Origin of the sequence: Chlamydiifrater phoenicopteri (assembly GCF_902807005.1) — a bacterium.
Classification (GTDB): domain Bacteria; phylum Chlamydiota; class Chlamydiia; order Chlamydiales; family Chlamydiaceae; genus Chlamydiifrater; species Chlamydiifrater phoenicopteri.
Genome location: NZ_LR777658.1, coordinates 230,686 through 692,058 on the forward strand (window position 1 = coordinate 230,686; position 461,373 = coordinate 692,058).

The window sequence follows — 461,373 nt, forward strand, 5'->3', positions numbered from 1 at the left end:
TGCTACAGAAGGAGCTATGGATGCAGCAAACTTATTAAAACCTGCTTTAGCTAGAGGAGTGTTACACTGTATAGGAGCAACAACTTTAAATGAATACCAGAAATATATAGAAAAAGATGCGGCTTTAGAGCGACGTTTCCAGCCAGTGTTTGTTGCGGAACCCTCTCTGGAAGACGCTGTATTTATTTTGCGAGGGCTGAGAGAGAAATATGAAATTTTTCACGGAGTGCGCATTACAGAAGGAGCTCTAAATGCTGCGGTGCATCTATCGTACAGGTATGTCACAGATAGGTTTTTACCTGATAAAGCCATTGACTTAATAGATGAGGCAGCAAGCTTAATTCGTATGCAAATAGGAAGCCTCCCCTTACCTATAGACGAGAAGGAAAGAGAGCTTTCAGCGTTAATAATAAAACAGGAAGCGGTGAAAAGAGAAAGGGGGCACTCCTATCAAGATGAAGCGGATATTTTGCAAAGGTCTATCGATAAAGTTAAAGAAGAGTTAGCGGCGCTTAGATTGCGCTGGGAAGAAGAGCGCAATCTTATTACAGGGTTGAAAGAAAAGAAAAACTCTTTAGAAAACATGAAATTCGCTGAAGAAGAGGCAGAGCGCGTTGCCGATTATAATCGAGTTGCTGAGTTGCGCTATAGTTTAATACCAGAATTAGAGGAAGAAATCCGTAAAGATGAAAAAGCTCTTAGCTGTCGAGATCACCGGCTTCTTCAGGAAGAAGTTGATGAAAGGTTAATAGCTCAGGTCGTTGCTAATTGGACCGGTATTCCTGTTCAAAAGATGTTAGAAGGAGAAGCTGATAAGCTTCTTGTTTTAGAGGAGTCTATAGAGGAAAGAGTGGTTGGTCAGCCTATGGCTGTTGCTGCTGTGAGTGATTCTATTCGAGCTGCTCGAGTGGGATTAAGTGATCCTCAAAGGCCTCTAGGGGTATTCCTATTCTTAGGGCCCACAGGTGTAGGTAAGACAGAATTAGCAAAAGCGTTGGCATACCTCTTATTCAATAGAGAGGATGCAATGGTTAGGTTCAACATGTCAGAATATATGGAAAAACACTCCGTTTCTAAGTTTATAGGAGCAGCTCCCGGGTACGTAGGATATGAAGAAGGAGGAAGTTTATCCGAGGCTTTGAGACGAAGGCCTTATTCTGTGGTGCTGTTTGATGAGATAGAAAAAGCTGATAAGGAAGTGTTTAATATATTGCTTCAGGTTTTTGATGATGGAGAATTAACGGATAACAAGAAGCGAAAAGTGAATTGTCGTAATGCGCTGTTCATCATGACATCCAATATTGGTTCTCAAGAATTGGCTGACTACTGCAACAAAAAAGGTCATGAAGTAAGCAAGGAGAAAATACTCTCTATAGTTTCGCCTATCCTTAGAAAATACTTCAATCCCGAATTTATCAATAGAATAGATGAAATCCTTCCTTTTACGCCTTTGAGCAAAGAGGACTTAGTAAAAATAGTGTCTATTCAAATGAAAAGAGTTTCTCAAAGGATGGCTGAAAGACATGTTAAGTTAGTGTGGGATGATTCTTTAATCTTGTATCTCAGCGAGCAAGGATATGATTACTCTTTCGGAGCTCGTCCTTTGAAACGTTTAATTCAACAGAAAGTAGTGACGATGCTTTCCAAAGCCTTTCTTAAGGGGGATATCAAGCCTAATACAACTATTAAGTTGTTTGTTTCTAGTGATATTGTTCTTTTTAAGCAATGTGTGGATGAGGAGTAGCACATAGTATTTAAGATCAGGAGATAAAAACTTTTCGAAAGTAGAACTTTACAACAGCCTCTCAAAGAAGGCTATTGCAAAAGAATTTTTATCAAAGAGTGGATAAGACTAGAGGTTGGGTGGTAAGAGTAATAAAAGGGCCTATGGAAAAGAGGGGGATGTTTTTTGTTCTATTGGTTTGCTTTACTTTTTTTTATCAAACTATAGAAGGGCATGTAGATTCTTCTCCAGCTGATTGGTTGCCTTTAAATGGAGGGCAGAAAATCTGGAGCTTAAACCCCAGCTCTTTAGAGGCTCACTGCGTTTATCAAACTCTTCATCAAGATAAGGAAAGCGCAAATTGGATTCAGTATTTAACGGGATGTCCTAAGGAGCTTGTCTTTTCTCTGGCTAGTTTGGTTACGCAGGTCGGTCTAAGAAAGGATGATAATTTTTTTATTGAGAAAGAAAGAAATCAAGAAGTTGTTCGTTGGTTGCGGCACCAATTTTCTGAATCTCTACGAGATGAATTAGATTTGGGTAGGGAATTAATTTTTAATGAATTTGGATCGGATCCCAACGTTGAAGAAAAAATTATCCAGTATGCAACATTTTTAGATGTTCTATCTTTACGTGCTCGAGCAATCTATGTTTTGAGAAAAGGAGAGCGCTCGCTTAGTAAAGAGGAGCAAGATCTCTCTTTAATTTCAGCTATAAATACATTGTTGTTTGAAGAAATAGGGATACGTTACCCATCAAAAAGAGAAATGTTTGAAGAGAAATTTTCTCTTCTATCGTCTGTTGTGAATGGTAAATTTGGTGTTTGTTTAGGCGTTTCTTCTTTGTATCTGTGTATAGCTCAGAGATTGAGGATCCCTTTAGAAATTGTCACACCACCAGGGCATATATATTTGAGATACTTGAAAGGTTCTGGAGAATACTTGAATATTGAAACTACGGCAGGTGGGTGTCATTATGAAACAGAGCGTTATGAAGGAGTAGATGTTAAAAATCTGATCCAGAGGTCTTTGAGAGAGGTGATAGGTTTAACTTTTATGAATCAGGGCTCATTTTTTTTATATGCGAAAGATTATACTCGGGCAGCATTTTTCTATAGGAAGGCCTCGTCTATCCTTGGGGACTCTTTACTAAAAGAGTTGTTAGCTGTTGCGCTTATTTTGTCTGGGAACGAAACTGAGGGAGAGCAGCTTTTAAAGCAGTTAAAAGATGATAAAACACAAGCAGGTTCTATAACGGCTCAGTACTTGAATGGAAGGATAAATAAGGATGCTTTAGAGACCGTTTTTTCTGAGCCTAAAGATAACTATGAAGATCTAACCAGGTATAGAACTCGGCTTCAATCAGTTTGTTCAAGGTATCCAAATTTTTTAGATGCTTATCGAAAGTTGGCGTCTATTTGCATTCAGTTAGGAAGAACTAAAGAAGCTATGGAAGCTTTAGAGCATTGTTATATGAAAGATTCTGAAGACTTGTCGTTACTTCTTTCGTTGTGTCAGTTGTATTTAGAAAGGATGGATTATCTCAGGGCAAAAATAGCTCTGACGAGGGCAGAAGATTTGGCTTTAAAAACCCAAAAAGGGCAACACGCTGTGCGTGCGATCCGATTGCATGTATCTAAAGTTGCTCCTTAGCGGCTTTCAAGCATGTTTCAAAAAGTTTTTTCGTATAAAGTCTTTTTTATTAATATGTTCTGACGTTTTTTCAAGAGAGCATCTTTCTTTTCCTTCTCCTTTTTGAGAGAAGATATTTTCAATGAGAAGTGCTCTTGGAATTTTATAGCTTAGAATCAAAATCATAATACATGTTCCCTCCCATAGGGGATCGTGTTTGTTTTTATGAAATTTAGTAACAATAGGGTTTGTGATGACTAGTGGCATAGAAAGCTTTTGTAAAGTTATTCTTTCAGATACTTCAGACTTCTTTGGAGAAACCTCAGGATCTTCTATTACAACAAAGATAAAAGCAATAACAGTGGTGGCTGCTGCTGTCATTGGGATCATAGTGGCACATGTAGGATTAAGTTTTCTTTCTGGTAACGTGTTAGTTTGCGCTGTAGCAGGCCTTAGCTTAGCTTTAGCTGGAGTTACGTTGTCCGTAATTTCACTGCTTCTTTTGGTTAAACTTTCCAGATTTTATGTGCACAAAAATTTTGATGACAAGTCCAAGGGAAGCGAAGAAATAAAATCAGATTCTGCAAAGGAGGATCTAACTGCAAATTCTGGTAAAGAGGGAAGCTCAGATAATTTAGAAGGATCAGAGTTAAATAAACCAGGAGAGGGGTTGGGATCGAATGAAGCGGCTAAAGAAGAAGAACAGTTAGAAAACTCAGAAGTAGGTGTTCAGAATATGTCGGGGGGAGATGCTGATGATAATTCTTCTTCTCAGACTCAAGCTGTTGCGTAATTTGTGAGTTTCTGTTTGGAGTTGATAAGGAGGTAAAAATCAAATATTTATAGGGAATTTTTTAACCTCATTTATTTGGAAGGAAAGTTTTCTTTGTAGTGAGTGTGTGCTTTAATAGTTTGATTTTACTTCTTTGAGCCTCTTGTCGAGGCTTTTTTTATTTTTTCTCTAGATTAGAAGTTGTTTGCATATAAGCAAGGTTTCATTAGAATGCCTTGTCAAAAAATTTTTTGAACGGGGATTCTTGTGAAATCTTTCTGTAAAAAGATCAGGGTGTTTTTCTGCTCGAATAGAGAAGTGTTTTCATTAGAGGATAAGAGCTCCTTTGGTTTTTTCTTAGGTGAAGTCTCTCATTATTTGAGAGTCAAGCCTTTGGAGGGTAAGATCTGATTTCTTGAAGCATCAAGATTACAGCTCTAGGCCGGTTTTCCAATAGTTTTACTCCGTTTCAAAAAATTTCAAAATAGCTTCATTACAGCGGGTATTGGTGTGAAAATGACGATTATTTGGAAGTCTTTTTGCGCGTAAGAATGAAGCTTTTTGTGTTTTCGATACGCCCTTGGGCGTCGTAGTTATTTTTGTTTAGTTATATTGAAAGAGGAATGTCATGACTAGTGGCGGAGTGAAAGTTTTGTGTTCTGGATCCTGGGGTAATTTTTCTGCTTCATTTGGGAACCCTTTAAAAGGTGGGGTTGAATCGGTAAAGTCCAAAGGTGTTTCTAAAACAGCAACCGTAGCAGCATCTGTTCTTGCTGCAGCAGGGGGATTGTTGGCTCACTTTGGACCAGAGTTATTATTTGGAGCGATTGGATCATCTTCAGCGACAGTAATAGCTTTATCTGTAGTAGGAGTGCTTCTAGCGTTAGTATTAGCTGCTATAGTTTTTAGAAGTTGTCGAAAGAGTTCGAGAAGAGAGGTAGAACCATCTTTTAAAGAAGAAGAGCTTTTGGATGTACAAAAAGTTGATAGTTCTGAAGTACAGAAGAATAAGAAGAAGCGTAGAAAAAGAAGACCTGTAAGAGTTTTGAGTCTTGCCTCCCGTAAGATGAGGAAGGCTAATAGGAAAAAAGCTTTCAAAGAAGCGGAATTTTTGTCTCAAAAAATGCGAGAAGAAGAAAAGATAACAGAAGAATTAGAGGAAGGGGAGTTGGAAAGATTGTTTTTAGTAAGAGAAGAAGATCTTCTAAAGTTGATAGCCCATTATGAAATAGAAGAGGGAGTTTTAGATGGGTTATTTTCCTTGGGGTAAACTGTTTTCGTTGGTTTTGGGGCTAGCTTTGCTGAAAAAGCAGAGGGTTAGGAAAGTGTTGTTTTGAAAAATTTTTTTTACGGAGATTGTTTTATCTTTTTAGAAAGTTTAGGTTTGTCTCTTTTTGACTTTGTAGTAGAGGGATTCATTTTTCTTTTTCCGCTGTTAACCGTTTGGTTTTGTTGTTGATAAGTGGTTGGGGGATGATCTTATGTATGGACATCCCTTTGAATAGTTCATTTATTATAAGGAATAATTTTTTTAGAAAAAAAGAAGGGAGTTAGTTTTTTCGTGTTAAGATGAGGGGATTTATGAAATATATTTTTCTAACAGAAGGGTCTTTTCTTTTTGGGGCATAGGAAGTGGATCGTTTCTTTTATGCTTGTTTCAGAAAGTTTAAAAATAATTTTATCATGTTGTTTGTTCGATACGAGCTTTTCCCTTTATGGGAAATAGTTCCAGTGTGTTCGGATAGTGCCCGCTTTGTCTTTTCTTCTAGTCTTAAGGGCTAAAGCTGTTGGTTTATGTTTGTTTCTATTGAAGGAGAGGATGTCATGGCAAGTGACAGATTAAAGGTTTTGTGTTCTAGTTCTTGGGGAGATTTTTCTGCTTCGTTTGGGAAGTCTTTAAGAGATGCGTATGAATCTAAAAAGTCTAAAAGTGTTTCAAAGACATCTACTGTAGCTGCTTCCGTTTTAGCTGCAGCTACGGGGGTTTTAGCTCATTTTGGTCCAGAGTTATTGTTTGGAATAATGACTTCATCTTCAGCAACTATTATTGCTTTGTCTGTAATGGGAGCTATTTTGGCTCTGGTTGTTATTGTGGTAGTGGTAAGAGGTTGTTGTCTTCATGAAAATCGATATAAGCCAGAAGGTTTAGAGCACGACATTTCTGATGGCGATGTTTTTTGGAATGTAAAAGATTCTAACATAGGTGTGACTAGAGGAATGTGCAAAAAGAAGAAAAAAACGACTAGAAGAGCTATTAATCAATTCACATCGACAACACAAAGAGGCCGAGATTATGGCCAGATTCAAAAAGGATTAATGACTGTAAACTCCCAGAGTGATTTCCTTAACCGACATAAACGTCTTACAGTCTCTGACAAGGGAGGACGCGATAATCGTCAGCATCCAGAAAAATTAATGACTTTAAGTTATCAGAAAGCTCCTCGAAGTTACAAATATTATTTAACTTCTAACGCATCAGATAGGGATTGTTATCTTCTTCCAGAAAGATTAATGGCTCTGAAAACTCGAAATGGTTTGCAAGGACGTTACAACTTAAGTTCTGATATAAGTAATCGAGAAGGTCTTCTCCCAGGAAGATTAGCAGTTTTGAGATCTCGAAGTGGTCTCCATGGGTATTACCATTCAAGTTCTGATATAAGTAATCGGGAAAGTCTTCTTCCAGAAAGATTAGCAGTTTTGAGATCTCGAAGCGGTCTCCATGGGCATTACCACTCAAGTTCTGATATAAGTAATCGAGAAAATCTTCTTCCAGAAAGATTAGCAGTTTTGAGATCTCGAAGTGGTCTCCACGGGCATTACCATTCAAGTTCTGATATAAGCAGCGTTTTAGATCATCATCGTTCAAGCTCCGATGCAGATAGTTCTCCAAGTCGTCGTCTGCGGTTTATCTCTGATTCTGGAGATGTTTGCCATTATCGCTATCTAAATTCTTGTTCAAGTAGTTCTGGAGAAATTAGCGCTTCGGTAGAATATGCGGAAAGTTCAGATGAGTTAGAGTCGCTTTCTGGAGAGGAAATAAAAACTTCTTCAGAAGAGTTCGCTCAAATAGAAAAGACTACTCACGAGAAAGTTTCTCCTTAAGACTTTGTTGCTGCACTAGTTGTTCAAAGATGAATTTTAAGAGAGGCGGGCCTTTTCTTGGCGACTTAGTATCAGAATGTTATAGAATTTGTTTTGATGTAAATTAAATTTTATTTAACATCCCTATTGAAGTTCTTTAGAAGAGAACTTTAAAGCTTTCCTGCTGGTCTTTTTTTGTTTAGTCATCCTCAAGGAGCTCATCTTTTAAGAATAGAAGTAGGAGCGGGAGCTCTTTTGTAAAAAACTAGTTTTGTAGATCCGTTTTTACTCTATTTCACCTTGGCTCTTCTGGTCATCGATTGAAAGAGGTGGCTTGTTATGGTCAGTAATGGAAAGTTTTGTTCAGAAGATTTTAAAAGAAGGGAGGGATTGTATGATAGTTGGGGGTATTCCAGGAAAATTAGGAAAAGTCTCAGTCTTTGAGAGAAGTGCGGTTAAAGACTCAGTAAGAGAGGAAAGAATATCAAAAGTTAAGCTCGCTGCTTTAGCAATAGCCTCTGCGGCTGCTGCGGTTTATACTCTAGCGGCTGCTGGCCTAGGTTCTTTTGGTGCATTTCTTTCAGTTTCTGGCGGGACAATCTTTTCAGCTTTTATTGGAGCCGCTTTAATTGTATTAGGGGTTGCGTTAGTATCTGTTTCTGTCGTAATTTTGGTTAGACACTGCCAGGCTTCTAAATATAAGAGTGAGGGAGCTAAACCTAGAGAAGAAAGGGTGTTGGAAGCATCGGACTATAGTGAAAGAGGTATTAGTGACAAAGGAACTACTATTACTATTCGATTTTTAATTCGGAATGAATCTCCGGATATCATCCACGTTCAAGGATAGAAGTGTTCAGGATCTATGTTGTTGCTCCGCGATCTTTTGCTCAAAATTTCCGAGGGAATCAATACGGCGGAGAGCCCTACAGGTTCTAGGGGGCTAGGGGTCTTCAGAGTCGTCTGCGCAAACAGAAAAAACTATTCGTTGAAAAATTCTATTTTCTGTTGAGAGATGCAAGAGAAGCATCTCTTCCCTTTTTACTAAAATGTTATAGAAAATATTTTTATATAAACCCTTTTTCATTTAGAATGCCCCGCAAAGTTTTTCTAGAATGGAGTTTTAAGGCCTCTCCGCAGGTTTTTTCGCTTTCTAGGCTGTCAAGGAAGATGTCTTTGAAGGAGTAGGCGAAAGTTCTTTGTTTTCGAGGTGGTGGACTTTAGATTTTTCTGAGTTGGAAACTCTTTCTCGAGAAGCTCGTTTTGCAGAACTGTTCCTATTGGCCGTTTCGTCTTGGCTTCTAGTGTTAATAACTCCTTAGAAGCTAGACTAGTTTCTCTGGTTGGTCGATTAGAGGAAGTGTTTTCTGTCGAAGAGGGATGTTTTGCTGTTTTAGAGAATATAAAAGAAAGAGAGGATTCTATGACACTTGAAGGTACTAAAGGGAGTTGTTCTTGTTCAGGGAATTGGGGGGAGTTTTCAGCTTCCTTAGGGAGAGCTGCTAGAGGATTGGTAAAGGGGAATGAAACATCGAAGGTTAAGTACGCCGTCTTGGCTATAGTCTCTGCAGTAGCAGCGTTTTTTGCTTTAGCTGCCGCTAGTTTGGGGGCGGGCGCAGCCTTCTTTTCTGCTTCTGTTGGAGCAGCTTTGGTTGTAGTTGGAGTTGCCCTTGTTTCTGTTTCTGTTTTGATGTTAGTTAAACTTTATCAAGCTTTCAGAAGTAAGGGGGATGCGGCTAGTCCTGTAGAAAGTAAGCCAGAAGAGTCTCCAACTCAAGGTGGAGACGATGCCGCTAGTCAAGGCGCGTCTGGAGCGGATGAAGTAAACACTCAAAAAGCAGCCTAAAGCTAGCTTTTAATTAGTTTTTTGAAAAAGCCTCGTCGCATCGTATGCTTCTGAGGCTTTTCGTTTCTTTCTACCTTTTTCTTAAAGGTCTCTGTACTCTTGTTTTCTCTTTTCTGATCAAGAAAGTTTTCTCGGAGGGTTTTGTCTAGTCTTTTGGTTTACAGTGTTATAGAAAATATTTTCATATAAATCCGTTTGTACTAGAATGCTCCGCTAAGCTTTTTTTTTGGAGGGTTTTTTATGAAGCTTTCCTGTAAGGACGTGATGTCCCGATTAGGATGTAAGGATGTTAGTTTTAAGTATGTGACCAAGATGGAAGCTAAGACTTCCGTAGATAAGGTTAGGGCAGCCGTTGTCGGTGCAACTCTTCTCTTAGGGGTTATTTCTCTCCTTTCTGGGGTGGCTTGTTTCTATGGAGCTATTGCAGGAGGAGCTCCCGCAGTTGCTGGGGCAATTTGTATAATTCTAGGGATAGCTCTTTTGACCATTTCTACCATATGGATTGTAAAAATGTCTGGGTCGAAGGTGTGTAACTGCCTGGATGGTGGTAAAAAATAAGACTGTTTCCCAGCTTTTGGGAAAACTAGCCTTTGTTTGAAAGATTTTGATTTTTGAAAAAGAGGAAATTATGTCAGTTGAAACTAGTAACAACGTAAATATTTCATGTTCTGGAAAGTGGGGCGAGTGCTCAGCTAAGTTGGGCGATGTGTTTGTTAGCACAGCAAAAGCTCTCATGAACACGGAAAAACTAGCCAAAGCGAAAAGTGTTGCTGCTGTTTTGGTTGCTGTAGCGGGAGCTCTTTTGGCTGGGGTTGGAGCAAGCATGTTGTTTAGTGGCGCCATTGTTTCTTCGGCTGCAGGGGCTGGTTTAGTCATTATGGGAGCAGCTTTTGTTGCTGTGGCTGTTGTCTCCTTAATTAAGCTGTGCACTTCTTGTACTGCTGAGTTAGCTGAAGAAGCTTTGGAAGTGAGAAAAGAATTACCGAAAAGGGGGTCTTTTAGTGACTGGGCCTTTGGCTCTGTTTTAGTCAAAGAGATGAAAAAACCTGTTGAAGAGGCTGAGGGATCTGAAGCTGCAGCTGGTGCTGAAGATGCCGAAGCTGAAGAAGCTGAGAAGGCAGCTGAAGAGGCCAAGAAGGCGGAAGAAGCAGAGGAAGCAAGAAGGGCAGCTGAAGAGGCCAAGAAGGCGGAAGAAGCAGAGGAAGCAAGAAGGGCAGCTGAAGAGGCCAAGAAGGCGGAAGAAGCAGAGGAAGCAAGAAGGGCAGCTGAAGAGGCCAAGAAGGCGGAAGAAGCAGAGGAAGCAAGAAGGGCAGCTGAAGAGGCCAAGAAGGCGGAAGAAGCAGAGGAAGCAAGAAGGGCAGCTGAAGAGGCTAAGAAGTTAGAGGAAGCCGAAGCTGCGAAAAAAGCTGAAGAGGCTAAGAAGTTAGAGGAAGCCGAAGCTGCAAAAAAAGCTGAAGAAGCTAAGAAGTTAGAGGAAGCCGAAGCTGCGAAAAAAGCTGAAGAGGCTAAGAAGTTAGAGGAAGCCGAAGCTGCGAAAAAAGCTGAAGAGGCTAAGAAGTTAGAGGAAGCCGAAGCTGCGAAAAAAGCTGAAGAGGCTAAGAAGTTAGAGGAAGCCGAAGCTGCGAAAAAAGCTGAAGAGGCTAAGAAGTTAGAGGAAGCCGAAGCTGCGAAAAAAGCTGAAGAGGCTAAGAAGGCAGAAGAAGCAGAAGCCAAAAGATTGAAGGAAGAGGAAGAAGCAGGTCAACGAGCTGCTGCAGAGGGAGGAGTTCCATCGACTCCACCACAAACTCAATCGAGGTGGAGTTCGTGGAAAGGCTACCTCCCAGGCCTCAGCTCAACAACAACTACTGAAATATCCAGTGGAGTAGGAGAGTCTACTGCAGAAGAAGGATCAACCAGTGTTGTCGAAGGTGGAGATAGTGATGTCACGATCACAGGCGGCGACGGAGAAGATTCTGAAGAAGAGGATAGTAAATTTAGTCAAGTAGACTAATTTAGTAAGTGAATAGTTGCTTATGACTCGGGCTTTTTAAAGACTTTATGAGGTCTTTAAAAAGCCTTTTTTTTTTCTAGCTACGATAAGCTTGCAATCTTCCGAGATGCCTAATATATTAACGTGGACATCTGGCTGGTATTTTTTGAGAGATTGAGGAGCTTGTCTAATGGTAGAAGTTAGTAGTTTTCAAGGAGAGTTTCTTGGAGATTATAGAATTATCAAGCGTCTTGGGAAGGATTTATGGAGCGAAAGTTTTTTAGCGGAACATAGATTCATTAAAAAGAAATATCATTTGAGAGTTTTAGATAAAAGTTTGTTAGACCAGGAGTCTTTCTTAGGAAGATTTCAGGAGCTAGTTGTTCGATTAACGACTTTGGATCATCCTGGAATTGCCAGGATAGAGAATGTATCGTCTTTTGAAGGCAATTATTTTCTTGTTAACTCTTTCGAGGAGGACGGCAATGCTTTTGTTTCTCTTACTCAGTATGTCTTAGGCAGTCGTTCTGCTATTAAGGAGAGTGAGGTTGTGTCCATTCTGGAGGGCGTTGCGGAAATTTTGGATTACGCCTATGAAAGAGGCGTGGGACATGGAGAGCTGCATCCAGATAAGATTTTATTAAAGAAGTCTGGAGAAAAGTTCCGTATAGTGGTTCAGGATTTCGGTTTTGGAGAGTTATTAAGAGAATATCTGCCGAAAGCTTTATTTGCCTGTGATTTTCAGAGGTCTACGGCCAGGGATCTATACCTTTCAATAGCAAATGATATGGCTTTTCGTTCTCCCGAATATGGGTTGAGAAGTGACAGGGAAGAGGATGTGTACGCTTTTGGGGCGTTAGCGTACTTTTTATTATCACAAAAGCTTCCTTTAGGAAGGTTTGCAATATTTTCATCACAAAAAAGTTACTTGTATGACTGGAAGAGAGTTTTTGAGATTTCTTTTTCAGAAGAATCTTTGGATGTAAACTCGCTGTCTTCACTGATAGTTAAAAAATCTCCTGAGGCTCATTCTATAAATATGGCTACTGGAGATAGTGGGGCGGTTGAAGTTAAAGATATTGCAGAGGAAGTAGTAGAGAGCAAGGTTTCGGGTTTTGTTAAAGAAGAGCTTGCTGAAAGTGTTGCTTTGCCAAGAGAAGTTATTGATGAAGTAGTTAAGCCAGAATTTGTTTTAGTTGAAGCTCAATCAATTGACGAGGCTATGGATACTTCGTATGGACAAGAAAATTCTTGTGATGAGGGGACGGAAGGTTACTCGGGTATATTGCAAGCGATACTTTCTCGAGAGCCTATTGTTAGTCAGTATAAAGAGAAAGGGCGAGTGAGTGTTGAAATTGAACCCTTGCTTACAGAAATGGTCCTTATAGAGGGGGGAGAATTTTCTAGAGGTTCTATGAATGGTAATAGAGATGAGCAACCTATCCATAAAGTTATTTTGGACGCTTTTTTTATGGATATTCATCCTGTTACCAATGAGCAGTTCATTTTATTTTTAGAACACTGTGGGAATGACAAAGATAAAAATTATAATGATTTTATTCGATTTAAGGAGTCTAGGATTCGTAGAGCTGCAGGTAAGCTCATTGTTGAGCCGGGTTATTCTTTGCATCCCGTTGTAGGGGTGACGTGGTATGGGGCCTATAGCTATTCAGAGTGGGTAGGCAAACGACTTCCGACAGAAGCTGAATGGGAGGTTGCGGCCTCGGCCGGCTTGGCAGTAAGTTACCCTAGTGGGAATGAATTAGACAAGACGTTAGCAAACTTTTTCAGCTCAGATACTACTGCGGTGAAGAGTTATCCAGCGAACCCTTTAGGGCTATATGATATGGCAGGGAATGTTTATGAATGGTGTTCTGATTGGTATGGATATGATTATTATGAACACTCAGCTCAAGAGCCATATTCGCCTAAAGGACCGGTGCAAGGAGTGTACAGAGTGCTTCGGGGGGGGTGTTGGAAAAGTTTGAAAGAAGATTTAAGGGTTTCTCATCGACACAGAAATAACCCAGGAACGGTTAATGGCACATATGGATTTCGTTGTGCTAAGGATGTTCGTTAGGTAATGACAGGTGTTCTTGTGGATGAGCAATCGTATCTAGATTTGTGCAGGCTAGTAAAAGAGCATGACCATAAGTATTACGTCCTCAACGAGCCAAGTATTTCAGATTATGAATACGACCTTTTACTGAAACGGTTGGAGAGTATAGAACAAGAGCATCCGGAGTGGAAAGTACCGTGGTCTCCTACAGAGAAATTGGGAGATAATGTCCGTAAGGGTGTTTCTGTCGCCTCGCATCAAGTTTCGATGTTGTCGATAGCTAATGTCTACTCGATAAGCGAGTTAGGTGATTTTTTTGATAGAGTGGAAAAGTCTCTAGGTTTTTCTCCTGAATATGTAGCTGAGCTGAAAATTGACGGTATAGCAGTTTCTTTACGGTATGAGAACGGAGAATTCAAGCAAGCTCTTAGTCGGGGAGACGGTAAAGTAGGAGAAGATATCACGACAAATATTCGAACTATAAAAACGCTACCGTTGCAAATTACAACAGAATATGCTCTCCGGTTTCCTAGTTTTGATATTCGGGGAGAGGTGTACCTACCCAAAGCGGCTTTTGAAGAAATTAATAGGCTGCAAGCCAAGGAGGGAAAGGCCCTGTTTGCAAATCCTAGGAATACAGCTGGTGGTACATTGAAGTTGTTGTCCTCAGAGGAAGTCGGTAGGAGGAACTTACATATTTCGATGTATGGGATGTTTTTGGGAGACTCTTGTGAAAAGTTGATGTCACATCACGAGATGTTGGAGTTATGTTCCCAGATGGGGTTCCCCGTTGATAGTAGGCCTATTAAGTGTACAACCTTTGAAGCGGTTAGGGATTATATTCAGTGTATAGAGCAGGAGCGGGGAGATCTGCCTATGGAAATCGATGGGGTGGTGATAAAAGTTAACAATATTGAAGCTAGGGATCTTCTTGGGGCTACAGGAAAACATTATCGATGGGCTGTAGCATATAAATTTGCTCCTGAGCAAGCGGAGACTTTTGTGAAGGATATTGTGGTTCAAGTGGGAAGGACAGGGGTATTAACTCCTGTAGCGTTGTTGGAGCCCGTGTTACTTTCCGGAAGTGTGGTTTCTCGAGCCACGCTTCATAATGAAGAAGAGATCAGGAGGAAAGATATTCGTATTGGGGATAGTGTGCTTATAGAAAAGGGTGGGGACATTATTCCTAAGGTGGTCGAAGTTTGTTTAGCGAAAAGATCGCCTGAAAGTAAGCCGTGGAGTATGCCCAATGTATGTCCCGTTTGTCACTCAGAAATAGAGAGACGTTCAGGGGAGGTTCTTATTCGTTGTGTTAATCCTTTTTGTTCTGCTAGTGAGGTAGGTAAATTACATTTTTTCATCAGCAAGCCGGCTTTTGATATTGATAATGTGGGGCCGAAGATTGTTTCTAAATTATTTGATATGGGGTTGGTCTCTTGTCGATCTGATATTTTTCGTTTAGATGAGTCTGCATTAAGGAAGGTCCCGGGGTTTAAGGATAAGTCTGTAAAAAACATTTTACAGGCTATAGAGAGCTCTAAACATATCTCTCTGAGTCGGTTCATATTTTCTTTGGGAATCCCTTTAGTTGGTTCTGGAACCGCAGAACTTTTAGCCTCTCGATATACGACGTTGGAAGCTTTTCTAAAGGCGACTAAAGAAGAGCTAATATTCATTGAGGGCATAGGTGAGAAGGTTGCAGATTCTGTGATTTGTTTTATTTCTAACTCAGAAAATCTTCAAGAAATTGAAGAGTTGTGTTCATTAGGTGTAGTAGTAGAGCCCTATGAGCATTTTTCTGAGGATCAGGAAGCGTCTATTTTTTACAATAAGACGGTTGTTATTACGGGGGGATTAGAGGGGCTTTCTAGGCGAGAAGCAGAGAAAGCTGTTCTCTCTAGAGGGGGTAAAGTATCCTCATCTGTTTCGTCTTCTACAGATTACTTGGTTGTCGGCAGTTCTCCTGGTTCAAAGTACAAGAAGGCTCTGGAGCTAGGGGTAACCATTCTTGACGAGAAGGAATTCAAGTCTGCGCTTTAGTCTTAGTTTTATTTATAAAGATTTCTTTTTATTAAGAATTTTTAATGTTTATAGAATAGTTTTTAATACTTTATTGGTGTATAATATTCTCTTTAAAGTTCTTATGGTTTTTATTTTTTGTAAGGCATATGAAAAGTATTTCTTCCACAACTCCGGGAATTACTACCTCAACGGGTGTTGAAAAAGCAGCGGCTGTAGGGCTGCGATCTGAAATGGAGGTTCGTTCTATGGCGCTCGAAGCCATAGAGTCGGAGCTGGAAGCAGCAGAAAAAACGGATCTTAAGAGGCTAAAGCTTCTCAAGGTTGCCTGGGTGGTTTCTATTATCGTTGGGACAGCAATATTCTTCATTATTCCCATAAGCATGATGTTTGGGGTGCCTTTATGGCTTCCTATAGTGGTTTCGTTGGGACTCTCTTTAGTGCTTGGTTATACGAGCGGAAAAATTTCTAGTAAGCGGCAAGAGATATTACGTCGTCGTGAGTTTTTAGTAGCTTATCGCCAGAAGCTTTTAAGTGAGGGAGTGAAAAAGCCCCTTATCAAGAAATTTGATATCAAAAAAGAAGAGTTATTTTCTGGACTGAAGTCTAATTTTCAAAGGCGTTTAGAAAAAATCAAGAATGAGCTTCTTTATGGGGTAAAAGATTCAGATTCGCAAGATAGTTGTTCGACTCTAAATGCCCTAGATCTACAGGGAGAAACATTTGCACAGCGTTACCAGATGCAGGACTTATTGTTAGAGGAGGAAGGCAGTAGGGTAGCCTCTTGGCAAGAGTTTTCGAGAGTGGTTTCAGATATCAACAATAAGTTAGTTAAAGGTGAGTGTGAAGCGGAGACTCTAGATTCAGTTTCTTTAAGTGCGCTTATGGCTGGAGGAGTTCAGCATATTATGATTCCTCCGAAAGATTTTGCAGAGAAATTGGATAGGGTTCAATCCTTACTCAAATATGGAGCTCAGGTTATTTCCTCTGTGCAGGAGGATTTTAATCGATACGATAATGTTTTTTTTGATCAGAGTGTACTGAAAGAATTTTCTCCTCTTCCCCCTGCCGTCAAACAGTTTAGAGATAGTTCAAACTTGTTATTATTAGACATTTTGGGGCGAATACATTCTTTAGAAGGCTTAAATGAAGCCGTCATACAGCAAGAGGAAACTATAAGTAATATTCAAAAAACTATTGAGTCTAGTAGTCCTTTTGAAAAACTTTGTTCGCAGGTTTATCAAAAAGTGCAGGAGGTTCAGAAATTACTTTCTGAAGGCAAGTCTTCTCAAAAATATCGGACAGTTTTTGGTAGCATTCTTTCTAAATTAGAGAGCCTATATAGGGGGCTAAAAGATCTTTCTAAATTTGTCGAAGTAGAGAATCTTAGAGGGGAGTCGGAAGATTCGTCTAAATCTGTTGAAGTAGAGAATCTTAGAGGGGAGTCGGAAGATTCGTCTAAATCTGTTGAAGTAGAGAGCCCTAAGGAGGAGTCGGAAGATCCGAAAGAAGTTTCTTTGATTTCAGGGTTTTTAAAAGAGCTGAAAGAATGTGCAAACGCATTCAAAGAGAGTCTTAATACACCAAAGGATCAAGAAGTTATCAAAAGTCTCCAAAAGCTTCTTTCTAGGATCCAAGAAGGAGTTACGGAACTGCCTCAAGGGCAGTCTTTTGTTAGTAATTTGGAAAAATTAGAAAAAAATCAGAAAATTTTACGAAAGACGCAATGTGATCTCGTAGCAAAGCTCTCGGAACTTGGAAATGAATCTTTCTTAAACAAGGTTCGTATGGGAGTTCGAGGGTGTTCTGCTATTTCTTCTGAGATTAATAAGGCTGTTTCGGCAACTCCTGAGAGGAAGTTGTTTTCTTGTAGACTGTTATTATCTGCAGCAAAGAGACGTTTGGGTGATAGTTACTGGGGTGTTTCTGGAGCGAATTCTTCAGAAGTTGTCATGAAAGAAAAAGAAGCTCTTAACAAGCAATTGGTAGAGCTAGAAGGAGAATTAGAGACTTTAGAAACAAGTTTTGGAGTTTTTAAGGAGACTCAGTTATCTAGATTATTCCTTAAGGAGTCTCAAGATAAGCTGATGCAGCTGGTGGCAATGGCTGCAAGCTCTTCTAATGAAAGCTCAAAAGAAGATACTTTAAATAGTTTGAAGGAGCTTTCAAATAAATTGAGTCAGATAGGTTCTTCTCAGGGTATTTTAGCAGAATCTATTTTAGTTTCTCCTAGGGAGCTTCGAGATATTGTGTTGAAGTATGGAGAATTTCATCAAAGTATTCATGCCGTTTTATCAAAGATTTCTTCCTGCGTTGAAGAGGTCGGGAAAGGTTGTGATGGCAAGGCTATTTCTTTTAGAAAGCTTCTTTTCGAAAAAGACTCTACTTTATCTGAGAGAAGTGCTCGTATAGCTGAAGAGATTCAGAAAGTAAAAGAGACAGAACAGGCTGCTTTGGCTAAAGAGTGCCAGCAACCTGTAAAAGAGCTTCTTCAGGAATATTTACAGAAATTGAATAATACCCATCAATGTATGATGGATTTCGAAGAAGCTTTTGTCGAGAATGAAGTTGTAGCAGAGAAAGCTTTTTCCAAAGCTGATAGATTTTTAGAGTCTTTAGGCGAAGTTCAAAATTCGACGTCTATGGTGCAGTCTGTCTTGAAGGCGTTATCTTCTTCTGTAGAAGAACTTAGTGCTGATCAGCTTCTTTCTGACCCAGGGCAATCAAGAGGTTTAAGAGAAACTGATGAGAAGAGCTTATCAAGATCTGTTAAAGAAGTTAAAAAGATTCGCAATAAGTTGATCGAGGGATTGGAAAATCTTGCTGCCCAAGCAAAAAAATCTCTCAGAACGTGGAATTTATCAAAGTCTATTACGACAACCGTGCTCTCGTTATGTATGTTTATAGCCGCTATATTCTTATTGAACGTACAGTTGTGGTGGCTACCCCTTCTTTTTGTTGGGGTGGGAGCAGTCTTTATCGGTATCAATCATGTCTTTGACAAGGTCATAGAAAGAAAAACCAAAGCCATGGTAACGGAGCAGGTAGCATTGAAATTATCTGTTCAAGATTGTGTTACAGAATCTGATTTTGGAAACAAAAACGTAACAAGACTTGCAGAGTTACAACGAACCTTGGGTTTAGATGGCTGTAGTAGAACTTGGGCTCAGGAAATAGTCAAGGAATTGGAAAATGTAACGACGGGCGAGGAAGCCAAAGATTCTTTTGCTACTAAGAGTGATGCCATAAAGCAGTTGACCTCTTGGAAGAGAGAACTAGATAAGAACATGAAAAAACGGTTCCACACGGAGTCTGTTCCTACAACTAAAACTAAAGATCCTTCTTTTGACATTTCATGGCAGGACAGACAGGCAATACAGCAAAGAGAAAAGGAACTTTTGGCTAACGAAGATGCTATAGTCGGGAGATTGAATAGGGTGCAAAATCTCTTGCAGAAGATAGAGAATGAGCGAGCTTTTTCAACCTCTCTTAGTAGTCGTGTAGCTCAAGGAAAAATTCAGCACAGTCAAAATATTCGTGAGAATAATTTTTACGACTCTCTTATTAAACATTTGACTTCTAGTATAGAAATGGCTGTAGCAGCCGAAACTATGGAGGAGTCCTCTACTCGGATTTTAACTACAGGACATTCAAAATCGATCATTGATTTAGCTAGCCAGTGTCTTAAAGAAAATCAAGAAGAGAAAGGAGAGGCCATAGAAGCTTTTGATAGAGAAGTGTTCATGGCAATGGAAAAGAACACTATCAATGATGTCTTGAATTCATTAGCGATTCTTTGTGGTTCGAATGGTTTCGAGCCCTCACGAGGAGCCTCTGTAGAGGTTGGAGGAGGTTTGGCTACTTCTTTGAGCAAGATTAGACGTGGTGGCTGTGAGCAACTGGCTCCTGTAGTTAAGGTCGTGTTTAATAAAGGAAAAGAAAAAATTAATGAGGTTATTCGAGCTATTGAGGCCTTATTGAATTCTGAAGGGGTTGCTCAGGGTAAAACCTTAGCAGAATTATTTGTTGAAGATAGAGATTCATTGGATAAGGTTGCTGTAGCAAGGACATCTTCAGGAGTGCTATCGGTTATGAAGGCCTTTGAGAAAAAATTTTCTACGGTGTCTGGATTAAGATTTGCTACAACAAAAGTTAATACGGTAGGTCAAGTTAGAGAGGTCTTTGTAGGGCTTAATGCTCTTCAAAGAGATGTTGTAGCTAAGAATAAAACGGAGATAGGGGCTGCAGCAAGCTTTGCGAAAAAGCGGATAGGCCGGCTGGTATACAAAGAACATGTAAAGTTCCGCAAGGAATGTAAGGCGCTAAGGGAGTTATGTGCTTATGTCGAGAAAAGCTTACAAAATCCATCCTATAACCAGGAAGGGCTTTTAAGGAACATTATTAAAAAATTGTCTGAAACCCCGGTATACCTCTTGAAAGAAGAATTGTCCTTCAATAAGGCTAGGTCTCTTTTAGTAAAACAAAAGATTCAGGAGTATAGTTTATTAGAAGAAAAAAGCTGTTTCGTTAAAGCTATTGTTTCTGAAAAATCTAAAGAATTTTCGGAGCTGAAAAACGAGAGGACAGCCTGCGAGAACTCCTTGGATGAATTAAGAGGCTTGATAAACAATTTAAAGGCGCAGCAAAGTTTGCTGTAGAACGCAGCGGGGTTCTGCAAAGGGTTTTTAACTCCTTCCGCTTTTTAAACGGGTGACTTTACGAAGATACGTAGAAGATAAGATATTAGCTCTTGAAGTTTAAAAGAGTGGGTACAGTATCCTATGTAGCGGTCGGGGCGAACAACAAACAATGTTTCCGCTGAAGCATTGTATGCGGAGAAGACTTTAGGGTCTTTAGCAACGGAGACTTCTATCCAATCGCCGTACTCTTCCTTAATGGCTTTTGTTAGCTCGGGTCTGTCTTTAAAGAAGATTAACAAGTGTTTGGAACCTTTAATAGGGTCTAGAAGAAAGGATCCGTCAGGCATTTTTACGTCAATGGCCCTACTTCCTGGTCGTAACTCAGAAGTATTTTTTTCTTTGTTCGAGTTCTTGATAATGGCGCTGTTTGTGTACCGAAGGGCTTGATGGGGTTGATAGTAGTCTTTATTACTTGACGATACTTTAGAGTAACTTTTTAAAAACCAATAAACAACGGTTGAAGAAAGGGAGCCGTAAAAAGGGATTCTGTGAGATTTCTTCTGCATGTATTTGCCAACAACAGGGAACATGCAGCTTTCCTTGACTTCTTTTGAGGTCAGCAGGGTTTGGGGAGATTCTTTGCAAAGAACCAGGTGGAGCTTCCAGGCTAGGTTGCAAGCGGCGTGGATATTGCTGTTGATGCCGCAGAGATATGACAAGGAGAAATTATTAGATGAGTTCCCTACGAACAGGATGTTATGATGATGCTCTGGAAGAGAAAAATGGGTTGTTTTCGTAGAGGACCCTTCTGATTGGACAACTAAGTTATTAGTGAATAATATTTTCCTGCATAGCTTGGGCGGGGGGGTAGACATTCCGGACAACCAAAGAACTCGACTTTCTAATTGAGGGTTATAGAAAGCGAAGTTCAGGAAGCTCCCATTAGCAGGGAGGACATGCACATAATCATCGCTTAAATGGTCACTTTCTTTACAAAGGACAGTACAATTTTCCCGAGTAGTTTTTCGAAATTTTCCGCCGGCTTTTACAAGTTCTCTGACACTCCGATTGTCGTCGGCTTCGCAAGCTAGTATCCATTTAGGGGAAAGAATTTCCCTATTTTCAAAGTTGCTGGAGGTAGAAATCTTTTCAATAAAAATATTGTTATCGACAAGTGTTACGGGGCGCATGTTCCAATCAATAACACCACCGAGTTTTATAAATTTAGCAATTAAAAATTTTTCTAAAGTTTTATAGGTTGTTGACAAAGAGTAGGGGGTGGCAGATTGGGAGGGCAAATTAAATTTGAAAGCAATGGTTTTTTGGTTCCAGTTATACTGGGCGCCCAATAGTTTATGCCCATGCAGAGCAAAGTTTTCAAGAAGATCCATTCCTGATAGGAGCTCCAGGGAGGAGCAAGAAAGGATAACGGGTATATCTGAAACCTCAGAACTACCTATGGGACCTTCCGAGTCTTCGCGGTGGTCAATGACTCTCACCGAAAATCCTCTGGAAACTAAGTGGGAAGCTAGAATTAAACCTGTCGGGTTAGCTCCGATGATCAATACTTCAGTCATGACGTAAGGAACTCATCTTATGAAGTGTTTCATAGGACGGAGTATAGAGTAAGTTTGGATGAAGAAGCAAGCTTCTTTTATTATGTGGAGCTACTTTTTAGAAGTTAGAATTTGGGAGCGAGTTAAAATTCAACAGAGGAACAAAGATTTTACAAGGATTCTTCAAAGTGAGAGGCTATCGTTTCAGTAATGGCCTTTTCATGAGGAGAGCCGCCAAAGCCGTGTCCCGTTTCGGGGAAATGAACAAAAGAAACATTCTTGGGAGAGCCATATATAAATATCCTCCTTTGTTGATCGGATATAATTAGATCTTTCTCTCCTTGAAGATGTAGTATTTTGGTCGAGGGTTTCAGGTGATTGATTAAGATATAATCATGGATAGAGCATAGAATGCCTATGTCTCCCTCCATAAGAATAAGAGGAAAAGAGAGGAACCCGAACTCTTTGCAAAGGGACACTAATTGATCAAGGTTATTGTTGTTACTATTTCCTGGGTTATCGACTCTTACTTTGTCTAGTAGTTCTTTGAATAGTAGTGTGCCATCTGCTATGGGAGCCCATATAGAGATAGCTTTTACGTTAATTAGCTTTTGGTCGTATTTTTTTGCGATTGCTAATGCTAGATGGCATCCGTAAGAAAAGCCTGCAAGCCCCATTCGGTTAATATCAATGTCTGGATGTTCGGCTATTTTATTTACGATATCCTCACAATTTTGCATGTATTCCGTCAGAGGGACAGCTTCTGGAAGACCCTCGCTGTCTCCGCAGCCAGCAAGATCCACCCTAAACACGGCAATACCTCGTTTAGATAAGCTTGTGGCTACACGAATGTAGGAGCTGCCGTGTCCAATTTTTGATCCACGAAAACCATGAAACAAGATAACCGCAGGGAACCCCGCGGGCGGTGGTGTTGTTAGGGGTTTGTGATACACTCCTATCAAAGTCTTTTGGCCGCTCTCTAAGGAGAAGGGGTATCGTTTTTCGTAATGAGCGACTTCTTCTGGAAGGGGATTTATTGTGATAAGGTCGGCAGGTACTCCTGGGAGGCTGGCGCGGGATTCTCCAAACGTGAAGCTAGGCACTACTATTAAAGCTGAGATTAGTAGAGAGAGCCAGCTAGAAAACATCATGGTCGACCTGAATTAAGTTATTAAATGCTTGAGGTTTGCGAGAATGATACCACTGTCGTAAGCTTTTGTGAAGTTTTTTAGAGGCGTGTTTGTAAAATTAAAAATTTAGTGGCAAGATTTTATTTTTGGATGATTTTTTGTTAAATGTTTTTGTTTCTATCTAGTTAACAGTATCTTATGAAGAACTGTTTTTATTTATAGATGAGGAAAAATTTTTAGGAAGATGAGTTTTAGATGCAGTGCAGACGTTTACTCTCTTGTTTTTTCTAAACTTTCAAGGTAGAATTTTTTTGCTAATTTCCTAATGACTAAATGGTAAGGTATACGGTTTATCATGCATTATGATCCCTCAATGATAGAGCTTAAGTGGCAAACCTTTTGGAAAGATTCAAAAGCTTTTAAAGCTTTTGAAGACTCTTCTAAGGAAAAATATTACGTTTTAGACATGTTTCCTTATCCTTCAGGAGCCGGCTTGCATGTGGGGCATTTGATCGGTTACACTGCCACGGATATTGTTGCTCGTTATAAAAGAGCTAAGGGGTTTTCTGTAATGCACCCCATGGGATGGGACAGTTTTGGTTTGCCTGCGGAGCAATATGCTATTCGAACAGGCACCCATCCAGGAGAAATAACAAAGAAAAATATAGCCAATTTTAAAAAACAACTTAGTGCTATGGGCTTCTCCTATGATGAAGACAGGGAATTTGCTACGAGTGATCCTGAGTATTTCAAATGGACACAAAAGCTGTTTTCTGTGCTTCACGAGAAAGGTTTGGCATACATGGCAGACATGGCCGTTAACTATTGCCCAGAATTGGGAACAGTTCTTTCCAATGAAGAGGTGGAAAACGGACTTTCTGTAGAGGGTGGATATCCCGTAGAAAGACGAATGCTTAAACAGTGGGTGCTGAAGATAACAGCCTATGCAGATAAGCTGTTGGAAGGGCTTGATAGCCTTGATTGGCCAGAAAGTGTTAAACAATTGCAAAAAGGTTGGATAGGTAGATCTGAAGGAGCTGAAGTACAATTTGGTATCGAAGGCAAAGATGAAGTGCTTACCGTATTTACAACAAGACCAGAAACCCTGGTAGGTGTCACCTTTTTAGTTGTGTCTCCCGAGCACCCTTTAGTTCCCTCTTTGATCACGGAGGAAACAAAATCTTCAGTAGAGGAGTATTTGTATGAAGCTTCTAGAAAGAGTGAGAGAGACAGGCTTTCTGAGGGAAAAATCAAAACAGGAGTATTCAGTGGTAGCTTTGCTATACACCCAATTACGAAGCAAGTTATCCCTATATGGATTGCTGATTATGTAATAGTTGGCTATGGATTTGGCGCTGTTATGGGAGTGCCTGGTCATGACGAAAGAGATAGGGAATTTGCAGAAGCTTTTAATTTAGATATTAAATCTGTCATCTGTTCGGATTCTCAGCGTTGTATAAACAGTGATTTTGAAGAGTTTCGTTTAAATAATCTTCCTATTTCGGAAGCTTCTAGCTATGTCGTGAGGTATATCGAGGATAGGGGCATAGGGAAGGCAAAAGTGTCCTATAAGTTGAGAGATTGGCTTTTTTCTCGTCAGCGTTATTGGGGAGAGCCTTTTCCCATACTCCACTTTGAAGACGGCACATATAGGGTCTTGGATGACGATGAGCTTCCTGTTATTCCCCCAGAAGTTAAGGATTACAAGCCTGATGGCCTTGGAAAAGGACCTTTGGCCAGAGTTTCTGGGTGGGTGAATATTCGAGATCCTAAAACAGGAAAAAAGGCTGCCAGAGAAACGAATACCATGCCTCAATGGGCGGGTTCTTGTTGGTATTATTTGCGTTTTTGTGACGCTGTCAATACCAATGCTCCTTGGGGAGAGGATAAGGAACGTTATTGGATGCCAGTTGATTTGTATGTCGGCGGAGCAGAGCATGCTGTACTACATTTGTTGTACGCTAGATTTTGGCATCAAGTTTTCTATGACTGTGGATTAGTATCTACGCCAGAACCTTTTAAAAAGTTAGTAAACCAAGGATTGGTTTTATCGACATCTTACCGAGTGCCTGGGAAAGGATATGTATCTCCAGAAGATGTTGAGGAAAAAGATGGTAAATTCTTCTCTAAATCAGGAGAAGAACTATTGGTGCGTCAAGAGAAGATGTCGAAGTCAAAGCTGAATGGGATAGATCCTCAAGAAATAATCGCAGAATTTGGGGCAGACGCGTTGAGGATGTATGCAATGTTTTCTGGTCCTTTAGATAAGAATAAATTATGGTGCACACAGAGTATTGCGGGGTGTAGGAGATTTTTAAATCGGTTGTACGAGCTATCGACTTCTGACAAGGTTTGTGATCAACAGGCTAGTTTTGAAGCAAATATTTTGGTTCATAAACTTATTAAAAAAGTTTCGGAAGACATAGAGACCTTGTCGTTGAATACGATCCCATCGGATTTTATGGAATTTCTAAATGCTTTTTCTAAACTGCCCACGTATCCAAAAGAATCTTTAGAAGTAGTTTTTAAATTATTAGCACCTTTAGCTCCCCATATTTCTGAGGAGTTATGGGTTCTTTTTGGTAATCAACCAGGGATAGATCGAGCAGGATGGCCTGTCTATGAAGAAAAATATTTAGTTTTGGAAAATATTATTTATGTAGTCCAAGTTAACGGGAAAGTGCGTGGGCGGATAGAAGTTTCTTCTGAAGAATCTCAGGCGGAAGTGCTGTCCAAAGCAAAGGAAGCCGTTTCTAAGTATTTAGATGGCGGAAAAATAAAAAAAGAGATAGTAGTTCCAGGAAAACTCGTAAGTTTCGCTGTATGAAGAAACGATTATTTCGCTTAGCCTATGACGTTGCGCTTATTCTAGCCTTCTTGATCGCTCTTCCAAAGATTTTTTATAAAATGCTTGTCTATGGCAAGTACAAGAAGGGGTTGGGAGTTCGTTTTGGATTTAAAATGCCAGAGATAAATTCGGCTTCCTCGGACGTCCCTTTGATCTGGTTTCATGGGGCTTCGGTAGGGGAGGTTCGTTTGCTGCTTCCTCTGGTTCATCGTATGTTCAAGGAATACCCCAAATCGAGAGCTGTGATTACAGCATGTACGGAGGCGGGAGTTTCTGAGGCAGAGAGGCTATTTTCTCCTTTAGGGTTGACGGCTTTTATCTTGCCTCTGGATCTGGGATGGATAATCCGCCCTGTTGTTAATTTATTGCGTCCTTCTTTGATCATCTTGTCTGAAGGAGATTGTTGGTACAACTTTTTACACGCAGCTAAAGAAGAAGTTGGAGCTAAGGTGATGGTTATCAATGGGCGTATGTCTGAGACGTCAAAAAGAAGGTTTCGGGCACTGAAGGGGTTAGCGAGAAATTGCTTTTCTCCGGTAGATTTATTTTGTTTACAGGATGAGGTGCAAAAAGAGCGTTTCACTAGTGCTGGCGTGCCTGAAGAGAAGATCCGAATAACGGGTAATATTAAAACAGCCTTTGTTTCGGAAAAAGATAATGATTTTCTTCGTGGCTTTTGGAGAGAGCGCCTAGGGTTAGCCAAGAGAGAGAAGCTTTTAGTTTTGGGCTCAACGCATCGAGTAGAAGAGTTGTTGTGGATAAAGGCTTTTTCTGAGCTTAAGCTCTCGCACCCGCATCTTAAGGTTCTTTTTGCTCCTAGGCACGTAGAGAGAAGTAGAGAGCTGGAAGAAGAGTTAAGGCGCAACAAGCTATTGTATGGTGTATGGAGTCGGCAAGATACATTTGTCTCTAAAGATGCTATTATTTTTGATAAGATAGGCTGTCTGGCAGACCTTTATGCTGCTGCGGATTATGCTTTTGTGGGAGGAACTTTTGATCCAAAGATTGGGGGGCATAATCTTTTAGAGCCGTTGTTTAGAGAAGTTCCATTGATTTTTGGTCCTTACATTTTCTCTCAATCAGAGATTGGGAAAAAAATTCTTTCCTATGGATGCGGTATTTTATTGGGTAACACAAAGAGTTTAGTTTCTGATATGATGCATATTTTATCAGATCCTCAGGAAACGGATGCATGTGTGTCTGCTGGAAGGAATTTTCTTGAAAATGAGTGTCGGGCGCTGGAATACACTTGGAAAGAAGTAAAAGATTACATTCCTATTGCTAAAAAATGAAGCGTTAACATAAAATTTCCCCCTTATCGCGGGATAGAGTAGAGGTCATCTCGTTGGGCTCATAACCCAAAGGTCGGAGGTTCGAATCCTCCTCCCGCTAATTTTTCGATTTGAGGCGGTATAGCTCAGGTGGTTAGAGCAGCAGAATCATAATCTGCGTGTCGTTGGTTCAAGTCCGACTACCGCTATACTGCTTTATCTTTTCTCCTAGGATTCTCTTAACATTGTTGGTCTGCTAATAAAGTCAAGGGTCTTTGATCGCACAGCTCTTCGCTTCCAAAGAATTGTAAGGGACCGGGAAATGCGTAGCAGTCTTTGGTTGTTCTGATGTCTTCTGTTTTTGAAAGTTCAAGATAAGCGGCGCTGGAAGTGCTCACGCTGTCTGTTTTAATAACGGCAACGTTTTCGTTGCTCCGCTCTTCCATATGCATCATACTGAAGAGAGGAACTCCACCTCCTTCCCATTTGGAGTATTCTCTGGCTAGGCCTTTGACTGTAACCATATAACCAGTATGTCCCCTAACAAGGAAGAGAGCAGAAAAGATACCCAAAGTGACGGCATAGTTAGCATCGAAATTTGAAGGGAACCCAGCTCTAGACTCGTATCCGAAAAAGTGTGTTACGGCTTGGAAGGGAACAGAATCAGGAAAGTTTTTTAGTTCTTCTCTGACCAAAATAGAGAGTAATTCTTCCATAGCAATTTTTGAGACTCTGACATTCCCGTAAGAATCCCTAGCAAGCAGCAGTTGTGATCGGATATCCTCTGGTAAGGTAAAGAAAGTTTTCTTGGAAGGATGGGAAAGATGGTTAATGATGGCTTCAGGATAGATATGGCCTTGAGCTATGAGAGAGTTTATTTCTGTGAGTAAGCTCTTTGTGTCTTTTAGATGTTGAATAAGCCCTTCAGGAATAAGGATTATAGAATAATTTTTATTTTCTAAGGAACGCTTCCACAACGTTTCCGCTATTTTGAAGCTGATTTCTTTTAGCGTTAACCCTTTTTCTGCCAGAGACTCACTGATCAGAGAAATATTAGGAAGAGTCCTCAGAGAGCATTCTAGAGTGGTATAAGAAGCTGTTTGACCCATTAAGCGGATAAAGTGATGATATTTTCTTATGGACAGCGTATCCTTAGCCAAATTGCCAATCATTTCTGAGTATGTTGAGCATGAGGTGTGAAAGCCAAGAGAAGTTTCTATCCAACGGTTTTTTAAATCTCCGTCAATAGTTTTTGGCACACCGATAACGACAGTCTTGCAGTTATGGGAAAGAAAGTATTCAGCTAGCATGGCGGTATCAGTATTAGAATTATCTCCGCCAATAATCAAGAGTCCGTCGAGTTTTAATTTTTTTACTGTTTTAAGTATTGAAGATTTTTGGCTTTCGGTATGAATTTTTTCTCTACTAGAAGAGAGCATATCGAAGCCGCCGGTGTTATAGTAATTGTATATGGTAGCGATATCTAGTTCCTTGTATATACCTTGGATAAGGCCTAAAGGTCCTTTAATAAAGCCGAAGACTTTAGTTTTTTTATTAAAAACTTTAAGAGCCTCGAATAAACCAATAACTACATTATGACCTCCTGGGGCTTGTCCCCCAGAAAGGAGGACTCCGATTCGTAGGGGTTCTGAAGGCGTGTTTTCTCCTTTGACCAAGGTGACGGTAGGAATAGAGCTCAGGAAGGGCAAAACTTTCTTCAGTTGTTCTGTGGTTTCAGGAGATATGTGAGAAGGATTTATTGTTGGAAGGATATGAAAAGAACGAATGGTATCAAGAAAAGTTAGAGCTTCGGGTCGATAGCGCAGTCTTTGTAATTCAAAGTAGCTCTTATTTAGAGAGAGTAATTCCATTATAAAAATAAACGTAGGTTATGAGTTTCGAGGGGTAGATTTTTCTATAGTAGAGCTTAAATTATACTCCAGCCAGTCCGTTATATCTGAAAGAATCGTTTCATAGTAAGGGCTTTCAGTAAAGTGATGCTCTGTATTGGGATATATTATGCGCTTTGTCTTGTTCCCTTTATTAGTGAAAAAATTAACAAAAAGATCTCCATGTGTAGAAGAGATTAAAGGGTCGTTCTCTGACTGTAAGTATAAGAAAGGAATAGTTGGAGAGACATTGATAGCATCAGAAAGAGCATCGAAGAGAAGAAATTCTTTTTGAAAGTCTGTGGAGAGTGGGTATCCTTCATAAATAAAAGACTTTGGAGAGCCCTTTGTTGAAAGTTTTTGAAAGATGGGCAAATGGAGAGAGTCTTGTAACCATACAGATCCTTTCATAACAGAAGCCCAAAGGACTATGCCTTTCAAAAAAGGATATTCCTTAGCTATAGAAATGATTAAAGACCCTCCTAAAGAAGATCCATAGACAGCTATTTGGGAGGAGTTGATATTTTCTAGGGACAGAGCAAAGGCCATAATATCCCTGCATGCATTTTGAAAATCTTGAAGGGAAAAGTCTGGTAGAGAGCCCTCGCTATCTCCGGATCCGGGTAAGTCTACGCGCAAACAAGCGCACCCTTGTTTTGTAAGTTTAGAGCTCAGGTGAACTAAGTAGCGTTTTCGACCGCATTTATGAGAGGCTAGGCCATGAAAGATGATAACGAGAGGAGGGTTATGTGTGCGTAAAGGCTTGTGTAGTACGCCTAATAGGGTAGTATTTTTGATAGAGTTTATAGAAACAGGGGTTCTTGTCTCATGCTTTGTTGTCACATACTCTTCTGTTGTAGAAAGACTCATAAATTATATCTTCAGCCTACTTCTAAACGTCTTTTAATTCGCCTGTAATGTAGTTTTTAACAAATAATTAGTCGAGGTTTTTAATCTGGAATTTCAATACATCGATGATTCGCAGTAAGTTTTTTTACAGCATAACTATCATCTAATTTATTGATTAACAAAGTAAAGGGGCAAAAAGTGTCGGAAGATGTTTCCGGAGGGTATTGTATTTGTATAGGGCCGGGAAATCTGTAAGAATCCTCTAAGCTCCATATTTTTCGGTAGAGTTGAAGTTTTAGGAAAGCTGGAGAGGAAATATCTACTAGATGCTTTTTGATCATAGGGATAGTTTCTCCGCTAGCATTTTGCAGGAAGGTGAGCATGCTAGAAATGGGAACGCCGCGAAAATTTCTTTGTTCAGGAGGCTGTGTAAGGTTGTCGATGCAAGACAAGTAGCCATTATTTTTATTTTTAACTAGAACAGAGGCTCCTATACCTAAGGAATATCCATAATCATTATCGAATGCTGAGGGTAGGCAGCAACGACCTTCATATCCTAAGAAATGAGAAACTGCATTGAAAGGAACATTAGTGAAGTTTTCCCGTAATTCCTTTTCCACTAAGTAAATCAAAAATGAATCGACGCTGATTTTAGAAACATATACATTGCCATGAGCGTCTCTATCGTGAAGTAGCTGATCTTGAACCTTTTTAGGGAAGCTTTGGAGTAATCTTTGGGATTTAGCTGAGAGTTTTTTTTCGATGTTCGTAGAATGCGGGTGGCTATTGATTTCTTCTACAAGAAGCTTTATCTCGGGAATAAATTCTATAATGCCTTCAGGAATTAAGATGATACCATAATATTTCCCTATAGAAGCCCTTTCTGCTATTACCGTACAGATTTCAGAAACAATAGCTTTTAAAGAAAGATTCTTGGCAGCGATTTCTTCTCCTATCAGTACCATGTTAGGGTGTGTTTGAAGAGCACACTCTAAGGCGATATGGGAAGCAGATCTTCCCATTAGTTTAATAAAGTGATAATGGGCCTGACAGGAAAGAGCATCTCTGGAAATATTTCCGATAAGGTTAGAATAGAACTTTGTAGCAGAATCAAATCCGAAAGGCAGTTCTAGGAATTTACCATAAAGATCTCCGTCAATAGTTTTTGGCACACCCACGACTGTAGTCTTTGCTCCATTGGAAGCGAAGTAGTTGGCCAGTATTGCGGTAGCGGTATTGGATCCATCTCCGCCAACAATTACTAAGCCATCAAGATTTAGATCTTTCGCGGTTTGGAGGCATTTTTGTTTGTTTTCTTCTGTTACGATAGACTTTCTGCCAGTGCTGATGATATTGAATCCGCCAGAATTGCGGTAGGAGTGGAGAAACTCTGATGAAATGACTATGTATTCCTGGTCGATGATACCCTGGCCGCCCTCTATGAAGCCTAGAAGAACAGAATCTGGATGAATTTTTTTTAAGCCATCGAATAGTCCTGTAAGGACATTATGTCCTCCGGGAGCAGGTCCTCCGGAAAGCATAATACCCACACGCAGAGGCGAGGATGGTTCCTTAGAATCTTGTCTGATAACTTTCACATAATCTCCTCCGGAGATGTATGGAAAAGATTGAAGAATTTTTTGTTTTATGTCATTTGTTTGCTCATGAGTTTCGGTAGAGCATCTTTTACAAGGCGGCAAGGGAGTAGTGACTAGAAGTTCTGGATTGCGTAGTTCCTTGGGGAGTGTTGGAAGGAAACTGACTAAACTTTCTTCAGGAGTTATGTAGGACATGAGCACTCTTGTAAGCTTTTTACACAAAAATAATCAAATTTTTTGTTTCGTTACAATGAGAATTGCTGAGCTTTGTTACAGAAAACAGTGGTTTGTTCGGATACATTCGTTGTTTGTTGTGTAGGAGAATTATTAGGTAGCGGAAAATGGAGCACATCTTTTCTTTTGGGCCGTTCCTTTCTTCTTTGGAAGACTGTGTTGCTTTAACAGAGGTTGGCAAAAGGATTTCTGTTAATTTGCTTCTGAGCTCAGAACTTGTAGGCACAGAAAAGCAACAATTTGTTCAAAAAGTTCGTCGCATAGGTTCTGCATTACAGTCTTCGGCCGCAGGAATGGCTGTATTGGTTTTGGGGGGGAGTGTTAATCTTCACTCGAATTTAAGGGAAAGTTTTTGCGAGTTTTCCTTAGATCGGGAGAAACGGCCGCTTTATTTCCATTTATCGAGGCTCCAGTTTTTCCGTTTAGGAAAAGACGTTTCTTTTATTTTAAAAATCTTGCAAAGGTTTTTTCCTAAAGAAAAGATAGTTAGCGTGGCTTTCTTTATAGCTCCTAGTCTCAAGGAAGCAACGATGCTAAGTTATTTTGACTTTTTAGGAAGGAACAGTCCGCTATCCTTTCAGATAGCAGCCTCTTATTATGTTGAAAACCTACGTTGCTGGAAGGAATTTTCTTCGAACATCGTATCTAAGATGGATGGAGAGATCTTTGGCAAGATTCTCGTAGGCATCAGTACTGCGATTTTCAAAAGACCCCTACATGTTCTTTTTATACGACTGAAAGAAAATGCTGCGTGGATCTCTTTTCGAGAAGAGGAAGGTAACACACGTTGTGTGAATTTACTAGATCAATCGGCTTCATCGAAGTGGAGCAAAGAAGAGATTTTCGTTCTTAAGCAGCTTTTAAATCAGATTTTTTATTTTATGATGGAATATTCAGGAGCTTTAGAAGTAGTTTCAAAAAAGAATCTACAGAATCCTTTAGTGTCTCTTCTTAAAAAGTTGTATGCAGTGATGACAGGAAAAAAGTTTGGTAAAAAAGTGGTTATTACTTTTCTACCGAACTTTTTGTAGAAGGAATCTTATATTATTCCTAGGACATGCCACCAGAGCATTCCTAATCCTATCCAGATGGCAATATTCACAAGGCTTAGGATAAATCCAGATACCCACCATTCTTTGATGGAAACTAGACCTGATCCATAAAATAGTGGGGCAGGTCCTGATCCATAGTGAGTTAAGCCGCCGAATAGGTTGCTGGAAAAGCTAAAAGCTAGGACGGAAAATACGGGGTCTACTCCCATAGACACCGCTACAGCCAAGAAGACAGGATACATAGCACCGATGTGAGCAGTGTTGCTAGCAAAGAGGTAATGGGAGTAGAAATATGCTATGAAAAGGAGAGGAAAACCTATTTGCCAAGATAATCCAGAGGTTGCTTTCGCTATAGAGTCTCCTAGGATAGGAATAAATCCTAATTGATTCAAGTATGAAGCCATCATGATCAGTGCTCCGAACCATATGAAAGTCTCCCAGGCTGTAGTATTTCCTATGACATCTTTCTGCCAGTCAAGGATGTTAAATATGATGAGCAGAGATAGACCGATCAACGCTGCCGTTGTAGCTGATATCCCTAGGAAGTCTCCAAAAGTCCACAATGTCACTAGAAGGAAAAATATAGATAAGATAATTTTTTCGCCTTTGCGTAGAGGTCCCATTTCTTTAAGTCGTAGTTGAGCTGTTCGTATAGCTTCTTCGCAAGAGGTTATAGTGGGGGGATAAAGTTTTAGGAGAGCCAAAGGCATGACAATTAGGCTCAGTATTCCAGGAAGGAAAGCAGCTTTAGCCCATAGTGACCATGATAGAGAAATGCCTATGTTTTGAGACAATGCTGCTAGCAGAGGATTGCCTGCCATAGCGGTCAAAAACATGGCGCTGGTGATTACCGAACTTTGGTAAGCCACTTTAACTAAGTAAGAGCCTATAAGATTTTCTGTTCCTTTTTCTGCAGAACTTCCAAAGGAATTAGTAAGGCCCATAACCACAGGATATATGATTCCTCCGGAGCGTGCTGTGACGCTAGGGATCGCTGGAGCAAGAAGAAAATCTGTGATAGTGAGTCCATAGGCTAAACCTAAAGGGCTTTTACCTAATATACTGACAAAAAAATAAGCGACTCTTTCGCCTAATCCGGTTTTAATAATGCCTTTAGCGATAGAAAAAGATAAAAAGACGAGCCAGGCTACTTGATTATGAAATCCTGATAGACCTTGTTCAACAGAAAGAGTTTTTGTTAGAAGAAGTAGCGATATGCTGATAATGGCAACAGCTCCCATGGGAACGGGTTGGAGAATGATCCCAGTAATAGTTGTTGCAAAAACAGCAAAGAGTTGCCATGCATTTTGCTCTATAGCTGCGGGTTTAGGAGAAAACCACAGGGCTACAAATAATCCTGTGAGAAACAATAAAGAAAAAATTCTGCGTTGTTTGTTCATTACATAAACTCGTTACAATTCAAGGAAGAATGCGCAGGAAAGAGCTTTGTTACAAAGAGAAATCTTCTAACCACTTTTCCATTTCTTCCAAAGTATCATTAATTAATTCTGAGGCTGAATGAAGTTCATAAAGGCAGGATTCTAAGGTTTCTTCATCCAATATATTGCGAACATCCTCGAGGCTAATGAAAGCCGTATCAACGAGGTTGTCTTCAAAAGCTTTACGAATGGAGGGATAAATTTCTTCTGGGTATAGAGAGCAAGAGGCTGCTATGAGGTTATCCCAAGCGAAGGAATGATAACGTTCCAGCTTATTGTTAAGTAATTCTCCAAAATATTCGATAAGAGAATCGCGATCCAATTTTCCCACACCAACAAGGATTGTAAGGCTTGTGAGAGCAGCAGCTTTTACATATTCATTAATTCCGGGAGTTTCTATTAGTTGTTTGATATAGCTGTCATCATTACATACACTAGCCATAATTCTGGCGAGATCTTCCGTGAGCACATCACCTGCTATAGCATGTGGAGTGTCATCACAAAAAGAAAACAGTTCTACAATTAAAGGCAGAGCTCTTGTTTCTCTGAACTGGGCCAGAAGATACATAGCATAAAGGTGTCCCTGGTAATTGCGATCCTCAATAATTTCAGGGATTTGTCTAGTAGCTTCTGTTAGGATGTTTAGGAGGTAAGGGGTTATTTGCTTTTGTTTAACAATTGCAGCTTCGATAGCCTCTCTTGGAAGGATGCCCTCGTCGTATGCTAGGTCTTCCAAAATGTGAGAGATATCCATGTTTCTACTAGTCTCCATCATTAGAGCCTAGCCTTGGGTTTACATGGTCAGACTCTTCATGTCAATCTTTTGTCTGCAATAAGGAATAATCAGAGAACAACAGAATAGCACAATCCTTCTTTCCGTGCATTCCCAACTATTTCTTGCTGATGTTTTGGACTAATAAGTAGGGGAAGATAGTAAGCAGAATTGAGGGATGGCAGCCATAAGTTCTTTTGTGTGAAAGTGTTCTGGGTTTCGAAAAAGATCTTCTTTATCTTTTATTTCAACGATAGACCCTTTATGCATGACAGCAATTTGGTCTGCCAGAGAATAGGCTGCGGGCATGTCATGGGTAATAAATAATATTGTATGATTCCTTTGGTCTTTAATATTTTTAAATAACTCTAAAGTCATTATTTGGTTGGGAGTATCTAGAGAAGAAAGGGGCTCATCACAAATTAGAAGTCTCGGGTTGGTGATAATAGCTCTAGCAATAGCTACTCGTTGCTTTTGACCGCCACTTAATCTGCTGGGTATAGTGTGAATGATATCTCTCGGCAGATTGACTAGCTCTAAAGTTTCAAACAACAGTGTTTGAAATTCTTTTTTTGATTTTTTTTGTAAGATTTTTAGTGGTTCACAAATGATCTTGCCTACTGTCATAGAGGGGTTGAGAGAGGCGTGGATGTCTTGGAAAACAATTTGGACCGTTTCAACTTTATGAATAGAATTGGGGATGTTGGCAAAGTTAATGGTTCCTGAGGAAGGCTTTATGATGCCCATAATAGCCATGGCTAAGGAAGACTTTCCTGAACCACTTTCTCCTACTAGGGCTAAGCAAGATCCTTGGAATACTTTTAAACATATATTGTTCAGGATGGTATGTCCTCTGGAGGAGTAATGTAGGTTGGAAATGTTGAGGAGAGGAGTACTCATAATAGTTATGTAGCAACAGGTTCTTCTAAGATTTTGATACTTTGAACAGCCGAATCTTCCAGTGAGGGGGAATAGCTTCTTTGGGAGGGGGACGGGTTCTGTTCTTGGGTAGTATCTGTTCGTGGAATTTTAGTAAAAGAGCTTAGTAATTTTTTTGTGTAAGTGTGTGTGGGGTTAGAAAAAACTTTGTGTACGGATCCCATTTCAACTATTTTACCTGATTTCATGACAGCGACATGTTCACATAGTTCTGGCACAATTGATAGGTTATGTGTGATAAGGAGCAGAGAGGAGCGGTACTCTTTAGACAAGTCGTTGAGAATAGAAAGAACTTTCCACTGGGAAACAGAGTCTAGAGCTGTTGTAGGTTCATCAGCTATGATGAGATCTGGTTTACATGACAATGCTATGGCTATGACTACGCGTTGCCTCATACCGCCACTAAGTTCGAAAGGGTATAAGGATAGACAGCGTTTAGGGTTAGCAATTTTCACGTTTTCCAATAAACTTAGGGCTTTGTCTAGAGCTTCTTCTTTAGTCAAGTTTAAGTGGTACATCAGAGGTTCTATTAATTGATAGCCGACTTTTAATGAGGGTGTTAGAGCTCCTATAGCGTTTTGTGGAATATAGGAAATTCTTTTACCTCTTAGTTTTTGAACTTCTTTTTGAGATAGCGTTGATACATCAATATTATCGAATAAGACTTCTCCTGCATAAATTTTACATTTTTTAGGCAGGAAAGAGGCTATGGCTTTAGAGATCATAGTTTTCCCTGAACCGCTTTCTCCGACAAGAGCGAATCGATGCCCTGGATCAATGGAGAAGGAAATGTCTTCTACGATAGCGTGCTTCTCACCAGACAATAATTCGTGGTGGATGGATAGTTTATGTACTTTGAGGAGGGGATAAGAACTATTCAAAATACTCTTCCTTTTGCAGCATAAGTTTTGTTCCTTCTCCTATTAAATTGAAAATTATAGAAAGAGCAATGAGAAAAGTTGCTGGGATAAAGAAAAGCCATGGGTAGTAGTCTATTGCATTTAAACCATCTTTTACAAGAGTTCCCAAGCTTGCCCTTGGAGGTTGTATGCCCAGGCCGAGGAAGCTAATAAAAGCTTCAGTATAGATCGCCGAGGGGATGGTGAAGATCATTGTGGATAAAATTGGAGAGATTGTATTGGGAAGGAGATGGTGAAAGAGGATGTGGAAGACGCTGGCATTCATAGCTTTAGAGGCTAAAACGTATCCTTGATTGTTAAGGAGGAAAAATTGATTTCGAATGATTCTTGCCATAGGTATCCATCCTGTGGCCGCCATAGCTAAAATTACGGGGAAAAAACCTCTATTAAAAATTAAGAGAAATAAAATGACTACGAGAGTTTTAGGGATAGAATGCAAAATTTCTGTTAATCGCATGAGGAAGAAATCTACGCGTTTACCTCCTGCTAATGATAGTGTGGCCCATAGTAATCCGATTATCAAATCGATGACAGTAGCTGATAGGGCTACGGTCATCGATATCTTTACTCCTTGAGTAGTGCGCGCTAGCATGCACCGCCCTAGACCATCTGTTCCGAAGGGAAACTCTTTACATGGGTGGTTGAGAGCTTTTTCTAAGCATGTTTTATCATAATTGGGAAAAATTTTAGAAAATAGAATGGCGTAAGTAGTTAGTAGTATCAATAACATTACACCTGTTAGGAGCATTTTTTTCCCAGGGACCTTCTTTTTCCAAAAAATTAAGGAAGCTGTTTGAATAAAAGTCATTAGCAGTTTGCTCTCTCTTTGATAGATTCACGATCTATAATTGCATACTTTAAATCTAATGTCCCTAACGGGGAGGCATAAATATTTTTTATAGGTAAATTTACTGCGTAGAGGTATCCGTAGTGGTATAGGGGAATGACGGGGTAGTCTGCTATGATAAGCTCTTCCGCCTTTGTAATAAGTTGGCTGATGTTTTCATCTTTTGCTGAGTACAGGCTATTGAGAATGGTGTCGAAAGAATTATTTTTCCATTTGGATGCATGTCTAGGTGCAGCGTTTTTGTCGGGGTCTCCGAGTATTGAAAGAAATGCCAGTGGGTGCGAGTACTCGGCGATCCAACCTCCAGAGGCTATGGTGTAGGCTCCTTGCTTTCTTTTTTCAATGAAGTTATGGTACTCAACGCCTACGATTGGAACAAAGAAGTTCAAAACCTCTTTCCATTGCTGTTGAATTTCTTGAATTACGTAAGCAAAGATTTTGGATTCCATTGGATAAGTAATGGATAGGTCTTTTAAGTCTTTTTCAGATAGTTCTTTTTTAGCCAGTTCGAAATATTTTTTGGCGGTGGATTCACGTTCTTCCTGGGACATACCGACATAGGTGGATTCTATCTGGGATAGCAGAGGGGGAAGAAAGCTGTAGGCGGTAGAATTATATTCCCCGGCTAGAGATAATAGAGACTCTCTGTTAATAGCATAGGCTAAAGCTTTTCTAAGATTTAGGTTGTTGCTGGGAGATCTTTTAGTGTTGCAGATCAGTACTGCCGTACCCATTACGGGGAAAGAGTGTAATGAGTTTGGAGAAGCTTGCTCGAGTTGTTTCATGGGTTCTCTAGGGATGGGTACGCTCCACGGGCTGCCCTCCCAGTGTACTTCTCCTTGCTTAAACAGTTTATGAGTGGTGTAGGCGTCGGGGAAGACTTTGAAGCTAATTTTGTTTAGTTGTACATGATTAGCGTCCCAATAAAGGGGGTTTTTGGAGATTTCTATGAGATCTTGCATTCGATATTTTGAAATAACAAATGGACCATTAGAAATGAAAGCGCTGTCATTTTCTACGCAATTTTTTGTATAGGTATCTCTTTTAGATTTATGCACAGGGAAAAAGATGGGATGTGTGAGCATATGACAGAAGTGCGTGAGAGGTCTTTCTAGAATGATTTGTAGTATATTCGAGGACAAAGCTTTTACTCCTAGAGATTCTTTGGGTAAAAGTCCTTCGCGTATAGCCTTGCTATTTTTAATACCGAATAACAAAGAGGGGTTGGATGGAATGAGGTCTGAGCTATGGAGTTGGGTTAAAGATTCTTCAAAATCATAGGCGGTGACGGGGTCCCCATTGCTCCAAAGAGTGGGTTTAAGGGTGAAGGTGTAGGTTATGCCATCTTCTGAAACGTGGTAATGCTGAGTTATAGCTGGTTGAGGTCCGGCGGGATGCTCGCGGAATAGGCCTTCGTAAATATTTTTCATAAGAGAAAGATCTCTAGAGAGAGTCACTTGCCTAGGATCTAGGGATAAGGGGTCATTGTTTATAGACACCACGATGTTGTCCATAGACTGATATTCGCAGTTTCTATGGCATCCAGAAAGGGTAAGAAGGAGAAAGAGTAAGGTGAAAGAGCCTGAATACTTTGCAAAAATCCTGAAAATCATTGATGAGTTAATTATTACTTTCATAATTTCGACGTAGTTGTGGGTCTATCCATGCTTGTATGAGATCTGTTAACAATGAAGCGGTCATAAAAAACAGGGTGTAAAAAACCGCTAGCCCAAGAATTACTGGGTAATCTCTTTGTTTAATGCTGTAGATAAACCATTTACCAAGTCCTGGGATGCCAAAAATGTTTTCTATGGCGAAGGTGCCTGTCATAACTGCTGTAACCAAAAAAGATGCATAAGAGACCGTAGGAAAGATTGCATAGGGGATAACATGTTTTAGGATAACAGAGCTTCTTTTAATACCCTTTGAGAAGGCTAGTAAAACGTAATCTGTCGATAAAACTTCTCTAACAGAGGCTGTCGTCAGCTTGGTGATAAAAGCCATAGGGGTTAGTGATAAAGACAGAGCTGGGAGAATAGTATGGGCGAAAGACCCCCAGCAAGCTATAGGGAAGAGGGAGAGTTTTACTGCGAGTAGATATTGTAAAAGAGTGGCAAGGATAAAACCTGGCAAAGATATTTGTAGTATGGACACATAAAGGATCCAACTTCCAATGAATCGTTCTTTGATAGCGGATAGGGATCCAAGGGTGATACCGCCAATGATTGCCAGAAGACAGCTTTCGAGTCCTAGTATAGCCGATACGGGAAAGCTCATTTTTATGATATCGCACACTGTTCTGTCTTTATATACCAGGGAATGTCCGAAGTCGAAGTGGAGAACAGAGTTTATGTATTTAAAATACTGGGAGATCAAGGGTTTGTCTAGTCCGTAATGAGCCTTTAGCATAGCCAAAGTTTCCGGAGAGAGCACGTTAGCTTCTTCATTATTGAAAGGGTCTCCGGGAATGGTTCGCATGATAAGGAAGGTTAGGGAAACGACAATCCATAAGGAAAGAAAGTTGTACAAGAGTCGCTTTTTAAGATATCTTTTCATGAGAAGTCTCTACTCTGTTAGTAGGGGAAGAAATTCTTCTTTGCAGGTTCTTGGAAAAAACCCTTTTGTAGAACCTATTGAAGAGAAGCCCTTGCTTAGCAGTTTATAGAAGTTTGTTTCTTGTAACAATAAGACGTTTAAAAAGGCGCTCTCCAGCTTTCTGAAAGGCATAGTATATCCTTTAATCCGAGTATTAGAAAAGTGAAATTTAGGCGAGATAGAAGAGGGGTAAAGACATTTTTTGTGATCTTGGGTCATGAACTATCTATCCTTTTGTACAGAATTCTGCATATTTTAGATCGACGCTACCATCGGAGCAAAAAATGATATTTTTTATTGGGGTGGAGAGAAAGAACTCTTGAGACAGGTGATACAGGGGAATGACGATATGGTTGTCAAGGAGAATTTTTTCTTGATAATCTGCGGACATATCTCCCGGGATGGTTGTCCTAGCTTCTGGATAAAGCTCGTAAAATTGTTTTGCTATGATGGGATGAAAGCCCTTCTCTCCAGGGTGCAGTGCGGTCCCTGTTTGGGTGATAATGTCATAATGCTTTTTGTTCCGTTCTTCAATGAGTCTTCGATATTCTACTCCTTTTAGTCCTACATTTAGACCTAAATGAGTTTTCCATTCTTGTTGTAAAAACTCTGCAATTCGAACGCATTGTAGAATGTCTGAAGGATAGGTTAAAGTGATTTTTCTTTGAAAGGGAGGCAGATCTAATGAGGGGGTGCTCTTTTGGAGTATAGGGCTAGCGTTTGATAAAGAAGTTGGAGAGAGAGTGCTAGCAGGAGATTGGTTTCCTGTTAAGACATATTCTACCAGGTTGGCCCTATTAATGCTTTCGGAAAGAGCTTTTCTAAGAGCAATGTTCTCTAGAGGCATCCTTTCGGAGTTTATGGTTAACCAGAAAGATCCTTTTATGGAGTGAGTGTTTTGTAAAAGTTTTTTTTGCTTCAAGCGTTTTTTTATCTCATTGGGTAGCGATTGATTCCATGGTTGACCCAGCCAATGGATCGAATGCTTTTCCAGCAGCCGGGAAGCCGTTTGGATATTAAAAATGACGGAGAGATTGATATAAGGGCAGGCATTTATTTGCGTGTCATGGTAGAAAGGATTTTTCTCTAGAATTATTGAATGCGCAGAGGATAGGGTGTGTAATCGATATGCGCCGTTAGATACTAGCTTTTTAGTTGAGCCTTGGTAGATGGGGAAAAACGTGGGGCTAGAAATTTTCTTTAAAAAATCTGGTTGAGGTTGTTTCAAGTAAACAATAAAAGTTTCTGGATCTGGAGCGTATAGTTCTAAAGAGTCTTTTTTGATGGTTTCTTCGGAATTATTGGAGGGTTTCCTTTGTATATCTTCAAAAAGAGTAGAGAAAAGAGAGAGCTTCACAGCTTGAGCCCATGATTCAAGAAAGTCGTGAGAAGTTACGGCTTCTCCATTACTCCAGAAGGTTTTTTTTAGTTTAAAGGTGTAACACTTCTTATCTTCGGAAATATGAATGCTTCTAGCAGAGGCTAGTTCTGTGCCTTCAGGGGCTTTAGGATTTTCGCGTACGAGTCCTTCGAAGAGTTGTCGGATTAGGGAAAGGTCGAGGGCGCGTCTTGCTTCGTGGGGATGCATAGTCTCTGGAGTGTCACAGAGAGCTATGGTCAGCGTTGAGAAGTTCGGCTTGGCATTTATTGCTGTTCGAAAGGTTTTTTTTTGTTGCCAAGGCAAGGGGACGCCAAAAAAGATGACAGCGGCAACTAAAGCTGAAAAAAAGGTCAATCCCCTAAGGGATAAAAAGGACGAACTCTCTCTATTCATGAAAGACTTTAGTATGAAGGAGAAGAAATTGCTTAGTAGTGTTAGAAAACGAGAATTATTGTTGGGAGCACTCCTTATTTTGTTTTAATTCCGAATACTTAAAATCCACTGTGCCCAAGTCGGAGAGTTTAAGGTTTGTCAATCTTTTATTCAAAGAAAATTCGAAAGAATGATGATAGAGGGGAACAACACAGGATTCTTTTTCCAAAAAGTCAGAAGCTTTCTGGATAAGTTGAAAGCGTTTGCTGGAGTCCTCTTCTCCTTGTATTTCTGCTACCAAGGAAGAGAAGGCTGGGTCATCTAAGATATAGGGTTGAATGCCGAAGGGAGAGGAAAATATAGAGAGGAAGGCCATAGGGTCATGGAAATCCGCTAGCCAGTCCCCTATAGTTAGAGAAAAGAAGCCCGAGTGTTTTCGTTCTTGTAGAACGCTAAATTCCAATCCTTGCAGGGGCATATGAATTCCTAGAGTCTCTTTCCACTGTTGATTAATAGCTTGAACGACAAGGGAGGTAACGGGGCTTGTTGCGGGGAAAAGCAATGGGATTTTTTTAAAATCTTCAGGGGACAAGTGAAGTTCTTCTAAAGCTTCGAGGAATAATTTTTTGGCCAATTGCTGTTGAAATCCTTGTATTTCGTTGGTCTCTCCTTGTGCTGGCGTTTGAGCGTTTGGCTGGTTGGAGATGGATTTCTGCTTGGCTAGCAAGCATGGGGGAAGGATTTCAAGAGTCGTAGAGCCTCTCCCGTGGAGGACAGTATTTATTAGAAGGTGTCTATCTATAGCTAAAGAAAGGGCCTTTCTTAGTTTTTTGTTGCAAAAAGGATGTCTTTTCGTATTGAAAATGAGCCAGGAAGTTCCTGCTATATCAAATTTTTGAAGTTTACCTTGCTTTTCTAGGCGTCGGCTTGTTTCTAAAGGAAGGGAATCGCTCCAGGGAGGGCCTTGCCAGTCGATCTTCCCTGACTCAAATAGTAAGGAGGCTGTATGGATGTCTGGAATGATTTGAATATGGATCCCAGACAATTTTATTTTGCTCGCTTCATGGTAAAGAGGGTTTTTTGCTAGGTGAAGGTGTTGTTTCGCGCGCCTTTTTTTGAGGATAAACGGGCCATTCCCAATGAAAGGGGTTTTTGATGAGAGAGCAGTCGCCTTATTGCGCCAGAGTTTGTGTACCGGAGCGAATGCTGGTAAGCATAAAAGCTTCGGAAAATAAGGAACAGGTTTGTCTAGTTGGACTATAAGGGTTTGTGGGTCGGGACAGTAAATAGCAATATCTTTTTGGGGGACCGTGCCAGAAAAAGCTTCTTTGGCATTTTTTATATCCATAAACGCGTAGTGAAAGACAGAGGGTATGGTGCCTAGGATAACTTGTTCCCAAGATTCCTTAAAATCTTCCGCTGTCAATGGATCTCCATTGCTCCACGTTGTAGGCTTTAACTGAAAAGTATATTGAGTGTTATCTGCAGAGATTGAATAAGAGTTAGCTAGGGCGAGTTCCACGTCTTGTGTTGAAGGGCTTTCTCTTAAAAGCCCCTCAAAAAGGTGTTTAGATAAGGTGATATTTGAAAGTAGGCGAACAGTTCTTGGGTCTAGAGAGCAGGGGTCGTCGTGCATAAGAATAGAAAGGGTATCCGTTTTTGGATTTGTATTCTTTCGGAAATGATTGGAGCACGAAGAGAGAGGAAAGGTGGAGATCAGAAGAAGTAGAAGCGAAGGAAAGAGTTTTTTCAGGGAAAGGCGGGTTCCCAAGAAGATCTTGTGCATGGCTTGAGATTTGAGTGTTGTTCGTTTCCTATGGTTGAATAGATAGCAGACCCTAGGAGGGCTATCATTGCAGCGTTATCAGAACAAAGTTCCTTTAAGGGAAAAAATACAGGAATATCCATTAAGGAGTTAAGAAGATTTTGAAAATATTTATTATTGCTTACGCCTCCTCCTAAGAGGATGGATTTACATTTCCATGTTTGTGCTGCTAGAGGGATTTTTCGTGCCAGTGAAGCGAAGGCTGCTCGTTGGAAAGAAGCGGCGAGGTCTTTTCTTTGTTGTGGAGTTAAAGGTTTATTAGGGGTTTTCTTGTTGGTATTATTTCCTTTTGCTGCGTACATGACAGCAGTTTTGAGTCCGCTGAAGGAGAATTCATATCCAGGAACCTTTCCTTCGGAAAACTGGTAAGCTTGAGGATTACCTTCCTTGGCTAATTTTTCTATAGAAGGTCCTCCTGGGTAGGGTAGTTCTAGTATGCTAGCGACTTTATCGAAGGTTTCTCCTATAGCATCATCTCTAGTTTTGCCTATTAGTTTAAATGTCGTGGGCGACTCCATAAGAAAAAGAGCCGTATGAGCGCCTGATATAACGACTCCGAGAGCAGGGAAAAGAATTTTCTCTGGTTGGCTGATATATGCTGAATAAATATGCGCTTCAACATGATTAACTCCTACGAGAGGTTTTTTCAAGGCGTCTGAGAGTCCTTGAGCAAACTGAATACCTACGGATAAAGATCCTATAAGTCCTGGCTCCGTAGAGACCGCGATAAGATCTAGTTGTTTTGGGGAAATATTGGATTCTTTTAAACTTTTTAGAAAAACTGAAGGGAAGGTTTTTATATGAGCTCTAGAGGCTAGCTCGGGAACAACTCCTCCAAAAGAAGCATGTATTTCTTGTGAAGCTACGATGTTAGAGAGTATGGTGCTTTTATTCTTGACTACAGCGACAGATGTTTCGTCGCAAGAGCTTTCGATGCCTAAAGTGAGCATTTTGAGGAAAACCTTCGGTAATTAATTCTATTTTCTTAAACTTACGGGTCTTAATTCTATTATCATGAATAAAATTATTCTACAGGTTTGGGATAAAATGGTTGAGAAGTTAAACGCAGAAGCGCTTCGGGAAGCTTTGAAGGAAATTCTTGAAAGTAATGATAGCCCTAGTACGCAAGAGGAGATTTGTCAAAAACTTACTTCTATGGGTTTTAAGGTCACGCAGTCTACTGTTTCTCGAATGTTAAAAAAAATCGGAGCGACCAAGACTTCTATTCAGGGAAGCTTGGGGTATATCCTTTTGGAATCAGAGTTTCGCCAACCCTTACCAACTTCAGAGATTAAGGAGCAGGTAGTTTCTTGTGAGCATAATTATAACATGATTGTGCTCAGAACCTCTCCAGGCTCGGCCTCACTTATAGCGAGATTACTGGATTATCATTTTGGGAAAAAATTTTTAGGTTCCATTGCTGGAGATGATACGATTTTTTTGGCGCCAAAATCTGTGGAGCAGATAGGAGATTTGCATGAGGATATCGCTCAATTTTTGCGTTTGAGGTAAGATAGATTCTGCTTGATTTTATTGGGCGGGTTGAACATTTTTATTCTGTTTTCTTGAATAAAAATATAATTTTTAGCTGTAAAAGTTTTGTGTCTAACGTATTTTTGCTTTTGAAGGGCTGTTGCTACACTCTAGGTATAGTGGCGGCTTCCATAATCATAGGATCTACTCTCGGCCTTATCATAGGCGGGCTCACTTGTCGCTACTCCCACAGCAAATGGTTGTCCCGGTTAGGAACCGCATACGTAACAATAGTTCGGGGGACGCCATTATTTATCCAGATTCTCATACTGTATTTTGGGCTCCCAGTGGTTCTAGGTCCTTGGTTCGCCTTCTCGCCTTTAGTTTCCGGCATTATCGCTTTAGGCTTGAATTCTGCTGCTTATCTGGCGGAAAATATTCGAGGGGGGATTAACGCGGTCTCTTCAGGACAATGGGAGGTGGCTAAAGTATTGGGTTATTCTCCCAAACAAACGTTCTTTCACGTGTTAATGCCTCAAGTAGTGCGCTCTGTTTTTCCTTCCGTAGCTAATGAGTACATAGCCTTGATTAAAGAAAGTAGCATCTTAATGGTTGTCGGTGTTCCTGAGTTAACAAAAGTAAGCAGAGACATTGTTGCAAGGGAACTCAATCCCATGGAAATGTATGGAATAGCAGCTCTTTTATATCTTGTGATGACTTCTTTGTGTGCTTATCTTTCTCGTCGAGTAGAGAAAGGAGAGTGTCATGAGTGTTAGTGTAGAGAGAATAGCAATAACCTTAGGATCTAAAGAAATTATAAAAGACGCTTCTTTTTCTCTCGAAGAGGGCAGAATAACGTTGCTTTTAGGAAGAAGCGGATCGGGAAAGACCACTCTTCTTAGAGCTTTGGCTGGTCTTGTAGAAACTTCTGCAGGAACAATTACTTTTTCTTCGAAGGAACATTCTCGTCCAGGTTTTGTTTTTCAAAATCCCGAACTATTTCCTCATATGACTGTTTTGGAAAACTGTATGCATCCTCAGTTGATTGTGAAAAAGCAATTGACCGCAATCGCAGAAGAGACTGCATACAGCTTTCTAAAAAAATTGGGGATGGAAGATTTCGCTCAGTGTTATCCCGCAAGATTATCTGGCGGACAAAAACAGCGAGTAGCTATTGCGCGTTCTCTTTGTATGGAATCTAAGATTCTTTTATTTGATGAGCCGACTTCTGCTTTGGATCCTTATGCATCGGATGTTTTCGCCGCTGTCGTGCAAGATTTAAGAGAACAAGGCCTAACTATAGGAATTTCCACTCATGACACTCGCTTTGCAGAAAAGTGTAGAGATAGAGCCTATCTGGTGGATTCAGGAAGAATTTTAGCTTTTTATGATGTTAATAAGGATATGCCAGTAGGTGATAGAGAGTTATTTTGTGACTTCTTTTCCTTTCCTTCTCGATAGGCAATGTTGTATTGAAAATCTTTCTTAGGGAAAAATTGTCTCCCTAAGAAATGATGTAATTGTTGCTTTTAGCTCAAATCCCTCTCCAACTTAGCGAGTAAAAGGCGTGGATAACGTATAGATCTGTGGATTCTTCATGATCTGTGGAGTAGTTTTTCAATTTAACAGATACTCCAGAGTAGTGTGGGGGAACCATAATGGTTCTGTGGCTGTTGGCGCTGCCTGGCGTTAGTTCGATAAGGTTATAGGAATTTCCCGAGATATATGTTTTTGATTTTAAAGAAAGTGTTATGGGCAGGGTGCAGGTTTTTGAAAATTGAGAATTAGCTAGAGCCCAGGGGCAATAATTGAGAGTGATTTGGAGCTTAATGGTTGGATGAGAGATTTGTTGCGAAGTCGGTACTAAGGCTTGCAGGGTAAAATTCCAATCATAGATACCAGGTTTTGTTCCTTTGAGCTCATATCCGTTTTTAGCCTCAGGAACGACAAAACACTCATCATTTTCTTCTTTCATCTTTGTATATTTCAGGGCTTCCCAAGGAAAGTTCCCTTCAGAATCATTATCGCCTCTTTTCCAGACAAAGCCATTAAAGCCTCCGCCTATTAGTTGTAAGGGTAGGGAAAAAGGGTTCTTATCTACAACTCTACCGGAGTATAGGGTATTTGAAGGAGTGGCTAAGACATAAGGAGCGTTAGAGTTCGCTGTGTTTTTTTTGTCTTGGGCTGTGTTGTCTTTTTTTTCTGGATTCATTTTTACTTCAGCAAACTTTTGAAGAAACTCTAGGGATACTGCTTCAGATCCTTTTTTAGGGTAAGGTAGTCCTAAGAGTCTATTCCCATCCATATTTACGTTGCCTTTGAATGAGCCTCCTGAAACAGACATTTTCTGTAGTTGTAAAGAGGACAGTGTCATGTCATGGTTATTACTTTTATTTTCTATAGAGTTAAATCGATTGGTAATAGGTAGGAGGTAAGCTTTTAAGAAACCAACATTAACTGCGTGAGAGTCTTCTGGTGAAGAAGGAGTTTTGAGTCCTTTGATGGGGAAGTTGTTCATGAATAGATCACCTTTCATAGCACCTCCTGATAGAGGTAAGAATTTGTAGATGAGCTCCATCATTACTGCTTGAACAATATCTTCGTGGGCAATAGCGTCCTTATCTAAAGCTTCTTCTGCTAGTTCTCTGAGTTCTTGGAGTTCAGCGATAATAGCTTTGATACTTAGTTTTACTATGTTGATTTCGGATAAAAGATCTTTATCTTTATTAGGTGTGGGTGTCGAGTCTGATTTTATGGAAGATTGAAGGTTTTTTTTTAGTTTTTCTATCTTTTTTAGAGAATCTAAGCTAAGAATTTTGCTTATAGATTTTGTTTTAGAGTTTTTCGAATATTCTTTTAAAATTTCAATGGCTTGTTTAATTTTTGATATAATAGGGTCTTTAGAAGGATCTTTTCTTTTGTTCATTAATTAAATACCTTTTTTATTCGATTAAAACTCTTTTTAAAAAAGGTTTATTTTAATTACGAATAAAAAGTTATTTTATTTTTCTTTTGTTAAAGCTTTCTTTTAATCGCTGTCTTCTAGATGGTGTTGTTTTTTCTTTTTCCCAAGGGAGAGGATGGGTCGTTTGTGGAGGTGTAGAGTCCCCTAGAGAAGAAAAGATTTTATCTGCAAGATTGCTGATGAGAGGACTTCCTATAGAATTATTCTTTAATAAACCAATACGAGCGTATGCGGAAGACCAATCAGCTTTTGGAGAGGAGATAGAACCCCTAATTTTGATTAGAAAGAAATTTTTTGTTTTTAAATGAGTGTTTCGGAAGTATTTTTTTATTACTTCAGGATCAAGACCAAGTGTCATGTAAATTTTATTGTTGATAAGATCTGTCTTTCCCCAAAGGGCCGAGCGGATTTTCTTGTCTATCAAAGCATCAAAACGTTTGCAATGAATATTTCCTTTGTCCACAGAGAAGAAAATAGGAGAGAACCAAGCCTCTATAGCATCTTTTTTTTCTGCAATACTCAGAAATTTGAACAGTTCTTTAATGTCGCCTTTATTTTCTATGTATACCTTTTTCAGATCCAGTTCTGCGCTTTCTATTTTAAACTCTGAGAAAGAATAGGGCCGTATTGGTAGTAGAAACCCCTCTTTTTCTACTGTTAAGGTGATGGGCTCTTCTGATCGAGCACCCCCTTGAGACAACAGTGGGTTAAATTCTTGCAAGAAAGCTTTATTTACTTCGTCATTAAGGTATAGTTCCGCTTTTAATTGATTCCCTAATAACAGAGCTTTCTCCGTCATGATTAAGGGTATTTCAGCCTTAAGATTTGATGAATCTAAAGAGATAAGAATCGGCCCTTCATTCTGTATAAGGTTATGTACTATGGAAGCATTAATAAAAGACCCTGCGAGCGAAGATATCTGAGCTTTTACCGAAGGAGAAATAGGGAAGATACCAGTAATAAATGCTGACGGAATATTAACCCACTTGGTTACTTGGGAGAAGTGTTGATTGGATCCAGATAAAACAGAAGTCAAAGAGCCTTTGATAAAAAATTTGGAAGGGTTTTTGGAATCTTGTTTAGAAGATAGACAACTACCAGAAATTTCGTAAGAAACAGTGTCGGAATCTTTGGATGAATGAATGTTGCCCGTTATCGGATTGATGATAAAAGAATCCTTGGAGGCTTTATCATAAAAAATCATAGAAGAAGTAGAAAGATCGCCTTCAATGTTTCCTTGAAGTAAAGAAAAACACGTTAATCCAGAAGATTTTTTAGGACAGGAAATTTTAGATAGATTTATTTGTACGGAAGCTTGCCTGTGCAAAGAACATAAAGGTTTACATGAAGTATGTTCAAAAAAACTTGCGTAGCGTTCAGGGGATACTTCCCAATGAATTTTACCCTTTGTTTTCTCTGAAAAATTTAGATCTTGGTCTATAGCGGCAGTGAAATCCGCTGATAGGGACTCTGTCTTTACGACTGATGAAATTGTCCATAAATCTTCGGCCTTGGGGGAGTAATGGCCGTTGATGGTGACAGAGCCTTCACTGCCAAGATATTTAGATAAATCGGGTAAGTTTGTTATTTTACATAAAATGGGGATGGGGATAGAAAGAATTTCTCCAGCAAATGTCCACGAAGAATCTTTTGTTAATAGTCTTTGATTTGTCTTATCGGAATCCTTTTCCGTAGAAACGGTAATGTCAGGAAATAGAACTCTTATGGGCAAAGATTCGGGCTGACTTTCATCGATAATAGAGGCTTTCAGATTCCCTTTAGCAGATAATTTTGAATCTTCAGAGTGAAAAGAGAAGGAAGATTTTTGAATGCGTAGACCTTCTAATAGAGGATAAAAAAGCCCCATGGGCAGATCTGTTAAAGATCCATGGATTAACAGCGCGCTATTTTCCGTTGAAATAGGAAGGTCTTCTCTACCTAATTTTGCATGTATGTTTATCTCGTTATTTCCTGCAGATATTTTTGAATGAAATTTTGGGAAAAAAACATGAGTATTCATGAACTGTACTTTCCCTGAAAAAGATAAGTCTACAGCATTAAAAGTGGCTCTTTTTAGAAATTGCTTAGGTAAGAGGCAGTGACCATTTCCTTCAAAGTTTAATGAATCTAAGGTTCCCGAAGAATCTAAGAAAATTTTAACAAGAGAGTTTTCCAGACTGCTTTTGGCATGGATTCTTCCTTCTGAGTAACTGCCCAAGATGCTCAACCTATACTCCGTATATTCTTGCGGAACTTCTTCAGGACTTAAGCTGGAGAGCATTTCTCTTAGATAACTATAGGGAATGCCAGAATGTTGAAGAGAGAATACATGAGCGCCTTGTTTTGGAGAGAATTTTGAAGAGAAGACAACTTTAGATGTTTTGTCTTTCATAACGCTATTCGCAAAAACTTTCATAGAGGACGAAAGTTTGCTTTTTTCTACAGCTACATTAATCTTTTCCAAAGAGAAAGCTAGAGAAGGATTTTCCGGGGATATTGTTAGAGATTGCACCGTAAAGTCTGCTTTACCTGTACAATTTCGTAGTTCTGAGATTTTTAGGGGTACCTGTAATTTTAGTGTTTTCAGAGATAAATGAGAGGGTTTTATGCTTTTGGAAAAAGGAAAAAAGGGTTGAAGAAGATGCGTTGCCAGCTGTTCATTAATTTCTATGGTTGAAGAAGAGGTTTCTTCTAAGGTTAAGAAGGAATCTGAGAGGTTCCCTTTGAGCACAAGCTTCGACTTAGATCCTGTCAGGGTCAGGGTTAGAGATTTATTATCATTTTTTGAATGAGCAATGCTTGAGGAAATATTAATAAGATCTTCAGCTTTTAATGCGTGGGAGGCTATCTCAGAAGAGGTTACTAAAGTAAGAAAAGCTGCGGGAAAAGATTCGATCTCAGCGCTTAGCTGTACGGAGGGGGCTAGGGTTGTGTCTATAGAAATCTTCCCAGGGGTGTCGTTGACTTTTGTTGCAGCCTTGAGAACAAAGGATTCTTGATCTTTTTTCAGATAGACTCTAGAAGCCGAAAGGGTTGTTTCCGGATGTATTTTGTATGTTATACTGCCATTTTCAGACAAAATGTTCATATTAGAAAAAGAAAAGATCTTTTTAGGAGGAAGGTGGGCGGGAGAGGGTGTCTTTTCTTGAGTCGGGTTATCTACGGAGAGAGACCAATTTCTTATCATCAGTCCTTTGGGGGGGATTTTCATTATTAAACGAATTAAAGAAGACTCAATTTCTATAGTGTCAGCGTAGAACTCCTTACTACCATCAGGGAAGGATACTTTAATTTGAGATAATTTCTGTTTGCCAAGCCATTTGAAATCAATGGAATTGGCTTCAATGAAGAGGCCGGTATCTCTGCGGATGACGGAATACAATACAGATTTTCCGAAATGAGACAAAAATCTCGGCAGGAAAAATATAGAAGCAAAAATACATGCAGCTGGAAGAGCAAAATACAAAAAGGCTTTTCTCAGCGTTCGAGGAAGGAGCATAATGTAAATCCAAAGTTAAATGTTCTGAGTAAGCTCCAATATAGTCACGTTATGTTCGTTGTTTCGTAGGCTTTTCATGATATCTTCTAGTAGTTTTTCAGCAGTACTTCCTTCGATGCTAGTTTTATATTTAACGTTTTTGTTTGTTCCTATGATTTTCATAAGAACTTCTAAGGCTTTTAATTCGTTGAAATTGAATGCGGGAAGATATTTTTGCTGATTTCTTTTTTGACCAAATCCTGTTACTAGTCCTCTTTCCACTAAAATATCAAGACATTGGGTGATTTCCCCCAAGGGGATGCGTGTTGATTTGGAAATGTCGCTAGCAGTCAATGCGTGGAGTCCTTTGTTAAATCTGTGCATGCTCATGAGTAGGATTTCTAAGCACACGACAGTTTTTTCGTACCCCTCAAGGAGGGCGTTGTTCCTTGAAAAGAATTTGTACCCAAGGTTTTGTATCGAAAATGTTAATGCCCCTCCAACTAGGAATAAGAACGAACATATGTATAGTAATAAAAGGAAGGAAGGGAGGGCGACTAGAGCTCCGTAGGTAAAGCTGTAGTTGAATAGTTTAATTTGCATGATCAGGAACCAGTGTTGGCAAGATACATAGATGATTCCTATGATGGCTGAGGCTATCCATGCAGCTGAAGATAATACTTTTGTCCTTGGTAGAAAGTAATAGCAAAGGAACAAAGAAGGGCAAACAACGAAATACGGAAGAGTCGAATAGAACAGTTTCAAGATATATTGGGACGTTGTCAGAGGAAGAAAGCTAGGGTTTAGTAATGGGAGTATTTTTGTTACGTAAATGAAAGATCCATAAGAAAGAATGAAAACCATAGGTGTAACAAGCAATATCCCTAAGTATGCTAACAAGCGGTTGCCGGACACTTTGAAAACACTATTACCTGATATTTTATTTAATCCATCTTCTAGAGAAGATAACATTAGTAGTCCTGCCCAGCAAAAGACAAAAAAGCTTGAGATTAAGACGATGCCTGTTCCCGAATCAGAGGCTTCAGAAGCTGTGATACCGATTTCTTTAATTTGTGTTGCGTAGCTAGGGAACTTTTCTATAAGAAACTTTTGTAGATCAGCGTTAGCAAAAAGTTTTTCTGAAAGTCTGAAAAAGAAAACTAGTATGGGAATGATCGTGAGGACTCCGTAGTAACTTAGAATAGCGGCTTCTCTTGGGAGCTCGCAGTAAAAAACTGTTGATATAGTAGCTTTTATGACTCGAACAAATCGGGATTCTTTGATCTTTTCTATAGGAAAATATTTAGTTTTGAAAGAACGAAATGCTTTAAAGATAGAGCTTAATGATGAACGGATTTTTTTTAGCATTTTATTAGAATTTGTTTCTTTTATATAAATTTAAAAGAATTTCAATTTTAATTCTAATTAATTGCTGGAGGTTTTTTTTGTTTTTAATGGCGAATCTTTTGAGCTTTTAAAGCTAAAAACAAAGGAAACTCTTTTCTAGCAAGGTTTTCCGCTTTCCCTCGTTTCCCGTAAGATTGTTTTGGAGAGGTCCATTCTTCCATGTCAACGAGATGAAATCCACAATCCTTTAAAGCTGTTATCCAAAAACTTAGAGGAAAATGGAACGACCATGTAAGAGCAGAATGTTTTCTTCCCGGATTATTTTGTATAGGTATTTTTTGTTTGGATAGATAGCGATCTACTCTTCGATACATTAATCCTTGATTTTCATCATACTGCCATGAAGATAGTCTAGGGATGCGAAAGCATGGGTGATTTAAGATAATAACAAATAATCCATTGTTATTTAATAGCTTGCTTGCATGTGATATCGCTACTTCAGGGTTTGTCATATTTTGTAGAGAAAGTATAGCAACGGCTTTTGATGCCGATTCAAAATGGGCTTGAGTCTTTTGGGGAAGTTCTGGCTTTGTTAGATCTGCAACGACAAACTCGTGTTTGGGGGATATCTTGCTTCTTTCTGCCAATTTAACGAGTTCTTTCGAAATATCTATTCCCAGATATTTAGAGTTTTTAGGAAGTATTTTTTCAAAAACTCCTTGACCGCATCCAATGTCTATAAAGAAGTCTTTGGATGAGATGTCAATGAATGTTTGAATATTAGGGAGGATGACTTCTCTATGGTAAAAATGTCCATCAGAACCGACTATAGAGTGGTATTCTTTAGCAACCTTTCCCCATGAGGTATCTGAACATTTAGTTGTTGTTTCAGATTTTTTTAGAAAAGGTCTCTTCGAATTCCTTAGGTATACTTTTTTAGGGTTATTCATAAATTTTTGATTTTTTTACATGAAAAAAGGGCACTTTAAGGTGCCCTTTAGAGTTGCGATTCAGATATCCTTACTTGTTTAGTAAGAGGTGTCATATCCGTTGCCATCATCATCTTCTCCGGTTCCTGCCGTGCCTGTTCCAGAAACCTCTTCTGTTGGGCTAGCCTCTTCAGTAGGAGCGGATCCTCCTGTTCCAGTCGTATCCTCTGTTAGAGTTGTCTCAGCTTCTTCTGCCAAGTCTTCAGAAGCTAACTCTACTACTGGGGGTAACGGTGTTGAAGGAGGGAGTGATTGCAAAGGAGGTTGAGCTGAAGGATCATGGCCAGAGGTGGTTGTAGAACTTTCTTTCGCAAATTCCTCTTCCGCTTCATCCTTTGCTTTTTGAAACTTTTCTATTAGTTTAGTAAATGCTTCTTTTAGTGAATCGAATTGCGTCAAAACATTCTCATGCATATGAGCTCTATTTACGTCAACTTCTTCGACTTTAAAGGCGTACCCGTGTAATCTGGTTTGTAAGTCAACTAAATCTTGAACTAATCTATGTTGATCACCCGCAGCCAGTTTCATTTCTTCAGTAATATCTGCTTGTTTTACCATGGATTTTAGTATGCCGTCCTTAGCAGACTTTAATTGAGCTGTAGTTTCTGCTAATTCTTTGTTTATAGCTTCCTGGATTTCCACTTCTTTTTTAATTTGTTCTAAAGTGACCTTTTGTTCCCTACAGCAGTCTTTCAAACCTTCCAATTCTTGCGATCTTTTTTGCATTTCCTCTAGGATCTTTTGGAGTTCTTCTTTAGAAATAGTAGACGTAATGAGGTTTACCATAGATTGCAGGGATGTAGTCATCTGATGTATCGATTCGAGTTCATTACCCATACCTGCTGCAGTGGAAGAAATATCGAGCAGATTTTCTCTGGCTAGAGCCAGTGCACTAGTTAGGTCTGAGGAAGTAGCTTTCAGATCAACGGAGGTGTCTGTTAGCTGTAAAGTAGCTTTTTCCATGGACTCACCAACTATGGCAAGTTTTTTAGCGGAAGCCTTTATAGCATCTCCAGTTCTTCTTAGGCTGTCATTTGTTTCGACTAGATTTTCGTTAGTTTCTAGTAAAGATTTATTAACAGTTTTTAGTTCCGCTACTTGGCCTGCTAAGTTAGCATTTTCTAAAGAGAACTGACTTACTTCAGACTCGAGCTTTCTCACTGTTGAAAGGAAACCACCCCTGTTAAGAGACAGGAGGGTTACGGCAAAAGCGACGGCTCCTAATGTTGTAGCTATTAAGCTAAGAAGAAGTTGTCCGGAAGCTACCATGGAAACGATACCTAGTCCTGCAATGACTGCCAGAACGACTAAGGAGACAACGGCAGCAGCCTGTACTATTCTATCTAAAAGTGGGGTTGCTGCGGTTTTTTGGGGATTAACGGAAGTTTCTCCTACATTTACGACAACAGGAGAGATGGAAGGTGTTGGTGTACTCATAATCTTGCTGTTTTTTGGTTAAAATGGGGGGCAGTCTAAAAAAAATTATGTTTAATGTAAACAGAATTCTCTCATAATGAGGGGGTTTAACAGACTTTCCTTTGGTTTGATATTTTAAGTTTTGTTAATGGAAAGCTTTTTAGTGGCTTGCTAAGTTGAATTTTTATTTTTGGGTGTTTTGCTGCTTAATGAGGCTGCAATTTATGGGAAGCGATGTGTAAGAAAAGTGTTTGGAGGGGTTGAGGAGGTATAGAAGAACTCAAGAATTAAATAATGGTTTCGCATTATTGCTCTCGAAATATAATGACTTTCCATTGTATAAACATTCCAGTTAACACAAGACTATTTCGCGGAGTTATTTTGAAGCGAGACCGGATTTTAGTGGCTCCTTCCATTATGGGGGCTGATTTGTCAAAATTAGGAGAGGAAGTAGCTTTAGCTAAAGTTTCTGGAGCTGACTTTCTGCATATAGACATAATGGACGGCCATTTTGTTCCCAACTTAACTTTTGGGCCAGATGTTATAGCTGCTGTTAATAGAACTTCGGACATTTTTCTGGAGGTTCATGCAATGATTTATAATCCGTTTGATTTTGTGGAAAAGTTTGTTGCTTCTGGAGCGGATAGAATCGTAGTTCATTTTGAATCTTCTGAAGATATTGAGGAGTTATTAGCCTATATCAAGAAGTGTGGCGTTCAGTCTGGGGTAGCGTTCTCTCCAGAAACTTCCGTAGAGTTTATTCCAAAGTTTTTTGGGAAGACAGATCTTATTCTGTTGATGTCTGTTCATCCCGGATTTGCTGGACAGTCTTTTATCGCAGAAACTGTTGATCGCGTCCGATTTGTTCGACAAGAACTAGATAGAGCCATAGAACAAGGGGTTGCTCCAAGCCTTATTGAAGTAGATGGTGGTATAGATAATCAAACGGCTCATGGTTGTATTGAGGCAGGAGCGGATGCCTTAGTAGCGGCCTCGTACCTGTTTAAAGGAAGGGAGAGGGGCGAGTCTATGCAGCAAAGAATAGCGTTATTGAGAGGATAAAAAATACTATGGTACTAAGTAATCAGCTCACAGCGGGGATGTTTGTCTCCTTGAAGGATGGGTTGTTTAAAATTTTATCTATAGAGAAAATAACAGGCCCAAAGGGGGATGTATTTTTTAAAGTTTTCTTGAAGTCTCCTGATTCAGACGTTGTTTTGGAAAGAAATTTCAAGTCTGGGCAAGAAGTCAAGGAAGCACAATTTGAGAGCAGGACATTAGAGTACTTATACATGGAAGGATCCTCATATCTCTTTTTAGATCTTGGCGATTACGAGAAGATTTTGATATCAGAAGAAATTATGAAGGATAGGAATCTTTTGTTAAAGGCTGGCACCACCGTTACAGCTTTGGTTTATGGAGACACTGTTTTTTCTGTAGAGCTTCCTAATTTTTTGGAGCTTATGGTTTCAAAGACAGATTTTCCTGGTGAAGACATGCCTATTTCTGGGGGAGCCAAAAAAGCTCTTTTAGAAACCGGTGTGGAGATATTGGTGCCTCCGTTTATTGAAATTGGTGATGTTATCAAAATCGATACTCGAACCTGCGAGTATATTCAAAGGGTATGATAAAACATATAAGAGCATTATGGACTTAAAACAGATAGAGAAGTTAATGATCGCCATGGGGCGTAATGGAATGAAACGTTTCGTTATAAAAAAGGAAGGGTTAGAGCTAGAGTTAGAAAAAGATTCTGGTCAATCTAATGAGATGCCGGGTTTTTATGATGGCAGGTTGTTTTCAGGTTTTTCTAGAGAGAAGCCTATTCCTTCCGACCCTATTAATAAAGAGTCTGCAGAGGATTCTTCGGTTAGTAAAAGCGCTCCAGAAGCTGACGTTGGTTTGTTTGTCAATTCTCCTTTGGTTGGCACCTTTTACAGCGCCCCTTCACCAGATTCTCCGCCTTTTGTGAAGCCTGGGGACACGATTTCAGAAGACACTATTGTCTGTATTGTAGAAGCGATGAAAGTAATGAACGAAGTAAAAGCTGGAATCAAAGGCAAGGTTGTGGAGGTTTTGTTGACTAATGGGGATCCCGTTCAGTTTGGATCGAAGCTTTTTCGTGTGATGAAGGTTGATTAATGAAAAAAGTTCTCGTAGCTAATAGGGGGGAAATTGCAGTTAGAATTATTCGGGCGTGTCACGATTTAGGGTTATCTACTGTGGCAGTATATTCACAAGCTGATGAAGAGGCTCTTCATGTTTTGCTTGCTGATGAGGCTGTGTGTATAGGCGAATCTCAAGCTTCGAAGTCGTATCTCAAGATAGCCAATATTTTAGCTGCTTGCGAGATTACTGGTGCTGATGCTGTACATCCAGGATATGGGTTTCTTAGTGAGAATGCAAATTTTGCATCTATTTCTGAAAGCTGTGGATTAACGTTTATAGGTCCTAGTTCGGAGTCTATAGCTACTATGGGAGATAAGGTTGCTGCAAAGAACTTGGCTAAGAAGGTTAAGTGTCCGATTATTCCTGGTTCTCCCGGAGTTGTTGCTGATGAGGCTGAAGGATTAAAGATTGCAGAGAAGATAGGCTTCCCTATTGTTATCAAAGCTGTTGCTGGGGGAGGCGGTAGAGGTATTAGAATAGTTCGCTCAAAAGACGAGTTTTATAGAGCGTTCTCTGCTGCTAGAGCTGAAGCGGAAGCTGGGTTTAATAATCCTGATGTGTATATTGAGAAGTTTATTGAAAACCCCAGGCATTTGGAAGTACAGGTTTTGGGAGATAAGCACGGAAATTATGTCCATCTTGGGGAGAGAGATTGTACCTTACAACGTAGAAGGCAGAAGCTTATAGAAGAAACACCCAGTCCCATTTTGACTTCTGAGATACGTCGCAAGGTAGGGGCGATGGCTGTAGAGTTGGCTCGCGCGGCTGGATACTATTCTGTGGGTACTGTGGAGTTCCTTCTTGATAAGGATAAGAAATTTTATTTCATGGAAATGAACACTCGAATTCAAGTCGAGCATACTATTACTGAGGAAATTTCTGGGATAGATTTAGTTAAAGAGCAGATACGAGTGGCTCAAGGAGAGAAGCTTTCCTGGAAGCAGAAGAACATTAAATTTTCTGGACATGTGATTCAGTGTAGGATTAATGCTGAAGATCCGAGTAATAATTTTGCTCCTTCACCGGGGCGGTTAGATTATTATCTACCTCCGGCAGGGCCTGCAGTTCGGGTAGATGGGGCTTGCTATAGTGGGTATGTTATTCCGCCATACTATGATTCCATGATAGCTAAAGTGATTGTGAAGGGGAAAGATAGAGAAGAGGCGATAGCCATAATGAAAAGGGCATTAAAAGAATTTCATGTAGGCGGAGTGCACTCCACAATACCTTTTCACCAGTTTATGTTGAACAACGAAGATTTCATTAACTCTAACTATGATATCAACTACATAGACAATTTGTTAGAGAAGGGCGAGTCTTTGATATAGATATTTTCAGAGGTTGTTCATTAATAAAAAAGGCTCTTAGCAAGACGTTAGAGCCTTTTTTTCCAGGGATGAAGAGATAGCTTCCAATAGATTTTTGCATAGGGAGCTTTCTATGGCGCAAGTTTTCTCTAGAAGTTGTTCTCCATTCTGTATTAAGGATAGCTCGGATTCCATTTCTTTAAGGTGTCCTATTTCTTCCATAAGGATAGATTTTATGGTTATGGGGCTTTGTGACTCTTTTAATAGGGTATTATAGATCTCATACAGTTCAAAAGCTCTTAATTCGATAGCGTATGTAACCAAGATGTATGCTGTGGATCTGAGTTCAAATCCTGTTAAGAGAAGTTCTTTTCTTAAGAATTTTGTTGTTTGCAGGTCCAAAGAATGTAGATAGTATCTTGAGGATGACCTGCCCAGAGTAGAATCATACTTATAGGAGGGCAAAAAATCATTTGTAAGTCTATGTATTTGAGTTTTTAGGTAGTAAGCGTGGCGAAACTCTTCAAAGGCATGCTTTAAGATTTCTTCCTTTACCATAATGGGATGTTCGCTAGCGGCTATTTTTCTGGCGCCACTATTTTCCATATAGGAAAGGGTGTTGACCCATCTAGCATGGATAGCGGAGTCTCTGATAATTTGAGAGAGTATGTCTTTCATTTGTGCTGAGTAAGAAATAAAAGTTACTGGGGGATTTGGCATAACACCTCCACAAGACTTGAGTAAATAAAGTTTAATTCTTTAGAAGAAATACAGTAAGGGGGAAGGACATAGATGGTGTTTCCTAACGGTCTTAGAAGGAGCCCTCTTTCTAAGAAAGCGTTGGATAAATGATTTCTGAGTTCAGAAAAATAAGAGTGGGAAGAATTTGGATAGTCAAGGACTAGTAAGGTTCCTAGCACCTCGCAGCGAGGCCATCGATGTCCGTGTTGTTTTTGGAATTTTTTGTGGCTATTTTCTATAAAGGTTCTTTGTTTTGAACATTTCTCAGACTGGGTAAGTTTTAGAGACTCTATGGCTGCGGCGCACCCCAAAGGGTTTGCCGTGTATGTATGTCCATGGAGGAAAGCTTTTTTTCTATCTGTAGATAAGAAGCCCTCATAGATGGTTTTTGTCGTAGCAGTAAGGGCTAGAGGAAGGAATCCGCCTGTTAGTCCTTTAGAAAGACATATGATGTCAGGTTGTTCTTTCATGAGAGAAGAAGCGAATAGGGGGCCTGTACGTCCAAATCCTGTTAAGACTTCATCTGCGATACAAATGACTTCGTTTTGTTTTGCCAGAGTAAGGATGTAATCAAAAGTTTTGGCATCGAAAATTTTCATTCCTCCAGCACCCTGTAGGATGGGCTCATAAATGAAGGCGGCAATGTCTTTGTTGTTGTTAAAGAGTTTTTCTGCTGTTTCTGCTGCTAAGTTTTCTTGTCCAGGATATGGGGAAGGAAGTGTTATTGTTTCGAAGAGAAAAGAGCTGAAAGGAGAGGCAAACAGGTTGCAGCTCAGGGACATTGTTCCGAAGGTGTCGCCGTGGTAACTGTTTGTTAGTTTTACGATGCGGGATCTGGGGCTACGTTGATTTTGAAAGTATTGAATAGCCATTTTAATCGCTATTTCTACAGAAGTGGATCCATTATCAGAAAAGAAGCCTTTGCATATCCCTTTAGGAAGTAATGGTATCAATTGATCTAGTAGGGAGACTGCGGGAGAATGAGTCATTCCAGAAAATATCACATGCTCTAAGGTTTTGGCTTGTTTATAGATACTTTTTGCGATCAATGGGTGTGCGTGTCCGTGCAAGTTACACCACCAGGAAGAGATAGCATCAAGGTATCGATCATTTTCAGAATACAGGTAGCAACCTTTAGCTTTTTTTATGACGATGGGGGAAGCGTCTATGGCGTGTTGTGTAAAAGGGTGCCAAACAAACTCAGCATCTTTAGCTAGAACATCATTTCGCATAAAGACCAGGCATTGGCATAATGATTAATAACACTTGGAGAGATATCTTTTTCTCTGTTAATTGTTCCTATGACAGGTAGATCTAATTTTTGTTTGAGCCATAGGGAATCCTCGCAATCATACTCATTTAGAATAATTCCTAGAAGAGATAGGTTTCTATTTTGCATGGCTTCAATGGTTAATAATGTATGGTTGATACTTCCCAAGTAATCTCGACATACAAGGACCCAGCGGCTATCTGTTTCAGAGAAAATGTCTCCTTGAGAGCGATGATGGAAGGGGGATAAAAAACCTCCTGACATTTCTATGATTAGAGGGTTATTGGTTTCAGGGAACTTTAGGTCGTGTTCATCCAGGGACACTCCATCAACTTTTGAAGCTTTGTGTGGAGATAGAGGGTGTCTTAGTAGATATGCTTCGGGATGGCAAACGCACTGGGTTAGATGGTAGACCTGATCGCTATCCCTGTTATCTAGGGATCCTGCTTGAATAGGTTTCCAGTAGTCTGCGCTAAGCATTTTCACCAAGATGGCGGAGGCTAGAGTCTTTCCGACTCCTGTATTAATTCCTGATACTATTATATTCATTTGAGTGTTGATCGCTGGAGTTTGAGAGGCCCTCTTAAGAGAGCACAGCGATTAGCGGAAGATTATAGAGAAAAAAACTTTTTTTCCCTAGAAAGCTCTCTATTTTCTTTGTTTGGTTAAGTAATTTTGTTAACGGAGTTTAGGAGTTCCAAAAGAAGAGTTACTTCCTGAAGAGTGTTGAAAGAGTGTAGACAAACTCTCAGAATCTCGTGATTTTTTTGCACAGTGGGGCTAAGAATGGGCCTGACGTCGAATCCCGCCTTTTGGCATAAAGAGGAGGCTCTTTTAGCATTATGAGCGCCGGGAAAGAGTAGGGGTTGTATGCATGTTTGAGAAGGAAAGGCTCGTTGGAGCTGATATTTTTCTGTTAACTCTTGAAAATAAGTGATCAAAGAGTTTAAATAGCTTCTATCCTCTGAAGCTTTTTGGATGCATCGATAAGCGTGGCGGATTTCTTCTATAACTAGGGGGGGGAGAGAAGTGCTGTAGACTAAAGGTCTACAGAAGTTCACGAGGTACTCTTTTAGTAGAGAGCTGCCTGCTATCGATGCGCCAAAAATGCCGAAGGCTTTTCCGTAAGTGTATATCGTTGCAAAGACGGACTCTTGCAAGCCTAGAGAGGAAACTATTCCTTCCCCATACTTGCCATAGACCCCGCCAGAGTGGGCCTCGTCAACAATAAGTAGGGCCTCATTTTCTAGGCATGCTTCTGTTATTTCTTTTATAGGGGCTAAGGAGCCGTCCATGGAGAAAAGAGTTTCTGTACAAACAAAAGTATTTCCTGGATACTTCTTGTTGAGGCGGTTTTTTAGGTGGCTTACGTCGTTGTGTCTAAAAGGAAACGCTTTTGCTCTGGAAAGTTTTATGCCGTCAATAATAGAGGAGTGCACCTGAATATCGTATAGGATTCGATCCTTTGGAGAGGCTATACAAGAAATTAGTCCTACGTTGGCAGCGTATCCAGAGTTACAAACTAATGCGCTCTCTACCTTGTGAAACTTTGCGATTTCTTCTTCGAGTTTTTCATGAGCTGAAGAGTTCCCTGTAAGGAGACGGGATCCTGTAGAGCCTTTAGTACATTGAATAGAGAAGTTGGTTTTTTGACAGAAGGGACCTCTCCTTGAGATCCCTAAGTAGTCATTGGAGGCAAAATCGACTTTTGTTGCGCTGTGATTTAATGAAAGAGAACGAAGAATACCTTTCTTTTGTCGATTTTTTAGAGCCTCTTTTAAAAATCTTTCCCTGAACATGGATTGCCTCTACTTTTCATGAAAGAAGGTCGAGGCTTCATTCCCAGTAGTTCTAGCATAGCCTTGTCCTCTTCCATGGAATTATTTTCTACGGTTAGCAGTTTTTCTCCAAAAAAGATAGAGTTTGCTCCAGCGATGAAGCACAAGGTTTGTTGTTCAATACTGAGAAAAGCTCTTCCTGCAGACATTCTGACCATGGAGTAAGGAAACACTATTCGGGCCGTTGCCAGAGTGCGTAAAATATCCCAGAAGGGTATTGGGGGGGTGTTTTCTAGGGGGGTGCCTTTAACTGGCCATAAAATGTTCACGGGAACAGATTCTGGAGGATTTTCTCTTGATGCCAACACATGAAACATCTTGGCCCTGTCAAGAATAGTTTCCCCCATGCCTATTATGCCTCCACAGCAAGTGCTAAGTCCTGCTTCTTGAACGACATCCAGCGTGTTAAGGCGATCTTCGAATTTCCTTGTTGTGATGATAGTTTCATAGAACTCTGGAGAGGAGTCTATGTTATGGTTATAAGCGTACAGGCCTGCCTCAGCAAGCTTTTGAGCTTGCTCAGGAGTCAACATTCCTAGAGTGCAGCAAACTTCCGCGCCCATGTCTGTAATAGATTTAACCATTTCCAGCACTCTATCGAACTGGTGATTATTTTTTACATTTCTCCATGCAGCGCCTAAGCATATGCGTGTGGCGCCATTTTTTATAGCTAACTTAGCATTTTCTACTACGTCCACAATTTTCATCATAGCTTCGGGAGATACGTGGGTGTTGTACCTAGAAGATTGTGCGCAGTAGGCGCAGTCCTCCGTACAGCCGCCAGTTTTTACGGACATGAGGTAACAAGTTTGTAATTCCGAAGGAGGGAAGTTTGAGCGTAGTACTTTGTTAGCTCTGTGGATCAATTCAAATAGAGGAGAATTAAGGATTTCTAAAATTTCTTCCAACGAAAAAGAGGGATTAGTTTGTAACGTATCTGTCATGCAAGATAAAAGTTCCCTAAAGTTAATTTTTTCAAGAAAGTTTACTTGTCTGTAAGAGAAAGTCAACAATCTTTTCTTAAAGAAGGGGGTTTTAAAAATATTTAATAACTTTATTGTTTTTGTTTTTTTGTGTTAAACTCTCCCGCTCAGACAAGTCTTCGGAGGTATTATGTCTGTTCCCTATCCTTTTTCTCCGTCGCTCTCTCATGATTTTTTTCATCGTCCTTCACACCGTGATGCGAATAGTTTTTCTAGGGAAGTTAGATTGTTTGTTGATCAATGGCGCAATTCCAATGTTCCAATTTCTAGCGAGAATGAAGCCAAAATATTGGAGTTGATTAAGGCCTTAGAAGACCTTTCTAGTATGGGTGTTATGGCTTCAAATAGGAGGTGTCATGCTGAGGCTTCTCAACAGTTATTTAAGCGCTGTTTGTCTCTTTATGCTGGTCTTAGGGAAAGTTTCTTTTCTCTTGATGAAGCTCAGAGAGTAGGCTCCTTCGATACAGCCAGCTTTAGAGGAAAGTTTTTCCAATATGGAGAGGAGAAGTCTTTTAAAAAAACAATTTTTCAAGAGTCAGAAAAAGATGAATCGACGGTATCTGTTTCTTGTCCAAAAGGTATAAAGGTACTGTTTTTAGTAATAGGCGTATCTTTAGTAGCCGCTGTTTTCTTTGTCATAATGGCCCCCCTTCTTCTCGTTTCTTCTGGAGTGTTTGCTGCGTTGGCTTTAGGTGGGATGAGCATTGTTGCCGCCTGTGTGGTTTCTGTAGCCGTCATTTATTTGATAATAAAGTGTTGTGGTTGTTTCCCTAAAAAGGGCTAGGAAGCATTTCTAGAGATTGTTTGTTGTTTTGAAAAGATACTTCTAATTACAATCGGCCACTTTGTTTTAGGGGTGGTTGAGTAATGGTGGAAGTTTCTAGCTTAAAACTACAGGAGTCTCCTGTTTGTCCCTTGCTTTTGGAGGAGGATTTAGTTTCTTTTCGTGTTAGGGTTCCTTTGCCAGAGAGGAGTGGAGCTAAGAAGCTTTCTTATATTGTTCGAGACTTGGTTTTGGTGTCTTCCTATCTTATGGTCTTGTTAGCTTCAGCGATGATTATTTCTGGAGTGTTTTTTTTGGGCATGTGGGCTAGCGTAGGAATTTCTGCTATCTTGACAACGATTTTAGTGGGTTTGTTTGTGTGGGCTTTGTGTAGATATTTTAAGGCATATTGCGCAGGATCAAGAAAAGATGCGGAGAGTATTGCTCAGCAATAAAGTTTTTAATAGTGTCTTTTTTGTAAAATTTTATTAAAGATTGTTGTTTTTTAGTTTGTTGTGTTTAACAAAAAACAAAAGTTTTATTAAAATAGTCCTGTTTATTGCTTTTTTAGGTGTTTTGTTATGGCGGTAAGTAGAACTCTTGGTGTTATAGGGGCAGCGTCATCGATAGCTACCTTGGCTTATTTGTTAAGCGAAGATGAGAAAAAGGCTCTGGAAAAAAAAGCTCCTGAGCGGCTTCCTGGATACATAGTCCATTCTAGCGGGGACGCCATCTACTTGAAAAATGACGTGGAATTATTAAAAGATTCTATCAATAAACTTCCCTTTCAATTGCCCTCATGGCTAGTCGAAGAAGTAGAGAGTTTGGCTGCAGAGGCTCAGAGATTGTATAGGCTTTCAATAGCCTCCGGAGACCCTTTAGGTGGACTCGGAAGACTTCAAGCAGCCTATGACAGGTACTATTGCATCAGAAAGGTTCTGCGAAGCGAATTTCAAGTTGGTGACGAGCGTGGCAGTGGTGATGTTAGGTATACGGGGCCTACGTCGGGACCTATTTTTATCAGATATGTTGAGGAAAAAGTCACCCGTGATCCCGAAATAAAATCTCGTAGGGGACTAGCTATAACAGGGTTAGTCTTGGCTGTGCTAGCAGGAATAGCTGGGGTTGTGGCTTTAGGAGTTCTAGCTGGAACTGGGGTGATATCTATCCTCTTGGGTGTCGGAGTGTCGATTGCTATCATCCTGTCTTTGGTTATTCTTTCTAATATTGTCGTCCATAAACTGCTGCCTACAGAAGAAACTCTTCTCAGAAGAGTTCGAGTTGATCCGAAGGATGTCGGAGAACCTTATGGGTGGAGAAAGGCTCTTTCTGCCTAGTAGTGTGATTTTTTAGATAAAAGATGGTGTTCTATCCTATGGGTGGGGATGAAATATCTTCAGAGACTGCGCGCCCAGTTCACAGAATCTATGCTAGCCTTTCCATGTCCGCTCCCTTATTTTCAAATTGGGTGGAGAGCTCTTCTGTTATGATAAGGCGATCAGTATTAACTCTGGTTGCCAATCTCATAGTGCTTGTCGCCGTCCTTTTCCTAGTTGGTGGATGTCTAGCCTGGCTAAACACTGCTTCGGTGGTTCTTCTTTCCCTGGTGCTTGTCTCGGCTGTTCTAGCACTTCTTATATCTCAAAACTTACTGTACGATGTTCCTTTAGAAGAAGTCCCTAGTAAACTCGAGAAAACTACAGACTTTCTTCCTCATAGACAGTTAGAATGCTGTAAAAAGTTTTCCGGGGGCTTTAATAAACTTTTAGAAAGTCATTTGCCTAAAGATCTATGTGCATTTTTCTTTGAGGAGTGCTTATCTTTCTTGGAAATGAGAGAATTTTTACTAAAAATACAGGATGAGCAAATAAGTCGATTTCTTTTTTCTGGAAAACCTTTTTACCTAAAAAGTGAAGAAGAGATCGTAAATGGGGAGGGGCTTATCGATTTTGTTAATCGTGTTAAAAGACTCTTCTCTCCGAGTCTTCAAGAGAAAGTACTTCGCTTTTGGACATCGCCCTCCAGGGTGCCTGCTGCCCAATGTGAGGATGTGGGAGCCCTCTTAGATAGATTGGAAAATCTTGCTAAAAGTAACTGTCCTCTGTTTTGGTTGTCCAAGTTTTTAAATGAATGTCATAAATCTAACTGGCTTGGACTTAGCTTCGAAGGGGTTTTTCTTGGAATAGATACCTCTTCATTGGAAAAATCTTCGACTTATTGCGTTTCTCGGTTAGGACTTTTGGAGTCTAAAAGCACTATTTTTTCTAGAAAGTGGTGGGTGTTATCGCAGATTATTCCTAGGGAAAAGTACGAACAAATGGTGAAAAGCTATGGCTACGGTCTTAAGGGTGAGTTTTTAGAAATAGTTAGAAAATATCAGATGTTGTTTCGACTGTTTGTCAAAGAAAATAATATAGGCCTTGTAGATGCTCCAAAAATTGAAGAGTTTAAAGCGTTATGTGAGCATCGATATTCTCCGGAAGCTTTTTATTGTTTATCAGAGCTGAGTCTGGAAAGATTAGATTGGTTTGCTAGATTGACGAACTATAATGGTGAAAATGTTTTAGCTAAATGGATGATGGCTTTCGGAGAATATTTATACGATAGAACATCCAGAGGATTTAATGAATATTACCGCCCTCATGAATATAGATTCTTTGCTTCTTCTGTTATGTGTTTAACAGAGGAAGAATTGGAAGATGGTGTAGGCAATGAAAAGGAGTTTTCTCATAAACTGAGTACTCTTAGTGGATTGTTTATAGATATAAGCGATATTACGGATAGTTGGTATACGGGGAATAAAGCTTTACTACCTGAGTAGTAATCTCGTCTAGAGGAAAGCTAGTAAGCTTGTACTCAAAGCATTTTAGATCTTTTAATCGTTCTTTTGAGAGCCATAGTTATTAGAATTTTCTGAAAGTCCTCAAAGAAAAATTCTTTGAGATTTGGGTTTATTTTTTTTAGTGGCGAGGAAAATATGAGCCAGGGAGCCTTTCTTAAAGTAATTTCATCAGTGCCAGAAAGAGATTTAGAAGCTCTTAGACATCTTGAGGGGCCCATAAAGGCTTTTAGAATTGGCAAGTGGGTAAGGCATGTTGCTGCAGGGATTATAGTTATGATGTCTGCTTTAGCCGTTCTTTCGGCCCTGTTTTTTGGAGTAACTTCCTTTGAACTGGTCTTCTTTGCTGCAGTAAGTTCCTTTGCAGCAATTGTTTTGGTTTGCTCTCAGCTCTACCTTGTGTCTAAGGCTAGGATTATAGATAAAAGATTGTTAGAGGCTCCCATCCTCTTAGAGAAAAAAACTCATTTTGATGAAGAAAGTGAATCAACTAAGAGATTTTTAGCGGAAAGACTTAGAGTAGCAGAAAAGTTGGTTGAACTCGGAGAAAAAAGGCTTTCAGAATTCAAAGAGACAGAGTTTATAGATTCTTTGGAAAAGGCGATGAAAGCGATAAATAAATCTTCGGCAGCATCTCCCAACTTTTTAGATGGCGTTGTAGAATCCGGCATAGATTCAGAAGCTATTAAACACTTCATTAGAAAAGAAAAGTTATCTGTTGAAGAAGTCTTAGAGTTACTTGATGTGCTTCCTGACTTTCTTTTAGAAGAAGGAGATTTGAGAAGAAAGTTGTCTCCAAGACTATTCTATAAAGCCTCTTCTTATGGAATTAAGTGGCTCAAAAGTGCCGCCTTGTTGATAGATGATGTTCAGAGTATAGGAAGGCGATTTCGACTTTTTTGCTTGCGTAACTGTCCCTTTTTTTTCTTGTCGTGCTTTTTAGAAAGCTGTTTCGAGGGGGCCTCTTTAATAAAGTTGAAAGAGCGTTTTAGACCAGGAGAAAACTTTTCTTTACCAGAAGTTGCTGCTTGTAGTGTTTCTAGGATAGGGCTTTCCTCCCGTCATGCACCTATTTTCTCTAAAAAATATTGGACGTTTGCTTCCCATGCTTCTACCTATGAACTGGCATATACAAGTATGGCGTCATTTTATGTTTCTAAAGATGCTACGTTTAAAGTAGTGGCTCGTTTCTTTAAAGACAGTTTTCAAGGTTTTATTGCATCTCAGTCTATTGATTCAGAATCTATTCCAGTAGATTTATCTGAGGAGGACCTCTCTTTGTTGTGTGAGCACGGACTCAGTTTTCCTGGTTTGCAGTTGTTATCAAGCCTCCCCAAAAATAAGTTAGAGTTATTCCAAGAAATGACAGATCTTGATGGAAGAAATTTTCTGGCAGATTTAATGTTTTCTTTCGGGGACAGATTATTATTTTTCACCGGGGATGAGGGGGCGTGGAATTGTGCTAGATTTCTTTCAGTGTTTTCTGAAGAGCAGTTAAGTTGTCGACCACGCTCGAGATCCATCAGAGGTGTTACTTGGGAGGAGATGAGAATTTTATTCCAGTGGGCTAAGGATGGAAAAGATGAAGAGATTGAAAGGTTTTTCAGTGTTCTGGAAGAAGATGAGATAGAAATTAGCAGGTGTGAGGATCAATCTTGGTACGCTAGGGGAAGGCTTTATGATTTTTCTAGTGAATCGGTTTACTCTACAGAAGAAAGAACTTCCAGGCAGCAGGCAATAGCACTTCCTTGGATAAACTGGAATCGATCTATATACAGGAAAGGGAGAATAAGAAAGGATAAACTCTAACATCACAGAGATAACCTCTACTTAATAAATTCAAGTGAAGTCGATAGCGAAATCGTCATGGGTAGGTTCTATCGTTGCCTGTTAACAAGCAACTTTATCTGAAAGGGCTCTCTTATAGGGATTCTAGGCGTCGTCGCTCTTTGTTTATGGCTGCAAGAGCAATATCAATGAGTGACAGGCGCTCATTTGTTGTTTAATTCCCGTCTTTCGTACTCTAGGGTTTATGCATAGTTTTCATAGAGATGGGGCTAAAAGTTTCTTTAACAAGTCGTTTTAATTATTGGAAATCATAGCCTTGTGAAAATTAAGCTCAAAGGTTCTAGGAGCTAATTGAGTTTTATAAGGAAATCTTTATAATTGTAAGCTCCAAAGAAATCAATTATTTACTGAATGGGTTTGCCGGAAAAAACCAGTCCGTCTCGTCTTTCTCAAAATCATAATGAAACAAAGCCTCATTACCAAACTCTTTCTACGCCATCCATTAACACTGAAAATGAAGTAACTCTTTATAACGATTTAATCAGGCAAAACAATACTACCGAAGAAGTCGTTAAAATCGGGGGGATGATTCAAGAAAGTATTAGGAAAACTTTAGAAAAACAAACTTCTACGCAGACTGTAACTGAGGTAACTCCAGCCAACCATACAGGGAATTGGAAAACTTCTCTTTTATTCAACACCTCTCGACTTCTAGCGCACTTATTTTCTACAACAGTACAACCTGTTCGGCCCTCGTTTCGACCGTATACAGAAAGGACAACACCTACGTCTGCGGCTAGATATACAAATTCAACACAGACAACAAATGATGCTATCTTCCCAACAGGATCCACTTCTGTTTCACAAAAAGGTAAATCCAACCTTGATAAAACAGAAAAACCGTTACAAAAGCTTTTATTTAGAAAAAAACGTGCTGCAGCAGATCAAAGTGGAGCGGAGGTAAGTAAATATGATCTTACAGATAAAAACGTTGTCGAGAAATTAGGTTTAACTTCAGAAGAAATCAAATCATGCCCTAAAGCTATCAATAATTTAAAGAAAGCAATAAACCGCTATAACAAAATGGAAGATAAAAATTCCAGAGAAGGACAAGGTTTGTTAGTTAAGCAAGCAGAGTTTTTAGATCAAATTAAGAAAAAACTAAAATTATCAGATACACATCCGTTCTCTAAAGTAATGGTAAAAATTAAGCATGAATATAAATCTCATCGAGTAGATGTAGAGAAACTTTTCCATGGTATCTGGGTTGCTGGTTCTCCTCCAGAAGGCACAGACGCTTATATTAAAACGTTTTTAAAAGCTTATGATGATTTTGATTTTTATTTATGGGTGGACGGGTCTGCATATGGGGCGGCAAAATTTTCTTCCCTCATGAAAAGAAATGCCTTTGACGTAGCAATTTCAAAACTTAGAGAAAGCATACCTAAATCAGATCAGGATTTTATTAGTCGATACGATGAAATAAGGATTAAATATGATGCTACTAAAGATCCAAAACTTCAGAAACAGTACCTGGAAGATATTCAACGAATGAGGGCCGCTTATTTTTCTCTAAGCAAAAATGTTAAAGATACTTTCAATGCTCTTCTTTTAAAAGAAACCGTTGTGCAACAAGATCGGTTTTTTAACTTTTGTCTTCTTAAGGGATTGGGCTCCATTTCTGATGAAACGCGTATAGAGTTTCTTTCCCAAGAAATGAATCTTCCTCAAGAAGAAATAGCGGCGTATCGGAAGCTTATAGAAGACAATAAGAGAAAAGTTCAGCAATTAATTGATAAAGTAAATACGGATTTACAAAGGACTAGAGTGTATATCAAGGATATTAAAGAACTAAATGCTATGAGTAATAAGATTAATCAATACAACTACAACATGGAAATGTTGTTGCGATGGAATTATGCCGCTGCAACAGATCAAGCTAGAATGTATATGTTATACGAGCTTGGCGGAATTTATACTGATTTAGATATGATGCCGGCATATTCTTCGGATATTAATAAGCAAATTCACGATATTGGTGGTGACAGTTTTTTTGAAGATCTCTCAACACGAAGAGCCATATCTGGAATCACACTCAAGCTTGTCAATGAGGAGAGACAGTCTCTTTCCTTACAGGATATTGCTCAGGAAGTAGACTTATCTAAAATTCCGAAAGATAATCAAGAGAAGCTTCCTGAGCTTATTGAAAAGTTAAAATCGTTTGCATCATCTCATGATAGCAAAGATTTTTTTGACAGAATGGCTTCCAGCGTAGTTCGCGATACTATGCCTATTTTACAACGTTATCACAAGTGGTCAACAGGATGGAATGTTCGTGGACTAAATGGGTTGATGATGTCTCATAAAGGGAGTTACACCGTTGAAGCGGTTATTCGAGCGCAACAACAAGCCTACGAGCAACAGAAGACCCTAAGACAAAATGTTCTTAGCCAGGAGTTTTTTAGTAGTTTACAAGAGCTTTCCGAACTTGATGCAATGGCGGTAGTGGGTGGCGAGTTGGTCAAAGATTATCTCGGTGGGTCATTGTTCTATGATTTTCGGCAAGACTCTATTATGCCGGGAGCTGTCAGCACTCTTGGTATCTCAGGGCCTGATTTAATTACGCAAACAATAAAAAATTTTTTCCGAGAACAAGGGCCTATAGGACAAGATTTTCTAGAAAGCAAAGGAAGAAAGCTAGGGAAAGATGTTTTTTTAGGGGCGTATCAAGAGAAATTGAAAGAAGGATTTAAAGAGAAGAGCGGACCTGATTCTATCACTTTTGATTGGCTTCATCCTTTGTCCGTAGGAGCGAATGATGTGACTCCAGCAGACGATAGCACTTGGTGTGGGATCAAAAATCGAGAAGCGGGGGACTTATTATTTTCAGATCCAGCAAAGATCAATACCAAACCTTTGAAATTTGTATCTAGAACTACAGTGAATATACAAGAGTTTACAAAATCATGGTCTGAGAAAGCAAAATCTGTATGTTCTGAAGATTTGTTGCAACAATTTAACACAATTATTACATCTTCTGTATTTGACGTTGGGGAAATTTCTGAGTTAGACGTAAAATTAACATTGGCGAAGCAACAGCTATCTGATGATAAGATGGCTTATGAGGGGATATTTTCTCTACAGGTGCAGCTAGCAGAGTTAGTTCGTTCCACGCAATTTCCAGTATCTAATAGCATCAGTTTTATACTTGACATGCATAGTAGCTTTGAAAAAGATTTAGATAAAGCGGTCAAGTTATATTTAAAAGCAGATCCACAAACAACGATTAACTTGTGGACTAGTTCTTTAGGAAACAGAGCGTTATTTTTAAAAGATATGATCGCTATATCTGAAAGAACACTAGCTATATCTAATTTTATTGACTCATTGGATGAATCGCCTCTTTCTCAAACGGAGATGGCCCTCCTAACTACGTACAGTGAACTTAAGGCCAAAGAAAGTTTAGATCTTCTAACGCTTGATGAGAATGATAAATTTCTAGAAGTTACAACAAAAATTTCAGAAAAAGCAATCTTACAAAAAAAAATTAATGAAATTGAATACTATATCAGTTCAGGATACTTGTATAGACATCATGAACAGTTATTAAAGTCATACTTGCGTTTATCAGAAAATGATTTCAAAAAGAAGACTTTGGCTTTTGTTAAAGACTTATCGAATGACAAAAGTCTGACCAAACAAGATCAGAAAAATCAAAACTCTTGGTACGACAAAATTTGTGATGAAATATACCAACGACGTGTTGCAGGTCCTGAATCTAAGGTACAGGCTTTTAAGGAGAAGTTTAAAGATAATAATCGTGTCCTTGTTCGTGATATGGACGCGTATTTATCTGGGCATCCTCTATTTGAGAGGATGCAGAAAGATGGCTACGCTTTTCAAGATTTTCAAACGCTTGGACAATTATTTTTGGCAAATTCTGGAGTTTCTGGCGTTTTGTCAACACAGCCAGTATTTCCTGCTCCCTCCAAATTATTAGTGGATGTTGTGAGGTCAGAGCTTAAAGATGATTATGATGGAATGCACGAAGCCATTCCTTATGTGTATGATTATTTGGTTTCAGAAAAAAGGGGGGAAGAAGGTAAAAAAATTTATGAGCATTTGAAAAATGCTGGCCTAGAAATGTTGGGAGAAGTGCTCTCACCATATACTCCTCAAAAACTACTTGCCCCACCTTCCGATAATAGTGTCACGGCTTTTGGGCGGCGGTACGGAATGGAAGATGGGCGAGAAATAGATCAAACGATGGTAAATTTGGCGTCCGGAATGTTTAATCCTGCCGGATATACTATGGGACGATATCTAGAAGCTTTATACGAAATTCATCGAGACATTCAAGCAGGAACGTTAACGGAAGAAAAAGTACAAAGTGTTCTTCGAGATAGCGATGCAACTTGTTTTATTAATACAAAAGGCATTCAAGATCTCATACAATATTCTGGTGGCCAGTATTACTGTTCCTTAACAGAAGTACACAGAATACTTACAGATCAATACTCTCTAGCAGAAGCAACGAGTTCTTTGCTTGCCGGCGCATTTCCTGGGATTTCTCAAGTCGTTAATGCAGATCAAAAGTTGAATCGTCCTCGAATAACTACTATCACAGAACCTACTGCTGTTAATGTATATGATTACCGTGGAGTCGGCCTAGATAAAGATATATTTTTTACTCCTCATGACATCCCCCCAATAACCTATATTGTGGAAGGTGTGAAGTATACAGCAGAGTCTTGGGGAGAGTTTTTTAATACACATATAGAGCGCTGGTCAGATCTAGCTGCACGTCTAGGGAGCAAGTCGATAGAAACTCACCCGCAAACTTTCTTATACGAAGTGGAGGGTCGCTGTATGGGCTTGTCTATGCTGTACATGTTAGCTGAGGATGCTGAGTCTTATAGATTAACACAAGACAATTTAATGGCCGTTTCGTCTTTATATCAAGAAAATAAAAGAGATGGCCTGTCTTTATCAGAATCTGATCAAAAACTAGTAGACAGAAGTACTACATTAATTGACTGGTTGCAATTACGAGGAAATAAATTTTTGTCTCGTGGGGAAGCTTTTTCTGCTGAAAATTGGAGTGTTTTAACGTTAAAAGAGCTATTCGAAAAAAAATCTACAGTAAGCGTCCTTATTACCACCCCAAATCACTCTATGGTGCTACAGAAATTGGGTATTGATATTTATAGGCTTACAGATCCAAACTTTGGACACGTTGATTTTGATTCTGTTGATCAAGCCTTCTATTTTGTGGGCGGGATGATGGAGGAGTCTGTTGAGATAAGAAACCGTTATGGATTGTCTGATGCAAAATCAGTGAAAGATCAAATAAAAATTTACATCCCCAAAAATCTTCTGTTTAAAAACAGTTTGCTCTCTGGAACAGATTTAGGATTAACTTCTCGACATCTCCCCACTACTCTGGAGAAAATGACTGATAGGGGAAGTGTTTCTGTTAACAAAATCGAGACATCATGGCGTATTCTTTTTCAAATAGGAGGAACGGTTGATCACAAAAGGGTATCAGAATCTACTAAAGAAGAGGACTTATCTCGTTTAAAAATTGATGGAGATGTTTTAAATGACTATCTTTCCAAAAATGCTCTGGATGCAGATACATCAAGTTTAATTCAAACACTCTTAAGAACCAATGGGCTTGAACCGGGAACGAAGCCTGTTAGGGGAAGAGCTATCATAGACGCTCCAAATGAAGTTGTAGCTCTTATACAAACTTCAAAACGTAGAATGGCCAAGATGAAGGCTTCTTTGCAGGCTATGCGGAGACTTATTGCAGAGAAATTGAAGTCTGTCTCTATAACTGACAAGGATCAAGCAAAAATTAAAAGTACAAGAATTGATGATAAAGATCAGCTAATAGTGGAAATAGAAACAGCTGATAAAAAATTTAAGACTATTACCTTTGATGGGAAAGGATTAGCTGCTTCATTTAGAAAAGTTGGTAGAATGCTCGATGAAGTGTCCAGGACCGGAGTTTTAGATTTAGATCTGGGGATGTCTGTTCTTTCTCTTGTCCAATATGCCCGTATGGTAGAACAAGGGCAATCTGCTGATGCGTTAGCAAATTTTAATTTAATTCTAGATGCTAAGGCTACGGCAGAATTGACTCTAGGGTCTGCAATTCAGGCAATGGGGAAAAATTTTCTAACTGATTCTGGAATAAACGCTTTTAGTTTAGAAAGCGCCTTAGCTGCTAGGTTGCAGTCAACTGCGCACAAAATTGGAGGGAGCGCTGGAAGAGCTCTATTAGGGGCAGCAAGAGTTTTGGAGCTTCCTATTCTGGAAACTGTGGCAGGAGTTTGGAATCTCTATAGTAGTATTAGCTCTCTTACACAAGAAACTTCTCATAGTGAGCGAGTGGCTGCAGGAGTGCAAGTAGCGTTCGATACTATTTCTCTCGCGCTTACATTGTCCGCTGTTGCTGCACCGTCCCTTATGTTAGCAGCAGGTCCTGTAGCAGCAATTGGTATGGGGGCGGCTTCTATTGCAAGGAATGTTGCTTATCACGAATCGCGCCATGATACCTGGTTAAAATATAAAGCTTTTTTGGATCAGAGCAGTGAAAATGTGGTTGTTAGCATCCCTGAAAGGGGGGTTATAGATTTATCTGGTAATGGAGCTTTGGGGAATGTCTGTTTAGACTTAAGAGAAAATCCGCCAAAATTGACCGGCGATCGCTCTTACAATGCCAACCGCTGGATTGGCCACCATCCAAAATTATCGGATAGAGAAGTTCGTGAATTGTTAAGTTATGCCTACAGTATATCTCCAGAAAGAGCTTTAGCAAAAGGACATGCTAACAGTTATTGGCCTAAAGAAGTTCCAAAAATCCCTCCAGGAAAGTATCATACCGTTATTGTTGGGTACGGCATTCAGTACAAAGCTGTTACAGAAGTCGTTTATCTTTCTAATAGAGTGGTGTGGAGAGAGGCAGTCATGGAGGCAGACTCTCGATATTATCAACCACCGTTAACAGCTGTATCAAAACAAACAACAATTATAGCAGGAGAGGATCCTCTTACCGTGCTTCCAGTGCGTCTTTTAGATGAAGATCCCACGGAAGATGAAACTTTTCGAGATGGGAAAGACAAAGAGGATGGGAACGCTAAGGATGGAGATGACAAGGAAAAGGAAGATGAAAAAAAGTTGGACACTCGACAGAAACGTATCGAACAGGCGGAATCATATAAAGATTATAAGATAATTGTTAAGGGCGGATCAGGAGGGGTCGTTGTTCAAGTTGGAGGAGCTGGATTTTATGATTTAATAGGAGATCCAAAAGCTAATAACGCCATTTCATTCCGAGCTATACCAAAACCTTATTCTGTTACATTTGACCTTCGTCAAGGGGAGCAGCAAGTGAAAATGATGGACGATAAGTACAACATTTTTACTATTCTGACAATTCGACACTATGGGTTTAATACAGTTATGGGGTCTGCATCTGGATACGATGCCTTTTATGGAGACCAGGACACCAGGTTCTTCTTAGGAGCAGGTGGAGGAGCAGTTTATTCTGGAGCTGGTAAATGCCAATATGACGTACAGAGTGTTTTAGTAAACACCTTGATTTTTTTGGATGAAAGTTCCACGCAACACATTGTTACACTTCACCAATCTGTTTTTGATATTAAAGTTCAACCACAGATTGAACAGAAAGACATTCTCTTCATGGCATTATTGCTGTTTATTTTGCCGAAAAATGCTGTTTCTAAGATTGTTAGGGGATTGTACATCGGATACCCCTTGGATCAATCAACAAGCGATTACGCAAGGTGGGTAGATAAGGTAATAGTTCTTCTAGATGATGGAATCGAGCTGCGTGCTATGAAAGCTGAAGGAGAATCGTTGGTTTTTGGTGCAGCCAGTTGCGATCATTCTAAATGGCAAAAAGCTTATCCAGAAGTATCTGGGTATCCAGAAGAAATTTTAGCATCTTTAAAAGATTTGAATATTCCTCTTAACAAAGAATTCACCATAATCAGGCAAGATAGTTTAGTGGTCTTTGATGTTGAAAATCAAACGCTTACTTATCACCCTAATCCATACGCGCAAATTTCTGTTCGTGCCAGTTCCGAATATAATGTGGTTGTATCGGGAGAAGAAGGTTGTAGCTATATCATAAAATCGCTTCCAGGTATTGCCTCAAAAGAGATTACGATCCAGTTAAAGGGAAGTTTGTCGATTGGGGCTGTTCTAGATTTTTACTCTCTAGTCGTAAGCTCTATAGAGGGTAGATTGCCATTAGATTCAAATAATACCATGGAACTCATAATTTCTTCTCCTCGATACAACATCCCCATTAAGTTGACCTGGCCAGATGAAGTTCCCAGATCGACATTTATAGAAGTGACGGATAAGGTCCATGGAAACTTGGGAAAATGGTACGACATTTTAAAGAAAAATCGAGGAGAAACACATACTCTCTACAGACACAGTATGTTGGTGACGGATAGAATAGAAAGTGTTAGAAGTTTGGATGATGCCGTTACTCTACTCGAGTCAAAAGAAGACGGAGATAGTCCCATTCACATTTTAGGGGTGGAAAATAAGGAGGATGCAGAGCTTCGAATTGTTGGAAAGATGCATTCAGGAACCTTTATGGGGAGTATGGAAAATTCTAAGTGGGCCATTTCTTCTCCCTCAGAAAGATTTAATGTTACCGTACCTCCACGTAATATTAAATACCTGTCCTTCCAAAGAGGTCCAAAATCCGAAAACGTGGTGTTTTATAGCGAATTAGAATCTCCGATTCTTGAGGCGAAAAAACAACCAGAAACATTGGTATCACGAGATCAGTGGCGCTCTTGTAGTCGAATAGACGTGTATACAACTTCTCTAATACTTGGGAACTTCGTTCGTTATCGTGTTAGTGAGGAAACGGATGGCCTTAGTCGGCAGCTGATGTATGCCCAGGATTTAGTGAAAATCCATGGAAGAGATTTGATCGTAACTCTTTTTTATATTCGTGGAGGACAAGGAGTAGGTAGTGTCACCATAAACTTTAAAGTCTTCTTCAACACGTCAATAAAGGAAAAACTAGACTTACGTAAAGATTTAGACGATCAAATCCCGCTAATTAATCCAGAATACCGGGATCATTTGGAGTTGACGTTAGGATCTGAGAAACTGAATTTGGCAATTTTAGCAAGTGAATTTCTGTCAGCGCACCACGTCACAAATTTACAACAGCACAAAAATGTCCCTTACCGTTTGGAGTTTCCTCACGATACATTGCGTTTCCCAGACACGAATATTTTTGCATACACGATTAATCCAAACGCCACTAACACTTCGTCTAACGATTTCAAGTGGTTGCCGATAGATACCTCTATAAAAAAGTATGAGCTGCCAGGGTTAGCTGTACGAGGAGCTTCTTTCTATACAGATCCATTAACTGGAGATTTATTCCTAACTCGCATAACTCGATTCGGACCAAAAGGGACAGAAGCGCTTCTTATAAAGTTTCCAAATTATAAGTGTAAGTGGCAGGAATTTCAAAAGATGATGGTCCTAGAAAGGAATCTGCTCACGATTTTGAATAGAGAGACCTTATCTATGTCCGGGGTTACTTTCTCTGGACCGGCTATTCAAAGAATTCGTTTTGATTATATGAATTGGATGAGAAGGTATTCCTCTAAGGTTGGGATTATTTCAATAGAAACCGGCTTAAATTCAAAAAATGATCCAGTGATGCATTTTGACCTTATTGAGGGTGGTAAGTATAGGTCCTTCGAGGATCTGAATGCCTGGGATTTACGTGATCGGTTTAAGCAATCGATGCGAGCAAGAACGTATGATGACTACTTATTAAAAGAGTCCCTACACTTGTGCGAAAAAGAACAGCAATGGAAAGTTCCAGAGGAAATTCTAGAAGAGAGTTCTGGCTATTATTCTCAAATATCTTCAACCTGGGTTCAGGAACAACTTAAAAAAGATATGCGTTTAACTCTGCCGGCAAATTCGAAAATGGCCTTAATAACTTCTCAAGGAGTAATGTTTACAAAGAGACAGGAACGCTCGGGCTATGTAGTGCACTATAAAGTGGTGGGATTAAATAACGTGGCTAATAATATTGATTTAATCCAGACTTCAGGAGCTATGCTCTGCACTACAAAATCCAATGTTACTATGGTCGTAAAACACGTTGATAATTCCCAGTACAACAGCAGAAATATATTTGTTGTTACAGAAATAGTTCCTGAGGAAAAGAAAAACTCGGAAGAAAAGAAAAAGAATTAAAATAAATAGCGCCTCCCTCAACTCTATCTTGGTATCAATCTGCGTAAAAATTTAATCAACTACAAGAGAATCTAAGAACCAGAATATTCCTGATAATGGTTCAACGCTTAATTTTTCATCCTAACTTCATGATAACAGAGTTTTTGTTAAATGTTTTTCAGTTTATGTAAAATTATTTTTAATAAAAATAATGGCCAATCTTTATAAAAAAAGATATAGTTGAGAGGTTTATTTTCTTGATAAGAAACAGATAATATAAATTTTAATTTAAATGTGGTTGTTTCAAAAATTTTTTCTTTCTGCTTATCTCGAGAAAGCTCTGAGAGGAGATACAGCTTCAACATGTTAGCAACTATAGATTTAATTCCCTGTGAAACAGATGTTCTCTAGTCGTAAAGATTCAGCAACAATTTCTGAAAAATCAACAAGTTTCTGTGATTTATTAGGGCCTTTTAAGCGAATGAAAACTAGTGAAATAGTTGCTAGTACTGCTTCCAAGGTCATTGCAGTTGTGGTAGCTTTGTTTTTAGGATGTGCGTTTATCTTTGGGTTAACGTCTTTAGCTACGGTGGTTTTTTTCTTTATTGTGATAATCCTAGCAGGGGTTCTCTTTGCTTGTGCCCGAATTTATAGTTCCAAAGAATGCGATCGTAGGTTCTTTAATTTTTCTTCATCAAAAATTGATGAAAGTGTGTCCGAAATAAAAAGTGGTTATGAGTCTTCTAGACTTTCATTTGATTCGAGGTTTAAGAAGATGTTTCGTGGAAGAGGTGAAAAGGGAGAAGATACGGGAAGAAAATCTCTCGAAGAAAGTTTTAGAAAAAGAGTTTCTTCAGGAGGAGAGGATAAAACAAGGACTTCGAAACCTCTTTATGAAGAAAAAAGAGATGAAAAAAGTAAAGTTGATCGAAGAAAGATTCCAGGTGTAAGGTTTCCAGATCCTTCTATTGAAAAAGCTATGGAAAAGGCTTTATCTTCTCCAGAAGCTTTAGGAAAAGCTTCTCCTGGATTTTTTGATGAAGTTATCCACTCAATGGAGATTCTTCCAGGTTTTAAAGAGTTCATTATAAGAGAGAAGCTTTCAGTTGAAGAAGTTTTTGAGCTTTTCCTTAGCATTCATTCTCTGGTTACTAAGAGGGATGGTTTTTGGGAGGGGTGTTTATCTCCTAATTTGTATAACAAAGCTCGATCCTTTGGTATTGAAAGTTTGAGAGAAGAAGCAAAGTTGACTTTTTCTCAAGGAGTCTCTTTTTTTCAAATAAAAGCGCTGTACGAATCTTCTTGCCCGTTTTACTTTTTATCAGAGTTTCTGAAGATTGGGTTGACGGAAGAAGCTCTTATAGGACTTAAAGAGCCCCATAAGTTAGGAGGCCATGTTTCTTTGTCTACTATAGCTGCTTACAGTGTGTCAAGGTTAGGACTTTCAGAGAAAAAGGATACGATTTTTTCAAGAAAGTTTTGGGCTCTCAGCCTTTGTATGAAACCTCTAGAACTTATCTATACAGAAATGTGTAGAAATTATTATCTGAAAGATAAGGCTAGATGTAGCCTTTGTGCTAAGAGTATTTTAGATGCGTTCTGTGAGTATTTTTCTAGAGCTGGAAGGGCTGAAAGATTTGGTGTTTCTTTCGACGAAATATCCGAAGAAGACTTGATGTTGCTTTGTGAGCATGGAATAAGCTTCAGAGGTATTTGTTGGTTATCAGTTTTGAAAGTTGAACAGGTAGATATGCTCTCACATTTATCCAATCACGAAGGAAGGAATATTTTGGCTGATTGGATGTTGTCTTTCGGGGAGAGATTGTTCTTTGTTTTTGGTAGAAATACGCTGCACCGTTCTAGTTTGTTAATGGATTTGTTTTCATCTCAAGTTGTTTCAGGAAGCAATACAGTGGAAATAGAAGCGATTCCTCGAGCAAAGTCTATTAGAGGTATTACTTGGAAGGAATTGGAGGTACTTGCTTGGAAGTGGGAGACAGAGCGTGTCGCAGAATTTTTAAGTCAATTAGAGGGAGATAAAATTTGCATACGACGTTGTGATCTTCAGGAGTGGTATACCCCAATTAGAGTGTATGGAGATAATGACTTAAGCTTTCGTTTTTCAATAAACCCTAGAACCTCTAGGCAGCAAGCAAGAGGCCTTTCGTGGACGAACTGGAACAGATCTGTATATAGGAGAGGAAGATTGAGGATAGAAGAGAGCTAACGACACTGTTTGTAGCGGAGCTTTAAAGTGCTAGGAACAAACCTTGAATAGGGGCGCCTCGAGCCTGCCTCTCCGGATTCTGGAGAATCTCTTGTCTTGAAAAGCAGATGTTCGGGCTCCTACAAGGGAGAATGCTTCGCTAGAACAAACGTCCCGAAGAGCTCATTGCCAGTTCTCCTGGAAATGACAAAACAAGGGCCCCATTGTAGCATAAAAAATTTTATTAACAAATTAATTTTTGTGATGTGTCAAAAAATGAAGTTAGAGCCTTTTTTTTATAAATCCTCCTCAGAAGTATTTAAGAATTCAAACAGTTCTCCGGTTTTGATGACTCCTTATAGAAAATCAAAAACTTATGAAGAGGTTTGTGGTTTAGTGTTAGGAATTATGTTTTCGACTTTATTTTTATTAGCCGGGGTCATAATGTTTTCCGAACTATCCACATTTGGATTTTTTTTGCTATCCCTTTCAATAATTTTTTCGGGGCTTCTTTTTGCCTGTTCCAGAATTTGCATGACTTCTGACAGCGATAGGATTGGCTCTAAATTTTTAGGTCCGCAGAAAAACATTAGGCGCTTCCCTAGAGAAGAGCTTAGTTTTGAGAGAGTCAACTTATCATCTTTAATTAGGGGGTTAAGAAGGGGTGATGATTTTTGTGAAACAAATAAGACTAAGGAATACGTTAAGGAGGGTCTTCTTCTTGATTCTCAAGGAGCTAAAGATGTTTTTTACAAAAGAGTAGCGTTTCATAAAAAGAAACTCCTAGAAGAAACTGCTAGCTTATCAACTGAAAAAGCTATGGAGGGAATGACTGCTTCTCCAACTTCTTCTCCAGGATTTTTGACCGAAGTTGTTTGTTCTATAAATACTGTTCCGGCGTTCAAAAAATTTATTTTTCAAAAGAACCTTGTAGTCGAGGAGGTACTTGAACTTTTGTGCAACACACACCACTTTTCTACAAAAAGCGAGAATTTTTTAAGAAAACATTTGACTTCAAGCTTGTATGAAAAAGTTTTGCTATACGGTGTGGACTCTCTGAAAAGAGAGGCCTGCTTGCGTCTTCCCTACACCACGCCCTTCTCCTTTTCGGATTTTTCGCTTGAAAACCATTGTCCATTTTATTTTCTTTCGGAGTTTTTAAAGATAGGATTAACAGAAGAAGCCTTATTTGATCTACAAAGTCCTCATAAATTAGGGGAGGAGCTGTCTTTGGCAACGATTGCTGCCTACAGCGTATCAAGATTGGGGCTTTCTGTTAAAGGCGATAATATTTTTTCTAGGAAGTACTGGATTCTTTCTCATTGTATAAAGCTTTATGGGACTGTTTATAACAAAATGCAGGAATCTTGTTTTTCAAAGGATTGGAGTGGCTTCTTTAATCAAGCCAATCTTCTTTGTAGCGTATTTGATAACAGCTTATCCAAGGAGCTAGAAATGGATGGACTCGGAGTATCTCCCGGGGACCTGTCTCCAGAAGACTTTATCTTGCTTTGTGAACATGGGATAAGTTTTGAAGGGATCTGCCTTTTGTCAACCTTAAGGATTGAATATCTGGATATGCTTAGTGATCTTTCTAATCGTGATGGAAGAAATATTTTGGCTGATTGGATGTTATCTTTTGGTGAGAAGATGTTTTTCGTCTCGGGAAAGAACAAGTTGTATCGTTCCAGATTGTTAGAAGTATTTTTTAACCAGATTCTCTTAAATCAAAAAACTTTCAACAGGACGTTGAAAGGATCAAAAAAGAGTCTTCAAGTAAAATCTATCAGGGGTATTACTTGGAAGGAGTTACGAATTCTTGGATGGAAATGGAGTGCAGATCGCGTAGCTAGTTTTATTAGTCGATTGGAAGGAGAAGAGATTTATATACGGAATTGCGAAGAGCAGCGGTGGTATGCTTCGGTTAGATTTTATAGCGGCCAATGTAGGTAGTTTCAGGTTTAAAGTTCTTGCGTTTCTAAGTGAAAAAAGAGGAGAAAGATTGAGGAATTAACATGAAAGTTGCTCATAAAGTTTTTGTCAAAGAAAATTTTTACGGCTTAAGAATAAGAGCGGAGGCGGTCAAAATTCCGAAAGAAGGGGAATTTTATTAATTTGGTAATTAACTTTGTAATATATTGTGTAGTTGAACTTTCATTTTGTCTGAGGAATCAAAAATTTATAAGTAACGTTAAAAAATTAGAAAAGCTAAAAGTGAGCTTTGGTAAGAGCCCTTTTTAATAGTGCGTGCTGTTACGAAAAAACTTTTTCCTTTGCTTCTTCAGGTTTTGGGAGGTTATTTCTCTGAAGTTTTTGCTTTCAGCTGAGTAGAGGGCAAAAACTTTCTCCCTAGTTCTATCAGGGAAAAGGCGCATAGAGAGCCGCACCAAGCGGTAATTTCCGATCCAGAGATGAATTCTAGCAAAGAGAGTAGGTATATAATCCCTCCCGAGAGCACCGCAGCAAAGGCTGATGCTTTAGAAGCTCTGTAACCCAAAAAGCATGCTAATACGGGAACAGATAAGCAGCAGACAGACAATCCGTAGCCTATTAATATACAGCGAAAAACGCTTTGTTGAAATGGAACAAGCAGAAAGGCTGTCATGGGGAGTAAAAAGCTGCTTAGCTTGGGCTTTTTTTGTATTAAGGGTATGTCGGAACTCAGCAGTTGGGAAATAGAATTGATAAGGGAATCCGCCGTGGAAAGGATGGCTACGACAATTACGGAGCAGAGAATAGCTGATACACTGCCGCCACATACTCGCTGGGTCATTTCAAGAATTGCGCTGCCGCCGGCTAAGGTGGGCGCCATCTTTTTAGCGGTGACGCCCATCCATATAGGGATTAATTGAAAGCCTGCGAGCAATAGGCCTGCAAGGATCGTAGAGATGCTGACGATTTTCTTAGATTTCGCGGCTAAACAGCGTTGCATCATATCCTGTTCGATGAACATAAAGATTAAAGGTACAAACAATCCTGAGATCAAACTGCTTTTGGGAAGAGAAGCGGAATCTAAGAGGGGAGTAATTATTGTAGCAAGGGGAGCAGAGGCTAATTTTAGGCACACATATGAGATTGCAAGGATAATAAATAGTACTTGAATAATGTCTGTTTTAATAACAGCGCGCAAGCCTCCTTGAGCGGTGTACCAAGCGAGCATGATCCAGAGGGTTAAAACTAGCCATGATCCATAGGGAACGGCGGAACAGAGTTTGTAGAGGGCTATTAACTGTGCTGAGAGTATGCAGAACAGAGATCCCACAGAAAGGAAGAAGGCGATACGTCTTAGCTTTGATGAAGCATAATAATCGCTAAAAACGTCTAGTATAGAATTATAAGAGCTTGCAGCTAATTTTCTTCCGGGGCCTATTCCCAAGATAAAAAAGCCGATAACGGTTCCCATGGCTAAGAATATTGCAGAGTATCCATATCGATACGCTTCTTCAGATAGACCAATTAGAGAGCCGCCGCCAATTTGGGTAGCTAAGAAGGTCATTGTAAGGGGGAACCAACCGACGCTTCGGTCTGCAAGGAAGAATTCTCGATGATTTTGAGAAGAGTGGTTTCCTCGAGCGATCAATAGACAAGCTCCTTGAAGGATTAGCAAGCAGGATAAAAATAGAGCAACGTTCATGAATAGACCTTTTTAATGTAATGACACAACTTCTCGGTATAAGATTCTAACCCTAAACTTTATAAAACAGAAGTTTTTTGGCGGCCTAGTTTTTTATAAAGATATTTAAACAAAAAGCTTTTAGTACGATTTTCTCAATTTTGGATAGGGGGTTTTGGGGCCTAGAGCCCACACTTAGAACGTCTGATAATCTATATTATGTTGCGGATTTCTGAGGTTTCTAAGGAGCTGAGGCGTTTACGAGGTTTAGAGTAAATAAAACTTAAAGAATTCTTAATTTATAACTAAAAATATATAAAACCTTCTAAGTCTTAGTTGTTTGTTAAAGTAAAAATTGATTTTTTATTAAAAAATAGATTACAATGTGTGTGTTTTTATTTAACTATTTCGTTGAAAAACAGCTAGTTTGTTTGTAATTACTAGTTTGGGAGTTAAAAATGGTTGGTATAATTAATCGTAATACAGCTGACTACGTGGAACAAAAACAAGTTCAGCTTGGGGAATTAGACTTTTTCTCTCCAGAGGCCGGGTTTTCTAAGCCAATTTTAAAGTTGTCTTGGGCTTTGTGTAGAGATGTGGCTTGTTTGGCGGAGGCTGCTAAACAGAATGAAAGACATCTTCCTCCCCTCCTTGTTAAAGATATTGAGGGAGTATTAATTGAAGCTGGATCGATGCTGCACGCTTCTTGGGATGAAGAAGAATTAGGATTGTTTGATAAGTCTTCTATAATTAATCAATTAAGATCTATAGCTGGTGCCTATGAAAGCCTAAAGGTGAAGTTAGAAGATGATTTTCATATAAAACCAACAGAAACCCCGGGTCGATATGAAAATCTTCTTAAGGAGCCTACTAGATCACGTGTTAAGCAGATTTTTAAGTTGGTAGCAGCAGTTTTAGCTGTTTTGACGCCGATTATTGTTCTGGGTGCACTGATTGGAGTTGGGGTTGTTACAGGTGCTTTACCTATAGCCTTCGGATGCTTGGTTAGTATGATTTTTATGCTTTACCCTGGAATTTGTCTGGTTCATGGGATTATTGCTATGAGGAGTAAGTTGCGAGCGAATCCAATAAATCAAAAAATATTTCAGACTGAGTAATTTCAAGTGATTAGACTCCCGGAAGAAGCCTCTTTTAGGGGCTTCTTTTTTATTTCTCCCCTCTAAATAGGAGAGGGATTGGTTTAAGAAAAGAGAACAAGATCCTTGATTTTTAAATTTTCCAAAACAACCTGAATATGTTCTTCCGTATTGGCTTTGGATCGATAGGTCCAGGAGCCTGTTTGTATGAAAGCTTTTTCCTCTAAAACTTGCTTTCGTTGCCGCTTATCCCCTCGCCAGTCTTGCAAGGCGGGTAGATAGGTTTTGATTTTTGATTCTATGTATAATTCTGCTGCTACACACCCGGTCTGGGTGCGAGGGCTTTTGTCTATGAAGAATATAATTACTTTATTGGGAAGTAGGATGGGCCATTTTAAGGTCATGAGCTCCTCCGGATCCATTGTTTTTTTTGCTAGAAACTCTAGGTCTAACTCTTTCTCTAGGTCCTCTAGCTTTCTTCTTCCTGAGGAGAAGTCATAACGAATCTTTGCATAAAGATTTTTTAACAGGTATAGATCCCTTTCCCCTAGATCTTTACTTAATTTTGGAGTTATGGACTGCAGTTCTTTTTGGGAGAACGCTCGAACTAAGTCTTCAGGTTCTTCTATTTCTGCGGCTTCTTCGTCATTCAACAGAACCCACTCTTTGGATGAAGATTCTTTGTTGTAAAAGGCTATTCTTAGGATGATTTTTAGTGCCAAAGCGATAATTGTTATAGGTAGAAGAAGAATTCCAAGTGCTACTTTAGCTATAATTTTTACGCAGGAAATAGGGTTGGACTCTTCTTTGATAAGAAGTTTTCCATCACTAGACAGATCAATGAATCGGAAACATTTAGAAGACACGGCTAATATTCGGTCTAACATGGCAAGAGACTTTTCTAGAGAACCGCCGCCAGTTTTTTCTAAGAATTTTGGAGAAAAGTCGAAAGCAACCAGAGGAGAGAAGAACGTCATAGGGGCCCCTTTTAGAGATGGTTTGTCATTTTAATTTAGAGGGTTTCTATTAAGAGAATCACCTTAATATGATTTTGATGAGGAGTATTTATCGAACAAATTTTTTGCTAAAAGGCTTTCTACGACAACTAAGATTTTTTCGCCCAGTTGAAGTGGATAGGGCTGATAGTACCAAGGGCCTAGTTGTAGTAAGTGTTCTTCCTTCAGGAGAGCTTCTCGAGATTCTTTGTCGCCCTTCCAGAATAAGGCTAGGTTAGTGTAGCAAACTTGTCTTTCTTTGAACAGAGAGCTTCCTCTATCATAGGAAGTGCGGAACATAATGTCTCCAGAAGCCATAGGTATTGCCATGGGATAGCAGATGGTGAACAATTTTCCTCGGAAACACTCATGTTTAGGCCACTCAAAGCTAAGATTTTCTTTAAGAGTTAAATCTCTATCAGAAAGAATGACTACGCCAAACTCTTTTTCCAGGTCTTCTCTTGTTGGAATCGCTCGAGACTCGTACTCCCGTAGCTCCGTTTGCAAATCCGCTATCTTTTGCTCTATTGTCTCGACCCTTTTCTGGCTATCTTCTATTTGACCTTCTAAAAAAGCTATTCGATATGAATCTTTTTGTTCGGCGCTTTCGGCTTCTTGTAGCTTTTCTTTTTGTTTTTGGAGAGTTTGGAGAGCCTCTTCTTTAGCTCTTTCATTTTCGGAGAGCTTTTCTTTTGTAGAGGAGACTTGATCTTTTCTACGCATGCATTCGCGTATCTTAGCATACAAGTTTTCTATGAGTTTGGACTCTTCATCTGAGATGAAGTTCACTTGTTTCAAGCGATCTTTTAGAAGAGTCCTTTCTTCTTCAGAGAAAGGTCCAATAATGTCTGCTTCTTCTTTTTTTTCTTCCTCTAGGGCCTCTAAGGCTGGTTTAGAGGGCGCTAAAGGTATTTCGGGGATCCTCTCTTCTTTTGGGGGTATTGCAGAGATCCATTCTTCTTTAGGTGGGGTTTTGCAGTAAAATACAGACCGTAAAATAACTTTTAGTGCTAGCGCTAAAATGGTCAGAGGAAGAAGAAGTATACCAATAATAACTTTAGCCACTACTTCAATAGAAGAAATTTTTATAACCTGTTCTTCTATCATTGGCGCTCCAGTTTCTGACACATCAACGAATCGGATGCAGTTGGAAGATACTGCTAGAGCGCGGTCCAGGAGAGATATTGTTTTCTCTAATCCTCCCCCACGAGTTTTTTGGATAAAAACTGGAGAAAATTCAAAAGAAGTTGCAGAACAAAAGCCCATAAATACCCCCTTGGGAGACAAGGACATTTTACTCTTAGGCGCTTTTTTTTTTAATCTTAAATATAAGAGTGAGGATGTGTTAAGGCGTGTTTTAAGGGTTTTTTAAGAATTATTAATATTTAGGGTTAAGATTTGTTGACTTTCTTAAATCTTCCTTTCCCTCTACCCCACTCTCTCTTCCTTCCTTTGAATAGCGTTTTTTCTAGCTGTAGCTAGCAGATCTTTAAAGAAATAATTGAAATCTTTGTAGAGAATAATGGAGGCTTCTTGCATGGATATATCTTCCGGAGAAGTCAGTTTGACCTCAAGAAGTCTTTCTGCAAGAGAAAGTATTTTCAAAAAGGTTGTGTGAAGAGTTTTTATTTGAGAGGAAAGTTTTTCTTTATCAAAGAGATTTTTGGTAGGGTCTCCATGAAAATTTTGTTTTATTCGCGACTCTAGAGATGTTAAGAATAGCTCATAGTCAAGATAGACTTTTAGATGAGATGGAAGATTTTGAGAGGAGGAGAAAATTGTCGTAGCACCCTCTTTTTCAATATTTTCAAGGAAATCGATAAAGATTAGATGGCTGGTCTGTAATAGATTAAAGATTAACTTTATACCAGTCTGCTCTTGCTCGGATAATGAAGTTTTTAAATTGGAAGATGGTTTCGAAGCCGCTAGATGAGAAGGTTGAGGAGGTTTCGGTTCTTTCTCTTCTTTTACCGGGATTTGGAGGGGGGCTGGTTTAATGGGTTGTGTTTCAAGTTGTTGTTTTTGAGATCTTTCAGAGGAGTGTTTGTAGTAGAAGGCTCCTTTTAAGATAATGCTTAGAGCTAAAGCGAGGATGGTCAGAGGAAGGAGCAGTATCCCAACTACAACTTTGAGGATGAGTTCTGGCGTAGAAATGGTAAAAGAAGCTTCCTTAAAGAGTAGCTCTCCGTTTTCTGTGATGTCTAGAAATTGAACGCATCTAGAGGATATTGCTAAGATCCTATCCAAAGTTTCTATGGCCTTTTCTAGGGCTCCCCCCTCTTTTTGGAGGAATGTTGGGGAAAAGCTTAGAGAAGTTATGGGGGAGAAACTCATAATAAAACCTTTTGTTACAAAAAGATTTTATCAATTTTTCTTTTTTCTAAATATCAATCGATTGTAAATTTTATTTGATTTCTTTTTATGAAGACTTGGGTAGGAAGCTTTTTGATCGGCAGAGTTTCACTTTATTAATGATCCATTCAAAGAAAAGATCGAATTTTTGGTAGAAGATAATGCTTTCCTGTGCGGCAGGCTGATTTTCCTTAGAAAGCAGGGAAACGTCGAGAGTTTTCTCTAGAAGGGAGAGGTTTAGCATGAAGATGGAGTGAAAGTCTCTTATAAGCTCTTTGGTGTATAGGGAGAGTTCTTTACCTTCTTCGGGAAGAGCCTTTTGGTTTCCTTGAAAATTTTGTCTTATCTTCTCTGTCAAAGATTTAAGGAACATGTCAAAGTTTCTATGAATTAGCATGTGAGAGTTTTTTTCTGATCCTTCTGTAAAGATTTTTGTGGAGAAGTCTTTTTCAAAATCTAGAAAAAACTGTGCTAGCATGGTGTAAGAAGATTTTAAAAAATCAAAGACGTGCCTTAAATACCCACTTTCCTGTTTATTCAGAACCATAAAAGCTTTCAATTTAGCAATCATTTGTTCGGTGGATAAATGTTGTGGGAGGTGTTGAGAAATGAGATTTTCAGTTTGAGTCCCCTTTTCTAAGAAATTTTTTTTCTTTTCGTCTTTAGGTTGGATGTTTCCGAGGCTTTCTTTGAATTCTTTGGAGGAATGCTTGTAGTAGAAGACTCCTTTCAGAATAATACTTAGAGCTAGGGCTAAAATGGTTAAAGGTAGAAGGAGTATTCCGATTATAGTTTTTAGGGCTAATTCTGAAGATGAGATGGAGAAGGAATCTTCTTGAAAAAGCAGCTCCTTCTTGCTTGTAACATCCACAAATTGAATGCATTTGGAGGATATTGCCAAGATCCGGTCTAAAGCGGCAATAGTCTTTTCCAGAGCTCCCCCCTCTTTTTGAAGGAATGTGCGAGAAAAGGCTAGGGAAGTTGTTGGGGAAAGGCTCATAAATAGAGGGATTTCCTTTTATTAAGAGTTTTTTTATAGATTTTATCAAATTGTCCTTTTTAATAATTTGAAAGTTTATAACTAAGGCTGTTGTGTTTTTTGGTGGCAATTCATTTTTACGAATTAGAGAATTTTTTTATGAGTAGATTCATTTGGGGAGCTCTTTGGTGAGTTGCAGGAAGTAATTCAAAGCTATCGATGATACTAAAAGCTTGAAAAATTGATAGAGCGTGGTGTAAAGCCGACTGTTTCAAATCTTGTTGATTTAGGGGGGAAAGTTTTTCTTTTGTTGGAGTCGTACAGAGAGAGTTGGTCAAATTTTCATAAAGAAGCTGAGGTTGTTTAGGTTCTAGATCCCAAAGATGTTCTATACAGGAGCAGGAGGGATATTTTTCTTTATGCTGTTTTATTAGAGCTTCTCTATCTATTACGTGTAGTAGCTGAGCTAAAGCTTCTATGACAATTGGATTTTCCAGTTGTGAGAACATACCTGAGTCAACATAGGAACTTGTTGGCAGCGAGAGAGAAGAGAGCCCTTGGAGAGAAAGATTTTCAATTTCTTTAAGATCTAGTTTTTCTAAGTGATAAATTTTCAATATGACATTTAGAACATAAGGAATCGTTTCTTTGGGGATGTTTCGGATTAAATATGCAAAAGAAGCCCCTAGTCCCCTCCCCATTTTAACTTCAGCAAGATTGTTGATAACTATCTTATAACGGTTGTCTTCAGAGTTCCTAGATAAAAGAAATAGAGGATGACTCAGAGGTCCCGAGCGTAATGTATTACAATAAAGCCCATTGCAGCTTTTAATAAAAAATACCAATTGAACAAGAGCTGGTAAGATCTCTTTTGCTGAAACCTCTTTCAGAGAGGTTGTTAGTATTATATTTTCTTGGGGGCTTGATTCCATATTTGTAAAAGCTAGAAGCCCCTCATTTTGTAATTTTGGAGAGGGGTAAGAGCTCTTAGATGAGTATTTTTCGGGGACTTTTAAAAATTTGACCCCAGGGATTTCTATCAAATCTAGCTTAAGAGAGTCGCATATTAGCAAAGCTTTATGGTGTTGGGAGACTATTTCTAAAGCTTTCGTTCGTCCTCGTTTAATAATTTCCTGGTTATTATTAACGGTGTTTCCAAGGGAAAGGAAAGTGTATTTTGGGAGAAGTTTGAGAGAGAACCAGCAGTTTTCTCGATGACTAGCTTGCGTTAAGGACGTGGAAATTCCCTTTTCATCTAAGGAATCTTTACAGATTTTTTCATCGCGCTCAAAATTTTTGACTAAAGTTTTTCTAAGAAAATCATGGGCTTCGAGTACAGATTCTTTTTCAGATTGGCTAAGAGGCTTGGGAAGCGTTGAAGAGCACTCATATAGGTCTTCGATAGAGGCAATAGGATTTTGAAGAGCTTCTGAAATGGCATATTTTTTCTCAAGGAAGGCTCTTAGCAGGAGTTTAGCAAGAAGCATGATTATTGGAATAACAATAGTTAGAAATAGGATAACTTTGAATCCAAACTCTTTTAGGGAGATGTTTTTATAGATTCTTGTGCAAGAGATTTGGTTTGTTTCGTCTATAAATATAAAGGCTTTCTCGCCACCCAGAAAGAAGAAGTTGTCAACAAATTCTACCATTCGTTCTAGAAGGGAAAAATTTGTTTGTTTATTGTTTAAAATGCTTGTTGACCATTGAAAGGTTAAAGGAAGGAATAAGCTGGATCTTTTGAGTAAGTACTGAGGGTGCTGCATCGCGGTTTAGTTTATGAAAATTTCGACAAAGATACCACATTGGAGATATACAAAAAAGGCCTTGGAGTGTCCAAGGCCTCAAGCATATCAGACAAAATAATACCAAGACCAAGCATTCAAGCACACAAGATCTTTTAGGATACTTGTCAGCACTAGCTGATTATTCTAAAGTTGTTATTGGTTTCCCGCTTCCCAACAATGTGGTTAACAGGTAATCCTGTGGGAAGGATTCTCCCCAGCTTGTTTTGACTGTCTCGCTTGACATTATTTCCCAAAGCTCGTTGAAGACTTCTGGATTCGGAAGGACTCCAGGCAAGGTTAAAAGCCCGAAAACATCCGCAGTAGCAGAGAACATGTAGGCAACGCTATACAAAGGGCTCTCTCCCCTGATGCGGACGACTACGGGAATTAAAGAATAAAGGGGAAACTTGCTTCTTATCACGCAGAATTGCTCTTTATTCATAAAATATAAAATAGCGTTGAAGAAGGTTTCTTCCAGACCATTTTTTACGGCTTCAGCGTTTATACCTGCGTATCGGCTAGAACCCGCGAGATCTTCTCCGTTCATTTGGAGGTTGTAGTTAAAAATCCTTCTAGCTCCTAAAACGTCTACGGCGTGTTTTTCTAGTATAACGGATTGAACAACGTCCTCTGTTATACTTGGATCCATGTGTCTGTCGTAGAGAACTATAGGAATAGATTCAAATTGGACAGGCAAAAGGTTACTGGATAATTGAGCCATGATAGTATCCCAGATCTCATCTGAAGAAGGGGAAGAACACTGAAGTTCATCACACTCTACCTTAAACGATGGAAGGATGGCTTTTACTTCTTCAGCGACTTGCTTTTCTGAAACGAAAGATTCAGAGCATCCGGAAAGAGCAAAAACCAGGCATCCCAGCACAGCACAAATGGACGCATTGAAAAGCTTCCTGTAGACGCGAGTCCTTGTTGAGTTAAGAGTCTTTTTCATGTTCATGCAAGTACCTAATGATTTTGTTGGACAGGCAAGCTAACATGTTTTTGATTTATTGAGAATAAAAGTTTTACTTTACATCCTCTTGGGTTCTGTAGTTAGGGTTTTTGTTTTACGTTGTTTTTTGTTAGTGCTGGGGGATTTTTTCAAAAAAGCCTCTTCATAAACTTTTGAGTGGGTATACGAATTTTTTAGATGAGGAATGAAACTAATCTTTATTGTACAATAGGGTTCTTTAAGGTGATGTCGTGAACGAAGGTATCTTTTTTATACAAATGACGTTTCTTTTAGTAGCAGGCCTGATTTTTGTCTATTTAGGCAGGTTGTGGGTGTCTGCTTGGGTGACTTTTTTGACCCTTATAGCAAACATCTTTGTTACAAAACAGGTGTCTTTATTTTCTTTGGATGTGACAGCTACTGATGTGTACATTATAGGGTTGTTAACGGTCATTAATTTGTTCAGAGAGTTTTACGGAGCGGAAGAAGCAAGGAAGGTATTACAAATTTCTTGGGTGCTGAGCATTGCTTATTTGATAGCTTCCAGGCTTCATGCTGCCATGGTTCCTTCTGTGCACGATCAGTCGCAGGAGCATTTTATTTTCCTTCTGTCCCCCGCGCTTCGTCTTACAATGGCTTCCTTGGGAGCCTTGGTGCTGTCGCAGATTACTGAAGAGAAAACCTTTTTATTTCTCAAGAAGCTTTTTCGAGGGAGATTTTTTAGTGCTAGATCAGCGCTTTCTATGATACTTTCCCAGGTTGTAGATACTGTTTTCTTTTGCTTTGTTGGACTATATGGGTTGGTGGCAAAGGTTGATGATGTCATTATCATGAGCTTGTCAGCGAAAAGCTTGGGGATAATTCTATCTATGCCTATTTTGTCGTTTATGAGGGGCATTCTCTCCTCCATCAAAGATAAGGTGCAAGAGCAAAGTCAGCGTGAAATTTCTTCGTAAACTCCCCTAGTTTTAAAGCTTAGGTTGATTATTGAATGCGAGGAATTCGTTTAGAATTTTTTCGTGTTTTTGGTACCCTCGATCCTTTTCATCAATAACAACTGTTTATGGCACTGCGTTTTATAGTAGATAAGAAGTCTAGGAAGTCTAGGGCTAGAGTTGGTCGTATAGAGACCGAACATGGAGTTATTCACACTCCTGCATTTGTGCCCGTGGGTACAAATGCGACTTTAAAGGGAGTAGTAGACCATTCTTTCATTGATTTAATGTTTTGTAATACTTATCACCTCATGATTCATCCTGGGATGGAGGTTATAGCGGCTTTTGGTGGACTTCACAAATTTATGAACCGTAATGCTCCTATTATTACAGATTCTGGAGGGTTTCAAGTTTTTAGTCTGGCCTACGGTTCCGTTGCCGAGGAGTTAAAAAGTCGAGGAAAAAGGAAGAATTCCTCAGGGATACTAAAGGTTACTGAGGACGGAGTTCTATTCAAATCTTATCGTGATGGAAGCCACATTTTTCTCTCCCCCGAAGTTTCTGTAGAATCTCAGAAAATTTTGGGAGCAGATATTATTATTCCCTTCGATGAGCTATTACCCTATCACGTCAGTGAGGAGCGTTTGATAGAATCGTGTCAGCGTACGTATCGATGGGAGAAGCGTTCTCTAGATTATCACTTGAAAAATCCTGGATATCAATCCATGTATGGAGTGATTCATGGAGGAATAGATCCTTCTAAGCGGTTAGAGGGCTGTCGTTTTGTTAGTGAAAATGCTTTTGACGGGTTTGCTATAGGCGGCAGTGTAGGAAAAAATAAGGAAGAATTATTCAATACCGTTGACTTTACCACCTCTAATTTACCTGAGGATAGGCCTGTGCATCTTTTGGGCATTGGTGATGAAGAGTCTATTTTGGGATTAGTTTCTTGCGGAATAGATTCTTTTGATAGTGCCTTCCCTACGAAGGTTGCTAGAAGAGGATTTCTTTTCTCTCATCAAGGGGTGGTGAAAATAGAGAAAGCTATTTATTCAAAAGATTTTTCACCTATAGAGGAGGGGTGCCCTTGTCGAGCATGTGCTAGTAGAATTTCTAGGGCGTATTTGCATCATCTTTTTAAAGCTAAGGAAGTTAATTACTGGATATGGGCTTCAGAACATAATCTTATGTACATGGCTAGGTTGATGGAAAAAATTCGGCAAGACATTCTTGAGGATCGCATTTAGTGTTTTATCTCCTTATTTTTAGCAGTCCATAGCAACCCTGCTATTGTGGCAAAAGCTAGAGCCGATGCCATGGGAATGGTTATAAAGCCAAAGACGAAAATCTTTGCTTCGCAAGAGACTCTTCCGCACAAGTCTAACTGCATTCCCGGAATTTCTTGTAGGCATACTTGGTAGACTGCAACACAAAACCCCAGAATAGGTAGCGGTAGAACATAGTCCTTTATTTCGGAAGAATCTTTGTAGGAAGCGATGCCTAGAATTATGCAAAGAGGGAATAAACAAATTCTTTGGTAATGACAGAGAAAGCAAGGTTCAATATTTCTAATATAGCTATAGTAAATGCTCCACAAGGTTCCAATGCACGCCAGAACCCACGCGGTGTAGAGAGCGTGGAAGCGAAATTGTTGTAGGAGCCTATTCAGAGGTAGAGAAAACTTACTCATAAATATCTTTGCCTTTTTCTAGCTTCTTTTTTAAGACTCGCACAACCCTACTGACTTCATCATAAGTAGGGTCTTCTATAAGCCTTCCTCCAATTATGGCTGTAGGTGTTGCTAGTTGACCGTTCATTAACCCAGTAGCATAGATGTTGTTTTGCTTTATAGTTTCTCTATGGATATTGGATGCTACGCACTGTCTTAATCCTTCAGAATTAATGGTCCTTCCAGAGTTTGTCGGTAAGTTTTCTGCTAAATTACCAAGAACTTCTGGTGTAGCCCACTCCTCTCCTTCTACTTTTCTGTACTTTAAAATTCTGTGAAAATATTCAACAAAAGCTTCTGGGTCAGGTTGCTTAGAGTTGTGATGAAAGATGCACATTAAAGATTGTGCAGCAGGCATTGATCCTTCAATGAAACAGACGGGGATGAGAGTGAAAGAAACTTCACCAGTGTCGATAAAGTCTTTCTTTATTTTTGGAAAAACTTCCGAAGAAAATTCTTCGCAAGCGTGACAAGAAGGTTCTTCAAACAAAGTAATATTGATAGGAGCAGCTAGGTTGCCAATAGTAGGGAATCTTCTGACATCTATCTTCACTCCAATTTTTGGAGGCAGCATGGAATGTTTGATTTTCATCATCACCCCGGCGGAGAGCAAAAAAACAGCTGCAGTTAAAAGAGTAAGAGTCTTTTTATTCAAGGGATCGTTTCTCTTGGATGAGGTTGAATTAATGACTAGATAGAATATTTTTACAAAAAAAACAATATCGATATTTCTTTGACTGCAACGTTATAAGTAATAATAAACTAAGTTTCTATAGAAAATTCTTTTCCTTTTATTCTATCCGCTTTATAGAGGAGACAAAATAATAGAGGAGGAAAATGACATGGATAAAGAAACTTTTTCGAATATTCATCGTCATTTTCGGTATTCTTTATTTAAGATTAATTGCTTATTTGTTTTCCTTGGTCTTTGGTGTTTAGCGTCTCCGTACACTCTAGGGTATGAATCAAAAACGGTCATTACGTCTGATCTATGCTGCGGTTGCGCGTTAATTTTTTTAGCCGCTTTGATGACTTTTTGGCGGCCCCTAATTTATTTAGGAGCGTTGATTGGAATTTGGATTTGTTGTGTAGCAACTTTTTTAACCAATAGTCCGGTCGTTTTTGCCAATGATACTTTGATAGGGTTCGCTATCCTTTTGGCTTCCGTAAGCTCCCCTTCTAGACCTAAGGAATTAGATGTGGGGCCTAGTATTCCTGAGGGGCTACAGTACAACCCTTCTACTTATGGAAGGAGATTAATTATACTGTTTTTGGTTGTTTTATCGTGGATACAGTCGAGACATTTAACAGCTTCTTGTCTAGGTTTTGCTTCGGGCGCGCTGTCTCTAGCTGGCTTGGGAAAATGCAGTCAGGAGTTGTTTTATATTCAAGGATTATTATCGATTTCTTTTGCAGTTTTTGGGGCATTTATTTTGTCTGGAAGAGAGAAACGCTGGCATACTAGACCTCTGTCTGTTTTGGCTTCAGGATTTATACTGCTGATTATTGCTGTATTGACACTTCTTCCTGTGGCTTTGGGTGGAAAAACCTCGTGGGCTTGTCCCCTCTGCACAGTAATGATATTGAAGCAGGCATTGTTGATAGCATTTTCTTTCGATGAGATTAAGGCTACGTGTATTTATTTGGCTAAAATTCCTTCTAATAAGCAAGGTGGGATGTTCAGAGTATTGTTTAGGGGCTCGGAATTCTACAATAAAACTCTTATTTGGGAAGAAAGATCCTTAGTTTCTGCCTCTAAATTATTAAGAGAGTCTTTCAAAGGGCTCTCCCTTCCCCTAAATTTGATCGCTGTAATTTTGATCGCTTTTGCCTTGGCTGAAACGAGTCAAATTTTAGGGATTTCTGATCAGATGGAAAATTTTTTAAAGATTTGTAGTCGGTTTGTCATTACCTTTTCTATTTTGGCTTTTTCAGAAAGTTTGCGTGCTTTGCGTCTGATGAATTTAGCTTTTGGTTTTGGTGTTGCTATCACTCCGCTTCTTTTTAGGCTTCCCTACGGACAGGCGGGGTTCTCCATCATACTTTTGTCTGGATTAACTATAATGGCTTTGTCGCTGAGAAAGGGTCGGTTTGATTCTGAAACAAGATCTTAGTCGGATGATTTAGGGGTTTACTCTCTTTTGGAGTCAAAATGTTCCATAATGTCCTTTATTTGGTCGGCGATTTTTTTATCTAGAGGGGCGCTATTTTCTTTTGTGAAATTGGTGTGTATGTGTCTTAAAAGAGAAAGTTGGTAAGAACGGTTTTTATTTCCAGTGAGGATGTTTTTATAAATAAAGTCACTGATCTCCTCGCAAGGCAAGGTTTCGGGGCGCTTTTGAGAGAAATGTTTGCGAATTAGCGTAGTATCAGAAGCCACTATTTCAGAAAGATTCCTGGAAATTACATGTTGTTTTTTCTTAGCTATCCAAACGAGAAGTAAAGAAAAAATAATCAAGAAGATGGCAGGTATTATCATGGGCAGAACTACTTCATGTAAGGGGGAAGCTGACAATCCTTCGTAGAGAGAAGATGTTCCTATGATTCCTAAAGCAATAGCTAGCCATCCGGATATTCCAGCTATAGCTATTAGGATAGAGCCGAAAAGAAATTCTTTAGAAGCTTCGTGTTGTCTAAGAAGCTTTTCCTGAGGAGATAGTACGTGTCCTTGAATTTTTTGGAGCGGAATGGAGAACTTTACAGAAGAAGTTTCTTGGAGATTGATCTTCATAAGATTGATTCTAGAGAAAAAGGAATTCTATTAACTCTTGGCGGGTATTTTTTTTACATAAAAAGGAAACCGTTTCTATATCAACGGGATGAATTGAGGCGTTTTTAATGACATATAACTTGTCTGATAGCAGTAAGGCCTCAAAAATGTCATGAGTAATTAAAACTATCGTCGTTCGATTTCTTTTTGCTAAAGAAGTCGTCTCTTTATAGAGAGACTCTTTGATAAGAGGGTCTAATGATGAGAAGGGCTCGTCGAGCAAAAGGACGGGCTTGTTAGACACCAAGCATCTGGCCAGCTCCACTCTTTGCTTCATTCCGCCAGAAAGTTCTGATGGATATTTGTCTAGGACGTGAGTTATATCCAAAACTTTTGAAGCCTCAAGGATTTCTTCTTCAGAGATCTTTTTCTTTTTTTTGTCTCCTAACTCATTTAATAGGGAGATATTTTCTCTAGCTGTTCGCCATGGAAGCAAGACTTCTTTTTGGCGCATGTAAGCAATATGATTTTCATTAATGGACTGATTGCTCCATTGGATGCTGCCGCTTTCTGGGTGTAATAAACCACAAATTAAACGAAACAAAGTGGTCTTTCCTATTCCGGAGGCTCCTAGAATTGTTGTCACTTGTTCAGGAAGCGCGAAGAAGCTGGCTTGATCAAACACCTGTAGTTCTGGGTATGAATAGGTTAGATCAGAAACAGTCAGCATGACTAGAGAGGTGTAGGTATTAAAAGAAACCTTTTTGCGGTTACCAAGACTTGAACTTGGGACCTCGACATTATCAGTGTCGCGCTCTAACCAGCTGAGCTATAACCGCAAATGGAGACTAGGAGATTCGAACTCCTGACCTTCTGAATGCAAATCAGACGCTCTACCAACTAAGCTAAGTCCCCGCCTTTGAAGCAGATGCTGCAAACGAAAGAAGACACGATATTAACGACTAAAAGATTTATCTACAATGAGAATATTTGTTCAGAGATAAAGTTTGGATTACAGTTATAAGACGATTTCCTCAAGGAGGAGCTCCACCAACTCTTTGGTATACATTTTTCTGATTTCTCTAAGTAGTTTACCCCAGGATTCTTGGTTAGGAGCTTCCATGGGGTGTGGTTCAACAATGTTAAGTCCCATACATGGGATCCCGTATTCATGACATACCTGAGCTATAGCACATCCCGAGTTATCAAAACCCGCAATTTCTGGTAAATCTCTCTGTAGGGATAGAAAATATTTTCTAGAGAGAGAAAAAGGTTCTCCTGTGGCTATAACCCCCTCTTTTACAGAGTGTAATCCTTCGGTATATTGTTGAATGAATCCATATTTTTTAAGAAGGTTTTCAATATTTCTTCTTTCTAGATTAAGAAATCTTCTACTTCCTCGACTGATAGCTTGGAAAAGTTCTGGAGAGGTTTGAAATATGGATAGTTGATTTTCCGGTGTTTCAAACTTGTTCAACATAGGGCGTAAATCGGTGTCGTGGTGGATATAACCTTTGGGGAGTAAAAGATCGAAAAGGTGATTTCGAGGGTCTCTCGAATAGCAGGAGCCGATGACTAGGACCATGTCTACTTTTTGTTGTAAAATCATATTGGAGGTAGTAATGGCAGCCCCTACCTTGGTCGGCCAAAGGGAGCTAATGATAATTTGTTTTCCCAAGTATACGCCATGGAAGTAGCTTCTACTCCCCTCCTGGGTTTGTTTTATGTTTGCTAGCCATGGGAATTGTTCTGGCAAAGGAGTTTGAAGAAGGCTGTTGTCGGGAAGAGCAAAAATAATTCCTATTCGTTGTATGGAAGTTTTAGTTAAGGACGAGTGATGAGATTGAAATTGTGGATGACGGATATGCTGTTCAGAGGTCGCTAGACAGGAAGATTTTTGTAGAAAGAATAAAGCTAAGGTGAAGAAAAGGTATCTCATGACGGTGCTGAAGGAATAAGAATATACACCGTCTTATATAAGAAAAAAATTTTTTTACAGAGAAAAATCCAGATGTGTATAGACGACGCCTGGACTTTTCTAGGACTGTGTAGCTTTTTACAAGGAGATCCTTTTCTTGTTTATAGATTGAATCTTAGTGGCTTTTGCTTGTTTTGTGATATGGAAAGAGCTAGAAAATTGTTGATATTCTTGATCCAAGGCTTTGGCGTCATTGCTCTTGTATACCATAAATACTTGGTAAAGAGTGTGGTCTACACAAATAAGTTTTCCCCTAAAGAAGATGTCTTCATTTCGAATCCAAAACTCCAAAGATTGATGACTTTGGTGTGTAGAGGACTGCATGAAGAGAACGTGTGATTCTGGAAGAGCTGATAGCATACCAGCAAAACCTTCTTGCAGATTTTGCTCTGGTTTGCCGATATCGATTTTCTCTGGGTAATTCCAGACGGAAATCACATAGATGAGGTTTTCATTGGGTTCTGCGACAAAAGTTTCGTACTTGATAGTAATGTCGGACTGAGGGATTTCGATTGTTTGTCTAGAGTATTCGGGTTCTTTAGGCAGCTCCACAGAGAATCCAGAGTCCTTATAATCGTATTTCTTCCAATCTCCGGAGAAGAGTCCAACTAGATTGGTGTGGCTTTCTTTAGTATTTTTTTTAGAGGAGAAGAGGTCTTTAAAACTATTTAGGAAGGCGTTAGTTTTACCGTTTTCCTCTGCGTGTGTGTTGAGGGGGCCTAAAACCAATAAGCTAGTTAAAACAGATGATAACAAATTATTTCTCTGAAAGAACATAATAAACCAAAAAAATATAGAAAACCTTTCTTTAATAATAGCTTTTGAAAATTAAATTTTTAATTTCTTTTTTTATAAAGAATTTATTAAAAAGGGCTTGTCAACTATCGATAGACTCTGTAATAATCCGCGTTCTTCTTAGGATTTTTTTCAAGGTCGTCTCATGAATGCTTCTCAACGCTTTAACGATAAGAAAGTTGCTATCCTCCCCGCTCGATGGGGAAGTTCTAGATTCCCGGGGAAACCCTTAGCGGAAATCGCAGGAAAGTCTTTAATAAGAAGAACTTACGAAAGTATTTCCTCTTCGAAAAAACTCGATAGAGTTATTGTTGCTACTGATGATAAAAGAATCTATGATCATGTGTTAGAGTTTGGTGGTCAGTGTGTTATGACTTCAGAGTCGTGTTCCAATGGCACTGAACGTGTGGGAGAAGCTGCGCGTCTGTTCTGTCCCGAAGCAGAAATTATTGTAAATGTCCAAGGCGATGAGCCGTGTATGCCCTCCTACGTTATAGATAAAATGATAGAAGAAATGGAATTACGTCCAGAGGTTCAGATCGTAACCCCGGTGTCTGTAGGACACGATGAAGAAGAGATTTTTACCGAAAGAAAGGTCAAGTGTGTTTTTGATCAGAATGGAAGGGCCTTGTACTTCAGTCGAAGTCTTATTCCCAGCCAGTTTAAAGTGAAAGCGGATATTTACATTCACCTAGGGGTATACGCCTTTAGAAGAGATTCTTTAGAGACTTATTTAAAACTGCCTAAAACTCCTTTAAGCCTTTCAGAAGATCTCGAACAATTAAGGATCCTTGAAAGCGGCGGTAGTGTGCACGTATGCATGTCTGACGTAAAACCTCCTTCTGTAGATTACCCTGAAGATATCAAAAAAGTAGAGAATTATTTGTTATGTCATTTAAATGCTTGTTCTTAACGGGAGGAGTAGTCTCTTCTCTGGGGAAAGGATTAACCGCAGCGTCTTTGGCTTTGTTGCTAGAGCGTCACGGACTCTCCGTTTCTATGTTGAAGTTGGATCCATACTTAAACGTAGACCCCGGAACTATGAATCCCTTTGAACATGGGGAAATCTATGTCACTGACGATGGAGCCGAGACAGACTTAGACTTAGGTCATTATTACCGGTTTTCTTCGGTGAATCTTTCTAAGCTGTCTACTGCTACCTCTGGTCAAATTTACGCTAGGGTCATTAAGAAAGAGCGAGAAGGGCGTTATTTGGGAAGCACTGTTCAGGTCGTCCCCCACATTACTAATGAAATCAAGGAAGTCATAAGAAGTTGTGTAGGAGACCAGAAACCCGATATCGTTATCGTAGAAATCGGAGGAACGGTTGGAGATATAGAGTCCCTCCCATTTCTGGAAGCTATTAGACAGTTCCGCTACGAAAATGCTCAAGACTGCCTAAATTTTCATATGACATATGTCCCCTACCTCAAAGCTTCTGGCGAAATTAAAAGTAAGCCCACTCAGCACTCCGTACAGACTTTAAGGGGGATAGGCGTTATTCCTGATGCCATATTATGTAGGTCTGAAGTGGCTTTATCTGGAGATCTTAAACGAAAAATAAGCCTGTTTTGTAGCGTTCCAGAGGAAGCTGTTTTTAACATTCCTGATGTAGAAGCTTCCGTATATGAACTCCCCTTAATCTTGGATGAAGAGTCTATTGCTCAGTTTGTTATGAGTCGGTTAGGCTTCTCCTCTGGTGATAGGAAAAATAATCTTGATGATTGGAAAAAATTAGTCAGTGTTCTGAAATCTCCTAAAGATAAGATCTCTGTCGGTGTCGTGGGTAAGTATTTACAACATAAAGATGCTTACAAGTCTATCTTTGAGTCTCTTTCTCATGCAGCAGCAGGTCTTGATTGCACCGCGGAAATAGTCCCTGTAGATGCCGACAAATTTGATGAGTCCAGCTTGAGAGATTGTCAAGCTTGTCTAGTGCCTGGAGGCTTTGGTAATAGAGGTTGGGAGGGGAAAATTCTTGCAGCAAAGTATTGCAGGGAGCATAACCTCCCCTATTTTGGCATTTGTTTAGGTCTTCAGGTAATGGTTGTTGAGTTTGCAAGAAATGTCCTTGGGTTAAAAGATGCTGATTCGTTAGAAATGAATCCCCAAACCCCACACCCAGTGGTCTGTATCATGGATGAACAAAATCAGATCGTTGATAAAGGGGGTACTATGAGACTAGGAGCTTACCCCTGTGTCTTAGAAGAGGGATCCAAAGTTCTTGCCGCATATGGGTATGAAAATATTTCTGAAAGGCATAGGCATCGTTATGAAGTCAATAACCTCTATGAAGAGCAATTCTCCAAAGCCGGGTTGCGTACTGTAGGGAAGTTTCTTCCTCAGGGACTGTGTGAGATCATGGAGTTAGAAAATCACAACTGGATGATAGGAGTACAATTTCACCCCGAATTTAAATCAAAGCTAGTAGCCCCTCATCCGCTCTTCAAAGCTTTTATTTCAAAAGCAATGAGTATCAGAGCTCGGTCATAAGATGGACGAAAGTCAAAGATCCTTTTTATGTTTAGATTATGGTAAAAAGCGTGTGGGCGTAGCAGTTGCTATGCCTCCCCTCTACGTCGTTTTGCCTTTGGGCAATATCGAAACCAAAAGAAGTATGGAAGATACTGCTAAAGAGGTTTTATCTTTGGTCGAAGCACGAAACATCACTTGCGTGGTTATAGGAAACCCTCTCCACCTAAAAGGAGGAGATAGCCTAGGCAGTAACGAAGTTGCTCTTTTTAGAGATGTTTTGGAAAAAGTGCTAGGATTCTCTCCTATTCTTTGGGATGAAAGGCTCTCTTCAGCAGAAGCCGATAGAATGCTAAGGGAAAAAGAGATGAATCGAAAACAAAGGGCTAAGCAAGTAGACTCTGTAGCAGCGTCTCTAATCTTATCAAGTTTTCTCGCTAGTAATGGTTATTCGGTGTACTAAAAAGGAAGGCTTTCTTGAAAACTATTTTACCAAGGGTATGTTATGATGTTTCCTGTTCCTCCTAGGGAGTTCCCAAATGAAATGCCTCCCTGTGTCTTAGTTATTTTTGGAGCTACGGGAGATTTAACAGCAAGAAAACTTCTTCCTGCTTTGTATAACTTATCCAGAGAAAATCAGTTGCCGGATCGCTTCGCTTGCGTAGGCTATGCTCGTAGACCTAAAGATCATGATGTTTTTCGCTCAGAAATGCAAGAAGCTGTGTCTATGTATGGTAATCATAGGGAGTTAGATGTGCATGCCTGGGAAAGGCTGCAGAAGAGGTTGTTCTATCATCAAGGCTTTTTTAACGAAGATAAGGATTACATATCGCTCAAAGATTTTCTGCACCAGCTAGATTCTGAGTTCTTTACCGAGGGCAATAGATTATTCTACCTGTCTACTCCGCCAAGTAATTTTCAAGAGATTATTAAACAGCTTAGGAGCCATGAGCTATTTATTCCTCATAAAGAGCCTTCTTCGTGCTGCTCCAAGAAGTCTTCTTGGACACGAGTGATTATAGAAAAACCTTTCGGTCATGATCTGGAAAGCGCTAAGGAATTGCAGAAGTGCATTGATGATAACTTGTGTGAAACATGTGTGTATCGCATAGATCATTACCTAGGGAAGGAAACGGTACAAAATATTCAATCAATACGTTTTGCTAACAAAATCTTCGAGTCTTGTTGGGCAAAAGAATGTATAGATAACGTCCAAATTACAGTGAGTGAGTCTATAGGGATAGGCTCGAGAGGTAATTTCTTCGAACAGTCAGGAATGTTAAGAGATATGGTGCAAAACCATATGATGCAGCTGTTGTGCTTGTTAACAATGGAACCCCCTACGAGCTTCTCTTCTGAAAGTATCAAAAAAGAAAAAATTCGAGTTTTGAATAATGTCGTCCCTTTTTCGGAAATTCAGTCTCCAACATACCCCGTTGTAAGAGGGCAATACGGGCCGGGTAAGGTCGGTGGAGTATCTGTTAAAGGATATCGACAAGAGGATCTTGTCGCTCCAGACTCTTTGGTAGAAACTTATGTAGCTTTAAAAATGCTTATAGATACTCCACGCTGGCAAGGGGTGCCATTTTACCTGCGAGCAGGTAAACGATTGGAAAAACGTTGTACAGAAATTGCAATAACTTTTAAAAAGCCCATCCACGGGGATTTTTTCTCTAAAGAAAAGTTAGAAAACGATTTATTAATTATTCGTATACAGCCAGACGAAGGGGTTGCTCTGAAATTTAACTGTAAAGTCCCCGGGGTTAGCAATCTCGTCAAACCTGTAAAAATGGATTTCAGATACGATAGCTACTTCAAAACCCAAGCCCCAGAGGCTTATGAGCGCCTTCTGTGTGACTGTATATTGGGAGATAGAACCCTATTCACTGGTAATGATGAAGTAATAGCTTCCTGGGAACTCTTTACTCCCCTACTAGAAAAATGGAGGAATGATCCTTCTGACGCATTGTTCCCTAACTATGTCGCAGGTTCTTCCGGTCCACAATGTGCCGATGCTTTGATGCATGCCGATGGTAGAAGCTGGAGGGTCTTATAGCTAAATATGAGTATCATGGTCAATCTTAATCATGGAAATAGATGGTTGTTAACTAGTAGTGATCAGGAGTTCCTTTCTTTCGCTGTCAGAGATTGGATCTCTTGTGCGAATAAATCCATTGAAAGCAAGGGAAGCTTTTTCGTTGCCCTTTCTGGAGGATCCACTCCTTTGGCTATTTTTTCTGAACTAGTGAAGAAGAAATCTTTGATTGCTGATATTTCGAAGATTTTCTTTTTCTGGGGTGATGAAAGATGTGTTCCCCCAGAGACTGCAGAAAGTAACTACGGAAATGCAATGGCTATTCTCAGAGAATTAGGGGCCCCAGAAGACCATTTCTTTAGGATGAAGGTAGAAAATCCTGAAGGAGATGTCGATTATGAGAAATTATTAACAGAACGTGTTCCCGAAAGTAGCTTTGATTTTATTATGTTGGGTGTGGGAGATGATGGCCATACGGCCTCCTTATTCCCGAAAACGAAGGCTTTGGACGTCAAAGATCGGCTAGTTGTTTTTAATGATGTGCCCCAACATCAAAGTAAGCGAATGACGCTTACTTTCCCTTGCTTGCAGAGAGGGAAGCACAACGTTTTTTATGTAAAAGGTGATGCGAAAAAAGCAGTGGTGAAAAGCATCCTAGAGACCAGCATTCTCTCCAACGAAGAAGCTCTCCTCCGAGAAAAGTTTCCTGCAGAACTTGTTGGAACAGAGAACAACCCCGCCTTCTGGTTTCTAGCTCCAGATACGTATGACTTAGCCGATTACGAGAGGATCCCTCCCGAAAGGAAGCTAGTGCTACCTTAGGAGAGCCTCCTCTTCAGCAAAAGACCTAGACCTCTCCTTTATTAAGCGGAGGCTGCTAGATTAGCCAAACACGGTTGCGGAGCCTTCTCCTCGAGAGCAGAAAAAGCTTCTCTAACAGATAGGGTAAGCAAAACGCATGTGTAGTCAGCACAATTGAGCTCTTCAAGGTCAGGGAGATTGGACTTCCTAACCAGCCAGTATAAACCGATCCCTAGGATAGGAAGCATCAACATAAACGACGGCGTAAAGTGTGCAATATTCACCCTTCCCCATACCCTCTTGTACAAAGTCTCCTTCGAGCAATCACCTTTACAAGTTATCCTGTGCAAAAGCTCTCTGATTATGCCGTAGAGAGTTTTAAGTATGAATATGAGGCTTCCAACAATTCCGCAAATGATCGCCACTATAGGAAAAAGTAAAATATCTATAGCAACAGCAGCTATCCTACCAACTTTTTCTTTAGGGGAAAGATCCTCGTAGTGCTTGTGGTTAGTACAAGCTAGAGAAATATGGGAAAACATTTGTACTTTCCAAGTTTTTTTTTTTAAGATTCTACAGCAAAATAACTTTTTTTTAAACAGAAGCTTCTTTTGTTAAGAAATCTTAATTATCTTTATTAGAAAAAGCGCCAGATTTTTCCAATTCTTCATAGCTTGGAGGAGGCGCTGAGGGAGAAGAACTTTCTTCATAGGGTGGAGCAGAAGGAGTAGGAGCAGGCCCCTGCGACCCTATGAGACTTGTCGATGTGAATTTTTGTGATTGAAAGTACGTGTGGTAGCTAGTTGAAGATGTAGTTTCCTCTGAGTGTGCACAATACGTGGGGCTTTTATTTGATGTTTGAGCCCCCTCCCTAGGTGCTCGTATACCCGAGTCATCGTCCAAAAAATCGAACGCTGAAGATAGTCTAAAGTTTGATATTGTTTCCGGGGTTTGTTTCGCCATCAGGTAAAAGCAAAGTGATTTTTCTATGTTCTCTGCAGAGCGTTTTCTCGCCCTCCTTTCTAATATTAGCAGAGGAAGATAGAAAATACTTACTAGCCCTATTAATGAAAGGCCCACTATCGTTAGACATGATAAAACTCCGCCAAGGTATACAGACGACGTCGCTGCCAGAATAGAAGCTGCAAGAATCAAAATTAAGCCTGCGCTAAGAACTAAATCTAAGATTCCAAACATCAGTTTAATGCGCATATAAGATTTTTCGGCCTTATATGCCTCCTTAGCAGAAGCTACCAACAGGGCTTGTTGATTGCGAGTATCTCTTATGGATGCTGCGCTACTCATAATAAAGTTGAGAAGCTTTCTGGACCTTTCCACAGATTTTGCGAACAAGACTATATTTCTGACACCCAAAATGGTGGAGGAAAAGAGAAGGACAACAGCAATTATAATGGCGAAAACTCTGTTAGGCTCCACAGATTCAGAATCATCATAGCGTCTTCTTGGGCAGTTAAAAAACAAGTCAAAGACACATCGTGAACACAAATCTATATTGTACCAGTTATACATGAGTAACGGTATGTCACCGTCTACCTGGTCCCCTCCTCCAGAAAATCTTGGAGCCTCTTGAAAGCCTATCCGGGTGACCAGGGATTCTAGATCCCGAGTAGCGCGAGGACTCGAGGGATTTGTCAAATTCCTCTGCACGCGTCTTGCATCAGAACAAACTACAAACTCATCCGAAAGAAAGGCCCCCGAACCAGAAGAAGTCGATTCCGCCCCTAATAAGGCCAGGATAGAAGACTGAATCTCAGTATCTAGATTATTTAACGGCTCCATGCCCAAATATTTTACAGGAGTTGCTTTTAAAAAAATAAAAGAAAAAACAAATGTCCTGACTAAATTTGAGAATGAGGGGTATCTTTAATTTTCTAAATCAGAGTAGCTTGGTGGCGGAGAGCCTGCTCCCCACCCCTCCCATGAACCCGCATGACCTTTGGGACCTTTGATTAAGAGTTTCTTTACAAAGTTCTCGTCCTCTTCGAAAGAAAGTAGGTCTGGAGTAATGTTCAGATGAGCCAAGGATATTGGCGTCTGTTTTGCTAGTAAATAAAAACAGAGAGCCTTTTCCAGATGACCAGATACTTTTCTTTTGGCATAGCTTTCTAAAAGCAGAAGAGGGAGATAGAATACAGCAGCTGTACAGGCTATGGATAAGCCAATCACTGTAAGATGAGATACTACACCACACATACATGCTACTGAAAACAAAGCTAATACGGGCTGTACTAAACAAAGAACTATGCCAACAAAGAACACCACCTCCAAAAGCCCAAAAAGCAGCTTGATTCGAGAGTAAGCTTTCTCTGCTTGGTAAGCTTTTTGGGCTGCAGAAACCATAGCGGCTCTCTGCGGGCTTAAAATGCTCCTACCCCTTGTCTGACTCGAGATAAAATCAAGAAGGGCTTTAGAACGTTCTCGAGACTTCGCTAAAAGAATAAGATGCCTGACCCCACAGACAATTGAAACAAATAAGAGCATTATCGCTATGATGTGCGATATGCATCTCCCACAGGCAGTGCCTGTAAGTTGCTCCATAGGGAGGAAAAGATCTGCACATATAGCAAGAAGGCTCACTCGGTAGAAATCCTGCAGGTATACAGCTTCAGTCTCAGATAAATCATGAGACTTGAAAGTTGGAGAGGTTCCCGCTCCTATTCGATGAAGTAAAGACAGAAGGTCCCTCGTCGCGTCAACACTAAGAGGATTTTCTAAGCTTTCAATGACTCTTTGATTATCAGAGCACTTGATAAACTTCTCAATCAAGCAAGAAGTCGATCCAGAGTCCACCGCGTTGGCGCCTATCAGTGCAAGGATAGAAGACTGTATAGAAAAATCAGAAACTTCTGCAGATCCCATGACGAAAGATCTCCCTTTGTCTAAATGAGAGCGGAGAGTCTACATCTTTCTTTTTTTTTGTTAAATTTTTTGTTAGAAGAAATAGTCAAGGATTCTCTTGACAAAAGAGATCTTGTGCTTGAAACTCCCTTCTTTATTCGGGAGGTTTATGTCAGAAAGCAAAGTAGTTATTTTAATGGGGCCCCCAGGGTGTGGTAAAGGCACTCAGTCTTCAAGAATTTCTCAGAAAACAGGAAAACCCCATATAAGTTCAGGCAATTTATTTCGAGAGAATATAGCCAATTCTACTCCCCTAGGGGAAAAAGTTGCAGAGTGCATTTCAAAAGGACTTCTGGTCCCCGATGATCTAGTGATTTCCATGATTGAACAGCGAGTTAATGAACCTGACTGTAAAGACGGGTACATTATTGATGGCTTCCCTCGAACAGTTAGGCAGGCAGAACAATTTTCTCAATCACTGCTTATCAAAGGTTGCTCTTTTATTGTTCTAAACATAAAAATCTCCGACCAAGAAGTATATGATAGGTTGACGTCTAGAATTACTTGCTCCTCTTGTGGACAAACTTTCAAAAAAGGATCTTTTTCTACTGAGAATAATTGTCCTGTTTGTCAAGGAGCTCTCGTCATCAGAAAAGATGATAATGCTGAAGTTATCAAACAGCGCTTGAAAACCTATCAAGAAGAAACGTTCCCCATCATAGCTTTTTATGCAACAACGGGAAGACTTGTGGAGATAGATGGTTCGGGAGATGAAGAAGAGGTATTTTCAGAAGTACTAAAAAATTTGTAAACGCAAAGTTCCCTTATCGCGGAAACAAATTTTTATCCGTTAATACCCTTCTTTGGTAAAATGCTCCCCTAAGGATTTTCTTTTCAATGGAGGAGCTTTGTCTTCTTTGTCTATTGTTGACCTTGTTCAGAGTTTTTATCCGGAAGCCTCTAAGACTTCTATAAAGGAATGGATAAGGCTTGGAAGAGTTTCCGTCGGCGGAGAGATAGTCTCCGAGTTCTCTAAAACCTTCAGCGAAGAAGACAAGGTTTCTTTACTCCCCCTTCGTAAAGAAAAAATTGTAAATGGTATAAAAATTCTTTACGAAGATAGAAGTTTCGTAGCTATTAATAAACCTCCTCAGATGTTGAGCGTGCCTACAGAAAACGGCGGAAACAATGCTCTAGCTCTACTACGACATCATTATCAAACTTCAGGAATATTTCCTGTTCACAGAATAGATAGAGATACTTCTGGACTAATGATTTTTGCTAAAGGTGTTCGGGCTAAAGAACAGTTTTCCTTGCTTTTTGAAAAACACGATATATTACGTTATTACATAGCTATTCTGGATGGGAAGTTACAAACGAAGAAGACTCGTTTTGAAAGCTATCTTAAGGAGTTGGAATCGTATAGAGTCGTCTCTGTAACACCAAAAACAGAAGGAGCTAAAAAAGCCGTAACACATATCAAAGTTCTAAAGGAGTCTAAAAATTTCTCTTATGTACTAGCTCAGCTAGAAACAGGAAGAAAGCATCAAATTCGAGTTCATTGTGCAGAAGCTGGATGTCCTGTGGTTGGGGATTCCGTATACGGGAAAAGAGAATCTGTAAGTTCTAAGAAAATGCTGTTGCACGCATTGTCTCTTTCTTTTATTCATCCTTTCAAGAAAATACCTATGAACTTAAGGGTGCCCATTCCTCAATATTTCTCTCGGCTAGGGTTCCCTGACCCTTATCAGCACTTGAACTCATTGTAATAGTGGAGATGGTGTATGGAGCGATTTGTTGTCGCTGCCTCACTCTTTGAGCTCTTTTCCCACAAAGAGGGCCTAGAAACCCAACTGGTATTTGGAGAAGTTTTAGACTCTTCTTCTCCTAAGCCTCCTATGCGTCCTGTTTATCGAGCTTTGGAGCAGGAAACAGTGGTAAAGGGAGAGTTTATTCCCTACCCAGGGTATCACGCTTTTAGTCGAGATTTTTCAGAGTTCAGCCCCTTTTTTCTCAACCTCATCCCTATGGAACCAACATACAGGCCAAACGTTGTTGTAAAAACCTTAGATGCTCGGTTATTACCTTGGAATATCCCTCTCCCCTACGGGACCTATTTACAGTGTGATTTTTTTGGAAACGTCTCCTTACCTTTTTCTAAGGAAATTTTTGATCCATCGTATCGAAAAATCTTATCCAAAGCCTATTGCTCTCCCAAATGTGTAGCCCCTATTCCCAGAAAGCTCGATGTTCATGAATTATTAAAAGATGCTTATCAAATGCTAGGAATACCTTACCTATATGGAGGTAGAACAGCTTTTTCCACGACCTCTAGGTCTATGGGTATAGATTGTTCTGGGTTTGTTAATCTGCTTTTTAGGGCTCAAGGGATTTTTTTCCCCAGGAACGCTTCCGATCAACATAATTACTGCACGCCAGTTTCTTCCTTCAATTTGCTTCCTGTCGGAGGGCTTATCTTTCTTGAAGAAGAAGGAATATTAAATCATGTTATGATTAAATCTATAAATAATGAAATCATACATGCTTCACTTAGCGTCGGGTGCGTAAACGTTATTAAAGAAAAAAAATCTTTTCTTGTGGACGGTAATAGGATGTTATTACTTTGCAAAAAACAAGGCAAAGACATTTGGAAGGCGTACGAAGCCTTTTATGGCGTTCCAAAAAACAATAAAAAAGCCGAAGAACTTGTCTGAAAGTCTTCGGCCTTTTGAACACACCAACGAGATTTTGAACTTAACGTTTGGAGAATTGGAAACTCTTTCTAGCCTTTTTATGGCCGTATTTCTTCCTTTCTTTCTTTCTAGGATCCCTGGTTAAGTATCCCAAAGACTTCAAGTCCTGTTTGTTGGCTTCATCTTCTTTAACCAGAGCTCTAGATATCCCTAATCTGGTAGCTATGGCCTGACCCTGAACTCCGCCACCGCTCACTCTGATTATGATATCGTACTGGTCTTCCCCTTTTCCTGTTGTTTTGAAAGGAGCTAAGATCATATCCCTCTGAACTTGTATAGGAAAATACTCTTCAAAAGTTCTTCCATTGATATCGATCTTTCCTGTTCCTGGGCGCAATCTAACGCTAGAAACGGCTCTCTTTCTTCTTCCTGTGGCAACAGATTCTTGAATAGCACTAACCTTCGACACGATCTACTCCAATTTTATGCGCTTAGCACAACAGGTTTCTGAGCCTGAAATTCTTCATAATTTCCGCCCTTAATCACCCGAAGAGATTTAATTTGTTTATTACCAAGACGAGTCTTAGGAAGCATTCCCTTTACGGCATGCGTAATGATGTAGCCAGGATTTCTAGCTAGCATGTTCTCAAAAGGAACCTCTCTCATTCCACCTATATAGCCGGTGTAGTATTTGTAGGTCTTTTGAGCCTTCTTAGCTCCAGTAAGTCTAACCTTCTCTGCATTGATAACGATGACCCCATCCCCAGAAGAAACGTGTGGAGTAAAAGTGACCTTATGCTTTCCTCTTAAGATCTTAGCTATTTCAGAAGACAATCTTCCCAGAGTTTTATTTGAAGCGTCAATAACGAACCAAGATTTCTTCCCTGCATCGCAAGCTCTAAGCATGGTCGTTCTCGTTTCTTTTCTTCTTTCCATTTCTAACCCCTTGGTGATGTCGGGATTATAGGATCTAAGGAATTTTTTTCCAAATAAAAACCTCTTTATAAGCCCCTCAGATTGAGGATAAAATATTATTTTATAGGTTTTTAAGTTTTTTACGAAAAAGATCCATTTTTTAAAACGCACTGTCTAGAGCATTTCTCCACAAGACGGCTGTTATGGGTTACCAGTATGATTCCTTTCCCCTCTGTTGCTAGACCTAGTAGAAGATTATGAATACTCGAGGAAGTTTGGTCGTCAAGGTTGCCTGAGGGCTCATCTGCTAATAAGATCTTTGGATCATTAATTAGAGCTCTAGCTATAGCTACGCGCTGTTTTTCTCCCCCAGAAAGAAGAGCAGACTTTATTTTTAATTTATTCTTTAAACCAACCTTCTCAGCCAAAAATTCCGCTCTTTTTATAATGTCTGGGTTTCTTTTTGGGGTAATGCCAGCAATAATGGCAGGCATTAAAATATTTGTTTCTACGGTCTCATTTTCTAACAAATGGAAGTGCTGAAAAACAAACCCCAAATATTTATTTCTAATCAAAGGGTATTCTTTGGAAGAGAAAGCCTTGTCAAAAAATAAAAGTTCTCCTGAAGAAGGCATATCCAAGGTCCCTAGAATGTTTAATAAAGTCGTCTTTCCATTTCCTGACGACCCTGTAATAGCCAGAACTTCTCCTTCGTGCAGAGATAAGGATATCCCCTTGAGCACTTGATGAGGGGTGCCTTGGTTAATAAAAGTTTTATAAATATTTTTTGCTTCTAATAGAGGCATACTTACTCTGACTTTAATATTTCCGAAGCTTGCATTTTGGCTACCTTTATTGAGGGTATTATGCCCGAAATTGTAGCGAGAACAAGAGTTGCAATTCCTATGACAGCAATAATGAGATTGTCAATTTGATTTGGTAAGGTGTTGCCGAAAAACTGCTTATTAAACGCTGCATGGCCTTGCAGTCCACCGAGAAAGTTTACTATAGCTTCTAGGTATTTAAGCGTAGGTATGGCTAAGAGAACCCCTAAAAAAGCGCCTGTCCCCCCAGAAATAGCGCCACATATGCCGAAGATTCGTTTTAATTGTTTTTTAGACGCTCCAAGAGCTATTAAAATCCCTATCTCTTTTTTCTTGTCGTTAACTAAAAGGATTAACATGGTCACAACATTGGAACAAGCCACAAAGAGGATGATAAAAGAAACTAAGAGGAACAAAATTTTGTCGCTGCTAAGTTGTTCTAGAATAGGAAGAAATTGCTCATAGTCATACAAAGAGTCGATATGCCAGTAGTGATCAATGTGATGAGCTTTGAGTAAAAGCCGGATTTCTTGTTTTATTTTTTCTATTTTTTTGAACTGCGGGAAAAACAGATCAAATCCATTGGTAATACCGTTTTGTGGGGAGGCATCCCTTAGGGTTGTGTCTCGGATGGTTTCCGCTAACGTTTTATCTACAAATATTGTTTTGCCTCCTATAGGGGAAAGCCCTGGGTTGTAAAACCCTGTGACTACAACTGGAAGTGATATGGGGGTGGAGTTATTCCCTCTGTAAAAAGAAAGACTTCCAGTATCCCCTACCTGATATCCTGTTTCTGCGTATCGTTTGGGTAAAACAACCCCTTTTCCTGCAAATATTGCAGAGACTTGTATAAAATTTTTTCTAGGTTCGGAAGATGAAAGGTTTAAAGGACTCAAAGCAAACGATAGATAATCCCCAGAACTATATGGAAGGAGTAAGTCTCTTTGCGAGGAACTTAAATCGTAAGAAATGAGCCTAGAGAATCCACGAAGATCTTCTTCTTTTCTGGATGAGTATTTTTCACTTAATATAAGCTGGCCATAGCTCTCTTCAAATTCTTGAAATTCGCCATGATATTTAACAACTATGGGAGATAGGATTTTATAAAGAACTTTAACAGGATCTATTAGTGCCCCGTCAGCAGCTAAATCCGGAGAAGGAAATTTTTCAGGCAGGGGTTCATCTAGATCTTGATCATAAGGGTCAGAAGCCGCGGAGGATAGCTTTTCTCCTAAAGTCTTTAGCGAATAGTTAGATTTTTCGGAGTAAGAGTCAATGTTATAGTAGTAAGAAGAGTAGTAATTCTCGGAGGGACAAATCTTTATTGGAGAATGAAGCTTTGAAAGGTCTTGGATCCATCTCTTCTCTATTCCCCCAATTACGGAAAGGAAAACAACAGAAAGCCAAACCACGAGAGCTATCGTTCCTATAGAGAAGAGAGAAACAAAAGAAGCTGAAAGACGCTCTTTCCTTGGAAGCAAATACTTAAGTGCCATAGCAAATTCAAACTTCATAATTCCCTCAAAATCTAGAGAAGGAGGAAGCTAAATTTCTAGGCGTCCCCTGACTCAGTTATTTGGCTTCCTTAAAGATCACGTGCTTACGCAACCTTTTATCATACTTTTTTAGTTCCAGTCGAGCAGGTGTTTTTCTTTTGTTCTTGGTTGTCCAAAGTACTTCCGAGCTTTCGGTGCTCTTGAGCTTGATGATCTCTCTATTTTTGCTGGCCATTCGACGAATCCTTTAAAGAAAGTGACAAATCGCTTACAATCCTATCCTCATTTGGAAAAATAATCAAGATTCCTTCGAATCCCCAAAGGTTTTGGTGCTTCGTCCGAAGGGCTTTTTCTCTAAATCATGATAGATCGAGATCGCTATGACGGTTGATGTGAAACAATTTTTCAATAAAGAACTTTCAGAAAATAAAATTCACTTTATTAGCTTAGGATGTCCAAGAAATTTGGTTGACAGTGAAGTTATGTTAGGCCTGCTTTTGCAGGCAGGATATGAAGTTTGTGACGATCCTCGTGATGCCGATTACTTTGTTTTGAATACGTGTGCTTTTCTTAAGGCCGCTAGGGATGAGGTTGAAGAACATTTAGACAAATTAGTTAAAGTGAAAAAACCTACTGCCAAGATTATTTTGACGGGATGTATGGTTTCTAAACATAAAGAAGCTTTAAAACCTTGGTTTCCACATATCCACTATATGCTTGGATCCGGTAATGTGGAGAGCATCTTAGAAGCGATCTCTTCGAAAGAACGAGGAGAAAAAATTGATGCCAAAAGCTATTTAGAGGCGGGAGAAGTTCCTAGGAAGCTATCTACCCCAAAACACTATGCGTATTTAAAAATTGCGGAGGGGTGTCGCAAGCAGTGTTCTTTCTGCATAATCCCCTCTATTAAAGGAAAATTGCGTAGTAAGCCTTTGGATAGGGTTCTGAAAGAGTTTAGAATTCTGCTGTCTCAAGGAGTTAAAGAAATTATTTTGATAGCGCAGGATCTTGGAGATTATGGCAAAGATATTTCTGGGAAATCTATGTTAGTGGATCTTCTGAGAGCTATTCTAAAGGAAAAAGGGGTGTTCTGGATTAGAATGTTATATCTATATCCAGATGAAGTTAATGACGAGATTATTGCCTTAATGAAGGAGGATTCTAGACTACTCCCCTACCTTGATATGCCTATCCAACATATCAATGACCGGATCTTAAAGGCTATGTTTAGAAAGACCTCTGGAGCGGAGATACGCCATACTTTGAAAAGATTGCGAGAGCAAGTTCCCCTTGTCAAGATTCGTTCTTCTATCATAGTAGGGTTCCCAGGAGAAACGGAAGAAGAATTTTGTGAGCTAGTCGATTTTGTGAAAGAAGGCTTGATAGATAACTTAGGAATATTTACTTACTCGCAAGAGGAAGGCAGTCACGCTGCTAAGTTGGAGAGCCAAATCTCTAACAGAGAGAAGTCTAGACGTCTTAGTGTTTTATCTAAAATTCAGCAAAAGATCGTAGAGAAAAAAAATCTCTCCTATGTAGGGAAAAAGATGATAGCCGTAGTAGACGGCTACCATCCGGATAGTTCGCTGCTTTTGGCGGCAAGATTTTATGGTCAGGCCCCGGAAATAGACGGTTGCATCGTCATCAATGACGCAAGAAAAGTATCGAATCTGGGAGAGTGGTACGAAGTCGAAATAACGGGTGTCATAGGGTATGATTTGGTGGGAAGAGTTGTTTCTAAAGCGTCCTATTCTAGGGATCCCATTGAAGAGAAGGAAGTCTTATAATGGACCAGTCAAACATATGGACCCTGTATGAGGGTCCTATACACTCTATCCAGAACTTCCCGGGCTGATTAGCCGCTACAACAGCTCCTATAATTCCTGATGACCGGTAATTATAGTTTGTTTGTCCTGCTGTGGTCATGTGTCCAATCTTGTGCGTATGCCCATTTTCAAAGGTAACTTTAAGCTCATTTAATCCACCGCGGCCGTTATCAAGCCAAGCTCCGTGTTTAGATATCGCAACGCTAACTCTATAGATGCCTGGTTTTTTAAATGTTAGGTAATAGTCTCTCCAAATTCCTTGGTTTGTCCCGTTTGGGCTTTGGAGTTGAAAAACTTCATTGTTGTTTGGGTGTTTTACCTCATTTATAGTCGCATAATTGCTCCAACTGAAATACTGTCCCCAATAAACACTTCCGCCCTCGCCTACCTGACCTTCGCTCCATGAGGACCTCGTCATAAACGATATGCCATATTTTTTTAACTCTCCATAAGGAATATACTCTTGATCTTTTCGGTCTGAAACTTTAGCTGAATCGAAAGATTTTGTGGCGCTTTTATAAATTATAGTTGAATTCAAGAGGTTTAATTTTCCGTTTATGTTAACAGTTGTTGTGGGTTTTAAGGAGAAATTATTTTTGACGAAAACGCCCTTATCTGCGGTTAAATTTTTTTCGCAGGTTAAATCAGTTGTCAATTTTAACGAGGAGGTTGATAAATTTTCCTCTATAGTTAAGGCGTGGGTTTTAATTTCCTCTCTGTTTTTTCCTTCAAGCTCTAATTCGTTCGGTTGGTTTGGTGCTTCGGGGTTAGCTTTTCCGTCTACTAGAGTGGTGATCGTGTATTTATTGAATGTCGGAAATGAGATTTTAGTTTTTGGATTCTCGACTTCTTCTGAGAGGTTATTTTCTAGAGGTTTTTCTTCCATAACCTATTCTTCCTTGGTTTATTAGTTAATCTTTTTCTGTGAAATCAAGCCCTAAAGGAAACCATATGGCACTAAGAGATACAGATTCTAGGTACATTTCCCCATATATAGTGAACTCTATCCAAACGTTTTCTGGGTTTTTTTCGTCGATAGAGAGAACGGAAAAGACTCCATATAATGTTCTAATGGTGGGGTCGTTTCTTCCAAGTCCTCTGCTATCTGTGTAGCTAAGATGGGTGACATTGCTTCCCATGCATAGATTCATTCTTAAATCTTGTTCGTCGTTCCCGTTATGTCTTCCAGCAGATCTGGCGACATTTATTGAAACTTGGTATATGCCAACTTTGAGAAGATGCAGTTTATATTCTTTAAGGGAAAAATACTTCCAAGCAGAAGGAGAATAGTTTTTGTCGGTTCCTGCATTCATTAAAAAGGGAATAGTGTTCAACTTTCCGTCGGGAAGGTGTTTCCAGCCTCGACTAAAGCAATTTAAGCTTTCTACAGCTCTTGTTCTTAAATATCCCCAAGTCATAGCATCATATCTAGCTTTGGGGTGTTGTATATTTTCGAATTTACATTTCTGATTTTCTGAAAGAGAGACTTCTATATTATCTGAAATATTCGTTTCTTTGAGTGAAGCGTTTTTTGAAGATAAGTCGTTGCCAATTTTGAGAGGACATTGCACATTAGTTTCTCCTGTTACGTTCATGTTTCTTCCAAGAAAAGAGTGTTCTGTGGATAAGTTTTTTTGTAAATTGAGTGTAGAGTTATGAAGGAAGAGATTTTGTTGCAATACTCCTGTTCCATAATCCGGCGGTGTAGCTCCTTCAGCTGTAGTTATTGTTTGTTTTAAAGTGCTGGTTGTTTTTTTATTTTTCATTTGATTATTCCCCTCTATCTATGTCTGGATAGTAGATAATAGACCACACGACAGATCCTAAATCTGTGATGTTGCGATCTCCGCCGAAAGAAAATTTAACGTAATAGGTTTGAGAAGAATCAGTGTCAGGATTCTCAGGAGGGGTTTCCACGTGTATTATAGTGTTTATAGTCCCTTGCATAGAGTATCCTCCTCCGGAGTGTAGGATGGTTTGGGCTAGCAGGTCGTCATTAAGATTTTTGGGGACGTCTCTGAATAGCTTAAAAGCCCCGCTCCAGCCATTATTCCATCCCCATCTCTTGACTAGAATCATGTCAAATACATATGTTCCCCTCTTCAAGAGTTGAAATCTTTTTGACCCTGGAGAGACTTCCCTGACCGCACTTGAGCTTTTGTCTACATCTACCAGGCGAATGCAGTCTTCTGCAAGGGGGCTCTTGTATACGAGTCTGCCCCTACCGATTAAAGGAACCTCATCCTCCATCGCTCGAACGTAAACTCTTTGATATATTTGCGTGGAAACAAACATATATTCACACGATGGCGCGTAGAAAGCTGGGACTGGTGAAGTGTCTTCAAAAGGTCTCCCCACATTGGTTATTCTGTTGTTATTCAAGTTTATGGATATGGATTGAGCGTTGACTTCAGGAGTTATGCTCATTTTTTGAGCTTCTGTTAGCCCGCTGGCAACGGTTAGATTTTCAGAAATACTTGCGTTTCCGGATACAGAGCACTCCTCTGACACAGATAAATTTTTCTTTACAGTAGTGTCGTAGGTAGATACAGAGTCGGCAACGACATCTCCGTCTATCGTTGTATCAAGATAAAAGTGACAGTCAGTTTTTATGGTTTGTTCTTCGGGAATTTCGGCTGAAACGTTAGTTGCTTCTAGATTTGATTCTTTGTTTTTTTTTAAATGAGAATCTAGTTTATTTGTTTGTTTTTTTTGTTTCATGACTTTTAAAATAGTTTTTTTATTAAAAAACTAAATTAAAAGTAATTAGTCAACAAATTATAGAAATATAATGATTAATGAAAGGAGATGGGGGCGGCTGGATTTGAACCAACGTATCCGTGAGGAGTCGGATTTACAGTCCGATGCAATTGACCGCTATGCGACGCCCCCAAAATAGACTCCGAAAAAAGAGATCTGCTGGAGAAAGGAATTGAACCCTCAACCGTTCGATTACAAATCGAATGCTCTGCCAATTGAGCTACTCCAGCGAGAGGAGCATTATCTCAAAAAAGAATCTTTACGACAATAAAAAGTGTGAGAATTTTTATTCTTTTTGATTCTCCTCCAAAGGATCTTCTAAGGAAGGCAGAGGTTTATCCGAGGGAGAGACTCTGTAATCTTCTTCTGTAGGAATAAATTTATCTTCTTCTTGATCAGAGAGATTTAGAACGCTGAATTGATGCTTATGTAATTTTTCTGATATGTCACGCTCTTCTTTTGCTTTTTGTCGCTTTATAGATTTTTTACCCTGCGTTAAGAGTTTCTCTTTGGTCAGAGAGAACTTATTCGTAGTTTTAGAGTTCTGAGAATTTTTTAGTTGTTCTGCTGATCGTTGAAAAACATTCGCATAAGAGGGATTATTTGTAGCTAACTCAGCAGAAAACTTGAATTTACCTTCTGGTGTGTGTCTAGCTATGACTGTTTCTTTCTTTAGGCAGCACTGCTTATACTTTTTCCCTGATCCACAGTGACAAGGGTCATTTCTATTGGGTTTTTTGGACATAACATCTCTCCGGTGGGCAGACTTTCATCGTGGTTCCTCTATTAGTAGAAAAAAGAAGATACGATAAGAGTTGTATTAAGTGCCATTAATAGTAAACTTTTATTCTCCAAATTCTTAGAATATAACCTTCTTTTCAAGAGGAATTTCTTTTGACGTCAGCTAGATAGAATTGTCATATGTTCGTTCCCCCTACCCTTACTTTTTGTCCTCCTTGGCCCAAGGTTGGTAAGCGCATAGAAAGTGCTGTTCGAAAGGCTATATATACTTACAACATGCTTGCGAAAACTAAAATAGTAGTAGCTCTCAGTGGTGGTAAGGATAGCATGACCATGTTGATGATGCTTAAAGCTATTTCTGGAAGAGGGTTCCCAGAGCTGGATATACATGCTGTCACGATAGAGGGAAAGTATTCTTGTGGGGCTGAGGTCGGAGGAAAGTTTCTAGAAGGGGCTTGTCAAAAGCTAGGCGTTCCTTTGCAAAGACTGATTTCCCCATACGCTCCAGATGAGCCTGAGTGTTATTCTTGTTCTCAAGTTAGACGGCGGATGATATTTAAGGCCGCTAAGGATTTAGGGGCTAGCATAGTGGCTTTTGGCCATCATAAAAATGATGATGCGCAGACGGTGCTTATGAATCTTTTGCATAAGGCAGAATTTGGTGGTTTAGCGCCGATTTTAGAAATGGTTCGCTTTGGCGTCACTATCATACGGCCACTAATTTTTGTTTCTGAAAAGGATATCCGAAAATTTGCTAAAGAATGTGGTTTTATGCGAATTACTTGTCGATGTCCTGTGGTATCTTTGAGAAAGAAAGCAGAAGATGCTCTTAAGATGATAGAAGAAGTTTTTCCTTTGGCTAGGCATAATTTAGCTTTGGCTTCTAGAAGTAGAGACGGGTACCAAAAGCCTAGAGACGGTCTTACTTAGTAACCTATAGTAAAAAGAGCTAAAAGGTTGCTCTTCTATTAAAAGTTTTGTAAAGATTTTATTTTTTCGTTTCTAGTTTGTGAGATCTCTATCGGGAGATTCTAGATAATTTTAAAAATGTTTTTCTCATGGATATATTTTTGATATAATCCTGAGGATTTAGGTGAAATTGAGAAGGATATGACAAAAAGACTTAAAATAGTTTTAACAAACGATGATGGAATTTCTGCAACAGGGATGTCGACTCTGGTAGAGCTTCTTAACGCTGAGGATTTTGCTGACATATACATTGTTGCTCCCCTGTTTGACCAATCGGGAATGTCAATGTCTTTCTCTTATCGTACTCCGATAGCTGTAGAGTCTGTGGATTATAAGGCGCATCCGGTTTGTGGTGCTTGGGCTGTAGAAGGAACTCCTGTTGATTGCATAAAGATAGCTCTTAGTGTGTTATTCAAAGATGATTTGCCTGATTTAGTTATTTCTGGGATAAATCATGGTGGGAATGGAGGCAAGAATACCTATTATTCCGGCACCGTTGGTGCTGCTATGGAAGCTGTTTTCAAAGGAATACCATCTTTGGCTCTTTCACAGGAAAAGCACATTTCCTTCTTTCAAAAAGAATTGGGTAGGAAATACATTCGCCTGTTGGCTGAGTATGCTTCTTCCATGCCCTTTACAGTCCCTTGTGGTTATAATGTTACCTTCCCTTATGTAGAGAAAGGAACAAGCTGGCAAGGAATGGTGCTCACTCATTCTGGAAATGAATTTTGTATAGAGTCTCCTATAGATATGGGAACGATACAAAATCGGACGTTTTATTCTTTAAAATCAGTTCGGATGCAGGTGTTTGATAAACCCTCCCAGGAGTTTGACTTTTTAATGAGTGGTAAAGTAGCTGTAAGTCCTATAGGTATAGCGTCTTTATTTGGAGCTGTAACGGAAGAGCAATTTTCTGTCATGCAGGAGGATTTTAAAACTTTGGTCAGAGGAAGCGTTTCTGTTGGTTAAGCGTCGGGTTGAGGCTTGTTTTTGGATTCTTGCTGCAGGGAATGATATAAAGCGAGCTGTCGTGCGACGGAGTTTTTTTTGAGACGTCGACAGGGTTGCCCTGTTACTATTTTTTCTTTTAAGTTTTCGCGTTTTTTATGGTTGAATAATTTTTGAATTTTTAACGAAAAGAGTTGTGATTAAACCATTCTATCTGATAGCCTTTCTGTCTCAGTTTGCCCAGCTTAAGGATGCGTAGCTCAGCGGTTAGAGCACCTGTCTTACACACAGGGGGTCATAGGTTCAAATCCTGTCGCGTCCATTGCGGGAGTAGTTCAATTGGTTAGAGCACCGCCCTGTCAAGGCGGAAGTTGCGGGTTCAAGCCCCGTCTCTCGCGGTTTTTGGTTATGAGTGTAGGCCGGTGCTATGCCTGGTGTAAAGAAAAAGAAAGCCTATCGCTTCAACTTCTCTATATACTTTCTCAAGACGTTAAGTTGGTTTATCCTTGGAGGAGCTTTAGCTGCAGCTGGAGTTCAGATAATTCTTGTTCCTAGTGAGTTGATAGATGGAGGCGTCGTGGGCTTATCTATCGTTGCGTCTCACTTTTTAGGCCACAAGTACCTCCCCTTTTGTCTTCTTTGCTTTAATCTTCCTTTTGTTATTTTGGCTTTTAAGCAAATAGGAAAGCATTTTGTTATCCAAATGCTAACTGCTGTTATAATTTTTTCTTGTTCCTTGTGGCTTATAGATGTCCTTCCCGGCTGGCTTAACGTCTCCCCATTTGTCTTTAAAGGCTCTGAAATAGAAACAGTGATTGTTGGAGGATTCGTTATTGGCGTAGGGTCTGGTTTGATCATTCGTCATGGAGGATCCACCGATGGGACGGAAATTCTTGGAATCATTATCAATAAAAAACGCGGGTTTACGATAGGACAAGTAGTCTTATTTATTAACTTCTTTATCTTCACATTGGCAGGAATAGCTTACAAAAATTGGCACTCAGCCTTTATGTCTTTCTTAACCTACGCCGTGGCAACAAAAGTCATGGACGTTGTTATCGTTGGTTTGGAAGATACAAAATCTGTCACGATAATAACTTCTTCTCCGAAAAAGATTGGAAAAATTTTAATGGATACTCTAGGCGTAGGTCTCACATATATTCACGCTGAGGGTGGCTATTCAGGAGAAAGAAAGAATCTTCTCTATATTGTGGTAGAAAGATTACGACTTTCTCAGTTAAAAGAAATAGTTCATCGGGAAGATCCTAACGCCTTCGTCGCTATAGAAAATCTGCATGAGGTCGTTAATGGGGGCAAGAATACAATTTCTCACTAATTCTTAAGATTGCTCTTGGAATCCGGTAAACCCTTCCCACTTTTCCTCTAGAGGAGAACTCACTCCTAGACAGCTAAGGATTTTTCCAACTATGGCGTTTTCCATTTCGTCTATGCTCGAAGGTTTTGTGTACCAAAGAGGTAAGGGCGGAACGATGGTAGCTCCCACTTTAGATAAGTTTAATAAATTACTCAAATGGATAGAGTGTAAGGGACTCTCTCTGGGCACTATGATCAAGGGCCTCCTCTCTTTAATAGTAACGTCAGCAGCCCTTCGTAACAAATTATCAGATAAGCCAATAGAAATAGCAGCTACGGTGGCCATGCTGCAAGGAACAATAGCCATTCCATCTGTTTTATAAGATCCAGAAGCTATAGAGCTTCCAATATCGGAGTTTTTGTGTATGGATAGAGACTCTCGATTTGAGAACAAATTAAAGAAGTCTTGTTTATTTTTAACTTTGGGAATCTCGTATGCTATGGTCTGCATTGCAGGCGCAGACAAAACTATTTCTACTTGATGGTTTAGTTGAAGAAGAGTTTGGATTGCTTTTACAGCTAAAATAGATCCTGAGGCTCCAGATATTCCAATAACGTATCGTCCCATGATTACCTATTGAATAGAAAAAGTGTAACAGATGCAAAGAAAGACAAAGGGGTGACAATATTAGCTAAAATGAATGTTTTGTAAAGATTTTGTTCTGAGGATTTTTTGAGCATGATCGTTGTACATAGAATGGAACATAAAGGAAAAGCCGTAAAGGGTAGAAAAATATAAGGCAACGGAAGAGAGAGGCTTATAAGGATAAAAGAGACATAGGAGGTTACCAGAAGTATTCTAGCGATGGTGTGAGAACGCTCTCTCCCCCATCTCGCCGGTATACTATACAGCCTCTCTTTCTTATCAAAATCGATATCTTGAATGGCGTAGACTATGTCGTTGGCAGCAATAACAAAGAAGGCAGATAATCCGAATAGGGCATCTGCTAATGATATAGAATTTTTAATGATAACACTAGTGGTTAACATAGCTATCATGTAGATGCATCCAAGAAAAAAATGACAGAAGATAGAGAAATATTTTGTGTATGGATAAGAGACTATTAGCAAAAGAGACAGAAAAGAAAGAATTAAACAGTGGGTTCCGAGGGTAGAGCTCAGAAAAAGAAAAATTGCAAAAAAGCCCATTACCCATGCCCATGCGTTTTTTGTGGAAATTAGTTTCTGAGGTATAGCTCTTTGTGTTGTTCGAGGGTTTTTAGCGTCTATGCTGGCGTCTATAATTGCATTAATAATCATCCCGCCGGATCTTGCACAAAAGAAGGCTCCGAGAGCGATAAGGAGTGTCTCTAGCATATTTAATGAACACAGTTGACTTTTGTTCAAAGAATTTTGAGAAAATAAAGCCATCTCAGCTTGTGCTAGTAGAAAAGGTAGAGAAAACAAAGAAAACAGAGGTTTAGTGAGATTGCAGAAAACCTTAATTTTCATGAAACACTCCCGGTATAGCTTTTTTATAAAGCTATACGAAAAGGTTTTTTTGCGGAATTTTATACAAAAACATTCTAGGAAACTATCTCAGAGGTTTTTTATGTCTGCAAGGCTTTTCTGTTAACTTTGTAAAGTTTCGTGTTTTTTTTGAGTTTTGTCGGCCTCTCTAAAACCCTTTGTAACAAACCTTAGGGTTTGTTTTATGTCTTTTTATATCAATAGTTTCTTTTGTTTGACTTTAAGTGTTTGAGCATTATCAGTTGTTTAAGATACAATCCTCGCTTGATATTTTAGGCTGTAATATATGAGAGAGCTGGACTTTATTCTTCGTCAAACAGTGATTCCTAGAGTCTCTGAAAAATGCTTGAACGAAGGTTTTTCTTCTATGTATTGTCTTCAGGCCTCTGAGGTGAGTCAAGAGAAAATGACTTTCGCAGCCTCTGTCGTTGCTGTTATCTTAGGGGTTGTAACAAGTCTCATCTGTGTCTACTTCCTAATAGCTAGTACGCTCTCTTTTTCCTTTGTAAACGTGGTTTGTATCGCAGGGTTAGTTTTGGGATTAATGTCCTGTTTGTATCCGGTTTATATGCTTGCTGTTCAAGCTTTTGCTAGGACGACAAAGTTTCTACAAACTTCCAATGCTTTAAAACAGGAAATAGCTGGGTTAAAAAGTGATGTTGATAGGACGAAAATTTGTCTTATAGCAGAAGGTTCCGGTTGTTTTAATGCTGCCAAAGCTGTGCACTCCCTTTCTTATCCAAGGATAGCTTTTGCTGCTATCGGTATAATTTCTGGAATAGGGTTTTTAATTGCTGGCGTCTGTTTGTCAGCGACAAATCCAATGCATTTTAGTTGTAATCGCATAATAGTTCTTTCTTTTGTTTTTTCTGCCTTAGGGATAGCTTCTATCTCTGGAGGTTTTTCTGCTTTTAAAGTGCATATGTTGAGTTCTGAGGCATTAGGGTGGCTGCAATTACTAGTTTTAAGCAGCTGCTTCCTTTTGGAATCCAAGACTAGTGAAAGTTCAGAGAAATTATTAGAGGAAGCCAATGGTAGGCTTTCAGACATGATGTTAACGAATTCTAAGCAACAGTTGAAGATTGATTTCTTAGAAAATCGCCTTAGGGATATGATGTTTAGTAGTTCGGTTAAGAAGCAAGTAGGTGCAGCACAGGGCTCTTCTTGGCAAAGATTTAGAAAGATGGTGGCCCAAGGATCTTCTACACTGTCTGATGTCCTCTCGAACTTTTCTCAAAGTGTTTATTCATCTATACAGAAAGATTTGAGCGACCAAACAGGAGAGATCCATTGGAAGAATCGCTTGATTAAGGAAGAGCTTGCTGGAATGACCTCTTCCCCTTCCCATAAAAATATCGGAGATGTAGTTGACGGTATGGGCTCTATATCTTTAAATCTTTCTTCTATAGATGATGATCTGGACTCTACGGATACAAGTTCTGAATCTTCAGAGGAGTATGTTCTTTGCAACGAGTTTTTGCCTGATAACGAAGCAGGTTAAATTTTTATAAAAATTCCTACTAATTGATGTTTTTATCTTCAGCTGTATAATCCCCTTTCCAAGGGTTTTCGGGGGTCGTAATGAGTGTAGAAGTGAGTGATTCTCAATCTGTTGCGCGTTCGGCTGCGCCGGAGGCTTCTCTTTATAATTTCTATAAAAATTTTGGTAATGCTGCGGCAGAAAAGGTTGGCATGCGAACGCTGATGAAAGTGCTGGCTCTTGGGTTAGGCATTATATTTATAATTGGCGGGATACTCTTTTTCTGTCTTCTTCCCGGCAGCTGTCCTTATTTTCTAACAGTATTTTCTGGAGTTGTATCAAATTCTTTAGGCGTGGCTTTGGTTACCGGAGTTCTGATAGTTTCGTTCATAGAAAGATATCTTCTTTTGCGAGAACCTAGAGCTTCCTATGAGGAGCTTTTAGAGAAAATATCTCGCCTAGAGCTTCAAGAGATTGAATTGCTGAAAGAAAAAGAAGAATCAAAAAAGAAATTTTTAGAAAGATTCGAGGCTCAGTCCGCTCAGATAGTTTCCTTAGAAGAAGAAAGAAATGCACATGCAGCGGAATTGATTACTATTAAAGAGAGATGTGATGAACTCTCCCAAGAAAACTCTGGTTTTTTACAGAAAATACAGTCTTTAGGAGAAGAACTTGTTCTTAAGCAGTCTGATCGTGATAAAGAGGTCTCTGATTTATCTGATGTCTTGGATGCTTTAAGAATGAAGAGTAAGACTCTTGTATTTCAATTAACCTCATTAAAAGGAGTTTCTGATGAAGGGGAAGCGTTTTTAAGCGATGTTGATTTACAAGAAGATTCCACAGAGCAAGAGGATGCGCATACCCTATTAACAACGCATAGAGATGACCTGCGTAGTGCTGTAGCTCTTGCGGAAGATTTAACTGCTAGAATACAAGCACTTTCTAATGAGAAGAGTTGTTTAGAATCTGTAGTAAAAGATTTGAGTGAAAAAATAGAAAAATTAACAGAGGAAAAATTTCAGGAAAAAAGAACTTCGGATATTGTCATCTCTGACTTGAGCAAAAAATTAGAAGAGGTGACAGAGGAAAAATTTCGTCTTAAGCAGGCTCTAGATAGAGCTGGACAAGAAAGTTCGTCTGAAGAGTCTACTGGCAGGGGAGATCTTAAAGCATTCTCTAGCAAAATAGGTGGTAAAGTAAGTGGCTTTGTGGGAGGTTTGCTTAAAAAGCCTGAGGATAAGGGTGCGCACTCAAAAGGAAAATCCGACGAATAAAACCAAAGTTAAAGAGGGCATTTTTTCCAAAAAAGTTTTTGTAGGAAGGTCTTTGCATTGTGATAGATGATACCTTCCTGCTCCTTTTTATCTGGAATGGTATCTGCAATGAGCTTTCGTATCATTTTGTAGTCACTAGCGTTTTGGCATTGAGGAAAAAACTTATTCTCTTGAGGAGAGGAATGAAAAAAATCTGCTCCCATGCATAGATTCTGAACGATCCCCAGGTCTATGGCTTTTTGGATATGTTTTGTTAAAGTATCAAAAGATTTTCCTACAAAATCCTTCACTACACATAACCCTATCACCCCTCCCCTATAAGCAATTTCCTTGGCATGATCATCTCGAAGATTCCTCGGGTGATTATGAACGGAAAGGAAGTTGGAGTGACTGGCGACAGTCATAAGGGTTGGTAGCTTATTTGCACCATAATCTAAAACATCTTCAGCAAGTTTTGCTGATGCATGACTTAAATCTACAGGAATTGCTAGCCGATCTAGTTCTTGCAATAGAATCTTACCATCAGGAGTTAATGCTTTGGGTTCTAGGGCTCCTCCCCCAAATCTGTTAGCGAAATTCCAAACGAGACTGACGTAAGCTAAAGGACCTTGTGCTAATATGGTTTCGAGTCTAGCAATAACGTTTTTCATGCTTTCTTTTTCGGTCGCTATGCCAGAAGCATTTTCAATAGCTCGAATGATTAGTATTCGGTTGTTAAAACTAGTTTGTTCTCCGAGAGAATGAATGTTTTCTTTGCCAAGAGGTTCGAAGAAAGAGAATTGCTTAGGTAGGGCAAGAAAGACCTTATTTTGTTTTTGTAGTTCTTCAATAGATTTTGGGGTTGTTTCAGCGAACATAGCACATACTTGTAACCCTACTTGGCCGCGTATCAGTTGATCTGGAGTACAGCGCAAAGATATATCTGTCCCAGTTAAAGTTGGAAGAGAAAGAATATCACAATGTAGGTCTGCTGTAATCATGAAAAATTAAGGGGCTTCAGTTGTAAATCTGTCGGGATGAATCTTCCTAGATAAAGGAGGGAAAAAAGATGATGGATCCTTGGGGTACAAAAAAATGACTTCCTTGCACTGTAAGGTAAGGGCCTCTCGAATAAGTGAGTAATAGTCCTTAGTAAGAAAATTGGAATAAATTTTTCTTGGAATAGGAGGTTGGGAATTGACGTAAGTATGAATATCCTGAAAGTTGTCGAAGACTCGAATGCTGATGCCGAAGGATTCTTTGCTCTTATTAGAGGAATTCGATGCTTGTATAGGTATAGAGGTTGCTAGGGCTTCTTCTAGAGACTCTTTGGGAATGACTCCCTGTCTTAAAATTACTAGTGGGTCTATGGATATAACAGTAGATTCTATGCCTAAAGAACAAGAGCCGCCATCGAGTATTATGTGAAGACCTTCAGGGAAATCTGATAGAACTTCCTGAGGTTTAACAGCTGAAGGCAAATTAGAACGATTAGCAGAGGTTCCTAGAATGGGGTGTTTAAGTATATGTAAGAGATGAGATAGGATTGGATTATTAGAAATTCTAATAGCTACAGATATTCCTGTGTTTTTATCGGGGAAAACTATCGTTAATGGTCCAGGAAGGAATTTCATTGCTAATTTTTGGAAAATATCTAGTAATTTGCTCGGTAGATAGTTTAATGCCTCTTCCTTTGAACCCAGATAAATTCCCAAGGGCTTTGTTAGTGAGCGCTTTTTAAGGGAATATATTTGGTTAATAGTCTTTTGTGTCGCTGATGCGCTGGCGCCTAATCCATAAACAGTTTCCGTTGGAAAAGCAACAATACCGCCTTCTTCCAGCACTTTTGCTGCTGCCTCTATGTTTTCGGGGGTTGAAGCTATCAGTTTTGTTTTCATGGCCTTAGGAGCGTTGGCTTCAAAGAAGTAGTAGGTTATAAGTTAAATAGCATTTTGATTCAATTCTTGACTTCTTTTTATAGCGCTTCTATCGTTGTCATTTATTTTTTTTGGTTTTTAATTATGGATTATTCTTTCTTTAGAAAACAGATAGCGGATTTGGATGTAATCATGTGTATGGGAGATGCTGGAGCTCCTGTCGTTGTCATGTGTCATGGGTACGGCGCTTGCGCTGACAACTTTACTTTTTTACCAACTTCTTGCTTGATAGAAGGGGTACGTCCTACCTGGATTTTCCCAAATGGCATAGAGGCTGTATCAGATATTCCTTCAGGGCGTGCTTGGTTCCCCTTAGACGTTAAAGAATTGGATCGAGTAATGAATGAGTATCCAGAAGAAGAAAGCACAGAATGTGCTCTGGACTTGCTTTCTTGTTCGGACTTATCTAAGGCTGGAAGAGTCTTGACCGGGTTGATCAAAGAGTTAAAGTCTCAATATTCTACAGTTATTATGGGAGGCTTCAGTCAGGGAGCTATAATGTCTGCTCACGTCGGTCTCTCAGCAGAAACTCCTCCTGATGGATTGTTTCTATTTTCCGGGGCGTTCCTTGGAAACCAAAAGTGGGAAACCTATGCCAAGACGCAAACAAAAAAGGCTCCCTTCTTTCTTACTCATGGAGAATATGACGAAATATTGCCATATAAGTTAGGCAAAAGATTATACTCTTTGCTTAATAAAAATGGCTTTCGAGGAGAGATGTATTCCTTCCCAGGAGGACACGAAATTTCCCAGGAAGTCATTCGAAAAATGAAAGATTACATCCTCCTTTGGTCCAATTCTAAATAGATTTAGTAAAAGTTTTTTGTTTTAGCCTTACTATTTGTAGAAGAAGCCATTCAAAACAAAAAGCTTTATTAGAACCAAGGAGAAGCCTGTCCATGGCCATCTGTAGGACTTCTAAGACTTCATGTAGAGGTAGATGAGGGATTTTCTGGAGTTCTCCGAGATGCTCTTTGTAACATAAGGCACTATTGGGAACTCCAAGGTGTTGAAGAGCTTTGTCTCTAAAGAGATCCAACAATCCACGTATGAGTTTTTTTTCAGAAAGCCTTTTGTCGTTAGGATCTGCAAAATTTTCTGTCTTTGATGTCGCAAACTCAGACTTGCTCTTTTCTTGTTGGAAAAAGTTCGCTATATCCGTAAGTCTTAGTGAACCAGAGGCAAAAGCAAATAAGAACTTTTTTTCTTCAATGGAGAGATGATTGTACTCTTTGAAGGGAACTCTAATAGCTCGCGTTCTGGAAACAACAGAGGGCAGGAGAGAATATTTTTTTGTTGTCGTAAGAATAATTATAGCATGAATTGGAGGCTCTTCTAGCGTTTTTAAAAATGCGGTAATGGCCGGGATGCTCATGCTGTCTATAGAGTGGATAAGAAAAACCTTTTTTTGGGCTTCAAAAGGTCGTACCCAAATATCTTTTTTGATTTCTCTTACAGTGTCGATAGACAGTGTTGTTTTACCCTTGTCTCCCCCGTATTCCAAAATATCTGGGTGAAGAGTCTTTTCAATTTTAGTTTTAGCTTCGGGAGATTCTCTTAAAATGATCTTAGAGGCGCAAGAATAAGCAATTGTTCGAAGCTGTTCTTGAGACGAACCGTGAAACAAGATTGCATGAGGGACCTCTCCTCGATCAATCTCTATGAAAAACTGCTCTAAGGGTTCGATAGTATTCATAAAAGAAAAGGGCTGGGAATATAAGATAGAGTAGTCTCAAAAAGCTCCTGCTTCCCAAGGGTCGCGTCTAAAACTTTTATTCTTTCTGGAAATCTTTCTGCCTGGATCAGAAATCCTTTACGAACCTTTTCGTGGTAGGCAATATTCTTTCTTTCAAATCTATCGAGTTCTTTCTGACTTCGTTTGCGTTTCAATCCATCTTCCACGGGGATATCTAAAAGAAAGGTTAGGTGGGGTTCCAGCGTATTTTCTCCCATGAAATTATTACATAGATTGGACACATATTCCATATCTAGCTCGCCGGCAAATCCTTGATAGACAATAGTGGAATCATGAAAACGTTCACAAATGACAATCTTATTTTCTCTGAGAGCGGGAAGGATGACTTTCTGTATGTGTTCGGATCTTGCTGCTAGAAATAGCATTAATTCTGTAACACTATTGGGCGAAAAGCTGTGATTGGTCAAAAGTAGATTTCTAAGTTCTTCTCCTAAAGACGTTCCTCCAGGCTCTCTGGTACAAACGACCTCAGCGCCTTCTTTGGACAGATAATCTGACAAAGAGGCTGCAAGGGTTGATTTTCCACACCCCTCACCGCCTTCAATAGAAATAAACAACGGCAGAGTCATTAGACCTCTACTTGATCCTTGTTATTCGCAACGTCTTCTTCTACGACAGCCTCTTCATTTCCAGAGGAAATTTTTTCTATAGCAACTAACTGGTCGCCATCCTTCAGATGTACTAACCGTACTCCTTGCGTAGATCTACCCATTACGCGGACATCCTTCATATTAATACGAATGGCTTGGCCTTGTGCGGACATTAAGAGAATGCTATCATTGTCCGTTACAGGGAGAGCTCCAAGGACATTGCCATTGCGTTCGCTGATCAATATAGAGCGTACGCCTACACCGCCTCGATTTGTTTCTCTGAAACTTTCTACTGGAGATCGTTTTCCAAATCCATTGTCGCAAACAACAAGGATAGAGTCGGAATCAGAAACGATTTCTCCACTGACAACCCTGTCTTCGTCGCTTTTGAGGGAGACGCCTTTGACTCCCCTGGCTGTTCTCCCCATGGAACGAACTTTTTCGTGAGGGAATCTTACAGCCATTCCTAACCGAGTGAACAACATTACCCTATCAGCATCGCTAAGGATTCTTCCTGCAGCAATGAGTTCATCGCCGTCATCGATTTCCAGAGCACGAATGCCTTTCTTTCTGGGATTACTGAAAGCTTGTAAATCGACCTTCTTAACAACGCCTTTTTTAGTTGCTAAGAATAAGTAGCCGGGTTCAGAAAAGTTTCTTACTTTTAAAATGGCAGCTATTTGTTCTCCGGGTCTAATGCCTTCAAGGAAATTGATAATGGGCTTACCTTTGGCTCTGCGCTCTCCCTCTGGTAGCTGCCAAACCTTTAGCCAATAGCACTGCCCAAAGTTTGTAAATATTAACAAGAAATCTTTAGTAGAAGCTGAGTACACGGCTTTTAAATAATCAGAACCCTTCTTCATATCAAAGCCTGTTACTCCGTGTCCTCCTCGACGTTGTTCTCGGAATACCTTAACCGGCATCCGTTTTACATAATCGTCTCCGGATATAGTGATAACCACAGGTTCATCAGCAATGATATCTTCGATATCTTTGATATCCTCTCCAAAAGCTTCTATCTGAGTTTTTCTAGGAGCTCCGTTAGATTTAGCTATTTCCTGCAACTCCGTTCTAATAATATCTTTAACTAGAGATTCATTGGCTAAAACGCTTTTGTAATAGGCTATCTTTTCTAATAGATCGTCGTGTTCCTTCTTAATTTTTTCTGACTCTAGGCTTGTTAGCTGATAGAGTCTAAGTTCTAAGATGGCTGTGGCTTGTCTTTCAGTAAAGAAAAACAACTCCATAAGTTTTCTTTTAGCATCTTCTTTGCTTTCGCTTTCTTTGATAGCCTTAACTATTCGATCTAAGTCTGCTAAAGCCTTTAGGTAGCCTTCTAAGATGTGTGCGCGATTTTCGGCTTTATTTAATTCAAAGCGGGTTCTTCTTCGAATAACTTCCATTCGGTGGCGCACCCAAGCAGAAATCATCCTTCGAATGTCCATTGTACGAGGAAGATTTTTGTCCAATGCCAACATATTAGCGCCAAAAGTCACCTGAACATCTGTAAACTTATAAAGTCTATTGATAGTAACTTCTGAAGATTCTCCGCGTTTGAGCTCTAAAACAACTCTAATTCCTTCTTTGTCTGACTCGTCTCTAACATCAGATATGCCGGATAGAGTTTTATCATTGACTAAATCGGCTATCTGCTCGACCAAGCGAGACTTGTTGACATTATAAGGGAGCTCTTTGATGATGATGCTTTCGCGGTGACGCTCGGGATCCTCCTCTACCTCCAACTTGGCTCTTATTCTAATTTTTCCTCTTCCGGTCATGTACGTAGAACGGATTCCTTCCATTCCACAGATGATTCCTCCTGTAGGAAAGTCTGGGCCTGGCATGACTTCCATAATCTGTTCTATTGGAACCAAAGGATTGTCGAGAACCAGTAGAGTAGCGTCTATGAGCTCTTTAAGATTATGCGGAGGAATGTTTGTAGCCATTCCAACGGCGATTCCAGAAGACCCGTTGCAGAGCAAATTTGGAAATTTAGAAGGAAAAACGGTGGGCTCCGTTTTGGTTTCATCATAGTTAGAAACCATGTCCACGGTATCTTTATCTAAATCTTCCATTAATTGGATGGCGCTGTGCGTTAGCCGAGCTTCGGTATATCGCATAGCTGCTGGAGGATCTCCGTCTATTGATCCAAAGTTTCCTTGCCCATCCACTAAGGGATAGCGCATAGCCCAATCTTGAGCCATCCTAACCAGAGTTGGGTAGATGACTCCTTCTCCGTGAGGGTGGTAGTCTCCAGAGGTGTCACCGCAAATTTTTGCGCATTTTCTGTGTTTAGCTCCAGGAGACAGGTTCAATTGTTTCATCGCATATAAAATACGACGTTGAGAGGGTTTTAATCCGTCGCGAATATCTGGTAAAGCTCGAGAAATGATGACCGACATCGAGTAACGAAGGTAGCTTTCCTTCATTTCCTCTTCAAGGTTCTTTGGAACAATAATTTCATTTTCGTTAAACATAGATCGCCGCCTCCTAAATGTCCAAATTGTTCATTTTAATGGACAAGGCGTGGCTCTCAATGAAATCTCTTCTTGGAGGCACTTCTTCACCCATAAGCATTGTAAAGATATGATCAGCTTCTATAGCATCTTTCAACGACACGCGAATTAAGGTGCGTTGGTCGGGATTCATGGTTGTATCCCACAGTTGGTCCGCGTTCATTTCTCCTAACCCTTTATAACGCTGAATTTCTATTCCTTTTCTTCCTAAAGATCTCAGGTAATCGATGAAATCTTTTAGAGTATGACCTTCGTAGGTGGGATGATCTCCAGAGGCTATAGAAAATTTCTTATTATTAGCTATTAGATAGTCTTGAAGCTGTAGTCCATAGAAGGAAAGATCAGCATTGAGTTTTTCTAAAGAATCTCCCTTATAAAGTTCGACAATTTTTGGAGTGTGGGGATCTTTACCTTCGGCTTGAGACAAGGCTTCTTGTTTTTCTTCCTCTGAATACAAATAAGTGGCGGCTTTGTTGTTATCAGCGCACAAATAAAAAACAGGATAGCCACGATCTTCTTTATATGCTTCAAGAAATTCTGAGAAAGGAATGGCTTTTTTCTCTAAGGAAGCAATGAACTGTTCGACTTCTAGGATAACTTTTACGAAAGCTTCTAACCCTTCTCCTTTTAGTTCATTAACATTGCCAAAAGATACTACAGCTTCCTGAACGCCTAAAGACAAGAGATAGCTGTCCATTTCTTTCTCAGACAAAATATATCTAGAGGTTTTCTTTTTACTTACTTTGTATAAGGGTGGCTGAGCAATATAGATGCATTCATTTTCTATAAGAGGGGCCATGTGTCTATAGAAAAAGGTTAACAAAAGTGTTCGAATATGGGAGCCATCAACATCGGCGTCAGTCATAATAATGATTCTTTTGTATCGTAATTTTTCTAAGTGAAAATTATCTTTACCGATACCGCTTCCTAAAGCAGAGATGATAGCCCCAATTTCTTGGTTTTGAAAGACCTTTTGTAGACGAGCTTTTTCCACATTTAGAATTTTTCCTCGAATTGGGAGGATGGCTTGGAATCTACGATCCCGTCCTTGTTTTGCCGACCCGCCTGCAGAATCTCCTTCGACAATATAGATTTCACACTTTTCTGGATCTTTTTCTAAACAGTCTACCAATTTCCCTGGCAATCTAGCGCTGTCTAGAGCGCTTTTCCTTAGAGTTAATTCTCTGGCCTTTTTAGCGGCTTCGCGAGCTTGAGCTGCTATTAAGACTTTCTCTACTATCGATTTTGCTATTTGAGGATTTTCATCGAAGAAAGTAGCAAGGGTTTCTCCCGTGATTTGCTGAGAAACAGATCCTACATCGCTGTTTCCTAATTTTTGTTTGGTTTGCCCTTCAAACTGTGGATTAGGGACTTTCACGGATATGACAGCTGTTAAGCCTTCTCGCATATCATCGCCTGTGAGCGAGATTTTATCGCTTTTTAATAAGTTATTAGCTTTTACATAAGCGTTTAGAACTCTAGTGAGCGCTGTAGAAAATCCTGTAAGATGCGTACCCCCCTGTCTGGTAGGAATATTATTTGCGTAAGAATAAATTAATTCTGAGTAACCGCCATTCCATTGTAAAGCAGCCTCAAATTCTATTTCCCCGTCATCACCGCTACGGCATCCAGAAATGTAAATGGGATCAGGAAATAGACTTTCTTTATTTTCGTTTAAGTAAGAAACAAAAGAGCTGATTCCCCCTTCATAATAAAAAGTAGTTTTTTGGAAATCCTCGTCTCTTTCATCTTCAAAATGAATTTTAATGCCTCTGTTGAGAAAAGCAAGTTCTCTTAGTCTTTTCATTAGTATGGATCGGTCAAAAACACAGACAGAAAAAATTTGAGGGTCGGGGTAAAAAGTTACTTCTGTCCCCTTTTTTTCCGTTGCGCCAATAGTCTCCAGAGGGGTTAATGGAACTCCTCTAGAAAACTCCATATGATGAATGATGCCGTGCTTGAAGACATTGACGACAAACTTTTCCGACAGGGCGTTAACACAAGAGACCCCAACTCCGTGTAATCCCCCTGAGACTTTGTAACTATCTTTGTCGAATTTGCCTCCAGCATGCAACACGGTAAGAACGACTTCCAGAGCAGAAATTTCTCTTCCTAATTTTTCTGATTCTCTTTGGTGTATTTCTACGGGGATGCCTCGTCCATTGTCGGCTATAGTAACGCCTCCGTCTTTGAGCACGGTAACAAAGATTTCCGAGCAGTGTCCTGCCATAGCTTCGTCGATACTGTTGTCAACGACTTCGTATACTAGGTGATGTAACCCTCCAATGCCAGTATCACCGATATACATTCCTGGACGTTCTCTGACGGCTTGTAGCCCTTCTAAGACCGTGATAGCTGAAGCGTCATAATTTTTTTTATTTGCATTCATGACTTGTTCCAAAGAGAAAGTAAATTTTCTTAACTGGTGTCCTAGGAGACAGGGTTTTAAGCTGCTCCAGCAAGGACTTTTGATTTGTTTGTTTTAAAATAGAAAACAAGGAGGAGTTTGAAACTTTTACCAAAAGCTCCTCATCTTGATATCCGACGGCAGCTGTCATGCCTTTGTATTTGGGATCCATGATAGCATGCCAAGCTTTTATGAGCTGCTGAGGGTCTGTCTTTCTGAGCTTTTCTAAATCTTCTAAGTATTTAGAAAGGACGTGGCTCATGTGTTTTATTGTAGTTGCCGTTCTAGACTTCTTTGTTGGAGATGCTTTGGGATGTTTTATTCTAGATTCCGAGAACATTACTGTTTAGATCTTGTTCCTTATTCTTTTTCTCCGAGGGGCGGCTCCGAGGAAACTCTCGTCCAAAAGAACACTTTATACTGAAGAAACAAAAAAAGCAATGCAATACTAACAGAGGAAGTTAAACAGACAAGAGACTCGTAGGCAAAAGGATTTTGTTCAGTCGAAAGCAAAAGCTTTCGACTGATTTCGACATCTTTAGGGTGTTTGGGAGAACAATTCGTGCAATCCTACAGCGACGAAGTTTACTGGCATGCATAAGGAAACGAGCAGCGCTTTGATAATATTGCCTATAGCAACGATTACGCCTAAAATGGAGTATGCAATAGTAGTCACTACAACGGATATTATAAGAGAAGCTAAATCATAGATAGAAGCCAAAACACCCACTCCTAAAATCTCCAAGACTCCCCTGAAAATGTGAGACATAATATTTGCGCTCATCTCCATTCGGGTTAAGTAGTGGTTGGCTGCTTCCTTGTCAAACGTTTTCATAGCGTGAACGGCTCGCGAGATTCGTCGAGCACCAGTGACGGCCCCTAAAAGAGGAACAGATCCCACGATGTTGTTGTAAGAGTCTTTTGCCCAAGACTCTATGCCAAAAGCGTTGAACGACATTACAGGAGGCTGGCTTGATGTCATTTTGATCTCCCAGAGTTTGTCTTGAAAAACGAGGGAGCATTGTAACATGAAGAAAACTTTTTTGCACAAAATTATTTTTAGTTTTCCTCTTGAGAAGGTTTTTTGACGGTGTTTTTTCTATTTCAAAATAGTTTTTCCTGTTTCTTTGTTTAAAATAATTTCTTCTAGTTCTTGTTCATTAATTTTTAGCGAAGAGGAAAGTAGCTTTAAAGCTCCTCTATGCATAAATCCACATCTAAGTACTCCCAGCGATAGAATGGAAATAATTTTTTCTAACATTCTTTCCGAAGAACGTGGAAGGATCACATGTATTTTTTCTTTCAGCTGTTTATTCTCTAAAACTGCTATTAGTAGGCTGGAGAAATCCGGATGGAATCGAGAAAAAAACTTCTCAAAATCAAGAAGGATCGTAGGTAAATTGTTTGCGAAAGCAAGGAGCCCTAGAGAATTTCTGGGGAGCTTTTGTTCTATTTGGGAGAAAAACTGCTTGGTCTGTTGTAATAGTTGATCCTGTGTTTTCTCAGAGAAAGACAGCCCTATCTGTTTAGAAAATTTCTTGTTTTTCCTTAGATTGGCTGAGCATTCTCCGAAAGATAAGGGAGGCAAGGAGATGTCATACTTGAGAAGCTCTTCCAGCAACTCCTCTCCCCCTGGGCAGAGCTGGCTGATCATTTCTAAAAAATTTCCATTAGTAAAGTATTTTTCTATACAGTCTTTTTCAGACAGCTTTAATTTTTGAGAGAGTTTTTCTATTGTAACTTTATTTAGTTCTGAGTTCTTTGGAAAAGACCATCCAGAAAGAAACAGGTTAACCAAGGTCAATAGGTCTGTCAGAGCAGCTTTTTTGTCTTCTGGAGAGGTTTTCCCTTTTAGAAAAATATTTTTAAGAATGAATAGAGGTTCTAGGTGCTCAGAAGCCTCTTTGAGCGACAGACTTTCGGATAGGGTCAAAAAGAAAAGCTCTCCCCCATTGTTTTTCTCTAGAAGATAGTTAATATTTTTTAGTAGTTCAGAAATTTCTGAACTGGACCCCAGCCCGGAATAGAGATAAGAAGCTTGGTAAGGAGTAAGAAGTTCTTTCCCAGAGCAGATTTTTTCGTTTAGTTGTATTAAGTTTTTAGAGATTACAGACAGGCTCTTCTTAGTTTCCTTTATCCCCTGCTCTATAGCCTGCTTTTTTGGAGTTTTATCGAATCCTAGTCGGTTTTGGTAATGACTAAGTCTCTTAGAAGCAAGGAAGGGGGAAGCTTTAGGTTCCTTCTCCCCTCGGTCATCTATCTCCTTCCAAGCCTCTCCATCTTTTGGCGTTTTGTATGAAATCTTTTCGGTCGCTTTTTTTAAAATATTGGATCTTGAAAAAGGTTGATGGGTGAAGATTGGTGAGTTTTTTTGTCCGTCTTTTTGAGAAGATGTTTTTATGGGGGCGTTGCTTTCAGATTCCTCTAGGAGAGCCAAGATCTCTTCTATTTCATCTAATTTTTTGCTTATTTTCTCACGAGGGGTCCTTGAGGAGCTAGAAGAGTCCGGCGAAGGAGATAATTTTTGGGAGAAAGAGGTTCTTCTTCCACCGCTTTTTTGTATGACGCTTTCTATGAGGCGGTTTTTATTTTTTTCTATATTGTCGGCTTTTAGAAGTAGTCTTGCCGCTAAGATGACGGAAGTTGTTGCGGAAAGGGCTAAGACTATGGCTGGGGCGAGGATTGCTAATCCCACTCCTGGAAGAGCGAATTGTAGGGCTAAAAGAGTTATTATTGCTATAACAGCGACGACTACGGAGGTTACGGCTAGTATACGCTCTCTGGCTTGCGATGTCTTTAAATCGTTGATTTTTAGCGTGTAGTCGTTTGTTTTTTTGTTTTCGTAGTTTTTTTGATTGTTTCGATTTGGATCATTAGAACTATTTATAATATTTGAAAGGCTGTTCATAACAAAAATAAATTAATAGGGTTTATTAATTTTAATATTTTGTTTGTTTTTTAATTAACGGTGTTTTTGTGTGTGATAAAATGCTTTATCAAAGTTTCTTGACAAACAAGCTTTATATGCGGAAACTCTGATTTTACTCTTAACGGAGGTGGGGTGTATGACTAAGATAGAAGATTTATTGGGAAATGATTGCGATAACTTGTTGAATTACAGTTGCGAAAAAATAAAAAAAGAAGTCCTAACGCTTCCTTCAGGAGATTTTGTCGATAAAGTTTTTGCTTGTTCAGACAGAAACAATAGAGTGTTAAGATCTTTGCAAACAATGTTTTCTTCAGGAAGATTAAGCGGCACCGGATATTTATCTATTCTTCCCGTGGATCAAGGGATAGAGCACTCCGCCGGAGCCTCATTCTCAGCCAACCCCATGTACTTTGACCCAGAAAACATTATCAAACTAGCTATAGAGGGAGGCTGTAACGCTGTAGCTTCTTCATACGGAGTCCTTTCCCTAATGTCGAGGAAGTATGCGCACAAAATCCCTTTCATTTTAAAAATTAATCACAATGAGCTGCTGACCTATCCTAATAAGCACCGCCAAGTTATGTTCTCTAGGGTGGAGGATGCCTATAATATGGGAGCCGTCGCTGTGGGAGCTACCATTTATTTTGGCTCCGAAACTTCTTCAGAAGAGATAGTAGAGGTTTCTGAAGCTTTTGCTTTGGCAAGAGAGTTGGGATTGGCCACGATCTTGTGGTGTTACATAAGGAATTCCGCCTTTGTTCATGAAGGTAAGGATTATCATACTGCAGCAGACTTAACTGGGCAGGCAGATCATTTAGGAGCCTCTTTGGGAGCAGATATAGTGAAACAAAAACTTCCCGAGACGCAAGGTGGTTACACGGCTATAAAATTTGGTAAGACAGACCCTAGGGTTTATACTGAACTGTCATCGGATCATCCTATAGATCTTTGTCGATATCAACTAATGAATAGTTATGCAGGCAAGGTCGGACTTATAAATTCTGGAGGGGCCTCTGGTGATAATGATTTGAGAGATGCAGCAAGAACGGCAGTTATTAATAAGCGCGCCGGAGGTATGGGCCTTATCCTAGGTAGGAAGGCTTTTCAAAAATCTTTCAAAGAAGGAATTGAATTGCTAAATTTAGTCCAGGATATATACTTAAACTCCTCGATTACTATCGCATAATTCACCAAGGTAAGGTAATGCATTCATCAAAAGGTTCAAAAGGAGTTTTAGGGACGTTTACCGTGGGGATGCTTTCCCTTGCTGTTGTTATTAGTTTAAGGAATTTACCCCTAACAGCTAAACATGGTCTTTCCACATTGTTTTATTATGTTTTAGCTGTTCTGTGTTTTATGGTCCCCTATTCGCTTATTTCTGCTGAATTGGCTTCTTTTAAGCCTCAAGGTATATATGTTTGGGTACGGGATTCTTTGGGCAAATGGTGGGGCTTTTTTGCTGTTTGGATGCAGTGGTTCCACAATATGACTTGGTATCCAGCGATGCTTGCCTTCATTGGTAGTAGCTTAGTGTATAAGATTTATCCTGAACTAGCTCAAAATAAACTTTACTTAACTAGCGTTGTTTTATTTGGTTTTTGGGGCCTAACCTTTTTTAATTTCTTTGGAATCTCCACTTCGGCCTTGTTCAGTACAATCTGCGTTATTATCGGAACGATTATCCCCGGGATTATTTTGGTAAGTATGGCTTTATTCTGGGTTTTTAGTGGGAATCCAGTAGCAATATCTCTGGATCCTAGGGATATCATTCCAGACTTTAGTTCGCAAACATCCTTAGCTTTGTTGGCAGGCATGTTATTAGCTTTATGTGGGTTAGAAGCTAATGCGAATTTAGCTTCTGATATGCATGATCCAAGGAGAAGTTATCCAAAGGCTGTGTTTATCGGAGCTTCGTTAACCTTGGCCATTTTGGTTTTAGGATCTCTTTCTATAGCTGTCGTTATTCCAAAAGACCAAATAAGTTTGGTTTCAGGACTAGTCATGGCTTTTAATCTGTTTTTTCAAAAGTACAATCTCTCTTGGATGACTATGGTGGTCGTTCTTATGACTATAGCCGGGTCTGTGGGAGAGTTAAACGCATGGATGTTTGCTGGTACTAAAGGGTTGTTTATTTCTACTCAGAATGACTGCTTGCCTAAGATTTTTAAGAAAACAAATTCTAGAGGTGTTCCAGTTAACTTAATGCTATTTCAAGCCGTTGTTGTTACAATTTTTTCTGCTCTATTCCTGTTTCTAGGGACAGCAGATATTGCTTATTGGGTGTTAAGTGCTTTGAGCGTGCAGATGTATTTGGTAATGTATATTTGTCTATTTATTGCAGGTCCAGTTCTTAGAAAAAAAGAGCCTCAAGCGGAAAGGATTTTTGTTGTTCCAGGAAAGAGCAAAGGCATGTACATTCTCTCTACCCTAGGAATACTCTCGTGTCTTTTTGCTCTTTTTGTAAGTGTTTTGCCTCCCGAAGGAATTTCTTCTAGAAACTATTCTTTGTGGCTCTCCTTTGCCTTCCTTGTTAATTGCATTATTCCCGCAGGAATATATTTTTCTCAAAAGAGAGTTGGAGCAAAGTCCAGCTCTAAACAGAAGCTTTCTTAAAACATTTTTGGAAGAAGAAGATGGAGGATGCGGTTGCTTTTTATAGCAGCCGTAAAGTCTTCTTCTGAGATGTGTACCCTCTTCAGAAAGATTCGAACCTCTTTTTTAGAGGCTATTCCGAAATAGCAAGGTCCTGAAAACATTGGAGAGGCCAAATTCTCCAAAACGTCAGGAGACAGCGGAGAATAGACTTTTATGATTTCTTGGAGTTCAGGGTTTTCTCTGATTACCTCTAAAATAAGGAGCGGGTCAGAGAGAAACTCTTCTATGTTATTTTTAATTTTTTCTATGCTATTGATAATCGCTTTAATTCTAAAGATGACTTTGCCTACGAGGAAAAATTTTCCTGTAGGTAGATTAAATACTGAAAGCAGCTCAATCAACCAAGCTTTTTTCTTTGAAATTTTTAGTAAATCTTCAGGATCGTCACTAGCATATGTCAAGGAGTTAAGAGAGGTTTTCTTTGTGGAGACTACTTCCAAAAGTTTTGCAGCTGATATGTCGTTAACAGAATTTCCCTGGAGGATAGAGTTTCTTGTTTCTTGGGATAGATTGCTCAAAACTACTCCTATAAAGTTTCCCGATCGGGAAAAATCTGTTACGTCAGCAGGAAGGGTTTTAGGAAAGACTTTTCTTATAACTTCTTCTACAGAATTTCTATCGACTAAACTTTTCATAACTTTCCCGTAAAGAAATACATTAGCCAACCTTAAGTTGGCTAGGACTGTTTCTTTTAGAAAGTTTTGCTCAGTCTGTTCTTCTGAGAATTTCTTCGTAATGCTCTTTACAAGAGAGACCGTTGGATAGAAATGTTCTGAAGGAGAGAAAAACTCATTTAACCAGAAAGCAGAGATCCTTTCAGCATGATGCTCAAGGTAAGATACAGAAAATTTCAAAAAAGCTTCAAGAAAGGCTTCTCCCCTACTGCAACTTAAGAAGGAAATACTGTCGATAGGATCCTTAAGATACTCATAATCTTTGAATAATACCTCCTTCATAATGCTCATGATTGGAGGGGGATCATTTCTCTTTCCATCAGTGAGAGTGTGAAGTGCAACAAGAATTTTTTCAATATGTTGACTTCTTGCTGGCTCTGGTTCTTTTTGTTCCTCTAAATGGAGTCCTAAAGGAACAAAAAAAGAGTTAGGAAAATTCTTTTTACAAAAATCTTTGTCACTATCTTTTTCATCAAAGACAAGCAATCTTTTTAAAATTTTGGGAGGGAAAAAAGCCGTCGGATCTAATAATTCTAAGCGAGAAGAGAATATTCTTTTGTTAAAACATAGGTAGGAAATGATTCCTAGAGCAGAGAGAACAAAGGTGGTAAGAAATGTAATAGAAACAATAGCTGAAGATGGAATGATGAACCCTACAGCTAGACAGAGGAAAGAAAAAGTGATCATCCCTAAAACGTAAAAGATAGCCGGAAGAGCATAATCCAAGGACCACCGAGAGTAATGTCTTCTCAGTGAAAACTCACAAAAAGAAACAGAGGTCTCTTGAGCAGGCATTAGTTTTATCATCGACTACTGTTCGAATAACTTTGGAAATAGAAGGTGCAACAAGGTCCCATTAGATACAGATTCCAAAAAAGATTTTTCGGCCAGGTTAAATCGATTGCAGAATAATTGAATATCTTTTTTTGTGAAACTTCTGCTAGAAATTCCACCCAAGATGATCGGACGGATTATTTTCTTTATTTTTTCAAAGTTGAACCCAGTCTGTAGAAATTCTTTAATAAACTTTTGTAGATTTTCATCATTATGAATGATTTCTAATACGATGATGGGGTTATTTAGGATGGTTTTTGAATTCTCTTTGATGAATTCATACGCTTCTAGTAGCTTGTCTTTGTTTTTCCAAAGATGGTAGGAGTATAGCCTGGATCCTGGCGTAGAAATAGCATTATAAATGGATAGTTTTTGGATTAGTTCATTCTTAAAGGTTTGCAGTTTGGGATTTTTGTTTCCTAGATTGCCTATACCTATGCTTAGGCTTTCGTTGTTTTTTGCTGAAAGAGCATCTAAATCTTCTGGATCCTTGAAAAGGGCTACAAGAGGATCTGAATCCTTAGTGGATGCTTTATGAATGATGAATCTGCATAAGTTTCCTCCGGTAAGAGCTTGCTTGAGTTCTTCCGATAAGAGTTCCTTTTTACATTCTGACAAGGAATGCAAAGTCCCCTCTTCAAGAGTTTTCCCCAGGAACCAAGTATTTAAAAGTCGACATATGTAGATAGTCGAGTCTTTTAAAGTTAAGGTCGGGCTTCTATTTTTAATAAACCTGATATGAGCCTGTTGAGCACTTTGAAATATTTTTTCGGACAAAATGTTCCATGTTTCTGGATTGTCGTCGCAGAAACAGAGAATATCAGATAAAGAGTAGGTGAGGGCAAAATTTTCTACGATATCCTTGCAGGGAAAGAGTTTAGGGGTGATGTCGGGTTTTTTTACAGAGGGGCCAAAAAGATATAAAAACTCTTTCTTTAGAAAATCTGAGAATCCGCTAAAGTTTTTCTTGGCATGTTCCATGGTCGAGAAGATCTCTTTGAGAGTGTTGTCAAAATCCTTTTGAAAGCCAGATACTCTTTGGCTGAAAGTTTCTTTGGGAAAGAATTCTCTTAGGTAAGGAACTACGGATATCGATATAGAAACGTCAGATTCTTGCAGTGTTTGTGAGAAAAGCTTTTTTTGAGAGATGCCCCATTTAATGAGGTCCTTTTGTCTTTGAGAAAAGATTAGTTTTTTTTCATCAAAAGAACTAAATTTGGACAGCTCTCGTTTGTTAATAAAAAAGAGTAGCGTTATCCCAAGAAACCATATAGAGAATATGGATATAGGAATGGCTATGGAAGCCCCTGTCAAGGAAAAGCAGCCCGTTGCGACCAAAATAGAAATAATGGTGACAGACAAGATAGTTAATGCCTTAAGAACAACTAGTATAACGCAATCTCTGGAGGAAAAAAGGGTGTGCCTGGCCTGAGAATTGTTTTCAAGAGAATTAAGACTAGGAACCAAAAGAATTCCAACCTACTAAATCATGATTGCTGTAATATACCCTTCGCAGAGGTTTTTATGCAAAAAATAACGTTGAGAATCAATAAGGAGTAGAGGGGGGCTTTGAAGATAAAACAAAGATCTTGATTGGGGGTTCAGGCGTTATTTTTGCTTTCTAAGTTTTCTCTTCTTCCTGAAAGAAGTCTCTAAGATTTCTTTTTAGGTTGTTCGAGTGGAGTCTTTGTTGTTGAAAGCTTTGGTCCAGAGTTATAAAGAGGCAGTAAAGCAGTGCGATGGTTTATTTTTCGGAGGATATATGCTAGAAAAAGAGGATGAGGTTTCTATGGGCGGGGCTTTTTTGTCTAACTCCGATCCCCTTATAGCATTCTTTGGCGGAGATAAAGTATCTCCAAAAAGTAAGGAATATTTATTCGCTCAAAAGTTGGCAGAAAGATTATCGAATGACTGTTTTAACATAGTCACGGGAGGAGGAAATGGTATAATGGAAGCGGCCAATTCTGGGGCCCTTTCGGGTTCAGGTTTGTCCTACGTGCTCCACTTTGAAGAGTTTCCTTTTAATCCTTACTTTTCTCCAGGGTGTATATTTTCTTTTAAAGATTTATCTGCTCAAAAGCGGGTTATTCTAGAGAACTCTGCTGCGTATATTTTCTTCCCAGGAGGGTTTGGAACTTTTAATGAGCTTTCAGAAGTTATTTCTTTATTTTCTGTGGGTCAACTCCTTGTTCGGCCAGCAATTCTTGTTGGGAGTAATTTTTGGTATCCACTTTTGGAATGGATTAAAACCCAGATATTTCAAAATAAATATGCTGAGATTGACGTTTTTTCTAAGTTGTTAGTTTTGGACAGCGAAGAAGAGATTGTGCACACAATAAAATCTTTTCTAGACAATTTATAACAGCGTCTAACAGCGTCCGTGAGAGCATAAACAGCTTGAAATCAATTAATTGCAGCTAGTATCCTCCCCTATTGCTTGCTAATGGTTAATTTTTTATTAGTCGGTGTTGTTAACCCTGTTCGAGCTTGTTGGGCAAGATGTCTTTTGGTCAAATTGTAAGGTCTAACTTACTAGAGAGTCTTCCAGAAAAATTTCAGCCTCTTCCGGAGGTTTACGGAATTCAAAGACGTAAAGTAGAAGGGGATCGTCTAGCTCTGTTTGTTGCCTCCATAATTGTTGTTTTGGGGGCAATTATAGCTATGGCGTCGGCTCATTCTTTTGGTGTGGCGGGCTCTTCTTTAGCTTCTTTAGGCATTTCCCTTGGATTTTTTTCTTGTGTGGGCGCGGTAGTTTATTTATCGAAAAGAGCTTTTTCCAGGATTCGTAGCTTCCAAACTGTTAACTCTTTTTTAAGAAAAAATCATTGCAAATTCTCACATTCTGATAGACAGAGTAAAATATCATTATCTTTGATAGTTCCAACTATTTCTGATTATATTTTAACTCAAAAAGTTGCTTGGCTGCACCCCTTATTTCCTTGCAGAGTCATATTAGCAGCAACATCCGTAGTACTTGGAGTTGGATTATTAATGGCAGGGGTGTATGCCTTGGCAGCCTTTCCCAGCTGCTTTCTTTCGGGTTCTATTGCTTTGATGGGTTTTTCTTTTTTGAGTTCTTCCTTCGTTCTTGCTGGGCTAGCAGCTTTTAGGGCTCATTTTTTACTAGCAGAAGGTGTCAGTGTTTTGCAGATGTTGTACCTAAGCAATTATCTTCTTCCAAAATCAGCAAAAAACTTTTACAAGGAAAAGGAAGAGGAGCTCAATGTACTGCGCCTACAGTTGTCCAGAGAAAGTCTTTCAAAAGAAAAAGTTTTACGCAGGAAAAATTTAGCGGAATTCAGGTTAAAAAAGCTCGAAAAGGATTTTCAAGAGTATTTACATAGTGGAGCTCCTTGTAGAGAGGGAGTCGAACAAAGTTTAAAATCAGAAGATTCAGCTATTGAAACGATAAAAAATAAGCTCAAAAAATCTGATGTAAAAAGTTATAAAAATCTAGAGGAAGAATCTGCTTCAGAAGCTTACTCCCCCGTTGTACTCACTTCATCAGAAGGATTTCCAAAAGATATAGAAAGCGCAGAAGGAAAGGTTGTTTCAGAGGTTCTTTCAAGTCTAGACCTGGATCAAGTCTCTAGAGGTATTAAAGTATTCCAATTAAAGATCAAATCTCAAGCGTCCCTCCAAAAACTCTCTTTTAAAAAGAACAAAAATGAGCCTCTCTCCCAAACACCGTTCTCTCCTAAAGATAAAGCTATTTTGACCGGCGTAGCATTATTTTGCTTAAGCATACAGAAAGTTTATTCCGGTGTCCTGGAGCTTAAAACGAAGTTCCTATTATTGAGTCGTGGCAATAAAGTTGAACAATTGAACTCTTTCCTTAGAGAATCTAGTAAAGCCATTAATCAGCTGGCGCTTGAAATTTTTGAGGAAGAAAAAAGGAATAAGGAAGCCTCCTTTTCTTGGCTAATGTTTAGATTGGTTGGCTCTAAAGCGCTTAAGCGTTTCTTGTGATTTTTACCTCTTCTTGAGAAGCTGGGAGTCTTTATAAAGAAATCTTTATTGTCTTTATTAAGCTACTTTAACAAAGGTTTATTAAATTAGATGTTTAATTAATTGCTGTGTTACAATTACTTAAATTTAATTTTTAAGCTTTTTAAGAGTGATTGAAATGGCTTTTATAAACAATGAATCTAATTTTCCTTTAAAGCTCCAAGATACAGATTCTTTATTTAATTCTAAAGCTCCCAGTAAGGGGCAGCCTTTCTCTAAATCTCTACTTTCCATCACATTGCTGGCTCTTGGTGTTATAGTAGTTGTTTCTGGTGTGCTATTCTTGATATTAGCTTCCCCTGCAGTTCCCGTTACTGCTTCCGTTATTTTAGGAATAACCACTATCTCTTTTGGAGTGGCCCTCCTGACCATATCTATTATGGTTTTGGTTTCTTCTAGACTATCCGAGCATTTCGATAAAAGACGAGGACTTGTAGCCGATTTATTGAACAAAATTTCTTCTCTGGAGTTTTCTGAATCTGAAAGAGAAAAAGAGATTCTAATAATCAAGGAAAGAGAGGTCGCATTAAAAGAAACCTTAAAAGTTCAAGAGGAGTTTATTGATTCCTTAGAATCAAAAATATCTTCAAATAGAGATAGAGTTTCTAGTATTCAAGAGCAGTTCAATGGTTTGAAAATAAAGAATCAAGGATTGATCAAACGCTTAGAGGCTACCGAAAAAGATTTAAAAGAGACAGAGGAGTTGCGTACCAAAGAGAGAGCTCTCCTTATAGAAAAAGTTGAAAGACAAGAAGCTCTTAATAGTCAGATAAGCGGAGAGCTTCAAGAGCAAATTCTTCAAGTAGCTTTATCAAAAAATAGAGAGTTAGAGCTGGAAAGAAAACTGCTCTTAGAAAAGAAAACTCAGATCAAGTCGATAAAAGGAAACGATGTCCTCGTAGAACTCAACGAGAGGCTTATGGAGCTAGTTCAAGAGAATTATATTTTGAAATCCAAATTAGAAGAATTGTCGCAAAAAGAAAAAGCAAAAGAAAGACTTTCTCAGAAAGATGAAGGAATAAAATCCACTCAGTTCTCTATCCCCTCTTTTGTTGTAATAGAGTCTTCGGCTGTTTCGGGAAAGGTTATTTCTGGTGGAGTGGCTGGAGAAAAAGTTTCTAATGTAGAAAAAGGAACAAGAGACAAAAAACAACAAGAACAAGATGACGCTTCCTCGCAAGAAGAGAAAGATGAACGTCAACAAAGGGAAGAGAGCTCAGAGGAATACTCTCAGGAATAAGCTAAGCTAGGGGTTCTAGTTAAAGAAAATAGCATTGACAATTCCTGTAATCACAAAGAACATCAACATAGACATAATATCATTTAAAGCTGTGACTATTGGTCCAGAAGCTAGTGCCGGATCTACGCCTATTTTAACAAAGAAAAACGGAGATAGGACTCCTAAGGTTGTAGCTGTCAGAGATGCGCCTAAAATCCCTGTTGCAACAGTCACTCCTAACTGAAGATTGTTTCCAGAGAAAAATCCCAAGAAACTAGCCCCATAAACTACGAGGCCACAAAGAACTCCTAAAATAACACCTGTAAGCAGGCCTATTCCCATTTCTTTGAAAATAGTTTCTCTCCTTCGTCCACAGGGAAGTGTCCCTGTTGCCATGCTACGGACAAGTATGGTACTACATTGAACACCCACGTTTCCTGACATTCCGTTAATGAGAGGAATGAAGAACATGATGAGTGACAGTAGCTTGGGAGCTAATCTTTGGAAATATGCCATAGCAGAGGCGCTTGTTAACCCCGCAACTAAAGTAAAAAGTAGCCAAGGAGCGCGTAATAAAAAGCGTTGAAATATATGGCAGTTATGATAACCCAAATCCTCTGTTGTTCCGGCCATTCTAGCTATAGTTTCATCGGCTATGTCTTCTATAGTTTCGACAACATCTTCATAGGTAATGGCCCCTATAAGAAAATTATCCTCATCAACAACCGGCAATGCAGCGATTTTGTATCTCTCAACTATATCTACAACCTCTTCTCTCGTAGCATCAGGAAGTACTTTATGTTCAACTTGATGCATGATTTGCTTTAGAGATACTTCTGGTGGATTAATAATGAGGCTCCTATCTGTAACAACGCCCTGTAGCTCTCCTTTAAAATCAAGGACGAAAATCAGTCTTGTGAGGTCTATACCAGGATTATTACGAATGCAGGCAGAAACGTCTTGCAAAGTTGTTTCCATAGGGAAAGCGAAAAATTCATTAGTCATTAAACGACCAGCTGTATTCCTGCCATGTTTTTGCAAGTCTTTAATTTTTTGAGCTTTTTTAGAGTCTATAAGATCTAAAATCCTTCGGTAACGTCTATCAGGGATATCATCAAGAACCCAGACGGCTTCATCCGGAGGCATTTGTTCGATAAGAGAGCATACTTCTGTATCTGAGAGTTTTCGAAAGATAGCCCATCTTGATGCAGAGTCTGTATTGATAATGAAAGCTACCTTCGAAGAAATACAAGAAAGATTCTTGTATAGGATGGCTCTAGAAGCCGAAGGAAGCCCAGAAACAGCATAAGCCAAGTCGATAGGATTATATTCTGCTACAATCTTAGCTACGTCATGAGAATGAACATCCGTCGAGGACAAATGATCAAAAGCTTTTTCTAGCTTAAAGCTCAACTCGTCGTCAAGATGACTGGTTTTTGTGTCCATAAGATGTCCGGATCCAGAATCAACTTTTTCGTGATCGCTCCTATTTAAGTCTCCCATAAACACTATAACCTTGTTACATTTGTTTGTTTCTTAAAGCGGATGAAAAAACCTTTTTTAAATTCATTTTATCAAAAACTTTATCTTGTTGTACTTGCGACCACGAAATATCGGAGCCACTATCCAAAGCTTTGTGAAAGAGCTTTATTGCCCGGTCCTTTTCTCCTAGAGTGGCGTAAAGTTTAGACAGAGGATAGAGAGCTTCCAGGCATCCTTTTTCAACGCATCTTATTAGAGTTTTCTCTGCAACTCTAGAGAAAGCTTTGTCTTTTTCTATCGAAAGGAGCAAATAGGCTCTTCCTAGTAATAGCAATACATCCTCATCATCCCTCCTATCTACCTCATAAGCATTTAAAAGTGTCACAGCTTTTTCTGCACTTTCTGGGCTTGCTAAATTTTCTGCTAGTGAAATATAGGTTTCCACTAGCTCCAACGTATACTTTAGGTGGTGTCTAGATTCTTTTTGTAGGGAATGAAAAAAATTCAGAGCTTGGTTGTATAAATCTTTATTTTTTTTTAAAGCGCCAAGTTCTCTTAAGGTAATTCCCCAAGCTTCTAGAACGCTTTCTTCTTGAGAAAGCTCCCATGCTTTGGAGTAATATAGCAAGGATTCTTCCAAGAAAAGTTCCGCATAAGGAGTGTCTGACATGTATTTAGCTAACAGAAAAAGAATTTTGCCTCGATCTCTCCAAAAAATAAATACTTCGGGTCGTAATTGACAAAGTCTTTCAGCAATGGCCAAACCTTTTTTTAATAAAATGGAGCTCTTCTTCTGCATTCCCCATGCCAAGTAGGCATCAAAAAGTCTTTCAAGAACATCAACAGTTTCATCGTCTTCTAAGGCTGTGAGTAGACAAGAGATCGCCACAGAAAATTTTTCATCATCGGAAAAATATATAGCATCGCATAGTTGAGTAACTCCCAATGCGGGAAGTAACTTAATGTTTTCAGGGAATAGCTTTAACGTTGAAATAATCCGATATTTACTTTCTTGAAACAAGGTTGGCTCTTCTAGATATAAGCCTAAAACCGCTATGCCTACAGCTAGCTCCCTAGTAAGAGTCATAGGACTTGTTGTTTTCCCTTTCAGAAAAGAAAGTTTGTCCAATCCTGACTCAACATACATAGGGTTCTGGCTAAATATGCCAAAAGATATCAGCATGCTCCCCCACAGAAGCCAAAGGTTCTCATTAGAGGGAGATTCTTGCGCAATCTCTCTAAAGGCCTCATTAGCCTTATTGAAGTATGTCACGCAGTATGTGAGACGAAATAACATTTCAAGAGCCCTGGCGTAGAGATATCGTCCTCTAGTATACAAGGGGGATACAGTGAATCTATTGAAGGTCTGAAAAATAGCCGAAGATAAAAGAGAGACAGCTTTTTGTGCGAATTTTGAGCTTCCTGTTCTATCTCCTAAGGTTATCAACAACTCTGCATAACTAATTTTGAAAAGAGAGTTCGTCGGATATAAGTAGAGGGCTTTTTCTAAAAATTTTTGAGCTAAAAAGATATGTTCGTTCTCTTTAGAAAGGTAATAGGCCTCCAGGTAAGCTCTGCCTATAGTATTGTAGTTAACAGAACTTTCGAGAGTTGAAGGTTCGGATGACTTTTCTTCGTAGTCGAAATGGGAGGAAGTCAAAAATAAATCTAGTTGAGGAAAAAAGTTTAATATTTGCTGAATGTTTTGAAATCCGACCAACGAACAGTTTAAGAAGCTTTCTTGTCTGGTAATTTGATATATTTCGAAGCAGGAAGAAGCGTGAATTAAAGTGATGGCTATCCGATCATAAGTATCTATAGTATTATTGAAATGTTTTATATAATCTTCGGCAAAACGGCATACAGCGTGTAGCACCTTAGCACTTTGAAGCTTGACCCCTAGCTTCTGGCCAAGCTTAACAAAGCTGCGAAAGCGCTCCTCCTTCTCCAATTTTTCCACAGTTTTTGCTAGAGCGTGGAAAGCCGTTTCTCTCTCCTCTTCGGGCAAAGAGTCGTTTTCTAAAAGATCCCGAAGTTCAGAGATGAGAAATTCAAAGAAAGGCTTTGTGCCTTCCTGGGTGTCAGGCGCTTTGAGAGTTGGTAATTCCGGGGTTTTACTTTCCATAACCTAAAACTAAGCAGAAACTTGGGTAATTTACTAAAAACAAAGGAATTAATAAAGACTCTATTTAACCTATTGTGCTGTGTGTTGATAATGAGCCTTATTGGAATAGTTGTCGTCAAAAAATTGATTTGTTTCGGCGTTTTTTATAAACCTCATATCGGATAAACAGAGATATTTATATTGGAGAAGGATTGAGCCGAAGGCACTGTAGCCGACACCATGCTACCATTTTCAAAAAGGAATAAAGCGGCAGGTTGTAAACATCCCATTAAGTAGAAAGAATGTTTACTTAGGGATCCTTTTTCTCCCCCTCCTTCAAAAATAAAGTTTCTTTCAGGTTTAACAAGCCATAATCCTCTTGAGCGAATAATATCATCGTTCCAATCCCTTTCAACACAGCTGATGGCTAAGCGACCCGCCAGAGGGTCAATAAATGAATAAAAAAGGGCTATCAGATGAGCGGCTCCATATCCTGGGGCTCTTAGTATGTAATATATGGAACGCGCTTGCTCCTTGAAAATATCTCCAGGGCAGAAAGAGGGTGCATGTTTTTTCTGAGAGAAGTAGCTTTTGACCATCTTATAGATGATATAAAAAGGGATAATAAGAAAGCGAAATACATGATAAACTATCTTCGCAATGACTTCTAATGGCACTGCGATCATTTGAAGAACAGAGTGAGCTAGACGCAATTCTCCTTCTCTTATAAAGTAGTATCCACAAGCAATCCCTGATCCATTTTTGTCTAGAGTTGATGTGTCTACATAGGTAGGAAAGACGGGGTGGTATTGAGTTTCTTTGCTTGTCTGATAAGCTCTTACGTGTGGTAGATGTAGCCAGTATCTGTTAGAAAATGGATTAATAGGAGTGTTAGTGAAAATATCCTTTTTACAAATAATTTTTGCAAAAACAAGCATAGCAGAAGTTATGCAATAGAGAGGCAAGACTGTTGCAACGATTAGCGCTGGATTAGATAAGGAAAGGGTAGAAGAAACAAGAAGATTAGAAAGAGACAGAGAAAAAAATACAGCCATAAAGATAGTGAGAGAAACCACGCAAAAAATCCTAAACAAACTATCAACCTTGTAAGGTAGTTTTTCTTTGGGAGAAAAAGCTGTTATCTTTGAGCATTTTAAAAACGAGTGATACCCCTCTTTCCAGGATTCTTTTGAGGGGAATCTTTCTGGAGTCATGGGAGTATTATTAGCAGAAATGCAACTCATGATGAAGACATGGAAGAATCAGGTAATTAAAAATAGTAGAGTGCGCTATTATAGCTTGGCGTTTGATTAACAACAAGATGATTAAAATAAAAATTAAATGGTTTTATTAAAATGAACAGAAATTCCTTGAAACAAATGATAGTTCTCTTGATCGCGTTTTTTGTAGGGATTTGTTTGGGGATGTGTAACAGCCCTCAAGTTATTTTTCTTGCAGAGGCTGTTTCTAACTTGTTCATTAAGACGCTTAAACTAATAGGGGTTCCGCTTGTTTTCTTGTCAATAATCTCCACTCTTTCTAGCTTTAGACAAATCAGAACCGTACTTATCCTTGGTAAAAAAGTAGCAAAATATACCTTGTTAACAACGGTTATAGCAGCTGCGGTAGGACTTGCTTTGTATATCCTGATTATTCGACCTCAAGGTCAGATGCTTGCGGGAAAAATTTTTGATGGTAGCGAAGCCTTGTCAGCATCGGGGTATCTGGCCATTTTTGCTAACGCCTTTCCAGATAATTTTATCAAACCTCTATTGGAAGGCAATGTTATTGCTGTGTTCGTGTTAGCATCTCTTTTGGGAATCGCTTCATTATTCATAGCAGAGACTGAACAAGACTTTGTACACAGGTTGTCTACGGCTCTGTTTTCTCTTTTACTCAAGGTGGCTAAGGGAGCTGTTTCTTTGCTTCCTTTGGTTGTTACTGCTTTTTCTGTTTTATTTGTTAAAGATATGAAGTTGGAAAAGTCTATATCAGGTTTAGCTCTTTATTTGACCTGCATCGTAGCTGCTAACTTGATACAAGGAATTATAGTTCTGCCTTTCTTGCTGAAACTTCATAAAATTTCTCCTCTGAAGGTTGTTAAAGGAGTGCTTCCAGCTTTGGTTGCCGCTTTTTTTTCAAAATCTTCTTCAGCTACCCTGCCCTTGACAATGGAGCTATCGGAAGAAAAATTGAAAATTACTCCTGAAATCTCTAGGTTTTCACTTCCTCTGTGTTCCGTTATCAACATGAATGGATGCGCAGCATTTATTCTTATCACCGTCTTATTCGCCTGTCAGTTCAATCATATTTTGTTTACTCCTTTAGAACTAGCAGTGTGGGTAGGGATAGCAACCTTGGCTGCTGTTGGAAACGCTGGAGTGCCTATGGGATGTTTCTTCCTAAGCTCTGCTTTGTTGAGCTCTATGGGCGTGTCTTTGCAGATTTTAGGAACAATCCTCCCCTTTTATGCGTTCCTAGACATGATAGAAACATCGTTAAATGTCTGGTCGGATTGTTGCGTTACCGCAGTTGTCGATAAAGCTTTATCTCGTCAAAGAATAAACTAATACTTAAAAGGAGTAGTTCATAGATGGAAGGATCGCGTCGCTTTGGTTCCAGGTTTGGATTCATAGTGTCTATGATGGGAATAGCTATTGGAGCTGGAAATATATGGAGATTCCCGAGGATTGTTGCACAAAATCATAGTGGAGCGTTTCTTGTCGCTTGGCTAGCCTTTCTTTTTGTATGGTCTATTCCTCTGATTATTACGGAATTGTCTTTAGGAAAGCTTGCTAGATCCTCCCCCATTAAAGCCTTTGCAAATATTCTTGGAGAGAAATTTGTTGGCTTGGGGGGATTTATAACCGTTGTAACCACTTGTATAGCGGCATATTACTCTGTTGTTGTTGGGTGGGGGTTTTCCTATTTCACTTACTCTATGTTAGGATCTTTAAGTAAGGGTGTCGATTTTTCTGGCCTGTGGGAGGGGTATCAGAAAAGTTTTTGGCCTGTTGCTGCACATTTATTTTCCACAGGAATGGCATATCAGATAGTACGGAAAGGGGTTGTTAATGGGGTTGAACGTTGCAATAGAATTTTGATTCCCGCTTTTTTTGTTTGTTTGCTGTTTTTTCTTCTGCAAGCGTTGTCTCTTCCTCAGTCTTTTGACGGGATGAAGAGCTTGTTTCGTTGTGACTTTAAACATCTTCTACAACTTAATCTATGGATAGAAGCCTTAAGCCAAAACGCTTGGGATACTGGGGCCGGATGGGGTCTTTTATTTGTTTATGCGGGTTTTGCAAGAAAAAAAGAAACCATAGTGTTAGATGGGATTGTAACAGCAGTGTTGAACAACATCGTTTCTTTGCTTATGGCCGTTGTTATTTTTTCTGCAGCTTCTAGCTTGAGCGCCCAAGGGATAGGCGATCTGATTTCTGGGAGAGGAAGTTCTAGTTTGGGGTTGACCTTTATTTATCTACCCTTTCTATTCACGAACTTACCAGGGCCCTCTTGGTTCTCTGGTGTCTTCTCTGCGGTATTCTTTCTTGCCTTTTCAATGGCGGCTTTGTCGTCTATGATCTCTATGCTATTTCTTTTATCAAATTCTCTCGAAGATTTGAGAGTCGCCAAAAGGCACGCCGTTTCTATAGCTTCAGGAATTATCTTTATCTTGGGAGTTCCTTCAGCAATTAGTGCAAAAGTCTTCTTTAATCAAGATTATGTTTGGGGAATAGCGTTAATTATTAATGGGCTGCTTATGATTTTTGCTGCGTACAAATATGGATTAAAAAAGTTAGTAGAAAATGTCACGAACAGTGCCCCCAAGGATATCCGAGTAGGAAATAAATTTATTATCTCTGTAAAATACATAATCCCTCTCTTGGGTATAGGCCTACTGCTATGGTATGTTGGAGAAAGCCTGTTTATTAATAGGCAATGGTGGAACCCCTTTTTTGGGGGCAGTTTTGTTAACTTGCTTTTCCAGTGGGGAGGCGCTTTAGTTATAATACTCTGTTTGTCTCCGGTTTTTCGAAAGATGTTCAATAAAAATTAAAAATAGACAATAAAGCTTTTTTCCAATAACCTTTTCCCCCTTAATTCTCTGTAGTAAACTCTGGAATAGTAGGTTTCTTATGACACACTCTGCCCCTAATCCTTACGCTGCTCCTATGCAAGGACTTGTTGGCGGCTGGAACCCTGTTGAGGCTCACCAGCAGCATCTTGGAGCGGGATTCGTGCAGCAACAGACTCAGCAGTACGAAGCTCTTTGCTCTGAGATGGCTAGTATTAGATCTGGCCTAGAGGAAAGGTGCAGAGTTTCTCAGGAATCAAAAAGAAATTTGGACCTTCTCCGAGATGAGTTGGCGGGGGTCAAAGCTATGGCTATGGAGTTATTTGAAGAAGCAAAACGCTCTCAAACAATATCCTCTAAACCTTCTCCTACCGAGGAGTTGCAGGCTACGGTATACCAAAACAAGCCCGGCTGCTGCGAGAGTTTGTCCGCCCTATTACTTACTATTATAGCGCTTGTATCGATCACTATATTAGCCTGCTGCTTAGTGGCTGCGTGTGGAGGATTCCCTCTGTTAATGACTATATTAAATGCCTGCTCCTTGGGTGCTATTGTTTCTCTACCCATTTTGGCTAGCGTCTCTTCGACTGTCGTGACGTTAAGCATTTTGGCCACCTACATGATTTTGAACGCCCACTCGTACCGTGTGGAACTTAGTAGAGTTCCTAGTAGAGAAGGAACGGACCCATCTCAAAGAGGGTTCTGTATATAGCTATTTTGTAAAAGGAAGCATTTATGACGGCAGTAACAGGAAATACGAGTCAGGTTGGGAAAAAGGGAGCTCTTTTCGTTGGAGATCAGGATGTGGATTCAGAGGTTTCTTCCGCTGGGGGTAATATAGTGAATATCTCTACGGAGACCCTTAGCAGGTTGCTTGCGGCGCGACCCGGAGGGACTAGTGGAGGGGCCGGAGGTTATTTTATGCACTCGGCCGGGGGTATGCCTTTTTGGACTATGCCCTCCCCCTCTGGAGCAGCTTCTCCTGAAGCGTTAGCTCAAGAAATTTCTTTGATACGATCTCAGCTAGCTCAACAGTCTGCAGAAATTAGAGCAATCAAAGAGGATACCTTCTCTATAAGGAAAAATAGCCGCTTTGTCAGACCCTTGCCGACTTCCTCTTGCGGTCCAGTGTTTTTAGCGGCTCTTTTGCTCTCTATTACTCTGGTTGCCGTGGCCGCTATTGTTCTTTGCGTTCTAGGATTGATGGGGATCTTGCCTCAAGTTACTTGTCTAATGCAGGGACAAGCAAATCTTGTTTGGACTATAGTGAGTGCCTCTATAGCTGCTATAATATGTACCATTAGCGTGATAAGTATCAGCCTATACGCCTCTAAACAAGTCCGATACAATTCTTCTATTGGAACAAATTAATTATAAACATTTTTTAATTTTTTAATTAGAAGTTGTTTTTTTATGTTTTTAAACATAAAATAGCCTTATTTTTCTTTGTAGGTAGGTGTTAAAAATGCAGAGAGCCATTCGCCTACTGCTGAACTTGGATTTCGGTGGAGAGTTTAGAACAGGGCTTTTTCTTTGTTTGGGTCTTGTCTGGGGGATTGGCTGCTATGGAACGCTTACTCTTTCCGAGGGACTGTTTCTTGAAAATGTTGGAGCAAGCAAACTCCCCTCCATATACTTCTTTTCTTCCGTGTTTCTTTGTGTTTGTTCAGCGCTCTTTCTCTACAATATGACAAAAAAAAGAGTGTCATCGACTATGCTCTTTGTTCTCTCCGTTGCAGGAATGACAGTTTCTAACATAGTCATGCTAGGCTTCTTTTTATTTAAATCTCCTGCAGAACTTCGAACCGCGTTTTTTGTTTATCGCACCCTGTCTTGGAGTTTAACTGTCTTATCGTACACGACCTTTTGGGGGTTCACAGACCAGTTCTTTGATATCCAAGACGGGAAGAAATATTTTTGCATATTCAATGCCATTATATTTCTAGGAGATGCTTTAGGTAGCGGTAGTATTTCTTGGTTTATAAACCACCTAGGAGTTTCCGGAATTCTTATTAGCTTCATAATATGTCTTATTTGTGTTTTTCCTATAGTAATCTACATATCTAAGTCATTAAATGAGCTTTCCGATGATCATCACCATTACTTAGAAACAGAATATTTCCCCAACTTTTGGCAGTCAGTTAAAATTTGTTTTAAGGATAAATTTACCTTCTACTTGCTAGCCTTCTACTTTCTTATGCAGCTTCTAGCTGTAACGACCGAATTTAACTATATGAAGACCTTTTCTAGGGTTTTTTCTTCTTCAGATTCGGAATACAAGCTAGTCGCCTTCTTGGGAAGCTGCTCCCTTTGGATATCCTTAGGGAATATGATCTTTGCTCTGTTCGCTTACAGCAGAATCGTTAGAAGAATAGGGGTAAGTAATATCATTATGATTGCCCCCTTTTGTTTTTTGAAGTTTTTCATTTTATTTTTGTTTTATGATTCTCTAGGTATTGCAGTTCTTGGAATGATTGCTAGGGAAGGGGTTACTTACGCCTTAGACGACAATAATTTGCAACTGTTAATTTATGGAGTCCCTAATCGCGTTAGAAATCAATTAAGAATAGCTATAGAGTCCTTTTTAGAACCTGTAGGAATGTTGTTTTGTTCTTTCCTTTGTTTCTTATTGGACGCACAAGTTAAATTTAGTCTGCTCATAGCTTCGATTGCTACAGTTGTGGGCTTCACCCTCCGTTCAGAGTATTCAAAGGCGATTTTTATTAATCTTTCATCTCACGTCATTTTGTGGGGAAAAACTTTGAAGGATTGGTTGAAAACTGTCTCTTCAAGAGAGAAACGACAGATCGAACGCCAGTTTCTTATCAATTTAAAACACTCTAGCGAAAAAAACCGGATGTTTGCTTTCCAGAACATCCTAGATATGGGAAATAGAAATCTTCTACCTAGACTTCTAGCAAATATGAATAAATTCAGTTTGCCAAATAAGATCAGGGCTCTAGATATGTTAAAAAACTCTGCATGGGCAAGAGATTCATTAACCATAGAATTTCTTAGGCGATGGAATAATACAATTCCTCATCCAGCAATCAAAGCTGCTATACATTTGTATTTTGCCGAACAATCACTCCTCTCTCCACAAATGGTGCTACCGGATTTAAGAGAAGATAATCGCTCAGACAAACTATTAGCAGCGATCCTTACTGTAAGAAGGTTTTATCGTGAAGGTGAACATAGATTGTTGGCCGACTCCCTTTTAGAAAAATTGCTCAAATCTTCGGATGAAAATGCCTTATTGCTTGGGTTAACAGTTTTAGAATTTGAAAAAAATCCAGGAAACTTAGCAACCATTTTTGAATATACAGACCAATCTTGTATGGAGGTTCGTCTTAAGGTTTGTAGAGCAATCAAAGCATCTATTCGCCCCCATCAAAAAGAGTATTTTAAGACTTTAATAAAGATGTTAAAAGACTGCTCTCATCCTGAAGGAGTAGTAGATTTAATGCACGCAATAGGCGTTATTTTAGATTCTTCAACAGTGAGAGAGTTTTTGTTAACCGCAACAAATTTGAAAGCTAAAGCAAGACGACATGCTGAGCTCATTATAGCAAACCTCAGTGAAGATACAACAGAGAAGCTACTAGAAATATTTACTGATAACACTATGCATAATCGTACGAGGATTCTTTGCGCACGTATTTTAAGTAAAACTTCTCCAGATTCTTTAAAAGAAAATGCTTATCATATTATCAAGACAAAGATACAAAAAGCCTGCTTTTACGCTTATCATAAAGAGATCTTAAGGCAGGCATACCCTAAATATGACCTTTCTTTGCTTCAACATACTCTTCAATCTAATTATGATTCTGAAGTGAATTTCATATTGGAAGTACTAGGATTTATAGGAGGAGCTGAAAGATCGGATATTTTGACCAGAGCGCTTACAGGAAAAAATAAAAAAACTCGAGCGCAAGCTCTAGAATCTTTAGAAAAGCACTGTGATAATGGGTTATTCTCTTTAATAGAGCCCTTGACAATCCCTGATGGTGAGAGGTTTTTTGGTAAAAAATTTTTAAAGATGGGAGGCTCCCCCCTTTCATTAAAAGAGCTTTTACACCACATGGAGTCATCACCTTCTAGACTAAATAAATTAACCGCTAGACAACTTAAAAGAGAGCTTTCCGTTATCGACCCCTCTTATAATCCGTCAACCTGGCAGCAGACAGAGCACTCCGAAGATGCTATGGTTATAAAGGAAAGCTTTTTCCCCATCTAAATATAAGGGTTATTATGACAGCATATTCTATGAATCTGATTGATAAAGCTTTCCTTTTAAAAAAGACTTCCTTTTTTAGTTCCTTAGATATGGATGTTCTTTTAGCGATTGCTGATAGGACCGATAATCTTACTTTTAAGCCAAAATCAGAAATTTTTGAAGTAGGCCAACCAGGATTTAGTCTCTACATTATAGCTGAAGGAACAGTAACCATTAGGGGTGCTTCTAAAGAAATTCTTGATGAACTTAAGCCGGAAGAATGTTTCGGAGAAGAAAGTTTATTTAACAACAGATTTAGAGAATATTCAGCGTTAGCAAAAACCTTCGTTCGAGTGTTAGCTCTTAGTAAGGGGCAGTTTCTAAGTATTTTAGAAGAGTGCCCTTCTGTAGCGTTGTCTATTTTAGAGTTATATTCAAAACAAGTCTCTTTTAGGAGTAGAGAATAAAAAAGCTTCAAAAAAATTTGAAGCTTTTACTCTTTTCCATCTCAAATTAGAAGGCGAAATTACGATTGCTTTGATTGAATAAATTCAATGACATCTCTGACAGTACGAAGGCCTTCCGCTTCTTCTTCAGAAATTTCGAAGTTAAATTTCTCCTCAAAAGTCATAATCAATTCTGTCAAATCAAGGCTATCAGCGTTCAAATCTTCGATGAAAGATTTATCGAGGGTAACCTCTTCTTTGCTTACTCCCAGCTGTTCTACGACAATGTCTATGATTTCTTCTTGTAAACTCATCTATAATTCCTTTTCGATTAATTATATTTTTATTTCACGAAACACTATATCAAGGTCTTTTCTTATTATGAGGTTATTCCTCCGTCAACAGTTATAACTTGAGATGTTATGTAGGAAGACCATGGAGAAGCCAAAAATAACGCTGCCCCAGCAATATCCTCTACAGAACCTAATCGAGCTAGAGGAGTCATTTTTATCCAAGCAGCTTTTAGCTCTTCTTTTAGTACAGCAGTCATATCTGTTTGAATATACCCTGGAGCTATGCAGTTTACTCGAATGTTTCTAGAGCCCACTTCCTTGGCTAAAGCTTTAGAAAAACCTATTATTCCTGCTTTAGATGCGGCATAGTTAGTTTGTCCAGGATTTCCTGTTTTTCCCACAATAGAAGTGATATTTATGATTGACCCTGACCTAGCTTTCATCATATGCCGAATTGCAGAAGAGCAGGTATAAAACACTGAAGATAAATTAGTCTGTATAACAGCATTCCACTCTTCTTCGGACATCTTCATAAGCAGATTATCTTTGGTAATTCCAGCATTGTTTACCAAAATGTCCAATCCCCCATGTCTTTCTAAAAAGCGCGCCATGGCTTCTTGAATTTGAGGGAGAGAGGTTACATCAACTTTAGCATAGGAAACTCCACCGGTATTGCCTAAAGACAAGAGTTCTTCAGCGGCCTTCTGACATCCGCTTTCGTTCGTTCCCCAAATTTCTACCGTTGCTCCGTGCTCTACAAAAGCTTTGGCTATACCAAATCCTATACCTCGGTTTCCTCCTGTAACAATAGCTTTTTTTCCCTCGAGAAAATTTTTCATAAAAGCCCTTTATTGTTTCGTGTTCGATAAAAATTTCTCTATGCTTTTCACGCAACCTATGTTTTCAGTAGGATGTGTAACGCCTATTAGACTATTTATTCCAGACAAAACCTTTCCACACCCCACTTCCAGAAAAGCATCACATTCCGCATCCATTGTTAAACAACCTTGATACCAACGAGTTGGAGATGTTATTTGCCGGAGAAGTTGAGAGCGAAAAATTTCTATAGAATCGCAGAAAGATCCTGAATAATTGGAAATGACTTTAATGGGAGTTTCTCGGATATCCAGTTCTTCTAGGTATGGAACAAGACGATCTTCTGCAGATTGCATAAGAGGAGAGTGAAAAGCGCCAAAAACGTTCAAAGGGACAACTTTTCTTGCTCCAATAGACTTAAATATAGCTATAGATTCATCTATTTTTTCTTTAACACCAGAAATTACAATTTGAGAAGGAGCATTATAGTTCGCTATCCATACATCCCCTATACTGGAAACAGTTTCTTCAACAACTTCAGGAGACAGTCCAATTACAGCAGCCATGCCCCCGCTTGTTTGCAGGCAAGCTTCATTCATAAGCTGGCCCCTCATTTTTATAAGGGGTAAAACATCATCAAAAGAAACAGCGCCAGAAGCTGTAAGGGCTGTGTATTCTCCTAAACTTAGTCCTGCAGTACAATGAACATTAATATCAATGAGTGATTTTATCACAGATAACGTAGCTATACCATGAACATAAATAGCTAGTTGACTATTTGCTGTTTCCAGTAACGTTTCTTTTGGGCCAAAAAACATTAAAGAAGAGAGGTTGAACTTTAGAATATCATCGGCTTTTTCAAAGACTTCTGCTGCTACAGGATAATTTTTTTTAAGATCTTCACCCATGCCAACGTATTGGGAGCCTTGCCCAGAAAATAACATGGCTACTTTCTCTTTCATATTCCTATCCTCGAACCTTATTCAAAATGACAGCTCCCCAAGAAAGCCCCCCTCCAAAAGCGACTAAAAGGAGATTATCATCAAATTCTATAGAGTGTTTAGATAGCAACTCATCTAAAGCTATTCCTACCGATGAAGCAGCAGTATTACCATATTTGCCGACAGTTTTGAAGACTTTTTCTTCGTTAATGTCAAAACGCTTGGCTATGGCATCAATGATTCTTTCATTAGCCTGGTGCGGAACAAGCCAATCTAAGTCTTCCTCATTAAGACCTGCTTTTTCTATACATTCTTTGGCCGCAGATTCCATACGCCGCACAGCGTGCTTGAAAACTTCCTTGCCTTCCATGGTTATATAATGGAGGTCTTTTTCAAGAGTTTCTTTGGAGGCTGGCAGTTTACTTCCTCCAGCGGGAAGGCTTAGTAGATCTGCCATGCTCCCGTCTGCACCAAGGCATACATTGGAAATGCTTAAAGACCCCGGCTGTTCTCTTCCAATAATTGCAGCAGAAGCTCCGTCTCCAAACAAAACGCAGGTGTTGCGATCTCTGTAATTTACAAAAGAGGATAGTTTGTCTGCGGCTATTAGCAATACATTATTATACAATCCAGATTCAACATAAGACTTAGCCACAGAAAGTCCGTAAAGGAACCCTGTACATGCCGCCAAACAATCAAAAGCTGGGATATCCTTTAACTTTAGATAATCTTGAGCTAGAGCAGCACAAGCAGGAAAAATGTAATCGGGAGCTGAAGTGGAAAAAATTATGCAGTCGATACTTTCCTTTGGAATCCCTGCTTTCTCTATAGCTCTTTCAGCCGCTTTAGCTCCCATAGAGGAAGTGCTTTCGTCTTTTTCTGCTATCCTACGTTCTCTCATTCCTGTTCTGGAAACAATCCATTCATTAGATGTATCTACAATCTTTTCTAAATCCGCGTTGGATAAAACTCTTTTAGGAAGGTAAGAACCTGTTGCTAATATTGCTGCTCTTATCTTTTTCACAAAAAACCATCTAAGTAGAAAAAAGAGAAGTATACTAATAGAAGAGTTTATACTCTAACCTTTATTTCAATCTCGACGAACTCTATAAGATTTGTTAACCTAAGCCAGACCCCTATTTGCGTGCGTAAAATAAAATTATGATTAAGTATCCACAGTATTTATTTAGGTTGATTTCTGCTTTAAAGAGACTTCCTGGAATTGGCTATAAAACAGCAGAAAAACTGGCTTTCGAGATGTTATTATGGCCTGAAGAAAAGTTGAAAGAAGTTTCTTCAGCTATTCAAGATGTTTCTGAAGCGGTATCTTTTTGTTCTGAATGCTTCTGTCTAAAAGACGTTCATGATGCGTGTTCCTTTTGCTCTGATCCTGATAGGGAGTCTGAAAAGCTCTGTGTGGTCGCCTCTTGTAAAGACGTTTTTTTGTTAGAGAAGGCTAAAGTGTTTCGAGGAGACTATCACGTCTTGGGCTCCCTGCTGTCTCCTATTACAGGAAAGAAACCTGAGCTTGTTCGTATGCAAATGTTGAAAGAAAGAATACAAAAAAGAAGGTATAAAGAGATTATTATTTCTTTAGATGCAACTCTGGAAGGCGATACAACTGCAATGTTCATAAAAGAAGAACTTCTAGAATACGATGTAGCTATATCTAGGCTAGCCTTGGGAATCCCTATGGGGTTGTCTTTTGACTATGTAGACTCAGGGACATTAGCTAGAGCCTTCTCTGGCAGGAATTCATATTAATCTTGCGCTAAAAGCTTTTGTTTTTCTAAGATCTCGCATTTGGCGCTGTGCGTGAGTGCGTCCGTTATCAAACATCGGGTTTTCTCTCGGTGTTCTGGCGTTTTGCGCCACATTGAAATCGCGTTGAGTCATTGCTCTATAGGTGTCCCATACATGAAAGATAAGCGTAATTTTTTATTTCTACTATTTTTGCTTCAATCTTCCATAACAATGTCTGCAGAACAAATTATTGGGGATAATCGTTCGGTAGTAGATAAAGTCGAGATCGTTGTTGAAGGCAAACGAAACAGATCTAGACACAAAACTCCGGAAATTAAGGTTAAGGAAGGCTCTTTGTTTTCTCAAACAGAGTTTGATAAGGATCTGAGAGATTTATCTAAAGACTATGATAGAGTCGAACCTCAAGTTTCCTTTTCTAACGGTAAAGCTCACCTCAAAGTCATTTTAATAGAAAAGCCTGTAATCCGTAAAATTGAAGTCGTTGGGAATAAAGAGTTTTCTGAATATAAAATTCTGCGCACCTTACAATTAACTCGAGACACCCAATTTGAAAGAGAAAAATTTCTTAAGTCCTTTGAAACGTTGAGAACCTCCTACCTAAAACGAGGCTTTTTTGAATCAGACCTTTCTTACGAGCTAGATCATGATGAAAGCCTAGGAGTCATTGATATTAAAATTAATATTAATGAAGGGGTTTGCGGTAGAATTAAAAAGCTTAAGCTTTGCGGACTAAATAAGTCCGAGCGTAACGATGTTCAAGAATTCATGGTCACTAAAGCTTACAGCCCTTGTTTTAGTTGGTTCACTGGAGCAGGCTTGTATCATCCAGAAATGATCGAGCAAGACGCTTTTGGTGTAACTAACTATCTACAAAATTTGGGTTATGCTGATGCAAAGGTGGAAATTCAGCAAGAGACCGATTGCAAAGGAAACATTATCCTTTGTTTTGATGTGAAGAAAGGTCCAAAATATAGGTTGGGACATGTACACGTAGAAGGTTTTGCTTGCCTGCCGAGAAAAGCCGTGGAAAAGCAAATGTTGGTAGGTTCTGGCGATTTGTTTTGTTCAGAAAAAATTTGGACGAGTTCACAGAAAATCAGAGACTTGTACGCTAAATATGGGTACATTAATGCCAATGTAGACGTTTCCTTTAGCTTACACCCCACCCTCCCTGTATATGACGTTTGTTACTCTGTAACCGAAGGAGAACCCTATAGAGTTGGCCTTATCAAAATTACAGGAAATACGAGAACTAAACAAGATGTCATCCTGCACGAAAGCTGCTTGTTCCCTGGAGACCGCTTTAACAAATCCAATCTAGAGGAAACAGAACAACGACTAAGAAATACAGGTTACTTTAATAGTGTAAGCGTTTATACCGTTCGCTCTCAACTAGATCCTTTAAACGTATCAGAGCAATATCGAGATATTTATGTAGATGTTTCTGAAACTTCAACAGGTAACTTAGGATTGTTCTTAGGATTCAGTTCCTTGGACAATTTGTTCGGTGGAGTAGAGCTTTCGGAAAGCAACTTTTATCTGTTGGGTATCCGCAACTTTCTTAGTGAAGGGTTCCGTTGTTTGAGAGGTGGTGGAGAGTATCTTTTCTTGAAAGCAAATTTTGGAGAAAAGGTCACAGATTACACCATAAAGTGGACAAAGCCTCACTTTCTTAATACCCCCTGGATTCTAGGCGTGGAATTAGATAAATCTATCAATAGAGCTTTGTCTAAAGATTATGAAGTAGAGACATACGGTGGAAATGTCAGTACTACTTATATCATAACCAAAAACCTTCGTTACGGATTGTACTATCGAGGTAGCCAGACCAGCTTGGAGCGTAAAAACAAACAAGATCTTGTGGGTCCAGATCCCTCCACAAACAAAGGATTTGTTTCTGCAGCAGGAACACATCTAATTTATGATTCCGTTTCTCCTCCAAGGAATCCTAAAAATGGGGTTCGAGCTAATGTGAATTTTGAAATTTCTGGATTGGGAGGCACCTACCACTTTACAAAACTCAAGCTTTCAGGTTCTGTTTACAGACAGCTGACCAAAAAAGGAGTCTTAAAACTCCGTGGAGAAGCTCAGTTTATTAAACCGTTTAGTGACACAACCATTGACGGAGTGCCTATTAGTGAGCGATTCTTCTTAGGAGGAGAAACTACTGTTAGAGGGTATAAATCCTTTATCATTGGTCCAAAGTATTCTGAAAATGAGCCTAAAGGAGGACTCACTTCTCTTCTTATCTCCGAAGAGTTTCAGTATCCTCTGGTGACACAGCCCAATGTAAGCGCCTTTGTATTTATGGACTCCGGTTTTGTAGGCCTAGAAGAATACAAAATTGATATTAAGGAATTAAGAGGAAGTGCTGGATTTGGGCTGCGCTTTGATGTAATGAACAATGTTCCAGTCATGATGGGATTTGGCTGGCCTTTCCGACCAACAGAGATCTTTGAAGGTAAAAAGATTGATGTTACACAAAGATTCTTCTTTGCTTTGGGAGGAATGTTCTAGATAGGGATATACTAGATTATTATCTAAAAATAGCTTTTAAAAACTTCTAGATTTTCAGGATGTTATGAAGAAGATATTATTTGTTGCCCTCCTTGTAGGCTCTCTTGGGATCTCGTCTTACGGAGATGACTGTAGGCTAGGTTATGTTAGCTTAAAGCGATGCATAGAAGATTCCGAGCTAGGGAAAAAAGAAACCTCTGAATTGGAAATGCTAAAGAAACAGTTTGCTTCCAATGCAGAGCAAATGGAAAAAGAGCTGACGTCCCTATACGAAAAACTTCAAGATGAAGATTATATGGAAAGCCTTTCTTCTTCTGCTGCAGAGGAGCTACAGAAAAAGTTTGAAGAACTTTCACAGGAATATAATGTCTACCAGAATCAATCTTATCAGCTACTTAATCAACACAACTACAAAAGAATACAAAAGCTAATACAAGAAGTTAAGGTGGCTTCGGAAAAAGTACGCAAAGAAAAGAAATTGCAAGTGGTTTTTAATGAAGAGGCCATTTTAGCAACAACAGAGAGCCTCGACATTACTGATGAAGTTATAAAAGCTTTGGATGCGACAATAGCTTCGCATAAATGATAAGAACCCCCCACCTCAAGGATGAAAGATGAAGTCTTGCTACACCCTCAAAGAATTGGCAGAAATCTGCGGATTGCAGTTGCAGGGAGATCCAGAGATTTTAATTTCTGGCGTAGAAGAGATTGAGAAAGCTCAAAGCACACAAATATCATTTGTTGAAAATGAACGTTATCGACGTTTCTTGAACAAGACTCAAGCGGGAGCCATTATTATTTCCTCTCAAGAAGCCTCTAAAGCAGAAGGAACTAAAAAGAACTTTCTGATTAGCCCTACCCCCTCTTTGTCATTTCAACAAGTTATAGAACTTTTTATTTCTGAAACCGATAATGGCTTCACAGGCGTTTCTCCCTCAGCAACTATACATGAGACTGTGGTTTTAGGGAAAAATGTTCTGATAGAACCCCAAGCTGTTATATGCAAAGGTGTGGTTATTGGGGATAATTGCCATATCGGTGCAGGCTGTTTTATCGGAGCAGAAACAGTTCTTGGAAATAATTGTTGTATACATCCTCGAGCAGTCGTCAGAGAGCGCGTGCTAATAGGTAACAATGTGCTTATTCAATCCGGGGCTGTGATAGGGTCTTGTGGTTTTGGATATAGCATGGATAAATCGGGAAACCATGTTCATCTAAAACATTTAGGAAAAGTTGTTCTTGAGGACAATGTCGAGATAGGAGCAAATACTACCATTGACAGAGGACGCTTTAAAGAAACCATTGTAAGACAAGGCACGAAAATAGACAACCTTGTGCAAATAGCGCATCAAGTGGAGGTTGGTAAGCATTCCATTATAGTCTCTTTGTCTGGAATCGCCGGGTCAACAAAAATTGGAAATAGAGTCGTCGTTGGTGGGCAGACAGGCATTGCTGGACACATTTCTGTTTGCGATAACGTCATGCTTATGGCTCAAACAGGCGTTTCAAAAACTATATCCTCTCCAGGTGTTTATGGCGGAGCCCCAGCAAGACCTTATGAGGAAATTCACAAAATTATAGCCAAAACTCGCAATCTTCCAAAGATGGACGCTAGGATCGGTCTTTTGGAAAAACAGCTGGAAGATATAAAGCAAAAACTTTTGGTTCTTAATACTACAAGATAGTTTGGATATATTTTCTTGTTTGTTTTTCTCTAAAAGTCCCCTCTTGGAGGTTTCTCATTTCATTAGTGTGTTTTCTTAAATCTATTGTATTGATACACTTCCGGCGTTTTGTGAGTTTTAGTTCTCTTTTTCACACACTTTCCAGCTAGTTAGAGTATCTAAAACTCCTCTTGTGTAAGATGTTGTTTGATGCCGTTTATGAGTATATCGCCATTAGGAAACCAACCGTCGCACCCGTCTCCAGAAAAAAAACAAGCCAAAGATGAAAACTTTTTTCAACAAGTTGGACGAGTTTCTGGGGTGGCTCTAACGGTTTTGGGAATAATGGGCGCCGCTCTAGGTGTGGGCGGAGGGCTTGGAGGAATCGTTTCTGGAGGTTGTGTTCTCTTGGGAGGAGCTTTAGTCGGAGTGTTTTCTTCTGGAACTTTGCAACAATCTACTTCCACAGCTAGTCTTGAAAAAGACGACTAATCAAACTCCTTCCTATTGCTGAATCGAACAATGCAATAAATGCTTTCCGTCTAATATTTTTTTTATTTTTTCTAAAATACTCTTCAAAATTTCTTCCTATAGAAGAATTTCAAAAAAAGACTAGGTTTTTTCTCTATGAATTAAACTTGTTTTTTGTCTTTCTGCTTTTTATACTTTGTCTTGTTGTTTAAGGAGTTTTTTCTAACGAATGGATAAAGCTTATAATTTATCAGACCAGCCTACTCTAAATATCTCTTCCATAGATTCAACCGAAGAGAGCGTTCGCGGAATAGTAGATTCTTTGGGAGTAGCGTCCTGCTTGGATATGCTTAAAAATATGCTTCGAATCAGAGAATTTGAAACAAGAGGAGAAGCAGCCTATCTCGAAGGCCTTGTGGGAGGGTTTTATCACTCCTATAGCGGAGAGGAAGCCATAGCCACAGCAGCTATCGCTATAGGAGGCAAGGGGCACTACTTTTTTGCTTCTTATCGTTGCCATGCTGTAGCTCTTCTTTTAGAGGTGTCTATCCCTTCTATGGCTGCAGAGTTATTAGGCAGATCAACGGGATGTGCTCTAGGAAGGGGCGGTTCTATGCATATGTGCGGGCCTAATTTTCCCGGAGGATTTGGTATTGTTGGAGGGCATGTTCCCCTAGCTATGGGAGGAGCTTTTACAAGCAAGTATCTCGGTCAAAATAAAGCTTCTTTGTGTTTCATTGGAGACGGCGCTGTGGCTCAAGGAACCGTTCACGAAACATTAAATTTCGCCTCTTTGCATGATTTACCTTTGATGCTTATCATTGAGAATAATGGCTGGGGAATGGGCACGGCCTTAAAAAGAGCCATTTCACTGTGCCCTATAGGAGAAAGTTTAGCCTCCCCCTACAAAATAAAATCCCTTACGATTAATGGCTTTGATTTGTTCAATTGTTTGCTGGGGTTTAAAGCCGCTTTTGATTACGTTCAAAATGAGCAAAAACCTTTAGTAATAGAAAGCCTATGTTCCCGGTTCCGTGGACATTCTATTTCAGATCCTAACTTGTATCGTTCCAAAAGTGATATGCAAGAAATCCTAAAAAAAGACCCTATTTTGCACACGAAGGAATTGTTTATAAAAGTTGGTTTATTATCCGAAGATGATTTTGAGAAAATGCGCAAGGATTGTAGAGAAGAAGTTATAGAAGCTTTTCAACTAGCAAAAGAAGCTCCTTACCCCTCCCCCGCTCAATTGGAAGAAGGTGTTTATGCATAAAGAAAACAAAATCTTAACAATCCGAGATGCTATAAGAGAAGCCATTGATGAAGAAATGGAAAGAGATCAAGGTGTTTTCGTTATAGGAGAGGAGGTTGGAGAATACAATGGGGCATACAAAGTAACCAAGGGCTTATTAGATAAATGGGGCCCTAAACGCATTATAGACACCCCTATCAGCGAGGCTGCATTTTCAGGTCTTGCCATAGGTGCCGCTATGACAGGACTGAGGCCTATAGTAGAATTCATGAGCTGGAACTTTTCTTTTGTTGCTGCGGATCAAATTATCTCCCATGCGGCAAAAATGCATTATATGACCGGCGGACTCTTTTCTGTTCCTATTGTTTTCAGGGGGCCCAATGGAGCAGCTGCACAGGTCTCTTGCCAACATTCGCATTGCGTGGAAGCTTTATATGCCAATTTACCGGGACTTATTGTTGTTTCGCCAGCTACTCCCCGTGATGCTAAAGGGTTATTAAAAAGCGCAGTAAGAAATAATAATCCTGTACTTTTCTTAGAAAATGAGCTTATGTATCACGTAGAAGGCGAGGTTCCTTCTGGAGAAGTGTTAGAACCTATAGGTCAAGCTAAGGTTCTACAGGAAGGCACAGACTTAACTATTGTAACTTACAGCAGAATGGTATCTATTGTGACAGAAGCTGCCTCTCAGTTAAAAAGAGAACAAGGTTTATCTGTAGAAATAATAGATTTACGTACTATAAAGCCTCTAGACGTCTCTACGATCTTATCGTCAATAAAAAAGACCAACAGATGTCTTGTAGTGGAGGAGGGACACTATTTCGCCGGAATAGGAGCGGAGGTTAGTGCAACAATTATGGAGTTTGGCTTTGATTACCTCGATTCTCCAGTATTAAGAGTGTGTCAAAAAGAGACCCCTATGCCCTATTCATCAGCTTTAGAAGCAGAAACATTGCCTAATGTTTCAAGGGTTAAAGATGCCGTTAATAAACTTTTAAGGTAGAAGCTCATGCTAACGTTATTGAATATGCCTAAGCTTTCTCCTACTATGGAGAAAGGGACTATTGTAAAATGGCATAAAAAAGAAGGAGACTCTGTTAAGGCCGGAGATGTTCTTTTAGAAATAGCCACGGACAAAGCAGTTCTGGAACACGCCGCCATAGATGATGGCTTTGTCCGGGCCCTTCTTGTTCATGAAAAAGATAAGGTGTCTGTAGGTTCCCCAATTTTATTGATTTCTTCTGATCCTGAAGAACCTTTCAATTTAGAAGAGCTACTACCCAAAGAAGAAAAAGAAAACAACAGTGCACAGAGTTCTGCTGCTAAGGCTGCAGAGCTTTCTTCCTCTAATGATCAACATCCTGTTGCATCAATCTCTATGATGACTTTCTCTCCGGAGCCTCCTCTGAAGACTTCATTTAAAATCCCTTCCGAAAACAAAATATTAGCCTCGCCGTTAGCAAAATCTATAGCTAGGGAACGAAACTTAGATTTATCTAAAGTAGCCGGTAGCGGCCCTGGAGGAAGAATTCTAAAGAGAGATTTGGAAGGAGCGCCTCAAAGCAGCCCTTTAGGATCAGCTTGGCGTCAAGAGGAAACTGTTCATCCGGGATCTTATGAGAGAGAGGATCTATCTCCCATGAGAGAAGTCATTTCTCTTAGATTACAAGCATCAAAAAATTCAATTCCTCACTTTTACGTCAGACAAAAGATCAATACCACGGCTCTTGCAATTTTAAGAAAGCAATTGTCTGATGAGGGTTTGAAGTTTTCTTTTAATGATTTCATTTTGCGGGCCTGTGCCATGACATTAAGGGAATTTCCTAGTATTAATGCTGGTTTTGATAGTGCGAGCAACCAAATCATTAAATTTTCTACTATAGATATTTCTGTGGCTGTTTCCGTAGATAATGGACTTATTACTCCCATAGTAAGATGTGCTGATAGAAAGGATCTAACGGTCATATCCTCAGAAGTGAAAGCTCTTGCTAAAAAGGCAAAAAGCGGTAAATTACAAGACTATGAGTACAAGGGAGGTTCTTTTACTCTGTCGAATTTGGGTATGACAGGCATTACAGAATTTGTGGCTATTATAAATCCTCCGCAAGCAGCAATCCTAGCTGTCGGTGGTATAGAACAAGAGCCTGTTGTAATTAATGATCAAATTGTTATAGGAAGCACCTGCTGTCTAACGCTTTCAGTTGATCATAGAGTTATAGATGGTATGGAAGCAGCACTTTTCATGAAAAGACTACAACACTTCCTTGAGAATCCAGCATTATTACTCTTAAAGTAAAGTTTTCTTTATAGATCCCTTTTTAGAGATCCTCGCGTATATGAGGATCTTATTTCTGCTATGACTGAGCTTTGTAAGGAACATGCCAGATGTTGTCTGCGTAATCCTTAATAGTTCGATCGCTAGAAAAATATCCCATTCCTGCAGTGTTATAGATAGACTTTTTTGCCCACTCAGTTCGGTTTTTAAATAATTCTGAAGCACCTTTATGGGTTTGATCATAAGAATCAAAGTCAGCTAAAACAAAATAGGAATCTCCTTCATTCAATAGTTTATTAACGATAGGTTTAAACAGATCTCTGTCTTCCTGACAGAAAAATCCTTCATAGATAAGGTCTAATATTTTCTTTATTTTTGGATTGGTTTCATAAATAGCCCGTGGATCATATGTTGTTCGCATAGAGCTTATTTCACTTTCCGTTAATCCGAAAATAAACATATTTTCAAGCTTCAAATAGTCTCTCATTTCTATGTTGGCTCCGTCCATAGTACCTATAGTTAACGCTCCATTCATAGCGAACTTCATATTACCTGTTCCGGAAGCTTCCATCCCTGCCGTAGATATTTGTTCTGACAGTTCAGCAGCAGGAATGATGACCTCTGCTACGGACACTCTATAATTAGGAATAAAGACTATTTTTAGAAAATCTGAAACGGTAGAGTCATTATTGACAACCTCTGCAACAGAATTGATTAATTTAATAATCAGTTTCGCAAAAAAATATCCTGGAGCAGCTTTTCCACCAAAAATAATAGTTTTTGGAATAGGGGCAGAAACTAGATTCTCTTTAAGATCTATGTAATCCCCTATCACCCTTAAAATATTGAGCAGCTGTCTCTTGTATTCGTGAATTCTTTTTATATGACAGTCAAACATTGACGATGGGTTAACTGTAGTGCCTACTTCATCAAAAATACGTCTAGCCAGAGTATTTTTATTCAGAATTTTTATAGCCTCCCACCTATCTCTAAAACTAGCGTCTTCAGCCATAGGGTGTAGTTTTTCCAAAAGAGATAAGTTTGTAATCCAACCATCACCTAAAACCTCTGTTAGTAAATTAGATAACAATGGATTACAGAGAGCCAGCCATCTTCTGGGGGTTACCCCATTAGTGACATTAATAAACTTCTCCTTATTGATAGCAGAAAAATCAGAAAACAGGGTTGTACGTAATAACTCAGAGTGAAAAGCTGATACTCCATTTACTTTGGACGAGCCTACAATAGCCAACGTCGCCATACTAATTCGTTTCTCTTTCCCGTTTTCTTCTATGATGGATAACTGTTTTTTCTTTGATTCATCATTAGGAAAATCTTCGTTAACTGTTTGCAACCATCTAGAATTAATTTCTTGAATAATTTCTAGATGTCTAGGAAGAAGTTTAGCAAAAAGCTCTATAGGCCACCGTTCTAAAGCTTCAGGAAGGATTGTGTGATTTGTATAATTAAAAATTTCTTTGGTCATCTGCCATGCTTTATCCCATGGCAGCTCCTCCCTATCTACCAAAAGATGCATCATTTCAGCTATTCCCAAAGCAGGGTGTGTGTCATTGAGTTGAATAGAAACCTTTTCAGGTAGCTTTTCAAGATGAATGTATGCTTTTGTATATCTACGAAGGATATCTTGAATGGTGGAAGATATCAAAAAATATTCTTGTTTCAACCGAAGTTCTTGTCCTTCAGAAATAGAGTCATTGGGGTATAAAACTCTCGAGATGTTTTCAGCCAATGCTATATCTTCTATAGCTCTAATGTAATCTCCATGATTAAAGTAGCTAAATTCAAATCCTTGAGGAGACTGAGCTTGCCATAGACGCAGGGTATTAACAGTAGTATTCCCATATCCAGGAACAGGCACATCGTATGCCATAGCTAACACTTCACTAGTCTCTGTCCATTCTGCAATGTTTCTCCCTCTTTCGTCTGTATAATGGCTGACTTTTCCATAAAATTTTACTGGATATAAGTACTCTCCTCTGCATATTTCCCAAGGATTCCCATATCTCAACCACTCATCAGGAGCTTCTACTTGATAACCCTCGATAATTTTTTGATGAAAAATTCCATAATCATAACGAATCCCATATCCGTAAGCAGGGATCCCTAATGTTGCCATGGAATCTAAAAAGCAAGCCGCTAAACGTCCTAGTCCTCCATTCCCTAATCCGGCATCGGACTCCATTTCTGAAAGACGATCTAAGTCATACCCGAGCTGTTTTACAGCTTCGCTCACTATATTCAAAAGACCTAGGTTAAACAGATTAGACTTAAGACTTCTCCCCAATAAGAACTCCATAGAAATATAATAAACTCGCTTAGAATCTTCTTTGTAATACTGACTTTGAGTTTCAAGCCAACCTTTTGCTAGCCACTCCATAACCGTTTCTGATACAGCAGAAAAAATTTCTCTATCAGAAGCTGTCTCTGGTTGTTGAACGATACCTAATTGTAATCTATTAAGTATGGCTTTTTTCATGCTCTCTACAGAAACAGCCTTCTTATCAAAACTATTTTCTTCCATACCTAAGAATCCTCAACTTTAAGATCGCATGACTAAATTAATTTGACTGAATAGACTCACAGAGAGACTTTTCTCATTCTTAATCTCGAGATTATTTAAATGTCTACTACTATCAATCCCTTTTTAAAGAGATCAGGCATCAGATTTATTAGCTTTTTTTAAATCAACTAAAAATACCTTTTTTGTTTTTGGGGAAACTCTTAAACTATTTGTCATTATTTTAAATGACGGTGTCATCATGTACGCTCATGGCTATGGAAGGAACAGAACGGCTACAGGAAAATTGAATGTAGTTACTTTAGACGACATCAACCAAAGGGATCGACCTGCTCCACAATACTCGGATCAAGCTTGCAGAGCATCCATGGCTCTTATGAAAGAGCTGAATAGGGGGGCTTTTGTTGGCACAGGGTTGTTCGTTGCTAGCGCTATTTTGGAGTGCGTATTATCGCTGTCCCTACTTTTAACTTTGGGATTAAGCTGTCCTCTGACGCATTATGGAGTAATTTTAGCAATGGTTATTGCTACAGTGATCTTTGTGGAAGCTCTTCTTAGGTTGATAATATCTGCCTCTATAAGCATGTCTGCTGTGCGGCACGACCATAGCACGCAATAAGAAAATCTTTACCCCCGTTAATCAGGAGGGGTCTCTCCAGAAACGTATTCTAGTTCCTTGTGACCAGAGAACAGCGATTGAATAATTTCTTTTACGCTCAAACTGATTTCTCTGTCTCCAGATTCCAAAGCTTTGGATACAAGTCTAATAGAAGATATTACCGTTGAATGATCTCTAGAAAAGATTTCGCCTATTTTCATGTAAGAGAGAGAAAGGTGAGATCGACATAGATACATGGCTATTTGCCTAGGCAAAACATACTCTCTGGATTGGGATCTCCCTAATAGATCATCTACAGAAATCCCACACTGACTGGCTACAGATTGTACGATTTTTTGTGGAGTAAGCCTAATTTGCTCAGCTTCAGCTAAGAGATCTTTCAGAAAATACTTTATATCCTTCTCATAGAGTAATTGTTGAGAGCATTTTCTATAAGCAACCCGCTTGGAAAGTAAATTCAAAGCATGAAGGATGCTTTTAACATTAGAGACAAGCTCTTGAATAAGAAACTCGACAGAGCTTTCGTGCAGGCGCACCGACAACTCTTGAGATTTGCTGTAAATAAACTTCCGCAACCCATCTTTAACTAAAGATTGTACAGGAATAACTATTCCCCATTCGAAGCGGCTTACAAGCCTTTCCTCCATGAACTTTAAATCTCCTGGAGCATACAAGGAAGAAAGCATTATCAATTTTCCTTCTGTATGTAAGGAGTTAAATGTATGGAAAAATTCTTCTTGAGTAGCAGCTTTTCTAGAAAAAACCTCGATGTCCTCAATAAAGAGCGCGTCAACTTTTCTATAGAATGAGCGAAATTTTTGCATTTCCCCAGCACGAATAGCAGCGACTAGATGTTCTGTAAAGCGTTCGGCATCAACAAAAAGCACTTTCTTCCCACAATTTTTTAGTTCATGGGCAACGGACTGCATTAAATGCGTTTTCCCCGCGCCCTCTACTCCAAAAAGATATATAGGATTAAAAGGGAATTCTGCGCCGTCTGATGCTGGTAGTCCAAAGTTTTTTAAAATACGGAAGGCTGGTTCATTCTCTGGTGTTATCAAAAAGTTTGCAAATGTTTTGTTCTCATCTAATTCCTGATCTTTGATAGAAAAAAAAGAGGATTGAGCATCATAAATAGGCGCCAACTCCCTACCCTCTCCACTCTTTTCGGAAGAAGAAATGTGCACTCTAATGGCTTTCCCGTTGTTATTGACAAACTGAGCCTTTACTTTGTGTCGAATATGTTCTTCAAACCAGGTTAACTGAAAGGAATCGCTAGCTTCCAAATAAAGGTTGCAAGCGTCAAAGCAAGAAACTTTCAAAGAACGTAGCCACTTATCTACAATTTCTTTACCTATTTCCTTATCTTGCAATAAAAGAAATTCTTCCCAAGCTCGCATACTAAACTCTATTTACCAATTCCTTTCTTATAGCTTTTATCAGCTATAAACCCGAGTTTAAATTATCGAAAATGTCCTCTTTTCTTATTCAAAACAATCTCGTTTTTCGCATTTCTCTTATCTAAAAGTTTATTGGTAGCCCATTGTTGAGCTATACCTAAAATTGTCGAAGATAACCAGTAAAGATTGAGTCCTGAGGGAAAATTATAAAACATAACGGTGAAGAGCAAAGCCATCATTGTCCCCATGGCTTGTTGCTGTCGTTGTTGTTCCGTAAGCTCCCCGGTCTTCGAAGTAGTGGAAAGTTTTTGTTGGGCAAACATGACTACCCCCAAAATTATGGGTAATAGGTGTATTTGGTTTCCTATCAGAAAGATGGGGGTCCTCCAGGAGAAGATGACATCAGGAGCTGTTAAGTTATCTATCCACCCAGGGATGAACGAAGCCCCTCTTAACAAGAACGAAGACTTCAATAAATCAAACATTGCTATTAAGAAAGGCAACTGGATTAGCATGGGGAAACACCCCATTAAGGGATTAACCTTATTCTCCTTATATAAAGTCATGATTTCCAGCTGAGCTCTTTTAGGCTCATGCTTATACTTTTTTTGAATTTCCTGAATATAGGGAGACAGTTTTTGCATGCGTCTCATAGAACGTAGAGACCACGCGTTTAACGGGTATAAGACTATTTTTAGAAAAACAGTTAGCAAAATAATAGATATTCCCCAAGATCCTGTTAAAAACTTAAAGAATTTCATTACTAAAAATAGCAGTCTAGCAAAAGGTTCTGATATGAAACCGAAAACACCTTTGAAAACTAAACAACTGCTATAGTCGGGGGTTTCTCCAGAATCTGTCTTAAAAGTTTTGTCTATCTTAGATAATGTGGGCTCTGCTAAGGGGCCTGCATAAACTCTAAAAGAGGAGGATTTACCGTCAGAGTTTATGGGCAATAAAATCTCATATCCGGGATATTTCGACTCTGGATACTGATTGTTTTTCTTATCAATTAGAGACAGTTTCGTTATCGCGGTAGATCCAGGAACATATAAGGTAGCAAAGCTTTTCGGCGAGGAATCCAAAGGAGTAATAATTATTCCAAAGTATCCATTAGAATTAAGAACCCACTCAGGATGCGCGCCCGTAGCTGTAGAGGAAGATGCCTTAGCCTTAGGAAGCTTAACTTTTTCTAAAGAACCTTGTCCTTTTTTTATAGTGCGGTATTTTAGTGCGGGAACGAAAGCTCCTGACATAATTTCTACTTCAGGAATTCCTGATGTAACCCACACCTTGTCTTCTCCGTAACGAACATTTAGGTCCACGTTAAAACAATAAGGCTCGTTTATAGGGTCTTTAGGAAGAGAAAACTCTTTCCTTACCCGCCCATCTGTGCTTTCGAGAATAAGCTGTGTATTTGTAAAATCTACCAAACGGAAAAATGAAGTTATGGGGTGATCAAAGTTCTCTCCAGAAACTAAATTGAAAGATTGGTAGCGGGCGGGCAGCAGTTTTTCAGAATTGTCAAGGCTTCCACGTCTAAGAAGTGGATAATAGCCCCCTATTTGTTCTTGAACCTTTTTCCTGTCTGCTCCTATGGAAGAAAAGCCAGGGAATGTAGCTTCTTCAGGGTTGGCCTCTGCTAAGGCTCGGTCTGTTTCTATTTCATTGACTATACTGAATTTGTTCGCATCAGAAACTATCGGTAAATTTATTCCTTCAATAGAACCACTCTTTTCAGAAACTACCAACTGAAGGAATTCATTCTGCAAAACATAGTGATTATCAGATCCAGAGTAAGAGGCTTTATCATTTAAGACTACAGCACGAGTCATAGGAAGGTTTAACGCTACTAACCTTTCTTCAATGGTATCGTATACACCCAGAGGCAGGTAATCGGGCCCAGATCTCCAAAAAACTAAAGAAGTACCTAAAATAGGGAAATCCTTACTGAAAATTTTTCCTTTCTTATATTGCCCCGGAAATACGAGAGGATCTTTGCCGTTTCTGAACTCGACGACGAGGACAGGAATTTCGGAGTCAACACTTGGAAGAAAAACTTTCCCCATATCTACAACGGAATTCTTAGATGCGTTATTTTCATAAAGCAACACGCTAACTCCGTGAAAAGCATAACTCCTTCCAAGGTATCCCCAATCTTTACCTCCACAAGATAGGGAATGGCTAACAACTGGATCTTTGCTTAGGGTTAACATGGCATTCCCCAGAACAACTCCTTGTTGTTCAGCAGACTTTTCTGCACCACTATCTTTTTTCCAAGAAACTACCTTCAGTCCCGAAGACTCTATCTGAGAAAGAACAGAAGATGTCATCTCCCGTTGTTTTTCTGCTATCTGTTTGTATCCATTAAATTCTTTGTAGCCGAAAAAAAGTTGACATCCGATAAAAGAAGCTCCGACCAATCCTACAAATAAAAAAAACCGTTTATTCATTTAAAATCTCGCTCAATCTAAGGCAAGAAAATATCACACTAATGATTTATCCCCCAAACAAGAATCTAAAATAGTTATTAACCTTTTACGACAAACTCTATTTAGATAAATAGCGTTGGGAAACTAAGTATCGAAAAACCAGAACAATCCCTAAAAAAAGAAAAGGTATGGATAGAAGCTGACCCATACTTAACAAAGAGTCTTTAGAAAGAACTATTCCTTGATGAGATTTAAAAAACTCCGAAATGAAACGAATACAGAAAATGCCTAAAAAAGTTATCCCAGACAAAAACCCTCTACCCAAAAGCAATAAATTTTTATTACTTATTTTTTGAAGAATAATAAATAAGATTAAGTACCCTACCCCTTCATACAACTGAACAGGATGTCTAGGAATGCCTGGAAGAGCGTCCACAGGATTTTCAAAAGTTATAGCCCAAGGAAGATTGGAAGGGATTCCTGTAATCTCTTGATTTATGAAATTTCCCACTCTGATCATAAAGGCTGCTATACCTGAAGATACGCATGTAATATCGAGAACAAAAAGGGTGCTGATGTAAGGGATCTTTTTTCGATAAATATGAGTAAAAATTGGGATCCAAAACAACATTCCTAGGACACCTCCGTGACTAGCTAACCCTCCTCTCCACACTTTAATAATTTCTTCTGGATGCTTCACGTAGTAGGGAAGACCATAGCAAAAAACGTATCCCAACCTAGCTCCAATTAGAATAAAAAAAATCGAAAGCAGCGCAAAATTTTCAAAAGAAGCTTTCACTTCTTTTTCATTACAATTTTTATCCAGCTTTAAAAGAGCTTTAACAGCGAGCCTCACACCAAAAAAATATGCAAGAAACATTCCCAAGGAAAATAAAACCCCATACCAGGTCATAGAAATATTCCATTTTTCAGAGATAGTTATGGAACTATGTGGATTCCAAGAAAGAGACGAAAAAATCATTTAAGGGGTCCTATATTTTTAAATTTTTAAGGAATGAAAAGGAAAAACTGTGTTATAAGCTCCTTATTTCTCAGCCCTGTATTTTATAATGTCTCCTAATAAAGATAAAATTTTAATATCCACGCCAGGCTTTCTTTGGTTGTTTGGCGGGATTAATTTGACCAAAGGGGCTCTGCTTCTTTTTATCAAAACCAATTCGAACGAACTCCCTGTTTACGGCTTTTTAACTATTCTAGCCATCTTGTTGGGCAAAGCTAAATATCGCTTTTGCTTGTCTAAGACTGTGGAAAGACAGCTTTTAAAAGCTTTTTCTGTCCCAGAAAAACTTTCCTGCATAAATTTTCTAAGGGATACTTTTGTTTCAAAAAAAATGGCAGCCATATTCATTATTGCTGCTTCATCTGCCGTTATTTGCAGTCAAATATCTCACCTTCCAACACTATTCTTTGTACGCCTTACTGTAGGAACCGCTCTTTTAAGAGCTGCTTTCGCTTATTTAACTCCAATCTCCGCAGGGAAAACTCCTTCTTACCGATGATTGCACAAAACATTCTAGGAATAGGCACAGATATTATTGAAATTCAAAGAATCGAGAAGGCTGTGCTTAAATTTGGAGATAGATTTTTAAACAGAGTTTTTACGGAACCTGAACTTATTTACTGCTTTTCTTTACAGAACCCCTTCCCCTCTTTAGCTGCGCGATTTTCCGCCAAAGAAGCCGCAGCAAAAGCCGTTGGAACAGGCATAACTAAAGAGTTATCTTGGAGGGATATTGAGATTATCAAGACAAACGGAAAGCCAACAATTCAGTTAAGAAACAACTTTATGCTCCACGCTCAAAAACCCCTCTTTCACCTTTCCTTAAGCCACAGCAAAGAGTATGCTACCGCCACCGCGATAGCCTTTGTTTCTTCCAACGCTCAATAAATCCTAATGAAGAAAAGACTCAGCTTCCAGAGCAGCCATACACCCACTTCCAGCCGCAGTGATAGCTTGGCGATATACTTTATCTTGAACATCTCCAGCAGCAAAAACCCCCCTAACAGAAGTTTGAGTTGTTCCAGGTTTTGTGAGTATATACCCCTGATCATCTAGCTCTAAGGCCCCCCTTAAAAAAGCAGTGTTTGGCTGATGACCGATAGCAAAAAATACTCCGCCAGCATCAAAAGATTTTTTTTCTTTCGACACGTTGTTGAATATCTCAACAGAACGAACAACTGTGTCTCCGGATATAGATACAACCTCAGAGTTCCATAAGACAGTTATTTTGGGATTATTGCGTAACTTCTCCTGCATAACTTTCGACGCCCTAAGAGAATCCCTTCTATGAACTAGGTAAACTCGACTCCCATACCTGGTAAGAAATATGGCTTCTTCCGCAGCAGAATCTCCCCCGCCTATGACAAATAAATTTTTGTCTTTGAAAATGGGCGCCGCCCCATCACACACAGCGCACGCCGTAACACCCTTTTGCCAAAACTCCCCCTCTTTAGCTCCAGGAATATCCAGTTTTTTAGCAGAAGCTCCAGTTGCTATTATGCACGAATCACAGGTGTAAACTTCATCTCCAGAATAAATTTTAAATGGAGTTGTAGAAAAGTCCACAGAATCAACATCCCTAGGCAAAACCTTTGTTCCGTAGACCTCTGCTTGCTTTTTCATTGAAGTCATCAAATCTGCTCCAAACACGCCGTCAGGAAATCCTGGAAAATTTTCTACTTTGGTAGTGGTCATCAGCTGCCCCCCGGCAATTCCCTGTAAAAACCCTTCAAATAAAACGGGCTGCAAAAGTGCTCTGGAAGCATATATTGCTGCCGTATACCCCGCTGGGCCAGACCCTATAATAATAATTTTTGAATGACTCATTCGTTCTCCGTAACCAGGTTTAGATAAAGCGTTTGCAAAATACAAACTTTAAAGAAAATGAAACTATTTTTTAAGGTAAATAGAATAAAAAATTTGTCGAAGAAGGCAGCCCTTGCCTTTTTTAAGGTTAATATTTACACTGTCTCTTTTGACTTTTGTAGTTTTTAGGAGAATAACAATAAATGCCAAAACAATCCGAATACACCTGGGGATCCAGTAAAATTCTTGACGATGTCGAGTTTTTAGCGAGCGATATGCAGGAGTTTGAAAACCTCCTCTATTCCAATCACGGAATCAAACATGAAGACAACGAACCTGAAGAAAAAATCCTTCCTGGAGCTATTCTTAGAGGTATCGTTGTTGACATCAATAAGGACTTCGTTGTTGTTGACGTTGGGTTAAAGTCTGAAGGCGTGGTTCCTATGGCGGAATTTGTGGACTCCTCCGAGGGATTAGCCTTGGGCGCTGAAGTCGAGGTTTACTTAGACCAGGCGGAAGACGACGAAGGGAAGGTGGTTCTTTCTAGAGAGAAAGCTACACGTCAACGTCAGTGGGAGTATATTTTAACTCACTGCGAAGAAGGATCTATCGTCAAAGGACAGATCGTTCGAAAGGTCAAGGGCGGGCTTATGGTAGACATTGGCATGGAAGCCTTCTTGCCCGGATCACAGATAGACAATAAGAAAATTAAGAATCTCGATGATTATGTCGGCAAGGTTTGCGAATTCAAGATTTTAAAAATAAATGTCGAGCGAAGGAATGTAGTTGTTTCTAGAAGAGAACTTCTCGAAGCTGAAAGAATTTCTAAGAAGGCCGAGTTAATCGAGAAAATTGTTGTCGGAGAAAGACGTAAAGGGATTGTCAAAAACATTACTGACTTTGGCGTTTTCTTGGACCTAGATGGAATAGATGGGTTGCTTCATATCACAGATATGACTTGGAAAAGAATTAAGCATCCCTCTGAAATGGTCGAGCTAAACCAAGAACTGGAAGTCGTAATTTTAAGTGTTGATAAAGAGAAAGGTCGAGTAGCTCTCGGGTTGAAACAAAAAGAACACAACCCTTGGGAAGACATAGAAAAGAGATATCCTCCAGGAAAACGTGTGACAGGGAAGATTGTAAAACTCCTCCCTTATGGAGCTTTCATAGAAATAGAGGACGGCATTGAAGGCTTGATCCACGTCTCCGAAATGTCTTGGGTGAAAAATGTTATTGATCCTAGCGAAGTTGTAAATAAAGGCGATGAAGTCGAGGCGGTGGTTCTATCTATTCAAAAAGACGAAGGAAAAATTTCTCTCGGCCTGAAGCAAACTGAGCACAACCCATGGGATAACATCGAAGCAAAGTATCCTATAGGCTTGCAAGTTCAGGCGGAAATCAAAAATTTGACCAACTATGGAGCCTTTGTAGAATTAGAGCCCGGAATAGAAGGCTTGATCCACATTTCCGATATGAGTTGGATAAGAAAGGTTTCCCACCCTTCAGAGCTTTTCAAAAAAGGCAACAAGGTTGAAGCTGTTATTCTTTCCGTAGATAAAGAAAGCAAGAAAATCACCTTGGGTGTAAAGCAGTTAAGCTCTAATCCCTGGGATGAAATTGAAGAAATTATTCCTCCTGGATCAGTCGTGACCGGAGTTGTAACGAAAATCACAGCCTTTGGAGCCTTTGTAGAATTGCAAAATGGAATCGAGGGACTAATTCATGTTTCCGAGCTTTCTGATCAAGCCTTTTCTAAGGTAGAGGATGTTGTTTCTGTCGGGGACTCTGTTACCGCTAGAGTTTTAAAACTAGATCCTGAGCATAAAAAGGTTTCTCTTTCCATCAAAGAGCAGTCTAGTAAATCTAGCGCAGCCTTTGATAAAGACAATATTGTCATAGAAAACCTCTCCGAAGATGATTCTGAAGAGATGCTCGATGAAGAAGATCTTTCCTCTACAAAAAAAGGTAGAAAAAAGAAAACTAAGTAGTTGTATCATCTGTTGTGTTCCAAGGAGTTCGCCCCCTTGGACACAACTTTATTTTAAAAATACTTTCCTTACCCAGGGAGACAAATGAATAAAGATCTTGTGGCTATCTTCGATTACATGGAAAGAGAGAAAGGTATCAATCGTTCCACTGTTATTGGAGCTATAGAGGTTGCTTTGAAAACAGCAGCAAAAAAAAGCTTGAGAGATGAAGCCAATGTATCTGTGAATATTAATCCTCGAACGGGAGATATAGAAGTCTTCTGCGAGAAAGAAATTGTTGACGTTTGTAAAAATCCAAGCAAAGAAATTTCTTTAGACAAAGCTAGAGAATATGATCCTGACTCTGAGATCGGCCAATACATAGATGTTCCCTTCTTTTCAGAAAACTTTGGAAGAATTGCAGCACACGCTGCCAGACAGATCATCAGTCAAAAACTGCGTCATGCGGAAAGAGATGTAATTTATGAAGAGTATCGTCATAGAATAAACGAAATCATCTCTGGAGTAGTTAAACGCTTTTCTAAAGGCTCTAATTTGATTGTCGATTTGGGCAAAGTCGAAGCACTTCTTCCAGCCAGGTTTTATCCTAAAACGGACAAATATAAAGTTGGTGATAAAATTTATGCTCTTCTTTACGAGGTTCAAGAGCTGGACAACGGTGGGGCAGAGGTCATTCTAAGTCGCAGCCATCCGGAATTTGTTCGCCAATTGTTCCAGCAAGAAGTTCCTGAGTTAGAAGATGGGGTTGTCGAAATAGTAAAAATCGCCAGAGAGGCCGGGTATCGAACTAAGCTGGCCGTTCGCTCTACCGACCCTAAAACAGATCCTGTGGGCGCTTTTGTGGGAATGCGCGGAGTTCGGGTTAAAAATATTATTCGAGAGCTTAATGAAGAAAAAATAGATATTGTCAACTACTCTTCCTCCCCTGTAGAAATGTTGCAAAACCTTTTACTCCCTATAGAAATTCAAAAAATAGCTATTTTAGAAGACGATAAAGTTGTTGCCATAGTCGTTAATGATTCAGATTATGCCACTGTTATTGGGAAAAAAGGCATTAACGCTAGACTCATTAGTCAAATTCTTGGCTACGAATTAGAAGTTCAAAGAATGAGTGAATATAATAAGCTTCTAGAAATTCAACGACTTCAATTGGCCGAGTTTGAAAACCCAGAGTTAGATAAGCCTCTAGACGTGGAAAATATTAGCAAGCTAGTGGTCCAGAATCTGGTACAGGCAGGATATGACACTATAAGAAAAGTTTTGTTGGCTAATGCTAGCGAACTAGCTTCTGTCCCCGGGATTAGTTTAGACCTTGCTTATAAAATTCTTGAGCAAGTCAGTAAACATGGAGAGCATAAAATTGACGAAAAACCTAAAACTGAAGATTAAAAATTCAAAACTGACTAAAGCCGCTGGATTAGATAAGCTTAAAGCAAAGCTTGCTCAAGCCGGTTCTGAAGCGAAACCTCAGGAAGAAAAAAGCGGAGTGAAGTCCGCAAAAAGCAAGTCAGCCAAGATCACACAGGAAAGTGCTGAGTCTGCGTCTTCTTCCTCTTCAACTTTAACGGTAGAGTCAGGCTTCGGAGAAAGCTCTCCCCCTCGTCGTATTCGCGCAAAATCAAAGTCTTCGTTTACTGCACTGGAAGAAGCTATTATTCCTCAGGAAGAACCCCAGCAATCCTTGGAGGTGGAAAGCTCTTTGGAGCAGCAAGAGGAGGCCCTTCCTGAGGTGTCGCCCTCTCCTTCTAAGGAAGTATCTCCTTTAGAAAACAGCTTTACTCCTGATGAGTCCTCTAATGAAGAAGCCGTTTCTGAAGGGTTGGAGAAGGAGGAGTTTCAAGAAACACCAACGATTGCTTCTACCACAATTGAGAAGGCGGAACAAAAGACTCCTTCCATTCAACAAGAGTCTTCTGTCGAGAAAAAACCTGCCAAAGTTACTATTAAATCTAAATTTGGCCCTACAGGAAAACACATCAACCACCTCCTCTCCAAAGTCTACAATAATAAAAGTGATAGCTCAGACGCCTCAGAGCCATCTTCAACACAAGTCTCAGCAGAAGCTTCAGAGGAGGGCTCCTCTCCAGCTTCTCCCTCAAAGAAAACAGATTTATCGGCAGGAGCGGGAAATAATAGCAGAGGATTTCTTAGGAAGGACTCGAAAAAATCTATACCAGAGTTTAGAGATGGTAGAAAAAAATCTTCGGAATCCGTCAAATCTTTTTCTGGCAGGGATCGGTACGGTCTAAATGAAGGTAGCGATGATGACAAGTGGCGAAAAAAGCGAACCAAACAGAAAAAGTCTTATGAAGACCACGTCGTGCAACGCCCTACTTCTATTAAAGTCCCTCTCCCCATTACTGTGAAAGATTTAGCTGCTGAGATGAAGCTTAAAGCCTCGGAGCTTATTCAAAAGATGTTTATACATGGTATGACCTACGTTGTGAATGACGTTTTGGATGACGAAACAACTGTTCAGTTCATTGGATCTGAATTTGGATGTACCGTAGAAATAGATCACTCCGAAAAGGAAAAGATTCAGGTAGTATCTAACTCTGTTAAGGAAGAGGTTAATGAAACTTCTCCGGAAAAACTAGCAATTAGACCCCCTGTAGTGGCTTTTATGGGACATGTTGACCACGGAAAAACTAGTCTTATAGATGCTCTGAGAAAAAGTAATATAGCTTCAGGCGAAGCCGGAGCCATAACTCAGCATATGGGAGCCTTTCGTTGTTCTACTCCCGTGGGAGATATCACTATCTTAGACACCCCTGGACACGAGGCTTTCTCAGCCATGAGAGCTCGAGGGGCTGAGATCTGCGACATTGTTGTTCTAGTCGTCGCTGGAGACGAAGGAATTAAAGAACAAACAACGGAGGCTATCAAGCATGCTTTAACCGCCGGGATTGTCATTGTTGTCGCCATTAATAAAGCAGATAAACCCAATTTTAATGCTGAGAATGTGTACCGACAATTATCCGAGTTCAATCTTTTACCAGAAGCTTGGGGTGGAACGACCGCTACTGTAAACACCTCAGCCAAGACCGGAGAAGGCCTTACAGAACTACTGGAAATGTTAGCTTTACAAGCTGAGGTTCTAGAGTTAAAAGCAGATCCTAGCAACAGAGCCAGAGGCTTGGTTATTGAGTCCGAATTACACAAAGGATTAGGACATGTTGCAACAGTTTTAGTCCAAAATGGAACTCTACGGGTCGGAGATTCTTTGGTATTCAACGATTGCTACGGAAGAATAAAAACTATGCATGACGAGCACAATCATTCCATGAAAGAAGCTTGTCCCGCTACCCCAGCGTTAATCACCGGACTTTCTGGAATTCCTAAAGCTGGTGACCCTTTTGTTGTGGTAAAGAATGAAAAAACAGCAAAAGAGATTATCGAAGCCAGAATTGCTGGTAAGCAGAGATTTGCTCTTCAACAAAAGCGTAATCTTTCTTTTGACGCTTTGCTCCAAAACAGAAAGGTGTTGAAACTTATTGTTAAAGCAGACGTACAAGGATCTATAGAAGCTTTAGTGGGATCCATAGCAAAGATAAAATCTGATAAAGTGAAGGTAGACATTGTTTCTACCGGAGTTGGAGAAATTTCAGAGTCGGATATTCGTTTAGCCGCAGCTTCTAAGACAACTATATTAGGTTTTCATACTTCAATAGAAAGTCATGCAGAGCCTCTTATTAAAAGTCTCGGAGTTCGAGTAAAGCTACACGATATCATCTACCACGCCATCGATGACGTGGAAGCAATGATGGCCGATTTATTAGATCCTATTATGGAGGAAAAGCCTCTGGGTTCTGCAGAAATTAAAGAAATTTTCAAATCATCTCAGTTAGGATGTATCTACGGCTGTTTAGTAGTTGAAGGCAGCATCGTAAGAAATCAAAAAGTTAATTTGGTGCGAAATAAAGAGGTTATCTGGAAGGGCTCCATATCTTCTCTGAAACGAATTAAAGAAGATGTTCGAGAAGTAAAGAAGGGGCTTGAATGTGGCGTACTGCTGGATGGATATGGATTAGCTAAAATTGGCGACACCATTCAATGTTACGAGATTATTTACCACCCTCAAAAACTGTAGTAAAAATCCTTATGACGGAAAGCAGAAGATTAAAGAAAGCCAATGCCCTACTTAGAGAAGCTATAGCACAAGTAATCCTTAGGGAAGTTCAACATCCAAAGATTTCCAACGAATGGATTACTGTCACTAGAGTTTCTGTTTCTCCAGACATGCATACCGCAAAGGTATACGTATCTATTATGCCGAATTCAAAAAATGGTTCAGAAGAAACTTTAGAGGCTTTAAACTCTTCCTCTGGCTTCATAGCTTGTAGAGCTTCTAAAGGCATTGTTCTTAAGTACTTCCCTGAGCTAGACTTCTGTTTGGAAGATATTTTTTCTCCACAGGATCGTGTAGAAGAACTTTTGTGGAAGATAAAAGAAGAAGAGAAGACATCTCCTTCTTCTTTAGATCAAACTGATGAAATATTATGAAATTAATGACCGATCTTAAGGAAGGTATCCTTCTCGTAAATAAACCCAAGGGAAGAACTTCTTTTAGCCTTATTCGCGCGCTAACAAAGCTTACTGGCATAAAAAAAATTGGTCATGCAGGCACTCTAGATCCTTTTGCTACGGGTGTAATGGTCATGCTCCTAGGAAGAAGGTATACGCGCCTATCAGACAAACTTCTTTTTCAGGACAAAGAATATGATGCTATTGCTCATTTGGGCACTACCACAGATTCATATGACTGTGACGGAAAAGTTGTTGGTAGATCAAAAAAAGTCCCAACTTTGCAGGAAGTATTAACAGCTTCGGAATCCTTTCAAGGAGAAATCTTACAAGTTCCTCCTATGTTTTCGGCTAAAAAAGTTCAAGGAAGAAAGCTCTATGAATACGCTAGGAAGGGCATTGTTATTGAAAGATCCGAATGTAGGGTACGAGTTTCTTTAAAAATTACGAAATACGAGTACCCTAGAGTTTTCTTTTCTGCTTCCTGTAGTAAAGGCACTTATATTAGAAGCATTGCTCACGAGCTAGGTAACATGTTAGGCTGTGGAGCCTACTTAGAAGAACTTTGTAGATCTAGAAGTGGGAACTTTTTGCTCAAAGACTGCATAGATGGAAATCTTCTCGACAACGAACACTTTGACATAGCCCCCTACTTGATGGAGGTAGGAGAAGAGCTGTTAATTGCCAAGGAACCGCAGCAAGATTCCCCATATCCCTTAGCTCCCTAGTCCCCTCCTCAAGATTGGATGTTTTATCTTAATTATGCAGGAATAATATAACGTCTCCGTCTTGAACGATGTAATCCTTACCCTCAGACCTTAGCTTTCCATTCTCCCGTGCTCCAGCTCTTCCTCCATAAGCAATCATGTCTTCCATAGACACAACTTCCGCGCGAATGAATCCCTTACAAATATCTGTATGAATAGCAGAGGCTGCTTCAGGCGCTTTAGTCCCTTTTGAAATAGTCCAAGCCCTAGTTTCTATAGGACCTGTGGTGAAATAAGATATAAGCCCTAAAGTATCGTAAGCAGATCGAACTAACCTAGTTAGCCCCGACTCCTTCAAGCCCATAGACAATAATATTTCATCTGCTTCTTCTTTAGGCAAAGCGGCAAGCTCTTCTTCTAATCGTACACAAATAGGAATTACAGGAGCTTTTTCTAAAGAAGCTATTTTTTTTACTTTTTCTACGTACTCGTTAGAAAGACTTCCAAGAGAATCTTCATCTATATTAGCTATATACAGAATGGGCTTCTTTGTTAGAAAAGGATAGGGTTTCAATACCTCCCTTTCTGCATCGCTGAGATCTAAAGTGCGTACAGGTTGTTCACTTTCCAGGTGTTTAAGAACTTTTTCTAACGCACTCAGTAAAAGTGCAGGCTCTTTTTTTCCTTTAGCGGCCTTTTCAGCCTTAGTATAAATACTTTGAGCTGAAGAAAAATCCGATAAGATTAGTTCTAAATTTATTGTTGATATATCATCCTCAGGATCAATTTTCCCCGCGACATGCGTAATTTCAGTGTTTTCAAAACATCTCACTACATGAGCAATGGCATGAGTTTCTCTAACGTGCGATAGAAACTTATTTCCCAACCCTTCCCCAGAGGCAGCGCCTTTAACCAACCCTGCTATGTCAACAAATTTTACATCTGCATAAATAAGTTTTTCGCTACCACTTATAGTGGCTAGTTTCAAAAGTCTCTCGTCTTTGACGGAAACTATTCCTACATTAGGATCGATAGTGCAAAAAGGATAATTGCTAGAAGCAATCCCCGCGCCTGTTAAAGCGTTAAATAACCCTGATTTTCCCACATTAGGAAGGCCAACAATTCCACATTCGGTATGGCTCACCCACTACCTCCTAGAGTTCGATACTGGTGCGACGGAAAGAAAGTATATACCAAAAGCGACATATTATTTCACTCGCATCCTGAAGCTTAGCTCTCTCAAAGATAAAAATCTCAAGACTCGAGGATGAGCTTGTTTAAAAACCCTTCATTAAGGTAATTTCCGGATTAACCTTAGAGACTAAAAAGTGCGATACTTTAAGACGTATCAATAAAACATTGGCGCAATATGGGTGAAAAGACAGAGAAGGCGACGCCAAAGCGACTTAGAGATGCTAGAAAAAAAGGTCAGGTAGCAAAATCGCAAGACTTTCCCTCCGCGGTTACATTTATAGTCTCTATGACCACAGCTTTTTATTTAGCTAACTTTTTCTATGAGCAGCTGGGCTCTTTTTTATCGTCGGTATTGATCCAAGCTCCAACCAATCATGAACCTAGGGTTACCCTATTTTATCTCCATAAGTGTTTGCTATTAATATTAACGACCTCTCTTCCTTTGTTAGGAGTCGTCTCTGTTATTGGATTATTAATAGGATTTTTAATTGTTGGACCAACATTTTCCACAGAAGTTTTTAAACCAGATTTAAAAAAATTTAACCCCATCGACAACTTAAAACAAAAGTTCAAGCTTAAAACTTTTATCGAGTTAATGAAGTCTGTGCTCAAGATTTTTGGCGCAGCATTAATATTGTACTTTACTATCAAAAGTAGAGCAGCTCTTCTCATAGAAACCGCAGGAATCTCTCCTATAGCTTCTGCAGAAATTTTCAAACAAATTTTGTTAAAAGCTACCACCTCTATAGGCATTTTCTTTCTTGTTGTTGCTGTTGCTGACCTTGTTTACCAACGACACAATTTCGCCAAAGAACTAAAAATGGAAAAGTTTGAGGTGAAACAAGAATTTAAAGATACAGAAGGTAACCCCGAAATTAAAGGCAGAAGAAGACAGATAGCACAAGAAATTGCCTACGAAGACTCTTCATCTCAAATTAAGCATGCTAGCGCAGTGGTTTCCAATCCTAGAGATATTGCCGTGGCCATAGGCTATATGCCAGAGAAGTACAAAGCGCCATGGATCATTGCCATGGGAGCCGATTATAGAGCGAGAAAAATCATTGAAGAAGCAGAGAAACACAACATTCCGGTCATGAGGAACGTCCCACTAGCACACCAACTTTGGGAAGAAGGAAAAGAGTTGAAGTTTATTCCAGAATCAACGTATGAAGCTATTGGGGAAATCCTCTTATACGTAACCTCTCTTAACGCACAAAACTCTAACGCTAAAGATCTTAACAAAGACGAAGATTGATGAATAAATTACTAAATTTTGTTAGTAAAACTTTTGGTGGAGAAGCCGCTCTTAATCTAATTAATAAGTCAAGCGATTTGCTGTTAGCTGTTTGGATGATTGGCGTCGTCTTGATGATCATCATCCCACTTCCTCCAGCAATTGTGGATTTGATGATTACAGTCAACTTAGGCGTTTCGGTTTTCCTGTTGATGGTAGCTCTCTACATTCCTAGCGCCTTGCAACTTTCCGTTTTCCCTTCACTCCTCCTTATCACAACAATGTTTCGTCTAGGAATTAACATTTCCTCATCACGACAAATCTTATTAAAAGCTTTTGCTGGGCACGTCATTCAAGCTTTTGGAGACTTCGTTGTTGGAGGGAACTATGTCGTAGGATTTATTATCTTCCTGATCATCACCATTATTCAGTTTATTGTTGTTACTAAAGGTGCTGAGAGGGTTGCTGAGGTTGCTGCCAGGTTCCGATTGGATGCTATGCCTGGTAAACAAATGGCTATTGATGCTGACCTTAGAGCTGGAATGATTGATGCTTCTCAAGCTAGGGACAAGCGAGCTCAAATTCAAAAAGAAAGTGAGCTTTATGGAGCCATGGACGGTGCCATGAAATTTATTAAGGGAGACGTTATCGCCGGTATCGTCATCTCCTTAATTAATATCGTTGGAGGACTGATTATTGGGGTCACTATGCACGGCATGGATTTGGCCCAAGCTGGTTACGTCTACACCTTGTTGTCTATTGGGGACGGATTGGTTTCTCAAATTCCTTCGTTATTAATCTCTCTTACTGCAGGTATTGTAACAACGAGAGTTTCTAGTGATAAGAATACTAACCTTGGAAAGGAAATTTCTTCGCAGTTAATCAAAGAACCTCGAGCGTTACTAATAGCTGCTTGCGCTACTTTAGGAATAGGTTTCTTTAAAGGATTCCCGCTGTGGTCCTTCGCTATGTTAGCTCTTCTTCTTGGATTCCTAGGCGTGGTCCTCTTAGCAAAGAAAAATAATGGCGCCAAGAAATCTGCCTCAGGAGCTACAGGTTCTACAACGGTAGGAGCAGCAGATGGATCTGCGGCTAGCGGAGAGAACGCTGATGATTACTCATTAACTCTTCCTGTTATCCTAGAATTGGGTAAGGATCTGTCTAAATTGATCCAACAAAAAACCAAAAGTGGTCAGAGCTTTGTTGACGATATGATTCCTAAAATGCGCCAAGCTCTTTACCAAGATGTTGGTATTCGTTATCCAGGAATACATGTCCGTACAGACTCTCCCTCTTTAGAAGGCTATGATTACATGATCCTTCTTAATGAGGTTCCTTATGTTCGAGGAAAAATTCCTCCTAACCACGTTCTCACTAACGAAGTAGAAGAAAACTTATCCCGGTATAACCTACCTTTCGTTAACTACAAAAATTCTGCAGGACTTCCTTCTACTTGGGTGAGTGAAGAAGCTAAGGGAATTCTAGAAAAGGCCGCTATTAAATATTGGACTCCTCTAGAAGTGATCATTTTACATTTGTCATACTTCTTCCACAGAAATTCTCAAGAGTTTTTAGGCATACAAGAAGTGCGTTCCATGATGGAATTCATGGAGCGCTCCTTCCCAGATTTGGTCAAGGAAGTTACTCGACTTATTCCTCTGCAAAAACTTACAGAAATTTTCAAGAGACTTATTCAAGAGCAAATATCTATCAAAGATTTACGTACGATTCTAGAATCTTTAAGTGAATGGGCTCAAACAGAAAAAGATACTGTTCTATTAACAGAATATGTGCGATCTTCTTTAAAGCTATACATCAGCTTTAAGTTTTCTCAGGGACAGTCAGCTATCTCTGTCTATCTTTTAGATCCTGAGATAGAGGAAATGATTCGTGGAGCTATCAAGCAAACTTCTGCGGGTTCTTATCTTGCTCTAGATCCTGATTCCGTAAACCTTATTCTGAAGTCTATGAGAAACACAATCACTCCGGCTCCTCCTGGAGGACAACCCCCAGTAATGTTGACAGCAATTGACGTTAGAAGATATGTAAGGAAACTGATAGAAACTGAGTTCCCCGATATTGCTGTTATCTCCTATCAGGAAATTCTCCCAGAGATTCGCATTCAGCCTTTAGGAAGAATTCAGATCTTCTAGAATTCTTTTTCTAAACTTCTTTGAGGGGGGCTAATGAGTGCATCAGGCGGAGCTGGCGGTCTAGGTGGTGCTGGCGCTGTTAATGTTTCAGCAATAGAAGCAAAAGCCGCAGCTGCTGACGCAAAAGAGGTTGTTGCTAATCAAGAAACTTCTGAGATGAGCATGATTACTGCTAGCCAGGATTTAACCAATCCTGCGGCAGCAACAAGGACTCGCAAGAAAGAAGAAAAGTTCGAATCCATAGAGAATCGCAAAAAAGCCTCCGCTGGAGAGGAAAAAAAGACTAAGTCGACAGAAGAAAAAGCTGGAGAAGATTTAGCCGATAAAACTGCCGCTAACAACCCAGAAATTTCTGCCAAAGATTTACGATCTTTAAAAGACAGTATCAGCGATGATGCTTCACCTGAAGATATTCTAAAGATGGTCAACGAAAAATTTTCTGACCCTGTATCAAAGATGCAGGCGTTAGAATATTTGGATGTAACCACTCCAGCTTCCCAAGGCGCTTTGAAAGAAGCTGTTTCTAGAGCCCGCCAACAATTTTTCAGTGAAAATCAAAGAGAGGTTTCTGGTGGGAAAAACATTCTATTCGCATCTCAACAATATGCGGAATCTTTAAATGTATCTCCTGCAGGGCTGCGTTCTTTATACACAGAGGTCACAGGAGACACCCATTCTTGCCAGCAATTGCTCGGCATGCTTCAAGATAGATACACCTTTCCCGAAATGGGGAAAGTGACGAGCTTTCTCCTAAATGGCATGTCTGCTGATATGAAATCTTCAGGACCTTCCATAGATCCAGCTAAACTGCAAGTAATGATGAATGAGATTAAAAATCTCCAAGCAGTCGTAACGTCTTTTGATTTTTTTGAGACTAGTTTTCCTGTCATGGAAAGCTCTCTTAAAATGGAGGGCATCCCTCTCCCTTCGGATCTAAATTTTGTAAAAGTTGCCGAAGGATTTCACCGAACTATCGGAGAAAAATTTCCATCTATGGCTAAACTGCAAAATGAAGTCCAAAGTCTTGTGGGAACGAGCGTAGAAGCTCAATCCGCTGTCCTAAATCTATTTTTCCGCGGACTAAGTAAAACCTCTCCTCGTCTCTACACAACGGCGGAGAAGAGAGATCAGTTGGCTGCTGTTATTACCAATACATTAGATTCCATCAATGCTAACAATGATGACTACCCTAAACCTACCGACTTCCCTAAACCCAAACCTTGGTCCTAACAAATTGGAGGCTATCTTTTATGCAAAGTCAATTTGAACAATTAATGGAGGAATTAGGCAAAGAAGTTGGTTCCCCCCTAGTTCCCGATGCTAACCATGCTTGTAAAATTCGATTTGCAGAAAATGATGTTGCAGTACAAATGGAAGCCGACGGCCCTAACGGTAATCTTGCTATTGGAGCTATGTTGGGGAAAGTGCCTGCTAATAATTTTAGAGAAAGACTGTTTAAGGCTGCTTTATCAGTAAATGCTTCTCATCAATCTGAAATCAAGGGCATTCTAGCTTACGGGGAAGTAACCGAGCAATTGTTTTTGTGTGATATTTTAAACATGCATTACCTAGACGGAAAGAAGCTATACGAGTACGCCTTATCTTTTTCTAAGCACGCAGCTATATGGATAGCTGCCGTCAATTCGGGCAATCTTCCAGACTTACATTCTTTAGGCTTATATAGTTTATGATCTCTGATTGGGATTCTTTTAACAAGAATACCTCTTCAATGCAGGGTAATAGACCTATCTCAAAGGATACTATTAGAGCAATTCTTAGCTCTCCTACCCGCACCCATTGGGAAAAAATAGGCATCAGCCACAAAGATGGCGTTTGTGTTCCTCTATTTTCTTTAAAAACCCGACTAAGTTGTGGCATAGGCGAATTTACAGACTTAATTCCATTGTTTTTATGGTGCAAAAAAATTGGCTTTCATATTGTTCAGTTACTCCCTCTGAATGATACAGGAGAAGATACTAGTCCTTACAATTCAATTTCATCTGTTGCGCTCAATCCTATATTTTTGTCTTTAACCTCTTTGCCTGACATAGAAAAGATCTCTTCCTTTCGAGAGAACCTTTCATTTTTGAGATCTCTGAATGATTATGACTCTGTACAATACGAAGCTGTTAGAAAAATAAAAATCGCCATTCTTAGAGAATATTACGAATTTGTGGGGAAAATGTGTGTAAAAACAGATCCCTTGTTTCAAAGCTTTCTCGAAAAAGAAGCGTACTGGTTAAAACCCTATGCATTATTTCGATCCCTTCGAGAATCTTTTCAGAACTCCCCCATCAATCAATGGCCAGGAAACGCCATAGAACATCTCGACATCAAATTCTTTGAAGAAAGACACTCTGACTCTGTAGCTTTTTTTCAGTATCTACAATACCTATGCTTTCAACAGTTTTCTCTTGTACGAAAGGAAGCAGACAAATTAGGAATTCTTATTAAAGGCGATATTCCTATTCTCATAAGTAACGACAGTGCAGACGTATGGTACTACAGAAAGCTTTTTACCTCTTCTGTCTCCGTCGGAGCTCCGCCTGACCTATATAATCAAGAGGGACAAAATTGGAAGCTTCCCCTCTATAACTGGGAAGCTATGGAAGCTACTCATTATGAATGGTGGGAAGCACGTCTACGTTACGCAGAAAATTTTTATTCTCTTTATCGACTAGACCATGTGGCAGGATTTTTCCGAATGTGGGTTATCCCAAAGGTTGGAAAAGCCAGATTTATTCCAGCCCAAGAATCTGAATTCTTAGTACAGGGAGTTCATGTTTTAAAAAAATTATTACACTTCTCGAAAATGCTCCCCGTTGGAGAAGATCTTGGTGATGTTCCCTTAAGTATACGGACATCCTTGAAAACTCTAGGTATTTGTGGAACAAAAATTCCTCGGTGGGAAAGACGCTGGGATTTTGACGGATCCTTTATCCCTCTCGCTGAATATGAGCCTATATCCCTGACCTCTCTTTCCACCCACGACTCTGACACTTTGCTATTGTGGTGGCTAAAGAATCCTCTGGAAGCCAAGAGTTTTGCTGAAATGCTGGGTATAACATACACCGAAAGAATATCTTTAGAAGCGCAAGAAAAAATTTTAAGAGCATCCCATCACTCGGCAAGCTTACTGCATATCAACTTACTAAACGATTATCTTTCCTTGGATCCAGCAATGGTTTCTTCTTCTCCGGAGAAAGAGCGAATAAATATTCCTGGCACCATTTCTAAAACTAACTGGGTTTATCGATGCAAACCCTATTTAGAAGACCTTTTAGAAAGAGATTCTTTTAATAAAAGGATTTCCAGCATTCTCTCAGAACCTCTTTCGAAGTAATTTTTTCTTTCTATATATCTAAAAAACAAGTAGTATGGGTCCCTGGAGATTTCTGCGGTTCTCAGCAGAGTTCTGTTCCAAAAAGTTATTTTATAACAAAGTTGTAAGCGAGTCGTCATCGTTATGTCTAGAAGATGCCAAATTACAGGCAAAAGACCCGAGAGAGGTTTTACCTATACCCTGCGTGGTATTGCCAAAAAAAAGAAGGGAATCGGTTTAAAGGTTACAGGAAAGACTAAAAGACGCTTTCTCCCTAACATCATCAAAAAACGTCTTTGGTCCCCAGAAGAAAATAGGTTTTTGAAGCTCAAAATTTCTACCAGCGCTCTTCGTTTGATTGATAAGATGGGCTTAAAGAAGGCGTTAGCTTCTAGTAAGTCTTCAAAAAGTTCCTAGTTTTTCATTCTAATCCAAGCTTAGGAGAAGGGGTATGTCTGCAGACCTTAGGAAGTTCCTATCCCTTCTCAGGAAGTCCAATCAACTCATAGATGTTAGAGTTCCCGTAGATCCCAACCTAGAGTTGGCGGAAATTCATCGCCGAGTCATTGGCGAAGGCGGTGGAGCTCTCCTCTTTCATAAAGTTTTAGGCTCTCCCTTTCCTGTTGTCACAAACTTATTTGGAACAAAACAGAGAGTAGACCTCGCTTTTTCCTCTTGTCCAAAAAATATTTTTAAAGACATTGCACGGTTAATATCTTCTCCGCCTTCCATCTCGTCTTTATGGAGGAATCGTTCCCTTATCTCTCGTTGCTTGCGTTCAGGAAAACGAAAGGTTTCACCTTTCTTTTGCCCACTAAAGAGAATGGTTTCTCCTGATCTCAACAAAATTCCTATGATAAAATCATGGCCTGAAGATGGCGGCCACTTTGTTACATTGCCACTGGTATACACAAGATCCCCTCTCTCTGGAAAAGAAAATCTTGGAATGTATCGTCTTCAGCGTTTCGACTCCTCCACTCTAGGCCTACATTTTCAAATCCAAAAAGGAGGAGGGGCACACCTTCATGAAGCAGAACAACTAGATAAAGATCTTCCTGTAGGAATATTTATCAGCGGAAACCCCTTTTTAATTCTATCCGCAATAACACCACTTCCAGAAAGTATCTCAGAGCTTTTATTTTGTTCTTTTTTGCAAAATAAAAAGATGCTCTGGTCTGATTGTGAAGAATCTATATTGCCAATCTTTCATGATGCGGAATTTGCTTTCTTTGGAGAATCTGTCAAACACTTGCGTCGTCTAGAAGGCCCTTTTGGAGATCATTATGGATACTATAGTTTGGCCCACAACTTTCCTATATTTAAGTGTCATTCTATTTATCACCGCAAAAACGCTATTTATCCGGCAACCGTCGTTGGAAAACCCAAGCAAGAAGATTTTTTCTTGGGAGAACAAATACAAGAATATTTGGCGCCGCTAATTTCTCTAACCATGCCTTCAATCTCCTCTCTACACACTTATGCTGAAGCCGGCTTCCATTGCGTTGCTTCTGCTGTCGTTAAGGAGCGATACTATAAGGAAGCTCTAGTCTCTGCTTTTCGAATTTTAGGAGAAGGACAGTTATCGCTAACGAAATTTCTTCTTCTAACAGACTTTCATGTAGAACTAAAAAACTTCCAGTCTTTGTTAACGGTAATTTTAGAGCGTTGTGTTCCGCATAAAGACCTTATTGTTTTTTCTGACACAAGCATAGATACTCTCGATTATACAGGGACAAAATTAAACAAAGGATCCAAGGCTATTTTAATGGGCCTTGGAGCTCCAAAAAGGACTCTTCCCACAGAGTATCAAGGTCCTGCTATACCCGGAATTGTCGATTTAGCCCCCTATTCCCCTGGATGTTTAGTCTTACAAGGAACTCCAGACTGCTCTATTCCTAGAATACTAGATCTCCCTTCTATAAAAAATTGGCCTCTAGTGGTCTTAACCGATAATGTTCAAAAAACCGTAGAAAGCTCTCTTTCCTTTCTCTGGCATGTTTTTACTAGGTTTGCTCCTGCCACTGATCTTCATGTACGTATTGATGGCATTTGTTCTCACCGTCCAATGTATACCTTTCCTTTTGTGATCGATGCTAGGATGAAACCTCACTACCCTAAAGAAGTTGAAGTAGACCCCGATACTTACCAGTTAGTTTCTTCCAGATGGAGGACTTATTTTTCTTGAAGATTCTTGAAAGAAGAATACACACCAAAAACGATTTTTTATAAAAAAATTAATAAAAAATAGTTTATTTAATAAACAAAATCATCAACTTTAAAAGAATCGAAAATGAAAAATAAAAAAAGAAAACCTCTAACAAAACTGTTTCTTTCTGCAATTTTGCTAATAGGAGGGAGCGGGTTTCTATTAGAAAACTCTGATGACCTCAAAACATTAGAAAAGTCTAGCGATCCAGTCATATACTCCTCACAATGCAAAGATAACGTAAGGGGCGTTCTCTGTAATTCTATGAGGAAAGCTAAAAACAGTATCTTTGTTAGAATCTATAACTTGTCTGATGAGTGGATTATCAACACGTTACATCAAAAATCTTCAGAAAAAGTACCTGTCAAATTACATTATTATCACTTGAAAAACGAACAGAATTTTTCTCGGTTTTATCCAAATATAGAAACTATACCGGCACCCTCTACTTCACAGAGAAACTCCCTCATGCACATAAAAGCTACTGTTGTAGATGACTCCACCGTATGGGTAGGATCTGCTAACTATACTTCAGATTCTCTAGATTTAGATTCCAATCTCACGATAGGCATTCGTAGTCAAGATCTAAGCAATTTGGTAACGACGAATACTTCAGGAACATGCTTCGTTAATAACAAGCAGATAGACTATTTTGCCTTTCCAGAAGACTCTGAACGCGGTCTCAACCGAATACTAAAGTTAATAAATAACGCAAAATATTCGATTAAGGTCGGGATGTTTGCTCTTACAGAGCCTCATTTACTCAATGCCTTATATGAGGCTCACTCAAGAGGTGTCGACACACAAATCATTATAGATAAATCTTATGCCCCTTTAACAAAGCAAACTCTTATAGAAGAATGCCGCTGTGAAGAAGACTTTCCCATATGGATAAAAACCTCCAAATATAAACTGCACCATAAATTTGCTTGGATCGATGACTCCATATTGATCTCTGGGTCTGCTAACTGGTCAAGGAATGGCTTCCATAATAACGTAGAAAATATTCTCATTCTCCACGACTTAACGCCTCAACAAAACAAAAAAATGCTCAACATATGGAATCAATTGTTAGCAAAGAAGACACCCCTAGAAGAATACTTGAAAACAGCAAAGCCTATTTCTAGAGGTAGCTATAAAAAAGGAGCTAAGAAAACGAAACTAAACAATCCTTTGCTCACGCCCTCTTTGACATTCCTAGAAACATACTATTCTGAAATGGCAGCGTAGCTAGTGAAGCGACAAACGTGCTCCTTCATATCAAGGAGCATACCAGCTTTTATAAAGTCCTTATCCCTCATACTTCTGGAAAAACAATGTATCAGCCATTTCTAGCAGTCCATTATTCCTAGCTATCACCCAATACTCTGCGGCCTCAGATATAGCTTCCGCAGCCTTCTTCCCTATACGAATGGGAAACTTACATTTCCTACTTCTTACATCCCAAACAACACAACGATTACCTGGGTCTCTTTTTTTCTTCTCATAGTTATCCATGGACTTAAAGATAGCAGAATCTAAATGGATGTTCTTAAGAGCTGACAAAATAATTTTTGCTTGCTTTTTCTTGCTTATTAAGCGAAACCTGTGCTTCCTAGACTTTCTATCACTAATATTTTCTACAGAAGCAATCAAAGCGTGCTTAATAGCTGTTGAAGCTATTTCTCCAACAATTTTTCTTACTGAGTCTTTCCCCTCCCCATTAGAGGAGTTCCCCTGTGAAGCGCCAAAAGATAAAATCTGCCCATAAGGATTAAAATGTATACTCATAAACGGATCAATACCTTCATTGTAAACTAATTACTTTTATTATCTTCTTCTGCTATTTCTTCGATTTCTTCCTCGTTACGCTCTTCTCGCTTCTGTCGGTCGTTATTATCATCGCTAGAATCATTGTATGCTGATGCAGCCTCAGGCTTCCCTTGTATAGACATTTTCGAAGATCCCTCCCCATAAGGAGAATGAGGTCTCAAAACCAAAGCTGGGTCTACAGCAACATTCCTATATTGGTAAATAAGGGGGTCCGGCGGAGAATTACGGCCAGGAATATCATTAAGCTCTTTAAGATGTTCCGCCTTACTCTTAGGCGGGGAAAGCTGGAAAGCCATCCCCTGGCAAGAAGAAAACAAATAAGCAGAACATGTTATTGCCGATTTTCTTTCTAAAGGACGCTCCTGCCGATTGTCTGAAAAACTACTAGACCGTGTATTAATCTTTATCGGGCGTTCCAGAAAACTTTCTTCCCTATATCGAAAATCTGAAGAGCTAGAACTACTCTCTCCCAAACTCTCGTAACGCTTGAATGTTAAAGGAGTTAGCGTTTTCTCTATTTTCAATGTATCATTATCCACAACTTTGCTACTGAACTTTTGGGACTTCATTCCAGACTTATGTATATCAAACCCATCTTCTCTGACACGAACCTCTTTACCCAAAACTCCGGGGGAACTTTCATTACCACTGCCTCTAGGAAGGCGAAACTTGTAAAATCCAGAGCTGCTAAACGAAGAAGAACTGGCTAGGTAAGGACCTCCTCCAAGCAACGAAGCATTTAACAACAATTTTTCCTTAGCTTTTTGATTTTCAATTTGTTCCTGAGTAATTTTTTCTGCGATATCTTTTTTTTGTTCGTTCTCTGACAACTCCTCAACAGCTTCTCCTGTTTCCAAAGTAACTTCTTCGTTCCTAGCAGACATCTCTTCCACCAACTCATCGTTAGAAGGAGAAATTTTTCTGGAAAAAGATGTTGCTGAGGCAGTCCTCAGTTCAGGAGCAGCAAAATCTACCATCCCCTCCATAGCGAGGAGAGGAGATCTTCTTAATAACGAAGTAGTCTCTACGTTAGCGTCCATCAATTTACTTACAACTTCTCCTCCAAGTCTCTGCGACGTCCACGAGCTATAAACAACATCTACATCATCCGGTGAGATCGTAGGTTTTGTAGGAGCAAATAAAACAGAAGATGCTTCAACCTCTTCTAAAGATAGAGCACTATGATCAAAAATAGGGTTGTCGATGCCAAAAAATGAAGAAGATTGTGTAGACCGCATATCAGTATCAATACTTTCATACTCTGAACGCGCCATCCCGGAAGCATCAAAGTAAAAGTCCATCATACTCGATGAAACATCAGCTGATTTACCAAAAGATTCCGGTATCTCGCTGGGAATTAAAGAGGTTCCTTCACCAGAATCTCTGGCTTTTTTGGCAGAAATGCTCGCCCCTTTCGAACCGAAGCCAGAAAGAAAAGCTTTCATTCCCGACTTCATCTTATTCATAGATTGCTTTAGCTTGGAAAAGGCTCCCATCTTTTCCTGAGTTTTCTCTAACTTCCTCTTATTCAACTGAGCTTCAGAGAAATGTTCTAGAGAGGAAGAAGATCTTACGACAGCTTCTTGCTTTTTGCCTGTAGTTGACACTGAGTCTGTTTTATCAGAGGAAATGTCTATGGTATCAATGGTATCAATATGTTCTGAATCATTAACTTCTTCAGCAGCCTTTTCAGGCCCTCCCATCATATTTGGATCCCAGTTAGGCCCCCCTAGAGGGGACATTCCTCCTCCAGAAATTGTAGACATAACCTCCTCCGAAAAAAGTAAAATAAACAAATAAAATAATAAAAACTTTATTATTAATATTTTAAAATTCGGCGAGTTATTTTATAAAACAAAAAAAATGGAATTATAGAAATCTATCAATGCAAAACAAAAAAAACACGAGAGAAAATCCCCCTCGTGCCAAAACCTTACCGACAAAACCACAGAAGTGTGTAAAAACAAACAACTTAAGGCTTAAAGTTAAAGATCTACCAAAATCCTATAAACTGTTAACCTTCTGTAGATAACTCTGTCTCAGATAAACTCCTTAGAAAGGTTTTTTCGATAATACTCCTACAAAAGTGTCCTCTTCTCTTGTAAAAGGAAAATCGAAGTATGAGAAAAAGCTATAATCTAATTGAATACTTCCCGAGATTTTCTAAATCGGAGTAAACAAACCCTTTGTCATGATGGAAAATTAGAAGCCGCTCCTGCTCAGCAGCTTTAGCTTTAAGCATTCCACTCACAAGCTCATCAAATTTCCTTGCCTTTTCTTCTAACTCTTTAGAATTAGCAGCCTTACTTATGACGCTATCCCTTTTTTCAGATCTCTTTAAAGATTTTTTGCTTTTAGAAGTTTTCTTTATGGCGTTCATTGAAACTGTAGATATGCTCTGTTTTCTTTGTTCAAAATTCTCTATAGAAGATTTTTTTGTTCGATTTTTCTTTTTAACCACGAATAAACCCCATAAAAAAGAACTAATCCAACTAGTTTTATTATAAACAACAATAAAAATTATTTTAATCCTTCAAAAAAACAAAGAAACATTAAAAACAAAAAACAGAAGCACCATCTCACTGAATATCAACATCGTTCTCGGTGTTAACTTGTAATTTTATTTTTTTTCTTTTATACTCCCTCTCCTCCTTCGCATAACTAAAACGATAACTATCTCTCTCTTGAAAATGGACATTCTCAACCATGTATAAGCGCTCTACGAGCACATGCTTCCTTCTTTCTTTGACTGTTTTTTTGGCGCTGCCATCCATTCAAACCACACAAATACAACCAACTAAACTCCTTTGTTTTGCCCCTTATCTTGCGGCCTCCATTTATAAACATAAAATGCCTCAAGTGTTATTGAAAGCTATGTTTGTAGGCTTGCTTTATGATCTCTTTTCTTCTACAACCTTTGGAGCTTACTCTCTCCTACATGTTCTTTCTGCTTTAATAATTTACAGATTAAAAAGCGTTTTTTTAGAAGAAAAGCTTCTTTCTGTTCCTTTAATCACGGCTATTTTCTCCTCAGTTTTCTATCTGCTCTCTTACCCCATTTTCACTCTGTTCCATTTCCACTTGTTTTCACAAAAACGACTCTTTCTAGATATCAAAAACGCTTTCACAATAGACTTTCTCTACGCGATAATAATCTATGTCATCCCTTGTCTTATATCTGAAGGAAGACGTAGAATGCTTTCGCTAATAAGGAGATTCTTATGATTCTATATGGCCAGCCAGTAGCGGATAAAATTTTTCAGAAAATTACTCAAAATGTGCAGAAAGCACCTTCAAAGCCAGGATTGGCTGTAATCCTTGTTGGGAATAACCCTGCCTCAGAAGTCTATGTTGGAACAAAAGTAAAACGTGCTCAAGAGCTAGGAATGAATTCCAAAGCCTATAGGTTGCCTTCCGATGTGGAGCCATCCCGAGTTCTGGAATTAGTTCAAACCTTAAATTTGGATCCCGAAACACACGGCATCCTCCTCCAACTCCCTCTTCCTAAACACCTTGATGCCGATGCTATCATTAGCACGATAGCTCCAGAAAAAGATGTTGACGGTTTAACTCCAATAAATATGGGCAAATTATTGTCAGAAATACCTGGAGGCTTTGTTCCTTGTACACCGGCAGGCGTTGTAGAAATTCTTAACCATTATTCCATACCTGTAGAAGGGAAACATGTTGCTATTCTAGGCCGCAGCAACATCGTAGGAAAGCCTTTAGCTGCTTTAATGATGCAGAAACACGCTCTCACAAACGCTTCTGTGACTGTTCTCCATAGTAAATCAGAAAATATTAAGGAAATTCTCCTTAGCGCAGACATTATTGTTTCCGCTATAGGCTCTCCATTCTTTCTTAAAGGGGATATGGTTTCTTCTAAATCCGTGGTCATAGATGTGGGGATATCAAAAATTCCTGACGAAGAGTCTCCTAAAGGCTATCGTATAGTCGGTGACGTCGACTTTAACAATGTGGTGACAAAGTGCGCAGCCATTACGCCTGTGCCTGGCGGAGTAGGCCCTACCACAGTAGCTATGCTAATGAGAAACACATGGGAAAGTTACCAAAAATTAGAGATTTTCGGCTCATCATCCTAAAAGGATTGGTAATCACTATCCTTTCTATTTTCTCTGTTAATACTTTGATTGACAAGGGGAAGCTTCTTGCTTTCAAACATTTAGTGAGACACTCTCCCTATACTCTTTGTGGGGTGGCCATGACCATCCCGTATAAGATTGTTATAGGAGAAAATTTGTCTATTAAACAAAGGAAAGCTGTGGATACCGCCGTCAGCAAAACCTTTCAACATATAGACACTGTATTCAATAATTGGAACCCGGCATCAGAGGTATCTTCCATCAACAGGGCTCCAGCCCATACTCCGATAACCATCTCTAAAGATTTATTTTCTTTCCTGGAATTTACCCTCGAACTCTCAGTCCTGACTAATGGAAGGTTTGATCCAACTCTAGGAAATCTTAAAAACCTGTGGATCTCACATTTAAAGAAAAATTCTATTCCTTCTGAAAATGAACTCGAACGATATCAGAAAGCATGTGGCCTCGCCAATATTTCTTTAGACCATCAAAACCGAACCATCTCTAAATCTTTCAAAGAGACTAGCTTAGATTTATGCGGTATCGTTAAAGGGCATGCTGTAGATAAACTTGTGGAAGCTCTAAAAAACCTAGGCATTCGGTCTGCTTACGTAGAGTGGGGAGGAGAGATAAAAACTGTCGGCAAGCACCCCACAGGAAGACTATGGAAAGTGTTTTCTATAGCATCAAACACTCCCCTAGAGCTTAAAGAACAAGCCATAGCATCCAGCGGCAGCTACCTGCAAAACTGGCTTGTAACAAACGATAAATACACGCATATCATAGATACTAAGACATTGACCCCACTAAAAGAGGGCGATCAAACAATTGTAGCTATTTCCGTCGTCCATGACTCCTGTGCTTATGCCGATGCCATAGCGACAGCCATGATGACCTTCTCTTCAAAAGACGAAGCCATCCAGTGGGCTCACGAACAAGGCGTAGAAGCTTATGTTATCTCAAACGACGCTTCATAGCAGCTTCCGCCTCCCTCTTCCGCTCACGATCGATGATGGCTTGGCGCTTGTCATGGGTTTTCTTCCCCCTTCCACAACCAATTTTAACCTTAGCAAAGCCGTTCTTTAACAAGATGGCCAGCGGCACCACCGTCAATCCTTTCCGAGAAAGAAAAGATTCTATCTTTGCTATTTCATACTTGTGCAACAACAACTTTCGAGGCCGACGTTCTTCGTGATTATTGATATTCCCAAATCTGTAAGGAGCTATACCAGCCCCAATTAACCAAGCCTCCCCTCTGGAAACCGTAACATAAGCATCAGCAAGACTGCCCCCATGATCCCTTAGAGACTTAATCTCTGTTCCCCTTAAAACAATTCCAGCTTCAAAAGTTTCTGTTATTTCGTAACTATGAAAAGCCTTTCTGTTTGATACAATCTCTTTGCTACTCATAAGACCAATTCAAAAAAGAAGGAAGTATATCAAAAGAAATAATTTTTATTCTTATCCTTGACTTTTGAAAATACTGCAGATTATTTTATGGGATTACCCATTATTGCGCTAGGTACTGAGATGAAGTTTGTTGTATCGAGAAACGAACTAAGCAACCTCATTCGAAGGTTGCAGAATGTTGTCCCTCAAAACACCCCTATCCCCATCCTATCTCACGTACTCATAGAAACTCAAAATGATGAACTAGTCTTTACCGCTACAGATCTCACCGTAAGCACCCGCTGCCTAGCTAAAGCTAAGGTGCAAGAAAAGGGAGCATTGTCCATTCCCTCTCGCAGATTCTTCCAACTCGTCAGAGAGTTGACAGAGTCAAATATAGAAATTGCTTCTCTGTCGGGGGAAATGGCGGAAATTGTTTCTGGATCTTCTAGATTCAAGCTACATAGCATGGAAAAAGAAGACTTTCCCATGCTTCCAGATATGAGCAATGCCGTAAGGTTTTCCTTGCCCTCAGAGAGTCTCAAAGATATGTTTCAACGCACTAGCTTTGCCGTTTCTAAGGAAGAAAGCCGCTATGTCCTCACAGGAGTCCTCTTGAGAATTTCTGCAGGCACGGCAACTCTAGTAGGAACCGATGGAAAGCGTCTAGCTAAAATAGACGCCGAAGTCTCTATAGAACCAGATTTCCGTGGGGAATATATTATCCCTATCAAGGCCGTCGAAGAAGTCATCAAACTTTGCTCAGGCGAAGCCTCCGAAGCCACCGTCTTCCTAGCAGAAGATAAGATTGCTGTCGAATGTGATAACACATTGCTTATTACTAAGCTGTTATCTGGAGATTTCCCAGACTTCTCTCCCGTTATTTCAACACAGAGCAAAGTGACTTTAGATCTTCATAGGGAAGAACTTATAAGCCTCTTAAAACAAGTAGCCCTATTTACAGGAGAGCTTTCTCACTCAGTGAAATTCACCTTTACTCCGGGAGAACTTACTTTGACAGCCAATTGTACAAAAGTCGGAGAAGGACGAGTCAGTATGGCTGTCAACTATGAAGGAGATAAATTGGAAATAGCTTTCAATCCCTTCTTCTTCTTAGACATATTAAAGCACAGTAAGGATGAGTCTGTAAGCTTAGGGATTTCTGACTCTTACAACCCAGGAGTTATTACGGACTCTACAAGGAGTTTGTTCATAATAATGCCTATGAGACTCCATGATGACTAATCAATGAGAATCTTAAATCTACGCCTTTGGAACTTTAGAAATCATTCTAATACAGAGATCGCTTTTTCCCCTGAGATTAATTATTTATACGGGAAAAATGCTCAAGGAAAGACCAATCTTTTAGAAGCTATTTACATCTTATGTACAGGAAGGTCTTTCCGTACTCCTCATCTAGCGGAAGCTGTTTCCTTCGGCAAAGACAGCTTCTATCTAGAAGCAGAGTTTGAAAAAAAAAACTTTAAACACTCGTTAGCGTTTCATTTTGATAAAAAAGGAAAAAAAATTCTTTGTGATGACTCTCCTATCACAACAATTTCTTCTCTAATTGGCAGGTTTCCACTTATATTATTCGCCCCTAACGACATAGAAATAATCACCGGCCCCCCAACAAAACGAAGGTCCTTCTTAAATCTCCTCCTTGCCCAGTCCCACCCACTTTATGCTAAAAACCTCACAGCCTATACCCGCTCTCTACAACATAGAAACGCGTTATTACGAAAGAAGGATACTCACACCATCACCTTTTGGGAAAAACAGCTGGCCTCTAACGGAGCTAAACTTATTACTATGAGATCTGCGGCTATCCACAGTCTTAACGCTTATATGCAGACTTTATGGCAGTACCCAGGGAAGGATTCTTTCATCTTGAAATTCAAATCGTGCGCTCCAAAAGACATTCTTAATAAAGAAGATGAGGTAGAAGCTTTTCTTATTGAACTTTTCAAACGAACATTAGAGAAAGATCTCGAGTTTGGCGCCTCTTCTTTAGGTCCACACAGAGATGACTTCCATATACTAGTTGACAATAAGCCTGCAGCCTCCTTTTCTAGTGAAGGCCAGAAACATAGCTTATTAGCCACGCTCAAACTAGCCGAGCACAAATACTTACAACAACTCAGCTCTCTTCTCCCTATCATCTGCTTGGATGATCTTCATGCAGGCCTCGATTCAGACCGTGGAAATTATTTGTTATCTCTTCTTAAAGGCTCCGGCCAACAATTCATCACTTCCACAAAATCTCCACAAAAGTTGGGAATTCTTTCGAATAGTTATTTTGTAGAAGATGGCTCTTACACCACGGCCCCTCAATAAAATAAAAAAATTAAAAATAATAAATAAACTCATTCTCTTTAAAAAAAACTTATTTAAAATAGTTTTACGGTGGTGAAAATGAGAAAAAGTTTATTATTATTATATTTTATATTAGCTAGCGCCAAAACCTTTGGCTCGCAAACAGTTATAACCCCCCCCTCCAGCGTGCAAGGAATAAACGCCACCTCTCAACAAAAAGAATCTGTAGTCTGTGTTCATGCTTTTCTAAGATCATATAAATCTCTTAAACCCATTAGCCACTCATTGGAAAAAGATGGTTATGAAGTATTTATTTGGAATTATGAAACAAGAAAGTTCACTCTACAAAAACATGCTGAGCATCTAGTTCGCCTGCTAAAAAAAATAGCCGAAATGAAGCCGGGAGTCCCTATAAATTTTGTAACCCACTCAGTAGGAGGTGTTGTTGTTAGAGCTGCATTATCTAGAGAAGATTGTCCTAAAGAAGCTAAACAAGGCAAAGCTATTTTAATGGCCCCACCCAATGCTGGATCTACGTTAGCAAGGCGTTACAGATGCCTCCCTATAGTCCAGGCCGTCTTCGGGGATAATTTAGGAAGACAACTCCTTACTTACAGCCCACAAAAAATGTTAAATACGGGAAAAATGCCCGACGAGGTAGAAGTGCTAATCCTAAAGGGGAACAAAAGCAGTAAGTTTCTTCCTTTCAGAATGGAAGGAGAAAACGACGGCAAGGTAAGAAGCGCTGAAACATGCTTAACGACCCCTCATCTAGAATACACTATAGATTCTAATCATACTTATATCGTTAGTAATAAAAAATCTATATACCTAGTCAAAAAGTTTCTGAAGGAAGGATACTCTATACAGGACATTCAAAAAAAACCCGAAGTTATTGAGAAAGCCATCTTAAGAAATAAAGAATCCAGACTAATAACTAAACAAAGAAACGATATCTATATTATTCATTACTTCAGATCCAGCATTTGGGGGTTCCCTAAAGCTCGTCGAGAACCTCTGAAAAAATAAATTCACCCCCAGAAAATGCGACTGACATCCTGGAATGTTAGGAATAAGAAAAAGAAAATTAAAAATATTATAAAAGGAAACAAAAGTTTCTCTAACAGTCTAATATTTAATCTTTTTCTTTTTACCAACTCCCAGATGCTAATTAGAATATAGCCGCCGTCTAATGCTGGTATGGGCATCAGGTTTAAAACAGCTAAGTTCATGCTAATCAGCCCTATCCAAAATAAAGCTTCTCCTATACCTAAAGACCAACCAGTATGAAGGACTTGTATAATACCTATAGGACCAGACAACCATTTCGGCCCTAAGCGACCTAAAAACAAAGCTTTTAGAGTTTTTAAAGAATCTGAGACAACATTAGAAGACAAAACTATAGGATCAGGGTTATACCTAACACTCATGTCTTCCAAGTGTATCCCCAAAGACAACCTATTCTTCTCTTGCTCTATCCGTTCTAAAAACAAACTTTTTTTGTTTTTATCCTTGATCTTTGCAGCCCATGCATACTGCTTATCAAAAAATTCTTTCGGCAATAATCTTTCTCTTTTCAAAGGCTGGATTCCGGTTATCAATCTCATTTGCCCATTCTCTGTGAGAAGGTCGGCTGTTCCAATAGAACCTATAAGAGGCCTCATCGAATCCATATTAAATGAAGTTACAAATAGCTCATCTGCTTGGGCAACAGAAGAATTTTTTGTTCTTTCTTCCAAAGAAAGATTTTCAACTATTAATGTAACTTTGTGTTCTTGAAGCAGTTTCAACAAGTCATAATTTCGTGATACAGGGACACCGTCTACAGCTATAATTTTGTCTCCAACTTCTAAGGAATTATCTTCTCCGGACAAAGAAGTTTGAGGATCTATAGGAAAAAGCTTCCCTTCAACATAACAATGAGCATTGATAACATAGGGCAAAACTTTTAAGGACTTCCATTTGCCTTTCAACCCTATCTCATATTGAGAATCTATTAACTCATTACGAACATAGGTGCTCATCTGAAGGCTACCGGCACTAACCCTAGGGCTTCGAACAAAAATTTCCTTATCCCCTCTCCGAACTTTAAGAAAGGCGTATTCTTGGTTAAGAATTCGAGATAACTGAAAATGTGAAAATAATAACTCTCCGTCAATCCAAAGCAGCCGATCTCCCACTAGTAGAGGGGAGTTCTCGAGAGGAGATCCCTTCAACAACAGCTTACTCTTATCCTCCTCTCCAGCTTTTTTTCCAAAAACAAGATAACTAGCACCTGCCACGGGGAGCAGCCCTTTTTCCTCTTCAGGGCAACGCGCTTGCAAAGAAAACAGCTTTGTTTCCTCGTTAGAATATCCAGGCCTCTCTATAGATAAATCCCATTTACCCTCCAACAGGGAAGCTGAAATACAGTCTTTAACTCCCACATATTCGGATCCGTTGCATGTGAGAATACGATCCCCAGGCATCAATCCCTGAGATGCTAGAGAAGACGCAGGGTTAACCCAGCCTACAACTTTAGTAAATTCGGAAAAATCCTTGTTGCGACCACCAAGAAGCCAAAGAAAAGAAAATACAGAAAAAGCCAAAAAGATGTTAGCCATAGGACCTGCTACAAGCACAAAAATCCTCTTTAAAGGAGACTTACTATAAAAACCTCCTGGTATGTCGTACACTGAGCCCGAAGATTTCTTGTCTTTATCCAGTCCTGTATCCATCCCTTTGATACGAACATACCCTCCGAAAGGGATCCATCCGACTCTCCATTCTACACCATGGATGCGACGTTTCCAAATAGCAGATCCAAAGCCTATACTAAAGCTTTCTACTGTCATCCCCATCCATCTAGCTGCTAAAAAATGCCCTGCTTCATGAACAAGAACCAGTATACCCAAAGCTATCGTCGCCAGAAGAAAATAAAGAACAGTCATTGATATTACATCCTTACACTTATCACGTTCGAGAAGCCAAAAGGCCTGCTTCCCGATCTACTTCTAAAATGGATTCCAGAGAGGAACAAGGAGTAGGATCGTGGACATCCATAAGATCAGATAACTTAGTTGTGATCTGTTTCCAAGAAATTTCTCCACGAAGGAACCTCTTCACAAGAACCTCATTAGCAGCATTAAAAAAACACGGCATAGATAATCCTTGCTGAATGGCCCTTTTAGCTAGAGCAAATCCCAAAAATTTTTGCTCATCTATAGGCGAAAAATCTAAAGAAAAAGACTCCTTAAAATTCCAGAAGTTTAAACTCCCCTTTTTCCTCCCCTCATCAAGGGTCAAAACGTGTTGAATGGGATAGAGCATGCTAGGACGATTCATAACCATATGAACATGCCCATCTATCCATTCTACCATCCCATGAACGCTACTTGACGGGTGCACTACAGCTTCTAGCTTCTCTATGGGACAATCAAACAACCACCGCGCTTCTATTAACTCTAACCCCTTATTAACCAAAGTAGAAGAATCTACAGTCACTTTGGGTCCCATTGTCCACGTAGGATGATTCAAGACATCCTTGATAGAAACTTTTTCCAATTCATCCAAACTTTTGTTTAAAAAGGGTCCTCCAGAAGCAGTAAGAATGATTCGAGAAACTTCCTCTAGGGGCTTTTCTTGAAGACACTGAAAAATAGCATTATGTTCGCTATCAACAGGAAGCAACCGAGCGCCTGTTTTTTTAACTAAATTTCTGACTAATTCTCCAGCACAAACCATGACTTCCTTATTAGCTAGAGCAATGGTTTTCTTTGATTGAATGGCGCTCAAAATCACCGGCAAAGCAGAAATCCCAGAAGAGGCTGCAACTAAAATATCCACTTCCTTTTGAGCAACCACTTGAGTTAGTTCATTTTCATCACAAAGAACCGACAAACTAGAAAATTCATTAGCTAAAGCGCGCGCCCTCTCCTTAGATGCGACATAAACAACTTTTGGAGAAAAAGTTTTTATCTGTTCTCGCAATAAATCTAACTTATTACCAGCTGCAGACAAAAGAAAGACGGAAAGGGAAGTTGGAAATCGTCTCACCACCTCTAAAGTTTGAGTCCCAATACTTCCTGTAGAACCTAAAACGGCAAGATTTTTCACCAAATTATTCCTAAAAAATCACAGATAAAGATCATAATGCCAGAGGATAGTATTGTCAATTCCAGTTTTGCCAACTAATTTTTTGCAACCCTCTCTATTTTCTATATTTTTAAACATAGAAAACAAAATGTCCCTTATCAAAAATCTAATTAATCTGTGTTTGCGAAAAAGCTCCTCTTCGGATAATGAAAGAGACCTTCTTCCCCCATGCTATTAAAAAATATACCGAGACAAATAAAAGAACGGCAACTCCTGCCGTGGATACCCCAACGCCCCAATAAGATAAAATAGCTCTAGAAACAGCTGGAGAAAACATAGAAACCGCAATGGAAAAAGACATAGCCCAGAACAACATTCCCAGTAAAGTTTTAGCCAACATCTTCGCAATTAATCCAGGAAAGATTAGAAAGGCTAAAGCCATCAAAACACCGACAGCCTTAAAAGAAGCGACTAATGTCATAGAAATCTGTATAGTAATGAGATAGTTTAAGAACTTAACAGGAAACCCTATCGTTCTTCCGAATAGATAATCAAAACTCAGTATTTTTAGCCCTCGAAAAAAAATTAAAGTTAAACAAGCGTTTAGAGCCGCTACGTAGTAAGCTAAAATTACATCCTCTCTGGATAGAGCATCTGCATTTCCGATAACTAGCTCCGTACCCACATGGGCATTTTTAGTAAGAAAAACAAGAAACAATAGCCCTAAAGAAAATATCAAAGAAAAAGAAAACGTCACTCCTGAATCTTCTGAAACAGAAAAAACATCCTTCATTATTCTAACAAGCAGTCCGGTGAGCATCGCCGTTGATAAAGCAGCTAAAGCCAGTGTAGTAACAGACAAGGAAAGAGTTTTAGCAAATAGAAAGGCACAAACTAGACCAAAAATTATAGTATGAGAAAGTGCATTACCAAACATTGCCATATTTCTAAGAACAACAAAAGACCCAACAAAAGCTCCTGAAATGGACAATCCTAAGAATACAAAAATTTGAATTTCATCTAGGCTCGTTAAAACCAACAAATCTTTAGAAAAAAGCCTAGAAAAGAAAATCATAAAAAACTCAAAAAAACCCACCCCTTCATAAGGAGACATATCAACGACCTTTCTTACGCTCTGGTATAATACTATTGTGAGGATCTACCTTGGGGTTATTTAACATTTTAGCTAACTCAAACTCCATTTCTTCCGTAAGGATATGCTCCATTTCTTCTGCCAACATGTGAACATCGTCTTTAGAAAAATCTAAAGAGTCCACCATGTATACCTCCCAAAGACGATGACGTCGAATCAAGCGCTCTGCAAGTTCCTTGCCTTTTGCTGTCAAAGAAAAATTTCCCCTGCCTTTTTTCTCTAAAAGTTTTCTTAAAAGAAAATACTGCACCCAAAATTTCGGGTGCCCCCCTCCGCCAAAATACTCGTAAAATCTTTCATGAGTTTTAATATCTTCAAAAGACAACTCTTTAGTCCCTCCAGAGGAAGAATACCACAAAGCTTTTAAAAAGTGCTCATAACGTAACTTCCATAAAAATAAGAGTCTTCTATAAAAGCGGAAAAACGCCCCATTGCTTGGAGAAAAAATCAAACTCAGAAAAACAAAACTCCCTGCTACTAAAACTACCAATGGCCCTGTTGGAAGAATAAGTTCTCTTCCCGCAGATGAAGTAAAAGAAAGGGCTACGGATAAAAAACTTCCTAAAACTCCGGAAACAGCTCCAAAACCCACAGCCATCCACAAAATGATCTTTAAATTATCTGTAAGTTGTCGAGAGGTTAGAGCAGGGGCAACGAACATTGCAGAAATCAGTATAATTCCTACACTACGAACCCCTATAACAACGATAAAAGTAATAAAACTTAACGTTACAGACGAAACCAACCTAAGAGGAATTCCACATGTCTCAGCAAAATCTTTATCAAAGATGGCAAGCATTAATTGTCGACGAAATATCGACAAAAACCCAACAGACAAGAAAAATATACACCCAGCTACAATGGCGTCAGATTCTTTTAAAGTTGCTGCCTGACCGTAAAGATAAGCATTCACTCTATTAAATAAGATGGGGAAAGAATCTTTAATATAGCCCGATAAAATAACACCAAAAGCAAAAAAAGAAACTAAAATGAAACACAACGCGGAATCCTGATTCATCTTCAGAAACTTTTCTAAGTAATAGACTCCGTAACAACCTAGGACAGCAAAAATCATTCCGAATAAAACGATCAAGAACAAAGAGCTATCAGAAAAAAGCCCCTGAGAAATTAACACTCCCAGTAATAATCCTGGGTAGGCTGCATGCGAAAGAGTTTCTGGAAGCATAGACTTTTTTGATAACAATAAAAAAACTCCCCACAAAGAGGCCGTAGCGCAAACCAAGGCGACGGAAAAACAACTAGAAAGAAATATTCGACTAAATAAAAAATCAAACATACTTATCTCTATATCTCTCCTGATCGCCTTTCTTTCGACAATTTTAGAGTTCTATCAAAAAAGTCTGCATTTTTGCCAAAAGTTTGCTTAATGGTATCAGAATTAAAGCACTCTTCGATAGGTCCTGCAGCAACTAATCGTTTGTTTAAAAGAACGACCGAATCAAAAATTTCTGGGACCTTTTCCAAATCATGATGCACTACAACAACCGTTTTTCCAGCGTCTTTTAGTTGCTTCAAAATATTTATAGCCGTTTCTGTTGAAGAAATATCAATAGCTGAAAACAATTCATCCATGAGATATAAATCGGCTTTTTGCATCAAAGCTCTAGCCAGAAAAGCTCTTTGCTGCTGGCCGCCAGAAAGCTTCCCTATCTGCCTATCACAAAACTTCTCTAACCCCACCCTGGAAATTTGTTCATTAGCTTCTTCGCGATCCTCTCGACTCATCTTACGAAATAAGCCTTTCCTTCCATAAGCTCCGCTCAATACTAATTCCATTAAAGTGATAGGAAACTCCCAGTCAACAGAAGCTCTTTGGGGCATGTAACTAACTTTTTTTCTAACCTTTTTAAACTTCTTCCCAAAAAACGCGACAGACCCAGAAAAGCTTTTAATCAAGCCAAGAGAGGCTTTAAGCAAGGTACTTTTACCCGCGCCGTTGGGCCCCACTATGGCTACCAAACTACCTGAAGAAACTGAAAAAGAAACATCATAGAGAACTGGATAACGCTCATAGTTAACGCACAAGTTACGCACTTCCCAAAACACCGCCCTGTTTCTTAGATCAGAAGTCTGCAACACAACCTCCTAGTTCTTCCGTGATAATACAAACATTATGCTTGAACATATCAAAATAACTCTTGTTCAACGGAACATTGTCACTGTAAATAGCCTGTTTAGATAGTCTGACACAATGCTTTTTCTTCAAACAAGAAACTATTTTTCTTAAAGAATCCTGATTTAAGGATTCTTCAGGAAAAACAACCTCAACACAGTGCTCACAAATATAATCGGAAACTCTGATAATGTCTCGGATGCCTATCTGAGCTTCTGGAGAAATGCCTTCTGGAGAAATAAATCTTTCTTTCCAAAATCCACTCTCCCTTTCCTCTTTCTCAGCTAAATAAGAATAAGAAAAGTATCTAAAAGCACTATGTCCTGTAACTAAAAACCTCTTGTCTATGGGAACAGAGCTTAAAGACTGTTTAGCCCAACCATCTATCTTATTCAACTCTTCTGCCAACTTGTTGGCATTAGCAAAAAATTTCTCAGACAATTCTGGATATGCTTTTGCTAACGCGAAAGCTATTTCCTGTGGAACATGCTTCCAGATTCCCATATCTAACCAAATATGCGGATCTTGGACACCTTCTTCATAAAGAATTTTAAACTTATTTTTTTCAGCCAAACAGTCTCCCAGTTTAACAACTTTGGGATTGTTTTCTAAAAGCTTTCTTAGGCTTAAGGTATGCTCCAGCCCCAATCCACAACAAAAAACAACATCCGCTCCAGCAATCTTATCACTGTCGCCTTTAACTAATTCATAAGAATGTGGGTCTAACTCTCCTTTGATTAAAAGTTGGCATTGAACACTCTCTCCTGCGACCTCTTTTACACAATCATAGATCATCCTATTCGTAGCCAAAATATAAGGAGTCTTTTGAGAAGTTTTTGATATCATTTTTTGAGAAGAACAGCCCGTTAGCGCAGGCAATGCCGCCCCAAACAAAAGGAGAAGAGCGCGCACAGAAAGAAACCTTTTCATATGACTCCTAGATTTATCGTTAAACAAGAGAGAATAAAACTCCTTAATCAAACTTTGAAAATAAAGAAATTGTTGGACAGATCTTACAAAAAAAATAAAATTCTGAAAAATCAAAAAAAACTTCTGAAAACCATTGAGACAAAGCTTGATTTGAGTTAAGAGTTTAATAAAATCAAAAAGTTAAACCTTAAAAAATAAACCTTTTAAAGACATCTCCGACCTCTCGAAAATATAAAACATGAATCGATGAAAACATTATGGTAGAACAAATTATCATTTTTATAGATAATCAGATTCCAAAAAGATTTTAATGGAATATTTTTTGGTTTAGATCTAGTATCATAAAAAATCAGACAAGAACAAGGAAACTAACTTTTTTTCAAATTGAATTAAAACTACCAAAGAATCGGAGTTGCAAGCACTCTTTAACAGTAAGGTTTAATGGTTAATTTGAAAAAATTGAATCAGAGGAATCTTTAATAAGAAATAAAACCCCTCTAATTTAATGTATCATTTTGCAAAGAATAAGGTGATTATGATGGCCGTCGTCGATCAAGCTACAAAAGAAGAGACTGAGAAACTGATTGAAAAAGCAATTAAAAAAGTTAATGGCAATAGGGAAAATGATCTTTGCAGATACCTTCCTGGTCCTGCTGGTGGTTATATGCACCATTTCACTCTAAGAAAAATGAAAGCCTCAGACCCTGCGCAACTGCACAAAATGCTCAAAGATTTTATCATTGGATCAGAAATGCCTCGAGCTATAGACCCCAAGCCCAGAGCTCCTAGGGGGTCCAAGAAAAAGAGAGACTTTGTAAGCTTTACCAAGAACGACATCGAGCGCGTCTTAGAACTCGCTAGACAGGTTGGAGACAAAGATCTGCTAGCTAGATTTAGCCCTAAGAGACCCTTACCCTCTCTAAAACGAGAGCTTATCCGATCCATCAGAAATGGCGTTGTAAGCTTTGACTTATGGAATGCCTATGTAGAAGCCGTAAAAGCTGCTAATACGAATGCTTCCGAGGCCTCCACATTCCTTGTTTAAAAAATATATTTGACAGGGCTTCTAAGGAGAAGCCCCTCGTCTCCCCCTCTTCCTCCCTTTCTTCTTGTCAAGAGCATAAAAACCTGCTATACTTAGCTCCTTGAAAAATCAAGTTTTTAAACTATTACTTAAATAAACCAACTAAACTAAATTAATTAACGTATTTCAGAGGGTAATTATGACGACGACAACGGAAAAACCTTTTGGAAAATTGCGTTCTTTCATTTGGCCCATACATAAGCATGAGTTGAAGAAAGTCTTGCCAATGTTCCTTATGTTCTTCTGTATAGCTTTCAACTATACCGTTTTAAGAGACACTAAAGACACTCTTATAGTGACAGCACCAGGATCTGGGGCAGAAGCTATTCCTTTTATCAAAGTGTGGCTTGTCGTGCCCTCCGCTGTCCTTTTCATGATTATTTACGCTAAGCTCAGCAATATTCTTAGCAAGCAAGCACTATTTTATGCTGTCATATCTCCTTTCCTCCTCTTCTTCACTTTATTCCCCATAGTAATTTATCCTTTTAGAGAAACCCTCCACCCGACAACCTTCGCTACTTGGTTAATGTCTGTTTTACCTCAAGGACTAAGCGGTCTGGTCGCCGTACTGAGAAACTGGACGTTTGCTATGTTTTTCGTGTTAGCAGAGCTTTGGGGAAGTGTTATGCTGTCTCTTATGTTCTGGGGATTTGCTAACGAAATTACCAAAATTAACGAAGCCAAAAGGTTCTATGCCTTGTTCGGAATTGGAGCCAACCTAGCCTTACTAGCGTCCGGAAGATCTATCATTTGGGCATCTAGAATGCGTAGCGCTGCTACTGCGGGACAAGATCCTTGGACCACCTCTTTATACCTTCTCATGGGAATGGTGTTGGCTGCAGGCCTTGTCATTATGTGCTGCTACTGGTGGATCAATAAAAACGTTCTTACGGATCCTAGATTCTATAACCCAGAAGAGCTCAAAAAGTCTAAAAAATCCAAACCTAAAATGGGCTTGAAAGAAAGTTTTGCATATCTACTGCGGTCTCCTTACATCTTATCGCTGGCCGTCCTCGTAATATGCTACGGAGTCTGCATCAATTTGGTTGAAGTCACCTGGAAGAGCCAATTGAAACTTCAATACCCTAACGCTAACCAGTACAGCGAGTTTATGGGGCACTTCTCTTTCTGGACAGGAATTGTTTCTGTATTTGTTATGCTGTTTGTTGGCGGCAATGTCATCAGAAAGTTTGGGTGGTTAGCAGGAGCTTTGGCGACACCTATAATGATCCTAGTCACAGGAGCTCTTTTCTTTGCTCTAGTAATCTTCAGAAATCAGGCTGCAGGGTTAGTAGCAATGTTTGGAACGACACCTCTAATGATGGCCGTTATTGTTGGAGCCGTCCAAAACATTCTCTCCAAATCAACAAAGTATGCTCTCTTTGATGCTACAAAAGAAATGGCTTACATTCCCTTAGACCAAGAGCAAAAAGTTAAAGGGAAAGCAGCTATCGATGTTGTAGCCGCTCGCTTTGGAAAATCTGGAGGATCTTTAATTCAACAGGGCCTCTTGGTTCTCTTCGGAAGCATTGGAGCTATGACGCCATACCTAGCTGCTATATTGTTTGTGATCATAGGCTGCTGGGTCGTTGCTGCTTCCAAGCTCAACGTGCTGTTCCTCAAGCTTACAGCTTCTGAGGAAGAGTCTGTAGAGAAAACTGCAGAAGCCAAAGAAAATGTTGTTGCTGTTGAAAACGCTTCTTCCTAAAGAAGCCAGTCTTCAGTGAGACTTTTCACAAAAGCTCGGGGATTATTCTCCGAGCTTTTTTTTTGCTCTCCCCTCTTATTGACAACTTATGGACTCAACTCATAACATTATCATTTTTCAGATCTAAAGAGGGACACGTTGAGAAAGTATAATATCGAGAATATTAGAAATTTTTCTATAATAGCCCATATTGATCATGGAAAATCCACAATAGCTGACCGGTTGCTAGAAGCTACTCAAACTGTTGAAGAGAGAGAGATGAAAGAACAGCTTCTAGATTCTATGGACTTAGAGAGAGAACGGGGAATCACCATTAAAGCCCACCCCGTCACCATGCGGTACACCCACGAAGGAATAGAATATGAAATAAATCTCATAGACACTCCGGGACACGTTGATTTCTCGTACGAAGTCTCTCGATCTTTATCTGCGTGTGAGGGCGCGCTCCTCATTGTTGATGCCGCTCAAGGAGTACAAGCTCAGAGTCTAGCCAATGTATACTTAGCCCTTGATCGCAACCTAGAAATCATCCCAATTCTAAATAAAATTGATCTACCCGCCGCAGATCCAGAAGAAGTTAAACGACAAATCAGGGAGTATATAGGCCTAGACACAACCAATGCTATAGCCTGTTCTGCAAAAACTGGGGTAGGGATTTCCGATATTTTAGAAGCCATAATAGCTCTTATACCGCCTCCAATGCCTCAAGATCCTAACGCTCCCCTTAGAGCATTAGTTTTTGACTCTCACTATGACCCATACGTAGGAATAATGGTTTATGTTCGCATAATAAGCGGTGAACTTAAAAAAGGTGACAAGATTGTATTGATGGCGTCGGGCAACACTTCTCATGAAGTTTTAGGTATAGGAGCGTTTATGCCCGAAGCAACCTTGATAGAAGATTCTCTAAAACCAGGACAAGTAGGTTACTTCATAGCTAATATAAAAAAAGTAAAGGACGTTAAGATCGGGGATACTGTGACAACGTACAGAAACCCAGCTAAAGAGCCTTTAGAGGGATTTAAAGAAATTACCCCTGTCGTCTTTGCTGGTATTTATCCTATAGACTCCTCTGATTTTGATGCATTAAAAGACGCTTTATCTAGGCTGCAATTAAATGACTCAGCATTAACAGTAGAACAAGAAAGTAGTCATTCGTTAGGTTTTGGTTTTCGTTGTGGGTTCCTAGGGCTACTTCATCTAGAAATTATCTTTGAAAGAATAATGAGAGAGTTCGATATTGACGTTATAGCCACAGCGCCTAGCGTCGTCTATCGAATAGTTCTAAAAAATGGGAAAGTATTAGAAATAGATAACCCCACCGCTTATCCAGACCCAGCAACCATTGAACATGTAGAAGAACCTTGGGTTACCGCGCATATTATTACCCCTCAAGAATACTTGAGTAATATCATGAGTCTTTGTTTGGATAAACGAGGGCTCTGTTCAAAGACAGAAATGCTCGATGATAATCGACTAATACTCACATATAGCTTACCTTTGAATGAGATTGTCTCCGATTTTAACGACAAATTAAAATCTGTGACCAAAGGATACGGATCCTTTGATTATCAAATTTCTGATCACCAAAAGAGCCCTATTATTAAGTTAGAAATCCTTGTCAACGATGAACCTGTTGATGCTTTTTCTTGTTTAGTTCATAGAGACAAAGCAGAGTCTAGAGGGCGCAGCATATGTGAAAAACTTGTGGAAGTTATCCCCCAACAACTCTTCAAAGTACCTATCCAAGCTGCCATTAACAAAAAGATTGTAGCTAGAGAAACAATTCGAGCCCTATCCAAAAACGTTACAGCCAAATGCTATGGCGGAGATATTACCCGCAAACGAAAGCTTTGGGAGAAACAGAAAAAAGGTAAGAAGCGCATGAGAGAATTTGGAAAAGTGTCTATTCCAAATACCGCTTTTATGGAAGTCTTGAAGCTAGACTAACTGAATGTTAGTAAAACCAAGTGAAACGCTTCTGCCGCCTTAGTTCTTGTTTAGGGAGCTCCGTATAGCCTTTAGACAAGTTTAGTTTCCATACTTCCCGACCAGTCGGTATGATAGAATTCTCCTCTGGGTCGATCTGTTCTTTCGTAGGAATGAGCTCCAAAATAATCTCGAAGTCCTTGTATTAAGTTTATAGAGGATTTTGCTGTGGTGTACCCATCAAAATATGCTATGGCCTCTGAGAGGCATGGTATGGAAACTCCAGCAAGGACAGCTGAAGATACAACCCTTCTCCATCCCTTATCAGCAAAAGCTAAAGCTTTTACAAAGAAGGGAGCTACTACCAATGAAGAAAGGTTGGGATCAGAAACAAAAGCATCCTTTATATCTTGCAAGAAGACACTTTGTATGATACATCCACCGCGCCATATTAGAGAAATCTCTCCTAAATCTAAGTTCCAATCGAATTTCATGGAAGCTTGTTTCAATAATGAAAACCCTTGAGAGTAACTAATAATTTTGGAAGCATAAAGAGCTTGAAAACAATCCTGCAAGAAGTCCTTTTTCGACCCCGAGAACTCAACTTTCGATTTTTGGAAAAGTTTATGAGCTTCTACTCGCTCCTCTTTCATCCCTGATAAATAACGGGAAAAAACAGATCCAGTGATTAAAGACAAAGGAACATCCATTTGTAAAGCTTCGAGAGCCGTCCATTTCCCGGTTCCTTTTTGCCCGGCAACATCTAGAATAGAGTCTATTATAGGTTGATTATTTTCATTTTTAGCTTTCAAAACTTCTGATGTGATACGGACCAAAAAGCTTTCCAGCTCTTGTTTGTTCCAATCGCTAAATGTTAAAGCTATTTCTTCTGAAGACATTCCTACATAATCCCTCATTAAGCCATAAAGCTCGCTGATAAGTTGCATGTCTCCATATTCTATACCGTTGTGAACCATCTTCACATAATGACCGGCACCTCCGCTACCGATCCAAGAGCAGCAAGGCTTTCCGTCTTGAGATTTAGCCGCAATAGAGAGGAAAATAGGCTCTATTGATTTCCACGCTCTAAAGTCTCCTCCTGGCATAATTGAAGGGCCAAAACGAGCTCCTTCTTCCCCTCCGGAGATGCCAGCCCCCACGAACAAGATTCCTTTATCCTGCAGATATTTATATCTTCTTTCAGAATCTAAAAAATAACTATTTCCCCCGTCTATGATGATATCACCTTTTTCTAGGAAGGGAAGCATAGCATCAATAGTACGATCAACAGGGTCTCCCGACTTAATCATCAATAAAACTTTTCGAGGGCGCTCTAAAGAACTAATGAAATCTTGTAAGGAGTAAAATCCCCGAATAGTGGAGCCCAATACTTCTGGTTCCTGTAAAAATTCCTGTGTTTTCTCCTGACTACGATTATACACTGAAACAGAAAACCCGTGGTCTCGCATATTTAGCACCAAGTTCTTCCCCATTACAGCGAGCCCAATCAATCCAATATCAGATCCCTTTGTCATCCAATGTCCTTTTTTTCTAGAGAGTCAACCTATAATAAGAACCAATTTTTTCTTTCTTCCTCTGGAAACCACTATATATTTCGAAAATATAACATCCTCGGAAGAAACAACCTCCTCGCTACTTGTCAAAACGCGAGAATTGATATATATACCACCCTGGTCTACAAGTCTTTTTATTTCACTTTTAGAAGCACTTATTCCTGAGAGCACTAATACGTCAGACCATTTTTTCCCCAAAATATTATGGGACGCCAAATTTACGCCAAACCCTGTAGCTATAAGAACAGCCAAAGCCTCTTCTGAGAGCTCAGAAACTTTACCTGGAAGCATTGCTTGAGTAATATTTTGTGCTGACAGAACCCCTTCTTCTCCGTGAACCAGTCTGACAACTTCCCGAGACAGCGCGGCTTTCACCTCTTCAGGCTTCTCTTTCAATTGCATTAAAAGTTCTTTGACTTCCTCATTTTCAAGCAGCGTCAACAAGCTAGCAACCCTAGGCATCTCACAATCATCTAAGCCGTATACATATTGATACAGCTCGTAAGGAGAAGTTTTCGCTGCGTCTAACCACACAGCACCTTTTTCTGTCTTCCCAAGCTTGTTTCCCTTGCTATCTGTAAGCAGAGGGTACGTTAGACCATGTACTTTCTTAGATAAAACCTTTCGAATAAAATCAATGCCTGCCGTAATATTCCCCCATTGATCACTGCCACCAACCTGTAGGGAAACTCCTCTGTCTTTAAACAAGTGGTAAAAATCATAAGCTTGCAGCAGTTGATAACTAAACTCCGTGAAGCTCATCCCCTCGTCAGAACCAAGGCGCTGCTTGACACTTTCTTTTGCCAGCATATTTCCTAATCGAAAATGCTTAGCGACGTCTCTTAGGAAATCTACTAAAGTTATTTCTCCTAGCCAAGAAAAATTGTTAACTATTTCGATTTCGGGAATGAATTTCTGCAAAAGTTTTTTTAAAGCGTTAGCATTTTCCTCTACAGTATTTTTATCTAGCAAAACTCTTTCTGCACTCTTACCCGAGGGATCTCCTATCATACCTGTAGCTCCCCCAATGAGAGCTAAGGGCTTATGCCCAAGTAATGACAATCTTTTTAAAACCAGGATCCCGGCCAAATGACCAACATGAAGAGAAGGCCCAGTTGGATCAAAACCCAAATACACAGAAACGGGTTCCGAGACTTCTGACAACCCTTCAGAAGCATTCACAACCAGTCCGCGATCTTGCATGAGAGAAAGAAACTTTTTCATAAACACTGTGATGACTAAAAATATAGATCTTAAAGTCCTTTCTCATAATATTCAAGAACTGAACCCTCTGCGTAGCTGTCCACAATAAAAAATTAGCCTCGCCTTTTGAAAAAAATTTCTTCCCTCCGGCTAAAACAACCTTTCGAATATAAATCCTTTGAATAATTTTCTTTTTCTTTTACAATCCCCCTCGTGCTAACGCCTTCTCTTTACTTTTTTGCCAGCTCTTTAGATTATTGTATGTGCGCAACTTTTTGTAGGATCGTCGTGTTTTCCTAAGATCGATAAATTTTTACACCCGAGATTATCAAAAAGCAAAAGCCTTTATAGGCAACTCGTTAATTATCGAACTGACCGTAAAAGACATCTTTAAAGTGGAGCAGTCTCGTAGATTGTCTACTCCTTCTTTGATGTCTAAACAATTTATTTAGGTGATTACAAGGATTTTCTCTATGAAGATTTACGGACCTCAAAAACCAGTAGATTCAGATTTCTCTCCTACTGAAAAGCCCTCATCAACACAGAGCGCTCAGTCTTTTACTGCAAAAAAAGTAAACACTTTGGGATATATCATTCTAACAGTTCTTGCTATTGCCTTAGCTGCCAGCATTGTAGCTATGATTTTGACTAAAGACATCGCCTTTACTATTGTACAGTCTATTTTGGGCGTAATGATAGCGTCCGTGATATCCATAATAAGAACTCCCTCTTCCGGGAATCTTTCGACGAAAGCTTTGTAAAACTACAAGAGATTCTTGAAAGCAGATCTTAGACGAAGTAATGCTTTGGAATGGATCTGCGACACTCTAGACTCGCTAACACCTAAAATATTTCCAATCTCCTTAAGCATCAAGTCTTCGTAATAATAAAGCACTAAAACTTGCCGCTCTCTTTCTTCTAGATTTAAAATGGCACCAGCTAATAATTTTTTTCTTTCTTCTTTTTCAGCCATTTCGAATCCAGTCATGGCTTTTTCATCAACCAGACGATCTTCGAGACTAAAGCCCTTTTCTTCACTATCTCTGGAGCATCTATCCTCGTGAATAGAAATCATCAACGAGGTTTTAGAAAATTGATACCACTCGGATAATTCTTCTTGAGAAATCCCCAAATACTTACAAACCTCTGAATCCGAAGGCTCTCTACTCAAACTAGATCGTAGAGCTTCTAAAGCAGAAGATAAAAGATTTGCTTTTTTGTGAACACTACGAGGGACCCAATCCTGCTTTCTTAAATCATCAATGATAGAAGCTTTGATTAAAAATGCTGCGTAACCTTCAAATTTAGGACTTTTTTCTGGATTAAATTTTTCTACGGCTCTAACTAAGCCCTCGACACCTGCAGCATAAAGGTCTTCAGTATGAATATGGCTTGGGAATCCTGCTGAAAGTTTATGAGCGACAATATTTACTAGGTAAAGGTAGGTTTCTATTAAAAAATCCCTGTCTTCGACAGCTCTTGTTTCGAGATACCGCTTCCATGGTTGAGAAAGTTCTGGAAAATCCTGAGTTTTCACAATTTTTCTTTATTCTTCTATAAGTAAAAGGATAGTTAAAAAAATTTTTTTAAACAACTTCTTAAAAAAGAAACATCCTCAATTCTTAATCTATAGTAATACTTCTTCCGAAAGAGTTCCTAAAGAACATACCTCCACATCTTTTGGCAACTCATCATAAGAAAGAATTAAAAGGTCTGGGAACTTGTGTTCCACAATCTTTTTCATCTCAAATCGAGACTCATTACCTGTAACTATTGCTCGAACTTCTTGATCCAAAGTTTTTAACAAAGACCCTTTAAGCAGCTCCCCAAGCTCCGCTACTATTTTTTGACAAACCGAAGGATTCTTAGCTGAATAAGAGCTACTGATCAATTGTTCAACATAAGGATCCACCGTTACAACATGGATTCTTTTATTGTTTCTGAGAATGCTTCTCCCTACTCTGTCCCCAAGATGCCGACGAACATGCTCAACCATCTGATCCAAAGAAGATCTCTGAGGAAGAGATGAAAGAGCATCCATGATCTGAGGAAAGAGATGTAAGGATATACCCTCTTTCACAAGCTCTTTACAAAGAGAGACGAGAGCGTCCCTAGAAACTTTTAAAGGAACGATTTCATCAGAAAAAATTCCCCAAGAATTTTCTGTTTTTACCAATAGATCTTCTACAACTTTCGCATTAACACATTCATGAGCTAAAGGAGACAACTTTTGATACAAAGTTTGTTCCGAAACTTCATCTAAAGAAAAGACAAAATTAAAAACCTGTAAAAATACTCCAGAAGCCCCCCCTTTGTGCACAAGAATATTTGATGGGAAACGAACCCCCAGATCATTATAGATTTTCAATTCAACAAAGCGGTACAACTGCCTCATCTTATCTTGACAAAAGCCTTTCTCTGGCAAAAACAACTCTACTTTTGATTCCCTCAGCTCCTCCCCTTGTTTTGCTAATTTTGTTCCAAGCAATAAAAGTGTTGCCCCAGATAGAAAAGTCGGAATGAAAGGCACTCCAGGCAGACAAGAAATCAATAGCATAAATATAGCCGCAGGGAAAAAGATTTTCGAATGCCTTTGAATATCAACAAATAAAGAACTTAAAACAGTTCTTCGCTTACCTACTTTGGATATTGTGGTTGCTGCTCCAACGGAGGCTAAGACGGCAGGAATTTGCCCCACAAGACCGTCTCCTAAAATAGCCAGCCATAAATCGTAAAGAGAAAGCTCTGAAACGCCAAGCAAGAAGGGGATAGAAAAGATGTTTATAGCTAAGACAATCAAACCTATGACAGCGTCCCCCTTAATGAACCGAAAGACACCTTCCATAGAAGAAAAAAATTCGCTTTCTTGAATGATTTCCTCTCTAAGAGCCTCTATAGAAGAAAAACTTTTTCTTCCAGAATTCAATGACATATCCAGAGCCATCTGTTTCCCAGGCAAAGCCTCCAAGATAAACCTGGCACGGACTTCTGCTATCCTCTCTCCTCCTTTTGCTATTAACAGAAAGTTCATAAAAAATAAGATTATGAGGACGGCTGTTCCGGCAATAACACTATCTGAGGCTAAAAATCTCCCTAAAGAAGAAACCATAGGACTTGCCGCACCGGAAGAAAGTATCAGACGTGTAGACGCTATGTTTGCCCCTAAACGAAAGAGTGTTAAATAGAATAATACCGAAGGATAAGAAACCAGATCTCTGTCATTACTTGCAGACAAAGCCCACAAAAAAGCTACCAATGAAAACGCTACTCCCATGCATAAGAAGCTATCTAAAAGGGTCGGTGTTATAGGGAACAAGGAGAGGGTGACTATAAGTACAGGAAAAAGTAGTATCCAAGACTCGAATAGCTTGTTTCTCACACTGGACCTTGTGGGGTTCTATCTATCGAATCCTTACCCTAACATATCGATTCACATCAATAGGAAAAAGCGTTTGTCTTTTAGAAGAGTAAAGAGAATACAAGAGCGCTGGGAGCAACTAAAGGAGTATCAGCGACATAACTTTAAGATCTCTTTTATGAAAATAAATTTTATTCTTTCCCCTTAAAATTCTCATATTCTAGGATTCTTTTGTTAAGAAAAACGTATTCTTTACTTGTAGAGTATGAAGATTTGTGGTAGATTCCCAGCTTCTTTATTTCTTTTCGGAGTATAGCGCAGCCTGGTTAGCGCGGTTGCTTTGGGAGCAATAGGTCGGGGGTTCGAATCCCTCTACTCCGATATTCTTTTTCCTTGGAGATTTTATGGCTAAGTTGACAATTGTTTCTGGAGATGACTCTGAAGAGTTTGAATTAGATGACGGTGAAGGGATCTCCGAAGTTTGCGAAGAAGCCGGCGTTCCGTTTGCCTGCACCGAAGGTGTTTGTGGAACTTGTGTTGTAGAAGTTCTCGAAGGGCAAGAGAATCTTTCTGACTTCACTCAAGAAGAGCGTGATTTTCTAGGCGACGAAGAGGGCTGTGAACGATTAGCCTGCCAATGCAAAATCATGCAAGGCGACGTAAAACTTACTTTCTAAACATCTGCCACTCAAAAAGTTCGTCAGTTTAATCAAGGATTCTTATCTTTAGGATCTGTCGAAGTAGCTGCTTGTAAAGAAACCTTCACAAAAGAAACTAAAATCAAAGCTTTTTTGTTAAAAACAGAAAAAATTAGTATAATCGTTAGCGGATTAGTTTAATTTTGTTGGTTTTTATGAAAATTTTTAGCAATAAAACTACAAACAGTGCAGCAACAGAATCCTCTTCCTCTCCTACAACAGACTCTACAAAAGCAACAACTCTGGGGAAAAGAGTTCTCTATCTAGCGAGAAAATTTTTTTTAGAAGTCCTTCCTAAGTTGGCTATCATTTCTCTCGTAGTACTGTCCGCTTGCCTAGCCATAGCTTATTGTTCCGTCGGCACCCTAGTTGGAGCTATTAGCTTAGGGTACCTTATGCTATCTTCCGCAATTGCTGGCGTATGGATTACAAAAAAAATGCATAAAAACAAAGGTTCCGAAGAAGCGGCTTCAGCAGAGCCTGCTTCTAGCAATTCCTAAAAATTGTAAGACCAAGGGAAGGGTTTTAATATGAGCAGCAATATACAGCCCGGAGCAGGGCTCGCCCATACAGGTAGTGGATTACCGATAGGAGACAATACTGCTGAGGACTTTTTGTCTCAGAGTGGAGTCTCTCCTTCCTCCTCGAAAAGTCGATTATCTTCATTATACAAATCCATTAAAAAAGATATTTCAGGCCCCAAAGATATCCGGCTGCAAGCTAGAATAGCTCTCCTGGTAGTCAGCATAATAGCCATGCTTACCTTTATAGCCGGGTTCGCTTCTTGCGTGATATTTGGTCTCCCGGTTCTTGCCGTTATTCCCTTAGTTGCCGGAGCCGTCTTCGTTAGCTCGATTCTATTGCATAGAGACCTCTGCTCCCACCGTAGAACTATTCCACCAGTACGTTCTCCTGCTCCAATAACAAAAAAGCCTTCTGTACCACCACCCTCTTCCACTCCACCAAAGTCAACTCCACCAAGGGTGATACCAGAAAAACCTTCCGTAAAGAAAACTGTCGAACCTGCTCGTCCCTCAACTCCGGAAATAGAGAAGCCTCTAAGCCCAAAGACGAAAACTTCCAGCTCATGGAGCTCAATAAATTTACCTGCAAACTGCGTTGCTAAAGAGGCTTTTTGTTGGGTTCATAAAGAAATTCCTAACCTAAAGCTGATATCTGCTAAACACTCCATAGACACTTTGGCTATAGAAAAAAATTTCTTCACGGAACCCTCCATCATTATTAATTCTGCTAATCCAACAATGTACAGCGGAGGAGCGGGAACCAATAAAGCTATTTCCCTTAAGGTGACTCCAAGATCATGGCAGTCCAGCGTAGAATCCTCAGTGCTTCTTGCTTCTCCTCCACAATCTTCTCTAAGAGTAGGAGAATTTCGAGCCGGATTTTGGGAGCCCAAAGTTTTCAATGACACCAAACTACTTACAACACCGACTCTATTGGGTCAACTTTTAGGGCCTCAAGCCTCTGACCCCTTAATTAAGGGAGATGAAACCGTTGCCTTTTCTTCCGTAGAAGAGGCCTACGCCAACTGTGTAAGAGCGTGCCTTCAGAAAGGATGTCATATCATCCAGTTTCCTCTTATTTCCTCTGGGATATACTCCGCTGGAGCTAGAGATGCTTTAGCGTGGCAAAAAATGTTGCGAGCAGCCATGCTTTCTGGGGTAACCAGAGCAGTAAAAACACATGGAACCCAGAAGGAAGTGCTAATCATTGTCGTGGATATAGGATCTTCTCCGCTAAAACCTAACTAAGATCCTTGGGCTAACCCCAGTTTCAAATGGGAGGCTGTAGGTTGTGGAGAAGTTCTGTCGACACAGATTAGCAATCTTTATTATTGATTTAATTCGATTAATTACCTCAAAATCAAACGCTCATCCATAATGGATCGTTTTTAGCCTTTAAGCAATTCTCCAAAAGGAAAAGTCTCTACCATGCTCGATTCCGTCGCTTCATTTCCAAAAAATATTTATCGCCGTAAAACTAGATCTGTAAATGTGGGACACGTCCAGGTAGGAAGTGATCACCCAATACGTATACAATCTATGACAAACACTGCCACGGACGACGTTGAAGGCACTGTAAAGCAAATTTTAGAGCTAAGCGAAGCTGGATGTGAAATTGCCCGTGTAACAGTTCAAGGCATGAAGGAAGTTCGGGCCTGCGAAAAAATTAAAGAACGTCTTGACGCATTGAAATGCACCATACCTTTAGTTGCCGACATTCACTTTTTCCCTCCAGCAGCTATACACGTCGCTGACTTTGTCGATAAAGTCCGTATTAACCCAGGAAACTACGCTGACAAACGCTACTTGTTTGAAGAGAATCGCAAATGGTCCGATAAGGATTTTGAAAGAGGGTTTGATAGAATCCGAAAAAAATTTCTCCCTCTAGTAAACAAATGTAAAGCGTTAGGCAAGTCTATGCGGATTGGAGTCAACCACGGCTCCCTATCTGAAAGAATCCTTCAAAAATATGGAAACACCCCCTTAGGTCTCGTAGTATCAGCTCTAGAATATACTCAGATATGTGTAGAGGAGGACTTCCATGAGCTTATCTTTTCTATCAAATCTAGCAACGTCATCGTTATGACGGAATCTTATCGTCTTTTAGCCAAAGAGCTTGACGACAGGGGCTGGCATTACCCCTTGCATCTTGGAGTCACTGAAGCTGGGATGGACTTGGAAGGATCCATAAAGTCTGCTACCGGTATCGGAGCCTTACTGATAGATGGTATTGGCGATACCATCCGATGCTCTATAACAGGACACCCCGTTATAGAGATGCCTACTTGCAACGAAATTCTCTCTAAGCTGTCTCAGTATCACGAAAGCTTAAGGAAACAGCAAATAGATTCTAATGATTACTTACAATCTGCGCAGCAGGCTCCTAAAGAAACTTTAGAAATCCATCAAGGAGAGTCTCCCTCAGTCTTTCCCCTATTCCTAGTCGTTAATCCTCAGCAAGTGACCCATTCCTTTCTTTCCGATCTTGGGGTCATAAAGAAATTGGACGGTTATAAAAAATCTTCAACTTCTCCGGATGCTATTGTAGTAGACGCTTCATTAGTGGATAAGATTTCTCTCCCCATTCTCCAATCTGTGGGAATTCGGGTTCTAACAACAGAAGACCTTGTCTCCGCTTCTGGAGATACTCCTGGAGAATGGCCTCGAGCTTTATCAAAAGCAACAGATAAACTAGTCTTTTATCCCTCAGAATCTAAGATCGTCTCCACCAAAGAGTTCTTATCATGGAAAAGTTCCACAAACAGCCCTACCCCCATCTTTTTAGCAATGGAATACGCTAATACGGAGACTCCTTTAGGGGTTGCCGTCTCAGCATCTATGGATCTGTCCTCCTTTCTCATCAATGATCAGATTCAAGGAGTCATCTTTAATGCTCCATTGATCTCCTTGCCTTTGATGCGAAGAATTGGTTTTACCATTCTTCAAGGCACAAGGAAGCGTTCGTCAGTAGCAGAAATGATTGCCTGCCCCTCATGTGGACGAACACTCTTCGACCTCCCTACAGTAACAGCAAAAATTCAAGCCCTTACAGCTCACTTATCTGGACTGAAGATCGCTGTCATGGGATGCATAGTTAATGGTCCAGGGGAACTTGCCGATGCGGATTTTGGATACATAGGATCCAAACCTGGGCTTATAGACCTATATGTCAAACATCGCCCCGTTCGTAGGGATATCCCCATGGAAGAGGCTGAAGAAGCTTTGGTTCAACTGTTAAAAGAATACAATGTCTGGGTAGATCCGGAAGAAACCACAGACTAAGGATACACGCGAAAGTCCTTGAGAGCTTTCTTATTCTCCTATTTAGAGGCCTCGCGTTTGTGGCGTTTGATTTCAAATACCAGTTTTCAAACAAATACAAAAGTAGCACTATCAATCTAACGAACTTTATACTTTTTAACTAAAGAATGATGTTCTAAGAGGTGCCCCATGATGTGTCTTCAAGAAAAAAACGGTTGTCGCTATTTTTCTGTCTCTAAATTCAAAGATCTTCCTATAGATATAAAAATCTTCCCAAAGCAAAATAGAACCCCTGAATCGGCTATACAAGATAGCTACGCGTCTCCTAATGAGATGCTGCTGTTGTCTGAAGGACAATCCTTTAAAGTCCTCCGCCAAAGCCATAGCACCACTATTCGTGAAGCAGAGCTTATACGCTATCCTTTTTCCGAAGGAGATGCTATGTATGCAAGCTCTCCAGGAATATCTCTTTTTATTAAACACTCTGATTGTCAGGCAACGGTATTTTACGACAGGAAAAAGCACGTTGTAGCCAATGTGCACTGCGGATGGAGAGGTCTTGTTGCCGGCATTTACGCCGTCACAGTAAATACCTTACGCAAGAGATTCCATTCTGACCCGATGGATTTAATCGTTTTTATAGGCCCTAGCCTAGGGCTTCAAGCTTCTGAGTTTCTTTCTTATAGACAGATTTTCCCTAAATACTTCCAAAATTTTATGGCTCCTGGGAATCTTTTTGATCTTAAAGCTATTGCCAAGTTTCAAATGAGAAAATTAGGAATCCCAGAATCCCAGATATACGTATCAGACGTTTGCACTTACTCCTCCAAAGAATTCTTTTCTTATCGCAGAGGATGCAAAGAAAACCCTTGCCCTTCAAAAAAAAGAGGCACACCCTACCCCTATAGGGGAAATTGGACGGTAGTTACACTGAGGTAGTATTAGTTCAACAACATTTCTGGCATCTCCAGAAGCTCTTTAACCTTTACAAGGAAAGTGACCGCTTCTTTACCATCAATAATGCGATGGTCGTAACTTAGAGCCAAATACATCATTTCTCTAATGACTATTTCATTATCTATAACAACAGGGCGTTTCTCTATCTTGTGCATACCCAGTATACCCACTTGGGGAGGATTGATGATAGGAGTGGATAAAAGAGAGCCATAAACACCACCATTAGTTATGGTAAAGCAGCCCCCTTTTAAATCATCCAGAGATAATCCACCCTCTCTGGCTTTGGTAGCAAGGTCTGCTAGAGTTTTCTCTATGCCAGCGCTAGAGAGTGTATCGCAATTTCTTATTACTGGGACAACGAGGCCTCTGTCAGTACCTACAGCGACAGAAATATCAAAATACTTGCGATATACTATGTAGTCCTCGTCAATATAAGCATTAAGTTGAGGAACTTCTTTTAAAGCAGCGACGACAGCTTTAATAAAGAAAGACATAAAACCTAGCTTAATGCCATGATTAGAAACAAACTCTTCTTGCTTGCTCTTACGAAGCAAAATGAGGTTCGTCATATCCACTTCGTTGAACGTTGTCAACATTGCTGCATCATGAAGAGCTTGTACAAGTCTTTTGGAAATGGTCTTCCGAATCCCACTCATGCGGGTTCGTTCTTCCAGAAGATTCTCTACCCCCTTATTAACGTTACTTAAAGGAACAAAACTTCCTCTCTGCGGAGGTAAATCTTCTATTTTCTGCACAGATTTGTATGTAGAAGATTCGCTGACGAAGGGAACAACCTTATCACTTCTTCTGTCGCTATCTCCTGATATACATGCAGAAGGCTTTTCCACAACTTTTTCTGAAGAGGAATCTTTATCTTGTCCATCAGGAATTTCTGAAATCTCTGTGTGCCGAAGAACGGGTCCACCAGCCTCCCCTTCGGCGTATATTTTACCAACAACAGCACCCACAGCTACAACATCGCCCTGAGATACTTCCCAAGCAATTTTTCCTGAAGCAGGAGCATAAATCTGCTGATTCAATTTATCACTTTCAATTTCTAGTATTCCTTGATTTTCTTGAACAAAGGAGCCCTCAGAAACAAGAAGAGAGGCTATCGTTACTTCACTAATGGATTCTGCTATGTCTGGAATTTTTATTTCTGTAACCATCTCTCCTCCTATCGCTCACTCGAAGAAAACAACCTTTCCATTAAACTCGCAAGCTCCTGTTTACTCAACCTCGCAGACCCCGTTGCTGTTGAAGAACTTCTTGGCCTACCAACAAAACAAAGTTCCTTTTTCAAAAGATTCTTTAGAGACATATACATGTAATCATATGCCCCCATATTTATAGGCTCTTCCTGGAGCCATACATACCTAGAAACATTGGAATATTTGGATAAAAGGGAAAAAAGTCCTGTCAAATCTAAAGGATAGAGGCTTTCCACGCGTATACAGGCAAAGTCTCCTTTCCTATTACTCTTTTCTAATGCTTCTAAATAATCGTAATAAATCTTTCCTGAGCATAGCACTAACTCTGTCGCTTCAATATTTGGATGCTCATCCTCAAGTAGTGATTGATACCCTGTAGGGTTAGAAAATTCTGTCAACGCACTCACACATAATGGATGCCTTAATAATCCTTTAGGAGTAAAAATTACCATAGGAGTAGGCAACTTGTTTTTCATATGCTGTCGAAGAGCTCGGAAATATTGCACTGGAGTAGAAGGGTATATCACTTTAAAATTCCATTCGGCAGCTAAAGACAAATACCTTTCTATGCGAGCAGAAGAGTGCTCAGGCCCCTGCCCTTCGTATCCGTGAGGAAGTAACAAAACTAAATTAGAGTGGAAATCCCACTTCTGAATTCCGGAAGAAATATACTGATCAAAGATAATCTGAGCACCGTTAGAAAAATCTCCAAACTGAGCCTCCCAAAGAACTAAGGTGGACTCGGCAGCTGCTGCGTATCCATATTCAAAACCTAGAACAGCATATTCAGAAAGAGGCGAATTATAAAGTTCTACCCTACCCTGATCAGAGCTCAAACACTCCAAAGAACAGAACCTATTTCCATTATTAATATCCGTCCAAATTAATTGACGTTGACTAAAAGTTCCTCTTGGTGAATCTTGACCAGACAATCTCAAAGAATATCCTTCGGAAAGTAAGGAAGCAAAAGCTAACGACTCTGCTACAGCCCAGTCTACCTCCCTTCTAGAGGTCAACATTTTTGATCTTTTATCCTGAAGGGCCAAGATCTTTTTATGAGGCGAAAACCCCTCAGGAATAGTTAACAGCTTACTACACAACTGATCTATAACTTCAGGAGCTAATGAAGTATCCACCTCGGCAAGGCTTTCTCCCTGCGATAGACGATCACAAAAGCTACACGAAGAAAGAGGGAATTGCTCAACCTCCTTATCTCGGGAAAAAATTTCATACTCTTTTTGTAAAACTGAACGCACAGATTCTTCAATAGAAGAAAGCTTACCCTCTATTTCATTTCCAAAGATAGTTGCTAACTGCTTACGGAAAAGCTCTCTAACCGTTGGTTGTTTTCCTATGCTCTGATACAAGCCTGGCGCAGTAACCGAGGGGTCATCGCTTTCATTGTGACCATGCTTCCTATAACAACAAAGGTCTATAATAACGTCACAACCAAAATTCTTTCGTACATCTAAAGCAAAAGTTACTGCTAACATAGCAGAAGGAATATCGTTCCCATTCACTCTAAACACTGGTATTCCCAGCATCTTGGCAATGTCTGTGCAGTAAGGCGTAGACCTAGACTCTTTGGGCATAGCAGTAAATCCTATGCCATTATTTACAACAATATGCAAACTTCCTGATGTAGAATAACCCGGAACAGCGCTTAACTGCAGGGTTTCATACACTACCCCCTGCCCAGAAAATGCTGCATCCCCATGTATGAGGACTGCCAGAGTTTGTTTTTCATCCAAAGCAGATTGCTTTTGTTTTGCTAAAACGACGCCTTCAACGACAGGATCTATAGACTCTAAATGACTCGGATTAGGAAGCAATGTTAATCGTACTTCTTTCCCTTCCGCCAATTTGTTGTGGACATATCCCTTATGGTATTTCACATCTCCTACATGATCGACACCCCGGTAACTGTAGTTGTCCTCAAATTCCATGAAGATATACCTACTAGGCTTAGACAGGACATTCGTTAAAACATTTAATCGCCCTCGATGACTCATGCCCAAAACATAGTCAGAAATAGGCGCATCGTTCTTCTGGCTACTTCCTATATCCACCATGTATTCAAGCATAGGAATCAGAGCTTCTCCTCCCTCCAAGGAAAACCTCTTTTGCCCGGTGAACTTTACATGTAGAAACTCCTCAAAAAAACTTGCTTTACATACGTTTTTGTAACTTTCTAAAAGATCTTCCGAAGAAAATGAACGAGGAGTCTTCTCCATCAAATTCCAAACATGCTCTTGAATTTCTGGGGAACATGTGATGGTCTCAACCGCCAACGGACCGCAATAAATTTCTTCCAATCGCTCCATTAACTGTTTGGCAGAAACTTTTTTCTCTGGAAGCAACCCGAACGAATACACCGCATCATTCATGTTTAAAGGCTTCAGCTTCTCAGAAAGAAAAGGTGAGAGCTTGTATGACTCCAAAGGAGATACGCGACTTTGTAAGTACCCGAAAGAGCGATAAACGCTAACCAGTAACTGACCTCTTTTTTCTGCCAGAAGTGCATCAACACTTTTATCTCCGGCATCAACATTTTCTTTCACTTTCGATAAAGGCTCTTCCACAGGAAGGTTATCATCCGATCTCGTGGCTATCCCCATTTGATAACCAGAAAAAAAATGTTTCCATGAAGAATGGATAGATCCACCCTGAAGAAATTGCCCATACATGGACTCTAGCCAGTCACTTTCTACGAAATTCCCTTGCTCCCAAAACTCATGATTCATATGATGCTTTCCAAAGACGCTACCTCGGTGTCTCGACTCATACCAAATTTTTCTTTATTCAAAAAAAACAAAGTTTGTGGTCGGTTATTTTTTTAGCCTGTTGAAAAAAATTGGCTAAGCGAGTACATCGTCTTAGTGACTAAACAAATGGAAAATATCCAAATGAAAAGCGAACGTTTGAAAAAACTAGAATCTGAACTCAACGACTTGACTCAGTGGATGCAGCTTGGCTTAGTCCCTAAAAAAGAAATCGATCGCCATAAAGAAGAGATTCGCTCCCTCGAGATGAAGATCCAAGAAGAGAAAGAGCGACTCCAGCTACTAAAAGAAAACGGTGAAATTGAAGAGTATGTCACACCAAGAAGGAGTGCTGCAAAAACTGTATACCCCGAAGGACCTAGTATCTCAGACATAGAATTTACAGACACTACTGATACGGAAATTGATCTAGAAGCAGGAGAAACTGTTGAACTAGACCTTTCCGAAGACGAGCGAGAAGATAATAATAGCGATCTCGATTTTGTCGATGATGAAGATCCCTTCAGCGATAGAAATCGTTGGAGACGGGGCGGTATTATAGATCCAGATGCCAACGAGTGGTAAACAAGAACTTTCTATATACGTTCATGTCCCTTTTTGTCTCAAAAAGTGCCATTACTGCAGCTTTTATACCATCCCCTACAAAGAGGCTCTGTTAGCCCCCTACACCGAAGCAATCCTTCTTGAAGGCAAACAAAAATTAGCTACTCTTTCAAACGAATACCACATAGTCTCTTTGTTCCTTGGCGGTGGGACTCCTTCTCTACTACAACCTGCACACATCGCCTCTATCATAGAAACTCTAGCTCCTCAGGCCAAAGAGATCACCCTAGAAGCAAATCCAGAAACTCTATCCGCTAGCTTTGTTAAAGAAGTGCAACTAGCAGGAGTGAATAGAATAAGTATTGGAGTACAAACTCTTAGCGATCCCCTCCTCCCTGTCCTCGGAAGAACCCATGATGCTTCGTCCGCTATTCGGGCTGTGGACGCCTGCATACAAGGAGGAATTACTAACATATCCTTGGATATGCTTTATGGATTACCAGATCAAGCGCTAGACACCTTTTGCCAGGACGTTACAACCATAGCCTCCCTGCCTATCACACATGCATCAATATACAATCTAACCGTAGATCCACACACCGTGTTCTACAAATATCGAAAGAATATTTATTCAAGAATAGCCGACGAAGAAACCCTTTCTGCCATGAGCTGCAAAGCAAAATCTATCCTAGAAGCTAAGGGGTTCATTCAGTATGAAATAGCTTCTTACGCTAAAGAAGGCTACTCCAGCATACATAACACAGGCTACTGGACAGACCGCCCTTTTCTCGGCCTCGGAGTCTCTGCCTCACAGTACATAAACCATGCTCGGTCTAAAAACCATTCGCGTTTGTCTCGCTATATGCGAGCAGTGTTTCAAAAAATGCCCACGGAAGAATTTTCAGAAGTATTGACGCCTGAAGAACGTATCAAAGAGGCTCTTTGCTTGCGCCTAAGAATGGTCTGCGGAGCACGTATTTCTGATTTCCCTTCTAAGCTTTTTTTCCTTCTTGAACAAGCCTTCCCTAACTCGTCTTTCTTCATCCGAGAAAAGGGATTTTTCAAACTTTCTCCCAGGGGTCTTTTATTTCATGATTCTATAGCCTCTGAAATTATGAGCCTCGACTTCTAAACCCAACCATATAAAAATTAATTTATTTTTGAATTTACTTTTAAGAGCTTTTGTTAAAAATAAAACTTATTTTAAAAAGTTTAAAAAATTCAAAAATGAAAAGAATAAAAAAAACAAAACTAATAGAAACACGAGTAAAAAAACCTCAAAACGACACTATCCAAATCAATGATCAAGGAGCTTCCTTTAATAAAACCCTAAGCATGAATGGGAAAAAAATAACAAATTTAGGAACCCCTGAAGCAGATGGCGATGCTGTTCCCTATAGCTACCTCAGAGAACATTTCACAATAATCGGAGAAAGCAACGATACCTACCTTCCTATTAAAGGAGGAACGATGACTGGCCCCATCGATATGAATCATCATAAAATATACCAGCTCAAAGCTCCTGATGTACCAAAGGAGGAAACTCCACAAAATCCTCCAGCAGCTCCAGAACAAAAAGAAGGAACAGATCCAGAAAATACCGAAACCTGGGCTGTAAACATCCGCTACCTACAAGAAAGCTGTGAGCCGTTAAGAAAGAATACTGAAATTAATGAGAATACAAAAAAAATCAACGACCTACTCAACAGAGTTAATAACATTAAACAAATAGTCGGGTTTATAAGCTCCGAAACCAACGAGTCTACGCCCTCCCCCCAAGCCATCCGCCCCGGAGGAAATTATGTTCCTGTAGAGGGAGGAGAAATGACTGGGAACTTAGATATGAACAGCCATACGGTGACTGAATTAACTACCACCCCATTGGAAAATGACGAAGCTGTTTGTAAACAATATCTGGAGCAAAACCTCCTAAAAAAAGCTGCAGATACAACAGCTCCTTCAACAAAAGCTGAAACAGAAACGACTCAAACAGTTAATACTCTTATTGGCGACCTGAATATGGGGGGATACTCAATAAAGGGATTAACGGATATAGAAAGTATTTGGACAAAAGAGAAAAGTAAACATGGAGCCAGTGTGAAAACACTAAAAAATGGCTTGTCCAAATATACCCATCCGTTTTTATCCGGGAATATAACTTCTGGCAGTTTGTCTGTTAAAAATAATTTTGTTTGGGATCCTTCCGGGGCAACTATTATTAAATCCAAATCTGCTAGCCATTTTTTTTCTATTTACTCCCCACCAGCAACAGTTAATCCAACAGCCAAATCTACAGAATCAACTTCTATAGCACTACTAAATAGAGGGTTATTTTTATTCACTTGGACCGGGTTTTATTCTTCTAAAGTAAACTCTACTGATAATCTCTTTTTCTCTGTTTTTCTTGTTTACCGCCCTCCAGCCCCAAAAACACCTTTAGAAGAACCTGCTCCTCCAACTGAACCACCAGAAGAAGTGCCAGACAACTCAGTAAAAACAAGAGTCTTCTCTTGTAGAGTTGCAGGTTCCAGCACATCGATCTTCTGCCAAATTCCACTAGATACGAGAACCATCTATTCATTAGCTTCAGAAAGCGAAGAAGAAACAATTACTCCAGAATACTTTTTAGAAATGCGTTTGGATGAAATTCCTCCGATCACAGAAGCCTCTACCCCTACCCCAGAAGAGCCTGGCGATGGATCCACACTTTCAGAAACCAAAGAAACGGATCCTCAAGAAAAATCCATCTCCTTAGGTCAAGTAAATTGGCAGTTATCCGTTCTAAATTTTTGAGGTGTTATGAAAAAAAATGAAAAAAAAACCCTAGATAAAACCATCGAACCTTACGCAACAGAAAATCCCGACCTAGTAGAAGCAAATTCTAGCAATATTTCCATTAATCAAGAGCTAGATATGAAAACTCACAAAATATCCAACCTAGGAGAACCTCTATACAATAAAGATCTCGTATCTTTAGGGTATCTAAAGTCTAAATTCTTAAAAAAAGATGATCCTGAGACCGGCTATCTAGCTACAAAAGGCGGAGAGATGTTTGGCGAAATTAATATGGGAAATAATTGCATAGAGAAGGTCAATTTTCCTATTACTGGAACGGAGGGAGATCTTGCTGACCCAAAAGAAATGTCAGATGAAGAAAAGGTTTCTGCGATCAACGCCAAAAGTGTACAAGACACTGTAAAAGCCATTAAAGACGATTCCTATCTTAAAGAAGTTGACGAAATCGTTAAAGAATTAGAAGAAAAAGTAAAAAAATTAGAAGATCTTCTCAATATAAAAGCTCCACCAGAGCCTGAGCCTGAGCCTGAGCCTGAGCCACCAGCTGCTGTTAGTTCAAAAATAAAATCTTTGTCAAGAAAAGCAAAAAAACTTCTATCAAAAACCTCTCTGAAAGTCTTTCCCATAAAACCTCAAAGCTTAAAAATGACTTTGGAAGAAACTTCCGGTACAGCCGTTCCCTATGTAGCCGTGACTGGAGATACAATGTCGGGCGATCTGGATATGAATGGTCAGTCCGTAAGGGGACTACCAGCTTCACCAAAACAAGAATCTGACGCTGCTTCTTTAGGATACATAAGAACAAAATTCGCCTGCGGTGGATGCAAAATGAAAGGAGACATCACTTTATCTAAAGATTCCGGACCTACAGGAACTTATTCTTCCACGGAAGCTGGAAATATTCTAAACTTGAAAACCCCTACAATCTCTGAATCTACTCACGCTTCTAACTTGGAATTCATCAAACAAAGACTTCCGGGACCAGTATTTTCGTATATGTCTGTGACTAATGAAGCAAAAACCTACATTCTTAAAGACGGAAGTTTTAGTTGGGGCGTGGGTGTCAATAATCAATCTTCAGAATCTTACAAATACGCTTCGGTATCTGGAACAGCCCTACAACTAAAGCCTGAAGCTTTGTACACCCTCTACTGGACTGCCATTATTTCTATTAATCTACCGAAGGAAGATACTGCTCCAGGAGGAGATGGAGCTGGAGACTCTGGGGACGCTGCCTTGTTAGAAGGAAGCCCTACTCCAACGCATGGAACCGTCACCTTAAAATTAATGGCTCCTGTAGTACCCGAAGAACCTCCCTCCCAGCTGTTTTCTGAACCAGATTCTGAAAATGGTGAAACAGCCCCGGAACCTGAACCCGAGCCAGAGGCCAAAATAATCATGGTTCATCCCGTAAATGATAGCGCCGTATCTATTTCTTGCCAGATTCCTATACCCCTCTCTATTGAAGAGACCGGAACAGCTGGAGCCACAAAAACTTCTGATCCCTATTCTTTATATCTCACCTTTGACTCTAGCGTAAAAGTGGAGTACAGCAGCTGGAACCTGTTAATCAGGCCTTTTCCAGAAAAAGATTCAAAGACTACTCCTTGATTTTAAATAAGGGATCTTAGGATCCCTTAATTTTTTCTATGCAGCAGCGAGATTCTGGTTAGCGCTGCTAGACTCTTCTTTATTCTCTGAAACATCCTCGATATAACTAATTTGCCAAGATGTACTTACGGATGTTGTAATACCTTCTACCTGAAGAGACAGGTTAGCTTCACCGGTATTTTTTGATACACTCTCCCCTAAATAACTAGGCTCAATGTATATAAGAGATGTCACCGAAGCTGATCCTTTTGAATCTAAGGAAAATTTAGCCAAAATCTCCTCTCCACTACCAGACGAACTGCCAGAACTGTTCTGAATACCCGACAACTTCAGTGTGCACGCAGAAGCAGAGTTTACGTAAGTTGAGATGGACTCAGAGGGCGAAGAAACATTCAGAGCGAATAAATAAACGCCACTTTTCTTAATCTTTAAAGTATCAGAAGAGACTTCCCAAAAATTTTCGCTATTCTGTGATTTAGCACTTTCGCTTCCTTCACTCCAATTAATATCTAAAGAATTAATAGAGGTTTTTGTATTCAGGCCGTAACACAAGTACTCCAACGTATATTTGTTCTCAAAAGACTTTTTAACATCAGAAACAGTTACTAACTCAGATTCATTTGGGGTTTCCGACGTCACTTTTGAAATATCCTCATCCGTCACCTCTTTTCCAAGATCAAGCTTCTCCACATAAACAGAAAAAGCATTGACCAGAGAAGCACTCGAGTCTGCAGTAATAACTGCTTCATGTTCCTTTAAGTTGGTAATACTATAGCCGTTAGCATCAATATCTCCCAAAACGTTACCGCCAGTTAACGGTAGCTTACCCATGGCTTCATCTACAGTTTTTCTGGTTACAATATCTTGCAATTCTTCAGGCTCTTTTAAATTTATTACAGTAGGATTTCTCTCTGGTTCTGTAGGGACTTCTTCTGTCCCTTCTCCTCCAGAATCGCTGCCATTGCCTGCATCTCCACCTCCCGTTCCGCCGGTTCCTCCACCATCTCCACCTCCTCCTTCGGATCCTCCATCGCCACCTTCTCCAGAATCTCCTTCTTCCGGACCCTCAATAACGCCTCCCACAAGATCTTGATCTACAAAAGTCAAATCTCCAGTCATCCCGTTTTTACCATCTTTTAAAAGAAGCTTACATTCTGTTGGGTTTGTTATACTTTCGTTTTCTCCAGGCGTTCCTAAATCTTTAATCAATTCATCCAATCCTCCATCTTCTAAAGCTTTCAGCTCTTCCTTAGCCGTTAACCAAGCTCCTACATAATCTTTAATTGCGCTAATAAGCGCTGCTCCAGAAGCTATCGCGGTTACATCTCCGGAGTAATAATAATCATCTATACCAGTAATTTCATGACTCCCCATATCTATAGAACCCTGCATGGTCCCTCCTTTCAGCATTAAACACTGAATGTTTGATGCATATTCAGGACGGAGAAGCAGGTCCTTCGTATCCTCCAACCTCACGGCGTCGTCAGAATATGTTTGAGCTCCATCTACACCGTTTTGAGCACTACTATCCGGGTCTCCAACTTCAGTTACACGAAGAGAATTCATATTGATATCCAAATGACACTCTATGCTATTTTCTTTTGCAAAAAACAGTTTTACTGGTTCCTCTTCTACGGGAGGTTCTCCGTTATCTGGAGGAGTTCCTCCATCCTCCAGGCTGGCAATCTCATCCTCCGCACCTGACTCCGATTGAAGATTTATTTTTGTGTTATTAAATTCGGGAAAAAAATCATTTTTATTGACCATAAATTAAAAACCTTAATTAATTTTATAAAACAAATACAAAAACTAATTAATTTTTAAAACAAAGATCAAACAAAACAAAAATTAAAAAACGTGAAATAAAAAGATTGTTGGAGTCTTAGAAATTCTTTCGCAGAAAGCCTCTAAACCCTCAAAGGTTCGCCAATATTCAATGGAGTGGGTTTGCACAAGCTCATCCTCCGTAGATAACTCCGAGGCTACGCAAAAAAGCGCTTGCTTGGGAAGAAACTCTAAAGCAGACTTAAAGACATGCACATTTCTATAAGGAGCTTCTATAAAGATCTTTGTCTCTCCTTTAGTTCTCACTGCTGAAGCAAAAAGCTTCTCTCGATCCTTGGGAGTTTTGGGAAGATACCCCAAGAAAGTAAACTTCTGTCCGGGAAGACCTGAAAGCATTAACGATAGCGTTATGGAACAAGGTCCGGAAAAACCTTTTACAACAAGCCCTTTTTCTCTTGCTCTTGCCACAAGAAGAGCCCCTGGATCCGCAACGCAAGGAAGACCAGCATCGGAGACTACCCCCCAGCTTTCACCACTTTTTACAAGGGGTTCTAAATAAAAATCGTAGTCCTTTTTACTAGCAGCTTTTTTAGGTAAAATAGCCAGAGGAAATTTATGCACCTCCGATACTTCCCACAGTTTTAGAAAAGACCGCCCACCCTTGTCGCTCTCCGCTATAAGACCATGGATCTTCTTAACAGCCTCTCCTACGGCAGGAGGCAAGTCCGATGCTTTACGACTACCTAAAGTATTTGGGAATAAATACAGCGTCACTTTGTCATCCTAGAAATTAACATAGTCATTGCTATAGAGGGCTCTATGCCGCTTTTTATTTGTCCCTCGGCATAAAAAAGATACGAGAGAGCTTGAACCAAAGCCTCTTTACCGTAGTCTATATAGATGGCAAATTTCTTATCATTACTGCTTGCTTTCTCATCAAAGCCTTTAAGTCCATACAAGCACTGACTACGTAAGAATGCGATAAGCCCTAGAGGTTCTTCTCCTTTATCGCAGAGCGCTTGATAAGCTTTAGCTGCTGTCACCCTAGATCCTTGAAATAAAGCGTTTCTAAACACCCATAACGATAATTTTTCTTGGTGATCCGTAAACGCACTGACATCTGTAGTTTCTAGACTCTCTTTATCCCCTATAGCACAAAGAAGCTTCTCGAACTCCCTCTTGACACCCTGAAACTCCATATCACCACATCGAGTCAAAAAGAACTGAAGAGTTGAAGGTGCGCAAGTAACGTTCCTCTCTTTTAGGAGCTCTTGCAAAACTTTAATAACTCGCTTTTCCTTTTCTGATGTCCACTCTCCAAAAAGGCTCAAAGAAGAAAAAAGTGAATGGGTACTGGTTTCTAATGACTCGTAAAATACCTTCTTGGATGTGAAAAGACAAAGAGACACAGATTTGTTAGGCGCTTTGGCATACTTCAAAATATAATTTACTGTAGCTTTAGGCAATCCTTCAGCCTTAAAAATTGCTACGGACCGCGGGGCGGAAAGAAAACCATAACTTTCGGTATAACTAGATACAGTCTCTGCCGCTAGTCCATCTCCAAATAAAACCTTACAGTCCTTAAGCCCCAAAGCGTCTAGAAGTATAGATTCTTCTCCTTCTATGTTGCCTCCAATCAATAGGACTGGAGGAACCTCTTTTATCTTTTCTAAACTCTCTCTGCCTTTCAACGCTGCCGACACGATAGCTACCATTCATTACGAACTAATAAAGAAAGCATTCTAGCTTTTTCTCGTAGAATAAACCAAGCAAACACCTACCAAAACTTTCCCAACACAGGGAAAATTGCTCCCCAAAACTCTGTTACTATAGATTTTCTTCTTTTATAGATCATACAAAGAACTACCAATAGAAAAAATCCTCATTATTTCTAAAAACTAAATAAGAGATGTCGCTTCAGGACGAAAGGGCGAGCTGCAACACATTAGAATCCAGCTTCTTAACAAAGGATAACCAAAGATAGTATAGCTCTAAAAATAAAAAAAACGGTAAGGAAGATTGTCCTTACCGTTAGAAAGCATAAGATCTATGTCCTAAACTACTTAGACATAAATTTTATTAATTGCTGACGCCAGCTATGAGCTGTTCGAACTCTTTTCCCCGAAGACTTTCTTGTCGATTTTGAGGAGCAGATTTTTTTCGTAGCAGCTTTAGCTACAGATTTTTTGCAAGCAGCTGTATGTTTGTGCTTTTTAGCGCAAGAAACTGCATGAGAAGCTTTTTTTACTGCTGGCTTCTTGGCAGCTACTTTTCTTACAGACTTACGAGCAGTCTTTTTAGTAGCAACTTTTTTTACTGTAGACTTACGAGTAGAAGCTTTTTTAGCAGCAGGCTTTTTAGCAGCTACTTTTCTTACAGACTTACGAACAGTCCTTTTAGTAGCAGCTTTTTTTACTGTAGATTTACGAGTAGAAGCTCTTTTAGCAGCAGGCTTCTTAGCAGCCACTTTTCTTGTAGATTTACGAACAGTTTTCTTTGTAGCAGCTTTTTTTGCTGTGGTTTTTTTAGAAGCAGGCTTCTTGGCAGCTACTTTTCTTACAGCAGCTTTCCTTGCTGTGCTTCTTTTCTTTTGCACTCCTAGCATTTTTCAATTCCCCTAATTAGAAAGGTATTTACTTACACAATCTATCGACAAGAAAAGAAAAAACTTTAAAAAAAAGGTGAAAAAAAATTAGAAAAAATAAAAAAACACAAACCCTCTGCAATTATAGAAACTACTTTTGCAAAGGGTTGCAAAATATTTTCTGACTAAGAAATTAAACTTTCTAGATACGATACCAACAAGCGAACGCCAAACCCAGAAGCGTATTTGGGAGTAAAATCCTCCTCTTTTTCTCTATAAGCCGTTCCCGCGATATCGAAATGGGCCCAATCAATTTTTTCATCAACGAACTTCTGCAAAAACAATGCAGCAGTGATCGCGCCTGCCCTATTGTTTCCAATATTTTTTACGTCTGCTACTTCGGAAGAGATTGCTTGGTTGTAACCGCTAACCAAGGGCATACGCCAGATACTTTCGGACGTTCTGTCCGAAGCTTCCGCCAATTTCTCTGCTAAAACATCATCATTACTGAAAAACCCAGCAACCTTTTCTCCCAAAGAGATCACCATAGCTCCTGTAAGAGTAGCAAAGTCTATAATCCTTGTGGGCTTTAACTTCTCTTGCGCATAAGTTATTGCATCCGCGAGAATTAATCGCCCTTCGGCATCAGTGCTTCCTATTTCTACAGAGAGTCCGGACATTCCAACATAAACATCTCCCATCTTGTAGGCTTTGCTTCCTATAGAGTTCTCCGTAGCAGGGATAACAGCTGTCACATTTAAAGGAAGAGAAAGAGAGGCTACAACAGATATTATTCCTAACACTGTTGCTGCTCCGGCCATATCTTCTTTCATCGTCAACATGGCTTTACCCGGCTTCAAATCCAGGCCTCCGGAATCAAATGTTACTCCCTTACCAACCAAGACGGTCTTATCTTTCGAATTGGGCTTCCCCTCATATTTAATCACTATCAACCTAGGATCCACAGCAGCGCCTCTGGAAACTGCTGCTAACAAGCCCATACCTTCTTTAAGAATAGCCGCCTTATCTAAAATAGAAACTTGCAGACCTGGAATAACTTTACTCAATCCTTTAGCTGTGTTGGCTAGATATTCCGGAGTAACATCATCAGCATTACCATTGACTAGGTCTCTGGTTAGATATACTCCTTCAAAAACAGCTTCAGCCCTTTCATATATAGGTTTAGCAATATTCGATACGACACCCACAAGACAAATTTTCTCTATGACAGGATCTGCCTTTTTAGAGATCTCTCCATACTGGGGGATTTGGTAATTTAGAGAAAGCATCCCCTCACAAACACTTTCTATAAAATCTTCGCAAGAAACGGCACGCAAAGAAGAAACTGTAGGTAGGATCACGTTGATGGAGGTACAAGAATTTTTCCTTAAAGCTCTTGTTAGGGAGGAGTAGGCCTCCAAAAGTTTTTCTTTGGTTACTTCTAGCTCCTCTCCTAGACCTAAGAAAAACACCTTAGCCTCTTTATTTTCCGAAGTATATACGAAATGAACTTCCCCCTTCTTTGCTGGGAATCCCGCTTTCAATGCTGGAGTTACTAATTCTTGCAGAGAATCATCAAGAGCTGCCGCACACTTTGTCTCTCCATTAGCAAAATAAAAAGGGATAACTAAAGCATCAGCTTTATTTCGTTTAGATAAAACTGGTTGAGCACAAAACAAACCTGCCACGACGATCTCCTAACATTTAGCTAACATACACAAAGACCTTATGAAGTCCCCTCAAAAAAGCAACGAGAAAAGTCTCCATAAGGCCTTAAGAAATTTCTAATCTTCAAGAAAAAGGACGAAGAGGGCCTAGAAAGGCACATCTTCACAAACGTAATCTTGCTCCTGACTACCGGCGTACATTTCCTTATCAGAGATGGCTTCATTATCCAAAGCTTCTCCTTCGAAACCGACAGACATACTACCTTCAGAAGCTGAAGGAGTGCTCTCTCCTTCTCTAGTTTCGGATCTCCCTCCGAAAGGACTGAACTTCAAAGAATCCACACTGATGACTAATGAAGACTGCGGATTACCATCTCGACCCATGTAGCTCTCTAAGGAAATATCTCCGGCAACAATAACTGCGGACCCTTTTTTAAGGTAGGGAAGCATTTTATCGTAACGGTCACTCCAGATATTGCATTTACACCAGACGGTCTCGTCTTTGGCGCCGTTTCTGCTTCTAACGGCCAACCTAAGGACTATTACTCGTTTACCTTTTGAGGTCATCCTTTCTTCAGGATCAGCACCCAAATATCCAGCAAAATACCCAAACATCATAGCGACGTTACTCCCCTGAAAACACTGTAGTTACGCACGAATTCCTGAAGGAGGAGGTTGTATTCCTCCACCGGCTTGAGGCATCTGTGGCATAGTATCAACAGAAGGTTCTCTCCCAGCAGCAATATCGCCACAAACTGTTCTCCACTTCACTACGGTTTCTATAAACAACTGAGCAAAAGCTTTCAACAAATTAGTCTCGGCATATTTCATATCCAAAACACAGTGCATAAGTATCAGCTGCTCTTTAACAGCGACTCCCACACCGCCTCCGGCCATCTGCCCTCCTAGCATGGATCCTTCTAATAGCTTTTCGTAGAGAGCCAGTTTCCTTTGAGGATTATCGGGCAATCCATCTAACAGTGGGGAATAGATATACAACCTATCAGAGTGCTCTTCGTAAGTAAGATGCAAAGAGAACTCCCCATCAACGAACAAAATGCATGTGTTATTCTGATCAAAAGCAACATCGGGAAGCTTTAATTCTTTAGCAAAATTCTTTAGATTTTCCTCTGCATTTTGCCTTGACATGCGGAATCTCCTTTTAACAATTTATTCGAGGCTAAAGTTAACACATTCTCTTATTTGTTAGGAAACGAATTCGCCCTAAAAAACCAAAAAACACCTTGTTTTTTCTTTGTTGTTTTGTTATTCGCATCCAAATGAATACTTTCTTTTACGACACACAAAACCCTCCTTTGGGCTGCAAAAAGATTCGTCATGGGTATTTCTCGTTCTGCATCCCTTCTGAAAAAGCTTCTGAAGCCTATCTAGTTTTGGCAGACCCTGAAGGAAGAGTTCTAAAAGAAGTTCCTTTAAAACTTTTAAAAGCTTCTGAAAAGCTATGGCATATAGATCTTGATGCGGTGCCGGAAGATTGTTTATATGGATTTCGGATAACAACAAATCAAAATCCTTCACAAGAGCGTCCATCTTATATCGCTGATCCGTTTTCAACTACTCTAGTTACTCCAACATCCTTCACAGAACCTCCCAAGAGTTTCCATTATATTTTTTCCCATCTACCTAAAGAAGAGTTGTTTAATTGGGATCAAGACTCTCCTCCCAAAATTCCTGGAAACAAAACTATCATCTATGAGGTTCACGTTCGATCCTTTACCAATGACCCCTCATCAAAAACTTCTTCTCTAGGAACATTTTCTGGGTTTGTAGATAAGCTTCCTTATTTGGTAGATCTAGGAGTCACAACGGTAGAGTTACTACCTATCTTTGAATTTAATGAACGAGAACATCCCCTATGCAATCCATCAACCAACAAACTCTGTAACTATTGGGGATACGCCCCCATTAACTTCTTCTGCCCTTCTAGACGATATTCAAAGAACTCTTTGTCTCCAGCTTTAGAATTTAAATCCTTTGTAAAAGAAGCACATAAGGTTGGAATAGAAGTTATCTTGGACGTTGTCTTTAATCACACTGGATCCGAATCTTTATCCCCCTTTTCTACTTTAGATAAAGACTCTTACTACATTATGGATTCTTCTGGGCAACACACCAACTATTCTGGATGTGGGAACACCTTTAATTCCAATTCAAATCAATCCATTAAGTTCATTTTAAAAAGTCTGAGATATTGGGTAGAGGAATTTCATGTTGATGGGTTTAGATTTGATCTAGCATCCTGTTTACTACGAGCAACCTCTGGAGAATTGTTAGAGTTTTCCCCTGTATTAGAAAAAATCTCCAACGACCCTGTTATATCTAAAGTCAAGCTTATAGCAGAACCTTGGGACGCTGCTGGAGGATATCACCTGGGCTTTTTCTCTTCCTTTTCCAAACAATGGAGTGAGTGGAACGGAGAGTATAGAGATTCCGTAAGAGCTTTTTTAAATGGAGACAAAAACTTTGCAGAAAAGTTTGCGCTTTCCTTCATGGGCTCTCCTCATATTTTTAAGAACTCCCCTTTTGACTCCATAAATTTTGTTACCTGCCATGATGGCTTTTCTTTGAGAGATCTTGTGACATACAAAAACAAACACAACACCGCCAATGGAGAAAACAATCAGGATGGCTCTCAAGTGAATTACAGCCAAAACTTTGGCGTAGAGGGACCCAGTATAGACCCCGAAATTCAACAAATAAGAAACCGACAAATAAAAAACTTCATTCTAACCCTTATGCTATCCCTGGGCACTCCTATGATATTATCTGGGGATGAATATGGGCACACTGGCGAGGGCAATAACAATCGCTGGTGCCACGATTCTTCCTTAAATTATTTCTTGTGGGACGAACAAGAAAAATCTTCGGAATTATTTTGCTTCACCAAAAAGAGCATTGCCCTAAGGAAAGAGCTGGAAGAAATTTTTTCCCTAGGAGTTTCCAGGGAATTTTTTTGGACAAATGAGCTAGGGATGGTAGAAGATTTTATCAAACCAAACCCCTTCCTAGCTGTCAAAATCTCGACTCCTAACCACCGAATATTTTTAGCGTTTAATACTAGCGAAGAAGAAATCTCATTCAAAATCCCGGAGACTTCCGCTGGTTTTTTAGAGTTTACTAAAATTGTAGATACGAAGGATGGATTCTTAGAAAATAGGGAGCTTTTAAAGTCAAAAGAACAAAACCTCCCCCCCCATACTGTAGCTTGCTATAAGAGCAGCAAAGAAAACTCTTAACGCATTAAAACGACGAAACAGCCGTCATAGCCAAGGATTCAAACTCCTCTCCATCTTTCCAAGAGTCTATGACAACGAAATCCGCCTGAGGATAAAACTTCTCTAGAATCTGCCTTGCATTAAGACCTTCAACAGCCAGATGCTCCACACCGTTTTTCAGCAAGGAGTCCGCATCTACACTTAAACCCTCTTCATTATCCAAGACCAGTCTGCAGGTCCAATCGACAGCTTCTTCTACTCCAAAGCTCCTTCGCGTTACGCCATACCCGCCGTATCCTTCTGTAGAAGCTACTAAATGCCAAAAACAATTTTCTCCGACACTCAGCAACTTCTCATATAAAGCTGTACGCTCTAAAATGACACATGCTGATAAAGCCTCTTTGTCTAAAGGCATAAGATATTTCACAGAGAGAACTGATTTTAGATAATCCTCTATTGTTAATTCATTTGTAACGATGACGCAACCCCTACCAGTTTTATGAATGTAAACAGCTCCTTTGTACTGTATACCGTTGACAAACAACGACGCTCCATCTTCTAAAGGCTCAACCTTCAGGCAAGCTACTCCAGGATACTCTTCGCCCCAACGAACTCCTTCATAGAGGGCATGGACAGCACTTCTCTTGCCTTGGAAACTTGTTTGTAGGACCTTCCCGTTACCGAAAACTCTATGGGCCCCCTTAGCTTCGACTAAAGCTGTTGTACTCTCCCCCACCACCAGCACGCGAACCTTAGGTTCTTGATCAACAGCTTGTTTAACGAACTGATCAGAAGCGGTAATTTCTGCCTGCAGCACCTGAGACGAAAATAACAACAGACCAATCACCAGGTGTTTCAAAGTTTTCACTATCCCTCTCCCAAAATTTTCTTTCTTCTCTTTTTTAGATGGCGGTAAGCAACATCGGTAACGCAGCGTCCCCTAGAAGTTTTCTTGATCAACCCTTTTAGAATCAAGAACGGCTCATGAACCTCTTCTACTGTACGGACATCTTCTCCGACAGCGATGGCCAAAGTTTTAATTCCCACAGGACCACCTTGATAAAAATCTATCATGGTAGTGAGGAGTTTAACATCTATCTCATTTAAACCCCAATCATCTATCAATAACATAGCTAATGCTTTTTCGGCTACGCTACGATTAATGACATTCCCATTACGCATCTGCGCATAATCACGCACCCACCGCAGTAGATTATTCGCCAATCTTGGCGTCCCTCTTGATCTAGAAGCGATTTCCAATAAAGCCTCTTCGTGAGCTTGGACATCAAGGAGCCCTGACGAACGGTTTAGTATCTGAAACAAATACTCTGTCGAGTAGTAGTCAAGTTTCCCCATGAAAGCAAAACGCGTACGCAGAGCCTCACTAATCATACCTAATTTCGTCGTTGCTCCCACGAGCGTAAACGGCGCTATATCGACTCTGACAGACCTTGCTCCTGGACCAGAATCGATGGTAACATCGATTTTAAAATCTTCCATAGCCGAGTACAAAAACTCCTCGGCCACAGAACTCATTCGATGAATTTCATCAATAAAAAAAACATCTCCGAGCTGAAGGTTTGTTAAAAATCCCAGGAGATCAGATGGTTTAGAGAGCTGAGGTCCTGAAGCGGTTATGAGGCCTCCATCGAGAGTCTCCGCGATGATATGAGCCAGAGAGGTCTTTCCTAACCCAGGAGGACCGAAGAATAGGCAATGACCTGGAGGCTCCTTTCTTTGAATGGCCGCATGAAGGAATACATCCAAGCGTTCTTTAAGCCTAGGCTGGCCATAAAATTCCTTCAACCCCTTAGGCCTTAAGGAAAACTCAAATTTTTTGTCCCCGCAAAAAACGGCTGTTCGCTCATCCATAAAAATCAACCACTAACAGGCTAATAAATCTCCTGATAAATACCTATTACTACCTTCTTAGCAACAAAAAAGTTTTTTACTTCATATTTTTACAGTTTTAACTTTTCTTGCAGAAAACAAAATCAAAAAAATCATCACATCAAAAATAAACTCCCAAGAAGTTTTACTCTAAATGATTTTCACAAGCAAGAGTATCCTAATATTCTTCCCCGAATAAAACGGAAAAAAACACTCTCGGTCTTTCATAATTTTTAGCTTTTCCTATGGAATTATGTAGAGAATATGTAAGATTGCTTGAAAGCGCTTGGGCAACCCCCGCTTGTCTTGTCTCAGTTGTCTAAGCTAAAACGAATGACAGAGGATTTATAACTATGAGTATTAAAGAGGATGAGTGGATCCGCCGAATGGCTCTCGAACATGGCATGATAGAGCCCTTTTCTGACGGCTTAGTAAATATAGATGCTCAGACCGGGGAAAAACTTATTAGTTATGGGCTCTCCAGCTATGGATACGACTTACGTATTTCGAGAGAGTTTAAAGTTTTCACGAATGTGTACAACTCTATTGTTGATCCTAAGGAGTTTTCTGAGAATACTTTTATCTCTATCGTGGACGACGTATGCATTATTCCGCCAAACTCTTTTGCCTTGGCTCGAAGCGTTGAATATTTTCGCATTCCCAGAAGCGTCCTAACGATGTGTATAGGAAAATCTACATATGCTCGCTGTGGATTGATCGTCAATGTTACACCCTTTGAACCTGAGTGGGAAGGCTACGTAACGATAGAAATTTCCAACACAACCCCCCTTCCAGCTAAAGTCTATGCAAATGAAGGCATTGCGCAAGTGCTTTTCTTTGAAGCAGAAAATGAGTGTTCTGTTTCCTATGCTGAAAGGAATGGAAAGTATCAAAAGCAACAAGGCATTACCATCCCTTTTGTTTAGTTAGATGAAGAAATCCTCTCTTACGAAAGTTCTCTTTGAAGAATGTATCATCAATTCCTGGTGGGTCATTCTTCTTTTCTTAGTGGGGACTTTTATTTATGACAGAGCCGTTAGGAAACTTTCTGACGAAGAGGCTAGGCTAAGAAGTCGCTTAGGCTCCCTAAAGAAAGAAATTTTTCTTGCTCAAGAGTTGCGAAAAGATCTCGTTTTGCGTATAGAGAATCGTTCTCGGCCAGAAGCTGTCGAAATGATGTTGATGGAAAGACTTGGATTAATCCCTAGAGGGTACATAAAAGTTTGTCCCCGACCTTCTGCTATGGGTCAAGGATAAAAGCATATGATGCATCTTCTCCTTGTTGGTTTGTTAATAGGGTTCACCCTGTGCTCTAGCTTCTTCTCTCTCTCCCAGATAGCTTTGTTTTCCTTGCCGTCATCATTAATATCTCATTACAAACGCTCCCCGAGCAAGCCGTTAAAAGCTATAGCCTCTCTATTGTCTCACCCTCATCACCTATTAATTACTCTGATCTTTTGCGATATTTTCGTAAATATCGCCATTCAGAACTGTACTGCCATCATTTTTAAAGACTACGAAAGTAGACTGATCAATGTTGGCGTTCCTCTGATGATCACTCTAATAATAGGCGAAATTCTTCCTAAGGCAATAGCTCTTCCATACAATGTCTCTATATCAAAGGCCATTACCCCTATCATTAATTTCATCCGCCTTCTTCTTCACCCCATCCTTGATTGGATGATAGTCGGCGTTAATCGGGTTGTTCAGATTTTGGTATCATCTAAACCATCGGATTCTGTGAATCCCAAGGAACTGAAAGAAGTGCTCCAAAGCTGTAAAGATTTTGGACTTGTGAGTCAAGAAGAAGGCCGTTTAATTCATGGCTACCTATCCCTTAATGATTGCAGCGTGAAGGAAAGGATGAAACCTCGCCATGAGATTTTGTTCTACGATGTAAACAAGCCCATATCAGAACTATACTCATTATTTGCTGATAAAAGATGCTCCCTAGTCCCTATCTGTAACGACAACATCCAAAATATTTTAGGCATTTGTAGCGCTAAGAGTTTAGTTCTTAAGGAAGAGCCTATTTCAACGACAACGGAAATTTTACAACTTATCAAAAAGCCCTACTATATCCCTGAAACAATTTCAGCAAAAACAGCTTTATTCCATCTAGTTTCTCATGATGAGACTATGGGCATAATTATTGACGAGTATGGGTCTATAGAAGGGCTTATTACTAGAGAAGACCTTTTTGAAATCGTCACAGGTGAAATTATAGATCAAAGAGACGAGAAAACTCTATACACTCAGTCAGGAAGAGATGTTCTCATAGCCGCAGGTAATTTGGAGCTTGTAGATTTCAATGAAATTTTCAATATCAATTTGCCCACAACAAACAATATCGCAACTATCGGCGGTTGGCTAACAGAACAAGCCGGCACTATTCCTCCTGCAGGGACAAAAATTATTTGGGAGAATCTCTCTTTCCAAATCCTTGATTCTGCCCCTAATCGTGTTAGAAGAGTCTACATAAGGAAATTACATGACTAATTCCCCATATTTTTGGCTGACTTTGAATATAGGGTGCATCCTTGTTCAGGGATTCTATTCCATGATGGAAATGGCTTGCGTATCTTTCAACAAAGTCCGTCTACACTACTACCTAACGAAAAATTACAAGAAGGCCAACTATATTAACTTCCTTATCCGCCGTCCTTACAGATTATTTGGCACAGTAATGCTTGGAGCTAATATAGCTTTGCAGCTGGGCTCTGAAGCTTCTAGGGAATGTTACGCTGGGTTCGGCATTTCCCCTGATTATGCACCTTTAACTCAAGTATGTATCGTCGTTATTTTTGCAGAGCTTCTTCCCCTTACTATTTCCAGAAAAATGCCAGAAAGATTAGCTTTATGGGGGGCTCCCATCCTGTACTACTCCCATTATTTATTCTATCCCTTTATCCGTTTCATAGGCGTACTAACAGAAATTATTTATTACTTTTTAGGAATAAAAAAAGACAAACTAAGCAGCACATTAAGTAGAGACGAATTGCAAAAGGTTTTAGAAACACATAACAAAGAACATGAATTCAATGTTATTGCCACCAATATTTTCTCTCTGAGCACAACAAATGCTGGCGAAGTTATGACTCCTCTTTCCCAACATCCGATGCTTCCCGCCACATCAAATGTAAGTGACCTCGTTCGTACATTGCGAAGCCATTCTATAGACTTCGTCCCTGTGTATCACAAAGAAAAGTCTAATATTATAGGCATCGCCTTTCCTAAAGACTTTATCAACAGTCCCACTTCAGAGCTTCTTAAAAATCACCTACATTCCCCGTGGTTTATCACAGAAAAGACAAAGCTCATCCGCATTCTAAAAGAATTTCGAGCTAATAAAAGAAACGTTGCGCTAGTTTTAGGCGCTTCCGGGGAAGCCCTTGGATTACTGAGCTTGAATTCTATCTTTCAAACTATTTTTAACACTTCAGATATTGCTAGAAGAAAACCTGAAGCATCCAGAGTTATAGAAAGAACGATACCGGGAAACACTAGGTTGGTAGACCTAAGGAAAGAACTAGGCCTTCCCTTAACACGTTATGGATGTGAAACTATTGCTCAACTGGTCATGCAATTACTTGACGCTCCAGCTGAAGAAGGGTCCTCTGTGATTATAGATAATCTTTTGTTAGAAGTTAAAGAAACGACTCTATCTGGAATCAAAAGTGTCGTCATAAAAAATTTATTTTCTTAGACCTGCTCTAGCACCTTTCTTAAAGAAAGTGCTCTTGCATCCTCCCAACTATGGAAACAATTATTCCTACAGCCCTTTCTACTTCTTCCATAGTGTTGAGCCTTCCGAATGAAAATCGAAGAGAGGAAGAAGCCACTTCTTGAGTTATTCCCATAGCCGTTAGAGATTTAAAAGCTGTCACAGCCCCCGAAGAGCATGCTGTACCATAACTTGATTCTACACCTTCTAGATCTAGGGCTGCTCTCAATATTTCCCCTTCTATGGAGGGAAACGCTACAGTAGCAATATTCGAAACTCTGGGCCCCCCTGCACAATGAATTGTTAGTTCCGGAATTTTTTCTAATAATCTATCTTCAAAAGCATCTCGCATTTCACGCAAAAATAAAGACACTTCATCAATATGATTGATAAGATATCTGACAACAAAATCTAAGGCTGCTATTCCCAAAACATTTTCTGTTCCTGATCGGATATTTCCTTGCTGTCCTCCCCCCAGTATTTGTGGGATCAATTTCATTTTGGGGCTAACAGCTAAAACTCCTGTTCCTGCTAACGCATGTATTTTGTGTCCGCTGAAGCACAGTGCCGACACTCCATTAGGAACCGATATTCTTTCTTTGCCTATGATTGCTGTAGCGTCGACAATAAAGATCAATCCTTTATCAAAAGCCAGTTTAGCTATAGAGGCTATATCTGTTTTGGCTCCAGTCTCAGCGTTTACCCATCCTAGAACAATGGCTATAGTATCGCTGCGTATAGCATCTTCTATCTTCGATAGCGAAAGAACACATTGACCCCCATCAGGGTCTAGATAGGAGACCTGCCTTGAAGGGAGTCTCTTTAGAGGTTCTATGACTGCTGGATGTTCTAGAGAAGAAGTAATGATGTGCCCTGGTGGCAATGAATTGATGATCAAATTCAGGGACTCCGTAGCGCCAGAAGTAAAGATTATTTTTGAAGAAAAACCTAGCAATTTCTGGATACTATCTTCTGCCTTACGAAGTAAAGAAGCCGCCTTTCTTCCCGAAGAATGCATAGCAGAAGGATTGGACAAAAAGTCCTTTTGAAAAAACAACTCTTCCAAATAAGGAAGAAGCCTCGGATCAGGAGGGGTTGTCGAGCTATTATCTAAATATATAACCAAGAGGCGTCCTTAAATAAAACTATCATCCCCTAGACGACTTGAACGAGAACTACAGTAACATTATCGACTCCGCCATAACTATTGGCCAAGGAAATCATCGTATTCCCTGTTTCCTCTAGTTCATCATTGGTGGACAAGACTTCACAAAGTTTTTCATCCGAAACCATATTAGTCAACCCGTCCGAACATAGAAAGAAAATGTCCTCGGACGCATACTCTATTTCCCGGATATCAGGCGTTACTTCAGGCTTTGTTCCCAATACATTCGTTAGGATATGCCTATAAGGATATACCTTTTTAGATTCTTTAGAAAGCCCATAACGAGAACATAGCCGGTTGGCTAGAGAATGATCTTCCGTAAGCTGAGACAAGCATCCCCCCCGAAACCTATATATTCTGCTATCCCCTACATGAAGAATATAGGCGCGGTCTCCTTCAAAAAACAAGGAGCTTAAGGTCGTTCCCATTCCTTTCAAGTTTCCATCCGAGCAAGCGCACTGATATACCCAATTGTTGACCTTGAAAAGAATTTCGAATAGATTCTCTTTGGTATATTTATTTTTCTCTACATCCGGTAGTTTATTTTGCTCTTCGAATAAACTCATCAACTGAGAGACAGCCTCCTTCGAGGCCACTTCTCCTCCAGAACTTCCTCCGATACCGTCTGCTACAGCAAACAGCCCCATTTCTGGATCTGCGTGCCAAAAGTCTTCGTTTCTTGCTCTAGATCTCCCTATATCGCTAGCACCGAAACATCTGAAAGCCATATCCCCCCTTATCCACTAAAGGTTCCTCTATTAAGAAAATAAAAACTCTAACGAAGATTTTCTCTTCAAAGCAAAAATGAGTTTTAAAGATATAATTTTAGGGCGCCTTTCATATAACAAAAAAATTCTATTAAAGAAAAGATTGTAATAAACCCTGCTAAACAAAAATATTTGAGAGTTAAAATCCTCCTCCATGTTATTAAGAGGGAATCGCCAAAAAGCCAAAAAGAGGACCAAAATGCACCTACGTTTATTCTTAGCTTTTCTGTCTCCCATGCTTCTAATGCCCGGATGCACACTTATTCCTAAAGAATACTGCAGCAGCAAAAATCTCAACTTCACAAAACATGTTGTAAACGTATTGCAAAAAAGCCCTTTAGAAAATTAAACTCGCGAATTATCTACAAATACCAGAAGGATTTTCGATTATGAAAAGAAGGTTTATCATAGGCATTCTTGTTTCTGCGCTCTCAATAGGTTTGGGGGGATGTATCTTTCCTTCTGGCAACGGCATCTACAATTCCAAGCTTTATACAAAAGGGAGTAAAGCCAAAGGTGTTGTGGCTATACTTCCCGTCGTTGTTAATCCAAGAAATCAAGGTGGAGACGTCCTTCCTTGGAGCCTTAGAGAAGAATTTACTGAAGAGCTGGTCAAAAAACTCAGCCTTTCTGATCGGGTGTTTCTAATCAAACACAACGTCTCTAATCGTACAGCATCAGACTTCTATTCTCCTATGCCCAAGACCATTCCAACAGAGGTCACCGCTCAATTCCTTCCTGCCGAATTTGTTATAGCGACAGAACTTATTGATCACTCAACAATTAGTGACGCCTTAAAGAACGAAACAGTATGCGCCTCCATGAGAGTACGCGTTTTTGATATCCGACATAACCGCTCCACACTTGTTTACCAAGAAATTATTGAAGCCAGACAGCCCATTCCTCAATCAACTTCTGACTATTCGCGCTATGGGTGGAAAACCTCTCACTTTGAATCTACTCCTATGGGGTTAATGCATGGACGCTTGGTCAGAGAAATCGTTGCGAGAGTAGAAGGTTATGTTTGTGCAAACTATTCGTAATTAAGTAGCGAGATAAAATGCCTGTTTGGCTATTTTTCCTTTGGGTGTCTGCGGCTTTTCTGGCTCTCCGGGGAAAATTTTTTTCTTTACCCCAAGGCCGCTTTCGCATTTCTATTACGGGCTTTCAGCTCTCCGGAGCTTTTTTGTTGTACCTGTTCTCTGGGATAACTATAGCTTTGCTGTCTTCTAACAATAACGGGAAAGAATCATCCCCTTTTATTCAAGGTTGTTTCATCACCACTGTTCTCGTTCTATATTTGTATTCTTTGCCTCAAAAAACCATTCATACAGTCCTTTGGGCTGGAGGTTCTTCTGGGAGATCGCTAAAAAAACTCTTTAACACTACGCTAAGAGCTTGGATTCTCGCTGTACCAATAACGCAACTATCTTCTCTAATCTTGTCTAAAATTCTTGCCTCTGTTTTTGATGAAAAATTTTTGACACCCCAAGCCATAGCCAAGGAAGTACAAGAAGGATTGTCTACACCACTAACATCTTCTTTGCTACTTATTGTTTCCGTTGCCATCCTGTTGCCGATCTCCGAAGAAATCGTTTTTAGAGGATTTTTACAAAATTTTTTAAAGAAAAGATTTTCTATAAGAAAAAGTTTAGTGCTATCGTCGGTCCTGTTTTCCCTAGCACATGTGGAAAATTCTCTGGGGAGCCTCGTCTTTGTTCCCGTTATTTTTATTCTGTCTTTAATGATAGGCTTCGTTTACGAAAAAGAACGTAGTCTTGTAGCTCCTATGCTGTTACACACTCTTTACAACGGCTCTCAGCTAGCTTTTTCTAGATGGCTTTAGGAAAAAAAGAAGCCAGAGAGGAGAATGTCCTTAGCACGACAACCCCCGCTTATGGCTGCTACCTTCCAGTCCTGACCAGGTTCACGGCATTGCCATCTAGGGATTCCCCTCTCCGACAGGAGGATTTTATTGCTTTTTAGAAATTTCTCACAACCCTTTAAGACAAATTTCCATCAAAAGAAGAGGGTTGACTGCACTCCTGCTGTTTGGCCTCTTGCCATATCCTTTCGGCTTCTTCATGAGAAATAGAAGAGAAAGAGCCGTCAAACAAAAAAGGAGCTCTTCGATGTAATTTTTTCATAGCCTCTTCCGCTGGCATATCTTTTGGAAAAAGCCCTTCTCTCTGAGCTAAAAAACAGAGGATCAAGGACAAGCTTAAAACATCTCCCATCTCAGAAGCTACTTCTGACGAAGACTTTGCTGCCAAGATGGCTTCGCGCAATTCTTTAACTTCTAACTCTAGATGATCCATAACAGAAAATAGAGTTTGCTTCTTAGACCAAATACAACGCCCCTCCAGAACCATTGATGAAATTATAGAGATTAGCTCTCCTATTGAACTTTTTGCTATTTCATCCACAACACAAACTCCAGCTAAAATAACCCCATTCCCTCTTGACAAGCCAACAAGACCCTATGTCTCAGAGACACCTGACTATATATTGTATACTCTCAAAGCTTTTCAAGGATTTCAAATAAAGAAAATCTTAAGGCTAAAAATCATCGAAACGACCAAGCCTAGAGGAGATTTTATTTAAAAAATATTTTTCCTGCAAAAATTAAAAATGAAACAACTATCCCACTTTACAATTGAATGAGCTGTTGAAAAATTTTCTTGTGACCAGAAGACAAGGGTAAACTAGAAATCTTCTCTAACTTGTAGTGAGAAAACACTGGCGAATGCGATTTCGAACGAAACAATATGGGCTGTAACCACGCCCTATAATTAGTAAATGATTGCCTTACGGAAGGTAACAATCTCACAAAAGTTACTTCTGTCTTCGATAATTCTTTACAAAGAGCGCTTACAGCGCCTTCGTCAACAAATGCTCCTTTACTAGAAATCTCTACATAAGGAAATTCAAAAAGGTCCCTCATAAGCTCTCCCTCTCCTCGTTTAACGAGACAATATTCCCCTTTGTAGCTGATAAGAAAAACATAACGAAAGACCGAAATACTTTTCTTCCGAATAGAGCGGATAGGCAAATCAAGCACCGCATTCATACGAAGCGCTCCACAATAGGAAGCTAACGGACAAAACTCACACTGAGGAACTTTCTTACAAATGCAAGCACCAAGTTCTATAAGAGCCTCGGATACCTCCTGAGGATCTTTCTCCGGTATAAACTTATTCGCTAGGCGCTGAATTTTGTCGTATGTCGACGGCTTGTCAATAGAATCTTTAACAAGGAACAATCTACTAAACACACGAAGAATATTACCATCTACAGCAGCACCCCTCTGTTTAAACGCAAAAGCCCGTATAGCATTTGCCGTATAAGGACCTATGCCGGGGATTTGAAGTAACTCTTCGTAATCAGATGGGATCGCTCCCCCAAAAGTTTTCATTACCACCTCTACCCCTCTCTTAAAGGCTCTGACGCGCGAGTAGTAACCTAGCCCCTCCCACATCTTGATAAGCTCCTCTTCGGAGGCTTTTGCAACAGCTTCTAAGTAGGGATATTTCTCCATCCATCGATTAAAATAATCAATAACCGTATCGACTCTTGTTTGTTGTAACATTACTTCGGAAATCCATACAGAATAAGGGGAAACGTCTCTTCTCCAAGGAAGGTCGCGCTTATTCTCTAAGAACCACCTTCGCAACTTTTCTGAAGCCTCTTCTCCATTTATCAAAGAGTTTGCTGTTTCCTCCATAACAAAAATCCTCTAAAATACCCGCTAAAGAGTAATTATGATTACAAAGATTGTCGCCAAAGTAGAACAACCCTCCAGACTGCTTTCTTTTGTGAAAAAGCAGCTATCGGCCTACCCTTTCGCTAACGCTGAGGACTGTCTGCGCTTTCAACATTGTCGGGTAAATGGACTTGTTGAGCGCTTCGGCTCCTATCGGCTATTTCCAGAAGATGTTGTTTCCATCTTTGTCGAAGATCTTTCTGAGCCAGCCTTTGCCTCTATTCCCATCTTATTTGAATCAGAAGGTTATGCAATCTATCACAAACCACCAAGGATTTCTACAGAACGTTTGGTCGAACTAGCGCAAGGATTCGTCGTACACCGATTAGACAGAGACACTTCCGGTTGTCTGATTATTGGGAAAGAGTTTACTACTACACAACTGCTACAAAAATTATTTAAGCAAAGAAAGGTTGAGAAGCAGTATATCGCCATTACTAAGGGGCGTCCTAATAAAAGTTCTGGAGTTTTACAAACGTTTACAAAAATCCTTCACAGGCGCCAAGGAGCCCTTATCATGGGCAATAGCCGTGAGGGGCAAGAGACAATTACTCGCTGGCGTGTAAAAAAATCTTCAGCAAACTATTCGCTGATATATTGTTTTCCTATTACAGGAAGGACACACCAAATACGCTTGCATATGAAAACGTTAGGCTGTCCCATCGTTGGAGATGTAGATTACGGATCAAAAACTCCTCCAGAAAATATTTTCCGCCCTCTTCTGCACTCCTTATCTCTCCAGTTTTTCTGCCCCGTAACTCAAAAAAAAATTTCCACCTCGTGTCCCCACAATTTTCCAAGTCTATCTTCATTAGAAGATAAGAAAAAAATTTTTTAATGACAGTTACAGATTTGCAGAAAAATAACTCCTAGCCCCTAATCCGAACTCTTTATCGAAAAAAAACTGTAAATCTGTTAGTTTTGGCCAATGAATCAACCGTAAGTGGCGTTTGTAGAGGCTTGTTTCGACTGTCTGAAGGTTTTTGTTTTGAATCCATAACAACCACACCTAAAACAGCCTTCCACGCAAAAAGGACTGCAGCCAAAAATAAGAAAAAAGATTCTATCTTTTATCTCTTGAACATGGTTCCAGAAACAAACCGTCCAAACCATATGCCATAAAAAGTCGTTAAATGGAGGATTTTTCGTGCTGAGTATAGATTTGAAAGGCAAAGTTGCCTTTGTTGCTGGTATCGGCGATGACCAAGGTTACGGATGGGGAATTGCCAAACTTCTATGTGAAGCTGGAGCTACCGTGCTCGTTGGCACATGGGTTCCTATATACAAAATTTTCCTACAATCTTGGGATATGGGGAAGTTCAATGAAAGCCGCAAACTATCCGATGGCTCTCTTATGGAGTTCGCTAAGGTTTACCCTCTAGATGCCGGCTTCGATTCTCCTGAAGACGTCCCTTCAGAAATTATGGAAAACAAACGCTATAAAGGAATGCTCAACTTTACCGTTAGTGAAGTAGCCGAACAGGTAGCTAAAGATTACGGGAAAATCGACATTCTCGTCCACTCCCTAGCAAACGGGCCTGAAGTAACCAAACCTCTCATTGACACGAGCAGGAAAGGATATCTGGCAGCCCTAAGCGCTTCATCGTACTCTTTCATTAGCCTACTTTCCCACTTCGGTCCCCATATGAACAAAGGAGGAAGCACTATATCTTTAACCTACCTAGCTTCTCAAAGAGCTATTCCCGGCTATGGAGGAGGAATGAACTCAGCCAAGGCAGCTTTAGAAAGTGATACCAAAATGTTAGCATGGGAAGCCGGGAAGCGGTGGGGTGTTCGGGTCAACACTATCTCCGCAGGGCCATTAAAAAGCCGAGCAGGTAAAGCTATCGGCTTCATAGAAAGAATGGTCGACTATTACCTAGAAATGGCTCCTATAGCAGAGCCTATGACCGCAGAACAGGTAGGAGCTGCAGCAGCCTTTCTAGCCTCTGACCTAGCGAGCGCCATTACTGGGGAAACACTCTATGTCGATCATGGCGCCAACGTCATGGGTATTGGACCAGAAATGCTACGCACTGACAGCTAGACCGTTTCCTTACACCTCTCTATATACCTAGCCTCTCCTTCCTCCCAGGCAGCTAATATGCCCAGAGAGGAGGCGGGAGGAGCTAGGAAGTCGGCTTGGCAGTGCATGTACTCTGGAGCCGATTGCATGACTATCTTGAAATCTCCCCTATCAATAAGGTCTATGTCGTTAGCATCATCTCCAGAAGACATGATAAAGGGGCGCTCTCCCAAGTAGAGATTGTCGATAACAACATCTAAAACCTTTCCTTTAGATGCTCTCCCGTGAGTGATATGTACAAGAGCATAACTGTGGTCAAAAGGCCAACGAATAAGTGTCACCATTAACTCTTTACCAATAACAGGGTGCTCAGAAAGCTCATTATACACTTTCTCCACATCCTCTTTTTTACCCATAACCTTGGCTGCAGCAAAATGGGAGAAAGGGTACTCCTCGCTCAAAGACTCTACTTCAAATAGATTCTTTCTAGCTTCTTCTTCGGAAAAATAGGTTCTCTCTACAATCTTGGCAAACTCTGATACAGAACCAACGGAGCGCTTGCGGTAGTATTTATCGTGCCTCTCAGCACCAGAACCTACAGTAAAAACCACGGGGTGAGAATCAATAATAGACTCTATTAAACTCAAATAGGAATTCTCTATCGTGTTAGACAAAATGATTCTACTTTCTTTCGACGACCACACGCTAGCACCGTTCTGGCAACCGAGCAAGTAAGGAACTTTAATATCAGACAAAATCTCTCTTGCATAAGCAAAAAACCTACCAGTGATAAAAAATAAGTCCCAATTGCTCTCATACAACCTATGGATAGCCGCACAAACTTCTGATTCCAAGCTTTTTGTTCTTGTTGTAATCGTTCCATCAATATCTGTAACCATTAGTTTCTTCATACCCTTCCCCTACGATTTCTATTTATAACCTCATTAACCGCTAAGCTACAAAACTAGCAACTAACAAACTCTACCCTTGTTCTTTTTTTTAAAGCTTGCTTATGATTCGATTATCTAGTTAATGCATCTTTAGAATCATTATGTCGAGAACTATACTTTCTTTCTTTATGAACAGCGTAATTGATATACCAGAAGCTGCTCAGGAGGCTCCTTTGAAAGAGTTTCTACCGCTGAATATGCGTTCAGAATTATTTAAGATGCTTTTCTCTTTAGTCATTCTCCTCGGCGCTTTCGGCGTCTGCATATGGGCTTTTAAAAAACTTTTACGTCATAAAACTTCTCGACTTGGGTCCTCTTCAGCTATAAAAGTCCTTGACAAACGAGCTCTGACCCCAAAATCATCCATATACCTGGTCGAAGTAGCGAACAAGGTTCTTGTTCTTTCAGAATCCAACGATACCGTAACCCTTCTCTCAGAATTTCCTCCCAACACTGATATCACTGAACTCATGAAGGTTCGAAAAGAACCCCAACCTGCACTATCACCTAAGGATTTTATATTAAAAGCAATCCAAACAAAAAAGCCTCCTCAAGAGTCGCAAAAAAATACTCCTATTCCCTAAACTTTTGTAGCATTAAAAACATGCGATAACAACCTAATCCTCTCCGCAAATAGAATTTTTTTGCACTAGACCTTTTCCTTGATGCTCCTTGAATAATTATACTCCATAAAGTTACACTGGGCCTTACGCTTACTGTGTAGACAGAGGGACAGCAAATAATGACAAAAACATGGACACTGAACCAAAATAATTTATTGAACTTTCTAAGAGAAAACAATTTTACTCCTTTTGAAGAAACAACAAGTAGACTCTCTTACATCAATTTAAACGCTGACGACCATGAAATCCCTCTGTTTTTCGTTATTCGTAATGAAGGAGAAATCCTGCAATTGATAGCCTATCTTCCTTTCCAACTTAAAGATCCCGAGACGCAAGCTACAGCAAGGTTGCTACACCTTCTAAACAGAGACTTGGATATCCCTGGATTCGGTATGGATGAGGAGCAAGGATTAATGTTCTATCGCCTCGTCATTCCTTGCTTAAACAAACAAATAGATGGTAAGCTCCTTCTGGTATACATCAATACTGTCCAACTTGCTTGTGACAGTTTCTCCCATGCCATTGGGTTAATTTCTTCAGGATCTATGAACCTCGATGAACTGCAGCGGGAAGTAAGAAAAGAAAATCGTTCCAAGTAAATTGATATGACGCCTCACTTCATCTTTTACGACACAGAAACTACAGGCACTAACATAGAAAAAGATCGTGTTATCGAAATAGCTGCTTACAACCCAGAAACGGATCAATCTTTCGTTTCCTATGTGAATCCTGGAGTCATTATTCCCGAGGAAGCCTCCACCATACACGGCATCACTAATGATATTGTGGCAGAAGCACCAGACTTTCCTGCAGTCATAGACTTGTTCATCAACTTTTGTGGAGAGAACACTATTTTAGTCGCTCATAACAATGATAATTTTGACTTTCCTCTCCTTGAAAATGAGTGTTTAAGGCATTCCATCTCTCTGCCCAAGTATTCTTCCATAGATTCCTTGAAATGGGCTAAGAAATACCGTCCAGACCTACCCAAGCATAATTTGCAATACTTGAGGCAAGTCTATGGATTTTCAGAAAATAGAGCTCACAGAGCTTTAGATGACGTTATTATTCTACACAAAGTGTTTTCCGCTATGATCGGAGACCTTGCTCCTTCCACGGTCTTAAACCTACTGTCAGGTACTTCCAGTCCCAAAACATTTAAAATGCCTTTTGGAAAATATAAAGGAAAAAAATTAACAGAAGTGCCTAACTCCTATATTCAATGGCTCCAAGAACAAGGAGTCTTTGACAAACCGGAAAATAAAGAAATCAAACAAGCTGTTGAGGCTCTGGGCTTATGACCTTCTCACAAAATACTTTGTCTGCAGCTTTTTCTCCATGCCCCAACGACATCTTTTTATTTCGTTCATTTATCAAAAAAGAGCAAGGATTTGAATTGCTCCCAAACGTAACACTATCCGATATAGACACCCTCAATGCCATGGCTTGTGAGCAAGCCTTTCCTTTGTTGAAAATTTCTGCTGCTCACTATCCTTCCGTCATGAAAAATTATCGAATGCTACCAGTAGGCGCTGCTATAGGTTTTTCTTGTGGCCCCTTGCTAGTAGCTAAGGCTAATTCCTCCCTATCCGCCATCAAATCTGTTGCCGTCCCTGGAATAGAGACTACAGCAGCAGCTTTAGTACGCATGTTTTTCCCTTCAATGGAACTTCTCACTATCCCTTATGATAAAATTCTAGACGCTATTGAAAATGATCTCGTTCATGCAGGAGTAATTATCCACGAAAGCAGATTTTCCTATGATCAAAATTCCTTAAAGGTTGTCGAAGACCTGGGATTAAAATGGGAAAAACAAACTTCTCTTCCTCTACCCCTAGGCTGTCTAGTGCTATCTAGAGAAGTCTCAGACTCAGAACAACTCTCTATTATTAAGCTCTTACAAAAATCTTTGTCTCGCTCTCTCTGTGAAGAAAATGAAGACGCTTTGTCTCTAGCTCTTACGTATGCTAAAGAAAAAGACCCTTCTGTTATTAAGAAGTTTTCTCAAACTTATATCTCACAAGACACCATGCTGCTCTCCCCTATTGGGGAAAAAGCCTTCACCAGACTGTGGGATTCTGTACATGCCGCATCCAAAAAAAACTAAGGTAAAATCATGCCTCATTATCTTGTTGTTGTCGCTGATGCCAAAGAAATTCAAGCTTTCCTAGATTCTACTCCGTTCACTCCAATACGAGACAACGTGTACAGAATAATATTCGACTCCTTCGCTGTCGATGTTCTCATTTCCGGGTGGGGATCTGAACTTGCTGTACACACCCTTAAACTATGGCTGCGACAATCAGATATTTTTTATGACTTCTGGATCAATATAGGCATAGCTGGAGCGTCTTCTTCTCAGATACCCCTTCATAAAACTTACTCCATAACGACAGTAGAGAAAATTATACACCGCCCTAAATCTCTTTCCAATTTTTCAGGCTTACAAGCGCGTGCACGCATGGAACAAGAGAAAGAAAGCTGCCCATGGATCGTTGACCCCTTATCTCCTTCAGTGTCGACCCGTCCTTTACCTATTTTCCCTTCTGCCCATCTATACACAGCTCCAAGCCCTGTAAATGAAGGTATTAATAGCTCTTTTGATTTAATTGATATGGAGGGCTATGGCATTGCCTCTATAGCCAGAGATATCGGAACCCCCATATCCCTAATTAAAACTACTTCAGACTACACAAACTCTGCCGCAGGGTTGTTTATTCACATACATCTGCCACAGCTCTCAGAACAAATTAAAGACAGTTTAAACCAAGCCCTACTCTTCCTAGAAGAACAGCCTAGTTTCTTCTCCTATGAAAATGTTTAGCTTTTATTAGAAAACGATTTATTGTTCTACTAAAGAGGAGCACATTTCCTCTTCAATAGCATTGCTGGATGCCGCGGCACTATTTATCGAGTTAGAAAGCATCCACATCTCTCTAAAGCCCGGGCAGCTTTGCAGCAGTTCTTCTTTAGTACCTTCAGCTATTTTACGCCCGTTTTCCACATAGATGATTCTGTCTACATGCTCCAGCGTCGACAACTTGTGGGCTATAATGATTTGCGTGCAGCTTCCCTTAAGGCTGCTAATTATCTCTTTTATATAATTCTCGCTAACAGCGTCTAACGAAGATGTAGCTTCATCCAGAAGCAATATAGAAGCTTTTTTAAGCAAAGCCCTGGCAATCGTTAAACGTTGTTGCTGCCCCCCGGACAAATTTTTCCCTGATTCTTCTAAAATAGAGTGGATCCCATCGGGCATCTTGTCTATAAATTCTGTAGCATGGGCATCTCTTAAAGCTGCTAAAACCTCTTCTTTGCTGAAGATTTTTCCTAACAATAAGTTATTCAATATTGAATCGTAAAACAAGAATGGTTTTTGTGGCACACACGCTATATGCTCTCTCAAAGACTGCACGTTATAACTAGAAATAGAGCAGCCATCAATTAAGATTTCTCCCGAGTCAATTTCATATAACCTAGGCAACAATTTCATAATGGTAGACTTACCGGACCCTGTAGGGCCCACGATACCCACAGACTCTCCTTTCTTTACAGAGAAAGAAATACCTCGCAGAACTGGTTCCCTGACGTTTATTTTTTCTCCATAGCCAAAAACTACATTACGAAATTCCAGCGTTGATAGCATCCCGGAAAAGCTTTTCTGTTTACTCTGTCCGTCCTGCTCCTTGCATAAATTTATTACTTCAAAGAATCTCTCTGCTGCTGCACACCCCTTCATAATCTGAGTATTTTCATCAGCAAATTTTTTTATAGGCTCGTAAACAAGATATAACAACCCACAAAAAACTAATAAGTCAGAAGGCGTTATAGAAAACACATACAATCCTATGAGCATAACTATAGCCAGAAACAGAGAGGCTGCAGCATGTAGTATAGGCCTAGGAGCAATCCCATAGCGAGCGCTCTTTTCTTCTAACTTGGCCACTCTTTCATTATAGGCACTATACTTCTGTAAAGAAAACTCCTCCGTACAAAACAACTTGATAGTCATTATTCCCGAAAGAAAATCAATAAGGATAGAAGAGAAACTCGACTTGTTAACCTGCACACTACGGGCAATAGATTTAATCTTTTTTGCTAAGAAGACCACAGGCAACACGAGGATAGGAAAACCAAGAAACACTGTAAGAGAGAATTGCCATGATATGGAATAACAAACAGCCAAAGTTAAAAGAAACATTGCTGGTGCATGGACATAGTTGACAAATAGTGAATTCACAGCCTCGGCTATCTGTTCAGAATCCATAGTAATTCGACTGCTGAGATTCCCTATGCCGTATGAATGAAAAAAAGACATTGGTAATTTTTGAAGAGAGGAGAAATACTCGTACCGCAAATCTTTACTTACTCTTATTGAGATAAGCATAGTTAGATAACGAACGAAGAACAACGTGATGGCTTTAAAAGCTGCTACTAAAGCGAGGACTCCAACTAAAAGGTAGAACTTTTTGTAAGAAGTAGAGGCGTTAGAAAGTTTTAACCAACTGTCTATTGATGAGGCAATTTTTTTTGTTATAGAAACCTTTTTGGGTCCTGAAGTATTTCGAGCTAAGTAGGCGTTGGCTTGACGTAGTGTTATAGAATCGCCTCCACCAGAAATCTTATCAAAAGATTCTAACAAACTTTTTCTATCAATTTCTTTTGGTGTCGACGCTAGTTGAGAGCCATCGCAAACATCCTTTCTACCAAACAACTGAAAGGCGTCGGGACCTGTCTTAACAATAACCCCCAAAGAAAGGATCTCTGCTTGAGAAGCCAAGGAGTACCCTATTATTGATAACAGAGAAAAACCGAGTAAAAAGAGACGTTTCTTACGTCTGAGAACCGCCTTCAGCAGTAGCTTCATAGATGCCTATGTTACGGAATTTTCGATATCGCTTTTCTAACAGCTCTTCCAAAGGAAGATCTTTTATCTGATTCCATTGAGAGAGAATAAATTCTTTAACATTTCTGTAAGCTGTCTCTGGTTGATGATGTGCTCCGCCTATGGGCTCTTTTATCACCGCATCTATGATAGAAAACCCTAGAAGATCTTCTGCATGCATCTTTAACATCGCTGCGGCTTCACTATTTTTTTTAGGATCCTTCCAAAGAATAGAGGCGCATCCTTCGGGAGATATTACTGAGTAATAGGAGTGTTCTAGCATTCCTACGACATCTCCAACACCCATTCCTAAAGCACCTCCGGAACATCCTTCACCTATAACAAGAACTATTATGGGTGTAGCAAGACGTGATAATTTGAACAGGTTATAGGCTATAGCGCGCCCTTGGCCTCTTTCCTCTGCCGTAAGGCCTGGATAAGCGCCAGGGGTATCTAGAAGAAAGACCACGGGAAAGCCGAACTTTTCTGCCATTTCGGCCAATCGCAAGGCTTTACGAAAGCCTTCTGGATTTAGCATTCCAAAATTTCTATGAACCCGAGAAGCGGTGTCATGGCCTTTTTCCTGACCTATGACCATAAATTTCGTAGACCCTATTTTGGCTAACCCTCCGACAACGGCAGGGTCTTCTCTGAAAGTTCGATCTCCGCATAACTCAACAAAATTTTCGCAGATGGCTTCTATATAATTGACAGACCTGGGTCTCGCTGGATGGCGGCAAATCTGCACTCTTTCCCAGGGCGTCAAATCGGAGTAAATCTTTTCTTTCAACTTATCTAAACGTTTTTCTAATTTCTGAATCTCGGAAGAAGACAGAAGGGAGTTCTCCTTATTCTTCTTCTTAAACTGTGCTATGGTCTTTTCGTACTCAACTACCTGTTTTTCATGGGGCAGCAATTCCATAAAAGATTCCGACATTCTCTAGTTAAAAAAAACATAATTTTAATACAAATAATTCTTAAAAACAATTAAATAAAAAACTTCTATTTTGAGCCCTTCCTTCAAATTCTCTCTACTCTGCCTGCTATTTTAGATTCTTTATAAGAAACATTAACTAAAAAGTCGGCTCCCCAGAAATCGGCACCTCCATTTAAAGAAAATATTTTAATCTCGTCTCGCGCCGACGAAAATGTTAACCGCACCCCATCTCGCTCTCCACGAATAATTATAGACGACATCGGCCCCCTATAAGAATCCGGCGCCGTAGCCCTAAGCGCCGGCCCCCCAGAAACTGAACATGTCTTACCCTTGAAAAAAAGCGAAAAAGTATGCGAGGAATGCTCCATTTTAACTGACTCAAAAAGAAAAGAATTTTCAGCAATAACAACATGAGAACTAACATGAGGGCCTATGCCAGAGTTAGTGAAAACCCTATACCTAGACCGATCAGAAGATGTCTTAGAAGCTCGAGAAATAAAAGATGCTTCCACAGCATCTTTCCCCTCATTTATCACAAAACTTTTAACTAATGATGCCAGACCAAAACCCAAGCAATGATCTATCTCTCCCTCATGGGGGCCATACGAAATTACCCCACTATCACCAACAAGAAAGGCTCCCATCCCACTTTTACACCCCGAAGCAGAAATAAAAGCTGCCGAGGAGAGCGATCGTCTCATCCAAAACCCCAACTCATGATCCACAAAACTATATTCAGAAAAAGGTTTTTCTCCCATTTGATATAAAAACGACTTGGAGACTCGAGTAACCTCTTTTTCTTTGTAATTTCCTCCCTGAGTCCATAGCGAAGGTAAAACTTTTTCTTCATGAGTAAACAAAGCTTGCTGATAAGCAATCATAGCTTGAGCTCGGTCACGAGCTTCATCATAAAACTCTCCTATCTTTAGCAACATCAATCCCAATTCCGCATGTTCTCTAGGATAGGGAAGCCCTCCCCAAGGCAATCCGCCATAACGGAAAAGTTTTACTGCTCCTGAATTAGAAGACTCCAAATTGAGAAAAGAAAAGTCTAGGTCTATTCCTTCTTCCAAAGAAGACAGCATGTACGCTGCGGCAGCAATCTCGTGAGCTTTTAAAATAGGATGTTTTTTAAAGGCTTTTAAAATTGATCCCCTTTTACTTTCGTCATAGTATGCTTCAAGAAGAATTTTTATATTCTCCTCAAAACAACAGGAAACCAACTGATCTAAAGACAAATCGTATGAGGGACTCAGAGTCAATGACCCATGAGTCTCTGGCTGTTGAAACACTGACTCTCGAGTCCTTGGCTCCATCTCTCAAACAATTCACATGACGCTTAAAAAAAAGTGTAAGATAACCGACGAACTTCTTAAGGTCAAGCTTCTGAAAAAAAAACAGAAGCCTGACCGAAGCGTATACTAATTTTCAACTAGGAAGATTTTGCTGGGGTTTCGATGAGTTTTTTCATTTTTTTCCCTGGAGTAAACTTAACAGCTCTTCTAGCAGGAATGTGAATAGGAACAGCAGCATTTTTTGGATTTCTGCCAATTTTAGGCTTACGCTCTACAACCTGTAGAACTCCAAAATCTCTGAACTCTAAACGATCCCCTTTTGCTAGAGCATCAGTCATCTTATCCAAGAAGTTTTGTATCACCATTCTCACGTGGCTGGGGTGGATCTTCTGATCCTGAGAAATCGTTGATATCAGTTTCTTCTTAGTCATAGTAGCCATAAGCTCTGCCTCCTATTAAACGCTCCTGCGACAGCTATTGTAGATAGCGTGAATTGTCCATGTTTCGAATTATAAGCGTATAATAGCCATCCAACTATTGGATTCAAGTTATTTTTTTAAAATCTAAAATCTTTTCTCCAACCAAAGACTCCCTCCCCTCAATACCAAAAAAAAGAAATAAAACCTAACCAACACAAGGGAAAGGAGATACAAAGCAGCACAGAAAAAAATTATGCAAAAATAAGGGATCGAGAAAAATCAAAGATAAGCCCTATACGGACACAAATCTTGCAGCAAAAACAGGCCCCCAACAATTCAAAGTAGATGACGCCTTAATATTTTTTTGCTAGAGTAGCTGCCTCTTGAGTCCTCGTAGCTCAGTAGGATAGAGCGGTTGCCTCCTAAGCAGCAGGCCATGCGTTCGAATCGCATCGAGGACGATTCTTTGCCTACCGTTTGATAGGTTTAACAGCCTTCCCTCCTTGAACAGGAGTCGACGTCGCTTTGACGACAGACTTGACCGCAGAAGCCTTTTTGCTTCCTCTGGCACTTAAATAAGCATGTATACCTTCAGCAATGCCTTTGGCCAAACGCATCCTGTACCTTCCGTCCAACAAGCAACCCCTCTCCTTAGGATTAGATAAGAAACCCGTCTCAACCAGAACAGCCGGCATTGTCGTCTCTCTAATAACAGCAAAATTACCCACCTTCACTGCACGAGATTTCAAAGATCCACACCGCTCCATTGCATGCATAATTTGCTTCCCTAACTCTTCAGATTGTCTAACCCTTGCCACAGGCGCTCCCTTACCATTATAAAAATACACCTCTGTACCAAAAGCCGCTGCATTGGAGGAATGGTTGCAATGTATACTTACAAAAACATCCGCTCGCCCAGAATTAGCCAATGAAGCTCGACGATAGAGATCCACAAAAACATCCGACGTCCTCGTCATAACAGGACGGTATCCCATGCGACGTAAATAATTCTGGGTAGCTACAGCCAAAGACAACGTTAACTGCTTCTCTTCGTAAAAAGGATTCTTACCCGCAGTTCCTTGATCCTTACCACCATGACCAGCATCAATATAGATAATCTCTGGTCGCGTCCCTCTCTGAGAAACAGTAGCATTACCTAAGCAAACAAATGGAACCAATAAAAAAACTAAAGCATTAGCAACTAGAGGCAATCGCAGCAAGAACCTCCTCCTTATCATCAAAAACTATTGTACGATGCTTAAAAATTTGATACGTCTCGTGCCCCTTGCCTGCGACGAGAATGATATCTTTATCAGAAGCAACGGACAAAGCATATTTTATCGCTTGTTTCCTGTCGATTTCGACACAAAAATCTTCCTTAGAAAACCCTGAACAGATTTCTCGAATAATACTCTCTGGATCCTCCGCTCTAGGATTATCCGTTGTCACAACAGAAAAGCCATACTTTTCCGCCACCTGAGCCATCACAGCACGCTTACTTTTGTCTCTATCCCCTCCGCAACCAAAAACAGTAATAACTCGCCCTCCTTCAGGAAGGAAGCTTTTTAGCGCTAAAAGGACATTTTCTAAAGCGTCTGGAGTATGTGCATAGTCAATAAAAACAGGACATACTCCACCATCCACACGCTCAAGCCGCCCTCGAGGAGCTTCACTCCTTGCTAAAATATATGCGGCCTCTTCAAGAGAAAAACCAAAATCTTCTACAGCAACACATAAAGCTGCAAGAACATTGTACACATTGTGAACTCCTACTAAAGGCACCTTAACAGGAACAGACCTCCCCTTATAGGTAACGACGAAACTAGCTCCATTGCTATCTAAAACAATGTTGGAAGCCTTTAAATCACAAGAACTTTCTATTCCATAAGACACCACTCTAGCCTTAGTCAAAGAAGCGTACTCCTTCGAATAAGGGGAGTCGTTATTAAATATCGCCAAACTATGCGGAGCCAAAGAAGCAAACAACAATCCCTTGGCTTTCACATAGTTTTCCCATGTTTCATGAAAATCTAAATGATCTAAGGTCAAATTTGTAAAAATTGCCGTATGAAAAGGTACGTTCAACAATCTATCAAGCACCAATCCTATAGAAGAAACCTCCATGGCAACATTCTCTAAACCATTTTTCACCATCTCGCCTAGATATCTGTATATGGAGGAGGCATCAGGAGTAGTCAAATCTCCCACAACCTTTTGAGCACCCAAAACATACCCCAAAGTCCCTAAGGAACCACAGGGTTTTCCCATAGCATCAGACAAATGCTTGATTAAACTAACAACAGTAGTTTTACCATTGGTACCCGTGACCCCTATTATATGCATCTTTTCTTCTGGAAAGCCGTAACATCTGGCCGCTAACAACGCTTCAATGAGAACGACATCCTTAGAAATAATCTGCACAACTTTCAGAAACGGATTATAGACTTCAGAAACAACGACAACAGCGCCGTTTTCTACAGCTTGCCTAGAAAAATCATTCCCATCGAATTTAGCGCCTTTTTTTGCGATAAAAATGTCACCATAACCCACAACTCGAGAATCTACAACAATGTGCCGAACTTCAATTTTGGAACTATCCCCATAGATGGAGTATTCGACCTTTTCTAAACTCTTAAGCAATTCTGTTAATCTCACTACCGGTTCCACTCCTCGAACAATTGTTTTAAAGACCTCACAAACTCCCGACAAGCGCCTTCCTCATTCTCAGGGGAAACTCCCAAATAGGGAAGAGCCCTGGATGCTATCGCTGAAAAAACAGGAGCAGCACAACGACCGCCCATATAATTCTTAGTACCATCCTCCAGAATAATATGGGCTGGATCATCAATAGAAACAAGTAAAACAAATCTTGGTAAAATATTTTTACTAAAATTGGCAGGGCAAAAACCAATGAATGATGATATGTGACGGTTTTTACAGTATTTGCCTTCGAAAATTTTCTCCGAAGTCCCCGTCTTACCTCCCGAAGAAAACCCTTTCAGAGAAGCTCGGACGCCAGTACCTCCTGGCATCGTTGTCAACCTCATAGCTTTGACAAGCTCTAGAACTACGCTATCTGAAAATAATTTTTCAGTCCCCCGCTCCTTCCGAATCGCATAACATTGTCCATTCGATGTGCGTATTTCTTTTATCAAAGTAGGCCGCACTAAATACCCGCCATTTAAAAGAGTAGAGTATGCAGCAGCCATCTGCACTCCCGTCGCCATGATATTATAACCCATAGCTAAAGAATAGGGCGTTGATACACTCCACTCCGGACTGCCATTAGCATGAAAACGTTTTGGAGACGGAACCACACCAGAAGCTTCCGCAGGCAGTTCTATTCCAGAAGTATCTCCAAATCCCAGAAGTAATAATTGATCTCGATACCACTCTGCTCCCAGCCTATTCACTATTCTATCCGCCAGCTGAGCCATATAAACATTGGAAGACTTTTGAATGGCCATGTACATGTTCAACTTTTTTCTTGGAGTAATATCTCGCAACGGCTTGCTGGCTCTTCCAGGAAAAGTTGTCCTGGTAACATCCATAGGATCTTGAGGAGAAAATAAGGGCTGTTCTCCCCGACTCACTAACTCCTCATTTCCCTTCAATGCTATGGCTACAGTGATGGGCTTCATAATAGAGCCTGGCTCAAAAACATCACTAACCATAGACACTTTAGTGTATTCTATCCTCTCCTTATCATTAAAATACTCCTTGTAATCACTAGGATCAAAGAAAGGATATTGAGCCAAAGCCAAAATCTCGCCCGAAGAAGGGTCCATCATTATTACCCGCCCTCCCCTAGCTTTGGCTGCCAGAACCCCTTTTTCTAACTCTTCTTCCGCGATAGTTTGCAAATGATGGTTGATCGTGAGAAAAATATCTGCTCCATCCTTTGGCATCTTAATAACTTGGTCCAATTCTAACCTATTCAAAGGCGATCTTAACAACTTTCGCTCCCCAGACTCGCCCTCTAAAATATGGTTAAAATATGCTTCTAGCCCCCCCGTGGGAAATGCTCTTCCCGTTTTCTCATCCTTGACCTCCCTTATAGTATGCAAAACTTGTCCTAAAAGTTTGCCAGCGGGGTAAGATCTCCTGTAATCTGTTACAAAATAAATCGCATTCGAAGGTATCTTGTTCTTAAGAGCAAAGGGACGCCACCAACTTAATATTCTTTGCCTACACTCCTTGTCTTGCCATGTAAACACCTTGCGACTACGGGACTTTTTGTTCATCTCAGAACAAATGAAGTCCTTGCTTCCCTCCCCTACGAGAGACACGAGACGCTCTGCTATTTCTTCTTTATGAGAATCCGGTATAGAAGCTGGATCTAAAAAAATATGAAACTTTGTCAAATCAAAAACCAAGGGACGGAAATCTTCCTTCACACCCACCCCCGAAAGCGTAGAGGCAAAAAAAGTTCCACGACGAAAAGGTTCTTTAACACGGAATTCGTGCTGCATAGTGGCTTCTGCTGCCCACTTATCTCCACTAAGAATTTGGATCTCGTAGTAACGAGCTATCAATAAGGAATAAAATACAAAGAGCCCTATCACTACAAAAATCAATCGTTTTTTCTTCCTCATTCGACATCAAGAAAAACTAAAGATTCTACAGTTGGGTAGTGTAGCCCCTCACACTCTGGAAGAGAAGCTATTTCCATTAAATTTTCAGAACTTTCATACCTCTCTATAATAAATGACAAAGAAACATTTTCCTCTTTCAACTCCCTCAAATTTGCAGATGTTCGTGGAATAGCTAAACGGATCTTGGTAATTTCATTTTGTTTGTTAACATAACAATACATTAACACTCCCGAAAACAAACAACATGCCACTAAACGAAAAAATAATAATCTATTCATTCAAGAAGACTTTTTTCAAAACATCTTAACTTTGCTGATCGCGATCTAGGATTTCTTTGAACCTCTTCTTTAGAAGGCATGACAACTTTCTTTGTGACTATAGAACCTAGTTTTTGGGCTGCAGCCTCTCTAAAAAAATTCTTCACAGGGCGATCTTCTGAACTACAAAAAGAAATTATCACTATCCGCCCTCCAGGAGACAGAATATCTAATGCCAAAGAAAGCAATGAAGATAACTGCTCCCATTCATTATTTACGTAAACACGAAGCGCTTGAAAAATCAATGTCAAAGGGTGAATTTTTTTCCTTAGCCTATATGAAGGAAACACTTTCACTGTAGCATCTTTTAAGTCGTTGACCGTTAAAATCTTTTTCTTTCTCCGGTAAGCGACCACAGCCTTAGCCACACTCTTCCAAGAAGGCTCTTCTCCATAGATTCGAAAAATATCGCCAAGCTCCCTTTCTGTCCTACTGTTGAGAATATCTGAAGCCGTTTCTCCTTCAGACATATCCATACGCATATCCAAAGGAGCATCCCAACGAAAACTAAATCCTCGAGAAGGATCATCCAATTGCATAGAGGACATACCTAAGTCTGCCAGCAAACCATCAATGCTATTACTTTGCAAATGATCTTTCAGCTCACTAAAAGAGGCTTTATGCAAAGAAACTTTGCTAGAAAAACGCTCTAATCGACGGGAGGCTAATTCTAACGAAGAAATATCCCTATCAAATCCTCTATAGCTCTCAATACTAGGGAACCTCTCTAAAAAAGCCTCTGCATGCCCACCAGCCCCTACGGTAACGTCACAAAAAAACTTAGGAGTCATCGACGAAAAGCAACCCAAACACTCATTAACCATCACAGAAATATGAGGAAATTCCAACGTACCCACCCAGAACCTTTATTTGAAAGTTTGCAAAAACTAAGGAAATGATATCAACGACTTGGATAAAACAAACAGTAAAAACGAACTCTCTTATCGATCAAAATTTAAAAAGAAGAATACGCATTGATAAAATACAAACAAATAAAAACTTCTCTTAAAGTTATAAAAGGTAAAACAATAAGCCTAAAACATCAAAAACAATATGTTGACTTTTTCTATACTGAATATATCATCTAGTCTTATACTGACCGAAGGTTTAGAGACAAAAACTCCCCCAGAATTCTGAATAACAGGTGCGTCGTGGTCGAAATTTTTAATTACAACACCTCTGTATATGAAAGATATGCATCCGAAACAAAGGTTATCAATGATTTCCGAAAGGAATTGAATCTTGACTCCTCCTTTATTCGGGATGTTGCCGGCCACACTAGAATACTTGATTTCACGCCCAAACCTTCCGCTCTAACAACCCTTATGGGCCTAGATCAAAAAACTCAGTGGGCATTCTTCTCCCCACCCCCAGGATACTTTAAACAACGCTTCTCTACCCCCTACCTCGTTCCTTCTCTAGGCTCTTCGGATAACCAAGATGCTGATATAGAGAAACTCTCTTCATTCCTCAAAGTTTTGACAAACGGACGTTTCGATTACAAGAGTAAGGTCCATGGATCCTTCGATCAGCAAGACCCAGATCAAGACGACGATGATGATGATGAAACAGAAGACCCCAAAATCCAAGAAGGAAAAACTCTTTTGAAAGCGTTGGATCTCGGAATAAAATCCTCTAACGTCATGATCGACTACATAATCTCTCGTATTTTCCAATTTGTTCAAGGATAACACAATGATTGATAACGAATGGAAAGCCGTTTTAGGTTGGGAAGATGACCATTTAGAAGAGCTTCGTATAGCGGGATACTCATTCTTAAGGCAAGGACATTACAAAAAAGCTCTGCTGTTTTTTGAAGCTTTAGTTATCTTGGATCCCGTTAGCGCCTACGACCATCAAATTCTAGGAGCTCTTTACCTCCAATTAGGAAAAAACCAAAAAGCCCTAACAACCTTAGACAAAGCCTTAAGACTCAAAGGCGATCACCTCCCCACACTTATTAATAAAACGAAAGCACTCTTTTGTTTGAATAGGATAGCTGAAGCTGCAGCCATAGCCAACTATCTGAAAACATGCTCCGACCCTATTATAGCCAGTGATGCTGAAGCACTGTTAATGAGTTATGTCAAAAAAGACAGCACAACAAAAAAAGTTCCCGCTTTTTCTGCTTAACTCTTTTTCACAAAATTATTGATTGCTTATCAAGCCCAATGGTACATTGGCATTTCTGTTCGCATGAAAGCTTCGCTCCTCTGCGGACAAGCAAACCTTGTGTTTTTATCTGAAGAGAGTATCATGTTAACTTGCAACGAATGCAACACCTGGGAGCAATTTGTCAACTATGTAAAGACGCGCTGTTCAGATACAGCCTTCGAAAACTGGATAGCTCCTATTCGAGTGTTAGAGGAGACTTCAACCCTAATACGCCTTGAAGTGCCTAACATTTTTGTTCAAAACTATCTCTTTGATAATTACAAAAAAGATCTCTGCTCTTTTGTTCCTGTAAATGCTGATGGGGAGCCCTCTCTCGAATTCGTTGTTGTCGAAACTAAAAAAGCTTCCCTCTCAGCAGGAGAAACTCCATCTGTAGCCAAAAGCTTTTTCCAAGAAGAAATTTCTAAAGATTTTGAGCTAAAACTTAACGCTTCCTACAAATTTGACAACTTTATTGAGGGCCCCTCTAACCAATTTGTAAAATCCGCTGCCGTGGGTATAGCTAATAAACCAGGAAAATCTTACAACCCCCTGTTTATTCATGGAGGGGTGGGCTTAGGCAAAACTCACTTGTTGCATGCCATCGGGCATTATGTTCGCGAGCATCACAAGAAACTGCGCGCACATTGCATAACAACAGAGGCTTTCATTAATGATCTGGTACACCATTTAAAGGCTAAGTCCATAGATAAAATGAAAAGCTTTTATCGCTCGCTGGATTTACTACTCGTCGACGATATCCAGTTTCTCCAAAACAGGCAAAATTTTGAAGAGGAGTTCTGTAATACTTTCGAGTCTCTCATTAACATGAGCAAGCAAATTGTCATCACTAGCGACAAGCCACCTAGTCAACTGAAATTGTCTGAACGTATAATAGCTAGAATGGAGTGGGGGCTCGTAGCTCATGTAGGTACCCCAGATCTAGAAACTCGAGTAGCTATTCTACAACATAAGGCTGAACAAAAAGGGCTGTCCATACCCAGCGAGGTAGCCTTCTTCATAGCTGATCGTGTATACGGTAATGTCAGACAACTAGAAGGCGCTATTAATAAGTTAACTGCTTATTGTAGAGTTTTCGGAAAGCCGATAACAGAAGAAGTTGTCCAAGACACTCTGAAAGAACTTTTTAAAGTTCCTGCAAAACAAAAAGTATCCGTCGAAAGCATCCTAAAGAGTGTTTCAACAGTTTTTCAAGTAAAGACCCAAGATTTAAAAGGAAACTCTCGAACAAAAGAATGTTTGCTTGCTCGTCAAGTTGCTATGTACTTAGCGAAATCCTTGATATCGGATTCCCTTTCTGCTATAGGGGCAGCATTCGGAAAAACTCATTCTACAATTTTATATGCATGCAAAAACGTTGAACAACGTATTGCTGAAGATGACACTCTAAGGCGACAGATAAATATCTGCCGTAGTAATATAGAAACCTAATTCAGGAACGGAGAGACCCATGTTTCGAAGAACAACTAAAGGATCTTTTGAGAATGTGACTACCCTGTACGAAGAAGACCCTTCATTAAGAAAGAATTACTCTCCACATTACCAACAAGAAAGTCGTATAGATGCGGCAGGCTTATATGAAGCACCGAAGTCCGTAGAAACTCCTTCCCATCCATCAGTATCTCCTATGACGCAAGAAGAGAATCCCAAATGGTCTGATCAAGAGGAAAACTCTGTCTCCCTCTCTTTTGTAGAAGAACCAGAAACAACGTTAGGCGAAGGCGTGTCTTTTAAAGGAGAGTTAGTTTTTGAAAAGTTGTTGCGCATCGATGGAACATTCGAAGGGAAACTCGTCTCCTCAGGAAAAATTATCGTGGGCCCTACGGGACGAGTGAAAGCTGACATCAATCTTGGCGAAGCTATCATAGAAGGAGTCGTTGAAGGGAATGTCACGACAAAAGGAAAGGTAGAAGCCAGAGGTGAGGCCATCATTATAGGTGATATCTCTGCATCTTCTCTCTGCGTTGATGAGGGTGTATCCATCACCGGATATGTTTGCGTTTCCCGGCCAAATACATCGTGTACCGAAGAGTCTATTGACGAGCAGACCTACTAAATAGGATCTAGAACCGTAAGACAGAAAAGCTCTGCTCCTGTAAACGATTGAAGCTTTCTTTCTAGCTCTTTCTTATCATCCTCAAAGAATCTCTTTGAACAAATCAATAACAGAACATTCTTCCCACTAAGATCCCTTCTCCTGTTTGGCCTCTTTAAAAAGAAAAACCCTTTGCGTGCTTTGTAATACTTGGCTACTCTCCCTACAACTTGTTTCACAAGTCCCGTCACAAACCAACTATGTAATTCCACTCCTAAAACAATATCAGGACGAAACTCTTCCATACCTACCCTACGGGTAATAGCATCTATCAAAAAGTTCTGAGCAACAACTTTCCCTTGAGCTGCTTGAAAAAAAACTCGCCGCAATACAATAGAGGGAGAAAAAACAGATCTCCACAAGCACGCCCTCTGCACCCCTAAACAATACATACAAAAAGAACCAGAAAGAACTTCTGAAAAGCACCTAGAGCAACGTCCTTTAGACGGTACGAAGCGACAAAACGTAATGCACGAAGGACATACAATATTGCTACTGCTTTCCTGACAACCATAACAAGTAACAGGAAAAAATAAATGTTTGAAATATGATAAAAAAGACTTACTCACTACTTAATAGTCCTAACTACAACATCTTCAGAAAGCTTCTTTTCCAAAAAATCTTTAGAAATTTCTATTTCTAAAATCCGAATAATTTGTTACGTTGTTGTTGTTTCTTTAGATAAAAGATACCGCGTACTCGTTGCATGTTACGAAAATTTTTAGACCGATCCTTTCGTCTCGTTGAAAAAGACAAGTTTAAAAAGTTTTTCCCCGTAGTAGACGCTTTAGATACCTTTTGTTTCGAACCCACTCATCCATGTTCTTCTCCTCCTTTCATTAGGGATTCTGTAGACGTTAAACGATGGATGATTATAGTCGTTTTCTCTTTAATGCCAGCTATTTTCATGGCTATATGGAATTCCGGGTTACAACAGGTCGTCTACCTTTCGAAAAACGCCAACCTCATGCAAGATTTTGTTCTTTCATCGAAAACTTTTTGGGGCGCATTCTCCTTTGCTTTTCGCCAAGGTATTTTTTTTAAAATAGTCTTCAAGGGCTTGCAACTTTTTATTCCCCTTGTCACCATAACTTACATAGTTGGCGGAGCTTGCGAAGTTCTCTTTGCTATCACAAGAAAACATAAAATAGCTGAAGGATTGCTTGTTACTGGCATCCTTTATCCACTAACTCTACCCCCTACTATTCCGTATTGGGTCGCTGCCTTAGGAATAGCCTTCGGCGTTGTATTTGCTAAAGAGGTTTTCGGAGGTACAGGGATGAACGTCCTAAACCCTGCCCTATCAGCAAGAGCGTTCTTATTCTTCGCTTTTCCAAACTGTATGACCGGAGATGTCTGGGTGGGCGGCAATCCCATAGCTATCAAAGATAGCTTGCGTATCATAAATGCAGACGCCCATAAATCTCTCTTCGATGGCTTTTCTCAGGCAACCTGTTTGCAAACGCTCAATTCAACTTCCCCCCTAATCAAGCGAATCCATGTTGATGCTATTGCTACTAATATTATGGACGCATCTTCTGTTCCTACTCTGGATTTTATCAAAGAGAAGTTCACTCTGTGGAGCCAAAATAACCCTGGAGCTGTATTGGGTAAACTCTCTATACCCCAGCTACAAGAGTTCCTGTCAGCACCTCTTTCTGAAGGCGGCTTGGGACTGCTTTCCTCTCAATTTGATTCCGCTTATGCTGCTACAGACCTCATTTATGGAACCGGGAAATTCGCTTCTTCCAACCTCTTTTGGGGCAACATCTTAGGCGCCTTTGGAGAAACTTCTACTTTTGCTTGCCTACTGGGGGCTCTCCTCCTGATCATTACGGGCATTGCGTCATGGAGGACGATTCTAGCTTGTGGATTAGGCGCTTTCCTTACTGCCTGGCTTTTTAAATTGGGAAGCATCTTGTTCTTTGATGGTTACGGAGCTTGGGCTCCCGCAAAGTTTTTCATTCCCGCACACAGACACTTGTTTATGGGCGGCCTAGCTTTCGGTTTCATCTTTATGGCCACAGATCCAGTGTCCTCACCCTCTATGAAGTTAGGTAAATGGATATATGGAGCTTTTATAGGCTTTTTAACCGTGTTTATACGCTTAATCAACCCTGCATATCCTGAAGGGGTCATGCTGGCTATCTTGTTAGGAAATGTTTTTGCCCCCCTATTTGATCACTACGCCATAGGGAGATACCGGAAGAGAGCACAATGAGAAAAATTTCCGTTAATAGCACAAAATACACCGTCATCTTTATCCTCAGCGTAAGCTTGTTCAGTGGGATCCTTCTCTCTTTTTTAAATCTAGCTCTTACCCCTTATAAAGAACGAGCTATCCTCTTTGATAGAAATAAGCAAATGTTAATGTCTGTTAAAGTTCTGGATAGTAAAAGCAGATTCCAGATAGCAGAGAACAATGGGTCTTTTACTCCAGCTATCTATAACAAAAAATCTATGCTTCTCGAAAAAGTTAAGAATCACGCTTCCCCAGTGTCTCCTGTAACTTTAGAAGATTTTTCAACAAAATTTGTTCGCCCCTTCTTTGCTGATAGATCGGGAAAAATTTTCTCCCCCGAAGAGAAAGGAATTAATGTTACAAAATACGAAAGGGAATTTGCCGATTCTCACTTGTTCCTACAGCCCCTTCTTCTCTTCTATGCTGTCTTAAAAAACTCCCCCAAAATAGGCGTTATGAGCGATCAACAGATTGTAGAAGACCCTTCAGTTATAGCCTCATTGATCATTCCTGTTTCAGGCTTTGGTTTATGGGGGCCTATATACGGATTTCTAGGTGTCCTTAATGACGGAAACACTGTTTTAGGAACAACATGGTATAAGCATGGAGAAACTCCTGGACTTGGAGCTAACATAGCTAATCCTTCATGGCAAGAGCAGTTTTTTGGAAAAAAAATCTTTCAAACCATCTCGCCAGAAATTACAGATTTAGAAAAAGTTCCTATGGGTCTAGAAGTTGTTAAAGGAAGCGCGAAAGCTATTTATGGCACCTCGCCAAAATTTCTTTCTGCTGTAGACGGTATCTCTGGAGCTACCTTAACTTGTAACGGAGTAACAGAAGCTTTCGAGCGCTCATTACTCCCTTATCGAGGACTCTTACTATTCTTTAACCACCTAAATAATGCTAAAGGCACAACTAAAAATGGCAAGTCCTAGAAAATCCTATAAGAACTATTTCCTTGACCCATTATGGAATAACAACCAAATTTTGGTTTCTGTTCTAGGGATATGTTCTTCTTTAGCGGTGACAACAACCCTAAGCACAGCGATCACTATGGGAATAGCTGTCAGTTTCGTCTCAGCATGCTCTTCTTTCTTCGTGTCTTTGCTAAGAAATTATACACCTAACAGTGTACGAATGATTACCCAACTCATTATCATTTCCTTGTTCGTCATAGTTATAGATCAATTCCTACAAGCTTTTTTCTTCAATATTTCTAAAACTCTTTCTGTTTTCGTGGGTCTGATCATTACCAACTGCATTGTTATGGGTAGAACAGAAAGTATGGCTAAAAATGTTCCTCCTATTCCAGCCCTTTTAGACGGCCTTGGGTCGGGTCTTGGATACGGAGGCGTATTAGTCTTTGTTAGCATTATTCGCGAATTTTTTGGCTTTGGAACACTTATGGGGTTCCAAATTGTTCCCCTATCTTGGTACGCTTCTGATCTTCATCCCAGCGCATACCAAAATATGGGTATAATGGTTTTAGCTCCTTCAGCATTTTTCATCTTGGGAACAATGATTTGGTTAATGAACATTTACAGATCAACTAACACTAAAAGATAGGGATATTAACATGCTAATGGGAGATTATTCTTGGTTGGGCCTCTTTGGAATTCTTATCCAAGCAGTATTCATTCAAAACATCCTATTATCAAACTTTTTAGGCATGTGCAGCTACCTGGCGTGCTCTGCTAAAGTATCCACTGCTAACGGGCTTGGCATGTCCGTAACTTTAGTACTGACAGTAACAGGAACTATAAATTGGTTAATACATACTCTCATTACTGGCCCTAGTGCTTTTTCTCGTCTCTCTTTCCTACCATCCACCATAACTTCCATTAACCTATCTTATCTAGAACTTATCGTGTTTATTGCTGTCATAGCAGCTTTCACTCAACTTCTAGAAATTATCTTGGAAAAAATTTCTCATAGTCTCTACTTGTCCTTAGGAATTTTTCTGCCACTCATTGCAGTAAATTGTGCAATATTGGGGGGCGTTTTGTTTGGAATCACTAGAAACCTTCCTTTTATTCCCATGATTTTCTTCTGCTTTGGATCAGGGGCAGGCTGGTGGTTGGCCATCGTGTTGCTTGCAACAATTAATGAAAAGCTTACTTACTCCAACATACCGACAAATCTAAGAGGCATGGGGATAGCCTTCATTACCACAGGATTAATGGCCATGGCTTTTATGGGATTAACGGGTGTTGAGCTAACTAAACCGTCTATAGAACCAGAGAAACCTCAAGAAACAACTGTTTCCCTTTTCTACAAAAAGACCCTCTCCCCTAATGAACCCTCTAGATTATCTAAAATTCAAAAAATGCTTACGCAGGGCTCAAAAAGAAAACCAATGCAAAAATCTGTCAGCGAGAAATAGGTTTAGTCGATATACCTAGATATTACGCATTTGTTTAACAAAAGAGCTAGGGCAACTCCAGCGATGAAGAATGACACAACAATCATCGCTCTCAAACAAAAGTTCACTACCATTCCAAAAAGAAACATTACTAAAAAAAGATAGAATAGAGTAACAAGAAGAGCTATAGCAAAACTCCCTACACGAAAAACTACGCTCCAACACCTTTCAGAGGAGGAATTCCTCTGTCGATCTATTTCTTGCAGAAACGAGGGGCTTTCAGACGAAATTACTAAATTACTATTCTCTATAGTCATAAAACAGCTTTTCAAAGGGACCATCACCCGCTACTTCTAAGCCAAGAAATCCGCCCCTCCATAACCTGACATCAGTAGAGTTTTTATCCAGGCTTTAACTTTTATTCCTCTCTATTAACAAAGACCTAGCCTTTTGACTAGCTAACAGGGAAGCTATCGAAAGACCCAACAAAACTACTGAAAGCACCATAGCACAAATCAAAGCCATTGTTTGTGTCGCTACAGTAGCAGCCACAAACAACCCAAATGAGAGTAAAGCTATGGTCACAACACTCACCAAAGAAGCTAACAAAGACAAATTCCTTGCTTTACTCGAAAGAGTCTTAGGAGAAACAATTGTCGTAGTAATTGTCTCTGTGGTACCTGTTTTTGTCGAAATAGGAACAGAAGAAGCCATAATCCAACCCTAAAAAATTTGTAAGAGTGTACTAAAGATGGCATTTTTTTCTCAAAAACTCAATTATTAGAGGATTCATATTTTTCTCGAGAGAGAAAGTTCTCCGGACTAAAAGGTTGGGGCAGCTTCAAAATTACCAACCAGCCCTCTCCTTCAGGATAGAGGTTAATAAACTCTGAATCTTCTTTCAGAGCCTCATTGATTTTCAAAACAGAGCCTTCCAAAGGCGTTAACACTTCTATAGCAGCTTTCGAAGACTCTAAAAGAGCTAAGATGTCCCCGCTTTTCAATAGTTTCTCTACAGAGGGTAAATCAACGTGTATAATTTCTCCTAAATTTTCCCTCATGATAGCGCTTAAACCCATCTTTACAACATTCGAATGTATGGGTGACATCCAGACATGATTCTCCGAAAAGTACACTATTGCTCTCCTTGGTTGCCTATTATCTACACATTAGATTAATAAGGTACTCGCCTAAAACTTCATTCATAAGCTGCTTTTCTATCAATGCAACTTGATCCACCTCTTCGACAAAGGCTCCTGAAGACAGTTCGCGAACGATGTAATAGTAAGGCCCCTCCTTGTCCCTTACTTGGATCGGGGAAGGCTTCTCAACATACTGCTCCATCTCAGTAAAAGAATCGAAAAAAGCTGGATCAGTTCGATATACGGTCATGCACATTTTCTCTGGCTGCCAGTTAATTGTTCCAGAACGCAGAACTCCTGATCGATGTTCTTCTAGGAGGGGGGCAACCCTTTTCAAAATCCGAACGCTCTCCTCATCTGCTGGGTATCGCTGTGCTAAAGCTTCTAGAATTTCTTGCATAGGAGAGAGCCCTTTATGATCAGCTACTATCGTTTTCAAAATATCCTTACGAAAAGCTTCTTTAAAGGAAACTATCTCTTCCTGATCAAACCGTTCTTCCACATCAAAAGAATAATAAGTTTCGCCATCCTGACTGAAACAATCGACATTATCTGTTTCATTCAAAACTTCAGCAAGAGCCGCTCCATTAGAAATCCCGTCCAAAGAAAAGTCTTTGCCATAAGAAAGAAAAATCTCTTTGCGAACCTTCTCTTTCCCCGCTAACTCTCTTGCTATCTCTTGTCTCCTGGAACGAATCATTTCTTTTTTAGAAAAGTTGTCTATCTTACTTCGAGTTTCTGTATCCAAAGTTTTTAAATCTACTTTACAATCACTAACATCTTTGTCATCAGCGATGCTTGATAATTTTTTAAAAATCTTAGGAAATTCAGCAAATAATACAGCCCTATTTTGGGGGTCTTTTTGCCACTCTCTGATTTCCGATACTGATAACTTAGATTCTAGATCCTTGGCCCTAACAGAAGAGAACGCTATCACGAAACGCCTTCCTACCAATCTATTTTCTTTCGCTTTCACGCTTTTTACTGGCAGATAATAGGATGGAATATCCAGGACGTTCTTACCTGGAATCGCTGTTAATCTCAAATAAGTTTCGAATCCTTCCAAATCAGCTTTAGAATGAAAAATCAACTCCTTAGGAAATCGGAAACAATCTAAAACTGCCCGATCCTTTCCCATAGCAAAAAACTCTCTAAAGGGCTCATAATCAAAAGAAAAACCTCCCTTCACTAGGTCCAGCCCTCTTTGAAACATCACAATATGTTTATACGCAGAAAGGAACTCTTTTAATGAAACATTATAAGCCGACAGGTAACAAGAAATAAAATCTTCTAATGAAGAGCAATCTTTTTTCCCTACAAACGCATAAGCCTCTTTAGCTCGCGTTACAAACTCCCTTTTGACTTCTTTTTTCGATAGTGTCAATCCATGACTTTCACAGAACGAGGAAAATTTAACCACAACCTCGGCCAATGAGTTAATAAACGGAGCTCCAAACCATTCTGAAAGACTACTATAGCCGAATAATTTAAAAGTCTTATCTCTGGTCGCCACAGGGTCATAAGGAAGAGAGTATGTTCGTCGTCTATATTCTGCCATATCTTTGAGAATTGTGTATGGAAACTTTTTCTCTTCTGCAAACAGAGCCACTCGAGCTTCATACCCTTCTTTCGATGCAGGATTTTTTATACTTTTAAACCTATGAAAAGCTAGGGAAAGTGCCGGGGCCGAGGATTTCCAAATCTCCTCTGAAGAAATAAAGGGGGCATCAAATCGTCGGTAAGGCTTATAGCTCATCTCCCGAGCAAAAGCTGGAAAGCCTTCCTTGGAATAGGTTGAAATAAAAAGAATTTCTCCCAATCTTGATGTTAGGATCTCTCGAGTAACAAAATTATCATTAAGAAAATTCCACCCTAAAGATTTACCGGAGAAAGGAGTCGATTCTTTAGAAAGATAGTTAGCGATGACTTGCAATGTCCTATAAGAAATTTTTTGACCTTCTGCAGTGACAAAAGCTGTTCCTCGTCTAATATCAGCCGAGTTACCTTTAGAATTTTCTCTACCAAGATAGCTCAGAGAAACCCCGAAACCGGAAACAAGCATAGCAGTAACCATCAGTACCACAACAAATTTCCGATTTTTGTAGAAAAAAGATAACACTAGCTCCCTCCATGATAACACCCTTAGGAAAGTCGAGTGTAATCTATGAGCAATAATTAAGAAAAGTAATGCTGCTAAAAACAATGAAAAACATTCTATGCGGGCATGAAATTCACCTGCAAAGATCCCAAGATATAGTAAGTAGGATCAAAATACCACTCTACAGCTTGCTCACAGGATATCTTTCGACTTAAAGACTTATCTTTCTGAAAGATCTTATTAGCTTTTCTAGCAAATTCTTTAGAGCGAATAACTATGACGCTTTCATAGTCTATGTTATGGCTTTTCTTACAAAAGTTGTAGCTGCCTATAATAAAAATTTCATCGTCTACCAACATGCTCTTCTTATGCAATTGAGTTTGATACATATCAAACTCGTAAACAGATACAGGAAACGGCGTTGCCTGCATACACTGCTTTTTCCCCCACAAAGGAAAATCTCTTCCATACATTAGCGGAATATATCTTATACGGTTCCCCCACGCGTAATTTGATGTAAGCTGCGGACTATTCTCATGAGATCCGTTGGAAATAATTTCCAAATTAACTCCACGTAGCACAGCATCGATAACAGAGTTAAAAATGGTGGATACGGGAATGAAGTACATCTGACTAAATTTTATAGAAGTTTTAGCTTCATTAATTAAATTTTTATACTCCAAAGTTATCGGGTTGTTGTCGCCATCATGAGGCCCGCTAAAGATTACCTTAACATTCTCTACTTCTACTTCAACTAGGTCTGGAGAAAATTCAAATTCTTTGACAAATACTTCTTCCAAGAGCTCCTGAGGCGCTATACTGAGATTCTTTAAAACCTCTGGATCAGAAGAAAATTCTTCCGGATCAAAGAATTTTTGCATCAAATGATCCATATTCCTCTTCCACATAACGAAGGATTTATGAAACTCTTCTCGCAACTTACTTCCCAAGAGGGTACTGCGTCCCACGACATCTTGATCTCTAAAAGCTAAAGGTCTAGCCATACCCCCTATCTGTAGTCGAGGGGAATTTACTACTTCAGGAACTTTATCTCCTTCAGTACACATAAAGTCCTCAAAATTTGTCCCTCCGATAAAGAAGTACTTACTATCAATGATAGATAATTTGACATGCATTTCTATAACATTTGGATTCAGAATAGTTGGGGAAGGCATCCACCCGGTAAAAACATACTGAAAACGATCCCCAAACTTAACAGAAATAGCTTCTATGCGTTCCTTTTCCTCTTTGAAAAGAAAAATGGGCTGAAGTATTAAGAAAGCTTTGAAGGCTGGTTCTGCGATGAAGCGTTCCTCTAGAACTTGGAGAATTTTCAATAAAATCTCCCCTCCAGCTAAACAAAGCCCCAATTCTGCACTGTGTTTGGCTTCCTCTAGAGCTTTGAGAAGAATCTTAAACGTTTCCAGTCCATTATCACAGGGAAGAAACCCTACGGTATCAGCCTCACCCAATTCTTGGCTTTGCTCTCTATCTACAAACACTATCTGCCCAGAGGAAGAACTCTGAGGGAGAAGTAGAGAAAAAGTGAATATAAAGAAAAGAGCGCAGAAAAAAATTTTTTTCAAAGAAATATTCTGTGACCAACCCATACCCGTCTATCCCCAGCTAAAAGCTACTCCAATGGCAGTACTCATAAACGAAAGACTCCTGTAAAGTTCTCCGAGCATCTTCTAACAAAGAACTTTGCTCATTATTATCGCCCAGTAGATAAAAAGAATTTTTCTGCGTTTTATCCAAGATATTATCCAAGACCTCTTCCTTGAGAAAGGGTTGGTAAAAACTTTTGCCTCTACCAGACAAGAACACACTCCCTTGGTGCAAAAATCCCTTTGTAGTAGTCCTTTGGGCTGCCCCCCCAATCTTTCGACCTTGAAAAAGCACATCGTAACGAGAAATTTTTGCCATACAAAAATTAATATTGTTTTTTTCTTCCTCTTTATCTTCGACAAAAAGCTCTCCGGAGATACCAAAAGCTCTTTCGAGACTTCGAACAACTAATGTATTTACAGTTTGATAGTTATCTAAAACTCTTTGTGAAAAGAGCGGATGAGAGAACGATACCAACAAAGAAAAGGCAAAATCCCCGTTATGGAAAACCACTCCCCCTCCGGTAGGGCGTTTAGCGTGATCGAGGCAAGAAAGAGCTTCAGTAGTAAAAACATCTTGAGGATTAACGAAGTATCCATAGGTCACGGGACACTCATGCTTCCACTGATAAAAATGCAAGAGGGAACTCGAAGGCTCCAAACAGTGCAGTAAATGAGCATCTATAGCCATATTTTTCCTTGCAGAATTCATTCCAGAGTCAAAAATTTTTCTTTTCATGAAATATGCCGGCAGCCTTCATAAAGTTGACAAACAAAAAAAGTATAGCTTATGTAACCACATCTTCATCATTATGTAAAACATTGTTAAAAACATCCTTAGAAGACATTCTCACAGAAGATTTTAATAAGAACTTTTCAAAAGAATTATTTTTAAGACTAGACTTGCAATAAAAGACCAAAAACAACCAATCTTTAATAAAGATAAAAGAAAAACACATAAACAACAAACGAAACAAAAATAAAAAATAGAATTGTTTTATAGATTTTTTATTTTAAAAGTCTGGTTGCATCATTATGATGAATGTCGTATATGCTTGTTGAAATTGGATCCTAGGTTTAGGTTATTATGTTTGAAAAGTTCACGAATAGAGCAAAACAAGTTATCAAATTAGCAAAAAAAGAAGCGCAAAGGCTGAACCATAACTACCTTGGCACCGAACACATCCTTTTAGGCCTCTTAAAACTTGGACAGGGGGTTGCTGTAAACGTTTTACGTAATATGGGGCTAGATTTTGAATCTGCTCGTCAAGAAGTCGAGAAATTAATTGGTTATGGACCAGAAATACAGGTATATGGAGATCCAGCCCTTACTGGTAGAGTAAAAAAATCCTTCGAATCTGCTAATGAAGAAGCCGCTGTCCTAGAGCACAACTATGTAGGCACAGAGCACCTACTCTTAGGCATCCTAAATCAAACGGACGGTGTAGCCCTCCAGGTTCTAGAAAGCTTGCACATCGATCCTAGAGAAATTCGAAAAGAAATTTTGAAAGAGTTAGAGACTTTCAACCTACAACTCCCCCCCTCATCCTCTCATGGACGTAGCTCATCGCCAAAGTCCTCTATGGGGTCAACAATCAGTATGGAAAAAGCTGATAAATTGTCTGCTCTGAAAGCGTACGGTTATGACCTTACGGAGATGTACAAAGATGCTAAGCTAGACCCTGTTATAGGACGTTCTTCAGAGGTAGATCGTCTGATTCTCATTCTTTGTCGAAGACGCAAAAATAACCCAGTCCTTATCGGAGAAGCAGGAGTAGGGAAAACAGCCATAGTTGAAGGCTTGGCTCAAAAAATTGTACGTAACGAAGTTCCTGATACCATAAGAAAGAAACGCTTGATCACACTCGATCTCGCTCTCATGATTGCGGGGACAAAGTATCGGGGGCAGTTTGAAGAACGTATCAAAGCCGTCATGGATGAGGTAAAAAAACACGGAAACATCCTCCTATTTATAGACGAGTTACACACAATAGTGGGTGCTGGAGCCGCTGAAGGGGCTATCGACGCCTCCAATATTTTGAAACCCGCTCTTGCTCGAGGAGAAATTCAATGTATTGGAGCTACTACCATTGATGAGTATCGTAAACATATAGAGAAAGACGCTGCATTAGAACGTCGGTTCCAAAAAATCTTAGTGAGCCCTCCTAGTGTTTCAGAAACCGTAGATATTCTTCGCGGATTAAAGAAAAAGTATGAAGACCACCACAACGTCTTTATTACTGAAGAAGCGTTGAACGCCGCTGCAGCTCTTTCTGATCAGTACATTCACGGACGGTTTCTTCCAGACAAGGCTATAGATCTTCTTGATGAGGCAGGGGCTCGAGTCCGTATGGCTACTATGGACCAACCTACGGAGCTGATGAAAATAGAAGCTGAAATAGAAAAGACTAAACAAGCTAAAGAGCAAGCTATCAGCACCCAGGAATATGAAAAAGCTGCAGGACTCCGCGACGAGGAGAAGAAACTTCGTGAGAGACTGCAAAATATGAAGTCTGAATGGGAAAACCATAAAGAAGAACATCAGTTCCCTGTTGACGAGGAAGCCGTAGCTCAAGTGGTGGCTTTACAAACAGGCATTCCTGTCTCTCGTCTGACAGAAGCTGAAAGTGAAAAGCTTCTAAAAATGGAAGAAATTCTAAAAAGTAAGGTCATAGGCCAAGACCAGGCTGTAGAAAGCGTTTGCAGAGCTATTCGAAGAGGTCGCACAGGTATTAAAGATCCGGATAGACCTACAGGATCGTTCCTATTCTTAGGCCCCACAGGGGTTGGAAAAACCCTATTAGCAAAACAGATAGCAATGGAAATGTTTGGCGATGAGGAAGCTCTCATCCATGTTGACATGTCTGAATATATGGAGAAATTTGCTTCAACAAAAATGATGGGGTCGCCTCCAGGATATGTTGGTCATGAGGAAGGTGGCAATCTTACAGAAAAAGTTCGTCAAAGACCTTACTGTGTAGTACTTTTTGACGAAATAGAAAAAGCCCATCCAGACATTATGGATCTAATGCTCCAAATTTTGGAACATGGGCGATTAACAGATTCCTTCAGAGGCCAGGTAGACTTCCGCAATGCGATTATCATCATGACCTCTAACCTCGGAGCCGATTTGATCAAGAAAAATGGCGAAATTGGCTTTGGATTCAAGTCTCCTTTAGACTATAAGGTTATGCAAGAAAAAATTGAGAATGCAGTCAAAAAGCATCTAAAACCTGAATTTGTCAATAGATTGGACGCTAGCGTTATCTTTAAGCCTCTCGAGCACGAAGCGATCTCTAAAATTATTCACTTAGAAATCGACAAATTAGATTCCAGACTCAAAAAGTACCAGTTGGCTTTAAATATTCCTGAGGATGTGATTTCTTTTCTAGTGAACAAGGGTCATTGCCCGGAGATGGGAGCTCGACCGTTGCGCAGGGTTGTTGAACAATATCTTGGAGACCCTCTAGCGGACATTTTCATGAAAGAGCCCAATCGAAAAGAGTCTAGGACCTTGCAAGCAAAGCTTGCTGAGGACAAAGTTATTTTCGAAAAAGAACCTGAAGGATCTAGCCAGGTTACAGGAAGTTCAGAGTCTATAGAGTCTTCTGTGGGGTCATAGGGATATCTATAGTAGCTCCTCCTAGGCAAATATCGCCTTCATAGAAGGCGATAGTTTGTCCTGGTGTAACAGCCTTTACTGGAGCTTCAAAAACTATCCGCAAAGTGTTGTCTTCTTCTAAACATACGGAGCACCCTTCGTCTTCGCTACGGTAACGCACCTTGGCTGTGCAGGAAAAAAATTCTTTGTTGGGTTGGAGGATCCAGTTGGGATTTCTAGCGATGAGCTCCTTTCGATACAAAAAAGGGCTATTCTCACCCTCTGTTACATAAAGGATATTTCCTTCTACATCCTTACCTACAACGTACAGGGGGCTTTCTCTTCCTCCAATATCTAACCCTCTTCTCTGCCCAAAGGTATAGTAATGCAATCCCCTGTGTGTCCCGATAATTTTGCCGGAATCAACATCTACGACTTTACCTGGATTATCTTGAATATATCCCCCTAGGAAGGAGCGAAAATCTCTTTTGCCAATAAAACATATTCCCGTGCTGTCCTTTTTTGAGGCTGTAGACAATCCTGCGCGTTCTGCTATCGAGCGTACCTCTGATTTCTCTAACCCTCCCACAGGAAATAACACTTTCTGTAAAGCCTTTACCGGAGTGCCGGATAGAAAATAACTTTGATCTTTTTTTTTATCTTTTCCGCGAGCTAACAACATTTCCGAGCCCTTTTTCACTAACTGGCAATAGTGCCCTGTAGCTAAAAAATCTGCTGAAAGGTCTAAAGCTTTCTTTAATAGCAAGTCGAACTTAATCTCGCGATTACAAAGAACATCCGGATTTGGAGTAATACCTCGAGAATAACCTTCCAGAAATTGAGAAAAAACCCTATCCTTGTACTCCGTTGAAAAAGAAACTGTATAGTGAGGTATGTTTAAAGCGTCACACACATCTGCAACATCCCGATAGTCGCTAGCAGCATTGCAGCCTGCTTCAGAATCTTCTTCATCCCAATTTTTCATAAATAAGCCGACCACTCGGTATGAAGTACGGGTTTTAAGAAGGTAGGCAGCCACAGAAGAATCGACCCCTCCAGACATTGCAACAACAACAGTTTGTGGCATAGAGAAAGAAAAATGAATATTTTAAAATACGAAAAAAATAGAATCCTATAATATTTTTTTCGCTGATTAATTTGCAATTTAATAATTATGCCTATAATCCAGCACTGCAACACTGTCCCAGAAGACACCTACCTATGCAACGTTATTCAGCTAGAACCTTCGGAAGAAATTCATCAGTCCGTACTACAGATAAAAAATAAGGCTGAATTTTATGCCAGTAATCAGGAAATTTCTTGCAGAATAGCTTTAATAGCTCAGGTTGGTGTTACCGCTTTAGGTATTTGTAATACCATTATAGCCTTAACATTACCTTCTTTGCCCTTCATTATTTTAAGCATAAGCGTCGTAGCTCTATCTATAGCTTTAATAATTACTATAACTTCCATGTTAAAGAAAATATGGGAACTTCCTCAAAGTATGGACTTTACTTTGAGAACAATAACTAAAGAAACAAGTATTTCTCCGGGTCTACAAATTCTGTTAAATGCCGACAAACACTCCTTGAACAGCCTAAAACAAGTCAAAGAAGAATCCAATATCGTAAAACAGGATGTTAATAAGCACCGCAAGCTTTTTCATACTCTTCAAAGCATTTGTTTTATGGAAGAAAAGCAAGTATCTGACCATCTTAGCACACTTCATTTCCGAAAAAATAACCCGGTCCTTAACTCATCCCTGGTATCTTCTCCTCTCCTGAACAAAATTGTTAATAAAGTCCCTCAACTCTCTCTATCACCAGGAAAAGAAGATGACTCTCTCCTCAGAGCTCATAACGAAGACGCTTCCTCTGTAGCGTCTTTCAATACAACAAAAACAAACTTTTCAGCCTCCTTCTCTATACCATATAAAACTTCCAATACTCTAACGCAATGGAGCCTAGATCAAGAAGACCTGTCAAAAAAGATTACTCGTTCCTTCTTGCTTTCTTTATTAGTAGCCTGTCTATCTACAACTTCTTTAGTACTAGCTATTCTCCTCAACCAATGGTTCTTACTAACCTTCTCGGCAGCAACTATTCTGATTACATTTGGTGTCATGCTCTCTCTTGGCCTTCCTTTAAAAAACTTATCTTCAGGTGTTATCTTATCAAACGAAATCCAAGAAGACCTTATTCAATACACCAAACTTTGTGTTGACAACAGCAACGCAAACTTACAAGAACTAACAAATAAGCAAATAGAAATCTTGGAAAGAAGACGCGTTCAGATGAGCGTCATTCCTACAGAAACTCAACTATATCAGCAAGAAATAGAATTGCTAAAAAAACAAGTTTTGGAACTAGAAAAGATCCTAACCAATGACGAGAAAAAAGGGCTAGCTCAGAAAAAGCTCCTCCTTTGGCAAAAGATGAGAGATTTTATACTCGCCCAAGAACCTGAAGAGCTTCCCGACGAAGCTGCAGGAGCTTTCAATGCCACAGCCTTCCCTGTCGCTACTCCACTTAAACCTAACTTAAAAAGACGAAATTCTATAGGATAAGAGCAAGAAAAGTTCTTTTCAGAAAAGCTTGCATGAAAAGAAAACGGAAGCCACTCGCGTTTATACAGAACGCAAGCGACTATCTGTTCTCGTAACCTAGAAGTTGAGTGCGGGAATTGCCGCAGCTCCCATTCCACCGGCTCCGGTCGTTCCACCTGTTCCCGGATTATTAGCATCCGTAGAGTTGTTGTCTGAGGCATTAACAATAATTATTCCAGAGATAATCATGGCTAACACTGTCACAACCATCGTGCATACAGATATTCCCCTATGAGCTCTTCTCTTTGTAACACAAGAGGAGCAAGGCCAGTCTGTCTGATCACAGCGAAAATGCACTGGCTCGTAGAGATCCACATTACTTCTCACGCTGTTATCTTGATCCGAACTGCCAGATTTCCTATCTACAGGAATAGCAACTTCCTTACGAGAAACCTTTTTTGGAGCTTCCTTAAGTTTTGCTTGCTGAGACTTTCGTTTCTCATCCCTATTCTTTCTAATTGTAGCCGCCTTCTCTTTGTCAAAGCGAAGAGAAGAGGTAACAGAATGATCCCTAGGCTTCCTAGATTGCTCGGCTTTAGTCAAAGCTGCTTCTCGGGCAGACTTCCTCTTACTTACTCTCTTAGCTCTGGCTAAGGACTCTATCATGTCTTCTACTTCTTTCTTAGAGTATTCCTTGCCTTCTGAGCAAATGCAGGAGCGGCCAGAGTCCTTTGTCTTGTTTCCATTATTAAGCAGAGGTTTCCTTGGCTGAGCATTTAATTCTTTTTTACTTCGAGCCCTACGAGCCTGATCTTCATTCAAAGTTTTATTAACTACTTTGAAAGGATTAGTTAACTTTAAAGACTCCCCTCCTTCTTTTTTACTTCTTTTGCTCAACTCTTGAGCCTCCTTAAAGCAAGGAGTAGAGGAAGCACTCGAAGTCGATTGAGGAGACGAACATTTTGGTTCCGAAGATAACGTCTCTTTCCCAGGACAAACATCAGGCGATTTAGAAACATCTATTGTACTTGTCGCAGTACTTTCTACCCGCTTAACCGAATCCTTAGCGCTAGAAGTAGCATCCCTGCAACGCCCTTGCTTAGAACCCTCACTCGATTTAGCGTTTTTGGCTGTAACCTTTCTTCCCAAAACCCTCTGGCTTCTCCAAAAATCTTCTTTCTTTGAGGATGTCCTTTTACCTTTTTTCCCTACAGAACTTTCTGCTACTGAAGCTACACTATTCGACGAAACTGCGGCAGAACATATGTTGTGAGAGAAGGTTAGCAAAATGGACAAAACCGCGAAATGCGAAATACTTTTGGGACTCATGCTGCAAAATTCTCCTGGGTCAGCCTATGAAACCACCATAACAACAAAACCTTTTTTTAGACAACTTGGATTGATACTCTTTTCTTGAATTATGTAAGCTCTAGCGAGTTTGAGACTCCCAAGCTTTAACGAAAGAAAGCAACTGCTCCTTATCAGGGAATGACTTGAGAAACTTCCTAACATCCAAATCCATACCCAAGTGAACGATCTTATTAATAAGATTCAGATGTGTTTTGTCGCTTCCAGCAAATAAAAAGAACAGAGTGTCCACAGGACGATTATCCAAAGCTTTGTAATCGATAGGTTCTTTTAAGAAAACGGCAACAACAACATCATAATACGGATTCACCTGAAATTCTCTGGTATGTGGAATCGCAATACCCTGTCCTATCCCTGTAGACATGATACTCTCCCTTTGACAAAGAAGCTCGAATAGGACCTGACCGTCAAAAGAAAACCTTTGTGCCACTTGGTTGGATACTTGCTGGAGAACACTTTCTTTACTTTCGGCAGCAATATTGTTAAACACTCCACCCTTGTGAATAGCTTTGTATAAAGAGTATTTTAACGATAGATCTCTAACTATCCCTTCTTTTGGAGACTCCGCCCCCACAGCTTTTTCTACTATGTCACTGTTGTAGAGCAGCCAATTTTCCAGCTCCTCTCGCCCAAATCGGCATTCATCTTTAATACTGTAACCTGGAATTTTCCCCTCTTTGACCCAGTCTTGTACCGTTTGCTCCGAAACATCCAAAAGATCTGCTATCTCAGAAACACTTAAATCCATGTGCTACTCAAACCCCGCTAACCAGTTTAACAATTTCTTCCGCCGTTCTAACTTGCAACAGCTGCTGCCTTCTCCAGTCATCTTTAAGAGTAAGCGTAAGCCCGGAAAGAAGCCTAAGATATTGCTTCTGAGCATTATCCGGCCCTCCAACAAGGAAGATCAACCGCACTGGAGCCCCATCAATAGCATCCCAGAGAACGCCTTGAGAATGGACAGCTACAGCAACAAAAAAACCCGAGCAGTCTGCAGTTTTACCGTGAGGGATAGCAACGCCCATACCGATGCCTGTAGACATGATATTTTCTCTATCAATGATAGCTTGAAAAAAAGCGTCTTTATCCTTCAGAAGACCCGCGTCATCTACGAGTTGAGTAAGATCTCTCAAAACCTCATCTCTGGATAACTTATCTGAAAACATCACCAACTGAGGAGAGAACAGGGACTCAAGAGAAAAACCCACCTCCTCCACAACACATCCAGTCATACCGCTAATGAACTCCAGTATGTCCGAACCCCCCATCATTTCTTTCGGTAGCTTGCAAAGCACCCTCAGCTCTACAAAGCTCAGCTCGGCTAACGACAACAAACACTCCCTGAGCTATACGCATTTCAGGTTCTATGACGAATTTTTCTTCACCCAAATTGATGAGGAGAATTTGAACTTCCCCTCTATAATCCGAATCTACGGTCCCAGGAGAATTGAGAACTGTTATACCATGCTTCAAAGCCAGCCCGCTCCTAGGTCGAATTTGCAACTCAACCCCTGGAGGCAATTCAAAACGAAGCCCTGTGGGCACCAACACTCTCCTACCAGGCAAGAGTTCTATAGGACTAAAGATAGCTGCTCGAAAATCGACGCCGGAGGCGCCAGGAGAGGCATATTCTGGAAGCTCCACCTCTTTTTCACCGACATTCTCGCACAGAACTTTTATCATAAGACACTCCGTAAAAAGGCGACCATGATTGTTTATTCTTTCTCATCTGTCAATAAAAAAAACTCTTTAATTTTTTCCGAAAGATCGCTTTTCTTATTCGCTCTACCGCCAAGATACTCTGCGCTGGAAAAATAATCCAAAAGCCCCTGTAAACAGGCCTTCATCTCTCTTCTCTCAACTATTTTATCTATCATCCCATGTTCTAGTAAGAATTCTGATCTTTGAGCTCCCTCTGGTAAATCTTCTCCTATCACTTGCGATACAACCCTGGGGCCTGCGAAACAAATTAAAGCTTTGGGTTCGGCAATGATGATATCTCCAAGAGAAGCAAACGAAGCTGTAACCCCGCCAGAAGTAGGGTTTGTCAAAACAGAAATAAAGAGCAACCCAGCTTCATGAAGCTTTGCCAAAGCCGCCGAAGTTTTGGCCATTTGCATCAAAGAAAATACCGACTCCTGCATCCTAGCACCGCCTGAGGCGCTTACGATGATCACCGGCAAGTTTTCTTTTACAGCCTCCTCTATCAACCTGGTTAACTTTTCTCCGACTACAGCCCCCATGGAACCAGCCATAAAGTTAAAATCCATTACGCCTAAAGCTACAGGAAACCCGGCTATTTTACATATTCCTGTGAGGACTCCCTCGCTTTCTTCATTGTCTTTTCTAGCCTTGCCCAATCGATTCTGATAAGTTTCTGTATCAGAAAAGTTTAAGGGATCCAAAGATTTAAGATCTGAATACAGGGGGCGCCATGTCCCGCTATCAGCCAACAGATTTACTCTCTCTAAGGCAGAAACACGATAATGATATGAACACTTGGGACAGCAATTGTAATTCTGGCCAAGTTCGTTAGCATGAATCATTTCATGACAATGGGTGCATTTTAACCACCCGCTAAATCCGTCGGCTTTTGTTTTCTGCACCTTAATTTTTGGTTTATCAGAAGAAAATAAGCGCACAAGACACCCAAATAAAAAATAATTAAGACTCTTATTTTAAGTTATTTTTAACGCTTTATCAATCAAATTAATATTTCTTAATTTGATTGATCCAAAAAGTTTGTATACCTGGATTCCACATACTTCCAGTTAAACACCCTAGTTATGGCTTTCAGATAATCCATCCGTACATTTTTGTATTGCAAATAATAGGCGTGCTCCCAGACATCTACTCCTAAAAGAGGAATCAATCCCGTTGTCCCCTCTAGGGGGTCTTGGTTGACCGTCTGTTGTAAACTTAAATTTTTTGTTTTAGGGCAGAGCGCTAGCCACGCCCATCCAGACCCTTGGATAGGAGCCGCAAATTCAACAAAAGTTTTTAAAAAGTCATCAAAACTTCCCCAACGAGCCTCCACAGCCTTCAACAAAGCCTTTTGCGGCGCCTTCCCTCCATGAGCTTTTTCAGGAGAAAGCATTTCCCAGAAAAGAGAATGATTAATGTGTCCCCCTCCATTGAACCTCAAAGCCGGCGACAAAGAAATTAACGAAGTAACCTCTTGACTACCAAAAGCTACGTTCATTTTCTTCAAAGCTTCATTCAAGTTGTTAACATATCCCTGATGATGCTTAAGATGATGCAACTGCATGATTTCTGCGCTAATTACAGGCTCTAAATCCTCATATTCATAAGGCAACTCTGGCAACCGAAACTTCATTAAATCCATAATCCTTCCTAACGTTAACCGCTTTGAAAATAGCCGACAGGAATTCCTTTTCCCCAGAAGCTATTCAGAAGAGCTAATATACAACCACTACACATATCCGTCTAGAATCAAAACCAGAACGCTAGAAGGAAAACTCTTCGCTCTTTTCTAAGAAAATTAGAAGAGATTTAACTCCTCTTTAACTAAGTCGACAAAAGCTTCTAATTCCTTTTTTGCAGCTAATTTCCTGGATAACATCTCGTCTATACTCGAAGCTTTAGATGAGTACCGGACAATGATTTCGAAATAAACCTTCATTTTTGGCTCTGTTCCAGAAGGCCTAAACACCACCCAAGAGCCATCCAGAAGCTGATACCGAAGAATATCAGCCTTACCAATTTTGAGAGGGTATCTTTCACCTGATAGAACGTTCTTTCCTTCCTCCAGCAAGAAATCTTCAAAAGATCTCACTATTTTACCCCCTAGGGAGGTACGCGAAGCCCCTTGAGAACGGAGAGATTTTAATGTCTCCAACATTTTTTTCTGTCCTTGTTGACCAGAAAAATCTACGGACAGTGTCTTATTGATAAAGTACCCGTATCTTTCATAAAGAGAGAGCAGAAGGTCTACAGGAGTTCTATCTCGTAGCTTTTCTTGTAAGGTTAATTCAGAGAAAGTTGCTCCAGCGACAGGGGCATCCTTGTCTCGCACATGGCTCCCATAAAGGTACCCATAAGATTCTTCCGCGCCAAACAGGTAATGATTCTCCGTAGCAGACCATAGCTCTATCTTTTCTCCAATATACTTGAATCCTGTACGGACGTTGACAATGTCAACATTGTAATGTTTGGCTATTTCTGCAAGCATTTCTGTTGTCACCAAACTTTTAACAAGTTTATACGAAGAGTTTAAAGGTTGTGATTGCCCTCTCAAAATATGTTCTGCCAACAAGCATGCTATGGCGTTTCCGTTAAAAATAAAAGGTTCTCCCCGCCACATACAAGCCACTCCTAAGCGGTCTGCATCAGGATCTGTAGCAAAAAACAAGTCTGCAGAGTTAAGACGCATCTCCTCCAACCCCATAGACAAAGCAGAAGGTTCCTCAGGATTAGGAGTTTTCACCGTAGGAAAATTTCCATCCAGTACTTTTTGTTTTTCTACCAAGTGGCAAGAGAACCCCCAACTGTCGAGGATCTTAGGAACAATAGGAACTCCAGAACCGTGAAGATTAGAGTATATTATGCGCAACACATGCCCAGAAGAGCTGTTATCTTCAGGATGCAGCTGCAACGAACGTACAGTCTCTAAATAAGCATCATCTAATTCTGTATCGATAAGCTCTATACTTTCATAAAGTTCGTCACCAGTTAATGAAGAAACTATGATATCCCCTTTCCCCGTCAAACGATTGACTTCATCCATAATTTCTGTATCTACAGGGGCTACCACTTGCCCCCCTGTTTTCATGTAAACCTTATACCCGTTGTACTCTGGGGGATTATGGGAAGCCGTAATCATAACCCCAGCAGCACACCCCTTACTACGGACGCCAAAAGAAATTAAAGCCACAGGACGCGGATTACGAAAAAGCGCAACCTTAACTTCATTTGCTAACAAGACTCTGGCAACTTCTTCAGCAAACTCTTTTGAATTATTTCGAGAATCAAAACCTATTAGTACTAAAGGCGTGGAGGCATGAGGTTGCTTTTTTAAATAATTACATAACCCCTGCGTAGCTTTGCGAACATTGAAAAGATTCATCCTGTTAGAACCTATACCTACAATACTACGAAGACCTCCTGTACCAAAAACGAGCTGTTTTCCAAAGGAATCCTCCAGCAGCTTAGGATTAGTTTTCAACAGAGTTATTATCTGATCCTTAACCTCTTTAGGGAACTCTCCTTCCAGCCAATCAATAACATTCTTTTGCGTTGAAACACTAAGAGACCCTAAAACACTTGAAAGATCGTGGGGCAGCATAAAACATCCTTTCTTAAACGAGACGAAGCCACACAATAAATAGCGGCAACACCGACGTTAATCAAGGAAAATCTACCCCAGAAAGCTCTGCAGAAACTGTGAAATAAAGCTACTGATTTTTAAAGATAGGTTTTCTATTTAAGAATAATTGAAAGTTTACCTAAATAGTGGGTCCTTTGCGTTCCCCCCTCGATCAGAGAAAGACAAACAAAGAACTGCTTCACCGGGAAACAACCAAAGATGCTCTTCCGGCAAGGATTTACTGAAGTAGATTCCCCGACAACTATTTTTCTCAGAATTCAAGTAAATCACTAGGTAACAATCTACAGCATCGCTTCCTATATTCTTGCGTATTTTCTCTTCTAGGCCGAGAGGGGAAGAGTTATTCTTCGACTCCTCTTTTGAGGAAATCGGAGCGTCTTGTAAAAAGTTTTCTAGGAACAAGTCGCCTACAAGAGCCAACGCTGGTCTTCCCGACAACTCGACAGCGATCTGTCCCATCTTTCTCTTTTGGATTAATGATACGACCTCTGGCAGCAAGCGATAAATATCCCTAGAAAATCGGGAGTCATTATTCCTATCCCTTAAGTGTCTACGGATAGCTTTAAGCAGAGTCTGCCCCTCCTCGCTAGAAAATAGATCTTCAAACAATATGTAGCCAGACTGACGAAAAAACCTCTTTTGCTCGAGATGAACAGCAACCCGCATTAAGTTAGGACCAGAAAAGTGTTAAGAAATAGAAAATTTATAGACTTTATAAACTTTATTGACTATAAAAACTTTGGCTTCAGCAGCTTTCAAAATAGAGAGAAGCTTTTCCCGGGAAAGGTAGACGTAGTAACAATAAAATTTAAAACAGCTCTTCTAGACTGCGCCTGCTCTTTTGCTACGAGATTCCCCCACAAAAAAGCGACTTACACTCCTACACTACAAAACAGAAGGTTTTCTTATTGATCTATAGAAACATAAATTATACCTTATCCAAAAAACTATTGTGTACAAAACTTCTAATTCGTCGGAGACCCCACCTTCACAATCGAATACCATTACCCTTCCAAAAAGTTTTTAACTCTTAAGCAAAGGAAAAAGTTTTGGAGCAGCATGGTCTTCGTTTTAATCGAAAATAACGAAGAAAGAAGAGTTTATTATGACTTTCAATCTTGAAGAGATAGAAAAACGACTGGGTTTCTCTTTTACGAAACCAGATTTACTAAGAACAGCTTTCACTCACCCCTCATACAAAAATGAAACACGAGGAGAAATTTCTGATAACGAACGATTAGAATTCCTTGGCGACTCCATTTTGAATCTCATTGTCACAGAGCACCTTTTTCTGCTTCTTCCCAATATGAATGAGGGCTCCTTATCCACCATAAGATCCGAAATGGTCAACGCACAATCTTGCTATCGCTATACAGAAATGTTGGGCATAGGAGAATTCCTTCTTATAGGCAAAGGCGAAAAAAAGCATCCTGAACGAGGGAAGCCTTCAGCTTATGCCAATTTATTTGAAGCCACTCTAGGAGCCATATATCTAGATAGCGGTCTGTCTCCAGCGAGAAGAATTACCGTCCCCCTACTTCCCCCTCTGCAAGAAATCTTAACCTTAGCTAAAGGAAACCCCAAAAACTCCTTGCAGCAAATTGCGCAGAAAAATTTTTCCTCCCTACCTGTTTACCAAATTCAGCCCATAAATAAAAATGGGATTCCTAGCTATGAAGCCACAGTCTACATACAAGACTCTCTTATGGGAACAGGATACGGTAGCTCAAAAAAAGAAGCAGAAAAACAAGCGGCAAAAAATGCTTTGGAGCGTCTAGAAAATGAAAATTAAAACTCGGTGGCAATGCACAAACTGTGGAGAAGAAGAACTCAAGTGGAGTGGGCAATGCTCCCAGTGTCAGGAATGGAATACTCTTGTGGAAAAGACTATGACAGCCTCTCCAATAAACCCACTACCACCCTTTCAAACGCATGCCGCCCCGCCTATCGCTCTTGACTCCATCATCCACGATAACACAACTAGAATTCTGACCGACGTCAAAAGCTTTGACAGAATGATGGGACAAGGAGTCGTCAAAGGAAGTCTTACGCTCATAGGCGGAGATCCGGGAATAGGAAAATCTACCCTTCTGTTACAACTCTCTCACCAGATGGCAAAAAAATCTCTAAAAATCCTTTACGTTTGTGGAGAAGAATCCGTCCTTCAAACCTCATTGAGAGCAAAAAGATTAGGGGTAGCTTCTTCCAATATTTTCCTTCTATGCGAGACAAATCTGGAGGCTATCCAACAACGAGTCCAGGAGCTATCTCCTCATATCCTAGTCATAGACTCTATACAAATTCTATACTCCTCTGAAGTTACTTCCCCACCAGGATCCGTAGCTCAAGTAAGAGAAGTTTCTGCTAGGTTAATGTATTTCTCCAAACAAAAAGAGCTGACCACATTCATTATTGGCCACGTAACAAAATCAGGGGAAATAGCAGGTCCTAGAGTGCTCGAACATCTTATGGATACTGTATTATATTTTGAAGGCGATAGCGACCGCCAGTATCGAATGATACGTTCTGTAAAAAATCGATTTGGACCCTCCAATGAATTGAGCGTCTTTTCCATGACAGATCAAGGACTCAAGGAGATCGTCAACCCATCGGGAATGTTTTTAAAAGAAAGAGACAACTCTTGCTCTGGATCTTCTGTAGCACCTATAATAGAAGGCTCTAGAACCTTCTTAGTAGAAATCCAGGCGTTAGCAACAAAAAGCCCCTATCCTAACCCTATGAGAAAGACTACCGGATTTGATTCTAACAGATTTTCTCTACTTCTAGCTGTTCTTGAAAAACGAGCTAATATTCGTCTGTACAACACGGACATTTTTATCTCTGTAATAGGAGGTCTACGCCTCACAGAGCCTGCCGCAGACCTAGCTGCAGCCGTTGCCATCTTATCCTCTTTTTCAAGCAAAATTATCCCTTCCAACATGGCTTTTTTAGGAGAGTTAGGTCTTAACGGCGAAATTCGAAGCGTTGCTCATATTGAAAAACGCTTAAAAGAATGTCTTCTCATGGGATTCTCTCAAGTTGTTATCCCTCACAGACAACTTCATTCTCTACCAGAAAAAATTACAAAAGAACTACAAGTTATAGGAATAAAAACAATTCGTGACGCCATCAAACTCCTCGATTGAAGACCCTCTCCACACCTTTCGCTTAGGTAAAAAAGTTCTATCCGTCGCTGCTCGACAATCTTCACTATCTAAAGTGCAGGCCCTGGGATTTATTTCGAAACTAAAATCTTGGTACCCTAAGCTTTCTTATCGCCTAGTAACCACCTTGTCCTATGGAGATAAAAACAAACATATACCGTTAAGTTCCGTTACGGATGAAGATTTTTTTACAAGAGAAGTGGATCTTCTTCTATTGAATAACTCTTGCGATATAGCCATTCACTCAGCCAAAGACATGCCTCCCCGGCCCGCTAAGAATATCCACATCGTCGCGGTCACGGAAGGAGAAGATCCTCGAGACATCCTCGTATGTAAAAACAAAACCCTTTCCGCAAAATGTATTGTTGGCTGCTCCTCTGAAAGGCGCATACAAGCCGTTCAAACTCTCTACCCTCAAGCAATCTTCAAAGACATTCGAGGAAATATAGAAGAACGACTCTACCAGCTGAGGGTAGGGAGATTCGATGCTATAGTTATTGCACAAGCGGCTTTACAAAGATTAAATTTAACTCCCAACAATATCATTACTCTTCCTCCGCCTCATCATCCACTTCAAGGCAAGTTAGCTATTACAACAAGTAAATACCCACAGTTTTGGAGGAAAATGCTCAGACCTTTTCATGACAACTCTTTAGTCGTCTCTGAACATTTGCATATATTTGACGAGAAGCTATTAGAGGAAACAGACGAGCAAGAAAAACACCAACCCTTGTAAAGACAGGAAAAACTTTCTTACTTTTTTCTTTTTTTAATATTCCCCACAAAATTCTGGCAGCTTTCTCTGCCGAAATATGAGGCTCCTTCCAACTACTAAACTCTGAAGAACAAGCTTTCGAAACAAAGGGCGTTTTCACTAATCCCGGACATCCAACCAGAACTCTAATTCCTACTTTCTTAAATTCTGCATCCAAAGACCTTGCAAGAGCCGTTTGATACGCTTTAGAAGCCCCATAAACAGCCATCCCTGGGGCAATAATTTCTCCAGAAGAAGAACTAACTATTAAAAGCACCGCCTTGCGACGCTTGCCCCTCAAAACCCGCAAAACTTTGAGAATCAATCGAGTGGTAGCAAAAACATTGACTTCTAACATAGAAGAAACTTTTTCTTCTTCTATAACACAAGCATCACCATAAAACCCTTTGCCCGCACAAAAAATTATATAGTCAATATCTTTCTCAGAAACAATTTTTAAAAGCTCTTCTTGGACCTCCTCCTTGGATAAATCTCCGGTATGACTACAACAAGAGGTTTTCAAAGAAGAGTGCTGATCAAAAAAACGCTCCTTGGACGCCTCCGAAGCGAAAGAAAGCACCAAGGAGTGTCCCTTACTTGAAAGAAAAAGGGCCAACGCCTCCCCTATACCAGAACCAGCCCCAGTAATGCACGTTACCATAGTAAGAGCCTTGAAAAAACCGACCCAAGCACTCGCTAAGCTATAAGCCCTCTCCGACTCCTATCATCAGCAAGGATTGTCGCTTCGGGATACTTATTTCTAGAGTGCAATGCACTGCACAACATCTTCACTATGACAGAGTGAATTATCGCTAACTCTTCCAGATTAACAGGCGAACAAGAAAACTGCCCGTCAAATAATTTCTGAGCAATTATTTTCCCTGTCAATTCACTGACAGAGGACTCATTAATCTCATCAAGAGAACGCGAAGCGGCTTCAACAGAATCTACTATCATCAGAATGGTAGACTCTTTCGTTGAAGGCTTTTTCCCTTGGTATCTAAATAATTCTTCGTCGACCTTATCCACAAGAGAGCGACTTTGTACATACTCATAATACACGGAACGAAGAAGCGATGTTCCATGATGTTCCTCAATAATACGCACAAAAGATTCTGGAAGACCGGCCTTTTTAGCCAACTCTATACCTTCTGGGACGTGCGATATAATAAGCCTAGCAGTTTCCACAGGATCAACAGGAAACGCTGCACCAGTTTTTATCGTCGATCGGTTCTCTATAAAAAATTCTGGATACACCAACTTACCCACATCATGGTACTGCGCGGCAACGCGACAAAACAACCCATCAGCCCCTATAGCATTGGCTGCAGCTTCAGCCAAACTACCGACGAGCACAGAATGTTGATACGTACCCGGAGCTTCTTCGAACAGACGCTTTAACAAAGGACATTCAGAATCCAACAAGGCCAACAGGTAATCATTACTAGAAGCTCCAAAATAATTCTCTAAGATCGGGATAAGTCCCACAGCAGCTACAACTGTGACAAAGCAATAAACTAAGCTACTGAAACAATCCACATAAAAAGCCTCTACAGACCAGTTTCCCAAAAACAGTCGAACAGCAGACAAAACATTGATAGAAACTACCCATAACCGAATACCCACACCGAAAATAGCAGATAACCTTTGAGATTTCTCCATAATGACGGTAGCGTACAGAGTACACAACAGGTTTACTCCTAGAAACGTACTACTATTCCAAATATCAGACCCTAAAGTGTATATTATGGACAAGAGGACCCCCGTAATACCAGCAATGGGCACACCCACCAGACGAGCTATTAAAATACTCGTAAAGGGAACTAAAAGAGGATATGTAGCCCAATCATTGAGATGCAAGGCCCCTGAAGCAAAGAAAATCTCCACTAATTTGGTAACAAATAAAGAAAAACTGATAATCAGCGCATAAAGAATAAATTTATCTGTAGCAACAAATAATTCGGTCCTTAGAAAACGAAGAGCTAAGAAACCTATGAAAAGAACTATTAGACTGAAGAGAAAGCTTTCTACGATCCTCCTTTGCGTAAGGATCGTAGAAGTTCTATCTAGATTGCTTTTTAAAAAGCGTATTTTTTTTAACTCTTTAGGCCCTATCCTTTGATATTTAGCAACTAACACTGCTCCTTTAGGGACTTTTGCCACGCGCTTAGCTGTAGACAACTCGTTCTTAAAAAATGTAGAAGTCTCTTTATCTAGAACAATATCTAACTGTTTTTTTTCTAACCTGGACAGCGCTTCCTTGATAGCTAGTTCAGGAAAACCTTTTTCTTCTAAGTGATGACGAAGCTTCCCCAAACATTCTGAAACAAAAACTTCTGAGTCCACGGACATTTTCACTGGAAAAATCAGAGGAGAGGTGTTCTGGACAGAGGAAGGCTGCAACTCCTCCAGACACCAATGCGTTGACAAATCAACAAAATGAACCGCATTCAAAAATTCTCTAGCAGAGCGGAGAACAACCTCTACCTCATCTCTAGGCAAGGTAGATATAGATCCTATCTCGTCTCTCCCGCGCTCTTCCCAATCTCCCTTAACAGTAGAACTGTTCTCTGAAGAAGACCCCTCTCTGAATGCCAAGCTATAGGCCTTACCAAAAGATTCCGGCAGTTCATCGCCTAAAACAGTTCGAACATCTAAGGACATTTCCAAATCCACAGGAGAAACCACAGCCTCCTGTGCCACGTCCCCCAAGGAATAGGAAGGGAGGTAAAAAACTTTTAACCAAGAAAACAGGAAAAGAGAACTTCCTATCAATCCAATGGCTAGCCCCTTCATGCAAAGATAGGTTAGCCTCCTTTTGACCTCAGACAACTTACAACTCGAACAAGACTGCCGCCCTAGGTCTACATAATCGCCCATAACACTTTTCTAGTTGGCTAAAGATTGAGAGAGGATATGCTATTGCCTATTATTTTATCAATTTTTCCTAACTTCGAACAAATGAAGCAAAAAAACTACCCCTTTATACCCGATGCAAGGTATAAAGTCCTAAGAAGTTCTTGGCAGAATCTCTCTACAAGAACTTCAATCAACTAACATTGAGCGCTTTACACCCCAAGAAAAATACATCATGGCATCTTCTACCCCTTATATAGTTTCTTCGAGAAAATATCGCCCTAAAAAATTTTGCGATATTATTGGGCAAACAGCAGCTGTTACCGTCCTACAAAATGCTTTGCGCTTCAATAGGTCCGCTCATGCCTACGTCTTCTGCGGCACAAGAGGAACAGGGAAAACAACCTTAGCGCGACTTTTCGCTAAATCTTTAAACTGTGACAACTTGTCCGCAGACATAGAACCTTGTAACTCTTGTTCTTCATGTATAGAAATTTCTCAAGGCAATTCTTTAGATGTCCTAGAAATTGATGGAGCTTCTCACAGAGGGATAGAAGATATTCGACAAATCAACGAAACTGTTATCTTTGCTCCAGCAAAAGCCTCTTATAAAGTGTATATTATAGACGAAGTTCATATGCTGACCAAAGAAGCCTTCAACGCCCTACTGAAAACCCTTGAAGAGCCCCCTAGCCATGTAAAATTTTTCTTGGCAACTACGGAACCTCATAGAATCCCTACTACCGTGCTGAGTAGATGTCAGCGACTAACGCTCAAAAGGATCCCCGAAAGCTCTATTGTAGAAAAGTTACAGAAAATGGCTAAAGAGAGCTCTATAAAAACCTCCGAAGAAGCTCTTCTTCCTATAGCTAAAGCCGCTGAAGGGAGCCTAAGAGACGCCGAGTCCATGTATGACTTTGTCGTGTCTATGTACCCTGAAGAGTTATCTGTTAACAATGTTTGCGATGCTGTAGGCATCCCCTTGCCACATACTCTGTCCGATCTACATAAAGGCATTTTGGAAAAAAATTATGCAACTATTTTCTCTATTACCAATGAACTGTTTGAATCTGGAAGAAATATTGCTCATTTCTTAGATTGTCTAATAAATTTTTATTGCTCCGCTCTTTCAACACCAGACTCAAAAATAACTTTAGACATTTCTGAGGATAAGTTATTAGAGATAATCGACTTCCTCAGCAGATCATCTGCAAACCTTAGTAAAACAGTTTTTGAAAAAACTTTCTTAGAAGCAACTCTACTCCAACTAGTTTATTTAATAAACAGGCCCTCATCTAAAGAAATTTTAAAAGAAGTTCAATCTTTAAAAACATCTTTCCCTCTTGCTAACCATCCACAATCTTCACAAACAAAATCTGCAACACCAACTATTCTTCAAGAAAAAGAAAAAAAAGATTTATTCAATGAACTGCGGTCGCTACAACCCGAAAGTAACTCTCTAAAACAATTAAAACTAGAAACTAGCTCGAAGCACTCTTCCGACGAATTAAAAACTACACCCACTCAGTCACCCACCCACCCCCTTCCTTCTGCCCCTTCAGAAAAAAACCCTCCAAAATCTAAGAATTTTAAATCAATTTCTGTAGAAGAATCATCCCTTATTGATACTATACTTCAATTCGCCTCTGTTGAGTTTTCAGGAATACTTACAAAAGGAAAATAATTATGGGTAGCGGGTTTGCTAAGAAAAAAAAAGAAGCTAAATTAATGGAGCAACGTTTCCGAGAAATGGAAGCTTCTTTGAAGGAACAGCGTGTAGAGGGATCTGCTGGGAACGGTCTGGTCTCAATTACTCTTAACGGTAAAGGAGACCTTATAGATATATCTATTAAGCCCGACTGTATGGATCCAGAAGACCCAGAATGCTTGGAAGATCTAATTAAGGCCGCTTACAAAAACGCTCGAGAATCTCTAGAAACAAACAATGAAATCTTAAATCCGACAGCTTTCCCTTTCTAGAAACCAGCCGAAGCACTAGCTTTGGAGCTAATAATCCCTTCAAAACAACGTCTTTGGTTGTCTTTATGCTCTAATCTTCTTTTGAAAAAGCTCTGGAAGATCTTCCACACAGACAGCTTCCAAAGCTTTTTCTGCTAGCCTTTGACATTCAACCAAATCTATTTTTGACACTACCGATCTTATTTCATCGATAGCGGATAAAGAAACAGAAACCTCTTGAACACCTAGCCCTACAAGAAGAGGAATAAACACAGGATCACTAGCTACCTCTCCACAAACACATACTGCCTTATTGGCACTTTTTGCTAACTTGACGACACGAGAAATCATACGAATCACAGCAGGATGTAAGGGAGCTTCTAAATGAGGATAATTCATGCACTCTCTATCAATAATCAATGCATTTCTGGATAAATCATTGGTTCCAATAGCAAAAAAATCACTTTCTTGAACGAACTCTTCCATCAAAAAAATCATAGAAGGGACTTCCACCATGCATCCCAAAGAAATCTTTTGCAAAGAACACTCAGGCTCTTCTTGCTGACAATCTTCTATAAGTTCTAACATACGATCTTTAATGAACCTAAACTCGCTTATATCCGAAACCCATGGTATTAATATCCTAAGAGGCCCTGAAGCTGTTGCTAACAAAGCAGCCTTCAACTGCACATTTAAAACTTCTGGGTGACGCATCAACCAACGCAATGATCGCTCCGTCTCTGACCCCAAGAACCCCTCATACACCTTATCCCCACCAAAATCAAATAAGCGCAAAACTGAAGGTGTAGAAGCTTTGTGCGACGCCAACAATTTATAAAGTTGCAACTGCTTATAAAAACTAAAGTTATTGATATTTTCAAGAACAGGGAACTCTGAACGAAACAGCCCTACAGCAACTTGAGGAAAGCTTTTTTGCAGCAAACGCAATGTTTGCATACACTCTATATTTGCAGAAATTTTTAAATGCGTATGCGTCACATCTGCCGAGCAACGGTCTACACCCCTAGCTTCTTCCCACAGGCGTTTTTTTTCATAGTAAGACTCTAAAGTTGCTGGCCTTGGATCAAAAATCACCTCACCATCCACAGCATCAACGATAACCATCGAACCATGATATCTCTCCATAGCTTCCCAAGAAACTAAAGGAATGCCTGCAACATAAGGTATCCCCTTAGCTCTTGCTACTATAGCAGCATGCGAGGTTGCAGACCCCCTCGATGAAACAAAAGCCCTAATGTAGGATGAATTTGCCCCTGCAATATCCGAGGGAATCAACTCTCTAGAAAAAATAATATAGTTCTGCCCTACCTCACCTATATCATCCTTGCGATTACTACATAAATGCCCAATAATGCGATTAGAAACATCCTGAATGTCTTGCAGCCTCTCCACAATAACACTGCCCTTGTGAGAACTAACCATCTTCTCCTCTATACGATCTATAACCGAGGAAAGGACGTACTCTGCATTTTTTCTATCCTTACGAATCGTATCTACAACTTCTTCTGTTATCAGGGGGTCTTTAATAATCTCCAAATGAGCTTGGAGAATAGCAGAAACTTCCGCATACCCTTGCTCCCCTTTATTTTGTTCCTTAAGAGCCGCGATATCTGAACCAGAATTTTTTAATGCTCTGTAATACCTATTAATTTCGTGTTCAACTTCCTCCTGAGGCAAAGTAAGCTCACTAATACAAGCTTCTGTTTTGGATAAAAAATTTGCTTTGCCAATAGAAATTCCAGAAACTATAGAGGTTCCTTGAAAGCGCTTCTCTTCAAAAAGACTATTATCACCCATACACCTCAACTCATTCTTCATCAAACTTCCTAGCAAACACATCTTGTAACTTAGCTGCTAGCTCTTCAGCTCCTTTCCCTCGAAAATGCACTTCAACTTCTCCTCCGCAAGGAATCCCCAACATAAGAATACTCATAACGCTTCTAGCATTAACAGTTTCTCCTCCGTAAGTGAATGTTACCTCACAATCACTTCCTTCAAACAGACGTACTATTGTCCCTGCAGGACGCACATGCATTCCACTTTTATTCAATACCTTCAACACTACGGTCTTACACTCATTGCAAATATCTTCAGCACCCATCTATCCCTTAACAATCACTATAAAAGATTTCTCCTAGTAAATACTTCTTGAACCAATCTAAAAACGAAGAGTAATGATAGTTTTCCGAAAAAAAAGGTTTTATGCCAAGCAAGACATCTCCTGCTCCATGTAAATTATCTTTCGAAAAAAACATATTAGGAGAAGGAAGACTCTTACAAACCTCAGGGTTGACCAAAAAGCATTGATAATTATCTGGCGAAGCTCCCTCATAAAAAGGAAACACTCCCAAAGAATAGCAGTCTTCAGTTTCATCAAACTTTCCTTCTTCTATGAGGAGCTTGCGCAGCTTTTGACTAGCTTTAGCCAAGTCTTTTGTAGACAAAATTCCTTTATCTTCGAAATTTCCAAACCCATCATGAATATAGAAAAAATTTGCATACACTCTGTCCCCACAAAAAGAAGGGACACAACCCGAAGGTTGCACAGGCGGATATCCCACAAAACTATTTTTACCCTCCTTTCCAAGATATAATAGACAGGGCTGGAAAGGACTCAACGAAGAGATTCTATAAGCAAACACCTCCAAAGCATCGAGGGTCGAAAAAAACTCCATAATAAAAGACAGCGCTTCTGTCGAAAGATCCAATCGAGAAAGCCAAAACTGGCAACATAACTCTAACCGCTCCTTATGACTAAGACCCGCTAACTCGAACCATCCTCTAGGCAATAATGGCACCTTAGACAATATTGCTTCCCAAGACTCTTGCTTCTTTAAGTCTGAGATAGATAATGTATCGAAAAAAAATGAGTCTTCCAATCCAACAATCCTCGTTTCGAAGCTTACTTTACCATGCCCTTGCTATCTCTAGCACACCAAGAAGTCCTCCATTTTAGTAGAACTTTTAAGTGGTCCTTAGAAACTTTTTATAACTCGAATTTTCTTTTCATTATTGCGCTACACTGGCTGTCGGGAACTATTTCCAGCACACTTCCTGATATTGCAACACTACTACTACTGGCAATGACACCATTCACTCTACAATTACGCTCAAAAACTTTTAAAAGCTGCCTAATCGTTTCTTTCTTTATTCCTTTAAGCCTTAACGTTGCTTGCCCAAGCAACAATCCTTTCCTTCAGCATAACAAGAAAACTTCCTATAAGGAAAAATCTCTGAAAGTAAAAACAAAACTCGCAAAAGGCTTTATCTTTGCTACTCCTGAACTCTTTCATCAAAAAGTATCGAAAAAGCCGGTGGATGATATACCCAGATTAAAATTTAAATCTAATAAAAGCTTTATTCACAAAATATTACTAACTAGGAGTCGCCTCAGAACCTTTCTAATCAAAAAAATCCTACCAAGGGAAGAAGAAAATTTGGCGTCTCAGTTTTTACAAACTCTTCTCTTTGGAAAACCTCCAAACAAATTATTACAAACAAGATTCTGTCTCCTAGGCATCTCTCATATATTAGTGGTTTCAGGATTCCATTTCTTCATCTTTAAAGAAATCCTTTCTCTTATAACATTTTTTCTTCCCACAAAAATACGTCAAATGACCATCCTGCTGGGTTTGACGCTGTTTTTCGGAATACTCCCTTTTTCTCCATCTACCGTCAGAGCTTGGATGAGCGCATCCCTGTCTACTTTATCTTTGTTCACCAAAGGACACTGCTCTTCTTTCAATCGATTGGGGCTCAGTATTATTGTCTGCTCTTGCTTGTTTCCCACAAACTCTGCCAGCTTTATCTTAACCTTTCTTTCCACCGGCGGCATCCTGCTGTTCTCTCCAACGATTTCTTACTTCTTAAAACGATGGGCTTACAAAACGACAAGGATCTCCCCAACCAAAATCAAGGGGGCATCGTTATTAAAGCTTATCTATGATTACTGTTTGTCTTCTTTCTCTTTGACAGTCTCATCCCAGATACTTCTTTTCCCCGTTATAATCTCTTATTTCGGGAAAATAACTCTCAGCGGCATATTCTACAGCATCATCGTCTCCCCACTCATTTATCCGCTATTTTTTTCATCTTTTTTCGCCATATTTACCGGTCTACCCCTGGCTTACAACTTCTCTAACAACCTGTCGGCTAAAATATTGGATTATTTATTTCTAAAAACGCTTCCTCTTTTTAAAGAAATCGCTCTTCCAGATTTATCCACTCTTGTAATAGGCTGTTACACTCTGTCCATGTCTATGCTGGGCATTGTCTGGAAAACCTATATCAAAAATGTAACCAACGGTTGTTCTCATGATCCCATGCACCCCACACCTTCCACACACCTCTCAGACACCTTGTAAAAGCTCTACAAAGGAAAACACTTACACCGTTCTTCACATTGTATTGCTCATACTAGCTGCATCTCTTCCTCTAGCATCAATATTCCTAAATATACCCTTGCCATTGGCGTCTGCTCTCACAATCTCTTTAATACTAATTGTTGTAATCGCTGCTCTATCTCTTCTCAGCTGCGGGAAGATACGCCTGGAAAAAAAACAACCTTATTCAATAGAAAGTACTATCACTTTGCTACGAGAATATAATATCGATTCCTGGGAACCAGGTCATGGTTCGCTCAGATTTGCAAATCAAATTACCCTCACGCATAATAAAAGTAACACTCGCCTATGCTTGCATAAAGGTCATCCTTTTGATTGCAAACAAACCCATCCCCGAGCAGCATTCCTTTTTTCCATAATTCCCTCCATTGAAAAAGAGGGAAACTGCGCCAGAACCCACTCATGCATAGCCGCTATTTCTAGCTTCATTTGGAATCAAATAAAAAAATCTCCAATAGATAAAATGACTCCCAGTGAATACAGAATCTTATCATGGGAACCTGCAAAAGGTCTTCCTCCTAGAGCTAGCCATCTCATCTTTACAGTAGAAACTACACTAGAAGATCTAGAAAAGCCCTCCGGAGAAAATGCAGAGTTAAGTGAGTTGATGATGTTTTCTAAACTTTTTGCTTCTTTCGAAAAAAATTACCTAGAACTATTCGTGTTATGTTTTGAATACAAAATTAACGAACTCCACATACAACTGTTAGGGGATAACATCCCTAAACCAGTGAATATAGGCGAGAAAAGTTGGGAACTTATGAAAGTTTTCCCCTTGCTTAAAGCTATTTCTCAACTCTCTGACAGTCAAAAAGAAACGCTCAAAGAAATTCACATTGACAACCCCAAAGAAACACCTTTAAAAGGTTTATTATTAACTCTTTAATTTCATCATAACTAGCTTTATGCTATCCTGCTCACAGTTTTTGGTGAAAATTAAACAATAGAGCGTCACAATGACTTCTGCCGTAACATCTGGTTCATCTGCGAATCCAACAACAAGTTTATCTAAAAAGCCATCTTTAGCAGAACATTTAGCAAAAAAAAATCTCCCTCTTACTAACCGAGATATAACGAAAATAGCGCTAATAGTTGTTGGTCTTGTTTCGGCTACAAAATTATTTGTGATGGCCGCCTGTTACTTTGCTTTCGGTTCTGCTATTATAGGGTCTGTCGTTTTTAGCGTCGGAGCTGTTCTACTGTTACTCTACCTGCTCGCTATTGACGCCAGACCCAAAATCTTCCCTCCAGGAGTATTGCCCAAAGAGCTGCATCCAGCACATACCAGAGATCTTCCACTTTACTTCGCTCCTCAGCTATGGCAACTGCCAGAACTTGAAGATTTCTCTTCAGAATACACAAGTCAAGTTCTACAACCTTATACTGTCTCCGCTCCAGGAATTTCAGGAGACCCAGACTATGACGCTTGCGCACTCTTAGCCAGACTTTTTGAAGTACCCCGAGACGACTGGAAATATCACACCATCTTCTTCCGTGATTGTCGTCTAACCAAAAGAGAAATACCAAATCTAGCTAGAGAAGTTGACGGATTAATTTTAACAAAGAAAAAAGACATTATCTCCCTAGATGAACAACCCGTATTTATTACAGAAAATCTTACAGAAGAACTGCTAACTCAAGCTCTCTCTTCTACAGCCCAACTATCCCAAGAAGAAGTTGCTACAGTTGCTATTCCAAAGGAACTGCGCAATCACTTAGGTAAGCTCATCCTCGTCATAAACGATGATTTTGAGGAAAAGACTAGCTCTTCTTTATTCAAAAAGCTTGTTCAAACCTATACAGCCATATTCTCTGTTGCTATCCAGAATAAGATTAGAACTCTGCAATTGCCTTTATTAGGGATGCACGAATCCATAAAAAATCAGGTTCAACGAGAAAACCTTTGCTTACTGGCTCTACTACACGCTATACAACTAAACCTCTATGCTCAGCCAGAAGTCGCACACTTTAGAGTCAATCATTTGCCCAGAAGGATCTTAGAAAGAGATCCTAAACTTTATGCAAAAGTTAAGGAATACCTCAGAGATCCTCAAAAACCTATTCCACAAAAAAGTTTCTTTGAAGAGCTCCCTCTCTTAGAACATATTCCCGCAGATAGAACTGTCCAGTTTTACTCCAGCAAGTCAGAAGTAAGCAAATTAATAGAACAAGCGAAAGAGAAACTTCAGGAAAGATTAAAAGCTAAACAAAAGAAAAAGCCGGCAGAAACTAAAGCCAAAGAAGAAGATAAGCCTGAGGCACCTAAAGTATCTCCGACAGAAGCTTCTGCTATTTCAGCTTTGCTAGCTTCAGCACCTGGACGATCCCCAAGAAAAATGCAGCAAGCTCCAGTTGAAGAAGTTTCTACTACCCCGGAAGAAGAAGAAACTTCTCTCCCCGAGAAGAAAGCTCCTGAAACACCTAAGCCAGCTCGACCCTCCTTGGTTCCTACGGAGCCCTCAGCTCCAACACTTAAACCTACTCCTGTCGTAACCGCTCCTGTCGTTACGGAAGCTCCTACACTCATTCGCACACCAGTAGTTACAACGCCTACGCCACCAACAGCTCCTCTACCTGCGCCCGTTGTAACAGCCCCTGTCGTTACGGAAGCTCCTACACTCATTCGCACACCAGTAGTTACAACGCCTACGCCACCAACAGCTCCTCTACCTGCGCCCGTTGTAACAGCCCCTGTCGTTACGGAAGCTCCTACACTCATTCGCACACCAGTAGTTACAACGCCTACGCCACCAACAGCTCCTCTACCTGCGCCCGTTGTAACAGCCCCTGTCGTTACGGAAGCTCCTACACTCATTCACACACCAGTAGTTACAACGCCTACGCCACCAACAGCTCCTCTACCTGCGCCCGTTGTAACAGCCCCTGTCGTTACGGAAGCTCCTACACTCATTCGCACACCAGTAGTTACAACGCCTACGCCACCAACAGCTCCTCTACCTGCGCCCGTTGTAACAGCCCCCGTCGTTACGGAAGCTCCTACACTCATTCGCACACCAGTAGTTACAACGCCTACGCCACCAACAGCTCCTCTACCTGCGCCCGTTGTAACAGCCCCTGTCGTTACGGAAGCTCCTACACTCATTCACACACCAGTAGTTACAACGCCTACGCCACCAACAGCTCCTCTACCTGCGCCCGTTGTAACAGCCCCTGTCGTTACGGAAGCTCCTACACTCATTCGCACACCAGTAGTTACAACGCCTACGCCACCAACAGCTCCTCTACCTGCGCCCGTTGTAACAGCCCCCGTCGTTACGGAAGCTCCTACACTCATTCGCACACCAGTAGTTACAACGCCTACGCCACCAACAGCTCCTCTACCTGCGCCCGTTGTAACAGCCCCTGTCGTTACGGAAGCTCCACTAACAACCACATTAACTGGAACTCCTGAGTCAACTGAAGAAATGACTCTCTACGATTTGAATGAACAAGTATCTACCTTGCTTTCATTCTCGGGGAAAGCTTTATGTGGACAAATAATATTTTCAAAATCGAAACAAGAAGTCTTGGCTTTAATAAGTAAGTGTTCCCAACAAACTCAAAACATATTCGCTTCTTTATCCCCAAAAGATTTATCATCGGATCTTTTCATTAGAACATCTCCAGAAAAGATGTCCTTGGATCAAAGAAACAAAATTGTGGATGAGCTTATTTCCAAAGCCTTTGACATCCTCTTATCTAGAGAAGATGTGCTTAAAATTTTAAACACAATCTTGGAAAGGAAACTTGTTTATCTTTCTGAAACAGGAGTTGATTCTGCCGCATCATTGGAAAAATTAGCAGATAAACTTTCACGAATTTTGCAATTACAAGCAGGATCTTCTGTCGTTATCTCCGCATCAACATTCTCTTTAGATGAAAAGGGAGGAGGAGATGGCAAGAAGAAAAAGGGTATGGTAGCAAAGCTTGGAAGAGCTACCAGCAAAGTTCTAGTGAAAGCTGGACAAAAACTTTCAGAGAAAATCGATAAAGAAGGAGAACCTTCTACCTCATCTCCCAAAGAGCCTTCCAAAGAAGAACCTAAATCAGATTCAGATTGGTAATGAGATAGAAAAAATTGAAAATTCGTATAAACAAAGATATATTTTCGGTATCGCTATGACAACACAAATACCCCCAGTCTTTTCTCAACCTCTAGAAAGTGCGAGCGTAAGGCCCTCAAACTTTCTAGATAATAATAAACGCGTTGCCACGAGCGTGTTTGATATTTCGAAAATCGTCCTAATAACCATTGGGTTACTTTCCTCCTTAGAACTTATTTCTGCTGCAATTTACTTGATTTCAGCATCTATATCTGTACCTGTGGGACTTATAGTTCTAGGTGTTGGGCTTGTTGTACTTTTAATCTCTTTGGCTGGAATAGATGCTTATAAAAAAGAGTTCCCTTCTACGTTAAAGGATTTAACATCTATTCCTTTAACTTCCTCCTGGCTTCCAGCTCGATACACGCCGTCTTCCTGGCAAGTCCCTCTTTTAGAAACTGAGCCAGAGGGAGAATTAAACAAGCTTCTAGCAGAGAAATATGCTATTTTTAGTTTCTGCGATACTGAAGGAGGAATTGAAGCTGATAAATATTCTGAGATAGCCCATAAAACTCGCCCCTTTACTATCTTTTTACGAGAAACGCCTAGATCCATAAGAAATAGGCCTATAGAGGAGTCTTCTGCTACTGTGCTAGTTTCTAATAGTGGTGCTCCTGATAGCGTTCATAGCAAACAAAATCAATACCTATCTCTTTTACCTACGGGCTTTAAGGACAAAATTTTGCGAGAAATGCAAAATCGACCGGGCCTTTCAGACGACGTTTGTGCCTGGGAAACCCCTAAAGGAACAAAAAGTTCGGGTAAGTATATCTTCTTCTTGGATTTATCTCAAAAATTAGATCCCAAAACCACCCAAGGAGACTTAGTATCTTCTCCAGAAGCAGAACGAATATTCACAGACTTGGTTCAGTCGAACTCAAAACTGATAGCCTTTGCTCATATGCGAGGGGTTTCGGATCTACACTTACAAGAACTGTTAGGTATTAACTTATGCCCTAGAACCCATCCAGAGAGAGCTGATTGGAGAAACTTATGTTTCTTAGCATTATTATACGCAGTGGAGCTAGAACAACTTAGAAACCACCACGTGAAGTCTATCAGTATAGATGCCGTATACGACTGGAGATAAAAGCTCCAGTTTTTAAAATATTCCGCTCTAAAGTGAGGGGATGTCTCATTATTTAGAACTCTGCTAAATCTTTAATTCCTGAGAGTATCCTGTCTTTTTGAGGGAGCACTTCGTTTTCTAATGTCTTGCAGTAAGGAACAGGAGTATTAAGGCCACATAGTCGACGTATAGGAGCGTCAAGATACATTCCTGCTTCTTCGGCGACAACAGCAACTATTTCGCTTCCAAAACCACACACTTCTGGCGCCTCATGAACCACTAGAAGTTTTCCTGTTTTCTTTACAGACTCTATAACCGTTGCCGAATCCCAGGGTACCAAGGTTCTCAAATCTATGAGGGTTACTGATATTCCTAGAGACTGTAACTCTGATAACAAATCAGCACACAGCACTAGCGGCATTCCCCAAGAAACTACTGTAAGGTCCTCTCCCTCTTGAATTGTAGCAGCTTTGCCGAAAGGAAGAACATAATTGCTGGAATATACCGCTCTCGAGCTAAAGATTCTACGCTGATATAAAGCCTTGTGCTCCATAAAAACTACAGGGTTTCTGTCTCTGATAGCGGCTTTCATTAATGCTTTTGCATCAGCAGCATTGCTAGGATACGCAACCTTTATTCCTGGACAATGAGCTAAAAACCCTTCGATACTTTGAGAATGGTAGGGGCCTCCCTGTATATATCCTCCACAAGGCGTTCTGATGACAATAGGGCACTCCCATTCACCTGCGGAGCGATAATGTATGCTAGAGGCTTCTCCAAACAACTGATTAATCCCCGGCCAAATATAATCAGCAAACTGAATTTCAGCTATAGGCTTATGAATTTCATCAAAGGCCATACCTATAGCAGTACCTATGATAGTTGCTTCTGCTAATGGAGTATTGAAGCAACGATTTTCACCGAAAGCATCTGTTAGCCCTCTAGTAACGCCAAAAACTCCACCCTTATCGCCTGCGACGTCCTCACCAAAAACAATAACTCCAGCGTCCCTTTGCATTTCCTCCACAATAGCTTCCCTTATAGCGTCCCGCATAGTTTTAGGCTCACTCTCTGGGAAATCTACTTCGTAATCGATAAGGGCATCCACAGGTGGGGCATAAACATGAAGAGCCGCGGTCCCTCTACCGGGGAAGGGCATCAACAAGGCTTCCGACGCAGCTTCTTCTACTTCTTGTTTCACGCTACTCTGTATTTTTAGAAGATCTTCTCTAGAGGCCTCTCCTTTTAAAAGCACTTCATCTTCTAAAATAGAAAGAGGATCTCTAGATTCTTGAAGTATAGAGAGTTCCTGAGCTGTACGGTATTTTTCGTGATTGTCCGAGTTGCTATGAGCCTGCAAACGAGCTACTTCTGCAATAATAAGCGCAGGCCTACTATGCAACCTAGCATCCCTTACTGCTTGGGAAAAAACTATATCCAAGTCACGGTAGGAAGTACCCGAAACTTCATAAACCGACAAATCATTATAACAACGCCCTAGGGAAGCCAGATTAGCTCCACACTGTTTTTCAAAAGGAACAGATATCGCCCATTGATTATTTTGAATCACTGTAACAACTGGAAGATGGTGCAAAGAAACAAAATTCAACATCTCATGGAACTCCCCTTGAGACGTAGCTCCTTCTCCTCCAGACACGTAAACAACTTCACTTGTATTAGAATTTTTTACAGCCCAGCCCCTTCCTGCAGCATGTAAGAATTGAGAGCCTACTATACTGGACTGACAACAGATACGAAACTTTTTATGAGAATAATGATAGGGCATCATACGCCCAGAGGAGTGGTTAGGTATATCCCTGGCTAAGAAGGAACCGAATATTTCTTTCAAGGAGCACCCTAACGCTAAAGGAAGGGCTTGATCTCTATAGTAAGGGAAAAACCAGTCTTTTCCAGCTCTTAGATGTTTAGCAGCTAAAATTCCAACTAGTTCATGTCCAGCGCAGGACAATTGGAAGGTTCCTCCTGAATCACTTTGCCGCGAAAGTTTGAACATTTTCTCTTCGGCCAAGCGCACACGATATAGGATCTCGATGGCTTCGATTAAGGAAGATCGAATCCCCTCTTTTATCAGCATTCTACCCCCTCAGAAATCTACTTTATGTTGTTACACAGCAAAATCAGAGAAAAAGCTCTTAATTTTGTCCAAGAAGCCCCGCTTCTTAGGGAAATTTTCAGCCTTCTCTGTAGAAGCAAATTTTCTCAATAAATCTTTCTGTTCATCTGAAAGTCTTTGAGGCGTCTCTACCCATACTCGAACGAGTAAATCCCCTTTGCCCCTTCCATGAACATTGGGAAAGCCATGCCCACGAACTTTTAGTACTGTACCGCTTTGAATACCCTCGGGTATAGTTAATAGGCAGGTTCCTTCTTTTAGCAAGGTAGGGATTTCTTTCTTCATTCCCAAAGCTGCGTCAACAAAACCTATGGGGAGATCTAGTATCAAATTATCCCCTTGTCTTTCAAAGACTGGGTGTGAAGCTACGTCAATACAAACATAAAGATCTCCTGAAGGCCCTTTATTTTTTCCTGCATCACCATAGCCATCCATCTTTAGCCGCATACCGGAGTCTACCCCAGCAGGGATATGAACGGAGATCTGACGTTTATCTTTGATGCGCCCTTGTCCTTTGCAATTTTTACAAGGATCTATGATTACTTTCCCTTCTCCTCCGCATTCTGGGCATGTAGAAGCCATTGAGAAGAACCCTCTGGTCTGCACAACCTGCCCAGAGCCCCTACACTTTCCGCAGGTCTTGACACCATCTTTAGTAGATGCTCCCGACCCATCACAGGAGTTACAAGCCTGGTATCCTGATATGACCAGTTCTTTATCTACTCCTCGCGCGGCTTCTTCGAAACTTAGTTTGATATGAACTTTTTTGCTAGCACCTCTGGAGGCGTTAGAGACATCTCCTCCAAAAGCATCGCCGCCTAGGCCACCGAAAAGATTATCGAAGATAGAGCCTCCACCGCCACCTAAATCACCGAAGGCTCCCATGAAGGTTCTGAGGGCGTCTTCCATATTACTGAAGCCCCCACCAGAGAACCCTCCAGCGCCAGCGAAAGGACCATCTTTCCCATAGCGGTCATAAGACTCCCTTTTCTTAGGATCACTCAAAATTTCGTATGCCTCAGAAACTTCCTTGAAGCGCTTTTCCGCCTCTGCGTCCCCAGGATTTTTATCCGGATGATATTTGACCGCTAGTTTCCTGTACGCCTTTTTTATTTCTTCCGCAGAAGCGCTCTTCTCTACACCCAATACAGAGTAATAGTCCATAAACTCCCAAACCAAGCTTTATGTCAAAACTAACGGCTACGATACTTTGCTGCAGCCTTAGACTTCGCTCTCTTCTTCACGGATGGCTTATCATAAAAACGGTGTCCTTTGGACGCTTTCATGATCCCTTCTTTATCAACTTTCTTTTTCAAAACTCGAAGAGCCTTATCTATTGGCTCACCAATTCTCACTTTAACACTTGGCATCGATAACCTTACAATAGATTCAAAAACAACTATCGCCCCAATCTCCTCACAAAAAACAACTTTTGTCAAGAGCGGTTCGCGGCAAATTGTATCATCAATATCATTACCCTTCAAGAGTTAGTTCACCCCAAAACCCCCTTAAAAAGGCGATGATCCGGAATAATCTAGCTCAAGGGAGTCCTCTACTTCTCCTCTTTCCCATCTGGATCTCAAAAGAAAGAGCACTCTAGAAAAATCTGGTTTTTCTATGCTTACCGTTACTCCACGCGGCACTTCTTCAAAAAAACTTTTGTTAGAACAGAAGATGCGAGTTGAACCATTTTTTCTACAAAAATCAAAAATATCCCTTGAGGGGACTACCTTTGGATCAACCAAACTTTCTACAACCTCTCCCCGAAGCTCTCGCACACAGAGGTAAGCCTCTCTTTTACTTACAGGAATACAGACAGAAAAGACTCCGTCCTCTGAAGGGACAAAAGATTCTACGGCAGACCACCCCAAAATAGGAATCCCTAGTCCAAGAGATAATCCTAGCCCGTAAGCAACGCCTTGACGAAGAGCAGAAAATCTACCAGGCCCCTTACAAACACCGATCAAAGAAGGCTGTTTACCCAAAGATCGGACAAAGCCACTCATAAAGTGGGATCCATCCTTCTCTTGCGACATTGAAGAGACGGTTACTTCGTAAAAATCTTCTGAATAAGCAACAAACTGCTTCTCTCCCGAAGAGTCTAATAGTAAAACTTGCATACCTTCATAGTAAGAAAATTAGAGACTTGCAGGAAAGAATCATAATGAAAGTTTCGTTTAAGAACAACACGACAGAATCATAAAAATAAAACTAAAAAAACTCGTTTTCCAAGCCACTAAAATATTAATTACTACTTCCTCCATAAAAATCGAGACCCACACTAAGACTCTCAGAATCAACCCTAATCAAAATCAAAATTTTACTCTTAAAAGGCACTCCCAAGACTTTTTTCCATTCTTCCTTTCTTTCATAAAAAAAATCCGGATATGCTAACCTCTGTACTTTAGAGGCAATTAATTCGTGTAGGTAACAGTGAATTCTGACGATTCAAAAGACACCCAAGAATTTCAAGATACTAGTTCATCTGAGATCGAGAAAATTTTAGATGAAAGCGAAAACGAAGATGTAGAAGAGAAAGCAGCTAAAAAACACCTCCCTTCGGAGCTTTTTATACTCCCGCTTAACAAGCGTCCTTTTTTCCCTGGCATGGCAGCTCCGGTCCTAATTGAATCTGGCCCTTATTACGAAGTGCTACAGATGTTGGCGAAATCTTCTCAAAAATACATCGGATTAGCCCTCACAAAAAAAGAAAACGCAGACATCTTAAAAGTAAATTTCAACAAGCTATATCGAGTTGGAGTATTGGCAAGAATTTTGCGAATTATGCCAATAGAAAGTGGTAGCGCTCAAGTTCTTCTGAGCATTGAAGAACGCATACGCATCGAAGAGCCTGTAAAAGACAAACACCTTAAAGCACGGGTCTCCTACCATCCAGACAACAAAGAACTAACGGAAGAACTTAAAGCTTACTCAGTCAACATAGTTTCCGTCATCAAAGAGCTCCTTAAACTTAATCCGCTCTTCAAAGAAGAATTGCAGATTTTTTTGGGTCACTCAGATTTTACAGAGCCCAGCAAACTAGCTGATTTTTCTGTCGCCTTAACAACAGCTACTAGGGAGGAACTCCAAGAGATTCTAGAGACTGTTGATATGCATGACAGAATAGATAAAGCTCTTGTCCTTCTAAAAAAGGAGTTAGATCTCAGTAGACTACAAAGAAGCATTAACCAAAAAATTGAAGCAACTATCACAAAAACTCAAAAAGAGTTTTTCTTAAAAGAGCAATTAAAAACGATAAAGAAAGAACTGGGTCTCGAAAAGGAAGATAAAGCTGTTGACATTGATCGATTCATGGCAAGATTAAAAAAGCGCACTGTTCCTGACTATGCTATGGACGTCATCCACGAAGAAATAGAGAAATTGCAAACTTTGGACACTTCTTCGGCCGAGTATGCTGTATGCCGCAACTACCTAGATTGGCTCACCATTATCCCTTGGGGAGTTCAGAGCAAGGATTACCACGACCTAAAGAAGGCCGAAAAAATCTTAGATAAAGATCATTATGGCCTAGAGGATATCAAACAACGCATCCTGGAGCTTATTAGCGTGGGCAAACTTTCTGATGGATTAAAAGGCAGCATTATTTGCCTTGTAGGGCCTCCCGGGGTAGGAAAAACCAGCATAGGCAAGAGCATTGCTAAAGTTTTGCACCGAAAATTCTTCCGTTTCTCTGTAGGGGGCATGCGGGATGAAGCGGAGATTAAAGGGCATCGCAGAACATACATTGGGTCTATGCCAGGCAAAATGGTTCAAGCGCTAAAACAGAGCCAAACCATGAATCCTGTGATCATGATTGACGAAGTAGACAAAATTGGGTCCAGTTATCACGGGGACCCCGCCTCTGCCCTTCTAGAAGTTTTAGATCCTGAGCAAAACAAGGATTTCCTAGATCATTACTTGGATGTTCGAGTAGATTTATCTAACGTTCTGTTCATCCTCACAGCGAATGTCCTAGACTCCATTCCTGAGCCTCTTTTAGATCGAATGGAGATCTTACGATTGTCTGGCTACATTTTGGAAGAGAAGCAACAGATTGCAACTAAATATCTGATTCCAAAAGCTCGAAAAGAAATGGGGTTAAAAGCTGATGATGTAGTCTTTCAACCTGAGGCTATAAAGATGATGATCAATAATTATGCTAGGGAATCTGGAGTACGAACTTTGGACGGCAATATTAAAAAGATCCTCAGGAAAGTAGCTTTTAAAATCGTTCAGGAAGAGGAAAAGCCTAAACCAAAAAGAAAACAACATCGCATCACCTCCCAAGGCCTATCCGATTACTTAGGGAAACCTCTGTTTTCCAGTGATAGGTTTTATGAACACCCACCTATAGGGGTTGCTACAGGACTAGCATGGACTTCTATGGGTGGGGCTACCCTGTATATTGAAAGTGTTCATGTACCTTCTGATAAGACAGAAATGCAATTGACCGGTCAAGCTGGAGATGTAATGAAGGAATCTTCTCGCATAGCATGGACCTATCTCAATAGCGCCCTAGACAAGTACGCTCCAGGATTTACCTTCTTTAACAAATCACAAGTGCATATTCACATTCCTGAGGGAGCTACTCCCAAAGATGGGCCTTCGGCAGGAGTGACTATGGTCACCTCCTTACTTTCTCTTCTTTTAGGGATTCCTGTACTGAAAAACTTAGGAATGACGGGAGAGCTTACTTTAACTGGTAGAGTGTTGGGCGTCGGTGGCATAAGAGAAAAGTTAATAGCAGCAAGAAGATCTCAGCTGACGACGTTAATTTTCCCTGAGGACAATCAGAGAGATTATGACGAGTTACCTGGATATCTTAAAAAGGGACTAAAAATACATTTCGTTTCCCATTACGATGACGTATTCAAAATAGCTTTCCCTAAAAAGAAAAAGTAAATCTGTTCTTGGGGCATAGCGTATCTCTTTTATGAGAAAAGTTATGCCACTTCTCTTTTAGCTTTACAAGATAGCATCCCTTGGCATTTAATCTATCCAGATTGCGAAAGTTAGCACATGAGTCCTTTGCCACCACATTTCAACAGCTCCTACCGACAAACAACAAGCGGTGGCGAATTTCCTTCCTCCTCTACCACACAAAAGACTAATCGGACTTTTTTAGCGATCCTTGTAGTCCTTTCTTTAATGGTGTTGGCTTCTGTAATTTGCCTGTTGTTTACGCCAGAAAGATGGGAGATTGGTTTAGTAGGATTTCTCGGTCTCACTCTTGCCACAATTTCTTCATGTTTGTTTTCTTTCTTTGCTCAACACTCTCCTACCTTTGAACACCCAAAACCTTCCCACTCAAAGCAGAAGATAGAAGAAGGTTCTAAAGAGACTGCAATAGAAAATACTTTCGATGAGGAGCTTTCTCTTCGATCTCGATCTAGTTCCTTAACTTCCTTAAGCACTCTCTAGTAGCTATGAAGGGAAAAATCCTAAGGATTGGATGAAAAATTTCTGTTAGTCTCATCGCACTAAAACATCCTTCAACACGCATACATGAAGAACAAAAAATGCCCCTAGAATCACTTCTCAAAGAAAAAAAAAGAAGACAAACAAAAAAAAACAAAAATTTTTATAAAAAATTAAAAAATTAAATTAAATTGAAACAAAAGACATCTATCCCAGATAACGTTTCCTTGTTTATTAAAGAAACGTTAAAGAAAAGACCTAATGTCCTCACCCATAGGAAGTCCCGATCCTTTTAGCAATCCCACTCCCTCAACATCTTACTCAGATCCAACAACCTCGACATCTTCTCAAGCAACCAGAGAAGCATCAACAGAAGAAAAAGTTCTAAAAACATTCGAATTATTAAAACAAATCCTAGACTTATCTATAGCAGCAGAATCTGAATCCTCGTCTCGATCGGGATTAATTGCTTCTTTGGAAAGTAAATTTGATATTGTCGTTTTGGATGCTACAGCAAAACATCTAGCTCTAATCATCCAAAAAACCGCACAAAACTGTTTCCAAATTGCTCGATCTATAGTAACTCAGGGCATTAACTTAGAAAATCGACTACAACAAAGTCACCTTTTAACTAGACAAGAAATTTCTTTGATTGTGGAGGAACTAAACGAAGCTAGAGCAACAATGTTTTCTAAAAAACGGAAAGCAGAATTTGAGGCCTCCAAACTGCCCGTGAAAAAACGCTTTTATGCACACATAACCTTCGAAGAAACATTAGAAAGCTCCTTCCTAGCTAAAATAAAACCCTCCACGTTGAATTGCTCTGAAGAAACTATCCAGATACTACTAGGTATTATTGAAAGGAATGAAGGATGGGGAGGTTTTGTTTGTCCTAAACATTCTCCCGATTCTTGTGCTCATTGCGAACATCTCTCCTGTCTGACAAAAGCTGTGAAATCTGCAGAAGAACTACAACTAAGAGGGCAACTTTGTGAACTTTTAAAATACACATCAAAAGATCTTGTTGCGAAATGTTTTTATAAGCACAAGATGCTTTTACAAGGGGTACTGGAAGCAAAGCCCCTCTCCAATCATCATCTAGCATTAATTCTAAAGGAATGTGACATAGGCGATGATATCTGTTCTCCGAATCTGCCTAATCCTAAAACTCAAGCAGAAATATATGAGGACATGGAAAAAATAATCATCGCTGGGCCCGAAGCTCCCTTTACCCAAGCAATTCGAGCTATTTGGAGAACAGAAATACTTTTAAATCAAGAAGAGAGCTTATCGATAGCTTCCGATGAAACAGGCTCTTCTTTAGAAGAATTATCCAGGAAACAATTTATGGACAGCCTACCTAGGCTAACTCGATCTTATTTCTTTGTCTCCAAAGGAAGAAAGTCTAAAAACTACTCCGATAATATTTATTCTGAATCTTTTGGGAGATTTTTAGCCAAAGCTACCTTTCTTACAGTGCAGGGTATTATACAAAACAGACGCTTTCACTATTTATTGACGGAGACACCTTCAAAAGAGCTTGTACCCTCTAAGAACCTACTACAACACATTTGCTGCCTCATCCTCAGCTCTAACTTAAAATGGAAAATTAAAACTCTACCCTGCAAAGCCAGTATAAAAAGTAGAGATTATCTTCACTTCTTAGACATGGAAGCTGAAATGATAGACGAAGATTTTTCAATATTTGCTTCTAGAAATGAAATTACAATGAGTGGAAGCAGCTCTTTGGCTAAACGGTTCAACTAACTCTCTAACAATACAAACAGGAAGCACAACAAAAAACATGACAAGTCCACTAAGAAGAAGTCAAGCCCCTCAACCTTCCTCCCCTCTCTCTCCTTCTAAAGCAACAACAGAAGAGGCTTCTAGCTCTCTTTCAATCGAAGATCGGATATCCAAAACCTTCTTACTATTAAAAGAATTAATAGACTGCTCAGCGGAAATAAGTCGAGTAGGAAAAGTTGAGCTACCCTCACTACAATCTCATTTAATAGAGCAGCATGATCCTATAGTTATCGAAGCTCTTGGCAAACAAATCTCTCGCCTTGTAACTGAGACAGCCGAGAGTTGTTCTCTTGTAGCTAAAGCCATCATATTGAACAATATTTCCTTAGAAAACCGCCTGGAATCTTGCCAACTTTTAACTACTACGGAATTAAGTTCATTAAAATCTACGTTATTAGACTTACAAGAAAGTGGAGGATCCTCTTCAAAACGAAAGGATAGGGAAGAACAAACTAGTAGTTCTCTTCCGTTAAAAAAACGAAAATATGACCCCGCATTATTTTATTCTGTCCAACCTTTACCAGCATTAACTCCTCAAGCAGCACCTACTATCGTGTCAGCGCTCCAAGCAACCTCTCCACAATGTCCCATCGAAAGCATCAAAGCCCTATTAACGCTGGTACAACAGAATAAACCCCTTAATTTTCAGCACTTTGAATGCCCGAATCATTCTTCACCACATTGCCCCTTCTGCACCCCCTTTCACTTTATGCTAAGCCCGCTAAAAACAGAGCTACCTCAACTGAAAAGTCAACTCCAAACTTTACTGGAACACACCTCTTTAGACAGATTAGCTTCTTGTTTAGCCTCCAATCAAAGTCTGCAACAAATACTCTTGAATGGAGAGTACTTCCGCAATCATAAACTAGCTCTAATTCTTGAAGAATGTGATATTGGAGATAGTATTTGCTCCCCTAACCAACCAAATCCAAGGACACAGGCCCAAATATACTCCTTGATGGAAGAACTTATCTCCGCAGGCCCCGAGGCTCCATTCACCCAATCGATAAGAGCTTTATGGCGAACAACTAAGCTATCGAAGCCCCTGGACAACCTCACAGTCGCTCTTAATGCAGAAGGAACTCTAAAACAAGCTTTAACGAAAAATCTTTTTATCGCACTTCTTCCCAGACTGCAACGTATATATTCCTCCACAGAGGGAGAGGTCAAATCCAGTAACGTTTCCAAGAAAGCTTTCTCCACATCTTTTGCATGCTTTTTGGCCAACGCAAGCTTTGCTACAGTTCAAGCCATAATGGAATCGAAAGATCATGCGCACTTATTGATAAAGACTCCTTCAGGAAAACTTGTTCCTTCTAAGGATCTCTTAATGCGCGTTTGCAGCCTTATTCTGTGCTCCAATACTAAATGGGAAATTCGACTTATCCCTTGCAAAGCTAGTGTAAGAGCTCGACATCAACTATGTTTTAAAAAAGAAATCACCAAACTTCTTCACGAAGAGTTTCTAGAGTTTGCTCAAAAAAACAGTATTTCTATGTCCGGAAGCTCCGCCTTTCAAAAAAAAGATTGATTTTACAAACAAAACAATAAAAATTAATTAATATTGAAAACTAAATAACACAAAACAGATTATTGTTGTTTTAAAATTCAAAATAATAGTTATATGCCCTCACCTTTAAGCAGCAGAAGCCCCTCTCCCTTATCACCTACACAGCCAGCGCCAACAAATCCTCCTTCAGACTCTCTAAGGCAACAAACTATAGAAACATTCAACCTTCTACAAGACTTGTACCTTTTTTCTTTAGAAAGATCTTCTTCTGCCTTACTAGAAAAATATGATCTGGTTGTTTTAAACGCCGTCTCTTCCCAATTAAGCGCTGTCATGGCAGAGACTACGCGAAACTGTCTTCAAATAGCTCAGGCTATGATAAGCCTTAATATCCAGCTGGAGTCTCGCCTACAGCGCTGCCAGCTATTGTCAACTCAAGAGCTTCTATCTATAAAATCTACTCTGAGAGATTTCTCTGAAAGTGGATCCTCCCAAGCAGCTTCTTCTTCCGAGGAACTGAGAAGCTTACTGCAGAAAAAAACACCTCTCACCTTCTCCCATGAGACAGGAAAAGAGGCTCCACAAACTTTTTCTCCAGAAAAACGCAAAGCTCCCGAATCGACTCCTCAAAGCTCCTTACCTCTGAAAAAACGAAAATATTTTGAAGAAGAATCCTCCCATCCCTCACCTATTGAAGAGCTTTCTGCTCCAGAGCTATCTTCAAAAGAGACCTCTTCTGCACAAAAAACCGAGGACGCTCCTTCCTCTTCTCGAACATGCTCAGTAATAGTTCACACAAGTTCTCTAGTAAAAGAGCAGCCTTCTCTTCAAGAAGAGATCCCCTTAGATTCTATGCTTGCTTTTGTAGATATGATTGCTGCCCATAAGGGATGGGGGCTCTCAGATTTTTCTTGCCATCGACACGAAGGTGCCTCATGTCCTACTTGTCGACCTATACGACACTTGATGACCCCACTAAAAAGTGAAAAGGAACTCTTCCTGAGAAGACAAATCTTTTCCTTACTAAAATACACGGATAGAGTTTCTTTAGCCTCTTGTCTCTATTCAAACCCCATGCTTTCTGAAGCAATTAAACAAGCTCATTACCTGCGTAACTACCAACTTGCGCTGATCATTAAAGCATGTAATATCGGGGCTGAGATTAATTCACCTAGACTACCAAGCCCAGCAACACAAGCTTCCATCTATCTTTCGATACATTCAGTAATTAACGGGGGAGCCGATTCTACTTTCGTCCAAAATATTAAAGAAATCTGGCTACAAACTAGACACTCTGGATATCCGGAATCTCTTCAGGTGATGGAAAACAGTATTCGTTATTCTGTTACTCTTGAAAACTTTGCCAAATCAATTCCTGATGTACAAAGATCCTACCCTTCTATAGACAAAAGACGCGGTACACCTATATTTGCTGACAAGCCCATGACTCATTCTTTTGCTAAATTTTTAGCCCGCGTCACTTTTGGAACAATAGATGTTATCTTAAAGAACTCAAAATACCACCACTTATTGACATCTTCGCCTTCCGGAGAAAAGGTTGTTTCTATGAACTTAGTTATGCGTATATGTGCTTTAATACTGTGTTCCAGTCCCAAATATAAAGTGCGAATTCTCCCTTGCAAAGTTAGTGTCAAAACAAGAGATTACCTACATTTTGATGAAGAAAACACTAAAGAACTTTTCCAAGCACTACTGCAGTTTGCGATGACCAACAATATTAATTTAAACGGCAGCGAGCTTCCCTCGTAAACCCTGGTTAAGACAAAAACTTAACCATAGAAAGTAGGTTACACTGAAATAAAAAATTCCAAAACCTGTTCTATTTATTAACCAGAATAAAATTTATGACTTCACCTATAGGATCTCCTCATCTTTCCCCAAGCCTTTCTTCAGAACCCTTAACAAGCTCTGAAGAAGAGCAAAAATCGAAGCTCCAGAAAATATCTTCACTACTCCACGATCTCCTTCGTTTTTCCGCTGGAGGGACAAGCTCTTCTGCAACACAATCTGGTGAAGAGCAGTTACTAAGCTTATACAGCTTAAGATCTATAGAAACACTTTCTGAACAACTACTCTCCCTAATACAGGAAACTAGCTCCTCGCAAAGCAGGGTGGCTGAAGCGCTTCTTGCCTGTGAAATTTCCTTAGAAGAAATTCTGCAAGGTAATAAATCCTTATCTCAAGAAGAGCTATCCTTGATTAAGACAGCCATCAAAACTGCTCAACTCCCCACGAAAAGACAGAGGCCTGATGAAAGAAGCGAATCTGAAGAACAAAAAAGGCTCCCGCTAAAGAAAAGGAAAATTCTATGGCCCCTATCATCTCCTCAAACGCCAGAAATAGCCGAAGCTTCTCCAAAAGCTCCAGAGGAAGCTCTGTGTTCTTTAGAAGCTGTTCGACTATTTGTGACCGGCGCTCATGAGCAATGTTCAAAAGTATTTTGCTACCAAGTCTGTCGAAAGCACAAAGTTGACGAATGTGTGATTTGCCAGCCCCCTCTAGTTTCTTCTCCAGAGGAAACTGAAACAGAGTTAATGCTAAAAAGACAACTGGCCGTCCTAGTAGAGCACTCCAGCATAGAGAGGGTGTCTCAAGCTATTTTCTCTAGTAAAGAGCTCTTGAACTCCATGCTAGAGAAAAGATATTTTCGAAACCATCAACTAGCTCTTCTTCTTGAAAAAAGTGACATGAGCGATTCTATTTGTATTCCGGGAATACCCAACCCTAAACAACATTTGATTCTTTACACTCATATGGCTTCGCTTATACAATCGGGGCTAAACAGTACCTTCATTCAATCGACGTTAGAATTATGGAGCGCCTCTACAAAGTCGTTGGATCGTTTAGAAACTCTAGACATCATTTCAGAAGATAGCAAGAGACAGACTCTAGATTTGCATTCTTTTGCAGATAGGATACCTAAGATAGTCAGAACCTATATAAGCATAAATAAAACAGGAGAATCCAGCCTTTCAAAAAGAGAGATGTCCGCAACCTTTTCTCTCTTTTTAGCATCTGTAGCGTTTAAAACCGTACAAATTATTAAGGAAAGCTCTAACTATAAACATTTGCTCCAGAAAACAGCCCATGGAGATGCGCTACCTTCGTTTGACTTACTGATAAAAATTTGTGCCCTTATTTTAGGGTCTAGCCTCAAATGGAAAGCTCGACCTCTCCCATGCAAAGCAAGCGTAAGATTGTTGGATCATCTAGAGTTTGATGAAGAAACTACAAAAAAAATCAACGAAGCTTTAATGCTATTCATTAAGAATCAGAAAATTAAGCTGAAAGGAAGCAACGAGTTTTGATATTCAAACACTTGTAGTCCCATACAGACAGAAAATTCCTTTTTATTAAAACCCCTAGCCCTTTAGAGACTATGTCTTCTCCTGTAGGTTCTCATTCTCCCAGCTCATCGCCTCAACCATCTACTTCCGAAGAAGCACAAAAGGAAGAAAAACAAACTCCAGCGGCCTCCATAGAGAAAAGGGTCGTGGAAACCTTTTCTCTGTTGCAAAGCTTGCTTATTTTTCACATAGAATTGAAAAACTCTTCCGAACCTTCAACAGTAGTCCCCCTTGCTCCGTTGGATAAGTATAATATTCAAACAGTGAAAATTGCCTCTCAACAGATACAGGGAGTTATGCAAAACACCACAAAAAATTGCATGGACGTAGCCAAGGCTCTAATAGCACTCAATGTTTCCTTACAAGATAAACTTTCCTGCGAACTGGCATTCACAAGTACGGAATTATCTCTGCTAAAATCGACCTTATTAGACCTTAGAGAAGCTGGCAGCAGTTCCTCTGCAGTCAGAAGAGACTCATCTGAAGAAGCTCCTCAAACACGTCTGCCATTGAAAAAACGAAAACACAGCACAGAATCAACGCTAACCCCCTATCAAAAAAATCATCCAGAAGAATGCCCACTAGAATCTATAAAAATGTTCTTAAAACTTATCAGACTCGGAAAAACACATTACGGTAATTTTTCATGCGGGGAACATTCCTCTGCTTCCATCTGCGAATTATGTTTGCCTATACGCCACTTCTTTTCCGTCATACGCTCGGACAGCTCTCAGCTTGCGCTCCTAGAGAGACAACTTGGAGTGTTACTATCCTGTACTTCGATAGAAAAACTAGCCAGCGCCCTGTTTAAACGCAAGGAGCTACTAAAAATCATGCTAAACGCCCGTTACCTTCCCAACCATGCTTTGGCTTTAGTACTTCTAGAATGCGACATAGGCGAAGAAATTTGTCTGGAAAACACAGACAATCCCAAAACGCAAGCAATCTTATATTTCTACATGAACCAATTCACCTCTGAGGGATTATCTAACCCCTTCGTATCATCAATGCTACAACTATGGGAGAAGGGCTCTACTTCTCACGAAAGGGTCGAAACCATAAAAATCTTCAACACAAACACGGGAACAACCGAGGAACTTTCATTGCAGGATTTTGCCAACTTAATCCCGAACATTCAACGAGCGGTCCGATCTATAGATCCAAGAACAGGGAAACTCATGGATCTTTATAAAAGTATGGTTCCAACACTTGCTTTATTTTTATCCTCATTCATATTCAAAACAACTCAATCCATTATGGCTTCTGCTGAACATCACCACTTACTGACAACAACTCCTGAAGGTGAACTTCTTCCCTCCCTTAATTTGTTGACGCAAATACTTTCTCTTATTCTTTGCTCTAACAAATCCTGGTCTCTTCGCATACTTCTATGCAAAGCTAGTATTGATCAAAAAGAAAAGCTGGAATTCGATCAAGAGACGAGAAATTTATTACATAATGCTATATCCAGCTTCTCTTCGAGAAGCAGTATGCGTGCGGTCAGTAGGTATTATTTTTAAATGATTTTAGTTTTTAAACTAGAGTTATAGACCTTTTCCCCAAAAAATGGTTCGATACAGAACTTACTCTACACACGAGACTCTTTTTGGATTTTTGTGTTTAGAAAATCTCACTCAATCTAGAATACCGGAGTCTTGTTGATCAACTTAGGAGGGAGCCATGTCCTCTCCTATCGGTGGAGGATCTCCCTCCTCTCCAAGCGAAGAGGGTGTTTCTCCAGAAAAAATTAGCAAGCAATCAGAGCAGCCATCCTCCATAACAGAAATGGTCTCTAGGACGCTTCTTTTGCTACAAGATCTTCAAACTTTTCTTTCAGACCCCCAAAAAACCTCTTCACCAGTGATTACGGAGAAGCTTCGTCACTTAGAGATCCTCAAGTTCAACGCGGAACTTGTGCAAAGAATTGCTCGAGAAACCTCTTCCAGCCTTACGGGAGTTGCAACAGCCATGGTTGCATGCAACCTACATCTGGAACAGAAAATAAAAGACAACCAAGAGCTAACTCAACAAGAAATCTCTGCTATCACATCAACCTTGAGAGATATTTCAGAATCCGGAGGAAGCGGCTCTTCTACGACTTACGTAGAATCAGAACGAATCGAACCTCCCGCTCCAATTCCTAAAGAACCCAAAAAAACAACCCCAGGAACTGTTTTCCCAATAAAAAAACGAACTTACACTCAAGCTTTTTCAGAAGAATCCCTACCAACAATAAAAACTAGCAAAATTTTGGAAGAAATTTTTGCGGCGACTGAGTCTCTTCAACCTAAACCCAATTATTCTTTACAAGCCTTCATAGACATCCTAGATATGACGGAGAAGAAAAAGCCCTGGCTTTCTTCAAGCTTTCCAGAACATAACCACTCCTCTCCAGACTGCATACGATGCTACCCGTTCCAAAAATTACTTGGAGATATTGTTCCCTCAGAAAGCGCAGAGACATTAAAATGGCAACTACAAACTCTAATGAATCACGTGGACAAAGAGATCTTGGCTTCTGCTATTTTGAGTACACCAGAAGCAACTGCTGCTATTCTCAACACTCAATATTTATCAGACTCTTTACTTGCTCTTCTTCTCTACAAATGCAACGCTCCAGAATCAATATGCCTTCCAAAAACAGAAAATCCTAAAACTCAGGGAATCATATATTTTTTCTTACAAAAAGTTATTCATCTAGGAATTAACCATCACACTATTTCGCTAATTAGAAAAGTTTGGAAAACAGCCCCAAATGCGGAGGGAGCTCTTAAAAACTTATCAATCCGCCTAACTTTTGATGCTTATTGCCAAAATACTAAACTTCTTCTTCAAGAAGAATTTGTCGTTAGTTTTCCGCGGCTATTTCGAGCCTATCCATTCATTGCAAAAGGCAATACTTACTACACGTATAGACCCCTTTCTGTTCCTTTCATTGACTCTTTATTCTGTGCAACGATCAAAACGTTAGACCTTCTTCGCTATCTGCCAGAATCTTGCCAACTATTTCTGCAAGATAAAGATAAAAATCTTGTCCCTCATACAGAAATGTTCATGCTAGTGTGTTGCCTCATTCTTCTTTCTTCAAGCTCAAAATGTAAATTTCAAATACTTGCTAGTAAAGCTAATGTTACTTTAAAAGAACTAATAGGCTTCAAAGACGAAGAAACACAAATTTTAAGCAGGGAACTTTATACCTTCACGAAAAAGAACAATATTAAAAGTTTATTATTGTCTACTGCGAAATAGTTTCGCGATTTACGAACACGACACTCTCCTGGCAAACTGGAAAGGGGTGACTTTTATAAAATTTTAAGGCCCTAAAAATGAAACCTCGTGAAGGGCTCTCAAAAAATAAAACTCAAAACCATAAAAAAAATAATTAACAACAAAATTTTATAAAAAAGTAAAAAAATCAATTAAATTGAAACAAAATCAAACACAACAATAAATTATGCGCAAATTATACAAATAGAGCGCAAAAAATATGTCTTCTCCAGTAGGGAGTCGGTCTCCATCCCCTCTGCCTCACTCATCTTCTCAGGAACCTTACCAACGAGAGCCCCTAACAGGATCTACTAGCAACTACCTCCTGCAAACTATATTGCTATTAGAAGACTTAATGGCATTTTCACTAAAAAGAAAAGAATCCACCATTCTGACACAATCTCCGATACTAAGGAGTTTCAATGTTTTGACTGTAAAAGCTGCATCAGAACAAATAAAATCTCTCGCAATAGGATTATCAAAAACTTGTGCCGAAATTGCTCAAGCCCTGCTCGCATGCAATATCTCCTTAGAAGATTCTCTTCTAGCAAACAGAGCTCTGAACGATCAAGAACTTGCATTAATAAAAACATCTCTGACCTCTCTAGAGGAGAGATCTTCTCAAGAAAAAGAACTAGCTGCATCATCGCGCAAAGATACGGAAGGGAAAGGTCAACCCAGTTCAGAAGATACTACTTTACTTCAACAGCAAAGACACCTTCCTTTGAAAAAACAAAAACTTAGATGGGGAGCTTTAGCTGCTCCAGAAACGCCGCCTCTTCCAGAGACAACGCCTAAAGTTACGTGTTCTTTGGAAGCTCTAGAGGCCCTTCTTACGACAATTCAAATGAACTCCATGACAAACATCCCCGTTATGCAATTCTCTTGCCCTGGAGGACACTCTGAAGAGTCTTGCGCCATGTGCTTACCGCTGCAAACCCTTCTAGAAAATCTTAAGGCCCCCTTTATGGAGGCTTCCATCTGGCAGCTAGCTATTTTACTTCAACACACAACTGCGAGAAAATTAGCAGAAAGCCTCTGTGGATCCGAATCTATTCTCCAGAAAGTTTTAGAAGGCTCCGTATTATTGAATCATCAGTTAGCCATACTCATAGATTCCTGCGACATCTCCGATGCAATTTGTTTACCAAAGCAGGAAAACCCCAGACTCTTAGCAAAATTCTATAGAACATTGGAAAGCGTGCTTTCTTCTGGGATGCCGTCTCCTTTTGTACAAGCAGTCTTGAACGTATGGAAAAAAGAATCCCAGACTCTGGACCCTACAGCTTCTATAACTGTTGTCACAAACGATAAGTCTTTGACCTTACAAAAACATGACTTTCGCTCTTTAGCGAAAGAAGTCCCTGCAGTCACTCGCTCTTACTTCTACACAACAAGAGACCAAAACTTTACCTCCTATAGAAAATTAAAAATGACACGAACTTTCTCTGAGTTCGTTGCTAAAATTGCTATAAGAACTGTTCAAGCTCTCCAAAGCTCGCAGGCATACTCATTCCTGTTTAAAAATACTCCTGAAGGACCTCTACCCGACAATGCACTGATAGAGAGGATCTTTGTTCTAATACTCCTTTCTAGCTCCAAATGGCAAATTTTCGTCAGTCCCTGCAGAGCAAGCTCTGGTCACCATCCTCATCGATCTGCGCTAAGTGAAGCTGAAACCGAACTTTTATACGCAGCTCTGAAAAACTTCGCAAAAAAGAATAGCATCTCTCTCCAAGGGAGCTCCAATTTTTAAAATTAAAAATACAGGAAAAAACTGATAAACTTAATTACTGTTAAATAAATGTCTTCTCCTATAGGTAGTTCTAACTCCCCAACACAAACTCCACCGCTATCCCCACAATCGTCCGATTCTAAAGAGGATCCCATTATCATCTCCTCATCATCCGAAGAGTCTGATAGTGACGAAGAAACTTCTAGCCTACGCACTTCTACCTTGTCTCATTCAGCCAGAGCTATGCTCGCTCTAGAATCTTTGCGCGCATCCTTAACTAAAGGTCCTGAGAGAAGCTCGCAAGAAGTCCCTTCCACCTCAAAAGAGGTTGTAACAGAATCTTCCGCTTCAATGTTGCCATCTATTTCTCTTTCCTCTCGAAGAACACAACTTACATTCCAAGTAATGCAGCTACATAGGGAAGGATTTAGCCAGGCAGTGCTCTTCCAAGCATGTGAAAAACTTCAAATTTCTTTGAACCAACAACTCAAGGAAGGCGCACCATTTTCTGATGAGCAATTAAAATATCTCCGCCAAATATGCCAAAGTGTCGTACGAGAAGCTGCGGAGAAAATAAAACGACGTCGCGAAGAGCTCGGATCCCAAGAAAAACATCTCCCTTTGAAAAAAAGGAAAATTTATCAATTAACCTCGCAAACACCTCTACAGCTACAAGCTACGGCTTCTCAAAGACGTATAGAGAGTTCTTCTTTGCAACCTCAACTGATGTCAGAGGAGTTGTTTTTCTCCTTAGAGCAACTTGTTTCTCTAGCAACACCACCTCAATCCGTATCAGCTGTTTGTTCTCATAAGGTTGCTGGGACTCAGCACAACGAAAACTCCTGTCCTAATTGCCCTTTACTAAAGAGTTTCATTGAAAGACAAAAATCAAATTTTGAGCTTCTTTTTCAGCTTAGAATGCTTTTTCAAGCAATAGCTAAAGAAGAACTTTTAAACGCCTTTCTCTTACTCCCCTTCATTTCTGACGCTTTGTTTAAAAGGGAAGAGGCTATTTTATCCAACTATGAGCTTGCGTGCATTCTGGAGCTATGCCCGTCAGGGGAAACTCTCCTTTTACAAGACAAAGTATCCCCACTTTCTCAACTAAAAATATACAAGGCGCTAGCAAGCCTCTTAGCAACCCAAGGTACAGACTCTCTATCTTTAAAGATTCGTTCCCTATGGAGAAAAGCCTCAGGCCCTGTACCAAATCCAGAAAATATATCCTCTCTACAGATTATTAACAAAAAAGGCTCTATTGAAGCCTTTAATAAAGAACTTCTTTCTCCCTTACTGTCGTCACTACACAGAGTATACTATCAAAAAAAGGCGGGAGTAAAAGGGGAAATCACCCTCAGAAAGACTGTTCCTGCCTCCATATCCTTTAGCAACTTTGTCATCATGGCCCTTACCTACACGTTGTCTCTTATGATGGACGATCCTTCCTGTAAAGAGTATTTCTTTATTTCTACTAAAGGCCTTACTTGTTCCTCTAAAATTGTTGCTCGCATTCTTGCTTTAATTCTAAACGCTACGACTGCTCACACAATAAAAATTTTCCCCTGTAAAGCCAGTCTACCGTCAAGAGAAGGCCTAGATCTTCCAGAAGAACTACGGGAAGAACTATTTAGAGAACTACGCAATCTAATCCTTAAAAACAATCCCAAGGGAGTTCCTGGGGGATGGGCCCACTGTTCCTCAAAAAAATAAATAACCCCAAAAGATAGAAATATGAGCCTACCCCTAGATTCTACATTAACGCATCTTACCCACTCTTTTCCTCAAGAAGTGTCCTTAGAAGAAAGAATAACTTCGAACTTTAAAGCTATTAGAGATGTGATTTTACAGCGAACTCCGCAAACAATTAGCGCGCAATATCTCTATAACCAATTGTTCGCCATTAGAAGACAGGGCTTTGGTCTTAGAACAATTTCAGAAGCCCTGTCCATTTCTAATATTTCTTTGAGAATTTTAGTACAAACCGACCAAACATTATCAGCTCCTCAATACACTGAAATTCTCAGTAGCTGTAGAGACCTATTAGAGTCTTCAGGAAGCTGTAGCTCCTTCCAAACGCTAACCCCCAGCCTCTCTGCTCAGGAGCCTGATGAAAGTCACTTACCTTTGAAAAAAAGAAAGCATATCTTACAAGAATTTATTAAGCCCCATACGGAAGAAATACAGACTCCGGAACTATCAGAAGTAGCTCTTGTAGAACCCCTTTCTCCTTTAGTTATTGATATAAAAGAAACGGATCTTTTAGAGGAACAAACCAAAACTTATGAACAAAGCCTCTCCCCTCTAACTTTCCTTTTAGAAACTATAGCAAGGGAGCATCCCATAAGCAGCAAGCCTCCTTCTCGCTCTCTCATACAGTGCCCTGAAATGGATCCTTCTGAAGACAAACACGAGTGCGCTACATGTTCTTTAACAAGAAAAATTTTCCCTGCACTCTCTTACCTTGTCAGAAAGCAGCTGTCCATACTTTTAGACTCAACAACCAGGGAGTCCTTGGCCGAAGCTCTTCTTAACCTACCCTTCATAGGCGAAATAGAAAAACTTCCCTTTAGGCACCACTTCTCTCACTTAGAAATAGCTCATATCATAGCCAAATGTAATATTGGCAATGAGATTTGTCTACCAGGAAGAAAAAATCCAGCAGGTCAAATCCCCTTTTATAACTCATTAATAAAAGTTATCTCTTCTGGATTATCCCACCCACTGACACAAACTATTCTAGAAACCTGGCGAACAGCTCCTTCGATAGCACATGCTTTCTATGAAGAGGAATCTTCAGGCATATTAATTTTGAAAGATAATGAACCTCAGCTAGTATATACAGGCACCCTGGAGCCTATGTTTTCTAATGTGGAGCAACGCTACTTTCATCAAGGAAGAAGCAAACGCTACCAACTATCTATGTCTCAAGGATACAGAACATTTCTATCTAGTGTAATACTCTTTACTCTGTATGCCCTCAAGCACTCCCCTCAGGGAGCTCCTCATCTCTTACCTACAGATAAAGGCCCAGCCTTTTCCTGGGCTATTGTTGAGCATTTATTTAATCTGGTCCTCTGCGCCAACCCATCATGGAAGGTAGCTGTCGTAGCGACGCGAGCTTCCATAGGCCCTGCAGAAGAATTAAGTTTTTCAGATGACGAAACAGCAATATTATCTCAGGCTTTATTGCGGTTCACAAACTTGAACAACCTCTTTTTAAGGGGACAAAGTATGTACAACGCTTCTTCATAATAACTCCATCCCTGGTAAAGAATGGGGACTGAGCTTAGCGTACATCTCATCGTATCTTTTTCAGGGGAGCAGAAAATTATCAGTAAGTTTTTTTGAAAAACAAAACTTTGTCTCAATGTTTATTGCTTCCCTATTTTTAGGTATTAATGTAAATTTCCTGCAGAAATTCATCCGGGAGATCCTCTGCACCGTTTGACACCATTACACCAATGAACGACTGCTTCTCTGTAAAGGGATCTACTGACTCATAGTTGCCTTTGGCAACGTCTGTTTCCTGCCCTTAGAATTTGGAAGAATTCCATGAGCATCTCGCGATCTACCGAGGCCTCTTCTCCTGGCTCAGAGTCCCCGTATGTTTCTCTGGAAGAACGCGCCGCAGTCAATTTAAGCCTTATCCAACAGCTTATTCTACAGCAGCCTCCCCAGCAAGTGGGTCAAGCAGATTCCTTACAGCGTCAAATTATGCGGCTAGCTAATTCAGGCTTTAGCTTGCAAACAATTGCGACAGCCCTAGTAGTATCCAATATAGCCATGAAAACCCTACTTATAGAAAACCGAATATTTTCCGAGGAGGAGCTCAACAAAATCTTGACTTGCTGTCAAGACCTTAGCGAAGCTTCGGGAAGCAGCTCCGGGACTCAGCCGCCCATGCCAATACCAACAGCTCCTCCAATATTAGAGGAGACACCAACACTTTCAGAACCTACTACATCTAAACCCTTAGAATTACACCTCCCTCTGAAAAAAAGAAAGAAAACTCAAGAATCTCTTCTTGAACAACAACCAGGACGACCAACCCAATCTCCAGATCCCCAAGCCATAAGCTTCCTTTTGGACACAGCTCTCCTAATTCGAGAAAGTCCTCTTTCTGCTACCATAAGATGTCCTGAGGGGAGCGGCAAGGATCACCAATGCCTTCTTTGCTTTCTGACGCAACAGATCGTCAAGGAAAAAAAATACATTCTATTATCGCAACTCAGCGAACTCCTTAATTTTATAGATAAGACCGCTCTAATACAAACGCTGTGCGTGCTCGTGGAAAATAATTCTCTTACACCCCTTAAGAATTTAAAGTCTTTTACCCGGCTGGATTTTGCTCTTATTATTGCTCATAATAAATTAGGCAATGAAGTTTGTCTGCCAAAGAAAGCTCATCCCTCAACAAGCCTTAATATATTCTTGGGAGTAAAGAGAGTCGTTTCTAAGGGTTTGATTTTTCCTCTAACGCAACAGATACAGCATCTTTGGGACAGCTCTCCGAAAGTGAAAGCTATCGCACTTTCAACTTTAATTTTAAATGAGGACGGAAGTCTTAATATTTTCTCCGTAGAAAACTTTTCTAGAGCAATCTCCGTTCTCGAAAGACGATACTATCATGAAGGCCGACCATCTGTAATTCACAGAATGTCTGCCACACATACGAGCTTTTTAGCTCAGGTGCTTTTTGCTACCCTAGAAGCCTTAAAAGCTTCTGAAGAAGGGTTGTCTCTCTTTTCTAAAACTAAATTCGGGTGGCCCGCTATACGATTTCATATCGTAGAGCACATCTATAGTCTTTTGCTCGCTACTAATCCTTTTTGGAGATTAGAAATCACTCCCAACAAAATTTGGGACGCACCTTCAGAAGATCTAAGATTTCCCGCAGAAGAGCGTTCCCTTCTATTTTCTAGCCTGCAAAACTTTATTAGCCGAAACGGAATTATTCAAGCAGGATGCGGCTACATAATGCATCGAAAACAAAGTTCTATAAGCTTAGAACCTCGAGAACCAATAGCTCCTACGGAAGAGCCTCCTAGAAAAAAATCTAGGGTTAAGCTTATTTCTGAACAAACTGAGGAGCAAAAGCCTCCCAAGCTTGTTGAAATGGAAACTCCTACGCTCCTATCCTCTTCTAATCCAGAAGATATTGAATCGATAAAATTTCTACTATCAGAAATTGCTAGAACTCAAAAAGCGACTCTTTCTATAAGATGCCCTAAAGAAACAGAAGAACCACAAGAAATGGAGCATGTTTGCTCCCTCTGTTTACTAGCCAAACAATTCCTGTGGTGTTCCTCCACGGTTGTAAAAGCTCAATTAAGCATTCTTTTATCCCAGACAACTCTGGAAAAACTTTCTGCGGCAATCCTTCAACTCCCTTCTAGTCGAAACTTCTCTGCGATTGTGCGACAAAAAAAATTCGACAATATTTCTGTAGCCTTTCTCATACGAAGTTGTGAAATAGGGGACTCCATATGCCTGCCTAGAAGGCAAAACCCTTCGTCACAAGTAGATTTGTACTTGACGATCGAAAAAATTGTTAAAACAGAGCTTAAACATCCTACGACAAAAGCTATCATAAGCCTCTGGGATTTGTACACCCTTCGTCCCGAACAGCAGACCAGCTCTCTGTCCAGTATTTTGACAATAAAAAATAACCAAACTTCGACAGTAACTCTAGATTCCCTACTCCCTTTACTCTCTTCAATAGAACAATTGTACACCTATACAAACCCAGATCGAAGATGTCGTGTAAATATAAAGAGAAATCATGCAGAAACATTATGCAAGATAACTTTACATACTTTACAAGCTCTCCTTCTTTCTCCAGACACTCAAAAATTTGTAGTAACTACAGAATCAGGCCCAGCTATACCACATGACATAGTGGAACACATCTACTGTCTCATACTGTCCTCACAGCCGACGTGGAGCGTTGTAATACTTCCAACAAGGGCCTCTATAGAACTTGAATCCCTACGCCTGCCAGAAGAACAAGCAAAAAAAGTGCATGCGGCCATGCGTAAATTCTGCAAACTACACAGAATCTCCCTATCGAAAGGATTTAAATCTTAGACAAATCCGAAAGCCTTCTTGCAAGGGAGAATATTTTGGTAAAAGTTGTTTCGCCGATGAGAAATTTCTTCTTACTCTTCATTTTTAGAAAGAAAAACAAATATGAGTACCTCCAAACTTTCTGAGTTAGCAGCTTCTATCCCAGATTCTAAAAACCCCGCACCTTGGGAAGAAAGAATTAGAGTTAACTATGAGTTTATTCATGAGATTATCAATACAAATCCTTTGGAAATGCTTGGTTCCGAAGGAATTTTGTGTAGCCAATTATATTTTGTTAAAAATAAGGGCTTTAGTTTCCGCTTAATTGCTGAAGCTTTAGCTATTTCTAACATCTCCTTGAAACTAATACTTAAAGAGCAGCGAGCCCTTTCTGAAAGTGAATACGTCGCCCTCATATCTAGATGCCATGATTTATCAGAAGCTTCAGGAAGCGGTACATCTGGAACAGCACAACTGGAGGCCCCTCAATTACAAGAGACTCAAGAACCCAGCACTTCAGAGGAAGTATTAGAAGCTACTCTACCCCTAAAGAAAAGAAAGCTCTGGCAAACAGCATCTACCACGCTTTCCACCGAACAGCAACAGCCCTCTGTTACCAAGAAGGTCCAACCCGAAGAATCAAAGGAAGCTATCATGCTGCTACTGGATTCTGTAATTAACTTCAATGACAAAGATCGCTCACCCGTTCATTGTCCTCAAAGAGGGCTCCAAAGAGATCATGTCTGTTCAAAGTGCCATCTTTCCCTACGAATCATCAAACAAGCCGACTCTCAAATAATCAAACAACTAGGAACCTTTCTTCTCTTTACCTCTAGAGAAACTTTAGCAACCGCTTTGCTCTCCTTGATAGGAAAAAAACGTATATCTTCCCTTTATGAAAAACGATACCTAACAGCACTAGAAGTTGCTTACATTGTTCATGAATGCAACCTGGGAGATGAGATTTGTTTGCCAAGGAGAAGGAATCCTAAAGCTGAAGTGGCCCTATATCAAGCTCTAGAAGACGTTATACAAACAGGATTACAACATCCACTAACAAAAATTTTGAGGCAACTTTGGGAAACTCCCAGTCCCGTACCACGCACCCCAACAACTATTGCTGTAAAAGAAGAGAACGGTTCTATAAAAATACTTTCCCCCGAAACGGTGCACGCCTATTTTTCCTGTTTGACTCTATGTTATATGCCCAAAAAATCGGGACAAAAATCCTCTCTGTCACCGAAATACCTTCGCTTCGTAGCGGAAGCAACCATTCTCTCATTAAAAGCCCTACTAAAACACCGTCGGGCTGCTCGCTATGTTGAAAGATTAGATGCTGATCCGGTAATTTTCCTCCCAAATACCGTAAAACATGTTTACGGAGTTATGCTGTGTTCCCATCCTTTATGGAAGCCTGAAGTTCTTCTTTGTAAAGCATCTTCCACTAGACAGTTGCTGACATTTTCTGAAGAAGGCATCCATAAAATTTTTCCTTCACTAAAAAGATTTGTTAAAATGAACAATCTCTCTGAAGCTGGCGGCCATTTCTTTGATGAGGGCGCTCCCATAATAGAAGCTTCTGTACCTGAACCTATAGTCATCTCTTCAGAAGATAGTGATGTTTCCGAGGAAGAACATTCGTCTCCACCTTCAGAAAAATCTTCCGAAGAAAGTGCGCCAAAGAAAAAAACCCATAAAACTCACCACACAATTCCAGCAACAGGAGAAACGATGGAAACTGCTGCTGAGGAAGATCCAGAAAGACAACAGGCAATCAAAAGCATTTCTTTTCTTTTAAGTGCTTTAGAAAAAGAATCTCCGGACTCTCCTCCCCCAGATTGCCCTGAAGCAAAAAGTCATTCTCCTTTTGAGACTTCTTGTCAAACCTGCTACCTTTTCAAACTCCTCAACAAAAAAAAATATGCTAAAATTTTAGCTCAGATAAAGAGTTTCTTGAAGTTCTCCAGTAGCTCCAACATTCTGAAGGCTTTGCTCAACCTATTTCCTGAAGGTACTGTTTCGGAAATCTCTAAGAGAACCTCATTCTCTAATCTTGAACTATCCTATATGCTTAGAGACTGCGGGGTAGGAGACGAGGTATGCTTGCCAGATAGATCCAATCCAGCGGCACAAGCAGACCTATACTACACCGTAAACGAACTTATCCTTAACGGAATAGAATTCCCCCTAACAAAAACTATACTAGAAATATGGGAGTCCTCCCCCCCTGTTCTAAGCTCCCCTAGAGAATTCTTAACACCTCCAATAGTCGTTAAAGAAGATGGAAGTACTCATGTTTGCCATCCCCCCCTGCTAAAGCCCATACTCGAACCTTTGGCTCAAAGATATTTTGATGTTCGCGAAGGAAAGCGCAAACGGGCACGAATGCTTCCTAAATTGTCTACAACGACCATAAACTTTGTTGCTAAAGTGACTATGTTTACAATAAGAGCTATGGAAAAATCCACCTCAGGAAAAACTTTTCTACGTCCGTCTTCCTCTGGTCTTCTCTGTCCCTGGAAAGTTATGGAGCATATTTTCTGCTTAATATTGTCCGCCCATCCTCTATGGAAACTTTCCGTTTTGCCCAGCAAAATACATCCTGAAGGCGTTCAAGAACTATCTTTTCCTGAAGAGGAGATCGATTTTATTTTCAGCCGCCTACAACGGTTCGCTTTGCAAAATCATATCTTCCTATCGGGATCTAGCATCCTTGGCTCACATATGACACTGAGCGATGAGTAGCCGCTCCATCTCTCTTTAAAAGAATAGGTAACAATTTTCAAAAAAGAGAGGTTCATTTCAATAAAAAACCCACTCACGGATTAAAAGTAATTATTTCAACGACAAAAAGATTCTTAACACCTGTAAAAACTGCCACAAGCCCATCCAAAATAAAATTAATCGCCTCAACTCTTTAAGTTGCTACAGGAAACAACTCTTATACTAGCCACCTCAAAGAAAAAAAATCGCAACAAAAAAATCGTAGATGCATACTTCCTCGGCTTTTACTGAAAAAGAGTCTTAGACAACTTAAGGAGAACACGGAAGTATAGATCGACTTATTTCTTAAGACAAATACTACGACAACTCTACCACAATCCTATAACTAGTTCTGTTTAAACATTATCAAAATAGTTGAGCTATGAGCATTTCTAGGCCTTCTGGAACAGAGCATTTGGAACAACAACCCTCAGCTTCTTTATTGGATAAAATTCAGGCCAATATCCTTCTCATTCAGGAAATAACAAAAGCTCCTCCTTTCTTTCCTCCGACAGAGAAATTTGATACAGAACTAGAAATATTGCGAAGCCAGATTTTCTCTATACAATCGTATGGTTACAACCTTAAGCTAATAGCAGAAGCTATGGCTATTTCTGGCATTTATATGAGGACAATGATTGCAGAACATTGCGCAATGACAAGAGCGCAATACTACACCGTCCTCTCCTGTTGTCTTGATTTGTCCGAATCTTCAGGAAGCAGCTCTTCGCAACAAAAGGCTGCTATAGAAGCAACAAAAGGCAAAGAAGCTTCGTTACCTATAAAGAAAAGAGCCCTTAGACTTGTGGAAGAAGCAGAAAGCGAAGATCCTGAAGCGAAAAGAATTCGAGAGGAAGGCCTCCTGACCCAATCTCTAATGTTTTTATTTACAACCATCAAAAAAAATAGAGGCATAAAAGCTCCCTATCTTGTCGACTGTCCAAAAGGAAGATCTGAACCATCAAAACCCCATTTATGTGATATGTGTTCGCTAGCAAAAAATGTTATTTTCCACGGAAGACAGAAGATGATAACTCAGCTAGAGATGCTTCTAGGCGAATTAACCGAACAAACCCTGCTAGAAGCAATGCTAGATCTTCTGAGAGAGCAGAAACTTCCAAACTTACAAGAAGCTCCCCATCTTTCACACTTAGAAGCAGCTTTTCTAATTGTCAAGTGCAAAGCTGAAGAAATATTCTTACCCCCAGAAAGGCCTTGCTCTTCTAAATTATTAAATTTCTACCAGATGATGAAAAGTGTTGTATCTATGGGAACAACGCACCCCTTAACGAAGCTGGTAATGCAACTTTGGTCTTCTTCAACCAAGCTAACACACTTGGCTGAAACAGTACTTGCTATCAATAGCAAGGGAGACGTTTGCATTCTGTCAACATCACTCTTTCAACCAACGATTTCTCAGCTCCTTCATCGTAGATTTTTTGCTGGAGGCACTGTAGTAACCAAACCATTCTCATTGAACTACTCTGCTTTTCTCGCTAAATTGATTATGTCTACCCTGCAAGCACTACTAGCTTCTTCAGAAAGTGAGGCTTTCGTAGCCACTACCAATTTTGGGAAAAAAGCTTTACTTTGGACAACCGTGAATCACGTCTTGGGAATCATATTTACTTCCAACGGAGAATGGCGTCTCGAGCTTCCTTCCAGCAAACTATGTCCTGGTCCATCAGAAGAGATCAGATTCCCCAAGGAGTCTCTCGACCTTCTTTTTAAGCATCAGCAATTATTCGTGGAAGTTAATCAGATAACACATCCACAAACGATTCCTCTCTACCCCCCAATCCATGAACTGCCGGAAGAATGCTGCCTGTTAGAATCTCCTTTATCGCCCCCAGCCTCCCCTCAACCTCAAGAACCCTCTGCAGCACCCCAAGAACCCACTCCTACTGCTGGTGAATCACAGGAATCTGTAGAAGAAACTTCAGCGGCACCCCCCACAGTCTCTCTCAAACATAAACAGAAACGCCGCCATATTGAACAACAGAGTCAAGAAGGCCCTGAAGAACCTTCTGTAGTAGAAACAGAATCGACAAGCACCCCTTCTCAAGGAAACCTCCATCGTCAAATGGTCATGTTTCTACTAGAAATGGTTTTAGCCAACAAAGAGAGAAAATTCTCTCCAGAAATTCGCTGTCCCAATTCCACTAGAGCAAGTAGCTTCCACCATATATGTTCGCAATGCTTCTTAGCCAAAAGGGTATTTCTACAAAAACGATTAAAAATAGTCTCTCAACTAGAAACTCTCCTCGAACACACAGATAAAAATACCCTAGCTAATGTCATGTTTAAACTACCGTTTGGTAGATCAGGAATGGCTCTGTTTGAAAAAGAAAAACTGTCCCCACTGGATACCACTTATATCATATTCGGATGCAAAATAGGTGAAGGCATGCGCGCCCCAGGGAAAAAGAATCCTGAACTCTTGGCAGGATTATTCTATTCCATGGAAAAAATTATTCTCGATGGTCCTAATCACCCCACAACAGTTCTTATTAAAAACTTATGGCTACAAGCCACCGAATCCCTAACATTCGCCAGAATGAAAAAAAACCTAAAAGTACTAACCATAAAAGGGGGCGCCATAAAGCCTCTCACGATAACAGAAATCTCTGCTTGCTTCAATGATATAGAATTGCAACATTTCCAACTGTATCGAGAGAAACTGGTGAGAAAGAACAAAAAACCTATGAGCCAGGCTCAGATAAACTTTTTGGGGTATTTAGCTCTATTTACACTGTATTCTCTTATGAACTTCGATGGAGCCAAAGAGCATATTACAGAGACCCCTTCTGGAGCAGCAATCTCTTGGGCAATAGTCCAACACGTATGCAGTTTGATTCTATCCATTAACCCCAGATGGAAAGTATCCGTCACCCCTAATAAGGCCTCCTTAGGCGATTTACAAGATATTGGATTCCCAGATCAAGATGCTCAACCTCTGTACCAAGCCCTACTAAACTTTGCAGAAAAAAATTCTATTTCCACATCCTCTACCAACTAGAAATCTCAACAAGTGATTGTATAACGTTTTATCTCTTTTCCAAAACCATGTATCTTCAAACCAAGAGAGACTCTACCACATACAAACCAAGCTAAAACCTATTCTAGAAATGGAATAATTTTTAAATCACAAAACTACCACAATATTAACAGAAAAAGCTCACGAACCGGGCCGTCCTGAATTAACCATTACAAAAATATGAGCTCCCCTATATCTCCCGAAACTTCTGCGCAAGAAGCAACTCCTTCTCGTTCACTAAGAGAACAAATAAGAAGCAACCTGCTTTCTTTCCAAGAGCTGATCAAACAAAGTCCTCTAAATCTCCAGCCTCCAAAGCAACTTTTGCAATCCCAATTTATTTCTTTAAGCAAAAAATATGAGGATCAATTAATAGCTCAAGCTATTACTGTTTCAAAAATATCTGTAGAAACTCTACTAAAAACTAATCAAGCATTGACAGCAGAAGAGCTTGAATTAATCTCGTCTGCTTGCTCCGATTTGTCAGAAGCTTCTGGAAGTGGTTCATCCTCCGCTAAAAGAGCTCGTCTAGAAGAACCCTCGGCCTCTGAGCCAACAACAACAACAACAACAACAACAACAACAACAACCAAGCAACGCGTAATTTTAGAAGAGCCTTCACCCCCTACAACGACAACATTAAAACATAAAAAAATCAAATGCGATCCCATAGCCTTTCTCTTAGACTCTATTGAACAAAATAGATGGAAGACCTCTGTTCAGATACAATGCCCTGAGCAAAAAGGGGATCCTTTACACTCTTGCCCTTTATGCGAACTGACAAAACAAAATTTTCTCCCGGTAAGAACAGTCCTTATCAAACAAATAGAAATCTTCCTAAGATACGTTCCTAAGTTCAAACTAAACGCCGCTATGAAGAGACTGCGCTTCAATGAAAATAAAACTTTGTCGAAAAATTCACTCTCACAATTAGAAGTTTCTCAACTGATTCGAGAAACAAGAACCGAAAAAGAACTTTCCCTTCCCGGAAACAAAAATCCTACAGAAAAACTCCACATCTATACTCTCGTAGCTAAAGTAGTGTCTGCCGGAATTAATAGCCCAACTACCCAAGCTATTATCGGACTGTGGCAAACATCACCCTCTTTACCCAGATCCCAACTAGAAGAACAACTGCCTGTTCTTAGAGGAAAAAGGACCTGTCTCTTCTCCATAGAATCCCTAAAAACAATGTTCCGCGGATTAGAACAATCGTCTTATGACCCTAGATGGGGGTGGCTCTCAGAATCTATTTCTGAACAAAGAATTCACTTCATCTCCACCGCCGTTTTTTACACAGCGAACGCTTTGATCTTATCTTTACAAACAAGTCCAACCCATAAGGTCGTGATCCCATGGGATTTGCTGGAACATATATGCGGAATCTTCCTTGCCATGGATCCCCTAAGGAAAATATCTATTCCCAAAAACAGAGCTTCTTTAGTTCTCTCTAAAGAATTAGAATTTTCTTCTAGAGACATATCTGTTCTACTCTCAGCCTTCTCTCGCTTTGCTTTTGCCAATAACCTAGTAGAAGAATCCCCTTAGAAAGCTGACTTTCAAAAAATTTTGGGTCAAAAGAATTAATAGACCCTGCTGATCACATAAGACAACTGACACCAACAAAGAAATTTCTCTTCAAAAAAGTTGACAAAAAGAACCTCCCCAGGCACACTTCTCCCCGTTTTTTACTTTTTATTCACTAACCAATAGGTTTCCCCGACTTAAGCACTGTTCCTAAAATCCCCCTAAGTTATTAATACCGAATAAGACTTTTCTAAGCAGTCTCTCCCTTTAATTTCAAATACCACACACCTCCCAAGCATCATCAGGTTAATCAAGCTATGAGTGTCCCTAAACCCTCTGGAGTAGATTATTCAGAGAAGCAGGCCCGTGTTTCTTTATCACTAAGCGAACGTATATCTGCAAACGCAGCAACAATTAGAGAACTTACCTCTTCTCCACTTTTTTTCCCTCTTCCCCCAAATGTCAATCCCGAAAGAGAAGTCTTGCGCAGTCAATTGTTCGCTATAAAGGCCGAAGGCTTTAGCCTTTCTCTGATGGCTAAGGCCATGACAATATCAGGAGTTTTCTTAAAAACTATCGTAAAAGAACAAACCGCTTTGACAGAAGCTCAATACCAACAAATTCTTGCAAGCTGTAAAGATCTGACAGAAGCTTCTGGAAGCTCTGCCCCTCTCTCCATTCCACCCGGTCAAGAGCTCTCTCTCCCACAACTTTCTGAACAAACGGGCGTCTCCGAACAAGAAATTCCGAGCTCTGAAGAACTCCCAATTCTTACGGAGCAAAGAATTCAAACAACAGAAAGCCTCTCTCTACCGCTGAAAAAAAGAAAGACTTGGCAAGTCTTTTTCGCAACAGAAAGACCTGCATTACGAGAAAAAATCGGAGAAACCTTACCACAAACACCCCCATCTCCACCTCCTGAACAAGAGAAAAAATTAACAAGAATTTCTCTAGCTTTAGATGCTCTTTTTCTCAGTAAAGAGGCAGACCCAGCCTTCACTGTTGCATGCCCACGCCGGCAAGGAAGAAGAAAGCATAAATGTTCTCTATGCAAAATCGCTCACAGCTTAGTCTCATCAAAAACAAACGCTCTCTTGATACAACAACTAAAAACTCTACTTCTGTATATACCAAAACCTGCCTTAGCGAGAACTCTACTGTCTCTACACAAAGAAAATAAAATCCCCTCCATACTGGAGACGAATGCTTTCTCTCGACTAGAAGCCGCACATATTGCCTCAAAATGCAACCTAGAGAAAGAATTATGCCCTTCTGGGTCTAAAAGCCCTATTGAGCACCTCACTATTTATCAGTCTATGAAAGATGTTGTCAAAAGCGGATTAGAGGATCCTTTAACTTCCGCTATAAATAAATTATGGGATTCAGGAACCATTGTTGGAGGGGAAGAAAAAGTTCTTATAGAAAAAGATGATGGAGAAACAACACTTCTTTCCCCTTCAGACCTGACGCCTCTCTTTTCCTCACTAACGACTCGAGGAGCTTTCCGAAGCAAAAGAAGAGACAAGATTCTTCCTCTACACCCTTCCTACGTTAATTTTGTCGCTAAAGCAACGATACGTTCCTTGCAAGCTCTAAAAAGATCTCCACTGGGAACCCCTTATCTCATCCAAACAAGCCCTGGAAAATCCGCTATAAAAAAACATGTAGTCAAACACATTTATAGCATTATATTAGCCACAAATTCTACTTGGAAAATAGAAATCCCTCCTTGCCTGCACACAGAGGCAACGACACAAATACTATCATTTTCTGATCTGGAACTAGCTTCTCTGGTTCATTCATTAAAAAACTTCGTGGACAAAAACCATATTGAAAAACCAAAAAACCAACCCCTTGTAGTGCCTTCAGAACACCAACTAAGAAAAAGAGATGCTAGCGCCCTTATCCAAGAATCTGCACTTCTAGAAGAGGAAGAAGGGATAGAAGAAATCCCGTCAAGAGAAGCACCTAGAAAGAGAAGAGCAAAAACTCTACATAAAAGTGTAGAATCTCCAGAAAGCACTTCGGAACTCTTCCAAGAGCCAGAATCACCCTCTAGATCTTTCGAGAATTTGACGCTTGCTCAAATTTACTCAGCACTATCTTTTTTCATAAATTTTGCATTAGAAAACAAAGGCAAACAGGTTCTGATAATGTATTGTCCTTTCGAAACTTCCGAAGAGCGAGATCACATTTGCAAGCAATGCTTCTTAGCGAAACGAGTATTCCAAAGAAAGGCTCTCGCCCTTATCGCCCAAATCGAGCGATTTCTTTCTTACACCTCCAAGGAGCTTTTAATAAAGGCTTTAGCCCATCTATTCTCGGACTGCGGAATAAAAGCTCTCGGAGAGTGCCACTCCTTATCGAATATCGAAATAGCTCTCTTATTAAAAAACTGTAATGTGGGAGATAACGTATGCCTTCCTGGAATCAAAAATCCTGCTTCCCAGGCAGAACTATACTACCATATGGAAAAAGTCATCTCTTCCGGATTAACAGATCCGTTAACATCTGCCATCTTAGAAACATGGGAAAAATCTTCAAAAATAGCTTCCTCAGAAGATGAAGAGCCCTCTATTTCTATCCTACAAGAAGATGGCTCTATTGCCACCTGTAATCTCCCCTATCTACACCCCATCTTATCTTCCATAGCTTACCGCTACTTTATTCAAAAAGAAGCCAACGTAGTTCGGGGAAAGATTTTTTACCAATTATCGGAACAAACTACTACGTTTTTTGCTAAAACAACTATTTACACTCTAAAAGCTTTAACACAATCTCCACTAGCCGTTCCCTACCTCTCCTCCTCCCCTTCGGGATTACTTTTCCCCTGGAGTGTTGTGCGTCATGTACTTTGTCTTGTACTTTCTTCTAACCCTTTACGAAAGGTGGTGGTTTTACCAAGCAAAATATCTCCCAAGGCGTCTCAGGATTTATCTCTATCACAAGAAGAGCTCGAAGATGTTCTTCCTTCTCTTCAACGATTTACAAAAATCAACAAGCTATTCTTACCAGGGAAAAGTCTTTTCTCCAAAAAGAAATTTTAAAAACAGCAAATCCATCTAAACTTTGTAATATATTATGAACCTCTAAACTTTTAAAACCTTTAAAACTTAGTTTAACAACCAAATAAAGCGATTTTTCAAAATCAGCTTAGATTTATCTTTGTTTTTAATCCATTTTAATAATTTTATAACTTAACAATGACTATCTCTAAATCTTCCGAACCTTTATCAAAAACACAAACAGAACCCTCTACCAGCACCTCTATAGAGGAAAAAATACAGGCAACACTGCACGCGATCCAAAAAATATTCCAATCCAAACTTGGTCCGAGATACCTACCAAACACGCTGTGCAATCAACTATTCTCCCTACAAAACAAAGGCTTCAGTTTAGAAGTCATAGCTCGAGCAATGGTTGTTTCCAACATATCTATTAAGACACTACTAAAAGAGAATAGGACCCTCTCTCAAGAAGAACTTTCTCTTATACATTCTAGCTGCATGGATCTATCTGAAGCCTCCGGAAGCGGATCTTCCTCCCAGGTGGAAAGAGAAACAACAATGACAGAAAAACGAAAAGCTGAAGAAAGAGTCCAATCTTCACTCCCCATAAAGAAACGACGTCTGCTATACGAAAGCTATTTGGGACAATTGGAAAAAGAAACCCAACAACCTTCGGAAATCTCTACACCAAGTCTAGAACTCTCAAAAGACGAAGAGTCTATACAATCACAGGCTCTAAACTTTCTCTTAACAACAATCTCGAACTTAGAGGACATTGAGTCTATCGCCTCTCATAAAGTCCTCTGCCCTAGAGAAAAATTGGAGAGACAAGAAACAGAGCATCTATGCAGTATATGTTCGCTAGCAAAGGACGTTGTCTCTAACAATAAAACCACCTTAACCCTACAACTAAAGCAACTGATAAACAGCTCTAACCAACAAACTGTATTAAAAGCTCTTCTAAAACTCCTCCAAGAAGAAAAAATCAGCGGCGTTCAAAATATTTCTCATTTCTCGCATCTAGAATCTTCACAACTAATCGTTGAATGTGGAGTAGAAGAAGCCTTCTTCACTCCAGATAAAAAGACTAACCTACGATTACTAAACCTACATCAAGAAGCCCACAAAGTCGCCTCTTTGGGGATCTCTCACCCCCTAACAGCCCTAATCATTCAGCTGTGGCATTCAACAACCCTTCCTGAAGAGGTCGACACTACAGTAACAGCTGTTAGCAAAAACCAAGAACTTAGTACCCTAACTATACCTATGCTCGTGCCAACGTTCACATCCATTGCGCAACATAGACCAAAAAACTATCGACTAATCACTTCTTCACATGCAACATTCCTAGCGCAACTAACCCTAACCACTCTGCTAGCAATAAAAAACTCTCCTCAAGGAGCCCCTTACATTTCTAGCATACAACCCAATAAACAGACTTTCCCTTGGAAAACTATCAATCACGTCTTAGGACTCATACTCTCCTCCAATAGCCAATGGGCGCTACTTGCTCCCACGAACAGACTCTGTTTTGGCCCTAGAGAAAAAATCAGATTTCCCGAAAAAGACTGTGCTCTAATTTCGGAACGACAATTAACTTTTGCAAAAAGAAACTGCGTCCTCTCTCCTAGAACCACCCCTGAAATACCAGAAGAAATACAACTACCAGCAGAAAGCGTTTTGTTAAACATCTCTCCCACACAACCCCAGCAGGCACCTTCTGCAGCAAAAGATCCTGCAAGTAGCTCCTCTAATCCTCTTCTGAAACCCCTTATGTTTCTAATAGAGGCCATCTCCCTCAACAAACACCGAATACAAACGCCTATTCTACGTTGCCCCAATAGCATCGCTAATAATCCATTACATTCTTGCTCTTTGTGCTTTCTAACTAAACAGTGCTTCCGCACAGAAAAAATGGAAATGAGACTGCAACTAAAAACTCTTCTGGATCACACAAACAAAGAAACTTTAGCCAACGCGCTTCTCATTTTACCTCTAGACAGAAACATCCATAAGATACTTAGTCAAAGCGCTCTTACTCTCCTTGATCTTGCCTATCTCATCTCATTTTGCAATATCGGAGAAGCTATGACCCTTCCCGGAAAACAAAATCCCGCATCTCTAACTGGACTGTATTACTCTATAGAAAAAATAATTCTAGCAGGTCCACAAGATCCAATAACAACGGTCATACAAACCGTTTGGGAACATACCCCTGCCTATCAACAGTCTCTCAAAGAAAAAGAAGCACTATCAGTGACAACACTTTCTCCAGAAGGTCAAATAAAACTACTTCAACTGCCAGAAATCTCTGCTTGTTTTTCTAGCGTTGAACTCGTGTTTCTAAAAAAATCTAGAGGAAAACTTTCCAGCAGAAATAAAGGATTTATGCCTGCATCAACACTCAAATTTTACAGCGTGGCAGCCCTCATCACTCTTCATGCTTTTAGAGAAAATTCAGCAGCCGCACCCTATCTCAAAGCGTCTCCTCAAGGACCTGCTGTCCCATGGGAAATAGTCCAACACGTGTGTAGCCTTATACTCGCTATAAACCCAAGGTGGAAAGTTTCCATTGTTCCCAGCAAAGCTTCCCACAGCGATACACAAAAACTAGGCTTCCCCGAAGAAATAGCATCGCCTTTGTTTGAAAAATTACAAGACTTTGCTGCAAGAAACTACCTGTCTTTCCTCAAAACAAAATGAAAAATCTTAGGGAAAACCGTATGAACATCGAATAAAAACTTGAGCCATTATTTAAAAAAATTATCATGTCCACCCACAAGAACTCCTACTAAAGAGTAGACATTTATTTCTATCAACTTTATCCAACATCAATAATTATCTACGATGAGCGCTCCAAGTCCTTCTAAAATTAGCTCTCCAGAAGCAACTCAAACATCCCCGCAGCCTTCTCTAGAAGAACAAACCAGGAGTAATCTCCAAGTTATACATCTTTTAACTTCATCATCTTTCCTTCAAAGGGCATCAGAACGAATTTTATGCTCTCAAATCCTTTCTTTAAGCTCACAAGGATATAACCGTAGGCTCCTAGCTCAAGCTCTGACAATATCCAAAATATCTTTAAAAATCTTAATGCAATCGCACACTTTCCTAACTAGAGAGCAATACCAATCTGTTTTGTCTACATGCAAAGATCTGTCCGAATCTTCAGGGAGCAGTTCAGGCTCCACAAGCGTAAAACGAAAAGCTGAAGAAGAACTTGAAAAACAATCATTCACAGCCTCCCCTGAAAGGGATGACACCTTATCCGCACTATCCCAGATGCAAAACAGTGTTTCAGAAAAGGATTTTCTCCCCCTATTACTGAACACTATTTGGGAAAGAAAACAAAATCCAGCATCTCCTGTGCCATGCCCTAATAACACCTCAAAAAAATCTAAGCATCGATGTAACTTATGTATCCAAGTAAAATTATTCCTTGTTGCCAAACAATACACTCTAACGCAACAAATAGAAAAACTTTTGGAATACACAACAAAGGAAAAGCTTAGTGAAGTTCTAATGCTACCCATGTTTAAAGGCTGTGTGGAGAATCGTTTTTTAAGTTCTATTCAAATGATCTTGATCGTAGCTGAATGTGGAATAGGCGCTTCCACAGGACTACCCAACCAAACAAACCCCGTTTCTCAATTGGGGATTTATTTATCTATTGATGAAGTTTCCTCCTCAGGATTAAATAATCCTTTAACACAGATTATAAAATCATTATGGGAAACCCCCGTTATCTCCTTCGAAGAAAGCGTAGAAGCCGATAGCCTGCTTGTTTCCAGAGGCAACGTCCCATGCTTGCTCCTTAAAGAATCTTTGGCCAGCACCTTTGCTAATCTAGAGATACGCATCTTCAAAGGAAAGTACCAGGTTCGTGGGCCTAGAGAAAAAATTTCCCCTTGGTTGGCAAAGTTTCTGTCTCAAGCAACTTTTCTCACCCTGTATAATTTAATCCACTCTCCTTTAGGAGATCCTTTCGTTCTACGCGACAGTAGAGAACAAAAAATAATTCCTTGGTCAGCAGTAGTGCACACTTATAGTCTTCTTTTATCAATACAAACAAGATGGAAGATTTCTGTTTTACCAAACAAAATCTCGGAAGGCGCAGGAGAACTCGGATTCTCTTATGAAAAAGCCTCTTTCTTATTTTCCTTTTTCCATCGGTTCGCTGTTTTTTACAAACTCTATAATGAGGGGTCCTCCTGAAAAAAATCCTGCTCTAGAAGCAAAAGTCACATACCCTTTTTTTCCTACTAACAATAAAAGCTCATTCTTACAAAAAAACACAAAATTAATTTTTAACAAACAGGAAAATGTTTTTTTAAAAAAACAAAACAATGAAAACAAAAACACCTTTTATTATAATAAAAGCAAAAACAGCAGAAATTATATTAAAAAAACCTTCAAAATAAATAATACCCCTAAATATGAGCTCCCCCCTATCCTCTACTACAGAAGGAACTCTATCTCCTCCCCCATCACCACCAGCAGCCTCAACAAAAGAAAAAATTCAACACAACCTGGAAATTATAGAAAAACTAGGACTGACATACTCCCAAGAAGCTTCCAACTCCCTACGAGAACTCTCTGAACAGATTTCCTCTATAAGTTTTCTAGGGCACAATTATCAGCTTATAGCAGAAGCCTTCTCCGTTCTAAAAATATCCTTGGGCTCCCTTCTGAAAACAGAATCCCCCCTGACACCTCAACAATACGAAGAGCTTGTATCTACATGTAGAGATTTATCTGAATCCTCCAGCAGTAGTGAACCGCCCTCTAAAAAAACTCGGTTAGAAGAAGTTTTAACAACTCCAACAGAGTCTTTTCTGCAACAGCCCGCCGAAGAAATAGATGCCATCACATTCCTTTTAGATACAGCTTTAGAACAAAAGGAAGGGACCTTTCTATCTCCTGTACAGTGCCCGCTAGATCTTAATTCGGAAGAATCCCAACACCTGTGTCATATTTGTTCGTTAACAAAATATCTTTTAAAGAGTAAACGACAAGTTCTAACAACACAATTAGGAGTTCTTTTAGAGCACACCTCTAAAGAAACTTTAAGAAAAGCAATAAATAAACTCTCTTTCAAAGAAAAATGCTCCTTTGACAAAAGTTTTTTTTCTTGTCTAGAAATTGCTGAGATTATGGCAGAATGCAATTTGGGAAAAGAAATATGTATTCCAGGTGTTGGAAACCCCGTTCCCCAACTAGGAGTCTACAAAGCCGTAGAAGCAGTCATCCAAGCAGGTCCGGAAAATTGTGTAACAAAAAGTATTATAGAGACCTGGAAAAACTCTCCGCCACTATCAATTTCTTCATTAGAAGAACAAGAGGGTCTCCTAGTTTTCAGAGGAGGCTTCTCATGCCTCGTTACACCAGAATCTTTGTACTCTATTTTTTCTGGATTAGAGCAGCGTATCTATATAAGAACCAGAGAAGGCCCAAGAAAACCTATCTCCGAAGAACAGTGTAAACTCCTAGCTAAAGCAACCTTTTACACTCTGTACGCCCTACTCCAATCTCCACGAATTCAAACTCAAACCACTCAACAAACTGAATCAACGGCTTTTTCTTGGAAGCTTGTTCAGCATGTTTTCAGTCTCATACTAGCTATAAATCCAGATAAAAAATTGGCAATCCTTCCAACCAAAGCTTCCGCCGGAGTGATGAGTGATCTTGGGTTCTCTGAAGAAGAAGCTCCCCCGCTACTTTTAGCTTTCAGAAGATTTATTTTGGCTAACAACCTGCCCGTACAGCTATCAACAACGTAAAACGACAAAGTTCGATGATTTTTAGACTACATGTTCTTTTTAAAAAGAAGCGTAAGAAATAAAATCCTAAAAAACACGGATTAAAAAACTTAATAAAAATAAAACATTTCATCAAAAAAAAAAAAAAAATTGCAACAAATATGAGTTCTCCAACCTCTTCTCAATTTCAACCACCCTACTCCTCTCAGCTACCCCTACCCCCATCTTCAGTAGAAACCAAGATAAAGCAAAATCTTTCAGAAATCCAAAAATTATTAAACCAGCCTCCATTTGATTCCTCGGAAACTGAGCGAACGTTATCTGATCAATTTTCTTCCATACTCTCTCTTGGATACAGTCACCACTCAATTGCTAGATCATTAACCATCCATAATATATCTATAAAAACCCTACTGCAAAACAAGCTCTCCTTGACATCTCCGCAGTACAACGATATTTTGTCCGCATGCAAAGATTTCTCTGAAGCTTCATGTAGTTACGAAACTCCAGAAAAAAAACCTCGTTTGGAAACTGAAAGCTCTAGCCCCCCACTAGAAAAAACTTCCTTAACGGAAAGGTCTTGTCTGTTGCCATTCCCTACCTTAAAGCCCGCAAGCCCTCAACAAAAAATTAACAAAGGAAAAAGCTCTCTAGCCTTCTTGCTAGACACCATTATTAAGAATGATGCTAAAGGCTCTCGCCAAATACAATGCCCTAATAAAGGTGACAAAGAACACTCTGGAGGACATATTTGCGCAACCTGTTCATTGACAGTAAAAATGTTGTATCATGGAAAGCGTTCCTTAACAAAACAAATACTAGAATTCTTAAAACATACAAATAAAGAAACATTAATAGCTTCTATCGAACAACTTTCTTTTGAAGAAAAGGGGACTTTCGATAAGAAATACCTTTCTTCTTTGGAAGTCACTCAACTTATAAACAAATGCGGAATCGGAGATTCTGTTTGTCTACCTAATACTAAAAATCCTGCATCCCAACTGAGCATCTATGAATCTGTAAAAAATATTGTAGATGCGGGAACCAATGACGCCACCACACTATGTATACTGGGGGTTTGGAAGAACTCTTCTTCATTAAACCTTTCCTCTTTAGAAGAACGTGAAGGTCTTGTTGTTCTAAGAGGTCAGCAGTTCTGCCTAGTATCACCAGAGTCTCTTTCCTACATATTCATGCATCTAGAACAATACACCTATCACAATGGCGTCAGAGGTCAACGACACGCTATTTCAAAAGAACAAGCCCTATTTTTAGCAAAGTCTACTTTCTACACCATGCACGCTATACTACTGTCCCCTAAAGTCAAATCTCACTCAGAGTCTCTCCAAGTTAGAACTGCGCTATCATGGAAGCTGGTGCAACATATTTTTAGTCTTATTTTAGCCATAAGCTCTGGACGCAAGCTAGCCGTTTTGCCATGCAAAATTCCTACACCTCCCGAAGACCTAGGTTTCTCTGATCAGAGGGCTGTCCATCTACTTGCTGCATTCCAAAGCTTTGTCGAAAGAAATAGGCTCTTACCCCAATAAGAGCCTACTACACCTCTTTATTATTTCTTGAACTCTAACATCTTCGAAAGTATTGTCTAGGAAAAAGCAATGAACAGCTACCCTGTTCTTCTCCTCATAGACATCTTTCATATTGCAAAATCATACTTTAACCATAGAATTTTGTTCCCAAAAATACAACCAACCCCTATCCTCTCCAACTCAAGTTACTAAGAGTAATAGCCTTACCGACACCTCTATAAGCGACTCCCTCCTCTAGGCTCAAAAATACACCATTGTAAAAGTTATGAGTATTTCTAGTTCTTCCGAAGCAGGAAGTCCGCCGCCAGCGCTGTCTCCTCAACCATCTAGCTCTTTCATAGAAAACCGTGTCCAAGCAAATCTCTTAGTTATTCAAGAATTAGCCGAAGCCCAACTTCTACAAATCTCCGAAAGAGGAGCCGCTCTGTTCTCTCAAATATTCTCTATCAGCGAGAGAGGCCATGACGACGAAGTTATAGCTAAAGCACTCTCCGTCTCCCAAGTATCCTTGAGAACATTACTAGAACAAGATCTTGTCCTCACAGAAGAACAATACCGACTAGTTATATCTACTTGCAGAGATTTAGAAGAATCCTCCGGAAGCAGTTCCACTGTACTACTAAAACAAAGAAAAAGAGCCGCTGAATCAGAATCAAACCTCCAAGAGCAACTCAGTCTAACACCTAGCCGTGAGACTACTACAAGTTCTAAAGAAGAATCTTTATTAATGAAACTTCTCACGGAAACGTCTACACTAAGCTCTCCAACACTAAAACATAGCAGCTACGACCAAGAAGAAGTTGCTCAGCAAAAACAAATAGAGCAGCCTCTAAAAAAACAAAAAATTTCTCCGAAAGATTTGTACAAAGACGTTCAACCTCCTTCAAGTCAAACTTCTCAGGAAAACGATTTAAAAATAATAACCTTCCTACTAGACACTATCCTGGAAAAACTTCCCCATCCCTACTCTTCAAGTATAGTTTGCCCCAATAGATCCAGCAAAGAAATAACACTTCATAGTTGCCCTCTCTGTTCATGGACAAAGCAATTCTTCGGTAAAAGAAAAAGCGCTTTGACAAAGCAGCTAGAAATATTTTTAGAATGCACCTCAAAAGAGGTGCTCGCAGAAGCTTTAGTGAAACTAAACCTTAAAGAAAAGCAAGTTTTCATAAATAAACGCCTAACCAGCATACATGCCGCTTATCTTATTGCTGCATGCGGTATAGGGAGCAAGATATGTTTGCCTAACGTTGCAAATCCAGCCTCTCAAGCTGGTTTGTACCAGTGCCTAGAGAAAGTTGTATCTCTAGGGATACAACACCCGCTTTCACAAACCATAAAAGAGCTCTGGGAAACTTCTTCTGGATTATATCTTCCTAGCAAACGGGAAGAAAATGCAACGGTTGCTGTGCTTAGGGGAGGGACTCTTTGCGAGGTAAGCCCCGCAACGCTCCAAACAATTTTTTCTGGATTAAAAAATCGCCCTATTTATCAAAGAAAAGAAGGTCAGAGGTATATTTCTGACTCCCAAATTAAATTTTTGGCTAGACTCACCTTCCTAACACTCAGAGCCCTATTAGAATCTCCACTAGGAGAACCCTTTACAGAACAGTCTGGACCGAATAGAGTTATCCCTTGGAACGTCGTGCAACATGTATATAGCCTCATTCTGGTTTCTTCTCCGAAACGAAGGGTTGCTATACTCCCTAGCAGAGCCTCTCTAGGCGCTTCTGAAGATATTGGCCTCGATATCGAAGAAGCTAAAATATTCTTTGAGGCCATGAAGAGATTCTCCTTGTCTTGCGCGCTAGGAGATCGTCGGTACTTAGATGAGTAAAATCCTATTTTTTTAGCCCTAGAATGACTCTCTCAAGATCTTGGAGCTCCGCTACACTTCGTTCTCCTAAGTAACCGCATTCATTCAAAGCTCGCAACCCTTCTTCTATCTTAGATGACAAGTCCGAGTCTTTGCTAGATAATCCCTTCAAATCCCATAACCCCTTTGGAGAAGTGATGAAATCCGTATCAGCCAAGTTACGTAGCTTTAACTCAACAAACTTCTCTTTCCACTTACTACATGAGGTTTTTCTGCTCGAAAAATCCCACACATCGTTTCCATTTCCTATAGACGTCCCATAACAAATGGTGTAATGACTATATTCCATAACCCTCCTAGAGAAGACATCCCAACTCCAGGAAGCCGCCTCCCTAGGACAAAACATAGTTCCTTTTGAACTATCTTCTTGGAAAAGCGCCATACATGCAGGAACTAATCCAGAAAATTTTTCAAAAAGACAAAGAACTCTACCGTCTCCACCTTTTGCTTTTTCTAAAAATTCACAGAGAGAAGAAAAAAAGCTTTGCTTGTACACAGATGATTTTCGGAAAGTAGCCGCTCCTGCTCTACGCAGGTAATTGAAGGCTTCATGCAGCCAAACCATGTACGCTGCTTCCGCTGCTACAATTCTGGGGTAACTCTTTATGCAATTCGCATATATAGCATTGTAATTCTTATTCCCCTTAGCTAGCTCTCCTTCGTAAATTTTTTTAATTCCTTCCATCTCTTGCAGAGAAAGAAAACCAAGGAAAACGAAAGGCAGCTCTCTGTTGCATCTACGAAGAACAGCAGCCTCCCCCTCTAAACATCCTTCGGGTTTCGCTTCAGCAAACCACAAGGATGTTTCTTTAGAAAAAATCTCTGAAGTAAGGGAAGGGTTTAAATATTTTTCTTGTAAATGAGACTCTGTAATAGACTCTTTCGCAAAGGACTTAATATTTGGAGAGGATAAGAAGGAATCTCGGATCTTATTCTCACGATCAATCCTTGCTCTTTCCGCAGCTTCTTTTCTTCTAGCTTCCTCTTCTCGTAGCCTTTCTTGTCTCAGCCGCTCCTGCTCAAGCCGCTCCTGCTCAAGGCGTTCTCTCTCGAGACGTTTCTGTTCTAGCTTTATCTCTTTTATCCTTTCTATTTCTTCATTAGTTAAGTCTTCTACTCTTTGAATTTCCTGCTTTATTAATTCTTGGTTTTTCTCAACTTGCTTCTCTAGAGATCCTTTATACCTACTAACAGAAGCAACACCTAAAGTTGCTATTAGAAGCATCACTAAAGCAACAGTAGCAATAAAAACCGCCCCCAGAGAAACAGCTTCTAGTAGTACAGCATTGACCCCAAGAAAAATTAGACTACCTGAAAACAGCTGTAAACTAACTGCCAAAAAAGCAAAAAATACTCTTCCAACCAAGTTAGCTGTAGCTAATTTACGTTCAAGACGTTGTTCTATAGTTTGATATTCCTTTCCTGCTCTTTGAATGGCTGCCAAAGCAGAAAAAAAATCCGCACCACCGCTATTAGTTAAGCTCAAAACTACCCACCAATGAAATTAATACTTATTATTTTGAAAAACTTACTTCAACCCTAAAACCTTGTGTTCCAATTCCACAAGCTCCTCGACACTAGCTCCCAAACACTCTATCTCTCGAAGAGATTCCAATCCCTCCTCTATCTTTTCTTTTAGACGAGGATTTTTAATACACATACTCTTTAGATCCCAAAGGGCATATCGACAGGAAATAAAATCTTTGCTACATCGATCGTAAAGAAAGTTTTGTAAATCAACTTCTTCAAGAAAATCCATATTCTCATTTTCTATGCACTCTACAAACTTGGCTGCGTTTGCAATATAAGTACTGCTAAAACATGCATTCCGAGAATACATCATGGCATATAAACAAAAATCCGCCCACCTAACCCTTAGAGATCCAATATCAAAACGTAAATCTGTTCCATCAACAAATGAAGCTATTGAGGAAGGGACTATCCCAGAGAAACAACGCATATCATCAAAGGATGGGTCCTTAAGGAGGTTTACACTTTCTATCAATCCATTCAAAAAATGAACCTTATATTCGCTAAAAGCTTCACACAACAAAATGTGAGGGTAAACCATCTCCAACCAATTTAAAAAAACAGACTCTAAAGCTACAATTTTAGGAACACTTAAAATCAGACCAGTATAACATTTAACTAAGTCCTCCTCAGAACATTCTTTACCTACAAAAGCTCTTAAACAACTTTCTAAAGCAGAAAGCTCTTCAGAAGACAACATACCTAAGGTTACAAACAACAACTCTCTAGAGAATCTGTCTTCAAAAACCTCTCCTGTAAATCCCTCTTTTTTAGCGCTAGCTAGCTCATGCATATTTTCTTCTTCTATGCTCGCAATTCGACTCATGAATCTAATTTCTGGAGAACTGTCGTAAGTTAAACACAAAGTTTTCTGAGACAAGATATGACTCCAGAACGCAGGAAAAGCCATACCCACTCTAAATTCTTTCGGAAAATCTACTAAGCGCTCTTTTATCTCCTTTTTTACAAAACCACCCCCCTGTATAACAAGAGAAGCAAGAGTAGCTTGTTTTGATAGATCTCCTTCTCTCTCTATTTTGTTGAAAAACTGAAGAATTCTCTCGTAAGAAAGAAACAACCCTTCCTTTAATACAAAAGTCGGGCCTTCCTTAGGGAAAACTGTTTTTTGTCTCAAAAGATTATCAGACACCCTCCTTATACAATGATGGATAGCGCCTATGACAAACAAAACTAGAAGAGTGGAAGCTATACTGGCTAAGCAGATAGACGAAAAAGCCGCCACAGAAGCACCAAAAACACTGGGTCCAACAACTTTCACCAGAAAAACAGACAAAAGGGTAATACTAGCCACTAAAAAGCCGCTTAGCCACAACAACCCAACCTGCTCAGATGTAGAGCGATACGATTCAGAAAGTTCAGAACTACTCTCTTTCTTAGAATTTAGTTCAGCAACTAGAAATTTCTCGCAATTATTATTAACAGAACTCAAAAGAACCAACCCTGGAAACAAACAAACGGCTGAGCTTAAAGAAACAACATAAAAATTTCTAGAAATAATTTTTGATCAAAACTCTAGCTGCGCCATTTACTCCAATCCAAGGACTATTCTTTCTAACTGCAATATATCTTTTAAAGATCCCCCTAAACACTCTATTTCTTCTAAACAACTTAAGCCTTCTTCGATCTTATCACTCAAGTTGGCATTTTCCGCGCAAAGAGAAGACAAGTTCCATAACGGATATGGGCTATCCGTAAAATTTCGCTTTTCACTTCTGGAGTTAAAATCACTCGCTAAACTCTCTGTTTCCACGCGCTCGCGTTCTAAAATCTGCTCATCATCTTCTGCAAAAATTCTTGTATCAGCGATGCTCACAGAATCCAGGCTTTTTTGTGATTCATCACATATCGGCCTATCTTCCTTATCAAGGTTCTTTTCTAAAATCTGACTATCTCTTTCCAAAGGGATCTCAGGAGAAACTCTCATATCACTTTGGACGGATAGATCCCAAAAACTTTCAGAAAAAACAGAATCCCCTTTTTCCAAAAATTCACGAAACTTTTCCATGCTTCCCATAAAACCTTTTCTAAGATGAGCCTGTCGAAAATATTGCATAGCTTTATCCACAAAAAAGCTCCATGTCATCTTTTTGCTAAAATTAAAATTATTCGTCCCCACCTGACACAACGAAAGTAAAACAGCAGGAATGACTCCAGAAAAGTTCGTAAAAAATCCAGGGAATAAATTAGCTACTCCTTTAATCCCTCTTAAGAAGCTTTCTGAATAACTTGTTAAAAACTCCGAAGATAAAACATACGGAAATACGTTCTTCAACCAATTTAAAGATAGGGCTTCCAAAGCAACCAATTTCGGAAACTTCAAAATTAATTCTGAATACACTCCATCTAAATCTTCTTGGCCAGAGAGTGGGCCTAGAGCATCTAAATATTCATGAAGACTCTTTAATTCACTTTCAGAAAAAACCCCTAATGCTATACAAAACAGCTCTCTGGAAAACCTCATCTTACTAATAGATTCTTTTTCCTCTTCTTTAAGGTTATTTCCTTCCATTTTCTTGATAATATGCTCTTCTAAACAAGAATCATAATCTAAAGGGAGCTCGAAATCGAATTTAGCAAAAAAAGGGAAAGCTAGTCGTATCTTGTGTTCTTCTGTGAGATCACATAATCGCTTCTTAACTTCCGGCTTAACAAATCCTCCCCCCAGGACAACTAGAGAAGCTAATGCAGCCTTTTCCTTCTCTGATTCTTCTCGCCCGATCTTAACAAGAAGACGAAAAGATCTTTCTGAAGAAAGAAACTTACCTTTTTCCAAGAATTTTTTCGAAGAAGCCTTTACTAATGAAGCATCCCGAAACACATCCTCCATCAACCTCACTGAATCCAACTTTTGCACTTCTGTCCTAAAGGAGCAAGAAAAGCCAACGATGACCAAAGATAGAAAAGAAGCAAGAATATTAGATAAAACAAGTACTGAGATGCCGCTACTCAAACTTCCTAAAACAACGGCGACTACACCTGCTGAGAAGCACACAGACAAAAATACGAAAATAACTTTTCTCAAATAATTCAAAAAAAAAGCTGTTGCTCTTTTTAAGGAAAAAGGCTCCGTCTTCTTTAGATTTGCTGGTATTATTTTGTTTTCTAAATGATTACTGTGAGATCCATTTAAACAATTGTTAGATCTTATCAAAACCCCTCCAAGAATAGAAGAAAACAAAAAACCTAACCAAAAAAAAAAAAAAAAAAAAATGAAATTATTTAATTCTATAAAGAAAGATAGAAAAACAACATAAATTCAGAAAGTCTCTTGCGTGTATATAAGTGGGCCAGCTAGACAGTTAGGAGCACCTATTCATACCACTAAAAAGAAAGATGCTTAGATTCTTTTTATCTCTAAAGAGCCTCTATTTTTCTAATCCTAAAACCACACGCTCCAACTGTACAAGAGCGCTTACCTCTCCTCCCAAGCACTCCACATCTCTTAAACTAGCTAGCCCTTCTTCTATCTTCTCTAAAAGAGAACTGCTACTGTTGACCAGTTCAGACATATCCCAGAGGGCGTGCGCCTTTTCCCCAAAAGATTTTTCTATATCCGGGTATGTAAGAACCATTCGTTTCTTCTTTTTGAATAGATCTTCTCCATATTCGAGATATTCTTCAAATTTCTCAATGGAAGCTGCCATATCGTCATATAGATAAGCCTTCCTAGAAAAAGACATGACCTTCTGACAAAACGTCTTCCAAGAACAAACTTTATTTAGGTTAAAATCAAACTTGCCTTCTTTAAGAAAAGAGGCTACAGAAGCCGGTACTACTCCAGAAAAATTCTCTAGGAAAACTACTCCTTCCTCAGCCTCCAGGTCTTTATTTGCTAACAACGACTGCAAGAAAAGCACTTGATATTTCTGAAAATCCTGACAAAGTAAAGTATAAGGATATACCTTGCGCAGCCAATTTAAGAAGGTAGATTCTGCAGCCACAATCTTTGGATACTTAAGTATTAGCTTGTGATAGATGTGCCGATAAGCAGCTTCTTTTGTGTTGGGTGTTATTTTCTTTGAAAGTAACCGCCCTATATTTTTTATCTCTTCTAGGGAAAAATATCCAAGCATAATGAAGAACAGTTCCCGACAAAACCTGGCTTGAAAAACCTCTGAGAAGCTAGTCTTTTCTATACTAGCCCCCCCTAATGCAATCACCCCCTCCGAGGGCTCTTGGACAGGTTTATCACCACTCTCTGCCCTCTTGGAGGCAACACGAGCTTTAGTTTTCGTCGATTTTCCAGACTGAGAAGATAAAACAGAAAACCCTATAGTCAGAGACTCCACTAACAACTCTGAGGCTCTTAACTCTACCTTTTTAAAAGTTGTTGTTGGTATTTCATCAATCTCTATCCTAGGTGATTTTTTGAAAAAAGATGTAATACTTTTTGATGGTTTATACTCAACTATCTCTTGGGTTACCTCTTTAAACTCTTCAGCCAAAGGAATCTCTAAGAAATTGTTTTGAAAAGCTGAAGTTACATTGTTTAGTTTTAACGAAGCCGTGTGTGGAAAACTTAAATAGACTTTCATTTGGTTAGAAAGATCTGCAACCTTTGATCTAACCCATCTTTTAACAAAGCCCGCTTGCTGGATAATGGATGAAAACATCGAAACTAAAAGGGTTTGATCACCAATTTCATCCCCAACAAACAACATTTCCGACAAAAACTTCCTAGTTCCTTCTGATAAAAACCTCTCCTCTTCAATAAAGCCTTCTCTCATCACTCCTTCAGAAACCTCTCGTTGAGACAAAAGCTTCAACTTTTCTTTGTCTAAAAAATTTTCTCTAGAACTTTGCAAAACCTTTTCACTCTCCATTCTCTCCCTAGTACAGGCCTGAGCCAACCATCCCCTAAAGATACTTAACCCCAAAAATAGGATGGTAATACTAACTAAAGAAAGCATGAAGGCTACAACAATGAAGGAAGTCATGGGAATATACATGCTTGTCAATTCCATGACGACGAGAGGCACAACCGCCAACAAGCTTGTCAATATGCCAAAAACAATGGCTCGTACTTTCAATGATAAAACACTTAAATCATCTCTGGAGCTGTTTCCCAACGTTTTATTTGTTTCCTGAACAGAATCGCCGTTAATCCTCATTGCTAAACTCTTTTCCTCTTAACACCCAAAATCATCCGCTCAAACTCTTTCATTTCTTCTACAGGACTATTCCCTACATAACCACTGTCATAGAGACTGTCTAATCCTTCTTCTACCTTCGACATCAATTCTGAATCACTCTCACAAAGCTTTCCTATATCCCATAAAGAGTTGGGAAGCTCAAAAAAGTCATGAGCACTTTCTTCATAAATAAACGACAACCTTTCTTCCTGAAACTTAGAACTATGTTGTCCATTTTCAACAAAGTCCAACAAGGATTGCGCATCACCAAAAGCTCTACCGTAAAAAACTGCTTCTCGACAAAACTCGGAGACTTTCTTGCAAAAAAACTCCCAATTCCAATCCACTTTCTCCGGGCAGGATAAGATCCCTTTAGTTAAGGGATCTGTTTGCAAAACAGATAAACAAGCTGGTATCCAACCAGAAAGCTTCTCTATCCAATAAAAAACTCGATCCCTCCCTCCATAAAGAGGATTCTTAACAAAATCTGTCACACAAGAGAAAAATGTACTCTGGTATAGACTCGAACTAAATATGGAGCAGGTTATTTTACCTAAATACGGGAAACTTTGTTTGATCCAAAAAAAGTAGGCGGCTTCAGCAGCCACAATTTTTGGATGCACTTTGATACACCTTGCATAAACACGATTGTAAAAATGAGAATCTATTTGTTCGGAATTTCTCCATTCCCCCTGGTAAATATCATTTATACTCTCAAACTCATTCCTTGAAAAAAAACCCAATAAAATAAAAAACAACTCTCTTTGACTGCGACAGTATGCTCCCGCACCCACGTTATGTTCATACAAAGCTTCTACTTTAGCCTCAAAAGGCCATAAGACTCCTTCTGTAGAAATAGTTTTTGCCATAGTTGCTGGAAATAACCATCTTGACAGCGTAGGCGCATCTAACGCCAACTCGCGAAACTCTTCCTTTATAAAAGAGGCATGACGAAAGTTATCTACAATCCAGGCATCTAACTGTTCCACTTTATGGGCTTCCTTCAGAAAAGCCCCTTCAGCCTTTTTGCTCTCTATTGAAGCCAGAAATGCTTCTTCGGAATCCTTTTTGTTTTTCTCTTCAAGAGAGATCTTCTCGCTCCAAACCTTTTCAAGAAAAACCCTGGACTCTCTTTCTATGTTTTTTGCCTCAGTTTGGAACTGACAAAATAAATGTAAACGCTCGTTACACTTTAAAAGTAACAGAAGGTCAATAAGAAAACAGAAGGCAGCCAAAGAAGCTACTGTCACAAGAGGCACATTCCTTAGAAGAGAATTTAATGACGGGAAGAAAACAAGAACATTAACCACGCCCAATGTCACAATCAAAACAAAAATCAAAGCACTTAAAACACCTATAACTATCCAACACTTTTTTTCTGTTCTAACTTTCAATAGTTTTTGGTTTATACCTTTCTCAAAAACTCTTAGATCTGACAAAACGCTGCTATTGTAAAAATCAATAGCATTTATACCGTTACCTTCTATCGACAAGCTCAACCTTTATCTTAATCCCAAAATTTTTCGTTCCATAGCCTGCACATCCTCGAGAGATAAGCGACCAAAAACGCCGCTTTCACTCAATAACGCCAGGCCTTCCTCTACTTTATCTCTAAGCTCCGAATCTTTGTCACAAAACAGCCCTATTTTCCATAAAGACACGGGCAGATAGAAAAAATCTCTCCCTTCATCATAATCAAAATAAAATCCCTGCTTATAAAGCTGTTCTTCTGGAGTACCGTTAAAAACAAAATCCAACAAATCTGAGGCTTCTCCAAAGGCTGGTTTTATAAAGACTGTCTGTCTACAAAACGCTGCCACCTTTGTACAATAGAAGTCCCAATCCCATTCAATATTCTGGGGGCACACCAACATTCCTTCGGATAGGGGGTTAGTCTGAAAAACAGATAAACAAGCTGGTATCCAGCCTGTAAACCGCTCTAGCCACGCTAAAACCCGACGACTTGATCCATGCAATTCCAAACTCGAGATTTGCTGAAAACTATCAAAAAACGCCCTCCTATAATTGTCAGAATCCTGAAACAACGATGAACTAGCATTGGACAAATAGGGGAAAGCTTCGCGAATCCAGGCCAAATATGCAGCTTCAGCAGCAATTAACTTGGGATATACCTTTAAGCACTTGGCATACAATAAATGGAGGTCAACCCCTGTAGCACCTGATAGTTTAAGCTCTTCCTGATAAATAGAACTGAGAGCCTGAATTTCTTCAAAAGAAAAGAAACCAAGCAAAATAAACTGCCACTCTCTTCTGCACCGAACTTCAACACCTTTTTCTGGTTGATTTCTGTATAAATATTCTACTTTAAAGGTATGAGGCCACTGAGAGCGTTCTTTAGCAATAGCCTCGGCAGTCTTTGCTGGAAACAAACACTTTATCTGAACAGATACATCTACAATCTTATCCTTGAAGTTTTTCTTTATATGCCTAGAGGCCTGGAAACGTTCATTTATCCACAGCTTCGCACTTGAGCCAACTCTGGGAACATTTTCTATCTCCCCTTGAGATTCTATTATGCTTTCGATGCTCACCAAACATTCCGGTCCTTCTCCAACTGTTTGAACAGTTTTATCTCTTAATTTCGAGCTTTCCAGAATAATCTTTGAACAGCTTGTGCTCTCACTAATCCGAAAGAACCCCAAGGAGAAAAACAACAAAAAAAAGAATGCGCCGCAGACAATCTCTAGCAGGGTGAAAATCGGGACAGAAGGGAAAAAAAATGAAGAAAAAACATTCGCCACCCCCAACGTCAAGCCTAAGAAAATACAACAGCTAAAAATGCTTAACCCAAAGAAAAGGACATTTTTCAATATAGAATTACTGCGCAAAGTGGCTCCCAGCTGTTGACTTCCTCCTTGAACTTCCAAAGCATTAGCGTTACTTAAAGGAAATGATGCTGTTTTTTTATCAACTAAAAACACGTTCACTCCCAAAAGCTTTTATCTAATCCCAGAACCGTGAGTTCTAAGGCTATCAATTCATCAACCTCTCCTCCAAGACACTCGATCTCTCCTAAAACTCTTAATCCCTCCTTAATTTTACTCTGGAGCCTTTTGTCCCTTGCTACTAAAGCCCCTAAATTCCATAAGGGATACGGCCTTTCCACAAAATTTGACTCTCCCTTACGGAAAGGAATGCTTACTTGACCTCCGCAGAAAATGGCCTCTCCATACTCTAGAAATGAAGAAAACCAACCAAAGTTTTCCTCATATTCCTTGAAAGAACGAGCTCTTCTAAAGTAAGTCATAGCTTTTTGGACAAACTCTTCCCAAGAAAGATTCTCTACCCCATCAAAATCCGTTATCCCGTTGTCATGAAATAGAAGGACGCAGGCAGGAAGAACCCCGGAGAATTTATCCAAAAACTTAATCACTGCGTTCCTAGGAAATTCGGAAAATCGAACAAAACCATTTAATAAAAACAGACGGTAATGCTTAAATTGTTCGCAAGACGGAATGTGGGGAAATAACTCCTTCAGCCAGTTTAGAAAGACCGCTTCTACAGCAACTACTTTGGGAAACCGAACTATTAATTCGGAGTATAACTGATTACAAAACCCCTCACTCAGCTCTCTGTCAGCAACTTTTTGGCAAACAAACTCCCTCAATAAATCAAGTTCATATAAACAAAAAAAGCCCAGGCTTACGGATATTAACTCTAAAAAAAATCTTTGCGGAAAAACCTCTCTATCAAAAAATTCTTCAGCACGAGCCTGCTTCTCTCTCGAAAATAACCGTTTAACATCTTTAGCTATCCACCCCTCGAGAGAACTATACCCACTTAATGAGATACGCTTGTGATGAAGCTTACATTGAGCATATTGCGGGAAGGCTACCGCCAACTTCATTTCGTCAGAGAAAAATTCAAAGTTGTCTAAGACTTCTTTTTTCAAAAAGCCGCCTCCCAATGCAACCTGAGAGGCTAGATCGATTTTCTTTTTAAAATCTCTTTCAGCCTCAATTTCAGAAAGAATTTTTAATGATTCCTCGGTAGATAAAAAAACTTTTCTTTGGAACTCCTCCTCTAAAGAAAACTCAGAGCCTAAATCTTCTTCTGCAACCACCTCTTGAGCTATCTCAGACTGAATTCCTCTGTCCTCAGTGGAGATCTTGGGAGTAGCAAAACTTTTCTGAAAGCGAGCTACGATACTGATTCCAATAACAGAGGATGCTAAAAGCATTAGCATCACTCCCATAAATACCATGTGCGGCAAGTTGATCCCAAGCCCCAACACTCCTATATTTATAACTCCCCAAGACAGAACCAGCCCACAAGACACAAGAAGGCCAACAAAGATCGCTTTGGCCAATCCCAATCGAGCCATCCTATAACTTCTTTCATCGGTCATAAAATTCATTTCTTGAAAACCATCTTTAGACACAGAAAGAGTCAAAGGATTTGCTTTATCAAAAGAAATCAATCAACAAGCCTCACAAACAAACGAAAACTAAATATGCTAACAAAAAAAAAAAAAAAAAAAAATGAAATTATTTAGTTCTATAAAAGAATTCTAGAAACTATTTATTAGAGCAAAACCACGCTCCATAAACAGGTATAGAAAACATCCTTCCGGATGCAATAAACTGGAAAGTAACTCACAAGAAAAGGGAACACTCAAGCTGTTCCCTAAAGAAAGAAAACAACACAGAGATACTACTCCCATTAGAATACATTCTAGAACTTCTAACTAACTCTCTTGTTGAGATAACCCTAGAATGGTTTTTTCAAAACTCTGAATCCTTCCTATGGACCAGCTTCCAAGATATCCCGCATCAGAAAGCATCGATAAGCCTTCTTCGATTTTTGCCGCCAACTCTGGATCTTGATCTACAAGCTCCTGCATATCCCACAAAGATCTCGGAGAATCGAAAAAGTCTTCGTCTTCTTCAGAACAAACAAACTCTACAGTATCCTTGGTCAACCAATTACTTTTCTCTCTGTTAGAGATGTACTCCATAAAGCTTTTCCAATCCCCTAGGATTCCTTTTCGAAAAATTGCCAACCGACAAAACTCAGAAACCTGTTTGCAAAAAGCACCCCAATCTAATCTCTCCCTACACGCCTGCAAAAGCTTCCCATCTCCAAAAGTATTACGGAAACTTGCTAAGCAAACAGGCCCCCATCCAGAAAATTTTTGCAACCAGAGCATTATTTCCTTATCGTTAGAAGAAAATAGACTAAGAAGGTCCTGTAGCCAACGAGGCCTTTCCGATATATAATCCGAAGGCCTTCTAAAAATCGACTCAGAAGCCCTTCCCAAGTAAGGATAGCTCTCCCTCAACCACATGAAATAAGCTGCTTCAGCAACTATCAGCTGAGGATACTTCTTAATACACTCGGCATACAACAGCTGTTGCTCTCGCTTTTCTGCCTTTCTTCCTCTCACCTTCTCATATTTACTATCTATATCTCTAAGCTGATCGATAGAAAGAAAGCCCAACAAAATGTAAGAAAACTCCTTTGAACAACGAGTTTTTATAGCCTCTTCAACATGTCCGCTATAACGCACCTCCAGATCAATCAAAGGAAGCCATATCTTTTGAACTTGCGTTATAGATGCGACTACTTTTAGCGGATCTTGGAACAAAACCTTGTCTATGTTCGATAGGCTTTCCATCACTGAGGGACTAATATATGAGAAAGCCTTCCCCAAAGTTATCTTGGATTCTATTGGAGTGACAAGTGGAGCAACCGGGACAGGCTCTTCCGATCTTTTTTTCTGAAGCTGCAATAATTTTTGTTCAAGAGCTACTAACCCAGACCTATAGGCCGACAAGTGGAAAGAAACAACGATAAAAATCAGCAAAAATGTGATAAGCAACGCTAGAGAAGCCACAAGTATTTCAGGACCACCTATTCCTAGCAATGATATTCCAAGCCCAAGGGACACGATCCTTTCAAAAACCATAGCAGCAGACACCGCTATGCCAACGAAAACAATCTTCCTAGCACACTCCGACGCAGCTATTTTTTTCTGTAGGACGCCCTCTCCTTCTTGAAGATCCATCAAAGAACCCTCATCCAAAAGACGAGTTAGCCCTGCTCTACTTCTACAGAAACTATCGATCAAAGGACACCTCACCCGAATAAGATCGGGTAGGTTAACAACAATAAAAGAAAAAGAAAAAGCCTTTTTAAAAACTTTTAGTCTAGGATGTTCTCTTTCAGACGTAAAAACCTTGCCACAATTCTTTTCAGCAGACGCAACAAAGGATCTTTACTAACCTTACTTTAGTCCCAGGATTATTAATTCCAAATTTTGAATTTCTCCGACGGTCATGTTTCCTAGATATCCAAATTCTTGAAGAGCCATTAACCCTTCATCAATTTTATCCAAGAGATCGCCATCCTCTTCACATATGGTAAACAAATCCCATAAAGAAAGTGGCGTGGAGAAAAAGTTTTCTTCTTCTCTTTGGTAATCAAAGGCAAACTTCTTTTCACTAGAAAATACTTCTGAACCTTCCTCTACAAACTTCAGAAAACTTTCCCAATTACCAAAAGTATTTTCATAAAACACAGATTCTCTGCAAAATTCCGATACTTTCTGACAGAAAAACTCCCAGCTCCATAACTTTTCTCGACGCAGTTTACAAATATCAGAAGCTGAAACATGACCCAATTCTAAGCTGGCTAAACACGCTGGAGCTAATCCAGAAAGACATCTTGTCAGGGGAACAAATTTCTTGCTTTCTTCAGGACAACTTTTAACAAAATAGCTTAATCGAAGAAAAAAGCTCATTTTGTATTTAAACGCATCCTGAAAGATCGCAGACCTAGCATTACCCAAATACGGGAAACTACTTCCAATCCATGAAAAATAAGCACCTTCAGCAGCTATTATCCTCGGATACTTTTTGATACATTTAGCGTATAACTCATCCAAATCATACGTCCCTTTGGCTTCGGCCGCTTCCCATAAATTACTAATTCCTTTCAACTCATCCCAAGTCAAAAAACCGAGAAAAACAAACGCTAGCTCTCTTTGAGATCGTCGACTAACCGCTCCTTCTACTCTACTTTGACCCAAAAATTCTTCCTGAACAAAGCTAGCCCAGGACACACTCTCTCCCGCTATAACTTCTGCACAAGCTAGGGGGGATTGATAGTATAGTTTCTCAAAATCCTCTAAGATATTCCAAACTCCCTTCTTTACGTAAGGACATTCAGACAAAACCTCTTCTTGAAATTCTTCGGGCAATTCTTCCGTTTTTTTCTCTTCTAGGAGAATGAGTTTCTCCTCAGGCTCCTCTTTGACAACGACCTCTTCTTCACGAGTTAAAAATTCAACAAACTGTTCATCAACGAAAATCATTCCAAAGATAGAGATCAATAACAACGCAGAAAAAACCACGACAAAAACGACTAAAGAGGGGCCCACGATAATATTGGATAAAAGAGCATTGACAACTCCTCCTATTCCAAAAGTTAAGGCTAAAAAACTAAATCCCACGCCACATAAACTTAACCTCCGCAGAAGATTCAACGTCTTTTGACTGTTAATCAATCCCAAATCCTCTGTCTTTTCCAAATAAGATTGTTCAGGACAAACCGAAGGGCTTATGTCAGTACTCATACTCTCTAGATCTCCCCAAAACATAAAAGCAAAGAAATCTTAACAAAGAAGACAAAAAAGACGAACCTCTTAATCGTTAAATAACAGCACCCTAAAAATCAAACGCCTTTGATCAAAAAAACCTACCACCAAAGATTCCTCATTACGAAAAAAATAAATCGCTTCAAACCTAAAATAATCTACTAATGGAAATCCGTTTTCTAAACAGGGCTTCAAAAATTGAGGGTATAATAAACTGGTGCAATACAAAAATTAAGAGCATTCTACAAAAGGAAAGAGTTATTTGAAGCTTTGGTCGTTAGCTCGAGATTTTATTTAACTTGTACACAAAATGTTAACCCCCCCAAAAAAGAACTTCCTTTTTCTGTCGTTCTTGGGAAACTGTAGCCCTACTCATCAAAGCCAAATATTGAACCATGAACAAATACACACACTAGATGTATCCGGATTTCTAATGAAAGACACACCCAAAATAGTTGACCCAACCTTGAATCTATTTTTTAAAAAACCAAAACCTAATCGTCTCGGTCTTTAGACTCATCAGACTATTCTGGAGAAGATGATGTTAACCCCAGAACTATTCTTTCAAAATTCTGAAGCTCCTCGATAGTTTGCGCACCCACATATCCTGCTTGAGATAGGCTGGACAAACCTTCCTCGATTTTTGCTGCCAATTCTGCATCCTGCTCACAAAACGCATGCATTTCCCATAACCCCCCTGGAGAAGAAAAGAAATTCTTATCAGATTTTTCAAAAGTAAATTCTGTAGCCTCCCCTTGGAAACAAGAACTTTGCTTTCCTTTTTCCACAAACTCAGCAAAACATCCTAAATCTCCTAGAGCATTTTTGTGGAAAACTGCGTGGGCGTTAAACTCAGAAACTTTGGATTGAAAAAACTCCCAGTTGTCGCTTTCCTTATTCTTTTCCAAGAAAGCCTTTAAAGTATCAAGCGCCTCTTTTTCTATCTTCAAGCTGGCCAAACACGCTGGCCCCCACCCTGATAGTTTAGCTAAAACCGTTGCAACTTTTCGGATTTTTTCCATCCCTTCAAATATTGAAGAACCAAAAATCAGACGATTTATAAAAGCTGATCTATACCAACTACTACTCCTAAAAATCGAAGATTTAACATCACCCAAGTAAGAATAACTCTCCTTGAGCCAAGACAAATATGCGGCCTCTGCTGCAACTAGTTGTGGATACTTCTTGATGCATTCAGCGTAGCATTTTGAGGAGGTTTCCTCATTTATTACACTAGTATTTTTTGATTGAAACTCTTTACAAAAAGCTCTTAAATCTAACAGCTCTTCTACGGAAAAAAAACCTAAAAGAACAAATAATAACTCTCTTTCACACCGAAAACTAGGCGCCACTCCACTACTTTTTTCGTGCTCCTCCTTAAATCCAGAAGGCCAATACGCACGTATGTATAAAATCTCCTCCATTACAGAGGAGGGTCTAATAATAACATTTCTCTCTTCTGGAGAGAGGGCTTCCCAAACCTGCTTCTTAATATAAGGACACACAAAAGAATCCTTCGTCCCTGCCTCTCTTTCCATTCTAGATTCTAAAGAATACTCAGGAAGCTTTTCTCTAAGATCAATAAGTCTTGACGGTTGCTCCGGATATTTTCTTTGGACATCCCCAGAGACTTCCTGCTGTTTGGGATACTCCTTTGCAAAATCTACGATAAAATCGGGCGCATACTTAATCATAACAATGCTCACAGAAATGCTAGCAACTAACAAAACTGTTGAAAATATCACACTCAAAAAAGAACTAGCGATAACGCTTACGAAAACAGCTGCTGCACAAAAAAATATAAGCAGCAATGCCAGATCCCTGATTACCTCTAATCTAAACAGTCTTGAACTTATTTCCCTTCGGGTTTTTTCAATATCTACAACGTTTTGTTCACAAGATTTTTCCGACAAGAAGCTTTCATGAATCATACAAACCAACCAAAAAAAGAAGCGAAAGAAACAAAATATTTTAACAAAAAAAAAAAAAAAAAATAAATAAATAAATAACGAGAAAAAACTTTCTTATTATTAAAAGAAAAATCCAGCCACTAATTTTAATAAGAAGGACACACAAAACACTTAGTCTCAAAGACTAACCCGCAATTTAGCAAGCCAAACTAGTTATCCTTTTTTATTCCCAAAACCTTCCTTTCAAACTCTTTTAAATCCTCCACAAAGTAACCACCAAGATAGCCACAACGATTCAAAAAACATAACCCCTCCTCGACTCTCAAGGCAAGCTCAGGGTCTTCCTTGCACAACACTCCTAGATCCCATAAAGATTCTGGTTCATCGAAAAAATCTCTATCCCACCGTCCATAAGAAAACTGTATGGGCGCTTGTTTAAATGAAAGACTCTTTGACCCTCGTCTTACAAAATCTCGCAACACTTCAGCATCACCAAAAGCTTTACCGTAAAAAACTGTTTCTCGACAAAGCTCACAAACTTTCTCACAATAGAAATTCCAGTCCCACCCCTCATTTTCGGGACACACTAACATCCCTTGAGTATGCGGGAATGTTTGAAACACCGCCAAACAAGCTGGAATTAAGCCTGAAAATCTATCAAACAAATTATGTATGTCTTTATTCCCAAATCGGCGAACAAAAGCTCTTAGGTTTTCAAAAAAACTCTTCCTGTACTCAGAAGCTGATACAAAACATGCCGCACTAGCCTGAAACTGGTACGGGAAAGCTTTCTTCAGCCATACAAAAAAAGCCACCTCCGCCGCAACTAGTTGTGGATACATTTTTATAAACTTCGCATATAAGACTCGACAACACTCTGGATCTAGTGAAACATTCTCACCATCCAAAAGAGAACATAGCTCACTAAGCTCTAATCGCGTAAGAAAACCCAAAAGGATTATCATACGCTCTCGCTCTCCTCTTTGTTTCACACCAAGATCTGCAGATTCTCTATACAAGTACTCTACCTTACCATCAGTGGGCCAATAATGATGAACTTTAGAAATAGCTTGAGCTGTTAACTCTGGACTCAAACAAATAAGCCTTTCTTCTATAGCCAGTACAGATTTCTTTACAGAATCTTTAATATGGAGCGATTTATCAAACAAATCACAAACCTGCTCTCGATCTTTTTCCGTTGCCAATCCAAGCGTAAACCTTCTGAAAAACAACTTCTGGGAGACACCTTCTTTTAAATAAATAATACCTAGAACAGAGAGCATTAATATAACTAGAGACACTCCAAGGATAACGGAAGCTTCTAACGGAAGCCCTCCGCTCAAAGAGTCAACTATTCCAAAAGACAAAGCATTTAAAACACCAAATATCAATATTGAAACAATGATAGTTAAACTAGCCGAGACGCTAACAAGGAATACTTTTGTTAGAGAAGAAGCCGATGCACTTCCAGAAAATCGTTTATTTGTAAGTACTCGTTCTACACCTGTCTGGTCAAAAAATTCCTTGTTTTTAGCAAAACAAAAATTAGAACAATCAACCACAACAAATCCCTACAACCTTTTTATCTTCCTTTCTTTAAAGAGCTCACAGATCTCTTCTTCAAAGAAATATTCTCCTTCAAGATATAACGAGCAAAATCCATAAACAATTGTCCATCACTATCTTGTTTCCCAAAAAGAGCCGTTAAAATGTCCCTAGAAGACTCTGAAAGAAAGGGCGACTCTACCTCCTCCACAATAACTTCTTTGTCTGGATGTTTTCTCTCCTCAACGACAATCTCCTCACGCTCTCGCTTCTTAATGCTTCTCTCTTTGCTCATCTCTTGAAGAGCACCTATCCTCTTCCACAAAACATCTTCTTTAAAAGCTCTCTTGTATACGAAAAACATTCCCGCACATAACGCCACAAAACTCACAATAGAAACTATGCTCAGCCCCAACAAGTAGTGGGAAAAAGTTAATGACGATCCCATCACTTCAAAGAGAAATAGAGGCACCGTCGTCACTAGACAAATTATTATGCCCAAAACAAGCTCTCTAATGCGAAAAACAGGCGCTGACCTTACTTCTGTCTCTCTACGATTTATTCCTAAACTTTCTTTATTCTCTACTACGGAGGGTACTACCATTTCCCCTCCACAGACTCTTTAAGACCCAAGATCTCTTTCTCAAACGCCTGAATCTCCTCTACGGATTCTTCTCCTAGATAGCCGCAACCAGACAACGCTCTCAAACCTTCTTCTATCTTCTCTCGCAGCTCTTTGTCTTTGTTACATAGAGAAGCCATATCCCATAGCGCTCTTGGTTTTTCTGAAAAATCACAATCAACTTGTCGACCAAACGTAGCGTCTTTCCCGTTCAAATAGATTTCGGATCCTCCCCTCACAATCTCTTCTCTTTCTTCCTCTATAAACCTACGCAAAGCTTCTCCGTCACCAAAAGCTCTTTTTTCCAGCACTTTCCATTTACAAAACTCTGTCACATTACGGCAGTAACTACTCCAATCCCAGCCCACATCATGAGGACACACGGACAATCCCATTGTCCACGGCGCTGTTTGAAATACCGCAAAACATGCAGGAACAAATCCTGCAAACTTCTCCAAAAACGATAGCGCTTTCTTATTCTCTGACCCTCTAGAATTTCTAAGAAAACGATCCAAGTAGAGAAAAATAGCGGCTCGATAATTTCCGCGCTCATGAAACACTGCGTGGCTAGAAACTAGCAGATAAGGAAAACTACTCTTTATCCACGCAAAATATGCGGCCTCCGCAGCTACCAACTTCGGATACTTCTTTATGCATTTAGCATACAACTCATTCAGCCAAACATTATCTCCAACTTTCCCTCTACGCCCTTCTTGATACATCTTATTAATATCTTCCAGCTGCTCAAAGCTTAAAAAGCCTAGTAATATAAACATTAATTCTCTTTTGCTTCGCTCCTCCGCAGCTCTATCTCCCTCCTTAAACTGTATCTCTGGCTTATCTCCCTGCGGCCAAAACTCTGTCACCCTAGCAAATTCCTTGGCAGCAAAAGAAGGCGATACATATTTTGCCTGTTCTAAAACTCCTACCTCCTGCTCCCTAACCTCCTTCTTAACATACGCACACGAACGAAAACTTTCCTTTACCCACTCCTCTACAAAACTACCTACGCCTGGAATTTTCTCTAAAAAAGATCTTTTCTCTACCCTTATAATCTCCTTCTCTGTAGGCTCCTCTCTAGCTTTCTCTTGCCTTCTAATCTCTTCTAAGCCTCTCTCTTCTTCCTTTCGAACTTCCTCTTCTCTCCTCTCAGCCTCTAAACGCTCTTCCTCTTCAACCTTCAGCGCTATAACCTGCTCTTCCATACAAGCAAAATGTTGCTCGATCTTTTTTGCTAAAAAAAGACTCGTCGCAGCAAATAACAACAAACTTCCTGATAGGATTATCAACGAAATGATCGGGACAAACTCTAAAAATGACATCCCTATAACTGCGCTCATTGACATAGCGTTAACTATCCCTAACGCTAGCGCTAATGAAAAAATCAGCACATTTATGACCAGTGCTTTGCAACTTATACTCTTAACGCGCGAGGCTCTCTCTAACTCTTCCCTTACAGCCTCTTCTACAACCTCTACTTCTCTGGCTCTTCCTCCCACCAACCCAGAAAAAGACTCCCCTACTCTCCACATTATTATTAGATTCCCTGCTCCCCTTTCTCTTAAAAACAAAAAATCTAACAAAAAAAAAAAAAAAAAAAAATGAAATTATATCGCTTTTATAAGAAAAGTTTTATTAAACAACCTCATCAATGTTGTTTAATAAAACTCAATAATGAATAGCTCTTAAGAGCTCTTAGAAACCTTCTTCCCTCTACGGCCTTTCTATGCCTAAGATTATTCTCTCTAATCGTTTTATCTCTTCGACAGGATGCTCTCCCAAATACCCACAGCTGTCCAAGCTATCTAAACCTTCTTCTATCCTAGCCCTAAGCTCAGCATCTCGTTCACAAGCACTGCCTATCTCCCACAAAGCATTTGGAGAGACAAAGAAGTTCTTTTCAGCTTTTTCATAATAGAAAGGATCCGGCTGCTCCTGTAGAAAACTACTGGCGGCACCTTTTTCCATGAACTCTATAAAACTTTCCAAATTCCCGAAGACTTTTTTATAAACAACAGTTTTTGAGCAATATTCAGTAACTCTTTTACAAAAGAGATCCCAACCCCAACGTTCTCCTTGGCAAGCAGTGATAGCATTCAAGGAATCTGGAGAAAATAGAAAATTAGACAAACTAAGAGCCCCGAAACCAGAGAGTTTTTCCAAAAAGCTAATAGTCTTCCTAGAAATAGTGAATTGGTTATTACCCGAGAAAAATATTATCCGATCGAAAAGAGCAGACCTATACGACCAAACGTCAAAGAATATCGATGCTCTTGCATTTAAAAGATAAGGGAAAGCTTCCTGCATCCAAGCAAAAAACGCTGCTTCTGCAGCCACAAGCTTAGGGTATTGCTTGATACACTTGATGTACAGCTCGTTGTAAAAGGCCCGATCAATATTTCCTCCCTGGTTTTTCCACTCTTTTTTCTCTCGATCACATAGAACAGCCAAGTCCAGAATTTCTTTCCATGTTAAAAAACCTAACAAAGCGAAACTATACTCTTTCTTACAACGCATATAGATTCCATTTGCACCCTGATATTCACTTTCAGGGTGCACACCAGTGTCGTATTCCCAAAACTCTGGAGCTGTCGCCTCTATAATATCCTTAGCAACAAAAGCAGGATCCTGGAAAGAAAGACGCCCATAAACATCTAGAATATCTTCTTTTACGTATGGCTGCCAGGATTTACGCTGCCTCTCTATACCGTCATGGAGAACTGTTTCGATTTGTTTTTCTAAGAGTGCCGCCCCTTTAACAGAGACAGCTAGTAGTAAACCAGAAATACCTATAGTCAACAAAATAGAAAGCCCCAAAGGAACCCCTATAACAGCATTTACCACACCAAACACCAACGCAGGGATCAATATCAGGGAGCTGAGGACCAAACAAGAAATAACGAGAGCTCTTGCTCCCTCTAAGAAAAATAACTTACTCCCTATAGCCCTAGCCTTTTCGTTCCACGTACAAATAACCTCTTTATCTACATTACTAACACTAGAAACCACACCAGTCATTCTCTAAAACCCAACTTTTAACACCAAAAAATCCATAGGAGATTTACCTCCCGACTAAAAAACTCACAAAAATCTTAAGCTATTTACTCCAGCCTATCTTATAAAGCCTGTGTAGGAAACTTCCGACACCCTTCTTTCAAAAAGAAGAGAAAAACTCCCGATACGTCTAAAAAGACCGCTCAGGCCATTCTAAACCAAGATAATCTTCCCTATGTTTAAAAAGACGTTTCACATACTTCTGTTTACAAAAGCCGGAGAGAGTACATCATCTGCACAAAAATATCAAAAACCCTTTACTAGAAACACTTTAACTCATCTAACATCTAGACCTGTTGGCTTTCAAAGTTGATTAATTTATTCACGTCAAAGGAACAGATGCATCTCAAAACTTTTCAACAATCTAAATTCTTTTGAAAATCGGAAGAACTATACATAATAAAATTTTTAAATAAACTATTTATCTTCACAATTTAGAAAAAACGAAAAGAAAAAATAAAAAAAGAGAGCCTACATTTGCAGACTCTCTTAATAAACGCCAGTCACAAAAAAGCTTCCCTCCCCTAGGATGTTGCACCGCTTGTTTCGGCTTCCTCCTTCCCAGGCTCAGCACCAGATTGCCCATCAACATCAGCAACCTTCTTCTCCTCCTCTCCTCCGCCTAGAGTTTCTTCTTCCACCTCGAGACTACTTGTTAAAAGCGGTACAGGGCTTTCGCTAATCCCACCAGCTAACATTTCCTTGAATAAAACTGCCAAGTTCTTCATCGACTCTACGGCTTCCTGTAAAGCTTCAATTAGATTTTTCTCTCCAAGAACAGGCTCTTTTTTAGTCGACACAGCTTCTAATTCTTCTCCCCCTTCCGTTTCGTTAACTTGAACCTCTTCTTCAAGCTGAGAAGCGCTCCTCGCCTTGATACCGTCTACTTCGTCTCCTCCAGTAGAGTCTCTTGCTTCCGAAGTCTCATTCGCTTCCGCCACTTTTACTTCCGAAACCTCCTCCTCTCCTCCGCTTTCTGAAGTCGTAAACGCACCTTCTTGAAGTTCTTCTTCAGCAACAGATTCTTCAGGAGATTCTGAGGTTCGTACAGAATGCTCTTCCTTTTCAACTTCTCTCTCATCCCCCGAAGGCTCTTCCAATTTGAGCTTAGAAGCTTTTTCAACAGCTCTTTCAAGCGCTAGCTTTGCCTCCTCTTCCACTTCCAATTTTTTTTCTTCCAAAAAGCTTTTTTGTTTTTTACTAATAAGACTGTGACCAGCACTGGAAGCCACGAATCCTATTAACAAGGCGCTAGCTATGACAAGAAGAGCCACGTTCAGCCCTGTAGAAATAGAAGCTATAGTCGACAGCCCTACGAGAACCAATGAAACCAAAAGAGCCGCGCCTAAACCTTGTACTGCTTTAGCAAACAGAGACTTCATACGAGTTGCTATTTCTATTTTTTCATCTAGACTTTTCTGAACACCTTCTTGCGTTCTAAATAAACTAAGAAACTCTACTGGACATTGGGTACTAATCATTGAAAAAACTCCATTCTTTGAGTAAATCATTGAACGATTCTAACAAAACAAAAAAAATTTTAAAAACCTTAAAGCCAAAGCTATACACAAATTTCAAAAAAACTAAAAATTCTCTCTAACGGAAAAACAAAGCATTAAAGTTACATTTATCAGGGCTTTTTCAAGCCTAATATGACTCTTTCAAATTCCTGTAACTCTTCGATGGATGTTTCCCCCAAGTATCCATAATTGCTAAGAAGAGCTAAGCCCTCCTCTATACTGTCCCGCAACTCTGGATCCTCCTCATATAACGTCCCCATATCCCATAAGGGGCGAGGAGAATCAAAAAAGCTCGTAGGCTCCTCGTTAGTCGCAAAAGCAAACTCCTCTTCCTTGAAGATATCGCTATTCATCCCCTTTTGTACAAAGTTCAAGAATCCAGACAAACTACCGTAAGCTTTCTTCCGGAAAACTGTGTGCCTACAATATTCTGAAATGTGTCTGCAGAAATGATCCCAATCTGACAACTGGTTTTTATATTTCGAAATAAGACTTAGACTACGTATGTCCAGGTACAATTTCGATAAGCCAGCAACCTGCCAACCCGACATCTTTTCTAAAAGAGGCATTTCTTCTGGTTCGTTTTCAGAAATAAGATCTACAAATACACGGATTTTATTAAACAAACTAAACCTATAAAGTGATTTCAATCTAAACACAGCAGATTCATCCTTAGCAAGATAAGGAAAAGCATCCTTAATCCAAGAAAAATAAGCCGCTTCTGCTGTAATTAGTTTAGGACATTTTTTAATGCACTTCGCATATAAGGAATTACAGAATTCAGACCCTTCAACTCTTACCAGAGACCTCTCCTGATTGTATATCTCCACTATTTCTTCTAATTCTTTGATTGAAACAAATCCTAATAGGATACAGATCCACTCCCTTCCACAACGAAGCTCAATATTAGAAATGGAACGCAATGCTGTGGATCTAGCCTCTAAATGAACATATAACAACCAACGAAAGACATTGCCCGAAGCTGACCGAGCAACAACTGCAGGAGTAGAAGCATCCACTTCTTCAAACAAACTACTTATTTTGTATTCAGCCGTTTTATAAATTTCGTAAAGATCTCCAAAAAAGAACATTCCCTCTTCTTCTTCGCCTGGCATAGGAGCTTCCAAAACTTCCTCTTCCTCCCCTCTGCGCCCAAATCTGGCTTCTAATACCTCTGAAGCTCTTCTAGCAACCGTACTCATAGCTTCTCTCAGAGCCTCTCTAACACCCAATGAAGCCGCAGCCGGAGTTTCTTCTTTTTCGGAAACACCTTCCTGCTCCCCATCGAATAAATCTTTCATGGCAACTTCCGGTTGCTCCGCTCCCATGAAAAAGGGGACTCTCCAGAAATCCCATGATGAACCGGACTCTAGAGCCCCCGAAAATTTACCCCTTACAGTATTCCAAGCTTCTTTTAACGCTTCCATCACAGTTTTGGGCCCCTGAACTTCTGTGGAGACACCTTCCGAGGACTCTGTAGAAACATCTTCTGCCTTACGATCCTCTCTTTGGATCTCTTTTCTAGCCTCGAGGATCTTTGCAGCTCTGCGCCCTACGGTTTCTAAGGCTATTTTAAGGGCCCTCCTTATGTTGTGTAGTTCTTTTTCTACGGAGCGTTTAAGCCCCTCTCTTTCCTCTCCGACTTCTATTTCTTTTAAAAATTCTTGTACCTCCTGAGATGCTATTTCATCTAGGGTTTCATCGCTAAGAAAAAGCCCACCCAAAGCTTGGGCACTTCCTCTAACCATTAAACCCATCTGCCTTCTGACACTCTCCACAGCCTCTTTTAAAGCCTCTAAAACACTTTTAGCTTGCTCTTTTGCCTCCTCCATTTCTTCTTCAACCAGAGCTGTTGTTTGATGCTCGATAGCGGCTAGCTCTCGCCTTTCCACTTCTTGGAGAGCAGAATCTATGACTCCTTGAAGAACCTCTAAAACTACAGTTTCAGAAGAAATCTCTTCCTCCGGACTCATCCCTCCAGGGGCTGGGTCTACCTCTAATAGCTCTTCATCAACGACAGCTTCAGGCACCTCCATAAGGTTGGGGAAAACATTGACGAGTCCTTCATCAACGGGCGCGACATCTCCTTCCTCAGCAACAAGAGCCATCGCCAGCTCTGGATGAACAATTTCCTCTGTAATGGGAGCTGTAAGCTCTTCTTGAAGGTCCATAAATCCTTCCAGATAGCCCTCTACTAAGCGCTCCACTTCCCCGTCTTTTTCTTGATCCCTTAAAAGAACTTGTAATTCATCTTCACGTTTCAACGGCTTCAAACTTATGTCAGAAACTAGAGGCTCTTCCTCTTTACCTTGCTCTTTTACCACAACCTCTCTTGCTCTCCTAGACAGGCAGCAATGACATAAAGAGAAAATCATCAAAGAAACTAAAGATACGCCTGCTATAGCAACTAGAGGGATAAATTCCAGGAATGGAAGCTCCAAAGCTACGCTTAAAGGAACAACATTTATTACCCCTAAAAGCACCACACTAGACAACAAAAGGAGGCTACAAAATATTATTGCTATAACAAATAGTTTCTGTACTCGGGATGCTGTTGTTAACTTGTGTTCCGGTCTTTCTACAACCTTTCGAAAATCGTCTTCCTTCCCTTCTGATAAACTAAAATCCTGGTTTTTGTACTTACTAATAGCCATTAAAAATAATTCCAACAATCAAACAAAATTCAGAAAATCTTAACAAAAAAAAAAAAAAAAAAAAAAAAAAATTATTAAAAAAAAAAATTTAAAAAAAAAAAAAAAAAAAAAAAAAAAAAAAATTTAAAAAAAAAAAAAAAAAAAAAAAAAAAATGAATTATTAAACAAAAAAATTTGCAAACAAAACATTTTCTATCTTTGAAAAACCTTTCCTAAAGACTCCTAGCAAAGAAAGCGCCAACCTGAATTCTGGAAAAGATAAAATAAAGAAAGCCCTATCCTCTATGGACAAAGACTTTCTCAAGAGATACTAAATACTACTTTCTGGTTGTAAACTTAGTAAAAATCCCGTCAAAGCTGTGGTTATTTCCCCTCCTTCTGCTCCAGGAACAGGAGGATTCTCCAAAGGCTCTTTTATCAAAGAGGCTTTTTCAGCTAGAGCGCTATCCAACTTTTCTTGACTGCTCATAAGAGCTTTAACATCATCTAAAACCTCTACAGAAACCTCTTCATCTGATAGACTCCCAGCTACATCCTCTAAAGCAATTTTAGAATCGACTTGTCGCTCTTCAAGATCTTCCCCGCCAGTCTGTGTAGTAGCTTCTGCCAGCGAAATTTCTTTCGTACAGACCTCCACAGATTTCGCTGCTTCCATATCACGAACAGCCAGAGCTTTTTCCTCCAAAAGGAGGTTTTCTTTTTTTCTCTTTACAAAGTAAAAACATGATCCAGAAACCAAAAGGAAAGCTACAGCGACACTAGATACAGCCAAAGGCAAAGCGTCTAAAAAGAACAATCCAAGGAACCCTCCAAGAGGAATAACATTGACTATTCCTAAAAGCATTAAACTCGACAATAAAACCAGAGCGCTAACGACAACTGCTGTTAACAATATATCACATACGCGCGATGCAATAACAACTTTTCGCTCCACTTCTGTCTTGACATTGTGAAGGTTCAATTCATTTGGGGATAACGAGACATTGCTACAACAATCTTTTAGATCCATTAATAACATCCATTTTCACAAAAAACTAAAAACAACAAAGATAAAAAAAATGGAAATTATCCTATATATAAAGAAAAAATTTGCCCTCTATTTAAAAACAAATTTTACAACAAAAAACACCTACAAGCATATAAAAAAATCAAACAAACCGACAAAAAACAACAACCGCCACTACCCACCGTAGCCTTTTCCAAAGCCTAGAATACATCGCTCAAATAATTGCAAATCTTCAACAGATACACCTCCAAGATAGCCGCAACCAGCAAGCATCGCTAATCCCACCTCTATCTTGACCTTAAGATCAGCATCGTCAGCATAAAACCTCCGCAAATCCCAAATAATTTGAGGATATTCAAAAAAGTCCGTTTCTTCCTCCCCTAAAAGAGAGAATTCTTTTCTCAACAAGAACTTACTACTGTAGCCTTTGTCCATAAAGTCTAAGAAAAAATCCCAATTCCCATAAATCTCTTCGTACAAAACAGAACGTGAGCAAAACTCAGAAACATTACTACAAAACATCTCCCAGTCCACGGGATATTCCTCAGCTCCTTCTTTGAAACTTTCACTGTCCAAAGAGGCTATAGCTACCGGAGCCCAACCAGAAAACTTAGCCAGCAACAATATAGAATCCCTTTTTCGATAAAAAGATACTTCTTCAACAAAAGTCTTCAAACTAAGAAAAAAAGCTCTCTGATAAATTTTTGAATCTCTAAAACTGCCCGATCTAGCAAAAAATGTATTCGGGCAACTTTGTTTCAACCATGCAAAGTAGGCGGCCTCTGCAGCTACTGTTTGAGGAAATCTCTTTATACATTTTACGAACAGGGCTTCATAAAACTCTGAAGAACCTTCTCCCCCTTTTTCAACTTCCTTGTCGTACATCTTCACGATTTCTTCAATCTCAAAATATCGGAAAAAACCAAGAAAAACTAAAGGCAAAGTCGCTTCACAGCGATATAGCGTTGCGAACCAAGCATCCTCTCTAAAACTGCTTTCAACATTAAAAAGAACGGGCCAACGAAACTTTTGTCTGGCAATGGTTCTAGCAACTAAAAGTGGGCGTAAAAGAAACCGTTGCTCACAAGAACCCGAAGTATATTTTCGAACATCTTGTTTAATGTATTTACACGATAAAAAAGCTTCCCTTAGGCTGTCTCCTTCTAATTCCTCTATATTTAAATCTGTAGGCTCCAAGTCCTCCGAAGCTATAGATATTGATAATTTTGTTCGCCTCTGCTCTTCCAATAACTCTTTTTGCAGCAAGAGGGTTCTCCTACATGCTTCAGAGAAATTACATCCCAAAGCAGACACCGTAGAGATAAACAAAGCTATTCCAACACAAAGAAAAATTTCAAAAGGCACACTCCCTAAAAAAGTTGTACATCCCGCACACAAAAGAACAGCGTTAACAACCCCACAACCAAAAGCCAAGACAACAAACAGCCCACTAATAGTCATGCAGATGAAAAAAAAGAACTCCATTAAATTAACAACTGCCAACTTATGCTTTAACTTCTCTTCTAACGCGTAATAACCTGTACCTCTTTCTTCATCCCTGGAAAAACTGCTATACCTATTAGACTCGATGACAGATCCCAACACTACCCCAATGCACACGACAAACAACAAAACTGAGAGAACTATACTCCCGAAAAAATCCAAAAAGATTTCCTTACTAAGAAAAAGTCTTCGATCTTAAAAGCTTTCAAAGAACAATGTTGTATTTTCTACCAGAGAAACAGGACCATCTCCCCTAACCCTCTACCTAGTTTTTTCTAATCACTTTCTTCAGAAAGCTTTCCTGATTGTTCTAATTCTTCTGTCTCCTCTCCTTTAGAACCAATGAATGCATTCAAATCCTTCAGAGCCTCCTCTAAACCTTCCATTTGTTCGAAAAATCTATCCTCTGTTTCAGGTTCTTCTACTATGCATTCCAAAGAACTTTCCATCCTCAATGATTTTGATAGCAGGCTCTGAGACCTTTTTCCTCTGTCCTCGTATAAAAGCCGCCTTACAGGAGATGGCGAAAATAAAGGACTGGGCCTCTTTGCAGGACTCGCGACAGCCCTCCCAGCATCCGCAGTTAACCTTACAGACAATATTTTCTCTGAAACCCCTGGACTAGAAGATACTGGCATAGGTATCTTAGACGCGCTAGACTTCCTCGCTCTAGAAGATTGAGTAGCTCCCCTTTCTAGCTGAGAAGCCGAGAGTGATTTTTCTGGCGATGACCTTGGAGTTTTCAAAATAGGGATCTTGCTCATTCTGGCTCCAGAAGCCTGCGTACCAGATTTTTCTCCTATGGAAGCTGAAGGTGCTTTTTCTCTTTGTAGAGATTTTGGTGACCCTGGTTTCGGCGGCGTCTTAGATTCACTAGTTTTCCTGGCTCCAGAAGCCTGCGTACCAGATTTTTCTCCTACAGAAACTGAGAGAACTTTTCCCGCCAGCAATGACTTTGGCGACCCTGGTGTCGGTGACGTCTTAGAAAGACTAGTTTTCCTGGCTCTAGAAGCCTGCGCACCAGACTTTTCTCCTACGGAAACCGACAGTCTTTTTTCTCTTCGCGAAGACCTTGGCGCCCCCAGTTTCGGCGGCGTCTCAGACCCACTGGCACTCCTGGCTCCAGAAGCCTGCGCACCAGATTTTTCTCCTATAGAAATTGCTCGCGATCTTTCTTTTCTTGAATGTTGCTGCAGGTCCTTCTGCGTCGATATTCTAACCCTACTCGTACTCTCCCTCTCTAAAAATCGCATGCTAGAACCACTATCTGAGGGAGAAGGACTTAAAAAAGAAGGCATTCTAGATTTCGGGTGTATGGGAGTTTCCAGAACTTCTAGCATAGACTGCCCCCAAAACCCTCCCTTAGGGGTTGACTGAACGAACGCTCCTTGCGCTCGCAAAAAACTCAAAGTTGCACTCCCTTTCGGCACCTCTAACCTCGGGGACTTCAAATCCCTCTTTGCCTCTACTCTACTCTCCTTAGAACTCTCTAGCAATCCTGATGACACTCTTTTAGCTGATAAGAGACCTCTTCCTTCCTCTCTTCTAGGACCCTGCACCGGCAAAGACTTCTTTTCAGACTTTTTCTTGAGACTAGGATCCTCTTCCGAATACCCTGGTATCCCTAAAGACATCTTTGGCAATCTATCCGCTGGACTAGTTCTTTCTTTCCTTTTTTTGTCTTCTAATGTCTTTTCTTGATCTTCAACCGCGTCACTTTTTCCTTCGACAGGAGATAACTGACTACTATACAAGAAACTTTCTGCTACTCCCATTGTTAGTTCTAGATCACTCAAGCTTTCCAATCTGATATCTAATTCTCTATCTTCCTTCTTTTTAGCATCCTCATCTCTATCAAAAGCAACTTTAACAATAGGCTCTCTCTCCTCTAGCTCCCTTTTTTCTAGGTCGTCATCGCCAGACAACAATGATTCTTGTGATTCATGCTCAGGCTTCTTCTCCAGAGAAAATTTTTCTCTTGCTTCCTTTTCTAAAAAAGCTCCTTCTACACTAACTTTCTCTGTAGGAGCTTTTCCTTCTTCTATGGATGCTTCTTTTGACTTTGGCTCCTCCCTTTTATCCTTAGGCACCCTTCTTTCCGGCCTTCCATCAAAGCTTTCCTCCTCTTCCCCATCGGAAACAATAGACTCTCGCAAACCAAGGATCACCTTTTCAAACTTTTGAATCTCAGCAACACTCTGTCTTCCCAAATAACCGCAACGAGTTAACAAAGCTAAACCATCATCTATACTAAGAGCCAACTCCGGATCTTCTGCACACAAAGGCGCCATATTCCATAAACACCTTGGTTGATAAAAAAAGTTCGTAGAAGACCTTGTATAATCAAATACAAGGTCTTTTCTCTTAAACGACTCGCTGTCACCTCCCAACTCAACATATTCCAATAATGACGCCGCCTGACCAAACTCTCTGTTGCAAAATACTGTCTGATCGCAGTATTCCATAACCTTCTTGCAGTACAAATTCCAATCCCAATCAACTATTGTTGGACAGACCAAAACTCCTGCAGAACGAAACAATCTTTCTTCTAGAGCTAGAAAATTGGGAGCAAAGATGGCTATGCAAGCAGGTATCAGTCCAGCAAACTTATCAAACCATTCAAGAACCTTATGATCTTTATCTTCAGAGAAACGCTTCAACTCCAATAAGAACTTTTTCCGATAAGAAGCATCTCGAAACATCGCGTGCTCAGCTCTACCAAGGTAAGAGAAAGCTCCTCGCAACCAAGCAAAGTAGGCCGCCTCTGTAGCCACCAGAGCAGGGAAAGCCTTTATACATTCGGCGTATACACGGTTACAAAAATCTAGATTAAGGAGATCCCCGTTGGCAAGCTCCCTGTGCAATAGAGCTCTAAGAGAACGCATCTCTCTCCGAGTAAAGAAGCCTGAGAAGACAAACCCTAGTTCCCTTCGAGATCTTTCATAGGCTCCTGCGTTGGGACAATTTCTATATACGAGCTCTACCTTCTGCTGCGCAGGCCAAAGGAAGTGCACTCTAGAAATAGCAATGGCAGCATCTGCAGGTTTCAAACAAGCCTTTTTTAATGAGATATTCCAATCTATTTTTTTGGCAGCCTCCTTTATATTGGGGCTAGAAAAAAAATCACTTTCTATCTGTAATTTTTCTTCTAGTGATAGTTCTCCGGGCTTTTTCATATCCGAAATTTTGTAACACTTCTCTAGGATCTCTTTTTTTAGAAAAAGCCTTTGCATAAACCGGGTAGAAATTATAAGGCCTCTTATAGAAGCCAGAAATATCATCAAAGATGAAACCAGGATGATGATACCCCAGGTTAACGTCAAAGAGTTCCCTAACAAGGCCCAAACAATACTTCGAGCAGATAGAGATCCCACTATTCCAAAAGCTATGGGCAAGGAGAGTATTGCTCCACTGAAGAGGATGCAAACGAGAAAGAGTACTCGGATCGCATTAACGGATCTTATTTTTGTCTTAATTTTTTCTATGGGTTCGAAAAGAATTTTTCCCTTATTAACACCGGCTGAAGACGCAGCCCTCACGCACTCACTAACAGACATATCCCTACACCTTGTTGTTGAGCAAAAAGAAAAAACAGGCGGGTAGGATAAGGAAATAACGTGTTTTATAGAACGAATTTCAAAAAAAATTTAACCACTTCCGAGAGAACGCTCTAGAGAAACTTTTTAGCGCAAAATATTCACCAAATATCGGATGCAGAATCCCCTTGATCGAGACCAAGAGCCGTAATCTCTAAGTGAATCAAAGAAAATAACTCCCCACCAATAAACTCCACTTCTTTCAAATAGCGTAAACCTTCTCGGAGCTTAGCTTCCAATAAAGGATCCTCTTGGTACAAAGAACGCATATTCCAAAGCGCAAAAGGCTTTCTATCAAATCGACAAGTACTTCGAGTATACTTTAAAACTAAAGAATGTGCTTTGCTAAAAATCTCATCCCCTCCATCCACGTATTCATGAAACTTACTTAAATTACCAGCAAACCCGGGGATTAAAGAGGCTTTTCTTGCGTATTCAGTGGCTTTTTGGCAAAAGAAAGACCATGACCAACCTTGACAACAGTACTCTTCCCCCTTAGATTTACAAAAAAGCGCCATAACAGCAGGCAGAATTCCTGAAAAGTGCTCCAAAAAAGACCATGGAGCTTTCCCTTCCAAAAATTTGCTACTTTCCTCCAGAGCTTCGCAGAAAAACTTCTGATAATGATCGAAAATTTGTGCTGATAACATGTAGGGATACACCTCATGCAGCCAATTCAAAAACATTGCTTCCACAGCTACTAGACGAGGATACTTCTTCACCAAGTTCGCATATATCATCAAATGGGAATGCTTAGCAGAAAGACTACAAGAAACCGTTCTAGCAATCTCTTTGATCTCTGACGAAGAAAAGCATCCCAGCATTAAGAAAAAAAACTCCCTAGAAAACCTATACACAAAGATCCGACGAAAATCTCTGGAGGGAAACACTTCTCGAAAAGCACTATCCCCCAGAAGTTTCCTCTCCCTTTTACAAAACTCTATGGAGCTATCCCATAAAGACAACTCCGAATATGTAGAAAAAATAAGTTCCTCATCTTTCAAATGCTGAGAAGCAAAATAAGGAAAAGTTAATCGCAACTTCTCCTCATCAGAAAGAGTCTCTATTTCTCTCTTATCCTTCAAAAACTTTCCCCGCTTAAGAATCTGCGTGCACCCGTCTATAAAAAGCTCCGCACCTGTAGAGGACGACGAACTATCAGTGAGCTCCTGCCATAAAGAACGCGTTTTTTTAGAAAATATTGGTTTCTTCGCCTCTGCCTGATACTGATTCTGAGCAAAAATAAGAGGTTTTAAAAGCTCAGCGTCCAACTCAGGAAATTTTACTAGAGAGCCATCGCACAAGGATTTTTTAGAGTCGATAACCTCTAATAGCTGAGATTTCAACTCCTTCATTTCCTCCTCCACAGCTCCTGCAGACTTTGAACAAACTTTAGAAAAAGTCCCTGATAACGTTCGAACTCCAGAAAACAATAAAACTCCACCTACCAAAGCAAGCAAAGCAGCTGTAAAAGCTACATACATGCCTGCAATGTTGGGAAAAACCATCTCAAACACCAACGACAGGGAGGCAACCATAAAAAAAATCGCTACGCTAAAAAAAATAGCTTTTGCAAAAGAGGATACTTTAATAAAAATGTCGCTCCCAGTGGCTTTGTGATTTTTTATTGATGGGCAAGAAGAACTGCTGTGAAAAGTATCTATCTGCGAAAGTTTCATTCCTTTACTCCTCTATCTCTCCTCCAGCCACTAAAGATTTTCCCAAACACGCTAGCCTCTTATTCGGAATTACCCAGCCCTAAAATCTCTTTTGCGAACGCTTGAATTTCTTCAACAGAAAAAGACCCTAAATATCCACTACGATACAGCTCGTGTAGCCCCTCATCAATTTTTAATAGTAATTCAGCGTCCTGATTACAAAGCGTGTTCATCTCCCACAAGGGAGTTGGGTTATCAAAGAAATTGGTAGGAGATCTCGGAAAATCTAATGATTCCTTGGATTGGTCACGCTCTTCCCTTCCACCTCTTTTCTGAACATATTCTACTAAGTTCTCTAAAGTTCCAAAATGATCCCCTTGAAAAAGAGTAGCGTTACAGTAATCCATAGTGGAATCGCAAAAATCTACCCACCCCCACTCATCCATGACAGAGTAATCCACAACGGCTTCTGAACCTGATTCTATGCTCTCCTCGTAAAGGCTTGTCGAACGCAAATACGGGAACTCTACCGAAGAAAGCTCTGTATCCCTGTGAGCGAAAAGCGCCAAGCAAGCAGGGAGCACACCTTGAAATTGTCCCAACCAATCCAACCCATGCCGCTCCAACTCGCTGTATGATCGAGAGTCTAAAAACGGAACCAAAGCATCAAAAAATGCTGTGCAGTAATCTGCAGGACGGAAGAACAACGAGTCTTCAACCGAAAATAAGTAAGCAAAGCTCTGTTGCAACCAGAAAAAGAACGCCGCTTCCGCAGCAACCAATTTTGGGAACCTCTTTATACAAGCGGCATATATAGTCGCCCTCTGTTCGCAAACACTCATTTCATCAGGTGTCGAGATGGATCCCTTTGAAAGACTATACAAAGAAGTTCCTTCATCAGAAACACCTCTTGATACCAAAAGCCCTTCAGAGAAAGTTTTAACATAAGCAGCTAACTCCTCTAGTTCTTGCAAAGTAAAAAACCCCAAAAGAATGAACAACCACTCTCTTTTACAACGAAGGTTTATCGCTAAAGCAGGGCTTTTGTGATGTATAAATTCTGGTTTATCTCGCCACCTAGATAAAAACCGTCCAGGGTACCTCACCGCAGCCGGAAAAGGAAATAGACGACGCAGCTTGCTGACAGCATCAAAACCTTGCCCCTTCACGCGGATATTTTCTTTAACATGCGGGCAAGAGGCAAAAGCCGTATCCACCCATTCGCTCACCAATGGATCTATTCCTAGAGGTGCTTGCTGCAAAAGATTTTTCGTGAACACCTTATTTTTAAAATCACTAACAGCCAGAGAAACACTTTCCTTTAAAAACTCTTTAACAAAATCTTCCCTCTGCGCAGAAACCTCTGAAGCCTTCTGATCATACTGAGCTATCCTATCGAAGACTTTTTCCATCTTCCGCTTGTTGTTGAGCAAAGCATACTTATAGCTAGCCAACCCTACAAGACACGTGGTCAAAAAAAGCAAACAAGCAAATGATACTACTGCGACAATCACAGAGGGGACATACACCCCAAGGAGAGAACCTACACCCAGAAAAGCTGTCGCCAGCAATAATGTGCTAACAACAACCATTACACAAATTATTCTTTCCGCTGTTCTTAAAGTTCGAATTCTTTCTTCTAACTTTTCTTTAAAGTCTACAAACCTTCGAAAAACAGGCTCCTTATGAAGCGATGCTGATAAAGATACTTCTTTCAAAAACAACCGATCAAATACAAAAGAAAGGCGGACATCCTACAACATTAGCCTTTTAAAATCATCCATTTACTCCCCCTCACAGACCTGTCAACAAATAAACATTACTTCATTATCAGTAAGTAAAAATTCTTTAAGAAAGACGAAAAAAAAAAGCACGCCCTATAATCCGCTCGCCGCACTCAACTAGATGTTGCTAAGACTCTTAGAATCTCTAAAACAATTTGTGCAGGAACAAGCCCCACTGTCTATATTTTGAAGTATGGATAGAAAAAAGCTTGCTCACACTGTCTACAACAACTAACTAGTTATGAGCGAAAAATTGGTTGCGTACGCAACTAGGAAACTACAAGCGAGCAAAAGTAAAACATCTTTGCAAACGTAATAATGATAGCAAGATTTTGCTAAAGACACAAAATACCTTTGTGGCTAACTGGCAACACCTTGATAAAGCGCGATGCAAATACTTTGCTCCAGAAACAGTCAAAACCTTGGCAACATATTAATTTTGTAAACCCAATCACAATGTGTGCAACAATGATGACACCTACATGCCTTCAAGGCTCCTTAAAAAAAGTACATGAGACAGCTCTTGGATTATTCGAATACGTTCGAAGTAAAATCGCTTCTAGTCGCATAGAAAAGCTTCTCGACTGCAAAAAAGCTTGCTCAGCAATGACTACTTGCGACAAAGTCATGCTCGTAGCCTTATCTATCATTTTCCTGGTATCTTTAATAGCAGCGCTAATGACCCCCATACATTGGACTGCGGGAATCCTTGCTATGGTAGGCTTTTCTACCTTGGCCATGGCTTTGAGCGTCTACAGTCTCTCCAGATCTCAGCTATCTGCTTGGGCAGAAAAAAAATTCGCTTAGATCCTCAGCTAAGATCTTGTGTGCATCATAGCCCATTTCAAAATGACGTAATGCGGTCTCATAAGATGCACACTAAAAAGCTTCTAGTGGTATTACACGCTATTGTTTCGTTCCTCCATGAAGACCAGAACGAAAATAATAAAAACCCCTGAATACCAAGGATCTCCACCCTATAAAACAGATCCTCTATACAGGATCTAGGCCCAACACCTGACACTCAAAAGCTTTTATAGCGTCCAAAGACTCCTCTCCTAGATAACCGCAATTTTCCAACACTGCCAAACCTTCTTCTATTTTTCTTTCCAGTTCACTATCTTCATCACATAAGGAACCTAAATCCCACAAAGCTTTAGGCTGTTGGAAAAAGTTTGTTTCAGTAAAAGCATATTTAGAGTGTACAAAATCATGTCCATAAAAAGCCTCTTCGCCCTTTTCTACGAATTGAAGGAACGCCTCCCAATTGCCAAAAGCTCCTTTATAGCGAGACGATAAAAAACAAAATTGAGAAGCTTTAGTAACAAAAGTTTCCCAATTCATATCTGCAGAGGCTGGCACCTCAAAATATTTTTCTCCTAAAGGAAAAGATATACTCGTAAGACAGGTGGGTATCCAACCTCGGAATTTTTCTAATAAATAAATTTTCTCTAGCCTATCTTCGCAAAGCTCTATTTGGAAAAAACCCTCTATTCTACTAAAAAACTCACTTTTATAACTGAAAGTCTTGTCTATAAAAAATGCATCCTGAGCATCGCCCAAGTAAGGATAACAATGCTTAAGCCATGCAAAATGCGCCGCCTCTACGGCTACGATCTTGGGCCATCGTTTGATACAAGCAGCATACAACCGATCGTAAGAAGAAAAAGAAGAAGCCTTAGTAGAGCGTTTACTATGAGAAATGAAAGATAAAAGTTCCTTCAACTCTCCTAAGGAAAAGAAGCCCAAAAAAATAGTCAATAAGTCTCGCACGCTACGAAACTTTATGCTACACCTTTTGTCTATGCCAAACATGGATGTTGCCTCATGATCTTCTAGGTGCCAAACGGCAGGCCAAACCGCACCTGTTTTCACTAAAGCTTCTATGACAGGACCAGAGCTTTGATAAGGAGTCTGCTCCTTTGCTGTTGGCAACAAATCTAGGAATTCTTTTTTCATATAAGCAATGGGAGAAAGGGGTTCTCCTTTCTTCTCTCTTCTTTTTAAGTGAAGGAGACTTGTCGTAACAACGCTGGCTATTACCGTAATGATGAGGGTCGCTAGCAAAATAAAAAGTTCTGCAACAGACAGAAGAGGTATATTTCCCGAAGAGAAGGCTCCTACAATCCCCAGAACAACGCTTGTAACAAGCAAGAGAGCCCCAACGAAAGTCACAGCTAAGCAAACAGTTTCTACTCGAGAAAAGTTTTTACAGATAGGTGTAATTCTTGAACACCAACCACTTTCTCGAGCCAATGCTTTAGATTCTAGATTCGAAATATCTCTATAAACCTTCATACACAAAATAATAAATTAAAACAAAAACCATTAAAAACAGAAAACATTAATACACTAAAAAAAAAAAAAAAAAAACACTAAACAAACTATATAAAAACAAATGACTCAAACCCAAAATCTCATTCTAAAAACTCCAACCCCATCAAACCTGTAAGAAAAACCAAGAAGAATCTCTAAAGCTATTCCTGTCCAAAAATGTAACTATTTCCTAGCCCCCTCTCTTACTCATTGTTCCATACATACAAGCTATTCCATCTTCTATTTAATCTCTCAGAGTGCTATCGTGTCTCCGTTAACCTTTTCCAAAAGTGTTTTGGACAAAGACCATAGGAACAACAGGGTCACCACGTACCCGTTTTTCTCTGAGGAATACTTTATCACTAAACTATGAGTGCACGAGAATTAATTATCTTGGGATGTTCGGGGCAGCAGCCCACAAGAGCTCGCAACCAGGGAGCCTATTTGTTACGCTGGAATTCCGAAGGTTTCCTATTTGATCCAGGAGAAGGCACTCAAAGACAGTTCATCTTCGCAGACGTTTCTCCAACCTCTGTTACACGAATCTTTATCAGCCACTTCCACGGTGATCACTGCCTGGGATTAGGCTCTATGCTAATGAGACTAAATCTCGATAAAGTTTCTTGGCCCATACACTGCTATTACCCAGCATCGGGAAAAAAATATTTCGACAGGTTGCGCTACTCTACAATCTACCACGAAACAATCAAAGTAATTGAACACCCTATCAAAGAAGAAGGCATCGTAGAGTCTTCAGACGATTTTTGTATCGAAGCAGCATGGCTAAAACACCCCGTAGATACACTGGGATGGCGTATAACAGAAGCCAACACCCGCAAACTCATCCCTGAAAAACTCACGCAAAAAAACCTTAAAGGACCTATAGTCAAAGAATTATTAACTAAAGGACAAGTAAAGGCTCCCGACGGAACATTGGTCTCCTTCAATGAAGTTGGCTATGTAAAGCATGGAGCTTCTGTATCCGTGATCGCCGACACTTTGCCCTGCAAAAATATCGAAGAATTATCAAGAAACGCTCGTTTAATGCTCTGCGAAAGCACTTACCTCAACGAGCATAAACACCTCGCTCTTTCCCACTCCCACATGACAGCCAAGGATGCCGCCACTATAGCAGCCAAAGCCAACGCGCAAGAGCTGATTCTGACACATTTTTCTGCCCGATACACCCACCTACAAGATTTCGAAAAAGAAGCTCGAGCCATTTTCCCTAACACCCACGTTGCTGAGGAGTTTCGCCGGTTCCCTTTCCCAAAAAACGAATAACTCCCCTAAAATCGGCACCAAAACCTCCACAAAAAATACAAACACTTATCAACACAAAACCTTTTCCTTTTATCGCTTATCAAAAGTGTCTTAACCTTCGCCTATAATCCCTTCCTGCAACAAAGTAAATCCTCATTGATTCCTCAGCACATTTCCTCTATGATCCCCATAAGAAAGGGCCTCCCTATGTAATGAAAAACACTTAAAACCAAAACTAAACTAGCAACCAGACACCCCATGTTTTCCTCCGCAATAGAATTCCTTAAACACCTCTCCACAATGAAAGGTTGCTCCCCCCATACTTTACGTAACTACGCCATAGACCTTGCCGACTGCATGACATTCTTAACCACCAACCATTCTCCCCCTCCTGTTGTCGAGAGCCAAGCAAATCCCCTAGAAAAAGAAAAACCTCTTACCTTCAAAGCCTCTGCTCTTCTTTCCCATCTCCATAAGGATTGTGCTTCCCCGTCTACCACCCCTCCATCACCCGACTTACAAAAAGTCTCTAAGGAACATCTAAGACACTATCTGCTCTCTCTTATCAACAATAACAAATCCAAACGAACCATACGCAGAAAGCTATCCTCCATACGCAGCTTCCTCTCCTACTGCGTGCGCACACAAAAAATTATCGATAATCCTGCAGAAACAATCCGCGGACCAGGATTAGGCAAAGACATCCCTAAACCTATCCACTACGAACAAGTTGTTGTCCTAATGTCCACTCCAGACCTTTCTACATACTCCGGATTTCGTGACCGCTGCATTCTAGAACTCTTCTACAGCTCCGGCCTTCGAGTAAGTGAACTCGTCGCCTTAAATCAATCAGATATAGACTTTACTACCCCCGCTGTCAAAGTCCGAGGAAAAGGAAAAAAAGAACGTATCATCCCCATGACGGAAAATGCTTCTTCCTGGCTAAAGAAATATTTGCATCATGTCGATAGAAATGCCTTACCTAATCCACACCCTAACGCTGTCTTTCTAAATCGCTTCGGAGGTCGCTTAACCTCTAGATCCGTAGATAGAAGCTTCCAGTACTACCTCAAAAAATCAGGCCTCTCAGGGAATATTACCCCGCACACTATTAGACACACCATAGCAACACACTGGCTGGAAAACGGAATGGATCTAAAAACTATCCAACTTCTCCTTGGCCACTCTTCCTTAGAAACAACAACCGTGTACACCCACGTCTCTGTAAAATTAAAAAGAAAAATTCATGAGAAAGCACACCCTCACGGATAACTTCCTTCCTCTTTCCTGCACAACTTTTATAAACGAATCAAATACCGATAAATATTTTTGATCTCTGTAAGAGTAAAGAAACTTGTTATCTATCACTTTGTCTGCTATCCTCCTCAGCCATGAGTATTGTTCTAGATAAAATCGGTAAGTCTCTCGGAACTCGAGTACTGTTTGATGACGTTTCTGTCGTCTTCAACCCAGGGAATCGCTACGGCCTCACAGGCCCTAATGGCGCAGGAAAATCCACCCTCCTTAAAATTATTACCGGAATGGTAGAACCTACTAAGGGAAGTGTCTCGCTACCTAAAAAAGTAGGCATCCTACGCCAAAATATCGAACAATTTGGTGAACACTCTGTTCTCGACTGCGTTATCATGGGTAATGCCGCTCTCTGGCAAGCCATACAAAAACGTGACGCCCTCTATCTAGAAGAATTCACTGATGAAATAGGGATGCAGATCGCCGAACTCGAAGAAGTCATCGCAGAAGAAGATGGTTACCGCGCAGAAACGGAAGCCGAAACCCTCCTGTCCGGTATCGGCATCCCAGAGGAACTTTTCTCGGCAAAAATGTCTACCATACCCGTAGACCTACAGTTCCGTGTCCTCCTATGCCAAGCACTATTCGGAAATCCCGAAGCTCTACTCCTCGACGAGCCTACCAACCACCTCGACCTCCACTCCATAAACTGGTTGGGAGATTTTCTTGTCGATTACCAAGGAACAGTCATCGTCGTCAGCCACGATAGACACTTCCTAAATACCATCACAACACATATCGCCGATATCGATTACGATACCATCATCGTTTACCCAGGCAACTACGATGATATGGTAGCAACCAAAACTGCTTCAAGGGAACAGGAAAAAGCCGACATAAAGTCTAAAGAAAAGAAAATTGCTCAACTTAAAGATTTTGTCGCTAAGTTCGGCGCTGGCTCCCGTGCAAGTCAAGTGCAGTCACGTATCCGAGAAATAAAGAAGCTTCAACCTCAGGAATTAAAAAAATCTAATATTCAACGCCCTTACATACGCTTCCCCCTATCAGAAAAAGCTTCAGGCAAAGTAGTTTTCTCCGTGGAGGATTTAGGCAAAAGTTACGGAGATAACAATGTTTTCAACAAGCTCTCTTTCGATGTCCACCAAGGAGACAAAATAGGTATCATCGGAAACAACGGTCTAGGAAAAACCACTTTACTCAAACTGCTTGCCGGAGTAGAAGCCCCCTCTCAAGGAGATATTAAAATCGGACACCAAGTACTTTTCTCCTATTTTCCACAAAATCACTCCGATGTTTTAAAAAATTGTGAAAATGAAACACTGTTCGACTGGCTCCGAGATCGTAAAACAGGTATCGGAGACCAGGAAATTCGTAGCGTCTTAGGGAAAATGCTCTTCGGTGGTGATGATGCCTTCAAAAAAATTGGTGCCCTCTCGGGAGGTGAAACGGCACGCCTATTAATGGCGGGAATTATGCTTGAGGATCATAACGTCCTTATCCTCGACGAAGCAAATAATCACCTCGATCTGGAATCAGTGTCTGCCCTTTCTTGGGCTATAGAAGATTATAAAGGCACCGTTATCTTCGTCTCTCACGACAGAAGCCTCGTCAATGACTGTGCTTCTAAACTCCTTATCTTCGATAAGGACAACATCACGTTCTTTAATGGGACCCTGGAAGAACACTCCTCCTCCCCATCCACCCAAAAAAACTCTACGCCAAAGGCTAAAAAAAGCAAATAGCTTCAGGATCTGCTATGCCTAAAACCCCAGAAGCAAGAATCATCCTAGCCTCTACATCCCCAAGAAGAAAAGAACTCTTGGCCAACTTTTCTCTTCCCTTTGCGCAAATGGATTCTTGCTTCGATGAGTCCCTAGTATCCTTCCAAGGAGACCCTGAAATATACGCTACCACACTAGCGTTAAAAAAAGGCCTCTGCCTACAAAAAAAAATTCTTGATCAGGATGCCATCATAATATCAGCAGATACTGTAGTTTTTTTTGATAATACCATCTTCAATAAACCTAAAGACCTCGAAGAAGCCCTTTCAATGCTACGCAGACTCAATGGCAATACACACAAAGTTATATCAGGAATCTCTGTCATACAAGGCGAACACACCGTGACAACCGCAGAGCAAACTCTTATTACTTTCAATAATGTATCCGATAAAACATTACAAAAATATGTGGCCACTCAATCAGTTCTTGATAAGTGTGGCGCTTACAGCATACGCCACTGCGGCAATCTTCTTGTCAAAGAAATTCAAGGAAGTTATCCCAATGTTTTAGGCCTACCTATCGCCGCCTTACAGGAAGTATTACTGAACTTTGGTATAGATTTATGGGATTTCGCTATTTAACACTCTTTATTGCTCTCCTCTCCCTCCCCCTATCAGCAGAGTTTTCTCCAAAATCTCGTATCAATATCCTAAACCTAAGTGTACAAAAAAACGTTCAAGAAGCCTTAAAAGAATACCTCCTTCACTACCAAGAAACAAACTCTCACGACTTTTTTGTCTTACGAAAAATTAGCGAGAATTGTCTCCACCAAGGATTCCTTTCTAATGACCCCTATATCCAAAAAAGCAGCATCCTGGGCGCCTCCTTATCAGGATCTTGCGAAGGCCTCGACATCCTAAAAAAAACTATGGAAACAGAAGATCCTTTCCTCCAACTTATGGCTATAGGATCCTTACACAATTATCTCGGATCCACCATAGAAGATCTCCTCATCAAAGCTATGAGCTCTCCATACCCCATCATCAGACTCGAAGCAGCATACAAACTCGCTTTGCTTAAAAATCCTGCCGTCGTTGACCACTTATACTCCTTCCTCAACAAGCTCCCCCCAGAAGCACGAGCCCTCACAGCAGCAATTTTTATTATGTTGGAAACCGAAGAAGCAGACGCTTATGTCAGAGAATTCCTTTCTTCTCCCAACCCAGCCATACGGGCGTACACAATCACTCTCATAGGAGAACATCATAAAGCTAGGTTCCTCCCTTCCCTACGAAGCTTGTCTGGAGGCGCTATTCTACCCATAGAACGCGAAGCCTTGCTTTTCTCTCTTGGGAATCTACGCGACTCTTCAAGCTATCCTTTCATCAAAAAATCTCTAACGCTCTCTTCTACGGAATCTATCCTAGCAGCAGTCGCCGCAGCAAAAATAGGCAAAGAAGAAGAGGCTCTCCCCATCCTTGAAAAAGGAATCATAAGCAAGAACTCCCTTGCCGTCGCTGCCTGTTCCTATTTATCTGCAAATAATGCGGAGAAACTCCTTCTTCCATTATTCAGTACTCTCCCACCTTCATCACAGTACCAACGCGCAGGAATCCCTGTATCTTCCGACGAAGATTTGCGCATCAATGCTGCTTTCGTTTTGGCTAAAGCTCGCTCCCAATCCGAAGTTGTTTCTTCCTACCTTAAAGACTTTTTTACTTGCCCCACATTTGGTAGGCAACTTCTACTCTCTCATTCCCCAGGCAAAAGCTTATCAGCGTTCCATTGGTCTCACCTTCCAGTCTCAAACACTCAATCGACAACGCAAACCTCTCTGAGACCTGAAAACGCCCTCCTCGATGCATCATTCCTTCTACCCAAAGAGTACTACCTTTCCATAACAGAAAGTTTACTATCCCATCACGAAGGTAGAGAGTTTCTTGCTCTACAAGCCCTCTCCCTCCTCTCGCAAAAAAAAGATTCTGCCGTCTTAGAAATCTTAGAAAAAGCCTCTCAAATACCAGGGAAACCTCTTCTACGAGCTTATGCAGACCTACATATTTACCGCATTACGGGAAACCCTTCAGTAAAAGATCGTTTGCGACTATGGCTAAAGGATTCTTCTGACGAAACTCTAATCCTTAAAGACAACGAAGAAATTCGCAATAAAGTTTCCTCAACATGTTTGAAATATGAAGTGATTCCAGAGTTAAAAACAAAAATCTTACTAGAAATACTAGAAACTTTGGTTACAGCAAAAAACAAAGAAGATATCCTGTTACTCGTTCATCTAATGACTGATGGAAAAGGAAAAAATCTTCCCTTCCTAGCAGGTTTGCTGGCGAAGATTTCGGAATAACTTTTTTGATTCAAAGATTGCATATGTCTCCCTTCTTTATGAAGAGCCGCTTTTTTAAATATCCCCTTAGAACAAGCTCTTGCCTCGCCGCCATATGCACAACTACTCTCCTCTCTGCTTCTTCAACAACAGAGACTACTAAAGACCCTTCCTTGACTCCTAGCCATCCACTCACGACTTCTTCTTTAAACAAGGAGTCCCAACACCTTGTAGCATCCACAGCAAATCATAATATACCCACTCCTACAGATCCATCTTGTGATGAAAACAAAAGCTCCCTCATACACAGCTTCTCTCCCGCTCCTACTGTAAATAGGAAAAATCACTACCTACGCCACTTCCAAGGACTCTCAGGAACCTTAGATATAGAAGATGGTGCCATCAGCGTGCGCCAAGACCTTCGTATACAAGCCAATAGGATTTACATTAAACAATCAGAATCCGAAGACTCCAAACTAGTCGCCCATGGGAATGTTATGGTTACCTACAAAGGCAAAACATTAACATGTGACTACTTCGAATACGATGAAGCTACAGATGTCTGCTTGTTAACAAACGGAAGATTCGCTCTATATCCTTGGTTCGTCGGAGGATCCACCATCACTCTAACTCCCGACGCTCTCCTCATTAATAAAGGCTATATTTCCACATCCGAAGGCCCCCGCAAAGATGTTGTCCTTTCCGGAGACCAGATAGAGTTTAATTCCGAAAATGTGCTTTCTGTAGGACCAACGACTTTCAAAATTAAGGGCATTCCTCTCCTCGCTTTCCCTACATTCTCTTTTATGCCTCTAGAAATTCCTAAGCCTCCAATTAATTTCAGGGGGGGGACAGGAGGATTCCTTGGATCCTACCTCGGCATTAGCTACTCCCCCATCAACCACAAAGACCTTGCCTCCACATTTTTTCTCGATAGTTTCTTTAAACACGGCGTGGGCGTGGGTTGTAACCTCCGTTACAAACCCAAAGACTCTTCTTCCTCCGATTTTGTTGATATCAAAAGTTATTACGCCCATCGTATAGCCATCGATATGGCCGAAGCTCATGATCGATATCGAGTTAACGGAGAGTTCTTATTCACAGGAACACCAGGAGTGGTACAAGGTTCTTGCCATATTGCTGACAGCTGGGAAACAGTCTCAGATATCTTCCCAAAAGACTTTGATCTCAAAAATACAGGACCTACGAAGGCTACTTACTCTTGGAATGCCCCTTCTCTTATGGGATACATACAAACAACTTTTAAAGCCAATAACTTCTTGAGCATCAACAAAGAACTTCCAACGATTTTTGTTAAACAAAAACCTATAAGATTTTTCAATACCCCCTGGTTTGTCGAAGGTGCTTTAGAAACAGGATACTCTTCGTTCTCATTCAGCGATAACATTCCCAAAGCCAAAAACTTCTCTGCCTTCAAAACTAACATGCGTACCTTTACCTACGCTGCCTTTCCCCTTTACTATGGAACACTTACACCAAAAATAAAAACCTCTATCACTTGCTGCAGTAGAAATAATAAAGCTCCTGAAGAAAAAAAATATTTTGGCGGCGGATTGCTAGAAGTAGATTATCGCCTCACGGCCGTTAAAAACTACTTCTCCTTCAAACATATTGTAGAACCCTTCATTACACTATCCGGATGGGGAAAGCCCGTAGCTCTTAACAAAGATCACGACATCTTTTCTGTTGAAGACGCCTTCCACTCCATAGCCTTGTTATCCAGCGGGCTATCAACAACATTGATCCCTAAAAAAATTTCTTTCGTCCCGCCAATTAACGGATCTATGAAACTCATCGCTGTATTGAATAACTGTCCCGGGCGGCCCCTATTTCCAAAACTTGAAGGCAAATTATCTCTGCCTACGGGAAGACATTCCAAAATTGGTTTCGACTCCGAATGGATCATGAAAAAACGTTGCTGGGACCATTTCAATGTGACATGGCAATGGACACCATCGGAAAATTATGCGGTATCTACAGAATTTTTCCACAGAAGCAAATACTCATGGAAAAAATGCTCTAAGGAAAACTATATTCTCGATGTATCCCGAAATGAAAAAGATCTCCTCGACTCCCCTCTTTCCGACCAGAGGAACACCTTGCTTGCCAAAGTATTCCTTCGCCCACACCCCTGCTGGAACCTCAAACTATCTCTACGCAGCGGATGGCTAAGGAAAAATGCCCCAGACTACCTAGAATATCAGGCCGTACTCGGCACAAAAATCTTTGAACATTGGCAGCTGTATTCTGTCTTCGAACATCGTGAAGCAGATTCCCGCTGCTATTTCTTCTTAAAACTCGATCACGCTCCCAAAGCAAACAAAGATCGGTAGCCCATACTAAAACACGAAGATTATTTCCCCCATATAAGATCTTCAGGGCATACCTAGGCTAAGCAAAGAGTAAAGCTAAAGAAAAACCCACAACGGTTTTCTCTTTTTTTTCACTCTCTACTCCTTTAGCCCTAAAGCAATAAGCTCTAGTTCCTTTATAGCCTTCCTAGAACCCCCTAAACAGTCCATACTATTTAGGTAAGCCAGACCCTCCATTATCTTAGAACGAAGATCTTTTTCCTCCCCACACAAAGCTTCCATATCCCATAACGCATAAGGAGCAGCAATAAAGTTTTTTTCATTCTTTTCATAAGACAGTGTCATTGCTGGTAGACTCTCAAAAATCTCGTCGCCTCTTTCTAAAAACTCTTCAAATTTTTCAGCGTTAACCACTAAGTCCGAATACAGATGAGCCCTCCTCATATATGCAATAGTTTTGGTGCAAAAATCTTGCCACGAAAGACTTTTCTTAAAGCCTGTAGAGAACCCACCACTAGATTGAAAAGAGGCCAAACAGACAGGAATAATGCCGGAAAACTGTTCTAAAAATGACGTTTTGTCATCCGAAAAGATCCCACTACCAGAAAGAACTCCCATAAAACTCGTCCGATAGAAATCAATCTCTTCGCAAGACAACACATAGGGATAAACCATTCTTAACCAATTTAAAAATAAAGCTTCCGCAGCCACTACTTTTGGGAATCTTAATATCAAACTTTTATAAGCCTTATTGCAACAACTTAAATCTAATAAATCCCTTCTAGAAAAGTTTGTCGATAAAAAGCTTCCTATATCCCGAGTTTCTCTTACAGAAAAACAACCCAAAAGAATATGTCGAAACTCTCTATTAAACCTTTGAAAATGAACCTTAGAAAAAAGCTTCCTGCCATCTTGTAAATCCGTAAGACGCTTATCAATTTTCTGTTCTTTAACAGAAAGATTTTCTGAATCAACCTTACTAACGACCTGTTCTCCTTGCCATTCAAGAGCTTTTAAAGAAGCCTTAGAACCTTTCGACTCTTTAAATTTCTTAGTAGAAGATCTTAGAAAACTCTTTCCCAAATCTATGGCATGCAGCACTAAATGCATGCCCATTTCTTCCATAGATTCCTTTGATGTTGGCACTGTTATAGAGTCTGTTCCCAAGACTTTTTTTGCAGCTACTGACAGCCCCCCAGGCTTATATAACATCAGCGCTGACGACTGCTTCATCTCTTCTATTGCTATAGAAGCCTCTAGTAGTTCGCTACCTTTGGAAAAAAACTTTAATTTCTGCAACTTCGATAAAGCAAAATTAGGAAAAGATACTTCTAACGCATCAAACATTTTTCCAAGAGAAAACTCGGGCAAACGTTTTAAAAACAATTTTGCTCCAGTTCTTGTTTCTTCAGAAAGTTGTGACCCTCCTCTCTTTAGAAAAATATTCTCCCTCAAGATGTAATGAGCAAAATCCACAAACAATTGCCCATCACTATCTTGTTTCCCAAAAAGAGCCGTTAAAATGTCCCTAGAAGACTCTGAAAGAAAGGGCGACTCTACCTCCTCCACAATAACTTCTTTGTCTGGATGTTTTCTCTCCTCAACGACAATCTCCTCACGCTCTCGCTTCTTAATGCTTCTCTCTTTGCTCATCTCTTGAAGAGCACATATCCTTTTCCCTAAAACATCTTCCTTAAAGGCTCTCTTGTATACGAAAAACATTCCCGCACATAACGCCACAAAACTCACAATAGAAACTATGCTCAGCCCCAACAAGTAGTGGGAAAAAGTTAATGACGATCCCATCACTTCAAAGAGAAATAGAGGCACCGTCGTCACTAGACAAATTATTATGCCCAAAACAAGCTCTCTAATGCGAAAAACAGGCGCTGACCTTACTTCTAGCTCTTTACGATTTATTCCTAAACTTTCTTTATTCTCTACTACGGAGGGTACTACCATTTCCCCTCCACAGACTCTTTAAGACCCAAGATCACTTTCTCAAACGCCTGAACCTCCTCTACGGATTCTTCTCCTAGATAGCCGCAACCAGACAACGCTCTCAAACCTTCTTCTATCTTCTCTCGCAGCTCTTTGTCTTTGTTACATAGAGAAGCCATATCCCATAGCGCTCTTGGTTTTTCTGAAAAATCACAACTAACCTGTCGACCAAACCACTCATCCTTCCCGTTCAAATAGATTTCGGATCCTCCCCTCACAATCTCTTCTCTTTCTTCCTCTATAAACCTACGCAAAGCTTCTCCGTCACCAAAAGCTCTTTTTTCCAGCACTTTCCATTTACAAAACTCTGTCACATTACGGCAGTAACTACTCCAATCCCAGCCCACATCATGAGGACACACGGACAATCCCATTGTCCATGGAGCTGTTTGAAATACCGCAAAACATGCAGGAACAAATCCTGCAAACTTCTCTAAAAACGCTATTGTTTTCTCATTCTCCCTACCTTTGGTATTCCTGAGAAAATGCTCCAGTTTTATGAAAATAGCGGCTCGATAATTTCCGCGCTCATGAAACACTGCGTGGCTAGAAACTAGCAGATAAGGAAAACTTCTCTTTATCCACGCAAAATATGCGGCCTCTGCGGCTACCAACTTCGGATACTTCTTTATGCATTTAGCATACAACTCATTCAGCCAAACATTATCTCCAACTTTTCCTCTACGCCCTTCTTGATACATCTTATTAATATCTTCCAGCTGCTCAAAGCTTAAAAAGCCTAGTAATATAAACATTAATTCTCTTTTGCTTCGCTCCTCCGCAGCTCTATCTCCCTCCTTAAACTGTATCTCTGGCTTATCTCCCTGCGGCCAAAACTCTGTCACCCTAGCAAATTCCTTGGCAGCAAAAGAAGGCGATACATATTTTGCCTGTTCTAAAACTCCTACCTCCTGCTCCCTAACCTCCTTCTTAACATACGCACACGAACGAAAACTTTCCTTTACCCACTCCTCTACAAAACTACCTACGCCTGGAATTTTCTCTAAAAAAGATCTTTTCTCTACCCTTATAATCTCCTTCTCTGTAGGCTCCTCTCTAGCTTTCTCTTGCCTTCTAATCTCTTCTAAGCCTCTCTCTTCTTCCTTTCGAACTTCCTCTTCTCTCCTCTCAGCCTCTAAACGCTCTTCCTCTTCAACCTTCAGCGCTATAACCTGCTCTTCCATACAAGCAAAATGTTGCTCGATCTTTTTTGCTAAAAAAAGACTCGTCGCAGCAAATAACAACAAACTTCCTGATAGGATTATCAACGAAATGATCGGGACAAACTCTAAAAATGACATCCCTATAACTGCGCTCATTGACATAGCGTTAACTATCCCTAACGCTAGCGCTAATGAAAAAATCAGCACATTTATGACCAGTGCTTTGCAACTTATACTCTTAACGCGCGAGGCTCTCTCTAACTCTTCCCTTACAGCCTCTTCTACAACCTCTACTTCTCTGGCTCTTCCTCCCACCAACCCAGAAAAAGACTCCTCTACTCTCCACATTATTATTAGATTCCCTGCTCCCCTTTCTCTTAAAAACAAAAAATCTAACAAAAAAAAAAAAAAAAAAAAATGAAATTATATCGCTTTTATAAGAAAAGTTTTATTAAACAACCTCATCAATGTTGTTTAATAAAACTCAATAATGAATAGCTCTTAAGAGCTCTTAGAAACCTTCTTCCCTCTACGGCCTTTCTATGCCTAAGATTATTCTCTCTAATCGTTTTATCTCTTTTTAGATTTTTCCTTTCTCTCTACTATCTGATCCTTACTCCCCACCAAGCCTAAGATTATTTTTTCAAAACACTTGATTTCGCCTACGGACCATGTTCCCAGATACCCACAGCTATCTAAAACTGACAACCCAGCTTCTATTTTGGAGAGAAACTCTTTGTCTGCCAAAAACTCTTTTAAATCCCAAAGCGATCTTGGCTTTTCAAAAAACGATTCTTCTAACTCATTTTCATACGGCGCCAAGAGTCTTTCTCCTTTCAAAACTGCACAATTTTCTCCGTTTTTTATGAAGTCTTCCAAATCCCTATGGTAGAACTCACTTTTACAGAACACAGTCTTATCACAAAATTTTGCCACCTGACTACAATATGTATCCCAGCCCAATTCGGAAGAAAATTCCAGGCTATCCCCATCAGAAAAAATTGACAAACTAGCTGGTATCAACCCTGAAAAATTCTCTAAAAAAGACGAAACCTTAGAAGAATTCTTTAAACTACTAACAAAAGTCTGTAATTGTGTAAAAAATGCTATCCTGTAACGTTCCGAATCTTGAAAAATTGCTGCCTTAGCCTTTCCTAAATAAGAAAAACTACTACACACCCAAGAAAAGTATGCCCCCTCAGCAGCTACTATTGCAGGATACTTTTTTATGCAATCAACATACAACTTGTTGCGCCAATCCACTGATATTGACGCTCCTTGACTATTCGCCTCCTTATACATTCTGTTTATATCTTCTAGCTGATCCACATTCAAAAACCCCAACAATGCCGTCATCAGCTCTCTTTTGCTTCTTTGTTCTGGCACATAATCTTTTTCTTCAAACCTAGAACCAGAATCTTCTTTACTAAAAGAACTCTCTATCTTTTTCGCTCTAGGGAATCCTCCAGCATTTCTACTAACATTTACAAAATTTTTTAAAGTTTGGATAAGACTCATACACGCTTTTAATTTGGGGAAGCAGCTTCTTACTCTTGCTTCTTTCTTCAAAAAATTTAAAGGAAAGCAATGAGTTATTGCTTCTATTATTGACGATGTCTCACTAAAATCCCTCTTCAACTCTTCTATTGTCGATGACGCCTCACTAAAATCCCTCTTCAACTCTTCTATTGTCGATGACGCCTCACTAAAATCCCTCTTCAACTCTTCTATTGTCGATGACGCCTCACTAAAATCCCTCTTCAACTCTTCTATTGTCGATGACGCCTCACTAAAATCTCCTTTTAATCCTTCTAAAATCAAGGTCTTCTTTTCGAGGTTCCCGACTTTCTCCAAAAAAGTCTCCTCTTTAACCAGGAGCTTCTTTCCAACAAGAATTTTGGACGACACAACGCACCCTAAAAAGAGAAACAACGAAACAGCAATCAAAACAGCAGATGGAATAAAACTAAGAAAAGATAAACTCAATATTTCAGCGAGAGACAAAGCACTTACCACGCCAGAAACTGTTGTAGCTAAAAATAGAAGGGCGACAAAGATCTTCAGAACTATTTTCGATACTCTCTTAACACTACATTCTCTAGAATTTTCGATTTGTATTCCTTTTGTTTGTTCCAAACATCCACCTGATTTCCAATCAAATAATTTCGATACCGCACGCCCCATTATTAGATTCCTTGCTCCCCTTTCTCTTAAAAACAAAAAATCTAACAAAAAAAAAAAAAAAAAAAAAAATGAAATTATATCGCTTTTATAAGAAAAGTTTTATTAAACAACACTTCTACATTGTTTAATAAAAAGGCCCAAACTCTCCTGGAGAACTTTTACTTCCACGACAATCTTTTCTGGACACATAACGAAAAAAAACAGAGAACTAGAAGAAAGGCCCTTTACTTATCGGGTGATTCCTTTTCAGATTTTCCTTCCTCACCCTTAGAGCTAGGCGGAGAACCAGGTGATCCAGAAATAGAGCTTTCTTCTTTTAAGAGTTTAGAGACATCCACAATCAAATTCCTCAAAGAATCCATCTTTCCTTGTATCACTTTAAACAACTTTAAAGACTGTTCTTCCTTAGAAATTTTCTCTTCCCTATCAGCTTCCTCAAAAACTTTAGCATCTATTCCCTCATCGGAGATTTTCCCTGCAATACCTTCTAAAGTATGCACAACTACCCTAACAGCGTCTTCAGAAGCAACTTTTTTCTCTTCAGAGGCCTCTGAAGAGTCCTTACTTTCTTGAACGTCTTTTATCTCCTCAACCTCTGTTTCTTCCGAAGACTTCTCAGACAACTCCTTCATTAATTCTCTATCTTCTGCGGAGGATTCGCTTTTTTGAGCATCTTCTTTTTCTGGGGATTTTAATTCTTTTAACACTCTCTCACACAGTACCTTTAATGTCTCCGGACTAAGCTGGCGATGTTCTTCCTTTTCTGAAGGTTTCTGTTCTTTCTTAGCTTCACTTCTGTCTATAGGACCTTCAGCTTCTCCTAGATCTTCTTCAAACCCTGTTTTTTTTACCTCTGCATCGCTTTCTGAAGCTTTAGAAGGCTTCTCCTCCTCAGTGCTTGTCTCTTTACTCTCCTCCGAAAATACGCTAACCTCAGACCTCACCTCTTCAAGCTCTGGTTCAGCTCTAGATCGCATCTCCAACCTTTTACTTTCTTCAAGCCTCTCCTCTCTTTTGCTGATAAGAATAAGTCCTACAACTGCCAATGAAAACCCTATAAGTAGAAGTCCAGTGACAGCTAACAATACCGAAGTTACAACAGTCGACATAGAAGGCACACTAACACTTAATATGCCAACAAAAACGATTGCTAATGAGAACGACACCCCCAACCCAAATACAGTTTTAACAAATAAACTCCTTATCCGAGCTGCAACAGCTAGCTTTTCATCTAAATTTTCGTGAACATCGACTTCTGTTTTAAACAAACTAGACAGGTTCGTCAGGCATTTACTAATACTCATGAAACAACCTCACCATTTGAAAAAAACAGGAACCCCTGTGAGAAGACTCCAAAAGCTTCGGACCAAAAAAGCTTTAGACCGAAACAGCACAAAAGACCCTTTTACTCTTTTCTTTCATCCTCCAACTCTTTGAGTCCTAATATACCGCGCTCAAAATTCTGAATTTCCTCCACAGACCACTCACCCAAATATCCTGCTTGATGTAAAGCGGCTAGCCCTTCTTCAATTTTTGCAGCCAATTCTGCATCATTGGCACACAAATCTTTCATATCCCACAACGATTTCGGAGAAACAAAAAAGTTGGTCTCTTCTTTTGGAATATCGAGGGCCTCTTCTTGTGTTGCTAGCCAACTGCTCTGATCCCCCTTATCCATAAACTCTAAGAAACATTCCCACCTTCCGCTGACACCTTCTCGAAAGATTGCCTGTCGATAAAAAGCGGGAATGCTCCTACAAAAGGAGTCCCAATTCAACCTTCTATCACAATCACTCAAGCGTTCCTGATCTCTGTATCGCACTTGAATCGACGCTAGACATACTGGTCCCCATCCTGTAAATTTTTCCAACCAATGGCGCACCTTCTCTTCTTTTTTGGAAAAGAAGGGGTTTAAGAAAGCATGCCTATAAGAAAAGAATTTCTTTCTATACCCGTCTGCGTCTCTAAAAACAGCATCCTTAGCTAAAGCCAGGTAGGGGAACGATTCTTTTATCCACATAAAAAAGGCAGCTTCCGCAGCTACTAGCTGCGGATACTTCTTTATGCAATCTGCATACAACTCTCTGTAGTCTGAATCAGTGGGACAACGTTCATATAGAGCATCTATTTCTTGAAGCTCTTTAAGAGACAGGAATCCTAGGGATACATAAAACAACTCCCTACTACACCTGTTTCTTATGGCCTTACCTATATCTTTTCTGTAGAAAAGTTCTGTCCCCGTCAAAGAAAGCCATAAATTTTGTTCTTCGGCTATAACTCGAGCCACATTTAGGGGATCGAGGTAAAGCTTCTTCTCTTCCTCCCCAATATCTTCCCACCCATAAGCGCTCTTTAAATAAGAAAATCCCTCCACGGGCTGAGGAGACGGCGTTCGCTTAGGAGTTTCAACAGGCACCAGATCTCCTATTTCCTTGAGCTTGGTTAAGTATCGTGCTGTACTTTCTCTTCGCCTTCTTTTCTCTATTTGTTTTTTCTTTAATTTAAAGGCTTTATCTTCATATGAATCTTTCAGCTCGTCTTGCTTAGACTCCAGCTCTTTCAGATCTGCTTTCCACCTTGAAATTCCACATTTCAGTCCGATAAACATTATTCCCGCTGTTAACAGGAGAATAACGCCATAAACGACTATTGTTATACTCTCTAGAAAAAACGACCCCATAAAGGCTTTCAGGCCGTTGACTCCCAACACAGAGACCCCTACACCAAACGCTAGGGCTCCGAGGAGAAGGAGGACACCACAGACCACCATACAAGACAGAGCGACCTTTTTTGCTCTCCCTGCCAGATCCATCTTACATTGCAGCAGCTCCTTTTTCTCCTGAAGCTTTACGAGAGTAGATCCTCTAAAAGAAACATTAGAACCACTGATGTTTGAGTCTTTTTTTGTATATAGACCATTGACCAAAAGAAACCTTCCGCGCGTTAAAATTACAAATAAAAATAGAAGTTTCTAAAAGTGAAAGATACAAAAGATTCTTATCTAAAAATCATCTCCAAAAGTCTTAACCAACCGCCTAAAAAACATACAAAAGACTAGAAGATGCTCTTACATCACATTCATTTCAATCCCAAAATTGTTCTCTCGAAGTCTAAAATTTTTTCTGTCGACCAATCTCCTAGATACCCTGAACTATGCAGAATTGATAACCCCTCCTTAATTTTTGTTGCTAGCTCCTGATCTTTTTCCACATACTCCCGCATATTCCATAAAGGGGTCGGCGCATCAAAAAAATTATCGTGTTCCTTGAGGTAATCGAAGGGATTCTTCTCCTTAGCCAACCAGCTACTATGATCCCCTTTACGCATGAACTCTATAAAGCATTCCCATTTCCCACTGACATCCTTGCGAAGCATTGCTCGCTGGCAAAATTCTGGAATTTTTGCACAAAAAAGATCCCAGTTCCACTCGTCTTGACATTTTTGCAAAAGACTCTCTTCATAGCCTAACTGTAGGGATGCTAAACAAGCAGGCCCCCAGCCAACAAACCTTTCCAACCAAGGACGTACTTTGTCTTCTTTTTTGGCAAAGAAGTCTCCTAAAAAGGTGTGTATTCGAAGAAAAAGCTCGCTCTTGTACCCTTTACTATCCCTAAAAACAGCCTCTCCAGCATTAGATAAGTGTGGGTAAGCCGTTCGTATCCACATGAAATAAGCTCCCTCAGCAGCAACAAGTTGAGGAAACCTCTTTATGCACTCCACATACAGCTCATTATAGGCTTGATCATCCTTTCTCTGCATGGACTCATACAGAGTATCTATTTCTCGAAGTTCCTTCACAGATAAAAAGCCTAGAAAGATATAGACCAATTCTCTAATGGATCGAAACTTTACAGACCCACTCACATTATCTTTATAAAAAATTTCCGCACCAGCTAGGGAGAACCACACTTTTTGATCCCTAAGTATAGCTTTAGCAACATTTAGAGGGTTGGAATAAGAGATTTGCTCTGCTTTCCCAATCCCTTCCCAACATGCAGAGCTTTTTAAATAAGAAAAACCTGTTCCTTGGAAAGGATTTTTAGCAATTTTCTCTTCGAAACTTGTTTCTACTGGACTTTCTGGAAGAGGGACTTTCAACGAACCCAACTTATCTTTTATTGACAGATTCAAAAAATCTTGATCTGGGACTTCTTCTTCCCTTTTTCGTTTAACTATTAATTCCTCCAGAGAATGATTCCACCTGGACCTGCATGATATGGATCCAAAAAATAGAGCACCAGCTAGCACTAAAAAGAGTATTCCAGAAACACACGCTATAATCATTTCTAGAAAGCTGCAGCTCAAGATTGAAGCAAGACCATTTACTCCTAAAAAGGACACACCGATTCCTGCGGCAAGGATTCCTGAGACAAAAAGAAATCCGCAAGCAACCATAATAGAAAGAGATACTTTCCCTATTACTTCTGCTGTATGAATTTTCTTTTGTAAGACTTTCTCTTTATTGAGGTCGTCTAAGGAGGTTTTTTCTTCTATAGAAGTGTCAATGGAAACTAGGCTTTCTGTTTTTTTCTCACTAATGCTGTTGATCAAGCAAGACTCCCTACAAATTGAAATTAAAACCAAAAAACCTTAACAAAAAAAAAAAAAAAAAAAAATGAAATTATTGAGATTTATCTCCAACAGATTGTTTTTATTAATTCAAAAAAGAAGAGTAAAAACGAATGAAGAAGAAGGAGGGTTTTTAAATAAAAAAAGCAGAGAAATCGAAACCAAAACGGCAAAGGTCCCTTGAGCTCACCTAAAGAGACTCAATGAAACCTCCACTTTGGATCTTTTTCACAGAGAAGAAAAGGATAAAAAGGGCATCGAAGAAGGCTGCTCTAACACTCGTCTAAGCAGTCTTTTCGGACAAAGCTGGCAGCCCTTCACCGTTATACTTTCTTTTTATTCTTTCGAGCCCTTTTTTAAGCTTCAAAAGATCTTTTTCTGCCATCCTATCGACATATAGGACGCCATTGAGATGATCATTTTCATGCATAATAATGCGAGCTAAGAAACCATGATAACGCTCTTTGAAAACTTCTCCTTTAAGGTCTATAGCTTCAACGGTGATGGCTTCTGGACGCACAACATCTCCTCGAAGACCTGGTATAGACAAACACCCCTCCCTACCAGAAACTTTCTCTTTGGAGGGATCAGAAAGAACGGGATTAATAAAAACCTTGGGCTCCTTCAAAAAGACTAACTCCCCTTCTTCTGTTTCTTTTTCCACACACATTACAAACATACGCAGACTTTCGCCGACCTGAGGAGCCGCAAGACCTACTCCTTTAAGAGCTTCCATAGTTTCGCACATATCGCGATATAATACTTTAATTGCATCGGAAACATCCGTAATAGGATCGGCCTTCCTACGAAGCAAAGGATTTCCGTAATAGGTGATATCCCTAATCATCTTCTTCCACCGTCTGTTCTGCCGCTACCCGACTATCAACAAAGGTTTTCTCCTGCTTACGCCCCAAAGCTCCTGTCCATACAGAAAGAAGCAGGCAACAGACACAAAAAACTCCCGCAAACCACGCGGTAGCTTTCTTTAACACATCGGGAGTAGACACTCCAAAGACAGAGTCTCCAGAATCGACTCCAAAGGAAGATCCCAGCCCCATACTTTTGCTTTCTTGCACTAATACAAGCGCACACAGAATTGCGGAAAGTGTTAGAAAAACAAAAAGCGCGGCATAAAACAAAATAACCATAATTAGATCTCCTGATAATATCTCACAATAATGTCAGCAAAAGAGTTTGCTGACAACGAGGCTCCGCCCACAAGAAAGCCGTCGACACCTTCAACACAGGCAAGCTCCATAACATTTTCTGGCTTAACAGACCCTCCATAAAGGATGGAAATAGCGTCGGCAGCTTCGGGAGAAAACTTCTCTGCAAGCACCTGACGGCAATAAGCATGAGCGTCCTGAACATCTTTGGCGCTAGCAGCCTTTCCACTGCCTATAGCCCACACAGGCTCATAGGCCATGATCACACCATCAAGACTAGACATTGTTGATAGTCCACCTAGAATTTGGGATCGCAAAACTTTTTGTGTTTGTCCTTGCTCCCTTTCCGCAGCACTCTCGCCCACGCAGAATACGGGAAGCAGCGCGGCATTTTTCACCGCAGACAACTTCTTGGCTATAATTTCGTCTGTCTCAGCAAAAAACATTCGTCTTTCTGAGTGTCCGACTAAGACGAAGCGAGCTCCGGCCTCTTTTACCATTTCTATAGAAACCTCTCCAGTGAAGGCTCCGTGACTTTCCCAAAAGACGTTTTGCGCTCCTGGGAGAAAGTTGAACGGTAGGTTCTCCTTCAAAACTTTCATTGTTTCTATAGAAGTGAAGGCTGGGGCAATGCCTACGGCATCTTTCTCTCTTAGGGATACTGGCGACAACAGGGGTATAATAGCTTTGATGAACTCTGCAGTTTCAAGCTTGGTTCGATGCATCTTCCAGTTTCCAAGAACATAACGCTTTCTTGTCATAGAGGACCTCCTTCCTAACATCCTGATTCTTTCACTCGCTAGAGCAACGATTATTTATCAATAATTTCCTAGAATAACGCACTCTATACAATTTCTCCAGAACATAAGAAAAGAGCTATAGGCGCTTCTTTCACAGCCTACGCTTTACACTTTAGGAGGCCTCAACGAGTCGAGAAAGGCTTTCGGCGAGCCCCTCCTCATTGGATCTTCAAGGAAACCTTTTTTCCTCTAAGATTCTTCTTCACAGGAGGGATATCTTAACTGTATTTACTAGGATTTGCAAAGAAAAAACATCCTGACACCAGTGATAGCAAATAAAAATCTTTTAATTCTCTTTTAAAAAAAAGAATTACTTATGGCGCAGGGGTCGCTTTATAAAACAAATGGATAGCGGCCTCTCCTGTCACAATTCAAAATATGACTGCTCGCCCCAAAGGACTTTAAAAAAAACTATACGAAACAACGTCTAAAAAATTTATAGAAAAGTCCTTCCTCTACATTTTGACAGTTTATATTATCCCTGTAAAAGTTCCCTATGTGTAGAATGAGCCAGCTAAAGAAGGTCGCCTTCCGAACATTAAAGAAGCTTTTCAAACTCTCAATTTAGGGACCAGCCTTCTTTATTGTTCCCTTGAATTTCTAGAAGCGGCCATAAGGAGAATTTTGCATGTTTCCTGAACCCATCACCGTGAGCTCTTTGACAGAGCAGCTAAAGAGCTTACTTCAAAAAAACTTCACCTTCCTCGCCATCAAAGGAGAGCTTGCTAACGTTACTTTGCAAGCCAGCGGACACTTATACTTCTCCATTAAGGACGCCAATGCTCTGTTAAACGGGGCCTTCTTTAACTTTAGATCTAAATACTCAGGCCCTGTATTAAAAAATGGAGACGCTGTTGTTGTTTACGGCAAACTATCCATATACGCTCCTAGAGGATCATACCAGATCGTAGCTAGCGCTATTGTCTCTTCAGGATTGGGGGATTTGCTCTTACGCTTTGAAGAAACCAAAAAAAAACTTGCTGCACAGGGATATTTCGATAGCAAACACAAAAAACCTTTGCCAGCAAAAGTGAAACGCATAGGTGTTATTAGTAGCCCTACAGGCGCCGTTATCCAGGATATTATCAACGTTTTGAAAAGACGTTGCAGAGATTTTCAGCTTATCTTGTATCCCGTCAAAGTCCAAGGCGAAGGCTCTGCAGAAGAAGTTGCTACTGCTGTTAAACAATTCAACGAAATAGTTCTTCCTGATGTGATTATTATCGCTCGAGGGGGCGGTAGCTTTGAAGACTTGCAAGCCTTCAATGAAGAAATTGTTGTTAAAGCTATATACGAGAGCTCTTTACCCATCATCTCTGCTGTAGGACACGAAGTAGACTTCACCCTCTGTGACATGGCCGCAGACGTACGAGCTCCTACACCTTCGGCAGCAGCAGAAATCGTTTGCAGAAGCAGTGAAAGTATGGAGCAATGGCTTCAAGGTTTTCGTAGTTACCTATTAAGTCATGCTAGAAACTTTTTGTCTTCTTACCGTAATACTTTCTTTCAATGGGAGAAGATGCTCGATCATGCAGACTTTTACCGGGAAGCTTACCAGCGCTTGGATTTTGCCTCTATGTCTTTACAAAGATCCTCCTCTGAACGATGCAGAGAAGCAAGAACAAACTTGCAAAACATCCAACGTTCTTTGAGCATCCCTGTCCATAATAAAATCCATTATTACCAGTCCCGTTTATTACTTTTCCAAAACACCCTATCTACGCAAACAATTACTACTTCCAGAGCTCGCATAGAGCTTTTACACCAGCAACTGAACAAATCCATACAAGATAAAGCCTCCCTATTTCACCTTCAGAGGCGACGTCTTGATAAGATGTTGACCCAATCTCTTTCCTATCACTTGAATAGAACCGAAGAAAGTTGGCGCCGGATGAAAAATTTTTCTATATCCCTACAATCAGCCACCAAGCATATTTTTGAAATCAATCGGCATCGAATAGCAAAAGTCCACGATCAGATTATCGTTGCTATGAACGAAAAACTTAACCGACTGAAAAACAGAAGAGAGGTATGCTTAGAGAGTCTAAAGGCACTGAATCCCAAAAATGTTCTGAACCGCGGTTATTCGATGCTGTTTGATTTTAATAAAGATTCCGCTATCATCTCGGCTGAAACTCTCCAGCCAGGGCTTGCCGTGAAAGCCGTACTCCACGACGGAGAAAAAACATTGGTAGTCTCCAACCAGGAAGAGCTTTCAAAGGCGCTGTGAGCAGAGGAAAGTTGCCATAAGTGCAAACGATAGGAGAGACGTAGCATTTTAATCCCTTCATTGACCCGAAGGCGTGGGGATTGTTTGATCCAGTAAAAATTTCTAGAAAAGCCCTAGCATAGGACTGTTTTCTGGTGACTTCTTATCTTTAAATTAGGTATAGCGAAAGCGTATGCAAGAACAATCTGTAGATTTCGAAGAGGCTATGCGCCGCTTGGAAGAAATTGTGGACCTGATGAACGCCCCCACCACCTCTTTAGATGCTTCGTTGAAACTATACGAGGAGGCTGATGCGCTTATGCGTTTATGTGAAAGGCGCATCACTGAAGTTGAGAAACGTATCCGCTTCCTTGCAGACGAGCGCGCTAGGGAACGCGAGCTTGCCGAAGAATCTGTGTAGCTACCGTTCTTTTTTTGATTATGGAAACTTCCTCATCCCTCGATACCGACGACGAAAGGTCTTTATCAGACTCCTCTTTTCCTAAAGAATCTTCGAACAATGCGCGCTCTATTCAGGACTCGCTTAAAGCTATACAGAGAAAGTTGGAGTCTACGAAAAATTTTGATGAGGTAGTCTCTGCTTATGAGGAAGGGTTTGCTCTCTTAAACCCCGCCCTTCAGGCTCTACAACAAACGCGCCAAGAGTTCAAGATCATCGCTACTGACGATAATGGGCTTCCCCTAAAAGATCTTGACAACACCCCAATATTAAAGGATTTCGCCTACGAGGAACGCTTATCATGATAGAGAATGTCAACCTTCTGGACAAAGTACTTTCACCAGAACATTTGCGTCAGCTTTCTCCCAGTGACTTGCCACTCCTCGCCGAAGAGATCCGCCATAAGATCGTCTATGTGCTATCGCAAACGGGGGGGCACTTATCCTCAAATTTGGGTTGCGTAGAGCTCAGCTTGGCTATGCACTATGTCTTCAACTCTCCTCAAGATAAATTTGTCTTTGACGTAGGGCATCAATGCTACACACACAAATTAATCACAGGACGTAATGACCAGCGTTTCTGTAATATCCGCAAAAATGACGGCCTTAGCGGCTTCTCCAATCCAGAAGAGTCTCCTCATGACCTTTTCTATACCGGACATGCAGGCAACGCACTTTCTCTAGCCTTGGGACTTGCAGAGACTGAAAAGCAACAACAATCCAATAATCATGTTTTATGCTTTATCGGCGACGCCGCCCTCTCCTGTGGACTGACCTTAGAAGCCCTCAATAATATCCCTGACAACTTAGAGAACTTTGTCATCATCCTCAATGACAATAAGATGTCTATTTCCGAAAATGTAGGCTCCACAGCGAGAATCTTGAGTAAACTCCTCAACCACCCTACTGCAGGAAAGCTACGCAACAAAATAGGGCGATGGTTACGCAAAATTCCACGCTGCGGGAGTAAGCTGGAAAAACGTGGTCGCCAAGTATCTATTTCCCTAAAAAACTTATTCTGTCCAGCACCCTTCTTTGAACAATTTGGATTATCGTACGTAGGCCCTGTCGACGGGCATAACATCACAAAACTTGTCACCCTTCTAGAGGCTGTTAAAAATCAACCCTTCCCAGTAATTATCCACGCTGTCACAACTAAAGGGAAGGGCTTCGACGACGCTCAAGAAAACCCTGCTGCCTATCACGGAGTAGCTCCCAGCTTTTGTAAGAAGGCCCATCTTAAGCCAGAAGACTGCCGAGAAGTTGCTGTCGTTACAAAGCAAAAAGAATCTTTCCCTCAAATTTTTGGAAGGACCGTTTGTGAGCTTGCCGCTGCACACCCGTCACTGTCTGTTGTTACACCAGCAATGTCTCTGGGATCCTGTTTGGAAGATTTCAAAAAATCTTTTCCCGATAACTTTTATGACGTTGGCATTGCCGAAGGACACGCTGTGGCTTTCTCCGGAGGCATGGCTAAGTTGAAACAGGGCAAAGTTATATGCTCCATCTACTCTACCTTTCTCCTACGTGCTTTAGACAATCTTTTCCACGACGTTTGTATGCAAAAGATCCCTGTCGTCTTCGCTATTGACAGGGCGGGCCTAGCCTTTGAAGACGGCCGTTCCCACCATGGTATCTACGACCTCGCCTTCCTTCGCGCCATGCCAGACATGATTATCGCCCAACCTCGCAATGGAAACATCCTAAGAGACCTTCTATTCTCCTCCATGGACTGGAATTATCCTAGCGCTATTCGTTATCCAAAGGTAGCAACAGAATCATCCAAACACCCGCCTATCTTAAGACACCCCGGATCAGCAGAAATTTTGCATCAAGGGGAAGACATCCTCATAATAGCTCTGGGACACACCTACCAGAAAGCTTTGCAACTTAGAGCTAAGCTGTTAGAACAAGGGATATCTCCTACCATCATGGATCCTATTTTTATCAAGCCTTTGGATACACACTCTCTAAGCTTACTACTAATGACCCACTCCAAAATCGTCACTATAGAAGAGCATTCCCTGAAAGGAGGTTTGGCTTCTGAAATAAATGACTTCTTAATATCTTTTGGTTTTGGTAAAAGCCAAGTATTGAGCTTCGGAGTCCCTGATCAGTTTCTCAACCACGATAGTGCAGAAGCTATGTACAAAAGCATTGGAATGGACGTGGAGACGATGTTTGCTAAAGTGATGACAACATTTGGATTCCGTTTACGCCACAGCTCACCATATGTTAAATACCGCATTACATCTGCGCCATGACCATCATCATTTTTGGGAATCCCCACAATCCTGCTTTTGCTCACGCTGCGAGCAAGGTACAAGAACTTCTTTCTAGAAACGGAAAAAAGGCTGTCACCATTCCCGAGTGTTCGGAACTTTTGCGGACACCCTCTTACGACTCCTATGATCTCCAAAAAGAACCTTTTGAAAGCATTTTGTCCATAGGAGGGGACGGCACCGTCCTACGTGCTAAAAAGCTCGCCTTAAAGCTTTCCCTGCCCATTATAGGCGTCCACATAGGTCGGCTAGGATTCATGTCCGATCTCACTATGGATGATACCGACAAACTGGAAGCCATCTTGCAAGGCAAAGGAACAACAGTAAATAAAGAACTTTTGGAGGGATCACTATTAACCAATGACAGCTCTCGCTCGTCAACAGAGAGCTCTCCAACAACCCACATCTGTCTTAACGATATTGTCATTCATCGCGGCTCCTTTCCTCGACTGACGGACTATAAGGTGTTAATCGACGGTGTTCTTTTAAACACTTTTTCTGCTGATGGTTTAGTTTTAGCCACTCCCAACGGATCTACGGGCTATTCCTTAGCAGCCGGAGGGCCTCTCATATGCCCTGGTGTACAGGTATGTGTTTTATCTCCAATATGTTCTCACGCACCCTCCAGTAGACCAATAATCATTTGCCCTCAGAAGAGCATCGAAGTTATCCTCGAGGATGGTCCTGAAGGAGCCTCCGTTTTCTTCGATGGCCAAGACGAACAAATTCTTCAGCCCAAGCAGTCTCTGATCTGCAAGCTATCTCCCAAAAAGCTTTCTTTTTTAAAATCTCCCGGATATGACTATTTTGTTACTTTGCGATCCAAACTACACTGGATGGAAAGTCTACGATAGCCCTGGAGCTCTGAACGCCACAAATAGAGAGCAAAACTCTTTTGATCCGCAAGCTTCTAGAAGGCTGTAAAACAAACCCCAGATAAAAGATAAAACCCTGCCAAAATAAATCTTCAAGAAAATCCAAAGAGTTCATTAGGCCTAGAACCCAAATGATCTCTACTAGATCTAAAAAGATGCTCTAAATACCCTACGCGCGTCAACTTTTCAGCATTTCAAAGAGAGCTAAATATTCTTCCAAAGAGAGATTCTCTGGTCGTGTTCTGCTAGATAAGCCCATAGATTCCAAAGCGTCCACAACCTTTTTCTTATCATAAACAGCGGAGAGAGAATTAGACAGAAACTTTCTCCTTTGACCAAAAGCGGCTCGAGTCATGACAAAGAACAAGTCTCGATCTTTGGAAGGCTCTATAGGAAGCTTTTCTTTTACATCCAAATGGACGGTAGCGGAATCTACCGATGGTTTGGGATAAAAACAGGAAGATGAAATTTTGAACAAACTACGCACAGAAGAAAAAAAGTTTAGAAATAGAGTTAGAGAGCCGTAATCGGCGTGACCGGGCTTTGAAGCTATTCTCTTCGCCACCTCATACTGGACGGTTACTGTGACCGACGACCACTTATTAAAGCCTTCCAGAAACAATTTCACAAGGAGAGGTGTTGTGAGATGATAAGGCAAGTTGGCAACGACCTTGGCTCTTTTTTTAGAGGTATCGATACAAGAAAGATCAAATTTCATAGCATCTTGAAGATAGAGCGTTATGGGCATGCTCTTCAATTCATTATGAAATAGAGGGTCCTTTTCCACAGCGGTAACGCTAGCGCCTGCGAGGAGCAGCTTTTCTGTTAAGGCGCCAAACCCTGGCCCTATTTCCAAAACGCTATCACCTTCCTGGACACCTGCGGTGTGAACAATCTTGTTAACAATATTTGCGTCTATTAGAAAGTTCTGGGAAAAGCCTTTCTTTGGCGAGCCACCAGTCTCGGCAAAAAATTGCTTTAATCGTTCAAAAGAGGTCCTATAAGCCATAAAAAGTCTTCAGCGCGAGATTATTAAACCTTTCTACTAAATTCCACACCAAAGGAACCCCTTTAAGGCATATAAAAAACTCTCTTCACTAAAATCCTCCATCAAAGAAGAGAAAATAGTGTGGATGCTTCCGCATTAAATAATTTGGCTATCTCTTTGGGATCATAACCATAGCGGTTACGTAGTTTATCCTTGTAGGCTTTCTCTATGGTCAAATACTTTTCCCTAACGAGGGTAGACTTTATTCCATTCTCTAGTTCACTAATAGGAGCTATCTGCGCTGTAGAAACATCCCATCTAGCAAACACCTTGCAAGCCCCATCACGGTGAGGAACAGGAGCTCCACAAATAGCTCCTTGAGGAATTGCTGATAGTACTTTTTCGTGGGCCGTAGAGAGTTCTTTACTACTTCGCGAAAATTCTTCCGAAACTGTCAGACGCCCCCCTTGAGAAAGAACCAAAGCTGACAAGCGATCCTTATCAAGGAAGCGTGTCTCATTGATTCGATCCATCACCTTTTGAGCAATCTTTTCTGCTTGAGACTCGTTAGTAGCCTTCACGGTCAACACCTGATATTTCCATATCAGCGTGTTGGCAGCCTCTGCAGCAAGTTTAGTATAGTAATCTCTTACCATAGAAGGGGTCACCTGCAGGAGTGCTTTAGATCGAACCATCATAGAAACCATCCTTTGGGACACCAAGCTCCTATGTACGACGGAAAAGATATGCTCGGGAGTCATGTCAAAATGGATAGCAAACGGTGTCAGGTCTCCACCGAACATCTCTTCGATTTCTTCTTTCACCATAGTTCTATCTACAGTAATTTTTTTTGATCGAGCATCCTCACACATTAAGAATTCATCGATAGAGAGCTCGAGGATGGAGGGCCACATTTTCTCATAAAACTGAGAGCGTGCGGGCAAGGAGTCTGCAAGATGTGGGTAAGTAGAATAAAAAATAACATTGAGTTTATGGATCACATCCAGAGCTGTCAGCACGTTTTCTTCATTCACCTTCATGATCACTCGGTCATGAACTATCAAATCTGTGGGATTCCAGGAAGAAGCCGAACTAATATTGCCGTACCCCCCTTCTATGTTACTATACCCGCTTCCTAAGGGTTCTGTGGAAGACGCCATGGATAGACTGGAAAGCCCCAAAGAGATGCCTGCCGACATTAAAAACAACCATCGTCCGTAGTTTCCTTGCATAGTAATCATCCTCGACTAAAAACATCTTCTTAAACAACCCTTTCCCCCCACTCCTTGCTGCCAATAGAAAGGCACGGCGAAGGAAAAAGCCCTCCTCTTCCCAGATTACAGAGAGGCAGCTATACAAACCTGCAGTTCTATAACGCTTCCATAACACACACCAGCAGGCAAGCTAAGGAAGCAAAAAAATTTTTATCTCTTGAGTGAAGAGTTAAAGCAACCCTTCTCTTTCTCTCCCGCTTCCTTACCACCCTAAGAGCAAAGATAAAGAGCCCAAAGTGTAAAAAGGAGACGCACCAGACGACCTTTAATCAGAGAGGCTAGGCCTACCAATCACCGTGAAGACACAAGCAAAGGAAGGGGGGCCTAAGACATAGAGTTATACATCCTATAGAAATATCCCGCAACCTTACAACAAATCCCAGAAAAAAGTAAGCACCAAAACAAAATTAAAAGACCCGTTAAAAAGAAAAGTTACAAAGCATCGAAACAAGGGTATGATCCAGAAAAAACACCCCAAAGACAAGAGAGTATTGAGCCCTTATAAAGAATAATGACGAGAATAGTTTGCCTCTATAAATCATGATGTAAAAATAAGAGCAATAATCTTCCGAAGAAAACCGCCTATAACACATAGAAACTACGGGTTATAACGAACTCTTCCTCTAATTCTGATTCGTAAGATATTCTCTAAACTTACGAAGATCTGTGAAAATATGTGACAAATCCTTTTCCATAACACGAATAACGGATTTATCAGAAAAATGTAATAATCCTCTTTCCTGCTCTGAAAGAAGGGGGGCTATTTCTTCTTTTTCCTCTTCAAAGAACCACACCAGCACCTTGTCTGAGATGAAAACTCCCTCAAAGCAGGACAAAATCTTATCAACATCTCCTCGGTCCTTACCAACATTGATAACAAACTTCTTTGTATCGTTGGCATAGTAACTCTCAGCAACGATCATATGACTGAATGTAGAAAACTTACTCGCTCGCCAATAAGACTGTACTGTCTGCAAGATTTCTTCGACACAGTCAAAATACTCCCGGTGTCCAGTAAGGGAAGCCAGAGTTATTAACGACTCTGCTACCAATGCATTTCCCGAGATATCTCCTTTATCAGCAAAAGAAGCCTGCTTTAAAATCACGTCTTTATCTCTACCATCCGTTGTGTAGAAACATCCAGACTCCGACCTAAACGAAGTATATAGTTCATTCACCAGGGACATAGCAAAACGCAACCATTTAATACCTCGACCGGCCTGGAAAAGAGCCAATGCGCCCAACAAAACTGCCCCGTAATCTTCCAGTCCCCCATTATACTTGGCATCTCCTTCTCTCCATCGGCGATAGAGAACGGGAGGCTTCCACATGCAAGAAAGCAGAAAGTTGCCACACTGCTCTGCTATAGCAATATACTCGCTTTTATTCAACAGAAGACCCGCCTGCACAAAGACACTAATAGCCAACCCGTTACCACAGGCAATAACAAGATCATCTTTTAATGGTCGTTCCTTTTTAGCTTGCTCAGCCTTGAGAAGATCTCTAAGAGATGCCAGCTTATCTTGGAGTTCTTCCTCGGACAAACGATATTTGGCAGCAATACTATCAATATCCAAGTGTACAGGAATGTGAGGAACATTCCTTCCATTACAGAACCCTTCGCGACAAATACCATAATACTCGCAGAAAATATCCGCATCTTCCTTTAAAACTTGTCGGATTTCCTCGCTAGACCATGTGTAATAATTCCCTTCCTTACTTCCTAAGGCTCCTCCATCCTCTGCTGTCTGAAAGCCCCCTTCGGAAATACGAAGGCTGGAGCAAATATATGCTAGAATCTCTTCTCCTATGTTGGAGAACTCTACCTTATCAAAAAAAGCTCCTGCTTCTAAATACAGCTGAGCCATAAACAAGTTATCTATCAATCGCTTTTCAAAATTGGGAATCAACCACTTATCATCGATAGTATAAGAAAAGAATCCTTGACCTATATGATCATGAATACCACCTAATGCCATCATTTCTAAAGATCTATCCACAATGAATAAGCTTCGGTTCTCACTTCGATCCCTGCCGTAACGCAAAAGAAACTTACCTAAAATCCCACAAAGCTTTTTGGGAAAAACTTTGATGCCTCCGTAACAAGGGTCTACTTCCTCGTAAAGGTGGGTGACAATATCTTTAAAAACCCCTTCGTCAAGGGCTTCTTTCCTTCGGCAATTCTCGACGAAAGAAACAACCTCTACAACCTTATGGCCTTGATTAACCATAATGTCTCTATCACTTTGTTCTTCCCAGGATTCGTGAATTCTCTTCAACACGTGTAGGAATGAAGGGAAACCAAACTTTTCTTCCTTGGACAAATAATTCACGGAAAAAAACGGCACTAAGTCGGGAGACAGAAAAACATTTAAAGGCCAAGAAGGGGCGTCCATGATGTCTGCAGAAGCCGCAAGCATTCTTGTTAACTCTGAATAAAGGTCTGCTATATGCGGCATTTCTTCTTTATCAACCTTCACATTAACAAAGTGTTGATTCATGAAAGCTGCTACTTCGGCATCCTGATAACTCTCTAGCAGCATCACTCGACACCATCTAGAACTTGTTCCCCCTATCGATAAAAATATGGGCTTATCTTCTGCTCGCGCTTGATCAAAAGCCTCCTTGCCCCAAGGGTACCAGTTCACAGGAGTGTGAGCATATGAAAGTAGGTACGGAGACTTTTCTGTTATGAGCTTATTGGTATGTAGAGGATCCTGCATTGTGCAATAAAAAAAACATCTATCTACCTTTAATTTTAAACGAAAACAAAGAAATAAGTTTTAATTAATTTACAAACAAGACAAAGGAAAATTGTTCAAAACAATAAAAAACAAAAACTTAAAAAAGAAAAACATAAAAAACTTCTATTAAACACAAAAAAAACGTTCTAAAATCACTACACCACTAAGAATAAACACATTAAAACGAAAACTGCCACCTCTCCCAAAAAAGCCCCCTCCACTCTTGAGAAAGTTCCCTGGAGCATTCTTCAAGACACATAATCTTTCGCAAAAACTCACTGATAATGAGTTAGATATATGAAAAAGAAAAATTTTTATTTGATAATTACGCGACAAAACCTTATTCAACAGGCTTAGTGCTTAGACAATAGAATGCTTTTCTAGTGTACTTCACCCCAAAACCACGCAAAAGGATCGCAAAGGCTAGACTGATCGAATGAGAAACAATATTCGCTATACGATTATCATAGCATCATCCTTTGGCGCAACAGCGCAAGCCTACGCTTTACCTCCAACAAACACTTTCGATGACGTCACCTATGTAGAGAACCCCTTTTTTGTTAGGGAAACACAGTCATCCATTACAAAAACTCTCACAAAAGATTTTCTCTCTGATTCTCTCGTTGAAGCTATCCATTCCCCATTATCTTTCTTAAAATCTGACAAAACTTTAATCCTTTACGGAAACCGACACAAGTTTGTTGTTCAACAAATTCAACAGGGTATTTCTACTTCAGGAATATCAAAAGATATTTGCTTTAAAAATTTCTCAAAAATCGAATTTTCTGAGAGCTCTTTTAAAGACAAGTTACTGACTTGTCCGAAGCTATCTTTTCTCAATAACGACCGTTTTTGCCTACGAAACATCCACTCTCTATCAGGGACTATAGCCAATCTCAATACACCTACTTCCCTTACTATCTCCGGAAACAACGATGCATTCTTCTCTGGAAACTCTTCAACGCTAACAGGATCTGTAGGACAAGGAAGTAAGTTAAATATCACAAAAAACAAAAACTTTGTAGCTGAAAACAACAGCGCTGGATACGGTGGAACCTTTCATTACAAGATCATTAACATCAGAGATAATGATTCTGTTACTTTTTCAAGTAACACCTCAACCGGAGCTCAAAAAGATCCAGAAAAACCAAAAGATTCTTCCAATACTTCTCCAGAACTTCTTCAATACGGAGGAGGGGCTCTTTCTTCTTCAACAGATATAAATATCACAAATAATAACTTTGTGATCTTTGATGCTAATACCGCATTAACTAACGGCGGAGCTGTCTACAGCAAAAATTTGAATATTAACAACAATAAATCCGTTGTCTTCACAAACAACATCGGTCTACAAAAGGGAGGGGCCATATATATTACTTCTAGAGGATCCTGTATCATTTCAGGAAGTAGTGGAGATATCAGATTCGAAAACAACTATAGTAGTGATGGAGAAAGAAACGCTATTAATCTTGAAAAAGAATCGTCTTTAGCCCTTCAAGCGAAAAGTCGTTATCAAGTCTTTTTAGGAGACCCCATAAGTGTTAAAGAAAAATCATATGTTGTTTTTAATCCCAAAGACTTTTCTTCCCCAAACCTTGGGAAAATAGTTTTTTCTATATCAGGAGATTCCAGCCTAGAAACAGAATCTAGCAGAACCTCTAAAATGCAAGCGACAGTATCTCAAAACGATGGTGTTATTTACGTAGACAACAACGCCATTTTTTCCCCTTTAAAATTTTCTCAAACTGGTGGGTGGCTAATAGTTGGAGCCTCAGGAACAATTTCTACTTTATTTGTTCAAGATCAACAAACATTAACTAACGAAGATAAAAACTCTATTTTAAATATTTCCCACCTAGGAATTGATGTAGCTTCTATTCTAAACTCTAATGAAGCTAATGGACGCTCAAAAAACAAAACTATTTCTCCTAAAATTGTCTTAGCTAAGACTTCGCAAGCTTTGTCCCTAACCGCAGATAGAGCAACACCCTCTGATTCTATAACTCTTTCTGGCCCCATCTATTTGACTGATTCTGACTTGCTTTTGTACGAAAATGACATTCGCATGGGCTCTTCCTTGACAGATCTTACCCTACTCCAACTAGGAGAAAATACTGAACAAACACAACCTCAAACCTTAATCAACGGAAACATTGATGTATCCCAGGTTGATCTCAATACCCAACCCGTTCACTATGGATATCAAGGGGTCTGGAATCTTGCTTGGAGCAACAACACGCTTAAAGGCTCTTGGATCCCCAACGGTGAATATGTGGTCTCTCCAGAAAGACTAGGATCTATTGTAGCAAACTCTATCTGGGGAAATTACGCAGGAACGGTTTCTTTCCTGAAGATTTTGCATGAAAATAATTACTCTTCCAACGGACACCCTCACAACAAAGCAAGTTGGCTCCACGGAATCTCTTTGTTTGGAATCACAAATCTCTTCAAGCCTCACCCAGAAAAATTCGAATATAAAAGCGCTGGGGCAGCAGCAAAAATTTCTGCTCAATCACCTCAAAATATCTGTTGTGGAGTTGCTGTAGCGAAAATGCGAGGAAATACTGCTGATGAAAACTTTTCCCAAAAAAGTAAGAATGACCTCCTTTATGGCGCAGTTTTTTTAGAACTCCCTTGGAGGAATCGCTATATCTCTACGATAAAATCTTCCCTATCTTATGGAAATAGTAAAGAACGCCTAAAAAGTCTATTTGAACATACTCTTCCTTCTAAGGAATTGGGAACCGCAGAATATCGAATACATTCTATAGCGGGAGAATGTTTTTTATATTCTACTTCTGTAGGCAATCTACCCTTACCTGGTATAAAATTATTTCCTAAAACATTTCCCTTTATTGCTGTTTCTGCTGTAGGAGCCAAAATATCTGGATTCAAAGAACAAAGCAGTTTCCCAAGAAATTTTTCTTCTTTACATCACTTCTTAAACCTGTCTATTCCTGTAGGGGTTCAATTAAATAAAACTCTTTCTTCTCTCAGATATTTCTGGTCTTTGGATACAAGGGTAACTTTTTCTCCAGACGTATATCGAAAAAACCCGGCAATACGAGGTCTGTTATTATTTAATAATGCTGCCTGGAAATGCGAAGGGGAAAACTTATCCCGGTTAGGGTTTGGCATAGAGTGCTCAACAAAATACAGACTACTATCCTGGCAATTAAGCGCTAACTACTCTTTGCATGGTCGACAATCGTCCATGCATCATACAGCGAACGCAGGAATTCAAAAGACATTCTAGAGAAGGCGTATGAAATTTAAGAATAAAAATTTTTCTGTCATTCTCATAACTAGCCTATTGCACATCTTCTCAGAGGCTCAAGATGTTTCTACAGGATCGAACGAAACAGAAAAAACCGTCTCCTCTTTTGATGAACTTATTAAAAATACGACAGAAGCTAGTTCTTACCCTGAAGCCCTCACTTTAAAATTCAGCAATGACATAACTTCTAATGAAAGATTTTTTGCACCCAAAAACCCTAGTTCTTCCGAACAAACCGGCTCAAAAAACGCTTTTTCCTCTTTAGAAGAAAATGGATCAACAACAACTCAACCCCCTTTCCCGGGAATAATCTCAACCTCCTCCTCCCTCACTCTGAATGGAGCAAATCATTTATTTAAAATCTCCAGCTTTAAGCTGGAAGATAATGCAAATGAAAAGAAAGGTATCAGCCTAATTTCTTCCCAAAAACTAACTCTTACTAAATTTTCTTTACTGCAAATAAATTCCTCCAGAATTCTTACTAAAGAGTTATATGGAGGCACTGTAACAAGCTCATCTCAGCCCTCAAGCTTTTCTGAAAATACTACAAACAGTAACGTTCCTTTTTCTTTGCTAGTAGGCTCAGATGTTACTATTTCTGAAAATGGTTCTGTGATTTTCTTTGGCAACTCTAATAATCAAATTAGGCAACAAAACGGTGCCGATCTAGCCTCCAACATTCCTTCTGTAATAAAAGCCGTGCCAAAGACTCCTGTAGTCGGAACCTTACAAACAAGTAAAACAGAGCTAACTTCGGAAGAAGAAGCATCTCCAGGAACAGGAAGACTGACAATTTCAGACAATTCTAGTGTGTTAGTAAGGAATAACAGCTCAGCTACAACGGGGGGAGCTTTTGCTTCCGTTACCATGGATATTAGCAAAAATGGATCCCTACGTTTTTATAATAACTCAGCAAAAAAATCTGGCGGCGCACTAGCAACTTTAGTTAATACAGCATCTCAGGAAGAACCAGAATCTCTACAGTCTTTGAGCTCACCGTCTCAAACACAGCCCTCTCCCAACACTATTTCTCTATCGCAAAACGGAGACATTCTTTTCTATGGAAACATGGCTAAATCCGGCGGAGCCATTAGCGCTCAAGAAGGTTGCTCTATAGATAACAACGGTCACGTACTCTTTAACAACAATTTAGCTAATTCGGGTGGAAGCGCTATTCACGTTTCTTCCGGAAAAGCAGCCCAAACTTTATCAGAAAAGGCTCCACAGTTAATTCTTAAAGAAAATAGAAGTGTAATTTTTTCTAAAAACACTTGTATTGAAGATGGGGGAGCTATTTTTGCTGATTCTGGAACCAAAATTTCTCTATTCGCCGATGCGGGTGATATCATTTTCTTCGGGAATACTTTCCAAAAAACCCCTGGAGGGCGATGCGCTATTTTCTTAGAGCAAACCTCCTCCTCAGCCACTATTGAGACCCTTTGTGCTTCTGATTCAAAAACCATTGCGTTCTTTGATCCTATCAAATGCTCAACCCTTAACACCACAAATGGAGAATCCACTGCAGCAGCCGAGTTTTCCTTGAACGCTGTTTTATTAGAAGAAGAGGAAGAAAAAACTCCAGCCTCTACTCCCCTATATATAAACAAAAATCCAACAGGGACTGGGGATAGTCCAAGTGTTTTGCAGAATCAAGAAAACACAAGTTACACGGGAACTGTTTTATTTTCTCTAGGGCATCCCTATGGCTCTAGTACTGATGGGAGCAATCAAACGACAGAAGTCAAACAACCTGTAACTCTAGGTGCAGGTACTTTAATCATCGATAGGGACACCACCTTTAAGTGCCAGTCTTTCACTCAGGAAAATGGAAGCACTCTCCAGCTTGGATCTGGATCCAAGCTGGAAACTACAGGAATGACATCTACCGCAGCTGAAAAGAACTCAGTGGAAAATTTAAAAAACATCAAGATAGACTTGAACAGCTTTGATCATATCCCATTATCAACCACGGAATCCTATGAAAAAACTATTTCTATCGTCCTAAAATCTGATCAACAAGCTTCGGCACCCAATACCACCTCTCTAAAGATTTCTTGTACTTCCCCAGAATATTTTGCTGCCTACAATAATTTTGATCTTGAAACTCCAGTAACCTTTCCCATACTATCGATCTCTTCAGATGCTGCAACTGCTGCTAATACCTTATCAGAGACCAGCCTTCCTGAACCAACTACTATCAATCCCAGCACAGGATACTCAGGAACCCTTACTTTTAATTGGAAAAACGGCGCTGAAGAAAAAAATGCTAACGGCGAAAAAATATTAAATGCTACATGGATACCTACAGGATACAAAGCCTCAGAGAAGTTCCAAAGTCCGACCTTTTTTGATGTTTCATGGATAGGAACCTCTGTAGCAAAAGCTGTAAGTGATTCCACGCTGTCTAAAATAGTTTGTCCCTCTGATAAAATTTTCCTATCTTCAAGTGGCGAAGGTCTTTTCACCTCATTAAAAATTGGCAAGAAGAACGCTCAATCTCAGTATGAGGGGAAAGGTTTTGAGATAAACATGGCCTTAGGCAATTTATCTTCATCTTCTCTAGAAATACGATTGGCTCGTATCTTTGGCGACGCTTCTAATGCTTACTTTGAAGAAGATATAGATACTAACGCTTACGTTGCGGGCTTTTCCATACAAAAAATTTCGCCCTCCAAAAGAATAGGCGAAGTTTTTACAGAAGCCTCCATTTACTATGCTTTTTCCGAAAACAAGTTGTACTCTTCTCAATCTGATTTTAATCCTAGAAAACTTGAGTTCGAAAGTCACTCGTTTGTATCGGCTATTACTATTTCTGGTCCTTTCCTTGGAGTCCCTGTCACTCCACACTTCTTCTCTGCAACACCGTTTCTAAAAACTGAATTTGCCCTTTCAAAAATTCCTTCTTGCATGGAAAAAGAAAATATCAGTAGCTCTCTGTTATCTCGATCTGCCATTGTTAATGTATCGGACTCCATTCGACTTCCAATGACTCTTCTCGAAACTAGGCTAAGAAAATATTCTGGAGCTTCCTTGTATAACCTTTCTGTGCTAACTGGGGTATCTTTAAAAGCTTCCCCCCAAAGACTGAAGACTCCCTTTTCCCTAGCAGCTTCTGTTGCCTTTGCTGGGGATCCATATAGACACTACCCGTCAGGGACTTTTATCATCCCACAGAACAATATTCCAGTATTTGTCAATGGAAGTCGCTTTGCTAGATGCTCCTGTGAAGTATCCTCTGTGGTAGGTATAGATTTCCTTAAAAACCTCTCTGTATATGCTGACTACAAGGGTCGATTTGCTTCTAGAAATTACTTCTATTCCGTTAAAGCGGGAAGTTCTTTTCATTTCTAACTATATGGAAGTAGTCTAAAGAAAAAAGCTATGTTTTCTTGGGAATTTCTACGTTCTTTACGAAGAAGCTTGATTTCCTTTCTACGATTTTTCTAAACTGGTAGCCTATCCTCCCTGCAGATCTTCTGCGGTAAGTCGGAGCGAAGACTCTGGAAGAGTGGCAGAGTGGTCGAATGCATCTGATTCGAAATCAGACGTTCTCTCAAGGAACCGGGGGTTCGAATCCCTCCTCTTCCGGCCTTCATTGTCACCCCTTTCCTCAGCTTCTCTAAGAAAGATAGGTTTCTGTGAACCAAGGTCTTTGGCATCACTAGGAGCTTTTCCCAACCCTATCCTTCCTATGATTAGGTAAAGCTAGAAAACCTGCAAACATAAGCGCTTAAACAACGGCGACAAACAAAAAAACAAACAGACAAAAAAAACAACGAAAACAAAAAATCACTACAACCAATTTCAGGAACCCTTCTTTCTCTATCTAAATAACCAACTTCAACCCCTTAGGGAAAAGAATGAAAAGACAACTTTTTCACATTGTTTTTAAAGAAAAAGTTGCTTAACCTCTCTCGCTTCTTTTTATTTTCAATTGCTTCTCAAGGGTTAAAATGGGCGCTGCTCTCAGCTCGCTAAAGAGATCTTTTGTGTCATTCGGAGGACCGTGTTCATAAATACCCTCTCCTTTATGACTACAGCTTATCCTCACTCTTCTCTCCCTAAACCCCTCTATTCCTGGGCCCTTTCGTTCTCTTACTCCCTTGAAAAACTCTACTACGTCTTACTTTATTTAACCTTAAAGGCTCGATCTCTATGACAATAAATCCTTTAGCAAGGAGGGCCAAATAAATGACCCTCCCTACTTCATCACCCTTTTCTAACCTCCTACAATCAACAGTAACCTCACAACCTTCAGGGTCAGGAGGAGGCTCTTCTCCTACAGATCCTCGCCCAGGCCCTTCCTCTGAAGGAGGTGGAACCCCCAATGTTTCTTACAATATCAACTTAGGACTTGGGGATCTGGGAGGACTAGGCGAATTAGGGGGACTAGCAGGATTAGAAGAACTAAGCGCCCTTGAAACAGCTGTAGAAATAGTGCAACTATTACTATCTCTCAGAGACAATCCCAGAGTCATCGCTGGTGCTACGGCTTGCTATGATAGACTTCTACCATGGTGCTCCTCTTCATGCGGATGTCCAAAATGCGGGTGTCCAAACGGTGAGTGCGGATGCGGAACCTTTGGAGCTCTTCTTTGCGATTGCTTCAAAGCTTGCTGCCTACCCATAGAAACAGATCCTTCCACAGAAAGCGCCCTATTCTTCCAAGAGCTTGCTGATGCTTTTGGCCCTATAGCCGCAGCTTTGGCATTCGAAGCTTTGGGAATAGACTTGACTTCGTTCCTTAAAGGGGAAACACAACTAGATGACCAAACAAAACAGAACTTAAACGCTAAAGCTCGAGAAAATCAAGAGCACCTAGAGGAAGTAAGCAAAAAAAAACATGATAAAAAAGTACTCGAGGCTCTCATTAAAAGTGTGGAAGGAGCAAATCAACGTCTGGTGGAAAACATCAGAAAAAATATGGAGGAACTTAAACAAGGAGTTAAGATTCCTCAAGAATCTCCTAACGTGTCATTAGATATCGGGAAAGATAAGGAAAACATATTATCGCTCCCTTTATCTTCTCAAAATATTATGGAGACTCTAGAGTCTATAAATGTTTTTGATCTAGATCTACAATGTTCAGGAAGTGTAGGAACCAAAGACGCCTCTCTCATGGCAAGAATTATCCTATACCTCCTTTCCAAGTGGTGCTCTTCCTCAATAGAAGGAGTAAGGATTTCTATTTCAGAGGCGTTATTCCAAACTGTTCTATCCCTAGTCCTGCTCATGTTCGGGTACACAACAGGAAACAAAGAGGACCTAACAGAAGATCTCCTCTCTAAAATTCAAGACCTTAGAACCCAACTTCCCATAGATAAAAACCTCCTGGGACGCCTATTCCTAGCCCTTTCATCAACAGAGGATTTAGAAACAGAAGAAACAGGCTCTGGACCGTCAACCTCCTCTGGAGGAAAAGGGAGGGGCAAAGGAAAGGGTAAGCTAGAGAAAAAACCCGCAGTCGATGAAGTCGATGGAGCGGCCCTCACGCGCCCTCTTGTTAAGGACTACGGTAGCGTGGCACACCAGAAAGACCTCATGGCTCTGGCTCAAAAAGTTTGTCAAGCAGGCGGAAATCTCCTTAGAGGCCCCCTCCCTGGAAGACCACAGCCCCCAGTGACCAAACAACCTAGATCCTTTGGTATAGGAGGCAAACAGCAAAAAACAGCGGGAACTCCAAAAACAGAAGATCCACAGCCCGGAACCTCTAAGGACTCATCAGGAGATCCTAGAACTTCCAGCAAAGAAGAATCTTCCGAAGATTCTGAAAAATCGGGAGTTGTCTCTTCCACAAGATTTTAATCAAAAACTAACGCATAAAAACAGCTAGTCTTTGCATTGAAATTACCAAACACTTACTGCGGTAACCCGCAGTAAGCCCCAAAAATAAAGTCTACTAAAGAAAGCTGTACAAAATAGCAAGTCTATTAGAGTAAGCAATACCAATTAGTTCCCAGCAAGACAAGAATAGTTCTCAGCAAAATAAGAACAACCTCCAAAACTCTTTTTCCCCCTATCTGGTTAAAGTTAATCTAAGCCAGTTTACAGGCTGAGCTGTACCAGAAAACCCTTAAGGATGCTCTTCTGATACTATCTCTGTAAAAGTTTTGAAATGAACTTTAGCTAACTTACTTAACGTGTCTGCTCCCTTTTCACGAAAAATCTTTGTGCCAGTATTTTTTGCTGCAACTCCAGCACCTTTGGGTAACTGTATTTGATAGGTATTTTCTAGCTTTTCCATAGCAGCAACAAAAGCATCCCTGGCAAGAATAGATGCTGCGGCAACGACAATATCGGATTCGGCCTTCGTTCGTTGAATAAGAGGTATCGCAGAACGCCTCTGCACCATATTTTCTAATAAGCCTTTCGACGATGCAAACTGATCCACAATAGCAAAGACCTCATCCAGTGGATCAGGAGCCAATTTAGCTATCAGTGAAGCATGCGCCCAAGCCAAAAGAACATTTAAATTCTTAAACCGCTCATACAATCGATTGTATGTCTCTGGGAACAAAACCATCACATCATAGAAACACAGAGATTTTATATGCTTAGCAAGTTTTCTGATTTCTGAATCCTTAAGAGTCTTAGAATCCTTGATGGTTGTTTGATGTAGCTTTGTCAGCACATCCTCATTGGGAGCATACACTGTCGCAATACAGAGAGGACCAAAAAAATCCCCCTTACCAGATTCATCCGAACCTATCCTTGGGCGTAAATCTTGCTCAGCATTGGGAACAGAAGTTGTTAAGCCGAAGGCACCCAGTATCTCTGGCTCGAGGAAAAACTCCACAAAATCCTGCGCTCCCTTCCCTTGAATTACAAGTTTGCCTGAAGTATATAATGTGCAGCAAACAGTAGAATCTCTTGCTTGAAAAATAGTATGCGCGGGATATGAGAAGGTAAAGCCTTTCTCCTCTAGACGTTGTTGCAAAACTGTTTGTTTAGAGGGGTCAAAAGGTATAGAAAAAACTTTATTCATAGCACTTGCGAGTACACTGTTTTGAGAAACAAGGTTCTTTCTCTTTCGGATTTCGATTTTTAAGCTATTTTTCTGAGTATCTCATACTTGTTCTTTTTCTTCTCTACTTTCCGTCCAAGGCTTTCTATTCATTTGTTTTACTTATCGGGGGATATTTTTGATTGTGATAGGGGTTTTGGACGGTTTCTTTGTATATTTTTGGTTTCTTTAGGGTTCTGAAGAGATTTATGTGTTTTTGCGTTGTCTTTTTAAAAAAATTATTTTACACTCCTCCGCTGGTTTCTGTGATCCGTCACCCTACAGGATAAATATGAACGCTCTGCTTTCCCTAGCATTCCTTTCCGCTCTGCTCATAGCAACACCTTCATACGCAAAAAAAAATCGCCAGCCAACAAGGAAGATTATTTACTCCTTCTCAGAAGTAAAAAATTTCCTTACACCAGGATGCCTAGTTTGTATCGGAGTCGATGATACTCTTTCTCAACACCGACACCTAGGTGGCCTAGGATGGCAAAAACAACGACTAGAATATCTTCAAGAACGAAAAATGTCTTGCCAGGCGGCAAAAAGACGTATGCTCAGAGAATCCGCAGCTATCTCAACATTTTTACCCAAAGAATTACTAGAAGCCGAAATCCCTTTTCGATTCCAAGAACTCGTAGATAATTTTGAAATCTTCCTTATGGGAATGTCTGCGAAAGGCTTAGAAAGCGTGCCCTCAGTCATGTCCTCACTGCTTCAACAAGGTATTGACTTCGATACCAGACCCTTGTTCCCCGAGGACTTCTTCCTTTCTCCCAAGCGGGGGCTTTCTGCATCCGGAGTATTCACAGACGGAGTGTTGTTCTGCGGTGGATTCACCGAAACAGAAGCTTTCACAGAACTGTGGATCAGAAAATCTCCTTCCCTACGTAGGCTAGTCTTTGTTCACGGAGATCCCGCGGTAGTGCAAAGCATGGAGAAAACAGCTAAAGAGCTCTCTCTAGCCTACACAGGACTGGTATATTACCCAGCCACAGAAACCGTCTTTTCCTTTGCCCCCCCCTACTCCACAGCTGTGGCAATGCAGTCAGAAACAGCTCTAAAAATATTACCTGACGATCTGGCATACAAAGCACTAGCCATGCTCGAGGAATAGAAAACAAAGAACTCGAAAGAGGAACCGTAGTTGAAAAAATGACTGATAGGACAGGTTTTAACTTAAGAAGGTTTGTTATGAGAATGTTGTTTTCTATGCTCCTTAGCTTGTTTATTGCTTACTCACAACTAGGTCGTCTCGAAGCGGTTACTAGCAAGTTAAACGACATTTCTCTAATAGAAAAATATGCCGGAGAAGACACTCTCGTGTGCTGGTCAGTAGAAAATGTTTTATGTACGCCAACCTCTATGCTTGGCAGCATGCAAAGGGTTGCTTCCTTTCGATCCGGAGAGATTGTTTCTTCCCTGCCCGAAGAAGAGGTTGATAAAAAAGCTGTAGATGAGTGGGTTGCTGTCAATAACTTATGTGGTCACTCTATCATACATCCCTCTGTAACAAACACCCTCATAGCTCTCTCTCTGAAGAAAGTGGATATGTTGGGAATCTCTGTTGCCGACCTTACCTCTGCAGCTTCTATACTAGACACTCTAGAAAGAAACGAAATATTCCTAGAAAAATCCGGAGCTCGGTTCCCCAATATTTTTATCAAAAACCCAGATTACCGAGAGGAATGTTTACGATCACTCCTTCTAGAAGAAAATATCCTTTTCACAGGAAGCATGGCAGCAAATACTACGGTAGGGAAAGCTTTTTCCCTGTTCCTAAACTCGTTAAACACCAAGCCTGCCAGAGTCATCTATGTCGATGGAAACCCTGAGGATATCCTTTCCATGGAGGAGGTTTGTGAGGCCGCTAACATCTATTTTATAGGAGTATCTTTCAAATCTTCAGAAAAGAAACTAAGAGGTTACGATAACGTCGTCGCTGATTTACAAAAGACTTTGCTCTTAGATCAACTTTCAGATGCTTTTTTTACCAACATTCTATCTAGCCTACAATCAAAAACAGGGGCGATCAAAAAAGCATCTTGCATAGAGATCTTACAAGATTTTTAAAAGCTGTAATTTAGTTAAGGAGAGTTTTTATGAATAGAAAAACTTTGAAGGGTTGGTAGGTCGAGATGGTCTCCCCTACCCCTTCAGGCACACCAGTTCCTTTAGACCCTCAGGTCACTATCCAACAACCTGGTTCTTCTTCCGAAGGACAACCTCCCGCATCTCAAGGCCCTCAAGGGGCTTCTTCCGGCGTAGAAAGAGGACCTTCTGTAACGCGGCACGAGTACTCCTTCCATTTAGGTTTTTTGCAGTCTAACTTTGTGGATCTTGCTCGCCAAATTTTGGAACTCATTGATTCTATAACCTCTGGGCCCAGAGTTACAGCGGGAGCAAGAGCTTGCCACGATCACTTAGGTCCTTGCTGCGAGGCTCCTTGCGGATGTCCCACCTGCGGTTGCCCTGATGGACAATGTGGATGTGGAAGATTTGGAAAGTTCCTCTGCGACTGTTTTTCCGCTTGCTTCCTCCTTCAACGAGAGGATGACGAAAATCCCGGAGCAAAATTCTTTCTCACTCTTGAGGAAAAATACGGCCCCCTAGCTGTCGGACTCGCCTTTAATGAAATGGGGCTGAGTCTGACGGAAGTTTTTAAAGGATCTTTGCCCCTTACGGAAGATCAAAAGAGGGAATTAGAAGCCAAAGCCTCAAGTGGTCAAGACAAGCTCCTTCGAATAGGACTAAAGAAACAGGGAGAAAAGATTCAAAAGCTCCTGTCTGAAGTACGTTCCGGGCAACATTCTGATATCAAAGACCAAATATTACAAGGAATTCAACAACTAACAGAAACAGATCCTAAAGATTGGCCAGAAAGGCGGAGTGTTTTCGTAGAATTTTGTGACGGCACCGCAGGAACACCTCCAACCCCTATTTCAGAAGAGGATCTGAGGGAAATGCTCCTGTGTATGTCTATGGGCGATACAACCCTAGGCCATTCAGGAGGAATAGGTGTTAGAGATGCTTCTGCGGCTGCCCGGTTAACATGTACGCTGCTGTCAAAATGGGCAGGATCCTCAGCTCCTGGAGTAAAGGTATGTATCCCTGAATTCATGCTAAATCTTTTGCTTGCACTTGTTTTATTACTCCTCGGATATGTTCCAGGGACTAAGGAGAAACTTTCGAAAGAGCTATTGAGAGAGCTCAAAAATTATGGTTCTTCGCTTGGAATTAATGGAGACACCCTTAGAAGTAAACTTCTGGGAGAAGGAGTCTCTACTCCTGAGGATGATTACGATCTGTCAGATGATGAAGACGGAAGCTCAGAAGGAGCTAGAGGACAAGATGAACCTGACATGCCTTTACTCACCTCTCCAAGGAAACCTCGAGGACCAAAATCTTCCAAGGCATTAGGGATAGGATTCAGAAGCGTGGAACAACAAAGAAAACTTGTTGATGCCGTCAGGAAAGTTCATGTTCTCTCCACTTCATTTGGTATCTCTGGAGGCCCTATCGCTACACAACCACGCCCCTCGGGATTCTCTGGAAAGAGTTCCTTTGACGATTCAGCCGGAGAAGGAACCTCCTCAAGTCCAGGCCCCCGAGGAGCTCCTGGCAAAGGAACTCCTAAGCCAACATCATCAGGATTAGGATCGGGATCTCGCGGAAGTGATTCGGGAGGCTCCAAAGAAAGCACCGCTTTTTAATCTCTTAAATGTTGCTTGAAGGGTTTTCTCAAATCCTTCAAGCAGCTAATCCCATATAAACCTTAAGGCAGTCCCATAAAGTTTTTTCAGAAAATCTTTTATGAGATTTTCTAAAAGATTCTGAAGCAGAAAAACTTTAAAGACTCTCCAAAAGTAAAGGCTAGGACAGTCAGAGCTCGTTCCAAACACAAAATCCGTTTATAAAAACCTGATAGACTTTAGAGAAACGAACGGTTGGTAAGGTCGTCTACCCAAACAAAAAGAATTTTGGTATCTCTAATCAAAATAGGCGGTCGCCTCCCCAGACACCAACCTTCATAGCACATAAATAAAAATGATCAATATCAAGAATTAATAAAAAACAGCTGTTCTTCTATCCATGCCTCTGACATATTCTTAAAGTTATAGTGACATATAAAACTCTGTGAAATATCCTCCAGGCAATACCGAGTCCTAAGCAGGGATTTACCAACCATTACAACCATAAGCTACAATGAAGGAAGGAGGACATTGTGAATGCATCTGTTCACAAAGACTTAATTCGGTTAGGGGATGCTTTTCGTCGAACTCGAGAAGAAAAAGGCTTGTCTCTAAGGGAAGTTGAATCCGCTATCTCCATACGTGTTCATTGCCTAGAAGCTATAGAATCCGGGTGCTTAGGAAAGTTAATCTCCCCTGTTTATGCCAGAGGATTCATAAAGAAATATGCTTCCTTCCTAGGGCTAGACGGAGAACAAATGCTACGCGATCATCCTTACGTTCTCAAACTTCTCGACGAATTTACCTCCAAAGATGCTGAACTTGTTTTTGAGCTAGGGTTCGGCTCCCGCAGCACCCCCGGAAGGGACGTTAAATGGCTGCCTGGAGCAGCAAAGATCGCTCTCTCCGTTATTGGAGCCGCCATTCTATGGTGGTTTATCTCCATCATCAGCAGTGATTAATATCATCTTCGACGCTCATACTAGCCCCCGTTGGATACTTCTTTCTTCTCATCCTTTTATGCTCCGCCACTAGATTTCTTCTAAATTCAGAATAAAGACAATAGTGGCGATGCTGTTGTTCTTTATTTATTCTAGTGCTATCGTGAACGGCATTGTCCTGTAAATAGTTGGTGTAATACGACGTCTTTGTCAATTCTGTTTCTTGGTATACTATGTTGCTTAAGTGTGTTTCGCATGTCATTATCGCTTTGGGTCATCTGCTTTCTGCTCCCATACTGATGGTCAGAGAGCTAATATGCGGACCCGAACAGGAGCACCAAGCGCCACCCTCTTTCAAACCCATCTCCGTCCATGCTAAATATCTAGTCGTGAACCCCGCAGACTTCGACAAATTATACAAACAGTCAATCGGTTACAAACAGTTCGATACTACGCTTTCACTTACGCTGCCAATTACAATGAAATCTGGATTCCTCTTTTCCTGCGGATATACAGGGGCAAATATCGACTGGCAAGCCTCCATAGAACCTAAACCCGTCAACAAAGATAAAGATCAACATTGGCTGGGCTTCCGCACCTTCCAAGAACGATCAAATTTTGGATACCTAATGCTGTCAGCGGGAGCTTACACCCTATCTATGAATAAGTGGCAATGGTCCCTCCTAGTGTCAGGTATGATAGACCCAGAAAAAATTACTCACAAAGAGTATTCTTGGATGCAAGGACTTATATCTGGAAAATACCAAGTTACGGAAAATATGGACTCCGTTTTCGGAATAATAGGAGAAACAGGTTTGAAAGAAACCAACGTGCGTCCACTCATAGGGGCCTCCTATAAGCCATCAGATAAAGTAACTATCAACTGCATATACCCCGTGAACTTCTCTGCAGAATACGAATGCACCAAGGTATGTACTTTTTCCACAGCCTTCCGTTTAAACAGATTTCGCAAAAGACTATACGAAAATATCTATCCCTCCTCAAGAGGGGTGTTTGAATACCAGGGAAGAGCCATTGAAGCTGCTGTCAAATTGGATCCCGCTCCGGGATGTTCCATAAAAGCCTTCTACGGAATTTCTGTAGGAAGTGATATCTCTTTGACTGAAGAAGACGGCGGCAATAAGCGCATCTATCCTTTCGGCTATTCTGCTTTTATGGGGGGATCAGCAGTTCTAAGCTTTTAAAAACCTCCTATTTCTAAACTTTCGACCTTAAAACCTTCTAATCACGAACGAAATACATCTTTGCAGACATTCCTGTTCTGAGAAGAAAAGCTTTGTTTCTTTTTTCTAAGTTCAGATAAAATGGGCCGCCCTAACATAATCAAACCCGGAAGTTTCTTTACTAATCGCTTATGTCAAACCCCATTCCTACACTCAGAAAAGCTGGCGATATATTTTTTTCTCTAACTTTTCCCGAGAGAATAGCTGCAAAAAAATTGAAAGAAACTGCCGCAGAACATCGATGCGCAGCTATCGCTGTCATGGCTTTAGCAGCCTCTATTCTAGGACTACTAAAGGTCGTTACTATCCCTGTAGAACTTTGCTCGGGATGCGTGTCCCTCCCTATGAAAGCCATCATAGCAGGCCTCAAAGAAAAATCCTTGCGGGCAACGCTCCCCGCTATACTTGCTTGGACATTCTGTATCCTAGCTCTAGCACTCATCGTCGCTACCGTAGTGGCCGCAGCATTCCTGCCCCCAGCAGTCGTCTTCTTTGCTATAGGCGTCGTCATCGCTGCAGCTTCCGCTACAAGCTTCCTCTCTATGCACAACCAAATCTACCAAATAGATGCTCCTGCGACAAGCGGGAGCTAGAAAATCTCAAAGAGTTCTCCAAAAAATTAAGAAGGTTTCTACAAATAAAAAATAAAAAAATTTTTTAACCAATTAAAAAGCTCTGCCGCCCTAGCCTCCTAACCCACCCCCCTGCATGCTAGACATTCTCGAAGAGTTTCCTTTTTTATCCAAATTATCCCTAAGATACTTAAATCGCTTCTGCTTTTCTTTTTCTAAAAAAATTCATACACATCAAAAAACTTTTCGATTATCTAAAAAAAAGAACTCTTTATACAAAAGAATTCTTAAGGGAACACCCGCCAGATAACTCGAAGTCTGAAGAAACAGTAGAAAAGGAACTAGCACACCCATGCGAAAAAAACAGTCCCTATACCTTGTTGTGTTGGCTCTACTTTTGAAACTAGCAGTCTGCAAAGGGGGCATGCCGAACGACTTTATATTAATAGACAACGCCTTTGATACCACAGAAAAAGATGGAGTCACCACTCACTCCCTTAACAGAAATTTTACTGTTTCCTCCTTTATTGAAACCATTCTTTCTCCTTATCACCTAATGTTTACCCAGAATAAGGTGGTTTTTCAGGGGAATAATTTTGACTTTTCTTTAAGCTACCTAAACTTAGCCAACCAATTGGCTGAATCCGATACCTCCAATGATGTAACTTTCCAAAATTTCAACGAATTAAAAATAGATGATAGCGCAGGGTTCAGTTACATACTGAAAGCAGATGATATCAAGTTCACAAATAATGAACTTCTATCTATTTCACGAAATCAAATTCCCGTTAAACCTAGAAACGAGTGGGGAGGATGCATTTTAACAAAATCATTTGAATCTTCACGAAACAAATCCATTTTTTTTACCGGAAATATGATCCGAGAAACAGGGGTGGTAGTTAGAGCAGAGGAGTCGATAAAAATTCTAAACAACAAATTCGTAATAGCTTCCAACAATTTCGGCACCAAAGGCTGTTTAGCTATAACTCCTTCCTCAACAAAAGTTTCTGGGTTGGACATTAGCCATAACGAACTTGTCATGTTCACGAGTAATAGCGCGAATACAGAGGAGGTTAGCCCAGATCCCGGTGGAGGAGCCATTTATCAAAGAAATAGCGATTTTTCTATTACAAATAATCAAGTTATAGTCTTTCATAAAAACCAATCCTCTAAGTATGGAGGTGCTATAGCCTGTGATGGTTTAGATATATCTAACAATTCTTTAGTCCTATTTTTAAATAACATTAGTGTAGAAGGAGGCGGGGCAATCTGCCTACACCAAAGTCACTCCGGAATTTTTTGTTTGTCGGCCAGCTCTGGAGATATTATCTTCCATGGCAACACTCAGGGATTTAGTAGAAATGCCATAAATTTTAAGAGTAGTAGCAACAGTCGTCAGACTACATTTAAGTACGCTCAAGCCAAAAAAAGCCACAAAATTCACTTTAATGATCCAATAGATGCTACTAACGCTTCTAATTCTTCTTCAAATCCTGTCACCCTCAATCCTAAAGACAATATTAATCCCAATTCCGGGAAGATAGTTTTTTCTCTTCTAGGGAAAGCTTCGGAAGACGAGTCTCCAGATGGAACTTCTAAAATTCAAAAGTTAAAACAAGAGGACGGAGTCATTGTTGTTAAGGACAGGGCAACTCTAGCCTCAAGAAATTTTTCTCAATCAAGAGGCTGGCTTGTCCTTGGATCAGGTGGTTCTTTTGGAACATATAGCCTCTCGTCGGGAACAAACAATAACAACACAGCTTCTATAGCTTTATCTAAACTAGCCATAGACGTTGCTTCTATACTAAATAATGATTCGAAGATGAAGGGAACAGAGGGAGAGACAGAAGCCAATAAAATCCCCGTACTTATCATAGATAACGGGACAGGATCTTCTACTTCCTCTTCGGACAAAATCTCTGTATCCGGGCCTATTTATCTTACGGATGAAAACCTCTCTCTTTATGAATATGACACCAGAATGGCTTCATCCCTAGGCCCTCTTAAACTCCTAGGATTGAAAAAATCTGCTACTACCACAAATTCTTCCTCCAAAATCGATGTTTCTAAGGTGGATCTCACCACCCAACCTAACCACTATGGATATCAGGGCTCTTGGCAATTGGCATGGGAAACTCCTACTGCAGAGGATAGAACAGGAGAAACTATACAATCCTATCTTGTTGGCTCCTGGATCCCTAACGGACAATACCTTCCTAATCCTGAAGTAGAAGGAAAACTTCTTGCTGACTCTTTAATCTCTTCTAACTTCGCCATTAGCAATTTCTTCGAATCCATACATAGACAAGACCGTAATGATCTTTTTTTTATAAACACCTTTAGAAAAAAAGGATGGAAATACGATGTCCAAGGGAACTTTATTTCCTCTATACAGTCATCATCAAATAAATTCCCTTTTAATCATAAGTTCTCCGGATTCTCTGCTGCAGCTTCTGCTTTTTCCTCCTTTAATAATCAGTTAGGTATTGCTATATCCAAAATCTCTTCTCATACCAACCATAAAGATTTTGACCATGAAGTCCTCTCTCCTATTCTCTCTGCAGCACTCTTTTCTACTTTTTACCCCAAAAAATCTATCATCTCTGAAGTCCATACCATTTTAGCCGCCTCTAAAAGCAACAATATCTTTAAAAATAATGCAAATAAAAAAATAGAACTACCAAAGGAAGTCCTTCCTTACTATGAAATGATCAAAAAAGACGGCATCTTCTTAAGCCAAGATGAAAATAAGGCTATCAGCGTTCCCTCTGCAAAATTCCTTTCTCGTACACTCTCTACTCAGTGGGATTTCTTCCTAAGACCTAACCTCTTTAAGATACTAAACACGCCTATATTAATGCTTTTCTCTCCATTCTGTTCCATTCAAGCTTTCTTCTCAGAATTTTCTAATTTCGAAAACACAGAAACAACGAAATATAACAGAACACTAAAACAAAAACACTCTGCTACTCACCTCTTTCTACCTATAGGCGCTAGATGTTCTGTTCCTTTCCACTTCTTAGGAAATTTTGCTCAAACTAAAGCTTTTTGCTCCTATGTTCCCTTAGCATACAGGAAAAATCTTACCTTAGAGGGCTCCCTGTCTCCCTTGCCTAATGCCTCTTGGGAAACTTCTAACTCTAACTTACCAAGAAACTCTGCCAAAGCTTCTATCTCCCAAGAAGTGGTTTTCAAAGATACTATTAAAGTGAATGCTTCTTATTCCATCCATTACCTCTACTCCTCTTTCTTACAAACAGCTAATGTCGGGATACAAACAATCTTTTGAGGAACATACTACATGCTAACAAACAAAAGATTCCTTACCTTACTCCTATCGGGACTTCTTCACCCCTCCTTCCTCTCCGCTACCGGAACTACCCCTCAAAACATCGGGTCTATAGAAGACCTCATAAGCGAAGCTCCACAAAATGGCGGAAACTTAGTATTAACTAACAATATCTTTGATTCTAACCAACTCTATAAGTCTCCTAACGAGGAAAATTCCAACAACAGTACAGTGAAAGGAGTCATCGATAACACCTCCAATCTAACCATAGACGGCAATAACCACTGCTTCTGCTTCTCTAATATCTGCGTAGAAAGTCCTAATGGAGTTTCTCCTTGTTTCATCAACTGTGGAAATACTCTTACTTTACAAAACTTCGCTCAAATCAATGGAAATCAACTTTCTCAAATAATAAAAAATGGAACTGCCTCCTCTTCATCTTCATCTTTCATAAGCGCAAAGAACGTCTCTATTTTAAATAACAAGCAAGTGTGTTTTGAAAACTCTTGCTCTCTTTTTCCAACCCTATCTAACGGAGTTTGGCATCCAGGACTGATTAGAGCTTACGCAAATACTTCTGAAAATATCTCCTTATTCAATAATACAGGAGATGGAACTCTATCTATAAAAAAAAATGGTTCTGTAATTTTCCGTAATAACCATTGTCAACAAAAAGGAATCCTTTCAGGAAATAAAATACATCTGGAAAGCAATCAATCTCTGATCTTTGAGAACAACTACTCTATGAGAGAAGGGGGGGCTATAGCTTGCGTTGATATGAATACAGCCGAAGTTACTATAAAAAACAATACAAACGTGCTTTTTAGAAATAATTTTGGATCACAAGGGGGTGCTTTTACTTGCTATAACAAAATGGATCTTACAAATAACGAATCTATTATTTTTGATAATAACCGATCCTCAGATAGTGGAGGAGCTATTCACTTACAAGAATCTTCAACTTCAGAAGTAAATAACCACGCCTATCTCGTAAGAGGAAATAAAGACATTATCTTTTCAAGAAACATTAGTCAAAAGGGCCCTGCCATATCTCTGAATAGCAATTCCAACATTCAGCTAGGGCTATTTGCTGATAAAGGGGATATTACCTTCCTACAAAATATAAAAATTGACACAAACAACGAACCTCAGCAATGTTGCTCCATTGAACTTCAGGGCTCTAGTCTCACAGATACAGGAAAATTAAGATTTCTTTGTGCTTCTGAAGGACATTCAATTAATTTTTATGATCCTATATTCTGCGAGGCCGGTCTAAGCGAATCAACAAATCATGATCTCTCCATAAACGGTCCACATAAAGAAGATGAAGATTCTCAACAAACCAGCTACGCTCCTTTTGAGATAGACTCAAACGAAGCTTTCACTGGAACTATTTTGTTTTCAGCTCAACAAATTCCTCAATTTCTCAAACAGAACTCAGAGCCCTATGAGGCTAGTCGAATAACTGTTTTACCTACCCGAGTATATTTAAAAAACGGCATACTCGCTATTGGTAGAGATACTATTCTCAAATGCCGGCTGTTTACTCAAGATGGAGGCCTCTTAAAACTCAGCGCAAATAGCAAATTGGAAACTGCTTGGTTTACTAGAATTAAGGACCTATCTCTGGACTTAGGCTCTTTCGATCAGCTCATACTTTCTGACACCCCAGCTCTAATCCAGCTCGATGGAGGGCAAAGAAGTTTGCAAGGAGTTTTGTCCTTCTGTAACTCGGACAAATTTGCCTCCTACGACCAGCACCCCTTAGGAGTTTCCAAGAGAGTTAATATTTTAAAAGTAGAGGCACCTCGGACC

General features: G+C 40.0%; 357 protein-coding genes, 11 tRNA genes and 1 other RNA gene (2 of these 369 cut by a window edge). 188 read left to right on the forward strand and 181 right to left on the reverse strand.

What is annotated here, in order from left to right; all coding sequences use genetic code 11:
- Nucleotides 1–1,744 carry the 3' portion of an ATP-dependent Clp protease ATP-binding subunit gene (locus KJA58_RS01025; RefSeq protein WP_213357619.1) on the forward strand. The gene continues 863 nt to the left of window position 1, outside the view, so 1,744 of the gene's 2,607 nt are visible here — the last part of the coding sequence; the start codon falls outside the window, past its left edge; its stop codon occupies nucleotides 1,742–1,744.
- Nucleotides 1,745–1,902: 158 nt separating this feature from the next.
- Nucleotides 1,903–3,375, forward strand: a complete 1,473-nt coding sequence (locus KJA58_RS01030) for a transglutaminase family protein (protein WP_213357620.1) — start codon at nucleotides 1,903–1,905, stop codon at nucleotides 3,373–3,375.
- A 6-nt stretch (nucleotides 3,376–3,381) separates the two neighbouring features.
- Here the strand turns inward: KJA58_RS01030 and KJA58_RS01035 are convergent, their stop codons facing one another.
- Nucleotides 3,382–3,540: a hypothetical protein gene (locus tag KJA58_RS01035; RefSeq protein ID WP_213357621.1), complete on the reverse strand. Its 159-nt coding sequence runs from the start codon at nucleotides 3,538–3,540 to the stop codon at nucleotides 3,382–3,384.
- Nucleotides 3,541–3,607: 67 nt separating this feature from the next.
- On the opposite strand from KJA58_RS01035, the gene KJA58_RS01040 reads away from it, so the two are divergent.
- The 10 genes from KJA58_RS01040 (at nucleotide 3,608) to KJA58_RS01085 (ending at nucleotide 19,758) form a co-directional block, all read left to right on the forward strand.
- Nucleotides 3,608–4,147 (forward strand): hypothetical protein, encoded by a 540-nt coding sequence (locus KJA58_RS01040; protein WP_213357622.1) that lies wholly within the window; start codon nucleotides 3,608–3,610, stop codon nucleotides 4,145–4,147.
- Nucleotides 4,148–4,754: 607 nt separating this feature from the next.
- The gene (locus KJA58_RS01045; RefSeq protein ID WP_213357623.1) at nucleotides 4,755–5,396 is read left to right on the forward strand and encodes a hypothetical protein; all 642 of its coding nucleotides are present in this window, start codon (nucleotides 4,755–4,757) and stop codon (nucleotides 5,394–5,396) included.
- Nucleotides 5,397–5,920: 524 nt separating this feature from the next.
- The gene (locus KJA58_RS01050) at nucleotides 5,921–7,228 is read left to right on the forward strand and encodes a hypothetical protein (RefSeq protein WP_213357624.1); all 1,308 of its coding nucleotides are present in this window, start codon (nucleotides 5,921–5,923) and stop codon (nucleotides 7,226–7,228) included.
- Between the two features lie 373 nt (nucleotides 7,229–7,601).
- Nucleotides 7,602–8,054 carry a hypothetical protein gene (locus tag KJA58_RS01055; RefSeq protein ID WP_213357625.1) on the forward strand — a complete coding sequence of 151 codons (453 nt, stop codon included), beginning with the start codon at nucleotides 7,602–7,604 and terminating at the stop codon, nucleotides 8,052–8,054.
- Nucleotides 8,055–8,498: 444 nt separating this feature from the next.
- Entirely contained in the window at nucleotides 8,499–9,050 is a 552-nt protein-coding gene (locus tag KJA58_RS01060; protein WP_213357626.1) for a hypothetical protein, read from the forward strand.
- A 240-nt stretch (nucleotides 9,051–9,290) separates the two neighbouring features.
- Nucleotides 9,291–9,608, forward strand: a complete 318-nt coding sequence (locus tag KJA58_RS01065) for a hypothetical protein (protein WP_213357627.1) — start codon at nucleotides 9,291–9,293, stop codon at nucleotides 9,606–9,608.
- A 70-nt stretch (nucleotides 9,609–9,678) separates the two neighbouring features.
- Nucleotides 9,679–11,043 (forward strand): hypothetical protein, encoded by a 1,365-nt coding sequence (locus KJA58_RS01070; RefSeq protein ID WP_213357628.1) that lies wholly within the window; start codon nucleotides 9,679–9,681, stop codon nucleotides 11,041–11,043.
- Nucleotides 11,044–11,212: 169 nt separating this feature from the next.
- Nucleotides 11,213–13,102, forward strand: a complete 1,890-nt coding sequence (locus KJA58_RS01075; RefSeq protein WP_213357629.1) for an SUMF1/EgtB/PvdO family nonheme iron enzyme — start codon at nucleotides 11,213–11,215, stop codon at nucleotides 13,100–13,102.
- A gap of 3 nt (nucleotides 13,103–13,105) precedes the next feature.
- Nucleotides 13,106–15,121, forward strand: coding sequence for an NAD-dependent DNA ligase LigA (gene ligA, locus KJA58_RS01080; RefSeq protein WP_213357630.1), 2,016 nt, complete (start codon nucleotides 13,106–13,108; stop codon nucleotides 15,119–15,121).
- A 128-nt stretch (nucleotides 15,122–15,249) separates the two neighbouring features.
- The gene (locus KJA58_RS01085) at nucleotides 15,250–19,758 is read left to right on the forward strand and encodes a hypothetical protein (protein ID WP_213357631.1); all 4,509 of its coding nucleotides are present in this window, start codon (nucleotides 15,250–15,252) and stop codon (nucleotides 19,756–19,758) included.
- Between the two features lie 44 nt (nucleotides 19,759–19,802).
- Here KJA58_RS01085 and KJA58_RS01090 read toward each other — a convergent pair whose 3' ends face one another.
- Nucleotides 19,803–21,317: an FAD-dependent monooxygenase gene (locus KJA58_RS01090; protein ID WP_213357632.1), complete on the reverse strand. Its 1,515-nt coding sequence runs from the start codon at nucleotides 21,315–21,317 to the stop codon at nucleotides 19,803–19,805.
- 149 nt (nucleotides 21,318–21,466) lie between these two features.
- Nucleotides 21,467–22,447, reverse strand: coding sequence for an alpha/beta hydrolase family protein (locus tag KJA58_RS01095; RefSeq protein WP_213357633.1), 981 nt, complete (start codon nucleotides 22,445–22,447; stop codon nucleotides 21,467–21,469).
- Between the two features lie 334 nt (nucleotides 22,448–22,781).
- Between KJA58_RS01095 and leuS the strand changes: the two genes are divergently transcribed.
- The 4 genes from leuS to KJA58_RS01115 all read left to right on the forward strand — a co-directional run bounded on the left by leuS (nucleotide 22,782) and on the right by KJA58_RS01115 (nucleotide 26,754).
- Entirely contained in the window at nucleotides 22,782–25,253 is a 2,472-nt protein-coding gene (gene leuS / locus KJA58_RS01100) for a leucine--tRNA ligase (RefSeq protein ID WP_213357634.1), read from the forward strand.
- A complete protein-coding gene (locus tag KJA58_RS01105; RefSeq protein WP_213357635.1) occupies nucleotides 25,250–26,566 on the forward strand; it encodes a glycosyltransferase N-terminal domain-containing protein in 1,317 nt (438 codons plus the stop codon). The genes leuS and KJA58_RS01105 overlap by 4 nt, the downstream gene beginning before the upstream one ends.
- A gap of 27 nt (nucleotides 26,567–26,593) precedes the next feature.
- Nucleotides 26,594–26,666, forward strand: a tRNA-Met gene (locus KJA58_RS01110).
- A gap of 14 nt (nucleotides 26,667–26,680) precedes the next feature.
- A tRNA-Met gene (locus tag KJA58_RS01115) sits at nucleotides 26,681–26,754 on the forward strand.
- Nucleotides 26,755–26,784: 30 nt separating this feature from the next.
- Here KJA58_RS01115 and KJA58_RS01120 read toward each other — a convergent pair.
- From KJA58_RS01120 to KJA58_RS01130, 3 genes are all read right to left on the reverse strand, one after another.
- Nucleotides 26,785–28,416 (reverse strand): diphosphate--fructose-6-phosphate 1-phosphotransferase, encoded by a 1,632-nt coding sequence (locus tag KJA58_RS01120; RefSeq protein WP_213357636.1) that lies wholly within the window; start codon nucleotides 28,414–28,416, stop codon nucleotides 26,785–26,787.
- A gap of 18 nt (nucleotides 28,417–28,434) precedes the next feature.
- Nucleotides 28,435–29,304 (reverse strand): alpha/beta hydrolase family protein, encoded by an 870-nt coding sequence (locus tag KJA58_RS01125; protein WP_213357637.1) that lies wholly within the window; start codon nucleotides 29,302–29,304, stop codon nucleotides 28,435–28,437.
- A gap of 80 nt (nucleotides 29,305–29,384) precedes the next feature.
- The gene (locus KJA58_RS01130) at nucleotides 29,385–31,076 is read right to left on the reverse strand and encodes a diphosphate--fructose-6-phosphate 1-phosphotransferase (RefSeq protein WP_213357638.1); all 1,692 of its coding nucleotides are present in this window, start codon (nucleotides 31,074–31,076) and stop codon (nucleotides 29,385–29,387) included.
- Between the two features lie 146 nt (nucleotides 31,077–31,222).
- Here KJA58_RS01130 and KJA58_RS01135 point away from each other — a divergent pair, with 146 nt between their 5' ends.
- Nucleotides 31,223–32,146, forward strand: coding sequence for a hypothetical protein (locus KJA58_RS01135; protein ID WP_213357639.1), 924 nt, complete (start codon nucleotides 31,223–31,225; stop codon nucleotides 32,144–32,146).
- Between the two features lie 8 nt (nucleotides 32,147–32,154).
- On the opposite strand, the gene KJA58_RS01140 is transcribed toward KJA58_RS01135, so the two are convergent.
- The 10 genes from KJA58_RS01140 to tsaD form a co-directional block, all read right to left on the reverse strand.
- A complete protein-coding gene (locus KJA58_RS01140) occupies nucleotides 32,155–33,567 on the reverse strand; it encodes an anion permease (protein WP_213357640.1) in 1,413 nt (470 codons plus the stop codon).
- A 49-nt stretch (nucleotides 33,568–33,616) separates the two neighbouring features.
- Nucleotides 33,617–34,360, reverse strand: a complete 744-nt coding sequence (locus tag KJA58_RS01145; RefSeq protein ID WP_213358355.1) for a DUF1186 domain-containing protein — start codon at nucleotides 34,358–34,360, stop codon at nucleotides 33,617–33,619.
- A 159-nt stretch (nucleotides 34,361–34,519) separates the two neighbouring features.
- Nucleotides 34,520–35,278 (reverse strand): ABC transporter ATP-binding protein, encoded by a 759-nt coding sequence (locus KJA58_RS01150; protein ID WP_213357641.1) that lies wholly within the window; start codon nucleotides 35,276–35,278, stop codon nucleotides 34,520–34,522.
- 5 nt (nucleotides 35,279–35,283) lie between these two features.
- Nucleotides 35,284–36,198, reverse strand: a complete 915-nt coding sequence (locus KJA58_RS01155) for an ABC transporter ATP-binding protein (RefSeq protein WP_246485705.1) — start codon at nucleotides 36,196–36,198, stop codon at nucleotides 35,284–35,286.
- The gene (locus KJA58_RS01160; protein WP_246485706.1) at nucleotides 36,191–37,045 is read right to left on the reverse strand and encodes an ABC transporter permease; all 855 of its coding nucleotides are present in this window, start codon (nucleotides 37,043–37,045) and stop codon (nucleotides 36,191–36,193) included. The genes KJA58_RS01155 and KJA58_RS01160 overlap by 8 nt, the downstream gene beginning before the upstream one ends.
- Complete coding sequence (locus KJA58_RS01165) at nucleotides 37,045–38,721, reverse strand: peptide ABC transporter substrate-binding protein (RefSeq protein WP_213357642.1); 1,677 nt, start codon at nucleotides 38,719–38,721, stop codon at nucleotides 37,045–37,047. Before KJA58_RS01165 ends, KJA58_RS01160 begins: the two co-directional genes overlap by 1 nt.
- Nucleotides 38,705–39,640, reverse strand: a complete 936-nt coding sequence (locus KJA58_RS01170) for an ABC transporter permease (RefSeq protein WP_213357643.1) — start codon at nucleotides 39,638–39,640, stop codon at nucleotides 38,705–38,707. The genes KJA58_RS01165 and KJA58_RS01170 overlap by 17 nt, the downstream gene beginning before the upstream one ends.
- 265 nt (nucleotides 39,641–39,905) lie before the next feature.
- Nucleotides 39,906–41,453 carry an ABC transporter substrate-binding protein gene (locus KJA58_RS01175; protein WP_213357644.1) on the reverse strand — a complete coding sequence of 516 codons (1,548 nt, stop codon included), beginning with the start codon at nucleotides 41,451–41,453 and terminating at the stop codon, nucleotides 39,906–39,908.
- Nucleotides 41,454–41,508: 55 nt separating this feature from the next.
- Entirely contained in the window at nucleotides 41,509–43,068 is a 1,560-nt protein-coding gene (locus KJA58_RS01180; protein WP_213357645.1) for a peptide ABC transporter substrate-binding protein, read from the reverse strand.
- 113 nt (nucleotides 43,069–43,181) lie between these two features.
- Nucleotides 43,182–44,207: a tRNA (adenosine(37)-N6)-threonylcarbamoyltransferase complex transferase subunit TsaD gene (tsaD, locus tag KJA58_RS01185; RefSeq protein WP_213357646.1), complete on the reverse strand. Its 1,026-nt coding sequence runs from the start codon at nucleotides 44,205–44,207 to the stop codon at nucleotides 43,182–43,184.
- 64 nt (nucleotides 44,208–44,271) lie between these two features.
- Between tsaD and KJA58_RS01190 the strand changes: the two genes are divergently transcribed.
- The 3 genes from KJA58_RS01190 to KJA58_RS01200 all read left to right on the forward strand — a co-directional run bounded on the left by KJA58_RS01190 (nucleotide 44,272) and on the right by KJA58_RS01200 (nucleotide 46,191).
- Complete coding sequence (locus KJA58_RS01190; protein ID WP_213357647.1) at nucleotides 44,272–44,769, forward strand: arginine repressor; 498 nt, start codon at nucleotides 44,272–44,274, stop codon at nucleotides 44,767–44,769.
- A gap of 89 nt (nucleotides 44,770–44,858) precedes the next feature.
- Nucleotides 44,859–45,506 carry an amino acid ABC transporter permease gene (locus tag KJA58_RS01195; protein ID WP_246485707.1) on the forward strand — a complete coding sequence of 216 codons (648 nt, stop codon included), beginning with the start codon at nucleotides 44,859–44,861 and terminating at the stop codon, nucleotides 45,504–45,506.
- Entirely contained in the window at nucleotides 45,496–46,191 is a 696-nt protein-coding gene (locus KJA58_RS01200; RefSeq protein WP_213357648.1) for an amino acid ABC transporter ATP-binding protein, read from the forward strand. Before KJA58_RS01195 ends, KJA58_RS01200 begins: the two co-directional genes overlap by 11 nt.
- Before the next feature lie 73 nt (nucleotides 46,192–46,264).
- Here KJA58_RS01200 and KJA58_RS01205 read toward each other — a convergent pair whose 3' ends face one another.
- The 5 genes from KJA58_RS01205 to KJA58_RS01225 form a co-directional block, all read right to left on the reverse strand.
- Nucleotides 46,265–47,656, reverse strand: a complete 1,392-nt coding sequence (locus KJA58_RS01205) for a hypothetical protein (protein WP_213357649.1) — start codon at nucleotides 47,654–47,656, stop codon at nucleotides 46,265–46,267.
- Nucleotides 47,657–47,726: 70 nt separating this feature from the next.
- The gene (locus KJA58_RS01210) at nucleotides 47,727–51,194 is read right to left on the reverse strand and encodes a hypothetical protein (RefSeq protein WP_213357650.1); all 3,468 of its coding nucleotides are present in this window, start codon (nucleotides 51,192–51,194) and stop codon (nucleotides 47,727–47,729) included.
- A gap of 15 nt (nucleotides 51,195–51,209) precedes the next feature.
- Entirely contained in the window at nucleotides 51,210–52,541 is a 1,332-nt protein-coding gene (locus tag KJA58_RS01215) for a YihY/virulence factor BrkB family protein (RefSeq protein ID WP_213357651.1), read from the reverse strand.
- An 83-nt stretch (nucleotides 52,542–52,624) separates the two neighbouring features.
- Nucleotides 52,625–53,470, reverse strand: a complete 846-nt coding sequence (locus KJA58_RS01220; protein ID WP_213357652.1) for a class I SAM-dependent methyltransferase — start codon at nucleotides 53,468–53,470, stop codon at nucleotides 52,625–52,627.
- Nucleotides 53,471–53,548: 78 nt separating this feature from the next.
- Nucleotides 53,549–54,946, reverse strand: a complete 1,398-nt coding sequence (locus KJA58_RS01225) for a coiled-coil domain-containing protein (RefSeq protein ID WP_213357653.1) — start codon at nucleotides 54,944–54,946, stop codon at nucleotides 53,549–53,551.
- A 360-nt stretch (nucleotides 54,947–55,306) separates the two neighbouring features.
- On the opposite strand from KJA58_RS01225, the gene rpe reads away from it, so the two are divergent.
- Genes rpe through accC form a run of 4 tightly spaced genes read left to right on the forward strand, consistent with a single transcriptional unit; the run spans nucleotide 55,307 to nucleotide 58,422 of the window.
- Nucleotides 55,307–55,987: a ribulose-phosphate 3-epimerase gene (gene rpe, locus KJA58_RS01230; protein WP_246485708.1), complete on the forward strand. Its 681-nt coding sequence runs from the start codon at nucleotides 55,307–55,309 to the stop codon at nucleotides 55,985–55,987.
- A gap of 8 nt (nucleotides 55,988–55,995) precedes the next feature.
- Nucleotides 55,996–56,553, forward strand: a complete 558-nt coding sequence (locus tag KJA58_RS01235; RefSeq protein WP_213357654.1) for an elongation factor P — start codon at nucleotides 55,996–55,998, stop codon at nucleotides 56,551–56,553.
- A gap of 19 nt (nucleotides 56,554–56,572) precedes the next feature.
- Nucleotides 56,573–57,067 carry an acetyl-CoA carboxylase biotin carboxyl carrier protein gene (gene accB, locus KJA58_RS01240; protein ID WP_213357655.1) on the forward strand — a complete coding sequence of 165 codons (495 nt, stop codon included), beginning with the start codon at nucleotides 56,573–56,575 and terminating at the stop codon, nucleotides 57,065–57,067.
- Nucleotides 57,067–58,422 carry an acetyl-CoA carboxylase biotin carboxylase subunit gene (gene accC / locus KJA58_RS01245; RefSeq protein ID WP_213357656.1) on the forward strand — a complete coding sequence of 452 codons (1,356 nt, stop codon included), beginning with the start codon at nucleotides 57,067–57,069 and terminating at the stop codon, nucleotides 58,420–58,422. The genes accB and accC overlap by 1 nt, the downstream gene beginning before the upstream one ends.
- Before the next feature lie 36 nt (nucleotides 58,423–58,458).
- On the opposite strand, the gene KJA58_RS01250 is transcribed toward accC, so the two are convergent.
- The 5 genes from KJA58_RS01250 to bioB all read right to left on the reverse strand — a co-directional run bounded on the left by KJA58_RS01250 (nucleotide 58,459) and on the right by bioB (nucleotide 63,194).
- Nucleotides 58,459–59,121, reverse strand: coding sequence for a hypothetical protein (locus tag KJA58_RS01250; protein ID WP_213357657.1), 663 nt, complete (start codon nucleotides 59,119–59,121; stop codon nucleotides 58,459–58,461).
- A complete protein-coding gene (gene bioA / locus KJA58_RS01255; protein WP_213357658.1) occupies nucleotides 59,103–60,374 on the reverse strand; it encodes an adenosylmethionine--8-amino-7-oxononanoate transaminase in 1,272 nt (423 codons plus the stop codon). The genes KJA58_RS01250 and bioA overlap by 19 nt, the downstream gene beginning before the upstream one ends.
- Complete coding sequence (gene bioD, locus KJA58_RS01260) at nucleotides 60,356–60,961, reverse strand: dethiobiotin synthase (RefSeq protein ID WP_213357659.1); 606 nt, start codon at nucleotides 60,959–60,961, stop codon at nucleotides 60,356–60,358. The genes bioA and bioD overlap by 19 nt, the downstream gene beginning before the upstream one ends.
- Before the next feature lie 116 nt (nucleotides 60,962–61,077).
- Nucleotides 61,078–62,211, reverse strand: coding sequence for an aminotransferase class I/II-fold pyridoxal phosphate-dependent enzyme (locus KJA58_RS01265; protein ID WP_213357660.1), 1,134 nt, complete (start codon nucleotides 62,209–62,211; stop codon nucleotides 61,078–61,080).
- A complete protein-coding gene (gene bioB / locus KJA58_RS01270) occupies nucleotides 62,190–63,194 on the reverse strand; it encodes a biotin synthase BioB (protein ID WP_213357661.1) in 1,005 nt (334 codons plus the stop codon). The genes KJA58_RS01265 and bioB overlap by 22 nt, the downstream gene beginning before the upstream one ends.
- Nucleotides 63,195–63,363: 169 nt before the next feature.
- Between bioB and KJA58_RS01275 the strand changes: the two genes are divergently transcribed.
- From KJA58_RS01275 to KJA58_RS01310, 8 genes are all read left to right on the forward strand, one after another.
- Nucleotides 63,364–64,017 (forward strand): hypothetical protein, encoded by a 654-nt coding sequence (locus KJA58_RS01275; RefSeq protein WP_213357662.1) that lies wholly within the window; start codon nucleotides 63,364–63,366, stop codon nucleotides 64,015–64,017.
- 83 nt (nucleotides 64,018–64,100) lie between these two features.
- Nucleotides 64,101–64,451 carry a hypothetical protein gene (locus tag KJA58_RS01280; protein WP_213357663.1) on the forward strand — a complete coding sequence of 117 codons (351 nt, stop codon included), beginning with the start codon at nucleotides 64,101–64,103 and terminating at the stop codon, nucleotides 64,449–64,451.
- A gap of 126 nt (nucleotides 64,452–64,577) precedes the next feature.
- Nucleotides 64,578–65,333 carry a hypothetical protein gene (locus KJA58_RS01285; protein ID WP_213357664.1) on the forward strand — a complete coding sequence of 252 codons (756 nt, stop codon included), beginning with the start codon at nucleotides 64,578–64,580 and terminating at the stop codon, nucleotides 65,331–65,333.
- A 38-nt stretch (nucleotides 65,334–65,371) separates the two neighbouring features.
- A complete protein-coding gene (locus KJA58_RS01290) occupies nucleotides 65,372–66,817 on the forward strand; it encodes a DUF1389 domain-containing protein (protein ID WP_213357665.1) in 1,446 nt (481 codons plus the stop codon).
- 156 nt (nucleotides 66,818–66,973) lie between these two features.
- A complete protein-coding gene (locus tag KJA58_RS01295) occupies nucleotides 66,974–68,644 on the forward strand; it encodes a DUF1389 domain-containing protein (RefSeq protein ID WP_213357666.1) in 1,671 nt (556 codons plus the stop codon).
- 390 nt (nucleotides 68,645–69,034) lie between these two features.
- Nucleotides 69,035–78,904 (forward strand): LifA/Efa1-related large cytotoxin, encoded by a 9,870-nt coding sequence (locus tag KJA58_RS01300; protein ID WP_213357667.1) that lies wholly within the window; start codon nucleotides 69,035–69,037, stop codon nucleotides 78,902–78,904.
- A 379-nt stretch (nucleotides 78,905–79,283) separates the two neighbouring features.
- Nucleotides 79,284–81,110: a DUF1389 domain-containing protein gene (locus KJA58_RS01305; protein WP_213357668.1), complete on the forward strand. Its 1,827-nt coding sequence runs from the start codon at nucleotides 79,284–79,286 to the stop codon at nucleotides 81,108–81,110.
- A 255-nt stretch (nucleotides 81,111–81,365) separates the two neighbouring features.
- Complete coding sequence (locus KJA58_RS01310) at nucleotides 81,366–83,042, forward strand: DUF1389 domain-containing protein (RefSeq protein ID WP_213357669.1); 1,677 nt, start codon at nucleotides 81,366–81,368, stop codon at nucleotides 83,040–83,042.
- 343 nt (nucleotides 83,043–83,385) lie between these two features.
- On the opposite strand, the gene KJA58_RS01315 is transcribed toward KJA58_RS01310, so the two are convergent.
- Complete coding sequence (locus KJA58_RS01315; protein ID WP_213357670.1) at nucleotides 83,386–84,723, reverse strand: sodium:solute symporter family protein; 1,338 nt, start codon at nucleotides 84,721–84,723, stop codon at nucleotides 83,386–83,388.
- 437 nt (nucleotides 84,724–85,160) lie between these two features.
- On the opposite strand from KJA58_RS01315, the gene KJA58_RS01320 reads away from it, so the two are divergent.
- Nucleotides 85,161–85,820, forward strand: a complete 660-nt coding sequence (locus KJA58_RS01320; protein ID WP_213357671.1) for a hypothetical protein — start codon at nucleotides 85,161–85,163, stop codon at nucleotides 85,818–85,820.
- 83 nt (nucleotides 85,821–85,903) lie between these two features.
- On the opposite strand, the gene KJA58_RS01325 is transcribed toward KJA58_RS01320, so the two are convergent.
- The 6 genes from KJA58_RS01325 to KJA58_RS01350 form a co-directional block, all read right to left on the reverse strand.
- Complete coding sequence (locus KJA58_RS01325) at nucleotides 85,904–86,776, reverse strand: hypothetical protein (protein ID WP_213357672.1); 873 nt, start codon at nucleotides 86,774–86,776, stop codon at nucleotides 85,904–85,906.
- Between the two features lie 63 nt (nucleotides 86,777–86,839).
- On the reverse strand, nucleotides 86,840–88,060 hold the full coding sequence (locus KJA58_RS01330; RefSeq protein WP_213357673.1) for a coiled-coil domain-containing protein: 1,221 nt from the start codon (nucleotides 88,058–88,060) through the stop codon (nucleotides 86,840–86,842).
- 162 nt (nucleotides 88,061–88,222) lie between these two features.
- The gene (locus KJA58_RS01335; protein ID WP_213357674.1) at nucleotides 88,223–89,128 is read right to left on the reverse strand and encodes a hypothetical protein; all 906 of its coding nucleotides are present in this window, start codon (nucleotides 89,126–89,128) and stop codon (nucleotides 88,223–88,225) included.
- Between the two features lie 85 nt (nucleotides 89,129–89,213).
- Entirely contained in the window at nucleotides 89,214–90,146 is a 933-nt protein-coding gene (locus KJA58_RS01340) for a hypothetical protein (RefSeq protein WP_213357675.1), read from the reverse strand.
- Nucleotides 90,147–90,262: 116 nt separating this feature from the next.
- Nucleotides 90,263–91,891: a DUF648 domain-containing protein gene (locus KJA58_RS01345; RefSeq protein WP_213357676.1), complete on the reverse strand. Its 1,629-nt coding sequence runs from the start codon at nucleotides 91,889–91,891 to the stop codon at nucleotides 90,263–90,265.
- Nucleotides 91,892–92,051: 160 nt separating this feature from the next.
- Nucleotides 92,052–92,864 (reverse strand): hypothetical protein, encoded by an 813-nt coding sequence (locus tag KJA58_RS01350; protein WP_213357677.1) that lies wholly within the window; start codon nucleotides 92,862–92,864, stop codon nucleotides 92,052–92,054.
- 251 nt (nucleotides 92,865–93,115) lie between these two features.
- Between KJA58_RS01350 and KJA58_RS01355 the strand changes: the two genes are divergently transcribed.
- Entirely contained in the window at nucleotides 93,116–93,820 is a 705-nt protein-coding gene (locus KJA58_RS01355) for a queuosine precursor transporter (protein ID WP_213357678.1), read from the forward strand.
- 107 nt (nucleotides 93,821–93,927) lie between these two features.
- Nucleotides 93,928–95,046: a tRNA guanosine(34) transglycosylase Tgt gene (gene tgt / locus KJA58_RS01360; RefSeq protein WP_213357679.1), complete on the forward strand. Its 1,119-nt coding sequence runs from the start codon at nucleotides 93,928–93,930 to the stop codon at nucleotides 95,044–95,046.
- On the opposite strand, the gene KJA58_RS01365 is transcribed toward tgt, so the two are convergent.
- Together KJA58_RS01365 and KJA58_RS01370 are read right to left on the reverse strand one after the other, a co-directional pair.
- Nucleotides 95,043–95,489 carry a disulfide bond formation protein B gene (locus KJA58_RS01365; protein WP_213357680.1) on the reverse strand — a complete coding sequence of 149 codons (447 nt, stop codon included), beginning with the start codon at nucleotides 95,487–95,489 and terminating at the stop codon, nucleotides 95,043–95,045. The genes tgt and KJA58_RS01365 overlap by 4 nt on opposite strands.
- Nucleotides 95,482–96,183 (reverse strand): thioredoxin domain-containing protein, encoded by a 702-nt coding sequence (locus KJA58_RS01370; protein WP_246485709.1) that lies wholly within the window; start codon nucleotides 96,181–96,183, stop codon nucleotides 95,482–95,484. The genes KJA58_RS01365 and KJA58_RS01370 overlap by 8 nt, the downstream gene beginning before the upstream one ends.
- Before the next feature lie 187 nt (nucleotides 96,184–96,370).
- Between KJA58_RS01370 and KJA58_RS01375 the strand changes: the two genes are divergently transcribed.
- Nucleotides 96,371–97,642 (forward strand): SPW repeat protein, encoded by a 1,272-nt coding sequence (locus tag KJA58_RS01375; RefSeq protein ID WP_213357681.1) that lies wholly within the window; start codon nucleotides 96,371–96,373, stop codon nucleotides 97,640–97,642.
- Nucleotides 97,643–97,659: 17 nt separating this feature from the next.
- Here the strand turns inward: KJA58_RS01375 and KJA58_RS01380 are convergent, their stop codons facing one another.
- The 6 genes from KJA58_RS01380 to KJA58_RS01405 all read right to left on the reverse strand — a co-directional run bounded on the left by KJA58_RS01380 (nucleotide 97,660) and on the right by KJA58_RS01405 (nucleotide 100,993).
- Nucleotides 97,660–98,259: a hypothetical protein gene (locus KJA58_RS01380; RefSeq protein WP_213357682.1), complete on the reverse strand. Its 600-nt coding sequence runs from the start codon at nucleotides 98,257–98,259 to the stop codon at nucleotides 97,660–97,662.
- 10 nt (nucleotides 98,260–98,269) lie between these two features.
- Nucleotides 98,270–98,968 carry an ABC transporter ATP-binding protein gene (locus KJA58_RS01385; protein ID WP_213357683.1) on the reverse strand — a complete coding sequence of 233 codons (699 nt, stop codon included), beginning with the start codon at nucleotides 98,966–98,968 and terminating at the stop codon, nucleotides 98,270–98,272.
- 35 nt (nucleotides 98,969–99,003) lie between these two features.
- A tRNA-Ile gene (locus tag KJA58_RS01390) sits at nucleotides 99,004–99,077 on the reverse strand.
- 3 nt (nucleotides 99,078–99,080) lie between these two features.
- Nucleotides 99,081–99,153: transfer RNA gene (locus KJA58_RS01395), tRNA-Ala, on the reverse strand.
- Between the two features lie 103 nt (nucleotides 99,154–99,256).
- The gene (locus KJA58_RS01400; protein ID WP_213357684.1) at nucleotides 99,257–100,177 is read right to left on the reverse strand and encodes a 5'-methylthioadenosine/S-adenosylhomocysteine nucleosidase family protein; all 921 of its coding nucleotides are present in this window, start codon (nucleotides 100,175–100,177) and stop codon (nucleotides 99,257–99,259) included.
- 117 nt (nucleotides 100,178–100,294) lie between these two features.
- The gene (locus KJA58_RS01405; protein ID WP_213357685.1) at nucleotides 100,295–100,993 is read right to left on the reverse strand and encodes a hypothetical protein; all 699 of its coding nucleotides are present in this window, start codon (nucleotides 100,991–100,993) and stop codon (nucleotides 100,295–100,297) included.
- 163 nt (nucleotides 100,994–101,156) lie between these two features.
- On the opposite strand from KJA58_RS01405, the gene kdsB reads away from it, so the two are divergent.
- The 5 genes from kdsB to pgl are packed head-to-tail and all read left to right on the forward strand — an operon-like array spanning nucleotide 101,157 to nucleotide 106,340.
- Nucleotides 101,157–101,924 (forward strand): 3-deoxy-manno-octulosonate cytidylyltransferase, encoded by a 768-nt coding sequence (gene kdsB / locus KJA58_RS01410; RefSeq protein ID WP_213357686.1) that lies wholly within the window; start codon nucleotides 101,157–101,159, stop codon nucleotides 101,922–101,924.
- Entirely contained in the window at nucleotides 101,900–103,504 is a 1,605-nt protein-coding gene (pyrG, locus tag KJA58_RS01415) for a CTP synthase (protein ID WP_213357687.1), read from the forward strand. The genes kdsB and pyrG overlap by 25 nt, the downstream gene beginning before the upstream one ends.
- Nucleotide 103,505: 1 nt before the next feature.
- Entirely contained in the window at nucleotides 103,506–103,946 is a 441-nt protein-coding gene (gene ruvX / locus KJA58_RS01420) for a Holliday junction resolvase RuvX (RefSeq protein ID WP_213357688.1), read from the forward strand.
- 42 nt (nucleotides 103,947–103,988) lie between these two features.
- Nucleotides 103,989–105,539 carry a glucose-6-phosphate dehydrogenase gene (gene zwf, locus KJA58_RS01425; protein ID WP_213357689.1) on the forward strand — a complete coding sequence of 517 codons (1,551 nt, stop codon included), beginning with the start codon at nucleotides 103,989–103,991 and terminating at the stop codon, nucleotides 105,537–105,539.
- A gap of 6 nt (nucleotides 105,540–105,545) precedes the next feature.
- Nucleotides 105,546–106,340 (forward strand): 6-phosphogluconolactonase, encoded by a 795-nt coding sequence (pgl, locus tag KJA58_RS01430; RefSeq protein ID WP_213357690.1) that lies wholly within the window; start codon nucleotides 105,546–105,548, stop codon nucleotides 106,338–106,340.
- Nucleotides 106,341–106,381: 41 nt separating this feature from the next.
- Here pgl and KJA58_RS01435 read toward each other — a convergent pair whose 3' ends face one another.
- From KJA58_RS01435 to KJA58_RS01445, 3 genes are all read right to left on the reverse strand, one after another.
- The gene (locus KJA58_RS01435; RefSeq protein ID WP_213357691.1) at nucleotides 106,382–106,861 is read right to left on the reverse strand and encodes a hypothetical protein; all 480 of its coding nucleotides are present in this window, start codon (nucleotides 106,859–106,861) and stop codon (nucleotides 106,382–106,384) included.
- An 82-nt stretch (nucleotides 106,862–106,943) separates the two neighbouring features.
- Nucleotides 106,944–108,119, reverse strand: a complete 1,176-nt coding sequence (locus KJA58_RS01440; RefSeq protein ID WP_213357692.1) for an ABC transporter ATP-binding protein — start codon at nucleotides 108,117–108,119, stop codon at nucleotides 106,944–106,946.
- An 84-nt stretch (nucleotides 108,120–108,203) separates the two neighbouring features.
- The gene (locus KJA58_RS01445; RefSeq protein ID WP_213357693.1) at nucleotides 108,204–109,199 is read right to left on the reverse strand and encodes a hypothetical protein; all 996 of its coding nucleotides are present in this window, start codon (nucleotides 109,197–109,199) and stop codon (nucleotides 108,204–108,206) included.
- Between the two features lie 148 nt (nucleotides 109,200–109,347).
- On the opposite strand from KJA58_RS01445, the gene KJA58_RS01450 reads away from it, so the two are divergent.
- From KJA58_RS01450 to KJA58_RS01460, 3 genes are read left to right on the forward strand one after another with little or no spacing between them, the layout of a single operon-like run.
- Nucleotides 109,348–109,989, forward strand: a complete 642-nt coding sequence (locus KJA58_RS01450) for an adenylate kinase (RefSeq protein WP_213357694.1) — start codon at nucleotides 109,348–109,350, stop codon at nucleotides 109,987–109,989.
- Between the two features lie 52 nt (nucleotides 109,990–110,041).
- A complete protein-coding gene (locus KJA58_RS01455) occupies nucleotides 110,042–110,947 on the forward strand; it encodes an RluA family pseudouridine synthase (RefSeq protein ID WP_213357695.1) in 906 nt (301 codons plus the stop codon).
- A gap of 15 nt (nucleotides 110,948–110,962) precedes the next feature.
- Nucleotides 110,963–111,892 (forward strand): C40 family peptidase, encoded by a 930-nt coding sequence (locus KJA58_RS01460; protein ID WP_213357696.1) that lies wholly within the window; start codon nucleotides 110,963–110,965, stop codon nucleotides 111,890–111,892.
- A gap of 40 nt (nucleotides 111,893–111,932) precedes the next feature.
- Here the strand turns inward: KJA58_RS01460 and rpsI are convergent, their stop codons facing one another.
- The 5 genes from rpsI to rpmG form a co-directional block, all read right to left on the reverse strand.
- On the reverse strand, nucleotides 111,933–112,340 hold the full coding sequence (gene rpsI / locus KJA58_RS01465) for a 30S ribosomal protein S9 (protein WP_213357697.1): 408 nt from the start codon (nucleotides 112,338–112,340) through the stop codon (nucleotides 111,933–111,935).
- A 14-nt stretch (nucleotides 112,341–112,354) separates the two neighbouring features.
- Nucleotides 112,355–112,807, reverse strand: coding sequence for a 50S ribosomal protein L13 (gene rplM / locus KJA58_RS01470; protein WP_213357698.1), 453 nt, complete (start codon nucleotides 112,805–112,807; stop codon nucleotides 112,355–112,357).
- A gap of 119 nt (nucleotides 112,808–112,926) precedes the next feature.
- Nucleotides 112,927–113,592 carry an ABC transporter ATP-binding protein gene (locus KJA58_RS01475; protein ID WP_213357699.1) on the reverse strand — a complete coding sequence of 222 codons (666 nt, stop codon included), beginning with the start codon at nucleotides 113,590–113,592 and terminating at the stop codon, nucleotides 112,927–112,929.
- Nucleotides 113,593–113,594: 2 nt separating this feature from the next.
- A complete protein-coding gene (locus KJA58_RS01480; protein ID WP_213357700.1) occupies nucleotides 113,595–115,124 on the reverse strand; it encodes an ABC transporter permease in 1,530 nt (509 codons plus the stop codon).
- Between the two features lie 58 nt (nucleotides 115,125–115,182).
- Nucleotides 115,183–115,341 carry a 50S ribosomal protein L33 gene (gene rpmG, locus KJA58_RS01485; protein WP_213357701.1) on the reverse strand — a complete coding sequence of 53 codons (159 nt, stop codon included), beginning with the start codon at nucleotides 115,339–115,341 and terminating at the stop codon, nucleotides 115,183–115,185.
- A gap of 145 nt (nucleotides 115,342–115,486) precedes the next feature.
- Here rpmG and rimO point away from each other — a divergent pair, with 145 nt between their 5' ends.
- The gene (gene rimO, locus KJA58_RS01490) at nucleotides 115,487–116,893 is read left to right on the forward strand and encodes a 30S ribosomal protein S12 methylthiotransferase RimO (RefSeq protein ID WP_213357702.1); all 1,407 of its coding nucleotides are present in this window, start codon (nucleotides 115,487–115,489) and stop codon (nucleotides 116,891–116,893) included.
- Here rimO and KJA58_RS01495 read toward each other — a convergent pair.
- The 6 genes from KJA58_RS01495 to KJA58_RS01520 all read right to left on the reverse strand — a co-directional run bounded on the left by KJA58_RS01495 (nucleotide 116,859) and on the right by KJA58_RS01520 (nucleotide 120,437).
- Entirely contained in the window at nucleotides 116,859–117,818 is a 960-nt protein-coding gene (locus tag KJA58_RS01495) for a hypothetical protein (protein ID WP_213357703.1), read from the reverse strand. The two genes, rimO and KJA58_RS01495, sit on opposite strands and share 35 nt — an antisense overlap.
- Nucleotides 117,819–117,843: 25 nt before the next feature.
- Nucleotides 117,844–118,698 carry a hypothetical protein gene (locus tag KJA58_RS01500; protein ID WP_213357704.1) on the reverse strand — a complete coding sequence of 285 codons (855 nt, stop codon included), beginning with the start codon at nucleotides 118,696–118,698 and terminating at the stop codon, nucleotides 117,844–117,846.
- Nucleotides 118,699–118,702: 4 nt separating this feature from the next.
- Complete coding sequence (locus KJA58_RS01505; RefSeq protein WP_213357705.1) at nucleotides 118,703–119,653, reverse strand: hypothetical protein; 951 nt, start codon at nucleotides 119,651–119,653, stop codon at nucleotides 118,703–118,705.
- An 88-nt stretch (nucleotides 119,654–119,741) separates the two neighbouring features.
- Nucleotides 119,742–119,824: transfer RNA gene (locus tag KJA58_RS01510), tRNA-Tyr, on the reverse strand.
- A gap of 25 nt (nucleotides 119,825–119,849) precedes the next feature.
- A tRNA-Thr gene (locus KJA58_RS01515) sits at nucleotides 119,850–119,922 on the reverse strand.
- A gap of 56 nt (nucleotides 119,923–119,978) precedes the next feature.
- Nucleotides 119,979–120,437: an SEC-C metal-binding domain-containing protein gene (locus KJA58_RS01520; protein WP_213357706.1), complete on the reverse strand. Its 459-nt coding sequence runs from the start codon at nucleotides 120,435–120,437 to the stop codon at nucleotides 119,979–119,981.
- A 176-nt stretch (nucleotides 120,438–120,613) separates the two neighbouring features.
- Between KJA58_RS01520 and KJA58_RS01525 the strand changes: the two genes are divergently transcribed.
- The 5 genes from KJA58_RS01525 (at nucleotide 120,614) to KJA58_RS01545 (ending at nucleotide 123,686) form a co-directional block, all read left to right on the forward strand.
- Nucleotides 120,614–121,363 carry a tRNA lysidine(34) synthetase gene (locus KJA58_RS01525; protein WP_213357707.1) on the forward strand — a complete coding sequence of 250 codons (750 nt, stop codon included), beginning with the start codon at nucleotides 120,614–120,616 and terminating at the stop codon, nucleotides 121,361–121,363.
- 180 nt (nucleotides 121,364–121,543) lie between these two features.
- The gene (gene surE, locus KJA58_RS01530; protein WP_213357708.1) at nucleotides 121,544–122,371 is read left to right on the forward strand and encodes a 5'/3'-nucleotidase SurE; all 828 of its coding nucleotides are present in this window, start codon (nucleotides 121,544–121,546) and stop codon (nucleotides 122,369–122,371) included.
- 228 nt (nucleotides 122,372–122,599) lie between these two features.
- Nucleotides 122,600–122,672: transfer RNA gene (locus tag KJA58_RS01535), tRNA-Val, on the forward strand.
- Between the two features lie 2 nt (nucleotides 122,673–122,674).
- A tRNA-Asp gene (locus KJA58_RS01540) sits at nucleotides 122,675–122,748 on the forward strand.
- Between the two features lie 29 nt (nucleotides 122,749–122,777).
- Nucleotides 122,778–123,686 carry a YitT family protein gene (locus tag KJA58_RS01545; RefSeq protein WP_213357709.1) on the forward strand — a complete coding sequence of 303 codons (909 nt, stop codon included), beginning with the start codon at nucleotides 122,778–122,780 and terminating at the stop codon, nucleotides 123,684–123,686.
- 3 nt (nucleotides 123,687–123,689) lie between these two features.
- Here the strand turns inward: KJA58_RS01545 and KJA58_RS01550 are convergent, their stop codons facing one another.
- Entirely contained in the window at nucleotides 123,690–124,292 is a 603-nt protein-coding gene (locus tag KJA58_RS01550) for a flavin prenyltransferase UbiX (RefSeq protein WP_213357710.1), read from the reverse strand.
- 2 nt (nucleotides 124,293–124,294) lie between these two features.
- Complete coding sequence (locus KJA58_RS01555; RefSeq protein WP_213357711.1) at nucleotides 124,295–125,176, reverse strand: UbiA-like polyprenyltransferase; 882 nt, start codon at nucleotides 125,174–125,176, stop codon at nucleotides 124,295–124,297.
- 304 nt (nucleotides 125,177–125,480) lie between these two features.
- Between KJA58_RS01555 and KJA58_RS01560 the strand changes: the two genes are divergently transcribed.
- Nucleotides 125,481–126,695 carry an ABC-2 transporter permease gene (locus KJA58_RS01560; RefSeq protein WP_213357712.1) on the forward strand — a complete coding sequence of 405 codons (1,215 nt, stop codon included), beginning with the start codon at nucleotides 125,481–125,483 and terminating at the stop codon, nucleotides 126,693–126,695.
- 80 nt (nucleotides 126,696–126,775) lie between these two features.
- Complete coding sequence (locus tag KJA58_RS01565; RefSeq protein WP_213357713.1) at nucleotides 126,776–127,948, forward strand: coiled-coil domain-containing protein; 1,173 nt, start codon at nucleotides 126,776–126,778, stop codon at nucleotides 127,946–127,948.
- Between the two features lie 8 nt (nucleotides 127,949–127,956).
- Here the strand turns inward: KJA58_RS01565 and KJA58_RS01570 are convergent, their stop codons facing one another.
- Entirely contained in the window at nucleotides 127,957–128,928 is a 972-nt protein-coding gene (locus KJA58_RS01570) for a dipeptidase (RefSeq protein ID WP_213357714.1), read from the reverse strand.
- Between the two features lie 6 nt (nucleotides 128,929–128,934).
- Nucleotides 128,935–129,825, reverse strand: a complete 891-nt coding sequence (locus KJA58_RS01575; RefSeq protein WP_213357715.1) for an L-threonylcarbamoyladenylate synthase — start codon at nucleotides 129,823–129,825, stop codon at nucleotides 128,935–128,937.
- 123 nt (nucleotides 129,826–129,948) lie between these two features.
- Here KJA58_RS01575 and KJA58_RS01580 point away from each other — a divergent pair, with 123 nt between their 5' ends.
- Nucleotides 129,949–130,671 carry an alpha/beta hydrolase gene (locus KJA58_RS01580; protein ID WP_213357716.1) on the forward strand — a complete coding sequence of 241 codons (723 nt, stop codon included), beginning with the start codon at nucleotides 129,949–129,951 and terminating at the stop codon, nucleotides 130,669–130,671.
- Here the strand turns inward: KJA58_RS01580 and KJA58_RS01585 are convergent.
- The 7 genes from KJA58_RS01585 to KJA58_RS01615 all read right to left on the reverse strand — a co-directional run bounded on the left by KJA58_RS01585 (nucleotide 130,664) and on the right by KJA58_RS01615 (nucleotide 140,041).
- A complete protein-coding gene (locus KJA58_RS01585) occupies nucleotides 130,664–131,560 on the reverse strand; it encodes a hypothetical protein (protein WP_213357717.1) in 897 nt (298 codons plus the stop codon). The genes KJA58_RS01580 and KJA58_RS01585 overlap by 8 nt on opposite strands.
- On the reverse strand, nucleotides 131,557–132,177 hold the full coding sequence (gene tmk / locus KJA58_RS01590) for a dTMP kinase (protein WP_213358361.1): 621 nt from the start codon (nucleotides 132,175–132,177) through the stop codon (nucleotides 131,557–131,559). Before tmk ends, KJA58_RS01585 begins: the two co-directional genes overlap by 4 nt.
- 11 nt (nucleotides 132,178–132,188) lie before the next feature.
- Nucleotides 132,189–134,687 (reverse strand): DNA topoisomerase (ATP-hydrolyzing) subunit A, encoded by a 2,499-nt coding sequence (gene gyrA / locus KJA58_RS01595; protein ID WP_213357718.1) that lies wholly within the window; start codon nucleotides 134,685–134,687, stop codon nucleotides 132,189–132,191.
- A 13-nt stretch (nucleotides 134,688–134,700) separates the two neighbouring features.
- On the reverse strand, nucleotides 134,701–137,115 hold the full coding sequence (gene gyrB / locus KJA58_RS01600) for a DNA topoisomerase (ATP-hydrolyzing) subunit B (RefSeq protein ID WP_213357719.1): 2,415 nt from the start codon (nucleotides 137,113–137,115) through the stop codon (nucleotides 134,701–134,703).
- On the reverse strand, nucleotides 137,102–137,473 hold the full coding sequence (locus tag KJA58_RS01605; protein ID WP_213357720.1) for a DciA family protein: 372 nt from the start codon (nucleotides 137,471–137,473) through the stop codon (nucleotides 137,102–137,104). Before KJA58_RS01605 ends, gyrB begins: the two co-directional genes overlap by 14 nt.
- Before the next feature lie 198 nt (nucleotides 137,474–137,671).
- Complete coding sequence (locus tag KJA58_RS01610; protein WP_213357721.1) at nucleotides 137,672–138,115, reverse strand: hypothetical protein; 444 nt, start codon at nucleotides 138,113–138,115, stop codon at nucleotides 137,672–137,674.
- A 117-nt stretch (nucleotides 138,116–138,232) separates the two neighbouring features.
- Nucleotides 138,233–140,041 (reverse strand): CT214 family putative inclusion membrane protein, encoded by a 1,809-nt coding sequence (locus tag KJA58_RS01615; protein ID WP_213357722.1) that lies wholly within the window; start codon nucleotides 140,039–140,041, stop codon nucleotides 138,233–138,235.
- A 157-nt stretch (nucleotides 140,042–140,198) separates the two neighbouring features.
- On the opposite strand from KJA58_RS01615, the gene KJA58_RS01620 reads away from it, so the two are divergent.
- Nucleotides 140,199–141,248 carry a class I fructose-bisphosphate aldolase gene (locus KJA58_RS01620; RefSeq protein ID WP_213357723.1) on the forward strand — a complete coding sequence of 350 codons (1,050 nt, stop codon included), beginning with the start codon at nucleotides 140,199–140,201 and terminating at the stop codon, nucleotides 141,246–141,248.
- 17 nt (nucleotides 141,249–141,265) lie between these two features.
- Nucleotides 141,266–142,675 carry an amino acid permease gene (locus KJA58_RS01625; RefSeq protein ID WP_213357724.1) on the forward strand — a complete coding sequence of 470 codons (1,410 nt, stop codon included), beginning with the start codon at nucleotides 141,266–141,268 and terminating at the stop codon, nucleotides 142,673–142,675.
- On the opposite strand, the gene KJA58_RS01630 is transcribed toward KJA58_RS01625, so the two are convergent.
- Both KJA58_RS01630 and KJA58_RS01635 read right to left on the reverse strand, forming a co-directional pair.
- Nucleotides 142,672–144,186 (reverse strand): CT214 family putative inclusion membrane protein, encoded by a 1,515-nt coding sequence (locus KJA58_RS01630; RefSeq protein WP_213357725.1) that lies wholly within the window; start codon nucleotides 144,184–144,186, stop codon nucleotides 142,672–142,674. The genes KJA58_RS01625 and KJA58_RS01630 overlap by 4 nt on opposite strands.
- 15 nt (nucleotides 144,187–144,201) lie before the next feature.
- Nucleotides 144,202–145,692, reverse strand: coding sequence for a CT214 family putative inclusion membrane protein (locus KJA58_RS01635; protein ID WP_213357726.1), 1,491 nt, complete (start codon nucleotides 145,690–145,692; stop codon nucleotides 144,202–144,204).
- 295 nt (nucleotides 145,693–145,987) lie between these two features.
- Here KJA58_RS01635 and KJA58_RS01640 point away from each other — a divergent pair, with 295 nt between their 5' ends.
- The 3 genes from KJA58_RS01640 to KJA58_RS01650 all read left to right on the forward strand — a co-directional run bounded on the left by KJA58_RS01640 (nucleotide 145,988) and on the right by KJA58_RS01650 (nucleotide 149,473).
- The gene (locus KJA58_RS01640; RefSeq protein WP_213357727.1) at nucleotides 145,988–146,587 is read left to right on the forward strand and encodes an LOG family protein; all 600 of its coding nucleotides are present in this window, start codon (nucleotides 145,988–145,990) and stop codon (nucleotides 146,585–146,587) included.
- A 137-nt stretch (nucleotides 146,588–146,724) separates the two neighbouring features.
- Entirely contained in the window at nucleotides 146,725–148,194 is a 1,470-nt protein-coding gene (locus KJA58_RS01645; RefSeq protein ID WP_213357728.1) for a hypothetical protein, read from the forward strand.
- Between the two features lie 157 nt (nucleotides 148,195–148,351).
- On the forward strand, nucleotides 148,352–149,473 hold the full coding sequence (locus tag KJA58_RS01650; RefSeq protein WP_213357729.1) for an MFS transporter: 1,122 nt from the start codon (nucleotides 148,352–148,354) through the stop codon (nucleotides 149,471–149,473).
- Between the two features lie 15 nt (nucleotides 149,474–149,488).
- On the opposite strand, the gene mgtE is transcribed toward KJA58_RS01650, so the two are convergent.
- The 3 genes from mgtE to KJA58_RS01665 all read right to left on the reverse strand — a co-directional run bounded on the left by mgtE (nucleotide 149,489) and on the right by KJA58_RS01665 (nucleotide 154,282).
- Nucleotides 149,489–150,898 carry a magnesium transporter gene (mgtE, locus tag KJA58_RS01655; RefSeq protein WP_425513809.1) on the reverse strand — a complete coding sequence of 470 codons (1,410 nt, stop codon included), beginning with the start codon at nucleotides 150,896–150,898 and terminating at the stop codon, nucleotides 149,489–149,491.
- Nucleotides 150,899–150,971: 73 nt separating this feature from the next.
- Complete coding sequence (locus KJA58_RS01660) at nucleotides 150,972–153,059, reverse strand: tetratricopeptide repeat protein (RefSeq protein ID WP_213357731.1); 2,088 nt, start codon at nucleotides 153,057–153,059, stop codon at nucleotides 150,972–150,974.
- 152 nt (nucleotides 153,060–153,211) lie between these two features.
- On the reverse strand, nucleotides 153,212–154,282 hold the full coding sequence (locus tag KJA58_RS01665) for a hypothetical protein (RefSeq protein WP_213357732.1): 1,071 nt from the start codon (nucleotides 154,280–154,282) through the stop codon (nucleotides 153,212–153,214).
- A 111-nt stretch (nucleotides 154,283–154,393) separates the two neighbouring features.
- Here KJA58_RS01665 and KJA58_RS01670 point away from each other — a divergent pair, with 111 nt between their 5' ends.
- The 6 genes from KJA58_RS01670 (at nucleotide 154,394) to KJA58_RS01695 (ending at nucleotide 161,796) form a co-directional block, all read left to right on the forward strand.
- Entirely contained in the window at nucleotides 154,394–155,608 is a 1,215-nt protein-coding gene (locus tag KJA58_RS01670; protein ID WP_213357733.1) for a dicarboxylate/amino acid:cation symporter, read from the forward strand.
- Between the two features lie 23 nt (nucleotides 155,609–155,631).
- On the forward strand, nucleotides 155,632–157,095 hold the full coding sequence (locus KJA58_RS01675; protein WP_213357734.1) for a sodium-dependent transporter: 1,464 nt from the start codon (nucleotides 155,632–155,634) through the stop codon (nucleotides 157,093–157,095).
- Nucleotides 157,096–157,174: 79 nt separating this feature from the next.
- Entirely contained in the window at nucleotides 157,175–157,825 is a 651-nt protein-coding gene (gene incB, locus KJA58_RS01680; RefSeq protein WP_213357735.1) for an inclusion membrane protein IncB, read from the forward strand.
- Nucleotides 157,826–157,848: 23 nt separating this feature from the next.
- Nucleotides 157,849–158,484, forward strand: coding sequence for a hypothetical protein (locus KJA58_RS01685; protein ID WP_213357736.1), 636 nt, complete (start codon nucleotides 157,849–157,851; stop codon nucleotides 158,482–158,484).
- A gap of 94 nt (nucleotides 158,485–158,578) precedes the next feature.
- Nucleotides 158,579–161,350 carry an MFS transporter gene (locus tag KJA58_RS01690; RefSeq protein WP_213357737.1) on the forward strand — a complete coding sequence of 924 codons (2,772 nt, stop codon included), beginning with the start codon at nucleotides 158,579–158,581 and terminating at the stop codon, nucleotides 161,348–161,350.
- A 29-nt stretch (nucleotides 161,351–161,379) separates the two neighbouring features.
- Nucleotides 161,380–161,796, forward strand: coding sequence for a cyclic nucleotide-binding domain-containing protein (locus KJA58_RS01695; RefSeq protein WP_213358362.1), 417 nt, complete (start codon nucleotides 161,380–161,382; stop codon nucleotides 161,794–161,796).
- Nucleotides 161,797–161,855: 59 nt separating this feature from the next.
- Here KJA58_RS01695 and acpP read toward each other — a convergent pair whose 3' ends face one another.
- The 4 genes from acpP to KJA58_RS01715 all read right to left on the reverse strand — a co-directional run bounded on the left by acpP (nucleotide 161,856) and on the right by KJA58_RS01715 (nucleotide 164,849).
- On the reverse strand, nucleotides 161,856–162,089 hold the full coding sequence (gene acpP / locus KJA58_RS01700; RefSeq protein ID WP_213318382.1) for an acyl carrier protein: 234 nt from the start codon (nucleotides 162,087–162,089) through the stop codon (nucleotides 161,856–161,858).
- Between the two features lie 65 nt (nucleotides 162,090–162,154).
- Complete coding sequence (gene fabG, locus KJA58_RS01705; protein ID WP_213357738.1) at nucleotides 162,155–162,907, reverse strand: 3-oxoacyl-ACP reductase FabG; 753 nt, start codon at nucleotides 162,905–162,907, stop codon at nucleotides 162,155–162,157.
- 9 nt (nucleotides 162,908–162,916) lie between these two features.
- Nucleotides 162,917–163,846 (reverse strand): ACP S-malonyltransferase, encoded by a 930-nt coding sequence (gene fabD, locus KJA58_RS01710; RefSeq protein WP_213357739.1) that lies wholly within the window; start codon nucleotides 163,844–163,846, stop codon nucleotides 162,917–162,919.
- A gap of 4 nt (nucleotides 163,847–163,850) precedes the next feature.
- Nucleotides 163,851–164,849, reverse strand: a complete 999-nt coding sequence (locus KJA58_RS01715; protein ID WP_213357740.1) for a beta-ketoacyl-ACP synthase III — start codon at nucleotides 164,847–164,849, stop codon at nucleotides 163,851–163,853.
- 137 nt (nucleotides 164,850–164,986) lie between these two features.
- On the opposite strand from KJA58_RS01715, the gene recR reads away from it, so the two are divergent.
- From recR to KJA58_RS01755, 8 genes are all read left to right on the forward strand, one after another.
- Nucleotides 164,987–165,589, forward strand: coding sequence for a recombination mediator RecR (recR, locus tag KJA58_RS01720; protein ID WP_213357741.1), 603 nt, complete (start codon nucleotides 164,987–164,989; stop codon nucleotides 165,587–165,589).
- Nucleotides 165,590–165,742: 153 nt separating this feature from the next.
- Nucleotides 165,743–168,106 (forward strand): outer membrane protein assembly factor BamA, encoded by a 2,364-nt coding sequence (gene bamA, locus KJA58_RS01725; protein WP_213358363.1) that lies wholly within the window; start codon nucleotides 165,743–165,745, stop codon nucleotides 168,104–168,106.
- 64 nt (nucleotides 168,107–168,170) lie between these two features.
- Nucleotides 168,171–168,692, forward strand: a complete 522-nt coding sequence (locus tag KJA58_RS01730) for an OmpH/Skp family outer membrane protein (RefSeq protein ID WP_213357742.1) — start codon at nucleotides 168,171–168,173, stop codon at nucleotides 168,690–168,692.
- A 28-nt stretch (nucleotides 168,693–168,720) separates the two neighbouring features.
- A complete protein-coding gene (gene lpxD, locus KJA58_RS01735; RefSeq protein WP_213357743.1) occupies nucleotides 168,721–169,791 on the forward strand; it encodes a UDP-3-O-(3-hydroxymyristoyl)glucosamine N-acyltransferase in 1,071 nt (356 codons plus the stop codon).
- Nucleotides 169,792–169,989: 198 nt separating this feature from the next.
- Nucleotides 169,990–170,262 carry a hypothetical protein gene (locus KJA58_RS01740; RefSeq protein WP_213357744.1) on the forward strand — a complete coding sequence of 91 codons (273 nt, stop codon included), beginning with the start codon at nucleotides 169,990–169,992 and terminating at the stop codon, nucleotides 170,260–170,262.
- A gap of 208 nt (nucleotides 170,263–170,470) precedes the next feature.
- Complete coding sequence (locus tag KJA58_RS01745) at nucleotides 170,471–171,514, forward strand: thiamine pyrophosphate-dependent enzyme (RefSeq protein WP_213357745.1); 1,044 nt, start codon at nucleotides 170,471–170,473, stop codon at nucleotides 171,512–171,514.
- Nucleotides 171,507–172,496 carry a pyruvate dehydrogenase complex E1 component subunit beta gene (locus tag KJA58_RS01750; protein WP_213357746.1) on the forward strand — a complete coding sequence of 330 codons (990 nt, stop codon included), beginning with the start codon at nucleotides 171,507–171,509 and terminating at the stop codon, nucleotides 172,494–172,496. The genes KJA58_RS01745 and KJA58_RS01750 overlap by 8 nt, the downstream gene beginning before the upstream one ends.
- A 6-nt stretch (nucleotides 172,497–172,502) precedes the next feature.
- Complete coding sequence (locus KJA58_RS01755) at nucleotides 172,503–173,789, forward strand: pyruvate dehydrogenase complex dihydrolipoamide acetyltransferase (protein ID WP_213357747.1); 1,287 nt, start codon at nucleotides 172,503–172,505, stop codon at nucleotides 173,787–173,789.
- Nucleotides 173,790–173,847: 58 nt separating this feature from the next.
- Here the strand turns inward: KJA58_RS01755 and KJA58_RS01760 are convergent, their stop codons facing one another.
- Nucleotides 173,848–176,310, reverse strand: a complete 2,463-nt coding sequence (locus tag KJA58_RS01760) for a glycogen/starch/alpha-glucan phosphorylase (protein ID WP_213357748.1) — start codon at nucleotides 176,308–176,310, stop codon at nucleotides 173,848–173,850.
- A 238-nt stretch (nucleotides 176,311–176,548) separates the two neighbouring features.
- Between KJA58_RS01760 and KJA58_RS01765 the strand changes: the two genes are divergently transcribed.
- Nucleotides 176,549–176,926, forward strand: coding sequence for a hypothetical protein (locus KJA58_RS01765; protein WP_213357749.1), 378 nt, complete (start codon nucleotides 176,549–176,551; stop codon nucleotides 176,924–176,926).
- Between the two features lie 17 nt (nucleotides 176,927–176,943).
- On the opposite strand, the gene dnaA (KJA58_RS01770) is transcribed toward KJA58_RS01765, so the two are convergent.
- The 3 genes from dnaA (KJA58_RS01770) to KJA58_RS01780 all read right to left on the reverse strand — a co-directional run bounded on the left by dnaA (KJA58_RS01770) (nucleotide 176,944) and on the right by KJA58_RS01780 (nucleotide 181,740).
- Nucleotides 176,944–178,326 carry a chromosomal replication initiator protein DnaA gene (gene dnaA / locus KJA58_RS01770; RefSeq protein WP_213357750.1) on the reverse strand — a complete coding sequence of 461 codons (1,383 nt, stop codon included), beginning with the start codon at nucleotides 178,324–178,326 and terminating at the stop codon, nucleotides 176,944–176,946.
- Between the two features lie 62 nt (nucleotides 178,327–178,388).
- Nucleotides 178,389–180,779 carry a membrane protein insertase YidC gene (gene yidC, locus KJA58_RS01775; RefSeq protein ID WP_213357751.1) on the reverse strand — a complete coding sequence of 797 codons (2,391 nt, stop codon included), beginning with the start codon at nucleotides 180,777–180,779 and terminating at the stop codon, nucleotides 178,389–178,391.
- Nucleotides 180,780–180,876: 97 nt separating this feature from the next.
- On the reverse strand, nucleotides 180,877–181,740 hold the full coding sequence (locus KJA58_RS01780; protein WP_213357752.1) for a prolipoprotein diacylglyceryl transferase: 864 nt from the start codon (nucleotides 181,738–181,740) through the stop codon (nucleotides 180,877–180,879).
- 88 nt (nucleotides 181,741–181,828) lie between these two features.
- Here KJA58_RS01780 and KJA58_RS01785 point away from each other — a divergent pair, with 88 nt between their 5' ends.
- Together KJA58_RS01785 and acpS are read left to right on the forward strand one after the other, a co-directional pair.
- Nucleotides 181,829–182,278: a hypothetical protein gene (locus KJA58_RS01785; RefSeq protein WP_213357753.1), complete on the forward strand. Its 450-nt coding sequence runs from the start codon at nucleotides 181,829–181,831 to the stop codon at nucleotides 182,276–182,278.
- An 11-nt stretch (nucleotides 182,279–182,289) separates the two neighbouring features.
- Nucleotides 182,290–182,667, forward strand: coding sequence for a holo-ACP synthase (acpS, locus tag KJA58_RS01790; RefSeq protein ID WP_425513810.1), 378 nt, complete (start codon nucleotides 182,290–182,292; stop codon nucleotides 182,665–182,667).
- A gap of 3 nt (nucleotides 182,668–182,670) precedes the next feature.
- On the opposite strand, the gene trxB is transcribed toward acpS, so the two are convergent.
- Complete coding sequence (trxB, locus tag KJA58_RS01795; protein WP_213357755.1) at nucleotides 182,671–183,606, reverse strand: thioredoxin-disulfide reductase; 936 nt, start codon at nucleotides 183,604–183,606, stop codon at nucleotides 182,671–182,673.
- Between the two features lie 182 nt (nucleotides 183,607–183,788).
- Between trxB and rpsA the strand changes: the two genes are divergently transcribed.
- The 5 genes from rpsA (at nucleotide 183,789) to truB (ending at nucleotide 190,825) form a co-directional block, all read left to right on the forward strand.
- Entirely contained in the window at nucleotides 183,789–185,573 is a 1,785-nt protein-coding gene (gene rpsA / locus KJA58_RS01800) for a 30S ribosomal protein S1 (protein ID WP_213357756.1), read from the forward strand.
- Nucleotides 185,574–185,657: 84 nt separating this feature from the next.
- A complete protein-coding gene (gene nusA, locus KJA58_RS01805; RefSeq protein ID WP_213357757.1) occupies nucleotides 185,658–186,962 on the forward strand; it encodes a transcription termination factor NusA in 1,305 nt (434 codons plus the stop codon).
- Nucleotides 186,919–189,663 (forward strand): translation initiation factor IF-2, encoded by a 2,745-nt coding sequence (infB, locus tag KJA58_RS01810; RefSeq protein WP_213357758.1) that lies wholly within the window; start codon nucleotides 186,919–186,921, stop codon nucleotides 189,661–189,663. Before nusA ends, infB begins: the two co-directional genes overlap by 44 nt.
- Before the next feature lie 11 nt (nucleotides 189,664–189,674).
- Complete coding sequence (gene rbfA, locus KJA58_RS01815; protein WP_213357759.1) at nucleotides 189,675–190,076, forward strand: 30S ribosome-binding factor RbfA; 402 nt, start codon at nucleotides 189,675–189,677, stop codon at nucleotides 190,074–190,076.
- On the forward strand, nucleotides 190,073–190,825 hold the full coding sequence (gene truB / locus KJA58_RS01820) for a tRNA pseudouridine(55) synthase TruB (RefSeq protein WP_213357760.1): 753 nt from the start codon (nucleotides 190,073–190,075) through the stop codon (nucleotides 190,823–190,825). The genes rbfA and truB overlap by 4 nt, the downstream gene beginning before the upstream one ends.
- A 28-nt stretch (nucleotides 190,826–190,853) precedes the next feature.
- Here truB and ychF read toward each other — a convergent pair whose 3' ends face one another.
- The gene (ychF, locus tag KJA58_RS01825; protein WP_213357761.1) at nucleotides 190,854–191,948 is read right to left on the reverse strand and encodes a redox-regulated ATPase YchF; all 1,095 of its coding nucleotides are present in this window, start codon (nucleotides 191,946–191,948) and stop codon (nucleotides 190,854–190,856) included.
- 225 nt (nucleotides 191,949–192,173) lie between these two features.
- On the opposite strand from ychF, the gene sctU reads away from it, so the two are divergent.
- The 8 genes from sctU (at nucleotide 192,174) to KJA58_RS01865 (ending at nucleotide 202,143) form a co-directional block, all read left to right on the forward strand.
- Complete coding sequence (gene sctU / locus KJA58_RS01830) at nucleotides 192,174–193,253, forward strand: type III secretion system export apparatus subunit SctU (RefSeq protein WP_213357762.1); 1,080 nt, start codon at nucleotides 192,174–192,176, stop codon at nucleotides 193,251–193,253.
- Nucleotides 193,253–195,385: a type III secretion system export apparatus subunit SctV gene (gene sctV, locus KJA58_RS01835; protein ID WP_213357763.1), complete on the forward strand. Its 2,133-nt coding sequence runs from the start codon at nucleotides 193,253–193,255 to the stop codon at nucleotides 195,383–195,385. The genes sctU and sctV overlap by 1 nt, the downstream gene beginning before the upstream one ends.
- Nucleotides 195,386–195,418: 33 nt before the next feature.
- Entirely contained in the window at nucleotides 195,419–196,615 is a 1,197-nt protein-coding gene (gene sctW, locus KJA58_RS01840; protein WP_213357764.1) for a type III secretion system gatekeeper subunit SctW, read from the forward strand.
- 20 nt (nucleotides 196,616–196,635) lie between these two features.
- Nucleotides 196,636–197,076: a CesT family type III secretion system chaperone gene (locus tag KJA58_RS01845; protein WP_213357765.1), complete on the forward strand. Its 441-nt coding sequence runs from the start codon at nucleotides 196,636–196,638 to the stop codon at nucleotides 197,074–197,076.
- Between the two features lie 38 nt (nucleotides 197,077–197,114).
- Entirely contained in the window at nucleotides 197,115–198,728 is a 1,614-nt protein-coding gene (locus KJA58_RS01850; RefSeq protein WP_213357766.1) for a 4-alpha-glucanotransferase, read from the forward strand.
- 123 nt (nucleotides 198,729–198,851) lie between these two features.
- On the forward strand, nucleotides 198,852–199,124 hold the full coding sequence (rpmB, locus tag KJA58_RS01855; RefSeq protein ID WP_213357767.1) for a 50S ribosomal protein L28: 273 nt from the start codon (nucleotides 198,852–198,854) through the stop codon (nucleotides 199,122–199,124).
- 34 nt (nucleotides 199,125–199,158) lie between these two features.
- Nucleotides 199,159–200,892 (forward strand): UbiD family decarboxylase, encoded by a 1,734-nt coding sequence (locus KJA58_RS01860; RefSeq protein ID WP_213357768.1) that lies wholly within the window; start codon nucleotides 199,159–199,161, stop codon nucleotides 200,890–200,892.
- A 105-nt stretch (nucleotides 200,893–200,997) separates the two neighbouring features.
- A complete protein-coding gene (locus tag KJA58_RS01865; protein WP_213357769.1) occupies nucleotides 200,998–202,143 on the forward strand; it encodes a phospholipase D-like domain-containing protein in 1,146 nt (381 codons plus the stop codon).
- 60 nt (nucleotides 202,144–202,203) lie between these two features.
- On the opposite strand, the gene KJA58_RS01870 is transcribed toward KJA58_RS01865, so the two are convergent.
- The 3 genes from KJA58_RS01870 to ltuB all read right to left on the reverse strand — a co-directional run bounded on the left by KJA58_RS01870 (nucleotide 202,204) and on the right by ltuB (nucleotide 205,186).
- Nucleotides 202,204–202,683: a hypothetical protein gene (locus tag KJA58_RS01870; protein ID WP_213357770.1), complete on the reverse strand. Its 480-nt coding sequence runs from the start codon at nucleotides 202,681–202,683 to the stop codon at nucleotides 202,204–202,206.
- A gap of 26 nt (nucleotides 202,684–202,709) precedes the next feature.
- On the reverse strand, nucleotides 202,710–204,491 hold the full coding sequence (locus tag KJA58_RS01875) for a hypothetical protein (protein WP_213357771.1): 1,782 nt from the start codon (nucleotides 204,489–204,491) through the stop codon (nucleotides 202,710–202,712).
- 365 nt (nucleotides 204,492–204,856) lie between these two features.
- Nucleotides 204,857–205,186 (reverse strand): late transcription unit protein LtuB, encoded by a 330-nt coding sequence (gene ltuB / locus KJA58_RS01880; protein ID WP_213357772.1) that lies wholly within the window; start codon nucleotides 205,184–205,186, stop codon nucleotides 204,857–204,859.
- A 245-nt stretch (nucleotides 205,187–205,431) separates the two neighbouring features.
- Between ltuB and mreD the strand changes: the two genes are divergently transcribed.
- The 3 genes from mreD to KJA58_RS01895 are packed head-to-tail and all read left to right on the forward strand — an operon-like array spanning nucleotide 205,432 to nucleotide 207,805.
- Entirely contained in the window at nucleotides 205,432–205,950 is a 519-nt protein-coding gene (mreD, locus tag KJA58_RS01885) for a rod shape-determining protein MreD (RefSeq protein ID WP_213357773.1), read from the forward strand.
- Nucleotides 205,947–206,828: a tetrahydrofolate dehydrogenase/cyclohydrolase catalytic domain-containing protein gene (locus tag KJA58_RS01890; RefSeq protein ID WP_213357774.1), complete on the forward strand. Its 882-nt coding sequence runs from the start codon at nucleotides 205,947–205,949 to the stop codon at nucleotides 206,826–206,828. The genes mreD and KJA58_RS01890 overlap by 4 nt, the downstream gene beginning before the upstream one ends.
- Nucleotides 206,783–207,805: an FAD:protein FMN transferase gene (locus tag KJA58_RS01895; RefSeq protein ID WP_213357775.1), complete on the forward strand. Its 1,023-nt coding sequence runs from the start codon at nucleotides 206,783–206,785 to the stop codon at nucleotides 207,803–207,805. The genes KJA58_RS01890 and KJA58_RS01895 overlap by 46 nt, the downstream gene beginning before the upstream one ends.
- On the opposite strand, the gene smpB is transcribed toward KJA58_RS01895, so the two are convergent.
- Nucleotides 207,783–208,238 (reverse strand): SsrA-binding protein SmpB, encoded by a 456-nt coding sequence (gene smpB, locus KJA58_RS01900; protein ID WP_213357776.1) that lies wholly within the window; start codon nucleotides 208,236–208,238, stop codon nucleotides 207,783–207,785. The genes KJA58_RS01895 and smpB overlap by 23 nt on opposite strands.
- A gap of 120 nt (nucleotides 208,239–208,358) precedes the next feature.
- Between smpB and dnaN the strand changes: the two genes are divergently transcribed.
- The 3 genes from dnaN (at nucleotide 208,359) to KJA58_RS01915 (ending at nucleotide 211,562) form a co-directional block, all read left to right on the forward strand.
- A complete protein-coding gene (dnaN, locus tag KJA58_RS01905; RefSeq protein ID WP_213358364.1) occupies nucleotides 208,359–209,462 on the forward strand; it encodes a DNA polymerase III subunit beta in 1,104 nt (367 codons plus the stop codon).
- Nucleotides 209,463–209,465: 3 nt separating this feature from the next.
- Nucleotides 209,466–210,554, forward strand: a complete 1,089-nt coding sequence (recF, locus tag KJA58_RS01910; protein ID WP_213357777.1) for a DNA replication/repair protein RecF — start codon at nucleotides 209,466–209,468, stop codon at nucleotides 210,552–210,554.
- A 78-nt stretch (nucleotides 210,555–210,632) separates the two neighbouring features.
- A complete protein-coding gene (locus KJA58_RS01915) occupies nucleotides 210,633–211,562 on the forward strand; it encodes an esterase/lipase family protein (protein WP_213357778.1) in 930 nt (309 codons plus the stop codon).
- A gap of 2 nt (nucleotides 211,563–211,564) precedes the next feature.
- Here the strand turns inward: KJA58_RS01915 and KJA58_RS01920 are convergent, their stop codons facing one another.
- The 6 genes from KJA58_RS01920 to KJA58_RS01945 form a co-directional block, all read right to left on the reverse strand.
- Nucleotides 211,565–213,463, reverse strand: a complete 1,899-nt coding sequence (locus KJA58_RS01920; protein WP_213357779.1) for a site-2 protease family protein — start codon at nucleotides 213,461–213,463, stop codon at nucleotides 211,565–211,567.
- A gap of 22 nt (nucleotides 213,464–213,485) precedes the next feature.
- On the reverse strand, nucleotides 213,486–214,628 hold the full coding sequence (dxr, locus tag KJA58_RS01925) for a 1-deoxy-D-xylulose-5-phosphate reductoisomerase (RefSeq protein WP_213357780.1): 1,143 nt from the start codon (nucleotides 214,626–214,628) through the stop codon (nucleotides 213,486–213,488).
- A 145-nt stretch (nucleotides 214,629–214,773) separates the two neighbouring features.
- Nucleotides 214,774–215,721: a metal ABC transporter permease gene (locus KJA58_RS01930; RefSeq protein WP_213357781.1), complete on the reverse strand. Its 948-nt coding sequence runs from the start codon at nucleotides 215,719–215,721 to the stop codon at nucleotides 214,774–214,776.
- A 1-nt stretch (nucleotide 215,722) separates the two neighbouring features.
- Nucleotides 215,723–217,057 carry a metal ABC transporter permease gene (locus tag KJA58_RS01935; RefSeq protein WP_213357782.1) on the reverse strand — a complete coding sequence of 445 codons (1,335 nt, stop codon included), beginning with the start codon at nucleotides 217,055–217,057 and terminating at the stop codon, nucleotides 215,723–215,725.
- Between the two features lie 8 nt (nucleotides 217,058–217,065).
- Nucleotides 217,066–217,857: a metal ABC transporter ATP-binding protein gene (locus KJA58_RS01940; protein ID WP_213357783.1), complete on the reverse strand. Its 792-nt coding sequence runs from the start codon at nucleotides 217,855–217,857 to the stop codon at nucleotides 217,066–217,068.
- A complete protein-coding gene (locus KJA58_RS01945; protein WP_213357784.1) occupies nucleotides 217,844–218,824 on the reverse strand; it encodes a metal ABC transporter solute-binding protein, Zn/Mn family in 981 nt (326 codons plus the stop codon). The genes KJA58_RS01940 and KJA58_RS01945 overlap by 14 nt, the downstream gene beginning before the upstream one ends.
- A 538-nt stretch (nucleotides 218,825–219,362) precedes the next feature.
- Here KJA58_RS01945 and ddbA point away from each other — a divergent pair.
- From ddbA to lepA, 3 genes are all read left to right on the forward strand, one after another.
- The gene (ddbA, locus tag KJA58_RS01950) at nucleotides 219,363–219,869 is read left to right on the forward strand and encodes a DNA binding protein DdbA (RefSeq protein WP_213358365.1); all 507 of its coding nucleotides are present in this window, start codon (nucleotides 219,363–219,365) and stop codon (nucleotides 219,867–219,869) included.
- A gap of 178 nt (nucleotides 219,870–220,047) precedes the next feature.
- Complete coding sequence (gene npt1, locus KJA58_RS01955; protein ID WP_213357785.1) at nucleotides 220,048–221,616, forward strand: NTP/NDP exchange transporter Npt1; 1,569 nt, start codon at nucleotides 220,048–220,050, stop codon at nucleotides 221,614–221,616.
- 138 nt (nucleotides 221,617–221,754) lie between these two features.
- Nucleotides 221,755–223,566 (forward strand): translation elongation factor 4, encoded by a 1,812-nt coding sequence (gene lepA, locus KJA58_RS01960; RefSeq protein ID WP_213357786.1) that lies wholly within the window; start codon nucleotides 221,755–221,757, stop codon nucleotides 223,564–223,566.
- 71 nt (nucleotides 223,567–223,637) lie between these two features.
- Here lepA and gnd read toward each other — a convergent pair whose 3' ends face one another.
- Nucleotides 223,638–225,080 (reverse strand): decarboxylating NADP(+)-dependent phosphogluconate dehydrogenase, encoded by a 1,443-nt coding sequence (gene gnd / locus KJA58_RS01965; protein WP_213357787.1) that lies wholly within the window; start codon nucleotides 225,078–225,080, stop codon nucleotides 223,638–223,640.
- Between the two features lie 24 nt (nucleotides 225,081–225,104).
- A complete protein-coding gene (tyrS, locus tag KJA58_RS01970) occupies nucleotides 225,105–226,343 on the reverse strand; it encodes a tyrosine--tRNA ligase (RefSeq protein WP_213357788.1) in 1,239 nt (412 codons plus the stop codon).
- 452 nt (nucleotides 226,344–226,795) lie between these two features.
- On the opposite strand from tyrS, the gene KJA58_RS01975 reads away from it, so the two are divergent.
- Nucleotides 226,796–227,083, forward strand: a complete 288-nt coding sequence (locus tag KJA58_RS01975) for a hypothetical protein (RefSeq protein WP_213357789.1) — start codon at nucleotides 226,796–226,798, stop codon at nucleotides 227,081–227,083.
- Nucleotides 227,084–227,085: 2 nt separating this feature from the next.
- On the opposite strand, the gene KJA58_RS01980 is transcribed toward KJA58_RS01975, so the two are convergent.
- Both KJA58_RS01980 and KJA58_RS01985 read right to left on the reverse strand, forming a co-directional pair.
- Nucleotides 227,086–227,859, reverse strand: a complete 774-nt coding sequence (locus KJA58_RS01980) for a FliA/WhiG family RNA polymerase sigma factor (RefSeq protein WP_213357790.1) — start codon at nucleotides 227,857–227,859, stop codon at nucleotides 227,086–227,088.
- 90 nt (nucleotides 227,860–227,949) lie between these two features.
- Nucleotides 227,950–229,701, reverse strand: coding sequence for an FHIPEP family type III secretion protein (locus KJA58_RS01985; RefSeq protein WP_213357791.1), 1,752 nt, complete (start codon nucleotides 229,699–229,701; stop codon nucleotides 227,950–227,952).
- 285 nt (nucleotides 229,702–229,986) lie between these two features.
- Between KJA58_RS01985 and KJA58_RS01990 the strand changes: the two genes are divergently transcribed.
- The 6 genes from KJA58_RS01990 to pgeF all read left to right on the forward strand — a co-directional run bounded on the left by KJA58_RS01990 (nucleotide 229,987) and on the right by pgeF (nucleotide 235,102).
- Nucleotides 229,987–230,061: transfer RNA gene (locus KJA58_RS01990), tRNA-Pro, on the forward strand.
- Nucleotides 230,062–230,084: 23 nt separating this feature from the next.
- Nucleotides 230,085–230,357, forward strand: a complete 273-nt coding sequence (locus tag KJA58_RS01995; protein ID WP_213357792.1) for a 2Fe-2S iron-sulfur cluster-binding protein — start codon at nucleotides 230,085–230,087, stop codon at nucleotides 230,355–230,357.
- 176 nt (nucleotides 230,358–230,533) lie between these two features.
- Entirely contained in the window at nucleotides 230,534–230,878 is a 345-nt protein-coding gene (locus KJA58_RS02000; protein WP_213357793.1) for a hypothetical protein, read from the forward strand.
- Between the two features lie 30 nt (nucleotides 230,879–230,908).
- On the forward strand, nucleotides 230,909–232,150 hold the full coding sequence (locus tag KJA58_RS02005; protein WP_213357794.1) for a macro domain-containing protein: 1,242 nt from the start codon (nucleotides 230,909–230,911) through the stop codon (nucleotides 232,148–232,150).
- 180 nt (nucleotides 232,151–232,330) lie between these two features.
- Nucleotides 232,331–234,184, forward strand: a complete 1,854-nt coding sequence (gene ispG, locus KJA58_RS02010) for a (E)-4-hydroxy-3-methylbut-2-enyl-diphosphate synthase (protein WP_213357795.1) — start codon at nucleotides 232,331–232,333, stop codon at nucleotides 234,182–234,184.
- 168 nt (nucleotides 234,185–234,352) lie between these two features.
- The gene (pgeF, locus tag KJA58_RS02015; protein ID WP_213357796.1) at nucleotides 234,353–235,102 is read left to right on the forward strand and encodes a peptidoglycan editing factor PgeF; all 750 of its coding nucleotides are present in this window, start codon (nucleotides 234,353–234,355) and stop codon (nucleotides 235,100–235,102) included.
- Nucleotides 235,103–235,104: 2 nt separating this feature from the next.
- On the opposite strand, the gene odhB is transcribed toward pgeF, so the two are convergent.
- Together odhB and KJA58_RS02025 are read right to left on the reverse strand one after the other, a co-directional pair.
- A complete protein-coding gene (odhB, locus tag KJA58_RS02020) occupies nucleotides 235,105–236,289 on the reverse strand; it encodes a 2-oxoglutarate dehydrogenase complex dihydrolipoyllysine-residue succinyltransferase (RefSeq protein WP_213357797.1) in 1,185 nt (394 codons plus the stop codon).
- An 8-nt stretch (nucleotides 236,290–236,297) separates the two neighbouring features.
- A complete protein-coding gene (locus tag KJA58_RS02025) occupies nucleotides 236,298–239,075 on the reverse strand; it encodes a 2-oxoglutarate dehydrogenase E1 component (RefSeq protein ID WP_213357798.1) in 2,778 nt (925 codons plus the stop codon).
- A 162-nt stretch (nucleotides 239,076–239,237) separates the two neighbouring features.
- Here KJA58_RS02025 and KJA58_RS02030 point away from each other — a divergent pair, with 162 nt between their 5' ends.
- The 4 genes from KJA58_RS02030 (at nucleotide 239,238) to KJA58_RS02045 (ending at nucleotide 244,064) form a co-directional block, all read left to right on the forward strand.
- Nucleotides 239,238–239,678 (forward strand): hypothetical protein, encoded by a 441-nt coding sequence (locus KJA58_RS02030; RefSeq protein ID WP_213357799.1) that lies wholly within the window; start codon nucleotides 239,238–239,240, stop codon nucleotides 239,676–239,678.
- Nucleotides 239,662–240,789 (forward strand): radical SAM family heme chaperone HemW, encoded by a 1,128-nt coding sequence (hemW, locus tag KJA58_RS02035; RefSeq protein ID WP_213357800.1) that lies wholly within the window; start codon nucleotides 239,662–239,664, stop codon nucleotides 240,787–240,789. The genes KJA58_RS02030 and hemW overlap by 17 nt, the downstream gene beginning before the upstream one ends.
- 95 nt (nucleotides 240,790–240,884) lie before the next feature.
- Nucleotides 240,885–242,450: a hypothetical protein gene (locus tag KJA58_RS02040; protein WP_213357801.1), complete on the forward strand. Its 1,566-nt coding sequence runs from the start codon at nucleotides 240,885–240,887 to the stop codon at nucleotides 242,448–242,450.
- A gap of 6 nt (nucleotides 242,451–242,456) precedes the next feature.
- Nucleotides 242,457–244,064, forward strand: coding sequence for a hypothetical protein (locus KJA58_RS02045; protein ID WP_213357802.1), 1,608 nt, complete (start codon nucleotides 242,457–242,459; stop codon nucleotides 244,062–244,064).
- Nucleotides 244,065–244,100: 36 nt separating this feature from the next.
- Here the strand turns inward: KJA58_RS02045 and KJA58_RS02050 are convergent, their stop codons facing one another.
- The 7 genes from KJA58_RS02050 to KJA58_RS02080 all read right to left on the reverse strand — a co-directional run bounded on the left by KJA58_RS02050 (nucleotide 244,101) and on the right by KJA58_RS02080 (nucleotide 251,249).
- On the reverse strand, nucleotides 244,101–245,831 hold the full coding sequence (locus KJA58_RS02050) for a hypothetical protein (protein WP_213357803.1): 1,731 nt from the start codon (nucleotides 245,829–245,831) through the stop codon (nucleotides 244,101–244,103).
- A gap of 81 nt (nucleotides 245,832–245,912) precedes the next feature.
- On the reverse strand, nucleotides 245,913–246,623 hold the full coding sequence (locus KJA58_RS02055; RefSeq protein WP_213357804.1) for an SAM-dependent methyltransferase: 711 nt from the start codon (nucleotides 246,621–246,623) through the stop codon (nucleotides 245,913–245,915).
- Nucleotides 246,620–247,564, reverse strand: a complete 945-nt coding sequence (locus tag KJA58_RS02060) for a hypothetical protein (protein ID WP_213357805.1) — start codon at nucleotides 247,562–247,564, stop codon at nucleotides 246,620–246,622. The genes KJA58_RS02055 and KJA58_RS02060 overlap by 4 nt, the downstream gene beginning before the upstream one ends.
- A gap of 344 nt (nucleotides 247,565–247,908) precedes the next feature.
- Entirely contained in the window at nucleotides 247,909–248,454 is a 546-nt protein-coding gene (locus tag KJA58_RS02065) for a histone H1-like repetitive region-containing protein (RefSeq protein ID WP_213357806.1), read from the reverse strand.
- 164 nt (nucleotides 248,455–248,618) lie between these two features.
- Nucleotides 248,619–250,112: a leucyl aminopeptidase gene (locus tag KJA58_RS02070; protein WP_213358366.1), complete on the reverse strand. Its 1,494-nt coding sequence runs from the start codon at nucleotides 250,110–250,112 to the stop codon at nucleotides 248,619–248,621.
- Nucleotides 250,113–250,247: 135 nt separating this feature from the next.
- Nucleotides 250,248–250,718, reverse strand: coding sequence for a single-stranded DNA-binding protein (locus KJA58_RS02075; protein WP_213357807.1), 471 nt, complete (start codon nucleotides 250,716–250,718; stop codon nucleotides 250,248–250,250).
- A 30-nt stretch (nucleotides 250,719–250,748) separates the two neighbouring features.
- Nucleotides 250,749–251,249, reverse strand: a complete 501-nt coding sequence (locus KJA58_RS02080) for a type III secretion chaperone Slc1 (RefSeq protein ID WP_213357808.1) — start codon at nucleotides 251,247–251,249, stop codon at nucleotides 250,749–250,751.
- A gap of 131 nt (nucleotides 251,250–251,380) precedes the next feature.
- Here KJA58_RS02080 and KJA58_RS02085 point away from each other — a divergent pair, with 131 nt between their 5' ends.
- Nucleotides 251,381–253,357: an alpha-amylase family glycosyl hydrolase gene (locus tag KJA58_RS02085; RefSeq protein WP_213357809.1), complete on the forward strand. Its 1,977-nt coding sequence runs from the start codon at nucleotides 251,381–251,383 to the stop codon at nucleotides 253,355–253,357.
- 4 nt (nucleotides 253,358–253,361) lie between these two features.
- Here KJA58_RS02085 and KJA58_RS02090 read toward each other — a convergent pair whose 3' ends face one another.
- Together KJA58_RS02090 and ruvB are read right to left on the reverse strand one after the other, a co-directional pair.
- Nucleotides 253,362–254,204, reverse strand: a complete 843-nt coding sequence (locus KJA58_RS02090; protein ID WP_213357810.1) for a SpoIID/LytB domain-containing protein — start codon at nucleotides 254,202–254,204, stop codon at nucleotides 253,362–253,364.
- Complete coding sequence (ruvB, locus tag KJA58_RS02095) at nucleotides 254,204–255,208, reverse strand: Holliday junction branch migration DNA helicase RuvB (protein WP_213357811.1); 1,005 nt, start codon at nucleotides 255,206–255,208, stop codon at nucleotides 254,204–254,206. The genes KJA58_RS02090 and ruvB overlap by 1 nt, the downstream gene beginning before the upstream one ends.
- Nucleotides 255,209–255,579: 371 nt before the next feature.
- On the opposite strand from ruvB, the gene dcd reads away from it, so the two are divergent.
- Genes dcd through KJA58_RS02115 form a run of 4 tightly spaced genes read left to right on the forward strand, consistent with a single transcriptional unit; the run spans nucleotide 255,580 to nucleotide 258,932 of the window.
- Complete coding sequence (gene dcd, locus KJA58_RS02100; RefSeq protein ID WP_213357812.1) at nucleotides 255,580–256,152, forward strand: dCTP deaminase; 573 nt, start codon at nucleotides 255,580–255,582, stop codon at nucleotides 256,150–256,152.
- A 4-nt stretch (nucleotides 256,153–256,156) separates the two neighbouring features.
- Nucleotides 256,157–256,483 (forward strand): hypothetical protein, encoded by a 327-nt coding sequence (locus KJA58_RS02105; RefSeq protein ID WP_246485710.1) that lies wholly within the window; start codon nucleotides 256,157–256,159, stop codon nucleotides 256,481–256,483.
- A 6-nt stretch (nucleotides 256,484–256,489) separates the two neighbouring features.
- On the forward strand, nucleotides 256,490–257,725 hold the full coding sequence (locus KJA58_RS02110; RefSeq protein ID WP_213357813.1) for a hemolysin family protein: 1,236 nt from the start codon (nucleotides 256,490–256,492) through the stop codon (nucleotides 257,723–257,725).
- Nucleotides 257,718–258,932, forward strand: a complete 1,215-nt coding sequence (locus KJA58_RS02115; protein WP_213357814.1) for a CNNM domain-containing protein — start codon at nucleotides 257,718–257,720, stop codon at nucleotides 258,930–258,932. The genes KJA58_RS02110 and KJA58_RS02115 overlap by 8 nt, the downstream gene beginning before the upstream one ends.
- A 19-nt stretch (nucleotides 258,933–258,951) precedes the next feature.
- Here the strand turns inward: KJA58_RS02115 and KJA58_RS02120 are convergent, their stop codons facing one another.
- Both KJA58_RS02120 and KJA58_RS02125 read right to left on the reverse strand, forming a co-directional pair.
- On the reverse strand, nucleotides 258,952–260,076 hold the full coding sequence (locus tag KJA58_RS02120; protein WP_213357815.1) for a cysteine desulfurase family protein: 1,125 nt from the start codon (nucleotides 260,074–260,076) through the stop codon (nucleotides 258,952–258,954).
- A 29-nt stretch (nucleotides 260,077–260,105) separates the two neighbouring features.
- Nucleotides 260,106–260,843, reverse strand: coding sequence for a Stp1/IreP family PP2C-type Ser/Thr phosphatase (locus KJA58_RS02125; RefSeq protein WP_213357816.1), 738 nt, complete (start codon nucleotides 260,841–260,843; stop codon nucleotides 260,106–260,108).
- 238 nt (nucleotides 260,844–261,081) lie between these two features.
- On the opposite strand from KJA58_RS02125, the gene KJA58_RS02130 reads away from it, so the two are divergent.
- The 3 genes from KJA58_RS02130 to KJA58_RS02140 are packed head-to-tail and all read left to right on the forward strand — an operon-like array spanning nucleotide 261,082 to nucleotide 262,728.
- Nucleotides 261,082–261,231 carry a hypothetical protein gene (locus KJA58_RS02130; RefSeq protein WP_213357817.1) on the forward strand — a complete coding sequence of 50 codons (150 nt, stop codon included), beginning with the start codon at nucleotides 261,082–261,084 and terminating at the stop codon, nucleotides 261,229–261,231.
- Nucleotides 261,232–261,271: 40 nt separating this feature from the next.
- A complete protein-coding gene (locus tag KJA58_RS02135; RefSeq protein WP_213357818.1) occupies nucleotides 261,272–261,925 on the forward strand; it encodes a CT253 family lipoprotein in 654 nt (217 codons plus the stop codon).
- Between the two features lie 17 nt (nucleotides 261,926–261,942).
- The gene (locus KJA58_RS02140; RefSeq protein WP_213357819.1) at nucleotides 261,943–262,728 is read left to right on the forward strand and encodes a CPBP family intramembrane glutamic endopeptidase; all 786 of its coding nucleotides are present in this window, start codon (nucleotides 261,943–261,945) and stop codon (nucleotides 262,726–262,728) included.
- Nucleotides 262,729–262,742: 14 nt separating this feature from the next.
- Here the strand turns inward: KJA58_RS02140 and ffs are convergent.
- From ffs to mutY, 3 genes are all read right to left on the reverse strand, one after another.
- An RNA gene (ffs, locus tag KJA58_RS02145) (signal recognition particle sRNA small type) lies at nucleotides 262,743–262,839 on the reverse strand.
- 46 nt (nucleotides 262,840–262,885) lie between these two features.
- Nucleotides 262,886–263,350, reverse strand: coding sequence for a MazG nucleotide pyrophosphohydrolase domain-containing protein (locus tag KJA58_RS02150; RefSeq protein WP_213357820.1), 465 nt, complete (start codon nucleotides 263,348–263,350; stop codon nucleotides 262,886–262,888).
- Between the two features lie 182 nt (nucleotides 263,351–263,532).
- Nucleotides 263,533–264,606 carry an A/G-specific adenine glycosylase gene (mutY, locus tag KJA58_RS02155; protein ID WP_213357821.1) on the reverse strand — a complete coding sequence of 358 codons (1,074 nt, stop codon included), beginning with the start codon at nucleotides 264,604–264,606 and terminating at the stop codon, nucleotides 263,533–263,535.
- 37 nt (nucleotides 264,607–264,643) lie between these two features.
- On the opposite strand from mutY, the gene KJA58_RS02160 reads away from it, so the two are divergent.
- The gene (locus KJA58_RS02160; RefSeq protein WP_213357822.1) at nucleotides 264,644–265,483 is read left to right on the forward strand and encodes an RluA family pseudouridine synthase; all 840 of its coding nucleotides are present in this window, start codon (nucleotides 264,644–264,646) and stop codon (nucleotides 265,481–265,483) included.
- 309 nt (nucleotides 265,484–265,792) lie between these two features.
- Nucleotides 265,793–266,692, forward strand: a complete 900-nt coding sequence (locus tag KJA58_RS02165) for an enoyl-[acyl-carrier-protein] reductase (protein WP_213357823.1) — start codon at nucleotides 265,793–265,795, stop codon at nucleotides 266,690–266,692.
- Here KJA58_RS02165 and KJA58_RS02170 read toward each other — a convergent pair.
- Nucleotides 266,689–267,582: an HAD-IIB family hydrolase gene (locus KJA58_RS02170; protein WP_213357824.1), complete on the reverse strand. Its 894-nt coding sequence runs from the start codon at nucleotides 267,580–267,582 to the stop codon at nucleotides 266,689–266,691. The genes KJA58_RS02165 and KJA58_RS02170 overlap by 4 nt on opposite strands.
- A gap of 140 nt (nucleotides 267,583–267,722) precedes the next feature.
- Here KJA58_RS02170 and fliO point away from each other — a divergent pair, with 140 nt between their 5' ends.
- From fliO to KJA58_RS02195, 5 genes are all read left to right on the forward strand, one after another.
- The gene (gene fliO / locus KJA58_RS02175; RefSeq protein WP_213357825.1) at nucleotides 267,723–268,205 is read left to right on the forward strand and encodes a flagellar biosynthetic protein FliO; all 483 of its coding nucleotides are present in this window, start codon (nucleotides 267,723–267,725) and stop codon (nucleotides 268,203–268,205) included.
- A 158-nt stretch (nucleotides 268,206–268,363) separates the two neighbouring features.
- Nucleotides 268,364–268,843, forward strand: coding sequence for a YbjN domain-containing protein (locus tag KJA58_RS02180; RefSeq protein ID WP_213357826.1), 480 nt, complete (start codon nucleotides 268,364–268,366; stop codon nucleotides 268,841–268,843).
- 6 nt (nucleotides 268,844–268,849) lie between these two features.
- On the forward strand, nucleotides 268,850–269,545 hold the full coding sequence (locus KJA58_RS02185) for a putative quorum-sensing-regulated virulence factor (protein WP_213357827.1): 696 nt from the start codon (nucleotides 268,850–268,852) through the stop codon (nucleotides 269,543–269,545).
- On the forward strand, nucleotides 269,542–270,351 hold the full coding sequence (locus tag KJA58_RS02190; RefSeq protein ID WP_213357828.1) for an MqnA/MqnD/SBP family protein: 810 nt from the start codon (nucleotides 269,542–269,544) through the stop codon (nucleotides 270,349–270,351). The genes KJA58_RS02185 and KJA58_RS02190 overlap by 4 nt, the downstream gene beginning before the upstream one ends.
- 9 nt (nucleotides 270,352–270,360) lie before the next feature.
- On the forward strand, nucleotides 270,361–271,068 hold the full coding sequence (locus tag KJA58_RS02195) for a nucleoside phosphorylase-I family protein (protein ID WP_213357829.1): 708 nt from the start codon (nucleotides 270,361–270,363) through the stop codon (nucleotides 271,066–271,068).
- 18 nt (nucleotides 271,069–271,086) lie between these two features.
- Here the strand turns inward: KJA58_RS02195 and KJA58_RS02200 are convergent, their stop codons facing one another.
- The 4 genes from KJA58_RS02200 to KJA58_RS02215 all read right to left on the reverse strand — a co-directional run bounded on the left by KJA58_RS02200 (nucleotide 271,087) and on the right by KJA58_RS02215 (nucleotide 275,801).
- The gene (locus KJA58_RS02200) at nucleotides 271,087–273,111 is read right to left on the reverse strand and encodes an ABC transporter ATP-binding protein (RefSeq protein WP_213357830.1); all 2,025 of its coding nucleotides are present in this window, start codon (nucleotides 273,109–273,111) and stop codon (nucleotides 271,087–271,089) included.
- Nucleotides 273,077–274,051, reverse strand: a complete 975-nt coding sequence (locus KJA58_RS02205) for an acetyl-CoA carboxylase carboxyltransferase subunit alpha (RefSeq protein WP_213357831.1) — start codon at nucleotides 274,049–274,051, stop codon at nucleotides 273,077–273,079. The genes KJA58_RS02200 and KJA58_RS02205 overlap by 35 nt, the downstream gene beginning before the upstream one ends.
- A gap of 98 nt (nucleotides 274,052–274,149) precedes the next feature.
- A complete protein-coding gene (locus tag KJA58_RS02210; RefSeq protein WP_213357832.1) occupies nucleotides 274,150–275,382 on the reverse strand; it encodes a hypothetical protein in 1,233 nt (410 codons plus the stop codon).
- Between the two features lie 116 nt (nucleotides 275,383–275,498).
- A complete protein-coding gene (locus KJA58_RS02215) occupies nucleotides 275,499–275,801 on the reverse strand; it encodes an HU family DNA-binding protein (RefSeq protein ID WP_213318470.1) in 303 nt (100 codons plus the stop codon).
- A 366-nt stretch (nucleotides 275,802–276,167) separates the two neighbouring features.
- Between KJA58_RS02215 and KJA58_RS02220 the strand changes: the two genes are divergently transcribed.
- Nucleotides 276,168–276,241 (forward strand) — tRNA-Arg (locus KJA58_RS02220).
- A 9-nt stretch (nucleotides 276,242–276,250) separates the two neighbouring features.
- Here the strand turns inward: KJA58_RS02220 and KJA58_RS02225 are convergent.
- Genes KJA58_RS02225 through rsmH form a run of 5 tightly spaced genes read right to left on the reverse strand, consistent with a single transcriptional unit; the run spans nucleotide 276,251 to nucleotide 281,549 of the window.
- On the reverse strand, nucleotides 276,251–277,018 hold the full coding sequence (locus tag KJA58_RS02225) for an N-acetylmuramoyl-L-alanine amidase family protein (RefSeq protein WP_213357833.1): 768 nt from the start codon (nucleotides 277,016–277,018) through the stop codon (nucleotides 276,251–276,253).
- Nucleotides 276,975–278,435 (reverse strand): UDP-N-acetylmuramoyl-L-alanyl-D-glutamate--2,6-diaminopimelate ligase, encoded by a 1,461-nt coding sequence (locus tag KJA58_RS02230; protein ID WP_213357834.1) that lies wholly within the window; start codon nucleotides 278,433–278,435, stop codon nucleotides 276,975–276,977. Before KJA58_RS02230 ends, KJA58_RS02225 begins: the two co-directional genes overlap by 44 nt.
- Complete coding sequence (locus tag KJA58_RS02235) at nucleotides 278,435–280,375, reverse strand: peptidoglycan D,D-transpeptidase FtsI family protein (RefSeq protein ID WP_213357835.1); 1,941 nt, start codon at nucleotides 280,373–280,375, stop codon at nucleotides 278,435–278,437. The genes KJA58_RS02230 and KJA58_RS02235 overlap by 1 nt, the downstream gene beginning before the upstream one ends.
- Nucleotides 280,372–280,653: a hypothetical protein gene (locus KJA58_RS02240; RefSeq protein ID WP_213357836.1), complete on the reverse strand. Its 282-nt coding sequence runs from the start codon at nucleotides 280,651–280,653 to the stop codon at nucleotides 280,372–280,374. Before KJA58_RS02240 ends, KJA58_RS02235 begins: the two co-directional genes overlap by 4 nt.
- Nucleotides 280,650–281,549, reverse strand: a complete 900-nt coding sequence (gene rsmH, locus KJA58_RS02245; RefSeq protein WP_425513804.1) for a 16S rRNA (cytosine(1402)-N(4))-methyltransferase RsmH — start codon at nucleotides 281,547–281,549, stop codon at nucleotides 280,650–280,652. Before rsmH ends, KJA58_RS02240 begins: the two co-directional genes overlap by 4 nt.
- 294 nt (nucleotides 281,550–281,843) lie before the next feature.
- On the opposite strand from rsmH, the gene KJA58_RS02250 reads away from it, so the two are divergent.
- From KJA58_RS02250 to KJA58_RS02265, 4 genes are all read left to right on the forward strand, one after another.
- Entirely contained in the window at nucleotides 281,844–282,383 is a 540-nt protein-coding gene (locus tag KJA58_RS02250) for a DUF5399 family protein (RefSeq protein WP_213357837.1), read from the forward strand.
- Between the two features lie 4 nt (nucleotides 282,384–282,387).
- On the forward strand, nucleotides 282,388–282,825 hold the full coding sequence (locus tag KJA58_RS02255; RefSeq protein ID WP_213357838.1) for a CDC27 family protein: 438 nt from the start codon (nucleotides 282,388–282,390) through the stop codon (nucleotides 282,823–282,825).
- Nucleotides 282,826–282,948: 123 nt separating this feature from the next.
- Complete coding sequence (dnaA, locus tag KJA58_RS02260; protein ID WP_213358369.1) at nucleotides 282,949–284,298, forward strand: chromosomal replication initiator protein DnaA; 1,350 nt, start codon at nucleotides 282,949–282,951, stop codon at nucleotides 284,296–284,298.
- A 19-nt stretch (nucleotides 284,299–284,317) separates the two neighbouring features.
- A complete protein-coding gene (locus KJA58_RS02265) occupies nucleotides 284,318–284,923 on the forward strand; it encodes a bactofilin family protein (protein WP_213357839.1) in 606 nt (201 codons plus the stop codon).
- On the opposite strand, the gene KJA58_RS02270 is transcribed toward KJA58_RS02265, so the two are convergent.
- Nucleotides 284,920–285,324 carry a hypothetical protein gene (locus KJA58_RS02270; RefSeq protein WP_213357840.1) on the reverse strand — a complete coding sequence of 135 codons (405 nt, stop codon included), beginning with the start codon at nucleotides 285,322–285,324 and terminating at the stop codon, nucleotides 284,920–284,922. The two genes, KJA58_RS02265 and KJA58_RS02270, sit on opposite strands and share 4 nt — an antisense overlap.
- Before the next feature lie 344 nt (nucleotides 285,325–285,668).
- On the opposite strand from KJA58_RS02270, the gene KJA58_RS02275 reads away from it, so the two are divergent.
- From KJA58_RS02275 to nqrE, 4 genes are read left to right on the forward strand one after another with little or no spacing between them, the layout of a single operon-like run.
- The gene (locus tag KJA58_RS02275) at nucleotides 285,669–287,183 is read left to right on the forward strand and encodes a Na(+)-transporting NADH-quinone reductase subunit B (protein ID WP_213357841.1); all 1,515 of its coding nucleotides are present in this window, start codon (nucleotides 285,669–285,671) and stop codon (nucleotides 287,181–287,183) included.
- A complete protein-coding gene (nqrC, locus tag KJA58_RS02280) occupies nucleotides 287,180–288,139 on the forward strand; it encodes an NADH:ubiquinone reductase (Na(+)-transporting) subunit C (RefSeq protein WP_213357842.1) in 960 nt (319 codons plus the stop codon). Before KJA58_RS02275 ends, nqrC begins: the two co-directional genes overlap by 4 nt.
- Nucleotides 288,126–288,770: an NADH:ubiquinone reductase (Na(+)-transporting) subunit D gene (gene nqrD / locus KJA58_RS02285; RefSeq protein ID WP_213357843.1), complete on the forward strand. Its 645-nt coding sequence runs from the start codon at nucleotides 288,126–288,128 to the stop codon at nucleotides 288,768–288,770. The genes nqrC and nqrD overlap by 14 nt, the downstream gene beginning before the upstream one ends.
- A 10-nt stretch (nucleotides 288,771–288,780) precedes the next feature.
- Entirely contained in the window at nucleotides 288,781–289,587 is an 807-nt protein-coding gene (gene nqrE, locus KJA58_RS02290; protein WP_213357844.1) for an NADH:ubiquinone reductase (Na(+)-transporting) subunit E, read from the forward strand.
- A gap of 2 nt (nucleotides 289,588–289,589) precedes the next feature.
- Here the strand turns inward: nqrE and KJA58_RS02295 are convergent, their stop codons facing one another.
- The 6 genes from KJA58_RS02295 to KJA58_RS02320 all read right to left on the reverse strand — a co-directional run bounded on the left by KJA58_RS02295 (nucleotide 289,590) and on the right by KJA58_RS02320 (nucleotide 295,152).
- Nucleotides 289,590–289,883: a hypothetical protein gene (locus KJA58_RS02295; protein ID WP_213357845.1), complete on the reverse strand. Its 294-nt coding sequence runs from the start codon at nucleotides 289,881–289,883 to the stop codon at nucleotides 289,590–289,592.
- Between the two features lie 94 nt (nucleotides 289,884–289,977).
- Nucleotides 289,978–290,280: a hypothetical protein gene (locus tag KJA58_RS02300; RefSeq protein WP_213357846.1), complete on the reverse strand. Its 303-nt coding sequence runs from the start codon at nucleotides 290,278–290,280 to the stop codon at nucleotides 289,978–289,980.
- A 59-nt stretch (nucleotides 290,281–290,339) separates the two neighbouring features.
- A complete protein-coding gene (locus KJA58_RS02305) occupies nucleotides 290,340–290,702 on the reverse strand; it encodes a biotin/lipoyl attachment domain-containing protein (protein WP_213357847.1) in 363 nt (120 codons plus the stop codon).
- A 22-nt stretch (nucleotides 290,703–290,724) separates the two neighbouring features.
- A complete protein-coding gene (locus tag KJA58_RS02310) occupies nucleotides 290,725–292,848 on the reverse strand; it encodes a hypothetical protein (RefSeq protein ID WP_343215988.1) in 2,124 nt (707 codons plus the stop codon).
- A 74-nt stretch (nucleotides 292,849–292,922) separates the two neighbouring features.
- The gene (locus KJA58_RS02315; RefSeq protein ID WP_213357849.1) at nucleotides 292,923–294,416 is read right to left on the reverse strand and encodes a phospholipase D-like domain-containing protein; all 1,494 of its coding nucleotides are present in this window, start codon (nucleotides 294,414–294,416) and stop codon (nucleotides 292,923–292,925) included.
- A 16-nt stretch (nucleotides 294,417–294,432) separates the two neighbouring features.
- Complete coding sequence (locus KJA58_RS02320; RefSeq protein ID WP_246485712.1) at nucleotides 294,433–295,152, reverse strand: lipoyl protein ligase domain-containing protein; 720 nt, start codon at nucleotides 295,150–295,152, stop codon at nucleotides 294,433–294,435.
- Between the two features lie 348 nt (nucleotides 295,153–295,500).
- Between KJA58_RS02320 and KJA58_RS02325 the strand changes: the two genes are divergently transcribed.
- The gene (locus KJA58_RS02325; protein ID WP_213357850.1) at nucleotides 295,501–298,035 is read left to right on the forward strand and encodes an ATP-dependent Clp protease ATP-binding subunit; all 2,535 of its coding nucleotides are present in this window, start codon (nucleotides 295,501–295,503) and stop codon (nucleotides 298,033–298,035) included.
- Here the strand turns inward: KJA58_RS02325 and mnmA are convergent.
- Nucleotides 298,010–299,101 (reverse strand): tRNA 2-thiouridine(34) synthase MnmA, encoded by a 1,092-nt coding sequence (gene mnmA / locus KJA58_RS02330; protein ID WP_213357851.1) that lies wholly within the window; start codon nucleotides 299,099–299,101, stop codon nucleotides 298,010–298,012. The genes KJA58_RS02325 and mnmA overlap by 26 nt on opposite strands.
- A gap of 87 nt (nucleotides 299,102–299,188) precedes the next feature.
- On the opposite strand from mnmA, the gene KJA58_RS02335 reads away from it, so the two are divergent.
- Nucleotides 299,189–300,580, forward strand: coding sequence for a hypothetical protein (locus KJA58_RS02335; RefSeq protein WP_213357852.1), 1,392 nt, complete (start codon nucleotides 299,189–299,191; stop codon nucleotides 300,578–300,580).
- A gap of 96 nt (nucleotides 300,581–300,676) precedes the next feature.
- Here the strand turns inward: KJA58_RS02335 and KJA58_RS02340 are convergent, their stop codons facing one another.
- The 8 genes from KJA58_RS02340 to KJA58_RS02375 all read right to left on the reverse strand — a co-directional run bounded on the left by KJA58_RS02340 (nucleotide 300,677) and on the right by KJA58_RS02375 (nucleotide 307,940).
- Nucleotides 300,677–301,888, reverse strand: a complete 1,212-nt coding sequence (locus tag KJA58_RS02340) for a hypothetical protein (protein WP_213357853.1) — start codon at nucleotides 301,886–301,888, stop codon at nucleotides 300,677–300,679.
- A 100-nt stretch (nucleotides 301,889–301,988) separates the two neighbouring features.
- The gene (locus tag KJA58_RS02345; RefSeq protein ID WP_213357854.1) at nucleotides 301,989–302,675 is read right to left on the reverse strand and encodes a PTS sugar transporter subunit IIA; all 687 of its coding nucleotides are present in this window, start codon (nucleotides 302,673–302,675) and stop codon (nucleotides 301,989–301,991) included.
- A gap of 7 nt (nucleotides 302,676–302,682) precedes the next feature.
- A complete protein-coding gene (locus KJA58_RS02350; RefSeq protein ID WP_213358371.1) occupies nucleotides 302,683–303,159 on the reverse strand; it encodes a PTS sugar transporter subunit IIA in 477 nt (158 codons plus the stop codon).
- A 4-nt stretch (nucleotides 303,160–303,163) separates the two neighbouring features.
- Complete coding sequence (gene dut, locus KJA58_RS02355; protein WP_425513811.1) at nucleotides 303,164–303,607, reverse strand: dUTP diphosphatase; 444 nt, start codon at nucleotides 303,605–303,607, stop codon at nucleotides 303,164–303,166.
- Nucleotides 303,608–303,642: 35 nt separating this feature from the next.
- Nucleotides 303,643–304,569 (reverse strand): acetyl-CoA carboxylase, carboxyltransferase subunit beta, encoded by a 927-nt coding sequence (gene accD, locus KJA58_RS02360; RefSeq protein WP_213357856.1) that lies wholly within the window; start codon nucleotides 304,567–304,569, stop codon nucleotides 303,643–303,645.
- A 77-nt stretch (nucleotides 304,570–304,646) separates the two neighbouring features.
- The gene (locus tag KJA58_RS02365; protein WP_281412032.1) at nucleotides 304,647–305,273 is read right to left on the reverse strand and encodes a superoxide dismutase; all 627 of its coding nucleotides are present in this window, start codon (nucleotides 305,271–305,273) and stop codon (nucleotides 304,647–304,649) included.
- 156 nt (nucleotides 305,274–305,429) lie between these two features.
- A complete protein-coding gene (locus KJA58_RS02370; protein ID WP_213357858.1) occupies nucleotides 305,430–307,232 on the reverse strand; it encodes a phospho-sugar mutase in 1,803 nt (600 codons plus the stop codon).
- Nucleotides 307,233–307,388: 156 nt separating this feature from the next.
- Nucleotides 307,389–307,940, reverse strand: a complete 552-nt coding sequence (locus tag KJA58_RS02375; protein WP_213357859.1) for a DUF5070 domain-containing protein — start codon at nucleotides 307,938–307,940, stop codon at nucleotides 307,389–307,391.
- Between the two features lie 439 nt (nucleotides 307,941–308,379).
- On the opposite strand from KJA58_RS02375, the gene rnc reads away from it, so the two are divergent.
- From rnc to hemC, 3 genes are read left to right on the forward strand one after another with little or no spacing between them, the layout of a single operon-like run.
- Complete coding sequence (gene rnc, locus KJA58_RS02380; protein ID WP_213357860.1) at nucleotides 308,380–309,066, forward strand: ribonuclease III; 687 nt, start codon at nucleotides 308,380–308,382, stop codon at nucleotides 309,064–309,066.
- Nucleotides 309,056–310,420, forward strand: coding sequence for a DNA repair protein RadA (gene radA, locus KJA58_RS02385; RefSeq protein ID WP_213357861.1), 1,365 nt, complete (start codon nucleotides 309,056–309,058; stop codon nucleotides 310,418–310,420). The genes rnc and radA overlap by 11 nt, the downstream gene beginning before the upstream one ends.
- Nucleotides 310,395–311,174, forward strand: coding sequence for a hydroxymethylbilane synthase (hemC, locus tag KJA58_RS02390; protein ID WP_213357862.1), 780 nt, complete (start codon nucleotides 310,395–310,397; stop codon nucleotides 311,172–311,174). The genes radA and hemC overlap by 26 nt, the downstream gene beginning before the upstream one ends.
- On the opposite strand, the gene KJA58_RS02395 is transcribed toward hemC, so the two are convergent.
- Together KJA58_RS02395 and KJA58_RS02400 are read right to left on the reverse strand one after the other, a co-directional pair.
- On the reverse strand, nucleotides 311,068–311,853 hold the full coding sequence (locus KJA58_RS02395; RefSeq protein WP_213357863.1) for an SDR family NAD(P)-dependent oxidoreductase: 786 nt from the start codon (nucleotides 311,851–311,853) through the stop codon (nucleotides 311,068–311,070). The genes hemC and KJA58_RS02395 overlap by 107 nt on opposite strands.
- Nucleotides 311,854–311,888: 35 nt before the next feature.
- Entirely contained in the window at nucleotides 311,889–314,072 is a 2,184-nt protein-coding gene (locus KJA58_RS02400; RefSeq protein ID WP_213357864.1) for an HDIG domain-containing metalloprotein, read from the reverse strand.
- Nucleotides 314,073–314,283: 211 nt separating this feature from the next.
- Between KJA58_RS02400 and dnaX the strand changes: the two genes are divergently transcribed.
- The gene (gene dnaX / locus KJA58_RS02405; RefSeq protein WP_213357865.1) at nucleotides 314,284–315,732 is read left to right on the forward strand and encodes a DNA polymerase III subunit gamma/tau; all 1,449 of its coding nucleotides are present in this window, start codon (nucleotides 314,284–314,286) and stop codon (nucleotides 315,730–315,732) included.
- Between the two features lie 2 nt (nucleotides 315,733–315,734).
- The gene (locus KJA58_RS02410; RefSeq protein ID WP_213357866.1) at nucleotides 315,735–316,028 is read left to right on the forward strand and encodes a YbaB/EbfC family nucleoid-associated protein; all 294 of its coding nucleotides are present in this window, start codon (nucleotides 315,735–315,737) and stop codon (nucleotides 316,026–316,028) included.
- A gap of 63 nt (nucleotides 316,029–316,091) precedes the next feature.
- Here the strand turns inward: KJA58_RS02410 and ptsP are convergent, their stop codons facing one another.
- Genes ptsP through KJA58_RS02425 form a run of 3 tightly spaced genes read right to left on the reverse strand, consistent with a single transcriptional unit; the run spans nucleotide 316,092 to nucleotide 318,907 of the window.
- On the reverse strand, nucleotides 316,092–317,825 hold the full coding sequence (ptsP, locus tag KJA58_RS02415) for a phosphoenolpyruvate--protein phosphotransferase (RefSeq protein WP_213357867.1): 1,734 nt from the start codon (nucleotides 317,823–317,825) through the stop codon (nucleotides 316,092–316,094).
- Nucleotides 317,826–317,835: 10 nt separating this feature from the next.
- Nucleotides 317,836–318,129: an HPr family phosphocarrier protein gene (locus KJA58_RS02420; RefSeq protein WP_213357868.1), complete on the reverse strand. Its 294-nt coding sequence runs from the start codon at nucleotides 318,127–318,129 to the stop codon at nucleotides 317,836–317,838.
- A 7-nt stretch (nucleotides 318,130–318,136) separates the two neighbouring features.
- The gene (locus KJA58_RS02425; protein ID WP_213357869.1) at nucleotides 318,137–318,907 is read right to left on the reverse strand and encodes a hypothetical protein; all 771 of its coding nucleotides are present in this window, start codon (nucleotides 318,905–318,907) and stop codon (nucleotides 318,137–318,139) included.
- 33 nt (nucleotides 318,908–318,940) lie between these two features.
- On the opposite strand from KJA58_RS02425, the gene KJA58_RS02430 reads away from it, so the two are divergent.
- The 4 genes from KJA58_RS02430 to KJA58_RS02445 all read left to right on the forward strand — a co-directional run bounded on the left by KJA58_RS02430 (nucleotide 318,941) and on the right by KJA58_RS02445 (nucleotide 325,624).
- A complete protein-coding gene (locus tag KJA58_RS02430; RefSeq protein WP_213357870.1) occupies nucleotides 318,941–320,392 on the forward strand; it encodes a ComEC/Rec2 family competence protein in 1,452 nt (483 codons plus the stop codon).
- Nucleotides 320,343–321,317 (forward strand): hypothetical protein, encoded by a 975-nt coding sequence (locus KJA58_RS02435; protein WP_213357871.1) that lies wholly within the window; start codon nucleotides 320,343–320,345, stop codon nucleotides 321,315–321,317. The genes KJA58_RS02430 and KJA58_RS02435 overlap by 50 nt, the downstream gene beginning before the upstream one ends.
- A gap of 70 nt (nucleotides 321,318–321,387) precedes the next feature.
- The gene (locus tag KJA58_RS02440) at nucleotides 321,388–324,495 is read left to right on the forward strand and encodes a hypothetical protein (RefSeq protein ID WP_213357872.1); all 3,108 of its coding nucleotides are present in this window, start codon (nucleotides 321,388–321,390) and stop codon (nucleotides 324,493–324,495) included.
- Nucleotides 324,496–324,550: 55 nt separating this feature from the next.
- Nucleotides 324,551–325,624 carry a hypothetical protein gene (locus KJA58_RS02445; RefSeq protein ID WP_213357873.1) on the forward strand — a complete coding sequence of 358 codons (1,074 nt, stop codon included), beginning with the start codon at nucleotides 324,551–324,553 and terminating at the stop codon, nucleotides 325,622–325,624.
- A gap of 52 nt (nucleotides 325,625–325,676) precedes the next feature.
- Here the strand turns inward: KJA58_RS02445 and KJA58_RS02450 are convergent, their stop codons facing one another.
- From KJA58_RS02450 to KJA58_RS02465, 4 genes are all read right to left on the reverse strand, one after another.
- Nucleotides 325,677–327,680 (reverse strand): alpha-ketoacid dehydrogenase subunit alpha/beta, encoded by a 2,004-nt coding sequence (locus tag KJA58_RS02450; RefSeq protein WP_246485741.1) that lies wholly within the window; start codon nucleotides 327,678–327,680, stop codon nucleotides 325,677–325,679.
- Between the two features lie 48 nt (nucleotides 327,681–327,728).
- Nucleotides 327,729–328,901, reverse strand: coding sequence for a molecular chaperone DnaJ (gene dnaJ, locus KJA58_RS02455; protein ID WP_213357875.1), 1,173 nt, complete (start codon nucleotides 328,899–328,901; stop codon nucleotides 327,729–327,731).
- 29 nt (nucleotides 328,902–328,930) lie between these two features.
- Nucleotides 328,931–329,107, reverse strand: coding sequence for a 30S ribosomal protein S21 (gene rpsU, locus KJA58_RS02460; protein ID WP_213318515.1), 177 nt, complete (start codon nucleotides 329,105–329,107; stop codon nucleotides 328,931–328,933).
- A gap of 138 nt (nucleotides 329,108–329,245) precedes the next feature.
- On the reverse strand, nucleotides 329,246–329,857 hold the full coding sequence (locus tag KJA58_RS02465; RefSeq protein WP_213357876.1) for a hypothetical protein: 612 nt from the start codon (nucleotides 329,855–329,857) through the stop codon (nucleotides 329,246–329,248).
- Between the two features lie 313 nt (nucleotides 329,858–330,170).
- Here KJA58_RS02465 and lon point away from each other — a divergent pair, with 313 nt between their 5' ends.
- From lon to KJA58_RS02570, 21 genes are all read left to right on the forward strand, one after another.
- Nucleotides 330,171–332,639, forward strand: coding sequence for an endopeptidase La (gene lon, locus KJA58_RS02470; RefSeq protein WP_213357877.1), 2,469 nt, complete (start codon nucleotides 330,171–330,173; stop codon nucleotides 332,637–332,639).
- A 117-nt stretch (nucleotides 332,640–332,756) separates the two neighbouring features.
- Entirely contained in the window at nucleotides 332,757–333,158 is a 402-nt protein-coding gene (locus KJA58_RS02475) for a hypothetical protein (protein ID WP_213357878.1), read from the forward strand.
- A 258-nt stretch (nucleotides 333,159–333,416) separates the two neighbouring features.
- A complete protein-coding gene (locus KJA58_RS02480; protein ID WP_213357879.1) occupies nucleotides 333,417–334,922 on the forward strand; it encodes a hypothetical protein in 1,506 nt (501 codons plus the stop codon).
- Between the two features lie 37 nt (nucleotides 334,923–334,959).
- Nucleotides 334,960–336,492 carry a hypothetical protein gene (locus KJA58_RS02485; RefSeq protein WP_213357880.1) on the forward strand — a complete coding sequence of 511 codons (1,533 nt, stop codon included), beginning with the start codon at nucleotides 334,960–334,962 and terminating at the stop codon, nucleotides 336,490–336,492.
- A 93-nt stretch (nucleotides 336,493–336,585) separates the two neighbouring features.
- Complete coding sequence (locus KJA58_RS02490; RefSeq protein ID WP_213357881.1) at nucleotides 336,586–338,241, forward strand: hypothetical protein; 1,656 nt, start codon at nucleotides 336,586–336,588, stop codon at nucleotides 338,239–338,241.
- Nucleotides 338,242–338,336: 95 nt separating this feature from the next.
- Entirely contained in the window at nucleotides 338,337–339,800 is a 1,464-nt protein-coding gene (locus tag KJA58_RS02495; protein ID WP_213357882.1) for a hypothetical protein, read from the forward strand.
- A gap of 71 nt (nucleotides 339,801–339,871) precedes the next feature.
- Nucleotides 339,872–341,359: a hypothetical protein gene (locus KJA58_RS02500; protein ID WP_213357883.1), complete on the forward strand. Its 1,488-nt coding sequence runs from the start codon at nucleotides 339,872–339,874 to the stop codon at nucleotides 341,357–341,359.
- A gap of 160 nt (nucleotides 341,360–341,519) precedes the next feature.
- Complete coding sequence (locus KJA58_RS02505; RefSeq protein WP_213357884.1) at nucleotides 341,520–343,088, forward strand: hypothetical protein; 1,569 nt, start codon at nucleotides 341,520–341,522, stop codon at nucleotides 343,086–343,088.
- Nucleotides 343,089–343,326: 238 nt separating this feature from the next.
- The gene (locus tag KJA58_RS02510) at nucleotides 343,327–344,862 is read left to right on the forward strand and encodes a hypothetical protein (RefSeq protein ID WP_213357885.1); all 1,536 of its coding nucleotides are present in this window, start codon (nucleotides 343,327–343,329) and stop codon (nucleotides 344,860–344,862) included.
- 48 nt (nucleotides 344,863–344,910) lie between these two features.
- Entirely contained in the window at nucleotides 344,911–346,551 is a 1,641-nt protein-coding gene (locus KJA58_RS02515; protein ID WP_213357886.1) for a hypothetical protein, read from the forward strand.
- 21 nt (nucleotides 346,552–346,572) lie between these two features.
- Complete coding sequence (locus KJA58_RS02520) at nucleotides 346,573–348,093, forward strand: hypothetical protein (protein WP_213357887.1); 1,521 nt, start codon at nucleotides 346,573–346,575, stop codon at nucleotides 348,091–348,093.
- A 300-nt stretch (nucleotides 348,094–348,393) separates the two neighbouring features.
- Nucleotides 348,394–350,928: a hypothetical protein gene (locus KJA58_RS02525; RefSeq protein WP_213357888.1), complete on the forward strand. Its 2,535-nt coding sequence runs from the start codon at nucleotides 348,394–348,396 to the stop codon at nucleotides 350,926–350,928.
- A 102-nt stretch (nucleotides 350,929–351,030) separates the two neighbouring features.
- Nucleotides 351,031–353,652 (forward strand): hypothetical protein, encoded by a 2,622-nt coding sequence (locus KJA58_RS02530; protein WP_213357889.1) that lies wholly within the window; start codon nucleotides 351,031–351,033, stop codon nucleotides 353,650–353,652.
- Nucleotides 353,653–354,052: 400 nt separating this feature from the next.
- Nucleotides 354,053–356,689 (forward strand): hypothetical protein, encoded by a 2,637-nt coding sequence (locus KJA58_RS02535; protein ID WP_213357890.1) that lies wholly within the window; start codon nucleotides 354,053–354,055, stop codon nucleotides 356,687–356,689.
- A gap of 198 nt (nucleotides 356,690–356,887) precedes the next feature.
- Nucleotides 356,888–358,255, forward strand: a complete 1,368-nt coding sequence (locus KJA58_RS02540) for a hypothetical protein (protein WP_213357891.1) — start codon at nucleotides 356,888–356,890, stop codon at nucleotides 358,253–358,255.
- Nucleotides 358,256–358,551: 296 nt separating this feature from the next.
- Complete coding sequence (locus KJA58_RS02545; protein ID WP_213357892.1) at nucleotides 358,552–361,281, forward strand: hypothetical protein; 2,730 nt, start codon at nucleotides 358,552–358,554, stop codon at nucleotides 361,279–361,281.
- 156 nt (nucleotides 361,282–361,437) lie between these two features.
- Nucleotides 361,438–363,945, forward strand: coding sequence for a hypothetical protein (locus KJA58_RS02550; protein ID WP_213357893.1), 2,508 nt, complete (start codon nucleotides 361,438–361,440; stop codon nucleotides 363,943–363,945).
- Between the two features lie 144 nt (nucleotides 363,946–364,089).
- Nucleotides 364,090–365,457: a hypothetical protein gene (locus KJA58_RS02555; RefSeq protein ID WP_213357894.1), complete on the forward strand. Its 1,368-nt coding sequence runs from the start codon at nucleotides 364,090–364,092 to the stop codon at nucleotides 365,455–365,457.
- 221 nt (nucleotides 365,458–365,678) lie between these two features.
- Nucleotides 365,679–367,022, forward strand: a complete 1,344-nt coding sequence (locus tag KJA58_RS02560; protein WP_213357895.1) for a hypothetical protein — start codon at nucleotides 365,679–365,681, stop codon at nucleotides 367,020–367,022.
- 140 nt (nucleotides 367,023–367,162) lie between these two features.
- Nucleotides 367,163–368,551, forward strand: a complete 1,389-nt coding sequence (locus tag KJA58_RS02565; protein ID WP_213357896.1) for a hypothetical protein — start codon at nucleotides 367,163–367,165, stop codon at nucleotides 368,549–368,551.
- 265 nt (nucleotides 368,552–368,816) lie between these two features.
- On the forward strand, nucleotides 368,817–370,388 hold the full coding sequence (locus tag KJA58_RS02570; protein WP_213357897.1) for a hypothetical protein: 1,572 nt from the start codon (nucleotides 368,817–368,819) through the stop codon (nucleotides 370,386–370,388).
- A gap of 4 nt (nucleotides 370,389–370,392) precedes the next feature.
- Here KJA58_RS02570 and KJA58_RS02575 read toward each other — a convergent pair whose 3' ends face one another.
- The 21 genes from KJA58_RS02575 to KJA58_RS02675 form a co-directional block, all read right to left on the reverse strand.
- Nucleotides 370,393–371,913 (reverse strand): hypothetical protein, encoded by a 1,521-nt coding sequence (locus tag KJA58_RS02575; RefSeq protein ID WP_213357898.1) that lies wholly within the window; start codon nucleotides 371,911–371,913, stop codon nucleotides 370,393–370,395.
- A gap of 42 nt (nucleotides 371,914–371,955) precedes the next feature.
- Nucleotides 371,956–373,407, reverse strand: a complete 1,452-nt coding sequence (locus tag KJA58_RS02580; RefSeq protein ID WP_213357899.1) for a hypothetical protein — start codon at nucleotides 373,405–373,407, stop codon at nucleotides 371,956–371,958.
- Between the two features lie 96 nt (nucleotides 373,408–373,503).
- Entirely contained in the window at nucleotides 373,504–374,976 is a 1,473-nt protein-coding gene (locus KJA58_RS02585; protein ID WP_213357900.1) for a hypothetical protein, read from the reverse strand.
- Between the two features lie 367 nt (nucleotides 374,977–375,343).
- Complete coding sequence (locus tag KJA58_RS02590; protein WP_213357901.1) at nucleotides 375,344–377,089, reverse strand: hypothetical protein; 1,746 nt, start codon at nucleotides 377,087–377,089, stop codon at nucleotides 375,344–375,346.
- A gap of 2 nt (nucleotides 377,090–377,091) precedes the next feature.
- Nucleotides 377,092–378,603 carry a hypothetical protein gene (locus KJA58_RS02595; RefSeq protein ID WP_213357902.1) on the reverse strand — a complete coding sequence of 504 codons (1,512 nt, stop codon included), beginning with the start codon at nucleotides 378,601–378,603 and terminating at the stop codon, nucleotides 377,092–377,094.
- A gap of 9 nt (nucleotides 378,604–378,612) precedes the next feature.
- Nucleotides 378,613–380,052, reverse strand: a complete 1,440-nt coding sequence (locus tag KJA58_RS02600; RefSeq protein ID WP_213357903.1) for a hypothetical protein — start codon at nucleotides 380,050–380,052, stop codon at nucleotides 378,613–378,615.
- Nucleotides 380,053–380,054: 2 nt separating this feature from the next.
- Nucleotides 380,055–381,488, reverse strand: a complete 1,434-nt coding sequence (locus KJA58_RS02605) for a hypothetical protein (protein WP_213357904.1) — start codon at nucleotides 381,486–381,488, stop codon at nucleotides 380,055–380,057.
- Nucleotides 381,489–381,818: 330 nt separating this feature from the next.
- Nucleotides 381,819–383,201, reverse strand: a complete 1,383-nt coding sequence (locus KJA58_RS02610; protein ID WP_213357905.1) for a hypothetical protein — start codon at nucleotides 383,199–383,201, stop codon at nucleotides 381,819–381,821.
- A gap of 156 nt (nucleotides 383,202–383,357) precedes the next feature.
- Nucleotides 383,358–384,707: a hypothetical protein gene (locus KJA58_RS02615; protein WP_213357906.1), complete on the reverse strand. Its 1,350-nt coding sequence runs from the start codon at nucleotides 384,705–384,707 to the stop codon at nucleotides 383,358–383,360.
- Between the two features lie 545 nt (nucleotides 384,708–385,252).
- On the reverse strand, nucleotides 385,253–386,659 hold the full coding sequence (locus KJA58_RS02620) for a hypothetical protein (protein ID WP_213357907.1): 1,407 nt from the start codon (nucleotides 386,657–386,659) through the stop codon (nucleotides 385,253–385,255).
- Between the two features lie 188 nt (nucleotides 386,660–386,847).
- Nucleotides 386,848–388,200, reverse strand: coding sequence for a hypothetical protein (locus KJA58_RS02625; protein ID WP_213357908.1), 1,353 nt, complete (start codon nucleotides 388,198–388,200; stop codon nucleotides 386,848–386,850).
- Between the two features lie 20 nt (nucleotides 388,201–388,220).
- Nucleotides 388,221–388,787, reverse strand: coding sequence for a hypothetical protein (locus tag KJA58_RS02630; RefSeq protein WP_213357909.1), 567 nt, complete (start codon nucleotides 388,785–388,787; stop codon nucleotides 388,221–388,223).
- Nucleotides 388,781–390,337 carry a hypothetical protein gene (locus tag KJA58_RS02635; protein ID WP_213357910.1) on the reverse strand — a complete coding sequence of 519 codons (1,557 nt, stop codon included), beginning with the start codon at nucleotides 390,335–390,337 and terminating at the stop codon, nucleotides 388,781–388,783. The genes KJA58_RS02630 and KJA58_RS02635 overlap by 7 nt, the downstream gene beginning before the upstream one ends.
- A gap of 181 nt (nucleotides 390,338–390,518) precedes the next feature.
- The gene (locus tag KJA58_RS02640) at nucleotides 390,519–391,823 is read right to left on the reverse strand and encodes a hypothetical protein (protein ID WP_213357911.1); all 1,305 of its coding nucleotides are present in this window, start codon (nucleotides 391,821–391,823) and stop codon (nucleotides 390,519–390,521) included.
- A gap of 560 nt (nucleotides 391,824–392,383) precedes the next feature.
- Nucleotides 392,384–393,340 carry a hypothetical protein gene (locus KJA58_RS02645; RefSeq protein ID WP_213357912.1) on the reverse strand — a complete coding sequence of 319 codons (957 nt, stop codon included), beginning with the start codon at nucleotides 393,338–393,340 and terminating at the stop codon, nucleotides 392,384–392,386.
- A gap of 149 nt (nucleotides 393,341–393,489) precedes the next feature.
- On the reverse strand, nucleotides 393,490–396,033 hold the full coding sequence (locus tag KJA58_RS02650; RefSeq protein WP_213357913.1) for a hypothetical protein: 2,544 nt from the start codon (nucleotides 396,031–396,033) through the stop codon (nucleotides 393,490–393,492).
- 310 nt (nucleotides 396,034–396,343) lie between these two features.
- On the reverse strand, nucleotides 396,344–397,042 hold the full coding sequence (locus KJA58_RS02655) for a hypothetical protein (RefSeq protein WP_213357914.1): 699 nt from the start codon (nucleotides 397,040–397,042) through the stop codon (nucleotides 396,344–396,346).
- A 171-nt stretch (nucleotides 397,043–397,213) separates the two neighbouring features.
- Nucleotides 397,214–398,704: a hypothetical protein gene (locus tag KJA58_RS02660; protein ID WP_213357915.1), complete on the reverse strand. Its 1,491-nt coding sequence runs from the start codon at nucleotides 398,702–398,704 to the stop codon at nucleotides 397,214–397,216.
- Nucleotides 398,705–398,817: 113 nt separating this feature from the next.
- Complete coding sequence (locus tag KJA58_RS02665) at nucleotides 398,818–402,099, reverse strand: hypothetical protein (RefSeq protein ID WP_213357916.1); 3,282 nt, start codon at nucleotides 402,097–402,099, stop codon at nucleotides 398,818–398,820.
- Nucleotides 402,100–402,239: 140 nt separating this feature from the next.
- Nucleotides 402,240–403,817 carry a hypothetical protein gene (locus KJA58_RS02670; protein WP_213357917.1) on the reverse strand — a complete coding sequence of 526 codons (1,578 nt, stop codon included), beginning with the start codon at nucleotides 403,815–403,817 and terminating at the stop codon, nucleotides 402,240–402,242.
- A gap of 59 nt (nucleotides 403,818–403,876) precedes the next feature.
- Nucleotides 403,877–405,514, reverse strand: a complete 1,638-nt coding sequence (locus KJA58_RS02675) for a hypothetical protein (protein WP_213357918.1) — start codon at nucleotides 405,512–405,514, stop codon at nucleotides 403,877–403,879.
- A 534-nt stretch (nucleotides 405,515–406,048) separates the two neighbouring features.
- On the opposite strand from KJA58_RS02675, the gene KJA58_RS02680 reads away from it, so the two are divergent.
- Complete coding sequence (locus tag KJA58_RS02680; RefSeq protein ID WP_213357919.1) at nucleotides 406,049–406,387, forward strand: hypothetical protein; 339 nt, start codon at nucleotides 406,049–406,051, stop codon at nucleotides 406,385–406,387.
- Nucleotides 406,388–406,573: 186 nt separating this feature from the next.
- On the opposite strand, the gene KJA58_RS02685 is transcribed toward KJA58_RS02680, so the two are convergent.
- Entirely contained in the window at nucleotides 406,574–407,878 is a 1,305-nt protein-coding gene (locus KJA58_RS02685; RefSeq protein WP_213357920.1) for a hypothetical protein, read from the reverse strand.
- Between the two features lie 387 nt (nucleotides 407,879–408,265).
- Between KJA58_RS02685 and KJA58_RS02690 the strand changes: the two genes are divergently transcribed.
- The 6 genes from KJA58_RS02690 (at nucleotide 408,266) to KJA58_RS02715 (ending at nucleotide 416,844) form a co-directional block, all read left to right on the forward strand.
- Entirely contained in the window at nucleotides 408,266–409,180 is a 915-nt protein-coding gene (locus KJA58_RS02690; protein ID WP_213357921.1) for a ribonuclease Z, read from the forward strand.
- A 237-nt stretch (nucleotides 409,181–409,417) separates the two neighbouring features.
- Entirely contained in the window at nucleotides 409,418–410,431 is a 1,014-nt protein-coding gene (locus KJA58_RS02695; RefSeq protein ID WP_213357922.1) for a tyrosine recombinase XerC, read from the forward strand.
- Nucleotides 410,432–410,550: 119 nt separating this feature from the next.
- Nucleotides 410,551–412,173: an ABC-F family ATP-binding cassette domain-containing protein gene (locus KJA58_RS02700; RefSeq protein WP_213357923.1), complete on the forward strand. Its 1,623-nt coding sequence runs from the start codon at nucleotides 410,551–410,553 to the stop codon at nucleotides 412,171–412,173.
- Between the two features lie 14 nt (nucleotides 412,174–412,187).
- Nucleotides 412,188–412,793: a Maf family nucleotide pyrophosphatase gene (locus tag KJA58_RS02705; protein ID WP_213357924.1), complete on the forward strand. Its 606-nt coding sequence runs from the start codon at nucleotides 412,188–412,190 to the stop codon at nucleotides 412,791–412,793.
- On the forward strand, nucleotides 412,775–414,511 hold the full coding sequence (locus KJA58_RS02710; protein ID WP_213357925.1) for a HEAT repeat domain-containing protein: 1,737 nt from the start codon (nucleotides 412,775–412,777) through the stop codon (nucleotides 414,509–414,511). Before KJA58_RS02705 ends, KJA58_RS02710 begins: the two co-directional genes overlap by 19 nt.
- A 23-nt stretch (nucleotides 414,512–414,534) precedes the next feature.
- Nucleotides 414,535–416,844 carry a CT351 family outer membrane beta-barrel protein gene (locus KJA58_RS02715; RefSeq protein WP_213357926.1) on the forward strand — a complete coding sequence of 770 codons (2,310 nt, stop codon included), beginning with the start codon at nucleotides 414,535–414,537 and terminating at the stop codon, nucleotides 416,842–416,844.
- Nucleotides 416,845–416,961: 117 nt separating this feature from the next.
- On the opposite strand, the gene KJA58_RS02720 is transcribed toward KJA58_RS02715, so the two are convergent.
- The 9 genes from KJA58_RS02720 to tpiA all read right to left on the reverse strand — a co-directional run bounded on the left by KJA58_RS02720 (nucleotide 416,962) and on the right by tpiA (nucleotide 428,667).
- Nucleotides 416,962–418,785: a hypothetical protein gene (locus tag KJA58_RS02720; protein WP_213357927.1), complete on the reverse strand. Its 1,824-nt coding sequence runs from the start codon at nucleotides 418,783–418,785 to the stop codon at nucleotides 416,962–416,964.
- The gene (locus KJA58_RS02725; protein ID WP_213357928.1) at nucleotides 418,779–420,335 is read right to left on the reverse strand and encodes a hypothetical protein; all 1,557 of its coding nucleotides are present in this window, start codon (nucleotides 420,333–420,335) and stop codon (nucleotides 418,779–418,781) included. Before KJA58_RS02725 ends, KJA58_RS02720 begins: the two co-directional genes overlap by 7 nt.
- Nucleotides 420,336–420,557: 222 nt before the next feature.
- Nucleotides 420,558–422,171: a hypothetical protein gene (locus KJA58_RS02730; protein WP_213357929.1), complete on the reverse strand. Its 1,614-nt coding sequence runs from the start codon at nucleotides 422,169–422,171 to the stop codon at nucleotides 420,558–420,560.
- A gap of 224 nt (nucleotides 422,172–422,395) precedes the next feature.
- The gene (locus tag KJA58_RS02735) at nucleotides 422,396–423,475 is read right to left on the reverse strand and encodes a DMT family transporter (protein ID WP_213357930.1); all 1,080 of its coding nucleotides are present in this window, start codon (nucleotides 423,473–423,475) and stop codon (nucleotides 422,396–422,398) included.
- A 101-nt stretch (nucleotides 423,476–423,576) separates the two neighbouring features.
- Nucleotides 423,577–425,097, reverse strand: coding sequence for a hypothetical protein (locus KJA58_RS02740; RefSeq protein WP_213357931.1), 1,521 nt, complete (start codon nucleotides 425,095–425,097; stop codon nucleotides 423,577–423,579).
- A gap of 152 nt (nucleotides 425,098–425,249) precedes the next feature.
- Nucleotides 425,250–426,722 (reverse strand): hypothetical protein, encoded by a 1,473-nt coding sequence (locus KJA58_RS02745; RefSeq protein WP_213357932.1) that lies wholly within the window; start codon nucleotides 426,720–426,722, stop codon nucleotides 425,250–425,252.
- A 301-nt stretch (nucleotides 426,723–427,023) separates the two neighbouring features.
- Nucleotides 427,024–427,587: a peptide deformylase gene (gene def, locus KJA58_RS02750; protein ID WP_213357933.1), complete on the reverse strand. Its 564-nt coding sequence runs from the start codon at nucleotides 427,585–427,587 to the stop codon at nucleotides 427,024–427,026.
- Entirely contained in the window at nucleotides 427,580–427,888 is a 309-nt protein-coding gene (gene secG / locus KJA58_RS02755) for a preprotein translocase subunit SecG (RefSeq protein WP_213357934.1), read from the reverse strand. Before secG ends, def begins: the two co-directional genes overlap by 8 nt.
- A gap of 2 nt (nucleotides 427,889–427,890) precedes the next feature.
- Nucleotides 427,891–428,667 (reverse strand): triose-phosphate isomerase, encoded by a 777-nt coding sequence (tpiA, locus tag KJA58_RS02760; protein ID WP_213357935.1) that lies wholly within the window; start codon nucleotides 428,665–428,667, stop codon nucleotides 427,891–427,893.
- A 667-nt stretch (nucleotides 428,668–429,334) separates the two neighbouring features.
- Here tpiA and xseA point away from each other — a divergent pair.
- The 5 genes from xseA (at nucleotide 429,335) to KJA58_RS02785 (ending at nucleotide 434,510) form a co-directional block, all read left to right on the forward strand.
- Nucleotides 429,335–430,936, forward strand: coding sequence for an exodeoxyribonuclease VII large subunit (gene xseA, locus KJA58_RS02765; RefSeq protein WP_213357936.1), 1,602 nt, complete (start codon nucleotides 429,335–429,337; stop codon nucleotides 430,934–430,936).
- 172 nt (nucleotides 430,937–431,108) lie between these two features.
- Nucleotides 431,109–431,336: an exodeoxyribonuclease VII small subunit gene (locus tag KJA58_RS02770; protein ID WP_213357937.1), complete on the forward strand. Its 228-nt coding sequence runs from the start codon at nucleotides 431,109–431,111 to the stop codon at nucleotides 431,334–431,336.
- A gap of 20 nt (nucleotides 431,337–431,356) precedes the next feature.
- Nucleotides 431,357–431,680, forward strand: a complete 324-nt coding sequence (locus tag KJA58_RS02775; protein WP_213357938.1) for a hypothetical protein — start codon at nucleotides 431,357–431,359, stop codon at nucleotides 431,678–431,680.
- On the forward strand, nucleotides 431,677–433,638 hold the full coding sequence (locus KJA58_RS02780) for a 1-deoxy-D-xylulose-5-phosphate synthase (RefSeq protein ID WP_213357939.1): 1,962 nt from the start codon (nucleotides 431,677–431,679) through the stop codon (nucleotides 433,636–433,638). Before KJA58_RS02775 ends, KJA58_RS02780 begins: the two co-directional genes overlap by 4 nt.
- Nucleotides 433,635–434,510: an NAD(+)/NADH kinase gene (locus tag KJA58_RS02785; RefSeq protein ID WP_213357940.1), complete on the forward strand. Its 876-nt coding sequence runs from the start codon at nucleotides 433,635–433,637 to the stop codon at nucleotides 434,508–434,510. Before KJA58_RS02780 ends, KJA58_RS02785 begins: the two co-directional genes overlap by 4 nt.
- 199 nt (nucleotides 434,511–434,709) lie before the next feature.
- Here the strand turns inward: KJA58_RS02785 and rsmA are convergent, their stop codons facing one another.
- The 3 genes from rsmA to KJA58_RS02800 form a co-directional block, all read right to left on the reverse strand.
- Entirely contained in the window at nucleotides 434,710–435,540 is an 831-nt protein-coding gene (gene rsmA, locus KJA58_RS02790; RefSeq protein ID WP_213357941.1) for a 16S rRNA (adenine(1518)-N(6)/adenine(1519)-N(6))-dimethyltransferase RsmA, read from the reverse strand.
- Nucleotides 435,541–435,641: 101 nt separating this feature from the next.
- Nucleotides 435,642–436,679 carry a hypothetical protein gene (locus KJA58_RS02795; RefSeq protein WP_213358372.1) on the reverse strand — a complete coding sequence of 346 codons (1,038 nt, stop codon included), beginning with the start codon at nucleotides 436,677–436,679 and terminating at the stop codon, nucleotides 435,642–435,644.
- A 737-nt stretch (nucleotides 436,680–437,416) separates the two neighbouring features.
- On the reverse strand, nucleotides 437,417–439,516 hold the full coding sequence (locus KJA58_RS02800; RefSeq protein ID WP_213357942.1) for a thioredoxin domain-containing protein: 2,100 nt from the start codon (nucleotides 439,514–439,516) through the stop codon (nucleotides 437,417–437,419).
- Nucleotides 439,517–439,973: 457 nt separating this feature from the next.
- Between KJA58_RS02800 and KJA58_RS02805 the strand changes: the two genes are divergently transcribed.
- The 4 genes from KJA58_RS02805 (at nucleotide 439,974) to KJA58_RS02820 (ending at nucleotide 448,619) form a co-directional block, all read left to right on the forward strand.
- A complete protein-coding gene (locus KJA58_RS02805; protein ID WP_213357943.1) occupies nucleotides 439,974–442,793 on the forward strand; it encodes a polymorphic outer membrane protein middle domain-containing protein in 2,820 nt (939 codons plus the stop codon).
- A gap of 9 nt (nucleotides 442,794–442,802) precedes the next feature.
- Nucleotides 442,803–446,165, forward strand: a complete 3,363-nt coding sequence (locus tag KJA58_RS02810) for a polymorphic outer membrane protein middle domain-containing protein (protein WP_213357944.1) — start codon at nucleotides 442,803–442,805, stop codon at nucleotides 446,163–446,165.
- Nucleotides 446,166–446,316: 151 nt separating this feature from the next.
- Nucleotides 446,317–446,402: transfer RNA gene (locus tag KJA58_RS02815), tRNA-Ser, on the forward strand.
- Between the two features lie 603 nt (nucleotides 446,403–447,005).
- Nucleotides 447,006–448,619, forward strand: a complete 1,614-nt coding sequence (locus KJA58_RS02820) for a hypothetical protein (RefSeq protein ID WP_213357945.1) — start codon at nucleotides 447,006–447,008, stop codon at nucleotides 448,617–448,619.
- A 268-nt stretch (nucleotides 448,620–448,887) separates the two neighbouring features.
- Here KJA58_RS02820 and rnhC read toward each other — a convergent pair whose 3' ends face one another.
- A complete protein-coding gene (rnhC, locus tag KJA58_RS02825) occupies nucleotides 448,888–449,799 on the reverse strand; it encodes a ribonuclease HIII (protein ID WP_213357946.1) in 912 nt (303 codons plus the stop codon).
- A 310-nt stretch (nucleotides 449,800–450,109) separates the two neighbouring features.
- Between rnhC and KJA58_RS02830 the strand changes: the two genes are divergently transcribed.
- The 8 genes from KJA58_RS02830 to KJA58_RS02865 all read left to right on the forward strand — a co-directional run.
- Complete coding sequence (locus tag KJA58_RS02830; RefSeq protein ID WP_213357947.1) at nucleotides 450,110–450,937, forward strand: DUF2608 domain-containing protein; 828 nt, start codon at nucleotides 450,110–450,112, stop codon at nucleotides 450,935–450,937.
- Between the two features lie 77 nt (nucleotides 450,938–451,014).
- A complete protein-coding gene (locus KJA58_RS02835; protein WP_213357948.1) occupies nucleotides 451,015–451,893 on the forward strand; it encodes a DUF2608 domain-containing protein in 879 nt (292 codons plus the stop codon).
- A 65-nt stretch (nucleotides 451,894–451,958) separates the two neighbouring features.
- A complete protein-coding gene (locus tag KJA58_RS02840) occupies nucleotides 451,959–453,533 on the forward strand; it encodes a hypothetical protein (protein ID WP_213357949.1) in 1,575 nt (524 codons plus the stop codon).
- Nucleotides 453,534–454,045: 512 nt separating this feature from the next.
- Nucleotides 454,046–454,474, forward strand: a complete 429-nt coding sequence (locus KJA58_RS02845) for a helix-turn-helix domain-containing protein (RefSeq protein ID WP_213357950.1) — start codon at nucleotides 454,046–454,048, stop codon at nucleotides 454,472–454,474.
- Between the two features lie 215 nt (nucleotides 454,475–454,689).
- Entirely contained in the window at nucleotides 454,690–455,658 is a 969-nt protein-coding gene (locus tag KJA58_RS02850) for a hypothetical protein (RefSeq protein ID WP_425513812.1), read from the forward strand.
- A gap of 170 nt (nucleotides 455,659–455,828) precedes the next feature.
- Nucleotides 455,829–456,290 carry a DUF5422 family protein gene (locus KJA58_RS02855; RefSeq protein WP_213357952.1) on the forward strand — a complete coding sequence of 154 codons (462 nt, stop codon included), beginning with the start codon at nucleotides 455,829–455,831 and terminating at the stop codon, nucleotides 456,288–456,290.
- Between the two features lie 331 nt (nucleotides 456,291–456,621).
- A complete protein-coding gene (locus tag KJA58_RS02860; protein ID WP_213357953.1) occupies nucleotides 456,622–459,558 on the forward strand; it encodes a polymorphic outer membrane protein middle domain-containing protein in 2,937 nt (978 codons plus the stop codon).
- Between the two features lie 12 nt (nucleotides 459,559–459,570).
- Nucleotides 459,571–461,373: the 5' portion of a polymorphic outer membrane protein middle domain-containing protein gene (locus KJA58_RS02865; protein ID WP_213357954.1), read on the forward strand. The gene runs 1,203 nt beyond the window's last position; the window shows 1,803 of its 3,006 coding nt (coding positions 1–1,803); it begins with the start codon at nucleotides 459,571–459,573; the stop codon falls past the right edge of the window.

Coding starts and splice junctions, on each gene's coding strand:
- KJA58_RS01030 (WP_213357620.1), top strand. CDS start 1,903: ATGTTTTTTGTTCTATTGGTTTGCTTTACTTTTTTTTATCAAACTATA.
- KJA58_RS01035 (WP_213357621.1), bottom strand. CDS start 3,540: ATGATTTTGATTCTAAGCTATAAAATTCCAAGAGCACTTCTCATTGAA.
- KJA58_RS01040 (WP_213357622.1), top strand. CDS start 3,608: ATGACTAGTGGCATAGAAAGCTTTTGTAAAGTTATTCTTTCAGATACT.
- KJA58_RS01045 (WP_213357623.1), top strand. CDS start 4,755: ATGACTAGTGGCGGAGTGAAAGTTTTGTGTTCTGGATCCTGGGGTAAT.
- KJA58_RS01050 (WP_213357624.1), top strand. CDS start 5,921: ATGTTTGTTTCTATTGAAGGAGAGGATGTCATGGCAAGTGACAGATTA.
- KJA58_RS01055 (WP_213357625.1), top strand. CDS start 7,602: ATGATAGTTGGGGGTATTCCAGGAAAATTAGGAAAAGTCTCAGTCTTT.
- KJA58_RS01065 (WP_213357627.1), top strand. CDS start 9,291: ATGAAGCTTTCCTGTAAGGACGTGATGTCCCGATTAGGATGTAAGGAT.
- KJA58_RS01070 (WP_213357628.1), top strand. CDS start 9,679: ATGTCAGTTGAAACTAGTAACAACGTAAATATTTCATGTTCTGGAAAG.
- KJA58_RS01075 (WP_213357629.1), top strand. CDS start 11,213: ATGGTAGAAGTTAGTAGTTTTCAAGGAGAGTTTCTTGGAGATTATAGA.
- ligA (WP_213357630.1), top strand. CDS start 13,106: ATGACAGGTGTTCTTGTGGATGAGCAATCGTATCTAGATTTGTGCAGG.
- KJA58_RS01085 (WP_213357631.1), top strand. CDS start 15,250: ATGAAAAGTATTTCTTCCACAACTCCGGGAATTACTACCTCAACGGGT.
- KJA58_RS01090 (WP_213357632.1), bottom strand. CDS start 21,317: ATGACTGAAGTATTGATCATCGGAGCTAACCCGACAGGTTTAATTCTA.
- KJA58_RS01095 (WP_213357633.1), bottom strand. CDS start 22,447: ATGATGTTTTCTAGCTGGCTCTCTCTACTAATCTCAGCTTTAATAGTA.
- leuS (WP_213357634.1), top strand. CDS start 22,782: ATGCATTATGATCCCTCAATGATAGAGCTTAAGTGGCAAACCTTTTGG.
- KJA58_RS01105 (WP_213357635.1), top strand. CDS start 25,250: ATGAAGAAACGATTATTTCGCTTAGCCTATGACGTTGCGCTTATTCTA.
- KJA58_RS01120 (WP_213357636.1), bottom strand. CDS start 28,416: ATGGAATTACTCTCTCTAAATAAGAGCTACTTTGAATTACAAAGACTG.
- KJA58_RS01125 (WP_213357637.1), bottom strand. CDS start 29,304: ATGAGTCTTTCTACAACAGAAGAGTATGTGACAACAAAGCATGAGACA.
- KJA58_RS01130 (WP_213357638.1), bottom strand. CDS start 31,076: ATGTCCTACATAACTCCTGAAGAAAGTTTAGTCAGTTTCCTTCCAACA.
- KJA58_RS01135 (WP_213357639.1), top strand. CDS start 31,223: ATGGAGCACATCTTTTCTTTTGGGCCGTTCCTTTCTTCTTTGGAAGAC.
- KJA58_RS01140 (WP_213357640.1), bottom strand. CDS start 33,567: ATGAACAAACAACGCAGAATTTTTTCTTTATTGTTTCTCACAGGATTA.
- KJA58_RS01145 (WP_213358355.1), bottom strand. CDS start 34,360: ATGGATATCTCTCACATTTTGGAAGACCTAGCATACGACGAGGGCATC.
- KJA58_RS01150 (WP_213357641.1), bottom strand. CDS start 35,278: ATGAGTACTCCTCTCCTCAACATTTCCAACCTACATTACTCCTCCAGA.
- KJA58_RS01160 (WP_246485706.1), bottom strand. CDS start 37,045: ATGACTTTTATTCAAACAGCTTCCTTAATTTTTTGGAAAAAGAAGGTC.
- KJA58_RS01165 (WP_213357642.1), bottom strand. CDS start 38,721: ATGAAAGTAATAATTAACTCATCAATGATTTTCAGGATTTTTGCAAAG.
- KJA58_RS01170 (WP_213357643.1), bottom strand. CDS start 39,640: ATGAAAAGATATCTTAAAAAGCGACTCTTGTACAACTTTCTTTCCTTA.
- KJA58_RS01175 (WP_213357644.1), bottom strand. CDS start 41,453: ATGAATAGAGAGAGTTCGTCCTTTTTATCCCTTAGGGGATTGACCTTT.
- KJA58_RS01180 (WP_213357645.1), bottom strand. CDS start 43,068: ATGCACGACGACCCCTGCTCTCTAGACCCAAGAACTGTTCGCCTACTT.
- tsaD (WP_213357646.1), bottom strand. CDS start 44,207: ATGCTCACTTTAGGCATCGAAAGCTCTTGCGACGAAACATCTGTCGCT.
- KJA58_RS01190 (WP_213357647.1), top strand. CDS start 44,272: ATGAATAAAATTATTCTACAGGTTTGGGATAAAATGGTTGAGAAGTTA.
- KJA58_RS01200 (WP_213357648.1), top strand. CDS start 45,496: ATGAGTGTTAGTGTAGAGAGAATAGCAATAACCTTAGGATCTAAAGAA.
- KJA58_RS01205 (WP_213357649.1), bottom strand. CDS start 47,656: ATGAACAAAAGAAAAGATCCTTCTAAAGACCCTATTATATCAAAAATT.
- KJA58_RS01210 (WP_213357650.1), bottom strand. CDS start 51,194: ATGCTCCTTCCTCGAACGCTGAGAAAAGCCTTTTTGTATTTTGCTCTT.
- KJA58_RS01215 (WP_213357651.1), bottom strand. CDS start 52,541: ATGCTAAAAAAAATCCGTTCATCATTAAGCTCTATCTTTAAAGCATTT.
- KJA58_RS01220 (WP_213357652.1), bottom strand. CDS start 53,470: ATGAATAACCCTAAAAAAGTATACCTAAGGAATTCGAAGAGACCTTTT.
- KJA58_RS01225 (WP_213357653.1), bottom strand. CDS start 54,946: ATGAGTACACCAACACCTTCCATCTCTCCTGTTGTCGTAAATGTAGGA.
- KJA58_RS01235 (WP_213357654.1), top strand. CDS start 55,996: ATGGTACTAAGTAATCAGCTCACAGCGGGGATGTTTGTCTCCTTGAAG.
- accB (WP_213357655.1), top strand. CDS start 56,573: ATGGACTTAAAACAGATAGAGAAGTTAATGATCGCCATGGGGCGTAAT.
- accC (WP_213357656.1), top strand. CDS start 57,067: ATGAAAAAAGTTCTCGTAGCTAATAGGGGGGAAATTGCAGTTAGAATT.
- KJA58_RS01250 (WP_213357657.1), bottom strand. CDS start 59,121: ATGCCAAATCCCCCAGTAACTTTTATTTCTTACTCAGCACAAATGAAA.
- bioA (WP_213357658.1), bottom strand. CDS start 60,374: ATGCGAAATGATGTTCTAGCTAAAGATGCTGAGTTTGTTTGGCACCCT.
- bioD (WP_213357659.1), bottom strand. CDS start 60,961: ATGAATATAATAGTATCAGGAATTAATACAGGAGTCGGAAAGACTCTA.
- KJA58_RS01265 (WP_213357660.1), bottom strand. CDS start 62,211: ATGTTCAGGGAAAGATTTTTAAAAGAGGCTCTAAAAAATCGACAAAAG.
- bioB (WP_213357661.1), bottom strand. CDS start 63,194: ATGACAGATACGTTACAAACTAATCCCTCTTTTTCGTTGGAAGAAATT.
- KJA58_RS01275 (WP_213357662.1), top strand. CDS start 63,364: ATGTCTGTTCCCTATCCTTTTTCTCCGTCGCTCTCTCATGATTTTTTT.
- KJA58_RS01280 (WP_213357663.1), top strand. CDS start 64,101: ATGGTGGAAGTTTCTAGCTTAAAACTACAGGAGTCTCCTGTTTGTCCC.
- KJA58_RS01285 (WP_213357664.1), top strand. CDS start 64,578: ATGGCGGTAAGTAGAACTCTTGGTGTTATAGGGGCAGCGTCATCGATA.
- KJA58_RS01290 (WP_213357665.1), top strand. CDS start 65,372: ATGGGTGGGGATGAAATATCTTCAGAGACTGCGCGCCCAGTTCACAGA.
- KJA58_RS01295 (WP_213357666.1), top strand. CDS start 66,974: ATGAGCCAGGGAGCCTTTCTTAAAGTAATTTCATCAGTGCCAGAAAGA.
- KJA58_RS01300 (WP_213357667.1), top strand. CDS start 69,035: ATGGGTTTGCCGGAAAAAACCAGTCCGTCTCGTCTTTCTCAAAATCAT.
- KJA58_RS01305 (WP_213357668.1), top strand. CDS start 79,284: ATGTTCTCTAGTCGTAAAGATTCAGCAACAATTTCTGAAAAATCAACA.
- KJA58_RS01310 (WP_213357669.1), top strand. CDS start 81,366: ATGAAGTTAGAGCCTTTTTTTTATAAATCCTCCTCAGAAGTATTTAAG.
- KJA58_RS01315 (WP_213357670.1), bottom strand. CDS start 84,723: ATGAACGTTGCTCTATTTTTATCCTGCTTGCTAATCCTTCAAGGAGCT.
- KJA58_RS01320 (WP_213357671.1), top strand. CDS start 85,161: ATGGTTGGTATAATTAATCGTAATACAGCTGACTACGTGGAACAAAAA.
- KJA58_RS01325 (WP_213357672.1), bottom strand. CDS start 86,776: ATGACGTTCTTCTCTCCTCTGGTTGCTTTCGACTTTTCTCCAAAATTC.
- KJA58_RS01330 (WP_213357673.1), bottom strand. CDS start 88,060: ATGGGCTTTTGTTCTGCAACTTCTTTTGAATTTTCTCCAGTTTTTATC.
- KJA58_RS01335 (WP_213357674.1), bottom strand. CDS start 89,128: ATGAGTTTCTCCCCCATAACTTCTCTAAGCTTTTCCCCAACATTCCTC.
- KJA58_RS01340 (WP_213357675.1), bottom strand. CDS start 90,146: ATGAGCCTTTCCCCAACAACTTCCCTAGCCTTTTCTCGCACATTCCTT.
- KJA58_RS01345 (WP_213357676.1), bottom strand. CDS start 91,891: ATGCAGCACCCTCAGTACTTACTCAAAAGATCCAGCTTATTCCTTCCT.
- KJA58_RS01350 (WP_213357677.1), bottom strand. CDS start 92,864: ATGAAAAAGACTCTTAACTCAACAAGGACTCGCGTCTACAGGAAGCTT.
- tgt (WP_213357679.1), top strand. CDS start 93,928: ATGGCACTGCGTTTTATAGTAGATAAGAAGTCTAGGAAGTCTAGGGCT.
- KJA58_RS01365 (WP_213357680.1), bottom strand. CDS start 95,489: ATGAGTAAGTTTTCTCTACCTCTGAATAGGCTCCTACAACAATTTCGC.
- KJA58_RS01375 (WP_213357681.1), top strand. CDS start 96,371: ATGGATAAAGAAACTTTTTCGAATATTCATCGTCATTTTCGGTATTCT.
- KJA58_RS01380 (WP_213357682.1), bottom strand. CDS start 98,259: ATGAAGATCAATCTCCAAGAAACTTCTTCTGTAAAGTTCTCCATTCCG.
- KJA58_RS01385 (WP_213357683.1), bottom strand. CDS start 98,968: ATGCTGACTGTTTCTGATCTAACCTATTCATACCCAGAACTACAGGTG.
- KJA58_RS01400 (WP_213357684.1), bottom strand. CDS start 100,177: ATGAGATACCTTTTCTTCACCTTAGCTTTATTCTTTCTACAAAAATCT.
- KJA58_RS01405 (WP_213357685.1), bottom strand. CDS start 100,993: ATGTTCTTTCAGAGAAATAATTTGTTATCATCTGTTTTAACTAGCTTA.
- kdsB (WP_213357686.1), top strand. CDS start 101,157: ATGAATGCTTCTCAACGCTTTAACGATAAGAAAGTTGCTATCCTCCCC.
- pyrG (WP_213357687.1), top strand. CDS start 101,900: ATGTCATTTAAATGCTTGTTCTTAACGGGAGGAGTAGTCTCTTCTCTG.
- ruvX (WP_213357688.1), top strand. CDS start 103,506: ATGGACGAAAGTCAAAGATCCTTTTTATGTTTAGATTATGGTAAAAAG.
- zwf (WP_213357689.1), top strand. CDS start 103,989: ATGATGTTTCCTGTTCCTCCTAGGGAGTTCCCAAATGAAATGCCTCCC.
- pgl (WP_213357690.1), top strand. CDS start 105,546: ATGAGTATCATGGTCAATCTTAATCATGGAAATAGATGGTTGTTAACT.
- KJA58_RS01435 (WP_213357691.1), bottom strand. CDS start 106,861: ATGTTTTCCCATATTTCTCTAGCTTGTACTAACCACAAGCACTACGAG.
- KJA58_RS01440 (WP_213357692.1), bottom strand. CDS start 108,119: ATGGAGCCGTTAAATAATCTAGATACTGAGATTCAGTCTTCTATCCTG.
- KJA58_RS01445 (WP_213357693.1), bottom strand. CDS start 109,199: ATGGGATCTGCAGAAGTTTCTGATTTTTCTATACAGTCTTCTATCCTT.
- KJA58_RS01450 (WP_213357694.1), top strand. CDS start 109,348: ATGTCAGAAAGCAAAGTAGTTATTTTAATGGGGCCCCCAGGGTGTGGT.
- KJA58_RS01460 (WP_213357696.1), top strand. CDS start 110,963: ATGGAGCGATTTGTTGTCGCTGCCTCACTCTTTGAGCTCTTTTCCCAC.
- rplM (WP_213357698.1), bottom strand. CDS start 112,807: ATGGAAAGAAGAAAAGAAACGAGAACGACCATGCTTAGAGCTTGCGAT.
- KJA58_RS01475 (WP_213357699.1), bottom strand. CDS start 113,592: ATGCCTCTATTAGAAGCAAAAAATATTTATAAAACTTTTATTAACCAA.
- KJA58_RS01480 (WP_213357700.1), bottom strand. CDS start 115,124: ATGAAGTTTGAATTTGCTATGGCACTTAAGTATTTGCTTCCAAGGAAA.
- rpmG (WP_213357701.1), bottom strand. CDS start 115,341: ATGGCCAGCAAAAATAGAGAGATCATCAAGCTCAAGAGCACCGAAAGC.
- rimO (WP_213357702.1), top strand. CDS start 115,487: ATGACGGTTGATGTGAAACAATTTTTCAATAAAGAACTTTCAGAAAAT.
- KJA58_RS01495 (WP_213357703.1), bottom strand. CDS start 117,818: ATGGAAGAAAAACCTCTAGAAAATAACCTCTCAGAAGAAGTCGAGAAT.
- KJA58_RS01500 (WP_213357704.1), bottom strand. CDS start 118,698: ATGAAAAATAAAAAAACAACCAGCACTTTAAAACAAACAATAACTACA.
- KJA58_RS01505 (WP_213357705.1), bottom strand. CDS start 119,653: ATGAAACAAAAAAAACAAACAAATAAACTAGATTCTCATTTAAAAAAA.
- KJA58_RS01520 (WP_213357706.1), bottom strand. CDS start 120,437: ATGTCCAAAAAACCCAATAGAAATGACCCTTGTCACTGTGGATCAGGG.
- KJA58_RS01525 (WP_213357707.1), top strand. CDS start 120,614: ATGTTCGTTCCCCCTACCCTTACTTTTTGTCCTCCTTGGCCCAAGGTT.
- surE (WP_213357708.1), top strand. CDS start 121,544: ATGACAAAAAGACTTAAAATAGTTTTAACAAACGATGATGGAATTTCT.
- KJA58_RS01545 (WP_213357709.1), top strand. CDS start 122,778: ATGCCTGGTGTAAAGAAAAAGAAAGCCTATCGCTTCAACTTCTCTATA.
- KJA58_RS01550 (WP_213357710.1), bottom strand. CDS start 124,292: ATGGGACGATACGTTATTGGAATATCTGGAGCCTCAGGATCTATTTTA.
- KJA58_RS01555 (WP_213357711.1), bottom strand. CDS start 125,176: ATGAAAATTAAGGTTTTCTGCAATCTCACTAAACCTCTGTTTTCTTTG.
- KJA58_RS01560 (WP_213357712.1), top strand. CDS start 125,481: ATGAGAGAGCTGGACTTTATTCTTCGTCAAACAGTGATTCCTAGAGTC.
- KJA58_RS01565 (WP_213357713.1), top strand. CDS start 126,776: ATGAGTGTAGAAGTGAGTGATTCTCAATCTGTTGCGCGTTCGGCTGCG.
- KJA58_RS01570 (WP_213357714.1), bottom strand. CDS start 128,928: ATGATTACAGCAGACCTACATTGTGATATTCTTTCTCTTCCAACTTTA.
- KJA58_RS01575 (WP_213357715.1), bottom strand. CDS start 129,825: ATGAAAACAAAACTGATAGCTTCAACCCCCGAAAACATAGAGGCAGCA.
- KJA58_RS01580 (WP_213357716.1), top strand. CDS start 129,949: ATGGATTATTCTTTCTTTAGAAAACAGATAGCGGATTTGGATGTAATC.
- KJA58_RS01585 (WP_213357717.1), bottom strand. CDS start 131,560: ATGAATACTATCGAACCCTTAGAGCAGTTTTTCATAGAGATTGATCGA.
- gyrA (WP_213357718.1), bottom strand. CDS start 134,687: ATGTTTAACGAAAATGAAATTATTGTTCCAAAGAACCTTGAAGAGGAA.
- gyrB (WP_213357719.1), bottom strand. CDS start 137,115: ATGAATGCAAATAAAAAAAATTATGACGCTTCAGCTATCACGGTCTTA.
- KJA58_RS01605 (WP_213357720.1), bottom strand. CDS start 137,473: ATGTTCTCGGAATCTAGAATAAAACATCCCAAAGCATCTCCAACAAAG.
- KJA58_RS01610 (WP_213357721.1), bottom strand. CDS start 138,115: ATGACATCAAGCCAGCCTCCTGTAATGTCGTTCAACGCTTTTGGCATA.
- KJA58_RS01615 (WP_213357722.1), bottom strand. CDS start 140,041: ATGAACAGCCTTTCAAATATTATAAATAGTTCTAATGATCCAAATCGA.
- KJA58_RS01620 (WP_213357723.1), top strand. CDS start 140,199: ATGACTAAGATAGAAGATTTATTGGGAAATGATTGCGATAACTTGTTG.
- KJA58_RS01625 (WP_213357724.1), top strand. CDS start 141,266: ATGCATTCATCAAAAGGTTCAAAAGGAGTTTTAGGGACGTTTACCGTG.
- KJA58_RS01630 (WP_213357725.1), bottom strand. CDS start 144,186: ATGCCTGCTCAAGAGACCTCTGTTTCTTTTTGTGAGTTTTCACTGAGA.
- KJA58_RS01640 (WP_213357727.1), top strand. CDS start 145,988: ATGCTAGAAAAAGAGGATGAGGTTTCTATGGGCGGGGCTTTTTTGTCT.
- KJA58_RS01645 (WP_213357728.1), top strand. CDS start 146,725: ATGTCTTTTGGTCAAATTGTAAGGTCTAACTTACTAGAGAGTCTTCCA.
- KJA58_RS01650 (WP_213357729.1), top strand. CDS start 148,352: ATGGCTTTTATAAACAATGAATCTAATTTTCCTTTAAAGCTCCAAGAT.
- mgtE (WP_425513809.1), bottom strand. CDS start 150,898: ATGGACACAAAAACCAGTCATCTTGACGACGAGTTGAGCTTTAAGCTA.
- KJA58_RS01660 (WP_213357731.1), bottom strand. CDS start 153,059: ATGGAAAGTAAAACCCCGGAATTACCAACTCTCAAAGCGCCTGACACC.
- KJA58_RS01665 (WP_213357732.1), bottom strand. CDS start 154,282: ATGAGTTGCATTTCTGCTAATAATACTCCCATGACTCCAGAAAGATTC.
- KJA58_RS01670 (WP_213357733.1), top strand. CDS start 154,394: ATGAACAGAAATTCCTTGAAACAAATGATAGTTCTCTTGATCGCGTTT.
- KJA58_RS01675 (WP_213357734.1), top strand. CDS start 155,632: ATGGAAGGATCGCGTCGCTTTGGTTCCAGGTTTGGATTCATAGTGTCT.
- incB (WP_213357735.1), top strand. CDS start 157,175: ATGACACACTCTGCCCCTAATCCTTACGCTGCTCCTATGCAAGGACTT.
- KJA58_RS01685 (WP_213357736.1), top strand. CDS start 157,849: ATGACGGCAGTAACAGGAAATACGAGTCAGGTTGGGAAAAAGGGAGCT.
- KJA58_RS01690 (WP_213357737.1), top strand. CDS start 158,579: ATGCAGAGAGCCATTCGCCTACTGCTGAACTTGGATTTCGGTGGAGAG.
- KJA58_RS01695 (WP_213358362.1), top strand. CDS start 161,380: ATGAATCTGATTGATAAAGCTTTCCTTTTAAAAAAGACTTCCTTTTTT.
- acpP (WP_213318382.1), bottom strand. CDS start 162,089: ATGAGTTTACAAGAAGAAATCATAGACATTGTCGTAGAACAGCTGGGA.
- fabG (WP_213357738.1), bottom strand. CDS start 162,907: ATGAAAAATTTTCTCGAGGGAAAAAAAGCTATTGTTACAGGAGGAAAC.
- fabD (WP_213357739.1), bottom strand. CDS start 163,846: ATGAAAGAGAAAGTAGCCATGTTATTTTCTGGGCAAGGCTCCCAATAC.
- recR (WP_213357741.1), top strand. CDS start 164,987: ATGATTAAGTATCCACAGTATTTATTTAGGTTGATTTCTGCTTTAAAG.
- bamA (WP_213358363.1), top strand. CDS start 165,743: ATGAAAGATAAGCGTAATTTTTTATTTCTACTATTTTTGCTTCAATCT.
- KJA58_RS01730 (WP_213357742.1), top strand. CDS start 168,171: ATGAAGAAGATATTATTTGTTGCCCTCCTTGTAGGCTCTCTTGGGATC.
- lpxD (WP_213357743.1), top strand. CDS start 168,721: ATGAAGTCTTGCTACACCCTCAAAGAATTGGCAGAAATCTGCGGATTG.
- KJA58_RS01740 (WP_213357744.1), top strand. CDS start 169,990: ATGAGTATATCGCCATTAGGAAACCAACCGTCGCACCCGTCTCCAGAA.
- KJA58_RS01745 (WP_213357745.1), top strand. CDS start 170,471: ATGGATAAAGCTTATAATTTATCAGACCAGCCTACTCTAAATATCTCT.
- KJA58_RS01750 (WP_213357746.1), top strand. CDS start 171,507: ATGCATAAAGAAAACAAAATCTTAACAATCCGAGATGCTATAAGAGAA.
- KJA58_RS01755 (WP_213357747.1), top strand. CDS start 172,503: ATGCTAACGTTATTGAATATGCCTAAGCTTTCTCCTACTATGGAGAAA.
- KJA58_RS01760 (WP_213357748.1), bottom strand. CDS start 176,310: ATGGAAGAAAATAGTTTTGATAAGAAGGCTGTTTCTGTAGAGAGCATG.
- KJA58_RS01765 (WP_213357749.1), top strand. CDS start 176,549: ATGTACGCTCATGGCTATGGAAGGAACAGAACGGCTACAGGAAAATTG.
- dnaA (WP_213357750.1), bottom strand. CDS start 178,326: ATGCGAGCTTGGGAAGAATTTCTTTTATTGCAAGATAAGGAAATAGGT.
- yidC (WP_213357751.1), bottom strand. CDS start 180,779: ATGAATAAACGGTTTTTTTTATTTGTAGGATTGGTCGGAGCTTCTTTT.
- KJA58_RS01780 (WP_213357752.1), bottom strand. CDS start 181,740: ATGATTTTTTCGTCTCTTTCTTGGAATCCACATAGTTCCATAACTATC.
- KJA58_RS01785 (WP_213357753.1), top strand. CDS start 181,829: ATGTCTCCTAATAAAGATAAAATTTTAATATCCACGCCAGGCTTTCTT.
- trxB (WP_213357755.1), bottom strand. CDS start 183,606: ATGAGTCATTCAAAAATTATTATTATAGGGTCTGGCCCAGCGGGGTAT.
- rpsA (WP_213357756.1), top strand. CDS start 183,789: ATGCCAAAACAATCCGAATACACCTGGGGATCCAGTAAAATTCTTGAC.
- nusA (WP_213357757.1), top strand. CDS start 185,658: ATGAATAAAGATCTTGTGGCTATCTTCGATTACATGGAAAGAGAGAAA.
- infB (WP_213357758.1), top strand. CDS start 186,919: ATGGAGAGCATAAAATTGACGAAAAACCTAAAACTGAAGATTAAAAAT.
- rbfA (WP_213357759.1), top strand. CDS start 189,675: ATGACGGAAAGCAGAAGATTAAAGAAAGCCAATGCCCTACTTAGAGAA.
- truB (WP_213357760.1), top strand. CDS start 190,073: ATGAAATTAATGACCGATCTTAAGGAAGGTATCCTTCTCGTAAATAAA.
- sctU (WP_213357762.1), top strand. CDS start 192,174: ATGGGTGAAAAGACAGAGAAGGCGACGCCAAAGCGACTTAGAGATGCT.
- sctV (WP_213357763.1), top strand. CDS start 193,253: ATGAATAAATTACTAAATTTTGTTAGTAAAACTTTTGGTGGAGAAGCC.
- sctW (WP_213357764.1), top strand. CDS start 195,419: ATGAGTGCATCAGGCGGAGCTGGCGGTCTAGGTGGTGCTGGCGCTGTT.
- KJA58_RS01845 (WP_213357765.1), top strand. CDS start 196,636: ATGCAAAGTCAATTTGAACAATTAATGGAGGAATTAGGCAAAGAAGTT.
- KJA58_RS01850 (WP_213357766.1), top strand. CDS start 197,115: ATGCAGGGTAATAGACCTATCTCAAAGGATACTATTAGAGCAATTCTT.
- rpmB (WP_213357767.1), top strand. CDS start 198,852: ATGTCTAGAAGATGCCAAATTACAGGCAAAAGACCCGAGAGAGGTTTT.
- KJA58_RS01860 (WP_213357768.1), top strand. CDS start 199,159: ATGTCTGCAGACCTTAGGAAGTTCCTATCCCTTCTCAGGAAGTCCAAT.
- KJA58_RS01865 (WP_213357769.1), top strand. CDS start 200,998: ATGAAAAATAAAAAAAGAAAACCTCTAACAAAACTGTTTCTTTCTGCA.
- KJA58_RS01870 (WP_213357770.1), bottom strand. CDS start 202,683: ATGAGTATACATTTTAATCCTTATGGGCAGATTTTATCTTTTGGCGCT.
- KJA58_RS01875 (WP_213357771.1), bottom strand. CDS start 204,491: ATGTCTACAATTTCTGGAGGAGGAATGTCCCCTCTAGGGGGGCCTAAC.
- mreD (WP_213357773.1), top strand. CDS start 205,432: ATGTATAAGCGCTCTACGAGCACATGCTTCCTTCTTTCTTTGACTGTT.
- KJA58_RS01890 (WP_213357774.1), top strand. CDS start 205,947: ATGATTCTATATGGCCAGCCAGTAGCGGATAAAATTTTTCAGAAAATT.
- KJA58_RS01895 (WP_213357775.1), top strand. CDS start 206,783: ATGGGAAAGTTACCAAAAATTAGAGATTTTCGGCTCATCATCCTAAAA.
- smpB (WP_213357776.1), bottom strand. CDS start 208,238: ATGAGTAGCAAAGAGATTGTATCAAACAGAAAGGCTTTTCATAGTTAC.
- dnaN (WP_213358364.1), top strand. CDS start 208,359: ATGAAGTTTGTTGTATCGAGAAACGAACTAAGCAACCTCATTCGAAGG.
- recF (WP_213357777.1), top strand. CDS start 209,466: ATGAGAATCTTAAATCTACGCCTTTGGAACTTTAGAAATCATTCTAAT.
- KJA58_RS01915 (WP_213357778.1), top strand. CDS start 210,633: ATGAGAAAAAGTTTATTATTATTATATTTTATATTAGCTAGCGCCAAA.
- KJA58_RS01920 (WP_213357779.1), bottom strand. CDS start 213,463: ATGACTGTTCTTTATTTTCTTCTGGCGACGATAGCTTTGGGTATACTG.
- KJA58_RS01930 (WP_213357781.1), bottom strand. CDS start 215,721: ATGTCTCCTTATGAAGGGGTGGGTTTTTTTGAGTTTTTTATGATTTTC.
- KJA58_RS01935 (WP_213357782.1), bottom strand. CDS start 217,057: ATGTTTGATTTTTTATTTAGTCGAATATTTCTTTCTAGTTGTTTTTCC.
- KJA58_RS01945 (WP_213357784.1), bottom strand. CDS start 218,824: ATGAAAAGGTTTCTTTCTGTGCGCGCTCTTCTCCTTTTGTTTGGGGCG.
- ddbA (WP_213358365.1), top strand. CDS start 219,363: ATGGCCGTCGTCGATCAAGCTACAAAAGAAGAGACTGAGAAACTGATT.
- npt1 (WP_213357785.1), top strand. CDS start 220,048: ATGACGACGACAACGGAAAAACCTTTTGGAAAATTGCGTTCTTTCATT.
- gnd (WP_213357787.1), bottom strand. CDS start 225,080: ATGACAAAGGGATCTGATATTGGATTGATTGGGCTCGCTGTAATGGGG.
- tyrS (WP_213357788.1), bottom strand. CDS start 226,343: ATGAAAAAGTTTCTTTCTCTCATGCAAGATCGCGGACTGGTTGTGAAT.
- KJA58_RS01975 (WP_213357789.1), top strand. CDS start 226,796: ATGAAGATTTACGGACCTCAAAAACCAGTAGATTCAGATTTCTCTCCT.
- KJA58_RS01995 (WP_213357792.1), top strand. CDS start 230,085: ATGGCTAAGTTGACAATTGTTTCTGGAGATGACTCTGAAGAGTTTGAA.
- KJA58_RS02000 (WP_213357793.1), top strand. CDS start 230,534: ATGAAAATTTTTAGCAATAAAACTACAAACAGTGCAGCAACAGAATCC.
- KJA58_RS02005 (WP_213357794.1), top strand. CDS start 230,909: ATGAGCAGCAATATACAGCCCGGAGCAGGGCTCGCCCATACAGGTAGT.
- ispG (WP_213357795.1), top strand. CDS start 232,331: ATGCTCGATTCCGTCGCTTCATTTCCAAAAAATATTTATCGCCGTAAA.
- pgeF (WP_213357796.1), top strand. CDS start 234,353: ATGATGTGTCTTCAAGAAAAAAACGGTTGTCGCTATTTTTCTGTCTCT.
- odhB (WP_213357797.1), bottom strand. CDS start 236,289: ATGGTTACAGAAATAAAAATTCCAGACATAGCAGAATCCATTAGTGAA.
- KJA58_RS02025 (WP_213357798.1), bottom strand. CDS start 239,075: ATGAATCATGAGTTTTGGGAGCAAGGGAATTTCGTAGAAAGTGACTGG.
- KJA58_RS02030 (WP_213357799.1), top strand. CDS start 239,238: ATGAAAAGCGAACGTTTGAAAAAACTAGAATCTGAACTCAACGACTTG.
- hemW (WP_213357800.1), top strand. CDS start 239,662: ATGCCAACGAGTGGTAAACAAGAACTTTCTATATACGTTCATGTCCCT.
- KJA58_RS02040 (WP_213357801.1), top strand. CDS start 240,885: ATGAAAAGAATAAAAAAAACAAAACTAATAGAAACACGAGTAAAAAAA.
- KJA58_RS02045 (WP_213357802.1), top strand. CDS start 242,457: ATGAAAAAAAATGAAAAAAAAACCCTAGATAAAACCATCGAACCTTAC.
- KJA58_RS02050 (WP_213357803.1), bottom strand. CDS start 245,831: ATGGTCAATAAAAATGATTTTTTTCCCGAATTTAATAACACAAAAATA.
- KJA58_RS02060 (WP_213357805.1), bottom strand. CDS start 247,564: ATGGTAGCTATCGTGTCGGCAGCGTTGAAAGGCAGAGAGAGTTTAGAA.
- KJA58_RS02065 (WP_213357806.1), bottom strand. CDS start 248,454: ATGCTAGGAGTGCAAAAGAAAAGAAGCACAGCAAGGAAAGCTGCTGTA.
- KJA58_RS02075 (WP_213357807.1), bottom strand. CDS start 250,718: ATGATGTTTGGGTATTTTGCTGGATATTTGGGTGCTGATCCTGAAGAA.
- KJA58_RS02080 (WP_213357808.1), bottom strand. CDS start 251,249: ATGTCAAGGCAAAATGCAGAGGAAAATCTAAAGAATTTTGCTAAAGAA.
- KJA58_RS02085 (WP_213357809.1), top strand. CDS start 251,381: ATGAATACTTTCTTTTACGACACACAAAACCCTCCTTTGGGCTGCAAA.
- ruvB (WP_213357811.1), bottom strand. CDS start 255,208: ATGGATGAGCGAACAGCCGTTTTTTGCGGGGACAAAAAATTTGAGTTT.
- dcd (WP_213357812.1), top strand. CDS start 255,580: ATGAGTATTAAAGAGGATGAGTGGATCCGCCGAATGGCTCTCGAACAT.
- KJA58_RS02105 (WP_246485710.1), top strand. CDS start 256,157: ATGAAGAAATCCTCTCTTACGAAAGTTCTCTTTGAAGAATGTATCATC.
- KJA58_RS02110 (WP_213357813.1), top strand. CDS start 256,490: ATGATGCATCTTCTCCTTGTTGGTTTGTTAATAGGGTTCACCCTGTGC.
- KJA58_RS02115 (WP_213357814.1), top strand. CDS start 257,718: ATGACTAATTCCCCATATTTTTGGCTGACTTTGAATATAGGGTGCATC.
- KJA58_RS02125 (WP_213357816.1), bottom strand. CDS start 260,843: ATGGCTTTCAGATGTTTCGGTGCTAGCGATATAGGGAGATCTAGAGCA.
- KJA58_RS02130 (WP_213357817.1), top strand. CDS start 261,082: ATGCACCTACGTTTATTCTTAGCTTTTCTGTCTCCCATGCTTCTAATG.
- KJA58_RS02135 (WP_213357818.1), top strand. CDS start 261,272: ATGAAAAGAAGGTTTATCATAGGCATTCTTGTTTCTGCGCTCTCAATA.
- KJA58_RS02140 (WP_213357819.1), top strand. CDS start 261,943: ATGCCTGTTTGGCTATTTTTCCTTTGGGTGTCTGCGGCTTTTCTGGCT.
- mutY (WP_213357821.1), bottom strand. CDS start 264,606: ATGGAGGAAACAGCAAACTCTTTGATAAATGGAGAAGAGGCTTCAGAA.
- KJA58_RS02160 (WP_213357822.1), top strand. CDS start 264,644: ATGATTACAAAGATTGTCGCCAAAGTAGAACAACCCTCCAGACTGCTT.
- KJA58_RS02170 (WP_213357824.1), bottom strand. CDS start 267,582: ATGAAGAAACTAATGGTTACAGATATTGATGGAACGATTACAACAAGA.
- fliO (WP_213357825.1), top strand. CDS start 267,723: ATGTCGAGAACTATACTTTCTTTCTTTATGAACAGCGTAATTGATATA.
- KJA58_RS02180 (WP_213357826.1), top strand. CDS start 268,364: ATGACAAAAACATGGACACTGAACCAAAATAATTTATTGAACTTTCTA.
- KJA58_RS02185 (WP_213357827.1), top strand. CDS start 268,850: ATGACGCCTCACTTCATCTTTTACGACACAGAAACTACAGGCACTAAC.
- KJA58_RS02190 (WP_213357828.1), top strand. CDS start 269,542: ATGACCTTCTCACAAAATACTTTGTCTGCAGCTTTTTCTCCATGCCCC.
- KJA58_RS02195 (WP_213357829.1), top strand. CDS start 270,361: ATGCCTCATTATCTTGTTGTTGTCGCTGATGCCAAAGAAATTCAAGCT.
- KJA58_RS02200 (WP_213357830.1), bottom strand. CDS start 273,111: ATGAAGCTACTGCTGAAGGCGGTTCTCAGACGTAAGAAACGTCTCTTT.
- KJA58_RS02205 (WP_213357831.1), bottom strand. CDS start 274,051: ATGGAATTGCTGCCCCATGAAAAACAGGTAGTTGAGTACGAAAAGACC.
- KJA58_RS02210 (WP_213357832.1), bottom strand. CDS start 275,382: ATGGAGCCAAGGACTCGAGAGTCAGTGTTTCAACAGCCAGAGACTCAT.
- KJA58_RS02215 (WP_213318470.1), bottom strand. CDS start 275,801: ATGGCTACTATGACTAAGAAGAAACTGATATCAACGATTTCTCAGGAT.
- KJA58_RS02225 (WP_213357833.1), bottom strand. CDS start 277,018: ATGATAAGGAGGAGGTTCTTGCTGCGATTGCCTCTAGTTGCTAATGCT.
- KJA58_RS02235 (WP_213357835.1), bottom strand. CDS start 280,375: ATGAGGAAGAAAAAACGATTGATTTTTGTAGTGATAGGGCTCTTTGTA.
- KJA58_RS02240 (WP_213357836.1), bottom strand. CDS start 280,653: ATGAATAGATTATTATTTTTTCGTTTAGTGGCATGTTGTTTGTTTTCG.
- KJA58_RS02255 (WP_213357838.1), top strand. CDS start 282,388: ATGATTGATAACGAATGGAAAGCCGTTTTAGGTTGGGAAGATGACCAT.
- dnaA (WP_213358369.1), top strand. CDS start 282,949: ATGTTAACTTGCAACGAATGCAACACCTGGGAGCAATTTGTCAACTAT.
- KJA58_RS02265 (WP_213357839.1), top strand. CDS start 284,318: ATGTTTCGAAGAACAACTAAAGGATCTTTTGAGAATGTGACTACCCTG.
- KJA58_RS02275 (WP_213357841.1), top strand. CDS start 285,669: ATGTTACGAAAATTTTTAGACCGATCCTTTCGTCTCGTTGAAAAAGAC.
- nqrC (WP_213357842.1), top strand. CDS start 287,180: ATGAGAAAAATTTCCGTTAATAGCACAAAATACACCGTCATCTTTATC.
- nqrD (WP_213357843.1), top strand. CDS start 288,126: ATGGCAAGTCCTAGAAAATCCTATAAGAACTATTTCCTTGACCCATTA.
- nqrE (WP_213357844.1), top strand. CDS start 288,781: ATGCTAATGGGAGATTATTCTTGGTTGGGCCTCTTTGGAATTCTTATC.
- KJA58_RS02295 (WP_213357845.1), bottom strand. CDS start 289,883: ATGACTATAGAGAATAGTAATTTAGTAATTTCGTCTGAAAGCCCCTCG.
- KJA58_RS02300 (WP_213357846.1), bottom strand. CDS start 290,280: ATGGCTTCTTCTGTTCCTATTTCGACAAAAACAGGTACCACAGAGACA.
- KJA58_RS02315 (WP_213357849.1), bottom strand. CDS start 294,416: ATGGGTTGGTCACAGAATATTTCTTTGAAAAAAATTTTTTTCTGCGCT.
- KJA58_RS02320 (WP_246485712.1), bottom strand. CDS start 295,152: ATGAAAAGAAAAATTTTTGACTCTGGAATGAATTCTGCAAGGAAAAAT.
- KJA58_RS02325 (WP_213357850.1), top strand. CDS start 295,501: ATGTTTGAAAAGTTCACGAATAGAGCAAAACAAGTTATCAAATTAGCA.
- mnmA (WP_213357851.1), bottom strand. CDS start 299,101: ATGCCACAAACTGTTGTTGTTGCAATGTCTGGAGGGGTCGATTCTTCT.
- KJA58_RS02335 (WP_213357852.1), top strand. CDS start 299,189: ATGCCTATAATCCAGCACTGCAACACTGTCCCAGAAGACACCTACCTA.
- KJA58_RS02340 (WP_213357853.1), bottom strand. CDS start 301,888: ATGAGTCCCAAAAGTATTTCGCATTTCGCGGTTTTGTCCATTTTGCTA.
- KJA58_RS02345 (WP_213357854.1), bottom strand. CDS start 302,675: ATGGATTTAAGTGTTTCTGAGATAGCAGATCTTTTGGATGTTTCGGAG.
- KJA58_RS02350 (WP_213358371.1), bottom strand. CDS start 303,159: ATGACTGGATGTGTTGTGGAGGAGGTGGGTTTTTCTCTTGAGTCCCTG.
- KJA58_RS02365 (WP_281412032.1), bottom strand. CDS start 305,273: ATGGATTTAATGAAGTTTCGGTTGCCAGAGTTGCCTTATGAATATGAG.
- KJA58_RS02370 (WP_213357858.1), bottom strand. CDS start 307,232: ATGCTGCCCCACGATCTTTCAAGTGTTTTAGGGTCTCTTAGTGTTTCA.
- KJA58_RS02375 (WP_213357859.1), bottom strand. CDS start 307,940: ATGCGGGTTGCTGTTCATCTCGAGCAAAAGAGGTTTTTTCGTCAGTCT.
- rnc (WP_213357860.1), top strand. CDS start 308,380: ATGACTTTCAATCTTGAAGAGATAGAAAAACGACTGGGTTTCTCTTTT.
- radA (WP_213357861.1), top strand. CDS start 309,056: ATGAAAATTAAAACTCGGTGGCAATGCACAAACTGTGGAGAAGAAGAA.
- KJA58_RS02395 (WP_213357863.1), bottom strand. CDS start 311,853: ATGGTAACGTGCATTACTGGGGCTGGTTCTGGTATAGGGGAGGCGTTG.
- KJA58_RS02400 (WP_213357864.1), bottom strand. CDS start 314,072: ATGGGCGATTATGTAGACCTAGGGCGGCAGTCTTGTTCGAGTTGTAAG.
- dnaX (WP_213357865.1), top strand. CDS start 314,284: ATGGCATCTTCTACCCCTTATATAGTTTCTTCGAGAAAATATCGCCCT.
- KJA58_RS02410 (WP_213357866.1), top strand. CDS start 315,735: ATGGGTAGCGGGTTTGCTAAGAAAAAAAAAGAAGCTAAATTAATGGAG.
- ptsP (WP_213357867.1), bottom strand. CDS start 317,825: ATGGGTGATAATAGTCTTTTTGAAGAGAAGCGCTTTCAAGGAACCTCT.
- KJA58_RS02420 (WP_213357868.1), bottom strand. CDS start 318,129: ATGGGTGCTGAAGATATTTGCAATGAGTGTAAGACCGTAGTGTTGAAG.
- KJA58_RS02430 (WP_213357870.1), top strand. CDS start 318,941: ATGCCCTTGCTATCTCTAGCACACCAAGAAGTCCTCCATTTTAGTAGA.
- KJA58_RS02435 (WP_213357871.1), top strand. CDS start 320,343: ATGATCCCATGCACCCCACACCTTCCACACACCTCTCAGACACCTTGT.
- KJA58_RS02440 (WP_213357872.1), top strand. CDS start 321,388: ATGACTTCTGCCGTAACATCTGGTTCATCTGCGAATCCAACAACAAGT.
- KJA58_RS02445 (WP_213357873.1), top strand. CDS start 324,551: ATGACAACACAAATACCCCCAGTCTTTTCTCAACCTCTAGAAAGTGCG.
- dnaJ (WP_213357875.1), bottom strand. CDS start 328,901: ATGGACTATTACTCTGTATTGGGTGTAGAGAAGAGCGCTTCTGCGGAA.
- rpsU (WP_213318515.1), bottom strand. CDS start 329,107: ATGCCAAGTGTTAAAGTGAGAATTGGTGAGCCAATAGATAAGGCTCTT.
- KJA58_RS02465 (WP_213357876.1), bottom strand. CDS start 329,857: ATGCAAGTTTTACTATTAGACTCTTCGGGAGAGAAGCAGTTTGTTGCT.
- KJA58_RS02475 (WP_213357878.1), top strand. CDS start 332,757: ATGAGTCCTTTGCCACCACATTTCAACAGCTCCTACCGACAAACAACA.
- KJA58_RS02480 (WP_213357879.1), top strand. CDS start 333,417: ATGTCCTCACCCATAGGAAGTCCCGATCCTTTTAGCAATCCCACTCCC.
- KJA58_RS02485 (WP_213357880.1), top strand. CDS start 334,960: ATGACAAGTCCACTAAGAAGAAGTCAAGCCCCTCAACCTTCCTCCCCT.
- KJA58_RS02490 (WP_213357881.1), top strand. CDS start 336,586: ATGCCCTCACCTTTAAGCAGCAGAAGCCCCTCTCCCTTATCACCTACA.
- KJA58_RS02495 (WP_213357882.1), top strand. CDS start 338,337: ATGACTTCACCTATAGGATCTCCTCATCTTTCCCCAAGCCTTTCTTCA.
- KJA58_RS02500 (WP_213357883.1), top strand. CDS start 339,872: ATGTCTTCTCCTGTAGGTTCTCATTCTCCCAGCTCATCGCCTCAACCA.
- KJA58_RS02505 (WP_213357884.1), top strand. CDS start 341,520: ATGTCCTCTCCTATCGGTGGAGGATCTCCCTCCTCTCCAAGCGAAGAG.
- KJA58_RS02510 (WP_213357885.1), top strand. CDS start 343,327: ATGTCTTCTCCAGTAGGGAGTCGGTCTCCATCCCCTCTGCCTCACTCA.
- KJA58_RS02515 (WP_213357886.1), top strand. CDS start 344,911: ATGTCTTCTCCTATAGGTAGTTCTAACTCCCCAACACAAACTCCACCG.
- KJA58_RS02520 (WP_213357887.1), top strand. CDS start 346,573: ATGAGCCTACCCCTAGATTCTACATTAACGCATCTTACCCACTCTTTT.
- KJA58_RS02525 (WP_213357888.1), top strand. CDS start 348,394: ATGAGCATCTCGCGATCTACCGAGGCCTCTTCTCCTGGCTCAGAGTCC.
- KJA58_RS02530 (WP_213357889.1), top strand. CDS start 351,031: ATGAGTACCTCCAAACTTTCTGAGTTAGCAGCTTCTATCCCAGATTCT.
- KJA58_RS02535 (WP_213357890.1), top strand. CDS start 354,053: ATGAGCATTTCTAGGCCTTCTGGAACAGAGCATTTGGAACAACAACCC.
- KJA58_RS02540 (WP_213357891.1), top strand. CDS start 356,888: ATGAGCTCCCCTATATCTCCCGAAACTTCTGCGCAAGAAGCAACTCCT.
- KJA58_RS02545 (WP_213357892.1), top strand. CDS start 358,552: ATGAGTGTCCCTAAACCCTCTGGAGTAGATTATTCAGAGAAGCAGGCC.
- KJA58_RS02550 (WP_213357893.1), top strand. CDS start 361,438: ATGACTATCTCTAAATCTTCCGAACCTTTATCAAAAACACAAACAGAA.
- KJA58_RS02555 (WP_213357894.1), top strand. CDS start 364,090: ATGAGCGCTCCAAGTCCTTCTAAAATTAGCTCTCCAGAAGCAACTCAA.
- KJA58_RS02560 (WP_213357895.1), top strand. CDS start 365,679: ATGAGCTCCCCCCTATCCTCTACTACAGAAGGAACTCTATCTCCTCCC.
- KJA58_RS02565 (WP_213357896.1), top strand. CDS start 367,163: ATGAGTTCTCCAACCTCTTCTCAATTTCAACCACCCTACTCCTCTCAG.
- KJA58_RS02570 (WP_213357897.1), top strand. CDS start 368,817: ATGAGTATTTCTAGTTCTTCCGAAGCAGGAAGTCCGCCGCCAGCGCTG.
- KJA58_RS02590 (WP_213357901.1), bottom strand. CDS start 377,089: ATGAGGATTAACGGCGATTCTGTTCAGGAAACAAATAAAACGTTGGGA.
- KJA58_RS02605 (WP_213357904.1), bottom strand. CDS start 381,488: ATGAATTTTATGACCGATGAAAGAAGTTATAGGATGGCTCGATTGGGA.
- KJA58_RS02615 (WP_213357906.1), bottom strand. CDS start 384,707: ATGAGTACTGACATAAGCCCTTCGGTTTGTCCTGAACAATCTTATTTG.
- KJA58_RS02620 (WP_213357907.1), bottom strand. CDS start 386,659: ATGATTCATGAAAGCTTCTTGTCGGAAAAATCTTGTGAACAAAACGTT.
- KJA58_RS02630 (WP_213357909.1), bottom strand. CDS start 388,787: ATGGTAGTACCCTCCGTAGTAGAGAATAAAGAAAGTTTAGGAATAAAT.
- KJA58_RS02635 (WP_213357910.1), bottom strand. CDS start 390,337: ATGTGGAGAGTAGGGGAGTCTTTTTCTGGGTTGGTGGGAGGAAGAGCC.
- KJA58_RS02640 (WP_213357911.1), bottom strand. CDS start 391,823: ATGACTGGTGTGGTTTCTAGTGTTAGTAATGTAGATAAAGAGGTTATT.
- KJA58_RS02645 (WP_213357912.1), bottom strand. CDS start 393,340: ATGATTAGTACCCAATGTCCAGTAGAGTTTCTTAGTTTATTTAGAACG.
- KJA58_RS02650 (WP_213357913.1), bottom strand. CDS start 396,033: ATGGCTATTAGTAAGTACAAAAACCAGGATTTTAGTTTATCAGAAGGG.
- KJA58_RS02655 (WP_213357914.1), bottom strand. CDS start 397,042: ATGGATCTAAAAGATTGTTGTAGCAATGTCTCGTTATCCCCAAATGAA.
- KJA58_RS02665 (WP_213357916.1), bottom strand. CDS start 402,099: ATGTCTGTTAGTGAGTGCGTGAGGGCTGCGTCTTCAGCCGGTGTTAAT.
- KJA58_RS02670 (WP_213357917.1), bottom strand. CDS start 403,817: ATGAAACTTTCGCAGATAGATACTTTTCACAGCAGTTCTTCTTGCCCA.
- KJA58_RS02680 (WP_213357919.1), top strand. CDS start 406,049: ATGATGACACCTACATGCCTTCAAGGCTCCTTAAAAAAAGTACATGAG.
- KJA58_RS02685 (WP_213357920.1), bottom strand. CDS start 407,878: ATGAAGGTTTATAGAGATATTTCGAATCTAGAATCTAAAGCATTGGCT.
- KJA58_RS02690 (WP_213357921.1), top strand. CDS start 408,266: ATGAGTGCACGAGAATTAATTATCTTGGGATGTTCGGGGCAGCAGCCC.
- KJA58_RS02695 (WP_213357922.1), top strand. CDS start 409,418: ATGTTTTCCTCCGCAATAGAATTCCTTAAACACCTCTCCACAATGAAA.
- KJA58_RS02700 (WP_213357923.1), top strand. CDS start 410,551: ATGAGTATTGTTCTAGATAAAATCGGTAAGTCTCTCGGAACTCGAGTA.
- KJA58_RS02705 (WP_213357924.1), top strand. CDS start 412,188: ATGCCTAAAACCCCAGAAGCAAGAATCATCCTAGCCTCTACATCCCCA.
- KJA58_RS02710 (WP_213357925.1), top strand. CDS start 412,775: ATGGGATTTCGCTATTTAACACTCTTTATTGCTCTCCTCTCCCTCCCC.
- KJA58_RS02715 (WP_213357926.1), top strand. CDS start 414,535: ATGTCTCCCTTCTTTATGAAGAGCCGCTTTTTTAAATATCCCCTTAGA.
- KJA58_RS02720 (WP_213357927.1), bottom strand. CDS start 418,785: ATGGTAGTACCCTCCGTAGTAGAGAATAAAGAAAGTTTAGGAATAAAT.
- KJA58_RS02725 (WP_213357928.1), bottom strand. CDS start 420,335: ATGTGGAGAGTAGAGGAGTCTTTTTCTGGGTTGGTGGGAGGAAGAGCC.
- KJA58_RS02730 (WP_213357929.1), bottom strand. CDS start 422,171: ATGGGGCGTGCGGTATCGAAATTATTTGATTGGAAATCAGGTGGATGT.
- KJA58_RS02735 (WP_213357930.1), bottom strand. CDS start 423,475: ATGAGTATTAGTAAATGCCTGACGAACCTGTCTAGTTTGTTTAAAACA.
- def (WP_213357933.1), bottom strand. CDS start 427,587: ATGATTAGGGATATCACCTATTACGGAAATCCTTTGCTTCGTAGGAAG.
- secG (WP_213357934.1), bottom strand. CDS start 427,888: ATGGTTATTTTGTTTTATGCCGCGCTTTTTGTTTTTCTAACACTTTCC.
- tpiA (WP_213357935.1), bottom strand. CDS start 428,667: ATGACAAGAAAGCGTTATGTTCTTGGAAACTGGAAGATGCATCGAACC.
- xseA (WP_213357936.1), top strand. CDS start 429,335: ATGTTTCCTGAACCCATCACCGTGAGCTCTTTGACAGAGCAGCTAAAG.
- KJA58_RS02770 (WP_213357937.1), top strand. CDS start 431,109: ATGCAAGAACAATCTGTAGATTTCGAAGAGGCTATGCGCCGCTTGGAA.
- KJA58_RS02775 (WP_213357938.1), top strand. CDS start 431,357: ATGGAAACTTCCTCATCCCTCGATACCGACGACGAAAGGTCTTTATCA.
- KJA58_RS02780 (WP_213357939.1), top strand. CDS start 431,677: ATGATAGAGAATGTCAACCTTCTGGACAAAGTACTTTCACCAGAACAT.
- KJA58_RS02785 (WP_213357940.1), top strand. CDS start 433,635: ATGACCATCATCATTTTTGGGAATCCCCACAATCCTGCTTTTGCTCAC.
- rsmA (WP_213357941.1), bottom strand. CDS start 435,540: ATGGCTTATAGGACCTCTTTTGAACGATTAAAGCAATTTTTTGCCGAG.
- KJA58_RS02795 (WP_213358372.1), bottom strand. CDS start 436,679: ATGGCGTCTTCCACAGAACCCTTAGGAAGCGGGTATAGTAACATAGAA.
- KJA58_RS02800 (WP_213357942.1), bottom strand. CDS start 439,516: ATGCAGGATCCTCTACATACCAATAAGCTCATAACAGAAAAGTCTCCG.
- KJA58_RS02805 (WP_213357943.1), top strand. CDS start 439,974: ATGAGAAACAATATTCGCTATACGATTATCATAGCATCATCCTTTGGC.
- KJA58_RS02810 (WP_213357944.1), top strand. CDS start 442,803: ATGAAATTTAAGAATAAAAATTTTTCTGTCATTCTCATAACTAGCCTA.
- KJA58_RS02820 (WP_213357945.1), top strand. CDS start 447,006: ATGACCCTCCCTACTTCATCACCCTTTTCTAACCTCCTACAATCAACA.
- rnhC (WP_213357946.1), bottom strand. CDS start 449,799: ATGAATAAAGTTTTTTCTATACCTTTTGACCCCTCTAAACAAACAGTT.
- KJA58_RS02830 (WP_213357947.1), top strand. CDS start 450,110: ATGAACGCTCTGCTTTCCCTAGCATTCCTTTCCGCTCTGCTCATAGCA.
- KJA58_RS02835 (WP_213357948.1), top strand. CDS start 451,015: ATGAGAATGTTGTTTTCTATGCTCCTTAGCTTGTTTATTGCTTACTCA.
- KJA58_RS02840 (WP_213357949.1), top strand. CDS start 451,959: ATGGTCTCCCCTACCCCTTCAGGCACACCAGTTCCTTTAGACCCTCAG.
- KJA58_RS02855 (WP_213357952.1), top strand. CDS start 455,829: ATGTCAAACCCCATTCCTACACTCAGAAAAGCTGGCGATATATTTTTT.
- KJA58_RS02860 (WP_213357953.1), top strand. CDS start 456,622: ATGCGAAAAAAACAGTCCCTATACCTTGTTGTGTTGGCTCTACTTTTG.